The sequence below is a fragment of the Streptomyces sp. NPDC002853 genome (assembly GCF_053591915.1).
Genome location: NZ_JBSFUS010000002.1, coordinates 286277 through 701652 on the forward strand (window position 1 = coordinate 286277; position 415376 = coordinate 701652).

The following is a 415376-nucleotide window of genomic DNA, read 5'->3' on the forward strand; positions in this document are numbered from 1 at the left end:
TTCTATGCCAGGGGACACCCGAGCAGGGCATCCGCAGGTCGACCGGGATGAAGGCACCGGAGAGTTGAGACCACAGCTCCCGGTGCCGCCCGTTGGGCACCCAAGCTCAAGAGCGGTCATGAACGCCAACGCTGAGACACGCCCACCCGCGATACGGTCACGGCGGCGACGCGCCCCAAATCACCTACTGCCCCCGCCCGATGAGCGCGATCCCATCGGCATGGTGGGTGTTGAGAGACTGGATCACCTACACGGCGATGGTGACCACGAGCAGAAGGACGGCTGCGGTGAGTGCCGCGTCCGTCGTCGTCACCGCCCGGCGTCTGTACGGGCGTGGATGGAGACGGCGCCGCCCTCGTACTCCCAGGACTCCTGCGCGTCCTGCGGCCGGTCCCCAACGCTCATTTCGCGCGCGGTCTCCGCCGCGATGAGATCGGTGGCGCTCAGGGGGCGTTCGTCCCGGGCACAGGCAGCGCTCATGAGCCGGGCGGCGCTCACGTCACCCGTTTCGGGTGGGATCACCAACAGGTCCCAGCGGCCGATGCCGTAGGACAACAACAGTATTTCGTGCGGGTCGAGTTCCGGGGTAAACCAGCCGATCTTCACCACGTGGTCGTGGACGGTCACCTTGTCCGGAACGACGGGCCAAAGCATCGGATTCACGGCGACGCGGGTGATGCGGCCCCACTGGGGATCGAGTTCGTCGACCAAGGCGACGAGTTCGACAGCCAAGTCGCGCGAGCGGGGCCACCAGGCGCCGTCGAGAAGGTCACGGCCCGTCGGAGATTTCAGCGCCACACGGGCCCGAGACATCGCAAGAGGCGTGGAGGTGCGGGAGGGCATGATGGTCGCGATCATGGTGCGAACCCGTCCTCGAGGCGACACGAGGGCCGCTCTCGATGCCAGATGGTCGCCGAGGACGAATCCCGCGTGGATGCCGGAGTACGACGTGCCCTTGGTGTCTTCACGTTACTCCTGCGGGCAGGTTCCGTGACGAGTCCGTCGGCGCACGGTCCGTTCCTCCGACGGCGCGGTGCCACGGTCGTCTTCCGCGCGGGCCCGGCGAGGCGCAGGGCGGAGTCATCCGCCGCGATGATCAGCCGGGGGCGCCGACGCATGTCTCCTCGTCTCGTGCGGGGCACGTCTGGGCGGGCGCCCAGACGCCGTGATCCATGTAACCCGTGGTCCGGGATCCCCCCCACACACACCGATCCGGGGAGCGAAGTGGCGCGGCAAAGGGTGACCGAACGCGTGGGGTAGGCATGGGGCCGACCGGGGACAGCCGCCGAACGCGGTGGGGCGGACGATGGTCGTGTCCAGGGCGCAGGCCCGTCCGCCGCGCCGCGTGCTGACGGGACGTCGGGGCGCCGCAAATGATGGCGAACTGGCGCCGGCGTACGAGGAATACGCGCGGTCGTCGGCGTACGTCCAGGGCTTTCGCGGGTGGACGGGAGTAAAATAGAGGAGGCGAGGGCGTGTCTGCCGGTGCCCGATCACTTGGAGCACCCTCCTTCTTCCCCCTCGCCCTTCCTTCAGGAGCAGCCCCCGACCCCCGGCCGCGCCACCCGCAACCTGCCGAGGGGCTCGCACATGTCCGTAAAGTCCAGCACGCATACCACCACACTCCCGCCGGGGCGGAGTTACGACGGCACGTCCCCCTTCCCGGCAGGAAAGTCGATGCCGCCGCGGGGCGGCGGGGAGCGTCTGTCCGTGGCGGTGACAGCAGTGATCGTCATGCTGCCGTTCGTGGCGCTGGGTGCCGCCGGATGGCTGCTGTGGGGGCGTCTGATCCATCCCGGGGACATCGCCCTCGGGATCGCCTTGTATGTGGTCACGGGTCTCGGTGTCACGGTGGGCTTTCACCGCGGTCTCACGCACGGCAGTTACCGGGCCGTCCGCCCCCTGCGCATCGCTCTCGCGGTGGCCGGGTCGATGAGCTTCCAAGGCGATGCCGTCGGCTGGGTCGCCACACACCGCCGCCACCACGCGTTCACCGACCGCCCGGGCGACCCGCATTCCCCGTACCGCTACGGCACGCATCTGCGGGGCCAGTTGCGCGGTCTCCTGCACGCGCACGTCGGCTGGCTGTTTCGCAACGACCCTACGTCAGCCGAGCGCTACGCCCCTGACCTGCTGGCCGACCGTGACATCCGTGCGGTCTCCCGCGCCTTTCCGGCGCTGTGTCTCCTCACTCTCGCCTTGCCATTCGGCCTGGGCTGGGCGATCGGCGGCAGCTGGCTCCACGGAGTGACCGGCCTGCTGTGGGCGGGACTTGTCCGTGTCGCGTTGCTGCAACACGTCACGTGGAGCGTGAATTCGCTGTGCCACATGATCGGTGAGCGCCCCTTCCGCACTCGGCGCCACGACCGGGCCACCAACCTGTGGCCGCTCGCCCTGCTCTCCTTCGGCGAGAGCTGGCACAACCTCCACCACGCCGATCCGACCAGCGCCCGACACGGGGTGGGACGAGGTCAGCTCGACCCGTCGGCCGCAGTCATCCGCCTGTTCGAACGCCTCGGCCTCGTGCACGAGGTGCGCTGGCCGTCGCCGGACCGGGTCGCCGCCCGCCGCATCTGACGGCTCTTCGAGCCGGCAAGCACCCGCGCGTCCAGACACAGCAGCAGGCAGGAGTCGCACCTCATGACACTCGCGCCGATCTCCCCTCTTCCCTCCCAGCCCTTGCTCCGCCTGCGGCTGGCGCCCCCCTCCGGCGGGCCTCGCCCGATCGACGGGGCATGGTGGCCGCGCTCGTACGACCAACTCGCCGAACTCCCCGCACTGATCGCCGGGTTGCCCCGCACCTGGGGTGACATCACCAGCGTCATACTCAACGGCCCGGCGTGGTCACCGACGCCGGGCCGGATACTCGTCTCCAGTCAGGTCGTCCGTCTGCGGAGGCGCCGGACCACCACTGCCGCGCACACCATCATCCTTACCGCCCCCGGCCAGGGGCGCTGGGACCTGATGGTCGTGCCTCCGGATACGACCGAGGAGGCAGCAGAGTCGATCATGACGCGCGTGGGAATAGTCGCCAACCCGTGACGGGCCGTGCCCCTCGTTCGCCCGCAACTACCCGGCCCAGAAAGAAAGCAGGCACACGTCGGGCCTGCCTCGGCTAGGTAAAGGCCCCCGCCCCCCGGGTGGGCGGATTCTAGGGATCGTCGCAACACGTGATCACTGGCGTGTCTGTCGAGCAGTGTTAGCAGTGGCTCGGCTGGGAACTCCCAGTCGAGCCACTGCTGCGTTGTCGGTGGGATTGCACTGCATTCCGGCGAGCCCGGGGTTGAGCGGCTCACAGAGGTCCCACCCGGCCCCCGCTCCTCAGCCCTCCACGGGCAGGAACAGAATGAGCCCCATGAATGACGGATCGGACTGGCCGACGGACAAACTGACCGCGCTCAGACTCGGGAGGAGGCTGGTTGCGGAAGTCCCCGCATCACGACCAGATCGCCGCGCATTCGTGGACATCCGTCCCACACAGAGCGAGCCGGATGTCCAGGCTCGGGGCGAGGGATGGGTTCGCAGCGACGTTGAACGTAGCTTTCGGCTGCAGCATTGTGAATACGACCCCGAGCACATTGATGGCTTCGACTACGACATCGGCGCAGCCCTCATCAGGTCCGCCGACGCCCCGGACGAGTCTGAGCTGAGCACCGTTCTCAACGCATGGGGCATCCAGCCCGGCCTCTTCGTCTACCCCTGGGAAAGCGACGATCCCCGGTATGCGAAGATCAGTTCAAGGGAGCTGTCAGCTCACGCAGCCGCGCGGCAGGGGTTTGCCAGCCAAGGGTCTTGCGTGGCCGGCGGTTCAGTTCAGCGGCGACGGCTGCCAGGTCTTCGAGGGTGTGGACCGCCAGGTCGGTGCCCTTGGGAAAGTACTGCCGCAGCAGTCCGTTCGTGTTCTCGTTCGACCCGCGCTGCCAGGGGCTGGCCGGATCGCAGAAGTAGACCGGAATGTCGGTGGCCACCGTGAACGCCCGATGGGCGGCCATCTCCAAGCCCTGGTCCCAGGTCAGGGAACGCCACAGATGCGGCGGGAGGGTCTGGACGGTGGCGGCGAGAGCGTTGCGGGTCGCGAAGGCGCTGTGGCCGCGGGGCAGGTGCACGAGCATCACGTAGCGCGTGGACCGCTCAACTAGCGTTCCGATGGCGTAGCGCCCGTCCTTGCCGATGATGAGGTCGCCTTCCCAGTGGCCGGGGACGGCCCGGTCCTCGGCTTCGGCGGGCCGGTCGCTGATCATGACCATGCCCTTGACCGGGCGGGAGACGCGCTTGTGAACGTGGCGGTTGGGACGCCGTCGGGCCCGGCCGGTGCGGAGGGCTCGGGTCAGTTCCCGGCGCAGTTCACCGCGACCCTGGACGTAGAGGGCCTGGTAGATCGTCTCGTGGGTCACGTGCATCTCCGGCCGGTCGGGGAAGCTTGCCGCAGAGCCTGACAGATCTGCTCAGGGCTCCACCGCATCGTGAGATGGTCCTGGACGAAGTCCCGCAGCTCGATGTTCTGGCCGATCTTGCCGAGCTTCGGGCGGGGCCGGCGAGCATCAGCACGGGCCTGAGCGGTGTGCGGCCGGTAGTACCAGCCGCCGTTCGGCATGGTGCGCCGGTTGCGGTGTATCTCGCGGCTGACCGTGGAGGGACTGCGGCCCAGCTTGCGGCGATCTGCCGGATCGATGCTTTCTCGCGCAGCCGATCAGCGATGTGGACGTGGTCGTGCTCCTGCAAGTACCGCGACGGCCGGGAGGGCGGCTCCCCGGGATCCGCCAGGTGTCCGGACGTCTGTCCATGGTCCTGGTAGATCGGGGGAGTCGCCCTGCGACCCTTGCCGGGCGAGGTCTGGCCGTTACGCCACTTCTTGCCCGTGCGGAGATCGATCCCCACGATGCGGGCCGCTTCCCGGGTGCTGTAGCCCTGCTCCATGAGCTGGAAGTATGCGGCCCGCTCGCGGGTCAGCTTCCGGCGCCGTTCTGACGACGGCCGGACCCGTGGCGCCGACACACGTGGTTCCGGCGCCGCGTCCTTCCGACCGTCACCACCCGGACACCACCACGTACAGGAGCTATAGAGCTACACAGCTACAGAGAACGAAACGGACAAGGGGACGCCGCAGAGCGTCCCCTCTCGCCGACATGGCCCCTTGCTACGTTCTCCGGAATACCTTGGAAGACCTCCGCAGCAGGCACGATCCACAAACGGAACCAGGCGTCATGGCGAGCGGGCAGAGGGGCGCGTTGTCCCAGGGAGCTCGCTCGCAGGCCGCGTCAACGGGATGCAGTAGGCCCCTGGGGCGGCTGCTTCGCGCGGCAGCGTGCAGCGGCATCGCATCGGTATCACCTTCCGGTCATTCCCGCAGGCCTGTCCCGGTACATCCCCGCAGGCAGCCACACTGTGCAAAACACTCTCGCCGGATTCCGCAGGTCGTGTGTGGCGGGATGCCTCTCCTCGCCGCACGCCTGTTCGCACAGCCGTGGTTACGTGGTTTCAGCCGGTCCCGGGACGACTCGACGTACACGATCCGTCGTGCTGCGTGAGGAGAGGAATCCGTGCATGCCTGCGTTACCGGCCCTCGCGAACAAGCTGCTGGCCGCCGTCTCCTGGCTGGCCAGTCCCTGCACCCCGGACGACTATCTCGGATTGATCGACCCGCTCCTTGGCGCCCGTTTCCCGGCGGGGCGGGTGACAGCGGTGAGCCCGGAGACTGCGGATGCCACCACGCTCACGCTCCGGCCCGGCCGGGGCTGGTCGGGGTACCGCTCTGGGCAGCACCTTCCGCTCGGCGTCGAAGTGGACGGCGTGTGGCACTGGCGGACGTACTCCCTCACCTCAGCCCCGGGGCGGGAGGACGGGCTTCTGACGATCACCGTCAAGGCGGCACCAGAGGGGCTGGTGTCCCCGCGACTGGCCCACCGGACGCCGGTGGGGTCGGTCCTTCGCATCGGCCCGGCGCAAGGCGATTTCCTCCTTCCGGAGCGTCTGCCACCCCGCATCTTGCTGGTCGCCGCGGGCAGCGGCATCACCCCGGTCATGGGCATGCTGCGCACGCTCATACGCCGGAGACCTCCGCACCCCCACGTGGTGCTGGTGCACAGTGCGCCCACGGCCCGCGACAGCATCTTCAGTGCCGAACTGCACTCGGCACGACAGCGGTTGAGCTGGCTGGACTACCACGAACACCACACTCGGCAGCACGGCAGGCTCACACCGCTAAGCCTGGGGCGGCTTTGTCCTGACTGGCCGGAGCGTGAGACCTGGGCCTGCGGTCCGGCCGGCCTGCTGGACGCGGTGGAGAATTTCTGGCACCGGGCAGGGCTCGAGGAGCGGCTCCACGTCGAGCGGTTCCAGCTCACTCCAATCCTGCCGCCGGACCACGAACCCGCCTCCGGCAGCCGGGTTTTGTTCACCCGTACCGGTACCGAGGTAACCGCGGACGCCGGCACCCCGCTGCTCGTCGTGGGCGAGTCGGCGGGAGTGGTGATGCGGTACGGATGTCGGCGCGGCATCTGCTTTGGCTGCCTCACTCCCCTCACGTACGGCCGCGTGCGCGATTTGCGCACCGGCGACCTCAACGACAGGGCCGGGCAGTTGATTCAGACATGCGTCTCGGCTGCGGCCGGATCGCTGGTCCTCGATGCCTAGCCCCCAAGGAGACCCGTGACCGTGACCCCACTCGCGCCCACCGACACGCACATCGGTGAGGAGTTCGGCCAGGCACTCGACCGGATCCGCTCCGAAGTCATCGCCGCGCGCGGCGCCGAAGACGCCCACTACATCCGTACGGTCATCGCCACCCAGCGCGGCCTGGAGGTGGGCGGCCGGATCGCCCTGGCCGTCTCGCTGTTCCCGCCCGCCTGGGCCGCCGGTACCACCATGCTCTCCGTCGCCAAGATCCTGGAGAACATGGAACTTGGCCACAACATCCTGCACGGCCAGTGGGACTGGATGGGTGACCCGGCAATCCACTCGGCCACCTGGGAGTGGGACTTCCTCACTCCCGCGGAGGCGTGGAAGCACACCCACAATCATCTGCATCACACCTGGACCAACGTCGTCAACCGTGACCGGGACCTCGGATACGTGGTCTTCCGCATGAGTGCCGACCAGCGCTGGCTGCCGCGCCATGTCGCCCAGCCGCTCTACAACTTCGTGCTAGCACCGTTCTTCGAGTGGGGCATCGCACTCTACGACCTGGAACCCGATGCCGTCGCCACCGGCCGCAAGCCGTGGCGTTCCCTCGCCCGTGACCTGAGCAGATTCCTCACCAAGGCCTCCCGGCAGCTAGTCAAGGACTACGCGCTCTTCCCGCTGCTGGCCGGCCCCTCCGCCCTACCCTGCTTGCTGGGCAACTTCACCGCCAATACCGTACGCAACCTCTGGTCGCACACCATCATCTTCTGCGGCCACTTTCCCGGTGATGTCCAGACGTTCACCGAGGAGTACGTCGAGGGTGAGACGCGTGGTGAGTGGTATCTGCGCCAGATCCAGGGCTCGGCCAATATCGAGGGCAGCCGACTCTTCCACGTGCTCAGCGGAAACTTGGGCCACCAGATCGAGCACCATGCTTTCCCCGACCTGCCCAGCAACCGCTACGCCGAAATCGCCCCGCGCGTGCGGGAACTCTGTGAGAAGTACAGCATCCCGTACGTCACCGGCCCGCTGTGGCGGCAGTACGGCTCCACCTGGGGACGCATCCTGCGCTTCGCGCTGCCGCGCTGAACGGCCGACTCGTAAGCTGGGCGGTCACCGAGCTCTTTCAACGAGGCGGCGCCCACCAAACGCTGCCCGAATTATGGGTCGTCTGCCAACAAGCCCTCACCACCGCCAAGCACCTCGCACTACAGGCTGGCCCCCTGCCCGAACAACCATTGATCAACTGAAACTTCACCCGCGCCCCGCCGAGCGCGTTGCACCAGGCCCATCACGACCCCTGGCGAAACGGCTCGTCGGCCGGTGACTGGTGACCGGTGTGGAAGGTGTCGTAGAAAACCTGAGCGGGTGTCAGGACACGGAGGTCGCCCAGTAAGCAGGACAGCGGCACGGGTCCACGAGTTGGGCCAGCGTCGACTCGGCCGTCATCCCGAATGCGGCGGCAACGAGCTTGGGGTCCATCGTGTTGACCAGGCCGAGGAGACGGGTACTGCGAATCATCCGCGGCGCGAAACCGCACGGGGCAAAAACGTGGGAGAGACAGGAAGTTGAGATCGGACTCCGCCCCCGCCCCCCGTGATATCTCCTCACGGGTGATCCCCGCGAACGTGCCGCCGGACGCCCAGACCAGCTTCATAGCCGCGTACGGAACGAAGGCCAGCGTCCCAGCCCAGGGAGCGAGTTGGGGCGAACCGCCGTTCAGCGGACGGCGCTCGTACGACAGTACCGGCGGACCGGCGGCCGGGCCGGGCAGTGGCCGCGAGCAGGACCGCCCCGACTGCCACCAGGGCCTTGTTCGCATCGGCAGCCTGGCTGTCCACGCCCTGACCGACCATCAGCGTGATCACATCCGTCAGCAGGCTGAACGCGGTGATCCCGGCCATCCCACAGACCACCCAGAGCAGCACTCGTAACGTTGGCCGCAGCCGGTACCGCATCACCGCCCCGCTGGCCAACGTCGCCAGCATGCCCACCGCCACGACCGCCCAACCAAGCCGGAAGACCCCTGCGTCACCGCCGTAGTAATGCAAGGAGGTCCCGCTCAGCGCACGCGCCAGGCCGAAGCCGGCATACAGCACCGCCCACAGCATCGTTGCCCAGGCCACCCAGCGCGGCCACCATTGCCACTAGGCGCTCCAGAGCGCCTTCATCGTCCGTTCAACACTGGTCTTGTTCCGCACGTCGCATCAACCGAGGCAGGGTGGCGTCGATGCGGCGCATCGCGGCAGGATGAGCACGCATGGCGAATGGCGCGGTCACGCCGCCCGGTTGGGGGCGTGACCGCGCCATACCTCAGCGACCTGTCCAGCCGGTCAGGCCTGGACGAAATGCCAGAACTGCATCGGGCTGCCGTGGAACGGCTCGTTGAACAGCTGGGCGCCCGGACGGGACTCGGGCAGGGAGACCACACCGTCCACGAACGGGAACGCGATCCGGTACTGGCCGTCGCCCACCGGCTCGATCGACCAGCGGACCGGGATCGGCTCGGCCGCGATCCTCGGCGGGAAGATCCTGATGACGCTCAGGCCCAGGAAGGCCTCGCCGCTCACCGAGCTTTTGATGACGAACTCGTTGACGCCGTTGGTCGTGGTGACCTTCCACTTCTGGTTGGGCTCCTTGGTCAGCGGGAGACCCACGATCGGGGTGTTCTGCTCAGCGCTGCCGTTGAGCAGATCGATGTAGAGGTCCGTCTCGGGGTTCTTGATCAGGTACTCGCCGTCGGGCAGAACTGCCATGAAATTCTCCAGATGAGGGCGGGTATGCGGATGCCTGTTCCGATCGAGCACCTTCACCCTAAATACCTCTCACTCATCCCGTAACAGGCACTCCCGGTCATCCACTCCTTATGCAACATGGCTGGCAAACAAGGGAAAAAGCAGTTCAATCACGCCATCATGGAGGCAAAGACGACCGAAACGCCGACCCTTGCCCGTCTGCGCGGCAGGCCACCCGTCAAGACGGCGCCCAGCCCCGCGACCCAGCCGTCGGCCACCGGGCTCGGCCACTCGCTGGCCGGAACGCAGCCAGAAGGGGAACCGATACTCGTGAGTCAGCGACGGTCGGTCCTGTAGCGCAGGGCGGTGGCTTGCTTGTTCACGTCGGGCAGGCGCAAAGGCGACCCGAGGCAGGACTCAACTCCGCTACCAGGCGTGTGAGATGACAGAACAAGAAGGCGAGAGGACGGTGCACACGCACTCCCGATACGCAGGCCAATAGTACGACCACCCGGCTACCGCCCGCCCCGCCTGCGCCTACGCCCGCATCCTCGTACACACACCTCAAGGAGAGGAAGATGTCCAATGGTTCACCGTTCCCCCGCTGGGCCATCGGCTTTCGCGCCGCACACTCGCTGCCCAAGCTGGTGACCCCAGCGCCCAGGCCGTCATCCCGTGTACTCCTCTGCACCGGTGAGCGCACCACGCTGAAACTGGAGGTGGGCAATGGGTACGCAGGCTTCTCACACCAGCCACTCAATGGGGGCCAAGCGACGGCCCTGCAGGGATGCAACAATCTCATCCGCGGCACTGCCGCACTACCGGGTCCTGGCCTGATCGAGGTGGACTGCCTGGTCCGCTGGTCAGCCACCGTGCACTAGAGCTTGATGCCCACGTCACTGGGCCTGCCCCGGTTGGCTGTCCAGGGAAACGTGCAGCCATCCGACAACATCACCGACACACTCGCCGACCTGGTCGAGAGCTTGATCAACAAGGGCTACGACAGGAGGCACGAGGCAGGTATGGCACGAACTCCCCGATCGGCCCTACTACTTGGTCACCTGCGACAGCATCCACTCCTGCTTCCGCAGGACGCGCCGTCCCACGCAGCCGAGCTCGAAGGTGGTGTCAATCTGTGAGGGCGTGGACTGTGGTTCTCGACCGTCGGCGCACCGAACGCCTGCCGCCTGCTGCGTCGATGCCTACGCAGAGGGCTCGGGGGTCACGTCGCGCGCTTCGAGCACGTCTGGGCGCCGGGAGAACAGGGCCGCGGGCAGCAGGCCCAGAGCAGCGAGTGCGGCCAGGATCAGCAGGGCTGGCCCCATCGTTGACCCAGTCTCGGTGGTGCCGGCCGCGATGGCGATCCCAAGAGTGGGCCCGATGTTCATGGCGGTCTGCTTGAGCCCGCCCACGACCCCTGCGTACCGCGGTGGCGCGTCGCCGACGGTGGTCCCGGTGGCGGTGACCATCACGGTGGCGAAGCCGGCGCCGATGACGGCGAACACGGTGATCATGACGGTCCAAGGGGTGGTCGGACCGAGCCGGGACAGTCCTGCGATACCGGCCGCAACGAGGACCGTGCCGGTGATCGCGGTACGGCGTGCGCCGAACCGGCGCAGTGCACTGCTCGCTGCCGGCGCGCCGAGGACCATGAGCGCATGCAGCGGGAGAACGTGCAGGGCGGTGTCGAGCGGGTCAAGGCGGAGCGTGTTCTGCAGGAAGAACGTGGCAGTGAACATCGCACCGAACAGGCCGGTGGTGGTGAGCAGCAGAAGCGCCATCGCGGCGGTGACGGTTTTGGACCGCGCCACGGCCGGCGGAACGATGGGATGCCTGGTCCGATGTTCGTGCCGAATGAGGGCCGCTGCGGCACCAGTGGCGGCCGCGAGTTCGAGCAGGGTCGGCGTCGCGGTCCATCCGCGCGCGGGTACGCCGGTCAGGGCATGGACCAGGACGGCAAGTGTGATCGCGAGCAGGGTCGCACCCGTGAGGTTGAGCCGTGCCGTAACGGGCCGTTGAGGGGCGGGTGTTCGTAGGGCGTACACAAGGACAGCGATGAGGATCGTCGCGGGCACGTTGATCCAGAACAGGGCGCGCCAGCCCAGCTGCGCCACGAGCACTCCCCCCAGGAGCGGACCGAGCCCGGCGGCGACCGCGATCGCCGCGGTCCTGATGGCGATGGGTGTACCGAGCCTGTCGGCCGGATACGCCTGCCGAAGCAGCCCGAGCGTCGCGGGCTGCAGGAGCGCACCGAATCCGCCCTGCACCGCACGCAAGACGATCACCTCGTGGATATCCGGCGCGAGCGCGAGCCCGCCGGAGGAGGCTCCGAAACCGATCACGCCAACCACCATCAAGAGCGGATGCCCGTACCTGTCTCCAAGGCGCCCGGCAATGACAAGGAGTGCGGCGACGGCGATCAGATAGGCGGTGCTCGTCCACTGAACCTGAGCGGTACTCGCGCCGAGATCACGCTGCAGGCTGGGCTGCGCCAGGAGCAGGACCGTGCCGTCCAGCGCGACGATCATCGCGCCGGCCGCGCTGGCCACGAGCGGGAGGTGTTGCCCTATGCCTGAGGTCATGAGGTCGCCGGACCGAGATGAGCGTCGAGCACGGCGGTGATCAGCCGGTCGCGTTGGTCATCGTCGGTGGTGCTGCCGAGCGTCGGCCCGAACGCGAGTTGCAGGGTGCCCCAGGCCCACAGTTGGGCCATGCCGTGCAGGTTCGACCACAGGGCAGCGGCCACGACCTGCGGAGTGCTCTGACCCTGCCCGCTCGTGCGGGGCGCGGCTTCCCGTTGATCCTGGCATCGGGCGACGAGTGCCGTGAGGCGCCGGAACAACGGGAGGGACGACTCGCGCAGCGGCGGCTGATGTGACGCCTGCGCCGCACGGTCGAGCAGATCGTGCCGGAACATCAACTCGAACATGCCGCGCTTGTCCAACCCGTAGCCGACATACACGCGCGCGAGGGCCGCCAACTCACCGCGAGGCGTGGTCATCCCCGCAGCCGCTGCCTCGAACCGCACTGCGAGGTCCTCGAAGCCACGCCGGGCAATCGCCGACAGCAACGCATGGTGCGTGGGGAAGTACCGGCGCGGCGCACCGTGTGACACCCCCGCGCGGCGGGCTATCTCCCGCAACCCTACGGACGCGGAGCCCTCGCTGAGCACGAGTTCCACTCCGGCGTCGATCAACCGTTCGCGCAGGGAGTCCTGTTCCGTCATAGACAGTGTCTACCAAAGAGCTGTAGACAGTGTCTACTCCCTGCACCGGCGTCTGATCCGCGAGGCCGGATCACCGGCCACAGCAGCCCCCGGGCAGCCCGCACATCATCTGCGTGCAGGCGGCGTCATCGTTCGCCGGGAGGCGGGGCGTGCAGGCCGCGCCCGTGGTCAGGTCGCCCTGCCTGGCCCTGGACGCACCGCTGTCTTCGACCAGGTCGAGACGTCATCGCCCCACCGCCGCAAGGCACTTGACAGCCTCGGGATGAGGACGCTTGCCAATGCCGTGATTCTCTGACCGCGCTCTCGTATCGGCCATGGCGACTCCCGCTTAAGATCGCACGCCGCGTGTAGGCCCCGGGCCTGGTCCTGTACGCGGCGTTGCGACGTCTCTCGCCCCGCGTGGCGTCGACTGCGTCATCTGTGGTCAACCATTCATCGATCCAGCCCGATATCTCCTGCGGCCCGGGCAGCGGGATCCGAACCGGCTTCTGCTGGAACACCGTCAACCGGGTCCGAGCGAGACTCCAACTGACCGCACCGCCTGGCGCCGGGGATCAGCTGCCGAGGGCACGAGCCCGGGCCAGCGCATCGGCGATGTCCCGGAGCGCCGTCTGGGCATTCTGGCCCCACACATGACCCGCAGCGCGCGATCTGTACCTCCTGAACCGCCGCCGTGAGCATGCTGTTCCCGACCCTGATGTTCCAGGGCCGCGGTCAGCGCGATGGTCGCAAACGGGGGGGCGCAGTTGCGTCAAGTGGGGCCAAGTCCGGTGAACAAGGACTGGGCCACCACATCGGCTCCCTCGGCAGGAGTCAGCTCCGGCATCTCGTGCGAGGCGAGGTTGGTGAGCTGAACGAGGAGGGAGCGGGCCCAGCGGTCCGGAAGGCCAGGGCGGATGAATCCCTCGCGCACCGCGCGGGCCATGAAGGTGTCGAGTTGCTCGATCAGCCGGTGGAGACGGGCAGCCGCTGCTTCGTCCTGCCCCTGCTGCAAGTCCACCGGCCACCGTCTGCTGACGGTGATGATGCCCTCCGCGTATCGGTGCAGGGCCACCGTCACGGGTGCCTCTGCCAGCCGCGCGTCGGCAAGGACCTGCTCGCAGGCGTCGAGCTTGGCCGTGTGGACGGCGGCCATCAGTGCCTCGCGGGTCGTGAAGCGCCGGTAAACGGTGCGTCGGTCAACGCCTGCAGCCGCTGCGATGGCCGCGATGCTCGTACGGGGGTCCTGCGCCAACAGGTGTGCTCCGGTCTGCAGGACCGCGTCCAGGTTGCGCGCTGCGTCAGCTCTCATCGTGACCGGAGCATACGCAGGTACGGGGCCGATGGGTAAATAAATGTCACATGAGTATTGCAAGTCCTCGGCTAACTGCCACATAGTTGTGGCAGTTGATCCGTCCGGTGCATCTGCCGTCGCATCGTCCCCATCCTTCGCCCCGGGAGCCACGCATGAGTCCGGTCCACATGTCCGAGAAGCTGCAAGAGACCCTCGACTCCAGAGTCTTCGTCACGGTGGCAACCCTCCAACCGGACGGCAGCCCGCACCAATCAGTGGTCTGGGTGGGGCGAAACGGTGACGACCTGTTCTTCGTGACCGGCGTCGACAAGATCAAGGTCCGCAATCTGCGGCGCGATCCGCGGCTGAGCGTCACCGTCAATCCGCCCAACGAGCCGTACGGGTACGCGGTGATCAGCGGCACCGCGCGGTTCGAGAGCGCAGGCAGCCGGGAACGAATGGACGAACTGGCCCTCAAATACACCGGCAAGACATACGCCGAGCACCACCCGACGTCCTATGCCGCACTGCCGGAACTGATCACCGTCCACGTCACGGCCGAAAAGCTTGACGCGCGGTTCTTGTGAGCCGAAGGAGAGCGGGCATGAAGACCTACGTCATCACTGGTGGCACGGACGGCATCGGCAAGGCGCTCGCACTGGAGTACCTGGAAAGGGGGCAGGAAGTGGTCGTCGTCGGGCGCAGCGCGGAAAAGGGCAGAGCATGGATCGACGCCGCGCGACAGCGTGATGCGGCCGGACGGGCGCACTTCCTGCGCGCCGACCTGAGCCTGATGGCCGAGACCAGAGCAGTGGCCGACAGGATCCGGTCCTCCTTCGCAAAGATCGACGCTCTGGTCCTGTGCGCCCGGCACTTCCGGACCACCCGCCTGGTCACGGCCGAGGGATTTGAGAACACGTTCGCGCACTTCTACCTGAGCCGCTTCGTACTGAGCTACGCACTGGTTGACCTGCTTGAAACCGCTGACTCTCCCGTCATCCTCAACGTCGCCGGCCCCGGCGGCGAAGGAGCGATCCACTGGGAGGACCTGGAGTTGGCGCTGGAGTACGACGGGCCACGGGCGCTCGCACAAGGCGGCCGGCTCAACGACCTGCTCGGCGTCGGCTTCGCGGCGAGGCGACCGGGGACGAATGTGCGGTACGTACTGCTCAACCCCGGGATGGTCAGCACCAGTTTCTCCGGGCAGTACACCCCGAACGTCATGGCGCAGATCAACGCCATGCGCCAGTCCGCCCAGCCGGTCGAGGAGGCCATAGTGCCGATCCTCGAGGTGCTGGATGCCCCGCCCGCCGCGTTGCTCAGCGCGTTCGTGCAGGGCGAGCCGCTCAGCCCACACGGTCCTGGGTTCGCGGTCGAACAGGCGCGGCGGCTACACGAGCACACCGAGAGGCTGCTGGCTGATCAGCCCTTGAAGGGCTGAGGCGAAGGACCTCAAACCACAGCCGGTCAGCCAGCCCTACCGGTTCGCCGGTGGCCGGGGCCTGAGTGAACTCCACCCAGCCGTGAGCGGCAGGCCCCTCCTGGACATACGCGGCGAGCTTGTCCAGACAGCTCAGTGAAAGACGGCACCGCGATCCGCTCGATCCGCGTCAGGCCAGCGCCGCCGTTCCGCCCTCCCGCCGCAACTGGTGCCACCCATCTGCCGGCTTCTGGCTCCCCCGGAAGCGCTGAGCGACCTCCAGCGGCTTGATCTTCTGCTCGAACAACTCGGCCGTCTGCCGCCGTACGGCCTCTCGGCGCCGGCGCCCCGCGGCGGTCCGCCCGCCCCCGCGCATCTCGCACAACATGACGTCCAGCCCGAGTAGAAGCTCAAGTGCGCACAGCCTTTAGCGGACGGACGCTGCCTGGCCCTTGAGCGTCGGCACGACTCAGGAGGACTCCGGGTCTCCTGGGCGCCTGCCGACTGGTGCGCCGTGCGGGCATGGCGGCACGAGTGTGCTCGTGCCCCGCGACGGCAGGTGCTGTCGCGGGGGTGAGCGGGGCACATCCCTCGGTGCGCGGGTTCGGCAGTGTGCTGAAGCCGCACCGGGAGGATGCCGGCCGCCTGCTCACCGGCGGCGCGAATGCTCATCCCTGGGTGTGGTTCAGCCAACGGGAGATGTCGGTGATGACGGCGGGGTCGACATGCTGCGGGGTTTCGTATTCGGCGGGGGTGGATGCTCCTGTGCCGGGGAAGAACAGGTGGTTGTCGGCTTCGTAGACACGGATATCGACTTCTGGGCGGCCGGCCAGGCCCGTCCGCCATCGCGCCAGGTCGTCGACGACGGTGACTTGGTAGTCGCGTCCTCCTTGGAGGATGAACATCGGCTTGCTGAGTCCGGCCGCGATCGCGACCGGGTCGTAGTCACGCAGTTCGAGCCAGTACGGCGCGGACAGGCCGAACGGCAGATCCGCTGCGGGGGTCGAGGGCGTCAGTTCCGCGCTGTCGACCAGGGCGGCCTGCCGCTGGAAGGTCTCGACGACCGCGGTCGGGACCTGGCCGGGGAGCGTGGCGGCGAGGTAGCTGACGACGCGGACGGCGGCGTGGTGCATCGGCTGCGTGTCACCGGCCATGATCACCAGGCCTGCCACCGCGGGTGCGGCGGCGGCGACGGCGGGGGCGACCTTGCCGCCCATGCTGTGGCCGAGGACGAAGACCCGCTCGGGGTCCACCGTGCGGTGGCTACGGAGCAGGCCGACCGCGTCGACGGCATGCGGCACGTATTCCTGCGTCATCGTCAGATCCGGCGCCGCGGCCGCCTCGGGGTGGGTGTATGTCGCCTTGTCGAAGCGCAGCACCGTGATACCGCGGCTGGCGAGTCCCCAGGCCAGGTCCTTGAGCGGTTTGTTCGGCCCGCTGGTCTCGTCGCGGTCGAAGGGTCCACCACCGGCGAGCAGCACCACGCCGGGGCCGGTCGCCTGCCCGCGGGGGCTGCTCACCGTGCCTGGCACCGTGAACGAGCCGGTGCCGATGGTGACCTCGTGCTCGCTGAAGCGGCCGGGCTCGGCATAAGGCGGTGGCATCCACGCGGGTCCCGGGCCGGTCACGGTCGTTGTCGCATCGTGGTCAGGCATCCCGTCACAACCTTTCTCAAGAAGTGCGAACGGTAACATGACATGAGATCATTGCGGGATGGACGCTTTCGAACTCCTGGCCCACCCGGTGCGGTTGCGCGTGGTCCATGCGATGCGCGGCGGCAGGGAGCTGACCACCGCCGACCTGTGCGCCCGCATCCGGGACGTCTCAAAGGCCACGGTCTACCGGCACGTCGACCTGCTCGCAGCCGGCGGGGTCCTGGAAGTCGCCCTGGAACGACGCGTGCGCGGCGCGGTCGAGCGCCGCTACCGGCTGCGCCGCGACCACGCGGGGATCAACACGGACGCGGCCAACTCACTCTCACCCGACGACCATCGCAGCGCATTCGCCACTGCTCTGGCGGTCCTGACTGCCGAATTCACCGCGTATCTCGACCGCGACACGGCCGACCCGGTAGCCGACCTGGTCGGCTACCGGCAGCATGCCCTCTGGCTCAGCCCCGGGGAACTGCACGAAATGATCGACGGGATGCGGAAGGCGATCGCCCCCCACCTGGCCAACGAGCCGGCACCCGACCGCACGCAGTACCTGATCAGCCCGATCCTCTTCCCCGTCGAAGCACCGCCCCCCGAGACCGGCACCGATCACTCCGCTACGGGCGACCAGAGTCCCGAACCCTGCGACTGAACAAGATTTACCAATGTCCCCGTTGTCCGCGTACACGTGAACGTGCCCAACTGTGTACGGACGAACGTGCTCAGCTGGTGATGTGCTGAGGCCAGTGCCTCACCCGGCGGCACCCGACCCACGAGACGGCACCGATCGGTGATCGGTGCCGTCTCGTGGCCGACTACACCTCGTTGAAGCCGCGCGACGCGTCGTAGATGTCGAGTTCGATGAAGACCACGAAGAAGCTCGTTACGACGTACTGGACCATGACGTGGTCCTCCCAGACCGAGCGGGTCACTGTATCGGTCGTATAGGTGAGATGACTGCCAGCGCCCTCTGGCTCGGCTGCGATCCTGCCGACCAGACGCAGGAACGTTTCTCGATCTTCGGCCGGCATGTAGTCACGGAACCGCGCAACCTGCTCGGTGAACTGCACTCGTCTCTTCATCAAGGCAGGACTCTATGGGCACGGTCAACGCCCTCGCCGGGAATTACGACCGGGCCTGCCAGCCTGCAGGCCGGCTCAGGCAGCTTCCTACAGGATGTCAGAGACAAGGCCAGCCGAGCCCCAGGGTGGTCGGCAGCCGACGCACGTGTACTGAACGCCGTCATGGGCGAGCTCCAACTGAGCTCGCTCATCTGTACTTCGTTGAGCACATTCGCAAGTACGCCGACACCCGTGCCCGACATACCCCCGGGCCCAAGCCGCACGACCACGGCCGGGCAGGCCATTTCGTGAAGGAGGAGAGCGTCATGCTCTTCTTCGTTCCACCGGTCGCGAAGGAAGGACACCAGGGAAGTGCAGAGTTCTACGGTCAGCTTGCTCCACCTCGGTCGGCCTGTTCCTTGGCCCGGGCGAGGCGCTAGGGGGTCGCTACCGGTCTCCGGGGGTGTTCGGTGCCCTTTCGCGGGTCTCAGTCCGGGGGCGGTGCTGGCCACGGAAGCTGGAAGAGGCCGGACTCGGGCTCGGTGAGGATGCCGCGGTGGACCAGGCCTTTCAGTTTGGTTGAGGTGCCTTCGATGTGCCGGGGCTCGGAACCGATGTCCTGGGCGAGACAGAGGTCCGGGGGATGCAGCCCATCCGCGGCCTCCTCGAAGAGTTGAAGGATTCGGCGGTAGACCTCGGACAGCGGAGCCAGGCCGCCGGGAAGGCCGGGGCAATTTCCAGGATGGTCTCCCAAGTGGTCCTCAGTCGCTCCGAAGCCCCCTCAGCAGCCGCCAGTTGAGCGGTGAGCCCCGCGATCTGGGTGCGGAACCGGTCCGCAAGGTCGCGGCCGGCTGCCTCACGGATCTCGATCTGCTCCAGGAACTCCTGCATGCTTGCGCCCGCTCGTTCAGGCCGGTCCGGGGAAGCGGACGGAGGGCGGGTCGCGCCAGGTGGGAGCCGTCATGGCAGTGAGCCGACGGGCATGACGTCGGTCATCGACCAGCGGATGAAGGACACCGAACTGGCGGGCAGGCCCTCGTAGTCGCGGGCCAGCCAGCGGTGCAGCATGGGTAGAACACCCACTACAAGGCGCTAGCAAAGTCGTTGGACGTGGCGGTGTGTGATCAGGCAGACCGCGAGACCAAGGAAGGCTTCGTGGAGGTCGTCGCGTCGTTCCCAGCGGATGCGTAGGCGGCGAAAGCCGTGCAGCCAGGCGATGGTGCGCTCGACGACGTACCAGTAAATGCCCAGGCCGGTGCCGTGCGGCTCGCCTCGTTTCGCGATCACCGGGCGAATCCCGCGCTGCCAGAGCAGACGGCGGTACATGTCGTGGTCGTAACCGCGGTCGGCCAGCAGCGCGTCAGGGCGCCGGCGCGGCCTGCCGACCCCGCCTGCGACGGCCGGGATCTTGTCGAGCAGGGGCAGGAGTTGGGTGACATCGCCCAAGGTTGCCGCCGGTCAGCGTGATGGCGAGCGGGATGCCCTGGCCGTCGGTGATGAGGTGGTGCTTGCTGCCCGGCCGTGCGCGGCCGACCGGGCTGGGCCCGCTTTTGGGCCTCGCCGAGCGTCTTGGACGTGTGAGGAGTCGATCACCGCCCGCGACCAGTCGAGCTGGTTCTTCGAGCGCAGCTTCTCCAGCAGGGCAACGTGGAGTTGGTCCCAGACGCCGGCCTCGTTCCAGGCGGCCAGCCGCCGCCAGCAGGTCATGCCCGAGCCGAAGCGCAATTCCTGGGGCAGGTACTCCCACTGGATGCCTACTTGTAGCACGAACAAGATCCCGCACAGGGCCTGCCGGTCCGGGACCCGAGGTCTGCCCTGCACCAGCTTCGGTGTCGGCTTCGGCAACAACGGCTCGAAGAGCGAACACAGTTCATCCGACACGACCCACGGCCGCGACTGATGCTTCGCCACAACCAGACCAACGAGCGAAGACGCCAACAGTCACACGATCAACAGCTTTTGTTAGTAGTAGTAGGAGGGAGTCTCTTATGGCGTGATCGCTCGCTGAACGGTGTCGGACGGATCCCTTTGAGGTTCCGTTGGTGGTGGTGCTGGCGAGCAGGGATACCCGGGCTCAGCATCCTGAGCCTGACTCCGGTCACGAGCGCACGTACACCGTTGCGGGCATGTCCTCTGCCCGAAACCTGTGTTTCTCAGACCGCTCGGGGGAATAGCTGCTCGATTGCGGTCACCACTGCGGCACGGCGGGCGGCGGTGGTGGGGTCCACGGCGTGTGCGGCGGCGGCCTTGCTGAGTTCGGGTTGCGACGCCCAGGTCATGGCGATCTGGTTGACCAGGGCGAGGACGTCGGCCGGGTCCCAGGCAGGGTCGAGCTGTCCAGCCTGCTGCACCTGGCGGAGCTGGTCGATCTTGCGGGCGATCACTGCCTGGTGGGGATCGTCGGCACCGGCTGTGGTGCCCTGCAGTTCGAGGCGGCCCCAGGTGATCAGGCGGTGATGGTCTGGACGGGCGACGAAGTAGTCGAACAGGCGGCCCGCGTAGCCAGGGAGGTCGGACGGGTCCATCTGGGTGGCCTCGGCAATGACGACATACTCCTGCGCAGCAACAGCGGCATAAAGCGCGTCTTTACTGCGGAAGTAGGCGTAGACACGTTCCTTGCTGGTTTTGGCGAGCTTGGCGATGCGGTCCACGCGGGCGCCGGCGATGCCGTGGCCGGCGAACTCCTCCATGGCAGCGGCAAGGATGCGCTCGCGCGTGGTGTCGCCGCCGGCGGTGGGCGTTGCGGTCTGGCCGGAGCCGCGGGACTGGGGCATAGGCCCAGGATAGAGCACCGAACCGTTCGGTTTGGTAGGCGGGGTGGTCGGCGCGTACAGTCAAACGGAACAGTTCGGTTTGGCCCCTGTGGGCGAACCGACGAAGTACCGAGGGAGTGAACTCATGCAGCACCGCAATCTGGGCTCTCAGGGTCTGCGCGTCTCGGCGCTCGGCCTGGGGACGATGGGCATGTCCATGGCCTACGGCGCCTCGAACGACGACGAGAGCATCGCGACCATCCGCCGCGCCCACGAAGTCGGCATCGACTTCTTCGACACCGCCGAGCTGTATGGCGCCGGTACCGGCAGTAACGAAATCCTCCTGGGCAAGGCAGTCCGCGACTTCCGCGACGAGGTGGTCCTCGCCACCAAGTTCGGCTTCGACATGACGACCCAGCCGCTGGGCTCCGGCTTCAACAGCCGCCCCGAGAACATCCGCAAGGTCGCCGAGAACAGCCTGCGCTACCTGCAGAGCGACCACATCGACCTCTTCTACCAGCACATCTCCGACCCCACCGTTCCGGTCGAGGAGGTCGCGGGCGTGGTCGGCGATCTGATCACCGAAGGCAAGGTGAAGTACTTCGGCCTGAGCAACGTCGGCCCCCAGTACATCCGACGCGCCCACGCCGTCACCCCGCTCTCGGTGCTCCAGTACGAGTACTCGCTCTTCGAGCGGGAGGTGGAGGAGGAGCTCCTTCCCGTCCTGCGGGAGCTCGGCATCGGCCTGGTCCCCTACTCCCCGCTCGGCCGCGGCTTCCTGACCGGGGCGGTCAAGCCCGCGAGTGAATACCCCGCGGACGACATGCGCAGCTGGGACGAGCGCTGGCAGGGCGAGAACTACACCTACAACCTCCGCGCCACCGAACAGCTCAAGGAACTCGCCGCGGCCAAGGGCATCACCACCGCCCAACTCGCCCTGGCCTGGCTCCTCGCCCAGGGTCAGGACATCGTGCCCATCCCCGGCACCCGCAGCGCCAGGCGTCTCGAGGAGAACGCCGGCGCGGACAGCGTCCAGCTCACTGACGCCGACATGGCCCACATCACCGACATCCTCCCCCACGGCTCGGCGGGCAGCCGATACCCGGCCTCGATACTGTCCAGCTTCACCACCGACTGATCCCGCCGACGCCACAACGCCTCCCCACCGTTTATGCGGTGAGGCGCCGGTGGCAGATGAGGGCGGCGGCTATGCCGACGACTGCAAGGAAGTGCTCGGGCTTGCGCACGTGGTGAAACGCGGGCTCGCCCGTCTGTGTGCTGTGCAGTGAGGCGACGCTGACGGTCATGGGGTGGTTCGCGTCGCAATGACGTAGCTCGTCGTGCAGCGCACGCCGGAGGGGCAGCGGGCAACGTGGCAGCAGGACGCGCACCACGGCTTGGGGATCACGTCGAACGCGGGTGAGGTAACGACGTTGGCTGAGTCTGAGCACGCTGTGTGCGGGGGCGAGGCGGTATCAGGCGGAGCCAAATTTCGATGATGCTGCCGCCAGAGCCGGGACGGCCCTGGGCCCCGTGTGTCAGGCCCAGGTCTTTAGCAGCGCGGCCACGTCGCGCACGCCGAGGCGGCCTTCGACGACCCCGACGACCAAGGCGACCACATCCTTGCTGCTGACCTTGACCTTGATGCCGCTGGCGTGGAGGTAGGCGTAGGCCACCTGGGCGGCGAACAGCTCGTTGGAGTGCTCCAGCGCCGGGATCCTGGCCAGGGAGTGCAGGAGAGCCGCGGCGCGGTGGTGCGGGGCGTCGTAGACCAGGGTGCCCATCACCGCACGTTGATGGCGGGCTACCGCGGCGCCATCGCACCGTGATCGGTCACATCGGGATCTCCGGGGACCAGGGTCTGCGCCGCCTCCAGGAGCCACCGCTCATCGATGATGAGGACGAAGGACACGTCAAGCCGCGCGACTGGCGGAACCCGCGCCGAATTCTTCGGCGAACGCTGAGCCGTGCTCGTCGGCGAAGGCCCTGGCGGCCGCGTTGAACCGAGGGCGTGCGAGATCGGCGGTCAGCAGCTACTGGGCGTAGCGGACGGGCTCGACGTGGCCGCCGGCGGCCTGACGTACCAGTTCCGCGTACGTCTCTTCGTCCACCTGCAAGCGGATTTCCTTGGGCATGCCTCAACCGTAGCCGCACTGGCTGTCCGGCAGACAGCGAACGCCGGTGCTATCTCGGTCCCCACCACGGGTGCCGCGTCAGCGTTCCCGCCCGGAGAGCATTTCAGGCCTGCGTTGGGTGTAACGCGACACGGATAGTCACGATCCGCCCGATCTCTAATCACCGTCACGAGACAGGTGGAAGGCACGCGGGTGTGACGTGGATGTTACCCGAGCCGATACTCGCCGAGCCTGTGGCGAACCCTGTGCTACGCCCCGGGTGGGCCGCCGAGCCCAAGTGGGACGCGCTCCGGGCAAATGTTTGTGTCGATGGCGGCCGCGTGGTGTTGCGCTCCAGGCGTGTTCTTCCATTGCGGCGGCGTTCCCGGCAGCAGCCCGGCCGGGGCCGGGCTGCTGCCGGGTGCAACGGCACTGGACGGTGTTATGTGACCTGCACGGGTGTCTCAGGCTCAGGGTGTCCCAGGCTCAGGGTGTCTCAGGCGGCGCACCTCCCGTAGACGAGACGCCTTCGCCGCCGATGGGTTGGGGAGCCGAAGCAGGAAATAGGGCCGCGCGGTCGTCGGCGCGGCACAGATAACCTGCGCCAATGAAGCGGATTCAGCGGGCCGCCGGCGTGATCGTCGGCTCAGCGGTGGGTGACGCCCTGGGTGGCCCCTTCGAGTTCGGTCCCCAGGGAGCGTTCTCCGCGCGGTTTCCCGCGCCCGGTGCCGGTGGCGAGATGCGCGGAGGCGGTGGCTGGGATCCCGGCGAGGCGACCGACGACACGCAGATGGCCGTCCTGGTGGCGGAGTCGCTGCTGGAGCAGGGCGGACTGGATCTGCCGGACACCTTCGCCCGCTTTCAGCGGTGGGCGGCATCAGAACCCAAGGACATCGGCTTGCAGACCGAAGACGTCCTGACCAACGGCATGCCCTGGGACCTCGCCGCCGCGATCCACTTCCAGGTCAACCAACGAGCAGCCGGAAACGGCTCCTTGATGCGCGCCTCGACCTCCGCGGTCCACTTCGCACCCGCCGGCCAAGAAGCCACCATGGACGCGGCCCGCCGCATCGCTGCCCTCACCCACGGCGACCGCGCGGCCTGGGAAGGCACCGCGATCTTCCACGAACTCATCCGCGTCACGTTCGAGGACACCGACCCCCTCGCCGCGCTCCCGGACATCCTGGCTCATGTCCACCCCGACCACCGCGGCCGCTACGCCACCGTCCTCGCGCCCAACTGGCACCCCGATCAGGCGACCGAGTTCAACGGCGCCGTCTGGCCCTGCCTGGGCTCCGCCGTCTGGGCCCTGCGCACCACCACCAGCTTCGAAGACGCGATACGCGCGGCGATCGACCTCGGCGGCGACACGGACACCGTCGCCGCGGTGACCGGAGGCCTCGCGGGGGCCTACTACGGGCTGGATGCGATCCCCGCCCACTGGACCCAGCCGCTCCACGTTCCCCTCCCAGGATTCGACGGAAGAGTGCTGTACCTGGCAGATCTGCTCCACCTTGCACACCGCCTCGGAGGCTGAACTAGGTGCTGCTCCGCGCTCTCCACGAACTCCGGCCCTCAGCCGCAGTCACCCTCCCAGTGGCTCCGCAAGGAGCACGACTCGATCTACTTCGACATCGAATCCGAGCACCGGACGACCAGGGGCACCCTCCGGATGCATCAGCACCGGCTTACCCAACCGCCGCCCAATCTCCCGCAAGAAGCCGCAGAACACATCAAGTCGCCTCCTGCCCTTGCAACTCGCGCAGATCAACGTCGAAATCGATCTCCTCGTCTGAGTAGAGGCGGAAGATCGCCAGCACATCAACTCTCAGCCAGACACGCAGGCTCGGGCACTCAGTATCCGCTGGTCGAGACAGTGCAGCCTCCGCCCGAGGCACGGGAAGCACCCTCTCCCCTTCGGAAGAGCGTGTCGGGTACGGCGGCGCTCCTAAATTTGGACCGGGTCGGCGTAGCTGAAATGGACGCGCAGCATGTCGTTGGCGCTTCCCGCTGAGCGCGAGGGGCGGGGACACCGCAGCGCGAGGGATCAGGAGGCGATAACCGTGTCCTCAATGCGTGCGTACGGGGACCGGCCAGAGGCAGCTAGCAGGTGCCCCTGGCCGGAGCGAGAGCGCGATGGTTCACTTCGGGCAGAGAACCGGAGCGGACACGGTCAGTTGCAGGCGTGGCCCCATCCCATTTCGGGGCGCCAGGTCTTGGAGCTCGCGGTCCCGCCCTGCTTCTTCCAGGTGAACTTGGCCTGTACCTGGAAACTGTTCGTCGGCCACCTGCACGGGTTGACCGATGAGGTGCTTGCCAGGTCTTGGGTGTTGTGCCAGCCGTCGTCGTCCTTGGCGGACTTCACCGTCAGCGTCCTGGTGCCGTTGAAGCGCAGGAGCTTCACGTCATTGACCTTGACCGTGTAGTTGCCACCGCCGGCGATGTCGGTGATCTTCGCCCGTGCCCGGTAGGTGTCGGCCTCGTCGTCCCACCATACGGTCGCGCAGCGCTTGACCTGCTTGCCGTAGCACTCCCAGGTGCTGTCCGCGGACGCCATGGACGGTGTGAAGACGATCGATGCGCCCACCGCTGCGACGGTGAGCCCACCAGCCGTACCGATCCGGCCGAGTTGCTTGAGCCTCATGAGGTTCCCTTCCAATGTCCCGCGGCCGTCGGACGGCCGCCAGGTCTTAAGCGCTGGTGACGGGAACGCTAGCCAGGAATCCGGGGTGAACCGTGAGGCGTGCGGTGCTGTTGCGCAGCCGTGACAACGTCCGGATTCGGCTGCCGCCGCCAGCCGACCGAGCCCCAGATCTTCCAGGGCGCGTGCGACCGTCGGCCAGGAGGTGACGTCTGGGCAGTACCCGGTGCGGTGGTTGGTGTTCACTCTCAGCCCACCGGGCTGCCTTGCGAACGAAGCTGAGGTCGGCGGCGTGGTTTGCGCGCCCCGCGTTTGGGTTCGGGCGCGGGGACGCAGCCTTCTGGGATGGCGCGTAGAAGGAGAAGGCCTGCAGCGTTGCGACACCTCGTGCGGGACGTGTCGCCGCCTGCGGGGCGGGGCTCTGGGGTGCGAAAGCCCGGCCGGGCCTGGGTGCTTGGCGTCGGTGCGGCAGTCGTGGGCGTGTTGCTCGTCGCGCTGATCGTCGTCGTGGCGCCGCACCATCTCCTGGCCGGGGACACTGCCGGCGTGCGCCCGGGTTCCGGACCGCGCGAAGGCGATCAACGACATTCGGACCACGCTGCTGCAGGGGCTGGCCGGGGTGGCATGGCTTGTTGGGGCCTTCTTCACCTGGCGGCAGTTGCAGGTGACGCGGTACGGACAGCTCAGCGAGCGATTTACCGCGGCGGTGGAGCAGTTGGGCAGCCCCAGCGTGGAGGTGCGCATCGGAGCGGTCTTCGCTCTGGACAGGGTCGCCGTCGACTCCCGGGACGATCGCGGGGCTGTCGCCGAGGCCGGCATCTGGACGTCCAGCAGATGAACGTGAAATCGTCCGTGAGCATTGCTTTGAGCAACAACCAGCCACCCACCGGCCGATCAGCTGATCCGACGTTCATTTCGAGAGCTGGTCAGCGTGGCCGCCCTGTACAGCGCTGCGGCGTTCCTGTTCGCGCTTGGAGTAGGCGGCTGCCCGGATCGCCTCGTCGCTCTCCAGGCCCGATCCCAGCGCGCCGCCCACCGTGGCGACCGAAGCGACGAACCAGGACAACGTCCAGTACTCCGTGGCGTGCAGCGGAGTTCGCGTCAGGGAAGCGAAGACTTGGCCGTTGAGGATGAAGAGCGCCCATACCAAGTTGATGACCATCAGACCCACGTAGCAGACGAGCACCCCGATGCCCACGGTCACGACGGTCGAGGCGTTGTAGAGAACGGCTCTCTTTCTCGCTTCCGGTGAGACCTCTGCTGATCGATGCCACAGCTGCGCGTCCACGATCAGCCAGCCGATCATGAGCGTGACGGACCCGACCGTGGCGATCACGAGGCGTGGCGTACTCAGGGACGCGGCCAGGTTCCAGGTGGTGGAGTTCACGGTGGCGACGGCACCTGTGGCCAGTGCGGCGGCCAGGGCTTTCGACAGACCCGGAACCAGCCGCCACGGCCGGTTGGCGCGGACCATCCCGCTGAGCACCCTGAGGTAACCGCGCGGCCCGCCGGCGACGTAGCGCAGATCTGCTGTCTCCTCCTCACCGACCGGGCCTGGATGGACACGGGCGAGAGGATCGGCGAAAGACCCCGGCGGCGGTTGACTTCGCGGCGTCCCCTCGGGCCCGGTGGCCCGCGGGCCTGCCAAGCTGAGCACAGCTTCCTCCACGGCCCGCCTGGCTCTTTTCTGTAGCCGAACGCCCCCCAGCGAAGGAAGGGACAGCAGTGCCAAGCCGTGTTCGTGTCTCAGATCCGCGACGAGCTTGCGCCCGTGCGAGTGCAACGGAAGGTCGGTGAGGGCCACGACGATGTCCCAGTTCTCCGCACCAGCCCGGTGCCTGATCCGGCGCATCAAGGTGAGCGGGTCCTCGGTCCCTGCAGTGAAGGGCTCACTGACCACCTCAACATCGAACCGGCGTCCCTCGCCCGACTTGTCGGCGAGCCGGTCAGGAAGTGTCCGGGCCATGCGCTGCGCGATCTCCGTCGGCGCGTCCGGATCCGCCAGGAGAGCCACGACCGTAACGCCCTTGGACGGGCCCCGCATGGTTCCCTCCCGTCGCCTGCCCCCGCGATGCACGTGTGTGCCAGCATGATGCCCCCGCGGTGGCGCCGGCGCCCGTCTGCCACGCTGGCCCGCCAGCAGGTACAGGCGTATGGCGGATCTCCCCGACTCCCCCTTTTATCCAACAGAACGGCCTAGCCGACAGGCCCACGGCGCCAGCGCGATCGTAGGTCGCGAGCGCGCCGACATAGGCCCTGGCGGCTGCAGGCCAGAGGGTCGAAGACGGGTACGCACCGCTACTCCCCGGACTTGACCGTCGGCCGGCCCAGACCCGCATACATGACCGCTCATGGCGCTCGTGCCCTACGGCCTTCCTTGCGGCCATCTCAACCTCGTGCCGCGGCCAACGAGTCACTTGCGCGGGCCAGCCCCGCCACCGCGGCTCACCGATCGCCGCCGAAGTGGTTGCGGAACTCCTCACGGCAGTCGTCCTCGGTGCCGACCCGCACTCGCGAGAAACCCAACACTCCGTCTTCCTCACCTTCTTCCTCAGCCCTGGCCAACTTCTTCTCCATGTCCGCGATGTACTTTGCGCACTCGGTAGTGACGGGTGTCCCGGACGGCGGGCCCGGCGCCGAGAAAGCATGCAGTACAGCGGTAACAGCCAGGCCCACCGCGCACAGCACCACCCACACGGCAACCCACATACGGCGACTCATCAATATCGGCCCAGGCATCCCGGCATCCTACGAGCACCACGCCCACAGCGTCCTGACGCAGGGGAAGAGTTCTTCACCGCGGCTGATGCCGACCGCCATCGGCCAGGGCGTCGCCCCCTCAGTTGCGCGGCCGATCCGGCGCGGGCGCCAACAGTTGGTCAAGGCCGATTCCTTGTGGTGACCAGCCCCGCGCGCCTCACTCGGCAACGCACCAACCGCCATGGCACCTGCACCGGCGCGGATATCGAGGATCCAGCAATCGTGGAACAGGAGGCACCTCAAGTACGCCGCGGGCGCCGTCACACTGACCTGCGGCGATGCCGTTGACCCTGCCAGAGCGACTCTCTCGCGCACGCCCACCCTTGGCGCATGGATATCTTTACGAGCTGACGTACTGCTCGGAGTATTCCGCGGTGGGAGCGATGGGTGTGATCACGTCGATCAGGACGCCATTGGGATCGGCCACGATGAAGTGCCTTTGCCCGAAGTCCTCGCTGCGCAGTTCAAGGACGGGGTGCAGCCCTTCGCTGGTGACGAGCCGTTCCCATTCCGCGTCCACGTCCTCCACTTCGAAGTTGAGCAGCAGGCCCTGTACAGGGACCCGCTGCCCCTGGGGAACCGTCGGATGGCTGTGGTCGAGGAGAGCGAGCTCGTATCCGGGATCTCCGGGCTGGCGCAGGCTGATGTACCAGTCGGCTTCGAACGTCGTCTCGAACCCCAGCAGTCGGGTGTAGAAGTCGCGGGACTCTCGCAGCTTCGCTGTGCCGATCACGGGATAGAAGCTGGTCAGTTTCATGCCTGAACCCTTTCGCATACCATCAGTACGCGAATCACGCTATTCGCATACCATCGGTATGTCAATGAGGAGTGCGATGCAACAGCACGGCATCCGGGCACAGCAGCGGGAGCAGACCAGGCAGTCGCTGCTGCGGGAGAGCAGGCGCCTGTTCTCAGGCAGCGGCTACGGCGCGGTGGGCCTGGCGGAAATCGTCCAGGCGGCTGGGGTGACCAAGGGTGCGCTCTACCACCACTTCACCGGCAAGGCGGACCTCTTCCGCGCCGTCCTGGAGGAGATGCAGCAGGAAGTGGGCCGACGCGTGGCTGCGGCCGCTGACGCCCACGATGATCCCTGGACCCAACTGACCGTCGGCTGCCAGGAGTTCCTCATTGCGACCACCGATCCGGACATCCAGCGCGTGATGCTCGTGGACGGGCCTGCCGTACTGGGATGGAGCCAATGGCGGGCGATGGACGAAGCCGCCTCGGCTCACCACCTCGCCGACGCGTTGTCCTCCCTCATCGACGCAAAAATCATCACGCCGCAACCGGTCGCACCACTGGTTCACCTGCTGTCAGGGGCAATGAACGAGGCCGCCTTGTGGCTCGCATCCTCCTCCAACCCCGAAGACCTGGACCACACCAAAACCGCGCTCACGCAACTGCTGCAGGCATTGCGCGCATCCTGACTTGACGACCACAACACAGGGCGCGCAAACACTCCGTTAGCGACCCCCCACACGAACACCGCACGACCAGTGCTCAAGTCAACAGCGGGACTAGGGAGTCTCTTTGAACCGTCCGTGAGATCGTCGTGCTCGTGATCGAGTCCTGGATGATCAATGACGACAGCTCTGAGCCGGTGCCGTCCGAGACAATGCTGGAGGCTCGTCAGTCGAGGATCGACCGCGGGCAGCTTGAGACGTGCCAGGCCCGTGCCAGGCTCGCAGAGGGTGGCACGGGCCTGGCCGGCGCGTTGCGGTGGCGTCCTATCCGGCCGAGATCCCGTTTGGCGGACACGGTTGTGGTTTCACTCTGTCGGACGTCCCTCACTCCTGTGACCTGTGTGTTTGCGGCCGTCGGCACCTGAACACCCATCCCTGCCAGCAGGGGAGGATCTGCGTTGAGCGGCTGAGGCCGTTTATGTCGGGGCAACAGCGGTTTCGTTGACGGCGCGTTGGTGCCGCGGCCGCCCGTGTGGAGGAAGTCCTGATGCGTTCGCTGAAGATAGCCACCGGCACCTTCCTGGCCAGTACCGCGCTTTTGGTTGTCGCGCCGCCGGTCCTGGCCGCCCCGATGGCTCCCTCGTCGTGCGAGGAGGCCCAGTCGCTGGCCACAGAGGCCGAGGCGGACTACGAAGCCGCGAAGAAGCAGTACGAGGGCGGCGACACCTCGCTCAAGCAGCAGGTCGCCGAAGCCGAACAAAATGCCAACTCGCTGGCGTCCCAGGCCCAGCGCATCTGCGGCGACACGGTCATGAACCCCACCGCGCCCGCCTCGAAGAAGCCCAGCGGCGCCATGCGCACGGGTGCCGGATCCAGCAGCTCCGACCCCTCCAGCATCCCCGCTCTGGCCGCCGCGGGCGGCCTCGCGGTCGTCTCCGCCGCCGGTTTCGTCGCGCTGCGTGGCCGCATCCGCAGCCGCCAGAGCTGATCACCCCGGATCACCCCTGGGATCCATGTGCACCGGCCGCTTTCCGGCCGGTGCACATGGCGCGTGGCGAAGGATCCGGTGCGGAGAAGTGGCGAGGGACAGAGGCGAGAACATGCACGGCAGGCGCATCGGCAGCAGGTCCGCTACGGCTCGGCAGACGAGCGGCGGACGTGACGAGAGGCAGGCGGCGCCCAGCCGGTCAAGGGCGCTGAGGTGGAGGTTCCCGTGGGAACTGTGTCTGCTGCTCGCGGCCATCGGCATTGTCACGGCCACCGCGTTGCGGCCTGCTTTGGACGGGCCGCCGCAGCCCGCCAGCGGCCACGCGGGGCGAACCTCAGGTCATGACACGGGCGGGCCGGCAGATGCTGCTCCTCCATTGCCCGCTTCCCGCCCCCTGCGAGTGAAGATCCCCGCCATTCGCGTCGATGCGCCGCTGACCAACCTCGTCATCCAAAACGACGGGCGTCTGGCCGCCCCGCCCAAGGACGACGCAAATCTCGCCGGCTGGTGGGCTGACGGGCCCTCCCCTGGCACTCGCGGCACGGCCATCGTCGCCGGACACGTCGACACCTCCACCGGACCTGCCGTCTTCTACGACCTTGGCGCCCTCAAGAAGGGCATGGCCATCAACGTCACCCGTGACGACGCCCGCACCGCACACTTCACCATCGACAGCATCGATGTCTACGACGCCGATCACTTCCCCGACGACAAGGTCTATGCCGACACCGGTCGCGCCGAACTGCGCCTGATCACCTGCGGCGGCGGTTTCGACGAACAACGTCAGCAGTACGAGGGCAACGTCGTCGTCACCGCCCACCTCACCCGCGCATGACGGCCAGCCGACGCACGACGACCAGGCCGTCACCAGGAAGCGGCCACCTGTTCAGATCGGGGGCCGGGAAACCCGTCGGACGACCCGACACGCACTGAGCGATCCGGGGGCCGGGGGTCAAAGAGCAGGCTGTGGCACCTACTCCACCGGCAACGCGAGCAGTTTGATCTCAGGCATCTTGATCCCAGGCGCCTCGCTCACAGAACTTCCGTACTTCGCCACGAGAGACGTGATCTCTTTGAGATAGGGGAGGCTGCCTACGCTTGAATCTTTGAGCAGCGATGGCTGAAGGCGCCGGGGAAGACCTCTTCGTACGGCCTTCAAGCATGCGATGGAGGACGCGACCGGCACGTACGTCTCGAACGGGGCGTTCATCGCGGCGGCACTCCTGCATGTCCCGGCTGGCCTGAAGGTCAAGCTGGGCGACCGACCTCATCGTCCGCGCTCACCCCCACCTCAAGGCCCCCATCGTCCTCATCTGGGACAGCCGCAACACGCAACGGGCCGCCGGAATGCTCCAGTACGCCGCCGAACACGACTGGCTCACCATCATCCACCTGCCGCCCTACGCACCGGAGTTGAACTCGGTGGAAGGCATCTGGTCGCTACTGCGGCGCGGACCGCTGGCCAACGTCGCCTTCACCGAAGACGACCACCTCGAACGCACCCTCCGCGCGGCCTGCGGCACATTCAGCACCGCCCCGACCTGATCGACGGCTGCCTCACCGGCACCAGACTCGAGAGCACCCACCATCCGGCAACATCCCGAGAAGGTCAGTAATCGTGTTGACCGCCACCGTCAGGCGGTGCTGGAGTCCCGCATGTGGACAGCATCCCCGCCAACCGGCGCCTCTGGAACCAGATCAGCAGTGCCTATCAGCACGAACACGATCCGCAAATTGGTGCCACACCCCGGCTGTGGGGCATGTACTCCATTCCCGACACGCGCCTGGACGCCTTGGGCGACGTCACCGGCAAGCGCGTCCTCGAACTCGGCTGCGGCGCCGGCCAGTGGTCCAGGGCGCTCGCCGCCGAGGGCGCCACCGTGGTCGGGATCGACCTGTCCGAAGCCCAACTCGCCGCAGCGGCTCGCGCGATGGGCGCGGCCCGCTACCCGCTCGTGCAAGGCGCCGCCGAACAACTCCCCTTCGCCGCCGACAGCTTCGATCTGGTGTTCTGCGACTTCGGTGGGATGAGCTGGGCGCCCCCGCACCTGGCCGTCCCGCAGGCCGCACGCGTCTTGGTCCGAGGCGGGCGCCTGGTGTTCAACGTCGCCAGCCCATGGTTCGAAGCTTGCTACGACGAAGCCGCCAGCCGCGTGACCACGACGCTGCAGAAGGACTATTTCGGGCTGAACACCATCGCCGAAGACCACGGCGCGCGCAGCTATCAGCTCACCTACGGCGACTGGGTCAGGGTCCTGCGCGGGGCGGGTCTGATCATCGACGACCTCATCGAGCCGCGGCCCGAACCTGGAACACCCAACGGCTACAACGAAACCAACCCATCCGACTGGGCTCACCGCTGGCCGGCGGAACTGCTCTGGGTAACCCGCAAACCGTAAGTTCCGCCGCGCCCAGACGTTAAGGCATCCCCTCGCCGGATAGGCCTAGTAGTACTGCGTTGAGGTTCTTGTTCTGGTTCTGCTGGTTTTGACGGGGCGGCCACAGGGGGCGCAGGGACCGCCAGGCACGGGCGCCCACGGTGGAAGCCGGAACCGGCTGGCCCGTCGCGACCACCAGCCGTGTCGGCGCCCACGATGACCTGCACGTTGACGGAGCACCGGTAGCTGCGGCTGGAGGAGTCGATATGGCGGCCGGTTCGTTTTCCAGAGATCAGGCAAGCAGATCCATCAACCGATCAGCTTGCCGATCAGCGCTCCCGGGCGGGTTCCTTGGCACGCCGGCGTGTGCGTCGTCGAAAGCAAGCAAGAACAGCCAGACGAGGGCGAGGAGGCGGCGGCACTGCATCAACCGAGCTGATTCAGCGGGCGTTAAGTCGACGCATCGCAGCAAGTGCGGCACGTTCAGGGGCTGTTCTACCCAGGTGGCCACGTGTTCGGTGATCTCTGCCAGTTCAAAAGCGCGATCGCTGCGGCCCGAGTACTCGAAGTCGACGACCTGCACGCGGGACCCATCCCACAGGTAGTTCGCCAGGTTGCCGTCCCCTGGGCCGAAGACACTGGGAAGGTCTGGCTGGCCGGCGGTCTCCAGCCCCGAGTGGGCCAGCCAGTCCATGCCGTGGTCCATCGCCCGCCCCACCTGCCCGTTGACCCGAGGCCGGGCCTGGGGAAACCACCCGCGGATGTGGGCCGTCAGCTCTCCTTGATGCCCTGGACGCAGCGCCATCCCGGCCAGAACACGTGCCGGCACAGCCGCATGCATCCTCGTCACCGCCGCCGCCAGCGCCTCGACCTGGTCGTCGTTGAGCAGCAACCCCCGCAGGGGCCTGCCAGCCAGTCTGGACATCACCACGGTGGGCTCTGCCCCGGCAAGATCTGCCTCCCATGGACGTGGAGCCAGCCCTGGCGCGTAGCGAGCAAGCAGCCGGAGCGCACGCCACTCGCGCCTCCCACGCTCGCGATCCTGGCCACGAAAGCGCTTGGTCACGCTGTGGGAGCCCACCACCATCGTGTGGGTGCTCCAGGGATCAGAACTCATGACGCCCGATCCTGCCAGGGCCAACCACCGAAGACCCCCGCTCCCCCGCGCCCGGATCATCCGCATAGGTACGCAACGACCCCGCGAGCGTGCCCAGCACTCCTGATGCAGCACATCTGTCGCTCGCCGATGTCCGCGTAGTCGACGACGCCGAGAATCCTCATTGTCCACGGTCAGGCTGCGGTGGAGCGCGGAGCGATCGTGCATTCGCGATCAGCGCACCTGACTCGCACAAAAAATCGAACATATGCTCTACTGGGGGCATGGTGCACACACAACACTCCCGCGACATCGTGCAGACCCAGCGCGACTGGACCCGCACCTACCTCGCTCTCACCCAGGCCCCCGCCACCAGCAACACCGTCCTGCGCCGACGACTCATCGGCCTGTCGCGTCGCCTTGTCCAAGAGGTGCCGCGGGCCCAGCTGGCCGACCTGCGCCGCCGCACCAAGGACCGATCATGACCCGGCGCTCGTGGGACATCACCGACCGGCAGCAAGCAGTCCTGTCCTACATCCGCGCCCACATCCTCGACCGGGGTGAGGCTCCCAGCGTCCGGGAGATCGGCCGCGCCGTCGGGCTGTCCAGCCCCTCCTCCGTGCTCTACCAGCTGCGCCGCCTCGAACAGGCCGGGGCCGTCGTGCGAGCCAGCGGCACCGGCTGGCGGGACTACCGGCTTCATCCCGATCCCCTATCTGACCGTCATCGCAGCCCTTGCCATGCGCGGTTGAGATACCGCCCGGCAACCTCGTTCACCAAAAGGGATCAGCAGGTTCCAACCTTGGCCAGCGGTCCGCGCCGCAGTAGCGTGCTTGTGGTGCCGGCGCGGCCGGTAGATCAGCCGGGAGGGCTCGCCGGGCCGGTAGCAGCATAGGGTGGCGATCGAGTAGCGGCGCCAGGACCGGCCACGCCCCCGCACCGGCGGCGCGTTTCCGCGCCGGCCCAGGTGCGGGCCCGAGACGGGGTCATCCCGTACCCCGCCTCGTCCTCGAAAACGAGAAAGGCCCCGAGCGCGGCTGCGGTCATTCCGCCTGCGGCCACACGTCCTTGTTCCACAACTCCACGACGTACTCGGCGCGTTAAAGTGCCCGCGGGCAGGCGACTGCCGGAACCAGGACCAGCCGTAGCGGTGCAGCAGCAGCCAGGCCGCCGCCGGTGAGACGTCCAGTCCGAACTTGCAGAAGATCAGTGCCCGACTCTCGCCAGGGTCCAGCGCTGGTCCTCCTAACCGTGCACGGCCGGGCCTCTGGCCAGCTCCTTCCCACTCGGCGAACCGGTCGTCGGTCAGCTTGGGCAGTTTCGGCGATCCGGCCGAGGCGAAGGCGGTCGTGCCGCCCTCGCGCCAGGCTCGCCGCCATCGCTCCACCGACCGCTCACTCACCCGCAGATCCTTCGCGATCACCGCGTTTCCCTCGCCCCGCGCGAACCGCTCCCCTGTATCGAACGGGATCCGTTCCCCGAACTGCCGTCGCTCGGCGGTCAGTCCGTCGCCCTGCGCGTACCGCGTACCACCGGCCTGCCTCAGGGATCACCACACGTCACCCTCTCCGACAACATTCCGAAGAGATCAGCAGGTCCTCACGCCCCGCGATGATCTGGGCCTTGAGCCGGTCACCTTCAGCGACCGCGTCCGGCAAGGGAGCGAAGAAGTCCTCCCAGAGACCGGGCCGCTGCCGCTCTCGGAGCGCCAGAGCCATCCTGCTGCCGGCGGGATTTAGCTCTCCCGCCGGTACGCGCCAGGTGCCATCCCGTACGTGCGTTTGAAGGCGCTGGCGAAGGCGAACTCGGATGTGTAGCCGATCTGGGTGGCGATGGACCTCAACGGTGCATCCGATTCGCGTAGCAGGCGCGCTGCCGTGGTCATCCGCCACCAGGTCAGGTAGCCGAGGGGCGGTTGGCCGACCAGCATCGCGAAGCGTCTGGCGAAAGGTGCCCGGGAGAGCCCCGCTTCCGCAGCGAGCTTCGCCACGGTCCACGGTGCTGCCGGGTCTCGGTGGATGGCATGGAGGGCAGCGGTGACGGGCGGGTCGTTCAGCGCGGCGGCCCATCCGGTGGTGGCACCTCGGGCGGGTTGTTCGGTGAACCAGATGCGCAGAACGGACAGCAAAAGTGTGTCCAGGAGCGCAGGGACGGCGGCGTCCATGCCCAGGCACGGGGCCTCCAGCTCGGCGGCCAGTAGCTCCACGGCTGAGCGCAGCGCAGGATGACGGCCCGCTTGTGCCGGCAAGTGGATCAGATCCGGGAGGGTCAGCAACAGCGGGTGCGTGCGGGACGGGTCAAGTTGGTAGGCCCCGCACAGCAGTACGGTCGCAGGGCCGCCGTCCCCGCTCCGGTCGACACTGACCGAGGCGTAGGCGTCGGACAGCTGATGGTCCTCGGGGCCGCAGCCAGGGGCTGTCACGAGGGTTTCGGGACCGTCGGCCAGGGTGTGTCCGCTGCCGTGGGGAAGGAACACCACGTCTCCCGTGCCCAGTTGGATGACCTCCGCGTCCGGGGTCAGTAGCCAGCAGGAACCCTGCAGGACCACCTGGAAGCCCGCCGACCCGGGGACGGAGGCGAACTCCTGGCCCCACGGAGCATGCCAACGCACATGCGCCGACCGAGGACGGCCCGTCCGCGTCACCGCGACCACGTCGCTCAGTACATCCATGCGCTGAGAGTACGGGTGCGAGACGCACGCGTATGAACGGGCCACTTTGGCGCATGGATCGGCTCCCCACGCGGTCGTAAATTCGCGATATGACAACGATGAAGGCCGCGCGTATCCATGAGTACGGCGTTGCATCCGTGATCCGCTACGACGACGTTCCGCAACCACGGCCTGCCTTCGGTGAAGTACTCATCCGTGTCGCCGCGACCTCGTTCAATCCCACCGAGGCCGCGCTGCGCGCCGGACTGCTGCAGGCGTACTTCCCCGTGGACCTGCCCTACACGCTCGGCTGGGACGTCGCCGGCACTGTGGCCGACATCGGCGCGGGAGCGGAGGGCTTCGCCATAGGCGACCGCGTGATCGGGCGGCTCGACAGCGGAGGGGCTGCGGAGTACGTACGTGGGCCCACTGCCGTGCTGGCCACGGTGCCCGCTTCCATCCCTCTCACGCACGCCGCGGCACTTCCCGTGGCCGGTCTGACGGCGTGGCAGGCGGTTTTCGAGCACGGCAAGGTGACGGCCGGTCAACGGGTCCTGGTCAACGGTGCGGGTGGCGGAGTCGGAGGCTTCGTGACGCAGCTTGCCAAGCACGCGGGCGCGCAGGTGATTGCCACGGCCGGCGCTCGAAGCACCGAGGCGGTCCTGCAGCAGGGTGCGGACCAAGTAATCGACTACACCGCCGGGCCGGTGGGCGTCGCGGTCGACGGCCTGGTGGACACACTGTTGAATCTGGTCCCGCTGAGCCCGCCGGATGCCGCAGCTCTGGCGCCCCTGGCGCGGCCGGGCGGGCGGATCGTCTCGATCGCAACCCCGATCGAGCCGGCTGCCGACGCCGGGGTGAGCACGATGCACATGGTCGCCCGCAACGATGTCGCACACCTGGCAGCGCTTGTGGACCTCGTTCACGCGGGCAAGGTCAGCATCGACATCAGCGAGTCACGTCCACTGGCCGACCTTGCCGACGTCCACCGCCTCAGCGAAGCCGGTCGGACCCGGGGCAAGGTCATCATCAGACCTTGAGCCCCGCGGTTGGACCCTGCTACTGGCTCCCGCGACCCAATCCAGCTGAGCACGTTCCCGTGTACCTGGCTGACGACCACTGCCGGTAGTGGCCCCCGCTGGGCGGGGAAACGACCTGGTTGTATCTGCGCAGCCTGGCCGCGGGCTGGGGCTTGCCGCAGCGGGAGCTGCTGGGCTGGTGGCAGCAGACCAACCAGCGCCCCGACTAACGCAGTGAGGACCAGCCGACGGCTGACGTTCTCCTGACCGGGTCGGGCAGGAGGTGCTGGCGCAGATCAGCGGCGTGCCCACCGGAGAGCTGGCGCGGGCTGCCGTCCTTCCGGCTGAGGGCGGCCGCCCTGGACCGGCTCGCCGCCGGGGTCCTGGGCGAACTCGACGACGAGTGGCAGGTCTTCGACCGCCGCTACCTCTCCGAAGCCCCCTGGCCGAACTCCTACGTCGGCGAGAGTGCGGATCTTATGACTCTCGGTGTCTACCGGCATTACAAAAGTAGATCTCAGCTGAAGGCGATGGCTGCGCCGGTCGAGACCGAGAGCTTCGCGGCGCGGAGGAGCTGGAGACACACGTAGGATTCGACGCGGTAGCGTTGCCATCCCTCGGCGGCCGGATCCTCAGAAGAGCCCAGGTAGCCACCCCGGGCCTTCTTGTCGACGATGACGTGGGCGAAGTCGACGGGGACGTAGTAGCCCTCGCAGTCCGAATGATGGACCAGGTGGTCGAACGGTCCAGGAGGATCACTCGGGAAAGCCTCGTACATCTTGCTCAGGAGCGGGTCGTCGGTGGCCCGCCGGGTCCTGTCGAGCGGTTCGGGCAGGCGCTCGTCCGCTGCAAGGTGGACGGCGAGACGGCGAACGGTGTGCAAGCCCGAGTAGCCCCACGCCTCGAACTCCGCACCCTCCTCATCATCCAGGTCGGGCTCAGTCCACTGCCGCGCTCCAGCGCGCTCCAGCAGCTCGCCGATCGCGAGGAAGTCAGCGCGGACCATCTCGATGTAGTCGTCGTCCTCGGCATCGACGAGGGCACCAACGACTATGTTCACTCCCATGACCCGATCTTGCCATCGGTGATCGGAGTACCACATCTTGCCCTGCTGTCGAGGCACGCCGCCCGGCCGTAGCCCGCGGCCTCCGGCTGACCGTCGCCGCGCAGCGGGCTGAAGTCGACGTCCGGGTGCGGTTCGTACGCCTCGGGTTGGATGCCGAGTTCGTGGGTGGAGTACTCGCCGAGCGCGGATGTGCTCGGTGAGATGTGAGCGGTCCGCGGGGTCGACGATGTAGCCCCTCCTTCTGGAGTCGGCGGACCGTCTCGGCGATGTCGAGGGTGTTGTGGAAGGTCACCGCGTTCGTGAGCAGGGCGTTGAATTTCGCGCTTTTTTTGCCGCCGTGGGACTGGTGGGCTCGCGTCTGCCGTGTCGCGTATTCGTCAGCGGCGGTGTGTTCACGTCCTGAGATTGTCAAGGAGAGTGACACTCGGGAGTTTCGCCCTCCGCTGCTTGACCTCGCCTCGTGATTGCGAGCTTCCACTTACTCCAGGTAGAGAGCTGCCAAGCTGGTCAGTCAGCGGGTGATTTCGCTGTGGTCGTCGAAATCGAAGTTCCAGGTGGGGTTCAGCTCCGGGTATCGGATGGTGAACGCATCATCAGGGAGTTGTTTGCCGGTTGCCATGATGTGCGCGTCCCAGACAAGACTCAGCGCCTCCTCACACTCGAGATCGAGTCCATCAGCCGCTGAAGTTCTCACGATGGGTAGTTCTGCCAGGGCATGGGGGTCGGCAACTATGCGCTCGAAGACCTCGCGTCCCTGCGCAATCAACCAGCGGCAGCCGGTTCGGGCGTCCTGCGGGCCAACACGAGGAGCGCCGCCGCCGTGGCGCAGGTGATGGCCGGCGCCGCCAGTGCCACCCACAACGGCAGTACCGATAGTCCGATGCCGCTGGCCGCGAAGCCGGCGCCGCCGAGACTGTAGAGCCAGCCAAACCCCTCCGAACGACGGTTCTTTGGAATGACCTTCTCCACGGCGTAGGACCGGATCGCATTCAGCGGCGCCGTACAAAAGCCGACCAGGGCAACGACGAGCGTCATCGCAATCCAGCTGCTCACCTGCCCGATCAGGACGGCCGCCACGGCAACGACGCAGATCAGGACGCCGGCCCGCAGGGCCGAGCTGCCGGGGAGCCGGGCTGCCAGTGCCGCGTATCCAAGGCCCGACAGCGCACTGCTGCCGGCCAGGATCGCGATGATCGTGCCGCCGCCGAACGCACCGGCTCCCAGGGTCTCGGCCAGCGGCAGCGCTGCCGTCTCGATCGCGCCCAAGGTGTGGCTGAAGGCGACGCCCACCATCAGCCAGGCGATGAACTCCAGGGTCCACAGGCGCTGTGGAGGTGCCGACGCGGTTCTGGCGTCGGCACCCTGGGCATCCGGCTCCTTCGCAGGGCGGATCACCCCCTTGGCGAAGGCCAGCAGCAGGGCCAGCACCACAGAGCCTGCCGCCATGACCACCACCCCGCCGGTCCAGCCGACGAGGTAGATCGCCACGCCCGCGATGAGCGGAGCGCCCACCACGAGCAACTCCATGACGGTGGCGTTCACCGCGAGAGCCCGCTCGAGCAGACGTTCAGGTACGGCACTGTTGAGCAGACTGCGGGTCAGCCCGGTGAGCCCGGCCAGCCCGACTCCGGCGACGACGCAGAACGCACAAAGCACTACCAACGAGGCTCCGAGCGCAGCTCCCGCGGCAATGGCGCCCAGCCCCAGGGAGGTGAGGAGCGCGGACAGGACGGGGACAAGGCGGCCGCTGGTGCCGTCGATGAGCTTGCCGGCCAGCCCCGAGCACACGACGTCCGCGAGAACGAGGGAGGCCACCATGACCCCGGTGTCCTCGGCTCGCCCGGTCGCCACGGTGGTGAGGCCCGCAAAGGCGATGGAGGCCATCAGGATCGGGGCGTTGACGAGCTGGCCGATGATGGTCCAGACCCAGTAGGGCCGGTGGGTCAGGAGTTCTCGGAGCGGCCGCTCGGTAGGTGCGGCGCCGGTGTCCTTGGCGTCGGTGCGAGTGGTCACGTCGTGTGGGTCTCCTTGTGCTCTCGAATGCGAAGAGCGAGTCGGCGCAGCCCTTCTGCCAGCAGGTCGGCGGCGTCTCCGGATCCACTCCGATCCGGTCCGGGTGCTGGAAGCAGCCACCGGGCACTACGAGGACCCCGTCCCGCGCCTCCAGCTCATGGCAGAACGCCGTGGTGGCGTCGATTACGACGAGGCGGGGGAAGGCGGTGACACCGTCGCGCGGCTTCGGCAGGTCGACCAGGTCTTGATGCGCGGCAGCCCAGTGCAGAAAGTCGCTGGCCTCGGACACCCTGGCCTCCGCTTCACGCAGATCGGTCCCGCAGACTTCGGAGCACAGGGCGTATTGGCCCGCATTCGTGCGGATCACGTCGCTCTTGCCAGCGTCCAGGTAGCCGCGCAGGTTTGTGCATGATGATCGAGTTCTGACTGGTGGCGGTGGCCGGAAGGTCTTCCCTCCCTTACCGCGCGCAGGACCTTCTGCGTGCTGATGCGATGCCCCACGGTCCGCGCCAGCAGGGCCAGAGCCGTTGATTCACGCGGCTTCGTCAGCGGTACGTCGACACCGTCCAACTTCATGGCTGGCGGGCCCAGTAGCTCGATCCGACGGTTCCTCACTCACCCTCCCCCAGAAGTCCGAAACACGGAAACCTATTTCCGCGCCACGGAAGCCAACATCAGAACAGACCGAACGTCAACGATCCTTGCCGGACCGAATTGAGCCCCCGGGTGCGGCACCGAAACGTGCCCCGCGCTTCACCGTGCCCCTGCCCTGCACCCTCTCGGCTCGGTGGCTCCGCAAGGTCGGGCCCTGGGACAACCTCGATGCGGCAGGACGCGTGACTGACACCGCAGCCTGGGGAAAAGGAGGCTACGAGCAGGTCATCACACGCTGGACCGTGCGTGTGCCTGCTGGCCTCCAGACAGGACTGCCCGGCCCGGCCGACGCCGGGCGCGGGGCAGCGGCTCGTCGCTCAGCGGCGTCCGGGGCACCGCTCCCACGCCATCGCTGCGGCGAGGAGCGCCGAGCACATGATCCGCGCGGCGACGGGCAGCGGACTTCACGCGGGGCTGGTGGCAGGGGTGCGGGCGAAGAGCAGTCCGGGGCGGCGACCCGGTGTTCCAGTTGCGGACTGATGGCATGGTCTTCTCTCCCGGTGTGCCGCGCGCAGCGCGGTGGGGCAAACTCGGGTATAGGGACCTGCCCAGCGGATCACTGCGAGGCCCGCATGCTCGATGTGCCGTTCTGGCTCTGGGGAGCGTTCGCCATCACGGTGGTCGTGTCGCTCACCATCGACCTGCTGGCCCACCGCCACGAGCACGTCATCGGGTTCAAAGAAGCAGCCGCGTGGAGCGGGCTATGGGTCGGCCTGGCCATGGTCTTCGGGGTGGTTGTCTTCCTCGTTCTTGGCTCGACGGCCGGCACGGAGTACACCACGGCCTGGCTGCTGGAGAAGAGCCTGTCCGTCGACAACCTCTTCGTCTTCGCTCTGATCTTCGCGTACTTCAAGGTGCCCCGCGCCTACCAGCACCGCGTTTTGTTCTTCGGCGTCATCGGGGCCCTGGCCTTCCGCGGCCTCTTCCTCGCCGCCGGTGTCGCCGTGGTCAGCCGCTTCACCGCCGTCCTGTTCGTTTTCGCCGCCATCCTCTTCTACAGCACCTACAAGATCCTCAAGGGTGAGGAGGAGAGCTTCGATCCGGGCACGAGCTTCGCCGTGCGGCTGCTGCGCAAAGCCATCCCCGTACGCGACGAATACGCGGGCACGAAGTTCTTCGTCAAAGAAGCCGGTAAGCGTGTGGCAACTCCACTGCTGGCCGTTGTCGCAGCCATCGAGGCCGCCGACCTGGTCTTCGCCGTGGACAGCGTGCCCGCCGTACTGGCCGTCAGCGATGATGCCTTCATCGTCTACACCAGCAACGCCTTCGCCATCCTGGGCCTGCGGGCCCTGTACTTCATGCTCTCGGGGCTACTGGACCGCTTCCACTACCTGAGCAAGGGCCTGGCGATCATCCTGGCGTTCATCGGCGTCAAGCTCATCCTGCAGGCATCCCACAAGATCATCAGCCCCGCTGTGCCCGAGATCCCCTCCCCGGTGAGCCTGGCCGTGATCGTCGCGATCCTGGCCGCCTCCGTCATCCTGAGCCTGCGGCGCCCCGCCGACGCCGACGCTGGCGCCACAAACGCCGAAAGCCCTCAAGGCGGACAGGACAACGGGGAGCCGCCGACCGAGACCCCAAGGCCACCGTCTGCCGGCTCCACCCCGCCACCCGAGCCGCCCGAGCCGCCCGAGCCAGGGAATTAGAGCGCCCAGACTCCGCCGCACCACCCGGCACACAACGGCTTCACCGGGGAGAGCGGAGAGCCGCGGAGAATGAGCCCCAGTAGGTAAAAAGTCCAGAAAGACGCCTTAAAGGCTTTTCAAAACTTTACTGCCGCTTTACATTGAAATGTATGACCAGCCCCATGCGTGAGACCCCACCGCGGGCCGACCACGTCTGTCCGGCCTGCCGTCGCCCCGTCCGCAGCCAGATCAAACGGCACAAGACTTGCGGAGTCTTCGTCCCCCTCTGGCGCCCGGGCCCGTGCCACAACCCTGACTGCACCCAATACCAGCCCGAGTACCGCACGCCGAAGACCCGACCACAGACGTGAGGCGGCAGGAGAGGAGGCGAACGCGGCCGACCGCCACTGGCGGTCAAGACCCTGCGTGTGCCCCGCCACAGCGCCACACGCCGCTCCCCCACACGACACAAGATCTCGACCCACATGATCAGCGCAACTGCCGGGCCCTCAGATCGGACACGGCCCCGTCCAGCCCGCACACGGGCGTTCGTTCCCGCCAGCGTTGAAGCGTGACCTGCGTTGTTCCCCGCCCGCCCGACCGACCGCCCGCCCGGGCGGTATGGTCCTAGTGTCAACCGCGAACTCATCTGGATTCAGATCCGCGAACTCAGTCGAGAAACGCATCGGGAGGACGGCATGAGCAACCAGCCGTGGACCATCGACGCGATCGCCCACGCGATCCCCGTTGCCGAGGTCCGGCAGACGTTCCTCCGTCAGGCCAGCCTCACGCCGCTGCCCGACCTCCCCGAAGTTCTGGCCCGTTGGCAACGCTTCGTTGAACGCTGGCGTGACGACGTCACCCCCCGGGTGGACGCCGTCCTCGAATACGCCAAGACGCACGGGGGCGAGATGCCCCCCGAATACGCGGACGACGGCGGTACCGGTGACTTCCTCAACCAGCTGCGCGCGGACACGGCGAAGCGGCAGACTAACGCGGCGTGACCTACGAGCTCATCGTCCCGCCCAGCATCCGGCGCCAGATCGCCGGGCTTCCCGTGGGCGACCAGGCCGAGCTCATCGCGCTGTTCGACCGCCTCCCCGAAGAGCATGAGCAAGTCAGCGATCCCTACGCACTAAACGTGCCAGGCCCCGTCCGCGTGCGCACCGCGGGACTCAGTCGCCTCGTCGTCGTGATTCTCGTCAGCGACACCACCGTGACCATCACCGTCATCGAGATCGTTGACCCCCTCGCCGAGTGACGACACCGCCCCGCAATTCGCCACTCCGGTGCGGGGGTTCAGTGCTGCGTGGCGTCACGCTCACATGTGCTGCTCACCGTCGCCCCCGGCGTGTCATGACAGCAGCATGCACGTGAACAGGCCGCCCTTGAGAGGCTCATAGAGCTCGTTACACGTGGGTCTTCCTGACGAGCGGCCCACGTATGGCGGTCGAGGACGGTCTTCTGCAGCAAGCTGGAGAAGGACTCCATGGCCGCGTTGTCGCCTGCCGCACCCACCCGCCCTATCGAGCCGACCAGTTGGTGGTGGTCGAGCGCCCGGACGAAATTCCCATGACCGGAACTGCGCGCCGGGATCGCCGTGCAGAATGCACCCGCCTGTCCGCGCCGGGCAACAGCGTTACCCAGGGGCTGCGGCCAGGCGGGACTCATCCGCGCGTCGACGGACTAGGCCGCGTATCGAAAGTGGATCTTGGTGATCTGCTCGCCTTACGTCTGAGGTAATCGTCTCGGCGGGCTGATGCTGGCAGGGTTGGTGATCCGTCCGCGTCGGAGGACGCGGACCAGGACGGAGAGGTCAGTCATGTCCATAGCCGCACCGGCCAACACGCGCACTGTGGTTGAGGAGTTGTTGCGCAGGATTGGCGAGGGTAACCCCGAGCGCATCGCCGAGATGTATGCCGAGCAGGGTGATTGGAAGCTCGCCTGGCCGGAGGCCGAGCACGGCCGTACTGCCACGCCGTGGATCCGCCACCGGTCCACCCGGGCCGACGCGGCCGCCCACTATCGCGAGCTTGCCGAATACCACGTGCCGGAGCATGTGGCGACTGCGGTTGAGCGCATCCTTGTCGACGGAAGCGACGCGGTCGTGCTGGGCGAGATCCGTCAGACCGCCCGGCCCACCGGACGTGCCTACAAGGCGCGGTTCGCTCTGCATATCACCGTCGCAGACGGCCTTGTCACCCGGCACCATGTCTACGAGGACAGCCTGGCCGTCGCCCAGGCATTCGAAGCGAAGGGTCAGTGAAAGGCCACCGGTCATTCGCGAAGACGCTGCTCACAGCCACTCGTTGATGGTCGCGACGAGGACGGTCGCCTCGTAGCGGACCGCCAGCTTGTCGAAGCGTGTGGCGACAGCCCGGTGCCTCTTGAGGCGGTTGATTCCGCACTCGACCGCGTGACGCTCACGGTAGTCGGCCGGGTCGAAATAGGGTGGCCGCCCGCCACGAGAGCCAAGCTTCCGGCGGTTGCGCGCCTGGCCGGCCTTGTCAGAGATGGTGCAGCGGATCCCGCGCCGCCGCAGGTAGGCGCGGTTTCTGCGAGAGGCGTACGCCTTGTCGGCCCGCACCCGATCGGGACGGACGCGTGGTCGGCCCGGCCCGGTGCGGGGCACTCGGACCTTCTCCAGCACCGGCTCGAACTGCGGCGAGTCCCCACGCTGCCCGGCCGTCACCACGATCGACATGGGCTTCTGGCCCTGTTCAACGGCCAGGTGCAGCTTGGTGGTAAACCCGCCGCGCGATCTTCCCAGCCCGTGATCACGGGGCCCGGCGAAAATACCGCCCGGTGGTTCCTTCTGCAGGTCGCCCTGCTGGCGCGCCCCGGCCGCATGCTGATGGGCACGGCAGACGGTGGAGTCGACGCTCAGGTCCCACACGATCGCCCCCTCCGCGTCGGCCAGGGACTGGAGCCGGGTGAGGATCCGCTGCCAGGTGCCGTTTCGCTGCCATCGGCGGAACAGGTCGTAAATCCGGCTCCACGGCCCGTACTCAACAGGGACGTCCCGCCATGGAACTCCGGTCCGGAACCGTCTGCCGTCGATCAACTGCCGCCGAGGCCAGACCGGCGGCCGTCCCGCCCTGATGCCCCTCGGCAACAACGGCTCCAGCGTTGCCCACTGCTCGTCCGTGAGATCTCCCCGCCCCATGAACCGTGATCATCACAACTCAAGATCCACTTTCGATACACGGCCTAGCCGACGATCCTCTTGCTGAAGACGTCCTTGAGGGCGCAGAGATACACCAGCCTCCTGCGTCATCGAACACCTCCAGGACCGCGAGAGCGCCCTGATCGTCGATGACGTCGTCTTCCCGAAGACAGCATCCCCTCGGCTGGAGCTGCAGCACCAGTACTCCGGCGCCCTCGGAAGCACCTGGCGCCGCCCGGGGAACATGTCGACAAGAACGTCGAACCCGACCGCGCGCAGACCCGCCAGCAAGGCACCCCGTCGTAGTCACCGTTTCGCCCCCCCCGCTCACGCTGGTGAGCGGGGGGCGCGCACTTACGAAGAGGTCGGTTGACTCAGCGTCTTGTGTGCGTCAGGGCAGGGTCCATTTCTGGTTGGGGTTGGCGTGGCAGGTCCACAGGTGGACGGGTGTTCCGTCGTTCCATGTGCTGCCCGACGCGTCCAGGCACTTGCCGGACTGCGGATTGCGGACCGTACCGTCGGACTGAGACGCCCACTTCTGCGCACCCGTCCCGTTGCACGTCCACAACTGGACCTTCGTACCGTCCGCGCTGTCCCCGCCCGACACATCCAGGCACTTGTTCAACGCCCGCAGCGTGCCGCCCTCCGCCACGGTCCACTTCTGCGCACCGGACCCGTTACACGTCCAGATCTGCACCTTCGTACCGTCACCCGTCTGAGCGCCGTCCACATCCAGACACTTGCCGTTGACGCCCTTCACCTCGCCCGAGCGAGGGACGCCGCCGGAGGTGGTGAAGGAGAACTCGTCGACGTCGAACAGCGAACCGCTTCCTCCCTTGAAGACGAGATGCAAGGCCGTCGATCCGGCCGGCTGGCTGCCGAGCGCGGTCGTCACATCTTGGAAGGTCTCCCAGCCGCCGGTCACCGGCACGGTCGCCGTGCCGAGCACTGTGCCGGTCGGGGATCCGGCCCGTACCTCGATCGTGCCGCCCGCCCCCGCGGAGGAGACCCTGGCGGTGAATTTCGTCGCGTTGTCGAGTGCGTACGGTTTGAAGGAGATCCAGTCGCCGTTGTCGATGTATCCGACTGTCTTGCCGCCGTGCGCGGGCCCGTGCGTGGTCACCTGGACACCGGAGGCGTCGGTGTAGTGCTCGGCCTGCCGGTGGGTGGGCTGCGTGATGTGCTGGTCGTGTGTGGTCAGCGCGGGCTGGTCGTTGGCCCCCTTGTCGGTGTACTCGGCGTCGACGACGCCGAAGATGTTGGCGTTGGGGTCGTGTTCGCCGTCCGCCAGCGTCTGCAGCGTGCCGGTGCATCCGGTGGCCGAGGTCTGCGGGTGGCCGTGGCTGTCGTGCCCGACGATGAAGTTGACCTTCACCTTGGAGCAGTCGATCGTGCCGTCCTCCGGATCGGTCACGGTCACTTTGAACGGGATCGCGGCACCGAAGTCGTAGATGCCTCCGTCCGCGGGCAGGTCCAGCTTGACCGAGGGGGCGGTGTTGCCGACCGTGATGTGCACTGAAGCCGAAGCGGACTTGCCCGTGGTGTCCGTGACCTTCAGCGTGGCCGTGTACTGGCCGTTTGAGGTGTAGGTGTGGGAGGGGTTGGCAGCGGTGGAGGTGTCGCCGTCACCGAAGGTCCAGGCGTAGCTGAGGGCTTCGCCGTCCGGGTCGGAACTGCCGGCCGAGGAGAAGGAAACGGGCAGGGGCGCCTTGCCTGAAGTGACGTCGGCCTTCGCCTGTGCGGTCGGTGCGCGCCCGCCGGTGACGTGCTCGATGCGGTATAGGGCGGAGTTCTCGTCGCCGCTGAAGTAGCCGGTGCCGTAGTCGAGGACGTACAGGGCGCCGTCCGGCCCGAAGGCCATGTCCATGACCTGCGTGCCGCTCCAGCGGAAGGGGTTGATGGACTGCACGACGCCGTCGCCGCCTGACTCGATGCGCTTGATCCAGCGGCGGCCGAACTCACCGGCGAAGTAGTCGCCGTCGTACTCCTGCGGAAACTTCACTTCGGAGGTGGAGGCCGCGTCGTAGCGATAGACCGGGCCGCCCATCGGGGACTCCGAGCCGCCGCCGAACTCCGGTACAGAGGTGCCGTCGTAGGGGATCCAGGCGGGCTGGACGGGGGGTAGGTCGGTGAGGCCGGTGTTGTTCGGTGAATTGTTCTTGGGGGCCGCGCAGTTGAACGTCGAACCCGAGGTGCCGGTGGCGAAGCTGTGGTCGACGTACGCGTCGTTGTCGCCGGTGCAGTACGGCCAGCCGTAATTGCCCGCCTTGGTGATCCGGTTGAACTCCACCTGGCCGGCGGGGCCGCGCGTAGGGCTGGCGCTGCCTGCGTCAGGTCCGTAGTCGCCGAGGTAGACAATTCCTGTTGCCTTGTCGACGCTCATCCGGAAGGGATTGCGAAAGCCCATCGCGTAGATCTCGGGGCGGGTCTTCGCGGCACCGGGCGAGAAGAGATTGCCGCTGGGGATCGAGTAGGACCCATCGGCGTTGACCTTGATGCGCAGGACCTTGCCGCGCAGGTCGTTGGTGTTGCCCGAAGAACGCTGGGCGTCGTAGGCGGGGTTACGGGAGGTGCGCTCGTCGATCGGGGTGAAGCCGTCCGAGGCGAACGGGTTGGTGTCGTCGCCGGTGGACAGGTACAGGTTTCCGGCCGCGTCGAAGTCGAGGTCGCCGCCGACGTGGCAGCAGATGCCGCGGGAAGCGGGTACGTCAAGGATCTTCTTTTCGCTGGCGAGGTCCAGGGTGCCGTCGGCCTTCAGGACGAACCGCGACAGCCGGTTGACCCCGTCGAAGGGGGCGAAGTCGGAGGCCGTGCCGTTGGCCGGGGCCTCCCCGCCCGGCGTGCTGAGTTTGGGCGCGTAGTAGAGGTAGACGTGCCGGTTGGACGAGAATCCGGGGTCCACGGCGACGCCTTGCAGGCCCTCCTCGTCGTGGCTGTAGACGTCCAGCTTTCCCGCGACAGTGGTGGTTCCCACGGCGTTCGTCAGCCGGACGGTGCCATCGCGCGAGGTGTGCAGTACCGAGCGGTTCGGCAGCACCGCCAGCGTCATCGGCTCGCCCGTCTCGGCCACGCCCTTGGCGAGCGTGACCTGCTGGAACTCCGGAGCGGCGAGCGTCTTGTCAGGCCCGCCGGGATCCGCGGGCACAGCGCTGGCCGAGGGGATCGGCAACAGAAAGCCGAAGGTGCACGCAACGGCGGTCAGTAAGACACGGACGCGTCTGTGTCTGAGCGGTCTCCTGCGCACAGAGGTCTCCCAAAGTGGGGTGGGATGGCGGCAGGCCGCACCGGTCTGCCCGAGGTTCACCGGCGCGCGCCGTCGCGCCGTCAAGACCGGCCTGAGGAACCTGGGACCGGTTGGTTGGAAGGAAGCTAGCGAGCTTTGACGGACTCCGTAACCCACTTCGCACAAGATCTCGATACTTTTTCCACGAGCGGGACAAAGTGGCTGCAGCTCCCCCACTGCGTCCCGGTATCGCCCCCGATACACGAACTGCAAGCGCGGCAGCCGCGCCGAACACTTCTCGGGGCCGCGGCGGTGGCCCGTCGTTGCGCCGGGCTTCGGTGTTGTCGGTGACGATGCAGCCGGGGGCGATGGCGATGGCGATGGCGTTGACGCAGACGCCTGACGCGGCCCATTCGTTCGCCGGGGCTTTGGTGAGGCCGGCGATGCCGGATATGGCAGCGGTGTACGCCGGGACAAAGACCCCGCCCGGAAGCTGACCGGAGACACGGTGAAGACGATCTTTCCGTGGCCGCGGGCCCACGTCCGCCTGCTGAGCTCACGGTTGAGGAGGGACTGGCTGGTCAGGTCGACCTCGATGAGCTGGTCCCACACCTCGGCGGAGTAGTCGGCCAAGGGGTGGCGAACGATATTTCAGTTTCCGGCGTTGTTGATCAGGATGTCGACGAGACCGCGGTCGTTTTCAACTCGCTCCGCGAAGTGGCTGACGGCCTGCCGGTCGGCGAAGTCGACGCGATGGGCGGTGAAGGAACGGCGGTGCTTGGTGGCGCGGCGCTCTGCCTCGCTGCCGGTTTTTTTATGTGCGCGCTGACGCCGATGTTGTCGGCGCCGGCCTCCGCGAGAGCTTCAACGCCTCAACCTCCTTCAGGATGACACCCAGTACGTCCTCCAGGACCCAGCACTTGCGGTCACCCCAGCGACGTCGGCGGCCAGCCCGATCGTGGGAAAGTTCGATCACGAACTTCCCAGCACGTTCCGGGTCTGCGGACCGGGGGACCTCCTGCTGGATCGTGACAATGCAGGTGAAGCCGTCGACGACCACGCGCACTTCGCCTGCTCGCCATGAGCAGTCCGGGCTGTCCCTTACTTCGTAGCCGTGCGGGTGCGCGGGCCGTTGCCGTTGCGGCGTCTGGATGCCGCACCGGCGACGGCGCGCCCGTCAGTGGGGGATGCGGGACAAGACCGCCTCCAGGCCGAAGGCGAAGCGCTCGTCGAAGTTTTGCCGGAGATGGGGCAGGACGTGCTGCAGTGCGGGGTACGCGCCGTGTTCGAGGGCCTGGGCGAGCTGCGCGTCGTCCTCCTGGGCCCCCGCCTGTTCCTCCTGGGTCAGGCCGAGGGTGAAGTAGTTCACCGTCCAGGCCGTCCACGCCGCCTGCCGCTCATCGGCGCCGGCTTTCAAGAACGCGTCGACGAGGCGGTCGGCGAAACGCAGGGTGTGGGGTTCGGCCGGGTAGGTGCCGGTGACCAGGGCGGCGCCGTCGCGATGGGCGAGCAAGGCGTGCCGGTAGCGGCCGGCCAGCTCGCGGGCGCGTGCGCCGGGATTGTCGGGCAGGTCGTCGTAGCGGATGTCGGCGAGCATGGCGTCGGCCATGAGCTCCAGCATCTGCGCCTTGGTCTTCACGTGCCACAGCACGGTGTTCATGCGCACCCCCAGCCGCTCGGCGACTGCCCGGGTGGAGAGCCCGTCAAGGCCGCGCTCATCCAGTACCTGCAGGGCGGCTTCGATGACGGCGGCGCGGGTGAGCTGGCCCGCGGTGTGCTGCCCGGCTTGCTTCTTGGTCACCGACCTAGTTTACTCCACCGCAATCGTTGGTCATCGACCAAGACTGTGTCGAGGAGGAGAAAACTCATGGACTATCAGGTGGTCGTAGCAGGTGCCGGCCCGGTGGGCCTGTGGCTCGCCGGCGAACTGCGCCGCGCGGGCATCACCGTCGCCGTGATCGAACCCCGCAGCGCACGCGACAGCCGCTCCCGCGCCCTGACCGTGCACCCGCGCACCCTCGAGATCCTTGCCTCCCGCGGCGTACACCAGCCCTTCGTCAGCGAGGGCATACCACTGCCCGCAAGCCACTTCGGCGCCCTCGACTCCCGCCTGGACTTCCGTCGCCTGCCCAGCCCCTTCCCCCACACCCTGGCCCTGCCCCAGGAGCGCACCGAGGCGCTGCTGGAGGCCCAGGCCCTGGACTGGGGCGCGCACATCTGGCGCGGACACAAGGTCACCGGCTTCACCGAGCACGAGGACCACATCAGCGTGCACACCGCCACGCCGCACGGACCCCGCACCCTTCGGGCGGCCTACCTGGTGGGCTGCGACGGCGCCCGCAGCACCGTGCGCACCGCGGCCGGCATCGAAAACCCGGGCACCCCATCCACCGTGTTCGGCTGGCTGGGCGACGTGGTCCTCGACGCCCCGCCCGCCCCCGGCTACAGCTACTTCGGCCCAGCGGGCGCCCTTATGGCCGTCCCCATGCCCGGTGGCATCCACCGCCTGGTGGGCATCACCCCCCGCGACCTCACCTCCACCTGGCCCGGCGAGCTCAGCCTGGACGAACTGCGCGAAAACGTGACTGCCATGGCCGGCACCGACTTCGGCCTGCGCGACCCGCTCTGGCTCTCCCGCTACGGCAACGCCACCCGCCTGGCCCGCCAGTACCGCAAGGGCCGCGTCTTCCTCGCCGGAGACGCCGCCCACCAGCACTTCCCCGCCGGCGGCGTCGGCATGAACGCCGGCATCCAAGACGCCGCCAACCTCGCCTGGAAGCTCGCCGCCACCCTCAACGGCTGGGCGCCCGCGGGCCTGTTGGACACCTACCATGCCGAACGCCACCCCGTGGGCGCCGAGCTCACCGCCACCAGCCGCGCCCAGGTCGCCCTGATGAGTGCCTTCACGCCCGAAGGACTCGATCTGCGCGCCCTGTTCGCCCAGCTGATCACCACCCTGCCCGCCCTCCACGACCAACTGGCCGCCCAGGTCAGCTCCCTGGCCGTCACCTACCCGCCCACTACCCCCGGCGACCACCACCCGCTGACCGGCACCCGCGCCCCCGACCTCACCCTGGGAGAGACCGGCCTGTTCGCGCTGCTGCGCGTCGAACGCCACCTCCTGCTGGACCTCACCGGCAACGGCCGCCTCACCGGATACACACGCCAAGGACTGCACGTCCACACCGCCATCGCACACCAGCCACCAGCCGAGTACATCCACATCCGCGCCGCCCTCATCCGCCCCGACGGCCACGTCGCCTGGGCAAGCACCGAAGGCGACCACACCTCCCTCACCCAGAGCCTCACCACAGCCCTCGCCACCACCCACCGGACGTCGGCCGCCCACTGACCGCAATCCCTGCGCACAGGGGCTGTGAAGTCTTACGCCGGTGGCGGTCTCCAGCCACCGGGACGGTGCCGACCACGTGCGCGCGGCCGCATCGCCCACCAAGGCTGCCCCTGCCAAGCAGGCGCTGGTGGCAGGTGCTGCTGCGGGAACCTTGGGCGCACCACGCAGCAGCGGACCACCATCCCTGCCCCCTGCGAGTGATGTACTTTGACCTTCGGTCAGGTGCGGTAGACATCGGGGGACGGCGTGAAGGCACTGGGCAACGGCGATCCGGCACGTATCGGGGCGTACCGGCTCCTGGGCCTGCTCGGCGAAGGCGGCATGGGCCGCGTGTATCTGGGCCGGTCAGAGGGAGGGCGCACAGTAGCGCTCAAGGTCGTGCGGAGCGAGATCGCCCAAGTCCCCGACTTCCGGAGGCGGTTCGCGCGCGAGGTGGATGCCGCGCGGCGTGTGGCTGGGCCGTGGACCGCGGCTGTTCTCGACGCCGACGTCGAAGCGGTCGTCCCTTGGGTTGCCACGCAGTACATCCCGGGCCCGGATCTGCACACCGCGGTCGCACAGGACTTCGGCCCACTCCCCGAGCGTTCCGTGCGCTTCCTCGCCGGCCGCCTCGCCCTCGCCCTGAAGGCCGTACACGGCGGCGGGTTGATCCATCGCGACCTCAAACCGTCGAACATCCTGGTCACGGTCGACGGGCCGCGTGTCATCGACTTCGGGATCGCGCGGGCCCTCGACGGCCTGGACACGATGGCCGCGGAATCAGCGATGACCCGCACGGGCATGGTCATCGGCTCACCGGGGTTCATGTCCCCCGAGCAGGCCCGCGGTCGCGAACTCACCGCGGCCAGCGATGTGTTCTGCCTCGGCTCCGTCCTGGTGTACGCAGCCACGGGGCGTCAGCCGTTCGGCGCGGGTGGAAAGGGTGGGCTCGCCGCCCAGCTGTTCAGTGTGGCCGAGGACGAGCCGGACCTGAGCGACGTGCCCTCTTCACTGGTGGATCTCGTGCGGGAATGCCTGGCGAAGGACCCGCACCAGCGCCCCACTCCTGAGCAGATAGCCGAGCGCACCGAGGACAGGGCGACCGAGCCCTGGCTGCCCGGTGAGGTGCTCGTTCAACTGGCTCGCCGTACCGCCGAATTGCTGGACTACGACCCGGCGCCGGCCGCCTTCGACGCATCGCAAGGCCACCCGGCCACGGTTCGCACTCCCGAGGCGCCGTCGCCTTCCTTCCCGACCATGCCCGCGCGGCCCCCTGCGGCCCCACAGCCGTCAGCCCCCGTACGGCGCCGCAGCCGTACGGCCATCACGGCAGGGGTGGCTGCCGCAGTGATCGCCACCGTTGGTGGGCTGGTTGCGCTTGACCCGTGGGGGGACGGCAGCAGCGGCAGTGGTGGAGCAGCTGGAAAAGGGGAGGCAGCTGAGGCAGCGGGCAGGCTCACCAATGACACTGTCCCGCGCAAGTTCTCGGGCACATGGGAGGGTCAGCTCGCCAAGGAGGGCGCGATGAAGAGCGATCGCGTCGTACGAGTCGAGATCCTGCCCGGCGACGACAAGATTGCTGTGCAGACGGTCGACTCCGAGCGGTTCTGCATGGTGGAATCCGCCCCGGTAAAGGTCAAGAAGGAGTTCTACGACCGGCTGGTCCTTGGCACGCCGAAGTTGCGGACCGGCGCACCCGCATCGGAGAAGGACGCGTGCGCGGGGCAGCGGGCCGGCAGCCTCGTTGCGGACAGCAGCGAGGGCACGACCCTCAAGTGGGAGTTCGGCGACGTGGCGGTCACGCTGTTCAAGAAACCGAAGCGCGCCGTTCAGCAGAAGGTGCCGACCGCGTTCACGGGCCACTGGCAACTCAGGCAGGACGACGGCGGTTTCTCGCCAGACCGGCGCCTCCAGCTCCAGACGGTCACCGTCGATCCGGGAAACGTGCTCCTCACCAGCAAAGTCGCCGTCTCCCTCAAGGCCGGGAAACCCGGCAAGGCCACATGGTGCTATTACCAGGGCGGCGTGTTCTCGGTATCCGGCGAAAAGAAGGACATCCTCTTCACCACGAACCTGGAGCCGGGATCCCCACCGGACGACTCCACCTGCCCCGCTTCCCTGCCCGCCCAGATGTACACAACGGGGACTGACGACAAACACCTGGGGATGATCACCATGGGTTCCCAGGGAGTCGCCGCCGTCGGCTCCGGCGGCCTTCAGCGCGCCACTCCCTGATCCCGATTGCGAGATCCTCGCGCCCAGGGCCAGGCAGCCTCCACCCGGGACGGCCCACCAGCCACACAGGTGCGCCAAAATCTTGCTGAACGGTCCCGGTCGGATGTTCAGCGCTGCCCGGCAGAGAGATGGCGAGTGTCACCAAGGCTGACGACTCGGCGGTTATGAAAGAAGTCGTCTTCGCGCAACGTGGTGGTACTGCCCGAGGGGGCCCGGAAACTGACACAGTCGGCCGACTCGATCGGCATCTTGATCCAGGAGGCCAGGACGAAGGTCAGCGAGCCGCCGGGCGTCACGATGATCTCGTGCTCGCAGGGGCGCTGCAGGATCTCGTCCATGGCTGCATAGATGCGATGTACCCACTGCGCCTTCGTCTCGGCGCCCTCCACGCCCTCGTCATGGTCCATCAGCTCCCCGACAAATGGCGGTGGGATGAAGCGCCGGGCCAGCCACTCCCGCGGCCTCCCGCCTGCTTCACCGAAGGACTTCTCCCGCGACCGGCGGTCAAGGACCGGCTTCGCGTCCAATAGTGCGCCAACCGACTCGGCGGTCTGACGCGTGCGCTGCAGGTCCGAGAAGAACAGCTCGATCTCGGTGCCGTCCGGGACCTGAACCCGAAGAGCCTGGGCGATGGACGCCGCAGCACGAACCCCGGAAGGCGTCAGGTGCGAATCCTGCCATCCGCCGAGGACTCCCCAGAGGTGGTGCGTTGCCTCTGGGTGGGTGACGACATAAAGAGTGCGCACAAGAGCCTGCCCTTCGGCTGCCGACGTCCCTGCACACGGCCCACTCTCCCTTGGCCGGTTGCAGTCACGACCTGCTACACCCCAACTGGCTCCACTCCGGCATCGAGAACGCCTTCACGGCAGTGGCGATCTGACGGTGCGGGGCTGCGGGCCCGGTGGCCCTTCCCCTCGTCAGTGCAGGATCTCGGCGCGCAGCCTCTCCTGCGGCGTGTTGATGTCCCAGTAACGCACACTGCCCCGGGCGTCCTTGAAAGCACCTGTGCCGCCGGTAATGGCCATGTCGAGCGAACTCGCCTCCTTCGGCTGCAGCGATTGCATTGTCACGGCGCCACGTTCGAGCTCGATCGTGATCACAGCCTGCGACGTGACTTTCCCACCTCTGACGTACACGACCTGAGACGTCCCGGCCCCCCGACCCACGACGCGGCCGTTCTCCACCGCGGTGGCGCAGTAGACACTCATGTCGCCCAGGCTCGGCCCCGCCTCGCCGACATCGACGGACTCGTACTCAAGGTCCTTCAGTTGCAGTTCAATAACCTCGACCCGGCTCTTGTCCAAGGCATCGGCATGTGCGCCCCCAACGGTGGAAACGCCGATCGCCACGGCGGCCAGCGACAGAGCGGCGAAAGGCTTGACCAAGCTCCGGCTACGGTTGTTCCCCATCATCGAAACTCCTCATGGTGATCGACGCGTGCGAACAACTCGACGCTATGGCCGGCACATTGAGGCGTCCAAGACCAACACCATCATGACGACATAGCACCGGCGGCATCATGTCGTTGCACACCGGGCGTCAAACGAGACCCACACTTCATCGGCGTCTTCCCAGTCCGCCGCAGGCGTCAGGGACCGCGTCCCGACCCCGAGCTAGGTGTCTCGCTGTCCAGGTCTTGACCCGAACGCGAGCAGAAGAACAGCGTCGCCGTCGCCTCACACAAGTCGTTCGGCAAGACGCACATGTTCCGGCGAACCTGTGCCAGGCAGCACCGGAACGTCACAGGTTCCGGTGGCGCCTTGCCTACTGCATGACCGATCCGTGCTGATGACCTTGGGTGCACGTCAGGGGAGGTCGTAGGTGATGACGGTACGGGCCGGGACCCGGAAGACGCCGGGGTTGGTGGGAGAGACCTCGACCATGACGTTGACGCCCGGGCCTTCACCGGTGCGGTGGTAGATCCTTACCGGACCGCGCAGGGAGGAACCGCAAAGCCCGTCGGGAAGCTTGACCTCATCCTCGGCGACACCCTTGGTGCCGTACCGCTCGTCGAACGGGGATGCATCTTCGGGGAGCAGCCCTGCGCGGTGGAGGTAGTCCGGAGTGAGGTTGCTCGCGAAAGTGACCTCGGCGATGCCGCCGCCAGTGAAGTACTGCACGTCAGAGGCACCATCGGGGATCGGCGCGCCACCGGCCACGATCACGCCGGGCAACTGCACCTCGCTTCCCTCGCACGCCCTCACGTCGCCGAACGGATGGAACAAGTCATCGCGCAGGAGCCAGACAACTCCACCGGCCACCACCGTCAGAGCCAGCACCACAGCCGCCAGACGCAACAACGGCCTGCGCTGTCGGCCCGACTCGCTGGTGGACGCCGCTCTTCCGTCCGCCGGCAACAGCTCCCCCGCCCCCTGTTCGTCGGCGCCGTCTGCGGGCTGAGCCGCCCCCGGGCCGGCGCTTTGGAAATCGTTCATCAACGCCCCCTCATACAGCCCTGCTTACGGGCATGCGCAGCATACGCCGCTGGTCAACGCGTCTGCGCGGCGGCAACAGGAGCGGGCCAGACACCCCGGCCTGCGGACCCGTCACGGCCGGTCCGACGCCCACCGGGCGGCGTCCGGCACTTCGTAATGGCGCAACAGTTTCTGCTGCGTCAGCGCGGATCGCAGCGCGCCACATCCCAATGGGTCATGGTGTGGTGAAGGCACGTACATGGGTGGCGGCAATGGCGACGTTCCACTGCGCTCAGTTGCCGGCGCCGGGCGAGTTCACGCTGGTCGAACCGCCCCGCAATGGCGAGCCGACAACGCGCCCCGCCTTGTTGGATGGGGGCCCGACATCCGAGACCAGGGCAATCCTCACGACAAACGTTCCCGCACTCACACCTCCACGCGGGGATGCACGGAAAATCGCGACCTGAAGCATGTGCGTGACCGTCGACCGGAATGAGCTCCAAACCGGTGGGGCGCGCTGCCGGGCCAATGACGTCACCTCATAACGACGTACGTTCTACTGTGGTCGCGGACCGAAGGGGGACGGCGCATGGCCACCGTCGTAGATCTGATCTGCTATCCCATCAAGGGGTGTGCGGGCACGTCGATGAGCGATGGGCTCCTGACGCCGGCGGGCCTTGCCCACGACCGCAGCTTCATGGTCGTCAGCGAGGATGGAATCTTCCGCACGCAACGCCGCCACCCCCGCCTCGCCCTGATCCGGCCCATCGTCAGCACCGACGGCACTCGGCTCACGCTCGACGCGGGCGACGGCACGGGCCGCTTCGGCACGCTGTGCCTCGACGTGACGACATCCGCGCCGCGCCGCGACGTCGATCTGTTCGGCACCGCCTTTACCGGGATCGACCAGGGCAACCAAGCCGCCGCCTGGCTATCGGAGTTCCTGGGCACCCCCAGCCGTCTGGTCCGCGTGCCGCCGGAACACAACCGGATCGCCGACGGCCTGACCCCTGGCCCCTCCGGCTACGCCGACAGCAGTGCGGTGCACCTGCTGTCCCGCGCCTCCCTGGCCCTCCTCAACCAGCGGATGGCCGAGCGCGGAGCCCCGACCTTGTCGATGAACCGATTCCGCCCCAACATCGTCGTCGCAAGCCACGGCGGTCACGACCACGACAGCGGCGACTGGGCCGCGCTGCCGCACGCCGAGGACCGCGCACGCCGCATCACCATCGGCGATGCCGAGTTGGGCTATGCCAAGCTCGCGGTTCGCTGCGCCGTCACCCTGGTCGAGCAGGAGGCCGGAGCAAGGCGGGGACCGGAGCCACTGCGCACACTCGCGAGCTACCGGCGGGCGTGCGGCGGCGTCGCGTTCGGCGCGAAGTTCTCCGTGATCACGCCGGGGAAGCTGTCGGTCGGCAACGAGGCGGCCATCCTGGAGTGGGGCGACGCCATTGTGTAAAAACTCCTGAGTCACCCCATGACCTTCCGGTGCCCCGACACAACGGGCCACTCGCGTACGAGCCCCTCGCGGCACCGAACTCGACCGCGTCCGTGCGACCTGCGGGTGGATCTACACCGCCGTGAGCGCTCCAACGCCCCTCAACCGGCGAGAAGTTCACGTATCCCCCTGGGGTGGCGGGGACAGTCAACCCCCTCCCCCGCGCAACGCTCAGACGTCAGGCAAGCCACCCGCCCAGTCGCCCTGAAGGCTCCGGTGACCTGCGGCAAAGGGCCGAAGCGTAGGTGGCGGGGCGAGTGGTACCGCGTCGCCGCGGCGGTCAGATGGCGCGTGCCTGCTGGGTGGAGTGCAGTACCGAGGTCAGGAAGCGCCGCACCGCCGCCAGCTCGCGCTCGTCGAAACTCTCGGCGGCGGCCACTACTTCGCCGATGACTGGTCCGAAGAAGGCCCAGCCGAGTTCGGTGGCTTTTTCCTGGACCTCGAGCAGCACCCGCCGTCGATCAGCCGTGTCCCTGCTGCGGCTCACCAGTCCGAGCCGCTCCATCCGGTCCACGAGCGCCGTGGTGCCGGCCGAGTTCAGGCGTAGTTGTCGGCCTAGCCAGCCGGGCGTGGCCGGGGTGCCGTCCCGGTGCGCGTCCAGCAGGTGGATCAAGGCGCGCACGTCGGTGGGGTGCAGGCCGTGGCGGCTGGCGAATTCGGCGCCGAGCAGGTCGAACTCGAGGGTCACCGCGCGCAGCAGGTGTACCAGGCTCATGGTCGGGTTCCGATCGTCCATACACACTCCCAGGAGGCACGCGTAATATCTCGCTCAGCGAGATATTAGTTGCGTGAGTGTCGCTGAACGAGAGGAAGTCACGGTGCCCCGTACCACTTTCGAGCTCGTCTATGACGAGCTCCGCGCACGCTGGCCGGAGTCCACCGAGGAGCACGACGTCGCCACCCCGTACGGCCGCACCCGGGTACACGTGTACGGCCCGGCCGACGGCAGGCCGCTGGTGCTGCTGCCCGGCGGCTCTGCCACCGGACTGGTGTGGTACGCCAACGCGGCGGCCCTCGGTGAGCACCACCGGATCTTCGCGGTTGACCTGCTGGGCGACGCCGGCCGCACCGAACGCTCCGGCCTACCGCTGAAGAATGCCGAGGACTTGATCGCGTGGCTGGAGGCCCTGTTGGACGGGCTTGGACTGGCCCGCACGCACCTGTGCGGCCATTCCTACGGCGCCTGGCTGGGCGCCAGTTATGCCCTGCACGCACCACAGCGGGTCGATCGTCTCGCCCTCATCGACCCGACCCAGGTCTTCGCCGGCTTCCGTCTCCCATACCTGCTGCGAGCCCTGCCCCTGCTCATCCGTCCGCAGGAGTCCCGCGCCCGCGCCTTCCTCGCCTGGGAAACCGCGGGTAGCCGCCCGGACGAGACCTGGCAGCGCCTCTACGCCCTGGCCAGCAGCCTTCCCGACCGCAAGCTCATCGCCGGAGGCCGCCCGCGGATATCCGAGCTGCGTGTACCAGCGCTGGTCCTGCTCGCCGAGCGCAGCCAGGCCCACCGCGCGCACCACGTCGCCGACCGAGCCAGGCGCACGCTCCCGCACAGTGACGTGGTGATACTCCCGGGAGCCACCCATCACTCCTTGCCGCACACCACGCCACATCTGCTCAACGAGCAACTGCTGCGCTTCTTCGGGCCCATCAGGCACGAGGGCGAGTGACCACGTCGACGTAGTCGGCTTTCATGTGAGCACGTCGACTGGCGGCCGCCCTTCCGTCACAGGCCGACGGACCGCCGTCGGCCGCTCCGCACCACATCCGGTGGGCCTGCTCGTCGGCCCACTCCAGGAGCACTGCGCGGACGCCGCGCTTGTATGGGTCGCCCCTACCTGTCCCCGAAGCGACGGCGCCCTTCCGCCCGACTCACACGAAACTGCCCAGTCGTGGAAGGGGTGGTCGATGCGGGTGGAGCCCGCTCGGTCTTCACCCGATTCACCCAGCTCTGCCTCACCGGCACAACCCGAAGGAGACGACACCGACGAGCACCTCCCCTCCGCTTACCCCGAGTTCGTGCACACGGTGTCAGCGTGGAAGCTCAACAGTCTTTGCGGGCAACTGCCCAGGCCGTAGGCCGTCATCGCCAGGAGCAGTGTCTGCAGGAAGGCGCCGCCATCCGCGGCCAGCCGAGCCCCTGCCTCACCGTGGACAAACCGGATGGGCCAACGCGGAAGGGGTGTGACAGCCGTCGTCACACCCCTTCGGCGTAGGCGCGGGCGGACGGTAATTCCGGTCGCGCGGGGGCGTCGATGGGATATCGTGTCCGGGATTTCGCGCGGCAGGTTCTCTGCCGCCCCACTCGGCGCGCTCGGCGTCGACACGCACCGCGTGCCCTGCCCGGAAGGAGGCGAGAGACATGGACCGTGCTGAATGCGTTGCGGCCATAGTTGCCTTCGGCCGTGTGCCCTCCCTCCTCTGCGGCGCGCGGTAACACTTCCCCCTTCTTGTTTCTTGTCTTCGGCCTCTTCCTGAGATGCCGCTTGACGAGATGTCTTGGCCTGCGCGGTTCGTCGCCGCGCGGGCCTCAGGGGCGCGCGCCCGAAGACGGGCCCTTCTCTTGCTGGTCACCGTGATCTCGGCGCTCTGCGCCTCACGGCCGGCAAGAGCTCCGGCGTGAGTGACACGCGGCTGGTGAGGCAGGCCCCGGGTGCTGTCCGCGGTTCCCGCTGCCCCACCGCCATGCCATGTCCCCGTGCTGCGTGCACCGGCCCGTCGTCACCACTGCGACCGTCCTTGGCCGGCTGTCTCGACAGCACCTCGACACGAAACATGCGTGATCGCCATGAGCAAAAAACGTCACCGAGGGAAACTCCTCCCGTCCGCCCCTTCCACGGCCACCGACCGTTCCCCAAATCGCGAGGTTCCCGCCGCGACGCCGGCACCGGCACCGGCACCGGATCCGAAGCGCTGGTGGGCGCTGGCCGTCATCTCCCTCGCCCAGCTGATGGTGATCCTTGACGGCACCATCGTGAACATCGCGCTGCCCTCCGCCCAGCATGCTCTTGGCATGTCGGACGCCGACCGGCAGTGGGTGATCACCGCCTACACGCTGGCCTTCGGCGGGTTGCTGCTGCTCGGCGGCCGGATCGCCGATCTGGTGGGCCGCAAGCGCACCTTCGTCATCGGCCTGGCCGGGTTCGCCGCGGCCTCCGCGCTGGGCGGCGCGGCGGCGGGCCCCGGGATGCTGTTCGCGGCGCGGGCCCTGCAAGGTGCGTTCGCTGCGGTCCTGGCGCCCTCGGCCCTGTCGCTGCTGACGACGACGTTCACCGACCCCAAGGAGCGGGCCAGGGCCTTTGGGGCTTACGGCGCGCTGGCCGGCGGCGGCAGCGCGGTCGGGCTGATCATGGGCGGTCTGCTGACCGAGTACCTGAACTGGCGCTGGTCCCTGTACGTCAACGTGCCCATCGCGCTGGCCGCCCTGCTCGGCGCACCGGCCTTCCTGCGCGACCACTCCGGTCGCCGGGGCGGGCACCTGGACGTGCCGGGCGCGCTGCTGGGCTGCGGCGGGCTCGTCGCCCTCGTGTACGGCTTCAGCGAGGCCGAACCTCGCGGCTGGACCAGCCCGTCGGTGCTCACGCTGTTCGTGGCCGGCGTGATCTTGCTTGCCGCCTTCGTGTGGTGGCAGAGCCGCGCGGTGAGCCCGCTGCTGCCGCTGCGTCTGGTCAAGGATCGCGTCCGGGCCGGATCGCTCGCGACGATGGGCTTGGCCACCATCGGCATGTTCGGCGTCTTCCTGTTCCTGACGTACTACCTGCAGGTCGTCCTCGGCTACCCGCCGGTGCGCACGGGCCTGGCCTTCGTGCCGATCTCGGCGGGTATCGTCATCGGCGCGACCCAGATCGCGGCGCGCCTGCTGCCCCGCACAGCGCCGCGCACCTTGATGTCGTCCGGCATGGTGCTGGCCGCCGTCGGCATGGTGCTGCTCAGCAACCTGACCGTGCATGCGCGCTACGTCCCGCACGTGCTGCCCGCCCTGCTGCTGCTCGGTCTGGGCATGGGCCTGACCTTCATGCCGGTCTATGCGACGGCCACCGCCGGCGTGCCCGTGCACGACGCCGGTGTGGCCTCGGCTGTCCTCAACACCGTCCAGCAGATGGGCGCTTCGCTGGGCACCGTCCTGCTCAACACCATCGCCACCGGCGCCACCAGCCGTTACGTCCACTCGCATCAGCACGATCCCGCCCACAGCGGCGCGACCCTCAACGCAGGCATGGTGCACGGCTTCTCCGTCGCCTACTGGTGCTCGGCGGGCGTCCTGCTGCTCGCCGCCCTGGTAGCGGGCCTGACCGTACGGCACAAGACGCCGAAGCACGCCGAAAGCGACGCACCGTCCTAGCGAGCCGGGTCCGTGTCCCGCCACCCTCCGCCACACCCCCGAAGGAATTTCCATGAACCCCCTGACCGAGCGCGACATCCGTACCTCGTTCGTCAACTGCTCGAAGGGCGAGGCCAAACGCCTCCCTCTGCCCAAGAACCTGGCTGACCTCGACCACTGGGAGGACCTGGACTTCCTGGGCTGGTTCGATCTGTCCGCGCCCGATCGCAAATATCTCGTCGTCGAACGCGCCGATGAACTCGTCGGCCTGTCCCTGCGCTCCGCTTCCGGCAACCGCAGCTTCCTCCGCCGCAGCCTGTGCTCGCTATGCCTGACCACGCACCCCGGCAGCGGCGTCTCCCTGATGACCGCCCCCAAGGCAGGCCCGGCCGGCCGCGAAGGCAACTCGGTGGGCCTGTACATCTGCACCGACCTGGACTGCTCGTTGTACGTACGGGGCAGGAAGAAGGCGGCACCGGGCGGGCGCATGGAGGAGTCCCTCACGGTCGAGCAGCAGATCGAGCGCCTGCGCGGCAACCTCGACGCGTTCGTGGAGCGGGTCTTCCACTGAGGCCGGCAGGGGCTCGACGGCCATCGCCGCCGAGCCCCTTTGCGCTCCTAGAACCGCCGTCTCCTCGCGGCTCCCCCGGTATTGCGCGCCGGACCTCTGAGGGTGTTTGCACGGCGGACGGGCCCTGGAGGGTGTCGCCGTCCGTGTCGCCCAGCGCGTCCTCGCCATGGCCGCCGCTATCTGGCCAAACCAAGAGACCAGCGCCCGAGCACGCGGTCGCTGGTTGCATTCGATCACTGCATACATCGGGCGTGATCGTCTAATACTCCAGCCGTAGATCGCTGGTGCGACGTCCGACCGGCCGCGCCTACGGGTGCGTGTCCGTGATCGCGATGACCTCGTCGAGGCTGTCCAGGGCGGCCTGCAGGTCGTCGACCTTGGCCTGGATGCGGTCGCGCTCGGCGCGCAGCATGGCTCGTTGCTCGGCGTCGGTGTGCCCGGAGTCCCAGCACGGAAGGAGTTCCGCGATCCTTCGGCTGGTCAGACCGGCGGCGAACATCTGCTGGAAGAAGCGCACCAGAGTGACGGCGTCCTGCCGGTAGAGACGCTGGCCGGATGGGCTGCGCTCCGCGGTGAGCAGCCCCTGCTGCTCGTAGTAGCGCACGGCACGTACCGAGACACCGGCGCCCCGCGCCACCTCGCCGATGCGGACCAGCCGCTCGGCCGCGGCCTCCGTGACGGTCATGGTGATTCCTCTCACCTCGGGTCCTGCGGCCAACACTTGCCTCTGACGCTAACGTCAGGTTTTAGCGTACCGGGCATGGACATCAACAACTCAGTTGCCCTCGTCACCGGAGCCAACCGCGGCCTGGGCCGCGCCTTCACCCAGCGCCTGCTCGAACGGGGCGCACGCAAGGTCTACGCGACCGCCCGCCGACCGGAGACCGTGGACCTGCCCGGGGTCGAGGTGCTGCCCCTCGACATCGCCGACCCCGCATCCGTAAGGGCCGCCGCCGCGGCCGCCCCGGACGTCACGCTGCTCGTCAACAACGCGGGGATCCAGACGGGAACCGACCTGGTGACCGGTTCGCTGGACGCGGTGCGACACGAGTTGGAGACCAACGTCTTCGGTCACCTCGGAATGATCCGGGAGTTCGCGCCGACGCTCGCCCACAACGAAGGGGGCGCGATCGTCAACGTCCTCTCCGCCATGTCGTGGTTCGGCGGCAAGGGCGCCAATGCCTACCACCTGACCAAAGCCGCCGCCTGGGCCATGACCAACGGCGTCCGCCTGGAACTCGCCGAACAGGGCACGCTCGTGACAGCAGTACACCTTGGCCTGGCCGACACCGACATGGCCGCAGGCTGGCCGGTGGACAAAATTGCCCCGACGGACTTGGCCGACGCGGCCCTCGACGGTGTCGAGGCGGGCTCCGCCGAGGTCCTCGCCGACCAATGGAGTCGGGACGTCAAGTCCCGACTGCCGCTGACGCCGGAAGAGTTCAACGCCGCGATGGACCGCGCCCTGGCGGCGCTAACGGCGGCCTGAGGACCCTCGCGGCACGCTGACTTCGGTCGGCTGCCCCCTGCGGTCGGTCAATTAATGCCCCGTCCGCATTTGTGGCTCTTCATGTTGTGGCCTCGCGTCGGCGGCAATGCCAGTCGCAGGCGCGTGCCTGGTGTCTGCGACGCCATAGGGACCAGTGCAGGCGTCGATCGCGTTGGTCGTTCGGGGATACGGCGGCCAAGGCGAATAGCCGCTGTACTTCGTTGCAGGTGAGGACGATGAGTCCGGTGGGGGCGGGGTGTTCGCGGTGCTCGTCGGCGCGGATGACGCCAGGAAGGCGTGGGCGAGCATCGCGAGGATCACCCGGCGCAGCCAGGAGGTGTGGCGGAGGACCTGGTGCTCGTCCAGGCCCGCGAGGTCCTTCCCCGCTGGAAGGTCTACTCGACCTTCCAGCGGGTTCCGGCGACGCGGACCAGGATGGGCAGCGGGACTGGCCGGCAGCACTGCGCGAACTGTTCGACGACGGGGCGAAGCTAAGCGGTCGCGGGGCGGAGAGCGAGTGGCGCAGAGTCCATGATCGAGCCCATCCGGAGTTCCTGGCACGGTACGCAAGTTGGGCCCGAGAGCCGCCATGCAGCGCCAACCACCCACCCACATCCTGGGGACCGACATCACCCTGCAACGCCTTCAACGCGAGACCGTGGAGGAGATCACCGCCGCGCTGGCCGTCTCCGGACAAGACCCCCATTCCGCCGAGGGCGCCTGGCAGCACGCGCCCTCCGAAACCCAGACCACGCATGCCGCCCGCGCCGCCACCGCCCGTCACACGGAAACACACGAGACCCCCGACGCCGTCCGCAACCCCGCTCCCGCCCCGAGTGCCCTGGCTGCGGAGCCCGCCGCTGGCCGGGAGCACGGCACCAACGCGGCGACAGCCGGCGAGGAACTAGGCGTCTTTCCGGCCCTGCTGGCAGCCGCGCAGTCACCCACCGACATCAGCCTGCCCATCCCCCCTGCGGCCGCGCCCCCGGCGGCGAGTACTCCACCCGTACCCGCCGCCGAAGCATCCGGCACAGCGGGACCCGATCAGGACGCGGCGCCACGCCTCCCCGCCGCACCCGACGCCCCGGGCGGCCCCGTCATCCGAGTGCTGGGGCCGGCCACCATCCTTGGTGCCTCCGCCTCCCGGCACGGCACCCGCGAGGCACAGTTGGCCGCGCTACTGCACCTGGAGCCCGGACGCAGCGCAGGCACCCTGTGCGCGGACATGGACCCGGCCAGCCCCTGGACCACCGACACCCTCAACGCACGGCTGGGCGGACTGCGCCGCAGCCTCGGCAAAGACGACAACGGCAACTCCTATGTGCCGCGCCGGGCCGTCAAGTCCGACCCCTACACGCTGTCGACAAAGATCTGCTGCGACTGGCACCACTTCCAGCAGACCGTAGAAGCAGCCCTCCCCCACGGACCCGACGGGCTCAACCAGTTGGAAAAGGCGCTGGACCAGGTCCACGGGAAGCCCTTCGGCACCCTGGCGTTGCCCTGGAGCCAGCCACTGCAGCAGGAGATGGTGATGCGCATCATCAGCGTGGCGCACACCGTGGCCACCTACCGCCTCGCCCCTGGCCTCCACCACGACCTCACCCTGGCCCGCCGGGCCATCGCCACCGGGCTGGAAGTCGACGACACCGCCGAACTCCTCTACCGCGACTGGCTCCGAATCGAGGCCGCCGCCGGCAACCGGGGCGGCCTCAACACCGCCATCTCCCGCTTGGATGAGGTCAACCGCTCACTGAACCTCCCCATGGAAATCGAGACCGAGCAACTCATTCGCACACTCCTCGACCAGACCAGTCCCGCTAAGCCCATGTAGGTTCCGCAGTTCCGCGTGATCCTGGGCAGCGGTAACGTTCAGTAGCGGTCGCGTGCGACTGTTTGAGACCTTCCGATTCCACCAGTGCGCCCGCTTCGCACCGCTCCAGTAGGACCAAACAAGGCGCGAGGAGAAGTCGCAGCGGGCAAACACTCCTACCGCGTCGATCAGGTCAGATCCTGCGCATCGCACACGACGCCGAACCAATCCGGCACCATCCACAGTGAACAGAGGGCCAGGCGCCGCAGTCGTGGTGGCTCGGCCCCCGTGTTCGCTGGATGCGTCACCCGCATCGCCTACTCGACCGCCGCGCCCCTGATCAGGGCTGCGTGCGCGGCGGCAAGAATCTCCTCAGAGAGTGCGGAACCCTTGGTGGCCCGGGACAGAACCAGCGCACCGAACAGGGTGCAGAGACGGACGATGCCGTCCTGGTCGTCACCGCCGAGGAAGTCGGCGAAGTCGGCCACCCCCTCGGTGTAGACACGACGGGCCTCTCGACCCCCGGCTTCGCGTGCGATGTCCGTGGCGAGCGCGGCGACCGGGCACCCGTCCGCCGGGGCGTCGCGGTGTTCGACGGAGAGGTAGGCGTCGATCAACGCTCGAAGGGCGGCGTCACGCCGCCCTTCGTACTGCGCGAGCCCGGCGGTGTGTCCCCGGGCGAGCTCGTCGAAGGCGTGGGCAGTGGCCTCGTCGACGAGCGCTTCCTTGGAAGCGAACTGCTTGTAGAAGGCGCCGTGGGTCAGGCCGGCCGCCTTCATCAGGTCGGCGACGCTCACCTGAGTTCCCTGCTCCCGAAACAGCCGCGAGGCGGTGTCCACCACCCGCCTACGGTTCTCCTCCGCCTGCGTCTGCGATACGCGGCCCATGATCACCCTCCCATTTGGATGTCGACTGGCATCTATCGTAAACCCGTGTTTAGATTGGATGCGTAATCTAAATCATGCGGGTGACCCGCCAGCACCCGCCGCAGGTCAGGAGCGGACATGGAACTCAAGAACGCGGTCGCTGTCGTCACCGGCGCCAACCGGGGCCTCGGGCGGCACCTCGCCGCCCAGCTCGTGGAGCGCGGCGCGAAGGTGTACGCGGCCGCCCGCCACCCCGAGACCGTGGATGTGCCGGGTGTCATTCCGCTACGCCTCGACGTGACGGACGAGGCATCGATACAGGAGGCCACCCGCATCGCGTCGGATGCGACCTTGCTGATCAACAACGCGGGGATCTCCACCGGCGCGACGCTGATCGGAGGCGACCTGGCTGAGGTGCGCCGGGAGATGGAAACCAACTTCTATGGCCCGCTCGCCGCGACCCGCTCCTTCGCCCCCGTCATCGAGGGCAACGGCGGCGGCGCCGTACTCAACGTCCTGTCCGCCCTGTCCTGGTTCCACCCGGCCGCCCTCGGCTCCTACGCCGCATCCAAGGCCGCCGCCTGGGCACTGAGCGACGCGACCCGCGACGAGCTGGCGCCCCGGGGCATTTCTGTCTCGGCGCTGCACGTCGGCTACATGGACACCGACATGGCCGCCGGCGTCCCCGCCGACCAGAAGGTGGCCGCCGCCGACGTCGCGGCCCAGGCCCTGCACGGCATCGAAACCGGCCTGCCCGAGATCCTCGCCGACGAGACCAGCCGGTACGTCAAGCAGAGCCTGTCCGCGGCACCGCAGCCGAACGCGGGCTGACGCTCACCCTCCACCCCGACGCGACCGCGTTCCTGCCTTCCTGCCTTCCTGCCTTCCCGCCTTCCCGCCTTCCCGCCTTCCCGCCTTCCCGCAAGGACCTCTCATGCGTTACACGACCTTCGGCCACCGGACCGGACTACGCGTGTCCGAGTACGCGCTCGGCACCGCGAACTTCGGCACCCGCTGGGGCGCGGGCGCCGAGCCGGACGAGGCACGCCAGATCTTCGACCGGTTCGCCGAGGCCGGCGGCACCTTCCTCGACAGCGCGGACGGCTACCAGTTCGGCGAGTCTGAAGAGCTGACCGGAAAGCTGATCTCCGCCGACCGCGACCACTTCGTACTGGCCACCAAGTTCTCCCTCGGGGCCGCGCCGCAGCCGGACATCTCCAAGACCGGCAACAGCCGCAAGACCATGGTCGCCTCGGTCGAGGCCAGCCTGAAGCGCCTGGGCACCGACTACATCGACCTGCTGTGGGTGCACTTCCCCGATGAGCTCACTCCGCTGGAGGAGCTCCTGCGCGCACTCGACGACCTGGTGAGCGCCGGCAAGATCCACCATGCCGCGCTGTCCAACTTCCCCGCTTGGCGTGTCTCGCGCGCGGTAACCCTCGCGGACCTGAAGAACTGGGCCCCGATCGTGGGCATCCAGCACGAGTACAGCCTCGTCGAGCGCACCGCCGACCGCGAACTGCTACCCATGGCCGAGAGCCTCGGGCTCGGCGCCGCCCTGTGGTCCCCGCTCGGCGGCGGACTGCTCACCGGCAAGTACCGCGGCTCCACCGAGGGACGCCTGAGCGACCTGGGCGTGGTCATCCACACCGAGAACACCGACCAGAAGACGGCCGTCGTCGACACCGTCCTGGCCATCGCCGAAGAGACCAGGGTGACGCCCGCCCAGGTTGCAGTGGCCTGGGTCCGCGAGCGCGCCGCCCGCTCCGCGGCCACGCTCGTCCCGATCATCGGCCCGCGCAACCTCTCCCAGCTCGACAGCTACCTCGCAGCTCTCGACGTCCAGCTGACCGACGCGCAGTACACCCGCCTCGACGAGGTCAGCGCGGTGCCGCTCGGCGTACCGCACGAGGGCATCGCGGGCTCTCTGGGCCGCCTCCAGGGCGGCGACGCGAGCAGCGTCATCACCCCGGCCGTGCCGGTGGCCTGAGCCCGCTCAGACGGCCGACGCCCAAGGCTCCGCGCAGGCACTGGCCACTGCCGCGCCGACGCGGAGCGCACAGGCGAAGAGAACACCACAGCCTGTCTCGTACCGACAGAAACAGATCACGGACAGAGCACCCGTCCCCGCTTGTGCGGGAGACCGACCGAACGGAAAACAACAATGAAGGCCTTCATGGTCGAGAAGTACGGCGACCCGACCACGGTGCGCGCCGGGGATGTACCCGAACCCCAGGTGGGCGCCGAGGATGTCCTGGTCAGGATTGACGCGGCGAGCGTGAACCCGCTGGACATGAAGATCCGCAAGGGGGAGTTGAAGACGATCGTGCCCTACCGTCTCCCGCTCGTCCTGGGCAACGACTTCGCCGGGACCGTCGTCCGCGTCGGATCGTCCGTCACCCGCTTCGCGGTGGGCGACGAGGTCTACGCGCGGCCCGACAAGGACCGTATCGGCACCTTCGCCGAACTCCTCGCCGTCCACCAGGACGACCTGGCCCTCAAGCCCGCGACGCTCACCCTGACCGAGGCCGCCTCCCTCCCCCTGGTCGCGCTGACCGCCTGGCAGGCCCTGGTCGAGCGGGCGAACATCCAGCCGGGGCAGAAGGTCCTCATCCACGCGGGTGCCGGCGGCCTGGGATCCATCGCCATCCAACTGGCCAAGGCACTGGGCGCGTACGTGGCCACCACCGCGAGCACCGCCAAGGTCGACCTCGTCAAGGACCTCGGCGCGGACGAGGTCATCGACTACCGCACCCAGGACTTCTCCACCATCCTCACCGGCTACGACCTCGTCCTGGACTCCCTCGGCGGCGAGAACCTCACCAAATCCCTGCGCGTCCTCAAGCCCGGCGGCCTGGCCATCTCCGTCGCGGGCCCGCCCGACCCGGCCACCGCCCTCGAACTCGGCTCGAACCTGGTGCTCCGCCTGGGCATCGCCGCGCTCAGCGCCAAGGTCCGGCGCCAGGCAAAGCGTCTCGGTGTCACGTACTCTTTCCTGTTCATGAAGGCCAGCGGCGACCAACTGCGCGCACTCACCCCCCTCATCGACGCCGGGAAGATCCGCCCCGTCGTCGACCGGGTCTTCCCCTTCGACGAGACCCTTCAGGCCATGGAGTACGTCGAACAGGGCCGCGCAAAAGCCGGCAAAATCGTCGTCTCCATGACGTAGGGCGGGCACGCCGACAACGGCCAGCTCCACCAGAGGACCACGCACGTCGAGCAAAGCGTGATGCGTTCGGTCACGGGCAAGGCGCCCGGCTTCGCCAGGGCCGTCATCATCTGAAGGCGATCAGAACGTAGGGGCGCTCCACCCCCGACAACCTGTCGCAGCTCGCCCATCCCACCGTCATCGCCAACGGCGACAACGACCGCATGGTGCCCTCTGTCCTCTCCGAGGACCTGCACCGACGCATCAAGGACAGCGAGCTGATCATCTATCCCGACTCCGGTCACGGCGGCCTCTTCCAGTACCACCAACACTTCGCTCCCTCTCGCGGTTGAGTTCCTCGCCGTTGACCACCGGGCCGCTGGAAGGGACCTCATTCAGGGGTCATCTCCGCCACCCGGGTCTGGAGGAGTACCGGCAAATCCACCTTGCCGAGTCACATCCCGAGCCGCTGGTCGGCGACCGACGGGGGGCAGACCGCGATCGCCCGGACCAGAAGATCGACGGCGTCGCCGAGGCCAGTTTCCCATCGAAGCCCTCACCCTCAGCGGCCTGGAACAGCACACCCCGGCCCGGCCTCCGCCGCACCGTAGACGAACTGACGACCGACTACAGGACGGGACGGGTCAGAAGCGCGCCCTCCGGGGGCGCACGTCGCGCGCCAGCCGCCCCAGATGGCACCGCAGCCCCTACAGCGTCGCCGCCACGAGCAGTCACACCACGGCCGCGGCCGGCAGCCGCCCACCGAAAGCGCCGGTGAGCAGGACCACGATCAGCGGGGGCAGCGAGTGCGCCAGCAGACCACTCCGGCGCGGCCCCGCACCGGCAGCGGCCTGTGCGACCACCACTCCGGCCAGACCGATCAGCGCGTACACCGTGAAGCTCGCGCACAGCTGCCAGCGCCGGCTTCGGGCGGACCGCGGTGCCCGCGTCAGGCTGCTCGGGGCCGACGACAGTTCGATCTCGCCGCCGACCAAGTTCATGCTTACCCGACGGCAGGGGCGCCGCCTCGACGCTCCGGCACTGGTTGGTTGAAGGCCATGCGCTACACGGCCGCACGTAGGTGTGGGCGGTGGTCTCAAAACGTCGACCGCGAGTCTCCCGCGTGAAGAGGACCGGAAACCCGTTCGCTTACCCCTCCATCTAGGGGGCACACGGAAAAGGACCAACGAGAGCCACCGAATAGGGAGTTGAGCCAGGTGAACTGTCCCTCGTGCGGAGGATCGGCCCAGCAGGCTCCGGACGGCTCCTGGGGGTGCGGGCAGTGCGGCCCCATCACCCATCCGGCGATGGTGGCGTAGGTAGTGTCGAAGTCATGACCTGCGAGCAGCCGCCCCCGCCAGCCGAGGAATTCCATCCCCCGGAGATTACGACGACGGACTGCCGCGGCTGCGGCACCCAGGTATCAGGCATCAGCGGGCGCTACGCCTGCGGGGTTTGCGGCTGGACAAACCCGTGGGACGAGGGGCACCAAGATCTGCCGTCCGCTGATGACCGCTCTGGCCGAACGGGCCACGGACCAGCCGCCTGACTCCTCCGGCAGACAGACCCCCGTCGCGCGTCATTTAAAGAGTCCGCGGCCGACCCGTGCGCCCTCGCCGACAGTCGGCGCGTGCTGCCCATCGAAGTAGCCGGACCGGCAAAGGTCCGGCACTCCGACCACTCCCGCACACACCCACGCTCCGCACCGAACGGTAAGAAACCCGCCACCCTGGCGGCAGCCGAATCGGACTCGCTTCTTACGCTTGGCCGCCGCTCAGAGGGCTGAGGGGGGGTCACCGGGACGGAGGCTCAGCACGGTGACAGGCACGAGTGGCGCTGCCGTCGCCCCACAGGGCCGCTACGACGTTCCGGAGACCTTCAGCCCACGGATCCTGCCGGCGTTGTCGAATGAACCGAAGCCGATCCGCCCGTCGCCGGGCCGCGTGCTCACCGCTGTCATCAACGGGAACGGCGAGCCGTCCAGGTACACGGCCGTCTCGCCGGTGTCCCCGCAGCGCACCACCCTGACCCGATGCCAGGCCGCGTCACTGATCGCGGGCGGGGCGCCGGTGGTTCCGTCCCACTGGTCCTCCACCCGCAGCCGGTCTGCGTCGTCCACCGTGAAGACGCCGTTGTGCGGATAGATGGAGTTGTCCTGGGAGAGATGCGCGTAGCCGAACCTGGTGTCCGATTCATAGCCGAAGATGACGATCACGTCCCGGTTGTCGATGTCGGTCGGCGTATCGATGCGGACTTCGGCGTCGATGCGCACATTGCGATACGTGGGGCCGGTGGTGAGCACCGCGTACTCGTAGGGGCGGCGAGGTCCGGGCCGCTCGACGCCCGGCTCGGTCAGCACCGCCTGGCCGCCCTTGAACCGCCACTTGGAAGGGGTGAGGGGCGACCAGTTCTTCGCGCCCATCACGTCGGTGAGCGTGGTCCCGTCGGTGTCGCAGCTCGCGAACGCGCGCGTCCCGGTCACCTTCCAGATCTTGCCGTTGGCCTTGGAGAGGATGTACAGCTCGCCCTTCGCGTCCTGCCCGAACCGCAGGTCGACACGCTTGTCACCGGCGAGTTCCTGCATGGAGACGCGCTTGCCTGACTTCGCGTCATAGACCATGAGGCTGTACGTCTGTGCCAGGCGCTGTTCGGCGCCCGGCTTCGCGCGACGCATGTCGGCGGCATCCGTGTACAGGAGACGGCCGTCGACGATGTCACCGAAAATGTACTTGCCCCGCAGTTTCTGCAGGTCGTGACCGCGGTAGACGTAGCCGCCGGAGATGCCGCGCCCCACGTCGGACTTGCAGTTCCAGTTGGCCGGCGGGTCGTGGTCGTAGGCGGCAACCGGATAGGTGTAGCCGTACTTCGCGTCATCGGCGGGCAGCGGAAGGATCTTGGCGCACGGGTCGGTTGCTTTCTTGTCGAAGAGGAAGGCGCCCTCGCGTTCGCTCCAGCCGTAGTTGTCGCCGGCCCGCACTTCGTAGACGGACTCGATGGCGTGCTCGCCGACGTGGGAGAGGAACATGCGGTGGCTGCCGCGCTTGTCCCAGCTGAAGCGGTGCGGGTCGCGCATGCCGATCGCGTAGATCTCGCCGAGGGAGCCGGGCTCGCCGACGAACGGATTGGCGGGCGGGATGCCGTACTTGCCGTTCGCGCTGTCCCGGCCGCGCGGGTCGATGCGCAGGAGCTTGCCGTGCGGCAGGGCCCGGTTTTGCGGATCGCCGGTGGTGGAGCCCTTGCCGCCGTCACCGACCGCGATGTAGAGCAGTCCGTAGTCCGCGTCGCCGCGCTCGGCGGTCGGGTTGAAGTCGATCTGCTGGATGCCGTGGACCTGGCCGTTGAAGCCGATGCGGAGCAGCTCTCGGTGGGTGCCTGAGAACACGGTGGCGGTGGGGTCGTCGGCCGTCCACTCGGTGACGATGCCGTGGAACCCGTTTCCGCTGGGCTGGTTGAAGTCCGGTTTGGCTTCGGTCAGTTCGGGCTTCTCGGTGTGGACCGTGTAGAAGCGGCCGTTGCGCCGAAAGTCCGGGTCGAAGGTGACGTAGCCGAAGCCGGTGCCCAGACCCCGGCTGGCGTAGTAGGCGGCGGAGAACTCCTTGTACAGGTCCAGGTAGGGGTGCTGCCGGGAGCCGTCCTTGTTGAGGGAGTACAGGGTGCCGTTCTGGTCCGCGACGGCCAAACGGCCGGACGCGCCCGGGAATGGGGTCAGGTAGTTGATCCGGTTGTGCCGGATGAGACGGCTGTCCTCGACCGGGCCCGGGCGCGGTTCGGACTTCGGGAGCTGGGCGAACTCCTGGACCTCCAGGCCGATACCGGAGGTAACCGGCTTGCCGGGGATGGGGTCGGTGACAGCGGCCGCCGGGGTGTCGGCGGCGGGTGCTTCGAGCGCGCCCGCCGGGGGTGCGGTGAGCACGGCGGCGAGCAGGGCGCCGGTGAGGACCTGAACCAGGAGGGACCTTCTACGGGGACGAACGTGCGGGGCCGACGGGGACAAAGGGGCTCCCTTCGTGTGGCGTGCGCAGGCAGGAGGGGCGTCGGGTGGCGGGGTGGCAGGGTCAGGACGTGTGCTCTGGACATGGGTCTCGGAGAAGTCGGTCCGGGATGCACGTCCAGGAGGTCAACTCAGGACGCGGGTCGCCCGCCCGTGCGGCGGTATTCGGCCCTCACCTGCCCCGGGGTGGCGGCCCGGTCCAGAAACAGCAGATCGTCCATGCGGCAGTTGCAGGGGTTGGCTTCGCGGGTGTTCTGCGGGAAACTCCCGCCGATTTTGATGCCTCGCGGGTCGGTCGGTGAGGCGAGGTCGGGTTCTGGCTCTCCGGCGAGAGCCCACGGGTCGTCGCCGCGTACATAACTGCCTCTGAGCGCACGGCCGTTGCGGTACAGCGCCATCTCACCCGTGTCGAAGTCGAAGGTCGCGGCCAGGTGGACCCATTTGCCGTCCGGCAGATGGGTACGCCAGTCCCCGTCCGCGGCGAAGGTCTGGGACAGGGAGCCGTCCAGGCGGCGCCCGAGTGCGACGAGGCGCAACTCGCCGCCCACATCGATCACTTCAAGGAGGGCCCGTACGTCGTGCCCGTTCGAGTCCCCGGTCAGGACGCCCGCGAGACCGATGGCGTTGTAGAGGTCGGAGGGATCGGTCGAACCTGAGTTCGGGCTTGGGTTCGGCCCGGTGGTACGGAACCAGCCCATCACAGTGACCTGGCGGGCTCCGTTGAACGCGTGCAGCGAGGCCGCGCCGTGCGGGTCGTACACGCCCGCCTTCCAGTCGTCGTTGCCTGCCGCGTCCGGACTCACCTGCCGGGACTGCAGGACGTGCCCGCGCCGCGGATCGACGTGGTCGCGCACGCGCATCGCGGCGCCGCCGTTGACGAGCGACAGGCTGGTGCCCGACGGTCCCACGTCGCGTTCACGGCCGGCGTCCACGGGGTCCGGATGCTCGAAGTCGTAACCCGCGACCAGACTTCCGCGGATGCCTGCCCCCGCGACTGCGGACCGACCGTCGGACGCGGATGCAGCGCCGGGCGGAGTAACGAACGCGGCGGTGAGGAGAGCAGCCCCGGCTGCCATTACGCCAGGCCACAACCTCATCCGTGCAGATCGGCTCCGATACGACGGCATGGCGGTGCCAGGCGTCATGTCCCCTCCAGAGGGCAAGCGATGAAAGCGCTTCCTATCGTGTCTGGTGCAACGTACAAACATCGGGCAGCGGCGACAAGAGCGCGGACGAGCTCCTGTACGGACGGCGATTTCCGGCCGAGGCTACGACTGTCCCCGGACAACGCTCGGGGGTGCCCCCACTGCCGCTCTGCCTTCGCCGAGGAGTGGCGCTGCCGCGGTACGCGGCCGGTGGCAGCAGGAAATGGAACAGCTCCGCCCCCAGCGTCGCCGCCAAGGATCCCCGCATGCAGGGCGCTGGCCTGTCTTGCAAAGTGCGCGGCCCGCGGGGCAGGTATGAAGTCCCGGGGAGCTGATACAGCAGACCGGACAGGCGAGGGGCCTCGGCGAACTGGGCCAGCTGACCGGGTACTCCGGGGCCCAGGTCTCCCGGTGCGAGCGGGGTGGCACCCCGCTGACCGACGTCAATGTTCTGCGGCGCTTTGCCAAGGCTCCCGAACTCCCCCACCGAGCTCTCGGCCTCACCCCGCCCGCGCCCGCCCGCGCCCGGCCGGAAATCCGACACGGTCATCCGGTGGGAGCATCTACGACCTTCCCCCCGGATACCCCCATAGATCTCGTAACACGATCTTGTTAATGTGGGCTGGTTGCTACCGGTGTGACGATTCGGCCGTCCTACCTGCGCGGCCGGGGCCGAACGAAGGTCCTCTTCGGCACCAATTACCCCATGATCACTCCGGGCCAGGCGCCGGAACACCTCGATGAGCTGAACCTGGACGAGGAAACCATCCAACTGTTCCTAGCCGGCAACGCACGACGTATCTTCCGCCTCTGACCGCCCCAGGTCAGCACCGGGCCCAGCACAGACCACCGCAAGACGCAGCGCGACAGACGAGAACAAGTTCGCTTGCCGGCGGCTAAGGGTCACACCGGGCTTTGATCACGTTCAGCAGCAGCCCCGGCCTGCCGGTCCGGGCGCCGGCTAGCGATCACTGAGCCAGACTGCCGCCATCGCTCGCGTCCACAGCACCGGCTACCGGGACTACCGGGTCAGCTGATGACCGTCCTCCGCCGCATCAATGCCCTGGGTTTCCTCGAGCGGATGCAGCTCAGCGATTTGGAGCGCCCCAGCTGGACCGCGGGCCGAGAGCGGCGGGAGGCGAGCGGATCCGCGGCGAGCAGGCCCGACCGCCGGTCCCGGACTGGCTCATCGAGCAGCGCAGCGGCCAGGGGCGGCCGCGGTCCACGTCCTCGCGGGGCACTGCGACATGGCCCGGACGCCTCCGTAGGGCATCACCCGGGACCAGACGCGCCGCGCCCGGCACGATGTCGACGCGTGCCCGTACCGCCCGACCCGATACCGAACTCGGCGTGCTGGAGTAAGCAGGTAGAGCGCCCACCAGAACGGCGAGGTGGATCTACTTCATCTCGCCGACCCAGTGCTTCCCGTCCTTGTCGAAGTCAGGGCGCACCTCCAGGTCAATCTTGTTCAGCTGGCTCCGCGGAACATCGAACGCGAAGTCGGCGGCACCTGAAGATCCGGGCGACACACTGCCCGCGATGCCCGCACCGAGATCTCCGTCAAAGATCTGCTCGCAGGTGTCGCCGTCGCTTCCAGACTTCACATACACGCTCATCAGTGCCCCCTGGAACACCTCGTCGGTTCCGTTGTGCACCTTGATCCGCCACTTGACGGCCTGATTGCCGGACTCGTGGCCGATCGAGTACTCGCCGGGCGTGAACTTGCTCGGCTTGGAAACGGTCACCGTGAGGCCGCCGTCCCACTTCCTCGTGTCTCCCCAATCGCCTGCCTTCTCAGCTGCAGGCGACAGCGAAGGGGCTGCCACAGCCAGGCTGCTACCAGCACCCAGGAGGCACGCAGTCATCGCAGCGACCGAGAGACGGGCGACCGCGGATGCACGTATGCCGTTCATATCTCCAGGGTCCGCCCGTTGACGGCCGGGGTCGACTGGAGCAGTTGGGCTCGTGCTCGTCGCTGTGCGGCCGGACGCTGGAGTCGCGGAATATCCGGTCGCTGTCGCCCTCGCCGAAGCGGTCTCACGCCTGCCCCGAGGTGACCACTAGTGGTATGAGCCGAAGTCATGGACAGGGTTCGTTCTCTGTCCGGTGTCCATCGCCCGATGGCTACGTGTGGCCCCCGGCGTAGATCGCTATGCGGCGGATGCGCCGAGCGGAGACGTGCCCGAAGGAGTCGAGGCGGGAGTGGATCTCGAAAAGCGAGACAGGCAGGTTGATCCTAGGAAGCGTGGCCTCCGTGGTGGTCGTCTTCAGCAGGCAGGGACTGCGCTTCGCCCACGCGCCGAGATCATTCACCGACAGGCGCCCCGGAAGCCGCCTCGAGGGCGACGAACACCACCTTCGTCCTTCAGCTCAGCTCGGCGGGCACAGACCGATGTTGGTCGTCACCACCACGGAAAGCGGCGTAGCGGACCAGAGCTGGCTGCACGACTGCGAGCAGCAGGCATGCGAGTGCCATGGCACTCCACAGCCCGGCTGGCCCGGCCTGCTCAAGCAGTTGCGTCCCCAAGAGGGGTGCTGCGATCCCCGCGATGCCCCAACTGGTGCCGTACACAGCCAGGTAGCGGCCCTTTGCGCTCGCCGGGGCCAGCCTGGCGACCAGCGCATAAACGCGGCCCACTAGGAGGAGGTCACCCACACTCCACACGACGGTTGCCGCCAGGTAGGCGGCCAGACCGCCGGCGAGGGCGTATCCCCCCAGACCCAATGCCAGCAGCAGATACCCGACAGCGAACGCGACGGGCGTCGTGAGCGTGGCCAGCGGACTCCAGCGGATCAGCGGCTGGCCTACGCAGATGGTGAGTGCGGAAGCAGTGAACAGCAGGCCAGCATCGGCAGGCTGCAGTCCTTGATGGTCCATGGCCAGCGGCAGCGTGATCATGATCTGGAGGTAGATCACGGCGAACAGCGTCCCCGTCGCGAACAGGAGCAGCAGGGCACGGTCGCGCCACGGGGCGACCGCAGCCAAGGGCTCCGGGGTGGTCGGTACGGGTGTGCGGTGGTGGTCGGCGGGCAGGACCAGGTGCACGGTGAGCGCGCAGAGCAGGCACGTGACGGCGTCCACGACAAAGAGCCAGCGCAGATCCCAGCGGCCCAGGCTCGCCGCGAGGAGCCCGGCGCCCATGCCGGCCGCGGCTAGGGCTGCATTCAACAGGCCGTATGCGTGCACGTGTTCACTGGGCGCCACCACATCGGCGATCATGGCTTGGCTCGGTGGTTCGTAGAGCTCGAAGACCAGTCCCAGCAGAGCCGCGCAGCAGATGGCCAGTGTCAGACTGCCGGCCGCGGCGAGTTCCAGCTGCGCCACCGCGCAGCCTGTCAGCCCCACCACGATGGTGCGGCGTCGGCCGATCCGGTCGGCCAGGCGTCCCCCGGCCAGGCGTGAGGGAATCGTGGCCAGACCGAAGACAGCATTGACCGCTCCGGCTACGGCAGTGCTCACCCCAAAACTCGTCGTGAGAAGCACGGTGAGGAAAGACATCGAGAACGCACCGAGCCGGTTGACGGCCCGTGCCACGATCAGCAGCCGCACTGCCCGCGGTAACCGTCCGCTTCCCTGCATGGAACTCCCCCCAGTCGTGACCGGCGAATCGGATATCGTTGGTGACGCCTGGACGCTAGGGCCCGAAGGAGTGACCAGTCAAGTGATGTTCGATGGTCACGTGCTGACGCTGCTCGATGCAGCGGTCTCGCTCGTGAATGTGCTGACCGACGGCTCCCGGCAGGGCCGCCCCTACACCGCCCCGCGCGGCGACCAGCTCCCCCGCGCCGTCCACGACGCGCTGCCACTTGCAGAGGCCCGTAACGCCACCGTCGAGCCGGAACACGCGGACTATCTCGTGCGCACCGCCCAGCAGTTGCGGGCCGTGTTCGACGCCGTCGACGACGATCGCACCGATGACGCGGCGGAACTCGTCAATGCCCTGCTGCGCACCACCGGGGCACGCCCGCAACTCGACCGCGTCGACGGCGAACCCTGGCAAGTCCACTTCCACGGAAGCCAGGACACCCTCGCTGTGGGATGGAGCGCCGGATGCGTCACCGCGCTGGCCCTGGCCATCGGCAGCAACCTCGCCGGCCGCCTCGGCGTGTGCACCGCACCGCACTGTGACCGCGTCTACGTCGACAACTCCCGCAACGCCGTCCGCCACTTCTGCTCGAATGCCTGCCGCAACCGCGTCAAAGCCGCCGCCTTCCGCGCACGCAACAGCTCATAGAGCCGAGGTGCAGCACGCAGCCCGTGCATCATGCATGACATGGGCCCGCGCGCCCCGCACCTGCACACGCACAGCGGGGATTGGCGTGGTGCGGTCACCGGCTCGAAGACCCGCACGACCTCTACGGACCCCCTTGTCACGCGTCCTGTATGGCCGGGCGATCCGGATGGCTCCGTCCGATTCCCGTCAGCATTCCGGTCAGGGCGACGCACACCACGCTGACACCGATGCCCAGGCACGTGGCGGTGACGCCGACCCCGGCCGCCGCGGCCGTAACCGCTGCCGCCCCCAGCGGGCCCAGTGCGAAGTGGGTCGTCCAAAACGCGGCGGTAACCCTCCCCAACAGATGGCCGGGGGTCACCTCCTGGCGCAGCGACATGGAGCAGGTACCCGCGATGCTGGTGCAGAACAGCATCACCGCGGACAACACACCGACCACCAGGACACTGTGCGCCAGTCCCAGACACAGAACTGCCGTACCGCACAGCGCGAAGGCACCGATCCAGCTGGCGCCGAACCCGAGCCGTTCACGAACACGCGCGACGGCGAACGACGCCAGACAGGTGCCCAGCGTGCCCGCGCTCAAGACGAGGCCCACGGTGCTGTCCGGATGCCCCAGGTCCTCCCTGACGAGGAAAATGAGGAGGTCGGTGAGCCCGTAGGTGAGAAAGGTCAGCAGCGAGAGCAGTACCGTCAACGGGCGCAGCACCGGATGGGCCCACAGGAACCGAACGCCGACGAGGAACTCGCCCCGCACACCCGCCCGTTCCGTCTCGTTTTGAGCAGAGACCTGCCGGACAGGGCGGATCTTCACGAAGAGGATGCCGATGGCGGATAGGGCGAAGGTGACTGAGTCGATTCCTATGGCCGCAGCCGGGCCGAAGATGGAGGCGATAAACCCCGCCAAGGCCGGGCCCCCGGCGCTGGCGGCAGCGTACGTACCAAAAAGGTGGCCGTTGGCCCTGGTTATCTGATGAGGCTCGACGATGGCAGGAACGACCGTCACGTACGCCACCCGGAACAGCATCATGAACACGCCCGCGGACGGGACGACCGCATAGATCAGCCACATCGGCGTAGCGAAGAGCCAGACCAGCGGAATCAGAGCAAACAGCAGGCAACGCGCCCAGTCGGCCAGCATGAGGAGTCGACGCCGGTCTGCACGGTCCACGATCACACCGGCGAACAGCCCGGTGAGGATTGAGGCGACCCCGGTCAAGGCGGTGACAAGGCCCATCTGCACAACGGAACCCGTGCTGTGCAGCACCAGGAGCGGGATCGCCACGTAGGAGAAGGAATCCCCAAGAGCCGAAAGAGTCTGAATGCCGAGGAAAATCCGGTAGTTGGGATTGCCCCACAAACCAGGAGGACTCTGCTCCCCCCGGCCCGCCGACTTCGCACTCTCACGCGCACCACGTGTAGACACGGACCGCCCTTCTCCCGATGACCGCAGCGATTAGACCACGGGCTACCAGCCCCTGCCCCCCGACGCCTCCTCCACGACCTTGGCAGGCGGCTTACGGGTTCCACAAAGGCATTTGATCTGTGACTGTGTGCACGTCGGCTCGCCGGCCTGGGTGTGGCGAAACATCAGTCGCGTCCGTGGATCGTGTCGGATGAACTGTGTTCGCTCATCGGGGCGTTGCTGCCGAAGCCGGGACCGAACCTGGCACAGGGCAGACCTCGGGTGCCCGATCGGCAGGCCCTGTGCGGGGTCTTGTACGTCTACACGCCGCTATCCAGTGGCAGTACCTGCCTCAGCCCGCTCCAACCTCCGCTTCGCTGACAAGCGCATCGCCGACTTCGAAGCACGACTCTTCGAACAGGGCCGGTCGTGAAGCTTTGAGGCCGTCCCCGACGCCGCTTTTCTCGATCCCCAGCGGGCCCAGTTGTCACCGCCCAGGCAGCACCCGACCGCCTAGCAGCACCCCGCACGCCCCGGCGGTCACAAGGCTGCCGGCGAGGAAGGCGCCCTGCACGTCAGCGAGCGGCAGGATGAGACCCCCCAGCGCGGCACCCGCCGCGATACCCGCGTTGTAGGCACCAGAGTTCGCTGCAAGTGCGATATCTGTGCGGCCCGGTGCGCAATGCAACATCTCGTTCTGGGTGGTCATGAACACCGGCCCCAGCGCACCCCCCATCAGCACCAGGAATACCACCGCCGCCACAGGATCGGTGCCGACTGCGTACAGACCGAGCATGCCCACCGCCTGCGTGGCAACGGCAGTGATCCGCGCGGTCTGCGGCAAGCGGTCCAGCAACGCCCCGGCGATCGGCCTCAAGCGCCCCACGCGGTGACCCTATCCGTCTCGGAAGAGCCAGAAGAAGCCTTGGAAACACTCCCCCAGGGGGCTTGCTCACCGGCACTCAAGCGCCGGCTGTTCGACCGCTCAGGATGCGAACTCTCGCGCACGCGCGCCTTGTTGGCGTGCCGAACCCACTGCTCTGCTCGACCAGGAGGGCGGGGGGCGTCCGCAGCCGTGAACCCCGGAAATCTTCACCCACCCGCCCCACCGGACCATCCATGGCGCGGCAACGCGGTGCACGACCTGCTCAAGCACCCCGAAACGGCCTTCACACCGTTCTTTGACCAGCCGCTTCAACAGGGCGCAGCTTCATTCGGCGGCGCCCCCGCCCGAGCGGTGCCACCCGCGAGAGCGGCGGATCAGGTGCCCGGCTTGCGACCGTAGACGAAGACGTCGTCGCCCTTGCGCAGCATGTTCCAGTACTTCACGGCATCCTTCTTCGTCATGTTGACGCAGCCGTGGGAGCCCGGCGGAGACCAGACGCTGACGCCGACCGAGTGGAACGCCTGGCCGCCGTCGAAGAACTGGCTGTAGGGCATCGGCACGTGGTAGATGCTCGACACGTGGTCGATGTTGCGCCAGTAGACCTTCTTCAGGCCCGTGCGGGTCTCGTGGCCGTTGCGGCCGGTGCGCACCGGGACGGGGCCGTACTTGAGGGTCTTGCCGTCCTGGATCCAGCTGAGCTGCAGCGTCAGATCGACACACGCGATGCGCCCCTTGTTGGTCGGGCACTTGCCCGCCTTGTTGGGGTTGTTGCCCACTGCTTTCTGCTTGTTCATGAGGTTCATGACGCCCCAGGTGACGCCGCCCGCGTACCCGGCGTTCGGGGTGATCTTGTGCTTGGTCTGGAAGGCCTTGATGACCTTGCAGTCGGCTGCCGACTGTTTGCCGTCCACCGGGCGGCCGAGAAACTTCTCGACCTGCTTCTGGTAAGGGCCGGTCTGTGCCGAGCACGACGCGGCCTGGGCACTGCCCGTGCCGAGCGCCACCGAAAGCGGGGCCACCAGCACGGTGATCCCCAGAGCCACGGCTCCTCGTCTGCGTATGTCCCCCACTGCTGCCCACTCCCCGTTCGTCCTGGTACGTCATGGGTCCGCGGGTCGGATCCCACCTGCTAGACAGCACAGGCCCGCGGTTCGTTGCAGGACGAACCGACACAGATGTGTAACAGAGGCCGACATGTCGCCAAAGGCGGCCGCCCACTCCCCGGCCTCAGCACCTCCACAAGGACGACGGTCGCGTCGGTGGGTACTCAGCCGACATTCGCCCCGGTGGAGGTGCAGAGGCCGGGGGCGCGCCTCGCCGCCCACGAACCCGCTGTCGCGGAAGATGTCATCGTCCACCAGCGGATGGGGTCGCCCGCGGCGGCCGAGCACAGCGGCGAACCGGGCAAACGAGGGCGGGGAGGTGCTCTGTGGATTCGTACGTGGGAGCTGACACCACTTGTTGCTCAGAGCGGGGAACGCTCGGATTCGCCGGAGGGCGATGTCTCTGAGTTCTGGCAACGCCCGGGCGGGGTTGCGGTGCGAGCATGCGACGTGCTCTGCGGGATGAGGCTGCAATGGCCCCACCAAAGGCCAAGGTCGACTTGTACGCGGCGATCCGTCGTGATGCCCGGGCAGGGATGTCGTATCGGGCCTTGATGCGTGAGTACGGAGTGGGATTCCGCACGGTGAAGGTCGCGTTGGAGTCGGTCTGGCCGGAGCCGCGGAAGAAGCCGCGGCCGCGCGGGACCCGCCTGGATGCCCACAAGCCGTTGATCGACGAGATGCTCCGGGCGGATCTGGATGCGCCGCGCAAGCAGCGTCATACCGTCAGGCGGAAATGCGACCGGCTCCTGGACGAGCACGGGGCGGAGGCGGTGACCTATCCGATGGTGCGGGCCTGTGTCGCCGACCGGCGCCCCCAGATCGCTGTTGAGGCCGGCCGCGGGGTGGTGCACGCGTTCATTCCGCAGTCCCACCGGCCGGGGGCCGAGGCGGAGGTGGACTTCGGTGGCGTGAAGGTCCGCTTGGCCGGTGCGAGGCGCCCGCGGAATCCGATGGTGCGACGCGGCTCCGCCGTCAATAATCGCCGGATGCACGATGTGGAGCTCTCCGATGGGATCGTCACTCTGTCACCGCTGCGCTTGGACGATGTGGATGCGCACCTTGCGGGGGAGGACGAGCTGTTGGTGCGCTGGCTCAGCGGAGGTCCCGGGACGCGTCAGGGCGTCGAGGCATACATTCAGCACTGCCTGGAGCAGTGGGGCAGTGCCGGGCCGCTCCGCGCTTTTGGTATCCGATCGGGAGCCGGTGACGCGCTCGCGGGGACGATCGACTTGCGGTTCGCGCAGGAAGGCTTGGCTCCCGGCCAAGTCAACATCGCCTACGGGCTCTATCCGTCTTGGCGTGGCCAGGGCCTGGCAACCCGCGCAGTCCACCTGGTGTCCCGGTACACGGCGAGCGAGGGAGCGACCGAGGCGGTGATCCGGGTGGAGCCGGAGAACTCCGTATCCGCCGCTGTCGCGCTCCGGGCGGGGTTCGTCTATCGCGAGCGCGTTTGCGCCGAGGATGGCACCTGGTTGGACTGGTACGTCCGGGACCTGGGCAAGGGGCTGCTCACCGGGTAGGCCGCTGCGGAGGGACGGGGCGATACTGAGAGACTCCAGGCATGGGATCTTGGGGGAATCTGGGGCCGGCGGTGTTGTCTCTGGCGGGAGTTGCGCTTGGCGCGGTCGGGTCGCTGTTCGGACAGCATTTGGTGTCGCGGGCGAGTACCCGGCAACTGGAAGCCCAGCAGTTGGCCGCGCATCGCGCTGAGCTCAAGGAAGTGATCCTGAAGTTCCTGGGCATCGCGTCCCGGGTGGAGAAGACGGCGCTCATGAGCCCGCGCGACGGCGACAGCGCGACCGGTGACATGCTCGGCCAACTCGTCGACGACCTGTGGCTCGCGCAGGCGGAGATCGATCTGGCGGCCAGGACAGAACCGTTGCGGGGCGCTGCCTACCGCTACGCGGCTTGTCTGGCCGAAGTAGCCTGCGGCGAGGTCGCCGACGCAACCGCACTGCGCGGGCCACAGGTCCAGTTCATGGATGCCGCCTATGACGATCTATGGCCCGGTCAACGACGGGCGCCTCACGTCTCCAGCACCACCGGCCGGGACGCGTGAACGATCTCGCGGTGGCCGGTGTGATCACGACATCGGGGAACAGCACGTCCTTCTAGCGTTGTCAGTTCTCATCGACATTTTCGAGCTGTCTGATCGTTAAGTGCTGCCCAAAACCGTCGACAAACGTTGCTCGCTCTCGCTTACGAAACCATGCTCTGGCAGCCGGGCCGGCGCGTGCAGGGCGCGCGGCACCGGCGGCACACTGTCCCAGGTCGGATGGCTTCCCGCACGGGACGAAGGCTGGCGCGCTCCGTTGTCGGTACCCCTTGCTACGTTCGAGCCGTTCACATCACTCGCGCCAAAGGAGTAACAGATGGGATCTCAACTCAACCCGTGCCTCGCCTTCAACGGGAGCGCGCGGCAGGCGATCGAGTTCTATCAGGACATCTTCGGCGGCCAGCTGGATATGGGCACCTACGCCGAATACGGCTCGCCGGACGTGCCCCGCCCCGACGAAATCATGCACGCCACGCTCCGCACTCCAGACGGCTACACGCTGATGGCGTGGGACGTTCGGGAGAATATGCCCCACACCCCAGGCAACAACGTCGCGGTCTTCCTGGACGGCGACGACACCAAACTCCGCGACTACTTCGAGCAGCTGTCCGCCGGCGGCACCGTGACGCTGCCCTTGGAGAAGCAGTCATGAGGCGATGAGGCAGGCTCACTCGTCGACCAGTACGGGATCACCTGGATGGTCAACATCACTCACCAGCCCACATAGAGCAAGGGCAGCATCGACGTCCGTTTCCGGGGTCAACAAACAAGCCAAGGGCCGCCCACCCCTGTCCCTGCGCCGTTGTGGCCAGACACCGGTCCAGCCCCGCAGCCGCCCCCAGGCCCTCACGCCACTGCAGCCCACCAGGTCGGCGATACGTCCCGCCAGCTCACGCTCTCGCACCACACACAGACGATGCCTCCCAACGCAGCCCGGTCATCCGCCGGCAACCGCTGAACCACCACACGGCACGCCTCAACCAATGCCTCAACGATCGCCGGTTCAGCACCCTCCGCGTCTTTCGAGCACCTCGAGAACCCGTTCGCGCCCCATCCGGCGGCCATCCCAGAACCTCAAGATCACGACACGCCAGTCTGGGAAGCTGGGTCACCGCCCGACACCCTCGGGGACCGCCGTCGCGGTGGATGCCTGCCCGGGTCTTCTTCGAAGGAGCCGTCCGCAGACAACGAACGCGGCGGCGGCCACCAACAAGTACAGCGGGATCAGCAGGATGGCGTCCGAGCCGGCCTGCCCGGCCGACCAACCGGCGTTCCGGTCCTGCCCTTCGAGGGTGATCCGGTTGACGGTGAGGAACGTCAGGTGAGTACCGATGGCCGCCCACAGCGGCGCAGCACGCAGCGCGGTCCGGGCGGCGACGAGTGTCAGCCCGAAGAGGAACAGCAAGATGAGGTAGTCCGCTGTGCGCTGCCCCGGCGGTGCGATGCGTACGGGCAGGGGCTCGCTGCCGGCCAGCCACCGGATCGCGGCCGCGACCATACTCGCCGCGCCTGGAACCGCCAAGAACACCAGAGTCGTTCCCAGGGCAGCGGCCGTTGCCGATCGGTGCTCGCGCAGTGACGTCCAGGTAAGGCCGCGCAGCGTGATCTCCTCCGGCAGCGCTTCCAGCAGGAAGGCGACGAGCCCGTTCACGGCGACGAACGTGGCCAGGTCCGACAGGTCCGGGCGGGTCCAGCTGAGCAAGCCCACGGCTGTCCCCGCTCCCAGGACCAGCGCGGCGCACCCGGCGGTAATGCCCACGCCGGTCAGCAACGCCCGTACACTCGCCGCCGTTTCACCGAAACCGAGAGACGTCCAGGTGCGTCGGCTCCGCCGCAGGACCACACCCACGAGTACGGCCGCCACCGAGCTGACCGGTAGCGCGGCCACCAGTTGGGCGACTCGGCCCGAGGCGTTCACGGCGTCAGCAAGCGGGGCACCCAACGCCATGCCGCTGCCCAACGCGAGCGCCATGATCACACCGCCGGCCACCGCGCGGCCCAGCACGGCACCCCACGACGGCGCACGATGGGCCCGCCGGGTCTCCTTCATACCGCTCACCTCACAGCAGGCCGGCGACCGGCCTGAACGCGTAACAGGGGCGCCGATATCGTCTCCCGCACCTGCACCGCCGTTCCTCCTGACAGAGAAGGACAACCCACTGCATCATTCGATGTATCGCCCCAGACGAGCGGTGAACACGCCCCGGAGCTCTGGCCCACTCAGCGTGGCCGCGTCCGCACGGAGACCGTGGATTTTTGTGTGAAGCCGCACCCGAAAACCGCCGCGATCAGCAGGCCCGCAGCCCAGCGCGGCGGGACGGCGATGGCCCTGCTGCGACTCGGAGTCGAGCTCGGCGCACGGCAGGGTTGCGCCGACGCGCTGCAGGTCCACGTCTGGGCGGTCGCGCTATTCGCCGGGTTGTACGAGGCGGGACCGGCATGCCTTAACGAAGATCGATCGCGAGCAGGCCTGTCCAACGCTGGTCGAGGAGCGGTAGTTCTTGCTCGACACGGAGACGCTGCGGTCTCGGGTGGTCACCAGTGTGTCGGCCACGCTGTCCTTGCGGGGTCGGCAGGCCGGCGAGATCGTCAGCAAGAGTGCGAGGTGGTCCAGGATTCGGCCCGCCGCGACTTCGAGATCCCAAGAACGGCGCCACCTGCCGCGACGTAAGGTGCGTGCGCCAGTACGCGGCTACCAACCACACCCGATCCGCGAGCGGCAGGCCGGCCTCAACGGTTCTTGGCTACTGCGTGACGCGTCGCAGTTCGAGCGGTTGATGCTGGGTGGCCGTAGGTCGGCGACGTGGCGCGACAGCCGCCTCAGGCGGTGTTTTCCAGGTGTGTTCCGATCTGGAGGAATGCCTGCACGAGTGGGGCGGGGGGCACTGCAGGCGACATGACCTGGGAGCCGAAGTGCACGATGACGAGGTCGAGTCGGGGTGAGACGAACAGGCGTTGACCGTGGATGCCGCTGGCCATGAAGGACTCATAGGGGTCGTTCAGGATCCACCAGAAGTCGTGGTACGAGAGGTCGGCGGGTGCGGTGGGCGGTGCCGCGGGGAATCGGACGCGCCGGGGGTAGCCGTCGGGAACGCCGGAGACGATGCCCTCCGCGACCGACTGCGGGACGATCTGCCGATCGCCGACCGCGCCGCCGCATCGAATCATCTCGCCCAGTCGTGCCAGGTCACGGGCGGTGGAGCTGAAGCCGCCGCATGCCGCCTCGATGCCGTCGCCGTCGAGGATGTAGTACGCGTCCTCCTGCGCCCTGATGTGGGACCACACGAGTTCGCTCAGCAGGGCGGAGGTGCTGAGCCCGGTGACGCGCCGGAGGATCTCAGCGAGTGTCTCGACGTTTCCGTTCTCGTAGCGGAATTCGGTGCCTGGCTTGCCGGTCGCCCGTGCGGTGGTGAGGTGTTCGCGGATGCTGGTGGGCCCGGAGTAGCCGTAGGGACGCAACTGGGGTGCGATGACGGCGTAGTAGCGCTGGGCCTCGATCGGTTTGTCGTACGGGCGGCCTGCGTAGCTGACCTGCGTGCCCATGTGGAGAAGGTGGTCGATCTGGGCGTCGCCGAATGCGGTTCCCGCCAGTTCGGGGATGTACGTCGAGGCTGTGGCCCCGCGATCGAGCAGCCCCTGGTGTTCGAGTACCGCTGCCATGAGGCCCATGTACGACTTGGCCGCGGAGGCGTTGAAGTGGGTGGTGTTCGCCGTCATGCCATGCAGATACTTCTCGTACACCAGATCGCCGCGGTGGAGGACGAGGAACGCGTCGGTCTCGGCGGCGGTGAACAGCTCTGGCAGCGTCAGCGTCCGCCCGTCGGGCGTTGCGATCCGGAAGGTCTCCCATTCGACGTTCCTGGTGGGCAGGGGGCGTGGAGCGGACCCGCCTCGCCAGACGGTTCGGCTGGGCGTCAACTCCCGGCCTGAGGTGGTGTAGCGCCGGATCCAGTCAGGGTCCGTGTAGCCGCGGGTCCAGTTCAGATCGCTCAGCGGAGCCGTCTCGGACATGGGTGTCTCCTGAATCATTGGCGGTCACAACGATCATTAACGTACATGCTGTCCGGAAGTACATCCAGACCCCTCCGGGGAGCGAGGGGCTACGGCATGGGCTCGGACGCAACCGTTGACCACACGCTCGCAGGCAAGTACGTTCCAAAACGAACAGAGCGTTAACGGACGACCTGTTCACTTACCTGTGGCTGCGGAGGCGTCGGGCGCCTCATTCCGCCCACGGGTGGAGCGACCGCAAGCCATGCGGTCGGCGCCCCGGCGCTGAGCCGGTGGCGGAACAGCTCGATCCCCTGCTCCTCCTCGAAACGCAGGAGTCACCCATGGCCTCCCAGCCCTCCCCCTCCCCGGCCGTCGACGTCGTCGGCGGCGCGGCGGAGCCAGTCTTCGACCGCCACCGCGCCTGGCTGGTCACCGTGATGATCGTCGGCTTCATGATCATCAACTTCGCGGACAAGTCCGTTCTCGGGCTCGCGGCGGTGCCGATCATGGAAGACCTGGACATCAGCAACAGCACATACGGTCTGATCTCCAGTTCGTTCTCGGTCCTCTTCAGCCTGTCAGGGCTGGTCGTCGGCTTCTTCTCGTCCCGGATCTCCAGCCATGTCCTGCTCTTCACCATGTGCCTGGTGTGGGCCGTGGCCCAACTACCCGTACTCGTGGTCGCGACGGTGCCCAGCCTGATCGCGGGTCGTGTGCTGCTCGGCGCGGCCGAGGGCCCAGCGACCTCCATGTCGATGCACGCGCTGTACAAGTGGTTCCCCGTGGACCGGCGAGGGCTGCCCTCGGCTCTGCAGATCAGCGGTGCCGCGCTCGGCACTCTGATCGCGGCGCCCGTGATCACATGGCTGATCACCGCTTTCGGGTGGCGCTCGGCGTTCGCCGCGCTCGCTGCCGCCAGCATGGTGTGGTGTTTCCTCTGGTGGCGCGTGGGCCAGGACGGTCCGTACGGCCAGCCGCCCTCCACCCGGGGCGGTACCCGGGAGCCGTCCGGTACCCGGGAGCCGTCCGGTGTCCGGCTGCCCTATCGCAAGCTGCTGCTGAGCGGGACAGTGGTAGGCAGCGTCGCCAGCGCGTTCGGCGCTTCATGGGCAATGGCCCTAAGTCATGCCTGGCTGCCTCCCTACCTCAGGACGGAACTCGGCATGAGCCCGGCCTCGGCGGCCACGCTCATCAGCGGCATCTCGGCATTCAGCCTCGTCCTGCTGCTGGCGATCTCCCCACTGGTCGACGCGCTGACGAAGCGAGGCATATCCCAACGGTGGTCCAGCGGAGCACCCCAGGGCATGGCCGTAGTCGTGGCGAGCCTCGCCATGGCCGCAGTCCCCTTCGTGCAGGCATCGACGCCCCGCCTCGTCCTCATCGCGCTGGCGTTCGGGGCGCACGCCATCGCCTTCCCGCTGCATTACATGACCGCGGCGGCGGTCGTTCCCACGGCGCAGCGCGGCGCGCTGTTCGGCGTCGTCGCGGCGACGGGAACCCTGCCCGGACTCGTCGCGCCCTATCTCACGGGGCATCTGCTCGACAGCGCGGCGACGAGGAGCGCCGGCTACACCAGCTCCTTCCTCCTCGCCGCAGCGGTCATGCTGGCGGCCGGGCTGGTGGCGCTGCTGTTCATCCGCCCCGAGCGGGACGCGCGGCGTCTCGGCATCGGCATCGCAGACCGGGCGCCGGCCGGTGCCAAGGCTCAGGCCGAGGGGTGAACAAGCAGCGGGCCGAGGGCTTCGGGCGGAACGCGCCGGAAGGCTCGAGGCCCGCCCCAGCCCCCCGTCAGGTCGAGGGGGAGGGAGCCGGAGCGCCGAATCCGCTGGCCCAGTAACGACCGTGCAGGGCCAGATCGAGCAGCATGCGGACGACTTCCTCGGCCGGCATCGGCGGCCTGTCCTGCTCCGCCCACCACCGCAGTACGGCGACCTGCTCGCCGACCCAGACCCGGGCCAGGAGGTCGGCGTCGATCCGCGGCGTGACGTCGTTGCGCTCGGCCCGGGCCTTGAACTCCTCCGCCGTGGCCCGAGCGCAGGTGTCCACGAACATCTGGAGCGGCCTGCCGTCCCCCTCGCCGCGCAGGACGATCCGGTACAGGTCGCGTTCGTCCTGCGCATGCCGCAGCATCTCGAGCAGCGGCTTGCCGGTGAAGCCCACGGCGCTGTCCGTGATCGTCGGGCGCAGTCGCTCTCCCAGTTCCTCCAGGAGGTCCGCAGTCACGCGGGCGAACAGGTCCTCCTTGTCCCGGAAGTGGGCGTAGAAGGTGGCCCGTGCGACGTCGGCGCGCTCGGTGATGTCCTCCACCGTGAGCGCGGTGAAGCCCCGTTCCAGCACCAGTTGGACGAGCGCCGCCCCCAGGGCGCGCCGAGTGCGCCTGATGCGCCTGTCTTCGGCCATCGCGGACCCTCCTCACATCGACGTCCGGTCGCGGGCCTCAGTCTAGAGCACTCTTGACAGTCAACCAGTTAACGAACACTCTGTTTGAAATCGTTCAACATGGATGACATCTTCATGGTCAGTCCCAGCTCTGGAGTCGTTGATGAACCTCGGCACCTACCTCACCCGAAGCGCCCGCTACTGGCCGGACAGCACCGCCCTCGTCTGCGGTGAACGTTCCTGGACCTACTCCCGGCTCGACTCCAGGACCAACCGCCTGGCCTCCGCCCTCATCAGCCGCGGACTGCGCCCGGGCGACGCGGTCGCCTCCCTCGCCTGGAACCGCGGCGAACTCGTGGAGGTGGAGTTCGCCCTCTACAAGGCGGGACTCGTACGTGCCCCGGTCAACGCCCGCCTGGGACGCGGCGAGATCGAGCACATCCTGACCTACGCCCCCGTGCGCGTCCTCGTCTTCGACTCCGCACACCGTGAGGACGCGCTCGCCGCACTCCAAGCCGCGGGCACGGACTGTCTGCCTGTCCTGCTCGACGACGGCGAAGCCGAAAGCAGCGCCCTCACCTACGAGGCGCTACTTGCCGAGGGCAGCGAGGACCCCGTGGACGTGGATGTCGACGAACACGCGCCCTGCGTACTGAACTTCACCTCCGGCTCGACCGGCTCCCTCAAGGCAGCCGTGCAGAGCGTGGGCAACCGACTCGCGAACATGCGCAAGCAGCTCATGAGCGACGAGTCCCGCCCCCGCCCCGGAACCCGCTACCTGGCCTGCGGCCCCATCACCCACGCCACCGGCATGGGGCTGCTCGCCGGAGTCTTCGGCGGCGCGACCACCCACGTCCTGCCCACCTGGAGCGTCGAGGCGTTCTTGAAGACGGTTGCACAAGAGCAGATCACCGCGACGTTCCTCGTGCCGGCCATGGTGAACATGGTGCTCGCCCACCCCGGCGCCGCCGACTACAACCTGTCCAGCCTGACCAGCGTGCGCGTCGGCGGCGCCCCCATCTCACCTCAACGCCTCAAAGACGCCGTCGCGTTCTTCGGACCGGTCGTCGCCCAGGGGTACGGCCTCGGCGAGACGACCAGCGTCGTCGCCGGACTCAGCAGCGAGGAAGTCGCCCGGGCAGCCGCGGCCGACCCGGAACTCCTCCAGTCGTGCGGACGCGCCATGTACGACACCGAGATCCGCGTGGTCGACGAGAAGAGCCGCCCCCAGCCACCCCGCGAGGTCGGCGAGGTCATCGTGCGCGGGCCCGACTGCGTACGCGAGTACTGGCAGGAACCACAACTGTCCGCCGAGACCTTCCGCGACGGCTGGGTCCACACGGGAGACCTCGCGTGGATGCGCGAGGACGGCTACCTCTTCCTGGTCGACCGCAAGAAAGACATGATCATCTCCGGTGGGTTCAACATCTACTGCACCGAGGTCGAAGCCGCCCTCTACGAGCACCCCTCCGTCCAGGAGGTCTGCGTCGTCGGCACCCCCGACGAGACATGGGGCGAGGCGGTGAAGGCCGTCATCGTGCCCCGGCCCGGCAGCGACCTGACCGCCGAAGAGGTGGCCGGCTTCTGCGCCGAGCGCCTCGACAGCTTCAAGAAGCCGCGCTCGGTGGACTTCGTCACCGAACTGCCCCACAACCGCAACGGAAAGCTCGACCGCAAGGCCGTACGCGAGCCGTTCTGGGCCAACGCCGCCCGCCGCGTGAACTGAATTCCACCGACCCCGGACAAGGAACCACCCGCGATGACCTTCTCCCTGCGCCCCACGTACGACGACCCCCACGTCGCCGACCTCGTCGGCCGGCTGCGCGACTACCTCGAGGGCGAACTCGCCCGCTACGAGAACGAGCGCGGCCTCACCCACGAGAGCCACCTGACCCGCGCCGACCTCGAACCGATCTGGCGCCGCAGCCGCGAACTGGGCTTCTACGGCATCCACCTGCCCGAGGAATACGGCGGCCAGAACCTCTCCAACACCGCACTCGCGGCGCTCAAGGAGGAGATCGGCGCCAGCGGACGCGTGCTGGGACACAGCGTCCTGGGTGACATGGGCGGCCCCCTGCGCGCCGGCGACATCCTCCAGCACGCCACCGAACACCAGCTGAAGGAGTACCTGCTGCCGCTCATCCGCGGCGAGCGCGCCTGCTGCTTCTCCCTCACCGAGACCGATGCCGGCTCCGACGTCCGCTCCATGCACACCACCGCCGAGCGCGACGGCGACGGCTACCGGCTCACCGGCCACAAGGTCTTCAGCTCCGCCGGCCCCTTCGCCGACTTCGCCATCATCGTCGCCCGCATGGCCGGCACCGGCGAGAATGACGGCGACAAGCCCTCCTTCTCCGCGTTCCTCGTCGACCTGGACAGCCCCGGCTGCCGCGTCGAGCCCGGCGCCACCCCGATGTCAGGCGAACACATCGAGAGCGACATCATCCTGAAGGACTGCCTCGTCCCGGCCACCAACCTCCTCGGCGAAGAGGGCAAGGGCATGCGGATCGCACTTGGACGGGTCACCACCAACCGTCTCCTGCACTGCCCCACGGTCATCGGCGCCACCCGCCGTGCCCTCGATCTGACCCTGGAGCGCACCAGGCACCGCAAGGTCGCCGGCGGACAACCCCTTCTCATGCTCCAGGCCATCCAGCACAAGGTCGCCGACATGGCCACCGAACTCTACGCCGCCCGCTCCATGACCTACGCGGCGCTCACCGCGCTCGATCAGGGGGCCGACGTGCGCACCGAGGCATTCATGTGCAAGCTCTTCGTCGCCGAATCCGCCTTCCGCATCCTCGACCAGGCCGTCCAGATCCACGGCAAAGAAGGACTCACCCAAGGCAACGAAATCGAGTTCCTCTTCCGGAAGATCCGCATGTTCCGCATCCTGACCGGCACCTCGGAGATCCAGCGCAACGGCATCGCCAGGGGCCTCGCCTTCCTCACCTGACACACCCTGCCGTTCACCCCGTCGAGCCCGAGGAAGACCCATGCACCCCAACCAGCCGCCCACCGCTCCGTCCTGGTCAGCGCTGACCGGCAAGCGCATCCTTGACCTGTCCCGGCTCCTGCCGGGCCCCTACGCCACCTCCATGCTCGCCGACCTCGGCGCCGACGTGATCAAGATCGAGGACCCGGGCACCGGCGACCCCGTACGCTTTGCCCCCGACCTGTTCGACGCCCTCAACCGCAACAAGCGCTCCATGGCCCTCGACCTGCGCCAAGAGCACGACCGGACCACCTTCCTACGCCTCGTGCGCACCGCCGACGCGGTGGTGGAGAGCTTCCGTCCCGGCGTCCTCGCCGGCCTCGGTCTCGGCCTCGACACCCTGCGCCGGTCGAACCCGGCAATCATCCTGTGCTCGCTCAGCGGCTACGGGCAGACAGGGCCCTACGCCGACAAGCCGGGCCACGAACTCAACTTCCTCGGCCTGTCCGGATTCTTCACCGTCCCTGGGCGCATCGACGGAACGATCACCCGCCCCGGCGTCCGCGTCGGCGACATGGCAGGGGCCATGCACGCCGCCCTCGCCCTGGCCGTAACCCTGACCGGTCAGGCCCAGGGCCAGCACATCGACGTGTCCTTGGGCGAGTCCATCACCGCTTGGTGCTCCCTCTTCGCCCTGCCCCTCATGAACATCGAGGACCCTCTGGACGCCGGCCTGGTCCAGGGCGACAACGACGTTTTCGAAACCGCCGACAGCCGCCTGCTGTCACTTGCGACCTTCGAGGACAAGTTCTGGCTCCGCTTCCGCACCGAACTGGCCCACGACTTCCCCGCCCTGGACACCCCCGCCTACGACCAGCGTGCCCACCGCACAGCGGCCAGGCAGGAAGTCTGCGACCTGCTGCGTCAGGTCTTCCAGGCCCGGGACTACGCCTGGTGGCAGCAGCGGCTCAGCGCCATCAACGCCCCCTGGGCGCCCGTATTCACCCGCCCCCGCGAACTCCTCGACGACCCACAGGCCATCGCCCGCAACCTCTTCACCACGCCCGACCGCCCCGGCGCCAACCCGCAGGCCCGTTTTCCGGTGACCTTCGAGGCCGGCCTGGACACCTTCCGCAGCCCAGCGCCCGAACTGGACCAGCACAGCAGGGACATCCTCGACGAACTCGACGCGATCGAAGCAACACGTTGACCGTCGCACCTCCCCCGTTGCGTGAGAACGCGAGGTGATGAGGCGGACTGCTCGCCGACATCCCCCAGGACGCCGACCGGGAGACCGGCACCCACACGTAGGCGCTCGCGGAGCTGGTGGTGCGCACCTGGTGGCGCAAGACCGGCGCCGCGCGACGTCTGCACGGCGGGCAGCTCGCCGAGCGCGGCACCCTCCTGGCGCGGCAGTCCCACCCAAGGCCCGCACGCTGTACGCGACATGAGGTCGGAAGAACCTCGGGACCAGCACCCGCGCAAGGAGCATCCGCCGCCCCCGGCCCTGCCGATGCCGAAACAGTGCTGCACCCAACGCCCCAGGGAGGGTGCAGCAGGTATCGCCACAGCGGCCACGGTGAAGCCGAAATCGGGCTGCCGTCGAACGACCATAGAGGAAGGCCGGTTCATGGGATGTGCGGGATGACGCTCGACGGGTCGTGAAGGGAGCCGCGGTCACCTGACCGCAGCGTGAGTGGCACGCCGGAGGCGCGCGATGACGGAGATGTGTGTCATGGGGACGCCCACGCAAAAGACGACCAGGATTGTGAGGGGTGCGGCCGAAAGCGCAGCCAACAGCAGTGCGCCGACCTCGAGTGCAAAAGTGACGATCAAGCATGAAATCGGCAGGACCACCAGACGCCCCGAAAGCATCACCGAGCGCGACCGGCTATGCCCCTGAACCCGGCTTCAGAAGGGCACGACCAGCCCGGCTTCCCGCAATCCGAGCAATGCCCTGCCCATGCACTCGGCGGCCGAGGCTCCATCGGCCCTCAACCCACCATCCAGGGGCCCACCAGAGGCTGCGAATGTCCACGCCGGCTGACCGTCACGCATCCGCTCCGCGTCGACCCGGATCATGGCACCTACACCCTGCTCGCCGAGCCATTCCAGGATGAGCGTCGTCGCGTCCTCGACGCCGCTGTCCAGATCCACCTCGGACCGTCGCCTCATTCCCTTGGCCATGGTCACAACCCTACTCAGGGGCTGGATGGGCCTTGCCGCAAACTTCCAGGCGGCTCACATGATGAAGAACAAGTGCAAGAGGAACGGGAGATCAGGTCGGGTCATGGATCAGCAACCAACACAGTAAAGCCGCCACTCTCACCGCGGAACACATCGATCGCCATAAGGGCACCGCGCGCAGTGGATGACATATCAACGCCCCAGGCTCACTATGATCCTAGGCTCGCGGAGCCGAAGAACGAGGTAGACGGTGCTGTCTCTCCGATTCTCTTGTTCTATTCAGGGTCTACAAGCCCAGTGGCCACCAGCACGCCCAAGAGGATCATGAAGCATCCAATGATCAGTGGGCCCGATCGGGCCGCCCCTTCTCCAGCGGCGACATTCGCACGCCCGAAGTAATTTCGCTGATTGGCCGCCTTTCGCCCAAATTTCTTCCTCGTTGCTATCAGCGTCATTCCTACGATGAGGGCAAAGGCGGCAAGGAACACCCGCACGAGCTCTCCTCTCGATATGGATCGGTGTGCACGCGGGGCTTCAGGATCGGAACGGCAATTGGAGCCCGCCACTACAGGTCGATGTTGAGACGTACGCGCCAAGTCCAACGCTACCGACAACCGAAGGCTTGTCTCTTGTCGAAGACGCCGGGGCGCCCGTTCAACAGGCCGGTGACGCAGGGGCCAAGGCCCTCGGAGCGGAAGGAAGAAGCAGCCAGGGACAAGGCGGGGGTCGATGGTTGGAGCCGTGGGCGGGATGTGGTTCGCGGACCTCCAGCCGCAGATCGTGACCATGGATACGGAGGCTGCTCGCCGGTAGCCTGCCTGCGTGGCTGAAACCTGGGGCGAAGAGCAGTTGATCACGGACGGCTTCGAGCGTGTGTACGCCGAGTCGGAGTGGTACGACGGACCGTGGGCCGGCCTTGCTGACATCGACGGGCAGCCTCACTACTTCGAGATGCACGTCTACGACCACAGCCATGAAGTCGATGAGTACCAGGTCTGGCCCGCAAGCGAGGCGGTCGCGGAGCTGGAGCGCGAGCAGTGGGGAATCTACGCCAGGTGGTATGAGCGCCGCGAGGCGGGCGAGGTCGGACAGGAGAGTCATCCGGGCCGCAGCGGGGTCGACGCCCGCTATGACGAACTGGAGCTGCTGTTGGCGCCGCACCGCTTGGCGCCGGACGGTGCCCGTCGGCTCGTGTGTGAGCTGGGGTTCGTTGCCGGTGTCGACGTTCGCTACCGAGTTGAGGGGCCCGACTACTGGCTTCGGTGGCGTCCGAGGCCCCCGTTGATCATGGGGTGCTGTGTGGACAACCAATGATCACGCGGCGGCTTCGGACGTCGGTTTCGCGTTGCCCCAGCGCCCAGCTGTTGATGGCCGATCGCCGTGCACTCGTCGCTTGGCGCCGTCCCGAGAGCTTTTCCGTTCGCTCGGGGGCCGCGCTCGCCCGCACGGATACCGGTTAAGAGACCTCCCTTTCGGGGCCGGGCCAGGCACCGGGCTTTCCCGCGCCGCACCGGTTATTTCCCCAACTCGACTGTCATGGCTCGTCACTTGAATCGGATCCGGTGCAAAGACGTCTTTCGGTAGCCACCAACACGCACTACCCCTCAACCAAGACGACCCGGGCCGGCCGCAGGTGGTGACCGGAGAACCATCAGGGCGCGCGTCAGAGCATGCGGCGCAACAGACGGTCGCGGTCGACCAGTTGATGCTTCAATACCAACCCGACGTGCAGCGCGAGGGCCGCGAAGAAGACGATGTGCGCGCCGATGTGGACGGCGAGCAGGTCGTCACCGAATAGCACCAGGGCGATGCCGGTGAGCGGGGTGGCGAACATGGCCGCGTACAGGACGGTTTCGGTGCCGTGTGCCAGGCGCCGCTCCCGTGGGCTCAAGGTCGGCGCCCATGGAGGGAGCGGTGTAGCCAGCCGCCACGCGAGCCGCACCACGCCCAGGAGCAGCACCGCTGCCCCCAGGACGACGTGTACGGTGAGCAGCCTGTCGTCGCCGATGAGGTCGTACCCGTCATCTCCCCCACGGCCCCGCCCCCGGCCGTGGCCCCCGCTGCGCCCGCGCCCCCGGCCCCGGCCGTGGCCGCCGTCATCGACGTCGAGCAGGTAGCCCACGGCGAACTGCACGGCCATCGCCACGAACACCGCCCAGTGCAGCACCTTTGTGACAATCCCGTAGCCGTGCGCACCATTACGCAGGTGATAGCTCATCCCTCCGACGTGCCCCGCCACCCGCCACCCCAAGCGTGCGGCAGTCAGACGCGAGGCCCGCGGGCCTTTGGGGTCCGGATAGGCCTGTGCCCTTCTCTTGTCCCTCGGGGAAGCGAAGCTCACTCAGCCTTTCCCGCGCTGCATCGCTGTGCCCCGGCCCGCTACGTGCTGGCCGTGGTCCCCGGGGACTGCCGCCTACACACTGAGGCGGTACGGGGGCATTACCAAGGGGTGAAGGCCATGTTCGCCGCGCGGGACGTGGTCGAGGAGCTGACCGGCGCGGTCAGCGGCACGATTCCCCCGTTCTCCTTTGATCCCTCCCTCGCACTGCTCGTCGTCTCCAAACTGCTGAGGCAGCGGAGATGTTGTTCAACGCAGCCCGGCTCGATCAGACCTTGCGGCTGGGCACCGCCGACCACGTGGCGGTGGCACGGCCGGGCGTACTGTCCATCCCCGGGCTCTTGCCCGTGCCGCTGCCCTGAGCGGCGAGGGCTCCAGCCGGTGTCGGACGGTCAGCTTCGCCAGACCGGGCGTGTCGGCAAGGGCCCGTGCGGGGGGAGGCGGTCAGCGTGTGCCCGTCGGTCCGCCCGGTGAGCCAGCCCAGCAGCTCAGCCGCAGGGCCGCTCACCTGCGGCCCCGGGTCGTTGCCGACCACCCGGGGAACCTGATCCTCGTCGGCGCACAGGGTCAGGGGCGGGGTGGCGGGGTCGGCGCGCAGCTTCGCGGTGGTGGACTTCAGCTCGCGGGCGGTGAAGAGGGCAGGCCGGCGGTCGGACCGTGACCGGTGGCCAGGTCGGTGTGGTGCACCTCTACCTCGCGCAGCATGCTGCGCACGACACCGCGCACCGGCCGGAGACCGCCCCCGAGCCAGCGCACCGGCTCATCCCAGGCGTTCGCGGGGTGTTGCCCGGCTGCGGGGAGGAAGCGGCGCAGCGCGATGTCCAGGTCCTCAGGGCGAGGGCGGGCCGTCCGGCACCTTCCTCGATGTCCTGATCCATGGTGGACGCACCTACCGCCGTGTTCTGACCGAGGAGGACCGCACGCTCGTCCGCGCCGGCCACCGCGCCCCGTCCGTGTCCGGGACGACACCGGGCAGCTGGTCCAGATCGAAGCAGAGGAAGAGACAGCCTTCTGGGACCGGGCAGCGGTCGAGCTCAACGCCCCACCGTCGACCTCGGGATCCCCACCCCACGAACCGCTCCTCCACGCTGCTGATCGACGGGATCTGCAGGCGAATGCGCCAGTCGAGCAACTGGCCACCGTGGGCATGGGGGGAGGCGCTGTGGTGGTCCTGTTGCCTGCGGGTCCAGAGCCTGAGTCTCAGGCCTTCTCGGGCAGATGGGCGGCCAGCGCCCGCAAGCCCGCTAGTACCTCGTCGGCAGTGGGCGCAGACTCGGGGTCGGTGAGGTGCTGCATCATCAGGCCACTGACGAGGGCGAGCTGCACCGAGCCGATGGTACGGATCGTCTCTTCGGAGAGCTCGGTCTCGGCGGTTCCGGTGACCTCTCGTGCCATGCCGCTGCGCCCCTGCCGCAGCCCGGCGGCCACCTGCTCGCGCAGTTCCGAATCGCGCTGCGCACGCAGCACGGTCTCCAGATTGGCGGTCCAGAAGGTCTTGTTGGCCGAGAACGCCTCGATCAACCGGCGCCATAGTGCGCCGAGGTCGGTGTCGCCCGCCGACGGCCCGAAGACCTGGTCTCCCGAGTCGAGTGCCTCGAAGAGCGCCAGGTTGAGCAGCGCCTCCTTCGAGCCAAAGTGATAGCCGATCGCCGCCATGCTGACGCCCGCAGCGGAAGCCAGGTCGCGGACCGTCGTGCGCTCGTAGCCCTTCGTGAAGAGGCACTGCCTGGCGGCCTCCAGCAGCTTCTCCCGATTTCCCATGGCGCAGACCCTAGCAACTATCTGCACGTTTGCACCAGGCAAGCGCCTCAGGCGTTCGACTTGGGCAAACGTCTTGCGCGTTTGCCCAATTCCTGGCTACCGTTTCGTGCATCGAAGATCACACCGATCGTTGGAGCCCGGATGATCACCAGGAAGTCCCGCTTCACAGCCCTTGGCGCGGCCACCGTCTCCGCGACGCTCGCCGCCACGGCGATCACGGCCGGCCTCGCCTCCGCTCACCCCGGCGCCCACGTCGTCCCCACCCAGGTGACGACCGCCGAGGGCCCGGTACAGGGCACGACCGCCGGTACGGTGCGCACGTTCCAGGGCATCCCCTACGCTGCCCCGCCGACCGGAGAGCGCAGGTGGAAGGAGCCGCAGCCGGTGCACCCCTGGTCATCGCCGCTGAACGCCGACGCCCCGGAGGGAGCGTGCGCGCAGCCGACCGACCAGCCCATCGCGATCGAGGGCGGCGGCGGGGAGGACTGCCTCTACCTGAACGTCACGACTCCAGCCGGGCGGACGACGGGGCGCCTGCCGGTCATCGTCTGGATTCACGGCGGCAGCTTCACCTATGGCGACGGCGCCACCTACCGCGCGGCCAAGCTCGCCGCCGCGCGGCAGGGCGCGATGGTCGTGACGATCAACTACCGGCTCGGCGCGTTCGGCTTCCTGACCGCACCTGGGCTGCGCGCACCGGCCAACCTCGGCCTTCTTGACCAGCAGGCCGCACTGAAATGGATCAACCGCAACGCCGGCGCCTTCGGCGGAGACCCCCGCAACGTCACGATCATGGGGCAATCGGGCGGTGGCTACAGCGTCTGCGCCCAGCTGGTCTCGCCCGGCGCCCGCGGGCTCTTCAGCAAGGCGATCGTGCAGAGCGCAGGCTGCGTCGGACCGGACGGTTCGTTCACCCGCGAGCAGGCGGAGGCCAACGGGCTCGCCGTCGCTGAGGCCGCGGGCTGCGACGATCCACGCGCCGCTGACTCCTGCCTGCGGGGCAGGTCCAGCGCCGAGCTCATCAAGGCATCCGTCTCCGGGCACGACGGGTATCGGCCCGTGGTGGACGGCAAGGTACTGCCCGAGGCCCCGGCACGTGCCATCGCCGCGGGGCGGTTCGCCCGGGTGCCGGTGCTGCACGGCTCCACTCACGATGAGATGGGCGGACTGGCCGGGCTCGACGAGATCATGACAGGACAGCCGCTGACCGCCGAAGGCTACGCCGAGAAGGTCACCAAGCAGTTCGGGAAGGACGCCTCCGCCGTCCTGGCCGAGTATCCGGCCGCGGACTACCCGGCACCCGGAGCGGCGCTGGCGGCCGTGCTGACCGACTCGGAGTGGTCGACCGCGGCGCTCGACACCCAGCGCGCGCTGGCCCGCCACACCCCCGTCTACGCCTACGACTTCGCCGAGACCAAGGCCCCGTACTTCAAGAACGTGCCGCGGCCGACGAGTTTCCCGCTCGGCACCGGCCACATGATCGACCTGGCCTATCTCTTCGACAACGATCTTTTCGAGCCGCTCGATGCCACGCAGGCCGGGCTGTCGGACACGGTGGTCGCCTACTGGAGCCGGTTCGCGTCCACCGGGCAGGTGAACGGACATGGCCTGCCCATGTGGAAGCGGTTCACGGACCGCGGCCCCTACGTGCAGCGGCTCGCGTCCGGCCGCATCGGCCACACCAATTTCGCGGCCGATCACCACTACGCGTTTTGGAAGGCACTCGCCCCTCACGGTGAGGTGAAGGGCTCCTGATGGAGTACGCGACAAACGCCGACGTTTGCAGCTGCTGACACAATTCCTACCGGCACCCATGATGACCAGGCGGGCGACCCCAACCGGTGAACTCCCGCGCGTAACCCCTCCCACTGCGGCAGCCCGTCAGGGCTGCCGCAGCGACCCAAGTGACGTCAATGTGGCTGGTACTGGGCAGCGGCGGTGGATCGGCATGTGGGCGACGGGTCGTGGCTGGAGCGAGACGGGCATGGCCTCTCAGCGACTTGGCGCGCGAGCGAGTGATCGAACCGAATCCTCAGGAGGACATCGCAGCGGTAAGGCATCGGCTCGATGCCGTGCACGGCGTAGCAAACGGGGCACAGATAGGGCGACGCGTCGCCACCGATCGGAGGCTCATGCCACACCACGAGGCAGAAGACAGCCCTGCAGCCTTGCTGCCCCTGTTGCGCATCTGCGTCGACCGGTTGCTTGCGACAGCGGCCACGCTGTCGGACCAGGACGTAAAAGCTCCCTCCCTGCTGCCCACCTGGAGCCGCGGCCACGTGCTGACCCACATCGCCCGCAGCGCCGACGCGCGCACCCGGCTGCTGACCTCCGCCCGGACAGGGACCGACCTACCGCAATACGCCAGCGAGAACCAGCGGGAACGGGAGATCGAGGAGGGCGCCGGGCGACCCGCTGCCGCCCTCCTTAAGGACATGGACACCGCGCTGCACCGCTTCCTCACCGCAGCCGACAAGCATCCCGCAAACGCCTGGAGCGTGCCCGTGCGCTGGCTCGGAGGCGGTCTGCGGCCGGTACGCGGCGCCGTCGCCAGCATGCTGCGCGAGGTCGAGGTGCACCACACCGACCTGGACAGCGGCCACCGCCCGGCCCACTGGCCCGCCTCCTTCATCGCCCGCGAACTGGAGACGACCACCGCGAAACTGCGCACAGACCCCACCACCCCGCCCATGACGCTGTGCGCGGATGAGGACGAGGTGCTATGGGTGATCGGCAACGGCCCAGGACCGCAGGTGAAGGGCCCGGCAGCAGAGTTGCTGGGCTGGCTCACCGGACGCACCGACGGGCACATCCTGACCATCGAACCGCGGGGGCCCCTCCCAGCGCTGCCCACATGGCGAAGCTGACCGGGTGTGGCTCCGCTCAAGGGACTGCCCGCGCCGCTGTGCGTACATCGCCTGCATGCACTCCGCCGCCCCGCCCTTGGCGATGATTTTCCCGCGCTTGTCCTGCAGGTGCAGGTCCTCGGATGAGGACGGCGCCAGCCGGGGAACGGAAGCGGCAGTGCTTAGAGCACGGGGCCCTGGGTGGCGGCCAGCATGTTTTCGATGGCATCAGCGGCGCGTGGGGTGCCGCCCTCGGCGCGGGCGCTGGCCTGCAACTGCTTGGACCGGTCGACGCGTTCCGGGTCCGTGAGCAGGTCGTTCAGCGCCGCGCGAAGGGTCTGGGCGGTGGCGTCAGCGGTGTCCACACGGCGGGCGACGCCGAGTTCCACGAGCCGGTCGGCGTTCATGAACTGCTCGGCTCCCTGCGGCACGGCGATCATGGGAGTGCCGGCGAGGAGCCCTTCGCCGCAGCCGCCCATGCCGGCGTGGGTGACGAAGGCGTCGGCCTGTTCCAGGATCGCCCGCTGCGGGACCCAGGAGTGCACTTCGATGTTGGGCGGGATGGTGCCGAGTTCCGCGGGGTCGGTGTGCTTGCCGATTTGGAGTACGACGTGCCAGCCGGGCAGGTCGCCGAAGGCGGCGATGCACTGGCGGTAGAAGGCGGGCTGGCGCGTGTACGCCGAGCCGAGAGAGATCAGCAGCACATGATCCGCGGCCGCCGGGCGAGTCCAGCTCTCCATGTCCGCTCGGGTGTCGAAGCAGGGGCCGACGAAGGTCACCGTATCGGTGTCGACTCGATCGGCGTGCGGCTGCATCGCCCGCGGGATCAGGGCGAGGGCCCGGGCGGGTGGGCCGCAGAACGTGTCCACATCCGTGGTGGTCGCACCGCAGTCGGCAAGCCACCGCCCGAACCTCTCCTGATACGCGTCGGCTCCCGGCAACTTCCGTAGATGCGCCGCGACTTCCTCCTGGTAGCCGTCCCAGCTGACGAACGTCGGTGACAGCTGCATGAGGGGGCGGTCCTGCGCTTCGGCGAGGGCGCGCGCGGCATAGGCGCCGATGTCGTAGAGGTACAGGTCGGCCGGATCGTCGTCGTAGGCGGCGCGCAGCTGCGGCAGCGCCTGGACGGCGTCATCGAGGAAGAGGCTCGCCGCGGCGATGGGGTCGGCAGGCCAGTCGTTGTCGGCGACGGGCAGCGTGGAGGTGCAGGGCACCAGTTCCGCGCCGGCGGACTCGATCCGGTCGGCCACAAACGGGTCGTTGGCGTAGGTGACCCGGTGCCCGCGGGCCACCAGCTCACCGATGAGCGCGAGGCTGGGCAGGACATGGCTGACGATGGGGACGCCGACCATCGCGATATGGGCACGGCGACGGGACATGGGCGATCACTCGTTTCTGGCGCGGGACGGGTGCGGGCGGTGTGGCCAGGACGCGGCGTCAGGGTTGGTCGAGCTGCGCGGCGGCCTCCTCCAGGTCGGCGACGGTCCCCGACATGATCGTCCGTACGTGCTGGGTGATGTGCTGCACGGGCCAGTCCCACCACGCCACGGCCAGGAGCCGGGCGATGTCCGCGGCGTCGTAACGGGTGCGGATGAGCCGGGCGGGGTTGCCGCCGACGATGCCGTAGTCGGGGACATCGGCGGTGACCACGGCGCCGGCGGCGATGATCGCGCCGTGACCGATGCGTACACCGGGCATGACCGTGGCGCCGTGGCCGAACCACACGTCGTTGCCGACGACCGTGTCGCCCCGGCCGGGCAGGCCGGTGATCAGGTCGAAGTGCTCCGCCCAGGAGCCCCCCATGGTGGGGAAGGGGAAGGTGGAAGGGCCGTCCATGCGGTGGTTGGCGCCGTTCATGATGAACCGGGTGCCCGTCCCCAGCGCGCAGTACTTGCCGATGACAAGCCGCTCGGGACCGTAGTGGTAGAGGACGTTGCGCGTCTCGAACGCGGTCGGGTCGTCCGGATCGTCGTAGTAGGAGAAGTCACCGACCTCGATCAGCGGCGACTTCACCAGCGGCTTGAGCAGGACCACGCGCGGGTGTTCGGGCATCGGGTGGAGAACGGTGGGGTCAGCGGGGACGGGCGGCATCGTGCGAGCGGTTCCTCTCTGGTGAACCTATAGCGACAACTGTCGCGTTAAGATGGTGGCACAGCCCTGCCCCCTGATCAACCGGATTCTGATTGCCGATGACAGACCCACTGGACAACACGTCGGACCGCCGCCCGGGCGGTCGCACCGCCCGCATCCGCGCCCAGGTTCTCGATGCGGTACGCGCCGAACTCGCTGAGAGCGGTCACGAAGGACTCACGATGGAGGGGGTCGCGACGCGGGCCGGAGTGCACCGCGCCACCGTCTATCGGCGTTGGCGCGATGTCGGCGGCCTGCTCGTCGACGTCATCGACGCCGCCGGCGAGATCGACTGGCAGCCGCCGGACACCGGCTCGCTGCGCGGCGATCTGACGGCCCTCAACCAGGAGATCCAGGAATCACTGGTCGTACAGCCGTCGTTCGCCGTCGCCCTGATGGCCGCCTCGTTCCACTCCGAACAGGCCGCGCGGGCCCAGACGCAGTTGTGGACGGACCGGTACGCCCAGTGCGAGATCCTCGTCGAGCGCGCCACCGAGCGCGGTGAACTCCCCGCACAACACACGGGCGCGCGGGCCCTGCTGATCGCCGCCACGGCGCCGCTCTACCACCAGCTAGTGCTCCTGCGTGCCAATCCGGACCCGCACCTTCCGGAACGGGCCGCGGAGGCGGCCGTCCTGGCGGCTGCCGCGGGTGCCTTCTCCGTTTGTCGGGACGAGAGCGCGTGATCGAGGGAACAGGGAGCCAACGCAAGCGCAATCGACACGGGTCGCCGCACCAACGCCCGCAAGAGCAACGGATATCACTACCCGGGGACGATGTCGCTCGGCGTGTGGTGTCGCCCGGTCATCGGTGACGTGTTCCGGCTCGGCTCCGTCGGCGGGCAGCTGGATCACGTAGAGCGACGTGCCGGGCGACCGCGTCGACACCGGGGCGGGCGTACCGCTCCAGGGAGCGGACGCAGGCGTGACCGGAGCCGGCCAACATCACCAGAGTGGAGGTGCCGCCCGCGGCGTCGTGGAGGGGCGCACCGTGACGGAGCCAGTGCAGGGTCCAGCCGCCCAGGTCCTCGATGCCCCTGGGCAGGGCGTTGAGGTTGGCCTCCAGCCGGGTGTTCTCCCCGAGGATGTCCTGCGCCTGACGGTAGGAGAGCCGGGTTCGGCCGGTCCCCGGGCACACGTCCAAGGTCGCCATTGCGGTAGAGGCCCTGCGCAATGGCTACCAGATTGGGTACGCCCTCCCCGGCCCCCCTGAAGTGCTACCGACACCGCTGCGTACCCGCCTCGACCGTCATGCCTTCGAGGAAGGAGGGCAGCCCCGCCGTACCAGAACTGCCGGTCCGCCGAGTCCCCGCACCGCCGCCTCTGCCACCTCGTCAGTCGTTGCGGGACTCCAGCATCCCCTTGACGGGGTGTATTCACGCACTTCAAAACCGGCCTCCCGGGCCCACCGCCGGCAACCCCCGAACCACCGAGAACCATTGACGCCACTCCCCCACCCAAGCCCTCAGGTACTGATTCCGCAGCAACTATCCCTATATTCAACGGACTTCGTTCTTCAGAAACGCGATGACTGCTGGATAGCATTCCCGCCAGGTAGTTCTGGTTCGAAATCCGAAGATCCACCTAAGGGGTCTCGCATGCCCAGATTCAGTGATCACGAGCTCGGAATGGACCGGAAGGTCACGCGCCGTGACTTCCTGGACGGCGTGGCGGTCTCGGCTGCCGGCGCAGCAGCGGCGGTAGCACTCCCCGGGTCCGCACAGGCGTCGCCGGCGAAAGGACGTAGTCACCCCGCCCACCGGCACGATGGGCACCACCATCCGTACCCGCCCACCTCCACGGGCCTGAGGGGCCAGCAACCGGGCTCTTATGACGTGGCACACGCGGTGCGTGACGGCGCGTTCGCGCCTGGCCGCATATCGGATACCCGTGAAACCTACGACCTGGTCGTGGTCGGCGGCGGCCTCAGCGGGCTGGCCGCAGCCCACCTCTACCGCAAGCACGCGGGTTCCAAGGCCCGGGTACTCATCCTCGACGCCCTCGACGACTTCGGTGGACACGCGCGGCGCAACGAATTCCACGTCGGCCGCACGCAGTTGCTGTCCAACGGCGGGACCGTCAACATCGACACCCCGAGCACCTGGTCGCGTGGTGCCCGCGACCTGCTCACCAAGGATCTCGGTGTCGACCTGAAGGCGCTGGAAGCCACGGTCAAGGGGGACGCCTACGCACCGTACTCCCTGCGCAGCGCAACCCTGTTCAACTCCGAACGCTGGGGCAAGGACCAACTGGTCATCCGCGAAGCGGGCGAGTCCTGGGCGTCGTACGCGGCCAGACTCCCGTTGAGCGAGGCGAGCCGGGCCGCGCTGGTCCGCCTTTACACGACGACCGAAGACTTCTACCCGGGGCTGACGGACGCGCAGAAGAAGGAGATCCTGGCCCGCACCCCGTACGAGACCTATCTTCGCGAGAAGCTCGGCCTGGACGACGACGCACTGGAGATCGTCAAGCGGGGCACGAACGGCCTGTGGGGCGTGAACGTCGACCACGTCGCCGCGGCCGACGCATGGGCGACCGGGCAGCCCGGCTTCGGAGGTCTGGAGCTCGCCCACACGCCATGGCCGGGCGCCGGGCTGACGCCGCTGATGCACCTGGCCGAGACCGAGGAAGACGGCAACTTCTACTTCCCCGAGGGCAACGCCTCGCTCGCCCGGCTACTGGTCAGCAAACTCGTCCCGCAGGCGTTCAAGGAGCGCCGCCCGGACTGGCGGGAGATCGTCACCGCGAAGGCGGACTACTCACGCCTCGACGACCGGGACAACCACGTACGCATCCGGCTGTCGAGCACGGCCTTCCAAGTCCGCAACGACGGCAGGCACGGCGCGGTGGTCGACTATTCCAAGGGCGGCCGCAGCTACCGGGTACGCGCCAAGGGCGTGGTCATGGCCTGCTGGAACTCCGTCTCCTCGTACGTCGTGCCGGAACTGCCGCCCGAGCAGGTCACCGCAATGCGCTACGGCACGAAGGTACCGCTGGTCTACGCCCGAGTCGCACTCCGCGACTGGCGGCCCTTCGCCCGCGCCCGCCTGTCCCGGGTCAGCACGCCCTCAATGTTCTTCTCCAGCTTCGGCCTGCCCACAGTCACCGAGATCGGTGACTTCAAAATGCCGCACCGGCCCGAACTTCCCACCGTGATATCCCTGTCGGCGACGCCCGGGTCCCCCGGCCTGATCTGCCGGGAGCAGCACAAGGCCGGCCGCCGCACTTTGATCAAGATGCCCTTCGAGGACTTCGAGCGCGAGATCCGCGACGCGATGACCCGCTCCCTGGGCGACTACGGCTTCGACCCGGCCCGCGACATCACGGCTCTCACCGTCAACCGATGGGCCCACGGGTACGCCTACGAGTACAACTCCCTCGACGACCCGTCGTTGTACCAGCCCGAGTCACAACGCCCCTACGCCAAGGCCCGCCGTCCAATCGGACGGATCGCCATCGCCAACTCCGACGCCGAGGCCTTCGGATACACACACGCCGCGTTCGACGCGGCCATCCGCGCCGTGGCACACCTCCTTTGACCCTGCTCCGCTGCTCTGCCTCGTGGAGCCCTCGCGCCGTCGACGAACGGCACAAGGGCTCCACCGCGTTCTACGCCGCGGCACGGGAACGCCGGAACATCAGGCCCATCGGCACGATGATCATCCGTGCTCTGCCGAGGCCGCCCGTGCCCTCGGCAGGAGGAAACCCCCAGACACTGCACACACAGGGACGTTCAGGGGTTCTCAGGCAGTGTGATGTCGGCCGCGCGTACGGAGTCGGATGCCCGCCACGGCCGCGAGGCCCAGCCCACGACGCGGGGCCCCGCGGTCAAGAGGCCGTGATGGACACGGCGTCGACGGTCCAGAACCAGTTGTTCCCCCCGGTGTAGCGGAAACGGATGCGCGCGGTGGTCGCTCCCGCCGGCACCTGGAGCGTGATGCTCTCTGCCCTCGACGAGGTGTCGGCGGTGTATGTCTTCACGGGTACGGGAGTTCCGTCGTCGTAGGCGACGAGGACCTCGCCCTTCTGCGGAGCTTCATGGCGGTAGTACGTTGTGTAGCGCAGCACCGCCGTCGAGCCGCCCTTGACCGGCCATGCGGGCGTGACCAGGGTGGAGTCGAAGGTGCCGCCGTAGGCCTTGTCGACCCATTCGTCGCCGTCGGCGACAGCAAAGACGTTCCGAGCCCGGATGTTGTTCTCACGCCCCTGTCCCCTCTCCGAAGCGGTCCAGAACTCGTCGGTGGTGAAGCTCCAGCCGCGCCACTCGGCCACGCCGCCGGTGCCCATCACCTTGTTGTCGACACTCCATCCGGTCGGGGGCGTGCGGGTGAAGCCAAGGACAGAGGCGCCGATTCCCGTCTCGTCGACGCGGGTCCCCAACCGGCTTCTCAGGGCGTCGAACGCGTCCGGAGCCGGCTGCTGGAGGGGGCGGCCGTCGAGGTTCCACGACGGGTCGACCGGGATGCCGAGGTGGGCGAGGGCGGAGACCGCGACATCGGGCATCTTGATGTCGTGGCGGGTGGAGCCGGCGGTGATGCCTCCACCACTGGCGATGAGGAAGGTCTCCCTCTCGGGGGCGCTGGAACCGCCGTGGCCGCCGGCGTCGGTGTGGCCGTGATCGGTGGTGATCATGATCAGCCAGTCCTCGGACGCGTAGGTGGGACGAGACCGGACCGCTGCGACGATCTGACCGACCTGCGCATCCGCGTCGTGGATCGCGGCCAGGTACTGGCTGCTGGCGGCGCCGTCGCTGTGTCCGGCGTGGTCGATGTTGTCGAGGTGGACGAACACCGCATCCCGGTTGCCGCTGCGCAACTCCGCCACGGCACGGCTCGTGGTGCCGGTGTCGTACTCGGCGGAGGGCGTGGACACTCGGGTGTCGACCTTCGAGGAGAAGATGGTCGTGGTGACGGGCGTCCAGGAGGCGACGGCGTACGTCGAGAGGGAGGGCTTCGCCGTCTCGATCCGGGTGAGGAAATCCGGGTACCGGGCGAAGGCGTTGCCGGTGAATGCGTTGTCCTTGACGAGGTGCTTGTCCGGCCACACACCGGTGATGATCGTCGACCAACCGGGACCGGAAAGCGTCGGCGCCAACGGGTTGGAGTAGAGCGAACTGGCCGAGGTGAGTCCGCTCGCCATGAGGCCGTCGAGGTTCGGCGCGTCGGCGTCCCTGATCCGGCCGAGCAGGGCGCCGTCGAGCCCGATGACCAAAACCTTGGGGGTGCGGGCGGCAGCCCGCGCGGTGCCCGCCGCGAGCGGACCGGAGGCAGCGGCAAGAGCTGCTGTGGCGATCAGGAACGACCGGCGTGAGGGGCCAGCAGACATGAGAATTCTCCCTAGAGGCGACAAGAGCGCAGTCGACTCCCCTTGTTTGACGGGGAGTTCAGCATGGGTCCAGACCCGTTACCTTTCCGCGATGAGACTTCGCCGGTCCAGAGAGTTCAGATGAAGTTTCCGGCAACGGTCAGCTTCTGATGACCAACTTCCAGGCGTCCGCGCAGCCCTCCGGAGCCGAGCGTCCCCCCGATGTGCGATCGTCCGTCGGAGTGCCGCAATGGGCAGGCTGGAGCGAGAGGCCCGGCGGCCGGCGGACCACCCGGACGGCGGCGGAAGCGATGCCCGACCCTCGCAAAGGGAACACCCCCACACGACGCAACGAGCGACCTGCGCCTGCCACTTGCCGAACAATCACTTTGATACGTGCCGCACTACCTCGTGCTGCCTACGGGCCACGGAAAGCGGCACGGCACGGGACTGGCCTCAAGGAGATAGGTGGCGAGCACCCCTTTGGTCCGCACCATAGTGATGCTGTTGCCTTTGCCGCCCGGGGCCTGGGTGTTGGTCAGGATGTAGGCGACCGAGTCGTCACCCGCCGCCACGGCAGGAAGCGGCTTGACCGTGAACCGGAACGCCCAGCCACGCTTCGACGTGGCGGTGAACTCCGCACAATCGGTGCGTGCCGCCCTGAGCTCGTTCATCCAGGCGTCGGCTTCGTCACCAGGAAAGCTGGAGAGGGCCAGACTCCCCCTAACAGGTGTGTGGGCGCCATCGAGCGTGGCCCACACCATCGCCTCTCGGGGATGCTTGGGGCGCACGTTCATCATGTCGGCTATCGGCCGACAGACAGCCCTATCCGCCCTCACGACGTCCTGTTTCTCCAGCAAAGGCACCTTCTGCACTGTGGCCTTGAAACCGGGAAGGGTATCGGCAGCAGGCAGCGCGCGCCGCAGCGCTGCCGCAGGGAGGGGCGCTTGAGGAGCTGGTGATGCGCTGCACGCCGTCACGGCTAACACCGACCCCACAACGAACATCAGTGCAACCGTGCCGCGCACAGACAACTCCTTCATGCCCGGCAGAACCACGCCCCGCGCTCCGAGAACACCCGATGATCGCAGTCCGGAGCCTGCCCAGCCAGCGCTTTTCCCTCATCCAGAAGCAGGAGGTCGGCGTGGACCTTCCAGAGGTGCGGCAGAGTCCTACTGCGATCAGGGTTCTTGGAGGACGACTGCTCGGGCATCGTCCGAGTGACATCGGGGAACCGCTCCAGGTCTCAAGAAGTTTCCGGCCCGGCTGGGGCGATTCATTGGTTCACCAGGCAGGAGACAGCGTCTCGCATACGATCTCTGTTCACGGTGAGATTCATGGGGCCGGACCGTCCGTGTTGTCATCGGAACCGCTGTACTCGGCCGCCCGCCAGATCGTGTCCATCGTCTACTGATGGACACTGCGCGTCCAGGCCCATCGCCCTGGCGTGCATGCCCTTGGCCCTGCTGTTCCTCCACCGGACCTGTTGGCGCCCCGTGCGCACAGCAACACGAGACCACAGAGACGGCAGACGAGCAAACACGGTCTCTGATGGCAGAGGCCCCGTCCTCACGAGATCCCGTACCTCTTCCCCAGGGTTGCGCCACGGGGGCTGTAAGACGTTCGGCTCTTCCAAGATTGCCGTGAAGCCGATCATGCTTCTGGGCGTCGGTGACAGCCTGTCAGTGCGATCTTGCCGAGAGTGCGGAGCTGTTCAAGACGCTACGCCGCCCTGGGACCAGGGGTTTCACCCTCCACAACAAAGTCGGCGGGCGGTTCACAGGTCGACCGCGTCCAGCAGTCGCAGCAGGGCCCTCTTCGTACGGTGCTGCCCGCGCAGTGCGCGGTACCGCTCGGCGAAAGCCTCGGTGGTGCCGTCGCGATCGGCGAGCGCGGACAGATCCCCCAGCAGCTGCACAGCAGTGGGGTAGTTGCGGCCCTTCTGGTACGCGATCAGCTCGTGGATACGGCTCCACGCGGCCTCTGGATCGTCGCGGATGGCGGCGAGCCGAAGCTGCTGGGCAGCATGCCCCTTTCGACGTTCGGCTTCCTCGCGTTCGACTTCTTCCTGCGCTTCGCGGCCGAGGCGCTCGGCGGTCACCGCGGACACGGCGGCTCGCAGTTGGCCAACAGTGCGGCCGGCCTTGCCAGAGGGGGTTCCCCGATGGGCTAGGCGGAATCGTCGGCGCAGTTCAGCGGCGGCGGCATGGGAATCGTCGTCGTGGAGGAGGCGCACCACGGTGGCGTCCTTGTCCGTCTGCGGCAGCCCGCTGACCCAGGCTTCGTACATGGCGCGCGTGGGCCCAGGATCAGTGTGCGGCAGAGGAGCGGACGCTGCGGTGATCAGGTCGGGGTCGATGCGCAGGAAGGCAGCCAGGTCGGTGAGAGAGTCCGGAAGGTCGCCGAGGCCGGCGGGGAGCGTGGGCTCGGCATCGGCGTCGTTGAGGTCGTTGTTGTTGAGGCAGTGCAGCCAGGCCAGGTAGAGCAGGCGCAGGTCCCCGGCCGCAACGTCGAGACGGGCCTCGGCGATCGAGGGAAGCCATTCCTCGTCGCGGCCGGTGTCTCCGTAGTACTCGAAGTCGAAGAGGTCGTTGAAGTCGTCGAGCTCCGCGTCCTCGTCGTCGGAGACCAGCGTGATGAGGACGTGGCCGCCGTGCTGGCGGGCCTCGGCGGATTCGCCGGTGCAGTACTGCTCGGCTATGTGCAACGGGAGTTGCTCGGCGGGCCACCGCAGGATGACCTTGCGGTGGCCCCAGTTCGCGAAGTACAGGTGGGCGTCGTAGTGCTGCTCCATGAGCTGGTCACAACTGCCCTTGAAGTCGCCCCACTGGTAGGTGTTCAGGAACGTGGTGCGGGTGAGAGCAGCGCGGGTGGTCAACGTGCGGATCTCGGCGACCTGTTCATCGGTCAAGGGCCGGTCGACCGCAAGAAACTGATAGTGCTGATATTCGGACATTGTGGCCTCCAGCTGTGCTTCGCTCCGGGTTCGACGATCGCCCATGGGGCGGCACGGCAGCAGATGGGTGCTGTCGTTGCGGTTTCCGAAGGTCAGCAAGACCTCGAGGGGATGGCGCACGCGTCGACGACGAGGTGGTGTTTGCTGCCGGGCCGGGCGCGATCGACCCGGCTTGGACCGCTTTAGGGCCCCGCCGAGCGGCCCGGACGTGGGAGGAGCAGACCACCGCCCGCGACCAGTCCAGCCTGTCCTTCGACCGTAACTCCTTCAGCAGCACCGCATGCAGACGGTCCCACAAACGGCGGCCTCATTCCAGGCCGCCAAACGTCTCCAGCAGGTCATACCCGATCGAAGCCCAGCTCTTGGGGCAGAGATTGCCATTGGATGACGGTGTGCAGGACGAAGAGGATCCCGCACCGGACCTGCCGATCCGGTACCCGCGGTCTGCCTTTGGCCAGCTTCGGGGCAGGCTCGGGCAGCAACGGCTCGATGAGCGACCACAGTTCGTCCGACACGATCCACGGTCGCGGCTGACGGTTACCCACACTCAGACCAACGAACCGACAAGCCGAACGTCACGTAATCAACTGTTCTTATTAGAGCCAGTAAGGGAGGACGTCGCCCGCTAGGCGGTTTCGTTTGGATCAGCTGGTCGTTGGTCCGGGTGTGCCGTTGACTGATGCGCAGTGGGCGCGGATCGAGCCGTTGCTCCCGGACAGGACGCCGAAGCCGGGTGGCCGCTGGCGGGACCATCGTGAGGTGATCGACGCGATCGCCTTCAAGTTCCAGACCGGTACCAAGTGGGTGCATCTGCCGGAGAAGTACGGCAAATGGCGAGGTGTCTACAACCGCCTGCGGATGTGGGCCGTCGGCGGCACCTGGGAGCGGGTGTTCACCGCCCTGGTGGCCCAGGCTGATGCGAACGAACACGTCAGCTGGGCCGCCTCGGTGGACTCCACGGTCGTGCGGGCTCACCAGCATGCGGCCGGGGCCCGCAAAAAGGGGCTCCGGTCGGTGAGCCGGACGATCACGCCATCGGCCGGTCCCGCGGCGGGCTGACCACGAAGATCCACCTCGCGGCCGACGGCCAGTGTCGGCCACTTGCGTTCGTCCGCACCGCCGGCCAGGCGGGAGACGCACCCGCCTTCGGGGATGTCATGGCCCGCCTGCGCGTTCCCCGCCCTTTCGGACGGCCCCGCACCAGGCCAGACCTGGTCCTGGCCGACAAGGCGTATTCCTCCCGCGCGATCCGCGACCACCTACGCGGACGCGGTATCCGGGCGGTGATCCCGGAGCGGGCCGACCAGCAGGCCAACCGGCGGCGGCGCGGACAGGCAGGCGGCAGACCGAGTGACGCAGATGCCACCATGCCAGCGACTGCGTCCCCAGGGCGAAGACCAGGACGGGGACGACGCCGAGCGCCACACGCAGCAGCGTCGTCTGCGCCGGGCTGATGAACGGTGCGGCCATGTGCATGAACAGGAAGCTGAAGCCCCAGATCATGCCCAGAGCGATGTAGGCCGCAACGGCGGCCCGGCGATGTGCGGTCATGGCAGCGTGATGACCTCCCCGGTCGAGGCGCCCTCGACCGCCTTCTGGAATCCGCGTGCGACATCGGCCACGTCGACCGGGGCGAAGCCGGGGAAGAAGTCGCCGAAGTCGTCCAGGCTCTCGGTGAACACCGACGGGCTGATCACGTTGATCCGCCGGGGAGCGATCTCGATCGCGGCTGCGCGGACGAATGCCTCGATCGCGCCGTTGACGGTCGCCGCGGCAGCCCCGGAGACGATCGGATCGCGCGAGGGGATCCCGCTGATCAGCGTGAACGAGCCGCGTTCGGACACGTGGTCCAAGCCGGTGCGGACGAGATTGATCTGCGCGAGCGCCTTCTGCTGCCACGCCGACTCGAAGTCTTCGCAGCCGAGATCGGCCAGCGGCGCGTAGGGCACCTCCCCGGCTGCCGAGACGACGGCGTCGACCTGCCCGACCCGCTCCCACATCCCCGCCAGCTGCGACGGGTCGGAGATGTCGCAGCGGACATCCCCGGACGTCCGGCCGACGGTGACAATCTCGTGGCCCCGCGCCCCCATCAGCTCGTGGACGGCCCGGCCTGCTTTACCTGCTGCACCTACGACAATGATTCGCATACCCCCGACGCTAGACACCGGGGTCTCCTGGAGGGAAATACGCCGACGCACCACCTGTTATACGCTCAACGTATGGATGTGGAGCTGCGGCATCTGCGCGCCCTGGTCGCCCTGGCCGACTCCAACACGTTCACGACCGCCGCGGCCTTGCTGGGCACGACGCAACCGACCCTGTCACGCACGATCAATCAACTGGAAGAGATCACGAGGGCACGGCTGGTCGAACGCACCACCCGGGAGATGTCCCTCACCCCGGCCGGACGCCAATTCTCCGCGACCGCGCGAGAACTGCTCGCGTCCCTCAACACCGCACTGGACACACTGGGCCACACCGAGGCCCCGCTGCGGCTCGGCTGGGCCTGGGCCGGCTTCGGCCGCCACACGGTGCCGCTGCTCCAGGAATGGAAGCGGGCCCACGCAGGAGCGGTCGAACTCAGCCGCCCACCCGACCCTGTAGCGGCTCTCCGGCGCGGCGCCATCGACGCCGCCCTCGTTCGCAGGACATCGCCTTCGCCGGAACCGATGCCCGACCTGGCGGCGGCCACGCTGTTCACGGAGAGGCTGGTTGCGGCGATCGCGGTGGAGGACCCCCGTGCGGCAAAGACCAGTACGACGCTGCCCGAGCTGGCGGAGGGCTCAGTCGCCGTCTGCGCGACCGCACCCACGGTGACCGACCACCTCTGGGACCACACCGGCCACAATCCGCACATGATCAGCGTGGCCAACACCGACGAATGGCTGACCCGGATCTCCGTCGGCGACGCCGTGGGCGTGACCGCAGAAGCCACGACCTACAACCACCAGGCTCCCGACGTGGCCTACCGGCCCATCGAGGACTCTCCGCTTGTGGAGGTGGCCCTCGCCTGGAGGGCCACCGATCCGCACCCGCGAGCACACGCCTTCGCACAGTTCGCGCGCGACTACTTCGCCCGGCTTCTCGACACCAGCACCCCGCCCTTCAGCCTCAACCACGGCGAAAACGCTGAGGGATCGAAGGCCCCGTGAGCACCAGCCACTCACGCCCGGACCGCCCGCGAGCAGCTCATAGCCACATCAAGGGGCTCCATCCGCACCCAAAGTGTCAGACAACGGCATACCCCGGCCAACGGTCGGATGATCCAAACGAAACTGCCTAGCCCTGCTGATCACGCCGGACCAACGGGGCGACTCCGTAACCTAACCCGGCCATGAAGCGCATCCGTCCTGCCGGCCTCGGTGGCAGACACCCGCGCAAACGGCCCGACCAGCGGCGGCAAGGCGTATTCCTCCCGCAGCGGCCGCCGCTGCCTGCGACGACGCCAGATCAAACACACCATCCCCGAACGGAGGAACCCGCGGAGCAACCGGCAACGAAAGGGGCAGCAACGGCGGCCGACCCGCAGGCTTCGACAAAACGATCTTCAAGCGGAGGAACAGCGCCGAGCGGACGACCAACGCGTCGAAGAGTTCCTGGCCGTGCCCCGCGGTTCGACAAGCGCTGCTCCATCGTCCACGCCACCGTCGCACTTGCCTCGATCCGACTCTGGCTTCGCCCGCGCTCTCCGCCGGTTCTAGTTGCCGGTCGTGCCGTCGAGCATCTCGCGCAAGATGTCCAGGTGGCCGTTGTGGCGGGCTGTCTCTTCGGTGAGGTGAAGGAGTATCCAGCGCAGGTCGACGTGCAGGCCGTTGCGGATGGTTCCCACGGCCTGCTTGTCCAGGTCGTTTTCCGCGACCAGTTCGCGGTAGCGGGCGCTTTGTTCGGCGTATTCGTCGAGCAACTGCGTGAGCGGGAAGTCAACGGCGATCCGCATTTCGCGGTCAGGGTCCTCATCCGTCATGGGGGCCCGGTCTTCTTCGCCGAGGAAGACCACTTGGAACCAGTAGTACTCGACCCAACGCAGGTGGTTGATCAGTCCGCTCATGGTCATCAGTGGTGAACCCGGCAGAAGCGCCTTGTGGGCATTCGCCGCGGAGACACCGTCGCACTTGGCGCGGGCGGTTTCCCGTGTGTAATCGAGGAAGGTAGTGAGCTGGGTGCGTTCGTCCCATGCGGGCGGCGTGTCGTTGATTCTGGTCATCGCGCGAAGCATCCCCAGCCACCATGCCCGCTGTCGACCTATTTATCGACCCAACCTGCGCCACCGGCCCCTTGTACAGCCGGGCCTCGCCGGCGAGATCGATGCGGCCCACGCGGTCGTACCGCCCAAGCACCACCGGGCAGAAGACACGGAGTGGACAAGAGATCGTCGGTGCCCTTGCGCGAGCCGGAAGTGCGGCGGCCTAGAAGTTTCGTTCGATCAGCGATCGTGGAAGTAGGTCTGCCACCGGCTGACGTGCAGACGGCTCGCATCGCACGCTTCTACCGCGTCGGTCGACGATGCAGGTGAACGGAGGTCAGCTCGCGACATAGGGCGTGGTTTGCCGTCCCTGACCATTGGGCTTCTGCCCAGTGCTAGGTTCCGCAGGACCTACGAGGGGGCGCCATGAGTAGTGAAATAACGTCCAGGCAGGGTGTTTCAAGTAGGGGCGTTGCCCTGTTTGTCTTGAACGCCCTGGCGTGGGGCGGGGCTGCGACGCTCTTCATTGACCTTTGGGGTTTGGCCGGAACAGCCGAAAGGTGCGGAGGTCGCTTCGCGAAGCCATGCCCGGAGGGCTACGGATACGGGCTTGTCGGGATCTGGGTGTCAGTGACTGCCATGGTCCTCCTGCTCGTGTTCCTCTGGCGTGAGGGTGTCCGCGGGCCTATGCCTGCTGCGGCCATACCGGGTGTGATCGGTATCGTGCTGGGGCTGCGCTTCCTCTGGTCGGCGGTGCTGATCGCCGACGACGCCGCCTCGCGGGTGGTGATGTCGGTGGCCGGCCTGCTCCTCCTGGGCTTGCTGGGGGTGTTGTACGGACGTTGGCTGCTGCGGCGGTGGGGCGCCGCGTTGCTGTTCCGGTGCATCCGGATCGAATGGACTGCTGCAGTGCATCCATCCGGCCGGAAGACGGCCGTGATGGTACTTCCGTCCGGCAGTGCAGAGCGGCGGCAGTGCAACGCGTTGCTTATCGTGGACCTGTCGGCCGCAGTGGTGGGCTGCGCTGCCATTGGCGTGCTTCCCTAGCACCACCAGCCCTGGTGCCGATCTCTACTTTGCGTCGGCTGGTCAGCGGTGGGGCTGGTGCCGTGTGGCGTGGATGGAACCGAGCAGATTGAGGGACTGGGCGCTGGGACTGCCTGGTTCGGCGTGGTAGATCACGAGTTGTTGGCCGGGCGTCTCGCGTACGTCGAATGCTTGATGGGTGAGAGTGAGCGGGCCGACGTCCGGGTGGAGCAAGTGTTTGGCGTCCCGTGCTTTGCCTCGCACCGTGTGGGATTGCCAGAGGCGGGTGAACTCCGCGCTGTGCTCGGTGAGAGTGCTGACGAGTTCGCGCAGTCGTGGGTTGTCCGGGTCGAAGCCGGTTGCCTCGCGGAGGTTGGCGACGGTGGCTTGTGCTGCTCGATCCCAGTCCGTGTAGAAGCTGGGGCCTGCGGGGTCGAGGAAGGTCATGCGGGCCAGATTGTCCGCCGGTGCGAACGGCGAATAGAGGGCGTCGGCCAATGCGTTGACGGCGAGGAGGTCCAGGGTTCGGTTCATGACGAATGCTGGAGTGTTCGGGTAGCCGTCCATCAGCTGTCGCAGGGACGGGCTGACTCGCTCTGAGCGGTGAGCGGAGGGCTGTTCGCTTGGCGTCGCCGCCCCGGCCAGCCGGTACAGGTGGCCGCGGGCGTCCTCGTCGAGCAGTAGCGCGCGGCTGAGCGCGTCGACCACCTGGGCTGAGGGATTGCGTTCGCGTCCTTGTTCGAGGCGGGTGTAGTAGTCGGCGTTCACGCCGGCCAGGACGGCGACCTCTTCGCGGCGCAGTCCGGCGACTCTGCGGGCTCCGTAGCTCGTCATGCCGACGTCCTGTGGCTGCAGGCCGGCGCGGCGTGCCCGCAGGAAGTCTCCCAGGTGGTTGTCGTCCATGTTTTCAGGCTAGGCGGATGCCCGGTGCGTTGCCTGGGTGTGGCACGTCCAGGCAGCAAGCGTCCTGGTTCGTGGCCGCTGACCCGCACAGACTCGGCGGAGCGGGGAGGCCCCGCACCGTTTGAGGAGAGGAGTCCGCCATGGCCGGGACCGTTGAGGGCGACCGCGTCGACGTGGTCGGGGTGTGGGTGACCGCGGATGGTCACATCCGTCAGGAGCTGCTGCCGGACGGCCGCTATGTGGAGGCCCGCGGTGAGCGGCGCCGCGCGTACACCGGCCGGTACACGGTGACCGGCAGCCACCTGGACTACGTCGACGACACCGGGTTCACCGCCACGGGCGACATCCGGGACGGAGTGCTCCATCACGAGCACCTCGTGCTCCACCGGGAGCGGTAGTCGTCGTAGAGGAGGCCGGGCCGCGGCGCCTGGTCACCGAAAGGCGAATCCGCCGCCGGCAGACCCATCCATGACTCCCCCACATCCATGAGCCCCACACAGCAGTCAGCCAGCATCAACGAGAAGCAAGGACCCTATCCATGACACGACAACGACTCGACGGCAAGGTCGCGCTGATCACGGGCGCGACCGGCGGCCTCGGCACAGCGACCGCAGAACTCTTCGCCCGCGAAGGCGCCCGACTGGTGATCACCGATGTCGCCGAAGGCCCGCTGCGAGATCTTGCCGAGCGGCTGGAGGCACGCGGCACGGAGATTGTCGCCGCCCGCCTCGATGTCTCCTCCGCGCGGGACTGGGACGACGTGATCACCCTCGTGCGCGACCGGTTTGCCACGCTGGACGTGCTCGTGAACCTCGCCGGCATCGTGGACTGGCCTGGTATCGAGGACACGCGGGAAGAGGTGTGGGACCGCGTCATCAACGTGAACCAGAAAGGCACCTGGCTCGGCATGAAGGCGGCGATGCCGCTCCTGCGTGCAAGCGGCAACGCGTCGGTGATCAATACCTCGTCCGTGCTCGGCCTGGTGGGAAGCGGCGCGGCGGCGGCTTACCAAGCTTCCAAGGGGGCCGTACGCCTGCTGAGCAAGACAGCCGCAGTCGAATACGCCGAGCAAGGAGTACGCGTCAACTCGTTGCATCCCGGGGTGATCGCCACGCCGATGATCCAGGACCTCCTGGACGACCAGGGTGACCAGCAGCCGGACATCCGGCGTACCCCCATGCGCCGGCCCGGCCACGCCGACGAGGTCGCACCCGCGATCCTCTTCCTCGCCTGCGACGACTCCTCGTTCGTCACCGGCTCGGAGCTGGTGGTCGACGGCGGCCTCACCGCGCACTGATCAGCCCAGCCGCACGACGACACCGACGGCCTGCCTCGAACACCGCCCCCGTGAGCGCGTCAACGACGTGGCCCACCCACCCCGTTCACGCACTGCACGGCTTCAGGCAGCCCGCACCGGCGCCCGACCTCACACTCACCTTCTCCAGGGACCAACCATGACACCGGCAACCGCGTCCACCGAAGCATCCGAATTCACCGAGTTCGCCGGGAAGACCGCCCTCGTCACCGGGGCCGCGCGCGGCGTGGGCAAGGAGACCGTGTCGCTTCTCCACGCCCGCGGCGCCCGCGTCGTCGCCGTCGACCTACGCTCCGACATCACGACGCTGCCGGACGAATTCCCCGGCGTACTCGCGATGCGCGGCGACATCACGCGAGAAGAGACCGCCGCCCGCGCGGTGCAATCGGCCTTGGCCACCTTCGGAGGACTGGACATCCTGGTGAACAACGCCGGACGCACCCTGAACAAGCCCATCACCGAAACAACCGCCGAGGACTGGGACACCGTGATGGCGGTCAACGCCCGCGGCGCCTTCTTCTGCACCCGCGAAGCTTTCCGGGCCATGACGAGGCGCGGCGGCGGCGCCATCGTCAGTACCGGCTCCTATGCCGGCACCGTCGCCCTGCCCGAAGGCGTCGCCTACAGCGCGTCGAAGGGCGCTCTGGCACAACTGACCAAGGTGCTCGCCGTCGAGGGCGGGCCACTGGGCATCCGCGCCAACCTCGTCGCCGCAGGCGTCATCGAGACCGATTTCCTCGACACGATCCGCCCCGACAGCCGCTCATACCTGGCGTCCTTTGCCGAGGCCCAACCCCTGGGCCGAGTCGCGCAGCCCGAAGAGATCGCCGAGGTCCTGTGCTTCCTGGCTTCACCACGCTCCAGCTTCATCACCGGAGCCGTGATCGCCGCTGACGGCGGCTTCACCGCGGTATAGCGCCGCACGACTCTGATAGGCACAGCCCGCTACCCTGGTCTTCAGCGGTTACGCCGGGCGAGGTAGCGGTGAGGCGCGCAGCGCTTTAATTCCCCTAACGCCCTCAACTCGCCCCGCAACGTCTACTCAGCCGTGACCTGCGACAGGCTCCTGAGAGGTCGTGGCCGCCGATGGCCACCTCGCGCCAGACTTGCCCGCCGAGCCCTTCGCCGAGGCGCTGTTCGAGGCGGCGGACCCGGTTGGCGAGGCGTCATTGGACAGGCCCAGTTCGTGGCTATCGCCGGAGAATGTGCTGCTTGCCGACCTACGATGCGATCCCGGCCCTACATCTGCTTGGAGAAGACGCATGACGGATGCGAACACCGGCAAAGTGGTCGTGAACAGGGTGATGTCCCTCGATGGGTTCATCGCCGGTCCCGGCCACACGATGGACTGGATCTTCGAGCACATGTCAGCGGCGACGTTCCCAGAGGTCATGGCGGCCACGGGCGCCATGCTCATCGGCCGGGGCACGTACGAGGTCGGCAAGCGCATGTCCGATGAGAACACCGGCTACGACGGCGGGGCGCAGTTCGTCCTCACCCACCGCCCGGCAGACGAGCCGGACCCCAACGTCACCTTCCTCACCTGCGACATCGAGGAAGCTGTGGCCACGGCACGCCACGCCGCCGGCGACAAGAACCTGGAGATCCTCGGCGCCGACGTGGCCGCCCAGTGCCTGCAGCGCGGCCTCGTCGACGAGATCCTGGTGTATGTGCTGCCGGTGCTGCTCGGCGACGGCGTCCGCTTCGCGCCGCCGGGCCTCGACCGGATCGACCTGGAACCGTTCAGCAACGTCCAGTCGGGCGGGGTCACCATGCTGCGCTTTTACGTGCGCAAGTAGGCACGGCCGCCCCCTGGATCGGGACATGCTCGACCGTCCCGCCGGCGATCAGCGAAGGCGCCGCTGCATCCGGAGACGGGACTGGCGAAGACGACCGTCCAGCTACGTGTGGCGGCCGTGCGGTCCTTCTACGAGTACCTTCCTGGGACTGCCCACCAGCGCCCCACCCGGCTCCTATCCCGCACCGCGCAGCCCACTACAGGCACCGTGAGGGGCGGTCTCGGCTGCTCGGGCCGCGGCACACAGGGCCGCACCCAGGTGGGAATCTGCCCCGTGCCGGCCGGATTCGAAGAGGCGTCGTATATCCGGGGCTCTGTTGCGAGAAGCGCGGCAGCTGGGTGCTCGGGGGAATGATCCGAATCGTCGTCAGCAGCGGCTCGTACAGTCCGACGCTCTGTGGGCTTCCCGCCAGGGCGGCGTCCGTCTGGTGAGCGGACATCAGCTTGGGCAGTGGGCCACGGGCGTGCGGGCTGTCGGAGCTGCTGGGTCTGCCGTCGACTCCGCCCTCCGAAGGCCGGGTTGACGTCAGCTGAGTCAGACGGCCATACCGTAGACGATCGTGAAGACGGTGCCGAGGGAGCCGATGATGAAGACTCCGGTCAGCCCAGCAACGATCAGCCCCTTCCCCTGCTCGGCGCTGAAAGTGTCGCGCAGGGCGGTGGCGCCGATGCGCTGCTTGGCGGCGCCCCAGATCGCGAGCGCCAGGCAGAGCAAGATGGCCACGGCCATGACGACCTGAATCATCGTCTTCGCCTCGGTGCCGAGTGCTCCGAAGGGCCCCCAGTCAGGGGCGATGCCCCCGATGATCGTGGTGATGTCGCCTTTCTCCGCTGCCAGCACCATGCGATTCCACTCCCTCGTGCAGCCGGTGGTGTCTGCGTCAATCCTGAGGCCAATCAGCCGTGCCTGAAACCATATTGACGGATCTCATCGCGCGACGGCGGCGAACTGAGCGGAGCGCTCGTGCTCTCAGACCCCAGCAAGATCGTTCGCAGGCTGTAGGAGTTCGACGGTGGCGAGAACGCTCGTCGTGTGGCGCCTATCGGGGGGGGCGGGTTGGTAGGTCGCTCAACTGGGCAGGACCGCCGAGCTCCTGGAACACAGGACCTCACCCCCGGCCGTCCTGCCAGACGCGGCGCCGGCGTTGCACCGAACGCGCACTGTCCCGCAGCTGTTGAGCCACCACCACACGGACGTCGCCCGCGGCGAACCGCGACTGACAGCGCCTGACAGCCCGCCCGACATCACGCCGACAAAACTCAGGAGAGGGCCGCTCCCGCGTACGCGGTGACGTCCTCCACCGAGGCGTTGCCGCCGCAGATCACCAGGCCGAGCCGGGTCTCGTCGCCAGTCTTGGCCACCACGCGGCGGGCGGCCGGCAGGAGACAGCCCGCCGCGGGCTCGGCCCATACCTTGGCGTGCTCGGCCAGCTCGAGCACGCCTTGGTAGGCCTCCGCCTCGGGCACGACCAGCACTTCGTCGACCAGGTCACGCACCATGGTGTACGTCAGCGGAGAGACGGTGGGCGCGCTCAGCGTGGTGATGCGTGAGTCCACATCCACCTCGACCGGCCCACCGCAGGCCAGCGCCTGGGACATCGCGTCGGCACCGGTGGTCTCCACACCCCAGACACGCACGCCCGGCCGCCGCGCCCGCAGCGCGGCCGCCACGCCGGCGATCAGACCACCCCCGCCGATGGAAACCAGGACGTCCGTCAATTCACCGGCGTCAGCGGCCAGTTCCAGCCCCACAGTGCCCTGCCCCGCAATGACCACCGGATCGGAGAACGGGTGCAGCAGCGTGAGCCCGTCCGCCTCCAGCCGCTCCATCAGCGCGAAGGCCTCGGCCATGGTGGCGGTCAGCCGTACGTCGGCTCCGGCGGCTCGCGCAGCCTGCACCGAACGCGCCGGTGCGGTGCGCGGCATCACCACCGTGGCACGCACACCCAGCGCGGCCGACATCTCCGCCACGGCGACACCGTGGTTGCCGCCGGACACGGCGACCACGCCGGCCGAGCGCTGTTCGTCGCTCATCGCCAGCAGTTTGGCGACGGCTCCCCGCGCCTTGAACGAACCAGTGCGCTGCAGCAATTCGAGCTTGACCGTGACCGGCACCCGCAGCAACGCGCTCAGCCCCGGGCTGGGCAGCGTGGGAGTGCGCACCACGTGCCCGGCGATCCGCGCCGCCGCACTTTCCAAGTCCTCAACACCGATCATGGCGCCCCTCCCGGATGTCTCGCACGCCGTATCCCTGTGCACACTACGCGGGCGATCGATCCCTGTGCCGAGGGCATTGGGTACATCAACCGGTTGCGTCCGATCGGACAACAGGGGGTGCGCACACCAGATCACGCGGGCAACCGGAGGCCACCGCCTGCCGCTCGCGGGCCCGCCGCGACCCAACTCGCGACTACGCCGATCCTCGGCTCTACGCGATCGCCGCCAGTCTCATCGGCAAGCAGCGCCGCCTTGAGGTGACATCGCTGCGGTCGCTGGCCCGCCCCGGAGCCGGTCACATCGTCGAGTCCTGGGGCGGGAGCAGGCCAAGGGCCGCGCCCTGGCCCCGGCGGCGCATACGCAGCTCGCGGAAGCTCGCCGGATTCTCCCCCGGTGCCCGGCACGTGCTGCTGATCGTGGCCTGGGCCGAGCTCAACTACGGCGAGGGCGCCGAGTCGCCCGGAACCCCACTGGGCACCGCCCGGTCCCGGCTCAACCGGGCCTGCCGCGGGGGCCTCTGTACCGGCATTCAGGAGGCGGATCGAGCCGGTGGACAGTCCGAGCGCCACAGCGAGCCTGCGCACCCTCTGCGAGCACGCCGCGCGGTACCGCACCATCCTGTACTGAGCCGAGCGGCGCCGGGTCCCAAAGCGGGTCGCGCTGAGAGCGGCACATCACCTGGTTTCTTCGACGGCTGCCGCGTGACGTGCGGCAAGGTAACCGAAGACCAGACCGGAACCAATCTGGCAGCCTGCCCCGGGGTACTCCGAAGCCGCCATGGAACCGGCATCATTACCGCACGCATAGAGGCCGCGGATCGGCTCGTCATCGTCGTCGAGGACCTGCGCCTTCGCATTCGTACGCAGGCCCAGTGAGGTGGCCAACGGTGTGGGGACAACCGTGAGTGCGTAGAAGGGGGCTTTCTCGATCGGGCCGAGGTTGACGTTCGGGGCGTGGTCCGGATCACCGAACTGACGCCCGTAAGGGCTGCTGCCTCTGCCGAAATACTCGTCGGCGCCTGTGCGCGCGGAGCGGTTGCAGTCGGCGACGGTGCGCTCGAGGCCGTGGGCGTCGATGCCGGCAGCGGCGGCGAGGTCGTGAAGCGTGCGCCCCGTACACAGGTAACCAGAGGCGATGTGTCGCGCGAGGGAGCGTCGGCCGGCGTGGGGGCGGACCAAGCCGAGGCCGTACTTCTTCAGTGCGTGGCTGTCGGTCACCAGCCACGCGGGGATGGTGGGTCTGGACGCCTGGCCCCTGTACATGGCGCGCACGAAGTGGTGATAGGAGGCCGACTCATCGGTGAAGCGGCGGCCGGCCGCGTCGACGGCGATGATGCCGGGTTTGGCCCGGTCCCAGATGTGCGGGAAGACAACGGGGGAACCGTCCCGGCGGCGGCCGATGGAGCTGGGAAACCACAGGGCGTTGTCGCCATCAGGTGCGCCGAGGGTGCCGCCTACCGCGCGGGCGAGAGCGAAGGAGTCGCCGGTAGCGCTCTCGACTGCCCGGGTGTGGTGCGGTGTAGGCATGGGGAGATGGGCGGACCGCAGTTCGGGGGCGGCGGGGAAGCCGCCGGTGGCCAGGACGACACCGTTGCGGGCGCCTATGCGGAGGGTGCGGCCCTGATGGGAGACGACCGCGCCGATCACGCAGTCCGTGGCGTCGGCGATGAGCTCTGTGGCATGGGCGGTGAACCAGATGTCCCCCCGGCGCCGCAGGAGTTGCCGGTAGAGCTGTGCGACGAGGGCGTTGCCCATGGCCAGGCGGGTTCCGCGGGGCCAGCCGGCTGCCCGGTCCCGCGCCCACCGCAGGCCGAGGCGCAAGGCCAGGGCGATGCCGCGCGGCGATCCGTTGAAGATGCCGAGCAACTGGTCGGCCTCGGGGCGGCGGACCATGAGGGTGCCGCCGAGGAGGGCGAACTCCGGGACTGGGGGCCGGATGCGGGCGAATCCGGCCCGGCCCAGTACGCGGCCGTCGACCGTGTGTGGTTCCAGGGCACGGCCGACGCCGTATCCGGGTATTTCGGGGTGATAGTCGACCACGGCCCTGGAGTGCCAGAACCCCACGCCGAGCTGTTTGTCCAGGTAGTCGAGCATCTCGGGTCCGTGAGCGAGGTAGCTTTCGCGCAGGGATCGGGGGGCACGGTCTCCGATCAGGGTGTCGAGGTAGCCGCGGGCCGCTTCGGTGTCGGCCGCGGGGTCCTGTTGGTGGCGGTGGCCCGGTATCCAGGCGGTGCCCGCCGAGTAGGCGGTGGTCCCGCCGAGCCACTCTGTCTTTTCCAGCACCAGGACGCCAAGGCCTTCCTGGGCGCCAACGGCTGCCGCCCCGAGGCCAGCCGCGCCGGATCCAAGGACAAGCAGATCTGTCTCGTGATCCCAACTGTCCGTCATGCGAGGGCATGCCTTTCTCATTCAGGTGGCCCTTGGCGTGCGGGCTGGTACGTCATGTCCCGTCCTGAGTGAGGGAGTGCCGACGGTCCGCGCCGTGCGACAGGGACTGGGGCGGCAGGGTGGGGTGGGGTCAGGTGTGGGCCTGAATGTCAGCGGTGATCTCGGCGAAGTCGGCGAGCATGTGGGAGGTGAAGGGCTTGCAGCCGGTGAAGAGCCGGAACGCGTCGGCCGCTTGGTGCACCAGCATGTTTCCGCCGTGGAAGACATTGCAGCCCATGGCGTGGGCGCTCTGCAGAAGTGGTGTCCACAGCGGGTGGTAGTTGACGTCGGCGACCCAGAGCCGGGAGTGCAGCGACGTCTCGGGCAGGGGCAGTTGCAGGGCGTGTTCGGTGCCCACGGGCGAGGCGTTGACCAGCCCGTCGGCGTGGGCCACAAGGGTGTCGCCCTCCGTCGCGGTGCAGGCCTGGGCCCGGTCGGCTCCGGCGTGTTCGTTGAGTGCCTCGGCGAGGTCTCGTGCGCGGTCGAGGTGCGGATCCGTGATCATGAGACGGTGCACGCCAAGATCCAGCAGGGCGTGCGCCACTGCCGCACCGGCGCCGCCCGCTCCCAGCTGCACGACGCGCCCGGCGTTGGCGTGTGGCATGTTCCGGCGGAACGCGGCGGCGAAGCCCGCGATGTCGGTGTTGTGGCCGACGGCGCGTCCGTCCGCAGCGAAGACGATGGTGTTGACGGCCCCCACCCGCGACGCGGCAGGGGACAGTTGGTCAAGGTAGGGGATCACGAGCTGCTTGTAGGGATGGGTGATGTTCAGCCCTGAGAAGCCGCACATCCGGGCATGGCGGATGCGCTCGCCCAGCCGTTCGCTGCGCTCGTCGGCAGGCGGGTCCAAGTCCTGCAGCCGGTAGAGATACCGCAGGCCGTGCCGACGAGCTTCGCGCTCGTGCAGTTCCGGGCTCAGGGACTGTTTGATGCCCGTGCCGATGAGAGCCAAGAGGTACGACTTCTGAGTCATGACCACTCCACGCACGCTATGAACTATCTAGTTCGTTATCAATATCAGGGCGTGGCTGTGGCGTGAAGCCGTCGCGCTCAGGATTCTCCACGGGTCACAGGCCCAGGTAGACCTCGCGCACGCGGGGGTCGTGGCTGAGTGCGGCGGAGCTGCCGGACATGGCGGTCTCCCCGTTCTCCATGACGATGCAGTGACTGGTGACCCCGAACGTCAGTTTCGCGTTCTGCTCCACCAGCAGCAGGCTCAGGCCCTCGTCCCGCAGCCTGAGCAGCACATCGAGGATGCTGCCGACGAGTTTGGGAGACAGCCCCATGGAGGGTTCGTCCAGGATGAGCAGGCGTGGTCTGCTCATGAGACCGCGGCCCATCGCCAACATCTGCTGCTGACCTCCGGAAAGTGCCCCCGCAAGACGGTGCTTCATCTCGCCGAGGACCGGGAAAAGGTCGTAGATCTCCTCGAGTTGCTGGTGTACTTCCCTGTTCCAGGCGCGGGCGTACGCGCCCAGGAGGAGGTTCTTCTCCACGGGCAGGCCGGGAAAGACGTGCCGGCCCTCGGGGACGTAGCCGATGCCGTGGCGGACCATGTCGCGGGCCTTGGCCTTGGAGAGGTCTGTCTCGCCCAGCGTGATGCGGCCGCTGCTGCGGGGCACGAGTCCCATCAGGGCTTTGAGCGTGGAGGTCTTGCCGGCGCCGTTGGCGCCGATGATTCCGACGGACTGGCCGGCTTCGACGGTGAAGCCGATGTTGCTGACGGCGCAGACGCCGCCGTAGTGCACGCTGAGGTCGTCCACTTGGAGACGGGGCGCCGGGCCCAGGGGGGATGAGCTCACGATGACGCCTCCTTGGCGCGGTCCGAACGTCCGCTCTGCGTGGGTTGCCCGGGCTGGAGGTCGCTCAGCTCGGAGTCACCCAGATAGGCCTCGATCACCTCTGGGGTGGCGACGACGTCCTGAGGGGTTCCTTCCGCGATGACCTTCCCGCTGGACAGGACGGTGACCTTCTCGCACAACGACATGACCAGGCCCATGTTGTGCTCGATGAGGACGACGGTGGTGCCGCTGTCGCGGATCGAGCGGACGATGCGGACGAGTTGCTGGACCTCCTCGCCGTTGAGTCCCGCGGCGGGTTCGTCGAGCAGCAGCAGGCGTGGCCGACTGGCCATGGCTCGTGCGATCTCGATGCGGCGCTGGATGCCGTAGGGAAGGGACGTCGGGTCCGCGTCGGCGAAGTCGGTCAGGCCGAAACGTTGGAGGATCTCGTCCGCCTGGGTGCGCAGACGCCGCTCCTGCTGGATGACGCCGGGCTGCCACAGGGCGTAGCGCCAGATGGCGTGGGTACGGGTGCGGTCGAGCGCGACGAGGACGTTCTCCCGCACGGTCAGCTGCCCGAACAGGCGCAGGTTTTGGAAGGTGCGGGCCATGCCGGCCAGGGAGAGGGCGTAGGGGCGGGCGGTGGTGGTGTCGGAGTCGGCGAAGTGCACGCGGCCGGAGGTGGCCCGGTAGAAGCCGCTGATGACGTTGAACAAGGTGGTCTTGCCCGAACCGTTCGGCCCTACGATCCCGCGTATCTCTGCGGTGTCGACGGTGAGCGAGACCGAGTCGAGGGCGCGCAGGCCGCGGAAGTGTTTGCTGACCTCCTCGATGCGCAGCAGCGCGGCAGGTGCCGGCATCTGCGCTGCTTCGTACGGGGTGAAGGCGCGCAGTTCGGCGCGGGCGGCCTGGCGGCCGCGCCGGTGATGGTACCGGGCGCGGACGCGGGCGGGGATACCGGCGAGGCCGGTGGGGGCGAAGACCACCATGAGGACCACGACGACTCCGTAGCCGAGTTGGGCGTAGGTGGAGAAGTCGGAGAGCCATTCACGGACGAGCGTGAGTCCGATGGCGCCGATGACGCAGCCGACCAGAGAGCGCCGCCCGCCGATGATGACCATGGCGAGCAGGATGAACATGTTGCTGATGGAGAACGTCTCGGGAGCCACGTAACGGATGAGGCCGCCGTAGAGGATGCCCGCCAGGCCGCCGTAGAGGCTGGCCAGGAGGAAGGCGGTCATGCGCAGCAGCGGGATCTCTGCTCCCATCGCACCCGCGGCGAGCGAGTCGTCGCGCATGGCGCGCAGCCGGCGTCCGAGCGAGGTGTGGACGACGAAGAGCCCGAAGAGGAGGCCGACGGCGAAGACGACGGCTTCCAGGTAGTAGTAGAGGTATTCGCTGGACAGGTCGACGCCGGGCAGGGAGGGCACCGGGATGCCGGAGATGCCGTCGGCGCCGCCGGTGATGTGGGCGTTGGTGATCCAGTTGATGAAGCCGAGGGCCAGCCCCAGGGTGACGATGCCCAGGTAGTGAGACTGCATGCGCAGGGCGGGGATACCGACGAGCAGTCCTGTCGCGACGGCGGCCAGCAGGGCCAGGACGGCGGCGGCCCAGAATCCGAGGCCGGAGTGGGTGGTAAGGATGGCCAGGCTGTAGGCGCCGACACCGAAGAAGGCGACCTGGGCCAGGTTGATCTGGCCGGAGATGCCCATGGCCAGGCCCATGCCGATCGCCAGCAGAGCGTAGATGAGGGCGATGTTGACGACGTGGATGGTGTAGGTGCCCAGGCCGTAGGGGAGGGCCCAGGCCGCGATGGCTAGCGCGGCGATGGCGAGCATGCGTGCTTTCATGCGCGGCTGACCGTCCTTTCGCCGAAGATTCCGGTGGGCCGGATCATGATCGCCACCGTGAACACCAGGAACGTCACGAGGACCGAGTAGCCCTGGAAGTGGCCGGCGGCGTAGGAGTCCAGGACGCCGATGATGATGCCGCCGGTCACGGCGCCGTTGATGGAGCCGAATCCACCGAGCATGGCGGCGGCGAAGCCTTTGATGCCCAGGGCGCCGCCCAGGGACGCGTCGACGTAGAGCATGGGGCCGACCAGTCCGCCGGCGAGGGCGGCGAGGCCGGCCCCGATGGCGAAGGCGAGGGCGTTGCTGCGGCCGACGTTGATGCCGACCGCGGTGGCGGCCTCGTGGTCCATGGCGACGGCCTGCATGGCGGCGCCGCGCTTGGTGCGCGAGAGGAAGAAGCTGAGGGCGACGACGGCGAGGGCGGCGACGCCCATGACGAGCAGGTCGTAGGTGCGGATGCGGATACCGACGATGTCCAGCGGGGCGGAGTCCAGGGGCGAGGGGACGGCGCGTCCGGTGGTGCCCCAGATGAGGATGGCGACGGCCTGCAGGACGATGCCGAAGCCGATCGTGCCGATCAGCATCAGGTCGAAGTCCTTGTTCTCCAGTGGCCGCAGGACACGTTCGATGACCAGGCCGATGGCGCCGGTGACAAGGATCGCCACGATCATGGCGACCGCGAAGGGGAGCTTGGAGGTGAGATAGAAGGTGGAGGCGGCGTACGCGCCGATCATCGCGATGTCGGCGTGGGCGAAGTTGACCAGACCCATGGTGCGGTAGACGAGGGAGAACCCCATGGCGACCAGGGCGTAGATCGCGCCGAGACTCAGTCCGCTGACAAGTGTCTGGAAGGTGTCCTGCACAGCGGCCTCACTTGTCTTCGACGAGCTTGCCGGCCCGGATGACACCGATGGTGGTCTTGGTGATCCCGACGCCGTCCTCGCCGAACCGGAAGGTGCCCAGCAGCCCGTCGTAGTTGGTGGCGCGCATCGCGTCGGCCAGCTTCTTGCCGGTGGCGACGTCGCTGTTCTTCAGGGCCGTGAGGACGATGTTGGTGCCGTCGTAGGCCTTGGCGCCGTGCAGTTCGGCCTCCTCGCCGTAGGCGGCCTTGTAGGCGGCGGCAAACTTCTCGGCGGCGGGGCTGATGTCGTTGCTGAGGTAGGGGGAGCTGACGAAGGTGCCCTCGACGGCCTTCTTTCCGGCCGTGTCGATGAAGACGGGGGTGCCTTGTGGGGCGGCGCCCGCGAAGGGGGCGTCGATACCGAGGTCACGGGCCTGCTTGACGATGAGGCCGGCTTCGACTTCTTCCGATCCGATGAAGATGACCTGCGGCTTGGCAGAGCGGATCTTGGTGAGGGCGGCGCTGAAGTCCTTCTGGTCGGTGGTGACGACCTGATCGGAGAGCGGAGTGACGCCCAGGTCCTTGACTGCCTTGGTGAACGCGTCGTGCTCCCCCTTGCCGAACGAGCCGTTGTTGGAGATCATCGCGATCTTCTTGAAGCCCTTGTCCTCGATCAGGTACTTCGCGAGGGTGCTGTCGTAGGTGGTACTGGTGGGCCCGTTCAGGAACAGGTAGGGGCTCTTCTGGGCAACCAGGGCGTCGGCCTGGCCGGAGGTGATGTTGGGGATCTCCGCCTGCTTGAGCACCGGGGCCATGGCGACGGTCACGGCGCTCTCCGCGGTGCCGATCATGGCGATGTACTTCTCGCTGACTATCTTGCGCGCGAGGTTGGTACCGGTGGTGGGGTCGCCCTGGTCGTCGAACGACTTCATCTGTATCTTGCGGCCGTTGATGCCGCCCTTCTTGTTCCACTCGTCGATGGCCAGCTTGGCGCCCTTGTACTCCCACTCCCCCAGCGAGGAGAGCTGACCGCTGCGGGCGTTGACGACGGCGATCTTGATGGGGCCCGAGTCGGACCCTGCGGTGTCGCTCTTCTCGCCGGGGGCGCTGCAGGCGGTTGCCGCAGCCACGAGGGCGACGGCGCTGACGAGCAGGGTGCGTGGTGCATGCGGACGGGCGGGTCGGTTCATGCGGTCACCTCATGAGTAGGCGTCAGGCTGCAAGGAAGGGTGGGCGGGTGGGGGGAGGCGACTCGTCCTTCGTCGGCCGAAGGAAGCGGCCGACGGAGATGATGCGAGTGCGGTGGGTGCTGTCAGACCGTGTCGGCCGGGAAGTTGCCGGCATAGATGTCCTTGATGTTCCAGTGGCCGGGGGTGGGCACCGGTTCGTTGACCATGGGGACATCGAGGACGGCGGGGCGGCGCCGTGCGATGGCGTCTTCGAGCGCCTTGCGCAGGTCTGCGGGTGAGCTGACGGTGTAGCCGTCGGCGCCGCAGGACTGCCCGTACTGGGCGAAGTCGGGGCTGTAGGGCCGTCCTTCGGTGTCGGTGAACTCGCATCCGTAGGACCGGCCGAAAGAGGAAGCCTGCAGGTCGGCGATGGTGCCGTGGGCGCGGTTGTTCATCACGACGAAGATGACCGGTGCGCCTTGTTCGACGGCCATCGGCACCGCAGGGAGCTGGGCGCTCATGCCGCCGTCACCGATCAGGGCGACGACCACGCGGTCGGGCTGGGCGATCTGCACGCCCACTGCGGCGGCCGGCCCGAAGCCCATCGTGGAGGCGCCGCCGGGGGTGATGAAGCGGCCCTCCTCGGGAAGTTCGTAGCACTGGGCCACGCCGTTCTTGTTCCACCCGACGTCGGTGACCAGCACGGCGCTTTCGGGGAGCGTCTCGCGCAGGTCGGTGAGGATGCGCTGGGGGCGCAGCGGGAAGTTGTCGCTGCGGCCCGCCTCCGTGGCCGCCTCGAACACCCCACGTCGCGCGACGGCGATGTTCTCGCGCAGGCCCGGGCGGGTGACAGGCGTGTCCTGCCGTGCGCGAAGTGCGGCGGCGACGGTTTCCAGGGCCAGCGTCACATCAGCCACCGCGCCGATCTGCACCGGGTAGTTGCGGCCGATCTCGGCCGGGTCGATGTCGATCTGGATGAGCTTGCTGGGCGGGAAGTTCCAGGTGTGGGTCGCGTCCCAGCTGCTGGCGTCGGTCTCGGCGAAACGGGTGGCGAGCGCGAGGACGAGGTCGGCACCCTTGGTGTGCTCGTGGGTGGTGTCCAGGCCCCAGAAACCCGGCATGCCCAGGAGCAGGGGGTGGCGGTCGGGGATTGCGCCCTTGCCCATCAGGGAGTGGGTGAGGGGGATGTCGAGGTGCTCGGCGATGTCGAGCAGCGCGGCGCGGGCGCCGGGGCCGCGCAGACCACCGCCGAAGTAGATCAGCGGACGCTGTGCCCGCAGGAGCGCCTCGGCCATGCGGTCGGCGGTGGCCTCGTCCAGTCCGGGTCGGCCGAGATGCCCGGGGAGCGGGTGCTCCCCGGCGTATGCGGTGACGGGTCGGCTGAACACGTCCATCGGCACGTTGATCAGGACGGCGCCCGGGCGGCCGCTGGTGGCGGTGAAGAAGGCGCGCTCCGTGACGCGTGGCAGATCCTGCACACGCTGCACGTCCCAGGTGCGCTTGCAGAAGGGCTGGTAGATGGCCGTCTGGTCGGCGTCGGCGTGGAGGTTGACCTCTTGGTGGGGGTGGCGGCCGGAGTAGTAGGAGGGGACGTCTCCGGTGATGACGACCAGGGGGACGGAGTCGAGGGCGGCGGTGGCGACTCCGGTGACGGCGTTCATCATGCCGGGACCGACGTGGGTGAGCAGCACGCCGGGGCGTGCCGTGGCGCGGGCGTAGCCGTCGGCGGCGTGGGCGGCGGCCTGTTCGTGGCGGGCGATGACGAACTCGATGGAGCTGGGGCCGAGCGCGTCCAGGAGGGCGATGTTGGTGTGGCCGCAGGTGCCGAAGACGTACTTGACTCCGTAGGACTCGAGCTGGGCGACGAGGGCTTCGGCCGCGGTGACGGTGGTCACGAGTTCTCCTTGGGCAGGTCGCGGTGCTCGCCCCAGACGGACAGGCCGCGCAGCATGAGGGTCTTGACGACGGTGTAGTCGTCGATGAGCCAACGGGGGGCCTCGCGGCCGAAGCCGGAGTCCTTGACTCCGCCGAACGGCACATGGTCGAGGCGGTAGTTGGAGGACCCGTTGACGATCAGGGCGCCGACCTGCAGGCGGCGCCAGGCGGTGAGGATCTTGCGGATGTCGTGGGTGAACAGGCCGGCCTGGAGTCCGTAACGGCTGTCGTTGCAGGCGTCGATGACGGTGTCGAAGTCGTCGTAGGGGATGACGGCGACGAGGGCGCCGAAGACTTCGTGGACGACGACGGAGGCGTGCGCGGGTGGGTCGGCGATGATGGTGGGGGCGGCGGTGGCTCCGTTGCGAGTGCCGCCGCGTATCACGCTCGCGCCGAGTCCGGCGGCCTCCTTGGACCATTGCACGACGCGTTCGGCGGCGTCCTCGTCGACCATCGCCCCGATGTCGGTGTCCTCAATGAGGGGGTCGCCGACGACGAGGGCATCAACAGCGGCGGTGAAGGTGTCGAGGAAGGTGTCGAAGCGGCTGCGGTGCACGTAGACGCGCTGGACGGAGATGCAGCTCTGGCCGCTGTTGCTGTAGCCGTTCTTGGCGCACAGCGCCGCGGCCGCCTCGGTGTCGGCGTCGTCGCAGACGATGGTGGCCGCGTTGCCGCCGAGTTCGAGGGCGAGCCGCTTCGCCCCGGCGGCCCGGGCCACGGCGGCCCCGGTGGCGGCGCTGCCGGTGAAGCTGATGACGCTGACTTCGTCGGCGGCGCACAGGGCCGCGCCGACGTCCGCTCCGCCATGCAGCAGTTGGACCGCCTGGTAGGGCAGGCCGCTCTCCAGCAGCAGCGCCACGATCGCGGTGGAGACGGCGGGCGCCTGGGGCGGGGCCTTGACCAAGGTGGTGTTGCCGGCCGCGAAGGAGGCACCCAGTTTGTGGGCGAGCAGGTTGGCGGGCGCGTTGAACGGGGTGATGGCCAGCGCCACCCCGGCGGGGGCGCGGTAGGTCAGGGCCGTGTTGCCGATGCCGGTGTCCCAGCCGGCCACGGGGAGGTTCTCACCGTCGATGCGGCGGGCCTCGGCGGCGCAGACGGCGAAGGTGGAGGCGACGCGGTCGATCTCCGTGCGGCCGTCCGTGAGCGGCTTGCCGAGTTCGAGGGCCAGCAGGCGGGCGAGGCGGTCCCGGTGGGCCGAGGCGGTGCGGGAGGCGTTTTCCAGGATGGCGGCGCGCGCGGCCGGTGCGAGGGAGGCGACCTGGTCGGCGTACCGGTTGCTGTGCTGCAGGGCACGGGTGATGTCCGACGGTGTGGCGGCGGGCACTTGGCTGACCGTGCGCCTGAGGTATGGGCCGGTGCGTTGCAGGGGCAGACCTTCGCCGCCCCAGGATCCGGCGATGAAGGGGAGGGCGTCGACGACGTCGGTCGAGTCGGCGGCCTTGAGGAGGTGTTGCAGCATCACATCTCCAGAAAAAACCATCTAGTGGTTTTCGTGGACTGCTCTGTGGACTGGCGTGTAACGTACGGGCGCCGAGAGGCCGTGGCAATAGGTCGGCACCAGGAAGTTCCGGCAAGTTCACGACAGCAGCGCCGTTGGTGGAAGCTGGCACACCAGACCGTCCCCGATCAGGCGATGGCCCCGACGCAGGAGGAGAAAGAGCATGGAAGCGGAGCACAACCAGAGCGGGGTACGCAGTGTCCGGCGCGCTCTGGACATCCTGTCGCTGTTGACTGAAGATCAGCCCACCGTCCCGTTGCGGGACATGGTGGAGGCCACCGGCCTGCCCAAGACCACCGTGGTCCGCCTGGTGCAGACGCTCGAGCACTACGGCCTGCTGTGGGCCACTCCCGGCGGCTACACCGCCGGCCCCGGTCTGTGGCGCTGGGCCCATCTGGCCCACACCAGCTGGGAGTTGCCCCCCGACACGCAGAAAGTGCTGCGCGAGCTGTCCGACCGGCGCGGCGAAACGGCCAACCTGATGATCCGGCGTGACATCCACCGCGTCTGCGTCGCCCAGCAGGAAAGTCCGCAGCCGCTGCGGCATGTCGTGCGGGTGGGCGACGAACTGCCGCTGTGGGCCGGAGCCTCGTCGAAGGTCCTGCTCATCGGGGCCCAAGACGGCCTGCTGCAGCGTGTCGCAGCAGCCTCACCGCATGGCGCAGCTCACGCCGAGCAGTTGCGCCTGTGGGCGGACGAGGCGGCGCAGCAGGGCTTCGCCTCCAGCCACGGCGAGCGCGACATCGGCCTGACCGCGGTGGCCGTCCCCATCCGCTCGCAGTCGGGCCTGGTAGTCGCCTCGCTCTCCCTCAGCGGGCCCAGCGCCCGCATCCCCGACCCGGCGATCGAGGAGTTCGCGCAGGACCTGCTGGAAGTCGCTGCGCAGATCGCCGCCCAGGGCTTCGCCCATCCCCTGGGGCCGCGCACCTAACCCAGGCGCGCCGTACACCGGCGCCCAAAAGGAGACGTACATGCACGGACGACCACTGGACGGCATACGCGTGCTGGACCTGACGAATGTGCTGGCCGGGCCGTATTGCAGTTACCAGCTCATGCTGCTGGGCGCGGAAGTAGTGAAGGTCGAACGTCCCGGTCAGGGCGACCTCGCCCGTAATCTCGGCCCCGAGGCCGCGTTGAACCGAGACGGGATCGGGGCCTCCTTCCTGGCACAGAACGCGGGCAAGAAATCCCTCGAGCTCGACCTCAAGGACACCGCCGACCGGGCTGTCCTGGAGGACCTGCTGGCCGGTGCCGACGTCCTGCTGGAGAATTTCCGGGCCGGAGTGCTCACGCGCGTCGGCTTCGGCCCGGAACGGCTCGCCGAAATCAACCAACGCCTCGTGTACTGCTCCATCTCCGGCTTCGGGCACACCGGACCGATGAGCGAGGCCCCTGCCTACGACCAGATCATCCAGGGCCTGACCGGGATGATGAGCATCACCGGAACGCCTCAGAGCGCACCGCAGCGCATCGGTTTCCCGGTGTGTGACACCACCGGCGGCCTGATGGCCGCGCTCGCCATCACCTCGGCACTGCTGCAGCGCGAACGGACCGGACGCGGGAGCAGACTTGACGTCTCCATGCTGGAGGCATCGATGTCCACCATGGGCTGGGCCGTGTCGAACTACCTCGTCAGCGGCATCCCGCCGCAACCGCTGAGCGACCAGAATCCGACCGCCGCACCGTCCGGCACCTTCCAGACCCAGGACGGACCCCTGAACATCGCGGCCAACCAGCAGCGCCAGTTCGAGACGCTGTGCCAACTGATCGGTGCGCCACACCTGGTGAGCGATCCGCGCTTCACCGAGCGCGAGAGCCGCAAGCTTCATCGCGACGAACTCAATGCCGCACTCAACACCGCACTGTCCCGACGCCCGGCGGCCGACTGGGAACGCGAACTGAACGCAGAGGGCGTGCCCGCGGCACGGGTACTGACGGTGCCGCAGGCACTTGAGCAACCACAGTTGCAACACCGCGGCTTTGTCAGCGCACTGCCCCACCCCGGCCGCCCCGACCAGACGTTGCGGGTGGTGGGCAACGGCGTGCTCTTCGACGGTGAGGCGTTCGCCCCTCCCTCTCCGCCACCCCTGCTGGGCGAGCACAACGACGAACGCGCCGAGCTCGCCCGTGCCTGGGCCTCGGCCGGGGCGGACGAGGCTGCCGCCTCATGACCGCATCACAGGACGAAGCAGCCCAGTGGTGGGCGACCGCGGTCAGCCACATCGAACCGGGCAGCATCGAGCTGCGCGACCGCCCGATCCAAGAGCTCATCGGGCAGGCCGGCTTCGTCGAGGTGATCTGGCTTCTGCTCCGAGGCGAGCTGCCCTCCTCCCCCCAGGCGGCGCTCTTGGAGGCGGCCCTGGTCGCCGGCGTGGACCACGGACCGCAAGCGCCCTCGATAGCCGCCGCCCGGATGGCCGCCACCTGCGGCATCGGGCTGAACAACGCGATCGCCACCGGAGTCAACATGCTCGGTGACGGGCACGGCGGCGCGGGCCAGCAGTGCGTGGAGTTGCTCACCGACATCCGCACCCTGCATGCGGCGGGCGCCGGTTGGGACGAGGCGGCCCGTCAGACCATGAACCGCTGGCAGGAGCGCTCGCGCTACCTCCCCGGTTTCGGCCATCGCTTCCACCCCCGCGATCCCCGCCGCGACCCGCTGCTCGACCTGGTCGACCAAGCCATCGGCGACGGCATCATCGACGGCGGCTACCTCCAGGCAGCCCTGGCCGTCGAGTCCGCGCTCCAACAGCGCCGTGCGGGGGCCCGGCCGGTACCGATGAACATCGACGGTGCCACAGCCGTCATCTACGCCGAGCTCGGCTTTTCGGCACCCTTGGCCCGCGGCCTGTTCGTACTGAGCCGCTCCGTGGGCATCCTCGCCCACGCCTGGGAGGAGGCCGGGCAGGGCCGCCGCAACAAGGGGCCCCTCCCCCGCTCCGTACTGCCCGCCCGCCTGGCACCGAAGAACGCACCGTAAAAACAAGTCGCCTCCGGGCCCTTGTCACGCCCTCGCCCCGTCCCTAACGTTGCTTTCCGACAAGCGGCATCCACCACACGGATCACACGAACCGCACAGTGGACCATGATCCGTTTCGTTCTCCTCCCCTCCCTCCCCTGGCGCACACCGGCCGGCACCCGGCGCAGCCCCGTCAGGCACTGTCTCGAAAGAGGGATCCATGGACAGACGCAGCTTCCTCACCACTGGCGCGGCCTCCACCGCCGGGACCGTCGCCCTGCTCAACTCGACGCCGGCGCAAGCAGCTTCCGCCTCCGACACCCTGGCCCGTCCCGTGCCCGCCCAGGCCCACGCCGCCACCGGCAAGGACTTCCCCAAGGCCGGCGGCAACCTGGGCAACCAGAACTACTCCGCGCTCAAACACATCAACACCTCCAACATCCGCAAGCTGGGCGGCGCCTGGCACATCAACCTGGAGAACGGCTCCACCACCAGCCACCAGCAGTGCGCGGGCATCGCCCACAACGGCGTCCTGTACGTGGCCACCACCCAGCAAAACGTCTTCGCCGTCGACGGCCGCACCGGCGCCCTCAAGTGGAAGACCAAGGTCGGCTCCGACACCACCAACATGCGCGGCCTCGCCCTGGGCCAAGGCCTGGCCTTTACGATCACCGGCGACAACACGGTCGTCGCCCTCGACCAGAGGACAGGCGCCATCCGCTGGACCCGCGAGCTGCTCGTCGAGGATCAGGGCGACCCCGACTGCGACCCGGACAGCGGCCAGTGCGGCGGCAGCAAGGGCGGCCTGGCCGGCGCGGCCGTCTACTGGGACGGCCTGGTCTACATCGGCACCCAGGGCAGCACCGCCGGCGCCCGCGGCCGCGCCTACGCGCTCAAGGCAGCCACCGGCGAGGTCGTCTGGACGTTCTGGGGCACCCCCGGCCCCGGCCAGTTCGGCCACGACACCTGGGAGGGCGATTCCTGGAAGACCGGCGGCGCGGTGTGCTGGATCCACCCCGCCATCGACCCCGAACACGGCCTCGTCTACTGGACGTTCGGCAACCCCTACCCGCGCACCGACGGCTCCACCCGCGGCGGCGACAATCTCTTCGCCAACTGCCTGGTCGCCATCGACGCCAAGACCGGCAAGCGGCGCTGGCACTTCCAGTCCGTCCACCACGACATCTGGGACTACGACGGCGTCATGTCCCCTGTCCTCGCCGACCTGCTGATCAAGGGCAAGAAGAAGCAGGTCGTGGTGTACGGCAGCAAGACCGGCATGTACTACATCCTCGACCGGGCCGACGGGAAGCCGATCCACGGCATGAAGGAACGTCCGGTCCCCCAACACGCCGCACAGAAAACCTCCCCCACCCAGCCCTTCCCCGGCGGCGAGCCCTTCGTCGACACCGAGCCGCACCTGGACAAGGCCACCCGCCCCGTCCCCTTCTACCCCACCGGCGGCCTGTTCGAGGCGCACTGGGACCGCGCCACGATCATCTTCCCCGGCGCGGGCGGCGGCGCCGACTGGTCCTTCCCCTCCTTCAGCCACCGCACCGGCCTGGTCTACGTCGGCTACGGGCTGATCAACTCCGCGTACTCCAACACCCACGGCGGCCGCGTCAACACCGCCCGCCCGCTGGGCGAATACTTCGCCGGGGGCCTGGCCGCGGTCGACCCGCGCACCAACACCACCGCCTGGCGCCGGGAGGGTGACTGGTCGCTCGCCCATGGCAACGGCATCCTCAGCACCGCGGGCGGCGTCCTCTTCCAGGGCCGGCCAGACGGCGTGCTCACCGCGCTCGACGATCGCGACGGCAGTGAACTGTGGACCTGGCAGTGTGGCGCCGGGGTCAACACCAGCCCGCTCACCTACGAGATCGACGGAGAGCAATACATCGCCGTCCTCGCGGGCGGCAACGGCCTGCCCTACCCCGACATCCCCAAGGGCGACCACCTGTGGGCCTTCAAGATCGGCGGCAAGGTGAAGCCGGCCGCCGCACCCACCCCGCCCTCCAAGCGCAACCAGATCCGCGCCGCGGCCGTCAGCGGCGACACCGCCCGCAACACCATCACGCTGGGCCGGGCCTGGGACAGCTCCAAGAACGCGCCGGGAACCACCGAGAACCTCGTGTCCCAAAACGCCATGGCACCCCAGCATTTGGCCATCGCCAAGGGCACCACGGTCACCTTCACCAACCCGGCCGACAACAAGTCCGCACACGGCGCCGTCTCATTCTTCGAGGCCGAATTCGACACCGGGCTGCTCATGCCGGGCCAGTCCTTTACCTACAGCTTCAACACCCCGGGCGAGTACTTCTACAACGACCCGGTCACCCCGCAGAGCACCGGCAAGGTCGTCGTCACCTGACCGGCCGTCCCCCCGCCCTGTCCAGCAGCTCGGCAGGCCTGGACCCCGGCAGCACCTCACACCGCTTTCACACCTCGCGAGGACATCCACATGACGACAAGTGCCGTCACGAGACGTCGCATCCGCCCCCTGACCGCCGCCCTGACCGGCGCCGCAGGCACACTGGGCATCACGATCGCCCTGGTCGCCACGGGCTCCCTGAGCGTCGCCCAGGGCCGCATCGGCCAGGGTGCGCAGGAACTCGGCGACCCCGACTACGGGGTCTGCCGCGGCACCGACGCCCGCTGCTACCACAACTGGGGCAACTTCGACGCCTCCAAGGGCTACAAGGTGCTCCTCTACACCCGCACCGCCGGCCCCCGCCACGCCAACCTCGGCCCCGCGCTCGCACCGGGCATGAACCCTCCGCTGGCCGACAGCAACGTCGTACAACGGGCCGTGCAGAAGCTGGGCACGGACCACGGCTTCCAGGTCGACCACACCGAGGACGTCTCCCAGCTCGCCTCGCCCGCCACCCTGTTCAAATACAACGCCGTCATCTTCTACTCCACGAGCCGCGACGCCCTCGACGACGCCGCCCAGACCTCGCTGCGCCAGTACGTCCGCGGCGGCGGCGGGTTCGTCGGCGTCCACAACGCCTTCGGCACCGAGTACAACTGGCCCTGGTACGAAGGCCTGCTGGGCAACGCGAACTTCTACGACCACGGCCCCACACAGCCCGGCAGCGTACGCACGGTCAACCGCAAGGACGTCTCCACCAAGAAGCTGCCGTCCACCTGGACCATCTCCGACGAGTGGTACAACCTCGTGCCCGCCCCCACCAAGGTGCGGGTGCTGGCCAAGGTCGACGAGTCCACCCTGGCCAAGGGGGTGGCAGGCAACTACAACCACCCCGGCCACGGCAACGACCATCCAGTGGCCTGGTGCCAGTACTACGACGGCGGCCGCGCCTGGCTCACCACCCTCGGTCACGACGCCAAGAGTTTCACCACCGACGGCTCCTTCCCCGGCGCCGCCGAATTCCAAAGGCTCCTCCTGGGCGGCATCGAGTCCGCCATGGGCAAGGCGCCCTTCTGCAAGTAGTCCCCGACAACAGCGGCACACACCCCAGACCGCCCGGCCCCGGCCGGGACAGCCGGCATACGCCCAGAGAAAGGCAGCCACCGTGCAGGAGCAGACCCTCCCCACATCCGAGACACAGTCACAGCCCGCCCAGCCCACCGGCTGGCAGACACCCGACTTCACCGTCGTCGACACGGCGATGGAGATCACCGCCTACGCCCTGACACAGAAGTAGGCGCCCGCCGTGCTGCTGCGCGTCCTTGGAACCGCGGCAGGCGGCGGCCTGCCCCAGTGGAACTGTGCGTGCCCCGGCTGCGTCGGGGCACGCCGCCACCCCGCGCGCCGACGCCTGCACGACTCCCTCGCCTTCCAGGGCCCCCGGCCCGACACATGGTTTCTCGCCAACGCCTCCCCCGACATCGCCGAGCAGCTGGAAAGCCATCCCAGTCTGCGGCCGGCCGCAGGTCACGGCCGCACACCCGTCGTCCGCGTCGCACTCACCGACGCCGAACTCGACCACACCTTGGGCCTGCTGCGGCTGCGCGAGGCCGCCCGCATCGAAATCTGGTGCACCGAACCCGTACGCAAAACCCTTGTCACACGACTGCCCCTCACCGACATCCTCTCCCCCTACACCACACTCGCCTGGCACGACCTCCCTTCGGCCGGTGCCGGCCAACCGGCCCAGATCGCGGGCCTGGAGGTAAGCACGGTGCCTCTGTCGGACAAGCGACCGCGTTACGCGGCCAACGAGGCATCCCACCCTGCCTGGAGTTCCGCACTGAAGGTGTGTGACCCCGCAACGGGCAGCATCGCCCTGTACGCTCCCGCGATCGCCGCATGGAGTGATCGCCTCGACGACGTGGTCGCCGAATCCGACTGCGTGATGCTCGACGGCACATTCCTCGACGAGGACGAGCCCCGGCGCACCGGCATCTCACCGCGCACGGCCTCGGAAATGGGACACCTGCCCATCGAAGGCCCCCGAGGTACGGCACACCGCCTTGGCCACGCCGGAGCACAGGTCCTGTACACCCACCTCAACAACACCAACGCGCTGGGCGATCCGGATGCCCGCGCACACGACCGGCTCGCGGCACTCGGCCTGCGCGTAGCCGAGGAGAGAATGGTGGTGACACTGTGACGACCGCCCTGCGCGCTACCGGTCTTCCGCCGACCGATCGAGGCGGACCGGATGCCGAGCCGTGGGACGCGGCCGCACTGGAGCTGCGGCTGCGCAGCCTGGTCGCGGCGCGATACCACGACCAGCACCCGTTCAACCAGCGCATGCACCGGGGGGAACTGCGCCCCGCCGAACTGCGCACCTGGGTCGCCAACCGCTTCTACTACCAGTGCAGCATCCCCATCAAAGACGCACTGATCCTCAGCAAGCTGCCCTCACCCGAGCATCGGCGCTCCTGGATCCGGCGCATCCAGGACCACGACGGAACCACGGACGGCGAGGGCGGACTCGAACGCTGGCTGAGCCTCGGTGACGCCGTCGGCCTCTCACGCGACGCACTCACCTCCCACCGGCACCTGCTGCCCGGGGTACGTCTGGCCGTGGACGGCTACGTCAACTTCTGCCGCAACCAGAGCGCCCTCGAAGCGGTCGCCTCGTCCCTCACGGAACTGTGCGCGCCCTCCATCATGCTGACCCGGCTGGACACCTTCCCCGTTCACTACCCGTGGATCGCGGCGGATGGTCTGGCCTACTTCCACAGCCGTGTCCCTCAGGGGCGCAGGGACGGCAGTGAGGCACTGTCCTGGGTCACCCAGTGGGCGACCACTCGCGCACAACAACAACAAGCCCTGAACGCCGTCTCCTTCAAGTGCGATGTGCTGTGGAGCCTGCTCGACAGCGTGCAAGGTGGCGGGGCTCAGACCAAGGACGCCCGATGAACGGCTCCGATCCCTGGCGCCCGCGAGTGCACTCGGCCGCGGTGCTGCGCTACGACCCCGCCCGCCAGGTCGATGTCCTGCTGGTGCCCGAACGGGTCATCGTGCTGCACGGCACGGGGCGGGCGGTGCTGGAGTGCTGCAACGGACGGCGCACCGTGGAGGAGATCGCCGAGACTCTCGCCGACGGAATCGGCGCGGAACAGGCACGGCGTGAGATCACTTCGTTCCTGGAACGGCTGCGCGCGGAGGGCTGCCTGCGATGACCAACCCAGCCCCACCATGGGCGTTGCTGTCCGAACTCACCCACTCCTGCCCCCTGCACTGCGGCTACTGCTCCAACCCGCTGGAGCTGACCCGCCGCTCCCGCGAGCTCCCAGCCGAACAGTGGGCCGCGGTCTTCGCCCAGGCAGCGGAACTCGGCGTGCTGCACACGCACCTGTCCGGCGGCGAGCCCCTGCTCCGCCGGGACCTGGAGGACATCACCCGAGCTGCCGTCCGAGCGGGCCTGTACACGCAGTTGGTGACCAGCGGCGTCGGCCTGACGGCACCACGGCTCGACGCACTGGTCGGTGCCGGCCTGCACAGCGTGCAGCTCTCCATTCAGCACGCCGATCCCATCAGGTCCGACAAAATCGGCGGCCGCCGCTCCTTCGACGCCAAACGCACAGCCGCCCGCCTGGTCAGGGAACGCGGCATGCCTCTCGGCATCAACGTGGTCCTGCACCGCCACAATCTCGACGCCATCGACGATCTCATGGACTTGGCCGTCAACTGGCGGGCGGAACGCATCGAACTGGCCAACATCCAGTTCTACGGCTGGGGCCTGCTCAACCGGGCCGCCCTCATGCCCACCCGGGACCAGCTTGCCGCCGCCTCGCAAGTGGTGGACCGCTGGCGCAAGCGGCTGGAAGGCGACGTCGATGTCACCTGGGTCGTCCCCGACTACTTCTCCGGAACACCCAAACCGTGCATGGGTGGCTGGGGCGCCGTCTCCCTCACCGTCACCCCCGACGGCACGGCCCTGCCCTGCCCGGCGGCCGCATCCATCCCCGGCCTCGACGCCCCCAACATCGCCGACCACTCACTGCGCTGGATATGGGAGAAATCACCGGCCTTCAACGCCTACCGGGGGACGGACTGGATGCCCTCCCCGTGCCGCCACTGCGAACGGCGCACCGAAGACTTCGGCGGCTGCCGCTGCCAGGCCCATGCCCTCACCGGGGACGCCACCCGGACCGACCCCGCCTGCTCCCTGTCCCCCGACCACCCCGCCCTCATCAACCTCACCCGTGTCAGCGAACCGCCCGCGATCGTCCCTCGGCGTCATACTGCTGCAGCCCGACCGGCACGATCAGCCCGCCACCCCGGACCTCCCCAGTCTCCGCCGGAAGTACCGCCAGGGCCTGTCGCGGAAACGATGACCGCGCCGCACAACGACGTCTGATTGCCGCCAGCAAGAGCCGTCCCATCTGCTCATGCTGGCCGCATGACGATGACATCCACCACAGACTCACTGGCAGTCCTCACCGGCATGTACGCGGCTGAGGCGAAGTACCTCGCGGCCGCAGGCTCCGGCGAGGCTTCGTTCGACCTGCTCGCCCCCTTCTTCGCCCCAACTGTCGAGCTGCATCAGGCAGATGCTCTTCCCTATGGCGGCACGTGGCGTGGATATGACGGCATGATGCAGTTCTTCCGCATGATGCGACAGATCTGGGAATCGTTCGACATGGTCGACCAGAAGTTTCTTGCCACCGGCGAGACTGCGGTGGTGCTCACGCAGGTCCATGCGCGCGCCCGTGCGACCGGCCGTGAACTCAGCTTCCCCATCCTGCAAGCGATCACAGTCAAGAACGGGCGGATCACCGAGGTCCGACCGTTCTACTGGGACACCCGCGCTATCACCGACGCCTGCACCACGGCGACACCGACAAACTGAAGATCGAACGCCAGTCCACTGCTCACAGCCGCATGTGAAGGGGCGCGGTGAGCCGTCCAATGCGTTAGCGGATCTCAGACACCTCAGGCAGTCAACGTGTCCAGTTGCGGCCCCCAGCCCGCTGAGTAGCCTGTCGATCTGGTCGAACGGGATGAGGATGAGACGTGGAGACGCTGGTGGAGGGGGCCGTCGAGAAGGCGCTTCGTGGCGGGGGCGGCGAGACAGTCCGCCTGTATGTCGCCGCTTGCGCGGAACGCATGGCGCCGCTGTTCGTCGGCCTGCGGGCGGGCGAACCGGGGCGCGAAGCCGACTTGGACCTCTATGCGGAATCCGTGAGCGGTCTCTGGCTTGCCGACAGGCCACTCGCCGACGCCGCCGAGCGAGTGCGCCGGCTGGAGCGGTTTCCGGAGCTCCAGCCGGACAAGGAGAGGGTCACCGGTGTCGCGGACACATACGCGTTCTTCGCCGCCCTCTGCCTGCGGTACGCGTTGCCGGCCCACACCTCGGGCAACGCTGATGACGCGGTGTCCTGCGGCCATGCGGCACTCACCGCGATGGGCATGCTGGACCAGAATGTGGCGGGCGCCAGCCTTCTGGCTGACGAGCAACGGCTCCAGTTCCTCTCGCTGAGTGGTGACGCTGCAGGTCTATGGGAGGCGAGCGTCACGGCAGGGCGAGAGAGGCTCCGGGCCGTGGTGGGTCGTCTGCCCCGATAGGCGTCCCTCCTGATCGCTGACTGGGCATGCTCTCCTCCTTTGTCGCGAACACGATCGACCATCCGCCGCCGAGCAGCCGAGCAGCCGAACTGGAGGCGCGCACTCAACTCCGCAGCAATGGGGGGACTTCGCGGGTGGTACCTCAGGAGGAAGACAACTGGCTGACGAGCCGTCTGACGGCGCACGTGGTCGCGCCGGTGCACACGGTGCTGCTCGGTGCCTGGCCGGGCGGCCCCCGCACAGGACCTTGCTGACCTCTGTGTCTCGCGGTGGGCCCACCCCTGCGAGCATGGAGAGTGCCATGCCGCGGCCGAGCCGTTTGTGCTCGTGGTGCGCCCGGCTGACGTTCCCGGCGCTTGCCGCTCACGTCATGCCGGATGGAAGGTTCGTGGGTGCGCCCGAACCTAAGGCCGGGCGCACCCACGAAATGGAAAACGATACCTTGAGCCACTTCAGTCGTCGCTATTTAGCGAGTCCGCCTATAGCGCCGACCGCGGCCACCAGGATGAAGACCACTCCGATTGCGATCCAAACAATGCGCGTTACGTTGCGAGTAACACTGGCATTCGCCTCGCCTGCCCTGCGGGCCACCATCTTACCCTGAGCGCGAGCCGCGTAGACGCCGATGAGGATACACACTGCACCCGCCAGAGCCAGAACAATTGGACCTACTATCACGTTTCGTCTCGCTTTCTAGCCTTCTAGAATTGCCGCTCTACGAAATCTCCAGCGGCATAGCTTCCGAATTCACTCGCCGCCAAGCAAGCGGCTCCTGTGGCAAGTCCTGCACCTCCGGTAGCCACGCCGAAAGCACCCGCAACGGCTCCGCACGTGGTACCCACCAGGGCTCCGCCGACCATGGACGCAGCGGTACTCGCGACCCCCTTCCAATCACCCTTTGCAGCATCCTTGAACATGCCGGCGACGTCGTACCCCTTACCGACGCTGTCAACGAATCCACTCAGGCTGAGAAGGCCGCCTGGATCGATGCGGTTGACGGGGTCGCCCTCGGCGTAGAGGTAGGGGTTCTTCTCCTGGCCGGAGGGGTCGGGGCTGTTGAACCGGCCGATGTTGGGGTCGTAGTAGCGGGCCGCGAAGTGGTACAGGCCCGTCGGGTCCTGGTAGCCGCCGGCGAACCGGTAGGGCTGGGAGACCTTCTCGCTGCTCGCGGAGCGGGTGACGCCGCGGGGGCTGTAAGCGTACGAGTTGAGCTTCGTGCCGGATTCGTCGGCGACTGCGACGACCGAGCCGAGGGCGTCGGTGAGGTAGTAGTGCGCCTTTCCGTCACGGGTCATGGAGTTGAGTGTGCCCTCCGGTTCCCGGTTGAAGCCCGTGTCCGCACCGGCAGTTGAGGTGGCGGAGAGGCCGATCGGCCCGTTGTGGAAGTAGGTGTCGCCGAGCTTGATGCGCTCACTCTGGTCGGTGGAGCCGTACTGACCGGCGTAGGTCTTGCCGCCGACGGTCAGCGAGGTGAGCTGGCTGTGATCCGACCACATCTCGCCGGTGCGGGTGCCCTCCGGGGTCGATGCTGCGGCCGTCTCGTGGCCCTCCTTGTCGTAGGACCAGTTGGTGGACGAGCCGTTCTTCGCGGTGATCTGCTGCGCGTCATTGACCGTGTAGGTGGTGCCGCGTGGGCAGCCCTTCTCAGTGCCCTGGCTGGTGAGGTTCCCGGCCAGGTCGTAGCAGTACTGCCAGGACTCATTCAGCGTCGAGCCCTTGTTCTCCGCCGCGTAGGAAAAGCGCCCCGACCCGTCATAGCTGTAGGTGGTCTTCGTGCCCGCCACCGCGTCGGTCTTGGTACGGATCTTGTCACCGTCGGTCGCGGCACCAGTGCCGTAGCCATAGGTGTAGGCCAGGTCGACCAGAGTGCCCTTGGGTGACGTCGCCTTGATCTTCTCCGGGCGGCTGGACTTGTCGACGTCGACCTTCTGCACCGTGCCGCCGGGGTAGGCGGTCTCGGTGCGGACGTCGTTGTTGTTGTACTTGTACGTCGTCACCCGGCCCTGCGGGTCCTTGAACTCTTTGAGCTTGTTGACCTCGTTCCAGGTGTAGTCGACCTTGCCGGCCGGGTCCTGGTAGAAGTCGACGTTGCCCGCCGGGGTGTAGGCGAGCAGGGTCTGGGAGCCGTCCTGCAGGGTGCGGATGGTTTCGCGCTGGAGCGGGTCGAACTGGTACTTGGTGGTGCCGGTGTTGTCGTCGCGCTGGCGGAGGTTGCCGTCGTCGTCGTAGTAGTAGCGCACCGTGTCGTTGGTGGTGGAGGCGGTCTTGATGCGGTCGAGGTGGTCGTAGGTGAAGACCTTCTTGATGCCGCGGCCGTCGGTGAGGGTCTCGGTGCGGCCCAGGCTGTCGTAGGTGTAGGTCGTCTCGCCCAGCGGCCCCGGCGGGCTCACCTTCACCAGGTTGCCCTTGTCGTCGTAGGTGAACGATGTCTTCACCGTCTTGGACGCGGACATCTTCGTCTCCGCCGTGCAGCGCTGCCCCTCAAAGCCCTTACAGGTGGGGGTGGTGGGGTTGTAGGTGTAGGAGACGGTGCCGCCTCCGGTGCCGGTCTGCGCCACCGACTTGGTGTTGCCTGCCGTGTCGTAGCCGTAGCTGGTCTTCTCACCATCAGCGTTCGTGGAGTCCTTGGGCACGTCTCCGCCGGCGATCGTCTGCCAGCTGGTGACCGACTTGCCGCCGGTCGGCGATTTCACGCTCTCCAGGTTGTTGCGGGTGTTGAACCCGTAGTCGGACACGTTGCCGGGGGTCGTGCCCGAGCCCATGGCATCGGTGGCCGTGTCCACGTTGTGGTTCGCGTCGAACTTGGTGGAGCGCTTGTGCCCCAGGGCGTCGGTGACCTCTTCGACCTGGCCGTCGCCGTCGTGTTTGTACCGGGTGGCATGCTCTTCAGGATCAATGGCCTTGGTCGTGCCTGCAGCCGTGGGCGTGGCCGCGTCGTACTCATACCTCCAGGTGGGGCCGGTGTGGCCGGAGCCGTTGAACTCGGTGGCGCGCAGCATGGAGGTGATGCGGTTGGCTTGGTCGTAGGTGAAGACGGTGACCCGCTTCTCCGCTGTGGTGATCTTTGTCAGGCGGCGCGAGTCGTCGTAGTCGAAGGTGGTGGTCTTGCCCTCGGCGTTGGTTGTCTTGTGCAGGTTGCCGGTCGGGTCTAGGTCAAAGACCGCGGTGCGGCCGGCGTTGTCCTTGGCCTGCCACTGCGAGGCGTCGGTCTTGAGCAGGTCGATCCAGCGGCCGGAGCGGGTCTCGGTCAGCTTAAAGCCCTTGTTCTGCCCGCCCTCATCGTGCTGGGTGACGGTGATGGCGCCCTTGTTCTTGTCGGTGACCTTGGTCAGGGTGCCGTCGGCGTTGTAGGTGTCCTTGGACGAGGACTTCCAGTTGGTGAGGGTGTAGGTGCCGTCCGCGTTCTTCTTCAGTTCCTTGGAGTAGCCCTTGGGCGTGGTGAAGGTGCCGTCCGCCTTCTGGGCGAACCGCAGGCTGTCGCCCGAGGCGTCGTAGAGGACGACCTCGCCGTCCAGGACCTGCAGATAGCGCTCGTACTGCTGCCACCACCGCTGGGAGACCTTCCCCCACGGGGCGTCGAGTGAGTTGTAGGTGCGCGACAGGCTCAGGTTCTGGCCCACCCCGGCGATCTGGAAATCTGTCGCGGTCAGCATCAGGTTGCCGGTCGAATAGTCGACCCGGGCGGTCAGCGCGTCCGTGATCGCGAAGTTGCTGATCTTGTGCCAGGGCACGTCACCCTGCCCCTCGGCCACGTAGTCACTGGGTGCCGCCCGGCCGGAGCGGCCGATCGCCGCGTCGCCGCCCTGCGCGCGCTTCTTCTGCTCGGCCCTCCATCGTGTGACCTCATCGGACGGAGTGCGCTCGGCCTGCGGCGCCACCGGCTCGTTCGTCCCGACCTTGACCGGCGGCATGGTGAACGTCGGGGCGTCCTTGCCCCACGCCGACGCCGGTTCATCGGCCGCCGCAGCGATGCCTGCGGCCGGCAGCAGGGACAGCGTCAGGGCGCCGGAGGCCACCACTGCCGCCGAGGCCAGGCTGGTTCTCTTGCGGGCGCGCGAAAGGCGCGCGCCCCAGGTGCGATTTATCAAGGCTCCCCCCCACAGGAAGTCACATCCCGCAGACCCCAACGGTCACGAGAGGCACACAAATTGACACACCATCACCTCAAGCCGCGGGTTCGTTCCCCCGATCCCCCATGCCACACGTGACGGAATCAGCCCCTCCCCTCCGCGCGGGCAAAAACCCTCAGACAGTGCGGAACGAAAGCCTCCCCACACCCCTGTTTACAGACGGCGAAACCGCCACCAACCCGAACCTGACCGAAAACACCCGACACCCAGCCATCTACTGAACAAGGCTGACGGTTCAGGCGTAAGGAGTGGATCTTGCGCTGAGCGCGATGGGTCGCAAGCGACGGCCCGAGGCCGAAACCGCCCGGATAACGGTCAGTGACACCACCGCACAGGTTCAAGCGCCGAGGGAGGAGCAAGTGTGGGGTGGCGCCAGCGATTGATGTCCGCTACGTCAGGCCCAGTTGACGCGCACGCCGGCGTCTGGCGGCCCCTCGTACACACGGCCCTTCACCTGGCTACTCTGCCCCGCACTCCACAGCCTGTTCCGGCCACCGGCAGATGACGGCACCCAGTCGTAACCGGATGGCCGAGCAAACGTGGAGGCTGCACAGAGAACGGCGCTCCGCAGGCTCCCCGGTCTGCGCCCGGAGAGTCTGCGGATACTGGGCGGCTCTCGACCGAGCAGCCACATAGCAGCCACGTAAGGACGTTGGGAATTCCGACGAAGTCGTGACTGCTGCAGCGCTTGCTGATCGGCGATGTTGGCCCCCGCGCCGCCGTGCGGGGAGCAGGGAGCAGGGAGCAGGGAGCAGGGAGCAGGGAGCAGCGGCCAGGACTACCGGGATGGAAGCGTCAGTGCGCCGTTCGGTGCTCCTTGTTCTCTCGCCACTCCCGACCGATCGATCGCATGAGAGCCGGGTAGACCCCCAGGTACCGGAAGGGTTTGATGCCGGCCATGTACAGGGAGCCGAGGCGGCCGTTGGGCTTCACCAGCACCGCCATCTGGCCGCGGTAGCCGCCTCGCCCGTCCGGGACCCAGCCGATGTGCATCACCCCGTGCATGGTCTTGTTGGCGCATTCGGCAGCCCACTCGTCGTGCGTCTGGAAGACCGAGGTGAAGGGTGCCGCGCCGAGGTCGGGGCCGCGCGACCCTTCGCGCAGGTCGTCCGGCAGCCGGTCCCGCAGGGTCGCCACCCGGCCACCGACGCCCGAGTCCGCCTTGTCCCAGCCCAGCAGCGCGCCGAGCTTCCAGCGCACTGCGAAGAGGAAGCGGCCCACGAGGTTGCCGCCGTCGGGGCCGCCCTTGCCATCTGCCATCTGCTGGACCAGGTGGTGCAGGTCATCAGGGCCGCCCGGTGTGGGCAGCGCCCACACATCCTCGAGCCGGAAGTCGCAAGCGACCTCGTGGATCCGCCACGGGCGGGAGGTGTGGTCGGTTGAGGGAAGGCGCAGCTCGCTCATGGCGGACCCCTGTCTATACGGTGACGTATACATCGAGCATAAGGCCATCTATACGGTTGCGTATACTCGGCCGGGGAATGTGAAGAGAGGCACGGCATGGGCGCGATCCGTACACCGCGGGACAAGTGGATCGAGGAAGGGCTGCGGGCGCTCGCCGCCGGCGGCCCCGAGGCTGTCAGGGTCGAGGTCCTCGCCCAGGCACTCGGCGTCAGCAAAGGCGGCTTCTACGGCTACTTCCGCAACCGCGCCGCCTTGTTGCAGGAGATGCTCGAAACCTGGGAGCGCGGAGTCACCGAGGACGTCATCCAGCGGATCGAGCACGAGGGGGGCGACGCCCGCGAACGGCTGGGGCACCTCTTCGACTTCGTGGGATCGGGCGACAGGCCCGTGACCGACGCCGGAGTCGAGCTCGCGATCCGGGACTGGGCCCGGCGCGACGAAGACGTCGCGCGTTGCCTGCGCCGGGCCGACAACCGACGCATGGACTATCTGCGCGAGCTCTACCGGGACTTCTGCCCCGACGAGGGTGATGTCGAGGCCCGCTGCCTGATCACCTTCTCGCTGCGCATCGGCGACCACCTCATCGCCGCCGACAACGGCCCGCGCAGCCGCAGGGAAGTCCTCGCCGCGGTCAGGAACCGGTTGTTGGGCTAGGGGCATTCGCGGTGTGGTGGTACGTCGGCGGGCGGCGCCAGGCTGTCCACCACTGCTGGGCTCGTCGACGCCAGTTGCGCGGTATTCTCGCCGCGCCCCAACGGGCATGCCGTGGACCCGTACGCTGCCGCCGGGTAGGTGGGACGGATCGTCAACGCGGGTCGCCTGCCTCACGGCTTCTCCCCCTGGACGGTTGCGGAATGTCCTTTCGCACGAGGGCCACTCTGCGCCCCGATGGATCGGCCGCTGATCCCCCAGCGCAGCGAGTTCTCTGCGCCAGGTCAGCAAGTCTGCCTGCGAATGGGCCCCGTAGGGGGTGAGCTCGGGCAAGTCGTGCATCCGGACCATCCGGCCGGCCATCCGGCATTACGCTGGAAGAGCATGGGTGGCGCGCCGCTGCGCCGCACGGAAACCGACGAAAGCGGGGCCGGAGGGCATGGGTGCGACGGTCGGTGAACTCCTGAGCAGCCTGCCTGCGGCGGCGAACCAGGAACAGCGCCGTGGCTGGGCGGTCGCCTGTGCGCAAGCTCTGGGCCTTGGCGGGATAGCCGTCTCCTTGGGGCAGGAGCTGGTGTGGTTCAGCGATGAGACCAGCGCCCGGCTGGAAGACCTGCAGTTCATCCTCGGCCAGGGTCCCGGCCTGCTCTTCCAGGACGAGACAGAGGTGCGCGAACTGCCCGACCTCGGTCAGCTGCTAGCCCGGCAGTGGCCGCAGTACGCTGCCGAGGCCGAAGAGTTGGGGATCATGGCCCTGTTCGTCTGGCCTGTGCACATCGGCGCCGTCCCAGCGGGGACGATGACCGGCTACCGGCGCACACCAGGGCCGCTCACCACGCAGCATTCCACGCAGGGACAGCTGGTCGCCGACGCGCTGGCCCAGCACGTCCTGAATCACTGGCCGGCCGGCAGCATCGCTGGAAGCGACCCCGGTCACGCCGGAACCGCGGACCTGCACCGGGCCGAGGTACACCAGGCCACCGGCGTCCTCAGCGAGAAGCTCGGCGTTTCGCTGGCCGAGGCCCTGGACCGGCTGCGCGCCGAGGCGTACACCTCTGGCCTGCCCTTGGCGGCGGCCGCCCAAGCCATCATTCAGCGGGAACTGCCGCAATGACACGACATAGCCCGGTGCCCACCGGCCACGCTCTGCGCGGGAGTCAAGGAGTCCACCCATGAGCAGGGAACAGCACATCGCCCGCACCTTCGTGGAACTGGCGGACACGCTGGTGGAGGACTTCGACGTCATCGACTTCCTCCACCAGATGACCGTCCGCTGCCAGGAACTCCTCGACGTCACCGACGCCGCGGTCTTCCTGGCCCATCCCAACCTGAACCTGCACAGCCCCGCGCCCTGCGACCCCAGCCCCGCACTGCAGGACGTGGTGGATGCCGCCTGCCGCCAGGGTCCGGCCGTGGACGCCCACCGCACCACCCGGCCGGTCGCCTCGCTTCGTCTGGTCGATGCGGCCGCCCGCTGGCCGCAGTTCACCCCGCACCTCCTCAACGCCGGCTACACCCTGGCCACCGCCCTGCCCATGCGTCTGCGCCAGGACAACATCGGCAGCCTGCTCCTGCTGCACACCGGAGATCGGGCCCTGAACCCCGACGATCTGGCCCTGGCCCAGGCGCTCGCCGACGCGGCGACCATCGGTCTCATCCAGGCCCGCACCATCCGCCAGCAGCACACCGTCAACGAGCAACTCCACGGCGCTCTGCAGAGCCGCATCATCATCGAGCAGGCAAAAGGCGTCCTGGCGGCCCGCAGCAACGTCACTCTCAACCAAGCGTTCGACGTTCTGCGCCGGTACGCCCGCCAGCACCGGATCCTGCTCAGCAGGGTCGCCCGCGATGTCATCGAGTCCGGCCTCACGCCCGCGATCTCCTCTGCCCGAACACAGGCCGACCCGGCAGACAGAGCAGACTCCGAGTAGGCCGTGCGGCGGCGCCCCGGCCCGCGCCTGACCGCCGTACGCGATGCATGGCCGCCCGCGCACGCCGCTGCAGCAGCATGGCCGGTCGCTACTACCGATCAGCCCCTGTTCCTTCTACTCTCAGAGCAGGTGCGGCGGGCGTACGCCCGCACCGCAGGCTCCAAGCCCCCGAGCCGTGACTGACCGCCGAGGCCAGCTGGAGCTGCATCGCCGACAACGCGGCTCCAGCCTCCGCCCTCCAGGCGCCAGCGTGGCAACTCCCGCAGCCTCGCAACGCCAGGAGGGCATTACGCGAGGTCCGATCGAGGTGGCGCCCGGCCACACTGCCAGCCTCCCACCGGGAGCACCGTGTGTCCGTAGCTCCGCCACATTTTCCGGCCGGGCCTCCCGGTGTCGGGAACGAAGGAAGTCCTTCGCAGGACCGGTCGGTGATCTTGCAGCCGTCGGATTCGCGGCCGGCACCGGTGGCCACCCTGAGCGCAGCCGCAGCAGCGGGAGCGGGAGCGGGCATGCTGGCGGGTGTTTGATCGGTTCAGCAGTGTGACCGCGCTTGCGGTGGGGGGAGCGTGGCGGCCCGTCAGCTGTCGGTGGGGCCGCAGGCGCGCAGGTCCGTGAGGGCCAAGCGTTCGTGCACGACGGCGTGGGCGAGGCTGGTCAGATCCATGTCCTGGGTGTGGGCGTGGGCGCGCAGCAAGGCCAGCGCCTGGCCGGCTGTGAGGGCATGGCGGTAGCTGATCATGCCGATGGCCTGGTGGACGACCGCGTCGTCAGGCAACAGCCAGGCGTGGGCCGGCTCTTCCCCGGCAGACACAGGGGCAGTCAGCAGCAGGAGGTCCGCAGCGTCCGCATGATCCTGGGCGGTGTGCAGGTCGGCCTCGGAGATCGGGCCAGGCCGTGAGCGGTAGAGGCAGAGCACCAGCCCGAACCGCCCTGCGGGATCAGAGCCGCTCAGCACGGGCAGGGCGAAAACGGCGCGGATCTCGCCGGCCCTGGCCCGTGCGGCGTAAAAGGGCCAGTGCCGGGTGACCTCAACGTCGTCCATATCGCTGACGAGAACCCGCGCGTTCTCTCTCAGCGCCTGTACGCACGGCCCCTCCCCGAGGCTGAGCTGCAGCGCCTCGCCCCGTGCAGCCAACGGGCCGGTGGCACACAGGGACACCCGTTGGGCGAGGGCGGCGTCCACCGCCAGCGTCAGGCCCACGGCGTACGACTCACGCAGGGCGGCCCGGCACGCCTCGCCCAGGCGCCGGGCCGGGTGGGCGTGGCCCAGATGGCTGGCGGCCAGTACGACAGCTTGCGGGCGGGGGCCCTTCACGAAGAACCCGTTCCCGGAGCCGACGGGCCTGCGGCCCCGGGGTGTGCGCGCATCGTCATGGTTCATTCCACCGCCGACACCGCCGACACCGCCGACACCGCCGACACCGCCGACACCGCCGAAGGGAAGGTGAACGAGCAGCGTCGCCTCGGGCAGCCCTCTCCACCGACCTTACGCCCTGCCCGCAGGCTGCACAGGAACTAGAGGCGATCGACACCGGCGACGCTCGGCGGGATGCGCCTCCGGTGTCGCTTTCCCGCCGGTTCCGCGCCGCCGGGAAGACGAATGTGGCCCTGCCCATCCAGGGTGGTCGGCCATCCATGGCAGCTCAACTGCCTAGACTCGGGGCATCGGAAGTCCGCCCAAACCGGCGGCGCTGTGCTGACAAGCGGAGGGTGGACATGCCGGGAGGTGAAGTGCGGTGGCCGGCGGCCGGGACTTGATTGCGGTGCTGGAGAGTCTGCACCCCACGGGCGGCGACAGCGGGCTGGTGGGCGCCGACCCGCAGCTGTGCGCCCAGGTCCTTGGCGCGGACGGCATCGCCGTGTCGGCGCTGACCGACAGCGGCCTGAGCGAACTGCTGTGGTCCACCAAGGGGGCCAGTGCGCGGCTGGAGGACCTGCAGTACACGCTGGGCCAGGGGCCGGGCCCCGAAGCGGCACTCTCCGGTGAGCCGGTCCTGGTGGCGGACCTGTCGACCATCGCTGCTGACCGATGGCCCGCGCTCCTGCCCGAGGTGATGGCGCTGAGCATCGGAGCGGTCTTCTGCGTGCCGTTGCAGACCGGTGCCGCGTGCCTGGGCACCATGACGTTGCAGCGTGCCACGCCGGGCCCGCTGCCGAACGACGGGATGACCGATGTCTGGCTGGTGGCCAACGCGGTCAGTGCCGTGCTCCTGGAAAGCAGCCCGCAGCAGGACGCCTTCGCCGCCGGGGAACAGGGCTCGGACTTCTACCGGGCCATCGTCCACCAGGCCAGCGGCATGGTCAGTGTGCAGGCCGGGGTGTCACTGGCCCAGGCCCTGCTGCGGCTGCGTGCTCACGCCTTTGCGCACGCGCGGTCCGTGACGGAGGTCGCCGAGGACGTGGTGGCCCGACGATTGCGCCTTCGAGATGATAGGGACGGGCCGGACAGCAGGGCCGGCGAAGGGACTGAAGGGCCATGAGGCGTGAGGAACAACTGCTGGCAGCCATGGTGGATGCCGTGGACACGCTGGTCGACGACTTCGGCCTGATCGACTTCCTGCACCAGCTGCGCGATCACTGCAATGACCTGCTGGACGTCTCAGCCGTGGGCGTCATGCTCGCCGGCCCGAACGGCAACCTGCAGCTGATCGCCGCTTCGGATGAACACACCCGACTGCTCGAACTTTTCGCTCTGCAGACCGACCAGGGGCCGTGCGTGGCGTGCTACCGCGACGCCACCGCCCGCCTGAACGTCGATCTCAGTTCCGCCGCGCAGACCTCCGAGTTCCCGCGCTTCGCCGAACGGGCCCGTCAGGCCGGCTTCGCCACCACGCACGCACTGCTGATGCGCCTGCGCCAGCAGGTGGTGGGCGCACTGAATCTCTTCGACACCCGGGAACAGAAGCTCAGCGACAGCGACGCCAAAGTGGCGCAGGCCCTGGCCGACGTGGCGACCATCGCCATCCTGCAACACCGGTCCCTGGTGCACGCCAACATCGAACGGGCCCAGCTTCGCTCCGCCCTTTCCAGCCGCATCGTCATCGAGCAGGCCAAGGGCATCCTGGCCGAGCACTGGCACACCGACCCCGACGAGGCGTTCGAGGCCCTGCGCCGTCACGCCCGCAAGCACCGGCAATCTCTGACCACGCTGTGTCGACAGCTCATCGACGGCGCCCTCGACACCTCCACCATCGAACGCAGGTGACACGGCCGTGACACCTCTGTGTGGCTCCGGACCTGTACTCGTCGCCCCGGCCTCATCGCAGGGGTGCTCATGAACGACAACCACCACGCCGCGGCGTGGCACCACATCAGCGTCACCGCTCGCACCACCGACATCACCCTCGCCAGCGCCTGCCGGGCCTGCGCCGACGACGTGGAAGCCGACTTCGCCGGCATCACCCTCGTCAGCGCCGGCGAGCTGCGCCTGCTGGCCGCGGCCACCGACGAGCGGGCCAGAATGGTGGAGGACGCACAGCTGGTGTCCGGTGAGGGCCCCTGCACGGAGACCTTCACCCAACGCGCACCCGTCGAGGTGGTGGACCTGAACGCCGAGCCCGATCGGTGGCCCGCCTTCGCCTCGATCGCCTCCGAGCAGAACATCCGCAGCATCCTGGCCCTGCCCCTGTCCATCGGCGCCCTGCGCGTCGGCGCCATGGACCTCAACCGCTGCGCGCCCAGCCCGTTCACCTCGGCCCAAAAAGACCGAGCCATCGCCTACACCCGCATCCTCACCCTGCTCGCGCTGGACGAACACCCCCACCTGCTCACCACCCGATCACGGCCGGCCCAGCGCGGACCGCAGGGCTACCCGCCCAGCGTCCATATGGCCGCCGGCGTCCTCGCCGCCAAGTACGGGCTCACCCCCGACGACGCCCTGGCCCGCATCCGCGCCCACTCCTTCCGCCACAACCAACCCTTGCTGAGCACAGCCGCACACGTTCTCGACCACCAGAGCCTCGACTAGAACAGGGCCCGAAACACGCGAATGCACAGTGCTCCGTCGGCGGTCAACGTGCCGACCAGCAGGCCCTTTTCCCCCACGGCTCACCAGCCCCGTGTGCGGGCAGAGATGGCTTACCCCCGCCCTCCGCTAGAACGTGTAGCGGGTGTGGCTGAACACCTGGCCATCGTGACCGAAGCCGTACGCCGTGCCGGGTGCCACCGCGAACAACAGGTCGTTGCCCTCGCGGATGCTGTCACCGAAGCCGTAGAACATCCCCTCTGACGAGGTGATGTGATCCCCGTACTGCGCCTCGAACGCGGCAATGACTTCGTTCTGCCGCGCCGGATCCACCACCCGTTGCGCCGTTCCCTCGATCACGAGGTCGAGACCTTCGGACAGTGAGTTGTGGCCTGTGGTGAGAGCGCACTGGGGGTTGCCGGCCAGGTTCTTCGCCTTCTGCTCACCCAATCCGGTGCTGAAGTGCAGCGCCCCGTCGTGCCAGGCGGCGATCAGTGGCGTGACGTGCAGCCGGCCGTCCGGCCGGACCGTGGTGATCCAGAAAACCTCGGCGCCCCGCAGCCGGCGCTGAGCCTCGGCCCAGTCGGTGGCGGTGACGTCCGGCGCGCCCGGGCGCGGATTGAGCGCCGAACTGTAACGGGCGTCGAGCTCAGTCTTGGGCACCTTGGGCGTCATGACAAAGTCCTCTCCCTCTGCGTGTCATGAAGGCTACGGCTCCTTACCCGGCAGCGCTCAGCACCGGGCCGCGGCCGGGATCTGTCTGGCCAGCCGCAGTCCGAGGAAACCTTCGTAGATTTCGTCGCGTCGTTCCCAGACGTTCCCAGCGGACGCATGGATCTGGGACGTGAAATAGAGACGCTCACTCCCCTGCGGTAGCCCCCGCCGACGCTTCCCGCCCACAGGAACCCGGCCTCATACTGGCCCCGGTCCTCAGCGGGCCAGTCCAGTGCGGAGCTACGGCCCCGGGCTCACGATTCGCTGACGTGTGTGCGGGGCGGCGGGACGGGGCGTAGACCCTGGTCGAGTACGTGGGTGGCCACGGTGGTCAGGCGTTGGCCATGGGTGCGGGCGTGGTGGCGCATGGCTTCGAAGGCGTCGTCGAGGGAGGTGTCCAGGCACACGCTGAGGAAGCCCTGCGCCTGTTCGATGATGATGCGGCTGTGCATGGCGGTGTGGAGCTGGGCGGTGGGGGCCTGGTCAGTGACGAAGGTGCGCTGGTGAAGCAGGCCGATGGCGGCCTGGTCGGCGAGAGCCTGGGCCAACGGTAGGTCGGCGGGTGCGGGCGCGTCGGCGGCGGCGCTCAACACCAGCAAGCTACCGAGTACTTGGTTGCGCAGGCGCAGCGGGACGGCCGCGGTGTAGGTGTAGCCGTCCTGCCGGGCCCGGCGGACGAAGGCCGGGTACACGTCGTCATGGTCCAAAGCCTGCGGAGCGACGGACTCGCCGGTGTGCAGGCAGTGTGCGGCGGGGCTGTCGACGGCGGCGGTCGCCATGAGATCGCCGGTCTGTGTGATGGCCGGTGTCCAGGCGCAGGGCTGCAGGGCGGCATCGGCGGGACGAGTGAGGAAGAGGCCGGCGGCAGAGATCCCCAGGAGTTCGACACAGCGGTCGGTGAGGAGTTGGAAGAAGTCGACCAGGTCGAAGTCGTGGACCAGGGTGTCGGAGAGCAGGACGAAGGTGTCGGCCAGCCGCTGTTCTCGTGGCGTCGTCATGGATTCTCCTGGGACGAGGAGCCGTTGTCGGTACCGCCGCGAGTGTTGTGATTGGCGGCCAAGGTCATTTCGCGGCGCACAACCGCGCGGGCGACGTCGGTGACGTCGCAGTCCAGTATAAAAGCTTCCGCGCGCAGCCGGGACATCGCCGCGGCGAGCGGGATACCGAGCAGGGCGGCGACCATACCGGTGGCCTGGTGCACCTCCGCCCGGTGCAACCCCATCACCCCAGCCCCCGCCCCTTCGGCTGCTTCCTTGGCACCGGGCAGCCGCATGTGCAACAGGAACTGCGTCAAAGCGTCGCAAAGCATCAGCGCATCCTCGACATACTCGTCACTGAGCATGCCCGGCCCTCGCCGGTATCCGGTGAAGGTGCCCACGCGCAGTGCTCCCCAGCGCAGCGGGAAAGCGAAGATGGCCCGCAGTGGCAGCTTGGTGACCTCTGACAGGAAGCCGCTCCAGCGCGGTCCCGGAGCGGCATGCACATCGGCCAACAGACACATCGTGCCGCTGCGCGCCGCCTCGATACCAGGCCCCTCTCCCAGGGTGAACTGCAGGTTCTCCAACTGGGCGCTCAGCCGGTCACTGAAACACACCAGCTCCGGCCCCTCGGCAATCACCGAGACCGCCACACCGCTCAGGCCCAGCGCCGCGGCGCTCCGTCCAGCCCACCGCGGTGAGAGCTCCCCTCCTTCGCTGTGCCGGATCGAATCAAGCAGCTGCAGAACCCTCTCGTCGGTCACCGGGCTACTCCCTTTCCGCGTCGGGTCCACCGCCCATCTTCGTCCTCGCGCCCTAGCAGCGTCATGTAAACGAGGGCAAAACCCCCTCTCGAGCGACCTCATCACCGGTCGCACCCGCCGTCGTCCCCCGCTCTTGTCCGCGCAGGACCTCACGCTCCGTGTCCACTCCCGAAGGCGTCCAGCGATTCTGTTGACTGGTGGCGCTGTTTAAGCAGCCGGAACGCGCGTAGTCCGGTGGCGGTGCTCAGTCGTGCACCATCCAGGTCGGCCCGGGCGAGTTCCACGTTCCCGAGATCCGCTCCGGAGAGATTGGCTCCTTGAAGCTGCGCGCCCGACATTCTTGCGCGCATCAGTTGGGCGCTGTACAGGTTCGCGTTCTGGAAGTGCGCGCCTCGCAGGAAGGCCCCTCCGAGTCGTACGTAGCTCAGGTCTGAGTCCTGGAATAGGGTGCCCGACCACACGAGTGTGCTCGAAGAGCTTCTCGGTTTGCTGGTGGCTCTTGTGCGTGTACCTGAGGCCAGCTGCTGCGACTGCTCCGGCGACGATGGCAATGAGCATGGTGCGGAAGCCGGTGATGATGATCCCGGCGCTTGAGACGAGCTTGCCGCCCTCTTTGAGGTGGTGGCCTTCGATCCACCACGGTCCCCAGATGAGGAGGACGATGAGGGCGGCAGTGCCGACGCCGCCCCAGATCCAGGAGGCTGTGGTGGGGACCTTCTTCGCGCCGTTGCCGCTGTTGCCCATGGCGTCATGATGTCCGCCTCTGTCGAGTGGCCTTCGGTCAACAGTGATACGTACCTGGGTCGTAGAAGTCGCTCGCCCGCCAGGGGGAGAAAGGTCGCTCTGGGGGTTGATGTCGCGCCGGCGCGGTCGGTGCGAGGGTCACTTCATGATCAGTGCGGCAGGGACGACGACGGCACTTAAACGCACGTGGCGCCACCGGTGGCCGTACCGGGCAGGCCCGGCCACGTTGCTCTGGGCGGTTGGCTACACCGGCTTCGGCCTGGTGTGCGCGCTCAGCGGGACGCCGCTGCTCTACGTGGGCGCCGCTCCGGGGCCCACCGTACTGGGCTGGGTGGTCGTGGCGGTGGGATCGCTCTCGGGGGTGGCCTGTTGTGCGGTGGGGCGGTGGGGGCTGCGGCCAGCGTTGCGGGTGGCGCTGTGGGGACTTTGCGTGCTTGCAGGGGTCGCCGCATTCGGTCTGCTGATGGACGTCATCACGCTGGTGTTCGGTCAGGGGGTGGACAGTGGAGTGGCCGCCGTCCACCACGCGCTGGCGGCCGCAGGAGTCCTGCTGCTCGCGGCCACTGCCCGATCTGCCCGCCGTCCGTCCGAAGCAGCCGTCGAGCGTCCCCCTTCTGCCGCCTCACGGCCAACTCAGCTCGCTGCCTGCGCCGGAACGGTGGCCTTCCTCCCCTACGCGGCGATGAAGCTGATCTGGGCCTCCGGCGGTACCTTCGCCGGGATGACCGGCGAGGAAATGCTTGCGATCTCCAAGCGCAACGGTGCGTCGGGAATCTGGCTCACCCTGGAGTCCTGGGGCCTGGACGCCACCGTGCTGCTGGCCGCGCTCGGCGTCTTCCTGCTGTGGGGCCTGGTCCGCCCGTGGGGCCAGGTCTTCCCGCGCTGGACACGGTCACTGAGCGGCCGACGCGTCCCGCGCTGGCTCCCCATGACCCCGGCCTTGATCGGCGCCGCCACTCTGGCCCCGTACGGGCTGCTCGGAGTCTGCTACGCGGCCCTGTCCACGGCCGGTGTGGTGACGACGCCGCGAGGCGACTTCCACTCTGCGGGCGATGCGCTGCTGGTCGCCTGGATCGGCTTGGCCGCGTTCGCCGTTTACGGGGCCGCGCTGACCATCGCTGTCCGCTCCTACTGGATTCGGACCCATGGCAATCCGCCGCGGGCGCGGACAAACGCAGTGATGGCCCGCAGCCAGTCGGCCAGCAACTGAGGCCCACTAGGCTGCCCACCCGCAGGGCAGCAACTCGCCGACCTGGAGTGAAGAGGACACCACCCGCACCTTTGATCAGAAACAGCACCTGAATGGGTCACCTGCTTCCATGGGTCGACCCATCTCCACGGGCGTCGATCTTGGGACCCTCGTACCGTGCATGGTGACCGCCTCCGTGCAGGCGGTGCAACGAAGGCACCGGGGGCGCGAAATGAGAACTATGTGTTGGCGCCGGCCCGAGTGTGACGGCCTTCGGGATGGGGGCCGTGCCAGTCCAGGCAGATGACGGTGGCGTCATCGGCCATCTGGCCGTTGCACGCCTCCGTAACGGCGGCGGTCAGGAGCCGTACGACCTCTCGGGGGTGTTCGCCGGCCGTGGCACAGATCAGCGCGGCAAGGTCGACCGACTGGGCCTGACGCTCTTGCATGCCGTCGGTGCAGAGGACGAGACGGTCGCCAGGGCACAGGTCGAGGTTCTGGACGCGGTAAGGACGCGGGGCGGGGATACCGAAAGGCAGGTTGGCAGCCAGACGCACCTCCTCGACAGCGCCCGCGCGCAGACGCAGGGGCCGCGGGTGGCCGGCATTGACGAGCTGGGCGCCACTGCCGTCGAGAGCGATGCGCAGCAACTGACCGGTGGCGAGGGTGTTGCGTCCGTGGTCGAGCAGAGCCTGGTGGGTCTGGCGCGCCTGTTCGGCCAGATCGTGTCCGGTGCGGCGAGCGCCCCGGGAGGCGTTCACCAGGAGGGTGGCCATCAGGGCGGCGTCGACGTCGTGCCCCATGGCATCGGTGATGGACAGGTGCAGGGTGTCGTGGTCCAGGGCGTAGTCGTAAGTGTCACCCGCGATGTGGTTGGCGGGCAACAGCGCCGCGGCGAGAGTGAATTCGGCGGCCTCACATGAAGACGCCGACGGAAGGAGTTGCCGCTGGATCTCGGCGGCCAGACTCACGGGGATGGTGCGTTGGCCCCAGAAATAGAGGTCGGTGAAACGGCGGTCAGTGACGACGATGTACGCCAGTGCGTGCGCGGTCTCCTCCACCTGCTCCAGTACGTGCTGCGTGACGTCGGGGAGGAACAACTCCAGCACGCCGATGGTGTCACCCCGATTGGTGACCGGAGCAATCACGTGTTGACCACGTGAGCCGCCTGGGCTCTGGACCAGCTTCTGGGTACGCAGGACTTTCTCGTAGTCGCTGCCGGCGAGAGGGATCTGCTCGGCGTGGTTCTCCTGTCGCGCATCGCCCTCCTCGCTGACCCGCACCATCTGCCGGCCGACGATGTCGACGAACAGAAATGAGACGTACCGCGCGTCGAACCACTCGCGTAGCTTGCGGGCCACTACGTCGAGAGAGGCTCCCGGTGCGGCGTCCTCCGCCGCCGCGAGTACCTCGGCCAGACTGATCCGACCCTGCGCCATGTGTAGCCTCCCTCAGTCTCATGATCTCCTTCCCGCAACCGTTCACCAGATCAAAGGTTTGCCCGACGAACACAATGTTGCGGGCCCTGTCGAATGCTCTGGCGAGGCCACCTTTCCGGCACGGGGTATCTGTATACCCGCCCGCGGACCGTGATCCGTGCAGCGGTCAAGCCCGGCAACGAAGCCGTCTACTCCCGAACTCCGGAACAGTGACGGCGCGTTGGGACAGGTTGGGAGCGCGCTCAACTTCGGCGGCAGGGGGCGGGCCCGGAGCAACACACAGAAGTGGCCCCCTGACCGGATAGCCCGGGAAATCTGTTGGGCTGCCCGGCTCGCGTCAGACATGATCGACTCATGAACACCTACCTGGAGAGCGAGCGTCTGGCCCTGCGCCGCTTTACTGCCGATGACGCGGACCTGCTGATCGAGTTGGACAGCGACCCGGCAGTGATGCGCTACCTGAGCGGCGGCGATCCGACCGCGCCGGAGGTCATCCGGGAGCACCACCTGCCGAAGATCCTCGCCGGGTATGTGAAGTGGGGCGGCGACCTCGGACTGTTCGCCGCACACGAGAAGGACGGCGGCGCGTTCATCGGCTGGTTCATCCTCCGGCCCGAGCAAGAGGGGCCCCTGGACGAAGTCGAACTCGGCTACCGGTTGCGGCAGGCAGCCTGGGGCAAGGGTTATGCCACCGAGGGTTCGCGGGCCTTGCTGGCCAAGGCGTTCACGGAACTCGGTGTGCGCACGGTCTGGGCAGAGACGATGTGCGTGAACCGCGGTTCGCGCAACGTCATGGAGAAGCTCGAGATGAGGCTCGCAGGCACCATCCCCGTTCCCTCGGACATGGGAAGCATCGAGGGCGCCGCGCAGGGAGGCGTACGGTACGAGATCACCAAGGAGCAGTGGAAGCAGCCGTAGCCACGGCGTCAACCAGCGCCTTCGCCCAGTAGGCCCCCTTCCGTTGATACCGCGTGAAGCGCTGCGTCAACCAGCTCACAGGCTTCCGCGGCATGGCCACCCGATACGACAAGACGGCCTCCTCGTACGAAGCAGCGGTCAATCTCGCGTCGTTCCTGCTCGCGGGGGTAGTCCACCAGCACCACCAGATCGACCATTGCTTCCTCGTCCTCCTGACCAGTGCTTTTGCGATCTCTGCGGCATTGCGCTCCCAGCTATTCACTCACGAGGAAACGGGGGGTGGCCACGAGACACGACAACTCGCGGTTCGCCACGAGGCGACCGTCCTCGTTGCGGCCATCAGCGAGTGGCTGTGACCGACAGACGCGGAAATCGGTTTGCGTCACCGTGCTTCAGGAGTGACGCTCGCCCCCATGACGACAGACCTCATCGTGCGTCCGGCCCGGCCCGCCGATTCGCACACCTTGGCCGAACTACGTTGGACGTTCAAGCAGGAGGACCACGAGGGGCAACCGCCGGCTCCTGCTCGGCTCCTGGAAGAGGCCGAACAGTGGATCCACACCCGGCTCTGCGATGAACAGTGGTTGGCCTGGGTCGCAGAGGCCGAGGGTGAGATCTGCGGACACGTCTTCCTCTGTCTGGTGGAGAGGATGCCGGAGCCCTACGGCGACAACAACCCGGTCGGCTATGTCACGAACTTCTTCGTCATGCCGTCACAACGGAACAAAGGAGCGGGCTCGGCACTCCTGGCGGCGCTGAAGCAGCACTCACGCAGCGCCGGCCTCGAGGGCTTGATCGTATGGCCGTCAGAGCGCAGCACCTCTCTGTACCGGCGCTCCGGTTTCCACCCTCCGGAGGAACTGTTGGAACTTTCGCTCGACATCTGATGACTTCCACCTGCAATCCACGCTCTCGCCGCCTGGGGAGTGGCCACCGGCCCCCGTATCGGTGCGGCCCGTCCCGTGTGGGCCGGGCGCACCACCGAGACGGAGGCCTGGAACATGTAAGAGGCGACCGAGCTCTCCGTCGACCGCCGCAGTTCCGTCGACCGCCGCAGTGTTCAGCGCACGACCGGGCACGTCAGGTCCAACGGTCGGCATGCTGTACTTCGAGCAACTCGAAGCGGTGATCGGCGTGTTGCCGCATCTGCATGGCACGGAAAACCTGCATGGCACGGGACTCGAATCGAGGCCGCATCGACCAGCCCGTCAGGCGTTCGGACCGGCGCCCACGAAGAGGCAGAAGGGGTGGCCCGCGGGGTCACGCAGGACGCGTACATCATCCTGTGGCTGGAAGTCCGTCATCGTCGCCCCCAGGGCGCAGGCACGCTCGACGGCCGGCGACAGGTCGTCCACCTCAATGTCCAGATGCATCATCATCTGCTGCTCGGACCGTGTGGAAGGCCACCGCGGGCGAATGAAGAGCGGCTCCGTCTGGAACGACAGTCCGGGACCGCCGTCGCTCGGAGCGATCTCGACCCAGTCGGACTCCTCCTTACGTGTCGACCACCCGAGCAGGCCCTGATAGAACTGCGCCAACTCGTGGGCGTCTGGTGCATCGAGAGTGGTCGCGGCCAGCGTGAAACGCGGTTGAGTATGCATCCAGTGCTACTGCCCCCTTTCGCTGCCGCAAGGCCGGCCTCATGCTCCCCACCGCTGCCGATGCCGCGCGTTGCTGGGACTACGGCGCTTCGTTCCGCCGCCGATCGCCAACCGAAGCAAGCTCTGACATCCGACGGAGCCGACGGGCCTCAGTCTCGGCCAGACGCCCGCAGGATGAACCGCGCCCGGTCAGGGGCAGGCGGGATCCGGCCGCCCTGCTGAACGACCGCGCCGAGTGACCTGCTGCGGGTGCTGCGGGCTGCCCCAGGTCCGGGCGTCCCGCCCGGCCCCTTCGCCTGTCAGGCGGCTGTGGCGCTCGCGTTGCGGGTCAGCTGCCTGCAGCGAGTGAGCGGTGCCGGGATTGAAGGTTCGAGAGCGGGCACGGCCGCGACAGCGTTCGCGACCGCTGCCAGGAGGCCCTGGCCTCCGCAGATCAACGCGCGAGCGGGAGGCGGGGGCAGCCGGCGCGAACACACTCTGCCGGGACAGTCAGGGCCGAGCCTGCGCGTCGCATGCCTCCAAAGAACTAGGAGCCGACCTCGGCACTCCCCTAGCCGCAGCGTGGGTCGATGCCCGCACGCCTCCGTCTGGCCAAGTAGAGCGCCATCGAGCCCGCCGCGGCGAAAAAGAGAAGAGCGAACGCTCCTGACATCACCGCGAGAAGCAGAGCGCCGCCGCCCCCGACGTCTTCCTCTCGGGCGACCGTCAGCGGATCGTTCGCCTGATACCGCACCGTCCACTCGGTCCCGACGGAGTCCTTGCCTCCCCCACTGCCCACCGGCAAACTCGCCACGACGCTCCGACCGTTCACCTCGAATGTGACCTCGCAGTGCCCGGCCATGCACGAGCCACTCCTGAGCAATGTCGCTGGAGCACGTTCACCGTCCTGAAGCGAGCGCAGGTGCAGGGCGGCTGGGAACATCACCAGCCCCGACAACGCGCCGAGCAGCACCGCGATCACCAGCGACATCGCTACAGCCACGCGCGGCGACAAACCCTTCGAGGGCATCGCCTGCTGGTAAACGCTGGGGATGTCCTGCCTCGCTCTGCCCCCTGCATCCCGCGCCATCAGGCTCCGTTCGGTCCGCGATGGATCTCGTGTCAGCCGCGAGATTGATGTTGCCGACCAGGGTAGGTACCGCCCGGGCCGCGCAGAATGCAGGGGTACCGACACATCGGGCGAGGCACCGCTGCCGGGTACCGGCAATCGGAGGCCGCCCACGGGCGGAGCTGTTCCGCGAGGCAAAGCGACCGCCAAGACCAGCCGACACCTGCTGGGTCCGACTCGGCGGCCCGTCGCCCTCACGGGTACTGGGCCCGCCGCGACTCACTTGCGCTGACGGTGGTGTGCTGCTGCCTCTCTGATCTCCTCGGTGGCCGACCGGAAAGCTGGGGCGGCGTGAGCGAAGTAGTCGAAGAGAACTGCGCGTTGGTCCGGCGTGTATCTGCCGAGAACCTCGGCAATCTGGCGCCGGGCAGGCCCGACCAGCTTCTCGATACGGTCGAGGGAGCCGGCGACCGGCTCGACGATGACCTTGCGTCGATCATTCGGATCGGCAGCCCGGCGGACGAATCCGGCTCGCTCCAGGCGGTCGATCAAACGAGTGGTCGCCCCGGTGGTGAGACCGGTACATGCGGCCAGCTCACCCGAGGTAAGCGTGCCTCCCAGCGCAATCTGGCTGAGCGCATACCACTCGGAGGCACTGAGCCCCACCGCTTCCGCCCCAGCCATGCCGTGGAGTCCCACAGCGTCGAGGTACTGACGGAAGACCAGGTGCTCGTCTGCCGACGTCAGGTCTGCCATATCCCTGGATGCCCCTTGCGTAGATAGCTGCACGCATGCAGATAATGTCTACCTGCAATATCTGCATCAGTGTAGCTACCTGGAGGATTCCATGCCCACCACGGACGACCGGAACGCCGTCACCACGGTGATCGCCTCACTCATCGACGCCTGGCGGCGCCACGACGCCGACTCGTACGGTGCGCAGTTCACGCAGGATGCCACCTACGTCACCTTCGTCGGCACGTACTACCAGGGCCGCCGCGACATCATCGACAGCCACCGGACACTGTTCGCCAAATTCCTCAAGGGCACACAGCTCGCCGACGAGATCCTGGACATCCGCTTCTACGGTCCAGACACCGCAGTGATCACCGGCCGCGGCGAAAGCTACAAGGGCAGCAAGCCGAAGAAACTGACCAAAGTCCAGACCTACACCCTGGTCCGGGAGCCGGACGGTCAGTGGCGCATCGCGGCCTTCCACAACACCAAGCGCAAGCCGCTCATGGAGGCCATCTCCTTCAAGGCCGCCCCCGCTCTCGTCCCGGCATCCCAGAAGTGACGTACTCCTCGACCGCTGCCTCATCACCGACAGCGCGCCGCGCGCAGCGCCACGACGTTGGGTATACCCCTCTGCCGCGGGGCGTTCCGCGCTGTGACGTCACCTCTCATGCACCTGCACACCGCCGCTGACCGTCAACTGCCTCCCGGGTCCCGGGCCTGGGCCCGGTGGACGAACTCCGTCGCCTGAAGTGCACGAAGCCAGGGAGCCTGCCTCCATAGCCCAAGGAACCGAAATGCGGGCGCCAAGCGTGCCCGCCAAAGGCCGCGACACGTCCCCTCACGAGCACGACTGAATCTTCATCAGTTTCGCGCTTCGATGAGGTATCCCTGCCTCATGCCCCAGCTCACCGAACTGCTCCCCGTCGAGGCCATCCGCCTCGACGCCCCCGCTCCCGACTGGCAGGGCGCCATCCGTGCCGCCGGGGACCTCTTGGTCGCGAACGGCATCAGCACGGACGCCTACACCCAGGAGATGCTCCGCAGCGTGGAGGAGAACGGGCCGTACATCGTCGTCGCTCCGGGTTTCGCCTTCGCGCACGCACGGCCGTCGCCCGCCGTGCGTCACACCGGCCTGTCCTGGGTGCGTCTTGTCGAGCCCGTACCGTTCGGCCACGACACCAATGACCCGGTCCGCCTCGTCGTCGCCCTCGCCGCCACGGACGCCTCCGCGCACACCCAGGCGATGGGCGCCCTCGCACGGCTGCTCGCCGACCCGGGGACAGTGGAGGCCCTCGACCAGGCCCCCACCCCCGAATCAGTGCGCCAGATCCTTGCGAGAGCCGAGGAGCCAACCGGACCGACTGGACCAACCCAACCGACCGAACCAGCCGAACCGACCGAACCAGCCGACCCCACGGCCACCGAAACAGCAGGCGGCTCCAGCGGCACGCACACGATCCTCACCGTCTGCGGCAACGGCGTCGGAACCAGCCTGTTCCTCAAGTCAACGCTCGACAAGGTGCTCGACCGGTGGAAGTGGTCCCGCTACGTCGACACCGAGGCGACCGACACCATCTCCGCCAAAGGCAAGGCCGCACAGGCCGTGGCCATCTTGACCTCCCGCGAGATCGCCAGAGCTCTGGGCGACGTAGGCGTGCCTGTGCGGGTCATCGAGGACTTCACCAGCGCCAAGGAGGTGGACGCCGCACTGCGCGATCTCTACGACGTCTGAACTCCCGGCCTCCCCCGGCCTCCCCCACCCCTAACCGTCCGGCAACGTCCCCGCCGAACCTCCAGAAAATTCCGGTAATTCATGAACGTCCTCGTCGACATCGCGAAATTCATCGTCAATGAAATCCTTGCCGTCCCCGCCTACCTCATCGGCATCATCACCGCCATCGGGCTCATCGCCCTGAAGAAGTCGACCGGCCAGGTCGTCGGCGGCGCCATCAAGGCAACGCTGGGCTTCCTGTTGATCGGCGCGGGTGCGACCCTGGTCACCGCCTCCCTCGAACCGCTCGGCAAGATGATCACCGGCTCGACCGGCTCGCACGGCGTCATCCCCACCAACGAAGCCATCGTCGGCATCGCCCAGGCCGAGTACGGCTCGCGCGTGGCGTGGCTGATGATCCTCGGATTCCTCGTCAGCCTGCTCCTGGCACGCTTCACACCGCTGTCGTATGTCTTCCTGACCGGCCATCACATGTTGTTCATGGCCACCTTGTTGACGATGGTCCTCGCCACGGCAGGAGTCACTTCATGGGTCGTGGTGGTGGCCGGTGGCATCCTGCTCGGCGTCATGCTGGTCGCGATGCCGGCCTTCGCCCACCCCTGGACCAAACGCGTCACCGGCAACAACACCGTCGCCGTCGGACACTTCGGCACGGCCGGCTACATCGTCTCCGGCGCGACCGGGCAGGCCATCGGCAAGAAGAGCCGCTCCACGGAAGAGATGAACCTGCCCGAGGGCCTGCGCTTCCTGCGCGACTCGATGGTTGCGACGGCCCTGTCCATGGTCCTCATCTACATGATCATGGCCATCGTCTTCCTCGCCAAGGCCGGCAGGACCGAGGCATTCCAGGCGTACTCGTCGGGGAAGGGCGACCCCGGCTCCACCGGCATCGGCAACTACCTGATGTCCTCACTGGGGCAAGGCCTCCAGTTCGGCATCGCCGTCGCCGTCATCCTCTTCGGCGTCCGCACCATCCTGGGTGAACTCGTCCCCGCCTTCCAGGGAATCGCTCAAAAGGTCGTGCCCGGCGCCATCCCCGCCCTGGACGCGCCCATCGTCTTCCCGTACGCGCAAAACGCCGTCCTCGTCGGCTTCATCTGCTCGTTCACCGGCGGTCTGGTGACCCTGGGACTGCTGGCCGGGGTCTTCAACCCGGCCTTCGGCACAGCCCTCGTCCTGCCGGGTCTGGTCCCCCACTTCTTCACCGGTGGCGCGGCGGGCGTCTTCGGCAACGCGACGGGCGGCCGCCGCGGCGCCGCCGTCGGCGCGTTCCTCAACGGCGTCCTGATCACCCTCCTGCCGGCGTTCCTCCTCGGGGTGCTCGGCTCGTTCGGCTCGGCCAACACCACTTTCGGAGACGCCGACTTCGGCTGGTTCGGCCTGATCATCGGCAACGCGGCGAAGGCAGGCTCGGTGGCCGGCATCGTCCTCATGCTGCTGATCGGCGTCGTCATCCTCGTTGCCGCGATTGCCTGGCAGAAGAAGGTCGTCGACACCGGCTGGGACCCGGGCGCCGGGCGCGACAAGCTGCTGCCCCCTGAGGCCCGGGAGACCCTCGAGGCACAGGAAACCTCCGCCCCGACAACGACCCGTAAGTACGCGAAGATCGCCCCACCGGCGGGCGCCCCGAAGCCGCCACGGCCAGAGGCCTAGCCAGTCCAAGTCCAAGGAGGTCAGTCGAGCCTGTAACCGAGTGCAGCTCGGGTGACGGACGAACTGCCCGCAGCGAAAGCCCCGCGGAAGGACAGGTCAGAAGACAGACCAGGGAACAACATGGCAAAACACGAGCAGCGCCCGGGCCGACGCGGTGTTCGCCGCCGCCGTCCGGCCGCTCGCTCGTCTCTTCGCCCAAGCCGAGCTCACCCTGCACAACGCACACGCCAAGTCACCGCGGGACGCGCGAGTTTGACCGTGTGAAGGCGCTGCTTGATCTTGCCTCGGCCCCGATGAAAGAGTGTTCCTGTACGTCACGTCCCGCAGGTTTTCGCAGACAGGAACGTTTGTCATGAGCACTCTCGGTCTCGCCGGAAAGTCATCCGTCGCCCTGGCACTGGCCTGCGCAGCCACGTTGTTGATGCCGGCCACTCCGGCCGCCGCCTCGGACTGGGACCGGAACTGCTACAGCATCTCGGCCCCCTACAAGGGCATCAGCGAGATCATCGGCAAGGCCGGCAAGACTCGCAGCGGCTGCACGGACGCCACGATATCCCTGCAGCGTCACCGCTGGTACGGCTGGGAGGAGATGGACTGGACCCCGCTCGAGAGCGGCACCAAGCTGGCGTACTGGAACTGCACGGGTTCTGGCACCTACACCTACAAGACGGTCGTGGGCGTCGACTCCAACCTCGCCACCTACGAGAGCGCCGAACGTCGCCTGACGTGCTGAAGGTGAGGCCCGGCGGATTCGCCGAGATGGCCGGCAGCGGTGCGAGGTGGCTGTGGATTCTGTGGGCCGCAGTCTCTGAGATCCCCGACGGCGACGCCAACTGCCGCTAGGTGAATCGCGCGCCCGCGCGGCACCACCAGCAACACCCTTCGTGTGGGCCACCGGCGGGCACCCGCTGTCTGGCCGGATCCCGGTGCAGGACAGGGCAAAGCAAGACAAGGCAAGGCGGAGGAAGCGTCGCCCTCCACCTCTACACCGCCGCTCCCTTGACCGACGTCCCGGCCGTCCTCACGGGCGGGCCGGACGTCGTCGACACCAAAGAGGGCGCGTACATCCTCGCACCGCGCCGCGAGTACCAGTCCGCCCGACGAATCGGCGGCGAGGAACCATTCGAGGGGAGTGGCTACGCGCCACTGCCGGCGACGACCACGTGTGTCCCAATCTCTTGCGCCCCCGCCTATGAAGTGGGGACGCCGAGGGGTCTCATGGGGCAAGGGGTGCGCCGAACTTCTCGACGGCCGCCGGTGTGACGGGGGTGAAGAAGTTGACCAGGGTGCCGTCGGGGTCGCGGAACAGGAGCGAGCGGTTGCCCCAGGGCAGCGTGGTGGGCTCGTTCACGAAGTCCTCCACGAAGCCGGTCAGGTTCTTGTGCACACCGTCCACGTCGTCGACGAGAAATTCGAGGATGACGCTGTGGTTGTCGGCCGGGCGGGCGGATCCGGGCGCGAAGAGCGGGACGGTACGGGTGCTGCCGATGGCGAGGGTGGCCGAGGCGATCCTGAGCTCGGCGAAGTCCTCGTTGGCCCAGTCGGCGGTCACGCCCGTGGCGCGCTCGTAGAAGTCGACGAGGCGGGCGACGTCGCTCGTGATGATGCGGACAGAGACGAAGTGCATTGGTCTTCTCCTGGTCGATTGGTCGATCGGTCGGTTGGTCGGTTGGTCGGTTGGTCGGTTGGTCGGTTGGTCGGTTGGTCGGTTCGTGCTTCTGACCTGAGGCTATGACCAATACCGGGCGAAACCCGCCCGGTATATCGGGCAGACTTGCGCGCATGCCCCGTCCCATCGCCCGTGTGCTCACCCTCCTTGAGCTCCTGCAGTCGGGCGGCGTCAGGACCGCGTCCGAACTCGCCGACCGGCTCGACGTCGACGAACGCACGGTGCGGCACTACGTCAGCCACCTCGTCGACCTCGATGTGCCCGTCGAAGCGGTCCGTGGCCGCTACGGCGGCTACCGGATCTCCCCCGGCCACCGCATGCCTCCGCTGATGCTCGGCGACGACGAGGCGCTGGCCGTGCTGCTCGGCCTGGTGGCGGGCCGGCGCGCCGGCCTGACGGCCGCCACCGGTACAGCGGGTGAGACGGCGGCGGCCAAGATCCGCCGGGTACTGCCCGAGCGGCTGCGGCTCGGACTCGACGCCGTGCTCGCCTCCCTTGCCTTCACCGCTCAGCCCGGCGAAACGGTCGCCCCGGACTCCGGGGTCCTACTGCCGCTCGCCGACGCGGTGAACCACCACCGGCCGGTCTCGATCAGGTACACCGACACGAACGGCCGGCCCAGCGAACGCACCCTGCACCCCTACGGGCTCGTCGCCCACTCCGGCAAGTGGTACGTGACGGGGGCGGACCTTTCGACCTGCGGCCAGGACCGCACGTTTCGCCTGGACCGCGTCACCACCGTGCGGACCCTGCCGGGCACGTTCGACCCGCCGGCTGGACTCGACCCGGCCGAGCGCGTCCTGACCGGGCTCGCCACGGCTCCGTACCGGCATGCGGTGACCCTGCACGTCCAGGGCACGGCTGAGCACATTCGCACCCGGCTTCCGCCGAGCGTCGCGCTCGTGGAGGAACTGCCGGCCCGGGCGACCCCGGATCGCGCGGATCCACCCGATGAGCCATGGTCCCGCGTAGAGATGCGCGTGGACCGGCTCGACTGGCTGCCTGCCGTACTGGCCTCGCTGGACCGGCACTTCGTCATCGAGCGCCCGGACGAACTCCGCGGCCTCGTCGAAGCCTTCGCCGAACGGCTCGTGCACTCCGCCCGAGCCGAGCGTTCCTAGCGACCCGGGTCATCGAGGTGTCTCAGCAAAAAGCGGCGATGTTGCGGGCGACCCAGGCGTCGAAGGGGCGTGGGGCGCGGCCGAGTACGCGTTCCACGTCCGGGCTGATCCGCAGTTCGGCCGGGTTCGGGGCGGAGATGATGTCCAGGGTGTCGTCGGCGAGTTCGGCGGGCACGAACCGAGCCATCGCGTCCTTGGCCTCGTCGCGGGTGAGTTCGTCGAACCGTACGGGCGAACCGAGCGCGGCGGCGATCGCCTCCGCCTGCTGACGCGGTGTGATCACCTCCGGCCCGGTCAGTTCGTACACCCCACCGGTGTGCCGCTCGTCCAGCAGGCAGGCCGCCGCGACCTCGGCGATGTCCGCCGGGTCGATGACGGGCACTCCCACGTCACCGAACGGCGCGGCGACCGTTCCTTGCGTACGGACGGACTCCGCCCAGGCCAGGGCGTTGGAGGCGAAGCCGCCCGGACGCAGGACGGCCCACTCCAGGCCGGACTCCCGCAACGCGTCCTCCAGTGCGCGCATCGCGACCCGCGTCGGGCCGAGCGGTCTGGTCGCCACGCCCTGCGAAGACAGCAACACGACCCGGCGGACTCCGCAGGACACGGCCAGGTCGATGATGTCGGCGGGCCTGGCTTCGGGGGCGTGCAGGTCGCCCGACAGCAGGAGGAACAGCGCCTTCGCCCCCTCCAAAACCGGCTCGAGGCTGGCTGGTTCGGCCAGGTCGGCCGTCACGTGCCGCACCCCGCCGGGCACAGCCGCCTCGCGCCGCGACACCGCCGTCACCTGCTCGCCCTCTTCGGCCAGAGCCTGCGTCAGAGTCCGGCCCACGTTCCCGGTAGCCCCGGTCACCACGATCATGTTCAGCTCCTAGTCCTTTGTGCGCTGCGGCTGTGCACTGTGGTTGTGCACGGCGGAAGTTGACGCTAGGAGCCGGGCTCACTTTCCGTAAGGACATACCCAGAGGTAAGCTCCGGACATGGAGGAAGGCACGCAGCTGACACGGGTCGAAGCGGGCTCCCGGTATGAGGTGTTTCACACCGACTGCCCCGCGCGGGACATGGTCGACCACGTGACCAGCAGGTGGGGCATCTGGGTGCTGATCTCCTTGCGAAGCAACGGCCTTCGGTTTTACGAGCTGCGTGACAGCATCCAGGGCATCAGCGAGAAAATGCTCGCCCAGACCCTGCGCGCCCTGGTCAAGGACGGTCTGGTCTGGCGGGCGGTGGAGCCGACGACGCCGCCCCAGGTCACCTATGGGCTGAGCGAGTTCGGGCAAGACGTCAGCGAACCGCTGACGGACTTGTTCGACCTGATCACCCAGAGGCTGCCCCCGCGCAGTCCGGCATAGCGCAGTCACCCATCACGCCTGCCGCACTTGCCTCCGCCATCAGTGCCCTTCCCTGTATGCGCGGGGAGCAGAGCTCCGTCTTGCAGGGCGTAGCCGGTGTCCGTCCCGGCGTGGGCGTCCCTAGTTCCAGGGGTCCAGGGCGAGCTTGCCCCGGGTCTGGCCCGCCTCGAGTTGGCGCAGCAGCATTGCCCCGTCAGCCAGGGGGCGAACCTGGGGCGTGCCGGGCGTGTACACGCCTTGGTCGATGAGGGCCCCGATCTCGACGAGCAACGACTGGTAGACAGACGGGGCCGCGGCCGCCAACGCACCGATGTGCAGGCCCTTGACCTGGACCTGGTGGGTGAAGACCAGGTCGTGCGTGGTGAGGGTGGCATCGCCGGAAGCGGCGCCGAAGACAACGATGCGTCCGGTGAAGGGTTTGGTGACCGACAGGCTGGTCTTGAACGTGGCCTGTCCCACCGATTCCAGTACCAGGTCGACACCGCCGGTCAGCCGGGTAATCTCCTCGGCCAGATCCGGGCGTCGGCTGTCCAGGACCTCGTCGGCGCCGAGGGCTTTGACGGTGTCGTGCTTGGCTGGGGACGCTGTGGCGATGACGCGCGCACCATAGTGGCGGGCGAGGCGAACAGCAGCCTGCCCTACGCCTCCGGCCGCGGCGTGGACGAGCACTGCCTCACCGGTCTTGATCTCGCCCAGCGGCTTCAACGCCGCCAGAGCGGTGGCCCAGTTCAACACCATGCCGAGGGCTTCGGCGTCGCTCCAGCCCGCGGGCACCGGAAGCGCGCCGGCGACCGGCATCGTCATGTACTGCGCGAAGGCGCCGGGGCCGGCTCCGACGACGTGGGTGCCGAGGGGCAGCGGCGTTCGGACGTCCGGACTGACGTCCACGATCTCGCCGGCAGCCTCGAAGCCCGCCACGTAGGGGGCCTGCGGGCCTCCTCCGTAGGTTCCATGAGTCTGCATGGCGTCGGCGAAGTTGACCCCGGCGGCACCCACCCGGATCAGGTACTCACCGGGCCCCGGTACGGGGCGGGGATGTTTCGTCGTGAGGGTCAGGTCCTTCGGCCCCCGGTGCGACCGCTGGATAAGTGCTCGTATCGTCTGCTCAGCGGGGTGCTTCCGCTCATTGGTCTCCATGGACCGAACCTAGGATCCTGACACTTACGTCAAGGTCAAGCGGCTGTCAGACATCAGTCGGGCGGAGATCAGTGGGGCGGGCCTCTCTCAGGTAGGTGTCGAGTGCCGCCTGCTGGTCGCTGAGAATCGCAATACGGGCGGCGAGCCGATCGCGATAGCTCTGCACCTCGTGCAGGAACTCCGCGCACACCGCGTCAGCGCCGGCATCGGAGCCATCCGTGAGGCGGGGCAGGAGTTCCCTGATCAAGCGCACGGGCAGCCCGGACTCCAGCAGTGTGCGGATGTCGAGCACCCGGTCGATCGTGGACTGGCAGTAGTCACGAAACCCATTGCTGCAACGGCCGGGGACGATCAAACCCTCGTCCTCATAGTGCCGCAACGATCGCGCACTCACTCCGCTGACTCTGGAAGCCTCACTGATCCTCATATCCGGTGGCAACGCCCAAGAGCACCACGATCTTCCGGCGCTGATCTACGACGAGCTGAAGACCTGCTCAGGCGCCAACAACCGTCAACAACCTCATGTCCCGCAACAGCTACGCGGGGTCTTGGGGGACGAAGCTCAGGGGCTGGAACGGCGGCGCGTTGTGTGCGGAGCACCCCGGCGGCTGCCGCGTCGAATCCCCGGGGCCAGACCGTGGTGGCGTCGGCCACCGCGGTGGTGAACGTCGCTCCCCTCAGGTCGGTGCCCGTCAAAACCGCCACCACGAGCCCGCCCGGCCGGGGCAGAGGAATCCGTCGGGCTGCGTGGCCCTTTGCCGCGTCAGGCGTGAGGGCTCCAGTCAGCAACCAGGGCCAGGAGACCGGGGAAGCGGGCGTTGAGGTCGTCGATGCGGACGTGGCTTCGGCGCTCCAGGCCGTACTGACGCTGTCGCGTGATGCCGGCCTCGCGGAGCGCCTTGAAGTGATGGGTCAGCGATGACTTGGGGCGATCGAAGCCGAACCAGCCGCAGGTGTGGTCGAACTCCTGGGACTCAAGCAGCAGTTTGCGGACGATCGTCAGGCGCAGGGGGTCGCTGAGAGCGGCGAGAACGGTTTCCAGGCGGAGTTCTTGTGCTTTCGGCTCCGGGAGGGGTTCGGGCAGGTCGGGTGGCTCAGGGAGCACCTTGAAGCTGTGCGCGACGTTCGGCTGCTGCGGCATGGGCGGGACCTCATCACGTGATTCCTATGTACGACTTCGATCGTACTGCATGCTAAGTTCGACTCAATTCGTACTGCCGGGTCCGGCAGGAAAGACCGGGAGGAACTGTCATGACCCAGACGCGGGCCGCGTCCGTTCACACCGCCGAGGGGAGGCGACAGTCAGGCAGCGAGCAGGCCGACGGGCTTCCTGTCGCCCCTTTGTGGTGGCTCTGGCTGGCCGCCTGGCCGGTCACCGCCGTCTTCGTGCTCTCGAATGCGGCGACTCCGCTGTACGTGCTGTGGCAGCGGGACATCGGGTTCTCCAAAGGCACACTGACCGTGGTGTTCGCCTTCTACATCCTCGGCCTCATCGGCTCACTGCTCATCTGCGGCGTAATGTCCGACCGCGTCGGCCGCAAGCCCGTCCTGATGCCCGCACTCATACTCGCCCTCGCCGCCTGCCTGATCTTCGCGACCGCGAGCAGTGTGACCGCACTGATCGTGGCCCGGCTGTTCACCGGCATCGCGGTGGGCGCCGTCGTCTCCGCGGGCATGGCCGCGGTCAGCGATGTCGCGGGCCCCGCACGCAAGCGGCTCGCCGCCCTGCTCGCTTCCTGTGCCATGGTCTTCGGGGCCGGCCTTGGCCCGCTGCTCGCCGGAGTGCTCTCGGAGGTGGCGCCCGCGCCGACCGTGACGGTGTTCCTCATCGAGGCCGTTTTCCTGGCCAGCGCAGTGCTCGTGGTGCTGCGGATGCCGGTACGTCGCCCCCAGGTGCGGGCCACGGGCGCCTGGGTGCGCGTGCCCGGCGTACCACGCGGCAACGGGCGTCAACTCACGCTGGGGATCGCGGTATTCGCCCCCGGCATCACCGCCACGTCCTTCGTGCTCTCGCTGGGCCCCTCGCTGCTGTCGGGGCTGCTGGGCACCACCAGTCGCATTGTTGCCGGCGCCATGGCGTTCGTGATGTTCCTGGCCGCCACCGGTGTGCAGTTCGCCGTGCAGCGGCACAGCCGTCGCGCCATCCTTACGGCCGGTGCGGTGAGCACCGCACTGAGCATGATCACGCTGATCGTTGCCGTGCACACCTCGACGGTGGCCGTTCTGGTCCTGTCAGCGCTGCTGGCCGGTGCCGGCCAGGGAATGGGCCAACTCGCGGGCCTGTCGCTCCTCAACTCCACTGTGCCGCCGCAGCGTCTGGCGGAAGCCAACGCCGCACTCAACGTGGGCGGCTACATCCTGGCCGGCCTCCTGCCCGTCTCGGCCGGCTACCTCAGCGACGCAGTGGGACTGACCAACGGAGCCACCACCTTCGGCATCGTCCTGCTGGGGCTTGCACTCATCGGCGCTCTGACCGTGCGCGCCACCCGTCACCAGGCGACTGACCCGGCCTGAAGGAGCACCCACAGGAAGGTCCCCGGGCCCCGGCACATGACCTGCCACCCGAGGGCCGTCGTGTACGTGAGGGGCGGCCTTGTCGGGGTACACGGAGACGGACATTAGGAGGATTCCATGCCGCTCACGTTCCGCAAGAGTTTCCGGATACTTCCCGGCGTACGGCTGAACATCAACAAGCGCTCGTGGTCCCTCACCACAGGTGGCAGCCACGGCCCCCGCCGCACCCACAGCAGCACCGGCCGGCGCACCACGTCGATGGACCTGCCGGGCCCGTTCGGCTGGCGCCGTACAACGAAGCGACGGTGAGAGGACAGCAGGCGCTCGGCTGGAAAGCCCCAGCCGAGCGCTTGGCCAGCCTTCTGGCATCAGCCAGTTGATCACTTGCGTTGCAACGGCCCCGGAAACCCGTCTGAGCCGGCCCTGCGGTCAGGCTGCTGCGGCGACGCCGATACCCATCGCGATGAACAACCAGCCGGTGGTCCATTCCCAGCGGTTGCGGATCTTCGGCCGGGCCAGCAAGGCGCGTAGCCGCACAGCGATCGCGACCAGGCCGAACCAGTAGACGACCCCGATGAGGACGTCCAGGATCCCCAGAAGGAAGATCTGCTGGGTCCTGGAGCCGCCTGAGTTCACGAACTGCGGCAGGATGCTGAGGAAGAACAACGCCGCTTTGGGGTTGAGTACGTTGGTGAGGAACCCCTGGCCGAAGCTGGAACGCCATCGCGCGGCGGCCGACTGCGGTCGACCCGACGGACCCTGTGAGGCGGCACGCGGGCCTTCGTCCTGCCCGGACTGCTCGGATCCTGCGGCAGCGCGCTCCCGGGCGCTGCGCCGCGCGGCGAGCACCGCCCGGACCCCCAGATAGATCAGGTAGGCGGCGCCCAGGAACTTGATGGCGTCGTACACCACCGGTGAGTGGGCAGCGATCACGGACAGGCCCACGGCGGCGGCAAGCATATGTACGCACAGTCCTGCCTGGGCTCCCAGCGCTGCCGCCCGGCCAAGGGAGGGATGCTCGGCCGCTGAGCGGAGTACCACCAAGAAGTCCGGCCCTGGAACCACGTAGGCAACCAGCACCACACCTAGAAAACCGATGAAGTCGACTGACATCCATTCTCCGTTCATCAGCTCCGCGGCCTGCTTGCCACGGAGGTGGGGCGCTTCGGATCCAGGTTGGAGGGGCGCTGGGGGCGCGGGTCTCGGCGGCTTGGGCGAGGGAATCCTCAAGTAACGCCAGGCGCTGCCCGCGTGGCCGCTCCACCACGATCATCGCGCGGGCCACAGCTTGACCACCTCGTCCCAGGCCAGCGAATCTGCGGGAAGGGCCCCGCCCTGCCGATGGTGCTCACCCAAGCCCCGCATGCCGCATTCGGGGCGCATCAAGGTGAGAGCCATGGGTCCCGTGTACCCGCTGATGCACATGGGCAGGCAAACGATGTCGCAGAACGACTCCGGGCCACGGCGCAACCGGCCCACCGACGACAGCTCGAGAGTCCACCCACACCCATTCCATTGCGGCGATCGGCCCATCGGCTATGTCGTCATCGGGGCGCGGTCGAGCGGCCCTGGACCAGGCCGTGGACCCTGAAGTGGTCGCCGAGCAAGACGAGTTCGCTCGGGCGGCGGCCGTGCCGGGCTCGCCGGTTCGTACACTGGCCAGGGTGGAGGACCATACGGCTACCAGGAGCACAGCACGTCCGGCGCCCGCCTTGCGGCGCTACGTCGGCTCGTATGTCGGTTTTGACCTGCGCGGATTCCCGGCGGGGGTGCACTGCGGTCCGCCGGGCCGCCTACTCACCGCTGTGATCAGCCTGTCCGGCCCTATGGAGATGGCGGCGGGCGTCGACGACGGGTCACCGGTCACCCGATTCGGCAGCGTGGCCGGTGGTCTGATGTGCCGGTCCATCGCGATCCACCACGATGGACACCAGCAAGGCGTGCTGGTGTCGCTGACACCGCTGGGGGCCCGGGCCGTCTACGGCATGCCCGCCGCTGCGCTCGCCCATCAACTCATCCCCCTCGATGAGCTTCTCGGAGCACTCGGCATCGAGCTGGTCGACCGGCTTCACGCCGCGAGGACATGGGCCGCGCGGTTCGCCGCCCTGGATGAGTTGCTCCTGCGCGCCGTCGGCCGCGCCGGCGGTGATCGCGTGCCCCGGGAGGGGCCCGAGGTGGCCGAGGCGTGGCGCCGGCTCGTCGCCGCGCGGGGCCGCGTCCAGGTTGGGTCGCTCGCCGCAGAACTGGGCTGGAGCCGCCGCTACCTCACCGATCGGTTTCGCAGCGAGGTGGGCCTGACGCCCAAGACCTTCGCCCGCGTTCTGCGCTTCGAGCACGCCCACGAACTGGCAACAGTGCCCACTCCGCTCCCCTGGGCCGAGGTGGCGAGCGTTTCCGGCTATGCCGATCAGGCCCATCTCGTCCGGGACTGGCGCGAGTTCACGGGCCGATCGCCGACGGTCTGGCGTCGCGGCGAGATCCTCCTCGGGGCCGGGTAGTCGCCGGTCTGCGGCCCGCCGCCCCTGCTTTCGTTCCCTTTTCTTCAAGACCGCCCGATCCCCGTCCTGTGACGATCGTCGGCATGAGACTTCTCGACCACGAACGCAACGCCATCGACCTGCGCACCACCCCCGTGCACCTCGGACTGGGATCGAGGGCGAAACCCATTGAGGGCTTCGCCTGGGACCCGCAGGTGCTTCAGGCCTACAGCGCCGCGGTCGCGGCCGACGGCGCCGAGGGCCGGATCGTGACGATCTTCGACGGCGAAGGGCCCGGCGACCACTGGGAGTGCCACCCCTCCGGCGACGAATTGGTCGTCTGCCTCAGCGGGTCGGTGACGGTCACCCGCGACGTCAACGGGATGCCCGAGCATGTGGTCCTCGGGCCAGGTGAGGCCACCGTCAACCCGGCAGGGGCATGGCACGCGGTCGACATGACGGGGCCGGCGTCCATCTTGACCATCACCGCCGGACTGGGAACTGACCACCGTCCCCGAACCGATGCCCGCCCCACCGAGCACGTCGGCACACCCGACCCTCAAGCGCGGTGACGATACGTGTCGCGTGCCTGGGCGACAGCCTCACCCGCGCGCAGCTCAGCGTCGACTACCTGGACCTTCTCGAGCGACGCCGCCCTCCCGGCGAGGTCCGGCTCGCCCGCTTCGGCGCCAACGGCGACTTCACCTACAACCTCATGCGGCGCCTCGATGCCGTCGTCGCGGACCCGCCCGACGTGATCACCGTGTTGATCGGGACCAATGACGCCCGAGCGAGCCTCGTCGGCTACCCCGTCGAGCAGGCCATGCAGCGCAAACAACTCCCCGAGCGCCCGTCGGCCGGCTGGTTCCAGCAGTGCCTGGGAGCCGTCGTCGAACGGCTGCGCACCGAGACCGACGCGTCGATCAGTCTGCTGTCGCTCCCGGTCCTCGGCCAACAGCTCGACGCAGCAGCGGCGCAGGCATCACAGGCGTACAGCCGGATGATCGCCGAGGTTGCCGCCAGCCATGAGGCGACCTATCTCCCGCTCCACGAACGCCAAGTCGAGGAACTACGCCAAGCGGACCCGCCGCCGATCCCGTACCGGGAGCTCACTCCCTCGGCGGGCGCCGGCATCCTCCTCCGGCGCGCCGTGCTGCGCCGCAGCCTCGACACGATCTCGCGGCGGCGAGGCCTTGTGCTCACGACCGATCACATCCACCAGAACAGTCGCGGCGCCGCCCTCGTCGCCGAGGTCATCGACACCTGTCTGCCGCCCCGGCGCGCGTAGCCGGTTCCCACTTGTAGCAGAGAAAGGAGACGTACTCCGCCAGCGAGCAACGTGCCCCGCCCGTGGACTCGGCCCTGACCTGGGCCGTTCCAACTCCTCCGCAATCCGGCTGAGTACGCGTACTCAGGTGCCGTGCGCCGAACTCTTCCATGCTGGGGCCCGAATGCCGGACCGTTTCGGGGGGACCTACGCATGGGCCACGTTCTGCAGCTTCGCACTGCCACGCCTCAGGATCACGACTGGATCCACGAACTGCGCCATCGGGTGTACGCGGAGGAGCTCGGCCAGCATCCGGTGAATCCGTCGGGAAGGCTGAGTGACGGGCTCGACGGCGACAACGTCTATCTCGTGGCCGCACGCGGCGAGACGCGGATCGGCTTCGTCAGCCTCACCCCGCCATGGGTCGGCCGGTACTCCCTCGACAAGTACCTGACGCGCGAGGAGCTGCCGGTCCTGAGCGAGGAGGCGCCGTTCGAGATCCGCGTCCTGACCGTCGAAGAACACTGGCGGTCCACTGCTGCGGCGCCGCTGCTCATGTACGCGGCGCTGCGCTGGGTCGCGTCGCGCGGCGGCCGCCGGGTGGTGGCGATGGGACGTACAGAACTGCTCGACGTGTATCTCGCCGCCGGCCTGCGGCCGGTGGGGCGCAAGGTCCACTCGGGCGCGGTCTCGTTCGAGGTCCTCAGTGGCTCCGTGGCCGAGCTGACGAGGACGGCCGCGGAGCGCCACGGCCGAATCCTCGAGCGGTTGCGGACGGGCCTCGACTGGCAGGTCGACATGCCCTTCGCGCCGCGTCCGGACGGCTGTGAGCACGGCGGGGCGTTCTTCTCGGCGATCGGCACCGACTTCCGGACGCTGGCCCGTCGTCACGAGGTGGTCGCGGCGGATGTGCTGGATGCCTGGTTCCCGCCGTCCCCCGGGGCCCGCGCGGTCCTGTCGGAGGATCCGGGGTGGGCGGCCCGGACCTCACCGCCGACGGGCGCAGAGGGGCTGCTCGCGGAGGTCGCCGAGATCCGCAAGCTGCCGGTGGAGTCGCTGGTCGTCGGAGCGGGCTCGTCCGATCTGATCTTCCGGGCGTTCGGCCGGTGGCTGACGCCGGAAAGCCGGGTGCTCCTGCTCGATCCAAGCTACGGCGAGTACGCCCATGTCACCGAGCGGGTCATCGGATGCCAGGTCGACCGGCTCCCGCTGCACCGGGAGGACGGCTGGCTGCTCGACCCCGCCCGGCTCGCCGCCGCGACCGGCGACGGACGCCACGACCTGGTGGTGGTAGTCAATCCGAACAACCCGACCGGCCGCCACGCCCCGGCCGACGCGCTGCGCGCAGTGATCGAGGCCTCGCCCGCGCGGACCCGGTGGTGGATCGACGAGGCCTACCTGGGCTATGTCGACCCGGCGGACTCGCTTGCCGGGCTCGCCTCGGCCCACGACCGGGTCGTGGTCTGCACCTCGCTGTCGAAGATGTACGCGCTGTCGGGGATGCGGGCCGCGTACCTGGTGGCCGGTCCACAGACGGCCGGGGAACTGCGCCGCTGGACGCCACCGTGGCCCGTGAGCCTGCCGGCCCAGCTGGCTGCCGTGGCGGCGCTGCGCGACCCCACGTACTACGCGGAGCGCTGGGCCCGCACCCATGTGCTGCGCCACGACCTCGCCCGCGAGCTTGGGCAGTTGGACGGGTTCTCCTCGGTCGATGAGGGGGTGGCGAACTTCCTCATGGTGACCCTGCCGCCGGGCGGACCGAGCGCGGCGCGGCTGGTACGCGAGTGTTGGCGCCACGACGTGTTCCTGCGTGACCTGTCGCCGATGTCTCCGGCATACGAGGGGCGAACCGTCCGGATCGCCGTCCGCGACACGGCGGAGAATGCGCGGATCGTGGCCGCGTGCCGCAGCGCCCTGGACGCGCTGCGCGCGCCGGACGCGGTGGAGCCGGTCGCGCCGGCGCGGGCCTCCCGGTGACGACGGTCGCTGGTCTCGTGCCATACCTCGGCGGGGCACTGGCGGTCGGGGGCGTCGCGGTGGCGGCGACCCGCCGCCGTGAGCTGATGGTCCGCTGGTGCGTGTGGGCGCTCGGAGTGCCCCTGGTGACCGCCGCGTTCTGGCTCGGCCCACCGGGGATCGCAGTGCTTGCGGCCGTGGTCGGTGTGGTCGCGGTGGCGGAGCTCGGCGGACTGCTCCAGATGAAACCGGTCGACCAGGCAGTCCTGGGCGCGGCCATCGTCGGCCTGATCCTGACTGCCTGGCTGGCGCCCGGGGAGGTGCTCCGGGTTGCGGCGGCCGGGGCGCTCGCGATCGCCGGGGTGCCGCTGCTCTCGGGCGACGCGGAGCACGGGCTCCGCCGCCTGGGGGCGGGCTTGCTGGGGCTCGTGTGGCTGGGCGCCCTGGCCGGCCTCGTATCGTCCGGCCCCCTGGGCCTCGTCCTGTTCGTGGCCGTGTCGATCGCCGACATCGTCGCGTACGCGGCAGGTCGACGTCTCGGCGGCCCCCGGCTCTCCCCCCTGTCGCCCGCCAAGCGGTGGAGCGGGGTGCTGGCCGCGGCCGCGGCCGGACTCCTCACGCTCGCCGTGCTGTCCTCCCTGACGTGGCAGACGGCGGTGGCTGTGACGGTCGGCGGGCCGCTCGGGGACCTGCTGGAGTCGATGGTCAAGCGGGGCGCCCGCGCCAAGGATGCCGGCCGGTGGCTGCCCGGCTCCGGCGGCCTCCTCGACCGGATCGACTCCCTCCTCATCGCCCTGGCGGTGCTGTTGGTGCTGGGGTGAGCCACGGATTGGGGGGAGCGTGGGGCTGTCCGAAGCCGGTTGCGGTTGCGTGGGTGTCATCTTCGCCCTCTGGCGGAGGGCACGGCGGGCGAGCAATCGACTCTTGACCAGCTGCTGAAGCAGCGCAGGGAAACGAAGGCGGAGGCCTGTGCAACCACCCCGACGCGTGCGTGCATCACGTCTGAGCGGGAACCCGCCTCCATATGGGAAGCATTAGTAACGTGGAGAAGACCCTGGAGAAGTGGACCGCCCCGCTGTGGGAGCGCCTGCTGCCCGCGCAACGGGACCAGCCAGAAGTGCTGGCCGAACTTCGCCAGACATGCGACGACAATACGATCATCGTCGATCGGCAACGCGTCCTGGCACCCAACATCTACACACTTGAGCTCCCGAAAGTCGCCCACCGGCGGCTGGCCAAGTACAAGGCACAGGTGCAACGCCAGCTCGGCGCGCAGGTCTGCCGACATGCCGCTGAGCAGGGTTACACCTTTCCCGGCCCGGTCTCCGTGCACGTACATGCCGCTCCGGACGACACCGTCGGCCAATTTCGTCTGCGCAGCGCGGTCAACCCCAGCTGAGCGAAAGCACGCGTACCGCCGACTGGAGCGCGCTCGACGCCTTGGCGGACAGCAGGCTTGTGCTGGGTCAGAACCGGGCGTGCGTGGTGATGTCGGATTCGAACTGGTGGATCATCTGAGGCGTCACCGTGGGGCGGCATTGGCCGATCGCCTCTAGATAGTCCGCCGTGGTCGCTCCAGGCAGTACCCCTGCGACGGCCGGCCGCCCGCCGACCGAGATGAGGTCGCGCTCGAAGGAGTTCTGCGCGGCGATCCGGGCGGCATGCTCGATGTCGGCGGGCGTGAACAGATCACTCGCCGCCACCAGTTCGTCGACGTCCACCTCCGGCCTGCCGTCGGTGTAACGCTCCCAGATCGCCGCCCGGGCGGCCTTGTCCGGTGTACCGATCGGGATCAGATAGTCGAAACGGCCGGGGCGCAGGAAGGCCGGGTCCAGGGAGCGGATCGAGTTCGTCGCACACACCAGGAGCCGCTCGTCACGCTCCCGGAAGCCCGGGATGAGCTTGAGCAGTTCGTTGGTCACCCCGTGCATCCCGCCGGGCTGCGCCGGTTCCTGGCGCACCGGGGCGATCTCCTCGACCTCGTCGATGAAGACCAGGACGCGTTCCAGCTCGGCGATCGCCGCGAACGCGGAGCGCAGCGCGGCGGCCAGATTGCCCCCGTCGGCCAGCCGCGAGGGCAGGATCTCCACAAACGGCCAGCCCAGCCGCGAGGCGATGGCGCGCGCGAACGTCGTCTTGCCGGTGCCCGGCGGGCCGAACAGGCCCACTGCCCTCGGCGGGCGCACACCATGCAGCGCCGCACGCTCCGGTTCGGCGAGCGGCAGCACGACCCGCCGTTCGATCAGGTCCTTCTCACGCTCCATGCCGACAACCTTGGCCCACAGGTCACCAGGCAGCAGTCGGCCGCCGAGATCGTCGAGGACACTGGCGGCAGGCCCATGCACCGGCTCGACCTTCTCGAAGTAGGCGACGGCAGGGCGACGGGTGTAGCCCGCGTTGAGGAGTCCGTCGCCGAACAGCTCCTCCTCGGGCAGGACGTACGCGATCCGCCCGACCCGCGCGGCGACCAGGCGCCGCTCCAGCTCGACCAGGAGGGCGCTGGCCAAGCCGCGCCCCCGCCAGGCCGGGGCGATCGCGATCCGCATCACCCAGGCCCGCTCCCCCGCCACACAGGCGAGGGCCATCCCGATGGGTACGCCCTGGTGGACAGCGACGACGCCCGGCTGGCGGGATGTCAGGGCACTGATGCACTCCGCCACGGAGAAGACGGATTCCTGGCCGAGCTCGGCCGTCGTGTCCATCAGGTGGACCACCGCGGCGAGATCGCTCTCGCGGTAGTCATGGATCAGCCAGTTCACAGGGCCCGCCCCTCGATCGTTCTCGTTGTCGCGCCAGTGCGGCGAGGCTAGGGCCGCGGGAGGTCGCGGGTCGTCTGCCACAGTGCACAAGGCGCGGGGGGGCTCTGCTACGAACCGTCACTGGGCGCAGCCGTGCCGAGCGTGCACGACGTCGCGGGCCACAAGCAGGTGCCGAACCACGACAGGGAAGGGCGCCAGGTCGAGCGGACGCCGCCGGGAAGGCGACCGTGGCCCCCGAGCCGTGGCCGTCGAGGCGCTGCTCGGTGAACTCAGCCGTCGGTCTCCGCCCTGTCGCACCTGGCCGACGGCGCGAACGTCGGTGCGGTGCCGGTCAAGGCGCAGCTGGTCTCCCAGAGACGTGCCGCGGTCGTGGTGTCGGCCAGGTGACCCCAGACGGGTTCGAGCCTGGGGGTGCCGCGCAGCCCGAACGCGCGAGGGCTCCACATCTGGCCGCCGCGCACGCTCGGGTCGAGAACGGCCCGGACGGCGGGCCACGCGCCGGCGTCCTTGCCCTGGACGAGCAGCCCGAGTGGGAAGTGACGCAGTCGCTCACCGTTGGTGCGGACATGGACCGGCGGCCGCGAGGGAGTGAGAGAGTCGAGTGCGCCGCCGGGGTGGACGAGCACGCTCAGCGTCGTGCTGCCGCCGGCACGTAGGCGGCGGTCGAGTTCGAGGGCGAAGAGCATCTGCGCCAGCTTGGACCGCGCGTAGGCACGCTTGGGCTGGTAGTCGTGCGCACTCTGGAGGTCGTCGGGGTCCAGGCGCTCGGACTTGGCAGCGAAACTGCCGGTGGTGACGATCCGGCTCCCCGGAGTTGCCGCGAGCAAGGGGGCCAGGTGGTGGGTCAGCGCGAAGTGGCCCAGGTGGTTGGTGGCGAACATCAGCTCGTGGCCGGCCCTGGTCTCGCGGCGCGGCGGATGGTCGAGCGCCACGCCGGCGTTGTGGACGACCGCATCCAGCCGGTCCAGCCCGAGCGCATGCACGGATGCCTCCAACGAAGCGAGATCGGACAAGTCAAGGGGCACGTGCGTCACCCTGGCGCCGTGCACGCGCGAGCCGATGGAAGCGATCGCGGCTTCGGCCTTCGACGTGTCGCGGCTACCGAGAACGACCGTGGCCCCGGCACCGGCAAGCTGCTCGGCGACGAAATACCCGATGCCCGCATTGCCGCCGGTGACCAGAACGCTCTTTCCCTCGGCACGCGGCAGCCGGTGAACGTCCCACTGCGGGGCCTTGGATATGGAGGGCATGGCGTGCTCCCGGAGTTGGAGTGACTTGGAGGAGAGCGGGACCGCACTTAACAACCGATCACGCCCGGTTGTCACGGTCCCAGCCGCCGCCTACATCCCACCGACAGGACGCAGCCCTCACCGGCAGGCCGCCGACACCGCACGATCCCGGCGCAGCGAGTAACCGCCGCTGCAGCGGATCTCCGCAGGTCGGGGGTCGTGGTTGGGGAGGGCGTGGGGGGTGGCACTCCACTGCCAGCGGTCGAGGCGTCAGTCGCCAACGACGAAGTCATCCGCCCCGGGGCCGGCGGATGACTTCGTCGTGCTCGGCAGGCCTGCACCGCTGAGAGCGTTGTGGGGTGAGCAGACCCTTGCAGACAGACGGCAGGCTCACCCCAGGGCACGGTCAGCGACGGTGGTGGTGCCCGCCGCGACCCCAGGACTCGATGTCCACGGTGCGGTGGTGATCGTTGCGCAAGGTGGCTTGGTCGGCGTGGTTGTCCCACATGTAGTCGCGCCGGTCCTGGTAGAGGTCGGTGCGGGTGTCGCGGCCCATACCGGTGTGAACCCTGACCGTCGCCCGGCCGGCGAGGCGTACGTCGTGGAAGCGGAAGCGGTTGCCGTCGTTGTCGCGCAGCGTCCAGCCGCGCAGGTTGACCGCGTGGCGGGTGTTGTTGGTGATCTCGACCCATTCCCTGTTCAACGACCGGTTGGTGTGGTTGTCGCGTCCGGGGCTGTCGGCCTGCACGGCGCTGATCTCGACCCGGGGATGCCGGTGGTGGTCCCGGTCGGCTGCGGTGGCCGGCAGGGCGACGGTGGAGATGACAGCGCCGGCGGTCAAGGCCGTGGCGGCGATACGACGGGCGGTCGAAGAAGCAGACATAAGTGATGTCCCCTCAAAAGCGGTGCGCCACCAGCTGATACCTGCTGGTGAGTGCGCGGTGTGGGTGCCCGGTCCGGTGTGGGCCGAGGACGCAAACTGTGAAGCTTCCGTGACGTCAACACCAGGCAGACCATGACCAGTTACGAATTGCGGACATATCCGTGACACTCACCTGTACACCCCACACCCCCCCTAAGGGCATGTACCGAACATTTGGTGCGTACCGCACCGATCACTGACGGGCCTGCGGCAAGCGGTTGCAGGCGCTGGCGTTCCGCCGACAACGTGACTCCGGCGCATCGCCCGAACGGGCGACGGGCCTCCGTAACAACCAGCCTGCTCACTTCTTCGCACACGCAGGTTCGCATCGCACGCGAGGACGGCAGACAAGAGCCAGCCGGAGCCGAAGCCGACAGCGCTCTCGCGGCTTCGGCTCCATCGGCGCAGGGAACCCGGAGCATTCGATTCCCCCCCGGTGGCCTGGGCTTTTGACGTGTGGTTGAAAGCCCTGGTCGCCCATGCTCGCGGCGGGGAAAATCGGGTTCACCGCAGGCGCCAGGGGCGCGGCCCCGACGCTCGGGCAGCACACAAATCGGGGGATCTTGATGTCTGCACCCATGCGCCGGCTCTGGTCGGCGACAGCGGCAAGGCCGGTCACCAGGCCAGCCTGCGCGGATCTCCCACAGTGGCTCCGCGGGCGTCTCGACGCCCGGGCTTCACGGTAGGCCCAGAGCCGAAACAGCCCTGCCCACACACCGACCGCGGCAGGGAAGACACTTCACGGGAGGAGCCCGCATGGGCATGCGTGTCACAACACCCCGGGCAAGCAAGGGAAGAGCCCTGAAGAAGATCACCGCCGCCGCTTCGACCGCGGCCCTCGCCATGGCTGGTCTCGCCGTCACGGCCTCGGCCGCCGATGCGGCCTCGTACCCGACATGCAACGCCGCCAAGAAGCACTACATCTCCTCCACCTGGTTCGTGGTGCAGCCGTACTACACCGGCACCGGCTCCCGGAACTGTGTGATGGGTTACGGGGCCCAGTCCGCAGGCGTGACGCGCCTGCAGTTCGCCATCAACGACTGCTACAACGGCATCGCCAACATCGCTGAGGACGGCATACACGGAACCGGGACGCGGAAAGCCGTGAGGTACGTCCAGGAGCAGACGGACGGGGAAGCCGCGGTGGACGGGGAGTACGGCCCTCAGACCCGCAAAGCCATGTACTGGGGTGTCTACATCGACGGACACGGCCTCTACGACTGCCGGAAGACCGGAGTGTGAGGGCGATGCCGAACACGGCGAAGAAGCTCGTGGCCGCAGGGGGTTCGCTCGCGCTGGGCGCGGGCGTGATGCTGGCCTCCGCTGAGTCGGCGCCGGCCGCCTCGTACCCCACCTGCAACGCACAGAAGGTCGTCCGCACCTCCGGATTGCGCTTCACCTACCAGCCCTACTACACGGGTACCGGCTCACGGAACTGCGTGATGGGCTACGGGGCACAGTCGAACGGGGTGTACGCACTCCAGATCGCCATCGACACCTGCTACCGAAACCTCTCCCGGGACGGGATCTACGGCTCCCAGACCCGCGACGCGGTTCGTGCGGTACAAGCCGCCGAGGACGTGGGAGTGGACGGCGAATACGGCCCGGTCACCCGCAAGGCCATGAAGTGGCCCGTCTACGAAGGGGGCAACGGCTCAAACCTGGGCTGCACCAGGCCGCAGACCTGACCCCGCTGCCCCGCCCGTCCGCCCACCAGCGGAGACTGATCCGCTCGACCGGCCCGGGCGCTGCGCCACCCGGGCCGGTCACGTACCCCTGCGTCCGAGCTGTGCGCCTCCCGAGAGGGGCCGATTGCTGGCACGCGACGGTGTTGCGCCACGCCTCGTCGTCTACCGAGTCGTGAGGTCAGGTGCGACCTCGGCGCCCGGCAGAGGTGGCGCCTCGGTGACGTCGAGGAACACCTGGTCGGCCTGCGGCCAGCGTTCGGCCACGCCGGCCTTGATGCGCTCCATGACGAGTTCCACCACCTCGCTGTCCCGGCCGGGCGCGAGGTCGATGCGGGCGGCGACCAGCGTCGAGTCCATGCCGAGGCGCATCGTGAGCAGGCTCGCGACACGGTCGATCTCGGGCTGCTCGGCGAGGAAGTGGGCTATCTCCTCGCGCAGTTCGGGGTCGACGGACTCGCCGATGAGCTGATCCCTGGCCTCTTTGCCCAGGCGGTAAGCGACCGCGATGAGCAGCAGGCCGATCGCGATGGAGGCGGCTGCCTCGTAGACGACCTCGCCGGTCGCCATGTGCAGGCCCATGCCGATCATCGCGAGGGTCACGCCGAGCACCGCGGTACCGTCCTCGGCGATGACGGTGCGCAAGGCCGGGTCGGAGCCGACGCCGCCCTCCTGCTGCCGCACCTGCCACAGCGCGCGGACCAGGGAACCGCCTTCGGCGAAGAACGCGACCGCGAGTACGACGAGACCGATGAGGTAACCCGTCGTGGTCTCGGAGCTTTCGGAGCGCAGTGCCTCGATGCCCTGGAAGACAGAGAAGCAGCCACCGGTGACGAAGATGCCGACGGCGGCGAGCAGCGACCAGAAGAAGCGTTCCTTGCCGTAGCCGAAGGGGTGTTGAGGGTCGGCCGGTTTACGGCTGCGGCGCAGCGCGGCCAGCAGAAAGACCTCATTCATGCTGTCGGCGATCGAGTGAGCCGCCTCGGAGAGAAGCGCGGGTGAGGCCGCGAACAGTCCGCCCGCCACCTTGGCGATGGCGATGACCAGGTTCGCGGCAAGCGCCACCCACACGGTGGTCTTCGTCTCCTGGTCCTTCGACGACTTGTTCGTCGCGGCTTGCTCGCTGGGGGCTCGCTCGGCCGACGCCGGTCTGCTCGGCGGTTGCTCGGTCGGCGGCTTGGCGGTCATCAGGCCTCGCAGTTCTGGGGTCTCAAGGGTGCTTGCAGTGGACAACACGCCGTCGTGTACCCCGAGGGTGTGGCTCCAGACGTGCAGGAGCCGTCGTTGCGGACCGGGGGTAAGCGCGCGTTCTGGCCGGCACAGCCTTCCGGGCCGGCCTCGACGTCTTCGCCGGTCAGAGCCCCGCCCTCGCCACCCGTTACGCCGGAGCGCGAGACACACCACGCCTACGGTGATTGCGGCCGCCGCACGCGTCACGTGGCGAGGGAGTCCTGCCTCTGCTCGGGCGTCATCGCTGATCCCCGCCCGGATGTCATGCCCCTGATGTATGTTCTGGGCCGCCTTCGCGATCACGCGTCGGACGCGGCAACGGCGCGTGGCGTGGGAGAGCGGACTCACCGCGCCGGCGCGGGTGGTGCGCGCCTGGGTCACTGTCCAGATGGTCAACAACGTGGCGCGGCGCGTCCAGTGGCACGAGTACGACTTCACGACGGCGGACGGCCTGGCCGTCCGATTCAAGGAATCAGGCGGCCCGGCTGGCCGGGAGCCAGGCGTCGAGGCACTCGTGTACTACGCAGGCGACGAGCCGGACCAGGCCACTGCCTCCGAGCCGCAGCCGGGCAAGGACACGTTCGCGACGGTTCTTGGCCTCGGCGTCCTCGGGGTGGGGATCGTCATCCTCATCAAGGTAACGATCCAGTACTGGTGACGGCGCCACTCGCGCCCTGCACGGGATGGATGAGCTGCCAGTCGGCAGTCGCAGGAGCGAGTGCTGCCCTTTCCCCTGAAGAGGCCGGTCAAGGCCATCCGATCGTGTCGTTCTGCATGCGCTTCGCGCGGACAGACATCATTCACCGGCACACACGATGCCGACTGCCCGATGCTCAGGCACCCGAGGGCGGCCGGTACGACGTCAAGGAGGCCCGGCTGTGGCCAGCCAGTTCCAACACGACAAGTTCCAGGCCATGTTTGCGGCTTTCGACGCGGATTCCGACGGCTACCTCCAGGAGAGCGACTTCGAGGCGCTCGCAGCCCGCTGGGGACAGCTGCCCGGCGTGGAGCCTGGCACCGAGTTGCGAGCCCGGGTGGAAGAGGTCTGCAGGGGCTGGTGGCGCACTCTGCTGGCAGCCGCCGACGCCAACCGCGACGGCACGGTGGACATGAGTGAACTCCTGTCCGTGGTCGACCAGTTGCCCTCCATGCGAGAGGAGGTCGCGGCCACGGCCGACACCATCTTCGACGCCGTGGATACGGACGAGGACGGCCGCATCTCGCCGGCCGAGCACCAGCGAATCATCGAGACATGGCACGGACAGCCGCGCGACACGCGTGACATCTTTCCCCTACTCGACCACGACGGGGACGGTTACCTCTCCCGCGCCGAGTTCGCGACCCTGTGGACCCAGTTCTGGATCAGCGACGACGCCGCAGAACCCGGCAACCTGATGTGCGGCCGTCTCCCCGGCCAGGCCTCCCCCTCTGGAAGCCCTGCCCCGTCCCCGATCTGAGGCTCACCACAGGCAAGGCGCGACGGCCACTCCCCCGGCCCGGGCCCGGGCAGCCGACCGGACCCGGGGCTCTTTCGCCCTCCTGCTGCCTTCGAGCAGCTCGGAGGGGCGCGGCAAGCCGATACCTGTCCCTTGGCCTCCTGCATGGCCACCAGGTCGGCCCGCTACACCCCCGGCGCGGGCGGCGTGAGGTGCGAGCAACCGCGCCCCAGCGCGGATCAGATGCGGGACGGCCCGGCCCTGCGGACGTGCAGCACGCTGCCGTCCAAGGGCAGCGGTGCCACATCGACCAGGGTGAGGCCCGCGTCGGCGAACAGCCGGGCGTAGTGGTCGGTGCGCCTTTCCCGGCCACCGACGTTGCACATCATGTGCAGGTCCCAGGCCGTGGCCAACGAGGGCGAGCCGTCGGCGGGCAGGACACGTTCGACGACCAGGAGATCGGCGGTGGCGGGCATGGCGCGGGCACAGTGGCGCAGGATCTCGCGGCAGCGCTCGTCGTCCCAGTCATGCAGGACGCGGGACAGCACGTACACCTCGCCGCCCGCGGGCACGTCGGCGAAGTCGCCCGCCCTGAAGCCGCACCGCTGCGTGTGCCCGGCCGCGCCGAGGAGGCGGCGGGCGGCTTCGACCGTGTGCGGGCGTTCCAGCAAGAGGCCCTGCAGGCGGGGGTGAGCGGAAAGGATTCGGCAGAGCAGCTCGCCGTTGCCGCCCGCGATGTCGACCACGGTGGCCCCGTCGGCCGACTCGGCCAGGACCGGGTGGGCAGGCAGCGGGTCGAACATCCTTGAGCCGGCGGCCATCGACTGGTCGAAGAGTTCCGCGAGTGAAGGGTTACGGGCGAAGTGGTCGAAGTGGTTGTCGCCGAAACGGTGCTCGAAGGCCCGCGAGATTGGCGCCCTCGCCGCGGACGGACTGATCAGCCCGGCGGCGTCGCCCGCGAGGAACAGCGCGCCGTGACGCAGCGGTTCGAGCACATCGGACTCCAGGGCGACGACTGACCGCTGCAGGATGGGCCCGCGGCGCAGGGGGCCGTGCCCAGGTCGATTGGAGAAGCACTCACGCGGAGCCATCCACAGGTGCGCGCGGACCTCCTGCGCCGGCGAAACGCCGGCACCTGTCCTGACGGACCTCAGAGGGACGTAGGGGAAACCTGTGCCTCACGACCAGACGAGTCGCCCTTCGGTGGCCTCGCAGACCGGATGATTTCCCTCGGCGATCTTCGTCAGCATCTCCGCCACGGAGTCGAAGTAGTGCGCCAGTGACTCGTACTCGCCCGTGATCGAGCTCTCCCCCACGAACCACCTGCCGATACGCCCGTCCCGGACGTCGATGAACTTGCCCATCCAGCCGTCCTGATCCGACAGGAACGGAATCCACTCATTGCGCCAGAACGGATGGTCCGGCTGGTCCGGAGGGTCGAAGCCACCGGGCATGGAGCGGGTGGCGTAGAGCCTCTGCATCCCTCCGATGCCCAGAAAGAAGCTGCCCTCATCCGGGAACCCGGCGAAGCCGCAACATGCCACGTCGTCGTCCACATCTTCGTCAGGAAGATCCAGGTTGTTCTGCAGCAGCCACGCCCGCAGGTCCTGAGGGAGCGGGACACCCATCCGTTCCTCGGCGGCCGTCAGCATCTGTTCCGTAGCGGGCCCGGGTAGTTCCGCGTGATCGGCCGGGGCGTGCTGCCGAAGAAGATTCATTACGCGAGACCAGCTCTCCACCACACTCATACCCCACTGCCCTCTCTCGCGGATACCCCAACGACTGCGCCACTCCGAGGGTGCAGAAGTCATGTTGCTGAGCGCCGATCGGAAACCCTGGCAGGAATGCTACTTCGAGCGATCTCTCTGCCCCCACGGCCACTTGACACCTTCCGGACCGGAGTCACCCCTCGGAATCCGGATCTTCCTTCGCCGGGGGTACGCGGCCCAGCGCCGGCCGCAGGACCGGCGCATGGTGGGCCAGGAAATCCCACAACCGGTCGGCGACCGGTCCGTGCGGCCGGTCGCGACGGCGCGCTGCCGCGAGCTCCTCGACCACACCGGGAAAGTGTCGTCCGGCGATGGAAAGCAGCCGTCCGTCACGCAACTCCTGCTCGATCATGAACCGCGGCACATGGCCCCATGCCATGCCGTGCAGGATCAGCTCCTTCTTCATGCGATGGTCGGGAACGGAGCTCTGGGGCGCGCCTTCGACCAGGAAATGGCCCTGCTCGGACGGGTGCCGCGCCGAATCCCGCACCACGCACTGAGTGAAGGCCTGCATCCGCTGCGGCGTGATGTCGCTGTCCGGGAGGAAGGGCAGGAAACCGGGTGCCACGACGGGAACCAGCGCGACGCGGCCGAGATCGATCCACTCCATCCGCACGTCGCTCTTGGGAACGCGGTGCACGATGAGGTCGGCTTCGTCCTCCAGCAGCCGCTCCCAGGGGCCGGTGACCGTCTCGTACTGCAGGTGCAGTCGCGTCTGCGGACACTGCCCGAAGAAGGTGCTGAGCATCTCCAGGACCGGCGGAGGCGGGCACAAATCCCCTAGCACCACGCGCAGTTCGGCCTCCTCGCCCATCGCGAGTTGCGCGGCGTAGGTCTGCAGCTCCTCGGCTTCGTGCAGCAAGAAGCGCACCTTGCGGTGGAAGGCGTGCCCTGCCCCGGTGAGCTGCACCCGGTAGCCCGAGCGATCCAGCAGGGCCAGGCCCAGCCGCCGCTCCAGCTTGGCGACTGCTGCGAACACCGAAGGGTGCGAGCGGTGCAGCCGCTCGGCGGCGGCCTGGAAACCACCGTCGAGGACCACGGCGTTGAAGCACTGCAGCTCGTGGAGCGTGAAGTCGGTCATTGTCCAGACAACCTACAGAGTCGGTCTGATCTTTGTAATAGAAGTCTGCCAGGTGGGGTTCATAGGCTCAGCACATGGCTACTGCCACTGCCACCGGATCACCTGAACACTGGAGCTGACATGACTTCTCACGTTGGTACTGCCATCACCACCGGCGACGGCGTCCGCATCGCCTACCGCTTCGACGGCGCCGAGGACAAACCGGTGCTGCTGCTCTCCAACTCCATCGGTACCGACCTGCACATGTGGGACGGTCAGGTGCCGGCGCTCAGCGAGCACTTCCGGCTGCTGCGCTACGACGCACGCGGCCACGGCACCTCCGGAGTCCCCGACGGCCCCTACTCCCTTGACCGGTTGGGGCGCGACGTGGTGGAACTGCTCGATGCCCTGGGTCTGCAACGGGTGCATGTGCTGGGCCTGTCTTTGGGCGGCATCGTCGCGCAGTGGCTGGGGATCCACGTCCCCGAGCGCGTGGAGCGCCTGGTGCTCTCCAACACCGCCGCCCACCTCGGCCCGGCCGGTCAGTGGGACAAGCCGATCGCCGACCTGCTCCAGGCCCCCGACATGCAGGCCACCGCGGAAGGGTTCCTGCACAACTGGTTCCCGGCCCGCATGCTGCACGGCGACAACGAGGTCGTCGAGGGCTTCCGCCGCACCCTGCTCGCCACGCGGCGCGAGGGCGTGGCCGGGAGCTGGGCCGCGGTGCGTGACTACGACCTGCGCCGCACGGCCGCGCTCATCCCCAACCCGACACTGGTCATCGCGGGCGAGCACGACACCGTCACCTCCGCCGACCACGGCAAAGAACTCGCCGCGATCGTCCCCGGCGCCCGGTTGACCATTCTGCCCACCGTGCACATGGCCAACGTCGAAAGTCAGGCAGAGTTCCTGGACGCCGTGATCGCCTTCCTCACCGAACAGCCGTGACGGCTTCCGCCCCGCAGTCGGGGCGACGCATCGCCCCCTGGGGTGGGTTCCCGCGTGTGGCCAGGCTTAAGGCTTACGGGCTGCAGGTGTCCGGGGGCCCAGAGTCGGTCGGCGAGGGCGATTTCGTCGGCGAGGGGGAGGGTGGAGGAGAAGAGGGGTCCGAGGGTGTCGGGGTACCGGAGGGGGACGGTGCGCCTGTCGGGCTCGGGTCGTCGGAGGGGGACGGCGAGGGGCAGTCCGGGGTGGTGGGGTCCGGGTCTGTGGGGCCTGGAGGGGTAGGTGTGGGGCGTGGGCCCGGGCCCGTGGGGCGTGGGCCGGGGCGGGTTGGGTCCGGCGAGGCGGAGTCGCCGGGGCGGGGGTTCCTTGGGTTTGCCGGCTGAGGGCCGATGACCAGGCCGCCACCGCCGGCCAGCCGGCTGGCGGGGGTTGTGCCGCCCGGGCCGGGGCTGGTCGGCAGTGGGCCCCGGCCGTCGGGGATCTCGTGGGTGCCGCGACGGTAGAAGTCCAGCCAGGACAGGACCGTGCGCAGGTAGGCGGATGAGTGGTTGTAGCTGAGGATCGCTCGGTCCAGGTCCGCTTTGCGGGCGAGGTCGCGGTTGCCGGCACACAGGTAGCGGCCTGCGGCGAGCGCGGCGTCGTGGATGTTGTTGGGGTCGGCGCGGCCGTCCTTGTTGCCGTCGGCGCCCCAACTGGCCCAGGTGGAGGGGATGAACTGCATCGGCCCCACCGCACGGTCGTAGGTCGCATCGCCGTCGTACCGCCCGCCGTCCGTGTCGGAGATGCGGGCGAATCCGCTGCCGTTGAGGACGGGGCCGAGGATGGGGGTCAGGGTGGTGCCGTCCGCGTCGACCCGGCCGCCGCGGGCCTGTCCCGACTCCACCTTGCCGATGGCTGCCAGCAGGTGCCAGGGCAGGTGGCAACCGGGGTCGGTGTCTGCGAGAGCGCCCTCGGCGTTGCGGTAGGCGGTCAGGACCGTGGCCGGGATACCGGACTGGGTCCGCGCCTCGGGGGTCTGGACCTCGCCTCCGCCGCCCGGTGCGCCGTTGCTGCCGCGCAGGGGCGGGAGTTCGGTGTGGTAGGCGTCGGCCGAGGGGCCCGCGGGCGGGAGCCACCCGCCGTTCTCGCCGGTGGCACTGTCCGGGGCGGCGCCACGACGGGGCGCGACCGACGAGCCGCCCGGCGCGCCCGATGCGGTGAGGCCGGCCACTGCGACGGCTGCGACGACGGTGCCGGCCATGCCCCGGCGCATGCGGCCGCTGCCCTTCTTGCGGTGCCTGTTGCTCGTTGCCATGACTCACTCGCCTCTCGGAGTTGCGGCGCTCAGCAGTTGGGGGCGGCGGGCCGGTCCGCGAAGCGGTCGGCGAGATACGTCATGGCTTCGGCGTTCGCCGCCTGGATCGGCCAAAGGTGGTCGGCAACGGGCGCATGGCTCGTGGTGTCGTACGTCTTCCAGGTCAGCGGAACGCCCTGCGCGCAGTACTGCTTGTGCAGGGCGTCAGCCTGGTTCGGTTCGACGAGGGCGTCCTGGGTCGCGTGGTACTGGAGCACCGGCACCTTGATCTTCGGGCTGCTGCCGAGGGTGTTCTCCGTATAGCGGGCCACCCAGGGCGCGTCGACGAGCGGGCTGCGGGTGACGTAGGCGGACAGCGGCTTGTTGCCGTACTTGTTGATCATCTCGAGGGCGCAGCCGCCCGCTTCGAGGTCGGCGACCATGGCGCGTCCCGCGTCATTGAGCACGTCGCCGAACTTCAGCTCGGGATAAGCGTTGTTGAGGCCGATCAGGGCGTAGAGGAGAAAACCGGAGCCGGGGCGGCCGTTGAGCGGCAGGGCCACCTCCATCAGATTGGCGGGGACGCCGCCGGCGACGATGCCCTTGAGCTTGAGCTCGGGCGCGTAGTCGGGCTGGAACTCGCCCGCCCACAGCGCGGCGCCGCCGCCCTGGGAATAGCCGCGGAAGGCGACCGGTGCGTCGGCGGAGAGCCCGGTGGCGGGCAGCCGCTGGGCGGCGCGGACCGCGTCGATGAGGGCAGGGCCGAGGGACTTGCCGACCATGTACGTCGTCTTCGGTCCGGGCCGGTAGCCCTCGTAGTCGGGGACGGCGACCGCGTAACCCGCCCTGAGCATGGCGTTGATGACCCACTGCTCGTACAGGGCGCCCTTGGCGATCATCCGGGACGGGGTGCAGCGGAAGGCGGGCCCCTGCGTGCCGGGCCCCCAGCCGACGATGGGCCGTGAGGCGGGCGTGCCGCCCTTGGGCACCATGACGGTGGCGGTCGCCACGTGGGGTTTGCCGAGCGCGTCGGTGGAGCGATACATCACCTGCCAGGTGTCGGCCAAGGCGCGCGGCGTCGGGGTGCCGGGCTCGATCTTGCGGGAGCGGACGATGTCGCCGGGCTTTCCGTCGGGCAGGGCGGTCGGCGGTGCGTAGAAGTCGTCGGGCGGCAGCGGCGCGGCCGCACCCGAGCCCACACTCGCACTCGCACTCGCACTCGCACTCGCACTCGCCGGAGCGTGGCGGGGCTCGCTGCCCGCCGTGCCCGGAAAGAGCGTGCAGGCCGCGAGGATCAGGGCGAGCACGGCGGTGAGCCGTCCTGCCCGGTGGGATATCCGTGTCGGCATGTCAGTTCCTCTGAGGGCCGGTGGCATCTGGTGGCTGGTGGAACGGGGGCGTTCGCGCGGCCGGTTGCGGCTCGTCGGAGAGGCTGCGCGAGGCTATATCTGCAGTCCCTGTCGTGGGTTGTCCTGCTCCGCAGTGGCGAGCTCTTCGAGATGTGCCGCCGCGGTGGGCGCCCCGCCCGCCGCACGGAAGGAGTGGCTGACGCGGCGAGCTCCGGCGGTGTAGTGGGGTTGACCGAGCACGGCGTCCATGGCGGATCCGACGGCCTTGGCGTCGGTCCGGCCGAATCGCACCCGTACGCCCGCCCCCACGGCGGTGACCTGGGCGGCGATGCCGGGCTGGTCATGGCGGACCGGCGCCACCACCAGGGGGACGCCGTGCCACAAGGCCTCGGTGACGGTGCGGTGTCCGGCGTGGCAGACGACGGCGTCCGCGTGGGCCAGCAAGGCGAGTTGGGGAACGGAGGGGCAGATCAGGAGGTTGCCGTCGTCGCGCGGTGGTCCAAGGACGCCGTCGGGGTCGACGACCACTGCTCGCAGTGTGCGAGAGCGGGCGCGTATGCCGTCGACGCACTGGGCGAGGAACTGGGCGCCCGCCGTGGTGTCGGCGGTGTCGAGGGAGACCAGAACCAGCGCCCGGTCGTCGTCCCTCTCGACCCACTCCCAGGGGAAGTCGGCGGTAGCGGCGTGTGTATCGGGCACCTGGCCGAGCGCCGGGCCGACGAAACGCACCGGGCCGCGGTTCGGCGCCTGCGGGCCGACGAGTTCGCTGGTGGAGAAGACGAGCGTGAGCCGCGGTGAGAACCGCGGGTCGTAGCGGGCCGAGGGGTCGCCCAGGCGCAGCCGGAGGCCGTCGAGGAGGTCGGTCAGCCACTGGTCGAACTGCGGGCTGTCCCTGGGGCTGCGCGACAGCTCGGCGGAGGTGGTCGAGGAGGTGACGAAGGGGACGCCGAGCCGTTCGGCGACCAGCGCGCCCGCGATGGTCTGCTGATCGACCACGAGCAGGTCCGGCCCGAACTCCAGCACGGCGGCGGTCACGCCGGGGGCCATGGCGTACGCGAGCGGGGCGAAGAAGTCCTCCCACAGGAACCGCAGGGCCGCCACGCCGCGCAGATCGCGGGGTCTGTCGATACCGGGCGTGCCCGCGCAGGGGAAGACGCGGTCGTCAGCGGCCACCAGACCTTCCAGGGCGGCCGACTGGCCGGCCCAGGCCACCTCGTGCCCCCGGAGGGCGAGTTCGGCGGCGACCGCCGACGCCGGGTCGACGTGGTCGGCGAGTGGCGGCACCACGAAGAGGAAGCGGCTCATCGGGCCTCGCCGCCACGTGCCGGCCGAGCTCCGGCGCAGGGGCGCGGGGTGGTGGCGGCGTACCCCGCAATGCCCAGGGCCGGTTGGGCATTGCGGGTGTCGGGGAGCCCGGCGCGCCCGCGTTCGCATGCGTCGGGGGCGAAGCGGTCGGGCTGCCGTCCGGACGGCCGAGCGAACTGCTCGCGAGCGTGCCGGTCGCACCGGACTGTGACCGGGATTGCCTCATAAGACAGCATCAGAGCTCCGACCGCTCGGCGACACAAGCAACAAGCAACAGACACAAGCCCAGGCACAGATGTGGGCACGGGAAATTACGTTGAATTGACGATCGATCCGGAAACGGAAGCTAGTAGCGCGTCGAGAAGCCGGTCAAGAGGCGTTTCGCCGGGTGCAGAAGATCTGTTGCGGGGTGAGTAAGGAGCCGGGATCAGTTATCACTCGGGCTCGCTCAGACTCATCCCGGGAATTTGGCATCGACGTACAAGTTCGCATCGTGCCTTGCTCACCCGGGGATGAATCAGCCCTCAAAACCAAGCAGCTTAATTCTGCTGGTAATTGACATCTTGACCGCCCAACTACCCGTCAGTAGTTTACCGATCCGAAACAGGACCGTATCTGGCGAAGATAACGACATGTACGGCCATTCTCCTTCACCCGTTCTGCTCGTTCACGCAGTACGAGAGGCAGCTCATGAGAGCTAAGCAAAAGAGAGCCGGGGTGCGTGGCGCCCTGGCAGCGGTCGCGACCGCCGGGCTGGTCACCGGCCTGATCACCGTCACCGGAGGTACCGCTTCAGCCGTTCCGCTGAAACTGAACCAGAAGTACACCTGTAAGTTCCCGATCATCAACAACGACCCGATCGAAGTTGAGATCACCGCCGACATGCCCACCACCATGAAGGTGGGCGAGACCGTCCCCGAGTACGACATCAAGGCCGTCACCAAGGTCAGCGCCCGCGCCGCACAGGGCCTGGGAGTCATGGGCGCGGTGACCCTGGAAGGCAAGGCCACCGCCGATGTCAAGGTGACCCTGCCCGGCGGCACCGGCAACCTCCCCATCAAGGTCGTCAACACCGTCGCCAAGGCCAACATCCCCAACCCGGCGGCGGCGTTCACCGTCGACGCCACCGGCAAGTCGCCCGGCTCCCTGCTGACCTGGGCCGATCCCGGTACCGCCACGTTCGATGTCACGGGCCTCAAGCTGCACAACATGATCGCCCGCGACACGGCGGGCAACCCCGTCCAGCTCCCGCCGTTCGGCGATGAGTTCGAGACGGCCTGCACGCTCGACGCAGGTCAGCCGACGCTCCTGCACACGATGGAGATCCAGGGCGGCAGCACCGACCCCGGACCTGACCCGGACCCCGGACCTGACCCGGACCCGGGCACGGACCCCTCGACGGGCAAGCAGAACGTGAACACCAAGGTGACCCCCAAGCAGGGCGGCGGTCAGCTCACCATGGCCCAGGCGGGCGACACCGTCGCGCTGTCCCCGGTCGAGGAGGGCGCGGGCGGCAGCTCGACCGGCGATCTGCAGAAGGTGACCGTCAAGGACGCCCGAAACGGCGCCACCGGCTGGTCGCTCACCGGGAAGGTCACCGACTTCACGGGCGGCGCCAGCACCATCGGCGCGGACAAGCTCGGCTGGACGCCGTCCTGCGAGACGGCGGCCGGGTCGGCGAGCACCTGTGTGCCGGGCACACAGGGACCGGTCGGCGGAACGGGCGCCACGCTCGCGAGCGCGCCCGACGCGGCACAGACCGGCGGCGAGTTCACCGTCGGCGCGGGCCTCGCGCTCGACGTACCGGCGACCGCGGCCGCCGGTGACTACGCGGCCGTGCTCACGCTGACGCTGACCTGATCCCGCGCCTCGCCTGGTGGACCGGCCGTCGTGCGACGGCCGGTCCACCTCTTGCGACGGCCGGTCCACCTCTTCGGCATGTCATCGCCCTTCCCCTCTCGTCACCTCCCTTTCTCATCACCTCCCTTCCTCGCTCGCTCTGGGGGCCGCATGCACCTCGTTCGTCCGCAGCTCACGCATCGCAGATACACCGCCATGCTCATCACCGCCCTGGCCCTGGCGCTCGGCCTGCTCACCGCAAGCCCGCCAACGGACGCGTTCGCCGCCGACAACGGCCGCTGGTCCGTCTTCCCCGCCGACAAGAAGGACGGCAAGGGCGGAAAGAAGGCAGCCAAGGACCAGGCTCACCGGGCGTACTTCCGGATGAAGGCCGATCCGGGGCGCACCGTGCACGACAAGGTCACCGTCTCCAATCTCGCCAAGGAGCCGGTGACCTTCCTGCTCTACGCCGCCGACGCGTACAACACCCCCCGCGACGGCGGCTTCGCCGTACGCGAGCCCACCGAGAAGCAACGCTCCATCGGGGTATGGACACGCCTGGAGCGCTCCGAGGTCACGGTTCCGGCGGGCGGCAAGACCACCGTCCCCTTCACCGTCGCCATTCCGCGTACCGCATCGCCCGGCGACCACCCCGGAGCCGTCATCGCCCTGGACAAGCGCGTCGCCCGCGCCAAGGGCACCGGCGTCGGCATCCGGCAGGCGGTCGGCGCCCGCGTCTACTTGCGGGTCAACGGCGAGCGGGCGCCCGGCCTGAAGGTCCAGGACGTCCGCTTCGACTACGAGGTGCCGCTGGTGCCCGGCCTGGGCAAGGACGCCACGGTCACCTACACCCTCGTCAACAGCGGCAATGTGCAGCTCGAGCCGAGGGTCGACCTCAAGGCGAAGGGCTTGTTCGGCCGGACGTCCTTCGACAGCGCGGGCAACAAGCTGCCGGCCGAACTGATGCCGGGCCAGCGGGTGCGGATCACCCAGAAATGGGCCGGACCTCCTCCGCTGGACTGGGGCAGCGTCGAACTGACCGCCAGCGATAAGGGCGGTGAGCTGGTGGACAGCGGCAGCACCGCCTACCGCACGGTGAACTGGGGAGTCCTCGTGACGCTGGTCGTGGTGGTGCTCTTCCTGATCTTGGGGGTGGTGGTGCGGCGCCGCAGGGCCCGCGCCGCCGCGCGGACTTGAGCCGGGCGACCCACGTCGCCGTGCGGATGAGACCCGTACGCCACCTTCCACCACGCGCAGTCGCCCTACGGCATGACCGCGGGCCCGGAGCGCCGTCGCTGCTCCGGGCCCGCTCTCCGCGCTGCCGTACGGCGGGAAGCCCCCCCGGATCGCAAGGTGGCCGGCAGTGCCGTGCAGCAGCGGTCTCAGATGGTCTGCTCGTCCCTCCTGATGCGCCGGGGCAGGTAGTGGAAGGCCGCTATGCCGGCAGCGCTGAGGCCTCCGGCCGCCGCCAGCATCAGGCCGATGCCGGACTTGCCGGTCGCCGCGAGCGCGCCCGAGCCGCCGGTCACCTGGGTGCCCAGCTGGGTGCCGGAGGATCCGGAGCCGCCGCTCGATCCGGTACCGCCCGCCGTGCCGGAGCCGCCCCCCGTGCCCGAACCACCGGTCGTTACGCCGGGGTCGGCCGGGTCCGTGGGGTCAGCGGGATCGGTCGGCGGGTCGGTGGGCGGGTCCGTCGGAGGATCGGTGGGCGGGTCGGTCGGTGGATCCGTGGGCGGGTCGGTGGGGTCCGTACCGCCGTCGCCGGTGATCGTCATGGTGTGCAGGAGCGTCTTTTGACCGGCGTCGAGCGTGCACTCCGCCGTGAACTCGTCGCCGTTCGGCGGCAGCGGAACGGGCTTGCCCGCCGCATCCCTGGCGATCATGTCGTGCAGCTTCAGGCCCTTCACGTCGAAGGCCGCATCGCCCGCCGAGCCCCAGGTCAGCAGCCCGCCGGGGGACTTGCCGGTCGCCGTCACCTCGAAGGCCGCGGCGGGGTCGGGGATGTCGGCCTTGGCGACGGTGTTGACGACCTTGATGGGCAGCGTGCCGTCGCTGCCGGGCTGGGTGACGACCACATCAGCGGTGGCCTTGCCCTCCAGCGTGACCGCGCCGAGCACCCCGAGGCCCTGCGCGGCACGCGCGCTGACCTTGGTGACGGCCTTGATGTCGTACTCGGGGACCGTCTCGCCGACTTTCATCGTGGCGGGCATGTCCGTGGTGATCGCGGCTTCGATGCCGTCATTGCCGATGATCGGGAACTTGCAGGTGTATTTCTGCGTGAGCGACACCGGCTCGGCCGATGCGCTGCCACCGCCGGCGGTCAGTGCGATCACCACCCCGGCAACTCCGGTCAGGGCCGATCCCCGCGCCAGCCTCGCCATCACTTTTGCCGGTTGCTCTCCCCTGCGGTCTCCCATGCGATCTCCCATGTGTGGCCCCACTTCTGAGAATTGGCACAATCCAGAAATGACTACTGGCAGGTAAGGGGCCAGTCAACCCGATCGGCACAGTTCGGCAACGTGCGGCGGCAAGGGCCCCGCAATTTGTCATCCACGCACCGTCCCGTACTCACCGGAGCCACAAAACTTCCGGGCCGCCAACTTGCCCCTGCCGGAGGTAAGAAGCAGGCCTTGACCGCCCAACTACTCATCAGTAGTTTGCGTATTCGAAACACCGCCGTAGCGTCTGCGGCAATTCAGTCGGCAGATTCCCTTCAAGCGGCGCATTTCGCATCTCCCGATTTACCCGGACAGCTGGGCCGGCGAGTCCGGAATCGCAGAGATGGCACCCGACCTTCGTTTGTGCCCGTTCACGTAGCCCGAGAGGTAGCTCATGGGAGTGCACAAGAGACATACCAGGGCGCGCAGTGCCCTGAGCACGGTGGCGGCCGCCGGCCTCGTCACCGGCCTGGTCACCCTCAGCGGAGGTTCCGCCTCCGCCGACCCGGTCAAGCTCACGCAGAAGTACACCTGCAAGTTCCCGATCATCAACAACGACCCGATCGAAGTTGAGATCACCGCCGACATGCCCTCCACCATGAAGGTGGGCGATGCGGTGCCGGAGTACGACATCAAGGCCGTCACCAAGGTCAGCGCCCGCGCGGCACAGGGCCTGGGCGTCATGGGCGCGGTGACCTTGGAGGGCAAGGCCACCGCCGATGTGAACGTGACCCTGCCCGGCGGCACCGGCAACCTCCCCATCAAGGTCGTCAACACCGTCGCCAAGGGCGACATCCCCAACCCGGCCGCGGGGTTCACCCTCACCGCCAACGGCAAGTCGCCCGGCGGTCTCCTGACCTGGGAGAAGGAGGGGACGGCCAAGTTCGACGTGACCGGCCTCAAGCTGCACAACATGATCGCCCGCGACGCGTCAGGAGCTCCCGTCCAACTGCCGCCGAACGGCGATGAGTTCCCGGCGGACTGCACCCTGGACGCGGGCCAGCCCACCGCGCTGCACACCATGACCATCACCGGCGGCAGCACCGATCCCACGGACCCGCCGACCGATCCGCCCACCGATCCCCCGACCGACCCACCCACGGACCCGCCGACGGACCCGCCGACGGACCCGCCCACCGATCCGCCCGGCGATGACCCGGTGAAGCTCAACTTCGGCATCAAGGGCAACTCGTTCATCAAGGCGGCCAACGGCAACGCCCCGCTCACCGGCGGCATCGACACCCGCTACGACCTGAACAAGGGCACCTTCGACGCCGACCTGACGCTCGACCCGACCAAGGGCAAGTTCACCATCATGGGCTTCCTGCCCACGACCGCGGACATCGCCTTCGAGCAGACCGGCAAGACCACCGGCACGCTGGACACCGCCGGCGCCCTGAAGTCGAAGTCCGAGATGTTCGTCAAGCTCTCCAGCGTCAACGCCTTCGGCCTTCCCATCGGCGGCGGTGCCGACTGCAAGACCTCCTCCGCCGCCAAGGTCGACCTCGCCAGTGAGGGGCGCTTCCAGCCGTACAAGGGCGGCAAGCTCAAGGGCACGTACACCCTGCCCGGCATCAAGGGGTGCGGTGTTCTCAACGACATCATCAGCACGTTCATGGCAGGGCCCGGCAACACCATCGACATGGACCTCACCTACAAGAGCTGAGAGCACGTCACAGCGGTGAGTCCGCATCCCGATCCGGCCCCCCGCCCCCTTCGAGGCGGGGGGCCGGACCCGTTCCGCAGAACTTGGAGAGGCAGTGCTGAGATTGCGCGTCCCAGGGTGGCGGGCCGCCCCCGCCGTCGTGCTGCTTGCCGGGCTGATCGGCTTCACCTCCGGCCGGCCGGCCGCCGCGGACCCAGTGTCCCTGACGCAGACCTACACCTGCGTGTTCCCGATCATGGAAGAGGACCCGCTGACCGTCGTCATCACGGCGGACCTGCCGGCCAAGGTGCAGGTCGGCGAGCAGATCCCAGCCTTCCGGGTCACTTCGGTGTCCCAGGTCAGCAAGGCGGCGGCCACCGCCCTGCGCACGGTCGGCGGCACCACCCTCGAAGGCATCGCCACGGCGGATATCACCGTGCACATGCCCGAGGGCCCGCTGAACATCGGCCTCGACAACACCATCCCCAAGACCCCCCTGCCGCAGCCGCCCGCCGCCTTCGACGTGACCGCCACCGGGCAGGCACCGGCTCTGACGTTCCGGCAGCCCGGCAGCGTGAAGATCGACGTCAACAGCCTGCTCCTGACGATGACCCCGCGGGACGCGGCCGGCGCCAAGACGGCCCTTGACACCTTCGAGACCGAGTGCACCCTCGATCCCGCCGACCAGAACAAAACGCTGCACACCGTCCGGGTCGAACCGGGGACCACGGATCCGACCGACCCGCCGGACCCGGGCGGCGAGCCGGTGCAGCTGAGTTACGGCATCAAGGGCAGCTCGCTCATCAAGGCGGCCAAGGGCGGCGTCCCGCTCACGGGCGGCATCGACACCCGCTATGACCCGAGCAAGGGAACTGTCGACGCCGACCTGGAACTCGACCCGACCAAGGGCAAGTTCACCCTCCTCGGTTTCCTGCCCGCCACCGCGGACATCGCCTTCGAGCAGACCGGCAGCACGACAGGGACTCTCGACACGGCGGGCAGCCTCACGTCGCACTCCGAGATGTACGTCAACCTCACCGGCGTGAGCGCGCTCGGCCTGCCCATCGGCGGTGGACCCAACTGCAGGACCGTCGAGCCCGCCAAGGTCGACCTCGTCAGCCAGGGCCGCTTCGCACCGCACACCGGCGGCAAACTCAAAGGCACCTACACCCTGCCCGGGCTGAAGGACTGCGGCGGCTTCAACGACATGATCAGCACGTTCATCGCCGGCCCCGGCAACACGATCGACCTGGCCCTCACGTACGAGAAATAGCGAGCACGCGGGTCCGGACAGCGATTGCTGCCCGGGCCCGCGCTCATCAGGCCGTCAGCGGCCCATCAGGGCGAAGACCCCCCAGCCGACGTACTCGCGCTGGTACCGCGCGTAGCGTGCGGGCTCGGTGGTGAGCTCCGCCCGTATCTCGCCAGCCAGCTCGTCATCGGGGTTCTGGTCCAGCCAGCGGCGGAGGTTGAGCCACTGGGCCGCCTGGTACCGGTCCCAGCTGTCCTGATCGGCGAGGACCATTTCCACGACGTCGTAGCCGAGATCGCCGAATTGCTCCATCAGCTCCGGGAGCACCAGGAATTCGTCCTTGCTGCCGGCGTGACAGGCTTCGGCGGTTTCCTGGTCCGGCACGTCCCGACGCCAGTACGGCTCACCGATCAGCATCAGGCCGCCGGGGCGCAGACTCTGGCCCAGCAGCTCGACGGTGCCCGCCACGCCGCCGCCGATCCAGGTGGCACCGACGCACGCGGCGAGATCGACCGGCTCGTCCGCGACGAAGCCGGCGGCGTCGTCGTGCACGAAGGTGACCCGGTCGGCGACGCCGAGTTCAGCGGCGCGGGCGCGGGCCTTCTCGGTGAACACCGTGCTGATGTCCACTCCGGTCCCGGTGACGCCGTGGTCGCGGGCCCAGGTGCACAGCATCTCGCCCGATCCGCTGGCGAGGTCGAGCACGCGCGTGCCGGGTGCCAGGTGCAGGGCCTGGCCCAGGACGGCGAGCTTGCCAGGGGTGATCGGGTTGTGGACGCGGTGGCTACTTTCGCGGATGGTGAAGATGCGTGGGAGATCCACTTGTGGTGTTCCTTCGGTTTGATGAGGTCATGGCGTATGCGGGAGACAGCTGACCGGAGTCGGCAGTCGTGGCTCGGACCGTCATCAAACACACCTCGTTCGAACGCATGGATCTTGAGCCGCCGAGTGTAAGCACCCCGGGGTGACGTCTCCACCGAATTACGGGTTCTTCGCGTGGGAGGAGCGCAGCAATCTAGGCGTGGGACGAGCGCAGCAGCCGCACCGCGCGCGCCGCACCCAGCCAGAACGCGGTCGGCAGGAACACCAGATCCCCCACGATGGTGATCGCCGAGAACATCGGCAGCGCCATCAGCAGCCCGATGCCCAGATGCGTGCCCAGCATCACGACCAGGGCCGCGTACTTGAGCCGCGGCACGAAAACCAGCGCGGGAAACAGCAGTTGGGAGGCGACGGTGACATACGCGAGCAGCGCCAGCACACTCCCCTGCCCCGCCAGCCATCCGGAAAGCTCCGGGAACGTCGCGAAGTCGTCGAGACGCAGGGCGTAGTGCAGGGCGCTGCCGTCCCGCCACGTGGAGCCGCGGATCTTGTAGAGGGCCGCGGTGCCGTAGACCACCATCACCTGGAAGGCGATCAGCGCCATGCCCGCGTTGTGCAGGACGGTGACGATGCGGCGGCGCAGCTCCTCGTACGGGGTTACGGGTGCGGAGGTCGCGCGGGCGGCGCGGCGGGCGTCCAGGGACCAGCGGCGGCCCGACGCGCACAGCACCAGGTAGTTGGCGAACAGCAGGCTCAGCAGCTCGAATCCGCTGCCGGCGACCGTCGAGCGCATGTAGAAGCCCGCGGCGACGAAGGCGAAGAGGACCGCCATGAGGCGGGTGTGCCAGCCCAGCAGGTACAGCACACTGACCGCGACGGCCAGCACATAGCCGGCCCAGAAGTAGTCGGGGCTCTGGGTGCCGAGCCAGGTGTACCACCAGGACAGCCGGCCGTCGGCGCCGCGCGCCTCGACCGAGGCACGGAACAGCTCGGGGGTGTACGGCGATCCAGGGCCCCAGAGGCGGTCCGCGTGGCCTGCCTCGCGCAGCAGGTTGAGCAGGAAGAGGCCCGAGACGCCGATGCGCAGGACCGCGGCTCCGTACAGCCCGAACGGTGTGAGAAACGCGGCGCGCACTCGCTCCCGCACGCCCCGGCCCGCGTCCTCGGCCCCGGCGGGCCCCGCACCCACAGTCTGGCGCAACGTCACGGGATCACCTCCCAGGTGCCCAGCGGCCGGCGGCTCGCGAGCGGCGCGGGATCGCCGGGTGGGGCGATGGGCAGGGTATGGAGGCGCAGCTCGACGGCGTCCGGGCGCGGCTCGCCGAGGTCGTGCAGGCGTACGACGACGACATTGCGCAGATACTGCGCCGCGGGGGTCAACGGCGCCCTCAGCTGGGTGTGCGGCGAGCCCGCGAGGTGGGCGCCGAGCGCCTTGCGCAGGACGGTCTGGTCCTCCCGGCTGGGCAGCGGGTTGCCTCGGTGTGCGGCGATGTCCCGGGCAGTCAGGTCGATCCACCGGCCGGGGCGGTCCGCGCGCCAACTACGCACTTCCAGATGGGTGTTGATGTGGGGCGGGTCGGGCGCGAAGATGTCCCAGTCCTGCGGGAACAGCGGCTGCAGCCACGCGTCGGCCTGTGCCGGGCGGGTGGTGGCCGAGGACAGGGCGGGGCTGACGTACAGGACCAGGAGCGTCATGTGGGCCAGCGCGGCGGCCATGACAAGGAGGGCGGCGCCCCGGCCCGCCGTCCGCAGCGGGCCGCCGAGCGGGATCCCGCGGGGTGCCAGCGGGTCGGGCGGCACGACCAGGCGGCGGTCCATGCCGTCCGGGCGGCTCGGTCGGCCGGTGGGGCCTGTGGCGCCGTCCACGGGCGGCCCGCCCTTACCCGGCCGTCGGTGCCGAGGCTCCGACACCGGGCAGGTTCTCGCACTCCGGTGCCTTGTCGAAGGCCTGCTTGAGCGCGGGGTCGCTCCGGAAGTCATGGGCGGGGCCCTGGTATCCGCCCGTCTTGCCCATGCCCTCGCCCGCCTTCTTCAGCGCCGCCTTCAGGGACTTCTCGTCGCTGACCTTGGCCTTCTTGAGTTCGGAGGTGGTGCCGGCGAGGCTGTTGCGGGCACTACGGAGGTTCTTGAGTGCCTTCTTGTACGCGGCGTCGCCGCCGTCGACGGGCGGCGCGCCGTCCTGCCGCATCTTCTTGTCCAGCGCCCCCAGTTGCCGGTCGAGCGCCTCCATGAAGGTAACGACCTGCGCGTGGTACTTCTTGGCGTCCTTCTGGTCCGCGGCGGGAAGCTTGAGCTCGGAGCCCACGTCCTGCACGCTGTCGCAGACGTCCGAGGCCCAGTCCACCCGCGGGCCGTCGTCGGCGCGTGAACTGCACCCGGACATCGCCGCCGTGACCGCGACCCCGAGGGCGGCGCACAAGAGCCCGGCGGGGCGCCGCTTGCGTCTGGTATTACTCATGTCTGACTCCCCTTCACCTGCTGAACGTGGCGATTTCACCTGCTGAACGTGTCGATGTTCGCGATCTGCCAGGCCCCGCCCCGGTGCACCACGTCCACGGCGAACATCGCTGCCGCGTGCGTGGTCGAACCACCTTTGGCGGTGCTGGTGTTGCTCTGGTCGGCGAACACCAGGACCCGGGCCCGGTCGCCGTCGATGACCTCGACTCCGCTGTGCGTGACGGTGGTGCTCAAGACGAGCTTTTGCCGCTCACCCCGTGCGCGGACCTGCGCGAGCATCTTCCGGTGCTGGGTGACCGCCTTGCCGGTGAGGTATCTGTCCGCGGCCTTCTCGCTCCGGCCCGGGTCGGCGTGGTCGTAGGAGAAGACCGCGTCGACGGCCTGGCCGACCGTGCCCTTGACCTCGCTGGTGCGAGCGGTGTCGGTCAGCGCCGCATTGCGCAGGGCGGGCACGTCGCGTGCGGTCCCGGCCCGGGTGTGGGCGAAGACCGCGAAGCCGGCGGCCACGACGGCGAGCAGCGCGAGCACCAGGGGCCAGGGCACGGGGCCGCGCTCGCCCCGGGCAGGCTTCTGCCGGGGTTTCGGTCGCGGGCGTGGGGCCCGCGGGGCGGGCGCGGGGGTGTCGCGCACTTTGACCGCGGCCAGGCGCCGCTGCCGGTTGACCATGTGGCGTGTCGTCGACATGGAGTGCCCCTTCAGTCGGACGCGGTGTCGGTGGGCGTCTCGCCGGCGGGGGCCTGGCCGAGGCCGCTGAGCTTCCAGCCGTCGCCGGTGCGGGTGAGTTCGCCCAGCAGCCGGCTCTCCTTGGTGTTCGGCTTCTTCTTCGGCGGGTCGACGGTGATCCGCATCGCGATCAGGACACCGGCCCGGCCCGCGCGCTCGTCCAGGTCGGTCACGGCTGCGGACAGCACTTCGGCCGTGGTGACGGTGCGGGCGGTGCGCACCTGCTTCTCGAACTCGGGCCTGCCCTTGCGCAGTTCGTCCAGGAGGCTGCCGGTGGCGGACTGCTCCCAGGCGTCCAGGCCGCGCTCGAGGTCGCGGTGGTCGAGGGTGTTCATGTTCAAGGCGGCCTGTTCGCCCGCCGCGAGGACCTCGTCACGGGTCTTTGCGAACCGCGCGGAGTCGTCGTGGGCCGCCGCGTACCAGGACGAGCCCGTCCACCCGGCGAATCCCAGGGCGACGGCGGCCGCCGCGGCGGCAAGCGAGAGTCTCGTACGGTGTCGGGGTGTCGTACGTGCCATGTCCCTCTCCGGTGGTGTGCTAGCGGGCCTTGATGTCGGTGATCGTCCAGTGCCCGCCGTCCAGGCGCGCGGTGATGGAGAGCTGGGCGGGCGCGGTGGTCGCCTTGGCGCCTTTGCGCTTGGCCCGCTGGTCGAGGAAGACCAACAGCCTCGCTGTGTCGCCGGTGAGCTCGACGGCTCCGGCCCGCACCACCTGCGTGGTCAGCGACAGCTGTTGATCGGTGACGTGCCTGCGGAGTTTCGCGAACAGGGCCCGGTAGTCCTTGGCCGCCTTGCCCCGCAGTACGTCGTGCGCGCGCCGCTCGGTGGTGGCCAGGCCGTCGGGCGTGTAGGTGAAGACCGTGCTGAGTGCGTCGCTGATGTCAGCGACGACCCGGCGGGTCCGCTCGCTGTCGGTCAGCGCCTGGTTGGCGGCGCCCGGTGCGTGCGCGGTCCGGTCGGCGAGGACCAGGAGGGCGCCGCCGGTCATGAGCAGTGCGGCCAGGAGGAGGGCGAGCAGCGTGCGGCTCTTGCGGCGCCGGGGCGCGGGGCGCGCCCCGGTGTCCGCGTCGACGACCTCGCCGGTCGTGTCGGCGTCCGGCGCACGCAGGGGTTTCAGTCCGGCGTTCATGTGCATCCCCTCATTCCGCTGGGCCCCGTCATTCCAGTGCGCCCTTTCATTTGGCTGCGACCGGGAGCGCGCTCAGCGAGCTGAGTTTCCAGCCCGCCCCGCTGTCGTCGAGGCCCGCTTCGAAGCGTTTGCGGTCGGTGGTGGACTTGCCGGTGCGTGCGGTCACCTCGACGCGGACGGTGGCGATGACCTTCGCCGTGCCCGCCCGGCTGTCCAGGGAGATGACCGCCGCGTCGGTGACCGTGCCGCGGGTGCTGGTGCCCTCCTGTTCGAGGGCCTTGGCGCTGTCGTCGCCGGTGCGCCGCAGCTCGTCCGCGAGGGGCCCGTCCGCCGCCTTGGTCCAGGCGCGCAGTGAGCCCCGTACGTTGTTGCCGTCCATGGTGTTGAGCACCGCGATGTGCGTGCGGGCGGCGTGCAGGGCACTGTCCCGGGCGCGGGCGTGGGCCAGATCGTCGTCGGCTCGTGTGTGGGCGTACGTCCATCCCGAGAAACCGCAGAACAGCGCTCCCACCAGCAGTGCGGCCGTCCATGCGCTTCGTCGCCCCATGGCTCCCCTGTCCTTCATGACGCGTCCATCCCGAGCAGCCCGCGCAGGTCGGTGGGGCTGTGGGACGGCGCCTGGCGCTGTCCTCTCTCGTCCGATCCGGGCCGGGCGGGCTCGGGCACGCCGCCGCGTGGTGCGTTCGCGGAGCCGCGGACGTTCTGACCGCTGCCGGGTCCCGCGGTGCAGGCCGCCTTGGTGTTGGCGGGGGCCGACGAGGTGTCCAGGCCGTTGCGGTAGGTGGTGCCGCCGTATCCGGCGGTGCAGGGCAGCGGCTCGAAGAACGTGGTGACCATGCCGAAGCGCACGCCGTCGGGACCGACGGCACTGGCTCCGGTGGAGGCGACCTGCGGGATGCGCACCATCAGTTCACGGGTGCCGCGCTGGCGGGTCACCAGGAGCTCGGAGGTGGTGACGAGGTTGGCGAGCACGACGCTCAGGCCGGGGTCGGTGTCCTGCAGCAGGGCGGTGAACTGGGTGGCCGCCTCTGGGGTCTGGGCGATGAGGCGGCGCAGGTCGGGGTCGGACTGCTTGAGCTGGGCGGCCAGTTCGGCGGTTCCGCTCGCGAAGGACTTCAGGGCGTCGGACTGCTCGTTCTGGGTGCGCAGGACCGTCTCGCCGTCGATGAGGAGCCGGGTGGTGGCGGGCAGGGACTTCTTGGCCGCCCGAATGAATTCGCTGCTGGTGTCGATGAGGATCTGCAGGTCCTGTCCGCGCCCCTCGAAGCTCTTGCCGAGTTCGTCGACGACCGTGCGCAGTGCGGCGATGTCCACCGAGGAGGCGAGGCGGTCGACGCTGGTGAGTACGTCGGTGACCGGGGCCGGGGTCCGTGTGGCCCCGCGCGGGACGACCGAGCCGTCGGCGAGGTAGGGGCCCTCGTCGGTGCGCGGGCTCAGGTCGAGATACTGCTCGCCCACCGCCGAGAGGTTGGCGACCTTCGCCTCCAGGTCGCCGGGGATCTTCGGCGCCGATTCCTTGATGCGGATGCGGGCCTCGACTCCGTCGGGGGTCAGCTCGACGGCCTCCACGCGGCCGACGTCGACGCCCCGGTAGGTGACGTTGCCGTGGCTGAACAGCCCGCCGGTCTCGGCGAGCTCGACTGTGACCGTGTAGTAGTCGCGGGCGCCCACGTATCGCCCAAGATCGGCGTACGTGGTGGCGATGTAGGCCAGGACGCATGCGCCGAGCGCGAGGAAGGCGATGTTCTTGAGGTGGGTGGCGCGGGTGAGCATCAGGAATCGCCTCCTGAGGTTCCGGTGACCGCGGGCAGCGGCAGGGACGAGCGGGGGGCGGCGCCGCCCCCGCGCACGGGTGGCACGATCTCCGTGCCGGGGGCCGCGGCGATCTTCAGGTAGACGTTGAGGTAGTCGCCCTTCACTCCGGTGAGCACCTCGTCCGTGAACGGATAGGTGAACATCACCTGCAGTGATTCGGGCAGGTCTGCGCCCGAGTCGGCGAGATTCTTCAGGACCGGGGCCAGGGCCTTGAGGTCGGCCACCAGGTCTTCCTTGGTGCGGTCGACGGTGTCGACGGCGACCGTGGAGAGCGAGTCCAGGGCGCGCAGCATGCTCACCAGGGAGGAGCGCTGGTCGCTGAGGACCTTCAGGCCGGGCGGCAGGTCCCGCAGGATGTCGCCGATCTTGCGGTCGCGGGTGGCCAGGGTGGTGGAGAGCCGGTTCATGCCGTCCAACGCGGAGGTGATGTGTTTCTTGTTCTTGTTCAGGCTCTTGGCGGTGGTGTTGATCTGCCGCAGCACGGAGCGGACTTGGCCCTCCTTGCCGACGAGCGCCTTGTTCAGTTCGCGGGAGATGGTCTGGATCTGCTGTACACCGCCGCCGCTGAGGACCATCGACAGGGCGCCGAAGACCTCCTCGATCTCGGGGTTGCGGTTGGTGCGGGCCGGCGGGATGACGTCCCCGTCGCGCAGCCGGCCCTGGTTGGCGGCGTAGTCGGCCGCGGTGCCTTGCCGGGTGTCCGGGAGGTCGGGGCGGGCGCGCATGTCCTTGGGGGCGACGAGCTGGACGTACTTCTCGCCCAGGACGCTGGATTGCTCGAGGTTGGCGTAGGCGTTGGCGGGCAGCCGCACGCCGCCGTTGACCTTGAGGGTGACGCGGGCGGTCCAGCCGTTGTCGGCGAGGGATATCCGGGTCACGCGGCCGACCTCGACGTCGTTGACCTTGACCGCGGAGTGCGGGAAGAGACTGACGACGTCGCGGAACTCGGCGGTGACCTCGTAGGGACGGTCGCCCAGGTCGGCTCCGCCGGGCAGCGGCAGATCCTGCAGGCCCTCGAAGTCCGGCAGGCCGCCGGCGCCCAGGGCCAGGCCGAGCAGGGTCACGCTCAGGGAGACGCCCATCGCGAGGCGTGCGGTGCGGCGCTTCATGGCCGGCCTCCCCCGGCGTTGTCCGCCGTGCCGTACACGGTGCCCACCGGCGGCAGCGGCAGCACGGGCAGGCTCTTGACCCGCTTGTCGGGGACGGCCACGAGTTCCTCGGCGCCGCCGCTCGCCGAGGCCAGTTCGTTGATGTTGGCGCGGCCGTCGATGGTGCGGGTGCGCGGGTTGTAGGCCTGGTCGAGGTTGGCGGCGGCCAGCGGCAGGACGTCCAGGGCCTCGGCCACCGAGGCACGCTGTTCGACGACGGACCGGGTCAGGCCCGCCAGCTTGTCGACGTTCGACTTCAGGCGGCCCCGGTTGTCCTTGATGAAGCCCTTGACCTGGCCAAGGGCCGTCCCCAGTTCCTTGAGGGCGCCGGCGAGGTCGGTCTTGTCCGCGGCGAGAAACCCCGCCACTTCGGACAACTGCTGCTCGGCGCGCACCACTTGGCCGTCCTTGCGCTTGAGCATGCCGATGAACTCCGCCAGTTGCTCGACGGTGGTGACGAGGTCGCCGCTGTTGCCGTTGAGGACGGCGGAGGCGCCGCCGAGCTGGTGGATGGTGTCGCCGATGTCCTTGCCGTTGCCGTCGAGGTTCTTGGCTCCGGCCTCGACGAGCCCGGCCAGGGCGCCGTCCTTGTTCGCGCCGTCGGGGCCCAGCGCGTCGCTCAACTCGGTGACGCTCTTGAGCAGTTCGTCGACCTCGACGGGGGTCGCCGTGTGCTCGGCGCTGATGACGTCCCCGTCGCGGATCTGCGGCCCACTGCTGTAGGCGGGGCTGAGCTGCACGAACCGTCCTGACACCACGCTGGGGGCGACCACGACGGCCCGCACCTGGGCGGGCACCTTGACTCCTTCGTCCAGGGTGAGCCGCACCCGGACCTGTCTGCCCTGGGGCCGGATCTCGTCCACGCTGCCGACACGCACCCCCAGCACCTTGAGGTCGGATCCTTCGTGGACGGCGACGGCCCGGTCGAAGTAGGCGGTGAGGTGCTTGCCGGTTCCGCCGCCCGCCAGGGCCGTCACCCCGACGATTCCGCCTGCTGCCAGGAGCGTGAGGACGATGAGGATGACCACGAGCCGTCCGCCCCACAGGGCGTCGGTGGCATCGGCGATCCGCTCGCCCAGCCCGCGAGGTGCGGGTGTGGGTGCGCGCCCGGGTGCTTGTGTGCGGGCCATCAGCGTCCGCCTCCCTGCTTCGGCGGCATGCATCCGGTGGCCGGGCCCGTGCCCGCGGGCAGATAGTTCTTGGGGACCAGGCCGCACAGATAGCCGTCCATCCAGCGCCCGTTGCCCAGGGTGTTGCCGACGAGCCGGTAGTAGGGTCCGGCGGCGGCGAGGGCCTTGTCGAGGTTCTTCCGGTTCTTGCTCAGGACGCCGGTGACCCGGTCGAGTGCGGCAAGCGCGGGACCCAGCCGGCGTTCGTTGTCGCCGACCAGACCGCTGATCTCGGTGCCGAGGTCGCGGGCGCCGGTGAGCAGCGCGTGGATGGACTTGCGGCGGTGGCGTACCTCTTCAAGGAGCAGGTTGCCGTGGTCGAGCAGCCGCTCGAACTGCTTCTTCTTGCTGTTCACCGACGTGGTGAACTGGGCAGACCCTTCCAGGAGTTCGGACAGCTCTTCGTTGCGCGTGGAGACCGTGCGGGAGATCGCGGAGAGGCCCTTCATGGCCTTGCGGACGTGCGGCGGAGTGTCCTTCAAGGCCCCCGAGACGGCCTTGAAGCTCTTGGCGAGCTCGTCCTCGTCCAGCGCACCGGTGGTGCGGCTGAGGCCGTTGAAGGCCTCCATCACGTCGTACGGGGAGGTGGTGCGGCGGATGGGAATGCGTGTGCCGGGGTCCTGCTTGCGGCTGCCGAGCGGATCGACCGCGAGGTACTTGGCGCCCAGGAGGGTCTTGATGGCGATGCCGATGGTGCTGCGGTCGCCGATCCAGGCGTCCTTCACCTCGAAGGTGACCTTCACCTTGGGGCCGTCCAGGGCGACGTCCTGCACTTTGCCGACCCGTACGCCGGCGATGCGTACCTCGTCGCCCGCCTTGAGCCCCACCGAATCGCGGAAATCGGCGGTGTAGCGGGTGCCGCCGCCGATCACGGGCAGCGATTCGGCGTTGTAGGCGAGCAGCCCGAGCAGCGTCATGGCCAGCAGTCCGGCCAGGGCGACGGCCACCGGGTTGCGCTCGTTGACGGGTTTGAGGCGGGGGCGCCGCAGCCGGGGCAGTTTCATGCGCGGCACCTCGCATCCTTGATCGCGAGCCCGGTCGGCGGCGGGCTGTCGTCGTAGGTCGAGACACCGCTGACCTTCGCCTCGCAGAGATAGAGGTTCAGCCAGGAGCCGTAGGAGGCCAGGCGGGAGATGGCGGTCATCTTCTGCGGGGTCTTCTGCAGGAAGTTCTCGACCAAGGGCTCGTTGTCGGCGAGGGTCTTGGACACCCGTCCCAGGTCGCGGATGCCGTCCTTCAGGGGCGCGCGGCTCTTGCCGAACAGGTCCGCGGTGCTCACGCTGAGCTTGGCCAGCGAGGTGACGGACCGGCCCACGCTCTTGCGGTCGTCGGAGAAGCCGGAGACCAGCTTCTCGACGGTGCCGATGAGTTCGGTGAAGCCTTTCTGCCGGGTGTTGACCGCCTTGAGGACGCGGTTGAGGTTGCTGATGACCTCCCCGATCACCCGGTCCTTGGCGGCGACCGTGGTGGTCAGCGAGCCGACGGTCGCAAGGAGGCTCTCGACCGTGCCGCCCTCGCCCTGCAGGACCTGCACGATCGACCCGGCGAGCGCGTTGGTGTCCTTGGGGGAGAGTCCCTGCATCAGCGGCTGGAATCCGTTGAAGAGCTGGGTCAGGTCGAGTGCGGGGGTGGTGCGGCTGAGCGGGATGGTCTGCCCCGGCTCCAGGGTGCGTCCGACCGGTCCGGCGCCGCGGCGCAGATCGACGAAGCGCTGCCCGAGCATGTTGAGGTACTTGATGGACGCCGTGGCCGAAGCGGGCATCCTCCGCTGCCCCTCCAGCGTGAACTCCACCTGCGCGTAACGGCGTTGGACGATCTCGATCGAAGACACCTGGCCCACCTTCACCCCGGCGATGCGCACCGAGTCGCCCTCGTTGAGGCCGGTGGCGTCGGTGAACCAGGCCTTGTAGCTGCGGGTGCCTTTGACGTCGCTGCCCGAGACGCTCAACGCGAGCACGGTGGTGGCCAGGGCGGTCACCACGATGAAGATCAGCGACTTGACGGCGGGTCCGGTCAGGCTGCGCTGTCCGCTCACCTCAGTTGCACCCCCGCTCCGCGGAAGGCCGGTCCGGCAAGGACGCTCGACCAGTCGGGCAGCGGGCCGCGCCGGTCCTTGTCCGGTGCGGCGAGAAGTTCGGTGACAAGGGTGTTCTCCTGGGGCGAGTTGGCCACGCCGAGCCCGCCGGACACCCCGCTCAGGGTGGTGGCCGTGCTCTGCCGCGCGGCGTAGGAGCCTCCCGTGTAGGGGACGGGGTAACAGCGCGGCCCGCCCCCTGCCTCGTAGCGGGGCGTGTCCCGGCCCGGTGCGTAGGCGCCGCGCGAGGGGACGACCCGCACGTCGACGCGCAGGCCCGGCCGGTCGCTGCCCTTGCCGAGGGCGGCGTCCATCGCCGGCACGAAGTCGGCGACCGTGCTCAGGGTGCAGGGGAAGGCGGGCGCGTACCGCGCGAGGATCTCCAGGGTCGGGCGGCTGGTGGCGGTCAGCCTGATGAGGTTGGCGCGGTTGCCGCGCAGCCAGCTGACGGTCTCCTGGGAGCTGCTGGTGACCGACGCGTACAGCGTCGACAGGTCGGCCCGTCGCGCGGCGAGGGTGGCGCTGGTGGTGGTGGCGTCATGCAGCGCGTCGACCAGGTCGGGGGCGGCATCGGCGTAGGTGTCGCTCAGTTCGACGAGGTGCTTGATGTCGCGGTTCAGGGAGGGCAGATGAGGGTTGAAGTCCTTCAGGTAGCCGTCGAGCTCCACCAGCGACTCGCCGAGCTTGTGCCCCCGTCCTTCGAGGGCCTGGGCGAGGGCGGACAGCGTGGCCGACAGTTTCTGCGGCTGTACGGCGGTCAGCAGGGGCAGCAGATTGTCCAGCACCTGTTCCAGCTCGACGGCGCTGCGGCTGCGGTCCTGCGGGATGACACTGCCCGCGGTCAGCGGGCGATCCGAGGGATTCTTTGGCGGGACCAGGGCCACGTACCGCTGCCCGAACAGGGTGGTCGGCAGCAGCTGGGCCTGGACGTCGGACGGGACCCGGCCGATCTTGTCGGGGTGCAGGGCGAGGGTGAGCCGTGCGGTGCGGCCGCCCGTGTCAATCTTCTCGACCTCGCCGACGACGACGCCGCGCAGCTTGACCTCGGCGCTGGGGTGCATCTCGCTGCCGGCGCGGCCCGTCTCGACGATGACGTTCGCGGAGTCGGTGAACTCCTTGTCGTAGACGGCGATCGACAGCCACACCAGCAGGGCGGGCGCCACGAGGTACACCACTCCGGCGAGGCGTCTGCGGCGGGCAAGGGCGCTCTCCGTGGGACGCGTGCGGGCCGCCGGGGCCGGAGCCGGGCGGGTCGGGGTCTGGGGCGGGGCGCTCATCCGGCCACCTTCACCGTGGTCGTGGCGCCCCACAGCGCCAGGCTGAGGAAGAAATCGGTGACGCTGATCAGCACGATCGCGGTGCGCACGGAGCGGCCGACGGCCACTCCCACCCCGGCGGGGCCGCCCGAGGCGCGAAATCCGTAGTAGCAGTGCGCGAGGATCACGAGCACGCTGAAGACCAGCACTTTGAGGAAGGACAGGAGTACGTCCGTGGGGACCAGGAAGAGGTTGAAGTAGTGGTCGTAGGTGCCCGTGGACTGCGCGTTGAACAGCACGGTCGTCGCCCGTGAGGCCAGGTAGGAGCCGAGCAGGCCGATGCCGTACAGCGGGATGACCGCGATCGCACCGGCCACGATGCGGGTGCTGACCAGGAAGGGCGTGGAGCGCACGCCCATGCTCTCCAGGGCGTCGACCTCTTCGTTGATGCGCATCGCGCCCAGTTGGGCGGTGAACCCCGCGCCGACCGTGGTGGACAGTGCCAGGGCGGCGACCAGCGGGCCGATCTCGCGGGTGTTGAAATAGGCGGAGACGAAGCCGGTGAACGCGTCGGTGCCGATCTGACTCAGCGCCGCATAGCCCTGCAGGCCGACGACGGTGCCGGTGAAGACGGTGATGCCGATCATCACGCCGACGGTGCCGCCGATCACCCCGAGGCCGCCGCTGCCGAAGGCGACCTCCGCCAGCAGCCGCTGGATCTCCTTGGGGTAGCGGCGCACGGCGCGCGGGATCCAGATCAGCGCCCGCAGGTAGAAGAGAAGTTCGTCGCCGGGCCGGTCCAGCCAGGCCAAGGCGCGGCTCTTGCCGCCGCGTTGCGTCAGGGCCATGGGTCACAGCCCCTTCGGAGGGACGAGCTGCAGATAGACGCCCGTCAGGACCATGTTCACGAAGAAGAGGATGAGGAAGGTGAAGACGACCGACTGGTTGACCACGTCACCCACGCCCTTGGGACCGCCCTTGGGATTCAGCCCGCGGTAGGCGGCCACCACACCGGCGATGAAGCCGAAGACCAGCGCCTTGAACTCGCCGATGTACAGGTCGGGCAGCTGGGCAAGGGCGGAGAAGCTGGCCACGTACGCGCCCGGGGTGCCGTTTTGCATCACGACGTTGAAGAAGTAGCCGCCCAGCGTGCCCACCACGGAGACCAGGCCGTTGAGGAGCAGCCCGACCAGCATCACGGCAAGGACCCGGGGCACGACCAGACGCTGGACGGGCGAGACGCCCATGACACGCATGGCGTCCAGCTCCTCGCGGATGGTGCGCGAGGCGAGGTCCGCGCAGATCGCGGACCCGGCGACGCCCGAGATGAGCAGGGAGACGATCAGCGGGCTTGCCTGCTGGATGATGACCAGGACGCTGGCGCCGCCGGTGAAGGACTGGGCGCCGAACTGCTCGATCAGGGAGCCCACCTGCAGGGCGATGACCGCTCCGAAGGGGATGGTCACCAGCATTGCGGGCAGGATCGTGACACTGGCGATGAACCAGAACTGCTCGACGAACTCACGCCACTGGAAGGGCCGTTTGAAGATCAGACGGAGCACGCTCAGGGCGAGCGCGAACATGTGGCCGACCTCGCGCAGCACGCCCAGGCCCGGCAGGGGCTGACGCGGGGCGGGGGGCGCGCTCATGTGGCCGCTCCCCTGACCACCCGGTGCGCGGCAAGCGTGGGGGCGTCGCCCTCGCGCAGGCTCGCCTCGATGGCGCGGCGGGCCGCGGGCGGCAGATCGTGCAGCATGCCCTGGACACGCTCCCGGCGCCGGCGCACCGCCTGGCGCTCGGGCAGCCCGGGAGTGGGTGCCAGCTGCGGCACGATGGTGCGCTCGACGGAGGGCCCGGCGACGATGCCGTGCGCGGCCTCCAGGTCCAAGGTGGCCTGGTCCTTCTCCTCCGACATGCCGATGGGCCCTGCCCTGCGGGCGCTGAGAAACTGCTCGACCACCGGCTCCTCGCTGGTCAGGAGCACTTCGCGCGGCCCGAAGGTCACCAGGTTGCGGCGGAACAGCATTCCCATGTTGTCCGGGACGGTCGCCGCGATGTCGAGGTTGTGGGTGACGATGAGCATCGTCGCGTCGATCTCCGCGTTGATGTCGATGAGCAACTGCGAGAGGTAGGAGGTGCGCACCGGGTCGAGTCCCGAGTCCGGCTCGTCGCACAGGATGATCTGCGGGTCGAGCACAAGGGCCCTGGCCAGGCCCACGCGTTTGCGCATGCCGCCCGATATCTCGCCGGGCAGCTTCTTCTCGGCACCCGCGAGGCCGACCAGTTCGAGCCGCTCCATGACGATGCGGCGGATCTCCGATTCCTTCTTGCGGGTGTGCTCGCGCAGCGGGAAGGCGACGTTGTCGAAGAGGCTGAGCGAGCCGAAGAGCGCGCCGTCCTGGAACATCAGGCCGAACAGTTTGCGGGCCTCGTACACGTCCCGCTCCCGGCTGTTGACCATGTCGACGCCGTCGATGAGGACGTGCCCCTGCTCGGGGCGGACCAGGCCGACGATCGACTTCAGGAAGACCGTCTTGCCGGTGCCGGACGGGCCGAGCATCACGCTGACCTCGCCGCGCGGCAGGGTCAGGGTCACGTTCTGCCAGATGTTCTGCTTGCCGAACGACTTGGTCAGTCCCTCGACGACCACTTCGACTCCCATCGCACCTCCTTGCTCAGAGTTCGGGGTTGCTCACGGTTGGGGCCTGCCTCGGCCCCCGGGCTCGCGGCCCGCGGCTCGCTCGGCGGTCAGAGGTCGGGAAGCTCAGGGACCTTGCAGGTTGATCCGGCGCCGCAGACCCGCCCCTGGCGGATCTTCAGGGCGTTGCCGGGCCCGGAGACCGCGCCGGAAAGCAGCGCGTCCAGGTCCTCGCCGCGCGTGCCGCACCCGCTCAGCGCGGGAATGTCCAGCTCACCCTGCAGCAGCCCGCCCTCACTGACCGGATAGCTGCCGGTCAGCTCCGTCTCGACGGGCCGCGAGGTGCGGCAGCGGGGTCCGACCTCCAGGGGCACCCCGTTGATGCGTACGTCGTACAGGCGCAGATGCTGGCGGTAGCCGACCCTGGTCACCGGCGCCTTGCCCGGCCGGATGATGTTGACGATGGTCGCCGGCTCGGGTTCGAAGCGGACCTTGGCGGTGGTCGGCTGGAAGCCGAAGGTGAGGAACGTGCCCTGTGTGTCGGGCAGTTGCATCAGGCCCAGGTGGTCGTACTCGACGTAGTCGGGCGCCCTGACCTCGCGCATCCGCATGGCCAGGTGCATCAGGCCGACCCGTTGCGCGCGCGGGTCGTTGACCAGGGCCGAGCTCTTGAGTTTGTGCAGGGTGGCAAAGCCCGCCGGCACCGCGCACATCGAGGTCGGCTCCAGCTCGCTGACCTCCCCGCCCGGCGGCACCGCCGGCAGCCGCTTCGGGTCGAGCGTGCCCTTGGGCGGCTGTGCGGGGCAGGCGTCCATGGCGGCGCGGGGCCGCGGCCCCGCGTCGATCCCCCCGGGTGCCTCGCGCGGGGAATCGCCGCCCGGGGCGGCGGAGCCACTGGGCGGAGCCGACGGCGTTCCCGAGGCGGGTGCCTCGACGGGAACGGCCGCGAGCAAGGTGTCCGCTCCCCTGGCCGGGGTGCAGGCCAGCTCGGCTTGGACGGGCTGTCCCCCGCCCTCACCGGTCACGGCCGTGAGGGTGAGGTCCAATTCCCCCGCCCTGAAGGTGACATCGCCCGCCGAGTCGACCGTCACATAGGGCACGTCGCCGCCGAGGCCGATCTCCACGGCGCCCTGAGCGGGCAGCCGCACCTCGGCCGAAGCCAGGTCCGCCCACTCGGCGTGCGCCCGCTCGCGCCCCTGGGCGACCGTCGTGGCCAGCACGCCCTTCCCCGCGACCGACGCCGTCCCTGCGGGCAGCAGCGCGACCACAACTGAGCGTGGCAGGGTCGTGCTCACCCTCACCTCCGTGGGCCTGATCGGTTTCCCGACCGCACCGCGCTCGGGAAAAGTGGCACCGAAGGCGATGTCGACCTGCCGGCCCCCCGAAGGCAGGGTGCAGTCGTACGCGGCCGTGAGCCGGGCTTCGCGCTGATCCCGCGCCACCGAGCCCGAACCGGGCAGCAGGCCGAGCACACACGCCGCGACGGCGACCGCAGCCACCCGTGCGGTGCGCCGACCGCTCAGGGCACCAGTCATCGCTGCTCTCCGATCAGAGGGCGGACCCCGCGGCGGGAGGGCCGCCGCGGGGTCCGGTGGAGTGGTCCCCACGTGGTCCGGGGAGGGAGCCGGTACCACTGGCGCGAAGGGGCATCCGCACCCGGAGGACCGAAGCAGGCACCGGGCAATACCGTCCAATAAAGCCCGATCCGCTTCCTGTTCGACTTTCGAATCGGACCTTACGCACGAGTAACTGAACGGCGCAACGGCCGAAATGGAAAAGCACCCCGGACCAAAAACACCAGGCATTTCCTTGTCCCTGGCACAGCAAATCCGAGAGCGCCTTCGTCCAGAGATGAGTACTCCGCGCCCGGCCTCTTGACGAAGGCCGCGCTCACGTCTCCGCACGAGAACACACCCGGAGTCGGGCACCCGCTTTTGTCACCCTGACAACAACATGCGAAAGAGGTTCATCCAGCGGTGAGCACTCCGCTGCCGACCTCTTGACGGGCCTCACTGGGGCAGGGCGCCCTGAACACGTCACCAGCGGAACGGGGTTGTCCGAAAGGGAGTGGAGAGCAGGGTGCACACCGGCTGTCCATGGTCTACCGTGCCAGGGGTTCCACAGCGCCAAGATCACTTATGACCCGCCGTCAGCCGGCGACCACCGGGGTCGTCAGGAGCCGAATGCACCCCCGGGCACTGCCGGTCAGCGGTTTCGATCACGGGCGGAGTAAGGGGAGTTCCATGACTACTGCATTAAGGGCGGGGGACGCGGGACATCCAGTGTCCGCCCTCCCCCGCGAGTTCGCCGCGATCATGCGCCCAGAACTGCCCGGACTCATCCAGGAAGTCATCGAGGAGATCCACCGTTCCTACCCCGAGTACGCGGAAGTTCTCGACGGCCCCTATTCCCGGGCCGTGCATCTTATCGTCGAGCACAACCTGACGAGCTTCGTGGATCAGGTCGCCGCCCCGGACACCTCCACCGTGCAACGCGACAAGGTGTGCCGCATGTTCGGCCGTTTCGAGGCCTATGAGGGCCGCAGCCTGGACACCATGCAGGCCATCTTCCGGCTCGGCGCCCGGCTCGCCCTCAACCGCGCCAAGGGCGTGCTGCGGCGGCTCAACCTGCCGGCCGGTCTGATGCTCTCCTTCGCCGACGCCCTGCTGGCCTACGTGGACAACCTCATGGAAGTCTCCCGCGAGGGCTACCAAGAGGCCAAGTCAGAGATGGAACAGGGCCAGGACATCCAGCGCCAGCGGCTCCTGAAACACCTCCTGTCGGACGTGTCCGTCCCCCGGGCAACCCTCGTCGAACTGGCCGAGCGCGCCAAGTGGCAGCTGCCCGACGAGGTCACACCGATCGCGTTCAGCACGGACGGCCGGCCCGACCGGGGCGCCATCGCCGAGGACGTCCTGGTCGACCTGAGCTCCTCGCTGCCGCACGCCCTCATCCCCGGGGCCGTCGACGAGCACCGCCGCGCTTTCATGGACGCGGCCCCGCACACCCTGCGCGCGGCCGTGGGCCTGACCGTCCCGCTGGCTGACGCGGCGGAATCCTTGCGCTGGGCCCGAAGAGCCCTGAGTCTCGCCGAGGCGGGCGTCCTGGAAAGCGCCCCCTACATACACTGCGCGGACCATCTGGTGGCCCTTTCCCTCTTCGCCGACCCCGGCCTGATCTCGGCGCTCGCCAAGCAGCAGCTCGCCCCTCTGGCGGGCCTGACGGCCAATCAGCGCGACCGGCTCATCAGCACCCTGCGCGCGTGGCTCGACACCCGCGGAAATGTCCTGCAGATGGCCGACGCGCTCCACCTGCACCCGCAGACGGTCCGCTACCGCCTGCGCAACCTGGAGAAGGTCTTCGGTGACCTGCTGGGCTCACCGGACGACCGGTTCGCCACCGAACTGGTCCTGCGTGCCCTGGAGTTGCGCTCCCGGCGCAGTGCCACGGCTCACCGGCCGGCCCCGCCCGTCACGGGCTGACCCCCGTCCTGATCAGCCGCCCCTCCACCGTGCCGATCACCAGGTCGCCGTCCGGACCGGCGCTCAGGCACGTCGGGGTGTAGTCGTGCCCGCCAAGGGTGAGCGTGCGGCGCCGCACCACCGTGCCGTCCGCTGCCCGCAACGTGAGCAGCTCGCAGGCCCCGGCCCCCGTCACGGCGTGCAGGAGACCGTCATGGACGTCGACTGCGGTGACCTGTACGTCGAATCGGTGGGCCCAGACCACCGCGCCGTCCGGGTAGGCGCGGCGTACGAGGTGGGTGCCCTCGCGCGACGTGCAGGTGTGGACGATCCCCGGCCCGGCCTCGTCGTCGACGTACACGGCGGGCCCGCCGCGCAGGACGGGGCCAAGGGTGTCGTCCCAGGCGAGCGGGAACAGCCGCTCGATCCCGCCGGGGTCCGCCCGCACCACCCACTTCTCCAGCAGTTCCGTCCTGACCTCCGCGGCGCCGACGCCGTAGAGGAAGAGCAGATGGGGCGAGCGTCGTACCGGAAATTCGAAGGAAGTGCCGCTCTCCCCCAGAGCCAGGGTGGCCAGCTGTCGCCCGGACGGCGTGAGCACCACGCTCTCACTTGGCGGCCAGTTCGGTCCGGGGAACAGTTCCCGGGAGTCCCTGGCCACCCAGGCACCATCCGAGCGCGCGGCGATGGCGACGGGGAAGTCGAGGCGCAGTTCGGCGAGTTGAGTGCCGTCGGCGAGGGCGAACCGGCGCAGCAGGGTGCGCCGGTTACTGCTGTCGCCCTCCAGGACGGTGGCCCACACGCTCTCCTGGTCCGGGGTGACGTACCAGCGACAGCCGTTGCGCTGAAACGCGTCATCAGGCACCGGCACGGTCCACTGCAGGACACCGTGCGGCGACCAGCACTCCACCAGGGCGCCGCTCCATGATGAGACCAGCATCCGGCCGTCCCCCAGCACCTCCACCAGGGACGTTGCGGTCCGCCGGGTCCAGGTGCGGCCCTGGTCGGCGGCGACGGCGGCGAGGTAGCGCTGCGGCTGGTCGATGCCCGGCCCCTTGATGCTGCTCCAGTCGACTTCCACCGGCCTCTGCGGCCAGGAGACCTGTGCCGCGAGCACGTCAGCGCTCACGCCGTGCCAGTTGTCGTGCTCGACGGCGGATCGCGTGTACGTCACGCCCGGGTCGTCGTAGTCGATGACCGGCCGAGCGAACGTCACCTCCAGGCAGCGCGCGTCCCGCCAGCCCAGAGCGGTGACGCCGGCCCCGGCGACAGCCACGTCGGTACGGCGCCGGGTCTCCACCTCATAAAGGTGCAGTCCGCCCCGGAGTTCGAACTCGTCGCCCTCCTCCGTGCCCACGGCAAGCAGGGGCAGGACGGGGTGAAAGGCGAGGCCCTCGATGCCCTGCGCCAGCACGATCTGGTCCCACAAGGCGAGATCGCTCGTCCGGTAGACGGCGACCCGCCCCCGACCGGCGCGGCCGCTCGCGTGACAACTGACGGCGATCCAGCGGCCGTCCGCGCTCACGTCGGTCGTGAACGGGTGGCCGATCTCGGGGAACGGGTCATCGGGTATGAGGTGCACCGCAGGAGCGTATCGTTCGAAGATCCCCGGCAAACGTATGACTCTGCAGCAGCCTGCACCCTGCAGCCACGCCCATCCTGGCCGTGGCCCGAGTCCCGCAAGCCGAACACTATGACCGAAACGACCAAGGCGTAGCTATCGGATCCACCCGGTCCCTAGCATCCTCCCCGCGGCGCACCACGCGTCGCGACAGGACAAGGAGCCGCGTCTTGAAGAGCTTGCGATCGTTGCTGTCCCACCCCCCACGGCCGCGCACCGGCAGACAGCAACGTGCGGCACTCGTCGCCGGCCTCGTCGGCGTCGTCGTGGCCGGCACACTCACCGCCACACCCAGTGCCCACGCCGAGCCGGGCCGCCCCCACCAGGCCGCCTGTCCTGCGGATTTGGAGGGCAAGGCGACCTGTTACTCCGGTCAGGACGCCAACGGCGCGTACTACTCCATCGCCGTCCCGCGGAACTGGAAGGGCTCGCTCGTCGTCCATGCCCACGGCGGTCCTGATCTCGGCGACGGCTCCGACCCCGAGCGCAGCGCCGGCGACCTGGAGCGTTGGGCGGTGATGGTCAAGGAAGGCTATGCCTGGGCCGGCTCGTCGTATCGTCGCGGCGGGTATGGCACCCGGATGGCCGCCGCGGACACGGAAAACGTACGGCGCCTGTTCGTGCACAAGTTCGGGAAGCCGAAGCGCACCTATGTGCACGGCCAGTCCTGGGGCGGGGGCGTCGCCGCCAAGGTGGTCGAGACCTACGCCTCCAAGCACGGCCCCTACGACGGAGCCCTGCTGACCAACGGTCTTTTGGCAGGAGGATCACGTGGCTACGACTACCGCGTCGACCTGCGCGCGGTCTACCAGTACTACTGCCGCAACCATCCCCGCCCGAGTGAGCCGCAGTACCCACTGTGGGAAGGCCTGCGCGCAGGGTCGTCGATGACGAACGCGGGCCTGCGCGCCCGGCTGCAGGAGTGCACCGGATTCACCTCGCCCCCCGAGGAACGAACCGCACTGCAGCAGCGCAACCTGCACGACATCCTGGCAGTGACCGGGGTCCCGGAGCGCACCCTGGAGTCGCACCTGCGCTTTGCGACGTTCACTTTCCGCGACATCGTGCACAACCGCCTCGGTGGCCGCAATCCGTTCAGCAACGCGGGGGTGCGGTACTCCGGATCCCACGACGACAAGGCCCTCAACGCCGGCGTGGCACGGTTCCGCGCGGACCCGACCGCCGTACGCGATCTGTCTTACGACAGCGACCTCACCGGGAAGGTGTCGGTTCCCGTCCTGACGATGCATGCCATCGACGACCCGACCGTTTTCGTGGAACACGAGGCGGCCTACCGCGCGTCCCTCGCCGGTGCGCACCGAAGCCGGTACCTGGTGCAGACGTACACCAAGGAGAGCGAACACAGTGGGCTGAGCACCTCTGAGTACGCCAACTCCATTGCCGCACTCGACAGTTGGGTCCGCACCGGCAAGAAGCCCAGTGCGGGGAGCGTCGCTGCGTCCTGCCCGGCATTCGATCGCACCTACGGGACCGGCTGCTTCTACGATCCGGCCTTCACTCCTGCCCCCTACGCCTCACGGGTCGAGCCCCGGCCCAACGGCTTGAAGTGGCCTTCCATGACGGCTCGGCAGGAGAGGACGTGGAGCCGGATCGACGGCGTCGGTATCGCTGCCCGGTAGGTCTCCGCACATGGTCGACCGGGGAGGCCGTCCGTCAGCCGTTCGCCAGGGCTCGCACGCGGTCCAGGTTCCCGTTGAACCGGTCGTGGTCGCCGACGGTCGGACCCTTTGAGGTGTACTGCCAGATGGTCTGGTACTTCCAGCCGCCGGGCAGGGCTCCGACGGACGAACCGTAGCGCGGCACCCACAGCGGATTGGTCTTGCTGAACGCGGAGCTGTTGCCGGTGCAGGTCTTCCACCAGTTCGTGGAGGTGTACAGGACGACGTCCCGGCCGGTCTTGGCCTTGTAGGTCCTGAAGAAGTCCCTGACCCAGTTGACCATGCCCTGCTTGGTCAGTCCGTAACAGGTGGCTCCGTAGGGGTTGTACTCCATGTCCAGCGCACCGGGAAGGGTCTTGCCGTCCTTGGACCAGCCACCGCCGTGAGCGAGGAAATAGCGGGCCTGGGTAGCACCGCTGGAGGTGTTGGGGAGGGCGAAGTGGTAGGCACCCCGGATCATGCCTGCGTTGTATGACCCGTTGTACTGCTGGGTGAAGTACGGGTTCTTGTAACTCTTGGACTCCGTGGCCTTGATGTAGGCGAACCTCACGCCGGACTTGCGCAGCGTGGACCATGCGACCTTGCGCTGATGACTGCTGACGTCCACGCCTTCGGTTGTTCCCGCGGCGGCGGTGAGTCCCACGCCGCTCCTGGTCGTTGCCGGTCCCTCATGCTTGAGGATCTGGGAGCCGGCGAAGTCATCTTCGGGGTGGGTGGGCTCGGGCGCTGAAGGGGCGGCGCCTGCCGTACCAGGCAGGAGCAGAGCAAGAGCGCAGACGCCGCCACCCACGGCGGTGAGGGCAGTGAACATCCGGCGAGGTGTACGGGCGGGCACAGACACGGACATGAGACTCCTCCTCAGGGGGCACGCTCAGCCTGCATGGCGGCAGGTGCCATCCACTGAGGGGCGCGCGGGGAGCGCGACTCACGTCACCTGAAACGCCCTACGATGCCGTGCCTCTCGGCTCCAGAGGACCGTGATGTCGATGACCGAAGGTGACCAGGCGATCGGGTCCTTGGATCAGCACCCCATAACGGCGGATGGCCGCCCGCATGCTGCCCTCACGCAAGCGCCCACGGCCCCTGCCCGGCACGTCACTGACTCCCGTGCCGAGCGGGCGAGGGCGGCGGCGATGCCGGTATGGGGGCGGCCACGTTGCCGACGGCGCGCTTGAAGTCGGGGCAGTCGACGATCGGTTCGTGGTCGCAGGTTGCCGCGTGGCGCAGGCTGTCACGAAGGCGCGTGAGCTGGCCGACCTGCTCGTCCAGGGCGCGGGCTCTGGCGGCCATTCGGTCGCGCAGGTCGTCGTCGGAGGGCCCCGCCACGAGGAAGCGACCGATCTCGGCGATGGAGAGTCCGGCGCTGCGAGCGCAGGTGATCAGCGCCAACCGGTCCAGGACGTCGGGCCGGTAGGTACGGCGCAGGCCGTTGCGGCCCGCCGCGGCGATCAGCCCCTTCTTCTCGTAGAACCGCAGGGCGGAGGGCGCGAGCCCGGAGCGCTCAGCGACTTCGGCGATGTCCAGCAACGCAACGCTCATCAAAGCTCCTTGACTTGAAGCGCGGTTCAAGTCGCAGTCTAGGCGACATGAGAATTCAGCACTTGAACTGCGGCTCGGTCCGCACGATCGAAGCAACCTACGAGGGCCCGCAGCCCGCGCCCGCCGTCAACCACTGCCTGCTGGTGGAGACCGACACCGACGGCCTGGTCCTGATCGAGACGGGGCTGGGCCTCGGCGACGTCCGGGACCCGGCGGGCACGCTCGGCGACGACTGGGTCACCATGGCCCAGCCCGCGCTCGACGAGGCGGAAACAGCCGTCCGGCAGATCGCCCGGCTGGGTTACACCCCGTCCGACGTCCGCCACATCATCGTCACCCACCTGGACGTCGACCACAGCGGCGGGCTCCCCGACTTTCCCGATGCCCACGTCCATCTGCTCGCCTCGGAACTGAGCGCAGCGCACGCTCAGTCGCCCAGTCTCCGCTATCGGGCGGCCCACTGGTCCCACGAACCTCGCTGGGTTCCCTACGGCCCCGAGTCCGATGAGCAGTGGTACGGCTTCACGGCATTGCAGGCGAAGGGGCTGCCGGAGGAGATCAAGCTTGTCCCGCTCGGCGGTCACTCCGAGGGACACACCGGTGTCGCCGTGCACGACGGCGAACGCTGGCTTCTCCACTGCGGTGACGCCTACTACTACCACCGCGAACTGGGTGCCCAAAAGGAAGTGCATCCCGTGCTCGACCCCGTGCAGACCCTTTCTCAGGTCGCGCCCGATCTGCGGCTGGGGACCCAGGCCCGGTTGCGAGAGCTGATCCGTGAGCACGGTGACCAGGTCGAGGTCTTCTCGGCACATGACCCGTGGGAGTTCGCCCGCTACGTGGAGGGCGGAGGGCCGACGGCCCCATAGAGCCCACGGCTTCCCTGCCCCACCACCGGGACCATCCGACAGGGCGGCCCGGCGCCACGTACGGCACGAGAGTCGCAGTCCATGCGCGAGCCGCGACGGCGGCTGGTCCCGGCGGCCATGACGCGACTACATCGGCGTAACGGGCGCACGGCCCCCCCGACAGGATGGGTCAAGCGCGGTCCCAGACCGGGGCGTCCGTCCCCCACAGGCCCGGCGGGCGCGCCCAGTTCGCCGGGCCCCCCTCGTACGAGATGGGCGGCAGTGCGTGCCGCAGTCGGCCCATGGGGCTGTCGGTCTCGGTCAGCCGGTGCTCGGCGTCGAAGCCCTCGTCCTCGCCCGGAGCGGGTTTGAGGTCGTGGACCAGCCAGTGCGCGGTCTGTGTCAGGGCCAGGCGGACCAGCCGGGTGCCGCCTGTTCGGTGCTGCTCGGTGAGCGCGCGCAGCACCCCGGCCGCGAGCAGATAGCCGGTGCCGTGGTCGAGCGCCTGGGCGGGCAGCACGCCGGGCGAGTCGGGCGAACCCTCCAGCTCGGCAATGCCGGTGGCCACCTGGACCAGGCTGTCGAAGCCGCGCCGCTCGTGCCACGGCCCGTAGCGGCCCCACGCGGAGAGTTGGGCGATCACGAGTCCCGGACGGCGCTCGGCGAGCGCCTCGGGCGTCAGTCCGAACCGTTCCAGCGCGCCCGGCCGGTAGCCGGTGACCAGCACGTCCGCCGCATCGAGCAGTTCTTCGAACACCCTACGGTCAGTGGCCTCTGCAAGGTCCAGGGTGGTCGAGCGTTTCCCCATCCCTGTGTCGTTGTGGGCCTCCTGCTGTTCCGGCAGTTGTGGGGCGTCGATCCGCAGCACGTCAGCGCCGAGCAGCGCCAGCGTGCGGGTGGCGACCGGTCCGGCCAGCACCCGGGTCAGATCCAGGACGCGCAGCCCCGCGCACGGCAGTGCGGCACCGCCGGGTATCCGCTCCGGGGTTTCGTCGATGCGCGCAGTCGTCAGCAAGGGCTGCCCCGCAGCCATGACCCCCTGCTCGCTCTTGGCCCAGTCCTCGGGGCCTCGTGCCGCGACGGCCAAGCCACCCGCCGCGTACACGCTCTCCTCCAACTCAAGTGCGATACGCCCCGCGATCACCCGGGCCACCGCGTCCACTGCCTCCTCGCCGGCACCCCCCGGCACCCCGAGAGCGGCGAGCAATCGGGTTCGGTGGTGCGGGTAGTTGGCGTGTGTACGCACCCATCCGTCGGCCGCACGCCAGAATCGGGACAGCGGCGAGAAGGTCGGCCACGCCTCCCCGTCGACCCGCACGAATCGGTCGCTGAGGAACGCCGCCGCGACCGCCTCGTCATCGACCCGCACACGGGGCACGGGGTGCCCCGCGCGCAGGGAAACGAGCTCAGCTGCCGCCAACGAGCACGCCGCCACACTGGCCCGAGCCAGCTCCATGACGGGCAGCCGCGCCGGCAGCCCGCCGGACGCACCGCCGTAAGACACCCCGTCCAGCAGCGACGGATCGCCACCCAGTGCCGCCCAAGCCTGCGAGGTCCCGGACATGATCGGAGCATGCATACTCGCACTGTGGCACTGAGGCCCACCTACGGGAAAGGGTGCGCCACATGTTCGACGGCCGGGAATAGACCTGGTCGAACCTCTGACGCGCATCTACCGTGCGCCTATGACCGAACTGCGTGTACGCAAGTACGAGCGGTGGTTCAGCGCCGCAGACGTCGACGGCGACAGCGCGATAACGCGGCAGGACGTCGTCATGATGAGCGAACGCTACGTCCAGGCCAGGGGCCTCTCCCCCGACTCACCTCAGGCACAGCAGATGTACGACACCATGCAGGAGTTCTGGGAGTCCGTGATCGCCCCCGCCGACGCGGACAAGGACGACAGGGTGACCTCGGCGGAACTCACCCAGGCATTCGCCGCCGCCTTCACCGACCGTGCTCGTTACCCCGAGGAACTCGCGCCGGTCGCCGACCGCTTCTTCGACCTGGCCGACGCCGACGGCGACGGCGCACTCAGCCGCACCGAGTTCACCCACATCTTCGGAAGTACGGGGCGGGCCCCCGACGCCGAGTGCGCCGATGTGTTCAACGCGCTCGACCTCGACTCCTCCGGAGCCCTGTCGCGGAGCGAGTACCACAAAGCCGTCTCCGAGTTCTTCTACGGCAACGATCCCAAATCGCCGGCCAACCACATATTCGGCCGTCTCACGTAAGGGAAGGGCGTCTGCCCCCGCGGGAACGGGATCATTCCTCCGCGTCGCGGACCAGGAGCGCGATTTGCACCCGGTTCTCGACCGCCAGCTTGGCGAACAGGTTGCCTGTGTGTGCCTTGACGGTCGCGACGCTGATGTGCAGCCGCTGCGCGATCTCCGGGTTGCCCAGGCCGTCCGCGATGGCCCGTGCCGTTTCGCGTTCTCGTTCGGTCAAGGCCGACAGCTTTGCCCGTGCGGCGTCGCGGGACGATGCGCGAACGTGAGCCGACTGTGGCCCGGTGGCTGCGGCGATCACCCGTGACGCGGCCGCCGGCGACAGCACGGGTTCCCCGTCCGCGACGGTCCTCACCGCATCCAGGATCTGCTGCGGCCGAGTGTCCTTGAGGACGAACCCCAGTGCCCCGGCGCGCAGCGCGCCGAGCACCAGATCGTCGGAGTCGAAGGTCGTCAGCATCAGCACCCGGGGCGGCATCGCGCGGGTGAGGAGTTCGCGGGTCGCGCTGAGGCCGTCACGTCCGGGCATCCGCACGTCCATCAGCACGACGTCCGGGCGCTGCTCGTCCACCACGGTGATCGCGGCGTTCCCGTCGGCGGCCTCCGCGACGACGGTCAAATCGGGTTCGCCGTCGATGACCAGCCGCAGCGCCATGCGCACCAGCTGTTCGTCGTCGACGATGACGACACGCACTGGCTGCCGCTCGCTGTCCACTCAGGTTCTCTTTTCGTGGGTGGCCTTCGGCCAAGGTAGGTGCGCGGTGAGGACGTATCCGTGGTCGGGTGTGGGGTGATGGTCGAGACTTCCACCGGCGAGACCCACCCGTTCGGTGAGGCCGAGCAGTCCGAACCCCGACGCCGGCCGCGACCCGACTCCTGTGGTCGCCGCGGATATGGCCCTGGCCCGGGCATTACGGATGCTGATGTCGAGTTGCTGGCCCGCTGATCCTTCGAGTGTGATCCGTACGGGGGCGCCGGGAGCGTGTTTGGCGGCGTTGGTCAGTCCTTCTTGGACGACCCGGTAGCAGGTGCGTCCCACGACGTCGGACGGTGTTCCCGTCACGGTGGTGGTGAGCGTGGCGTCCAGTCCGGATGAGCGGGCTTCGGCGACCAGGTCGGGGATCCGGTCCAGGGAGGGTTGTGGTGGTTCCGGGTGACCCGGTCCGGCCCGGAGTACGCCCAGGACATCCCGTAGTTCCTCCAGGGCTTGGTGGGAGCCCTCGGCGATGCCGCGCACCAGCACCCGATTCTCCTCGGCGCTGAGGTCGCGGCGGTGATCGAGCACTCCGGCCTGCATGGCCACCAGGGAGATCCGGTGCGCGAGTACGTCGTGCATCTCGCGGGCGATCCGGTTGCGTTCCAGAGCCCGTGTCTGTGCCGCTCGTGCGGTCTGTTCCCGCTCCGCGCTCTCCGCCCGGGCCCGCAAGGACCGCACCTCCACACGGCGCGCGCCGATGGCCATGCCCACCGCCACCGCGATGCCCGCGGTCAGTGCGGGCATGGTGAGCTGGATCCACCACGTACCGGGCGGGCTCTGCACCGGATACACCCCGACGGTGAACTGTGCCGCGGTCACGTAGGCCAGCACGACCGCCCCGATCTCCACCGGACGACGCCGGGTGGCGATCGAGCCGAGCGCCGCGAGCGCGGCACCGGCGGCCAGCGTCGACACGGTCGAGGCGATCGCCGCCGTCATGGCGACGGCGAGCGGGAAACGCCGACGCCATACAAGCGCCGCCATGCAGCCGAGAGCCACCAGTGGATCTCCGACGTGGAACCAGAAGCCCGTTTCATCGCCCTGCCGGTGCAGCACCACACCGGTGTAGAGCCAGGCCGGGACCCCCACTGCCGCGGCTGCCGCCAGCCGCCAGGTCTGCTGCCACCACCCGAGCCGGGGCGCGAGGTACATGTTCACCCGGCCATTGTCGCCAACGCGTGCGGCCAGTGAGTCAGACCAAGGGCTGATCTGCCCTAGACCAAAGTTGAATAGCCGTCTCGCCCGGGGTCCAAGAAGGTGCGAGCCGCCGGGTGGATGTGGCGGATACGCCGCGCGGACAGACTCGTTCACGTTGCCGGTCAGCGGGACACGAGACGGAGCGACGCGAAGCGTAAGGCCGGTTTCACGCACTTGAGGCGGTCGGGATGGTGCCTCGTTGCCATGGCGTCCGGCGGTTGGCCACACCTCCGGACGGCGCAACCGCCCGGCGCCCCTCACGCACCCTTCAGGAGAACATCAGATGCGCAGATACCTGCCCCTTGCCCTCGTCGGCACCACGATGGCGGCGACCGCCTCGCCGAGCGTGTCGTCCGCGGCGACGCCACCGGATACCGTCCGGTGGGGCCCCTGCCCGCAGGACGTCGCCGCGCCCCATCTCGAATTGCACGTTCGGGAAACGCGCCACGATGGTGACCGCCGACCAGGGCGGCCATGGTGTCTATCCCTTCGGCCGCAACACGTGCGCGAACAGCGCGGTGACGGCTTTCCTGACCAGCAGGGAGCGCCCGACCCGGGACCTCGCCTGCGCGGCCGAGCCGAACGAATAACGGGAGGCCCGTCATGTTGAAGAAGTGGCGGCTCCACCGGTCCGCACGGCGGGTCAAGCCCGGGGACGGGCGCCCACTGAAGCGCTTCCGCTGGTGGCAGATGACATTCCGCGCACTGTTCTACCTCCGCCTCACCCACGAGGACGGCCGCCAGACGCTGTACGCCGTCGACGTCAAGCATGCGGGGAACAGGTCGACCGGCGAAGTCGAAGCCCACCTGTACCGCGATAGCAGGCAGCACGCCCTATCCAAGCTCCCTGCCTACTTCCCCGTCCCGGGCGGCACCATCGAGGTGAAAGGCAGCGGCTTCGGGCTCAAGCGCTGCCACTACGTCACCGCCACGGGGACCGAGCACCAACTCACCCCGGACCGCGCCTCCGCCGAAGGACGCCGTGCGTATCTCGACGCCGCACACCCCGCGCTGAGCCGCGCGATCGGCTTCCTCTCGTCGATCATGCTCGTCATCGCCCTGGCACTCCTGTGCGTGCATCTCGTCGAACCCCTCACTGAGGTGGAGCCCATCGCCCGGCGCGTCGGGACTTTCACCTCTCCCGTGCATCTGCCGACCTGGCTCAACATCGCGATCGGTGTCGGCACCGCGGCGGCCAGCACGGAGCGGGCACTGCGGCTGCGCTACCACTGGCTGCTCGACGGTGGGGTGGGCTGAACTGATCTGCGCTGCCCGTCCCGAAAATGTCTCACCTCACCCGGTACCGGATAGCCTCACCACGCATCATCCTGTTCACCAAAGCTGATAAGGAGCGCCTGACGTGGCATCCAGGGGCCAACAACGCGTGATCTGCGACCGTTTGGGCATCCAGGCCGAGGCCGCGGAATGGTGCACGCTCGACAAGATTCCCGCACCCCCCGCCGACGTACTCCAGGCGGCCGGGTCACCGCGGCTCCGGCCGGGACGGATGCCCCTCCTGGAAATGCTCGGCACCGTGCTCATCGCACCGTTCATGCTGATCGCATTCCTGTTGTCCCTACTGTCGGGCGCAGAACAGGCCGTCATACGGGCCCTCTCCACCAAGAGAGAGAGGGAGCGGCGCCGGGAGAAGCAAGCCGACAACAAGCGGCGTGAGGCCCTCATCGTCGAGCAAGGACTCGACCGCGTCTTCGACGGCAACTGGCATGGACGAGCGGGGCAGTTCCTGCTGCGCTGGTACACCCACTCCACCTGCGACGCGCGCCTGGTCCTCCTCACCAAGGACGGCATCACCCTCGCCGCTCCCCCGGTGCGCGCCGTCATGAACCGGGAAAAGCACCTGAAGGTCATCGCCCGGCTGACTCCCCAAGAGGCCAGCCTGATCGACCCCTTCCCCTACGAGTACGAGACACGCATGCTGCTCATGACCTTCAACGACGGGACATGGCTGCGCATCGAGACGGGCGACACCCACAGCGACCTGCACAAGCACCTGCTCCGCCAACCCAGCCTCGACCACTGACTCCCCCGCCCCAGCCCGTTCGGCCCCCCCCACCACGGTCAGATCCCTACACCGGGCGCATCGGCCACGCCGGTGACCGGGCATTCATCGTGCAGAGCGCAGGCAGCGAAGGCTGGGCCCTTGACCCAGCCATCTCCCGTGGCGCCGAGATACTGATCTTCGACCCACGGCCCGATCCCCCGAAGCTCGTTTCGCGCCCAGTTCATTTGTCCGTCACCGGCGCTCAGCCCCGTTGATGCAGCCCGAAACCCCTGCGCCCCGCAGGCTCCAGTCCTTCCTTCAGGTGCAGCGAAGGTATCTCGTAGTCACCGAAGTTCTGCTTCCGGAACGCGATCGGGTCGGTCGACTCCAGGGTGAGCAGGCGCTGTTCCCAGGCCTTGGCGACGTAGGGGTACTCCTCGTCGGTCAGCCGGTCGGTGCCGTACAGCACGAACGGCGGCAGCACCTCGATGCCGGGGTAGTAGAGGATGCCGTGCTGGATCGGGAAGAGCAGATCGTCGATGGGGCCGTTGATCCCGCGGGCGGCGTAGTGCGATTCCGGGCCGCCGGCAGTCACCGACAGCAGGGCCCTGCGGCCCGCGAGGGTTCCCTCGCCGAAGCGCTCGCCGTACTTGGTGTCGCTGTGCTCACCGACGCCGTAGGCGAAGTGGAAGGTGAACACCCGGTCCACCCAGCCCTTGAGGATCGCGGGCATCGTGTACCACCACAGCGGGAACTGGAAGATGATCGTGTCGGCCCACAGCAGCTTCTCCTGCTCGCCGCGGACGTCCGGGGTGAGTGCCCCGGCATCGAAGGCCCGGCCCGAATCCCGCGCGACTTTCAGCGGACTTGAGCCGTGGGAGCCGTAATCCGCGGCGTCCACGACCGCCTTCCAGCCCATCGCGTACAGGTCGCTCACCCGCACCTCGTGCCCGGCGTTCTCCAATGTGGATACCGCGAGGTCCTTCAGCGAGCCGTTGAGCGACTTCGGCTCCGGGTGGGCGTAGACGATCAGCGTCTTCATGAGAACTCCTTCGGATCGGATGCCTTAGATTCTGGACACCGCGGCGCACGGCGTTCAGGGGCGCCGCTTCCGTCGGACGGGACTTCCTGGTAACGGCAGTACCACCTTCACCGGCGACGCCGAGGCCATACTGGAAGGCATGGACGATCTGGCGAGCTTCCTGCGGACCCGGCGTTCGAGGGTCGACCCGAAGGCGGTCGGCATCCCCACCGACAGCCGCCGCCGGGTCGCGGGGCTGCGCCGCGAAGAGGTCGCGCACCTCTCTGGAGTCAGCGTCGATTACTACGTGCGCCTGGAGCAGGGCCGCGCGACCCAGCCCTCCGAGCAGGTCCTCGACGCGCTCGCCCGCGTCCTGGGCCTCGACGAGACCGAACGAGGGCATCTCCTGCGGCTCGCCCGGCAGCGCCGCCGGCGCGCGAAGGCGCCGGGCGGTCGGGTCCGTCCGGAGATCCTGCGCGTCCTCGACCTCGTCGCCGACGCACCCGCGCTGATCATGGACCATCGCCTTGACGTGCTCGCCGGCAACCGCCTGGCCGGGCTCCTGTTCGGCCGGCCGCTGCCGGGCCTGAACACCGCCCGGCACATCTTCCTCGAGGAGGCCGAGCGCGGCCTCTACGCGGAATGGGAGAGCTGCACCCTCGACGTGGTCGGACACCTGCGCCTGGCCGCCGGCAAATACCCCGAGGACCCCCGCCTGGCCTCGCTCATCGGCGAGCTGGCGATGGGCAGCGAGCGCTTCCGTCGCCTCTGGGCCCGCGCGGACGTGCGGGCCCGCACACATGGCCGCAAGGTGTACCGGCACCCGCTGGTCGGACTCCTGGAGTTGCACCAGGAGAACTTCGCACTGCCCGACGCATCAGGCATGGAGCTGCTGGTGCTGACCGCGGCTGACGACAGCCCCGCCGCGGACGGGCTGCGCCTGCTGGCGGGGCTTGGCACAACGGGCGCGAACAGCGGCGACACGTTTCCCACGACGAACGCGCAGATCCGCGACTAACACCGACGCTCACGAGTAACGGCGCTCACGACTAACTCAGACGCTCAGACGGATACCGGGCGGGAGAGATGATCGGCGTCGAGGATGAACGCCATGCTGTCGTCCATCGGCGGCAGATCCAGGACCGCTCGTGCGGCGGCCTCGCCGAAGACCGGTGCGTTCTTGAATCCCTTGCCGGAGAACCCGGCGCAGACGAAGACCGAGGGCATGCCGGGGTGTTCGCGCATGAACTCGATGCGTGAGTGCGTGTAGGCCTCGAAGTAGGCCTGGGCACGCATCGGGTAGTCATCCAGCATCGGGAAGAGGTCGCGGACGACCGCGCGGATCGGCTCGAGGTCCTCGTCGGCGATGCGCGGAGGGGCGGTGTCCGGGGACTCGACGGGCAGGTGGTCACGAAATCCCACGCCGAGCTTCATGGCCAGGCCGTCCGCGGTCGGCAGCCCGTACGAGTAGTGGGGTTCGGTACGCAAGTAGGGGAGCATCCCATCGAGTGTGCTGCCTGCCCTGGGCAGGTACCACGAGGAGATGAGGCGCCGCGTCGCGAGGTAGGGGGCCATGTCCGGCAGGAGGGCGGCAGTCCATGCGCCTGCCGCGACGACGACCCGGTCGTAGCGTTCCGTGCCGTTGCCCGCCACGATGTCGACCTGGCCGCCGACTTGGTCGATGGCGGTGACACGGCATTCGCGCAGGATCCGCGCGCCGCGTGCGATGGCCGCATCCGCGGCGGTACGCACGGTGCGTTCGGGGAAGATGATGCCGGCCCCCTTGTCGAGGACGGCGATCTCGTCCTCGTGCAGCCGGTACTGCGGGAAGCGGAGCTGTGCCTCCTCGCGAGTGAGCACCTCGGCGCGGTCGCCGAGCAGGGCTGCGCTCTCGAGCGCGGTGTGCGTTGCGGGGCTGGCGGTGCTGCCGATGGCGAGGGCGCCGGTCAGGTTGCGCAGCGTGCGCCCGGATTCCTCTTCGAGCTCATGCCATATGAGGTCCGACCGCCCGGTGATGGGCAGGTACTCCAGGTGTTCCACGTCGATATGGCGGAACAGTCTGGTCTCGCCGCCGGCGGCTCCACGTGAGTGACCGGGGCTGAAGAGTTCGTAGCCGGTCACGTCGGCGCCGAGCCTGGCGAGTTGCCAGAGCGTCTGGGCACCGATGGTTCCCGTTCCGATGACGGCGATGCGCGGAGAGGGCATGTGGATCACATCTCGATCGTCAGGCGCTGGATATGCGCACTGTCGCATGCCGACGGTTCCATTTTCTCCGGTGCAGCGGGGCCTTGGGACCTTCCTGCGCCAAACCCTCACGTGACCAGCAGCAGACACGTGAGGGTCAGGCGTGGCCACGCATCACGGATCGGCGGTCACGAAAGTCGCCGTCACGGTCCGGGCGTGAGGTCGTCGGGACGCCCGGCCTTGACGCGGGACCACTGGGGAATGGGGCGCCCGTTGCTCCGCAGGGGCTGGGCAGGGGGTACGTCCTTTTCCTGCGGCCAGCCCGGGGGCGAGTCCTCCCACAGCTCCTGTCGTCCGTACACGGTGAGGTCCATGAGCGCGTAGCTGTAGTCCATCTCCTCCACGCCTCGCAGCGTCGTCCAGTACGTCTCGTAGACACGGTCGCCATCCCGCAGATAGCAGACCAGATGCATCATTCCGGCATGGCGTCCGACCAGGAGCTCATCCCGCGACGGGAAGGCCGAGTACCACGGCACCTCCCAGCCCATGAACTCCTGATAGCGGCGGCTTTCCTCATACGGGCCCTGACAGAAGACCGCGTAGGTGATGTCGCGGGAGTGGAGGAAGGACAGCTCCTGCACCTGGGTGGTCACCCAGGTGCAGCCCTCGCACTGCCCGGCCGCGTCGTGGCCCTCGTGCCACATGAAGTAGTAGGCGATGAGCTGCCTGCGGCCTTCGAACGCATCGAGCAGCGTGACGGGCCCGTCCGGTCCGGTCACTTCGAGGTCGGCGGGTACCTCGACCATGGGCAGGCGGCGCCGAGTTGCGGCGATCGCGTCGCCTTCCCGGGTGTGCGCCTTCTCGCGGGCCCGCAGTGCGTCCAGTTCGGCCTGGAAGGCGGCCCGGTCGGTCACCGGCGGCAGCGCCGGCGCACGGTCGGGGCCCTCCCTCCTGCTTTCGTGCTCGGTCACGATCGTGTCCCATCGTCGTAAGCCATCAGACATGAGGCCTGAGTCTTGAGGCCCCAGTCGTGAGGCCTCGTTCGCCTCCCGTCAGGCGGAGGCTTCTGGAGCGTCCGGGCCGGGGCGCTCCGCCAGTTCCTTGACCCGCAGCAGGCGGGTGTCCCATGAGCGGCCTATTCGGTCCAGTTCCCGGGCCAGCGCGCCGAGCCGGGCGCCGACAGCGAGGTGGACGACCTCTCGCCCGCGCTGCTCGGACTCGACCAGGCCAACTTCGCGCAGCACCTCCAGGTGCTTGCCGATCGCCTGTCGGCTCACCGGCAGCACCCTGGCCAGCGCGGATGCCGACATCGGGCCTTCACCGAGCCGGGTGAGGATCTGCCAGCGCATCGGATCGCCCAGCGCGGCACACATGACGGGGAGGGCGACCGTCACGGCTGCGCCGTCGGGATCGGCGCGGAGTGCTCGACGAAGACCTTGGCGGCCTGCAGTTCGGTGAGCCAGCCCTTGTCGTTGCCCTCGCGTTCCTTCAGCCACGTGGCCGGGTCATCGGCGAGGCCGGAGAATCCGCTCTCGACGACGCGCAGCGTCACCCCGCCTCCGTCCCGCTCGTCGATCCAGAACTCCACGAGTGTCGAGGGAGTCGACTCATCCCGGAAGGGGGTGCCGATCCAGCGGAACGCGGCGTACCGCGGCTTGTCCAGCGTCACGGTCCTGAACCGGCACTCGCCCAGCGTCGGATGGCACACGACGGTCACGTCGCCCTCGTCCCGCAGGTCCGGGTCGGCGTCGACCGCACCGTCGTTGACGAACCATCCGGGGCGTGCAACCAACTCCCAGACCCGCTCCGCCGGGGCGTCGATGTCGATCTGCCGCGCGATCCGGTCGAGCTCGGTGAGTTCGGTGTCGGTGTAGGTGGTGTCGTTCATGGCTGCCTTCCCATCTTCTCGGGTCAGTCCGGGCATCGGAGGTTCGGGGCGACCAGGGGTGTCGGTGGGCCCCGCCCGGAGGGCGAAGTCCGCCACCGGGCGCTCACCGCCTGGCCCGACGAGGCTGTCTGCGCGTCCTGCAACCCAACCATTGCACATCGGCGCACACTACTGCAACCCACGGGTTGCAGTAGTGCCGCGTCACCCTTCTGGGCCCGGCTCCGCGGCTTGTGGCGCAGTGCCCCTCATTGGGACCATCTCCGCATGTTCGAATTGTTCCCCGAGGTCGGTCTCCGGCTCCCTGGTTGCGCCGGCACCCTCCGCTTCGGCATGGAGGAGCGCACCGCCCAATGGGCCGTCGCCACCATCGCGGACGTTCGCGATGGCTGGGTCTGCGGCGCCCGGTGGGCCTTCAGCGCGCAATACCAGGGCCTGACGCTCGAGGCATACGGGGACACCACTGACCGCCGCGACGGACGTCAGAGCTCCCCTGGCCTGGCCGGCATCAACCTCGCCCGCGACCCCTTCACGCTCGCGGGGCCGTCCGCCTGCCCAGTTGTCCTCCGCGACATCAACCTCTTCGGCTACCCGACCGCCGAGGTCTCGGATGCCCTCGGTGACAGCCTGCCCCCGACGCTTCGGCTCAGCGGCGACGGTCTCTACCTCACCGGTCTGTCGCTCCACGCGGCACCCGTACCCATCGAGAGCTGATCACGTAAGGGCACCCACACAGGTAGGCGCGCCTACGCCACGTCGGCCACACCCCCGCTCGACGGCCGAAGCCGCCGGACCCGCATCACTCCCGCGGGTCCGGCGGCTCCATCTACGGGTTCGGCTGTTCCTTCCCGTCGCTACTCGTAGGGAATGACCACCACGGTGTCCGCGGCCCCCGTCTTCAGCTTCGCCGTACCGCTGCCGATGGCGTTCCAGACCTCCAGGCGGACGCTGCCGCCCTTCAGTTCACCGAGGCTGCCGGTGGCGGACTTTTGGCCCTTGGCCTGGGTGTACTCCTCCCAGCCGGCGACCGGGTCGCTCGCGAAGTATTGGTAGGTCTCCACGCGGTCGTAGGTCCCGTCGCCCGTCAGGTCGTAGGAAACGCGGGCTTGCTGGCCGAGGGCGACGGTCGTTCCCGCGTCGACCTGGAGCCGGAAGCTGGTCGAACTCCCGGACTTGACCTTGCCGTTGACGTTCTTGATGACGTAGGTGAGGGGCTGGTGCGGGCTGCCGTCGTGGTTGGCGCCGCCGGCGGAGGCGATGGTGTCGGAGCCCGCGGTGGTCGAGGTGGAAGTGGTGAGGGCACCGCCGGTGGAGAGGCGGAAGGTGTTGCCTGTGGGCGGGTCGGTGGGCTCCTCCGGTTCCTCGGGGGCGGTGCCGTTGCCGGTGGCCGTGGAGCGGGCCGGGACGTTCAGCTTGCCTCCGTCGGAGAAGGTGACGGTGACGGACGAGGAGGTGTAGTTGTGGGCGGCGTAGGTACGGGTGGTGCCCTTGGTGAAGACGGCGGAGGTGGGGATGGAGCCGGTCACCGAGGGGGTGGGGGCGCCGAGTGCGTCCAGGGTGGTGAGCCAGTGGTAGGTGTGGGCCTTGGACTCGCCGGCCTCAGGGGTGTAGGAGCCGTTGCCCGCGTCCCACTTGGACTTCGCGGCGGCGGGATCGGCGAGGGACTGGAACTCCCACAGGATGTCGCGCCATTCGACGGCCGGTCCCCCGTTCTCGCGTTCCATCTCGGCGAGGTTGCGCTTGATGGCGGCCGGGTGGGCGGCCAGGTGCAGGGAAGAACCGGAGGTGATGGGCAGTGCGTTGATGCCGTGGATCTCCTCGGGGTTGGCGGTCCACCAGGTGGAGTAGGCGCCGCCGCTGCCCCAGACCATGCCGACCGTGTCGTGGCCGAAGCCGGAGGGGAAGACCTGCTCGTCGGCGTCGAACCAGTACTGGGCGATCGCTTCGGACTCGGTGGTCAGGAGGTGAGAGCCGAGGTCGCGCAGTGAGGCGTCGCCGGTGGCCGAGCCCCACAGGACGAGCGCGGCGCTGAGCTGGGTGGACTCGGAGGACGACTCCTGGTTGTTGCCCGCGGCGAAGCCCTGGTGGCCGGAGGCCCAGCTGTGGCCGGCGTAGACGTCGAAGCCACGCAGGAAGGGGTAGGCGGAGTCGGTGCGGGAGGGGTTGGCGGTGTCGCGGATCAGCGTCTTGACCATGCCGCCCCAGGCGGAGTCGGCGGCCCAGGCCTGGTCGTACTGGGCGACGATGGCAGCGGCGTAGATGTAGTAGCCGTAGTGGAAGTGATGGTCGTTCAGCTCGGCGTCGCTGCCGTACGAGGCCGGGTAGCCGATCAGGGTCCGCCAGTCCTTGTCATAGCTGAACTCGTGTCCACCCCCTGCCGTGAACCACGCCTGGAGCTTGCCCTTCAGCAGGCCGATCAGCTTGTCACGGGTGCCGGTCTGCCCTATCTGGTCGGCAACGGGGACCAGTTGGGCGAGCCGGCCAAGAGCCTTGCCCGTCCAGTACGTGTCGGTCGCGCCGTTGAACGGATCGGCGGCGTTCGCGACATCGTTGAGGTAGCCGGTGAGGCGGGCCTTGTCCACGGCGGAGACGGACGGCAGCGTCGGCAGGACCGGGGACGCTTTCTGGGTGGTGGAGAAGGAGGTGCCCTCGCGGACCTTCATCGTGCCGCGCGGGGAGACGTAGGTGAGGTTGGTCAGCGCGGAGTCGGTGGCCTGCCACTGGTGGCGGTAGAGCGCCTGGAGGGTGCCGGTCTCGGTGCCCTCCTTCGGGGTGGTTTCCAGGGCATAGGTGGCCTTGGTCTGGCCGGATGCCGTCGAGGACCAGGAGACCTTCGAGCCGGTGACGAAGGAGTACGCGTACTTCTTGAATGTGGCGAGGTCGCCGGTCGAGGGCAGGACGGCGACGGAGAAGTAGTTCTTCGCCGAGGTCAGGGGCGCGGTGAGGGTGGAGCCGGAGATGGTCCAGTCGGTGCCGGAGGGGGCGAAGAGCGCGTAGTGGTGACCGCCGACGGTGATGCCGATGACGTTGCCCTGGTCGGAGAAGACGGTGGGCGCGTTGGCGGTGGTGACGCGGGCGTCGCCGCCGGACCCGGTGGCGTAGACGAAGGGCAGGCCGTGGCCGATGGTGGTGCGCAGGGTTCGGGTGCCGTCGGACCAGTAGGGGGTGACGGTCCAGTCGGACCAGGAATCGGCTTTGGTGTCGGGCGAGTTGAGGCCGGTGAGACCGAGGGTGAGATCCCTCTTGTGCGCGTACTCGTACTGGCGGCCGTCGCCGACGACCGCGGCCGAGGTCGGGTAGCCGACATCGAGGCCGCCTGAGGCCGCCTGGTAGGTGAGGGGGTGGCCGTACATCGGGGTGGAGTACGGATTGTCCGGGTAGCGCTGGAAGGCGAGCGAGGACCACCAGTCGTTGGTGGGTACGGGCTTGTCCTTGGCGGCGGCGGTGACCTTGGGGGTGACGGCGCCGCCGACGTTGTTGGTGGGACCGACGGTGCCTGCGGGGCGGGTGTCGGAGTAGCTGCCGGAGCCGACCGGGACGGTGGCAGCGGAGGCGGGCGCGGCCGCGAGGGCGACCAGGCCGGTGGCGGCGAGCGCGGCCGAGGCGAGGCCGGCGACGGTGCGTCTGAGGGGTGGCCACACGCGGGACGCGCGGCGGTTGGTGGGCATGGGAGGCAGCTCCTCGAAGTCTTGACCGGACGGCCTGCTGAGAGCGCTCTCAGGCGCGGTGAACGTAGGACTCCCGAAGGGAGGGTGTCAATATCCGTGACAGAAATGGGAGTTGACGATCACGCGGTGAAACGTTGAGTACATGAGATGACGCCACATAGGTGTGGCCTCCAGGCTTCCCGGAGGCCACGTCCGGCCGCGCATTGCCGCGTCTCGCCACATCCTGTCCGGCAAGTTGCTCAGCCGCCGGCGCGCAACGCGTTGATCACGCGTACCGGGTCAGCATGGGTGGCGGCTTCGCTCAGTTGGTGACGAGCGCGCCTGCGGCTCCCATGGTCAAGGCTGCCTGGGTGAAGCGGTCTTCCCGAGCTGACGGGGCACAAGAGCTGGGGCGAGCTCGCGCCATTCGCGCTCCGGCAGAGCCGCAGGGTCGGCGGTCAGTACCTGCAGGCACACGTGGTCGGCTCCGGCGTCGAGATGCTGTTGAACGCGTCGGCGGATCGCGCCCGTGTCCCCGTAGGCCACGATCGCATCCACCAGCCGGCGGCTGGGTCCGCCGACGATGTCCTCGTCGCCGAAACCGAGCCGCCGCACGTTCGCCTCCTGGTGCGCCGCAGTGGAGACGTACGCGGCGACGTGTGCCGTGGCCACCTCCCGCGCCCGGCCGAGGTCGGTGTCCAGTACGACGGCCTGCTCGACCCCGAGAAACGCGTGCGGCCCCATGATCTGACGTGCCCGCGCGGTGTGCTCGACCGGCACGAAATACGGGTGCGCCCCCCAGGCGTGTTCGGCGGCCAGCGCAAGCATCTTCGGGCCGAGGGCGGCCAGCACGCGGCGCGGAGCCGGGTCGGGTATCGGGCCATGGGCGGGCACGGCGTCCATGGCTTCCAGATAGGTGCGCATCGTGGTCACCGCTCTGCCACGGGCCGGCATGGGATAGCCGTCCAGGTGATGCACGGTGTCGTCGACCCGGTGCCCGCCGAGGCCGAGTACATAACGCCCGGGGAAGGCCTCGCCGAGCGTGCGCGCCGCGGTTGCGGTGGCGATCGGGTCGCGGAAGGCGATATTGGCGATACCGGATGCGACGGAGATGCGACGCGTCGCCGACAACAGCAGCCACGCCTGGCCCACGGTGTCGCGGCCGAACGATTCCCCGAACCAGATGGCTCCGTACCCCAACTCCTCCAACTCCGCGGCCGATTCACGCACAACCCCGGCGGGCTGTCCTTCATAGGCAAAGGTCCAGATCCCGACCTGGCCGAGCTCGCTTCGTGTGCCGTCCGGCATTTGCGCTCCTCACGCCGACATTCCGGAGAACCTCTCCGGTAAGCGTCCGCTACGATACGGAGAGGTTCTCCGCTTGGCTATACCGTGGAGAAGTGGAACATGCGGAGGATGCGGAAGATGACGAAGGGCAGGAGGCCACGACGATGAGGCCCAAGGACAGCCGTACCTCCGCTCAGCCACCGCGGCGCACCGACGCACGACTCAACCGGGAACGCCTTGTTGCCACGGCGTGGGAAGTGTTCGCCGAATCCGGCCCCGGAGCGTCTCTCAACGAGATCGCCCGCCGCGCCGGAGTGGGGCCCGGGACTCTCTACCGGCACTTCCCGAACCGTTCGGCCCTGCTCACCGCCGTACTCAGAGACCGGGTCGAGACACTGTGCGAGCAGGCGGAAGTGCTGCTCGGCTCGGACTCCGCCGACGACGCCCTGGCTCAATGGCTGCGCGCGTTCCTGGCCCATGCCCGCGCCAACCACGGCATGGGGAGCGCTTTGATGATCGACGAACCCGGCGCGCTGAGCCTCGACTGTCATCAACAGATCCTGGACGCGGCGACTGCTCTGCTCACGCGGGCTCAGCAGCAGGGCGCGGCTCGCGTCGACCTGGCCGCCGACGACTTGGTGCAACTCGTCGTCGGAGTTGCGCTGTCCACGGCCCACCGCCCGGACCCCGAACAGTCCGAGCGGCTGCTGGCCCTGGTGCTCGACGCCGTATACGGGAAACCGCACCGGGGCAAGTGAAAGCCGCCTGCTCCGCACGCGCGAGGGGCCGGCCGGTGCGTGTCAGCTCGTACGGGCGTCGCGGGCATCGCGGGTGTCGCGGGCATCGCGGTCACGTCGGCGAGGACCGGGTGGGGAGCCCGGCAGCCCCTTTTCGGGCAATCCCCGTCCGGTCGCCGTTCAGGTCGCACCGACCGGTCATTCTTGGGATGCTTGTGCAACTCCCCTACCTGTAACGGGAGTTGGCCAGTCAATCCTTCGGCCGGAGGAGAACACCGTGGACCGCACCGGCGACCATCCCTCGACACCGAGTCACGGCAGCGACACCAGCATCGAAAAACAGGACGACGGCGCTGCAGGACTCGCCGTACCCCGATCCCGCGCAACGGAGAAGCACCGTGACGTCGCACGCATCTTCCGGGACATCGACACCTTCGACCCGGGCAAGTTCGTCGCTCACCTCACCAAGGACGTGGTGTTCCGCTTCGCCAACAGCCCTGAACTGATCGGCCGCCAGGCGGTACGGCAGGGCGTCGCCGACTTCTTCGCCACCATCGCCGGACTCTCACACCGTCTGCTGCGCACCTGGGAGATGGGCAACACCGTCATCGTCCAGACCGAGGTCACCTACACCCGGAAGGACGGCAAGCAGGTCACGGTGCCCAATGCCGACATCCTCACCTTCCACGGTGACAAGGCACAGGAGTGGCGCATCTACATCGACCTCACGCCGGTGTACGCCGACTGACCGACCATTCCACCCCTGGGCCCGGCGCAAGGTCTTGGCGGTTCGGCGGGAAGGCGGCAGGGTCCTGAGGCTCGGAGTCGTGCGGGCCACACCTGGAGACGCACCTGGAGCCGCAGCACCGTCCGTACCGTGCCCGCGCGAAGCCGGTCAGGAATGCATAGGCCACCGGAATCTGACAGCGGGAGACTGAGGCGGGCAGTACCGGCCGCACTAGCTCCCCTACGGCCGGTCCCGCCTCGACCGTAGCGGCCGGCGCCGCGGGAGCACCGAGGCGCGCTACGGGAGTTGAGGGCCGATGGCATCGCAGTCGCGCTCGGCTGGGCCTCGATGCCGTCGGCTACCGGCAGCCTTCCCCGGGCACAGATACTCAATGCCCGCCACCGACATCTCGGAGCGCCCCTTCCGTTTCGGCCATCTCCACGGGATGCGCGGATTGGGCGTCACCGTTCGCATTCTGCACGGGAAGCGGCAGCACTGCTTACCGGTACTCAGGGGCGGTACGCGGCTGTCGCGGTCTCGACGAAGGATCGGATCAGCGGGTTGGTGTCACCCTTGTTCCACACCGCGACGACCCGGCTCGGCACCATGTCGACCAGCGGGACCACGGCCAACTCCGCGGGCAGGTCGTGTCCGAGCGGGGCCAGGCCGACCGTGCCGCTCCACAGCACGGCCTGCAGGCATTCCTGCACGGCTCGCACGACTGGACCCTCACGCGGCGTGCCGCCGTTCCAGTACGACTGCCAGATGGGGTCGGTGCCCGGCGGGAACTGGAACCAACGGCGCTCGCTCAGCTCAGCAAGCCGCAACTGGTCGCGGCGGGCCAGCGGATCGTCGGCGCGCAGAACCGCACCGACCGGATCGGCCCGTAGCGCGCGAACCGTCAGGGCGGACTCGTCGAACGGCGCGCGGGTCAGGGCGATGTCGACCAGTCCGGCGCGCAGCCCGCACGTCGGGTCGGTCAGGTCGGTGTCGCGGATGCGGATGTCGATGCCGGGATGGCTTCGGCGGTAGGCGGCGGCCAGCCTGCTCACTCCCGGGTCGGTGCCGTCGCCCAGGATGCCGACGGTGATGGTCGCGGCGCCGGCCGCCGCGCCTACGCGTGCACGGACTCGCTCGGCATGGTGCAGTAGAGCCCGCGCCTCGTCGAGCAGCACCATGCCCACCGACGTGAGCGTGACGCCGGTGGGCGAGCGATCGAGGAGCAGGGCCCCGACGTCGGCCTCCAACTGCTTGATCGCCCGGCTCAACGGCGGCTGACTCATGTGCAGTCGGGTGGCGGCCCGGCCGAAGTGACGTTCCTCGGCGACAGCAACGAAGTAGCGCAGGGTTCGTAGCTCCACGCTGCAACGATACCCACCGGGTATGGGCGCCGTGAGATGGGTCTTGGACACCGGCAGCGCCCTGGCGGTGGACTCGTGAGCATGACCGAAGACGCAAAGCACACTGAGCCGCAGGCCGTCCCCGCCGTATCGGTGGTGGGTCCCGGCGACGGCGAGACGATCGTTCTGGGCCCCACACGTATGCGCGTTCTGGAGGACGGCAGCCACACAGGTCACCGCCTCGCGATCGCCGAGTCCGTCCTCGCCCCGCACACCCAGGGACCACCGCAACACCGCCATGCCCAGCACGACGAGGGCTTCTACATCCTGTCCGGCACCGTGCGGTTCGCCGTCGGGGACGAGGAATACGACGCCACCACGGGCACGCTCGTGATGGTTCCGCCCGGCACCCCCCACACCTTCGCCAATCCGACGGACCAGCCCGCCGTCATGCTCAGCACCTTCACCCCCGACTTGTACGTGCAGTACTTCCGGGACCTTCAGGAGGTGCTCGCCGGTGGCCGGCCGCTGACGCGACAGGCCAACATCGAGGCGATGGGCCGATACGCGACCGAGCCTGCCGCCGATTTCCTCTGAACCCGCCGGGTGGAACGGCGATTTCTGGACATCAGCTCAATCGACCGGTCACTGTCAACCGGTGACCCATGAACGGGAATCATGAACATCGTCTACTGGATCGTCGCGGGGCTGCTCGCGTTGTTCTACTTGTACGCGGGCACGCTGAAGGTGATCCGCAGCCGCGATCAACTCCGACCGATGATGGCCTGGGTCGACCGCATGCCCTTGCCCGCCGTCAGGGCTCTGGGGGCGGTCGAGATATTCGGCGCGATCGGCCTGATCCTGCCCTTGCTGACCGGCATCGCGCGCTGGCCGGCGACGGCCGCGGCAATCGGTTTCGTCCTTCTGCAGACCGGTGCGATCGCCGTGCACCTGACCGGGGAAGACCGTCGGATCGCACTCAACTGCGGGCTCATTGCCGCGGCGGCCGTGACCGTTTGGCTGTCGACCATGCTGTGATCGAGCACAGTGCTCAGCCGGGGGTGCGAATCCAGTGCCACGTAGATGCCGTCCTTGTGCAGGAAGCTGGCGGGGGCATCGCCCAGCGGGATCACCAGGCTTCGTCGCCCCCTGATGACAGCGGCGCCCACGTGTACCGGACGGGCACCCCGCGGCGGTGGAGCCAGGCTGTCTCGTGGCGCCGGAGTTCGTGCGCGGACTCCGGGGCGATGGCGCTGGGCCAGCGGACGAGTACCGCGGTCACATGGCCCTTCTGTACGAGCTGGCGCACACGTCGCCACCCGCTGCGCTGGGCCGGGTCGGGCTCTCCGTAGGTGTCCGTGACGACCTCGGCGATGGTCAGACCCCGCTCCTCGGCGAACGCGTGCCCTTCTGTCCGCGCGCACTGCGTGGCCGTCCCGTGTGCGCCCGGGGTTCGGTCGGCGCATACGTAGAGCACGACGGGAGGCGAGGTGTCGCCGGGGGGACTCATGGATGCCTTCTTTGAGGGGGTCGAGGAGGGGGCTCGCCGCGTGGAGGGATCGGCTTGATTCCGTCCCGTCGCGGCCGGGGCGGGTGCCGCCTGCGGTACCGACCAGTGCGCGTGGCCGGGGGTCAGGGGCAGGCCGTCAACTCGGCCCACACGACCGTGCCTTCGGCTCGAGTGGAGTGCGCCGAGCCCCAGCGGTCGGCGAGTTCCTGGACGAGGAACAGGCCTCGCCCGCTCTCCTCGCAGGAATCGGCTCGGTGCTCGGGCGGGCGGATCGGGGTGCGGCCCGCGTCGTGGAGTTCGATCCGCAGGCGCTGCTCGCCGCCGGTCAGCGTGAGCCCGCACAGGACCTGTTCGCTGTCGGTGTGAAGTACGGCGTTCGTGGTCAGCTCCGAGACCAGCAGTACCGCGTCGTAGCAGGTGGCGCCGGTCACTTGCCAGGCGCGCAGCCGGTGGCGAACGGTGTCGCGGGCGGCTCTTGCACTGGTGCGCACGGCGGGCAGCCCGAACCAGTACTCGCGTCGCGGCACGGCCGTGGCCGAGCCGACGGACGGAGCGGGGGTTGGGCGCGTGGGCAGAGTCACGAAATTCGCCTTCCAGGGCCTGTCGCGGGGCAGGCGCGGTGTGGGGGTACGGAATGCGGCTCGAGCAGTGCGAGGCGGGTGCCCGGTCAGGTGCCCTGCGCCTGTGATGGCGTGGCGACGAGGGCATCACCGTCCCGCATCCGTCGGGGACCGGATGCTGCGGCAGGGCTGTGACGCGACCGTGCATATGCCGACTATGCGCGTGATCACCTCACGCTGCAACCGACTCCCTGATAATTTCACCCAGCGGGTATCACCCTGGCATCGACATCAAGTCACTGTCAGAATGGTGTTGTTGATGAGCCCTCAGGAGGTCGGGCGTGAGTGAAGGCCGTTCCAGCACCAGCGCGCCGACAGTCCTGCGCATGATCCTCGCCCGTCGGCTGCAGGACATGCGGCTCGGCGTCGGCGCCTCGCTGGAGGACGCGGCCAAGGCACTGCGTGTCAAGACCCTGACGATCCGTCGGCTGGAAAAGGCCGAGGTCGCCCTGAAGCCTCTCTACGTGGAGAAGCTCCTGGAGACCTATGGCGCGGACCGCCGGGAGATCGACGAGTTCGTCGACCTGGCCGAGCAGGCCAACGAGCCCGGCTGGTGGCACTCCTACCGCGACGCGGTCCCCAGCTGGTTCACCGCCTACGTCAGCCTGGAGACCGGCGCCAAGACCCTGCGCACGTACGAACCCCAGTACGTATCCGGTCTTCTGCAGACTCCCGACTACGCTCGCGCCGTGCTGCGCGGCGGGCTGCCCAACGGCAGCGAGGAGGAGCTCGCGCGCCGCGTGGAACTGCGGTTGCGGCGCCAGAGCCTGCTGGAGCGGGAGGACGCCCCCACCCTGTGGGTGGTCATGGAGGAAGCGGTCCTGCACCGCCAAGTGGGCAGTCCTGACGTGATGCGGGAGCAGATCGAGCGGCTCCTGGACGTGTCCGAACTCGCGCACATCAGCCTCGACATCGTGCCCTTCACATCGGGTGCGCACGTCGGGGCATGCGCCCCGTTCACATACTTCCGGTTCGAGGAACCCGAGTTGCCCGACATCGTGTACAGCGAACTCCTGTCGGCCGCCCTCTACTTGGACCAGCGCGTGGACGTCGTCGCCCACCTCGAAGCACATACCAGAATGGCTCTCCTGACGTCGTCCGAGGACAGCAGGGCCCTTTTGAACCACATGCGCAAGGAGTACTCGTGACGGTGACCGACGAAGGTGTCTACAACGGCATGCCGGCCCACGAGCTCGGGGAACGGGGCTGGGAGCGCCCCTGGAGCGGGCCGAACGGCGGCCAGTGCGTCGAGATGAAGAAGCTCGCCGACGGCCGCGTGGCCCTACGACAGTCGACCGATCCTGGCGGACCGGCACTGATCTGCACGCCGGAGGAGATCGCCGCGTTCCTTCGCGGGGTCAAGGAAGGCCTGGCCGATCACCTGACCGCCGGATGAACCTGACGGGCACATGGGAGACGACACCGGTGCCCTTCTTGGCCTGCGGGCCGCCAGATACACGCACGTTGGCCTGCGGGCCGCCAGACACACGCACGAAGGGAAAAACATGACCCCCAGCCAGGCCGGCCGGCACCTCGACACGAGCAGGGCGCATTCGGCCCGCATGTACGACTACTTCCTCGGAGGCAAGGACCACTTCGAGGTCGACAAAGAGGCGGCCCTGGTCGCCGCCAAGGCCCACCCCGGCCTTCCCATGACCGCCCGCGAGAATCGGGCATTCATGCACCGGGCCACCCGTGCGCTGGCCCAGGAGCACGGCATCCGCCAGTGGCTGGACATCGGCACCGGTATCCCGACCGAACCCAACCTGCACCAGGTCGCCCAGTCCACCACGCTCGACGCCCGCGTCGTGTACGCCGACAACGACCCCCTCGTCCTCAAGTGCGCCGAACGCCTCATGCGCAGCACGACGCAGGGACGCACGGCCTACGTCGAGGCCGACGTCACCGACCCCGATGCGCTGATGAGCGCCGTCGAGGACTCCGACGTCCTGGACTTCGACCAGCCCATCGCCCTCTCCCTCAACGCGCTCATGCACTTTGTGACCGACCCGCACGACCCCTACGCCATCGTGCGCCGGCTGCTCGACCCGCTGCCGGCCGGCAGCGCCCTCGCCATGAACCACTGCACGCCCGACTTCGACCCCGTCACCTGGAACAACGTCGCAGAGGCTTATACCAACTCCGGGACCCCGGTCCAGTTCCGTTCACACAGCGACATCCGCGCCTTCTTCGACGGGCTCGACGTGATCGAGCCCGGGATCTGCTGCTGCCATCGCTGGCGCCCCACCGAACCCGCCGACGGGACAGAGCCCACGGACGCTCAGATCAGCCTCTTGGCGGGAGTGGGCATCAAACGCTGACCGGGGAGACAGCGGCCCACACGACGAGGGACCAGAGATTGATTCGAAAGCTTCAGGCGATCGCGCTGGACTGCGCCGACCCTGTACGGCTCGCCGAGTTCTACGCGGAGCTCCTTGGCGGTCGGGTGGTCGAGGACCCGGAGGATCCCGACTGGATCGAGGTGCACGGTTTCGAGGGAACCACGCTGGCCTGTCAGCGGGTGGACGGCTACCGACCGCCGGAGTGGCCCGGCCAACAGCACCCGCAGCAGCTCCACCTGGACTTCGACGTGGACGACCTTGACGGTGAGGAGCAGCGGGCACTCGCCCTCGGCGCAACCGTGCTGGAGCGGACGGATCAGGTGCACGCGGGGGCCAATTGGCGCGTGTATGCGGATCCGGCCGGCCATCCGTTCTGCCTCTGCTACCACTGAGCGAGTACAGCCGGCACATCGCCGTCACTGAGTTTGAGCCCGGCGAGTATCACTGCTCCGCGCCGTGTCCCCGCGTAATCCATGTCGACCAGGCATCCGTGGTCACGGCTGCGACGAGCGTGGTCTCAGGACTCGCTCATGCGGTGCTCCGGTCCAGCGCGATGACCTCGACCTCGATCTGCCAGTCGGGCTGGGCCAGCGAGACGACCTCCACGAGGGTGTCGGCCGGATAGGGCTCGGTCAGGAACTCGCCGCGCAGCGTGATCACGTGCGGAAGGTTCGTCGCCATGTCCCGTACGAAGATGCCGACTTTGATCACGTCCGCGAAGGTCAGGCCGGCCGCCTCCAGCACGCGTCCGACGTTCTTGAACGCCTGCCGCCCCTGCGCCAGGAATCCGCCCTCGACGGTCGTTCCGTCCTCCTCGAAGCCTGCCTGCCTGCCCGGACACGTACACGAAGCCCCCTGCCCGGACGGCCTGCGAAATCCGGTACGGCGCGTACCAGTCCGGCGTGGTCGCGATCTTCTCGACGCGGCCCGCGGCGGCCGCGCTCTCGGTGCTGGACATGCCTCTCCCCTGTTTCGACGGGGCCCGGTAGGCACCGGCCCCGCAAGGCTGACGTTACGGAACGTTTCGTAACGCTACTAGCGGAAGCTAGACCACATCGAGTCTGCTGTCAAAACGAAACGTAACGTCACGCGAGGGATAGTGTGAGCGCCATGACCCCCGACCCGAACAGTGAACGGCGCAGCGAGCGTGCCCGCAGGGCGACTCTCGACGCGGCGTTCGACCTGGTGAGCCGCAAGGGCTTCGCGAAGGTGACCATCGAGGCCATCGCCGCCCAGGCCGGCGTGGGCAAGCCCACGATCTACCGGTGGTGGCGCTCCAAGGGCGCGGTGGTACTGGAGGCGATGAGCGAGGAGCTCGGCGATGACTTCGCCTTCCCTGACACCGGGGATATCGCCGCCGACCTCAGGACCCAGATCACCGCGGTCAGTCAGCGGCTGATCACCGGCAGGATCAGCGAGGCCTTCAAAGGCGTCATGGGCGAGGCCCAGAACGACCCCGCGCTCATGAAGGCGTTTCGCGAAACGATCCTCGAGCCGAGCATCGTGCAGTGCCGGGCCCGTCTGGAGTCCGCCGTCGCCGCAGGGCAGCTTCGCTCCGACGTGCCCACCGACGTGATGGTCGACCTCTTCTACGCGCCGATCCACTACCGGCACTTTTTGGGCTTCGGCGACGACGCGGTCAGGCGCAGCGCCGATCTCATCCAGCACGTCCTGCTCGGTCTGCAGCCCCGGCCGTAAACGGGGTTAGATGACCGTCGCACTGCCGAGGTCACCGGCTAGGGCAATCCTGCACCGGCAGCCCCTGACGGCAGCCGGGTACGAACTCACCGTCACGAACTCACGGGCACGAGCTCAATCTCCGGAGGTCTGCCCCCTGCGCGGCATCTGAGGTGACTTCGCCGCCTCGGCCTCGGCCTTGGCGTCGCTCACCGCAGCGGCGGCCTGTTTCTCGGCCTCGTCAGCAGCCCTGGCAGCGTCGAGCGAGAGCGTCGAGTTCGCATTGAGGTCCGGACCCTGACTTGAGTCCGACGGGCCGTCAGTGTCGGCGGCGGTTGTTTCCTGAGGTCGCGCAGGTTGGGGAGCACCCGGCGTCGACTGATCCCCGAACGCGGTCGTGACGGTCCGGACAGCTTCGGTCAGCTCCCCGGGGATCACCCAGAACGTGTTGTTGTCGCTGCTCGCCAGGTGCGGCAGCGTCTCGAGGTACTTGTAGGCCAGGACCTTGGGATCGGCATTGTTGCGATGGACGGACTGGAAGACGAGCTCCACGGCCTTCGCCTCGCCATCCGCCCTGAGGATCATGGCTTGTTGCGTGCCCTGCGCCTCAAGGATGTCCTTCTGCTTGGTGCCTTCCGCGGTGAGGATCTTGGCTTGGCGCTCCCCTTCGGCGTGCAGGATGGCCGCGCGCTTGTCCCGCTCGGCACGCATCTGCTTCTCCATCGCCTCCTTGATGGTGGTCGGTGGATCGATGGCCTTGATCTCGACGCGGTTGACCCGGATCCCCCACTTGCCGGTGGCGTCGTCGAGGACGGCGCGGAGCTGGGCGTTGATCTCCTCGCGCCCGGTGAGCGTCCCTTCCAGGTCCATGCTGCCGATGACGTTGCGCAGCGTGGTCACGGTGAGCTGATCGATCGCCTGGAGGTAGTCAGCGACCTCGTAGGCCGCCGCCCGGGGGTCGGTGATCTGGTAGTAGAGCACGGTGTCGATATTGACCACGAGGTTGTCCTCGGTGATCACCGGTCTGGGGTCGGACGAATAGACCTGCTCACGCACGTCGAGTTTGGTATTGATGCGATCCGCCACCGGCAGGACCAAGTTCAGGCCCGGTTGCAGCGTCCGGCGATATCTGCCGAACCGCTCGATGTTGTAGCGGCGCGCCTGCGGAACGATCCGCACGGTGGCGGCCACAAGGAAGACGACAACAAGGGCCGCCACAAGGATGAGGATGACAACGGTGTCCACAGTGCCTCCGTCGCTGTACGTTCAGCCGTTCATGGAAGGAGTTCGCGGGGGTAGACGATGGCCGTGGCGCCTTCGATCTCCATGACGTCCACCAGCGCTCCCACCGGGATCACCAGGCTTTCGTCGAGAGCGCGGGCGGACCAGTGTTCGCCGGAGAGTTTGATCAGGCCGCACGTCGCGGTGACTTCCTGCAGGACCTCGGCCCGCTTGCCGATCAGAGCGTCGCTGCCGTCGCGCACGAGGGGTTGCTGTGCCATGGCGCGCAGCGCGACAGGACGGGCGATGAGCAGGCCCGCTGCCGCTGCGGCTCCGAGGGCCACGAGCTGGCCGAGCAGGCCGATGCCCACGCCGGCGACGACGGCAGCGACCACCGCTGCTCCCGCCAGCAATCCGAGGACCAAGGTCAGAGTGAAGAACTCCGCGACGCCCAGGACCCCCGCGGCGAGCAGCCATACGTACCACGGCATGGAATCGCCCTCCTTCAGGGGCCTTGTCCTCCAAGTTACCTCCCGGGGGTCCCGGCAGGGCATACGCGACAGCTGAGATTCTCGATAGTTGAGAGGTTGCTCTGATCGGCAGGGAGATCCAGGAATCCCCTGCGCGTGGGAGCGGGGAGGACAGGACGGGGCCTGCCGCGCGTCAGCAGTCCGCGCTCTGCTCCATGGAGCGGGCGTACCCCCGAGCCGCTCTCGACTGTCCGTCGTGCAACTGGTCACCCAGCGACGTTCGTACGTGCAGAACGTGTGCACCGTCGCGCCACGAGGCCACCAAACCCGCTTCCCGCAGCACGCTCGCGTGTCGGCTTGCTGTGGACGGCGACAGGCGCAATCGCGTGGCGAGCTGCGTGGTGGTCGTGGGGCGCTCCAGCAAGCCGAGCACCAGCGCCCGCGTTGCGCCGATGAGCCGGGCCACCGATTGCGTCTCCCTCCTCGGCCGCGCAACCTCCTCCACACCATCGGCCATCCAGCCAGGAGCGAGGTCGAGTGGCTGCACCAGCACCGGAGGAGAGTCGACGTCGGCGAGAGTCACCGGAGTCAGCACGCAAAAGAACGAGGGAATGACCGTCAACGGGCGGTCCTCGAGCCGGACTTCCTGTTCCACGGGGTAGGGGAAGACCAGGTTGTCACTGCCCGGGGAGGTGCGGGCACCGTAGTCACGCAAGAGCGCGATCGGTCCGTTGGCCTTCAAGTTGTGGGCGCGGGCGGCTCCCTCGGTGCGCACGGCCCAGCGCAAACTCGGGAGGTAGGGGCATATGGCCACCTCCCAGTAGGAGCGAAGCGCCCTGGCGAGCGCGGTGAGGGCTGCCATCTCCCCCCTCGCGAGGCTGTGCGCCCAGGCGGGCACGGGTTGAGCGGAGAAGAGCAGGGACAGCTCCCGGCGCAGTTGGCTTCGCGGTGTGCTCAAGAGCCGGTCGAGTCCGGTCTCGAGATCACGGTTTCCCTGGCCCGGGGTCAAGAAGTCAGGGAAGTACGAGGCCCACGGAGCGAGCTTCATCAAGATCCCGGTCACGGCCGTCATCCCTCTACGGCGCAGCTCAGCGTGGGTTCGGCGCCGCCAGGGGTCGAACGTCAGCGCCGCCTGGCGATTCTGGAGCAGGTGCAGGCTGAGGACGATCTCCCATAACGGGTCCGGCTCCTCCGTCACCCGCAGGCGGTCCAAGTCAGCCGTGCTCAGATCAATGTGGAGCATCCGTCCCCCAGTGTCATGCCCACGGTCGCATCCCCAACTTCAGAGCGTATGACCCCGCCGTCTCCCGCATCACAGGGCAACGCGCCATATCGCACGGCGACCCCGCCCTTTTGCACCGTGGTGCAACACCGCGCCACAGGCCTCTCCCCGGTTCTACGGTTCCGGCATCCACCACTTCGACCGCTTGGAGACGTGAGATGGGCATCCGGAACAAGGCAAAGGCCAGGGCTCTCACAGTGTGCGTCGCTCTCGCCCTGACCCTCCCGTGGGGCGTCGGGAGCGCGTCTGCCCGCGACGCGACGTCGGCAGGCTGCCTCACAGTGAAACAGGGCAGTGACTACGCCTCGTACTGCTACGACACGGGCTGGTTCGAGGTCTGCGACATGGAAGCCGACAGTCATGGCGTGTACATGGGTTTCGGTAACTCATACGGAGACATCGAAACCGCGGAGTACGAGGACCAGAATGGCGCCGGTGGCGGCTGCGGCAACGGCTACCAGCACAAGCGGTACAAGTACATGCTCGTCTGCGAGCGCGTGCCTTTGCGGCCCGATCCGTGTGTCTCCGGGAACCTGTATCTGTAGGAGACCGCCCGCAGAGCGGCAGCGGTCGCCAGTTCGAGCATGTGCCGGTCCGGCTCTTCACGGTGTGTGGCGCGCGTCGGGCGGCGGGACGACAGACGGGGTGTCGTCTTGTAGGCAGGAGGCTTGCTGGGTGGCCGTGCGAATGTGCAGTGCCGTCTGGCGGGCCTGACGGACAAGGCCGCGGTGTTCTTCCGCGGTGGACGTCTCGCTCTGGGCGAGGCGTTCGTGATGTTCGGCCACCATGCCGTGTGCCTCGGCCAGGTTGGTTGAGGCGGTGAGGTATCAGGCGTGGAGTTGCTGCACGTAGTGGTCCTGGTTGCGCCGCCGGGACGGACTTGTGGTGCCCGCCTCCCGCCTGCGGGAGGCGGGCTGCGGACTGCGGACTGCCGATGACGCCGGTGGGCCCGTCGGCCCCGGCGGCTCCCAAGGAGTAGGCCCACCGGACGGGGCGCGGGGACACCGGTCCTACCGTGACTGACTGCCGAGGCCGGCCGGAGCCGCACCGCCGACAACGCGGCTCCAGTCTCCACCCTCTGGGCGCGACGGCCAGCAAGCACTCCCGCGACGCCATCACCCGCTCGCTCCGGCCAGATGGCTCCCCCTTGACGTATGCCGTTATCGGCATACGATTGATCCATGGCACGAGCAGCGACGACCTCGGACGTCTTCAACGCGATCGCTGAGCCGCAGCGCCGGGAGATCCTGGCGCTGCTGCGCGCGGGTGAGCGCTCGGTGACCGAGTTGGCCCAGGAGTTGGGGATGACCCAGCCGGGAGCGTCCAAACACCTGCGGGTGCTCCGGGAGGTCGGGCTGGTGCGTGACCGCAAGGCGGGCAAACAGCGCCTGTACAACCTTGACGCCGGCGGGCTGCGGCCCGTCCACGAGTGGACGGGCGGTTTCGAGCAGTTCTGGAACGAGAGCTTCGACCGGCTGGACGCCTACGTACAGGACCTGAAGCAGACAAGGGAAACGGGGTAGCCGATGAGCACGACAGAACACGGAACACAGGCACAGTCGACGCAACCGGCGACAGACGACCGCGAGATCGTCATTTCCCGGGCCATCGACGCCCCACGGGAGCTGGTATTCGAAGCATTCACCGAGGTGCGGCACCTGTCGCGATGGTGGGGACCCGAAGGCTTCACCACCACCACGCGGGCGTTCGAGTTCCGCGTCGGCGGGGAGTGGGACTTCGTGATGCACGGACCGGACGGGACGGACTACCAGGAGTGGATCACCTGGACCGAGCTCACCCCGCCGGAGCGGATCGCGTTGCTTCACGGTGAGACCCGCGACGACCCGAATGCCTTCGAGTCTGTCCTGACATTCGAACCCGATGGCACGGCGACGCGGGTCGAGATGCGCACCCTCTTCCCCACCAAGGAGCTGCGCGACGAGGCGGTCGAGAAGTATCACGCGGTCGAGGGCGGCCGGCAGACCCTGAGCAACCTGGCTGCCTACGTCACCGCGGACGTTCGCAAGGGAGCGGAGGACTGATGGCGAGGAAGGTGTTCTTCAGCGTGTCGATGTCGCTGGACGGTTTCATCGCGCCCGAGTCCTCCGAGGAGTTGATGGGGCAGCAGTGGATGGAGCTGCAAAGGTGGGTTTTCCCGCAGCGGTTCTTCCGGGAGAACCTGAATCTGGGCAAAGGCGGCGAGGAAGGGCGCGACAACGACATCGTGCGGGAGACGTTCGAACGCACCGGCGCAAGCGTGATGGGCAAGAACATGTTCGACGCCGGCGAGCGGATGTGGCCGGAGGAGGCACCGTTCCACACGCCGGTCTTCGTCGTGACGCACGAGAAGCGTGACCCCTGGGAGCGGCCCGGCGGCACCACGTTCCACTTCGTCAACGACGGCATCGAGTCCGCCCTCGACCAGGCCCGCGAGGCCGCCGGCGACCGGGACGTCCGCATCGCGGGCGGCGGCGCGACGATCCTGGAGTACGTGAACGCCCGCCTGGTCGACGAGTTCTCGATTGCTCTCTCCCCCGTGCTGTTCGGCTCCGGAATCCGTCTGTTCGAGGGCGTGGACGCAGGCCGCGTGGCCCTGGAGCAGGTCCGCTCAGAGCCCTCCCCGAGGGTGACGCATCTGACCTACGCCGTCCGGGAGCGGTGACTTTCCCGACCCGAGCTCAGCACTCCCCCGCCGGTGTCAACCGCTCGCGGACACCCCGACCCGCCCGGACCGGCCGCCGTCTGATGCCTACGAACAGGGGTGAGGGGCCAGATAAGTACAGATGAACGTGCCCGGTCGGATATTTGCCTGCCGCTTGCGAGTTGAGCGCATGGGACGCATGGAACGATCGTGGCGTGCAGAGTCCCGATGCTTCGTTCCGCCGCCGCCTGCTGATCGAGTCGCTGACCGTGTTGTCGGCCGATGCCCAGACACAGGTGGGCTGGCTGGACGAGCACGGCGTGATGACAGACGAGATCGCCCTGGACTTCGATCACGCCCTGCTCGTGGCTGAAGCCCTGGTGGAGAAAGGCCGACTCACCGACGCACTGATGGCGGACCTGCACGAGATCGACGGTGTCCTCAGCGGGATCGGCGAGGGCGATGACGCTGATCGGTGGACAAGAGATGCCCTCTCCACCGACGAGGGCTGGGCCCGGGCCCGGCAGTTGGCCCGCCTGGTTCTCGTTGCCGAAGTTGGCGGATGGCAGCTGCCACTTCCGGTTATCACGGTTATCCGGTGACGGGCGGGCTGTCGGCCAACCCATGTGGGCGTACCGCTTGTTGGCAGTGATCAGGCTTCTCGAGCCGGGGGCTGCAGCACGGGTGAAGGTCGCTGAGCGGTCACCGTGGCGAGGTTGGCAAAGGGATGGGCCGAGCGGTCCCTCATGCCGCACACTGGCCTCCACATCATCGGGTGCGATCACCGGGGAGACGACATGCTGGATGTGACCTTGAGGCTGCTCGATGAGGGTGCGGATGCCGAGGACCTGGCCATGCTGCGTCGCGGACTGGTCAGCGAGCCCGAACTGCGCGGCCGCGTGGGCCTGGTGAGACAGGCTCCGGAAGAAGGGCAGATGAGCGCGGGGCTCATCGCACTGCTCACGATCTCCCTGGCGGGTGGTGGTGCCGTCACCGCCTTCGTCAAGGCGCTTCCGGCGCTGCTCAAGGCCCGCAGGGCGGCAGCGACCGTGGAAGTCACCCTTCCCGACGGCCGTAGCGTCAAGATCACGGCCGACTCCGCGGACGACGCCCACGCCCTGCTGAACAGCGCACTGCGGGACCAGCAGCAGCCGTGACCCTCCGGCTGCCGGACCCGCGAGGCTCCCGCGCGGTCCTCATCGGCACCTCCCGCTACGACAGCGCGACCCTGCCGGACCTCCTGGCCGTGCGCAACAATCTGGAGGTCCTGCAAGGAGTACTGGCCTCCGACTCCTACGGCGGCTTCCCGGTCCAACGGTGCACGGTGGTACAGGACTCGGCGGAGCCGCGTGCAGTGTGCGCCACCATCCGTGAGGCCGCGATGACCGCCACGGACACCTTGCTCGTGTACTTCTCGGGGCATGGGGTGCTGGGTGCCGACCTGTCCTTGCACCTCGCACTGACCGGCACGGACGAGGACGACCTGCGGTGGACGTCCATACCGTTCGAGGCGATACGGGAGATCTTCGAAATGTCTCCCTGCCCCAACAAGGTGCTGATCCTGGACTGCTGCAACAGCGGGCAGGTACTGGACTCGCTGATGGGCGCACACGCCACGGGACACGACAAACTGAACATCCGGGGGACGTACATCCTCACCTCCTCCTCCCGTGACCTTCCGTCCTACGCCCCGGTGGGCGAGCGGTACACCGCCTTCAGCGGTGAGCTCATCGGGCTGTTGCGAAGGGGCCTGCCGGGTAGAGCTGAGCTGTTGACGCTCAGTGATCTCTACGGCCCCCTCACCAAGGCTTTGAAGGAACAGGGCTACCCGGAGCCGCGGCAACAGAGTTCGGACGGGCATGCGTGGCTGGCGCTGGTGAAGAACCGGGCGGTGGTCGCGGGCCCGCTCGTTGCGTCCGCAGCCGGCCCGGATGCGGACGCGGACACACACATGGAGGGCGAGATCCGGTTCGGCACCAGCCGTACCTTCCACCGGATGCGCAACTGGGGCATCGGGGGGCCCATCTCCATAGGGTTGTTGGCGATCGCGGGCATGAACGCGCCCACCGGCAAGGACAAGACCTTCGAGATGACCAGTCCTCACCATGTGGCCGCGCTCCTCGCCTTCGCCGCATTCCTGGCCGTGGCCCACCTCCTGGGCAAACGTAACCCAGGCGACTATTCGCTGGTCCTGAGCCCGGACGGGCTCGAGGTGCAGTACAGCGGCACCGAGCACTTCGCCTACCCCTGGCATCGGGTCAACAGATGCTGGTTACACCGAAGACCGGGAACCCGACTGCGTCGCCCCCGTTACGAGTTGATGATCCGCCCCATGGACGGCGGCTTCCCGCAGACCGCGAGCCGCCGGACCCCCGGACCCCACCAGGACGGCACCGAGGGCAATCTCCGCTTCGCGGACCTGCGCCGGCTCGCGACGACACCCGAGGCCGTGGAAGCCGCCCTCGCCCGGTACGCCGGGGAGGCATGGATGCAAAGCGACGACATCAACGCATCCAAGGCATCTCTTCCCAAGGCGGAACAAGTCTTCACCCCTGACCGCCGCATCCTGGTGACCGTGGCGGTACTCGGCACCATCCTGGGCCTGTACGCCTTCCCCTTCAGCGTGTTCGTCGAACCCGCGCGGATCCTGCTGACGCTGCTCCCCCTGACCACCTGCGCGGTGTGTCTCGGCGCGGCCTGGTTCGCCGTCACTCGCTGTCTGAGGCCGGTGCGACTGGTGGTCGGTGCGGCCGGACTGACCCTGACCCGGGGCGAGTTGGAGATCAGCTACGCCTGGACGGAGATCGAACGGATCGCCGTGGTGACCTGGCCGCGGGGCGCCCGCAATCTCGGCCTGCTGGCGGTGCGGCCCGTCGGAAGCGCGGAGGGGCGCATCGACCGGACGAACCGGTTGCTGCCGAAGCTGGCGCCGGGCGCCGTGACGCTGTGCATGCTCCCCGAGGTGACCTACGACCAACGATCCCTGGAGGCCGCGCTGACACGGTTCGCGGACGAGAAGCAGAGAGAACTGCCGGGCGAGGCATGGTTGCGGACCAAGGCCAACAGCCCGGCCCCACCCGCCAGAACGGGGGTGACGTTCAAGGGCCGGCAGCCGACAGGCGTTTCCCTACTGATGGGATCGGCACTCGCGGCCCCCTCCATGACCAGTGTGTGGCTGCGGGACCTCCCGATGGCTCCCCCTTGGCTCCCCGTCCTCAACGACGTGCTGCTGGGCCCCTTCTTCGTCATTGGGCTCACCACGTACTTTCTCACCGGCAGACACCACGTCCGCCTCCACCTGAGTCCCTCCGGCCTGACCCTGCGCGCCTTCGGCGGACGCCGCCTGCACATCTCCTGGGCCGACGTCGACCGCATCGGCCTCGTGGCCCGCACCGACCCGGCAGAACACGCCCTCCTGCTGTGGCCCCGCCCTGGCACACGCACCCCACGCCCCCCGTGGCTGCCGCTCAAAGAGCTCCACGGCGGGCTACGCATCCTGACCCTGGAGACCTACCGGATCGAGACGAGCGCGGAACAGGTCGACCAGGCCCTGGCACGGTACGCGGGACGCCGGCACACCCGGATGACGGTCCTGCGACAGACTCCGGTGAAGAAGAAGTAGCGATCCCATTAGTGCCGACCGCCCCTGGCCGGCACCGCCCCCGCCCTTCAGCAGCCGACCCACCCGACAGCCGTGCCCCGTCAGCCGGTGTGAACCTGTTCGGTACCGGTGGCATCGCAACCAGAAGCTCTCTCGCCGGCGATGCCACCGGGCTGAGCTCCCGGGGGGGCCGGCATTCCGGCACATCGGCCCCGCGGGTGAGGCGGTACCGGTCGTGGAGGGGAGCTGCGCGACCGGAGCTGCCAGCTGCAAGTCTCCTCTTCCATCCGGAAGCCCGAGGCCTCCCGCACGGACTTGGCACGGCGTACTTTCTCTACGCCACCGGGCCCGACCTTCCCCTCCGCGGCCTGCGGCACCACCTGGTGGCCAGTGCTGCTCTGGGCCGCCTCCCACCTCGCCCACGTGGCGCTCGCGCGGCGCGAGAAGGGGTGGCGGAAAGGTGCGCAGAAGCACTCCAACCCGGTTCTAAAATGCCAGGACTACGGCGAGGGTTACGGGGTAGCAGGGATTTGAATTCGACCCCGTTTGAGCGTGAGGCGGCCTGTATGGACCTGGTTGGGCACGACGAGGGCCAGCAGCTGCTCGCAGGCCGGCCACTGTCTGTCTCTGCCGCCTTCGAGGGCAGCGCGGAGATCGCTGCGGCTCGTGACATGGCGGCTGCTTTCCTGACGTCGGTGCAGGTGAAGCACGGGCTGCCGGTGTCGGAGCGGGCGATGGGCACGGTTCAGCTGGTGGTGAGCGAGCTGGTGACCAACGTCCACCGGTATGCCCCAGGACCGTGTCTGCTGACGCTGGAGGTCAGCGAGGGGGCCGTGGAGGTGACGGTGTGGGACAGCAGCACGACGCTGCCCTTGGTCATGGGACCGGACCCCACACGCATCGGTCAGCACGGACTGGAGCTCGTCATGGCGATGTGCCGCAGCTTCGCCGTCCACCGTGAGCCGGTCGGCAAACGCATCAAGGCGGCCATCGTCCTTGCCGACGACCCGGGCGGTGACGCGGCCGGCCGCCAAGTGGCCTGACCACGCGGCAGGCCCCCCGTCGGCAGCACCACCGCTTACGGAATTACGCCCTCTCCCCCACCAACCAGCGCCCGCCCCCGGTTGAGGACGGGCTACCGCGATGCCGCAGCTAGGGGTGCCGTCCGTGTTCGGGCCGTCGTCCAGCGGGCATCGCACACGCACTGGAGCGCGCTGCCGCCCTTCACTCGCCCGTTGCGGCCGACCCGGTCTGACGCTGGTCAGATGGGGACGCCACCGGGTGCGCATCACCTTCTGAGCGCGAGGGCCGGCGGCTCGGGTCTGGTTCCTTCCACCTCGCAAGGCGGCTTCGTGCCGTCAGGCAGCGCGCTTGACGTGACGGACCAGCCACATCAGCAGGGCATCCAGGTCAGAGGCTGCCGAGAGAACCCGGTCGACCGCCTCGGAGGTGTGCAGCCAGGCCGCGCAGCCCAGGGGGCGGGCGGCCATGAGAGAACGGTGGCGCAGCAGGGTCGCACGGGGATGGTCTGCCGGATAGCCGCGCGGGGGACGTTTCATCACGTCCCCCGAGATGTCGTAGCCCTTCGTGCGCACGTCCTCGACGATGGCGGACAGTTCGCGCCCGCTCCCCTCGGAGGCGACCGCTTTGCGGAACATGTCCACCTGGCCGGGATCGGGGTACCACCAGGCGCCCTGGATCCGCAGGCCGTCCAGGGAGAACCGGAGGCCGATCTCGATCTTGCGGCCGAGCCGGATCACCGCGCTCTGGTGCTGCCACCACCAGGAGTCGGTGCGGTAGTGCCAGACGGAGAAGTCCTCGTAGCGGGGGTCGGCGTCCGCGACCTCGTTGAGCAGGGCGATCAGCGGCTGCCGGACCAGACGTTCGCGGTCCGCGCGGTAGCGCTCGCGGACCACTTGGGACGGTTCGCCCTGGAGCTGAAACAAGACGTCCATGGCCTGCTCCGGCCAACCAGTGAACTGCTCACGCATGGGCGCAGGATAGCCCGCGCGGGGAGCAGGAAGCGGGTCTGTAGGTGGGCGGGATGGGTGGCCGGCAGAACTTAGAAGAGGAAGCGGATGGGCTTGGCCATTGCCTCCGGTACGGACATGACGCGTGTCAGCCGTGCGATGTCGCCGCCACCTGGTTCTTCGGCCATCGAAGGGTGCCCGAGATGGCGCCCTTGGTGGGTGACGAAGTCCTGTGCCTCACGCTGACCCGCCACGATGCCCCAGCCTTAAGCGCGACAGTACTTCGAGGATCATGGTGGGTATACGTCAGGAGTTCAGAACCCGCGCCTTCTCCGTGGCGAACTCCGCGTCCGTCAGCAGTCCTTGGGCCTTCAGCTCGGCAAGCGCCGTGAGTTGCGAGACGCGGTCGGTCGCGGGAGCGGGCGCCGCCTGCACCGGCGCCTGCGCCTGTGCCTGGTCCGCCCACACCTGTTGCTGCGCCTGCACGTCCGCCTGCCGACGCATGTCCCGCCGGCCGATTCCGCGCTCCACGCGGTTGGAGACCGCGGTCGCGGTACCGGAGATCACCGCGGTGCGCGCGATCGTGCCCAGCAGGCCGGGCCGTCCAAATCGCTGAGGCATGCCGATCCTCGCTCTCGTGTCTCGTTGTCACTCGGAGTCGAGCGCGGCCACGGCCTCGACGACGGTTTCCCTCGGGATGCGCTCCAGGAACAGCAGTTCGCCCCGCGACTCGCGCACCGCCGTCGCAAGGCGCGCCGCCCAGGTGTTCTCCCAAGCAACGACGAGCGCTGACGACTCCGGGGGAAGATCGTCCGCGACGGCCCGCAGGTCCTCGTCGCTGAGGAGGTCGAACCGGTCGTCGGTGACCTGCTGGAATGCGTCCGCGACCTCTTCGTCGGCCAGTTCGAGGATGCCGAGGGAGCCGTCGGCCGCCTTGCGGACGAAGCTCAGGTCGAGGATGCGTACGGTGCCGTTCTTCTGCAGCTCCCTCAGCGCCGGCGCCACGTCGCCGTTGAAGCGGTTGCCCTCGAAGGCGACCACGGCGACATCGACCGGTCCGATGGAGTCGATCTGCAAGCCACTGGGCACAGTCGGGCCACCTTCCCCTGAAATGCATTGCGGACATTACGCAGCATAAGGTGGCAAATACTCGATGCGCGAGCCACGCGAAGAGGTGCACCCCATGCATGCACGGCAACCAGGCCAGCCAGACCGCAGCATCACCTTCGAGCCCAACCGCCCCGCCTCCCGCAACCGCAAGGTCGTCGCGTTGCTGCTCGGCACGCTGGTCTGGGTCGCGGCAGGCGTCCTGGCGGTCGTCCTGCTGGGACACAGCTATATCCTGCGCCATCTGCTGCTCGCCGTGGTGGTCTCCTGGTGCGTCTTCGGTATCGCGCTGGCCTGCTGCATCGCGGTGCGGCATCGGGAGGAGCGCCGTGAGCTTCCTTGACGTCCTGCTGGTCTTCCTCGCGTTCTACCCGGTGGTGACCGGCGCTGCGTGGATGGTGGGCGGCGCCCTCTTCCGCGTCCTGGAGGAGCGCTCGGCCATCACCGTTCCGCCAGGCGGCTGGCCCGGGGTGACCATCCTGGTCCCGGCCTACAACGAGGAACAAGTGATCGCCCACTGCGTCGCGGCGCTCAGGAGCGTGGACTACCCCGACCTCGAGGTTCTGATTCTCAACGACGGTTCCCGGGACGGGACAGTAGCCGCGGCGCGGGCCGCGGCAGGCGACGACCGCCGGATCTCCGTGCTCGACGACGGCGTGAACGTCGGCAAGGCCGACCGTCTCAACGACGGCATGCGCCGCGCCCGCCACGACCTCGTCCTGGTCACCGATGCGGACACTCATCTGCACGCCGATGCCGTGCGCTATCTTGTCGCCCGCATCCAGCGCTCCCCCCGCTATGCGGCCATCGCGGGCAGCCCGCGCGTGACCAACCGACGCGAGGTGATCACCGTCATGCAGATGCTGGAGTCGGCCTCGCTGATCGGTCTGATGCGCCGCACCCACGCCCTGGCCGGTCGGGTCGGCACGGTGGCGGGCGTCCTTGGCCTGTTCCGCCGCGACGCCGTCCTCGCTGTCGGCGGCTACGACCCGAAGATGGCAACCGAAGACATCGAACTCACCTGGCGGCTCCTTCAAGCCGGCCACCTGACCGGCTTCGAACCCCATGCCCTGGTCGGCATGCAGGTCCCGGAGAACGTCAAAGGGATCTGGGCCCAGCGCACCCGTTGGGCACGCGGACAGGGAGAGGTCCTGCGCACCCACGCCCGCACCGTCTTCCGTCCCCGCCACTGGGCCCTGTGGCCGATCGCCCTGGAGGCGCTGCTCTCCTACCTCTGGGTGATCACCATGCTGGCCGCCACCGTGTGGGGCATCGTCCACTGGATCATCCATCCCGGAGACACCAAGTTCCGGTGGATGATCGCCTGGGGTGTCGGCATCGCCGTCATCGCGGTGCTCCAGATCACCGTCGCCGTCCTCGTGGAACGCCGCCTCGACCCCAAACTCCTGTACGCCTGCCTCCTCCTCCCGATCTACCCGCTGGCCTACTGGACGATCAACGCTCTGGCCGCGATCACCGCCCAGACCAAGGGCCTCCTGCGTGGCCCGCGTGACAAGAGGGTCGTCTGGGACCTGCCACGCAGCTCGCTCTAGCTCTAGCTCCAGCCCCAGCTCCAGAGGTCATCTCATCCGGCGTCCGGGGATCTTGAAATGAGAAGGGCGAGTTGGTGCAACCGCTGGTAGTACTCGCGGCCTGATGGGTCGCTGATCTGCGGAATCACTCGGTCCAGGTCTGCGACGCAGGTCTGCAGGATGCGTATGCGCTCTGGGTCGAGGGCGCCGTCGTTGTTGATCCACGTGTGGGCGCAGCCCGCGGTATGCGTATCAAGCAGCACCATGTCGATGTCTTCGAACTCGACGCCTCGCAGGTGGACGGGGAATTCGGCGTCGAGGTGTTCCTGCCAGAGATGCGTGGCCTTCTGCACCAGCTCGGGTCTGATCATCTGGCCATACTCCCGTACGCGGCAGCGTGTGTGGCGTGCGCTCAGGGACCGGTCGAGGTCACTGCGGGGGCAGAGTTACGCCCCGGATGGGGAAGGCTCGCCAGGGCGTGACGACCGGTCAACGCGGGTGAGATCACGCACTGACCGCCGCGCGGCCTCGGTCGTCTTTTAGGGTCGTCCCCATGACGACCGACACGGGGACCACCAGCTTGCTCTTCGACGCCCTCCGGGCGGATGCCCTGACCAGCCCAGATCAACTGCGCGAGCTCTACCCGCAGGCGAACGCGAACGCACTTCGCAAGGAGATCGACCACCTGACGGAACAGACCCGCGCGCTGATCGGCTGTTCGTCCCTGGTGTTCATCGGCAGCGCCGATGCCGACGGCAGGGCGGACGTCACGCCGCGCGGCGGCCCTGCCGGCTTCGTCTCCGTGCTGGACGAGCAGACGTTGGTGATCCCCGACGCGACCGGCAACAAGCGACTCGACACCATGCACAACGTGCTGCAGACCGGACGCGTCGGCCTGCTCTTCCTCATCCCCGGCCGGCCGACCACGCTGCGTGTCAACGGCCGTGCCTGCGTCTCGGCCCGCCCAGAGTTGCTCGCGCAGCTCACGCCCGTCGGCAAGCCGCCCGTAAGCGCGCTGGTCGTGCACGTCGAGCAGGTCTACCCCCACTGCCCCAAATCGCTGATGCGCGCCCATGCGTGGCAACCGGAGAAGTGGATACCCGCCGACGCGCAGCCGACCAGCGCCGAGGTCACGCTGGCCCAGCTGAACCTGCCGGGCCTGACCGTTGAGCAGATCGAGGAAGCCGAAAGGGAGTCGCTTCGTCTGCGCTACGAGTGAATCGGACCGAGGCGAAGGCGGGCCGCCGGTCGCTACGCGAGGGGCGGCCCGTTCCACAAGGCCTGCCCGATCCTTGCTGAGGCAACAAGGGGCAGTGAGCTCGGCCGGCGACCCCCAAATCCTCACTGGCCCCTGAGCGGGGCGGGCCTTGGTCGACCAGTTCTGACTGATGCCGAGTGAGCCTCGCCTTCCTGGTCGCTCATCTCGGCAGGGGTCTCAGGGACGCTGCCTCAAGCGGTCGAACATCGCCCACTCCACCACTTGGGACACCTGGTCGTACGTCTTGTCGCCCGACGCCGAGGCACGCTCGTCCCTAGTACCCAGGAATTCGTAGGACTTCGCCGTGCCCGACAGGCCATCGGCACGGTCGGGACTATCGCCGTCCCCGTCACCGCCACGGCGGCCACGGCAGCTGTCGCAAGGCGCAGTGCGTGGCGGCGGCTGGGAACGGCGTCGGTGTGCCCTTGGGCGCGCGCCATCGTGTTCAGCAGTCGGTGGCGGTCCTTGGCCCGGGCCGGTTCGGCGAGCGGGGCCGCGTCCGCGTCCCAGTCTTGCAGGAGCAGGAGTCCGTCAGTCATGGTCGGATACCTCTCGCAGTGTCGTGGGATCGGATCCGCCCAGCGCTTCGCGCAGCTTGCCGCGAGCCCGGTGCAGCCGTGATCTGACCGTGTCGATGGGGACGCCGAGGGCCTGGGCCACCTCCTCGTAGCCAAGCCCGCCCCACGCGACCAGCAGCAGCACGTCCCGGTGCCCGCACAGGCAACGCGGCCAGTGCTGCTGCCAGTTCGCGGCCTACGGCCTGTGCCCCCACCCGGGCCGCAGCACGGTCGGCCAGCGGCTCCTCGTGATCGGCGGGAGCCGGGATGCGGGCCAGGGCTTTGAAGCGGCGCGCCTCGGCCCGGCGGTGCCGGCCGACCAGGTTGGTCGCTATGCCGAACAGCCAGGGCGGGCCCCGTCGCCCGTGGCCGACGAGGGGTCGTAACGGTGCCGCTGTTGGAAAGCGGTCGTGAAGGTGTCTGCCATGAGGTCGTCAGCCGGTTCGCCGCCGAGCCTGCGAGCCAGATTTCGCCGCTGACCCCCGTTGAGTTCCCTCCGGCCCCTGGCTGCTGGAGGCCGTACCGAAAGCAGCGTTCACGTACGAGGCGGCTATGACGTGCGGCCACCTCAACCACTCCAGCTGCAGCTGTCGGACGTAGGGCGCGAGTGAGCCCTACGGCCCCGTTCACGGTACGACCCGACACCCTCACTGATCGCGCGCCCCCAACGACAAGGTCGGAGCTCCTGTGGCGGCGGACCGCCACAGGCAAGGAAGCGGTGGTAACAGAATTCGTCGGAATACTTCTCCTGGTTCATGTGGGACTGGTGGGCTGACCGCGCTCAACTCACCGATCACAGGAGGCGCGCGTGAATCTCGTCGTCAACGGCGACGCGGAGAGCGGGGTCGGCGGCACCGCCGACCCCGTCTCGAAGGTCCGTGGCTGGAACATCACCCAGGGAGCCCCGGCGCTCATCGCCTACAGTCTCGGCGGCGGCTACCCGACCGCGTCGGACCCCGGCCCGGCCCGCCGCGGCAGCCGCTTCTACTCGGGCGGCAACAGCCCGCGCACCGTGCTGGCGCAGGACATCGACCTGCCCAGGAGCGGTCCCACCGGACGCCGCGCCGTCGACGCGGGCAAGGTCCGCTACACGCTGGCCGGCTGGCTCGGCGGATATGCCGCACAGGAAGACGGCGCGCGCCTGTCCGTGGAGTTCCGCGACGCCAGGAACACCCCTCTGGCCCTCAGCGTCCTGGGCCCGGTCAGCGCGGCCGACCGGCAGAACAAAACGGGGCTCCTCGAGCGCACGGCCGAAGCCGCCGTGCCACCCACCGCCCGCTCGGCGCGCATCCTGCTCGTCTTCACGCGCAGCGGCAGCGGCACCTCCAACGACGGCTACGCGGACGCCCTTTCCCTCACCCTCAGCGCCACCGGAGGCCGCCGATGACCGTCAACCGCCGTGACCTGCTCAAGTCCGCCGCGGCCGTCGGTGCGCTCAGCCTCGCCTGGCCGCTGGCCCCCGGCCTGACCCCGGCGCAGGCCCGCGAGGCCGCCGAGAACCTGGGCGCCCGATACGACCCCGCGCCCTTCACCCTCGGCGTCGCCTCCGGTGATCCGCAGCCGCACTCCGTGGTGCTGTGGACCAGACTCGCGCCCGAACCACTGGCCGCAGAGCAGCAGCTTCCCGAGATCGTCGAGGTCGAGTGGGTCCTGGCCAAGGACTCCGGGCTGCGCCGCGTCGTCGCCCGGGGCACGGCGCCCGCCTCGGCGACGCTGGGCCACAGCGTGCACGTCCCCGTTGACGGCCTGGCCCCCGGCCGCCACTACTGGTACGCGTTCAAGGCGCTGGGCAAGACGTCCCGTGTGGGGCGTACGAAGACGGCGCCGCGCGGCCGCGTCGCCAAGGTCACCTTCGCTGCCGCCAACTGCCAGGCGTTCCACGACGGTTTCTACGCCGCCCACCGCGGCATCGCCCGCGAGAAGGTCGACTTCGTCGTCCACCTGGGCGACTACATCTACGAGCACGGCCAAGTCGGCGGCGTACCCGAGCAGCACGTGCGCGACCACGACGGCCCCGAGATCCTCACCCTGGCCGACTACCGCAAACGGCACGCCCTCTACAAGGGCGATCAATCACTGCGCGAGGCGCACGCCGCCCATCCGTGGTTCTTGACCTGGGACGACCACGAGGTCGTCAACGACTACAGCGGCACCGGCGGCGGCGCCCCCTTCATGCGGCGCCGCGCGGCCGCCTACCAGGCCTGGTACGAGCACATGCCCCACCGCGACTCCTTCGGCGCCTCAGCGCTGCCCGACCCCGAGATCCACCGGGTGCGGCGCTGGGGCGACCTGCTGGAACTGGCCATCCTCGACCTGCGTTCCTACCGCTCGGCGCAGAACCTGCCCGACGGCACCATCCTGGGCGCCGAGCAGAAGACGTGGCTGAAGAAGACCATCGACCGCGCCCCCGACGCCTGGCACGTGTGGGCCAACTCGATCATGCTGAGTCAGCTCCGGGGCCGCCCCGGCGGCTCGTACATGTTCACCGACCAGTGGGACGGCTTCCTCACCGAACGCAAGGAAGTCCTGGAGCACGTGCACCACAGCGGTCTGGAGGACCTGGTCGTCATCACCGGCGACTGGCACTCCGCCTTCGTCGACGACCTGCGCACCGACTTCGACGAACCGCAGTCCCCCCTCATCGGCACCGAGTTCACCGCCCACTCGATAACCTCCGGCGCCTACTCCCCCGACTGGAACGCCACCAACGGGCCACTGATGGGCCAGGCCAACCCGCACCTGAAGTACTTCGAGGGCAACCGGTACGGCTACGACGTGTACGAAGTGACACCCCAACGCTTCAGCGCGCACATGCGGGTCATCAACGACCGCCGTGACCCGCACTCCCCCATCAGCACTCTGACCACGTTCCACATCGACCGCGGCACGACCGGATCCTACGAAGACAACGACACGAAGGAGTCGCCCGCGCAATACCGTAGGGACTGACTCGCAGCTGCCCCTGCCCCGACCGAAGGAGCCCCGGGGCAGGGGCAGGCTGTCGGATCACAATTCGCCGCACATCTCCGGGCGACTGTCACTGCGGGGCACCGTGCGTCTCTGATCAACCTCATGAATGCGGCCCGGCTATCGTCACGGCTGCCGCCGCAGCGCTGAACTGCGTCCAGGCGTCGTGCACGCTGCTGCGGGCACCTTCCCAGTCTTCGACAGCACCTTCGCCGTGCAGCAAATCGGACGCCTTCCAGACGGCATTGGACAGTTGCTTTGCGCACGTGACGAAGCTCGTGTACGTCTCACGCCGCAAGTCCGCGACCCAACGCTTTTCCTCCGCCCGGTGCTGAGCATCGACGGTCCGCAGCTGAGTGCTGAGGGTGAGCAGGCCTCCCCCCAGGCCACCGACAGCGCCAATTGCCGCACCAAGTATCGCCGCAACGCCAGCCTCCACCCGCCGCCCCCTCGTTCGCTTCCGAACGTCCTACCCCCTCGGGCCACCACTCAGGCAGACGACCTCACGTTCCGGCGAACCCGTCGATACGCTCTCGGATCAGGTCGGCGTGGCCGTTGTGCCGTGCGTACTCCTCGATCATGTGGACCATGATCCAGCGCAGTGAGACCCCTGGATCACCTACGTGGCCGGCTTCCTGCTCCGACAGGTGACCGACGTCGTCCAGTGCGGCGGCAGCTATGAGCTCACGCCCCCGGTCAACCTCCCTCTGCCAGACCGCCATGACTTCCTCGAGCCCTCGGTCTGCCGCAAGTGCAAAGCCGTCGGCGTTGCTCTCCTCGAAAACTTCGGGCAGGTCCTGGCCTGCGAACACGCGCTGGAACCACTTGCGCTCCACCACGGCCAGGTGCTGGACGAGGCCCAGCAGGGTCATCGACGACGGAGCAGCCGAAGCCAGCCGTAATTGGTCATCCTTGAGGCCCGAGCACTTCAGTACGAGAGTGGCACGGTGAAAGTCGAGCCACGCTTCCAGCATGGCGCGCTCACCAGCTTGCGCGGGCGGTATAGGGCGCCCGTCCGGTGTCCTAGTCATGACTGCAACTTGGCACACACCGCCATGCCCTACACGGGCCTTCGCTGCCGACGAACACCTGCGATCACGTACGTACGAAGCGTCGGCGCTCGGTGTTTTGGCGCTCTTCCGCGGCCGGTGGACGAAGGAGTGCACGCACCCGAGCCGGCCGCGGCAGCGCGACGTCTTCCGTCGAGCAGGGCTGCTCGTGTCGGAGGAGAGCGCGCCGCACGCGGCCGGGCGGGTACCCGCGTAGTGCCCGGTCAGCGGACCTTGGTCAGCTCACCCTTGTCCTTGAGGGTGGCGATTCCCCTGGCCCACAGGTTGTTGACCCGCTGGCGCTCTGTCGCGTTGGGGTAGGCGTTGGTGCAGGACGTGCCGGGGCCGCCGCCCGACATCAGTTCGCTGCACGGGCCCGAGTAGTGGTCGGGCAGACCCAGCACGTGACCCGTCTCGTGAGAGGTCACCCGCGTGGAGTTGTACTGCTGGTTTTGCCGGTAGTCCAGGAAGATGTAGCCGTGCCCGCGCCCGTCGGTGGAGGCATACGAGCCGCGCGAGTCGTTGCCCTCGCGGTACTCGAAGTCGGCGCCCGAACTGGACTCCTGCAGCTTGACGTTGCTGACCGAGGAGTTCCATATCTGTGTGCTCTGCGCTATCTGGCTGCGGAAGCTCGGCGCGCGGGTCGTACGGTAGCGCACGGTGACGACCTGGATGCCCGGCTGCGCCGCCTGCTTCTTCAGCGCCGACTTCATGACGGCGTCGAAGAACTCCCGGTTGGCGGACGCCTCCTCGGCGGAGCCCGCGTACGCCGATGTGGCGTTCGTTGCGGCAGACTTGTCGGTGTCGGATGCCGGCGCTGCGAACGCCGAAGGCGCGGCGGCCAGCGAGCCGACCAGAGCAGCGGAGCCGAGAACGGCCAGGAGGCTGGTGCGGGATCTGCTACGGGATCTGTTCATGGGGGTGAGTCCCTTTTTCGGATGTCCGGTGGCCTGGAAGGCCGGGGCGACCGGGAGCCTTCGGCGCGCGAGGGCGCCCCGACTCCCGGGACCGAGGCCCGTTGGGTGCGGCCCTGCGGTCGCAACGAGTATCGGGAAGACGGGGCTTATCCGTACCGATACCATTCGGCGATAGCGGCAGAGCATCAACTGATATGCGTAGGGCGGGAGTTGGAGCATCACACGGCTGGCCTTGGCTAGCTTTGACGCTACTTTCAGACACTCGTCCCGGTGACCTCCCTCGGGTCTCCGAACGGTGCAGGCGTACCGCCGGCGCCCTCTCCGCATGCACTTACGCCCGCATACGCCCGCATCGTCTCTTCCGCTGCAATGCACCTGCGCATGGGCACATGCGCAGGTGACAGGGACCCCCCGTGTCGGAGACACTGCCCCTCAGCTACCGGTACCGAAGATCGCTTCGAGCACGCGAAGCGCCCGGTCAGCAACGGTGCCATGCCTCAAGGTAGGCGAGCCTGTCAGGCTCGCCTGACGCGGCAAGGTCGCTCGACGCGGGAAGGCAGGGTGAGGACAACGATGCCTACGCCGGGGACGACGGCTGTACTGGCACTGCTGCCGGACGCGGACCCGCTCCTGGAGATGGCCGCACAGGTGGACGCGCGGGGGGTGCGGCCCGGTGTGCCCGCACACGCAACGCTGCTCTACCCGTGGCTGCCCGCCGAGAACCTCGACCTCAGGGAACTGGAGCGGTTGCAGGCCGTGCTGGTGCGGGCTGCGCCGAGCTCCGGCCGGGTGCCCCTGCGGCTGACCGAAGTCGAGCGGGCTGGGGCGTTCGTCGGTGTCCCGGTGCCTGAACTGCGGTTGCTGGCCACCGCCGTTCGAGCCGCGTTCCCCGAACAGGTGCCCTACGACGGCCAATTCGGGCAGGACCCGCCGGTGCACGTCACGGTGTCCTTGAACGCGGCTGATCCTACCGCCGCCGACATCGAGCGTCTCGTCACCAGCAGTCTGCCGATCACTGCAGAGGTGTCCGCCGTGCACGTGGTCGCTCTTTCACCCGACGGCTGGCAGATTCTCGCCGAACTGCCGCTCACCTCTTGACCGGGAGATGTCTACGAGCGGTCCCTCGGCTCGGCTTCCGAGTTCCGCCTCGACCGTGCCAGATTCCGCCTGACACATCGTGGCCGGGCCGGGAAGCAGGCGGCCTCCCGGCCCTCGTGCGTCAGGCGGTCGGCGTGGCCGATACCTCAGGGGAGAGAGCAGACTCGAGGCCGTCCTCGTTCAGGACGGTGACGGCGTAGTAGTACTTTGTGCCCCCCGTCAGACCGCGGTCCACATAGTCGGCGCTGCTCGTGACATGGCTGAATTCGGTGTTCTCTTTGGTGATTCCGGGCTTCGTCGAGCGGTAGACGCGGTAGCCGGTCACGGAGGCATCGCCACTCCCGGACGAGGCGACGTACCAAGCAAGGCTCACACTGCCCGCGCCTGGTGTGACCTGGTAGAACTCTGTGGCGCGCGGCGGCTGCGGCTCCTCGTACGCCGGCTTGACCGATGTGGATGCAGCCGATGAGACGCCATGCTGGGACGTGGCGACGACGGCGTAGTAGTAGTCCCGCTCGCCCTCGTCCTCGCTCACCGTGCCGGCGTACTCGGTGCGCGTCGTGGTGGCCACGCGGTTGGCCGAGTCGGTGATGTCGACCGGGGAGGTCTTGGAGCGGTAGACCGTGTAGGAGGAGATGGGTACGTACGGGCTCTGGGACCACGACAGGGTGAGCCGCTTGCCCACGAGCTGGCGGCTCTGCATGGTCGGGGCACCGGGCACGGTGGCCTCGGTGACAGTCTTGGTGCCGTTTATCCAGTTCGACCCCCTGGACTCGTTCCCCGCAGCGTCGACACCCCGCACTTCGTAGGTGTACATACGGCCCGGCTCACCCTTGGTGTCACGGAAAGTCAGCGAAGTCGTCGAACCGACCTTGGTGGGCGGCGAGTTGGGGGACACATAGCGGTACATCACGTACTTCACCGCGTCCGAGTTGCCACTGCGCCACGTCAGCGTCACACCGCGCTCGTCCTCGCGGGCGAGGGTGAGGTCCTGCGGCGAGAGGGGCGCGACGGTGTCACGGTGGCCACGTACGGGGTCGGTGTAGGGCGAGACGTGTCCGGCGCCGTCCAGGGCGCGGACCTTGTAGGCGTACTCGACGTCGGGGTCGGCGTCGCTGTCGACGTACGAACTCTCGGCCACGGTGGCGAGCCGCGTGTACGGGCCGACCTCGTCCGGCTCGGTGCCCTCGGCCTCGGCCCGGTACACCTCGTAGGCGGTGGCCGCGGAGAGCGAACTCCAGGAGAGGGAGACGGACTCACGCCCGGATAGGACGTGGAAGCTCTCGGGAGCGTCGTACAGGGGATTGTCGGGCTGGTCCGGGTCATCGCTGACGCGGTGGGCGGAGCTGTTCGCCGAGGTGGGCGCGGCAGCCTGGGCGGTGCCGGATATACCGAGGGCGAGGACGACGGCGGCCGCGGAGGCGACAGCTGCCGGTCTGAGACTGGAGCGTTGAGGCACGGCTGGCTTTCCCTTTCCGGTGGAACCCCGCACGGACGTACGGGAGTTCGGGATGCAGTCGTGGGGGGAGTTGGTCGGACTTGACGTGGGGGCAAGGCACTGTAGCTGTACATGACCAAGAAAGGGGAGACGGCGCGCCTGGACGGCAGGCCGGGACCTTCAGCGCCGCGCCAGCGCCAGCACGCTCAGGCCGAACATCGCGACGCCCAGAGGGAAATGCACCGACGGCACGTGCGCGATGCCGAGCACCACCTGGGCCGAGGCGAGAACAAGGAAGCCGGTCGCGTGCCAGATGGGCCGCGGCGAGCCGCCGCCCGGCTTCCACGCCAGCACCGCAGCGAGCACATACAACATCGACGCCCCGTACATCACGCGTGCTCCGACATCGTGCAGCGTCTCTCCGTAGGACGAGGTCATCAGCAGTCCGGCGGAGACCGCCTGAAGGAAGATGATCAGGGTCTGCAGGGTGATCGCGATCTGCAGAAACGAGAGACTGCGCTGATTCGTCGCCTGGATTGCCATGCCACGGTCCCTTCTTCTGCCCCGGAGGCAGTAGATCGATAAGGTCTCACCAGGCCGACGACGCGGGCCTGTGAAAGGTAAGGCGAGGGGGTCGAAGGCATGGGGACGGCTGGAACGAGCACCGACGGCATAGCGGGCGAGCGGCGCCAACTGATCAATGTCGCCTACCGGTTGCTCGGGTCACTGACCGAGTCCGAAGACGCCGTACAGGAGGCCTACGCGCGCTGGTACGCGCTGCCACGCGGTCGGCAGGACGAGATCAACTCCCCCGGCGCCTGGCTGACGACGGTGACCGGCCGCATCTGCCTGGACGTACTCGGCTCTGCGCGGGCCCGGCGTGAACGCTACGTCGGCGCCTGGCTGCCCGACCCACTGCCCGACCACGCCGAGCGGGACCACGGGCGTAACACCGATCCCGCCGATCAGATGGTGCTCGACGAATCGGTGACCATGGCGTTTCTCGTGGTCCTGGAATCGATGACACCCGCCGAGCGAGTGGCGTTCGTCCTGCACGACGTCTTCCGGTACCCGTTCGCCGAGATCGCCGACATCCTCGGCCGAACACCGCCGGCCTGCAAGCAACTCGCGGCCTCCGCCCGGCGACGGGTGCGCGTCGCGCAGGCCCCGGTAACGGCGGCCGGGCAGGCCGAGACGGTGCGGCAGGTCAAAGAGGCCTGGGAGTCCAAGGACATCGCGGCCCTCGTCGACCTCCTCGACCCGGCCGCCGTGATGACCGCCGACGGCGGCGGCCTGGTCGGTGCCGCCCTGCGCCCGGTCGAGGGCAGCACGCGCATCGCCCAGTACATGGTCGCGGTCGCCGACACGGCGCCGGGACTCGACCTCCTGGAGCGGTCCGTCAACGGCATGCCTGGCCTGGTGGCGCAGCGCGCCGGCACGGTCATGACCGTAGCGGCGTTCGACATCGACGACGGCCGCGTCACCCGGGTCTGGGTGGTCCGCAATCCGGAGAAGCTGCGGCCGTGGCTGCGCGGCGACTAGGCCGTGTCACGAAGCACCCGTCCTGGCCGCGGCCGACAACGAGCCGCTGTCACCACTACCTTCACCAGAGGTGAGGGAGAAGCCGTCAGCGGTGGCCCAGCACGTTGACCACCCGTCCGCTGGGGTCGCGGACGAAGAACCGCCGCACGCCCCACTCCTCGTCCTGCAAGGGGTGCACGATCTCCGCACCGCTCTCCCGCATGACGGCATAAGCCGCGTCCACGTCGTCCACCTCGACGCTCATGTCAGGGGTGACCGGCGCGGTCTTGTCACTGGTCATGACGCTGATCTGCGCTGCCGGGGTGGTCGGGGAGGCGAGAGTCATGATCCAGCCGAGGTTCATGACCTCCTCGAAGCCCAGCAGGCCATAGAACTCCCGGCTCTCCTGCGCGGCCTCCGACTGGATGTTGGGCACGACACGGCGAACGGTCATCGACGACTCCAAGTGAGAACAGACGTGTCCCTGTGTCTCCCCAGGAGTACTACGCCACGTCCGCCACCGCACGCACTTCCGCAACACGCTGCCCGTCGGTCAGCAGCTCCCGCAACCAGCTCTGCCTTAACGCCACTGCTTCCTGCGCGATCTCGCGGTTACGGCTGCCTCACGCTTCGAAGTAGGCGACCGTGATGATCGTCCGCCGAATGGTCAGGGTGTAGACGACCCGCACTTCAGAACCTGGGGCTCGGTACTCCCACATCGGCGCGCCGTGTTCGATCGCAGGGCGCAGAGTGCCGACAGTCGGTTCGGCGGCGATGACGGCAAGAGCCCGGTCGACGGCGATCTCTTCGGCGGGATTGAAGCCTGCTGCTTGCTGGACCGCGGTGGGGCCGAGGACGACGCGGGCTCCGGCCTTGCGATGCTGGGGCGCCATAGCGCCTGATTATGCCGCTGACCCGCTGACGTCGATGCCGTGTTTTGCGTATAGGTCGACGCGCAGCGTCTCCCAGTCGGTTGTGGGTGCCTTGCCGTCGCGGATGTTCTGCCAGTAGGAGGCGAGCTCCTCGTTGCCGGATTCTCGGGCAACGGTGATTGTCTCGTCGAGGTCGGCGATTTCCTCGGTGGTCCACGGCTGGTCGCTCATGCCGTCCTCCTGGCTGTGGATTCACGGGTCGTGATTCCGGTTGGCACTAGGAGCGTAGCGCTCGTTCGGCCGGACGGGCGGCCGTGCGGCCGGATTCGGTGTTGACCGGAGACGAGCCCGGCTGCCCTGGGGCCGACGGTACGCGGTAGCGGCGGCTCCCCCATCCCGAGCCGTGGGCACCACCGCGGTGGATGCCCTCGCGGACAGTCGAAGTACACGTCAGGCGGGCCTCCCAGCCCGGTGTCCGGCTGCGCTGCCGTCTGGCTGCCCTGCCATGCACGCTACGACGCACCCCCGCGCGTGGGGGTTGAGTTTGTACCCCCCATAAACCCGACCTGCCACGCCTGGCGCAGAAACGGTCTCCTGGAATCACGCCTCGGTCACGACACCGACGACCGTCGCACCCTTCCTCCACCGACCGAATATGAGGCCTACTCCATGGAACGTCGCAAAGCGCTCGGACTGATCGCCACCACCGGCGCCGCCGCCTCCTTCACGGCTCTGCCCTCCTTCGGTGCGGAGACCGGCCGCGCCACGGGCGCCGCGGGACAGGGCAAGGCCACGGCCAGGGGCGGCTACACCTTCCCGTTGGACAAGAACGTCAAGCGGACCTCGGTGCGGTTCAAGAACCGCTACGGCATCGAGGTCGCCGCGGACCTCTACGTGCCGAAGAACACCGGGGGGAAGCTGCCCGCCCTGGCGGTCAGCGGCCCGTTCGGCGCGGTCAAGGAACAGTCCTCAGGTCTCTACGCCAACGAGTTCGCCCGCCGCGGCTACGTCGCCCTCGCCTTCGACCCCTCCTTCACCGGGGAGAGCGGCGGCACGGCGCGCGACGTGGGCTCGCCCGACATCTACACCGAGGACTTCAGCGCCGCCGTCGATTTCCTCGGCCTGCAGAAAATCGTCAACCGCGAGCGGATCGGCGTCCAGGCCGTCTGCGGCCTGAGCGGCATGGCACTCACCGCGGCGGCTGCAGACAGCCGTATCAAGGCGCTCGCCGCAGTCTCGATGTACGACATGTCGCGCAGCATGTCCCGCGGCCACGAGGACCACTACACGCGTGAGCAGCGCCAGAAGGTCGTGGACCACCTCAGCCGGCAGCGCTGGATCGACGCCGAGAAGGGCACCTACGCACGCCTCTCCCACGAAGTGCCCTTCGATGAGAACGGCAACGTCGCCCCCTCGAACCGCGTCCTGCCCAAGACCCTCCCGGCGGACGCCGACCCGATCTCGAAGATCTTCTTCGACTACTACCGCACCGAGCGCGGCTACCACCCGCGCTCGATCAACTCCACCACCGCGTGGACCGGGACCACGCCGATGTCATTCTTCGCCTTCCGGCAGATGACGAACATCGACATGCTGGCGCCCCGCAAGGCCCTCCTGGTGGCCGGTGCGAACGCGCACTCCCGCTACTACTCCGAGGACGTCCGGGCGAAGGCCCCCGACACCGTGGACCTTGTGATCGTCCCGGGCGCGGATCACGTCGACCTGTACGACCGCAAGCACCTCATCCCCTTCGACCTGCTCGACGAGTTCTTCACCAAGAACCTCGTCTGACCAGGAGTGCTCCCGGCAGGCCGGTACCGCCACGGCCTGCCGAGGAGCCACGTGCGTGATGACCTAGACCGGCTCCTCGTATCGACGTAGAACCACGAGTTAATCGCCCAACCTGCAGCTCGGCACGCAAAACACCGCGGGCAGGATCAGATCCAGCCCTGCCGGGCCACAGGCACTCGCCGGACAATAAAAATGCCCCGCACCTGATCGGATGCGGGGCTTGGGGCGGAAGTGTTTTAGCGCAGCGGTGGCAGGGCCTTCTCTGCGTGATCGATGACGTTTCCGTTGGCGCAGTTGTTCTTGTGGTCACCTACCCAGTCGCCGAGGACTGGCACGACGGCGACCTCCTGCAGGCACACGGCCGCTGCGGTGAAGTTCCAACTGTTCGCGGCGTTCACGCCCTCCCCGAAGTTGCTGTCGTTGTCGGCGTGGGCAGGGGTGGCCAGGGCGATGCTTCCGAGAGCGAGTCCGGCAAGCGCGGTGATCTTCTTCATGATCTGGAAACGAAGATCACAAAGCGAAGTTACTCAGGCGAGAGCGGACGCGAGGGTCTGCGGGGCCGGCCCTGGCGCGCCGAACAACACCTCCTACGGCATCCGCCCGAGTAGTACCGCCCCGTCCATCTCCCTGCCCGGGAAGAAGGTCCGCCCCAACGGGGCGCGCAACGAGGCGATCAACGGTTCTTCGGCGACGCACACACACGTGCAGCAACGTGGCCCGCCACGGGGTTCGCCAGGGCTGGACGGGTGATGCGGCAGGGGCGGCGCTGCTCCCGGTCTTTGGCGCCTCGGCTCCCTGCGGACCCGTTGACCGAACGTGCACCCGCTTCAACCGTTCGCCGGACAACGAGAGTTGGCGGCAGTAGCCTCGAAGCGGCTCATCTCAGGAAGAGGGGGGCGGCCCTCCACGCAAGGTGTAGGGACGCACGCCCCGGAGATGAGGTGTGAAGTGGCGGAAGCGTCGCAACCTTCCCGGCAGAAAGGGAAGTCACGCGAGTTTGCGGATCGGCTTGCTGTTGCTTTGGGGGCGCGTGCTCTCTGGGCATTGATCGAAAGGCTGGTTGGTCATCACTTCCACGGGTGATTAGTCACCCCCTGGGTCCGAGGTGCACCCCCCGTCGTCTCGGGCCCGCTCTTCCTCACTTTCTCACGCCGACCGCTGCCAACGCCGTCTCCAGGCCGACAAAGGCCCGCGCCACGCTCGGCGCCCTCGCTCGACGTCGACGGGTGCCAGGCACGTCGGCCCGGTCAAGCAGGTCGCCACGGCGGCCCGTGGGTCGTCTCCTCCCCCGTTGTGCACGGTGATGCCGCCCGCACGGCAGAACGGGCACGGCTCGACGAGCGTGATCGCGCGAGCAGTGCGGCCGAGGGCTACCTGGTCGAGCTCTGCCCGGCGCGAGCCTCCGTGATGGCCTGGACGGCTGCTGCGGAGCGACGGCGCTGGGTGAGAGAGATGGCGGTGGTGGGGATCAGGGTGAGGGCGGCGATGGCCGTGCCCACCACGGCGGGGCCGGTGGTCCCGAGCGAGGTGTCCAGGGTGAGGCCGGCGATCCAGGAGCCGATGGCGGTGCCGAGGTTGAAGGCCGAGACGGTCAGGGCGGAGGCCAGGACGGGTGCCTGGCGTGCGAAGCGAACGGCCAGAGACATCAGCACCGGGTTGGCGCCGAGCCCGAAGAAGCCCAGCAGGGCGAGCAGGATGATGGTGGCTACGGCGTAGCCGGCCAGTAGGGAGATCGCCAGGAGCAGGAGGGTGGCTCCTGCGGCGGCCGTGATGGTGACCGTGTGCGGGCGGTGGTCGCCGAGGCGGCCTCCGACGAGCGAGCCTGCCAGGGCGCCGAGGCCGAAGCCGACCAGGACCAGCGGCACGAGCCCGGACGCGATGCCCGACCGGCCGGTCAGCAGCGGCGAGATGTAGGAGTACGTGGCCAGCACGCCGCCGGTCGTGGTGGCGCAGGCCGCCAGGACCAGCCACAGGCGGCCGGAGCGCATCGCGGTCAGCTCGGAGCGGATGGTGACCGCCTGCTGGTCGCCGCCGCCGGTCGGAACGGTGCGGGCGATCAAAACGATGGCCCCCGCGGACAGGGCCGCGAGCGCCCAGAAGGGTCCGCGCCAGCCCATGAGCTGTCCGGCGAACGCGCCCACCGGCACGCCGACGACGTTGGCGAGCATGGCTCCGGCGCCGACCAGCCCCAAGGCGCGGGAACTGGCGGCCGGGCCCGCGGCGCGCGCGGCAGCCACGTTGGCCACCGCCCAGAAGGCGCCGGTGGCGATGGCGGTCAGGAACCGGGCCGCCAGGACCAGGGTGAAGTTCGAGCCGAGGGCAACGATGACATGCCCGACGGCGAAGACGCCGAGGGCGAGCATCAAGGTCAGCCGCTTGGGCAACCGCAAGGTGAGCATCGCCATCAGCGGCGCGCCGACGATCATCCCGACAGCGAAGACAGTGATCACCAGGCCGGTCTGGGCGACGCTGACCTGCAGGTCGCCCGCGATCTCGGGCAGCAGTCCGGCCACGACGAATTCGGTGGTGCCCATCAGGAACGTGCCCAGCGCGAGCACGTAGACGACGAGCGGCAGCCGGGCGGACGAAGGCTGGGGGTTGTCAGCCCGTACGGTCCCGGTCCCGGCCTCGGCGGGGGCGTGGAGGGTTGCTCCTCGCGTACTCATGCATCAACTCCGTGGGGGTCGTGTGCGGTGTGCTGATCCCACGAAAACGGCTGCGTCGCAGGTGGAGAAGGTTGCGTTTATGGGGGGTACAAGCTCGACCTCCCTCCGCGAGCCCCGGTGGCTACGGTGGAACGCATGGACGACCACAGTGACCACCGCGCGGAGATCCGGGACTTTCTCGCCAGCCGACGCGCCAAGATCACACCTGAGCAGGCAGGGCTGCCCACCAGCGCCCGGCGCCGGGTCCCGGGCCTGCGGCGAGAAGAAGTCGCCGTGCTCGCCGGCGTGAGCACCGAGTGGTACACCCGCCTGGAGAAGGGCCACATCAATGGCGTCTCCGAGGACGTCCTTGCCGCGGTCGCCCAGGCCCTGCAGCTGGACGAAGATGAGCGCACCTACCTGTTCGACCTGGCCCGCGCCGCCCGGCCCGCCCGCCGCACCCCCTCCCGCCGCAGGGACGTCGAGGCCCCGCCCCGCATCCAGTGGCTGCTCGACTCCGTCACGATGTCCGCCGCCTTCGTACGCAACGGCCGCCTGGACGTCATCGCCCACAACGCGCTCGGCAGGGCCTTGCACGCGCCGATGTTCGACAGCACCACGACCGACAAGCGCGGCCGTGCCAACTTCGCCCGCTACCACTTCCTCGATGCGGGCTCACAGGACTTCTTCGTCGACTGGGAGGCCGGCGCCGGCGCCACCGTCGCGCTGCTGCGTGCCGAGGCCGGGCGTGAACCGCATGATCGGGCCTTGCGTGAGCTGATCGGCGAACTGTCCACCCTCAGCGCCGACTTCCGCGCCATGTGGGCCGCGCACGATGTCCGTATCCGCCACGAGGGCACCAAGCGGCTGCAACACCCCGAGGTGGGTCTCCTGGAGCTGACCTACCAGTCTTTGGACCTGCCCGTGTCTCACCGGGCCGTGCACGACCTGAGCCTCTACACCGCCGAACCGGGCGGCATCTCCGAGGAGCGCCTCAAACTCCTGGCCAGTCTGGCAGCCACCCCCACCGAGGCCTCCAAGCCCGCCAAGCCCACCAAGCCCACCGACCAGCTGCGCTGAGCAGCCTGCTCGGACGGTTCCGGCAGACCGCTGAGCCTCGCGGTCTGCAGCCCTGAGCGCGCTCCCTGAAGCGCCTATACGCGGGATCCGTATTCGACAGGCGCATCAGGCATCGCTTCGCCGTCCCGGCAGAGCAGTACACCGTGCCGTACTCCCCCGCGCAGCGGAGGCGGATCATCACGCGGGACGACGTTCCCGGCCGGGCGGTGCGAGAGGTTCGTCGCATGACGGAGACCGCCTCATCCGCATCCCGCGTGCCGCCATCGACAGCGGCCCGGCCGCCGGTACCGCCACCCCCACGCTGGGCGGTACGGGCCGCTCACGTCGCGGCCTGGTCGACCGTGCCCTCCTCGCTGTGGCGACTTGGGCTCGTGCTCGGGATGCCGGTCGGGGTGATGGAGCGCGAGGAGTTCCTTGCCGCCTTTCCCTACAACTCCGCGTTGCTCGCCCTGGCTTACGTTCTGCTGCTCGGTGCGGTCGCCGAGAGCGCCTCGTATCTGACGCTCGGTTTGGTACGGCCCTGGGGGGAGGTGGTACCGCGCTGGGTTCCGTTTCTGGCCGGGCGCCCGGTCAACGCGCAACTCGCGGTCCTCGCAGCCTCGTTGGGAGCTCTCACGGTCACCGTGCTGTGGTGGGTTTTCTTCTTTGGCGCACTGCTGACTTCCCCCAGCACGCACCCCGACAGCTCAGCCGGCACCATCCTCTTCCTCGCCGCCTACGCCCCACTCCTGCTGTGGGGACCGCTTCTGGCGGCGGTGACCTGGTCCTACCAGCAACGCCACCGACTGCAACGCGGGGTCCACCACCGGCCCCATGTCTGATCAGCCGGCGAGACCACGAGGTTCCCCAGTACAGAGGGGGGCTGGCCCCACCATCGAGCGACCCGTTGCCCGGATGGTCCGGCGGGCCCCGCATCACGAGGCTGAGTACGTACAGATCCACCCAGGAAAAAGGGAACCCTCTGTGTTCAGCTCCAAACCGCTGCACCGCCGTACCGCCCGCGCCGCTACCGTCGGCGCTCTCGCCACCGCAGCCTGCGCCGCCCTCTTGGCAGGCAGTGCCCACGCCATCGTCAACGGATCGGACTCCACCCAGGCCTACCCCTTCATGGCGACCATTCCGATGTCGGCCCCCGAGGCCGGTCTGCTCGACGGGAACTGCGGGGCATCACTGATCGATGAGCAGTGGGTGCTGACAGCGGCCCACTGCGTCAAGGGTGAGGGACTTGAGCTGGAGGGCATCGTGCGCGTGGGCAGCGAGCACCGCACATCCGGTGGCACCGTCCGCAAGATCGACCGGGCCTTCGTCCACCCCGGCTATGTGAACGGCGACAACAAGGTCGCCAACACCAACGACATCGCGCTGATCCGACTTGACCGCCCGGTCACCGACCACCCCATCAAGATCGCCAAACGACCTTCGAGGCCCGGCACGCCGACCCGGATCCTGGGCTTTGGCACGACCATCGACACCGAGTTCGCGTTCCCCGAGCATCTGCAGGAGCTGAACACGCGCAGGGGCGCCAAATCCGAGTGCGCACCCGGGTACGCCGACCGGACCCGGCTGTGCACGATCAGCACCGTACCCAGGGCCATGGCGTGCTTCGGGGACTCCGGCGGACCACAGGTCCAAAAGGGCCGGGACGGACGCTGGGAGCTGATCGGCGTCACCTCAGGGCCCGGCGCCCCCAATGTGCCCTGCTCACAAGGCCCCGGCCTGTACACCAACGCTCCCGCCTATGTCGGCTGGATCCACCAGACCATGAAGGCCAACACCGCCCGGTGAACCGGCACCAGTGACAGCACCACGGCGATCAGCGCTGCGGCCGCACCGCTGATCGCTGCTGGTGACGGCACCGCCCTCGAAGTGCACCGCCGAAAGGTACCGGGTCCTGACCGACCCGGCCGGACATCCCTTCTGCCTGATCTGCAAGTCGTGGCGGGCTCTCAACTCGCCGGACGCTGATCAGAGCGGTGGCCCACCTGGACAGCTCCGTGGATGCCGCCGGAGCAAGAAGCGCCCGCAGAGCATCCGTCGAACCTGTCTCGTCTGGAGGTTCCGGCGAGGCAGGCTGATTGGGAGGCAGGCTGGATCACACCGCGGTGGTGCACCTGAGGGATACGCCGTTACCTCGGCGCGCTCACGGCGTTGCCGGTGCGGAGCCCGGGTGCGCTTGGTGCAGCCCGAGGTCCAACCGCCCTGGCCCGCCTGCCGGAAAGGTGCCCCCCATGCTTTCGCGTTTCGTCGCGACGGTCGCCGCCGCTTGTTCCCTTGTTGTGCTCGCCGGCCCGGCCTCGCCCTCCGCGGCGAGCGCACGTGCCGAGCCGCGCCCGCACCACGACACCGCCCTCAGCGCCATCGTGCCCACCTTGCTGTCACCGGCGATCGCCAACTCCGCTCCGCCCGGCGCCCGCACGGACCCCACAAGCCCCTGCCCGGCAGGCACGGACCGGCGCGCTCACCCTCGGCCGGTGGTGCTCGTCCACGGCACAGCCATGAACGCGTACAACACCTGGAACGCCATGGCGCCCGCACTCGCCGACGCCGGCTACTGCGTTTACGCTCTGAACTACGGCGCCCACGGGAGCCCCGTCAACGCGCTGGGCGCGAAGGGCACCGGCCGTATCGAGGAATCGGCCCGGGAGCTGGCCGCATACGTCAAGCGTGTGCTCCGCACCACCGGTGCCCGCAAGGTGGACGTGGTGGGCCATTCGCTGGGCGGGCTCATGCCGCGGCAGTACCTGAAGTTCGAGGGCGGCGCGTCGAAGGTGCACCGGCTGGTCGGGCTCGCCCCGGACAACCACGGGACGACGGTGCATGGGCTCGACACGCTCGTCAGGACGATCGCCCCGGCGACCGATACGGCGGTGGGCCCCGCCATCCAGCAACAGCTGGCGGGGTCCTCGTTCCTGACCCGGCTCAACGAGGGCGGCGAGACCGTGCCCGGCGTCTTCTACACGGTGGTGGCCACCATCTACGACAAGATGGTCACCCCGTACACCTCGGGGTTCCTCACCGCGCCCGTCGGCCGTCCGGGGGCGGTCGACAACATCACGCTCCAGCAGGTGTGCCCCGGTGACCGATCGGGCCACAGCGACGTCCCGTACTCGCCCAACGTGATCAACCTGGCCCTGGACGCTCTCGATCCCGCCCACCACGGCACCTGGAACTGCCGGAGCGTCACACCGCTCTTGCCGATGCCTTGAGTCACCGGCAGCGCCACAAGCGCGGGCCCGCCGCTGTCCTCGACCGGAGGCGGCGTCGCCAAGGGCGGGACGGTCAGGACCGTGGTCCTGCCACCCCGCCATGGCCGTTCGTCACGGAAGGCTGTGCACCTTCGGGCCGACGGAGTTCGACCACGCGTTGCCCGCTGTCGCGTCCCAGTTCGTGGACCACGTCATCGCGCCGCGCAGCGACGGGTAGGTCTTCGACGGCTTGAAGGAGCCGCAGCCGGTGCCGCGGGTCAGGCAGTCCAGGGCGTTGTTCACGACCGACGGGGCCACATATCCGCTGCCCGCGCCGCGTGTCGATGCCGGGACGCCGATCCCGACCTGCGAGGGATCGAGGCCGCCCTCCAGCTGGATGCAGGCGAGCGCGGTCAGGAAGTCCACGCTGCCCTGGCTGTAGACCTTGCCGTCACAGCCCAGCATCGAACCGCTGTTGTAGTACTGCATGTTGACGACCGTGAGGATGTCCTTCACGTTCAGCGCCGTCTGGAAGTAGCCGCCCGATGTGGACTGCATGTCGATGGTCTGCGGCGCCATCGTGAGCACCATCTTCGGGCCTGCCTTCGCCGAGAGTTGGCGCAGCGCATTGGTCATGTAGGTGGGGTTGAGGCCGTTCTCCAGGTCGATGTCGACGCCGTCGAATCCGTACTCCTGCATCAGCGCGTAGGCGCTGTTGGCGAAGGCGGTCGCGGAAGCGTCGCTGTTGACCGAGATGGTGCCCTTCTCACCGCCGACCGAGAGGATCACGGACTTGCCCGCGGCGTGTTTCGCGGCGATGTCCGCCTTGAAGTCGGCGGTGGAGGAGTAGCCGACGGCCGGGTCGAGGTTGAAGGTGATCTGACCCTGCGTAGGGGTGGCGTCGGCGAAGGAGACGGCAATGATGTCGTACTGCGAGGAGACGTCCCGCAGCTTCTGCACGGTCGCACCGTTGTCGAAGTTCTGCCAGTAACCGGTCAGCGCGTGCTTGGGTACGGTGCCACCGTCCCCGCCACCGCCCTTGGCGGTCCGAACCGACACTGACGTCGACTTCGCGGACTCCCCCGCCGCGTTGGTGGCGCTCACCTGGAAGTTGTAGGTGGTCTCCGGCGTCAGCCCGGTGACGGTCGTGGAGGCGCCGCCGGACGAAGCGACTTTGGTGCCGTCTCGGTAGACGGTGTACCCGGTGGCCGTGGACACCGGGGTCCAGGACAGGTCCACCGACGTGGACGTCGTCGTGCCCGCCTTGAGGCCGGCCGGCACCGCCGGTATCTCCACCGGGTCGGTGCCGCCGCCCCCGTCAGGACCAAGGACGCTCACATCGTCCACGTAGTACGCGCTCTGCCCGTACCAGCCGTGCGTGTACACGGTGACCGACGTGGTGTTCGCGCCGGTGGTGAAGCTGGTGGAGAGCTGCTGCCAGGACGAGTTGCCAGGCGTCCAGGTCGACACGTCGGTGGTGCCTGTGCCGCGGGCACCCAGGTAGGCGTAACTGCCCTGCACCCAACTGCTCAGCTTGTAGGTGGAGTTGGGCTTGACGGCGACGATCTGGGAACACTCGGCGTTGCTCTGGCCGGCCGGGGTGGCCTTGAGCGCCTTGGTGCCGCCGTGCACGGGGGAGGTGACGGCGGCGCCGCTGTTCGCGGTGCACGTCCAGTTGCTCAGGTCCGACTCGAACCCGGCGTTCTTGGCCACGTTGACGTCCGCGGCCTTGGCGTCCGTCGCCGTGGCGTCCGCCGACTGCGCAGGCGAGGCGAGCGCGGTGACGGCGAGCGCGGCAGCGGCACCGACGGCGATCGCCGCGCCGATTCTCTGGCGAACGCCAGCTCTGCCCTTACGTACACGGTCCACGGAATGCCTCCAGGGAGAAGCGAGGGACGAAGGTGCGAGCCGGTGGCCACCGCTGCTGTGCGCAAAGCTGGTCCAGACCAATCAAGTTGTCAAGACCTCTGGCACAGCGAACCGACCGCGGAGCGATAAAGACGCCGCGGAGTGCGGCCATAAATCTCCCGGGCCGTGGTCAGAGGTTGAACAGCCCTGCCGCGTTGTCGTGGCACACGGCCCGTAGCCAGTCGCGCCCCAGTTCCAGACGTTCCAGGGCCTGGAGTTGATGGAGGTAGGGGTAGGGGATGTTGGGGAAGTCGGTCCCGAGCAGGATGCGGCCACCGAGGTCGGCGAGGCGGGGAAGGGCCGTGCGGGGGAAGGGCATGAAGCTCTCGGTGAAGTCGGTGAAGTTCATCGTGGTGTCGAGGTGTACCTGCTCGTAGCGTTCGGCGAGGTCGAGGAACTCCTCGTACTCGGGCATGCCCATGTGCGCGACGATCAGACGCAGTTGGGGGTGACGGGCCAGAACCCGGGCGACGGGCTCGGGACCGGTGTACTTGCCGGGTGCGGGCCCCGATCCACAGTGCATCACCACAGGAGTCCCGGCCTCGGCCAGCAGCCCCCACGCCGTCTGGAGTAGTTCGTCGGCCGGATCGTATGCGCCCACCTGAATGTGGGCCTTGAAGATCCGGGCGCCGGCCTCGAGGGCTTCACGGACGTAGGTGCCGGTATCGGGCTCGGGATAGAGGGTTGCGGTGTGCAGGCAGCGGGGGGTGCGGTGGGCGAATTCGGCCGCCCAGCCGTTCAGCCACCGGGCCATGCCGGGTTTGTGCGGGTAGAGCATCGAGGTGAAGGCCCGCACGCCGAAATCGTCCAGCAGGGCCGCGCGCTCCGCTTCTTCCCGCCGGTAGGTGATGGGCCAGGCCCGCCCGCCGATCAGAGGGCCGCCGGTGTCGAAGTAGTCCCAGACCTTGTGCAGGACGCGTTCAGGCATGAAGTGGGTGTGCACGTCGATCAGTCCGGGCAGGCCGAGCCCGGTCCAGAAACCACGGATGTCATCGGCCTCGCTGCTCACGGTGGTGCGGGAGGTGGTGCTCATCTGGTGCTGCCTCCTTGGGTGCCGCCTCCTTGGGTGCTGCCTCCTTCGCAGATGGCCGGCCGTCACTCAAGGTCGCGGATGGCCCGCCGTCACTCAAGGTCCCGGACGGGCCGCCGTCGCTCGTGATCATTGAAGCCTGCCCGTGATCCTCCACGAGGTCCAGGCCGCCTGCCGGTGTGGCTGCTTGCAGCTTTGCGGCCTGGCGCACACGGCGGCCTGGCGCACACGCCCCTGGCGCCACGCGCAAAGGCTCGGGCCGAGGCGCCAGGCCGCCCCACTCGTACTCAGTTGAGGCCCTTCGAGGCAGACGCCCCGTGGGCCGCTCGGCTCAGTCGAGCAAGCTCTCCCCGAACCGCGAGCCCTGCGCGAGGCCGAAGTCAGCCGAGCTGAGGGACTTGGAGCCAGATCCGGTGAGGCCGGACGACGTGCCCGGCAAGGTCCACAGGCCACCGCTGCGGTCATTCTCGAAGGAGGCCGTCACCGCCAGATCGCCCTTGCCGTCGCGGTCGTAGTCGGCGATCCGAACCTGCGCGCCGAAGAGGTCTCCGGCCTCGGCGGCACCCGGAACTCCCGTGGTGTCCTGAGAAATGCGCACCACCGCGGACTGGGAAACTCCCGAGGCCGAGCCGCGGAACACGGTCACGTCGCCGGCGTTGTCCAGGTCGCCGAGCTGTTCGCCGTTGGCGCCCACCACCAGTTCCGCCTTGCCGTCACCCGTGATGTCGCCGATCTCCACCGAGGCTCCCCAGTTGTCGCCGTCCTCGTTGGCACCGGGCACACCCGTGCTGTTCTGGTGCAGGGTCACCGGGTCGCCGAATCCCGATCGGCTGCCGTAGCGGACCGTGACGTAGCCGGAGCCGTCGCTGGGGTCGTCGACCGAGAAGAAGTCAGGCCAGGTGAGGGAGGTGGCCATGTCGTCGAAGCCGTCACCGTTGATGTCGCCGAGAGCGACGGCGGTGTCGCCGTCGGACACGCGCTGAATCCGGCTCGGGCTGCCCTCCTGACCCGTGAAGATGTCAGTGCCCGGGCGGCCGGTCCCCGCGTCGCCGGTCACCGCGAGGTCGTCCTTGCCGTCGCCGTTGACGTCGCCGACGGCAGCCTCGGTGTACCGCAGACCCGAACCCGCGACTGCCAGGTTGTACGAAGCCATGGGCTTGCTGTCCCGGGTCATACCGCCCTTGTACACGGCGATCGCGCCCGGCTCGATCACCGCAAGGTCCGCGCCACTGTCGCCGGTGAAGTCCCCCACCGCGACGTCGTAGCCGTGGGCCTGGTGCTGCTGCGGGTTCGCCACGGTGGTCGTGGTGCTGCTGGTGAACGGCTTGGCGCCGCCCCACAGGATGGTGACGCTGCCCTGGCCCTCATAGGTCTCCACGTCCTCGCCGTCGGCGCCCACGACGAGGTCCGCGTAGCCGTCACCGTCCAGGTCGCCGCTGGCCATCGAGATCCCGAAATGATCACTGTCTTCCGGCGTGCCCGGCACTCCCGCAGAGCTCTGGGTGAGGGCGACCTTCTGGGTCGTCAGACCATCGGCCGACCCCAAAGCCACGACCACCTCACCGGCGGCCCCCGCCCCGTTGACGGTCTTGTACGGCGCGCCGATGGCGATGTCCCGGTGCCCGTCACCATTGAAGTCATCGGCGAGCTTGGCGGGAGCGGCGGCCGCGGGCGCCACCGGGCCAACGGCGAGCAGACCACCGGTCAGCGTGGTGACGGCCGCGGCGGCAACAACGGTGCGGAAGGGCAGGGGCATGGGGTATCTCTCCTTGGAGCTGTGCTGAACGATGCACTAGACGATCCAAGGGGTCGAAGGGTTGTACGAGATGGGCGGTACGGAAGCGGCCATACACGGCGCCCGGGAATGTGTCGTACCGCAGAGCTCCTGGGCAACAGCTTTCGACGGCAGTGGTGGGGCTGCCTGATGCGCATTCTCAGCCCACCAACGCTTCCTGCACGGATAAGCAACAGAGTGGTTGGACCCCTAGGAACCGTAGCGAAGGCGCAGCTCCTTCTTGTCGAACTTGCCGGTACCCGTGCGGGGAACGACCTTCATGACCTCGATGCGGTCCGGCAACTGCCAGCGGGCGAAGCCGTTCCCCTTGAGGTGCTCGCGTACCTGTTCCAGGGTGACAGAGCTCCCGGGCCGGGCGGCCAGGCAGATCAGCGGTCGTTCCTGCCACTTCGCGTCGGGGATCGCGATGACCGCGGCCTCGGTGACCTGCGGCATGGCCATGACGGCTGACTCCATGTCCACCGAAGAAATCCACTCGCCGCCGGACTTGATGAGGTCCTTCGCGCGATCAGCGATGACGACATAGCCCTCGGGCGAGCCGACGGCGATGTCACCCGTGCGGAACCAGCCGTCATCGGTGAACGCCGAGGAGCCTTCGTCACCGAGATAGGAGCCGGCGATCCACGGCCCGCGCACCAACAAATCCCCCATCGCCTCCCCGTCCCAGGCCACGGAAGCTCCCGCCTCATCACGGATGTCGAACGCCACGCCAGGCACAGGAAGCCCGGCGCGCGTGTGCACCGCATCTGTGAGGCGTTCCTCGCTCCAGTCCCGCATGTGCTCCTTGGGCCAGGCGAAGCTGGCCAGGGGTGAGGTCTCGGTCATGCCCCACACCTGGATCAGCGGGATGCCCAGTTCGCGGCGGTAGTGCGCGATCAGGGCGGCCGGCGGACGGGCCCCGCCGCACAACAAGTGCCGTAGATCCGGAAGCCCGCCGCGAACGGCGATCTCCGCGGCCATCGCGGTCCAGATGGTCGGCACGCCGGCGCCCACGGTGACGCGCTCCTCTGCCATGAGGGTGACGAGCGCGGCCGGGTCCAGGGCACCGCTGGAGAAAACCTGCTTGGCGCCGTAGGAGGTGGCGGTGTACGGCAGGCCCCACGCGTTGGCGTGGAACATGGGCACCACCGGGAGCACACAGTCGCCGGGTCCGATGGACATCGCTGCTCGTGAGGAGGCAGCTATGGCGTGCAGCACGGTCGACCGGTGGGTGTATACGACGCCCTTGGGGCGGCCGGTGGTGCCCGAGGTGTAGCACAGGCCAAGCGGAGAGCGTTCGTCGATGTCGCGGGGCGGGTAGTACTCGGGGCGGCCCGCGAGCAGTTGCTCGTAGGCCATCACGTTCGGCAGCGTGGTCTGGGGGACCTCGTCGTCCAGGACCACGATGCAGCGCACCTCCTTGAGGCCGCCGCGGGCATGCACCTGTTCAAGGAGCGGGATCAAGTCGGCGTCGACCAGGATGGCACGGTCGCCCCCGTGCCCGATGACGTAGGCGAGGTCGTCCGGCGAGAGCCGCAGGTTGAGGGTGTGCAGCACCCGGCCGGTGCAGGGAATGGCCCAGTACGCCTCGAGATGCCGGTAGCCGTTCCAGGCGAGGGTCGCGATGGTCGCGTCGCGCTCAAGGCCCAGGGCGTCCAAGGAGTGCATCAGCTGCTGCGCCCGGCGGCCGAAGTCCGCGTACGTGTAGCGGTGAACGGTTCCGTCGGCGCCGCGGGTGACTATGTGCGTGTCGTGGAAGTGGCGCGGCGCATGGTTGAAGAGGAGCCAGGTGTTCAGCGGAGTGTCCATCATTGCCATGGGGCACATCGTCGGCGCCCGCTGCGGCGCCCCGCCATGGAGACGGGCCACAGATCCTCGGGCGGGGAAGTGGAGCAGGCGTCCACTCACACCATGGGCGCGAGTTGCGTCGTGGTGGAGGTCTCCATGATGTGCGGACCGCTGGTGGAGGCCATCTCCGTGGTCGTGGCCGTGGAGCCCCTTTAGCATCGCTTCCGCGTGGGCATCCGTACGCCGCTCCTCGCGGGAGTCTGCTGGACATGACGCAACGGGGTTACGCCCCTGGTCGACTCGGTGCGCCATGGGTCACCATCGCAGGTGAAGCGTAGGGAGGCATTCCGTGCAGCAGGTCGCCAGACACCCCAGAACCGACGCAGGGCCGGCCGGAGAGTTGCTGCGGCTGCTGTGCGAGGACGCGGACCCGGAGCGGTATCGGGCTCTGCTCGAACAGAGCCCCGCGGCCGACCGGGCCTGGCTCGGCCCCCTCGTCGACGACGCACTGCGGGTGCGCGCCCGGCTGGAGGAGCAGAGTCGGCACGAGAGCGAACTGGCCGCGCTCTACGAGACGGCCGGCGACCTGTCCTCGTTGCGCGATCTGGAGGCGGTGTTGCAGGCCATCGTCCACCGGGCCCGCGGCCTGCTCGGCACGGACATGGCCTACCTGATGCTCAACAACGAACGTCGTGGCGACACCTACATGCGGGTCACCGACGGCATCCGCACCGACGCCTTCAAGCACAACAATCTTCCGCTGGGCTCAGGCCTCGGTGGGCTCGTCGCCAAGGACGCCGTGCCCTACCACACGGCCGACTACTTCGCGGACGACCGGTTCGAGCACGTTCGCGACGACGTCGTGCGTGCCGAGGGGCTGATCTCCGTCCAAGGCGTTCCTCTAGTACGGGGTGATCAGGTCATCGGCGTGCTCTTCTCCGCGAACCGCCGCAGCCGCCCCTTCGCCGACCACGAGGTGGCCCTGCTGGTCTCGCTCGCCCACCACGCGGCCATCGCCATCGAGAACGCCACTCTCTTCGAGGACGTACGCCGCACCGTCGACGAGCTCACCCAGGCCACCACGGTCATCCAAGCGCACAACGCCTCCATCGAGCGCGCTGCCGCCCTGCACGAGAGGCTCATCGGCCTCGTGCTGGACGGAGCGGGCCTGCCCGTGGTGGCAGCGACGCTCGCGGATGTCCTGGGCGGCGGCATCCTCGTACTGGACGCCCAGCGCTCCGTGCTCGCCTCCGCGGGCACGGGCCCCTTGGTGGGCCACGCCCGCGACGTCGGCGACCTCCCTGACAACAGTCCGGCAGCCCGGGCAGCACACGAAGCGTGCGAGAGGTCCGGCAAAGTGCACCGCACACGCTGGATCCCGGCAGGTGACAACGGGGCGGCTGTTTGCGCCACCCCCATCGTCGCCGGCGGCGAGGCCATGGGCGTGTTGCTGCTCGTGCGCGACAGGCCGGACCCCGAAGCCATCCATGCGCTGGAAAGCGCCGCCCTGGTCGCCGCCTTGATGTTCCTCAGCGAGCGAGCCGTCGCCGAGGCCGAGCACCGGCTCCACGGCGAGCTACTCGAAGACCTCCTCGGCAACCCAAACCGCGACACCGAAGGGTTGCACCGCCGCGCCACCTTGATGGGCATCACGCTGGGCCGCCCGCACACCGTGCTCACCGCCCGCTGCCGTGACAGCCTGCACCGCCGTCCCATCGCGGATGCTGCCGGCGCGTTCGCCGCACGGCTAGGCGGCCTTGCCGGCGAACACCGCGGCAATGTCGTGGTCCTTCTGCCCGGCAGCCGGACACCCGCCGATGCCGCGCGAACGCTGGCCGAAGGGCTGTCTGCCCGCGTGGGCGCGGCGGTCACCGTCGGGGCCGCCGCGGCCGACGGCGGCAGGGACACCATCATCGAAGCCCACCACGACGCCGCACGCTGCCTAGACGTCCTGCTGGCATTGGAGCGTGACGGCGAGGGAGCGACTTCCGACCAACTCGGCATCTACGGACTGTTGTTCCACCAGACCGGCCGTGATGAGCTCCGTCGCTTCGTCGCCCGCACGATCGGCCCCGTCCTTGACTACGACACAGAACGCGGCGGTGAGCTGGCCCACACGTTGCTGACGTACTTCGCCCACGACGCCAACTTCACCCGTGCCGCCGCCGCCCTCTACATTCACATCAACACTCTGTACCAGCGAGTCGAACGCATCAGCGCCCTGCTCGGCTCGCAGTGGCGGCACGCGGACAATCTCCTTCAGGTCCACCTCGCGCTCAAGGTACATGCGGTACTCGAGAGTTCGTAGACGTTGTATGACCCCCTTCGTGGCAGCCCGGGGCGCGTTAGTGGTACGCCGATCCAGCATGGCACTGCCGGGATAGCGGGCCGCGCAGCTGCGATCGGGCAAGGGAACACTTCTACGCCACAGGACGAAGGGTGATGGAGCACATCGCCATACCCGCCGGACGCAGTCGGGACCTAACGTCCCAGTCACCCCGCGGTACCGCGGGATCCCGCGCTGTGCAACCGCCGTACGGCACTGCCCATTTCACGTGCACGCAGGCGGAACCCGCAAGGAGGCACCATGCATCGTTCCCCCTCACCATGTCCCCCCTCCCGCAACTCCCTCCCTCGCTTCCTGGCCATCGCGCTGTTGCTGGCGTTGGTCTGCCTGCCCCCGGGCCCGTTGACCCGAACCGCGTCCGCGTCGGCCCGTGAGCCCATCGGCCCGCGAGAGGTCGCGGCCTTCGGCTCAAACCCAGGCAACCTGCGAATGTTCCGGTACATCCCCGACGCCTTGCCCGCTGGTCGCCCCCTCGTCGTGGCCCTGCACGGCTGCGGGCAGACCGCCGGTGATTTCGACGACGAGCCGGGCTGGACCCAACTGGCCGACAAGTACGGCTTCGCGCTGCTGCTGCCCCAGCAGAAGGTCGCCAACAATCTCAACACCTGTTTCAACTGGTACCAGCCCGGCGATGCCACCCGCGGCCACGGCGAAGCCCGATCCATCAAGCAGATGGTCGACCGGATCAAAAGGGATCAGAACGTCGACCCGTCCCGCGTCCACGTCACCGGCCTGTCCGCCGGCAGCGCGATGACCGCGGTGATGGCGGCCACGTATCCCGATGTCTTCTCCGGCGCGGCCATGGTCGCCGGCGGTCCATACGGCTGTGCCGACAGCCTCATCCAAGCGCTCACGTGCTTGCACCCGGGCAGGGACCTCAGCCCCCGGCAGTGGGGCGACAAAGTACTCGCCGGCTACCCGGGGTACAGCGGTCGGTGGCCGAGCGTGTCCGTGTGGCACGGAAGCCAGGACTCCGCGGTGGACCCGATGAACCTGACCGAGGTCGTCGAGCAGTGGACGGACGTCCACGGCACAGATGCCGTGCCGGAGGTCAGTGGCACAGTCCAGGGCCATCCGCACAAGGTCTACCGCGACAGCTCCGGGCGTGACGTGGTGGAGAGCTACTCGATCACCGGCATGGACCACGGACAGCCCGTCGATCCCGGCCATGGCGCCAGGCAGTGCGGCGTAACGGCCGACTCGCTGCCCGACGAGAACATCTGTGCCGCGTACCGGATCAGCCGGTTCTGGGGGCTCGACGGATGAAGCCATCACGACACAACCCCAAGGGGGCCGATAGATGACCCACCGGCATCGACGCCGCGCCACCCGTCCCAGCCATCAACTACTGCTAGGAGCCTAGATGACGGACCAAACCACCGCCGAACCCCTTGCGACCGGCGTACCCGTCGAGGGCGGCACGCTCAACGTGCTGCGCTTCGGCAACGGTCCTCGAGTGGCTGTCGCGGCCCACGGCATCACCGCGAACGGCATGTCCTACCGGGCGCTGGCCCGTCACCTGCCGACGGAATGGTCCCTGTACGCGTTGGATCTGCGCGGCCGGGGTGACAGCGCGGACGTGCCCGGGCCGTACGGCATCGACAAACACGCGGCCGATGTGTGCAGGGCCGCAGAGGAGTTCGGCGGCCAAGGCCCGGTCGCGCTAACCGGGCAGTCGATGGGCGCATACGTGGCGTTGCGGGCAGCCGCGCGCCGACCAGCACTCTTTGATCGGTTGCTGCTCATCGACGGCGGGTTGCCGCTACCGGTGCCCGCCGACGCGGACCTCGACGAGATTCTCGACCATACGTTGGGGCCGGCCGTCGCCCGGTTGTCCCAGACCTTCGCCGACGACCAGGCGTACGTCGACTTCTTCCGCGCACACCCGGCACTCGCCGCGGAGTGGAGCACGGACATCGAGGCGTACGTCCGCTACGACCTCACGGGACGGCCGAGCTCTCGCCGCTCCAAGGCCCGCGAGGAGGCAGTGCGCCAAGACGGCCGCTACCTGCTGACGAACGCAGAGTCCTTCGGCGCGGACCTGACCCGGCTGACGGTGCCGACCCTACTGCTGCACGCCCCCCTGGGTGCACTCGGCGCGACGCCGCCGCTCCTTCCGCAGGAGCTCGTCGACCACTGGGTAGGTCAAACGCCGGCTTTGCAGGCCGAGTTGGCAGATGCATCGAACCACTACACGATCTTGCTGGGGTCGCATGCGAAGACAGCGGCGGATCGCCTGGCCGGACCATGGTGCGCCATCTGAGCAGGTCCGGATCGCGCGAGGTGCCTCCGGGCCGAGCCGGCCCACTCTCATGCCACCAGGGCGGAACTATGCACACCCGACATCTCAACCATCCACTGGCCCAAGTGCCGCCCCTCCACGGGACGTTGTAGTCCCGTGTCGAACTCCTATGCGCAACCCATCCTGAGGACGCCCGACCTCGCAGAAGGACTGCGTGTTGTTGAGCGGTTGCTCGCCATCGCCGAACTCGGGGACATCTCAGTCGATCTCGACGTGCGGATCTTCTCGGAGCAGACCTTGGCGCCGTTGCTCGAGCTGTTGCCTGGTGCACAGCGGCTGCCCGAAAGCGACCTGGTTGACTCGACGGCGACGGGCGGCGAGTTGTCGGCGCACTTGCCCATGCGGTTGAGGGAATGGGGCATGCCCCTGCAGGTGGTTCAGCCATTTCTCAGGGCGGTGGACGACAACCCGGCCACTGTCCGGTGGGACTTCGCGGGCTGGCCCCCAGCCCCCGAAGTCGGACTGGATGTAGGTGGCACCAGGGGAGCGTTCATCACGCTGTGCGCCAATGCTCGCGATCTCGACCTCGACTTCGAGCGACCCGGAACCGATCACACGCTCTTCGTCCACGTCAAACAGATCGAGGCCCACCGCGCACCCTGGCTCGCAGCACAGGTCGGACTGAGCGTGATCGGCGATCTCGTCATGGCACCGTACTAGAGAAGCCACGTCACCAGAGAAGGCCGCGCCCACCCTGCTGGGACGAAGGCGGGCATCGGAGACCGACTCCGTGCCGCCCTGCTGCGAGCCGGGCCACACCTCCCGCAGACATCCGCATAGCCCAAGGAGCGACGGTCCACCGTCGCTCCTCGGGCTCGGGACCCGGGCACACGTGCCGCAATTAACCCACCGGTGTCGCCGTCGGCGTATCGGAGGCGGTGTCGGACTCCTGGGCGAGGCGCTCCATGCCGCTCGTGTTCTTCAGGGGGGTCTCCTTGATGAACAGCACCGCGATCAGCGCGAGCAGAGCGAACGGCGTGGCCACCAGGAACAGGTCTCCCGTGGCGACCCCGTATGCGTGCTCCACGATCTCCCGCATCGGGGCCGGCAGCGTGGTCATGTCGGGCACACCGTGACCGGCGGCCTGGCCGGAGCCGGCCGGGACACCTGCCTGATCCAGTCCCTTGGTCATCTCGGTGGCGACGCGGTTGGCGAGGATCGCGCCGAGGACGCTGGTGCCGATGGTGCCGCCCAGGCTGCGGAAGAAGGACAACACCGAGGTGGCGGCGCCCAGTTCAGCGGCGGGCACGTCGTTCTGTGCGGCCAGGACCAGGTTCTGCATCAGCATGCCGACGCCGACGCCCATCACCACCATGAAGACGCTGAGCAGACCGAAGTGCGTGTTCGCGTCGATCGTGGACAGCAGGCCCAGGCCCACGGTCATGGCGACGCCACCGATGACCAGGTAGATCTTCCAGCGGCCGGTCGCGCTGATGAGCTGACCCGCGACCGTGGAGGAGACGAGCAGGCCGAGAATCATCGGCAGGCTCATCAGACCCGCGACCGTCGGCGACTTTCCGAGGGACACCTGGAAGTACTGCGAGAGGAAGACGGTGCCGCCGAACATCGCCAGGCCGACCAGCAGGCTCGCCAGCGTGGTCAGCGACACGGTGCGGTTACGGAAGATGCGCAGCGGGATGATCGGTTCGGCGACCCGTGATTCGACGTAGACAGCGGCCACCAGCAGCGCCACTCCCCCGCAGACCAGGGCGGCCGTCTGCCAGGACGCCCAGTCGAACTGGTTGCCTGCGAGCGAGACCCAGATGAGCAGCGCGCAGACGCCTGCCACGATCAGGAACGCGCCCAGGAAGTCGATCTTCGCCTCGCGGCGGACGGTGGGCAGCTTCAGGGTGCGCTGCAGCAGCACGATGGCGAGCAGCGCGAACGGTACGCCGATGAAGAAGCACCAGCGCCAGCCCAGCCACGAGGTGTCCACGAGAACACCGCCGATGAGCGGCCCGGCCACCGTGCCGACGGCGAAGACGGCACCGAAGATGCCCGCGTACTTGCCGAGCCTGCGCGGCGGGATGATGGCCGCCATCACCACCTGCGCGAGGGCCGTGAGGCCGCCCGCCCCGATGCCCTGGGCGACGCGGCTGAAGATGAGCAGTCCCACGTCGTGCGAGAAGCCGGCAAGGAGCGAGCCGACGACGAACATGCCCAGGGAGAGCTGGAGCAGCAGTTTCTGGTTGTACAGGTCGGAGAGCTTGCCCCACAGCGGCACGGTGGCCGTCATCGCGAGGAGCTCGGCGGTGACCACCCAGGTATAGGAGGACTGGCTGGCTCCGAGGTCGGCGATGATCCGCGGGAGGGCGTTGGAGACCACGGTCCCGGCGAGGATGGCGACGAACATGCCTGCCATCAGCCCGGACATGGCCTGGAGTATCTGCCGATTGGACATCGAGGTCGAAGGCGCCTCTGGGGGCACCACTGTTGCAGTCACATCGTCTCTTTCAGAGTTCAACGCTGGACCCCCTCATACGCAGGGGCTCCAGATAAAAAGCGGGTCCGGTCAACGTCGCCCGGACCTGGTCGGCGGTGGCGGCTCGGGCAAGCCGGCCGCCAGGTGGTCGAACACCTCCAGGAAGACGTCCTCGAAGGCCGCCTCGTCCTGGTGGACACACCAGTGCTCTACCGCGATCCGTACGGCCGAGGTCCCGACGACAGCCACCAGCCGTGGGTACAACCCCAGCGCTCGTCGTCGCTGCTGGGCCTCGGCCTCCGTGCTCTGTGCGCGATCCGCGGAGAACAGGGGTGAGCCGGCGCCGATCCGCTCGGCGACGGCTTCGGCCAGGCCGAGCTCGTCTGCCATGTGCGCCCCGATACTGCGAGCGAGGAGTTCGGGAGAGCGGCGCAGCACTTCGGCGTGCAGCCGCCACAACTCCTGTTGCTGCTCGATCTCCTGCAGTTCGGCCGCCATCGCGTCGCGGAGTGCGACGAGCGGTGAGAGCTCGCGTGGCGCCTCGAGCACGGCGGTGCGGACCCGGGAACTCGCCTCCGCACCGACCAGGACGAAGACCTCGTCGCGGGAGTCGAAGTAGTTGAAGAAGGTGCGTGGCGAGACGCCCGCGGCCTCGCTGATCGCGTCGACGGTGGTGTGCTCCACCCCGCGCTCCGCCGCGATCCGTACCGCCGCTTCGACCAGCGCGGCCCGCGTCGCCCGCTTCTTGCGCTCTCGCCAACTGTCCGTGGCAGCCGTCTTCTCATCCACATGTTGCATGCTACGCAAAAATGCAGAGCCTGCAAATTCACGTCGTCCCGGTCGCCGCCACGACGCGGGCGACAAGAGAGGGCGACCCACCGAGGAGCGGCAAACTTGACGACCGGGGCCGTGGGGACGTGGTGGCATCGCCGTACGTTTTGCCATGTCAGCGCGGCGGTCGGGCGGTCAGAGGTTGCTGGGGTGCCGGGATGTGGTGGGGGCTGGTTTCCGTCGCCTCCCCGACCGCCCGTGTGACGCCCGTGTGCCTTTCACGGTGATGTCGGCTGGTCGGGAGGTGGGGTGGTTGAGGGGGTGGTCGAGGGGGCGGGGCGCAGAAAAGCGCGGGCCCGCGGGGTGTGGCGGTAGTGGACGTGTCGTCCGTGGCGTTGGCGTTGGACCAGGTCGGCGGCGAGGAGACGGGAGAGGTGGAAGGAGACCGTCGCGGGTGCGAGGTGGTGCAGCGTGGCCAGCGCCGTGGTGGTGCGCGGTTGATCCAGGCTGTGGAGGATCGCCAGCCGGGTCGCGCCGAGGACGGGGGCTATGCGGGGGCTGGTCTCATCCGAGGTGCCCATGGGGATGGCAAGTTGGGCTTCATCGGGGCGGAGGGGTGCGTGCAGGCCGATGCGGTCCAGGAAGAGGCTGGGGATCAGCGCGACGGGATGCCCTCCGGGGACCTCCCCGTCGTAGTCCGAAGTGACGGTCAGGGCACCGTCCTGCCAGCGCAACGAAGGGTGCAGGGCGGCCAGGGCGCTACCGAGTCCTTCACGGGCTGCGACGGCGGCATGCCGTTCGACGAAGCTCTCAAAGCTCGCGGAGGTCTGGGACCAGTGCGGCGCCATCGCCTTCGACCACAACCAGTGCAGTTCGCGCGCGAGCCGTTCCCGCAGCTCGCTCTCGCCGACCTCGATCCGAGTTCGCACTTGGTCGTCGGCACGCTCCAACTCACCCTCCCCAAGCCAGGGACAGCGGCTGCTGCGCGCCTGTCCCCCGGCGAGAAAAGCCGTGAACTGAGTGCTCACCGTGCTCGTCGGCGTCGTCGCAACGGCGTGTAACTGGTCCTCGACCGCCGGCAGGAAGGAACGCGGCGCGGGAGTGAGCAGCTCCGGAAGGTAGGCGGTATAGCCGCGCGCGACGGCGGCGAGCGTCGGCAGTCGGCCCGAGGACAGCAACGCCCTGACGTGCTGGAGCCTGGGCGGCGTCTTCGGCGCTTCGGCGACAGCGACCAAGGCTGCGGCAAGCTCCCCCACTGGTGAGACCGCCCAGCGCAGAGCGGCCAGGCGTTCAGCGGGCATGTGCACGCGAATCACCGATCCGCTCCCCCAGTTCGTCGACGGCCTCATGCGCGGTTCGTCGCAGACCAGCTTTCGAACCTGATCGAATCAACGCGTCGGGCCGACCTCTGGTTCCTACGCTCCAAAGGCCTCAGCAGGAGAGGCGGCGATACGTACTCCGTGGCAGTGAACGAACCCGCCTCCACCACCTGTTGCACCGTCACACCCCATAGGAAAGGCACGACTTCATGAGCCAGCAGATGATCTTTGTCAACCTCGCCACCCGCGACCTCAACGCATCGAAGAAATTCTTCACCGAGCTGGGCTTCTCCGCCGACGACCAGTTCAGCGACGACACAACGGCCGCGATTCCACTCAGCGACACCATCCACGTGATGCTGCACACCCACCAGAAGTACGCCGAGTTCTCGAGCAAGCGGATCGTCAATTCCACCACGTCGAGCGAGGTGCTTCTCGCGCTGAGCGCGACCAGCCGCGAGAAGGTCGACGAGCTGGTCGACAGAGCGATCGCCGCGGGAGGCTCGCCCAGCGGTGAGACGCAGGACCACGGCTACATGTACGGCCGCGCCTTCGACGACCTCGACGGACACACCTGGGAGGTCATGTGGATGGACCCGGCGGCGGGACAGGAGTGACCACGGTCAGGCCGGTGTCGAGAGGGCGCTGACACCATGTGTGTACTTTGCGGCGGCCCTGCCTTTGGCCGGGGCCGCCGCTCGGTCGTCGAGAGACGGGCAGCAGCCCCGTGAACCGGTGGTGGATGGCGGGTACGGCGGTGGATGGCGGGTACGGCGGTCACGCGCAGGGTGCATCCCTGGCCGTCGTACGTCCGCCGCTTATCGAGTGCGACCAGCCCGGCGCTACGAGTCGGGGTCGTCCGCTGCCGAGGGCGCAGAGTGTCAAGCCGAGTGCAAGAGCTCGCTCAACGGGCGGCGCTGCCCGCCGTCCTCCCGAAAGTTCTCCGGTGCCAGCCAGGCGCGGAACGCCTCGCGCAACAGTGGCCATTCACTGTCCACGACCGAATACCAGGCCGTGTCCCGGTTGCGCCCCTTGTACACGACCGCCTGGCGGAACACGCCCTCGAAGGTGAAGCCGAGACGCTCGGCGGCCTTGCGCGACGGCGTGTTGAGCGCGTCGCACTTCCACTCGTATCGCCGGTAGCCGAGCTTGTCGAAGGCGTAGGCCATCAGCAGGTACTGCGCCTCCGTGGAGAGCGGGGTGCGCTGCATCAACGGCGAGAACACCACGTAGCCGACTTCGATGACCCCGTTGGCCGGGTCATGCCGCATCAACGACAGGGTGCCGACCGCTCGGCCTGCCGCCCGGTCGATCACCGCGTAGTGCAGCGGGTCTGCGCTACCGGCCGCGGCCTGGGCCCAACGGCGGTATTTCTCCTCGCTGTCGAAGGGCTCATCGGGCAGATAGGTCCAGTTCCGTCCGTCGGTCTCGGTCGCGTACGCCGCGTAGAGGTCGGCAGCATGCCGCTCGGCATCCAGCGGCTCGAGGCGGCAGTATGCGCCGTCCAAGTCGACCCGGGCGGGGGCCGCTCGGGTGGTCCAGCCCGGAAGGGGGTCTCCGACGGGCTGGTCGTATGCGTTGAGGTGTGGGGGTGGGGTCACCGGGTCTCCTTGATGTCTGCTCTGGGGCGACAGTAGACCGGCAGCGGCTTCGGCCTGCCGGTCGGGGCTGTCCCGACGTGGCTCTCAGCCCTGGCTTCGTGCTGCTCCAGTGCTTTGCTCGGCTGCCGCGATCCTCTTGTTGCGGCGTACCGAGGACCAGAAGGACGAGGCGATCAGGATGACGCCGACGAGGCCGGTGATGAGCTCACTGATCTCGTACTGGATCGTCACCAAGAGGATGGCGGCGAGGGCGCCGATCGCGTAGTGCGCGCCGTGCTCCAGGTAGACGTAGTCGTCGAGGGTGCCCTGGCGGACCAGGTAGACGGTGAGCGAACGGACGTACATCGCGCCGGTGCCAAGACCGAGCGCCATGAGCACGATGTCGTTGGTGATGGCGAAGGCGCCGATGACGCCGTCGAAGGAGAACGACGCGTCCAGGACCTCGAGGTAGAGGAACATGAAGAAGGCAGCCTTGCCGGCCAACACCACTGCGGGCGTGCCACTGCCGCTGGTCTTCGCCTCCTTCTCGGCCTCCTGTTCTCGCTCCTCCTCGTCCTCCAGGCGACGCTCGAAGAAGCCGGAGAGTCCGCCCACGACGAGGTAGGTGATGAGGCCGGCGACACCGGACAGGAGCACCGTCTCCGCCTTGTCCGCGTGCGTGCCGCCGTGCTGGTGGGCGTTGGTGGCGACAGTCATCGCGGAGATCATGAGAACGATGAGCGCGATGCAGGCCGACAACATGTCGATCTTGCCGAGCTTGGCCAGCGGGCGCTCCAGCCAGCCCAGCCACTTGATGTCACGGTCCGCGAAGACGAAGTCCAGGAAGATCATCAACAGGAACATGCCACCGAACGCGGCGATCGAGGGGTGAGCGTCGGTCACCAACTGCTGGTACTTGTCCTTGTCGTTGACCGCGAGACGCACAGCCTCGATCGGGCCGATCTTGGCGCTGACCGCGACGATCAGGACGGGGAAGACCAGCCGCATCCCGAAGACGGCGATCAGCACACCGATGGTGAGGAAGATCTTCTGCCAGAAGGCACTCATCTTCTTCAGGATCCCGGCGTTGACCACCGCGTTGTCGAACGACAGCGAGATCTCGAGGACCGCCAGAATCGCAACGACCCCGATGGCCGTCCATCCGCCGTAGAACACCGCCGCGACCAGACCGAGCGCGGTGACCGCGAACGACCAGCCGAACGTTTTCAGAACCACTTGCTTCTCTCTCATGGGACGTCGGGGCCGGGGTGCCAAAGCGCCTGCGAGCGTTCATCCAACGCTCTCGGACTCTGATCACCAACGCTTCCCTCACCTGGTGCCCTTTCCCGGCGTTTCACACTCCCGCCCCGGAGCATGCCGCCAGGTGCCGCTGCCCCTCCCTGCCGCTCCTAGGCCATCTCGCGGACAGGTCCCCGGCCGGTGGCCCACCGATCACACAGCGGGCTGATCGGGGTCGCAGCTGGCGCGGCGCAGGCCGATGGTGCGCAGCGCGGCACGCAGGGCGGCTTGGTCGCCGTGCCGGACGGTATGGACACAGCCCTCGGCTTCTTCGAGTAAGCGCGACGGGACGGGAGGTTCCGCCGAGACATGCCAGATCACTCCGCTGGGAGGATCCAAGGTGCGCAGCTCGTGAAACGCCGCGGCAAGCTCTGCCGGGGTCCCGGGAACGGCCGTGTCGATGACGACGATGTCCGGGAGCAGGGCCCTCGCCTGAGCCAGGGCCACCGATGGCCCGGCGGCGTGCGAGATCACTCGATAGTGCGGGCCATGATGGATCAGCGGGCGCAAGGACCTGATCATGTCGTCGTCGGCTACAAGCAGCACGGTCATCATGCAGCCAGCATGCTTCGAAGAGCCCTTCACCGCCCCCCGTGGCCGGGGTCCCGAAGCCTCACCGGCACAGTCACGAACTCGCTCGGCAAGTGCTCGACGGGTTTCTGCGACGTCCCCAGGGATGGCCGCCTGGAACGATTTCGCCGCGTCGGCTCACCGGCGCGACTGCGCCGCACAGTCCTCATCAGCAGGCCTCAGGAGCTTGGCCCGCTCCCCCTCGGCGAACGCCAAGCGGTACTTCGGATCAGCAGCCGCCGGACGAAGTCGGCGCGCCGGCCCCGATCTGCAGGGTGGAGGGCGTCGCGCAGCAGCCTGCGCCGTCCTGCTCCTGCGCGGCTTCGGGCTCGTCGAACAGGCCCGCGCCACCGCAGACTCCGGTCTCCGGGAGGGTCAGTTCCACGCGTTCGGCGGCCTCTTGGTCCCCGGCGAGGGCGGCGGCGATGGAGCGGACCTGCTCATAACCGGTCATGGCCAGGAAGGTCGGGGCGCGGCCGTAGGACTTCATGCCGACGAGGTAGAGGTCCTTCTCCGGGTGGGAGAGCTCGCCCACGCCGTGGGGGTAGACAGTGCCGCAGGAGTGGACGTTGGGGTCGACCAGCGGGGCGAGCGCAATGGGGGCCTGGAGGCGCTCGTCGAGGCCGAGGCGCAGTTCGGAGACGAAGGAGAGGTCAGGGCGGAAGCCGGTGAGGACGATGACCTCGTCGACCGGGTCAAGGCGGCGGCCGTCCTCGGAGACCAGGGTCAGCTGGTCGCCCGTCTTCTCTACGGCGGTGGTGCGGAAGCCCGTGACGGCGTCGGCGTAGCCGTCGTCGACGGCTGCCTTCGCGGCGAGCCCCAGCGCGCCGCGGGCCGGGAGCTGGTCGGCTTCGCCGCCGCCGAAGGTGGCACCGCCGATGCCGCGACGCAGGACCCATGCGGCATGGGTGCCGGGAGCGTCCTTGGCGAGGTCGGCCAGGTAGGCGAGCGCGGTGAAGGCGGAGGCCCCGGAGCCGATGACGGCGGTGCGCTTGCCCGCGTAACGGGCGCGTACGGCAGGGTCCTTGAGGTCGGGCACGCGGTAGGAGACGCGGTCGGCCGCGGCCTTCTCGCCGAGCGCGGGCAGGCCGTCGCCGCCGATCGGGCTGGGCGTGGACCAGGTGCCGGAGGCGTCGATGACGGCGCGGGCGATGATCCGCTCCTCGCGCCCGTCGGCGTAGGCGATGTGCACGGTGAAGGGCTGCTGGTCGCGGTCGGCGTCGACGACGCGGTCGCGGCCCAGGCGGGAGACACCGGTGACCGTCGCACCGAAGCGGACCCGGTCGCCCAGGACGTCGGCCAACGGCTGCAGGTAGCCCGAGGCCCAGTCGCCGCCGGTCGGGTAGGTCGCGCCGTTGGGCGCGGACCAGCCGGTGGGCGCCAGGAGCTTCTCGGCTGCGGGGTCGACGACCTCGGCCCAGGTGGAGAAGAGGCGTACGTGACTCCACTCGCGGACCGCGCTGCCCGCCGATGCCCCGGCTTCCAGGACCAGCGGCTCAAGATTGCGCTCGACGAGGTGGGCGGCGGCGGCAAGACCGATCGGGCCGGCCCCGATCACCACGGTGGGCAGGGTGGTGGTGGATGCCTGGGCGGTCGGCTCGGTCGGGTCCGTCGGCTCGGTCGGCTCGCTCATGGTGACTCCCTCGCTGTTTCGACACCTGTCGATGGCTTGCGCGGCCAGCATGGCACCTGTTTCGACAGACGTCAACATAGGCGTTTATCGAAACAAGGAAGGGTCGGGAGCTCGTTATGGAGCAGTTCGATGTCGCGGTCGTCGGTGGCAGACGGTTCGGCCCGGTGACGGTGCACGCCCTGCGCGGGCAAGCGTGCAGGACGGTGGCGCTGGAGGCACCAGGAGCTGCGACTCGGCACGACCCGCTACACGACGCGCGGCACGGCGCCCGCCGCCTCGCGACCTGCCTCCGCCACGCCTGGCAGCGAGGTAGCAGCCCCCTGGGGCATTGCTTCGACATGTGTCAACATAGACGTATGTCGAATACGAAGGTGCTGCCGCTGGTCGAGACGCAGAGCGTCGAGCCGTGCTGCCCACCCCTGACCGAACGGCCGATGAACGCCGAAGAAGCGGAAACGGCCGCGCGGATGTTCAAGGCGCTCGGCGATCCGGTACGCCTGCGCCTGTTCTCCGCCGTCGCCTCGCATGAGGGCGGGGAGGCATGCGTGTGCGACATCTCCGACGTCGGCGTATCCCAGCCGACCGTCTCCCACCACCTGAAGAAGCTGAAGGAGGCGGGCCTGCTCACCTCCGAGCGACGCGGCACCTGGGTCTACTACCGCGTCGAGCCGTCCGTACTGGCCGGGATGGGACAGCTGCTGGCCCCCGCGGGCGCTACGACCTGACCGCGGCCGGAAAGCAGTCGCGCGGGCCGTCCAGGAGCGGGCAGGACAGCCCGGCATGGCACCCGGGCGATCGTGCGGGTTCGGCAGCAGTCGCTGCCGGGCCAGCCAACGCATGGATTCGACCTGGCCACAGGCACCGCACCGTGCACGGCCGAGGACGTGCAGCAGCCCGTGCCCTGCCAGGCATCCTCGCCTTCCTTGACCACGACAGAGCGACGGCCACCAGGGACGCGAACGGGTCAGCCCAGGACGAAGCCGGTGTCGAGCCGGTTGGGCAGATGGGGGGCGCGACGGGCCGGGTGGGCACACGGGGGGGCGGGCCGCCGATCGCCAACCCACCACGATCGCCGATGGCGCGTGTCCAGATCGGGCGTGAGTGTCGCGCATGCCTTTGTGACCTCATGACCGCCGCCGTGCCCTCCCGCGCTGCCGGGAGTGCGGGGTCGTTGCCCATGCCGGCCGGCATGCTTCCCACAACATCGCCACCCGTGGCGAGACCGTGTGGAACGCGGGGCGTGAGTCACGCGTCCCGGACACCCCATAGGGGTGTCTGGACGGAGGAGCCACCCCAGCAGCCAGTTGGGCGCTACCTCCAAGCCCGGCCCTACAGGGCCAGGTCAAGTTGACCGCAGCAAGCTGGCGATCTGCCTGGCCGCCTCGCGAGCGGGGCGGCCCACGCCGATGAGGGTGGCCGAGGCCGGTCCCGTCCAGTCGCCGTAGCCGAGCAGGTGCAGGCGCGGTTCGTCCACGGCTTGGGTGCCATGCGTCGGGATGTGTCCGCGTGGTCCGCGGAGGCCGAGCGGAGCGAGGTGCGAGAGCGCGGGGCGGAAACCGGTGCACCAGATGACGGTGTCCGCCTTCGCCCGGGTGCCGTCGGCCCATTCGACGCCGTCCGGGGCGAGACGCGCGAACATCGGCTGGGCCTTGAGGAGCCCGGCGTCGCGGGCCCTGCGCACGGGTGGCACGGCGACGATGTCGCCCAGAGAGGCCACGCCACCTGTGTCGGGCTGCCCGCTCTCCAGGGCGCGGCGCCTGGCGGTGGCCCTGTCGAACAGGGCGCGGCCGTCGATGTCGTCGGCCAGGAAGCGCGCCGGACGCTGGGTGACCCAGGTCAGCTCACTGTCGGCGGCGAGGTCGGCGGCGATCTGCGCACCGGAGTTGCCGCCGCCGACCACGACGACGCGCCGGCCGGTGAAGTCGCGCGGGCTGCGGTATTCGACCGTGTGCAACTGTCGCCCACGGAACGCCGCCCGGCCGGGAACAGCGGGGATGAAGGGGCGCCACCAGGTGCCGGTCGCGCTGATGACCGCCTGGGCCTGCCAGGTGCCGCCATCGCACTCGACGCGCAGGCCATCGCCCTCACGATGCACGGCGCTGACGCGTGCCGGGCGGTGCACGGGCAATTCGTAGCGGCGTTCGTAGTCGTTGAGGTAGGCCACCACGTGCGCGGCATCCGGGTACGCCTCCCCCGGCTGGACGGGCATGGGGCGGCCGGGCAGTGAGGAGTAGGCGGCCGGGGAGAACAGGTGCAGGGAGTCCCAGGCGTGCCGCCAGGCGCCGCCCGCCTCGGCCTGGGCATCGAGAATGACGAAGTCCAGGCCGAGGCGGCGCAGGTGGTAGCCGGCGGCGAGCCCTGCCTGCCCGCCGCCGATCACCACCACATCCGCCGTGTGCGTCACGGGGCCGTCGTCACCGCGTCGGCGGCGAACTTCCTGCGCCAGGCCAGCGCGACGTACACCAGGCCGATCAGCACCGGGACTTCGATGAGCGGGCCGACGACGCCGGACAGTGCCTGGCCGCTGGTGACGCCGAAGGTGGCGATGGCAACCGCGATGGCGAGCTCGAAGTTGTTGCCCGCCGCGGTGAAGGCGAGGGTGGCGGTGCGGTCGTAGGCCAGGCCAAGACGCTTGCCCAGCAGGAAGGTTCCGAAGAACATGACGGCGAAGTACACCAGCAGAGGCAGGGCGATCCGTACGACGTCCAGCGGTTGCGAGGTGATCGTCTTCCCTTGCAGGGCGAAGAGGATGACGATCGTGAAGAGCAGCCCGTACAGCGCCCACGGGCCGATCTTCGGAAGGAAGTCGGACTCGTACGCCTCGCGGCCCATCTTCTTCTCGCCGATGCGGCGGGTGAGGAATCCGGCGAGCAGTGGGATGCCGAGGAAGATGACGACGTTCAGCGCGATCTTCCACATGGAGATGTCGAGGTGCTCGCCGTCGCCCAGGCCGAGCCAGCCCGGCAGCAGGTCGAGGTAGAGCCAGCCGAGCAGGCCGAAGGCGATGACTTGGAAGACGGAGTTGAGTGCGACCAGCACGGCGGCGGCTTCACGGTCGCCGCAGGCGAGGTCGTTCCAGATGATGACCATGGCAATGCAGCGGGCCAGGCCGACGATGATCAGGCCGGTGCGGTATTCGGGCAGGTCGGGAAGGAAGATCCAGGCCAGCGCGAACATGACGGCGGGGCCGACGATCCAGTTGATGACCAGCGACGAGGCCATCAGCTTCTTGTCGCCGGTGACCGCGTCCAGCTTGTCGTAACGCACCTTGGCAAGGACCGGGTACATCATCACGAGCAGACCGAGTGCGATCGGCAGGGAGATGCCACCGACCTCGATCTTCGCCAGGGCGTCGTTCATGCCCGGGATCAGCCGGCCAAGGCCGAGCCCCACGGCCATCGCCAGCAGAATCCACACGGCCAGGTAGCGATCGAGTGTGGAGAGCTTGGCGACGATACCCTCGCCGGACGGCGCCGCTCCCTGATCGCTATGCGGCGTCGTGTCCGTGCGGCTCATCAGCAGGCCCTCTTGTTGTCAGCGGCGGTACGGGCGGAGGCGGCCAGCTCAGCGAACTGCTCGGAGAGCGACGCCAGGACGTCGGGGCGCAGCTTGTAGTAGGTGAAGCGGCCGCACGGCTCGGTCTCCACCAGACCCGCCTCGCGCAGCACCTTCATGTGGTTGGAGAGGTTGGTCTGCTTGGCTCCGGTCTCCTCGACCAGGTGCGTCGTACAGAGCGTCTCCTGGGCCAGTAGGGTCACGATTTTCAGGCGGAGCGGGTCGCCGAGTACCCGGATCACATCAGCGTCGACTGAAGTCAGCATGGGCTGATACTGTCACATCAGTTCTCGCTGATGCCAGTCCGAGCTGATACGAGTCCGGACCGCGCCGTACGGCTCGTCGAAGGGGCAGTCCGTGGCCGCACCGCCAACTCCCGGCATCCCCGACGAGCGGCTCATTTGCCGGCCCGCCCACCACCCTGCTGACCGCTCAGCACCACGAAGGAAGGCTCCCCGTGACCAACCCTCCCCTCGCCTCCGTACTCTTCGTCTGCATCCACAACGCGGGGCGCTCGCAGATGGCCGCCGGATTCCTCAACCACCTCGCGGGCGACCGGATCGAGGTCCGCTCCGCGGGCTCCATTCCCGGTGACCAGGTCAACCCGGCCGCGGTCCAAGCCATGAGGGAAGTCGGCGTCGAGATCGCCGACCAGAAGCCGAAGATCCTGACCACCGAGGCCGTGCAGGCATCCGACTACGTCATCACCATGGGCTGCGGCGACGCCTGCCCCATCTTCCCGGGCAAGAAGTACCTCGACTGGGCACTGGAAGACCCCGCAGGCCAGGGCGTAGAGGCCGTACGCCCGATCCGCGACGAGATCAAGACCCGCATCGAGGCCTTGATCGCCGAGATCGACGCCGAGCAGGACGCGTAAGCGTCGCGTCGACCGGCGAGTAGTTGCCCGGCCGATCATGCGGCTGCTGCTCCGCGCGGTCCGGGCAGGCCGGCGGCACTCCCGACTCTTCGGCCACCGGCAAGGCACGGCACGGCAAGCGCGGCTACGTCTTCGTCTTCCCCGGCGCCGCCATCGCGACGTCCGTCGCGATCGGGTTTTGAACGTGAACTCTTACGCGACCCAGCAGTAGACGTTCTGACCCTGGCTCCGGGCGCTGCTGACGAGAGCAGCCAGATCACTCAAGATTGCTTCGGCGGTCTCCGTGGCGATGGCCTCGCCGTCCTCCGCCCGCTGCATGGACCATGCGACAGCGGCATCCCTCAACTGCGTCCGCTCGGCCTCGGCCAACGCTGCCGACAGGCGAGGCGAGATCGCGAAGACGATGCGCCCGTCGTCGTCCAGGCCTGCAACCTGACGAGGCTCGTCGGCTTCGACGAGTTCCTCGAAACTGACGCCGGCAAACAAGCACTCCCACTCGACCACAGCCTCTTCGGGATCGAAGTTGCCGAAGGAGAGCGACTCGCATGCGCGCTGCGGTCCGGTCTGCAGAACCAGAGCCGCTGACGCGTCGTTCGGGGCCGCGAAGAACTCGACGATGATGCTCACCCCGGCATTATGCCGGACCACCCACGTCCATGATCGGCTACGGCTTCGATGTCCACTTCGCCGACCAACTACTGGGAAATGTCGGCGGTTTCAGCTGCTGGTGTCGCTGGACGGGCGAGGCGGACGCCTCGTGACACAGGCTGAGGCTGGGGCTGAGGCTGAGGCGACAACATGCCCGCCCACCAAGAGCGATACCTGCAGAGGAGTCGCGGAGGCGCAAGTTGCGCCATGCGGAAGCAGCGCGGACACGACCGTTTCCGGGCACGGTCACCGGTGTGCAGCCGAGGAGCTTGACCTCGGCGTGGCAACCGCTATGCATGAGGTGAACACGGTGAGCGGACGAGCGAGCGGCTTGGCGCCGGCCTGCGCCGACGCTTGGGCAGTGAGGTGAGTACTGCATGCACATTGGCGTCACCATGGGACTGACGAACAGCTCGATCGGTCCAGCCGAACTGGCCAGAGCCTTGGAAGAGCGAGGCTTTTACTCTCTCTACGTTTCCGAGCACACCCACATCCCGACCTCGTGCCGCGTTTCCGGAGTCACCGGCGAGAAAATTTCTGATTACTGCAAGCATCTGCTCGACCCGTTTACCGCGCTGGCAACCGCCGTCGCGGTGACCAGCGATCTGCGGGTCGGGACGGGCATCTGCCTGGTGGCCCAGCATGACCCCATCGCGCTGGCGAAAGCCGTGGCGACCCTCGATCACCTGTCGCGGGGCCGCTTCACCCTGGGCGTCGGTTTCGGCTGGAACCGTGACGAGATACAGCACCACCGAATTACGTACGCCCGGCGCAGGGACGTCGTCTGGGAGTATCTCGCTGCCATGCGGAACCTCTGGCAGCCACAACCTGCCGGCTTCGAAGGCGAATTCATCTCCTTCGGCCCGTCAGAGGCATGGCCCAAGCCGGCCAACGGTACCGTCCCGGTTCTGATCGGCGCGCCCGCCGGTCCTCGGCTGTTTGAACGGATCGCCGAGCAAGCCGACGGCTGGATGCCCATCGGTGGACGTGGTCTCAGCCGCCACCTGCCTGTCCTGCGGGAGCTGTTCGCCGACGCGGGCCGGGACGGGGCGCTGCTCCGGGTCGTGCCCTCCGGTACGTTGCCGAGCCGAGGGAAACTGGATCACCTCCGCCGGCTCGGCGTCACCGAGGTGCTGTGCCAGTTGCCCTCCGGTCCGGCCGACGAGGTCTTGCCGGTGCTGGACGAGTACGCGCAGTACATCGGATAGCACCGATCCGCTCCAGCAGGACACAGCGCTTGCGCGCAAGCCTCCGAGGAAGGGCAAGCTGCAGGCCCGCCGCAAGCAAGGGAGTGACGTGTTGCTGATGTTGGCTCCCTTGAGGTGAGTGCTCAACTACCCTGCCGCTGATGGTCGGTGAGAACCAGAGTGAGCCTGCCGAGCCACTCGAAGTCATCCGGGTAGTCCCACTCCTCGGCGCGAGCAAGTACCACCGGCAGGTCTTCGCGTGAGATCGGCGGCCCCGGCTGGAAGCCGTTGGTGCCGTCGGGCGCCGTCCAAGGAATGTAGCGGCAGACCTCGACCACCCCACGGTCGACCAATGCGAGGAGGATCGCACCGAGCGGCGTCAGCTGATCGCAGGTTGCTGCCGTGCGGTGAGCTCGGCCGCTTCGAGCCATGCGGTGTACCAGCGGGCGAAGGTGACCGGCTTCCCGCCGTCATCGAGGAGCGGGACGAGGTCGACATCATCGGCGCGGCAGTCGGACCAAACGGTTCCGCGGTGGGTGCCGCTGACGATCAGCCACTCCCTCTGTGCGCAGCCAAGGTGGTATATGACGATGGCACCGCTGGTGCGCTCCGGGGCGAACATCACAGCTCCCCAGCGTTCGTCCCATGCCTCGATGGCGTCGTCGAAGTCCTCGATCTCCTCGAAGTCCTCTTCCTCAGGGCGTTCGGAAAGGAGTGCGTCGAGGGATTCGGGGTCGGGGCCATGGTCAGGAAAGGGCTCGGCGATCATGGACAGGTCAGCCAGGTCCGCCCCGTCGCCCTCCCAGCGCCAGCGGCCTTGCACACGACGCACGGGGAAGACGCCGTAGGCGGGACCCGCGCCGCCGGCGCCCACGACGGTGAGAAAGTCCCGGTAGTCCGCCGGCAACCGCACACCCAACTGCGCTTCGAGCTCGGCAAGCGCGTCATCCGCCAGCGGTTCTTCAAGAACCCACTGATGCCCGAGCGAGCCGAATACCTGTCCGCTCGCCGATTGGGCACCCCATGCGGCAACTCGCCGGCGCACACCGTTCCACAGTTGATCAACCATGCGCTGACCGTACGCGGCACCAGTGACAACGGACCCGCCGGGCCAATTCGCGCCGCTGCCTCAACTACGACACCCAGCGGGCCAGGTGAACCTGCTACGCCACGGGCAGTGCTTGCTACGAACTGGATCCATCAGTTGCGCGTTCCGTAGCAGCTGCCGACTCGGCGAGTGCGCGGACGACGAGCAGGGCCGTCGCCGCGTCACGGATTCCTGTCAACCCTCCTGCCCCATGACCATGCGCCGCTATGTACGCCGTGGCATGCGCCAGCCAGTACAGGTCAGGGCTTGAGACTGTGCATGGGTGCCCGGTTCAGGATCTCGATGTACATGATCCGGCCGTGCACGACATCGAGGGCCACCATGCCCTTCGAAGGAGATAGCGGCACGCACCGGTGGCCCTCGCCATATGGCTTGCCCGGCTGATGCACCGCCGTGTGGATGCTCTGACAGAAGTCGTCGCCGCAATCGCACATGGCGACCAGACGGACATCCCGCACACAGACTGCCAACTCATGCTCACCCTCACCTTCCAAAAGGCTGGTCAGCTCGCCGATGAGATCGGGGAAGGCGTCACGGACGAGGGGATAGTCCTGCTCCATGCAGGGAGGGTAGCCGGAGTGGCACACCGGATTCGTTGCGGGCCAGATCAGGGTCAGCGAGTACGTCGGCAGGTCCGATTCGTCTCTCGTCTCAGATGGTCCGGTTTGTTGGTGCTGTTGTCGGTGGGGACCAACGGTCGTCCCGGTCAGGGCCTGCAGCCCGGGCGATATACCTCCGTCGACTCCAGAATGCGGGCGAGGGTCTGGCGTCCCATCTTGCTCATCGTCGGATTGCTCTCGACGTAGTACCAGACGACACCCATCGCCTGTTCGAACGCCCATGCCTTGCCGCGCTCCCACTCCAGATCGTCACAGGCCAGGGTCCGCCGGAGCACTTCCCGCGGTCCTGGCTGCAACAGGTGCCAGGCACTGACCAGATCCAGCGCCGGGTCTGCCGGGCCGAAGCCGCCGGTGTCGAGTACGCCGCTGAGCCGGTCTCCCGTGACCAGTACATTGCCGGGGATCAAGTCACCATGGCTCATCACGTCGGCACCCGAGGGAGGCAGCTCCCGGAAGTGGCTCCACATTTGACGCAGCCGGGGCACGTCGAGCAGCTCCTTGCTTTCCGCGAAGCACTTCGCCATCCAGTCGTGGTGCGCGAGAACGCCGCCACGACCTTCGCCGCTGAAGAGCCGACCCCGCGTCTCGGCGCCTCGCAGGGCACCGATGAACGCCGCAAGGTCCTTGGCAAAAGCGTCTGACCCACTCAAGTCGGCGTCAAAGGCAACTGTTCCCGGCACCCATGTCTGCACCGCCCATGGCATGGGGTAACCCGCTCCAGGCTTGCCCAGTGCGACGGGTTTTGGGGCGGGGACGTGAGACACCTGTGCCAGCTCCGCGCTCGCGCGGGCTTCCTGTTCCAAAACCGCCAGCGTCTCGGCAACATCGGTCAGACGCAGTGGGAAGCGAGCAGAGAGGTCGTTTCCGATGCGGAAGATGGCATGGACCGTACCGGTCGACGACAGGAGTTGGATCGCCTTGCCGCTCCACTGAGGGAACTGTTCTTCGATCAAGGTCGCGACGATTTCGGTCGTCACGTCCACTTGGTCATCGTGCATGGTCAATCTTGTAGACCCTTCACTCTGCAGTTGGAAACGCCGGAAACAGACCAGATCAATGGAGACAACAGCCAGTATTCCGACGCCAGGGTCCAGATCAACTGGGTTTTGCGGCCACCCAAGCGCCTCCACTGTTCTGGTCGCCCCAGGTCACAGCCGCGCCTTCGGACCGGGATGTCATCCAGCACGCGGCTCGGGGGCTCGTCGGCTCTTCTGCTCAGTCCTCGGCGACACGGATGATCGTCTTGCCGGGAGTCCGCTTGTCCGGCGTGAAGGCGGCGACCGCCTCGTCGAGCGGCCGCACGTCACCAATGATCGGCTTGAGGCGTCCGTCCCGTACCCGCTGGGCCAGGTCGCTCAGGCGTACGCGGTCGGGTTCGACGACGAAGAAGACAGCGCGACCGTCGCGGGGCTGGACGCTGACGGGCTCGGCGATGGTGACCAGGGTGCCGCCGGGACGGACCAGAGCGGTGGAACGCTCGAGGATTTCGCCGCCGATCACGTCGAACACCACGTCGACCTCGCCGACGTCCTCCAGCTTCTCGGCCTGGAGGTCGATGAACGCGTGGACGCCCAGCCCGAGTGCGGTGTGGCGGTCGTCGGCGCGTCCGGTGCCGATCACCCGCGCGCCGGCCGCGCGAGCCAGCTGCACGGCGATCGAGCCGACGCCGCCCGCTGCGCCGTGGATGAGGACACTCTGCCCGGTCTGGAGGTGGGCGTGGTCGAACAGGGCCTGCCAGGCGGTGAGTCCGGAGATCGGCAGCGCGGCGGCAGTGACATGGTCGACATCGGCGGGGAGCGGGGCGAGGTTGCGGGCCTCGACTGCGGTGTATTGGGCCAGGGTGCCGTTGCGGGCCCAGTCGGTCAGGCCGTAGACGCGCTGCCCGATGGTCAGGCCGGTGGTGCCGTAGCCGAGTTCCGTGACGATGCCGGACACTTCATGGCCGGGCACGCTCGGGGTCCGGTCGCGTCCGGCCCGGTCGGTCCAGGTGCCGGGCCAGTCCAGCTCACCCGGCGTGAACCCGGCGGCATGGACCTCCACAATGACGTCGTTCTCCGCGGCGTGCGGATGGGGCAGCTCGGCGAGGGCGAGGCTGCTGGCGCCGGCCTCGCGGTCCTGGACGGTGATGGCTTGCATGGAAGGGTTCCTCCAAGATCCGGGAGGTGGGCGCTGCCGTGCGCCACGATGGTCACCCCCGACCCTAGGGTTCAGGCAGCCCACACATGTGGGCCATTCCTTCCCGTTTGAGTGGGCCATTCACCTGGAGTAGTCCGTGGAGCTCCGCGCGGTTACTCGCAGTCTTCAGTGCAACCTTGGCGTCGCGGCCGCGTGGCAGGGTGAGTGGCTCGGGTGGCAAATCTGGGTGCAAAACTGGGGCGCGCTGAAGTATTCAGCCGTCGCGAAGTACCCACTCGCCGAGGCCACCGTAGATGTGCGCTTCCAGGACAGGTCAGGAGACAGGTAGACCGAGGCGATCCAGCCAGGTTCTGATGGCGCTGTCTGCTTTCCTGACCTCTTCGCCCTGGACGGCGAGACCCTGGGCGAACGTGGCACCGCGGCAGGAGGCTGCATAGTCGCGGGCTGTGGTGCCCAGGCCGCTCATGGCGTGGGTGGTGAAAGGCATCACAGTCTTGCCGGTGAAGTCGAGCTGCTCCGTGAACGTCGTCATGATCATGGGTGCGCGGACGTTCCAGATGGGGCTGCCCAGCAACACGGTGCCGTAGTCGGCGAGTTCGGGCAGCGCGCCCTTGATGGCGGGGCGGGCGTCGGCGTCCTGTTCACGGACGTTGCGCTTGACGGTCGCGTCGTAGCTTGCCGGGTAGGGGTCGGCAGGCTCGATCCGGTACATGTCGCAGTCGATGAGGTCGCGGATCTTGCGGGCCATGACCTCGGTGTTGCCGACCTTCAGGGTGATGCGATCGCCGTAGTAGTAGTTCTCGCCGGGCCGCGAGAAGTACGCCAGCAGCACCTTGCCCCGCGCCGATCCGCTCGCGGTCGGGCTCGTCGAGGAGCGTGGCCCGTCGGAGGCCTTCTGGTCGTTGGCGGGTGTGCAGCTGGTGAGGTGAGGGCCGGTCATGGCAGTGACTCCGGTCAGCAGTGCGCCGCGCAGGATCGTGCGGCGCTGTGCCGACGTGCGGTTCTCGTGGTGCACAGCAGGTCCTTTGCGCAAGTGGTGGACGCAGGAGCGGTGAGCGGTGAGCGGCTCGCCCCCAGAGCGTGCGCGGGTCAGGCCAGGCGGCGCTTGGCGAGCCAGGTGACGATCTCGGGGTCGTGGTGGTCGAAGAAGAGGGAACTGCCGGTGTCGAGGGTGGCGATCCGGGCCATCTGCTCGTCGGTGAGCCGGAAGTCGAACACGTCGATGTTCTCGGCCATGCGCTCGGCGCGTACGGACTTGGGGATGGCGACGACGCCGCGTTGGGTGAGCCAGCGCAGCACGACCTGAGCGACGGACTTGCCGTACTCCTTGCCGATCTCGGCGAGCACCGGGTTGGTGAACAGGTCGTTCTTGCCTTCGGCGAAGCCGCCCCAGGACTGGATCTGCACGCCGTGCTCGCGCATGAGGTCCTGGTAGTCGGCCCGTTGGAAGAAGGGGTGGGTCTCGATCTGGTTGACCGCGGGGGCGAGGTCGTTGTTGACGATCAGGTCGATCAGGCGATCGGGGTAGAAGTTGGCGACACCGATCGCCTTCGCCGTGCCCTCGCGGTTGAGCGCTTCCATGGCCCGCCACTGGCCGTAGACGTCGCCGAAGGGCTGGTGCATGAGGTACAGGTCGAGGTGGTCCAGGCCGAGCTTGGTCAGGGACGTCTCGAAGGCACGCTTGGTGTTGTCCTGGGCGGGGGCTTCCTGGACCCACAGCTTGGTGGTGACGAACAGCTCCTCGCGCGGGATGCCGCTGGACTTGATGGCCCGGCCCACGGCTTCTTCGTTGCCGTAGGCGGCGGCCGTGTCGAGTAGGCGGTAGCCGGCGGCGAGCGCGTCGGAGACGGCGCGTTCGGTGTCGTCGGCTGGGATCTGGTAGACGCCGAAGCCGAGCAGCGGCATCTCGACACCGTTGTTCAAGGTCGCGTACTGCATGCGGTAAGTCCTTTGTGATGCGGGCGAGTTGGGGGTCAGGGGCAGACGAGGGCCTTGAGGACCCGGCGGTCGGCCATGGCCCGGTAGGCGTCCGGGGCCTGCTCGAGGGTGAAGGTCTGGTCGAAGACGCGGCCAGGGTCGATGGTGCCGTCCAGGACGTCGGGCAGGAGCTGCTCGACATAGGCGCGGGCGGGGCTGGCGCCGCCGGTCAGGGTGAGGTTGCGCATGAAGACGGCCGGGCCGATGGGGCCCTGCTCGTACTGGGGGACGCCGAGGCGGCTGATGGTGCCGCCGTCCAGGACCGCGCCGAGCGCGGTGTCGAGGGCCTGGCGGGTGCCGACGGCCTCGATGACCTTGTCCACGCCGCCGGTCAGTTCGCGGATGCGGGCGATGCCCTCCTCGCCGCGTTCGGCCACCACGTCGGTGGCGCCGAAGTGCCGGCCCAGTGTGGTGCGGGATTCGTGGTGGCCGGCGAGCACGATCCGCTCGGCCCCCAGCCGCTTCGCGGCGATCACCGCGCACAGGCCGACCGCGCCGTCCCCGACGACCAGGACGGCGTCGCCGCGGGTCACCTTGGCGGTGACGGCGCCGTGGTGGCCGGTGGTCATCACGTCCGACAGGGCCAGCAGGGACGGCAGGAGCGTGGAGTCGGCGGCTACCGGCAGCTTCACCAAGGTGCCGTCGGCGTAGGGGACGCGGACGGCTTCGCCCTGTCCGCCGTCCACGCCGTCGAAGCCGTACCGGCCGCCGTTGCGGCAGGAGATGTGCAGGCCCTTGGCGCAGTAGTCGCAGGTGTTGTCGCTGTAGGTGAAGGGGGCGACGACCAGGTCCCCCGCCTTCAGGCCGGTCACGTCCGCGCCGGTCTCCTCGACGACGCCGAGGAACTCATGCCCCATGGGGCGGCCGGTGTCGGTGGCGGGCATCGACTGGTAGGGCCACAGGTCGCTGCCGCACACGCACGTGGCCAGCGTGCGCACCACGGCGTCGGCCGACTGGACGATCTTGGGGTCGGGCCGGTCCTCGACGCGGACGTCGCCGGCGCCGTACATCACTGCTGCGCGCATGAGGGAGCTACTCCAAACGGTGGTCGTACTGGGCTCGTGGCGTGTGTCAGCGTTCGAGCATCCGGGACTGGGCCTCGGTGTGGGTGGCGCCGGCGGCGGGCGGCAGACCGGAGAGCCGGTCGAGTTGCTCGGCGCTCAGGGTGACCGCGTCCGCGGCGGTGTTCTCCTCGACCCGGCTGACGCGCTTGGTGCCGGGGATCGGGGCGATGTCGTCGCCCTGGGCGAGCAGCCAGGCCAGCGCCACCTGACCTGGCGTGGCTCCGGCTTCATCGGCGAGGGCCTTGACCTCGTCGGCCAGTGCCAGGTTGCGCCGGAAGTTCTCGCCGGTGAAGCGGGGGTTGTCTCGCCGGAAGTCGTTCTCGTCGAACTGGTCGGTTGAGCGCACGGTGCCAGTCAGGAAACCGCGGCCCAGCGGGGAGAACGGCACCAGGCCGATGTTCAGCTCCCGCAGGACGGGCAGCACTCGCTCCTCGATACCGCGCGTGAACAGGGAGTACTCGGATTGCACTGCCGTGACGGGCTGGACGGCGTGGGCGCGGCGGATGGTGTCCGGGCCCGCCTCCGAGAGACCGAAGGCACGTACCTTGCCCTCGGTGATCATCTCGCCGACGGCGCCGGCGGTCTCCTCGATCGGCGTGTACGGGTCGACGCGGTGCTGGTAGTACAGGTCGATGTGGTCGGTGCCCAGGCGCTTGAGGGAGCCCTCGACGGCGGTGCGGATGTTGGCCGGGCTGGAGTCCAGGTTCCAGGCGCCCTCGCCGCCGTGTGAGACCAGGCCGAACTTGGTGGCCAGCACCACCTTGTCCCGGCGGTCCTTCAGGGCACGCCCGAGCAGTTCCTCGTTGATGTAGGGGCCGTAGATCTCGGCGGTGTCGATGAGAGTGACGCCCAGGTCCAGGGCCCGGTGGACGGTCCTGATCGACTCCGCGTCATCGGTGCCCGAGCCGGTGTAGCCGTGGGACATGCCCATCGCGCCCAGCCCGATCCGGGAAACCTCCAGGTCGCGCAGCTTGATGTATCGCATCTCGCCCTCTTTCGATCCGTGGCGTAACCGGCCCCCTCACTTTCACTCGACCCGGCAGATCACGCCTGAGCTGACGGGGAACGTTCTGGGACCGGCGTCTTGCTCCTTCACCTTCGCCCGGATCGCGCCCGTGTGGCAGGGCGGGCTCTTCGGGGGTAATGACAGGGCCCCTCTCGGCCCTGCGGGCACGGTGCCCATCGGGTGAGACTGGAGTCATGGCATCGACGAGCGCGCACAGCGAGGGCGCCGAGCTGGGCCGCTATCTGCGTGCCCGCCGCACCCAGACCAGCCCCGAACACGTCGGACTCACCGTCGGCGCCGGCATCCGCCGCACCCCGGGCCTGCGCCGCGAGGAACTGGCCACCCTGGCCGGCATCAGCATCGACTACTACGTGCGCCTGGAGCGCGGCAAGGAGACCCGCCCCAGCCCCGCCGTCCTCGATGCGCTCGCCCGCGCCCTGCACATGGACGACCAGGAGCACCAGCACCTGCGCGAGCTCGCCGCCCGCGCCGCACGCTACGTCTCCGAACCTCCACCCGCGCCAAGCCGCACCGTACGCCCCCACCTCAAGCTGCTCCTGGAGTCATTGCGCCCGAACCCGGCCTACGTCATCAGCCGCAGCATGGACATGCTCGCCTGGAACCCCGGCGGCCTCGCCCTGTACGCGGGCCTGGACGTCTGGCCGGCCAAGCACCGCAACCTCGCCCGCTACCTCTTCCTGCACCCCGCGGCCCGTGACCTCTTCACCGACTGGGACCGGCAGATCACCGCCTGCGTCGCCCGCCTGCGCGCCATCGCCGGCACCGCTCCCGACCTCACCAACCTGGTCGGCGAACTGCTTTTGAAAAGCCCGGACTTCGCGGGCTTGTGGGAGCGCTACGAGGTGACCGGCCGCAAGCCCGCCCACAAGACGTTCCAGCACCCGAAGGTCGGAACCCTGACTCTCACTTCCCAGTCCCTGCACGTCGAAGGCACCCCAGGCCAGCGCATCGGCGTCTACACCGCCGAACCCGGCAGCCCCGACCACGACGCCCTGCTGCTGCTCGACATGACCGAGCCGTCCGTCACGGCGGTCAACACCACACCGCACACGAATTGACCGCTGCTTCCCCTTTCAGACCCGTCAGATCTGAGTGGGCGCTCTTACGGTCGCGTGGTTCGGGAGGCGGAACCCTCACCTGGGGCTGCAGCGTGCCGATTGCGGAATAGGGTCGGCCGCCTCGGCTGCCGCGCCTCTTGCGGTACGCGGCCTGGACGGGGCGACGTCACGCAGGGACGCCGAGCGGTGGGTGCTCGAGCACGCGGGGCTTGTACTCGACCAGCTGGATGCGGCCGTCGAAGGTGCGGTGCTCGATCATCTCGAGGGCAACGTCCGGATAGCCGTCGTAGATGCGTTCTTCGCCCGTGGCCCCGGTGATCACCGGGAACACCACGACCCGGAAGCGGTCGACGAGTCCGGCTCGTAGCAGGGACCGGCACAGGCTGAGGCTGCCGATCGTGCTGAGGAGCCCCGAGCCACTCGTCTTCATGCCGCGGACCGTCTCGACGGCGTCGTCGCGGACGAGCGTGGAGTTTGCCCACGTCAGTGGGTCCTCGAGTGAAGAGGAGAACACCACCTTGGACGCTTGCGTGAGCTCGTCGACGGACGCCTCTTCTTCGGGCCTGAACTCATCTTGGCCACTCGGGACCTTGCCTGCGGCGAAGCCCGACATCAGGCGGTAGGTGTTCGCTCCCATCAGGTAGGTGACCTCGGGCTGCTCGCCGAGCCATGCCAGATATTCCGGGCCCTCGAGGCCCCAGAACCCGGGCCATCCCTCTCCCGATGCGTGGCCGTCGAGGGAAGTGATGAAGTCGACGAGAAGCTCCGACATGACAGCGTCCTTTCCTGGGGTGTCACGAGCTTGGACCGGCCGGGAACCACAAACTCATCGGCCGCGCTGTGGAGCAACAAGAAAACCCACGACGCTGCAGCCGATCAGAGCAGCGGAGCGGCACCCGCGAGCGGCCCGGGCCAGCCGTCACGGTCAGCCGGGCCGAGTACGACGCTCAGGGCCAACTGAAACGCAGAGTCACATCAGGCGTAGGGCCTCAGGCCTCAGGCTTCAGGCCTCAGCACCCGCGAGCGACTCGCCTTGTTCGATTTATGTTCGATACATTGATGACAGATCGAGCCATCTGGCTTGAATGATGTCTCGTGGATCGGAGGTGGGAGCGTGCACGCCTCGCCGTTCTTCCACCTTCACGTCGCCTCGGGCTACTCCCCCCGCTACGGCGCTTCGCTCCCCCACGTTCTGGCGCATCGGGCCGCCGAGCGCGGAATCGGCGGCCTGGCGCTGACCGACCGCGACACGGTGGCGGGGACGGTCCGCTTCGCCAAGGCCGCGGATGCCGCCGGGATCCGGCCCCTGTTCGGCGTCGACCTCGGCGTCGCACCCGTATCCGTGACGGAGCCCGGTGCCGGACGGCGTCGCGTACCGGTGCGCGGGGGTGCGCATGTGGTGCAGGCGCGCTGGCGGGTGACGTTGCTGGCACAGGATGTGGGCGGCTGGGCGCGGCTGTGCCGGATCGTGTCGGCCGCGCATGCCTCCCCGGTCCGAGGGGTTCCTCTCGCGCCGTGGCCGGTGCTGGAGGAGTACCTGGGTGATGGTCTGGTGGTGCTGCTGGGCCCGTCCTCACAGCCGGCCGCGGCGCTGATGGCCGGACGTCCCGACCGGGCCGAGCAGCTGCTCGGGCCGTGGCGAGCAATCGCGGGGCGGGGGCTGCGGCTGGAGGCGGTCCACCTGGGCCGCGGCGGCACCGGTGCCGGCTCGCTGCGGCTGGCGGCGCGCACGGTGCAGCTGGGCGACGAGCTGGGCGTGCCGGTCGTGGTCTCCGGTGCGGTCCGCTACGCAGACCCGGCCCAGCACCGGCTCGCGGACGTACTGGATGCGGCCCGGCTGCTGCGGCCGATCGACCGGCGCGGCCTGGACGGCGGGGACCGGTGGCTCAAAGGACCCGGCGAGATGCGCGAGGTCGCCGAGCGGATCGCTGCGGCGGCCGGGCACGGCAGCCAGCGGGCGGCCGCGCTGCTCGCCGAGACCGAGGCGACCGCCGCCTCCTGCACCCTGACCGCAACCGGTCTGGGGATGGGCCGGGCGCACTTCCCCGAGCCCCACGTGGTGGGCGCCGACCGCTCGCGAGGCGGGCCGATGCGGCTGCTGCGCCGACGCTGTGAGGCCGGCATGCTCGCCCGCGGCCTGGACGAGGACGCGGTCGCGCTGCGCCAGCTGTACCACGAGCTCGATGTCATCGGCCGGCTCGGATTCGAGGGCTACTTCCTGGCCGTCGCCCAGGTCGTGGCGGATGTGCGAGCCATGGGCGTGCGGGTCGCCGCCCGTGGCTCCGGCGCCGGGTCCATGGTCAACCACGCGTTGTTCGTCGCCACCGCCAACCCGTTGGAGCACCGGCTGCTGTTCGAACGCTTCTTGTCGCAGCGGCGCACCTCACTGCCCGACATCGACCTGGATGTGGAGTCCGCACGCCGCCTGGAGGTCTACGACAAGATCTTCGAAAGATTCGGGCGGGAGCGGGTCGCGGTGACCGGCATGCCCGAGACCTACCGCGCCCGCCACGCCCTGCGCGACACCGGCCTCGCCCTGGGCATCGCCCCGCAGGCCGTCGACGAGATTGCCAAATCGTTTCCGCACATCCGGGCCTGCGACATCCGCTCCGCGCTCGCCGAGCTGCCCGAGCTGCGCCGGCTCAGCGCCCAACAGGCGGAGTTCGGGCCGCTCTTCGAGCTGGCCGAGGGCCTGGACGCGTTGGTGCGTGGTTACGCCATGCACCCGTGTGGCGTGATCCTGTCCAACGCGGCATTGCTGGACCGGCTGCCGGTGCAGCCCACCCCGGGCGGCAACTACCCGATGCTGCAGGCCGACAAGGAGGACGTGGAGGACCTGGGTCTGCTCAAGCTGGACGTGCTGGGGGTGCGGATGCAGTCCTCGATGGCGCACGCGGTCACCGAGATCCACCGTACGACCGGCAAGCTCCTGGACCTCGACAACCCCGACCACGTCCCCCTCGACGACGAACCGACGTTCGAGATGATCCGCCGCTCGGACACCATCGGCTGCTTCCAGATCGAGTCGCCCGGCCAGATGGACCTCGTGGGCAGGCTGCAGCCCCGGCACATGCAAGACGTCATCGCCGACATCAGCCTCTTTCGACCCGGCCCGGTCAAGGGCGGCATGCCCGCCCGGTTCATCGCGGCGCGCCACGGCGCGGCCCCGCACTATCCGCACCCCGATCTGGAGCCGATCCTGGACGACACGATGGGCGTCGTGATCTGGCATGAGCAGATCATCGCGATCCTCGCGAAGATGGCCGGCTGCGACCGCGCCGCCGGGGACATCGCCCGCCGCGCCCTGGCCGATGCCGAGCGGCTGCCCGGCGTGGAGATGTGGTTCAAGGCGGCGGCCACGCAGCGCGGCTACAGCCTGCCGGTGGTCGAGGAAGTCTGGTCCATCATCCGGGAGTTCGGGGCGTACGGATTCTGCCGGGCACACGCCGTGGCGTTCGCCGTGCCGGCGGTGCAGTCGGCCTGGCTCAAGGCCCACCACCCGGCCGCCCTGTATGCGGGGCTGCTGGAACACGATCCGGGAATGTGGCCGCTGCGGGTCATCGTCGCCGACGCCCGCCGCCACCACGTGCCCGTACTGCCCGTGGACATCAGCCGCTCCCACACCGAACACCGGGTGGAACCCGCTGCGGGCGGACTGGGTGTGCGCCTGGCGCTGTCCACGGTGAAGGGCATCAGCGAGGCCGAGGCGGCCCGGATCGCCGCCCACCAGCCCTACGTCTCACTGCAGGACTTCTGGCAGCGGGCCCGTCCCTCGCTGCCGATCGCCGAGCGGCTCATCCAGATCGGCGCCCTCGACGAAACCAAGGGCGCGCTGACCCGCCGCGACCTGCTGCTGCAGTCCCGCGAGCTGCACCGGCACACCCGTAACCGCGCCACCACCGATGGCCAACTCGCCCTGGGTGGTGACCTGGTGGGCGCGGAGCCCAGCGGGCTGCGCGAGATGAGCAGCCGCGAACGGATGAGCGCCGAACTCGACGTCCTGTCGATCGACGTCTCGCAGCACCTGATGGAGCACCATCACCGGCTGCTGCGCGAGCTCGGTGCCACCGATGCCGCCCACCTCAAGCGCCTGCACCCGGGGCAGAGGGTTCTGGTGGCCGGGGTGCGGGCGTCCACCCAGACCCCGCCCATCCCCTCCGGCAAGCGCGTCATCTTCGTGACGTTGGAGGACGGGTCGGGGCTGGTGGACCTGGCCTTCTTCGAGGACTCCCATGCGGCGTGCGCCCACACCATCTTCCATTCGGGCCTGTTGCTCGTGCAGGGAACGGTGGAGGCGCGCGGTGCACGCCGGACCGTGGTCGGCCAGCTTGTATGGGATCTGGAGACGGTCGCAGCCGCCCGCCGGGACCACGGCCCGCAGGCCGCCCTTGACCTCCTGGGGCACGCCACACCCGCACCGACCCCCGCCCGCAGCGGCGACCGGACGGCCGCGTCCCGCACCCTCACCGACGGCACCGCGGGCGCGCAATTGGCCGCGTGGTCCGATCTCCAGCCCGCGGGAAGCCGCTCGGCGGACCTGCGCCGCCTGGGCCACCGCTCGCCCGGCTCGGCCGGGTGAACGCCCTGCCCCCACCCGACACCCAGCCGTGCGGCCGCCGATATCCGCGGTGCGTCTTGCGCACGTACTTCGACTCGGGCGACCACACCGGTCCGAACGCGGTGCCGGAACACCGGTGATCGCGAACAAGGCGGGCCGGGCGGACGAGAGTTGCGCTCTTCATGGTCAACGGGAACTCTGTGGGCAGGGCACCATCCCCAGACCCCGGAGGGCCTGCCTTGTCCATTGACGCAAACCGCGTTGAGCACACTCCCCCATCCGTAGCCGACGAGTCCGAGACGGTTGTCGATCTGCATGACGAGGTCGAGCAGTTGAAGCAAGCCGTGTGGTCCCACGCGACGATCGACCAAGCGATCGGCGTGGTCATCGCGCTGGGGCAGCTGACCCCAGACGATGCGTGGACCGTAATCCGGGAAGTCTCGATGCGCACCAACACCAAACTGCGCGACGTCTCCCAACAGATCCTCACGTGGGGACGCACGGGCGTGCTCGCCGACCAGATCCGCGGCGAGCTGGAACTCCAACTCCGCCGGCAGCAGTCCAACGGCACGCCGGCCGAAGGCGATTGACGTCCTCCCTCAGCCGCAGCAGGGGGAATTTGGTTGGCCGCTCATCGACGCCCGCCGAACTCCCAGTCGTGTACCTCGATGTCCGCGTACCGGTCCACGGTCAGGACGGCTCGTGCCGTGTCCGGATCCGGGGCCCTGAGCAGCACCGCCGTACCCACCCAGGTGTCACCGTCGTCGGACAACAAGGGCCCGTACGCGATCAGCTCGTCCCGGTCGAGGGGCAGGGTGAGATCGGCGGCCGGGCCCTCACCGAGACCGAGCACCAGATACCGATTGCCGCCGGTCCCGCCACCGTCGAAGTCCCACATGGTGCGCCCCAACAGGTTGTGCCACCGGCGCACCAGCACGTCCCGGTACGCGCCGGCCTGGTAGTTGGGCTCGTCGAAGGCGAACGCGCGGGCCGCGGCTGGATCGGGCAGGTCGACTATGTGCACGCTGCCGGTGGGCGTCTCACCGTCATCGGCGAAGGTCGGGCCGCGAGCGATCAGCTCCTTCGCATACCGGTCCATGTAGGACCAGTGCTTCTCCAGCAACTCCTCACGCAGCGCGAGGGAGTCGGGCCGGTCACGGTGGTAACAGAAGAACTCCATGGGCACAGACCCTCCCCGGCCAGAGCACCAGTCGCAACTGGCTTTCCGCGACGATGACGCCGCGCTCCAGAAATGGCCTGTCTGAACACGCGTATCCGCCAGTCGGAGGATCGAGCTCCTGCAGTTCAGCCTGCGGTCCGTGTCGCCGACTGCATACATATGCGATACACGTGCGCGGGGTTCGCAGCTATCCGGCATCCGGCATCCGGAATCCGGCGGCAAAGCCCACACGCTCCACGCTCGAGCGATGACTTCGGGCAGCGGATCGGGTCTACCCTGACATGACTCGCATCATCGCTGACATCTCAATCTCCCTCGACGGCTTCGTCACCGGGCCTGATCCCGGTCCGGACAACGGCCTGGGCACCGGCGGCGAAGCACTGCACACATGGGCGTTCTCCGACGACCCCGACGACCGCCGGTTCCTGCGCGAGGGGACCGCCCGCTCGGGCGCCGTCGTCCTCGGCCGCCACCTCTTCGACGTGGTCGACGGGCCAGGTGGCTGGGACGACACGACGGGCTACGGCGCGGGCGAGGTCGGCAAGCCCGCGTTCTTCGTCGTGACCAGCTCGCCACCGGAATCGGTGCGGACAACCAACCTCGACTGGACGTTCGTCACCACTGGACTACCCGACGCCGTCACCGCCGCGCGCAAGCGAGCCGAGGCGGCAGCGTCCGACAGCGGCAAGGACCTCGACGTCATCCTCATGGGCGGCGGCGCCACGATCCGTTCGGCGCTCGACGAAGGGCTGGTCGACGCACTGACACTGCATCTCGCGCCCGTCGTGCTGGGCGCCGGGACACCGCTGTTCACCGGCGGGGTTCCCCACACGCTGGTGCAACGAAGCGTGATCGCGACATCGACCGCGACACACCTGACCTACGACGTTTCCCGGTGATCCGATGACCACTGTCAAAGCCAATGAGATCGCCTTGGGCATCGAGTCGTTCGGTGAGGCCGACGCACCACTCGTCCTGCTCGCGGGTGGGACGACGATGCTCTCCTGGCCCGACGCACTGTGCGAGCGCCTCGCCGCGGGCGGGCGCCATGTGGTCCGCTATGACCTGCGCGACAGCGGGGAGTCCACGACTGCGGACCCGCAGGCGCCCGCCTACACCCTGCGCAGCCTCGCCGCCGACGCAGCGGCCCTTGCTGTCGCGCTCGGCGCGGGACCCGCACACCTCGCGGGGATCGGCGTCGGCGGGATGGTCGCCCAAGTCGCCGCACTCGAGCATCCGGGCGCGTTCTCCGCGCTCACGCTGGTCGGCACCCGCGCGGTTGCCCCGGGCCCACCCGACGATGATCTCCCCGACCATGATCAAGTAACGATGAGCAGACTGTTCGCGCGTCCGATGCCCGATTGGAGCGACCGCGAGGCGGTTGCCGAGTACGCGGCGGCCGGCGCGGAGATCCTCGGCAACGATCCCGTCGCCGCGCGCGAAACTGCTGCGCGCATCTGGGACCGTACGCCCGGCACCGCTCCCCCGGTACAGATGGCCAACCAGATGGGCATGGTGTTTTCCCGGCTCGACTGCAAGCCCCGCTGGCGCGAGCGCCTGCCCGAGATCAAGGTCCCTACGCTCGTCGTACACGGCCGCCGCGACCGGTTCTTCCCTGTCGGCAACGGCGAGGCCCTCGCGCGCGAGATCCCCGATGCACGGCTACTCGTTGTCGAGATGGCCGCCTCCGCGATCCCCGATGCGGCGATCGACGAGGTGACCGAGGCGATGCTCACGCTCGGATAGAGGACGGTCGGCGCACCAGTGGCGCTGCGCAGCAGCGGCAGCGCAGGGCGTCCGCCGCTCACGGCAGCAGAGATGCGGCGAGCTCGCGGGGCCGGGCGGCGAAGGGGCTGTGGCTGCCCGGGAGGCTGCGCACGGTGAACGGGTTGCCGGGCATGGCCCGGTCGGCTTCCGCGATCATCAGGTCCTGCACGGCGGGCGGCAGCCCCCGGTCGTCCGCGCAGCGCAGGAAGGTCCGCGGAATGCGCCCCCACCGTTGCGGAGTCACGATGACCGGGGTGGCGGGGATCGCCAGCGGCAGGTCGGGGCTCAGTGCCGAGCGCCAGCGGTCGAAGCGGTCCAGAGCGGTGTCGTGGTAGTGGGCCTGCCGCAGTTCCTCGACGTAGGCGGGATCCTGCGAGAGCGGGTTGATCCGCACGGCGCCCAGTTCCCCGGCATCTCCGAGGTCAAGGCTCTGGCCCCGTGCCGTGGCGTTCTCCGGCGAGCCGAGATAGTCGAAGAACCGCGGCCGTCCGGCAGGCACGAAGGCCGAGAGGTAGACGATCTCGTCGACGAGTTCGGGTGCCCGCTCGGCGGCCAGTGACGCGGGGCCGCCGCCCGCGCTGTGCGCGACGAGCACGACACGACGGTGGTGGCGGACCTGGCCCAGCGTCTCCAGTACGGTCTTGGCGCACTCGTCCATCGTCACGCCGGCGAGCGCGGACTTCTCGGTCAACAGGCCCGGCTGGCCCGGCTGGAGGTATCCGCTGGGCAGCGGCGCGTCGAAGCCGTGCCCCGGCAGGTCGACGGCCACGCTCGCGGCACCGAGTCCGGCGAGTGCCCGCTGCGTCGCCGCCCACTGCCCGGAGCCGTGCCAGGCCCCGTGCACGAAGACGAAAACGGTGTCTGCGAAGGAGAATTCAGTCATGACCGCATCCCACGCGACCCGACCCCGGTCATCCAGTGAAGGATCTGAGAAGCTGGCGGACGATACATACGAGATATCACCGGGAGGCCGGCATGGAGGCGCGGCACCTGCGGTACGCACTGGCCCTCGCCGAGCACGCACACTTCGGCCGGGCCGCCGGTGCGCTGGGCATCGCGCAGCCTCCGCTGTCCAAGCAGATCGCCGACCTCGAACGGGAAGTGGGCGCCCGCCTGTTCGACCGCACCCGCCAAGGGGTGCTCCCGACGGCGGCCGGCGCAGCCTTCCTCTCCCGGGCCCGCAAGGCGCTCGACGAGATCACGGCGGCCTCGATCGACGCGGCCAGAGCAGCACGCGGCGAAACTGGCCGCCTGCGCCTGGGATTCATCGCCTCGGCGCTGCTCGAACCCCTGCCGGACGTCCTTGCCCGGTTCGGCCGCGAACGGCCCGAAGTGCGCCTGGAACTGCACGAGATGGCGACCAACCGCAGCATGGCCGCGCTCGTCGCCGGCGAACTGGACGTCGCGATCGGCCTCGGCCCGCCACGGGGCATCGGGGCCGAGCAGCTGGTATCGGTCACCATCGGCCACGACCACCTGGTCGCGGTCGTGAGCAGCACGCACCCGTACGCGGGCCAGTCATCGGTGCACCTGGACCAGCTGCGGCAGCAGCCGCTGATCGTGGCGCCGGGCGAGGACGAGCCCGCCGTCATCGCGGGGCTGCGCACCCTGCTGGGCAAGGACTCCCCGGCCCTCCTCGGCGCGACCGTCGCCAGGGACATCCACACCATCATCGGCCTCGCCGCCTGCGGGGTGGGCGTCGGTCTGGGTCCCTCCCGCATGCTGACGGCTCCACGACGGGGCACGTGGTTCTGCGAGGTGACCCCGCGCACCCCGCTGCCCGATCTGGTTCTGTCCTTCCACGCCCGGGACCGTTCTCCGGCACTGAACGCCTTCCTCGACGTCATCCGCACGAACTGCCCCGATGTCGGTGCCGCACTCGACCACCGGCTCGGCCCACGCGGATTACAAGAAGAAGACGACCGGGGCGCTCCCCCGACTTGAGAGCCAGCCGACCCCTGTACGGTCTGGTCGACGCGGCGCAGGTTCTACCATCAACGGCCGTTGACCGGGCCACGGCTTCGGGTCTTCACCCGTTCCTCCACCGGAACCTGCCGATGCCCCCAGCTCAGTACAGGGTCTGGACGGCGTAAAGCGTGCCGATGCCCGTGGCCAGGCTGCCCAGCAGCAGGCGAAGCGCCTTTTCGGGCAGGTAGGGCTGCAGATGGGCGCCCAGGTATCCGCCGATCAAGCCGCCCAGTCCGCAGGACAGACCGAGCAGCCAGTCGGGGGCGACGTCGCCCGTGGCAGTGAGGGAGAGCAGTGCGTAGGTGGCCGCGCCGACAATAGAGGTGACGAAGGTGGAGGCCAGGGCCGCCGGCGCGACCGTGGCGACCGGCACTCCGCGGCCGACCAAGATCGGGCCGAGCAGGGAGCCGCCGCCGATGCCGTAGATTCCGCCGGCGATCCCGACGGCCACGGCCAGCGTGGCCGTCGCGCGAGGAGAAGGCCGGCCGACGGCTCGGCCCGAGGCGGGGCGCAGACCGCGGAACCACAGCCACAGTCCCAGTGGCAGCAGCAGGGCGGCGATGAAGAGGCGGAAGACTCGCGGTCCTGGAACAGCGAAGACGCGGATCACCGCCCCGACGACCACTCCGGGCACGGCGCCTGTGATCAGCAGACGGGTCAACGGTCCGCCCAGGCGCCCGGCCTTGCGGTAGCGGAGCAGGGCGCCGGGACCGGCTACGACGTTGAACAGCAGGTTCGTCGGCGTCACCGCCGGACTCGGCACCCCCAGGACACTGACCTGCACGGGCAGCAGAAACACCGCGCCGGAGACGCCCACTGGAGCGGTGACCACCGAGATCAGGAGCCCGGCAGCGAAACCGAGCAGTCCTGTCGACCAGGTCACCGCAAGCCCCCTCTGAGAATTCGTCGTCCAAGTATCCGCACCGGGGTCATCCGCCGATCGGCTGCCTCCCGCGTTGGTGCACAGCCGATGACGAAAGGTGCGAGGAAGTCCCCTGGACACCTCCAAGCCCCCTGGACACCGCCGGGGCCGCCCGGTGAGGCCGAGGATGCGCAGCGTTGTCAGGGGGGAGCGTCATGCTGGAGGCATGAGGATTCAGCCTGTGCTTGTTTTCGATGGCGACTGCGGCTTCTGCACTACCTCGGTGCGGTTCGCCGAGCGACGTGTCCGGCCCCGTTGCGAGATCGTCCCCTGGCAGTTCGCGGACTTGGAAGCGCTCGGTACCACCCAGGAACGAGCCGAGTACGAGGCACTGTGGGTGACACCGGCGGGGACGGTGTACGGAGGCTCTCAAGCCGTTGCCAAGGCGCTCCTGAGTGCGGGCCGGGGGTGGTCGGTGCTGGGCGCCCTGCTCACGCTGCCTCCTCTGCGCTGGGCCGCCGACGGTGTTTACCGCTTGGTCGCGAACAACCGTCAGCGCCTGCCAGGAGGCACTGCGGCGTGCGCTCTGCGCGGTTCCAGGCCCCCAGGGCAATAACCCTCTGCAGGCCGCTGCGGTCAGTCCGGGGTGGAGCGGGAATTACGCAGGGGTGCGGGGCTCGGCCCCGGGCCGTTTGCTTCGCCAGGAGTAGATCTGGCGCAGCTCGTCCAAGAAGAAGGCGTGGAAACGGGTGAGTGTCGCTACGGAATGCGGCCCCGTCGTCCGGAGGGTCGTGAGCTGGCGAAGGAAGTGGGCCAGGGAGATGCGTAGGGCCCCGGCGGCGACAACATCTGCGGTGTGGTCCGCGCCCGGAGCCACGTGCCCTTTCAGGAGGACGTAGGGCAGCGTGGTGGTTGACGGCCAGAGTCTGGTCAGTCCTGCGGGAGCGAGTTCCTTGACCCCGATCAAGGTGAGGTCAGTCGTCTCGGCCCTGACGAACAGCCGGTAGCGCAGCTGACGATGACCCGGCTTGTGGCCGGCGCTGAAGACATGGACTTCGCCACCGGTCACCGGGCATCTTCCGCCCAGGCCGTGTGCTTGGATCCAGCCGTCGGCGCGGGCGGGATGCTCCGGCTGCGCCAGGAAGTCGTCGATGTCGTCGATCGTTATCGTGATGCGGGCGCAGAGCTCTTCGCGCACTGGCGAGCGCTGGACCGCCTGGGCATCACTCAGCCCCATCGCACAGTTGCCCTGCATCGTTTCGGTGAACTGCAGAGAACTGTTCGGCGTGTAGGCGCTGCGGGGCGGCAGAGATGCGTCGGTGAGGGCGCGTACGCCGGATTCACGCTTCTCCAGCAGCCGAGTACAAGCGCGATCGGCCAGTGCGGCGACGGTCAGGGCGGGGTTGGTGCCAACAGGGCCCGGCAAGGCTGCGGCATCCATGATGTACAGGCCGGGGTGGCCAAAAACCTCTCCGAACTCGTCACACACGCCCTCCGCCCGGCTTTCTCCCATGGGGGCGCCGCCGCATGGGTGGACGGTGATGATCCGCTTGAGCAGCCAGTGCGGGCTGTCCGCATAGCGTCCGCCAAGGGCCTCGGACACGGCACGCAGAGCAGCACGCAGTCGCTTGTAGTACTCGGCGCTACCGGCAGAGGACCACTGGGCGTCCAGTGCGCCGCGCCGCAGGACCAACACCCCGTCTGGGGTGTCCCGGCCCATGCCGAGCAGCGGCAGGGAGGTGTCCGACAAGGCGCCGTCGGCCAGCAGCCCGGCCAGCGAGGCGGACATGGCTCCGGCGTCGCCTCCTGCCGTGTGTGCCGCGAGCTGCCGCAGCAGGAAACGTCCCGCCCGCCCCGCGTCCTGGGGCAGCGCGGCTGCTTCGACCAGCCAGCCGACGAAGCCCGGGTAGCCGCCGTCCTGAATGTAGGCACCCCGCCCCCGCGGCACGCAGCCGGGCTGGTCCTGCCCGTCGAGATCGTCGGGCAGCCGCAGGGTGCTGGTGATGACCGGGCCGCGGCTGGGGTCCACGCCGCCGGGGAAGGCGTCGTGGTTGTCCTTGGTGCGGACGGCGAACGACAACAGGTCGCCGTTGCCGGAGAAGCGTGTGCCCAGCGTCGCCCCGATGCCCGGAAGCCGGCGACGGCTGCGCAGCAGGAGGTGTGCGGTGCCATAGGTGCCGGCGGCCAGGACCAGGCGATCGCAGCTGAGGGTGCGAACCGGTGGGCGGGCGCCGTTCGGGCCTTGTTGGTGCGGATCGTGGCGTACGTAGCTGACCTCGTAGCCGCCACGCGCGGCGGGGCGGGCCGAGAGCACTTCGTGCCCCGGGCGCAGATCCGCGCCGTGGCGTCGCGCCGCCGACAGGTAGGTGTGGTCCAGGCTGTTCTTGGCTCCCTCATTGCAGCCGATGTTGCATTCCCCGCACAGCCGGCAGGTGCGGCGGGTGATCCCGTGCAGGTTCACGCCATCCGGTTCGGTGATCGGCAAGCTGATGCCCGGCGTCCCTCCTGGCTCGGGTGCGAAGCTGACCGCGAGCGGGGGAAGACGGTGCTCAAGCCCCAGCCGCTCGGCGGCGGTTCGCATCGCCCGGGCTTTGGGCAGGTCGCCGAATCCGGGCCGTTCCATGGGGTAGGGCGTCGGGGTCAGCACGCGCTCGACCGCGTCATAGTGCGGGTCCAGGTCCGCCCGGCTCACGGGCCAGGATTCATGGCCTCCGCCCGGCAGCGGCTGCCGGTCGACGAACCAGTGCTCGTCCTTGCGCAGCAGCACATTGGCGTAGATGAGCGAGCCGCCACCCAGGCCACTGGCGACGACCGAGTCGAAGTGCCGAAAGCTGCGTACATCGAACAAGCCGTAGGAACCAGATCCCGGCGCCCAGAAGGCACGGGACGCCTGAGCGGGTGTGCGGGCGAAGCTGCCCGGTGGGTAGGGCTGCCCGCGTTCCATCACCACGACAGCCAGGCCTGCCTGTGCCAATCGGCCGGCGGCCACTGAGCCGCCGAACCCCGAGCCGACGATCAGAACGTCCACGTGCTCGGTCGCCGTGTCGTCCCCCATGTCAGACCGCCTGCCGTCGGAAGAAGTCACGGATCAGCGGAAACACGTCCACGTGCGCCTGCTTCCCGATGATCGGGTCGACGTATCCGTAGCCGGGAAGTACCGCCAACTCGTGCCGGCCCGGGGCCTCCTGGGAGAGCATCTGGTGACATACGACGTTGGAGTCGCCGAAGACGTGATTGTTCTGGCCGGTCATGAAGAGAATTGGCGTGTTGATGGCGGTGGCGGCGGCAAGGTAGTCATCCGGCAGTGCCGCGTGGCGGGGGTCATCAGTGGCGTACTTGACCGCGCGCCCGGCCCGGACCATCTTGCGGACGTGGCGGTAGTAGTGCAGGCCCGTGGGACCCAACAGGTCGGCGATTCGGTCGTGTGTCTCCGGCTCCAGGTTGGCGTGGCTGTAGAGGGCAGGCCAACCGGCCCCCCACATGAGACTCACGAGATGGCACGCGGAGTTGTCGCACTCGGGGTGCCCGAGCGAGACCAGTTTTGACAGCGCCCAGGAACGGGTGAAACGAGCCGAATCCCCCATCCTGGGATCAATGGCCGACATCCCCAGCACGTGCTCGAGCAGCCCGGGGGTGAGTTCGAGCTTCCACCGGGACCAGCTCGGCACCTTGACGACCAGGCCCACGCTCTGCGCGACCATACTGGCGATGCCCTTGACCGTGCCCGCGGCCAGGCTCATGGCAAACGACGCGGACCCCAGACAGTGGGCGACGACGTGGATGCGTCGCTGCCCGACATGGCGGCGCAATTCGGCCAGCATGGCCGGATGGTCGTAGTGCACGACGTCGTCGATCGAGGTGTTGCCGGGTTCGGTGTTGTACGGATACCGGTTGCTCATCCGGAAATCCACCGTCCACACGTCAGGAAAGCCGTGGTCCAGGAGGTAGGTCGCCATGTTGTAGTGCTCGGGCATGATGAACAGGTCGCTTGATGCGGTCAGGCCATGCATCAGGAGCACGACATCGTCGCCGTCACCCCGTTGGAAGCGCGTCAAGTTCAAGGCCAGCCCGTCCTGGGTGGTGAACGGATGGGCCGAGATGCGTGCATCAGGCACGCCCTCCAGCGTGTGCCGTGCAATACCGTGCCGCATGACGCAGCCCTCCCCCGTGTCCGCGTGTCGCTCGGGCAGAGGAGAAACGGTAGGAGGCCCGGCCAAGTCCCCGCATCCGACGCATGGTTGAGCTGCTTCTCAACTCTGACGGTAGTGACAGGGCCGTTCAATCCAGCGCTGTACGGGGCGTACCTCGCTGGTAGGAGAAGCGGTGCACCGGACCGCGGAGGACGAGAAGCGCTCCGTCGTACGGCCGACCCCCAGTGATGAGTTTTCCCGCCCGTGCCCGTCACACCTCTGAGGGGACACAACGAGGCGGAAGGATGACGTCATGAGTACGGACACGTGGTTGAAGGAGCTGGGCGTGCACGATCTGGGCGAGGTCGACGAGCCGGCGTTCTCGGGGCTGGCGGAGCGACACCGGCGGGAGCTGCACGTGCACTGCTACCGGATCCTCGGGTCGTTCGAGGACGCCGAGGACGCCGTGCAGGAGACGTTCCTCCGTGCCTGGCGGCGGCGGGAGACCTTCGAGGGGCGGTCGACGTTCAGGGCCTGGCTGTACCGGATCGCCACCAACGCCTGCCTGGATCTGCTCGCGAAGCGTCGCCCTGAGCCTGCGACCGGCGGCGAGGTGCAGTGGCTGCAGCCCTACCCGGACCGGCTGCTGGACGAGCTGCCCGCGGGCCATGCCGACGAGCCGGAGACCGTCGCGGTCGCGCGGGAGACGATCGAGCTGGCGTACCTGGTCGCAGTGCAGCACCTCGCGCCGCGCCCTCGGGCCGTGCTGATCCTGCGGGATGTGCTCGGCTGGCCGGCGAAGGAGGTCGCGGAGGCCCTTGGGGACTCCGTCAATTCCGTCAACAGCGCGCTGCAGCGGGCCCGTGCCGGCATGCGGGAGCATCTGCCGGCCGAGCGGCAGGACTGGACCGTCGGCGAACAGGACGCCACGACGCGCGAGCTGGTGCGCCGCTACACGGACGCGAGCGTGGCCACGGACGTCGGCCGGCTCGCCGCGCTGCTGCGGGACGACGTCCGCTGCTCGATGCCGCCCACGCCGGGTCTGCAGGTCGGCCGCGACGCGGTGGTGCACGACTGGGTCACGGGTGGCTTCGAGGGCATGAAGGGCCTGCGCGCCGTCCTCACCTCGGTGAACCGGCAGCCCGCCGTCGCCTTCTACCTCTGGCAGAAGCCGGAGGGCGCCTACCTGCCGCTGACGATCGACGTCCTGCGTGTCACTGACGGGGCGATCAGCGAAATCATCACGTTCCATGATGACCAGTTCCTGCGGCTCGGGCTGCCGGAGCGCCTGCCGATGGACGGTACGGAGTAGTCCCGGTGCGGCCACTCACGCCGCGTGGTGGCGCTTGAGGCGCGGTGGTCACGGCGGCCCGGCCGGTCCTTGGAGCCGACGCGCGATTCTGGCTCGCGGCATCGGTGTTCGTGGGCGACTTCGGCCGTGATCACCCGTAGAGCGAGCGGGCTCCCGGGCTGTTGCCCTGGAAGCGCTGACCCATGGCGATCTCATCGCTGACTACCGCCCAGACGGTCTCGCCGTCCTGGAAGGGCAGCGGGTCGATGCTGCTCGTCTCCTCGCGGATGCGATCGACCTCGCCGTCCAGGCGCTCGAAGTCGGCTTCCTCCTCGTCCTGGTCGCCGCTGAGGGCGAACTCCTCGAGCAGGCGCTGGAGCCGGAGGGTGACCTGAAGAAGGGAGGAGACGTCCCTGTGGAGTTCGGCCACGGTCTCCTCGTCGGGGTCGAGGGCGTACACCTTGCCGGATACGGGGTCGAGGGCGAGGTGCGCGTTGAGCAGCCAGCCGATGACGGGCCAGTCCCCCGCGTCCTGGGCAACGTCCTCGAAGTCCTCGAAGTCTTCGATGGGGACAACGTTCCGGACGAGGGGCAGCAGGCCGTCGTCCCCGTCGGGCCGACGCAGCATGAGCGTCCCGGTCGGGGCGCCTACGGTTTGCAGGAGGCGGGCGCCTTGGGTGTCCGCGGCGGCGGGCGGGAAGGCGGTGGCGGGCAGGGTCGCGATCCGCTCCTCGCCGAAGATGTCGACGAGTTCGCTGCGGGTGACGTCGAAAAGCATGGGTGAAACTCCGAACTCGGCGGCGGCACAGGCACCGCGGTGCTCTTGATGAGGGAAGCGTTCACAACATAAGCGTTCGCGGAAAAGCCTGTCGGCAGGGTCTGATCCTGTGGGGTGCGTCTGGTGCCGTCGGCTCAGCTTTCGCGGCGTTGGGGTGACAGTTTCGGTGCGGGCCCGCAGGTCCGGGAGCGGCCGGGGCGTGGCTAGGGTGGGCGGGCTCACCCACTGTCCCGCTTCCGGAGGCTCGCGCCCCCATGGATCCGCTGATCCGACGTCACCTCATCGCCCTGCAACTGTGTTTCGCGATACCCGGCCTGGCGCTCGCCACCTGGGTGACCCGGACCCCCGACGTCCGGGACCGGCTCGGCGCCTCGACCGCCGAGATGGGCCTGGTGCTCTTTGGCATGTCGATCGGCTCGATGCTCGGCATCGTGGCGGCCGGCGCCTTGGTGGCACGGTTCTCGACCCGCCCCGTCATCGTCGCCTGCATGACCCTTGTCCTGGCCAGTGTGGGGGTGATGGCTCTGGGCGCGGCGGTGTCCTCGGCGCTGGTGGTGGCCTTCGGCCTGCTGCTCTTCGGCGCCGGAATGGGGCTGTCGGAGGTCGCCAGCAACGTCGACGGTGCCGGCGTGGAGCAGGAGCTCGGTCGGCCCGTGCTGCCGGCCATGCACGGCTGCTACAGCCTCGGCACCGTGATCGGGGCGGGCCTGGGGGTGGCCGGCGCCTCGGTCGGCTTCCCGGTGCCCTGGCATCTGGTAGGCGTACTGCTGCTGACCATCGCGCTGTTCGCCTTCGCCTTGCCCAGACTGCGTCCCGGCATCGGCCACCGCCCCCGGGCCACCGAACAGCAATTCTCCGGGCCAGCGACCACCGCCGACTCCGGCGCCCCCGACGCCCCCGACGCCCGCGGAGGGGACCGCGAACACCGGCTGTACCGCGATCCGCGGCTGCTGCTGATCGGCGGCGTGGTGCTCGGCATGACGCTGGCCGAGGGAGCCGCCACCGACTGGCTGCCGCTGTTGATGGTCGACGGTCACGACATGCCCGCGGGACTCGGCTCGCTGGTGTACGCGGGCTTCGCCGCCGCCATGGCGGCCGGTCGCTTCGCCGGGGGTCCCGTGGTGGCCCGGTTCGGCAGGCCGACGGTGCTGGGCTGCGGTGCGGTGCTGACGGCCGTCGGGATTTCCCTGGTGTCCTTCGTGGATTCGCCGGTGGCGGCCGGCTGCGCCGTGCTCTTGTGGGGGCTCGGTACCTCCCTCGGCTTCCCGCTGGCTCTCTCCGCGGCCGGTGAGTCCGGTCCGGACACCGCCGGCCGTGTCGCACTGACCTCCCGGATCGGTTACGTCGCGCTGCTGGCGGGACCGCCTGCTCTCGGCTTCCTCGGCGAACACCACGGACTGCGCGCCGCGATGGTCCCGGTCCTGTTGCTCATGCTCGTTACCGCCGCGCTCTCACCCGCCACGGCCTCCCGGCGCCAGCACACGGCGACAGCGGGCAGCAACCCCTCGGATGACCGCCACGCTCTGCCGGCACCATCCGATCAGGACACCGCAGACGGAGCAGACGGAGCAGACAGAACAGACTCCGCCCACAGCCAGCGGTAGCGGTAGCGGTAGCGGTACATCTGGCCGCTCACGGACCTCTACGTACACCACAATGACAAGCAATCCGCTGTCGCCACAACAACTGCCCATCCGGCGCACCTAGTTGCCTGGAACACCTCGCGGCTGAAACGCCTTGTGGCTGAACGAGAAAAGGGGAAGACGTGAGTGAGAGCCAGCACTCGTCAGATGTGTCGGGCAGGCTGAACACCGCTGTCGCGCACAACGCCCGCGTGTGGAACTACTGGATCGGCGGGAAAGACAACTACGACATCGACCGGCAAGTAGGCGGCCAGGTCGCCTCGATGTTCCCGGTGATCCGGGACGTGGCCCGCGCCGACCGCCAGTTCCTCGGCCGCGCGGTCCAATTCCTGACGGCCGACTGTGAGGTACGGCAGTTCCTGGACATCGGAACCGGCCTGCCGACCCTCGACAACACCCACGAGATCGCCCAGCGGATCGCACCCGAATCCCGGGTCGTCTACGTCGACAACGACCCCATCGTGCTGGTCCACGCCCGCAGCCTGCTGACCGGCACCGCGCTGGGAGCCACCGACTACATCGACACCGACATCCGCCACCCGGACGCCGTCATGGAGGGCGCATCGGCCACCCTCGACCTCGACCAGCCCGTCGCGGTCATGATGCTCGGCATCCTCAACTTCGTTCTCGACACGGGCGAGGCACGGGAGATCGTGCGCCGGATCATGGCCTCGGTCCCTTCCGGCAGCTATCTCGCCCTGACTCACCCCACCACCGACACCGACCTGGGTGGCGAGGGCAACGTCGAGGCCATGAAGTTCTGGAACGAGAACGCCACACCGCCGATCACCGCCCGCAGCCGCGCGGAGATCAGCTCCTTCTTCGAGGGCCTGCACCTCGTCACCCCAGGCCTGGTGTCGTGCTCGCAATGGCGCACGGAGCCCGACTCCGCGCCCGTGCTGCCGCAGTTCGGCGCAGTCGCGCGCAAACCCTGACCCCCGCCGAAAGCCTCAGCCTCCGAGCCCTCCGAGGCCTCCGGAAACGCTGAGGCCTCCGGAAACGCTGAGGCCCCTGCTCGGTTGCCGCTCTGCTCGGGCACACAGCAGGTGCCCGCCCCCGGGACATAGGGGGCAGGCACCTTGCTACTTGTTACTTGCTACTGCGCTCGGCCTCCCCGCGGGGCTGCCTATCGGCCGTCATTCTAGAAATAGTGCTTACGACCGCCCACCGCGCGTCCCGTCGCGCCCAGGATCCACAGGGCCGCGCCGACAACGACGAGGATTCCGCCGACCGTCGTCAGCAGGGAAATGCCAACCAACAGGCCGATGATGAGCAAGATGGCACCAAGGACAATCATGAGCATTCCTATCGTCAAGTCTCGTCGGTATGCGCGGGCCCTCAGTCCGGCCTGCGGCACTTGGTTCCCGCCCTCCGCACAGCCATGAGCGGGTGAACCTGCCGCCCGCGAACTGTGCGGTTGCTGAGCCCTCTTTCGTGCTAGCACCGAGTGCCCCACTCTTGCCGACTAATGCACGGGCGGACCAACACGGTGCCTTTCCGGGGACGGAGTGCTGCACGGGGCTGATGTGTGCCTCCGCCTACTCTGATGACCGTGACCGTGCCTTCCTCCCGCCTTCATCGCGTCGCCGTCCTCGTGCTGGAGGGCGCCAAGCCACTCGACGTCGGTATTCCGGCGCAGGTGTTCACGACCCGGGCGAGCATGCCGTACGAGGTGCGGGTGTGCGGCGCGGCGCCCGGTCTGGTGACCGGGGGCGACGGCCTGTCGTACCACGTCGCCGACGGTCTCGGCGCTCTCGCCTGGGCCGACATCGTCTTCGTCCCGGGCTACCGGTTCCCGGACCGGGAGGATCCGCCGCAGGCCGTTGCCGACGCCCTGCGGGCCGCCCATGACCGGGGCGCTCGGCTGGCCGCCATCTCCACAGGTGCCTTCGCGCTCGCCGCCACCGGGCTGCTAGACGGCAGGCGCGCCACGACGCACTGGCATTACACGCGGGCGCTCGCAGCGAAGCATCCGCTCGTCCAGGTCGACGAGAACGTCCTGTTCGTCGACGAGGGCAGCGTGCTGACGTCCGCCGGAGCCGCTTCCGGCATCGACCTGTGTCTGCACATTCTGCGCGGCGATCTCGGGGTGGCCGCATCGAATCACGCGGCGCGGCGCCTGGTCGCCGCCCCCTACCGCAGCGGAGGCCAGGCGCAGTACGTGCCGCGCAGTGTGCCGGAGGTGCTCGGAGAGCGGTTCGCCGCGACCCGGGAGTGGGCGCTGGGCAGGCTCGCCGAGCCCCTCTCCCTTGAGGTGCTCGCCGGGCACGCGGCGGTGTCGGCCCGCACCTTCTCGCGGCGTTTCGTCGAGGACACCGGATACACGCCGATGCAGTGGGTGATGCGCGCCCGCATCGACCTGGCCCGTGAGCTGCTCGAACGTTCGCAACGGAGCATCGAGCAGATCGCCAACGACGTGGGCCTGGGCACCGGTGCGAACCTCCGCACGCATTTCCAGCGCATCCTTGGCACCACGCCGAGCCAATATCGGCGCACGTTCGCCCGGGGCGAGTAGCCGGCTGCCCACGAAGATGTCCCCCGCCCTCTGGCGCTGTGTTGGCGCGATCCTTTTGAACCATGGCGCTTACGCCAAGGCCGCGTCCTGCCCTGGCACGCGAGGCTGGTGTCGACTGGAAGGGACACCACTCATGACTCGTATCGCCATCAATGGATTCGGCCGCATCGGACGCAACGTGCTGCGCTCCTTGCTCGAACGTGACAGCAGCCTCGAGGTCGTCGCCATCAACGACCTCACGGAGCCCGCCACCCTCGCGCGGCTCCTCGCCTTCGACACCACGGCCGGCCGACTCGGTCGCCCGGTGACCGTGGACGGCACCACCCTCGTCGTCGACGGCCGCCGCATCGCGGTGCTCGCGGAGCGTGAACCCTCTCAACTGCCGTGGGCCGAACTCGACGTCGACATCGTGCTGGAGGCGACCGGCCGGTTCACGTCGGCCAAGGCGGCACGTGCCCACCTCGACGCGGGCGCGAAGAGGGTTCTCGTCAGTGCGCCGTCCGACGGGGCCGATGTCACGCTCGCCTTCGGCGTCAACACCGACGCATACGACGCCGAGCTGCACACGATCGTCTCGAACGCCTCCTGCACGACCAACGCGCTCGCGCCGTTGGCCTCGGTGCTGGATGAACTCGCCGGGATCGAGCACGGGTTCATGACGACGGTGCACGCCTACACCCAGGAGCAGAACCTGCAGGACGGTCCGCACCGGGACGCCCGCCGTGCCCGCGCCGCCGCCGTGAACATCGTGCCCACCACGACGGGCGCCGCCAAGGCGATCGGCCTCGTACTGCCCAACCTGGCGGGGAAGTTGTCGGGCGACTCGATCCGCGTGCCGGTCCCGGTGGGATCGATCGTCGAGCTCAACACGACCGTGGCCCGCGACGTGACGCGCGAGGACGTGCTCGCGGCCTACCGTGCCGCGGCGGAGGGGCCGCTCGCCGGTGTCCTGGAGTACTCGGAGGACCCCTTGGTGTCGGCCGACATCACGGGCAACCCGGCCTCGTCCATCTTCGATGCGGAACTCACCCGCGTCGACGGCCGCCACATCAAGGTGGTCGCCTGGTACGACAACGAGTGGGGCTTCTCGAACCGCGTGATCGACACGCTCGAGCTCCTGGCCGCCTAGCGTTCCTGGCCACCATGCCGCTGTCGGCTTGTCGCCTCATGGGGACGTTCCAGCGCGCAAGCCGATGAGCAGGGCGGTCAGGACGCGGCGCAACCGGGGTTCCACCTCGACGATGGCATGGCCGAGGCGGGGGTCGCTTGCGTAGAGCTGCCGAAGCAGTGGGCCGGGGGTGGCCATCTGCCACAGCGCCCCGGCCATGCTGGTCGCGGTGGCCAGCGTGTCCACGGCCTGTGCCTCGGTCAGGCCGAGGAGCCGGTGCAGCTCGCCGCCGATCCGCGCGACCTCCTCCAGCGTGACGAGCTTGAAGGCGCGCACGGCTTCGGTCGACACGTTGCGCTCCAGGTTCAGGGGCGCCTGCGCCAGCAGGTCGCAGAACATGGGGCGCGCGGACAAGGTGGCGGCGAAGGCGTCGGCGACCACCGCTGGTGTGGCCTGTTGGTGCTGTGCGAGGTCCGCGCACAGGGCGGCGGACCACTCCCGCCATCCCTCGGCGGTGAGGTCGAGGAAGATCTGCTCCCGCGTCTCGAAGTAGCGCAGCAGCGCCGACTTGTGCATGCCGACTTCTGCGGCGATGTCGGTCAGCGTGACCTCGCGGATGCCGCGCCGGCCCGCGAGGTCACGTGCCGCGTCGAGGATCGCGGCCTCGCGCGCCTGCTTGGCCTGGGCGCTGCGGGCCCGCTGAAAGGCGGCCTGATCAGTCATGCGGCCATCATAGGAGGACTTAACAATACGCCGTTGCGTTATTACGGCAACGGTGTTTCACTAAGTGCATGAACGACATCGCGAGCACTGACATGAGCCATGGCGCGCAACGCGGCACCGAGCGGCAGCAGGTCTGGTTCATCACCGGTTCATCCCGCGGCCTCGGCCACGCCCTGGCCACCGCCGCCCTGGAGGCGGGTGATCTCGTCGTGGCCACCGCGCGCCGCCCCGAGGCCCTCACCGAGGCGTTCGCCGCCCACGGCGAGCGCATGCTCCCCCTCGCCCTGGACGTCACCGATCCGCAGGCGGCGCGCGACGCACTGGAGACGGCCGTCGCCCACTTCGGGCGGATCGACGTCCTCGTGAACAACGCCGGATACGCGAACGTGGCGCCCATCGAGACAGCCGACGACACTGACTTCCGCGCACAGTTCGAGACGAACTTCTGGGGCGTCTACAACGTCACGAAGGCCGCACTGCCCACCCTGCGCCGACAGGGATTCGGCACCGTCGTGCAGTTCTCCTCGATCGGCGGCCGCGTCGGCGGTTCGCCCGGCATCGCCTCATATCAGGCGGCCAAGTTCGCGGTCGACGGCTTCAGCCGCGTCCTGGCGACGGAGACGGCCCCGTTCGGTGTGCGGGTGATGGTCGTCGAACCCAGCGGTTTCGCCACCGACTGGGCGGGCTCGTCGATGACCGTGCACGACATCCCCGAGGCATACGACGCAACGGTCGGCGAGATGAACCGGCGCGTACGCCAGGACACGGCCGGCGCGGCGGGGGACCCGCAGCGCGCCGCCGAGATCATCGTCCGCACGGTCCACCACGCCGAGGTCCCCGGTCACCTCCCCCTCGGAGTGAACGCGGCAACCATGGCGCTGGACCACTCCCGGCGCCAGACGACCGAGGCCACCGCCTGGGAAAAGGTCAGCCGCTCGGCCGACTTCGGCGAGCCCTACCCGGTGGAGCTGCCCTGAGTTCGCCCCCCGGCTACTCCGCGTAGGGCTGGTCGGCGCCCTGGGCGCTGTAGCCCAGACTCCAGATGTAGCCGTCCGGGTCGGCGAAGGTCCCGCCGTACCCGCCCCACGGCAGGGCGCCGGCCGGCTTGAGCACCTGGGCACCGGACTTCTGCGCCTCGTCCATGATCTCGTCGACCCGCGCCTCGCTGCGGACGACGTAGGTCATGACCAGCCCGCTGAAGCCGTTGCCCTCGGAGACTGTGCCCACCTGCTCGGCCAGACCCTCACGTGCGTAGAAGCCGACGGGCGAGGCTCCGTCCGACTCGAAGAACACCGAGATGCCGTAGTCGTTCTTGATCTTCCAGCCGAGCCCCTCCGTGTAGAACTGCTTGGCCCGGTCCATGTCCTGGACGCCGAGCAGGATCGAGCTGACGTGCGCTTTCATGCCATGTCTCCCTGTGTGTCAGTCAGATGGGTGCCGGACATCCGCATCGGGGCCGGCGCGGATGTCACATCTGCGAGGTCTCGCCGGTCAGTACGTATGACAGGACCGGACGAAGGAATGTGACAGATGGCCGAACAGGACTGGCTCAGCGCACAGTTCGCCGAGCACAAGAGCCGCCTGCACGCGGTGGCCCACCGGATGCTCGGCTCCCCCAGCGACGCCGAGGACGCGGTGCAGGAGGCCTGGCTGCGCGTCAGTCGCGCCGACACCGGACAGGTGGAGAACCCGGCCGGGTGGCTGACCACCATTGTCGCCCGGGTGTGCCTGAACATGCTCGAGGCGGGCAGGGTCCGGCGTGAGGACTCGGCAGGACCGCTGCCACCCGAGCCGGCCGCGCCCCATGCCAACGGGCAACCGAACGGCCAGGCCAATCCAGAGGACGAGACACTGCTGGCCGACTCGGTCGGCATCGCGCTGATGGTGGTCCTTGACACGCTGACCCCCGCCGAGCGGCTCGCGTTCGTCCTGCACGACGTCTTCGCCGTGTCGTTCGCCGAGATCGGTGCCATCCTCGACCGCTCACCGGCGGCGGCCCGGCAACTCGCCAGCCGCGCCCGGCAGCGGGTGCGCGGAGCCGGCGATGCGTCCGATGCCGCGCGATCCCGCAAGCGGGACATCGTCGAGGCCTTTCTGGCCGCGGCCCGCGGCGGAGACTTTGCCGCCCTCCTGGACCTGCTCGATCCCGACGCCGTGGCCATAGAGATGCGCGGCGCCCACGAGGTGGCGGCCTTCTTCGCCGGACGAGCTCAGGCGGCCCGGCTCGCCCTGGTCGACGGCACGCCGGCGGCCGTGTGGTCCCACCGCGGCCGGCCAAAGGCCCTCTTCACGTTCACCGTTCACGACGAGAAGATCACCCGCATCGCCATCGACACCGACCCCGACCGGCTGCACGATCTCGACGTCGTCTTCCTCTCCGCCGGAGACAAGGAGCGACGATGACCGGCACGGATCTCGAACTCGCGTCCTGCGCTCTGGCCGTCCACGACATCGACGAGGCGCTCGACTTCTACCGCGACGTACTGGGCTTCGAGGTGTGCCCTGATGCCACCTTCGAGGGCGTGGGGCGAGTCAGCATCCGCTCCCCCGCACAGCCCCGCGTGCATCTCATCCTCGAAGCACCCGCCCAGAGCCCGAACATCTCGCCGGCCGACCGCACCTCGTACGAGGAGCTGATGGGCAAGGGCCTACTGAGCCGCCTGGTCTTTCTGACCACCGACTGCGACGCAACCTTCGAACGCGTCGCGGCCGCGGGCACCGAAGTAATGCAAGAACCGATCACCCGGCCCGACGGGGCACGGGACTGCGCCTTCCTCGACCCTTCCGGCACCATGCTGCGCTTCACCCAACCGAGCCAGATAGCCCAGCGGCAGACATCAGACCCCTAGCCTGCGAAACAACACTCAGCCGGCGGTGAACGCTTTGTCGACGGTCAGCGTGTCCTCGTACAGGTGCATGCGGACGATCCGGCTGTCCTCGACCATCAGGTGCATCGCCACCGGTGTAGTGAACTCCTTGCCGGTGGCCACGACGGTGTGCGTGAAGACAGCCAGTAGCACCACGTCACCGCCGTCGACGATGACACGCTCCAGCACGACCTTGCTCCTGCCGGGTGCGAAGTGCGGCCACATCGTGGTGAAGTACGGCGCGACCTCCTCCCGGCGGGTACGGCGCCCGGTCCAGGGCAGCGCGTCACTGCCGAGGACCTGCCAGTCGATCTCCTCGGCGAACAGTTCCTGGATGCCGTCGGGGTCCTGCATGCCGAGGCGCTCCACGAACTTCTCGGTCACGGTCCGCGAGGTCTGCGTATCTGTTGCCATCGTCGTTGTCCTTTGTCTTTTTGTTCGCATGAGGCGTACCGGTCGGGCTTGATGTAACTAGTTTTGTTACATTGGTGGGCGCGAAATGAAACCCCCCTTGACCGGGGGAAGTTGACGGCCCGAAGTCAGGCGGCTTTCAAGACGTCCCTCAGTACGTCCTCCAGCGTGCTCTTGGCCAACTCCCTGCGCAGGGCGGCCTCCACGTCGTCGTACACGGCGGTCATCGCCGGCCCGATGCCGTGGCCCACCACGCACTCGGGGTCCGGAGTCGCGGGATGCAAGGCGAAGACCGGTCCCGGTTCGATCGCCTCATAGACGTCGAGCAGGGTGATATCCGCCAGGTCGCGCGCGAGCATCCAGCCCGCACCCGCCCCGCGCCGCGAATCGGCCAGCCCGGCCTTGCTCAGCTTGCCCAGCAGGCGACGGATCACCACCGGGTTGGTGTTGACGCTCGTCGCGATCTGCTCGGAGGTGGCGACCTCGTGGCCACGCCGCTGATACAGCCCGATCCACGTCAGGGCGTGCGCCGCGATGGTCAGCCTGCTGTTGGCACTCACGTCGGACCCACGCTCCGTCTTCCCTCGATTCTGGTCGTAACAATATTTGTTACAACCGCATACGGCAAATCGTGCGGGGCTCGCCCGACCGGCCTGGTCAAGGCTGCAGCGTCACTACTCAGCCTCCCGGCGTGACGTCGGAAAGCCGCCAGCCCGTGCGTCTCCAGCTGGCTAGGGTCACGGGCATGCCCCAGCAGAGCCGCATCATCATTGAGGACGCCTGGAAGGCGTTCGCAAGTCACGACGCCGACCGGATCTCCGCAGTCTTCACCGAGGACGCCGAGTGGCAGGCGCCCCCGGGAAACGCCACTGCCCTCGCTCTGAAGGGCCCCAGTCATCTGGTCGGCAGGGAGGCGATCGTGCAGTTCCTTGCCGAGGACTTTCCTCGCTTCTTCGTGCGCGACGTCAACGTCACCTTCCACGGGTTCTACGCCGACGGCGAGCGGGTGGTCGTGGAAGAGACCATGACGGCGACCCTGGCCAACGGCAGCCACTACGCCAACGACTACTGCTTCGTCTTCGAGCTCCGGGACGGGTTGATCCACCGTGTCCGCGAGTACATGGACACTTCCCGCGGGCATCGCATGATCTTCGGCGAGGTTCCTCGGCCTGGCAGCATGCAGCCAGAGCGCGACCAACCGTAAACCGGACCACCGCATCGACGAGCAACGATCCTCCGGCGACTCATCCCCGGTGAACGAAACGGTCGAGGGCCCTGAGCACGTGGGCGCGTGACATGTCGTTGCCCAAATGGCCCGCTTCATCGAAGACGATCAGCTCGGCGGCGGGCCATGCGCGGGCGAGCTCCCAGGCCGTGTCGAGCGGACCGGCCATATCCAGTCGGCCGTGCACCAGAACGCCGGGGATGTCGGCCAAGCGGTGGGCGTCGCGCAGCAGTTGACCTTCTTCCAGCCACGCGCCGTGGGAGAAGTAGTGCGCACAGATACGCACCAGGGCCAGCTGTGCGGATGGCGGGCGGTCACCGTACGGGTTGGAGGCGCCGTTCGTCTCCCCGGACAGGACCGCGTCCTCCCAGGCGCACCAGTCGGCCGTGGCTTTCTCCCGTACCGAGGCCTCCGGGTGTTCCACCAAGCGCGCGTACGCCCCGACGATGTCGCCGTCTCGTGGCGTACCAGGGGCACCCGCCAGGAAGCGTTCCCACTGCTCGGGAAAGAACCGGCCGACACCGCGGTAGAGCCAGTCGATCTCGGAGCGCCGGGTGGTGGTGACGGCGGAGATGACGATCTCCGACACCCGCTGCGGGTACGTCTCGGCGTAGGCCAGGATCAGCGTGGAGCCCCACGAGCCGCCGTACAGCAACCAGCGGTCGATCCCCAGGTGCTCGCGCAACTGCTCCATGTCGGCGATCAGATGCTGGGTGGTGTTGTGACCCATGTCGGTACGGGGGTCGCTCGCGTGCGGACGGCTGCGCCCACAACCACGCTGGTCGAACAGGACAACTCGATACCTCTCCGGATCGAAGTACCGTCGCGCACCGACGCCGCATCCCGACCCCGGCCCACCATGGACCACCACTGCCGGCTTGCCGTCCGGGTTGCCGCAGACCTCCCAGTACACGAGGTCACCGTCTCCAACGTCGAGCATCCCCTTGTCGTATGGCTCGATCGGCGGGAACAACTCGTCCATGTCCGACCTCCGCACAGCACACCTCCCACACACACGCTTGCAGCAGACAGCATGCCTGACACTGACCCCTCGGCCAGGGCAGGCGTCCGGAGCAGCTACGGGTCGGCCATCGGCGCCCAAGGTATCGTCAGCCAGCACGGCCAGACCGGAGGCGTCGTCTGCGACGCGGACCGCCAGCGCGGTCCTGACCACGCTGGTTCAGGCGTCGGCCGCCCGGACCGAGCGGGGTTGAGCGCGTACCTCAGGCAGCCGTGCGCACTCCTCGGATTCGGCCAGGCTCGCATTCAGGGCCAGAAGGGAAAGCAGCTGCACCGGGCGGCCGGCCATGGCTGCGGCCTCCAGCTTGTGGTGCCCGTCCAGGAGGAAGTGCGTCAGGCCCCAGTGCCGGTAGTGGTCGGCCGGCTGGCCAACTGCCGGTTCGCACACATCCAGCGTCGAGACGGCCACCGCCGTAGGGACCGTTCCCCGGTCGAGAAGCTCGACGTACTCCGCGACCCGCTCCCGCGCGTTCCACGTCGGGGGAACCATCGGCACGACGAACTCATAGAGGTGCGCGGACGCATCGACCGCGGTCTCGTAAGTCCGGTAGTACGGCGTGTGCGGGTACTCCGGAAGCCCCCAGAACTGGTCGATCCCCCAGGTCGCCACCTGCTCGCCGCTGAAGTAGTCGCCCTCCTGGCCCGGGACCACCAGACGGGGCTCCACACGCAGGAGCATCGGCAGATAGTCGCCCTGCGCCAGCAGGGCACCAAACGCGTCGATGACGCCTCGGTCATCCGGCTCGGTCAGCGTGCCGGTGAGCTGCGCCTGCACATCTGCCGGCGCCAGCGTCTGCCGGGAGCCCTCCAACCGCCGGAACAGAAACTGGCATGTCCCGCACCAGAAACTGAGCTCAAAGGCAGGCTCCCCGTCGACGACGAGCAACCTCCGGCTCGGCCCTGCCCCGGCGTCCCGCTGCTCCGCCCCGAAGCGCAACCGCGCCTGGGCCTCCGGCACACCGAGCCTGCGCGGCTCGCCCTTCTTGAACATCACGCACCGACCTTAGAGGGACTCAGCCGCGAGGCGGCAGGACCTCGATGACCGTGGCCGTGCCGACGACAGGTCGGCCCTCGTGCATGGTGATCACGTGGCCGGGCTTCAGATTCCTCCACTGCTCGGGTCTCAGAGGAGCCAGCCGTACGTCGGCGGTCTCCCCAGGACCGAGTTCCTGCGCGAACTCCACCCATACCGAGGCGATGTTCAAATCGCGATGCTTTCCATCGGAAGTGCGCCGGCCGATGTCCCACAGAGGCCGAAGCTGTCCGTCCCCTGTAAAGGCACTCTGGCGTCCGCCCTCGTCTGTTCCCAGCAGGGACAGCGTCGCGCGGACGCTTCCGTGCCGGGCTTCCCGGCCCCGCCACTGGCACCAGCGGCGGCTGCGGTCGAGCATCATCTGCCGAGCAGCCTCAGCGAGGATCTCCCAGAAGGATGCGGTCACCGGATGTGCATCCGCGACCTCGATGAGAAGGTCGAGCACCATCTCCCATTCCTGGTGCGCGACCATCTCGCGAACGTCCCCGACTGTCACACCGTTCTCAGCCACGGCGTCCTCGGGCAGCAGGTCGACAGCCTGCCGGAGAAGTGTGAACGCATCATCCATGGGCGGATTCTCGTCCGGCCCCAGCCCTCTTGCCACAGCCGACCGAGTCGGAATCCAGCAGCGCGAACTCCCTGGGGACACGGAGGCGGCCGCCCAGGCACCGCTGCGGAGAAATTGCCGTGTGGGCATCGCCACCGCCTGCTAACGTCCCCGGCATGAAGCGCGCTGCCATGACGACGACGCCGGAGAGTGTCCCGGCGCGCTGACAGATGTCTCAGTCCGAAGCCCCGGGGCGAGTGCCCCGGGGCTTCGTCTTGCGGTCACTCGCCCGATGTCCGCGAGGAGACCACCATGAAGGACCACCGCAAGCTCGGCCGTGAGCTGGGCCTGTTCGACACCGACCCGGTGATCGGCGCGGGCCTGCCGTACTGGCTGCCGGACGGCGCGACCGTACGGCACACCCTGGAGGAGTACATTCGCGCCGCCGAGCGTGGAGCCGGGTACCGGCACGTGTACTCACCAGTCCTCGGCAAGCGGGAGTTGTACGAGATCTCCGGGCACTGGGCGCACTACAGCGACGACATGTTCCCTCCGATGGACCTCGGCGGTGAGCAGGTCGTCCTGCGGCCGAGCCTGTGCCCCCATCACGCGGTGATCTACCGCTCCCGCTCCCACAGCTACCGCGAACTTCCTCTGCGCATCGCCGAGTTGGGAGGCATGTACCGCTCCGAACTCTCGGGAGTGCTCGGCGGGCTGACCCGGGTGCGGGCCATTCAGCTCAACGACGCGCACATCTTCTGCACCCTGGACCAGGTCGCCGATGAGGCGCAGGCGGCGCTGGAGATGATCCGCCGCGCGTACGAGGCGCTCGGCATCACCCCGTCCCGCTACCGGCTCTCCCTGCCGGGCCCTGGCGGCAAGTACGTTGCCGCACCCGAGAAATGGCAACGGTCCACCGCCCTGCTCACCGACGTCCTCGACCGCTCCGGCCTGCCCTACGAGGCAGCAGAGGGGGAGGCCGCGTTCTACGGCCCCAAGATCGACGTTCAGGTCACCGACGCCGCCGGCCGGGAATCCACCCTGTCCACCGTCCAGGTCGACTTCCACCAGCCCGAGCAGTTCGACCTCCATTACATCGGCGCGGACGGCGCCAAGCACCGCCCCGTGATGGTCCACCGCAGCATCATCGGCAGTGTGGAGCGGGCTGTCGCCCATCTCATCGAACAGCACGGCGGCGCTTTCCCCGCCTGGCTCGCCCCCACTCAACTGGTGATCCTCCCGATCTCCGACACCGAACTGCCGAACGCCGCGGCCCTCGCCCGGCGCTGCACCCGTCTCGGACTGCGTGCCGAGATCGCGGGACCGGAGCGCGGCACCCTGGGTGCCCGTATCCGAGAGGCCCGCCTGGTTCCCTACCAAGCCGTCATCGGCACCAAGGAGGCCGCTGACGATCACGTCGCACTGCGCCTGCGCGACGGCCGCCGGCTCGCCCCACAGCCGGTCAGTGACGTACTGGCCCACATCAGCGCTCTCATCGGGGCCCACAGCACCAACTTGTGGGCCGATGCCACCGCATAGCAGGCGTCGCGATCCTCGCCCGCTTCTTGGGTCTCGACCTGGCCATCGACATCAGCGGGCCGGTCCCTGCCTCGCCCCCGTGGGTGAGGCAGGGGTGACGGTTGCTGCACGCTCACGCCCGTACATCCGGCGCACGCCCAGGCGTACGCCCCTCAAGCACCGCCTCCAGCGCGGCCCGCTGCACCGCGGGCAGGTGCTCCCCGAGCGGCGTCTGGCGCGGGCTGTGTTCGCCGCCGCAGAGCCAGCTTCGCTCGTCGACGTCGTACGTCCAGGTCGCCGCGCCCCACATGGGATGCCCCTCAAGCAGGCGCCGGGCCAGCGGCTCGCACTCGGGCGGAGCGCCTTGCGCGACGAGTGCTTCGATGACCATGGCCAGGGCTTCGGGCGGGGCTCCCGCGTCCCCCAGTACGGGGAGAAGGAGGAGCAGTCGGGCGTGGGGGTCGCTGATCCCGTCGCTGATCCCGTCGCTGATCCCGTCGGTTTCCGCGGGCGCCGCGAGGAGCGCCGCCAACTCCGGCCAGCAGAGACCGGGCCCGATGCGGTCCTGGTCGACGCTGGTGAGGACGAGGGCGGCGCGGGAGGCCGGCCAGTCCGGGTGCGTGAGGAAGTAGTCCGTGGTCGTGTGCTCCTCGCCACTGTTGTAGTGCACGAGAATCGCGAAGCCGTCGGCCAACGGCACGGTGAACATCGGCCAGGCCGCCCGGTCGTGCAACTGCTCCAGGGCCTCACCGGCATCGGCCGCATCGACACCGAACGCCTCCGCCGGGATGCCGTCACTGAGATCAGCGAGGTGGGCCACCCAGAAGCCGGGGTCGTCCAACAGGGGCAGCCCGTCCACGACGGGGGCGGACGCATACCAGTGCTGTGCCATCACCATGGCGGGATTCTCGCCTGCCGATCGCTCAAGTGCCCAGCCCGTCCCCGGCAGGCCGTAGCCCGACAGCCGTTACCCGACAGACCCGTAGCCCGACAGGCTCGTAGCCCGACAGGCTCGTAGTCGTCAGGCCCGTGGCCGAGCAGCGGCGAAGTCCGACGCCTCATCGAGGCCGATCTCTCGTGGCACCCCCGTCGTGGCGGAACATCAGGCGCGGCCGTACATCGTCCTCACGTGGTCGCGCTGACGGCAGCGCCGATCGGATTGTCGGTCAGAGCGATGCGCGCGGTGATGCGTTTACCGACCGTCTCGCTGCGCACGGAGAGGTCGTGGGCAACGGCCTGCACGATCTCCAGGCCATGCTGCCCGATACGTCCGGCATCGACGCCGCGGACCACGGGAAGGACAGGCTCGGAGTCCCACACCGTGACCGCCACCAATGCTCCGGTGATCCGCAGGCGTACCAGCACCGGCCCCGGGGCGTACTTGAGCGCGTTGGTGACCAGCTCACTGACCACCAGACGCGCCATATCCATGCCGCGCTCCGCCACCGGCACCCCGTGCTCCGATCGCGCCGCGGTCAAGAAGTCGGCGGCGAGGTCGCGGGCCCGGGCGATGCACGCGCCGTCCCCCTCCAGAGCCACCATGGTCTCCATTGCGTGCCCAGTCGAGTGAGAACCGTCGTCATCGTCCTCGGGACCTGATCCCATTACGCCGCTTCACTCCCCCATGCATAGACCTTCCCGGCGCCTACCCCCTGCCACACATCTGACACCTCGGCTCGGAGACGGATTCCGCCCCAGGCCAGACCTGATCCGACCCGTGCTCCAGGGGCGACGATCATGTGCCAGTATCGCCGACATGACTGAGACCGAGACGACCGGCACGGAAGACCCCCGACCACCGGGCGGGCTGTCGGTCGTGGCCACCGCCACCGACGGCATCCGCGTACTGTCCCTGTCCGGGGAGATCGACCACCACAGCGGCGCGATACTGCAGCAGGCCCTCAACGAGGTCGATGCGCCCCTCCCCCGTGTGGTCCTCGACCTGCGCCGGGTCAGCTTCATGGACTCCAGCGGCATCAACATTCTCCTCGGCGCCCACCACACCCTCACCGAGGCCGGAGGATGGCTGCGCCTGGCCGCGCCCGGCAGCGCCGTGAAGCGCACACTCGGCATCGTCGGCGTCGAGACCGTCATCGACTGCCACGACACCCTGCGACAAGCCCTCACCTAGGCACGCCGCGGTGATGGGGCGCGCGTCACGTGCTCGGGGGAGCCCCAACTCCGCTTTCTGGCAGGCCTCCAGGACCACGAGCCCCGAGACAGGGGCCGGACCCTCAAGACACCGCGCTACGTAAGGGGCCTGGCCCCGTGCGGCGACCGCGCGCACCTTCAGCCGGGTTGGAAGAACGCCAGCATCTTCTGGGCGGCATCCGGCGAGGTCAGCAGTTCCTGCATGTCAGCGGACATCCGGGCGGCAGCGCTGGTGCGTTCGAACATTTCGCGCTCGTATTCCGTGATGGCGGCAGGAATGTCGTCCGGGTGCGCGGCCAGGGCCAGGCCGAGCAGAGCACCGTCGAGCAGCGCCATGTTGGCCCCCTCCCCCACCGGCGGCATCAGGTGGGCGGCGTCGCCGAGCAGTGTGACATTTGGCGTCGACGGCCAGGTCAGGCCGACCGGGAGCGTGGCGATCGGCCGTGGCACGACCACGTCGTCGCAGGCCGCGATCAGCGCGGTGAACCGTGCGTCCCAGCCGGAGAGCAGGTCGATCAGCCGTGCCCGGGCGGCGGCCGGGTCGTCGAATGGGATTCCGCTGGTGGCTATCCAGTCCTCGGTGGTGTTGTAGAAGCTGAGGCCGATCCGGACACGCCCGTCGCCGTTGCGCTGCGCCGCCAGGGACAGTCCCTTGCCGAGCACCCAGTAGTTGCCGCGCCCCACCATCGCCGCGAGGTCGGGGTGCGTGCGGTCGATGTCGGGGATGCCGACCTCGACGATGTTCTGTCCGAGGTGCGTCGGGCGGACGTCGGTGAGCAGAGCGCGGACCCGGGACTGAGCTCCGTCCGCACCGACCAGCAAGTCAAAGGGCGCGGTGTCGCCATCGGCGAAGTGCAGCAGACCGCTGTCGGCGGACTTGAACGTGCGCCCGAAGCGCACCGCGTCGTCGGGAAGAGAATCCAGCAGCAGGTTGCGCAGATCGGCTCGGTCGACCTCGGGGCGGTCGAGCGGGGCGTCGTCGGGGGTGTCCTCCTGAAGCAGCAGGGTGCCGTCCGGCTCCAGAAGGCGCATGTCCTGTCCTTCGCCGCGGGCGATCGCGTGGAACTGGTCGATCAGACCGGCCTCGCGCAACGCCCGCTGGCCGGAGTGGATGTCGAGCATGCCGCCCTGACCGCGCGCGTGGCGTGACGCATCACGTTCATATACGACGGCGTCGATGCCGTTCACGTGCAGCACGCGGGCGAGAGCCAGGCCGCCGAGGCCGGCTCCGACGATGGCTATGGGCATGGTGGGCCTCATCTCGATACACCGTATTGGTCGATACACTGTATCGCCCGATGCCGTGTACTGTCAGCGTCATGTTGGTATGGGAAAGGCCTGAGCCGCCGGATCGACCGGCGCCGGCACCGCTGAGCCGCGAGCACATCGTGCGAGCGGCGATGCGACTGGCCGACGCGGACGGCCTGGAGTCGGTGTCGCTGCGCAAGGTCGCCACCGCCCTGGGTGTCGGACCCATGCGGCTCTACGGGTACATCGCCGGCAAGGAGGAACTGCTCGACCTGATGGTCGACGCGGTCCACGCCGAGATCCGGCCGGCCGGAGACGGCTGGCGGGAAGTGCTGCGCTCTCTCGCCGAAACCACCCGCCGGGCCGCGCACGAGCACGAATGGCTCGCCGACCTGCTCGGCGGACGACCTCAGCTCGGTCCGCACGCGCTGGCCCGGGGCGAGGCCGTGGTGGCGGCGCTGGACGGCTTCGACGTAGACGCCGTCATGCCGGTGATCAGCGCGGTCGACGCGTACGTGATCGGCGCAGTGCGGCGGGAGATCGCCGAGCGGCGCGCCGAGCGGGCCACCGGGATGGACGAGAAGCGGTGGCAGGCCGCACTCGGCCCCTACCTGGAGCGGACGTTCGCCTCCGGCCAGTTCCCCGCGCTGGCCACGGTGGTGCGCGACGCCGCCCATCTGGACGCCGACCGCACCTTCTTGATCGGCCTCAACTTCGTTCTCGACGGCATCGAAGCCCATATCTCGAGCTGATGCAGGTCGGGCAGGCAGGCAGGCAGGCAGGCAGCGGTCGATCTGCCCGCCGGCGCTCGACTTTGACACCGTCGCCGTCCTGCTCCGCCGATGACGTCGTCGACTTGCAGCCCCTCGGTGAGCTCGCGCCCGGCTCGGCGCGCCTTCCGGGCTCCGGCAACAACCGCCATATACGGGCGAAACGGCGAGGCTAGCTCCGGGCACGCAAGGCGTGCGAGAGCGCGCTCACGCTGATGTCGACGACCGTGCGGAGCTGCTTCTGGCTCGCCCTGGTCCTGCTCAGCACGGCCAGCGACTGATTGACCGCCGCCAGGTGCACCGCGAAGTCGTCGGCATCGCCTTCGGGCAACTGCGTGGTGTTCAAGGCGGTCCGCAGCCGCGCATGCTGCAAGCCCAGAGCTTCGGTCGCGCGCGCGCCGATGGCGGGGCTGAGCACCGGTGCCGCCATCGCGGTCTGGGCAATCAGGCATCCATCAGGTACGTCGGGGTCGGCGATGCGCTGCAGGGTGACGTCGAAGAACGCCCGTACCGCCTGGAGCGGTTCCTCGGACGCACCCGAAAGCGCCTGGTCGTACCTGTCTCCGTACCGCGCGGCGTAGCGGTCCAGGCAGCGCAGGTACAGCGCGTCTTTGTCGCCGAACGAGGAGTAGATGGAACTGCGGTTCAATCCGGTCGTCCTGGAGAGGTCGTCGAGAGACGTGTCGGCGTATCCGGCCCGCCAGAACTGGACCATGGCCGCATCCAGGGCGATGTCCACGTCGAACTGCTTCTTCCCGGCCATCACGCATGCACCCCGTTCTTGGACCAGCCGTTGTGGCCCTGCCCACCTTATCTTGAACCACCCAGTTCAAGATGTCGTAGGCTCATGACATGACCGACCACGCCATAGCCCCGGACCACCCCACAGCCCCGGACCGCTCCCGCGACCTGAACCCGGTCCCCGAGTTGCCGCTGTACGACCTTGCGGGATTCACTCACCACTGGGTCGACGCGGAAGGAATCCGACTTCACACCGTGGAAGGCGGCCGATCGGCCGGTCCCACCGTCGTCCTGCTCGCCGGATTCCCGCAGACCTGGTGGGCTTGGCGAAAGGTGATGCCAGGCCTTGCCGAGCGATTCCATGTGATCGCGATCGACCTGCCGGGGCAGGGCCACTCGGACCGCCCGCAAGGGGGCTACGACACACACACCGTCGCTTCGCGTGTCCAGGCAGCGCTGACCGCGCTCAACGTGCCGAAGTACTGGCTCGTCGCCCACGACATCGGGGCCTGGGTCGCCTTCTCGCTGGCCCTGAAGTACGAAGAGCGCCTGCATGGAGTCGCGTTGCTTGACGCCGGCATTCCCGGAATCACCCTCCCGGACTCCATCCCGACGGATCCCGACCGGGCCTGGAAGACCTGGCACTTCGCCTTCCACCTGGTGCCCGAACTGCCCGAGACTCTGCTCACCGGCCGCGAACGTGACTACGTCGGCTGGTTCTTGGCGGCCAAAGCTCTGGCCCCGACCACCTTCGACGGCGCCGAGATCGACCATTACGCCGCCGCCATCGCGGCCGAGGGAGGCCTCTCAGCCTCGCTCGCCTATTACCGCGACGCCGCGAAATCAGCGCGCAAGAATCATGACGCTCTCGAACGAGGGCACTTGACGGTCCCGGTCCTGGGAATCTCCAGCTCCCATGGCTCGATCCCCGACATGGCCGCCTCCATCAGGCCGTGGGCAGAGAACGCGACCGGTGCCTTCATCCCACAAGCCGGGCACTTCATTCCCGACGAGCAGCCCGACGCGACTGTGGACGCGTTGACCGCGTTCATCGATCACGAGCCTGCCGAGTAGTTCGCGACGCGCCGGCCTCCGAAGGCCCTTTCGCGTTCTCGGCCACCAACCGGCCTCACGCCAATGGGAACGGCGCGGCCGGCAAGTGCTACCGGAAGGCCGCCAGGTTGTCCGCGACCCACTCCCCGAAAGACCGTGCGGGACGGCGCAGTACGTTCTCCACATCAGGGCTGACCACTTGCTCGGCCGGTAGGGGAACACCCAGGACATCCAAGGTGCCGTCGATGACCTCTTCGGGCATGAACCGCGCCATGTGCGCATGGGCCTCGTCGCGGGACAGCTGCACGAAGGTGACTTCCTCGCCCAGGGCCCGGGAGATGACCGCGGCCTGCCGGCGCGGGCTGATGAGCTCAGGGCCGGTCAGTTCGTACGTGCGGCCCGCGTGGCCTTGTTCGTGCAGGGCGGCCGCGGCGACCGCGGCGATGTCGGCCGGGTCGACGACAGGCAGGGCGACATCGCCGAACGGGGCGAAGACTGTGCGTCGGGTGCGGATCGACTCGGCCCAGGCGTAGGCGTTGGAGGCGAAACCGCCCGGGCGCAGGATCGTGAAGTCCGCTCCGGATGCGCGCACGGCGGTCTCGAAGGCGCGCAGGCGGACATGTGAAGAGGCCGTGGGACGAGTGGAGTTGAGCTGGGAGGAGAGCAGGACGATCCGCTTGACGCCGGCCTCCAGGGCCACGTCGAGCAGAGCGTCCGGGCTCTCGCCGTGAGCGTTGAGCTCGCCGCCCAGCAGGACGAAGAAGGCGTCGGCGCCCTCCAGGACGGGCCGCATGCTCGCGCTGTTCCCGATGTCGGCCTTGGCGTGCCGGATCCCGGCCGCGAAAGTACCCGGTTGAGGGCGGCGTGAGACGGCCACGACGTCCTTGCCCGCCTCGGTCAACAGGGGCACGAGGGTCCGTCCGATGTTGCCGGTCGCAGCTGTCACCACGATCATTTCGTTCCCCCACGAGTTAGTTAGCTGACTTACTTAGGTGGAAACTAGCACGGCACCACCGGGGGGTGTCTATAGTGAGTTGGGTGACTAACTCAGCGAAGCCCAGGGCGCGCGCGGCCGACAAGCGCCGCCGGCTGGCCACCGAGGCGGCCCGGGTCCTGCACGAGCAGGGTGTCGAGCGCACCACTCTCGCCGACATCGCGCGCGCAGCCGACGTTCCCGTGGGGAACGTCTACTACTACTTCAAGACCAAGGACGAACTGGTTCTGGCCGCGCTCTCCGAACACGGCGCGCATCTGGACGAACTCACCGGCCGCCTGGACCAGTTGCCTGACCCGCTCGACCGCCTCAAGGCCCTGATCGAGGCCTGGGTCGCCCAGCGCGAGATCACCGCCCGCTACGGCTGCCCCACCGGCACCCTGGCCGTCGAGCTCGACAAACGCGCCGACGGGATCCTCGACACCGAGGCCGGTACGGCGATCCGGCGCCTGCTGCAGTGGGCCGAACAGCAGTTCCGCGCCCTGGATCTGCCCGACCCCGACGACCTCGCCCTCACTCTGGTCTCCGGCTACCAGGGCATGTCACTCCTCGCCAACGCCCTGCGCGAACCGGACATCATGACCCGTCAGGGAGCCCACCTCCTGCACTGGCTCGACTCCCTCAAGGCCGCGGGCCCGGCCACATAGAGGGCGATCACCGGCCCGGCCACATAGAGGCCGATCACCGGCCCGGCCCCCGCCTGCACGGCTCCATACCCGGCCTGGTCGATCGCCCCAGCGATGCTCGCTTCCGTCGAGCGTTCCCCGGGCAACTACGCGGGATCAACCAGCTGTCTCACTTTGCTCGCCTGCGGCTCGCTGGTGTTCCTCGCGATGCGCGAGCACTTCGGTCATGTGCGTCTCGGCCCAGTCCTTGAGGCCGATCATGACGCGGTTCAGGGACAGACCGAGGTCGGTGATCTCGTACGTGACGGTGACGGGCACGGTGGGCGTGACGGTCCGGGTCACCAGGCCGTCGTTCTCCAGGGAGCGCAGCGTCTGGGTGAGCATCTTCTGGCTCGCGCCCGCGAGCCGGCGCGACAGTTCGGAATAGCGCATCGGCCGGGGCCCGTCTCCGTGGTCCACCCCGGGACGGTGCGGACCATCGCTGCCGAGCGCGGCGAGGATCAACGCGACCCACTTGTCGGAGATCCGATCGAGCAGCTGGCGGCTGGGACAGCCCTCCATGAACGCGTTGTAGCTCGTCTTCTCCTCGGCCCGCCGCTGAGCCGCCGTCCGCGTCGACATCGATCGCTCCTTCCTCACCCAAGGGGGTTACGCACTTCCAAGTGCCTGCTTCCGCCCAGAGGTTAACGAAACCAACATGGAACCCGGAAGCAATCACCCCACCGCAAAGGAAGAAAGCCATGAGTGCTGCCACGTTCCGCACCGCCGTCGTCCGCGTCCCCAACGGCCCCGACTCGATCGAGATCATCGATGTGCCCGTCGCCGAACCCGGCCCCGGCAAGATCCGCGTCGCCATCGCCGCGGCGACGGTCAACCCCACCGACCTCGGCGTCGCAGCGGGCTTCTTCCACACGATCGGGCTGGTGCAGCAGCCCCAACACACAGGCTTGGGATGGGAGTTCGCCGGCGTCGTGGACGCGGCCGGACCGGGCGTCGACCTGGCCCCCGGCACCCGGGTGGCCGGCCTGGTGGCCGGCTTCGACCGCGACTACGGCACCTACGCCGAGCAGATCGTGGTCGCGGCGGCCGACGTCGCCCCGGTCCCCGACGGTCTTGACCTGCTGGCCGCGACCACGGTGCCGCTCAACGGGCTGGCCGCCGCGCAGACCGTCGACTTGCTCGGCGACGCACCCGCCGGGGCCGCCCGGCTGCTGGTGACCGGCGCGGCGGGGGCAGTCGGAGCGAACGTCGCCGTTCTTGCCCGGGACCGCGGCTGGCAGGTGACCGGGCTCGCTCGCACCGGCGACGAGGAGTTCGTCCGCGGCCTCGGCGCCGACTTCACCACGCACGCCGAGCCGGAATGGGACGCGGTCGTCGACGCGGCAGAACTCAATGACCAGGCCCTCAGGTTGGTCCGCGACGGCGGCGCCTATGTCGGACTGCGGCCCGGCCTCGGCCCGTCCACCGAGCGCGGGATCTCGGTCGCCTCCTTGCTCACCACCTCCGACCACGGCCGGATCGCCGACCTCCTCACCCGTGCGGCCGCCGGCGAACTGCCGACTCGCGTGCACGCGGTCGTCCCCCTGGACCAGGCCGCCGACGCCCACCGGGCCACCGCCAAGGGCGGCCTGCGCGGCCGCTACATCATCTGCCCCTGATCAGCCCGGCGCCGGGTACACCGTGATGGCGGGCGGCTGGATGCCGCTCAGCGAGCGACCGTTTGCGGGCGCACGGGGTGCACGGGGCTCGGCAGTGGTTGACGCCAGTCGCCCAGCGTCGTGACGAGAATCCGGCGAGCTAGAAGCCGGATATCGTCCCACGCCGATTCCGTACTCACGGCGTTGGCCCAGAGGCCGACGCGGCCTGCGGCATCGATCTCGCCGAGGCGACAGCCAATGGCCCGGAGATCGCGCAGGGTCAGGGGCTCGAAGGCCCCGCGCTCCGCGAGTCCTTCGGAGACTCGGCAGAGGAGCTCCACCTCTTCGACGACCTCCTCCGTCTCCAACTCACGCCCGCCAAGATCAACGGTGTCAGCTGCGAGGAGGGCCATCAAGCGCAGCGTCCAGGTGCGTAGGTGCGCGTCGCCGAGATCGTTCACTCATCCAGGATCGCACCTGACTCCAGCAGGCTGTCCGATGGCGCAGACAGGCGGCATTGGTCCGCACGGCGCCCGCGGAGGCGAGAGCGCCCGGATTGCTGCCGCGGTCGAACAAGGCCGGACAACTGCTCCTTCCCAAGCCGTTGGACAACTCTGTCCGCTCGCTCCCTCCTGCCGGTGACGCCCTTGCGATGCCTCGCGAGTCAATGCGAGGCGATGCCCGCCGTCGATCCCATTCCCTTTTGTCCGCTGTACGACATCCTCAGGAGATCCGCCATGACCATGAAGCGCCTCGCCACCGTCCTCGCCGCCCTCGGCGGCCTGTTCCTCCTCTACATCGGGGCCCTTTTTCTCTTCGACCCGCAGGCATCGGCCGAAGGCTTCGGGCTGCCGACCTGGCCACATGACCAGGGCGAGGGATTCCTGGCGGTCAAGGGCATGCGAGACATCGGCTTCGGACTGGTGATACTCGCGCTGCTGCTGGCCGGGCAGCGCAAGGCGCTCGGTCTGGCGATGGCGGCCATGGCCGTTGTCCCGGTCGGCGACATGGTGGTGGTGTTGACCGAAGGCGGCTCGGCGGCCACCGCCTACGGCGTCCACGGTCTGACCGCGGCCGCGGTCGCCGTGACCGGCGTGCTGTTGCTGCGCGAGCGCCCGACCACTGCCTGAGGGACCCACCGACGTGCATGTGGCCCTGGTCGCCAGAACCCTCACCGAGGCCACGCCCGAACGGCCGGGCCCGCCAGACCTGCGGGAGCACCGGGCCCCGGCTCGGCGCCTGACCGGCCTCCGTCGGCTCGGGAACTACTTCATCTCGATCTCGACGAAGGCCAAGGGTGCATCGCCGGCGTTGACAACCTCGTGTTCGCCGCCGGCCGGGCGTGCGTAGGACTGGCCCGCCTGCAGTTGCGAGGAAATGACGGTGCCATCGGGACTGATCACGTTGGTGCGTCCGTCGGTGACGGGCACCACGACGTACTCATACTCATGCACGTGACGGCCCGTGCTCTCCTGGGGCTCGAAATCCCAGCGGGTGACCCGTACCCGCTCGTCCTCGTGCTGCAAGGTGGCCCGGGCGGTGGTCGTCATGGCTCAGCTCCTCATCGTCGGTTGCCGCACCCGTACGGCGACCGGCGTGCAACATCCCAAACGGAAGGCTAGCTGCCACGGCCGTCACGGGAGGGGTGGGGCCGTCTCGGGCCGGGGTCTCGGGCTGTCCCGCGACTGGCGACGTGGCACTCCGCCACGACAGATACGCTCACCGGCGTGACCAGCAGCGACGAATTCATACGTGTGCAGCGAGCGTGGAAGCAGATCGAGATGTGGATGGAGCGCCACGCACCCGCGTCGTACGCCATGCTCAACCCGCCCGCCGCCCCGGATCGGATCGAGAGGTGCGAGGCCACGATGGGCCGCCCCCTCCCCCCGGCTCTCAAGGCGCTCTATCTGTTGCACGATGGCAGCCGGGGCCACGACCAGGACCAGTTCGGGCAACACCCGCACATCGACGGGCCCCTGCCCGCGCCCGCCGACGACGCTACCCGCGCGTGGGAGGCGCAGTGGGCTGCTGCTCTCTTCCTGCCCGGCCCCGGAATCCACACCGGCTTCGCCTGGCTCCCCCTCGACGAAGTGATGTTGCAGCATCCGGTGCATCAAGGCGTCGAAGAGGAGTACGACCGGCTCATCCCCTTCGCCGCCGACACCCTCGATTCCTCCATGTCCGGCTTCTTCGTCGATCCCCGGGACGGGCAGATAGGCGCATGGGCCGATGCGGGAGAAATGGAGTTCGAGTTCGGCACTCTGCTCGACTACATCCAGCAGATCGCAGCCGCGCTCAACAGCGGCGGCACCGTCTTCGGCCACCGACCCGCCCTGCACGCCAGTGGCGCACTCGGCTGGCCGGACAGCGACGACCCTTCGCACGAAATCGGCGGCGACGCCTGGACATGGGTGCCCGAGGGCGGCATCTGAGCCTCTCCTTACGGAAGTCCACCCGTCGGCTCCGAGGCGCACTCACGTTCACTGCGAGGCGACCGTCCTCGTGGCGGCGAGCACCAAATAGCAGGGGCCGGCCGCGTCACGATGATACCGCGTAGCAGTGGACAGTCACCGTCTGGTGCGGGCTCCACCGCTGCTCGAGCGTGGCCAGGCGTTTCCAGCCCAACCGCTCATAAAGGGCTGCCGCAGCAGTGTCGGAAGCCACGACGTCGAGCACCGGGTGGAGACCACTCTGTCGCGCCGTCTCCTCGGCTCGGCCGAGCAGCAGTGCGCCGATCCCGTGCCCCCTCGCCTGCGGGGCGACGAACAGCCGGCTGACCACCGCGGTCAAATCCCTCCGCGTCCCGTTTCGCTCGCTCCACAATCCGGGGGCCAGATCGCCTTCGCCGCTGTGGGACAAGCTGACGTGGCCGACGAGTCGGCCGTCAAGCTCGGCGACCCAAGCCCCCAGCAGGGAAGCACTCGACAGCCAACCGCCGGGCTGCTCGGGCCAGTTCACCGGATAGCCGTCGTGATGATGGACTTCCTCCAGGACCCTTACGCACGCCCCGATGTCACCATCAGTCCTCCGCCGGACCTGGCGGCCCGGCTTCCGCTCGGCGGTTCCGAAGCTCTCTTTGTTCACTCCGGCATCGAAGCACAGGCCACACACTCACAACCAGCCACTTTCGACGACCCCACGCTCTAGTCGACGGGCCACACGCCTTCCTTGTACTTCGGGTTCGGGGACTGGTCCGGGTGCAGGCACTTCCAGGTCTTCGGGCCCACGATCCCGTCCACGGTGATTCCGCACGCACTCTGGATCTTGCGCATGACCGAGTAGGTGTCCGAACCGAAGTACCCGTCCTGGTTGATCAGCTTGCGGCCGCCGTGCAAACCGTTCTGGGTGTTCCACAGACACTGGGCGTGCTTGACCGCGGACGAGTAAGCCTCGCTGCGGGTCAGTTCGGGGTGGCTCCCGCTGTACGGGCACGTTCCCGCCACCGGCAGCACCCGGCCCAGTTCCACCTCGCCTGCCGCCGGAGCGCTGTTCGATGCGCCGCCGAGCGCTACAACGGCGCCCAGAGCGACTGCGGCACTTCCTGTCTTCAACCGAATGCGCATGAGACCAGTTCCCCCTGAGATGTCGATTACGGACGTGCGGACCAGATGCTGAAGCGTTCCGCGGCACACAGCCTGACCGGCATCGGCGTGGAGGGCCATGCTTTGCAGGCGTGCCTGAAAAGCCCAGGCAGGACGCCGGTAGGGAACCGTCCGTTGGCGGCCCCGGGGGATTCAGCGGCGCGCGCCGCGATACCCCGCTGCGGGCAGGCAAGCGGGGGCTGCGGTCGGTGAAGGCACGCAGGGGGGCGGAGTGGTGTCAGTTCGGCTGGTTCGGACTGTCGGCTCTGCGGCGGACGCTCAAGTCAGAGATCGCTGTCGATGCCGGTGACGGCCGGCGGACCGAGTGGGGCATCCGCCACGTTGATGCCCGCTTCCTCCAAAGCCGTCGTGACAAGCCTCGAGGCCTCCAGTTCCGCCTCGTAGCGGTCCGCGGCCTTCACTTCGAGACGGATCGAGAAGCGGCCGCCCTCATTCAGCGTGAGCAGATCCAGGCCCTCTCCCTCACTCACCTCCGTGTGCCGGGAAGCCAAGCCTCGCTCCAGCGCCGAGCGGGCCTCCTCATCGACGTCGGTGAGGAAGGTGCCGGGAACAGTGATCACGAAGGTGGACATGACGGCTCCTCGCTTGGGCGGTGCTCGTGTGCCCCACCTATTTCCCTTCCTCCCGGGTGACTAACCCACCACCAAGCGGTCCCGGCTCACACGTTCGGACGTGCCGACTTCTGTCACGCATGTCCGGAACCACCCGGATCGGCTAGTAGCGGTGCCCAGGCCAGTACGGATCCGTATAGCGGTCCTCGTCGGCGAGGCCGAGCAGCCGTATCCGGTGCTGCAGATCCTGCGATGCGCCCGACTCCCGGAGCCGCTTCGCGGCGTGGCCGATGAGCCAGGTGACCAGGTCGGCGCGCATCTCCTCCTCGTCGTGCTCGTACCAGCCGACGTACCACGGCAGGCTCTCTCCCAGGAGGTCGTACTCCCACTGCGCGGCCGCCTCGGCCAGACGTCGGTCGCTGAGGTCCCCGGTCTGCTCTTCCCAGGCGGCAAGCCACGGCCGAAGGGTTCCGGACGCCTCGGCACACATCGCGAAGACCTGGTGCGCGGGGACGGCCGCGTGCGGATCGGTGAGACTCGCGGCCCACCAGGCATGCAGGAATTCGCGTACCGGAGCTGCGTGATCCTCGGGCCACTGCTGCCATCGCCCGCGGGCGAAGGAGTGGCCCGCCTCCTCCAAGCCGAACAGGGGTTCCACGCGACCGGCCACCAGGGCCGTGGCGAACTGCGGCAGGATGCGGCGCAGGACGGCCGCGTGATCGGTCCAGTCGGTGGCCTGCCAGGCCCTGCGCAGAAGGTCTGGATCCAGTTCCACATCCGGCGTCTTGAGAAGGTCGAGCTCCTCCGGACTGCCCCAGTGACACTCGCAGTTGTGCTCATCCGGACGCGCGGTCATGCCACGGAAGGAGACCGAAAGGCTCTCCAGAGCGGCGCTGAGGCGGCGGGCTGCGGGCTGGTCGTCGCGATGCAAGTCGAGATGCAAGATGTACTCGGCCTTCGAGGACTCCGTACGGCTTCAGCCGACCGAAGATCGCCACGTTACCCGGTAGGGCGGGGCCACGCCACGGTCGGGCGCAACCACCGGGGACGGTACGCATCGTCGCGGTCGTGTCCGGCTCATGGGGACTTGATCGTCGCCACGTAGTAGAGGTTTATGGGGTCCCCTTCCACCGACCGCGTCTGGATGTCGGTGAAGCCGGCCTCGCCGAGCATGCGGCGGGCGGTCTGCTCGCCCCACATCGTGCCCAGGCCCGCTCCTCCGGCGCCCAGCGACGTGGTCATGCAGTAGAAGACCGAGAAGCCGAAGAGGGCTGGTGCGAAGGGGTGGTCGAGGTTCTCCTCCAGATTGCTGGACGCGGCGATGTCGCCCATCAGGAAGGTGCCTCCCTCGCGCAGGGAGGCAGCGACGGCGTTCAGGGTCTCCTGCGGCCGGGCCAGGTCGTGGATGACGTCGAAGGCGGTCACCAGGTCGTAGCGTCCGGTGATCTGCGTCGAGTCGCCGACGGTGAAGTGGACGTTGTCCAGGGAGCGGCGCGCGCTCTCTTCGCGGGCCGCCTCGATGCCTTCCTCTGACTGGTCGAGGCCGTGCAGGAGGCTGCGCGGGAACGCCTGGGCCAGGACGAGAGGCGCGTGCCCTTGGCCGGTGCCCACATCCAGGGCGTCGATGCCGTCGCGCAGCCGCTCGGTGAGGCCGGGGACCAGCGGGATGATCCTCTCGACGAGGGCCGCGTCGTACACCCGGCCCGTCTCCCGTGCCTGGAGCGCCTGGAAGCGGGGGTACGCCGAGTACGGGACTCCTCCACCGTGCCGGAACGCCTCGACGACCTGCTGTTCCACCTCGCCCATCAGCGCAATGTAGGGCGTCATGCCGGCGAGGTTGTCGGGGCCCGCGGCTTCGGTCAGCGAGGCGGCGTGTTCCGGCGGCAGCAGGTACAGCGCCCCCTCGGGGTCGTATTCGACGAAACCGCCGACGACCATGCCGCCCAGCCACTCGCGGACGTACCGCTCGTCGAGGTGCGCCGCCTTGGCGATGTCATCGCTCGTCGACGGCGGCAGCGTATTCATCGTGTCGAACAGGCCGGTCTGGTGGCCTGCGCTGACGAGGAGGGCCAGTACGCCCTTGTTGAGTACGTCGACCACGAGGCCGGCGAATTCCTCCTGCCGTGCGGGATCCAGTGTCATGGTCCCTCCTCAGAGCAACATCACACTCGCCCCCATGCACAAATTTACGCCGCTTTCGCCGGCCGAGCCGGACCGGGGCGTGGCTGCCTGCACACGGTCATCGCACGGCGACCACGAGCCACCTTCCTTGCATCTGGCTGCCCTCACATCCGTGCGGCGCCCGACCTGATGGCTTCGCGGATCCGGGCATAGGTGCCGCAGCGGCAGATGTTGCGGATTCCGTCGAGGTCCGCCTCGCTGATCTCGCGGCCTTCCTCCGCGGCTCGCCGGACCAGTGCGACGGCGGCCATGATCTGACCCGGCTGGCAGTAGCCGCACTGGGCCACGTCGTGGTCGAGCCATGCTTCCTGCATGGGGTGCAGGTCCTTGCCCACCGTGGCCGGCAGCCCTTCGATCGTGGTGACCTCATCGGTGGGCCGCAGGTTGCCCACCGGGATCGCGCAGGGGTTGACCGCCTTGCCGTTGAGGTGGCTGGTGCACGCCTTGCAGACGTTGATGCCGCAGCCGTACTTGGGGCCGGTGACGCCAAGGACGTCGCGCAGCACCCACAGCAGTCGTTCGTCTTCGGCGATGTCGACGGTGACCTGCTCGCCGTTGAGGCGGAAGGTGTGCTGGGGCACGAGGGCTCCTTACATCGGTGGCGACAGGGTTGGGGCACAGCGGCAGGTCAGAAGGCGTGGTCCAGGCCGTCGGCCGGGGACGGAGGGATGGGCGGGGTCGTCGGCTTGGGTTCGAAGGAGAGGGTGGAGTGGTTGATGGGGAAGGTGGTGGGCATGGCGCCGGTGGCACGGCCGTAGGCGCAGGCGACCGCGGCCATGGCTGCCGAGACCCCCAACTCGCCTGCGCCTCCCGGCTTTTCGCTGGTGTCCGGCATGATGATGATCTTCAGTTCGGGTGGCGTGTTCCACTGCCGTGTGTAGAAGTAGTTGTCCCAGCTGGCCTCCAGGAAGTAGCCGTCCCGCAGGTGCAGGCTGGAGGTCAGGGCCAGGGCGATGCCGTCCATGGCGCAGCCCATCATCTGCGCCTCGAGTCCGCGGGGGTTGACCGTGAGTCCGGCGTCCACGGCGAGTACGACCTTGGTGACGCGTGGTCCGGTGACACCGTCGCGGATGGGGCGGTTCACGGTCTCGGGCCGGCAGTCGATCTCCACCAGGACGGCGCTGGTGGCGTGGTACTCGGAGTGGAACGCGATGCCCTGCGCCATGCCGTCCGGCATCGACCGGCCCCACTGTCCCGCCTCGGCGACCTTCTCCAGTACCGCCTTGGCCCGCTTGTCCTTGAGGAAGTCGCGCCGGAAGCGGTAGGGGTCCTTGCCCATCTTCGAGGCCAGTTCGTCGACGAGGAGCTCGCGGGCGCAGGTGGCGTCGGGCGAGTAGACGTTGCGCATGCTGCCCGTGTTGAAACTCTTGTCGGTCTCGTTCAGGAGGCGGCTGTGGACTCCGAAGTTGTACGGCATGGACTGGGAGAGCTGGAAGAAGGTCTCGGAGAATCCGAGGTCGGCCACGGGCAGCTTCGCCGCCATGGCGGTGAGGATCTCCCCGAAGCCGTGGCTGAGGTCGGTGGCCACGCTGGTGTGGCGTTGCCGGTAGCTCAGGACGGTGTCGCCGAGGTAGGCGATGCGCACGCGGGAGGTGGCCATGGGGTGGGTGCGGCCCTGACGGGAGTCGTCGGCGCGGTGCCACATGAGTTTGACCGGCTTGCCGATCATCCGGGAGATCTCGACGGCTTCCAGCGCGGCGTCGAAGAAGAGTTTGCGCCCGAACGAGCCGCCGCCTTCTGTGACGTGCACCGTGACGGCTTTGAGCGGCAGCCCGAGTCTGGCGGCGATCGTCTCCCTGGCCACGATCGGCGATTTCAGGCTCGACCAGATCTCGGCTCGGTCGGAACGCACGTCGGCGATGGCGCAGTTGGTCTCCAAGGCACTGTTGCTGCGGAAGTGGAAGGTGAAGCTGCCCTCCACGTACGGGGTCAACGGCGGAAGCCCGAGCGGGACTTCGGCGGCCTTCAGCCTTTTGAGCACGGTGGCGTCGGACTTGCCCTCGGCGGTTCCCGCCTTCCACGACACCTTCAGCGCGCGCACGGCGTCGATGCACTGCCCGAAGGTCCGGGCGCGCACCGCCACCCCGGTCGAGATCACCGCGACGTCGGTGACGCCCGGCATGGCGCGGACCTCACCGGCGTTGGTCACTGACCCGACCTTGCCGTTGATGGTCGGGGGACGGCACACCATGGTCGGGGCGGCATCCGGGACGCTCAGGTCCATCGCGAACTTCTTGCGCCCGGTGACCGCGTCCAGGGCGTCGATACGGCGCTGGGGTGTGCCGATGACGGTGAACTGCTCTGCCGGCTTGAGCTCGGCGGTGACCTGCTGTGTCCGTACGCCCGCGGCCTTCTCGGCGAGCGCGCCGATGGCGATGGTCTTGCCCGCGGGGCCGGTGACGATCCCCGCTCGGATGGTGAGGTCGCCGACAGCGGCCCCGAGTTCGACCGCCGCGGCCTGCAGCAGCCGTCCGCGCGCGATGGCGGCGGCCACCCGGATCGGTGTGTAGGTCGAGATGGTGGTGTTGGACGCGCCGGTGAGCTGGTTGAAGACGAGTTCCGGACGCGCGTCGGCCAGAGTGACCCGTACCTGTGCGAGCGGTACGTCCATCTCCTCGGCGATCAGCATGGCCGTCGACGTGGTGATGCCCTGCCCCACCTCGGCCCGGGGCAGGGCGAAGGACACCGTGCCGTCGTTGTCCACCCGGACGGTGATCAGGCCGGAGGTCGGCAGGGCCGCGGCCGTCATCACGTCGTTGAGGTCCACCAGTTCGGTGACCTCGGGCGAGGGGATCCCGTCCGCGGGGACCTGCGCGCGGGCTCGGTCAGCCGGCATGAGTTCGGCGGCGGTCACCAGTGTCGGCGCCGCCAGCACGTAACCCAGGAAACGGCGTCTGCCCGGACCCGAGTCCCGCGAGGCCGGTTGTCCGGACCCGCGATCAGCACCGTTCATCGATGGCCGCCCTTACCCCGCTTGCCTCCTGCGGCAGTTCGTCGGCTGAGTCGAGTGGTGGCATCGCTGCTGAGCGATCTCAACGTGGTCTCCATAAGTGCGGGCTCGGCTCCGGAGGTCGTGGGTACGGCGGGGACTGCCTGGGGCGGTGGCGGGGGGCCACCACCCCAGGCGTGGCTGACAACCGGGCGCGGCCGCGCCGGATGTCGCAGGGCTTCAGGACGGGCGGTTCATGTCCGGGATGTCGATGGAGATCGGCAGCCGGGCTTCGGCGAGGAACAGCAGGACGAACTTGCGGATGGCCTCCTCCAGCGTCCACATGATCCCGGGGATGCCGGGGAGGGGGATCAGTTTTTCGCGGAAGGCCACAAGGAGCGGCCAGGCTCCGGCGACCAGGGGTGTCAGGACAGGCTCCTTGGACAGGCCGATCATGTCGCCCACCCGGTCGCCGAGCGTGTAGCGGGAGAACGCGCTGATCAGCGGACGGGTCAGGCCGGCGTCGAGTTCGGCCACGATGTCGAGCAGAACCTTGGTCAGCGCCTTCCCTTCCGTCGTGGCGGCCAGGATCGGGTCGAGGACTTGCTTGGACTGGGCCTCGGCCGCCTGCCAGGTGGCCGGGATGTACTCCTCTCGGACGCCGAGCATGTTCGCGGTCACCTGCCACACGTGCAGATAGGCGTCGGCGTCACCATCGGAGACCCGGACACCCCATTCTTTCAGCTTGCGCATGACAAGTGTGGCCAGACTGTGCCAGGTGACCAGAATGTCCGCCTGGCTGATGGGGATCTTCTGGCCGCCGCTGTTCTGCACCCAGGCCGGGGACTGCGGCAGCAGATGCCGTACCGCCGCGTGCACCATCCGGGTCTTCACCGCGGTCACGATCATCGAGCCCTGCGGCTGGTAGGCGTCCAAGTCCCCGATGTCGTACCCGAGCCGCGCCGTCTTGGCGATGCGGTCCTTCATGTCCGCACCGCCCTTGGAGTAATAGACGGCCCGCGCCTCCCGGGGGATGGCGGTGCTCATCAGACCGCTGCCGAGGCCGTACAGCGCCCCCACGTAGATCCCCTTGGTCTTGCTGAACTGGGCGCCGCGGTCGAGTTCGGCGCGGTCGGCCCAGGACGGCAGCCGGCGGGCGTGCTCCATGAACTCCCGCAGATCACCCGGCAGTCCGTCAGGGCGCGACTGGTCGTTGCGGGTCCACTGCCGTAACACCTCGTTGACCTTGGCCACTTCACCGCGGTCGAGCACGGCGGCCAGGACCGGGTCGGCCTCCTCGTCCCACAGCCACTGCGGGTCGGCCCCCGCGCCCTTGCCCGCGATCGACGATGCCGGAGACCACGACCACAGGGACCGCGCCCCGGCCGGCGAGGCCATGCCCAGCGCCCCGACGGCGCCCAGGGTTCCGCCCGTCATCAACACCTTGCGTCTGCTGAGTTCATCCATCGCTGCACACTCCTCCTTCAGCTGGTGCCCGGCCGGTTGGTGTCGGGGATCTCGATGTGGGTGCCCTTGCCTTTGGTGAGGTAGAACAGGATGTACTGGCGGGCCGCTTCGTCGAGCGTCCAGGCGAGCGGCGGCACCAGCGGCAAGGGGATGAGTTTCTCGCGGAAGGCCACCAGCTTCGGCCAGATGCTTTCCAGGACGCCGTCCCAGAACGGCTCCTTGGGGATACCGTCCATGTCGGCGATACGGTCACCGACCAGGTACCGGCCGAGCGCGTTGCACAAGGGCCGGTCGATGCCGCCGGGGCTGGTCTGCTCGGCGAGCTGACCCAGCAGGATGTCGGTCAGCTCCACGCCTTCCCGGGTGGAGGTCAGGATCGGGTCGAGGACCTGTTTGGACTGGGAGTTGGCCGCCTCCCAGCTGGCCGGGATGTATTCGTCGCGGACCCCGAGCATGTGCACGGTCACCTGCCACACGTGCAGGTAGGCACCGGCGTCGGCGGAGCTGATGGGGACCTTCCACTCGAGGAGCTTTTGCATGGCGTAGGTGGCCAGGCTGTGCCAGGTGACCAGGATGTCCGCTTGGCTGATGGGTATCTTCTGGCCGCCGCTGTTGCGTACCCAGGCCGGGGACTGCGGCAACAGGTGGCGCACCGCCGCATGCACCATGCGGGTCTTGACGGCGTGCACGACGACATCACCGTCGGGCCGGTAGGCGTTCAGGTCCCCGATGGCGAAACCGAGCAGGCTCGTCTTGGCGACGCGGTCCTCCATGTCGGCGCCGCCCTTGGAGTAGTAGACCGAGCGCGCCTCCCTGGGGATGGCGGTACTCAGCATGCCGCCGCCCACCCCGTTGAGCAGATTGAGATAGAAGCCGCGGGACTTGTTGAACGCGGCTCCGCGCTCGAGCTTCTCCCGGTCCGCCCACGCGGGCAGTTGCCGCGCCCTGTCCATGAACTCCCGTACATCCTGCGGGAGTCCGGCCGGTGGCGCCTGGTCGTTGCGGGTCCAGGTACGCAGCAGTTCATTGACCTTGGGTACGTCACCGCGGTTGATCACGGAGGCGATCAGATTGTCGGCCTCCTCGTCCCACACCCACTCGGGGTCAACTCCCGCACCCGCGCCCGCCAGCGAATTGCTCGGGGCCCATGTCCACAGCGGCCTCGCGCTGGCCGGCGAAGCCACTCCCAGCGCCCCGACGGCCCCCAGGGCACCACCCGCCGTCAACATCTTGCGTCTACTGAGTCCATCCATTGCTCTGAACTCCTCCGTGAGTCCGGCAGCTCTGTGGTTCCGCAGTTCGCTTGGTACGATGAAACGCATTGAGCATCTCTGTATCAACAGGGGAGCACACGCGGGGCTTGAACACCAGAGGCTTCACGCAATCAGGGAGGCAGTAGTGGAACCTGTCCTGCCGGACCTCACGGGGCCTGCTTCCGGCTCCCCCTCAGTGCTGGAACTCGCGTTCAGCGACGGGGCCGACGGGGCCGATCCGGACGACGAAGTGTCCGCGCGGCTGCTCGACGCCGCGTACGAGCAGTTCTGCCGCATGGGGATCAAACGCTCCACCATGGCGGACGTGGCGCGCCTCGCGGGCGTCTCCCGCATCACCGTCTACCGCCGTTTCGCCACCAAGGAAGCACTGGTCGAGCACGTCGTACGACGCGAATTCCGGCGCTACTTCGACCAGTTCACCCGCGAGATCCAGAACGCCGAGACCGTCTCCGACCGAGTCGTCCTGGGCTTCGTGAGCTCCTTGCGCGCCATCCGCCACAACCGTCTCATCGGTGGACTCATGGCCGTCGAGCCCGACGCCGTCACCCTGTCGACGGCCGGCGACGGCGGCCGCACCCTTTCCGTGGTGCAGCAGTTCGTCGCCGAACGGCTCCGCCAGGAGCAGCGGGCCGGTCATGTCTCGGGCGAGGTGGATATCGATGTCGTGGCCGAGATGATGGTCCGCGTCTCGGCATCCTTCCTTGTCGTCCCCAGCCAGGTCATCGATGTCGATGACGACGAGCGGATGCGTGCGGTGGCCCGGCAGTTCCTCGTGCCCATGCTCGGACCACCACGGTCTGCTCACCTTTAGGGTTCGCGCCTGCGTCACCCGCGGCATCTGCGTCACCCGCGGCCGATGCCGAGGAGGGGTCGGCTCTCCAACGGGCTACAGAGATGCAGGGCTGCTCGGCCTGTCGTTGTGCAGCCCTAAGGGATTTCCCGCCAGACCCCCGCCACCAGCGCGACGATCACCGTCGCTCCCCACAGTGTCGGAACCACGGTCCGCCACAACCGTCGAAGCCACACCCAAACGCCACCCATCGTCTTGGTCGCGCCACGCGGCAGACGCCGCCCGGCGTCCAAGACAATCCCCCGCATCTCCACACACCACACGCACGCGGCGGTGCCGCGCGGCGGAAAATCGAGCCAATAACCTCCCGCCGCCTTCGCTCCCGTTTCCTGCTCCATGCCGATTTGGTCCATGATCAGCTCAACGACGCACGGGGCACCGTGAGATGGCCCCGTCAGTACGACGAAATGACGCACACGCCTTCGTGTCTCGACACTCCGCATCGGTTGACGCGCCGCGAACCTCACCCGCAGACTCCGGCCCCACGGCCGACGCCGCACGACGATCGCGCTTGATCAGCATTTCAAGTGCCGCGTAGCGTCAGGGCGGTGGAGACAACGCAACGGCCCGCCGCCCGGGTCATCTGCCTGGACGCTGCCCATCGCCTGCTGCTTCTGCGCTGGCGCGATCCGTTCGAGGGCACATGGCTCTGGGAGCCGCCCGGTGGCGGTATCGAGTCTGACGAGACACCACTGATGGCCGCACGACGCGAACTGGCCGAGGAGACCGGACTTGACCCGGCCGCCGTCCTGGACCAGTCCGTGCCCGTTGACCGCGATGTGCAGTGGAACGGCACGCGGTACACCGGCACGGAACACTTCTTCGTCGCCCGGTTCACCGAGAACCAGCCACCGCTGGTGCGCACCGGCCTGCTCCCCGACGAGCAGGTCAGCCTGGACACCCACATCTGGATCGCGTGGTCGGATCTGGGCTCACTGCCGGACCCCGTCGAGCCGCCGCAGCTGCTGGACGTCCTCGACGCCTTGGCACCAGATGGCCCGTGGTGCGCGCGTGGATGAGGTGCGGTGGCCGCGAGCGGTGCGGCGTAAGGCGAGAACCGCGAGTAATACGGCGAGGTGGCATCCGGCCACGGGCCCTTCGGAGGCTTACGGGCCTTCGCGAAAACTCGTTGGCGGTCCACTGCCTCCCCCTGCTAATTTTCCGGAGGCCGTGCGAGAGAACGAGGAGGTGGTACCCGTGAACGCAGAATCGACATGGGTGCTCCCCTCCGGGGTCACGGTCGGGCGATAGGTCGTCCGGGAGCGCCGTTCACGAGCTCCCGAAAGGCCCGACATGCACTTCACTTCCGAGCAGCGCCTCGACGACGGCGTACTCGAACGCGAATTCATCCTCGGCGAGATCCCCGGCACCCTGTGGACTCCGGCATCCGCTCCATCCCCTCTGGTCCTGATGGCCCACAACAACGGCCTGCCGAAGCGGGACGCCCGGCTGGTGGCCCGCGCCCGGCACACCGCGGCGCACGGCTACGCGGTGGCCACCATCGACGCCGCCGGATGCGGCGACCGGCCCCGTTCCGCCGCTGACGAAAAGGTCCGCGCCGACCTTCGCCGGGCGATGCAGGCCGGCGAGCCCGTCGACGGGATCTTCGAGTCCCTCGTCGGCCCGTTGGTCGAGAAGGCCGCCCCGGAATGGCAGACCACTTTGGATGCCCTCCTTTCGCTGCCCGAGATCAACGGCCCCGTCGGGTACTCGGGGTGGACCGCCCTTGGCATCCGGCTGGCCGCGATCGAGCCGCGCATCGCGGCCGCCGGCTTCTTCGCCGGGGGTTACGTGCCCCACGCCCAGCGCGAGGAGGCGCGGAAGATCACCGTCCCGCTGCTGCTCTTGCTGCAGTGGGACGACGAAGGGAACCCGCGGCAGCGGGCCCTGGATCTGTTCGACGCCTTCGCCACCAAGGAGAAGACGCTGCACGCCAATCTCGGCGGGCACACCGGCACCCCGTGGTTCGAGCTGGAGGACGGGAGCCGGTTCTTCGACCGGCACCTGAAGTAGCACGAACCACCATGGCCGACAGCGGACGGTCGACGCTGTCGGCCATGGTGGTGAACCCTCGACATATACTCACGCGCGCATGCCCGCACACTGCGGTGAACCGAGGGGGACGCAACGCCCGTGCCTGACTTCGACGACCCCGCCTGGGGCCCCTTCCCTGTTCGACCGGCCCCACTGCGTTGGCTGTTGCTGCTGCCCCTCACTCTCCTGCTGCTGCCCCTGTGGTGGATGGTGTGGCTCCTCCTGGCGGCTATCTGCTACTGCGCGGCGTCCGTGGCGCAGGTGTTCATCTACATCGTGCCGCGCGCCGAGAACGGTGCCGTTCGGGTTGTGGATGCCACCATGGGCCGGGTTCCGTTCATCCCGCTGTGGTGCGTGACCCCGGTGTCTCTGGTACGCGAGGGCAACGCGGCGTATTACCGCGCGCGCGTGGACCGGCGCATCGAGAAACAGACCCGCCGTTTGGAAAACGCCTCCAACTTTGTCGCGCTCGACCGCGACCTCGACCTTGGAGCCCACTACTTCCGCGGTGCGGGCGCCGGTTACGTCATGGGCGTCGCCTTGGAACGGAACTGGGATCTCCACCCCGTGCTGCGCTCCCACCCCCGCCGCCGGCTCCGCCTGCGCCACAACGGCCGCTCCCGCTCGGGAGTCAGGAACTGACCGGTTCGCCGGTCGCAGTCAGGGCTTCCAGCGCGGCCGCGTGCACGCCAGGCGCGGCGGCGAGGTAGCTCCTGGCGGCCAGGTCCCACGCCTTGCCCTCAAGGTCGGTCACGACGCCTCCGGCCTCCTGGACCAGCAGCACACCTGCCGCGTGGGACCGGACTTGGTCGAACTGCCAGTGCAAGTCCATCCGCCCGGCCGCGACTTGGGCCAGCTGGCCGGTGACCGGTACGGAGACCTGCACGTACAGGGCGGAGTTCATCATCGCGGTGAAGGCGGTGCCCATCCGCCGGGCGAGCTCGGGGTGGTGCCCCGGCTGGGCCTGGCCGGTCCCCGCCAGGGCGCCGTCCAGCGACGCCTTGGCCGAGACCCGCAGCCGCATACCGTCGAGGAACGCCCCGCCGCCCTCGACCGCCGTGAACATCTCGTCCCGGACCGGGAAGTAGAGCACCGCCAGCACCGGGCGGCCGTCGCGGACGAGGCTCACGCCGATGTTCCAGTCGGGCATCCCGTGCACGGCATTGACATTGCCGCCGACCGGATCGATGAGCCACCACTCTCCGGGGGCCATCGGCCCCGATCCGTGTTCGTCGTTGAGCCAGCCCGCGCTCGGCAGGGCCCGGGCCAAGGCCGGACGCAACACGTCGACCACGGCCGCGTCATTGGCCTGGAGGTTCGCGAGCAGTTCGGCGAGCCCCGGCTGACGGGACTCGGTGGAATAGCGCGTCATCATCCTGGCGCCGGCCTGGCGGACGGCGGCGACGGTGGCGGCAAGCAGTTCCTGACTCATGAAACCCTCCGGGTTGATCGAAGTGGATTTATGGCTGACTAGGATTTACTTCCATGCAATTGGACTTGAATCTGCTGACCGTGCTGGACGCCCTGCTCGAAGAGGGCAGCGTGATGGGCGCGGCCGAGCGGCTGCACCTGTCCTCGCCCGCGGTCAGCCGCACCCTCGGCCGGCTTCGCGCCGTCACCGGGGACGACATCTTGGTGCGCACGGGCCACTCGATGACTCCCACCCCGTACGCGGTGTCGGTGCGGGAGGAGGTTCACCGACTGGTGCAGCAGGCGCACGACGTGCTTTCTCCGGTACGGGAGTTGAACCTGGCCGAGCTGGATCGCACCTTCACGGTCCAGTGCCACGACGCGGTGGCCGCTTCACTGGTGCCGGTACTGGTCGGCAGGATTCAGCAGCGGGCCTCCGGGGTGCGGCTGCGGGTGCTGGCCGAGAACGCCGTGGACACGGATGACCTGCGACATGGCCGCGTCGATCTGGAGCTCGGTGGCGACAGGCCCACTCTGCCCGAGTTCCGGTCAGAGCCTCTCGGTGACGACCGCCTCGTCGTGGCGATGCGTGCGGACCATCCATGTGCCGCTGGACTCGACCTGGCCGCCTATGCGTCGCAGCCGCATGTGGTGGTCTCCCGGCGTGGCCGCCTGACCGCACCGATCGATGACGTGCTGGCCGCCGAAGGACTGCAACGCCGGGTGGTCGCGGCGGTGGCGACGGTGTCCACCGCCCTGCAGATCGCCGCCCGTGGTGACGCCCTTGTCACCTGCACGGCGCTCCTCGGCCGCCCGCTCATCGAGGCGTTCGGCCTGCTCGCCCGGCCGCTGCCAGTCGAGTTCACGACTGCCACGATCCACTGCAACTGGCACCAGCGCTTCGATTCCGACCCCGCCCACGCCTGGCTCCGCGAGCAGGTCCGGGCGTCACTGGAGGAGATCACCACCTGCTGACCCACTCCGCCTACTCCTCCAATGGCAGGGCCACGGCACCGGTGAAGCCAGGGGCTTCGGCTTCGTCGAGCATCGCTGCGGCGACGGTTTCCCGGCTGACCTTCGCTCCGAGGTCAAAGGGAGGTCCGGCTTCCAGACCGAGCGTGCGTCGGCGCGGGCTTTCCGGCCCGTCAGCGAGCATCCCGGCATGGAAGACGGTGCCCCCGGCTTCCAGAACGGCCTGGTCGGCTGCGACCTTGTCCGCGAGGCGGTCGCCCAGCACCTTGGCGAGGACGTCCGCGCCTTCCCCCGCCACTTCGGCCGACTTGCCCGTGCCGTAGGCGCCCAGCCAGATGACGCGCCGCGGGCCGGCGGCGATGACCGCCCGGGCGCCGGTCAGAAGAATCCCGGGCCTGTCCGTGCCGAGCGCGGAAAGGACCACGGCATCTCCGTCCACCACGGAGGCGATGCCGGCCGCGTCGTGCACGTCACCCGCCACTTTGCGCAGGTTCGGGCAGTCGGCCAGGGCGATCCGCTCGGGGTCACGGGCGATGGCGGTCACGAGGTGACCGCGACGCAACGCCTGTCGGGTAAGGGCCATTCCGGTGCGGCCCGAGGCCGCGAGGACGGTGAGGTTCATGTCGTGAACGTTAGGCAGGCCACCACTTAACAACAAGTGCAAGCATCTGAATCAATACGTTACTCAGACGCAATCCGTCAGCGTCGCCCTAGGGCGCGGCTGCTCAGGTTCGGCTGCCGCTGGATCGGCCGAAGAGTTCGACCTCAGCGATGGCCACCTGCTTCTTGGCCGACGCGGCGTGGGCCGACTCGACGGTGAAGCGCACCCGGGTGACCTCGCCGACGCGGAAGGAGCGACGCTGCCCGCCCGGGCCCGGGTCCAGGGTGAGTTCGCGGGTTGCGGTGGAGCCGTCCTTCTTGGTGACCGTGGCCTTGACGCGGTGCGGGAGGGCCGACTTGCCGAGCTCGTCGGCACGGATGGACACGCCCGGCGTGATGATGACGTCCAGGAGGCGGGTCGGCCGGGTGAAGCGCACCTCGATCCACTCGCCCTGACCCGATTCCGCGACCCCCGGGCCCCACCAGGTGTTGTTGAGCTTGTCGAAGGCCAGCTTCGCTCCATGGCCGGCGTACGCGTTCGAGGCGCGGATCTCGTCCGGTTCGACGGGGGCGCGCTTGGCGAAGTGGTCGCGCGTGGCCTGGATGCCGTCGGAGAGGTTCACCGCGGCGAAGATGAGCAGCGTCAGGACGATGACCCAGGTGATCCAGGTGCCGATGTGGTCGAACACGCGGCGCAGCCGGGGGCGTTCACCGGCCCACGGCGTCTGGTTGCGGCCGGGGCCCATGAGGCGGCGCCACCACGGCAGGGGCGCGGACGAATGGTCCGGCCTCTCGGCGAGCGGCATCGCGCAGCGGGCGCAGAAGTGCCGGTCGGGGCGGTTCGGGGTGGCACACCACGGGCACGGCGGGCCGTTGCCGGCCTGCGGTTGCTGTCCGGGCACGCGCACGTGCGGGCGCTCGGCGTCGGGCCGCCCGGGCAGAACCGGGCTCACGGCCGGGGGCGGCGGGGCCGCCGCCTGCGGGTCCGAGACGGGCACGAGCAGGGAACGGACCGTGTCAGGGCCAGGGGTGTTCGCGGGCGCCACTGGGTCGTTGGGCGCCGTGTCCGTCAAGTCCGGGTTCCGCGGGGCGGCTTGGCGCGCTGGGGTGGCCGTGGGCTCTGGAGGCGCCGCCCGGCGGGGCAGGCCGGAGTCGGTGGCGCGCAGGTCTGCGGCCGGGGTCGGCACCGGGCCACCTGCGGCCGGGGCCGGGGCCGGGCCCGCGGCGGGGGACCTGGTGTGCCCCGGCCCGGCCCCGGAGCCCGCGTGGGAGTCCGCGGCCGGTGCCGCCCCCGAGCGCGCCCCGGCCGGATCCCAGCTGAGAACGGCGCCGCAGGCGTCGCAGAACGACTGACCGGGTTCCACGCGGGCGTCGCACTCGGTGCAGTTCTGCCTGGTCATGACTCCAGGGTCCTTTCGGTGGTGGTGACGTTGGCGGTGGCTGTGACGGTGACGGAATAAGGCATGTGTGCGGGGCGGGCGGCGGCGACGAGCGCGTCCAGGCGGTGGGTGTCCGCCGGTGTCGGGTCGGACAGCCCCAGCGCCACGTGCAAGTGGGGGCGGGGGCTACCCGGGATCGGGCCACGCGGGCGGGCGCTCCACGCCGCGCCACCGCTCTCGGTGATCTCCGGTGTGGTGCCGAACGCCAGGCGCACCGCCTCCGACAGCCCCTGGCGCGTGCCCCGCACCCGGTGCAACGCGGCAGCGGCGGCGACAGCGGCGCGCAGCCGCCCCTCGGAATCGATGCCGTCCGTCTCGGCGCCCACCCAGATGCTGAGCCATTGGGCGAAGTCGATCGGGGTGAGCGCGGGGTCGAAGTAGGTGTCCAGGCAGTCGAGGACGTTCAGGATCGGCGCCAGGACCTCGTCGAGGCCGGCGACGAAATGCTGGGCCAGAGCGTCGTCGGCGAAGACGGCCGGGAGCATCATCCCGATGGGCGCGGAGGAGCCGAGGCCGTCGATGGAGCCCCTCATCAGCGGCCGCCCCGCTGTCGCTGCGGATGCCGCGCATGCGTGCTCACGAGGCGTCCCCGATCACCCGTACACGGTGGTCGAAGGAGAACACCAGGGCGGACGGCTCCAGGTCGATGCGGTCGGTGCGGTCACCGCGCTTGCCGGTCAGCGGGTCGGCAGGGTGCAGGACGACCTCGTCGACCAACTCCACGCCGGGCACCCGCTGGAGGACCGCGAAAACCTCGCCCGCCTGGACGGGGCGGCCAAAGGGCCAGCCTCTGCCGTCCGCGCCGCCGGTCAGCGGGTCGAGGTGGCGGTAGATGGCGTCGTGGGCGGCACGCCGGACGCGGTCGGTCTCCACCCCGCGGAACGCGTGCACCGTGGCCACCACCGTGACGCCCTGGTAGAACGGCGGGCCGACGGCCAGCCGGGTCCCGATGAGGCGACGCTCGTCCAGGTAACGGGTGATGCGCTCCAACAGGGCGTCACCGGGCACTAGTTGCTCGAAGCGCAGCCGCCCGCCGGGATCGGCCACCGCCTGCGGCACGACCAGGACGCGCACCGCGTGCGCCCCGTGCTCGTCGGGCTTGCCCTCCAGGCAGGTGATGCGGGCCGTCTCCGGGGCGGCCCGGCGGGCAAGCTCCTCGTAGTCGCGCAGGGTCACGGCACGCTCCTGGGCGCGCAGCGTGATGGGAGCGCGGACCTTCGCCTCCTCGACCGTCTCGCCGTCGACACCGCCCCGGGCGGCCTCCCGGTTGACGACCTCGGTGACGTACGGGATGGAGGTGCGCAGCACGCGTATCGCGCCGCGGGCCACGTTGCCGGAACGGCCGCCGCCGATGCGGTAGCGGCGGGCACGGATGACGGCGCCCTTGGGGGCGATCCCGCCGTACTGGCGCAGGGAGCCGTCGGCCTCGCGTACGGCGGGGCCGAAGGCGATGGCGCCGGTGGTCGCGTCCAGGGTGATGTGCCGATCGTCCGGGCGGGATTCGGCGAAGTGCGTGACCACCTGCCAGTCCTCCCAGCCGTTGTGCTCTGCGGTCTGCAGCAGCACCGGCGGTTCGTCGCCGACGACGGGCGCGTGGGCGAGCCGCAGTCGCTGGCCGGGCAGCCCGGTGGCCTCACCGAGCGCCTCGTCGTACACCGTGTCCGCGTGCACGACCGGGGTGGTGCCGCCGATCGTGCAGGCGTCGCTGGAACGCACCGTCGGCGAGGTGGTGTAGAAGGGCTGGTCCGACAGCGGCTCGGTGACGCGGCAGCGCAGCCAGCCCGCCTCGTGGCCGCCGTTGCGGGACAGGACGTGACCGCCGGGCACGTGCAGGACCACATCGCCGGGCCGGTTGAGGCCGCCGGTGCCGTCACTGTGCACCTCGCACGGCTGCCAGCCGTCCGCCGTCCACGCCTCCCAGACCAGCGGGGGCTGCCGGGGGTCGACGCCCACGCCGTCGACGCGGCTGTCGAGTTCAAGGGCGACCGCGCAGTGCGGCACGGCGGCGGTCAGGCCGAACAGCAGGCAGTCGCCGGGGCTCGGGGCCTCGCTGAAGCACAGTACGTCGCTGCCCTCGGCGAGGTCGGCCGTGCGGTCGGTGACGGGCTCCCCGCTGCGCTGCACCATCAGGTGCCGCAGCATGCACGGGACGATGCGCAGGTCGTGCTCGGTGGCGAAGACGACGGCATCCTCGGCCTCGGTGCGCAGCGTGGTCACCTCGGTGCCGACCGGCACGGCCACCGGCTCGTCGCGGGGCGCGGACAGCCAGAAGGTGACGTCGGTGCGGGCGGCGGACGGCGGGAACAGCGTGATGCCGACCAGGTCGAGGAAGGCCAGGTGGTTCTTCTCCGGGACGCGGTTGAGGCGGTAGACGATCTGATCCGCCATGTGCGCGACCGTCTCGACGAGGGTGACGCCGGGGTCGGAGACGTTGTGGTCGGTCCACTCCGGGGCGCGCTGCTGTATGTAGCGCTTGGCGTCGTCGACGAACTGCTGGAAGCGGCGGTCGTCGAGATTGGGGCTCTGCAGGGACATCAGCGGTCGCTTTCGGGGAAGGCACCGGGGCCGTCGGACGTCTCCGCGGTCCCCGGCTCCTCGTGGGAGGGAATGACGTAGAAGGGGAAGACGAGGCTGCGCGGGTTGTTCGTGCCGCGGATCGCGTAGCGCACGTCGATGAACAGCACGCTCTGGTCCTCGCCCGCGGTGACCTCGACCTCCTGCACCTCGATGCGCGGCTCCCAGCGGTCCAGGCTCAGGTACACCTCGTGCTGGATGCGGCCCGCGGTCTGTTCGTTGACCGGCGCGAACACCAGGTCGTGGATGGCGCAGCCGAACTCCGGGCGCATCGGCCGCTCGCCGGGGGCGGTCGCGAGGACCAGCCGGATGGCCTCCTCGACCTCACGTTCCCCGCTGACCAGGGCGATGCCTCCGGTGGGGCCGATGCGCAGCGGGAACGCCCAGCCGGAGCCGACGAACTGTTCGGCCATCAGGAAATCACCGGTCCTTGCTTGGTGTGAGCATGAGCGCGAGCATCGGCGCGGTCGCGGGGGCCATCAGAGTCGCGGGGGCCATCAGAAGGGAAGGGGTTTCCGGTTGACCAGGACCACACCGTTCAGCCCGATGTTGGACGAGTTCAGGGCCATCGTGGCGCCGGAGGTGAGCGCCATCGCCCCGACCGTGTTCAACGTGACCCCGCCCGTCGCGACGAGGGAGGCCATGCCGGCCGCCCGCACATTGAAGAAGGAGGTGTTGACGCTGAATCCGCCGCCGCCCGCGTTCACGTTGACGGCGCTCCCGGCGCGCAGGCTGAGCATCCCGCCGCTCTGGATGGACACGTTGCGTTTGGCGCTCAGCGTGAGGTCCGTCCCCGCCCGGACGGTCACCGAGCGGCTGCCCTTGATGGTGACCGACCCCTTGCTGTCCACGGTGATCTCGGTCTTGGCGCGGTCCAGATTGACGGTCAGCTTGTCGTCGCCGGTGGAGACCCGCACGCCCCGGTTGGCCCCCACACGCTGGCTGAGCAGGTCGACGCGGTTGCCGGTGCGGTCGGAGATGGTGTGACGGCTGGCCTGGTTGCGCGCCCCGGAATACAGCGGCGCCTTGTTCCTGGTCGGCTTGTCCTTGCCGTTGTAGAGCCCGCCGATCACGAAGGGATGATCGAGCGCGCCCCGGTCGAAACCGACCAGGACCTCATCCCCCACGTCCAGCGGGAAGATGCCGCCGCCACGCTTGCCGCCGAGGTGCACACAGCGCGTCCAGTCACTGACGTAAGTGTCGTCCAGCCACGGGAACTTGAGCTTCACGCGGGCTTGTTCGTCCTTGGTGTCGACGTCCGTGACGATGGCGTTGGCCACGCCGGGCAGCCGCGGCTCGCTCTCCGCACCACCCGAGGTGAGCCCGTACAGCGAGCGCCACTGCCGGCCGCTGACGGTCACCCACGACTCGTAGCGCTGACCGTTGCCGAACACGTGCCGCACGGAGGTCGTCGTGTACTTGCCCTGGAAGGGCCAGCCGACGTCGGCGAGCGCCACGGGCACGCCGGGCCGCAGCTTGGGATTGCCGTGGACGATCACCTCGAGCTCGGAGAACGAGGAGGACACGTCGTCGAACAGGGCGTCGGCGGCGTGCTTGACCTCGGGCCGCTTGTCGTAGGGCATCGAGGTCTGCACGAGCTTGGTCTTCTTGAACGCGGCCGCTGCCTTCTTCGGCGAGGAACCGATGGAGAAGACGGGGTTGTTGGCGCGGCGCGACGTCTCCACGATCTCCCGCGCGTTGGCCACGTCATAGCCGCGCACCTCCACCTCGGCCACCTGGTCGGCGGCGGTCACGGAGGTGCGCAGGCGCAGGATGTCGGTCCCGGACTTCAGGACGAGGGGGTTCTTCTCGCTGCGAGCGCTGGTCGGCGACGGCGCACCCGAGGACGGCTTGGGCGAGACGAAGTTGAACTTGCCCCTGGCGTCCAGAGACATCACCATCTTGTTCTCGTCCGCCAGGCGGGCGATGAAGTCCCAGTCGGTGACGTTGGCCTGGCTGATGAACTCGTAGTTCCCCTTGGAGGATTCGATCTTCCCGATGGGCACGCCCGCGAGCCCGGCCAGCTTCTTGACGATCGAGGAAGCGGTCTCGTTCGCGTACGCGACCACGCGGCGCCGGCGCAGGAAACGGTGCCCGAGGTCGTAGCCGCGGATGACCGTGAAAGAGCCGGTGCCGTCGTAGTCGGCTTCCAGGGCGGTGACCTCGCCGGTGAGGAGCGGTTCGCCGGAGCCCTGCCCGTCGGCCACCGGTGTCAGCACCACTTCGGTGCCGAACTTCACGTTGAGGTCCTTCAAGAGCAGACGGTGGGGGTCGCGGAAGGTGAGCCGGAACGCGGCGGGCACCCCGGCGCCCTGGTCGACCCAGCCGTCGACGAACATCCGGGCGTACTCGTCGGGGAGCTTGGCCCCGCCGAGTTTCACCTTCATGACGCTGGAGAACGCGACACCGGCCATCAGCGCCCCACCTCCTGCGCTGCGGGCAGCACCAGTTCGGTGCCGGACGTGAGGGTGGAGGGGTCGTCGATGCCATTGGCCTCGGCGATGGCCCGCCACACCGTGGCATCGCCGTACTCACGCCACGCCAGCGACTGCAGCGAGTCGCCGGCGACGACCCGGTGCACGCTCTGTGCGGTGAGCGCACCGGAGGTCGGGTTCTGCCCGAGCGCGTCGCTCGGGATCTCGTGCAGCTGCAGCTGGCAGGTGGCCCGGATGGGCACGCCAGAGGTGCCGAAGAGGGTGTACGAGGCGTCGACGGAAGCGACGTACGCAGTGAACCGAGCCGTCTTGAACGATCCCCACTGGAAGATCACCCACGGCGGCGACGGCTGGTCGGCCTTCTTGCTCTTGGGGGTCACCCCACAGCAGTCGAGGAGCGTCTGCACCTTCTTCAGGACCTGGTTGCTCGTGGGCCTGCCGGAGGAATCGAGGAAGATCTCCACGCTCATCTGGCGCTGCTCCGAACCCATGAACTCCGGCATCGCGCCGTCCCGGTTGTCGGCCGTCGGCGTCACCGTCCAGTTGGCGCGGCGCCCGATGGTCAACTGCGCCGGGTTGAAGTCGAAGTTGAACGTCCTGATGAGCCCGCCCGGCGTGGTGCTGGTGCCGACGGGGGGCTCGTGGATGGCAAGGCTGGCGCGTACGAGGCTCTTGCCGGCGCCTTTGCTCTTGGGCATGTGGGTGTCTCCCGCTCCTCTCTCCGGACTCCCGGGTCTCTCGGACCCCGGGCCCCTTGCTCTGTGCGGACCCTCAGTCCGTGAACCCGTGGTGGGCGATCTCCAGGACCTCTGTGGCGACGGCCGGACTGCTGGGGTCGAGCCGGGGCCCCTGCCAGCTGACGGGAAGCACGTCGATCAGCCCCCACCGCGCGACCTCCGACCCGTCCGCGCGCAGCGCCGCGATCTCGGCGGTGGGCCGTTTGATGCCCGTCTGCACGGACGAGATCCACTTGGCGACCTTGGTGGTGTCCGGGGTGAGGGGGCGGGTGAGCCGGATGGTGGAGAAGGTGACGCGGGACGGCAGTTGCCAGACGAACCCGTTGTTCCCGCCCTCCTGGCGGTGCTCGATCTCCACCTGGGACGACAGGCCCTCGCACCCGTTGAAGTAACCAAGGCTCTGGCCGTCGATGGAGAGGCTGAACCAGATGGTGGAACCCGGGTCCTGGCGGGGCATCGCGGGTGGGCCTTTCTGTCGTTGCTGCTTGGTGCTTGGTGCTTGGTGCTGGTGCTTGCTGCTTGCTGCTTGCGGCGCGTGGGTCGCGCCAGGACGGTGTACGGGGCGGGTCAGCGGCGGTCGTCGCGGAGCCTGCCGATGCGTTCTCGGTCCATGCGGAGTTCGGTGCGGACCAGGCGCGTGATGCGGCCGATCATGAGGTGCACGAGTTCGTCGATCTGGAAGTCCGTGAGGTCCTTCGGGTCGAACGTCCCCTTGGGCACACGGGTGTACGCGGGCAGCGCGGCGGCGGTGCCGGCGGAGGTCGCCGTGGCGGTGGTCCTGTCGGGCGGGAACGGCAACGGGTCGTCGACGACCGTCTCCTGCTCGTGTCTGCTCTTTCGCCCCTGCTGGTCCTGGCTGCCCGGCCGAAGCCTCCCCAGCGTGGTCGCGACGGTGGCCGCGGCGGAGGCGGCGAGCGTCTCGGTGGCCGAGCGCGTCGCCGATCGGAACCCTCGCTGCACGACGGGGCCTGCGCCGGTGGGGGTGGCTGTGCGGGCGATGGGCAGGGGCTGAGCCGAAGCCGCCGGGGACGACACCGAGGGCGTGGTAAGGCGGGTTACGGGGAGGGGTGGCCGGCTGACCTCGCCGAACGAGGATCGGGGCATGGCGGGCGAGGTGAACGTAGGTGCTGCGGTGGCTCGTTGGACCGGCACCGCCGGGGTGCGTGTACGCAGCGAGTTCTCCCGGGGCGCGGCTGGTGAGGTGGGCGGGGTGGCGCGTTGCACCGGGGGGAGTGTGGAGGCGTTCGAGTGGGGCACGCGGGGAGACCCCTTAGAAGTGACCTCGGCAGCCGTCACCGCGTCGTGCGCCGAATCGGGCATGGGCGACGACTTGGGGGTGGCGGGGGCGCGCTGAACGGGCGGCTCTGCGGGGGTGTTGGCGACAGCGGCAGCGGGTGCCTGCCGCGAGAGACCGGCAGGCGAGTTGGGCGCATCACGTCGCATGAGCGGCGTCGCCGCCGCGCTGATGAGCGGTGCTGTCTCTAGGGGCGGCGTGGCAGTGCTGGTGAGCGGGGTGGCCACAGCGGTGCGCTGAACCGGCGGCAGGGTGGGCGTCGCGGGCTCTTGTGAAAGGGCTTGCGGGGTCGGCAAGTTGGGGGTGACGGCTCGCTGGACTGGTGACACCGTCGGGCCCACGGGCCCCGGCAGGCTGGGAAGCCGCTTCGTGTCATCGGTGCGCGGCGCGGGATTCGACGACGGTGCGGACAAGGCGGATGGGTTGAATGGGCCCGCTGCGGTGGTGCGTTGTGTGGGCGCAGGTGCGTGGGGACGTGACATGTCGGTCGACGCGGAGGGCGGACGGGCGGAGACGGCCCGCTGAACCGCCGGCAAAGCTGGGCGGTCACCGCCGTGTGGTGCGCTCGGCCCCTGCCGCATGGCGTTCGTGAGCGGGACGGCTCCCGGAGGCGGTGCGGTGACCGGTGCGCCGAGCGGGGTACGCCCTCGCGGGGCGGGCTTGGTGGCGGGAGGCGTGGAGCGCTGGACTGTGCGTTCGGGCGGCGCGGAGGCTGGGCTCGCAGAGGGTACGGCAGGGGTGGCGTGCGCCTCGGGAACGCCCCCCGGTGGGCCCGAGTGAGTCGCGGACGGCGAGGACGAAGGCGGCGCGGGCGCCGGTTCCTTGGACATCGCGTGGGAGGTGACCGGTGCGCCGAGGCCCACGCGGGCAGCCTTGCGGTGGGCGCTGCGCTGGACTGCCGGGGGCCTGGGGGTCACGGCCGCCGCGGACGCGGCCGCACTCGACGTCTGCGGGCCGGGGGCAGCCCCGCCTGCATGAGGCGTCGTCGCCTCGGCACGCGAGTTGCCTTCCTCCGTACGCGAGTTACTTGCCTCCGTACGCGACATACCATTCCCCGTAGACGGGTTGGGCGCCGACGTACGAGCGCCAGGCGCCACCGTGTGAGGGGCGGCCGGAGAGGGGCCTGACGCGAACGGAGCAGGGCTGTGTGCACCCCGAGCCGCCCGCTGGGCCACCGGCCCCGCACTGAGCGATCGGTTCCGTTCAGTCGGTTTGACGGCAGCCGGTTTGGCCCTACTCGACGAAGCAACGGGCGACGGCGCGACAACCGAGGAGGCAGACGGCTGGGGTGCGGGCGAGGCAGGGGGCTGAGGGGCGGGCGACATACTTGGCTCACTCGCGGCCTGAGCACTTGGTGCAGCCGCGAGCGATGGACCCGGCGCGGGCGCGGGTGCCGGACTCGGCGCGGGCGACGGACTGGAAGTGGCGGATGCAGTCGGCTCACGCATGGCCGGAGCACCAGCCCGAGACACAACCGAACCACCCGGCTGGCGCGTGGGCGAAGCACCTGGCTGGCGCGTGGGCGAAACACCCAGCCCAGACGCAGTCGAAGCAGTCGGACCATGCACGCCCGAAGCACCCGCCCCAGACGCAGCCGAAGCGGTCGACCGACGCACGACTGGAGCACCCAGCCCAGACACAACCGAGCCACCCGGCTGACGCACCGGCGAAGCACCCACCCCGGTCGCGGCCGAGGCAGTCACCTCACGCCCATCCGAAGCAGCCGCCCGAGACACGACCGACTCACCCGGCTGACGCACAGGCGAAGCACCCACCCCAGACGCAGTCGAAGCAGCCGCCCGAGACACAACCGAACCACCCGGCAGACGCACAGGCGAAGCACCCAGCCCAGGCCCGGCCAGTGTTGGCCCAGATGCTGCCGACGCGCTCGGCTCACCTACCTCCGAAGCGCCTGTCAACGGCCGTGAGAGAGAAGCGACTTCACCTCTCCCCCGCTCCCCGGCACCCCCATCCGGCCTATCCGACCTAGCCGACCCATCCGACGACGAGGCCGCCCCCGCCCCTGGCCCGGCACTCGCGCCACCCCGCGTCGGCGCGGGCTCCCGGCGGGCCACAGGCAGTGCCCGGCGCTGCACGGACGCGGGCACCGCCGGCGCCTTGGTGAGCGTGAGTGGCCGCGGGGCCGCCAGGGGTGCGACGACCGGGACCGGTGTCACGCGTACCCCAGGGGCCGGGTTGGGCGACGGCGTGGCAGCGCTCGGCGCACGGGACGGCGTGACTGCCGACGCCCCGCTCCCCTCCTGGACGGTACGCAAGCGCTGCACGGTCTGGGGCACAGGGCCTTGTCGGCCGGAACCCCGTACCTCAGGGCTCCGCGGCCGCTGCGCTCCAGAACTCTGGACGCCACCAGGTGCCCCGGAGCTCCGCACCCCGGGCGCTGCAGCACGCTGCACCGGCACCTGCCCAGGCCCAGGCCCAACGGCACCTCCGGCAGAGATGGTCCCGCCGGGCGACCCCGCCGGCCCCCCGCTGCTCACCGGTCGACCCGACGCGGCACGCCGCCTCGCGCCCCCGGATGCACCCGGCATCGGCGCCGCCACCGCTCCGGATGCTCCGGGAGCGGCAGGTGACGCCTCCGCCCGCTGCACCTGTCGCAGTGGCGCCACCGGCAGAGGGCGGGCCGACGGGGGCGGCGACGCGGGCGTCCAAGGTGCCGGGTTCGCGGCCCGTTCGAGTCCCGTGACCGGCCGCGCCGTGTCGCTCAGCGCCGCGGCCGACGAGGAGTGCGCCAGGGAAGGCAGGCTGCTCGACGACGCCTCGTTCAGGACGCCGGTACGGGAGGTCGTCGCCGTGAGCGAGGGGTTCTGCCACGTGGGCAGCCGCATGCCGAACGCGGAGTCCGCGACGCCGGACCCACCGTCGCGCACGGCCCGCTGGATCGGCGGCAACCCCGACCACGCGCCCGGGACCGCTCCAGCTCCGCCGGACGGGGAGTCAGCGCTCGACGCGGCCGCGACGGCATCGCCGCCGCCCTCGCCCCGGGTCCCGCCCACCTCACCGCCGACGACATCCGGCGCACCCGCGTCCCGTCCCCTGAACCGGTCGAAGAACCCCACGCCTCAGCCCTCCGCCCCTGCCGCGAGCGTCACGAAGGACGCGATCTGGTCCGCGTACCGGCGGCGGTCGTGGTGTTCCAGGTCCAGGATCGTCTCCAGGTTCCAGTGGAAGTGGTAGGCGACGTACGCGATCTCCTCGTGCAGTCGGTCGGTCGCGTACGTCACGATTCCCCCAGGCGGCTCCCGCCGAGTTCCACCTCGAACGGCTCGGAGCAGTGCGGGCACTGCACCGCGGCGCGGGTGTGCCCCTCGGCGTTGATCTGGCGGTAGAAGTCCTGCAGGAACGCGAGGTCGGAGGCGAACAGGTTCTCCACCGTCCCGTCGTGCACCGAAGGCAGCGTGCCCAGGCGCGTGATGACCCGGCCCAGGAGCACCACCGACAGGTACGCGGGGTTCTCCTGGACGCGGACATCACGCAGCGGGATCAGTTCGTCCCGTGCCGTCGACAGGCGCATCACGCCGTCGCGGTGCACGGTGCCCGCCTCGTCCACGTATCCGCGTGGCAGTTGGAAGGGGAACTCCGTGCGCAGGACCCGCGGTGTGTCGTCGACAGGAGCGGCGGCGGGAGGCGAAGCGGGGGTCTCCGCTCCCGCCGCCGCGGTCTGGGTGGCCGGGGGCGCCGCGACGGCCGTGCCTCCGCCCGGCGTACCGGCAGCCTTGCGGCGCATTACTCGATGACCAGTTCTTCGAAGACGATGGTCACGGTCTCGGTCAGCACGGCGGCCTCGCCGGCCTTCAGGCTGCTGGCGTCGATCTTGCTGCACCAGGCGTTGCGCAGGTTGTAGCGCTTCACCGGGTTGTCCTCGTAGTCCATCATGATGATCGAGGCGTTCTTGCGGGCCGTGCTCATGCGGCCGGTGATCGAGTCGTTGATCCACTGGGTGAACGCGGACGACTGGGTCATGCCGCGCACCACGGTGCACTGCCCGTTCTTCTGCACGCCCGGCAGGATGGCGGTCTCGATCTTGCCCTGGGCGGTGTTCTGCTGGCTGACGATGATGTCCTGCTCGAGGGTCAGGCCGCTTACCTCCTGGAGGTACTCGACCATCACGCCGTCGATCTGCAGACCGAAGTTGTGTGAGGTGAGGGAGTCACCCTGCATGAGACTCATGGATTCGCTGTCCTTCTAAGGCTTCGTGGTCGTGGCGGTACGCGCCGACGAGCGGCAGACGAGGGCGGGTGTGAGGGGGGGTGAGGCGGGGCGAGGAGGAAGGCGCCTACTCGTCCAACTCCCCGCTGCCGCTGGTGAACTGCGAAAGGCGGAAGATCACGAACTCGGCGGGCTTGACCGGGGCGACACCGATCTCGCACACGACACGTCCCAGGTCGACCGACTCCGGGGGGTTGGTCTCCTCGTCGCACTTGACGTAGTACGCCTCTTCGGGCCGCTGGCCGAAGAGCGCGCCGTTGCGCCACTCGGTGACCAGGAACGCCGAGATGTTGCGCCGGATGCGGGCCCACAGCGCATGGTCGTTGGGCTCGAACACCACCCACTGGGTGCCGATCAGGATCGACTCCTCCAGGTAGTTGAAGTACCGGCGGATGTTCAGGTAGCGCCACTCGGGGTCGGAGGCCAGGGTGCGCGCGCCCCAGACGCGGATGCCGCGGCCGGGGAAGGCGCGGATGCAGTTGACGCCGATGGGGTTGAGCAGGTCCTGCTCGCCGCGGGTGATCTGCAGCTCCAGGTCGACGGCGCCGCGTACGACCTCGTTGGCGGGGGCCTTGTGCACGCCGCGCTCGGAGTCGTTGCGGGCCCAGATACCGGCGATGTGGCCGCTCGGCGGCATCATGCGGGCCTTGCCCGATGACGGGTCGAAGGTCTTGAGCCAGGGGTAGTACAGGGCCGCGTACTTGGAGTCGTAGCCGGCCGTCTCCTGGCGCCATACCCGGATCTGACGGGCGTTCAGGCTCGGCGGGGGGTCGATGACCGCGACGCGGTCGCCCATCAGCTCGCAGTGGGCGATGAGGCCGAGCTGCACGGCCTTGACGGACTCCAGGTCGATCGAGCCCTGCTGGTAGGCGGCCATGAGGTCGGGGACGGCCACCATGGAGATCTCGTCGATGGCCTCGAGGCCGCCGAAGCCGGTGCGGTCGGCGGAGTCACCGAGGTACTGGGCGGGGCCGGGGTGTGCGGGCGTGTCCTGTTCCACGGGCGCGGGCACGGGGGCCGGGGCGGCGGGCGCGGGCAGGGTGACGGTCTGGTTCTCCGGGCGGGTGAGCTGCGCCCCGGACGCGTTCTCCGTCACGGTGATGAGCTTGGAGCGCTCCTTGACCTGGGTGACGACGTAGGTCCGGTTGCCCTTCTTGGCGCTCACGTCGAAGCTCTCGACCGGCTTGTCGCCGCTCTTGACGATCAGCTTGAAGCGCTCCGCGGGGCCTTCTCCCTCGGGATCGGCGACCTCGACGCTCAGCGGGCCGTTCGGGCTCTGGGCCGTGGCCGCCACCGAGAAGGCGCCGAGCTGCCTCGGCTCGGCGGCGGGCAGTGCGGCAGCAGGTGCCGCGCCAGTCACCGCGGCAGGAGCGTTGCCGTCTGCGGTCGAGCTTTCGGCGGAGCCGCCCACCCGGACCACGTACGCGGCGGATCCGCCGTTGTTGAAGAAGCCGTAGACGGAGTGCGCCAGGTAATAGTCGCCGGTGAAGTCTCCGAAGGAGGCGACGTATTGGGTCCAGTTGGTCACCAGCGTGGGCTCGTTGAGCGGTCCGGACGGCGCGAGTCCGACGAAGGCCGCCACGGAGGTGCCCACCCCCTCGATCGGGCGCGAACCGCCGGCCACCTCCTCGACGTAGACGCCGGGCGACAAGTAGGACGGCATGCTCTGCTCTCCTCGGGGTGCGAGACGGGACGCCTTCAGCCTCGTCGGTGCGGGCCTGCACCGGAACGTCCCCGGGTGCCGGATACCGGGCAACGTCATTGCCCTGAAGGGCAGTTCACGGATCGTGCCCGTGAGGCTGCCCCCACGGCCCTTCCCGGGAATACGCGGGACGGGCAAGGCTGGCGAGTCAGCTCTGCCTCGCGCCGAAGGGAACGTCGTGCACGCACACGGAAAACAGCCCCAACAGGCCACCGATCAGCGCGCGTCCGACCAGGTCAACAAGCCACGAACCACAGCCGAGCGGATGTTGGCACTGCAGGGTCTGGCCGGGAACCTGGCGGTCTCGCGCGCCTTGGCGGAAGAGGAACACGCCCACGGCCCCGGTTGCGGGCACGCCGGGACGTCCGCCACGGAGGCGGCCGTGCAGCGGCAGGCGACCCTGGCGGACGCGCTCGCCGAGCCCAGCCGTCCGCTGGAGTCACGGATCCGGGACAAGGCCGAGCGCGTGTACCCGATGAAGTTCGGCCATGTGCAGTGGCACGACGGGCCGGTGGCGCAGCGGGCGGCACGGGAGTTCGGCGCCCACGCCCTCACCGTCGGACCGCACATCCTGGCCGCGGAGCCGAACCTGAGCGACGAGATCAAGCTCCACGAGGTCGACCACACCTACCAGAACGCGATGGGGGACGTGGCCGGGACCGCCGACCGCGCGGGCACGAAGGTCTCGAGCCCCGGCGACCCGTACGAGCTCAAGGCCGCCTCGAACGGCAAGAAGGTCGCCCAGGGCGGGGCACCCGACCTGTCGTTGCCGGGACGGCCGGCGCCCGTGGAGCGGGACGACGCCTGAGCGGACCGGCGCCCTGGCGGTGACGCACCGCCCGGGACGCCGTCCGGCAGGAGCAGCATCTGGCGCCTGCCCGATCGGTCAGTACGATCCGCCGGCGCCGCTCATCTGGACGTCGTCATCGCCGCTCATCTGCATCCGGACCATGCGGCCCCCGGCGAAGATGTAGTGATGGCCCGTCTCGTCCTCGATGTAGTACGGCTGTGAGTACGCATCGACGTAGGTCGTGAAGCCCGGGATCTCCTGCGCCGTCACCGGCATCTCCGTGGCGGCGGAACTGCTCTCGCCCCCGTAGTGGGCGGAAGCGCCCCCCGAGTAGTCCGCCACGGCGGGCGCGGCATGGGGCGTGGTCGCCCACGTCATGGTCGATGACTCGGCAGCCGCGGGATAGGCCGGAGCCTCGTCCATCTCGACGTCCTGGGCAGGCTCGGACGCGGAGGGCGCCGCCGGCTGCTTTCCCTGTTTCTTGATGTTGTTGTTGATGATCTTCCGGAGTTTGTCGCCGTTGGCACCGGTGTGCAGGTACTGGGACATCTCCGGCACGCTGTAGTTCTTGTCCACGCGGAGTTTGATGAGCGTCTTGAGCAGAGCGCCGGGCAACCCCTTGGTGGGCATCTCACCGGAATCTCTGCCGTCGTGGATCTTCTCCCACTTCTTGGCCCAGTCCCGGTCCTTGCCTCCGAGGCCGCGGACAGCCGCCTTGAGGGCGTCCTTGCCGGCCCTGTCGAGCGGGGCTCCCTTGGTGAACTGCTTGTCGGGCGCGGCCTTCTTCGTCCGTCCCTGCCCCTCGTGCTTGTTGGATTTCTCCGGAGTGTGGGTCCAGTGGCCACTCTTCTCGTACTGGGTGAGGTAGCTGCCGAACCTGTTCGCGGACATGTCGACGGCGCCTGAGATGTGCTCGAGGGTCATCGTTCCGCGCCGGTAGTGGCCGTAGGCGATCTCGATCGCCTGCTGTCGGCTCTCGTTGGTGGCGGGCGCGCCGCCCGCGCCGTTCCACAGGCCGTGGAGCTGCTGGGCCTGCTCCTCGGTGAGCACCTCGTTCTTGCGGCGCGGAGCCGTGTGCTTCTCCTTGCCCTTGCCGAGACCCACGTGCGCGGATTCCGCCTGCCACGTCGCCTCCAGGGGGCGTGCGACGCGCGTATAGGTGCCCTCGTCGTCCATCTCGGCGTCACTGGCGACCGGCGTCACGTCGGCCTGGCGCGACGCGTACTTGCCGGGAACCTTGAGGGCGCGGCCACCGCGGCGGTGCACGGCCTCATCCGGAGCGGCCTCGTGAATCAGGGCCGGGGTGCTCGTGACGTCGTCCTGGACCATCTGCCTGATGTTCTCCAGGTAGTGCTCGTCCATGATGTGCCGCTGGTGGTCGACGAGGGAGTCCACGGAGCCCTGGAAGTAATGCCCGTAGTTCTCGTCGAAGCTCAGGTTCTGGAAGCCCATCCGCTCCCGGTAGTACTTCAGCGCCGCGGCGCAGCCCATGCAGGGGCGGTACTTGCCCATGATGGCGAGGGGTTTGTTCTCGACATGGCGAGGTTTGACACGCGCGTGGCTCAGCGCAAGGAGCAGCTTCTGTTCCGCGTGGACGGACCCTTCTTTCTTCATCTCCCCCTTGTGCTTGCCGCTCTTCTTGGCTCTGGGGTCCAGTTCCGCGAAGCGGACCAGGAATACCCGGCCCTCGTACTTGCTGCTGGTGAGCATGGCGTGCAGGTCGGGGTCCTCGATGTTCACGACGATGACCGGCGCGCTGACCTTCGCCTGGAGCGCCAGGGCGGTGGCGTCCGGCCCCCGCCCCTGCTCCCCCGCGCCGCGCTGTCCGCTGAAGACCGCGTCGTTCTTGCGGTGGAAGCTCGCCAGTTTCTCCTGAAGGTTCTCCGCCTCATAGCCGTGCAGTCCCCGCGTGCGCCCTTCGTCGCTCTGCCGGTACGTCAGCAGTTGCTGCAGCGTGGGGTCCTGTTTGAAGTCCCGCTTCCCCCGGCGTACGAGGGTGTCGACCGACGAGTTGAAGTTCGAGGCGAACACCAGCCGATCGTTGATCAGCATGCCTTGGACCTCACGGTTGTTGGCATCCTCCGCGGCGGCTTCCGGTTCCTCCGCCTTCGACACCTCCTGGGCGCCCTTCATGCTGTCGAAGAGCAGGGCGCTAGTCTCCGACAGGGTTTCCTCGGCTTCCTCGCCCGGTTTGAAGCGGGGAAAGCGCATCCAGAACTCGTCGTGCGCGCGGCCCTGGCGCCGGGCGCCGTAGTTCACCATCGGCGGCGCGTCCACCAGCTCCGCGATGCCGTCCTTGGTCTGCTGGGGAGTCAGGGGTGCGAGCGCATCCGCGCCTGCGCCGTCATGCCCGCCTGCCTCCATGCGCTGCACGGAGTACGCGGCGGACGCGGGGTTCGCGCCGAGCGCCTGGCTGACGGCCGCATTGCCCACCGAGTCCTGCATGGACTGCACGGTCGTCGGCATGGCCTGCAGCGAGGCCGGAGTGAATGCCCCGGCCACCGACGGCACAGGGGCCGGGGACCGGCCCGGCCGTCGCTCCCCGTGGGCTGCCCCTGAGTCATTCCCGTCGTGCCCGCGTGAGCCGACCTGCCGCTGCCGCATGAACGCCTCCTACGTCGGCCGGAGTCGCCGTCATGATCCCGTGGCCGCCGCGTGCGGCGCATGGCCGTACGGGCGGCTTCGCGGGCAGAGACAAGTGCCCCCAAGGACACGCCCGTTCAGTACGGCTGCGGACGCCCGGAGCCGGGCGGCCGGTCGGTGTCACGGCGACGGCCCCGATGCTGCCCTTCCAGGCAACCAGGTCTGCCCGGCGGCCTCCTGACGTTCTGCGCGGGCTCTCCTAGCGTCGAGGCGTGAGCCTATGGACTTCCCTGGAACCCGCCTCCGCGACCGTCGATCCCGGCAGCAGCACCACGGTGCGGCTGAAGGTGCGCAACACCGGTGACATCGTCGACGAGTACCGCTTCGAACCCGTCGGTGCCCTCGCGCCCTGGACCACGGTGGAGCCGCCGTCGCTGCGCCTCTACCCGGGCACGACCGGCACGGTGGCCCTGACGTTCGCGCCGCCGCGCACGCCGGACGCCACCGCAGGACCCAATCCGTACGCGGTGCGGATCACGCCGACCGAACACCCGGACGCCGTCACCGTCCCCGAGGGCAACCTCACCATCACGCCCTTCACCGAGATACGCGCCGAATTGGTGCCGCCGACGGTCAAGGGGCGCTTTCGGGGACGGCCGCGCCTGGCGGTCGACAACCTCGGCAACACCAAGGTCACCGCCTCGCTCAGTGGCAGCGACACCGGCGACCGGATCTCCTACGACCTGCAGCCCAGCAACATCCAGATCGAGCCGGGCCGGGCCGCGTTCGTGAGGACGACACTGCGGCCCCGCCAGATCACCTGGTTCGGGTCCAAGCAGGAGCAGCCCTACACCCTGGCCGTACGGCGCTCGGGTACCGAGCCGATGGACGTGGACGGCACCTTCGTGCAGCGCGGGATCCTGCCGGGCTGGCTCGCCACCACCTTCGGGCTGCTCCTCGCGGTGGCGATCGCCTTCGTGGTGATTTGGCTGACGTACAACCCGCAGGTCAAGAGCGTCGCGCGGGAGAAGCCGGTGGAGGCAGGCAAGATCGCGCCGTCCAGTCCGCCCCCGCCCATCAGCAGCGCACCGCCCCAGCCCGAGGACAAGCCGAAGGAATCAGAGGAAAAGCCCGGCGGTGGCGGCGCGGACAAGCCCGGGGGCGGCGGTGGAGGCGGCGGGGACGAGCCGCCCAAGAAGCCCAAGAAGGAGACCGCGGCCGACGCGGTGCGCAAGCTCGCCGAGCGCAGCGAGGGCCGCCACATCTGCTACCGCGCCTTCGTGGCGGGCGAGGGCTGGCAGGACCCCGTGTGCGACGGGGCCGAGGCCGGCACGGTCGGCAAGAACACGCCCATCAAGGCCCTGAACATCGCGGTGGTCAACACCAACGGCGTCCGCGGCACCGGCGCCTGGGTGGGCGAAGGATGGCGCAAGGAGATCCCGTGGTCGGAGGAGGAGGACGGAAAGAACCTGTACTTCGGCAGTTCGAAGAGCGCCGACCCCGCACTGGAGGGCTACACCTTCATGGTCGTCGACGGCTCTGTGTGCAGTGACGCCCGGGTGAAGAACGAGCAGTGGATGGGCGAGGTGTGCACCGACCCCGGCGGCTGGAAGTACCACGGGAGCCCGATCGAGCAGTACAAGTCGCTCGAGGCGGTCCGCTTCACCGTGTGACGGTCACCAGTTCGCTTCGCCCGGGACGAGCCGGCCCGCCTTGCGGTACTCGCGGCGGGCGCCCTCCAGGAGGTCGCCCGCACCGACCGATTCGTCCCGGCCGGCCGCGAGGTAGGCGGCGGTGACCACCGCACTGCGGATGGAGCCGCCGGCCAGCTCGAACTCCCGTGCCAGCACGTCGAGCTCGACTCCCTCGGCGTGGGGGACATGCTTCAGGCCGTGCCGCCACAGCGCCAGGCGCTGCCCCGCGTCCGGGAAGGGGAAGTCGACGACCAGGTCGAGCCGGCGGGTGAACGCGTCGTCGATGTTGGCGCGCAGGTTGGTGGTCAGCAGCGCGATGCCGTCGAAGGACTCCAGGCGCTGCAGCAGGTAGGCGCTCTCCATGTTGGCGTACCGGTCGTGGGAGTCCTTGACCTCGGAGCGCTTGCCGAAGACGGCGTCGGCCTCGTCGAAGAGGAGCACGGCATCCGTGCGGTCGGCCTCCGTGAAGATCCGTTCGAGGTTCTTCTCGGTCTCACCGACGTACTTGTCCACGATCGAGGAGAGCTGGACCACGTAGAGGTCCACCCCCAGGTCGGCGGCGACCACCTCGGCGGACAGCGTCTTGCCGGTGCCGGACTCCCCCGCGAACAGTCCGAGGACCCCTCGCCCTCGGCCGCCGCCCGCGCTGAGCCGCCAGTCGCCCAGCACTCGGTCGCGGTGGCGGGCGCGCAGGGCGAGTTCCTGGAGCTGCGTGAGGGGCGCGCGGGGCAGGACCAGGTCCTGCCACGTCACGGCGGGCCGGATCCGGCGGGCGTGCTGTTCGAGGCCGGAGGCCGACTGCTGCCGCGCGGCGAGCCGGACATGGGCGGCGGTGAGCGGGGTCCCGTCGAAGTCGGCGAGCGCGGCGGCGGCCAGAGCGGCGCGCCCGATGCGCTCACCGCCGAGCCGGTACGGGGCCACGGTGCCGGCCAGGTCGAAGGTGTCGGCGGCCGGACCCAGCGCGGTCCGCCATGCCGCCGCGCCCCCTGCCGAAAGGCGCGGCGCGTGCAGCACCAGCGGATCGTGCGCGGACCACTGCGGGTCGTACGGGCGGGGGTCGGCGAGGAGCACGGTCACGTCCGTGGCGGAGGCCAACGCGGCCACCATCGGGCCCGGTTGGTCGGGCAGGCCGGACACGACGACGGCGCGGCCGCTGAGGCGTGCCTCGCGCAGCAGCTCGGGCAGGTGGTCCGCGGGGCCGGAGAAGCGCAGTGCGTCGACGCCCGCCGCGTGCAGGGCGGAGGCGAGGACGGGCAGGGCGTCACCCTCGCGGCGTTCTTGCAGATAGGCGGTGCAGGGCCCCGCGCCGAGCCGGGCGGCAAACTGCCGGACGAAGCCCTCGTCGTGCGCGAGGCCGGGCTGCGGGGCGGGCATCGGGCGCAGCAGGGGCAGCAGCGCGGCATCGGGGGTGGGGTCACCCAGCAGGTGGGCGGTGAGCCGGTCGGGCACGCGCAAGGAGCGGGTGAGCAGGGGCCGTTCGGTGTCCTCGACCGTCAGCAGCCTCAGGGCGCGCAGCGGCGCCGAAAGGTGGAAGCGCGAGCGGGCTTCCGGCCGGTGCGCGGGTATCCCGCAGAGCTCCAGGGCGAGTCCCACCGTGGCGCGGCGGCGGCTCACGTCGTCGTTCAGGTAGCCGTACAGCGGCTCGAACGTGCGGTCCAGGTCGGGGGCGAGGGCAATCAGCAGGACGGCCGCGTCCAGCTCGGTCAGGCGCAACCGGGCGGCGGTGCGGGCCAGCCGGTCGTCCAGGTGGCCGGGGTCGTCGTGGCCACCGGAGCCTGCGGGGTCGTCGGCTCCTTGCGGCCAGGGGGCCGGCGACCCCGGCGCCCTGAGGTCGGCCTCCGGCACCGCGCGGGGCCAGTCGTGCAGCAGATGACGCACGGCCCCCTCGGGCAGGTACAGGCCGCGCAGCGGATCGGCCGCGGTGGGGTCCTGGGCGGAGCGGGACTCGACGAGGGCGGTCACCATCTGCCGTAGCCCGCCCAGCCGTTCGAGGAGAAAGGGGGCAGGCCCGGCGGCGCCGGCTTCCGGCATGCGGGCGCCTGCGGGGATGTGCTCTTCTTCCAGAAAAGACGTGCTCATGGTTGCTCCGTGCGGCGGGCCGCCGCCTCCTCGTGGGTGGTACGGGCGGCCGCCACCTGGCGGGGCCGGTGGGAGCGGTCCGCCGACCGGGGCGGTCCGCCGTCGGCGGCGCGCAGCCGGACCGTCGCACCCTCGGTGACCGGCGGTCCCGCGTCGTAGTCGGGGTACGCGGGGAACGGCACGGTCACCGTGAGATCGAGGGAGGGCTTGAGTTCGCCGCCGAGGGCGGACCAGATGTCGGCGAGGGATCTGGCCTCGGACTGGCTGCCGGAGACCGTCACCGGAATCGAAAGGCCGAGGCGTCCGAGGGCCTCCGGCAGCGCCTCGGCGGACAGCAGTTCGTGCGGCAGCAGGGTCGCCAGCACGGCCGACAGCAGCCGGTGTTCGTCCTGCGGCGTCTTCGTCCAGGCCGTCACCAGGTAAGAGAGCCGGAACCAGCGCGGGGGACGGCGCCGCCGCACGACGATGTCACGTTCGTCGCGCAGTCCGCTGTGGCCGCGCTGGCGCAGGGACACGTCCTCCCGGATGTCGTACAAGTAGGCGTTGACCACCGGGGCGTTGCGCCGGGCCGCCCAGTCGCGCGTGGGCACGTCGAAGGACACGTCGATGTCGGCCCCGGACAGCGCCCCGCCGCCAATGAGGCCCTTGAGCACCTCGTCCACCTCATGGATCACCCTTGCGCTCCCACCTGCCGTTCGCTCCCCCACCGGCCGTTCGCTTTTGCGCCGGCCGCTGACAGCCCTGCCACCGAGCGTGCTCCCAGTACCTGCCCTGGGGGCAGGTACGTCAGGGATGACGGCGGGGCAGGGCTTGCTGCCTCAAAGGGCCGCACGGAAGGCCCTTGCGGTCAGGTCAGCCGGATGACTCGAACGGGTCGGATGCGCCAGAGGGCTCAGATGTAGCCTTCCCGCAGGGCGTAGGCCACCACGTGCGCCCGGTTGCGCAGGTTCAGGCGGGTGGTCAGACCGTGCATGACGTTCTTGACGGTCCGTTCGGAGTACGACAGCTTCATGGCGATCTCCGAGGTGTCGAAGCCCTCCGCCACCAGCGCCACCACATCCACCTCGCGCTTGGTGAAGCTCAGGAAGGACCCCGGCAGATCGGTCCCGCCCCGGCGCAATCGCCCGACCCGGCCCATGAGTTGGCCCAACAGGTCCGCCGGCAGGTCGCCCCCGCCCCTGGCGGTGGTCAGCACCGCCTGGACCAGACGCTCGGCGGTTGCTTCGTGGCGCCAGACGATGGCGCCCACACCACACTCGATGACCTCCAGGAGCTCCTGCTCCCGGACCGTGCCCGCGACGAGCACGGCACGTGCCCCCTCGGCGCGCACGGCCCGCCTCAGCCGGGTCAGCGCGGCCTCGTCGAGGGTGTCCTCGATGAGCAACGCCACGGCGGCGGAGCCGGAGTCGGCTTCCAGTTCGACCTCCGGGTGGCGGCGCAGCTGGCTGAGGACCCCCTCTCGGCTGATCGGGTCGGGGGTGCTGACGGCGACCCGCACCCGGTTGGTCGTCGGTAAGGCGGAGGGAGCGGCCGGGGAGGCCGGGGACGAGCTGGACACGCGGACTTCCTTACTTGTGGGACTACGGCGGCGGAGGTCTCCGACAGATTCCTCGGAGAGGCCCGAGAGGCCCGGGCGCCGCCGGTGCGCGAAAGGCGGGCGGGCGGCGTCCGGTCGGGGTCAGGAGCAGGACGTGTAGAAGTGCTTCCAACCGTCGGTGGGCATGGCCGGAGGTTCGGCCGGCGTCCCGGTCTCGCCGTACTTCTGCTGCAGCTCGTAGTCGTAGGCGCCGGGGCCGCCGCCCGGCTTCGTCAGGCGGATGGAGCGCTCCCACACGCCGTCGCCCGCGTTGTTGAGGACCGCGAGGTCCGGGTAGGCATCGCCGCCGTAGTCGGCGACGCGGAGCTGCTTGGCCTCGCCCTGCGTGCCTATGTCGGAGCGCTTGGGGGCGGCGGAGCCCAGGTTCGACCGCTTGAGCGGGCCGGGCCGGAATTCGGCGACGCGTGCCGGGTTGGGGTCGTCCACACCGGAGGGCGTGACGAGGTTGACGACCATGTCCAGGGTGCCGTCGTTCTGGAAGTCGGCGACCGCGGCGGTGGCGACTTCGCCCGTCTTCGCGCCGAGCAGCTTGCTGACGTTCTGCTTGCTGCCGAAGGAGCCGTCCGCGGCTCCCCACTGGACCGTCATCTTGGTACCGGTGTGCCCGGGATTGATGATCTTGTCGGGGCGGCCGTCGCCGTCGAGGTCACCGAGCAGCGTCGTGGTGCCGGACAGGCACGGGAGGGTCGCCTGGGCGGCCTGCCCGGACCGTGCCGTGCTGCCCCCTTCCGGCGACCCGGCCGCGCTTGCCTGGTATCCGGCAGCGGTCAGGGTCAGGGCCACCGCCGCGGCCGGGACGGCGATCAGGTGTAAGCGCTTGCGAAGCATCTGCGAACTCCTCATGTCATTGCTGCTGGACGTGCTCGAGGACCGTGCTCGGCGCCCGCACCTCATGCGGGTGATCGCGAGGAGATCGCGATGTGGGGCGCCGGGAGATCTCCCGGGTGAGCGCGGCTCGAGCTTGCTGGATGATCCATCCGGAGCGCCACGAATTCCGGGCAGTCAGGGATGCTGGAACGAGGAATGACCCTCTGACCAGCTAGAACACTAGCCGCCTGGAACGCTGGGGTGGAACGCGCCCGGCTCATCGCCGCGTGCTGACGATGCGCCGGACGCCGGCGAAGGGCTGCCCTGCCCCGCGACGTCATCGCCCTGGCAGGCCGTGAGCGAGAACCTCGCGGCCGTGGTGTCGGAGCGCATGGCGATCCCCCCGGCAGTAGTGGATGTTGATCTCTCCTAGGAACAACACCCACTCTGATCGGGGCCACTAACGCAGGGCTCCCTTCGCACTAACATCCGCCTAACGCGGGTGAAAGCAGCACACCAGCGGGCCGGCCGGTGCCCGGCGAGGCCGCGGCCCGCGAGGTCACCAACTGGCCTACGCTGGCCCCATGCGGCTGCTGCTGACCTCTGACACGCATGTGCCGACGCGGGCAAAGGTCCTGCCTGACGCACTCTTGTCGGGCATCGACGAGGCCGACGCGGTGATCCACGCCGGGGACTGGATGGATGAGGCCACGCTCGATCTGTTCGAGTCCAGGTCGCGTCAACTGATCGGTGTGTTCGGCAACAACGACGGTCCCCCACTGCGCCGGCGTATCCCCGAGGTGGCCCGCGCGGAGCTGGGCGGCGTGCGGTTCGGTGTCGTACACGAGACCGGGCCGGCCACCGGACGTGAGCGCCGGTGCGCCGAACGGTTCCCGGACCTGGACGTGCTCGTCTTCGGCCACAGCCACATTCCCTGGGATTCCATGGCCCCGGGGGGCCTTCGCCTGCTCAACCCCGGTTCACCCACCGACCGCAGACGCCAGCCGCACTGCACGTTCCTCACCCTGACCGTCTTTGACGGCGCGTTGCACGACGTGACGCTGCATCGGCTTCCGCCGAGACGCTGAGCAGGACATTCAGGAAGACGCCGACTCCGGCATTTCGCCCCCGCTCTGGTCACCGGCCTGACCTGGGGGTGCGAGACCCGTGCCGGACGCGTAACAGTCTCAGAGGGGTCTTGGGCGGGCCCCTGACGGGGCTCTTCCACCCTCGTGGCAGGCTTCCCTCACATTTTGCGTACCCTCGCACGGCGACTCCTGCACCCGGAGAACCAGGTGAGGGTGTGCGACCCATTACCCTTTGCAGTGTCCACGGCGTCAAATGGCGGGCGCCGAACTTTGGAGGAAATACTTCATGCTGATCGCTCAGCGTCCCTCGTTGACCGAAGAGGTCGTCGACGAATTCCGCTCCCGGTTCGTGATCGAGCCGCTGGAGCC

General features: G+C 68.7%; 399 protein-coding genes and 16 pseudogenes. 181 read left to right on the forward strand and 234 right to left on the reverse strand.

The window, feature by feature from the left end; genetic code table 11:
• Positions 1-309 precede the first annotated feature (309 nt).
• Positions 310-858 carry a DUF5994 family protein gene (locus tag ACWD02_RS05780; RefSeq protein WP_451204853.1) on the reverse strand — a complete coding sequence of 183 codons (549 nt, stop codon included), beginning with the start codon at positions 856-858 and terminating at the stop codon, positions 310-312.
• A gap of 732 nt (positions 859-1590) precedes the next feature.
• Here ACWD02_RS05780 and ACWD02_RS05785 point away from each other — a divergent pair.
• Positions 1591-2577, forward strand: a complete 987-nt coding sequence (locus ACWD02_RS05785; RefSeq protein WP_451204855.1) for an acyl-CoA desaturase — start codon at positions 1591-1593, stop codon at positions 2575-2577.
• A gap of 63 nt (positions 2578-2640) precedes the next feature.
• Positions 2641-3042: a DUF5994 family protein gene (locus tag ACWD02_RS05790; RefSeq protein WP_451204857.1), complete on the forward strand. Its 402-nt coding sequence runs from the start codon at positions 2641-2643 to the stop codon at positions 3040-3042.
• A gap of 689 nt (positions 3043-3731) precedes the next feature.
• Here ACWD02_RS05790 and ACWD02_RS05795 read toward each other — a convergent pair.
• Positions 3732-4917, reverse strand: a pseudogene (locus tag ACWD02_RS05795) (IS30 family transposase).
• 627 nt (positions 4918-5544) lie between these two features.
• On the opposite strand from ACWD02_RS05795, the gene ACWD02_RS05800 reads away from it, so the two are divergent.
• Positions 5545-6633: a ferredoxin reductase gene (locus ACWD02_RS05800; RefSeq protein ID WP_451205856.1), complete on the forward strand. Its 1089-nt coding sequence runs from the start codon at positions 5545-5547 to the stop codon at positions 6631-6633.
• A 21-nt stretch (positions 6634-6654) separates the two neighbouring features.
• Positions 6655-7710 (forward strand): fatty acid desaturase family protein, encoded by a 1056-nt coding sequence (locus tag ACWD02_RS05805; protein ID WP_451205859.1) that lies wholly within the window; start codon positions 6655-6657, stop codon positions 7708-7710.
• Positions 7711-7992: 282 nt separating this feature from the next.
• Here ACWD02_RS05805 and ACWD02_RS05810 read toward each other — a convergent pair whose 3' ends face one another.
• The 6 genes from ACWD02_RS05810 to ACWD02_RS05835 all read right to left on the reverse strand — a co-directional run bounded on the left by ACWD02_RS05810 (position 7993) and on the right by ACWD02_RS05835 (position 13873).
• A complete protein-coding gene (locus ACWD02_RS05810; RefSeq protein WP_451204859.1) occupies positions 7993-8142 on the reverse strand; it encodes a hypothetical protein in 150 nt (49 codons plus the stop codon).
• An 86-nt stretch (positions 8143-8228) separates the two neighbouring features.
• Positions 8229-8747 (reverse strand): hypothetical protein, encoded by a 519-nt coding sequence (locus tag ACWD02_RS05815; RefSeq protein ID WP_451204861.1) that lies wholly within the window; start codon positions 8745-8747, stop codon positions 8229-8231.
• Between the two features lie 207 nt (positions 8748-8954).
• Positions 8955-9377, reverse strand: coding sequence for an RICIN domain-containing protein (locus ACWD02_RS05820; protein WP_451204863.1), 423 nt, complete (start codon positions 9375-9377; stop codon positions 8955-8957).
• A 1181-nt stretch (positions 9378-10558) separates the two neighbouring features.
• The gene (locus tag ACWD02_RS05825; RefSeq protein ID WP_451204865.1) at positions 10559-11938 is read right to left on the reverse strand and encodes an MFS transporter; all 1380 of its coding nucleotides are present in this window, start codon (positions 11936-11938) and stop codon (positions 10559-10561) included.
• Positions 11935-12582, reverse strand: coding sequence for a TetR/AcrR family transcriptional regulator (locus ACWD02_RS05830; protein ID WP_451204867.1), 648 nt, complete (start codon positions 12580-12582; stop codon positions 11935-11937). Before ACWD02_RS05830 ends, ACWD02_RS05825 begins: the two co-directional genes overlap by 4 nt.
• Before the next feature lie 751 nt (positions 12583-13333).
• The gene (locus tag ACWD02_RS05835; protein WP_451204869.1) at positions 13334-13873 is read right to left on the reverse strand and encodes a TetR/AcrR family transcriptional regulator; all 540 of its coding nucleotides are present in this window, start codon (positions 13871-13873) and stop codon (positions 13334-13336) included.
• Positions 13874-14043: 170 nt separating this feature from the next.
• On the opposite strand from ACWD02_RS05835, the gene ACWD02_RS05840 reads away from it, so the two are divergent.
• Both ACWD02_RS05840 and ACWD02_RS05845 read left to right on the forward strand, forming a co-directional pair.
• Positions 14044-14442, forward strand: coding sequence for a PPOX class F420-dependent oxidoreductase (locus ACWD02_RS05840; RefSeq protein ID WP_451204871.1), 399 nt, complete (start codon positions 14044-14046; stop codon positions 14440-14442).
• Between the two features lie 17 nt (positions 14443-14459).
• Positions 14460-15296, forward strand: a complete 837-nt coding sequence (locus ACWD02_RS05845; RefSeq protein WP_451204873.1) for an SDR family NAD(P)-dependent oxidoreductase — start codon at positions 14460-14462, stop codon at positions 15294-15296.
• 70 nt (positions 15297-15366) lie between these two features.
• Here ACWD02_RS05845 and ACWD02_RS05850 read toward each other — a convergent pair.
• Positions 15367-15651: pseudogene (locus ACWD02_RS05850) on the reverse strand (IS630 family transposase); the annotation flags it as partial.
• Positions 15652-15943: 292 nt separating this feature from the next.
• Positions 15944-16879 carry an alpha/beta hydrolase family protein gene (locus tag ACWD02_RS05855; protein WP_451204875.1) on the reverse strand — a complete coding sequence of 312 codons (936 nt, stop codon included), beginning with the start codon at positions 16877-16879 and terminating at the stop codon, positions 15944-15946.
• A gap of 109 nt (positions 16880-16988) precedes the next feature.
• On the opposite strand from ACWD02_RS05855, the gene ACWD02_RS05860 reads away from it, so the two are divergent.
• Entirely contained in the window at positions 16989-17579 is a 591-nt protein-coding gene (locus tag ACWD02_RS05860; protein WP_451204877.1) for a helix-turn-helix domain-containing protein, read from the forward strand.
• Between the two features lie 163 nt (positions 17580-17742).
• On the opposite strand, the gene ACWD02_RS05865 is transcribed toward ACWD02_RS05860, so the two are convergent.
• The 5 genes and pseudogenes from ACWD02_RS05865 to ACWD02_RS05885 form a co-directional block, all read right to left on the reverse strand.
• Positions 17743-17997, reverse strand: a complete 255-nt coding sequence (locus ACWD02_RS05865; protein WP_451204879.1) for a hypothetical protein — start codon at positions 17995-17997, stop codon at positions 17743-17745.
• A gap of 478 nt (positions 17998-18475) precedes the next feature.
• Positions 18476-18742: a hypothetical protein gene (locus ACWD02_RS05870; protein WP_451204881.1), complete on the reverse strand. Its 267-nt coding sequence runs from the start codon at positions 18740-18742 to the stop codon at positions 18476-18478.
• Positions 18743-18948: 206 nt separating this feature from the next.
• Positions 18949-19071, reverse strand: a complete 123-nt coding sequence (locus tag ACWD02_RS05875) for a hypothetical protein (RefSeq protein WP_451204883.1) — start codon at positions 19069-19071, stop codon at positions 18949-18951.
• Between the two features lie 9 nt (positions 19072-19080).
• A pseudogene (locus tag ACWD02_RS05880) lies at positions 19081-19899 on the reverse strand (IS5 family transposase).
• Between the two features lie 242 nt (positions 19900-20141).
• On the reverse strand, positions 20142-20762 hold the full coding sequence (locus tag ACWD02_RS05885; protein WP_451204885.1) for a TetR family transcriptional regulator: 621 nt from the start codon (positions 20760-20762) through the stop codon (positions 20142-20144).
• Between the two features lie 124 nt (positions 20763-20886).
• Here ACWD02_RS05885 and ACWD02_RS05890 point away from each other — a divergent pair, with 124 nt between their 5' ends.
• Positions 20887-21879 (forward strand): aldo/keto reductase, encoded by a 993-nt coding sequence (locus ACWD02_RS05890; protein WP_451204887.1) that lies wholly within the window; start codon positions 20887-20889, stop codon positions 21877-21879.
• Between the two features lie 31 nt (positions 21880-21910).
• Here the strand turns inward: ACWD02_RS05890 and ACWD02_RS05895 are convergent, their stop codons facing one another.
• Together ACWD02_RS05895 and ACWD02_RS05900 are read right to left on the reverse strand one after the other, a co-directional pair.
• The gene (locus tag ACWD02_RS05895; protein ID WP_451204889.1) at positions 21911-22048 is read right to left on the reverse strand and encodes a hypothetical protein; all 138 of its coding nucleotides are present in this window, start codon (positions 22046-22048) and stop codon (positions 21911-21913) included.
• Positions 22049-22279: 231 nt separating this feature from the next.
• A complete protein-coding gene (locus ACWD02_RS05900; RefSeq protein ID WP_451204891.1) occupies positions 22280-22525 on the reverse strand; it encodes a fic family toxin-antitoxin system, toxin component in 246 nt (81 codons plus the stop codon).
• Positions 22526-23462: 937 nt separating this feature from the next.
• On the opposite strand from ACWD02_RS05900, the gene ACWD02_RS05905 reads away from it, so the two are divergent.
• Positions 23463-24392, forward strand: coding sequence for an ADP-ribosylglycohydrolase family protein (locus ACWD02_RS05905; protein ID WP_451204893.1), 930 nt, complete (start codon positions 23463-23465; stop codon positions 24390-24392).
• Between the two features lie 48 nt (positions 24393-24440).
• Here ACWD02_RS05905 and ACWD02_RS05910 read toward each other — a convergent pair.
• Both ACWD02_RS05910 and ACWD02_RS05915 read right to left on the reverse strand, forming a co-directional pair.
• A pseudogene (locus tag ACWD02_RS05910) lies at positions 24441-24777 on the reverse strand (hypothetical protein); the annotation flags it as partial.
• A gap of 251 nt (positions 24778-25028) precedes the next feature.
• The gene (locus ACWD02_RS05915; protein WP_451204895.1) at positions 25029-25499 is read right to left on the reverse strand and encodes a hypothetical protein; all 471 of its coding nucleotides are present in this window, start codon (positions 25497-25499) and stop codon (positions 25029-25031) included.
• A gap of 616 nt (positions 25500-26115) precedes the next feature.
• Between ACWD02_RS05915 and ACWD02_RS05920 the strand changes: the two genes are divergently transcribed.
• Positions 26116-26334 (forward strand): hypothetical protein, encoded by a 219-nt coding sequence (locus ACWD02_RS05920; RefSeq protein WP_451204897.1) that lies wholly within the window; start codon positions 26116-26118, stop codon positions 26332-26334.
• A gap of 72 nt (positions 26335-26406) precedes the next feature.
• On the opposite strand, the gene ACWD02_RS05925 is transcribed toward ACWD02_RS05920, so the two are convergent.
• From ACWD02_RS05925 to ACWD02_RS05935, 3 genes are all read right to left on the reverse strand, one after another.
• Positions 26407-27540 (reverse strand): hypothetical protein, encoded by a 1134-nt coding sequence (locus tag ACWD02_RS05925; RefSeq protein ID WP_451204899.1) that lies wholly within the window; start codon positions 27538-27540, stop codon positions 26407-26409.
• 401 nt (positions 27541-27941) lie between these two features.
• Complete coding sequence (locus ACWD02_RS05930) at positions 27942-28073, reverse strand: hypothetical protein (RefSeq protein WP_451204901.1); 132 nt, start codon at positions 28071-28073, stop codon at positions 27942-27944.
• 523 nt (positions 28074-28596) lie between these two features.
• On the reverse strand, positions 28597-29013 hold the full coding sequence (locus ACWD02_RS05935) for a VOC family protein (protein ID WP_451204903.1): 417 nt from the start codon (positions 29011-29013) through the stop codon (positions 28597-28599).
• A gap of 76 nt (positions 29014-29089) precedes the next feature.
• Between ACWD02_RS05935 and ACWD02_RS05940 the strand changes: the two genes are divergently transcribed.
• The 5 genes and pseudogenes from ACWD02_RS05940 to ACWD02_RS05960 all read left to right on the forward strand — a co-directional run bounded on the left by ACWD02_RS05940 (position 29090) and on the right by ACWD02_RS05960 (position 33046).
• Positions 29090-29683: a TetR/AcrR family transcriptional regulator gene (locus ACWD02_RS05940; RefSeq protein WP_451204905.1), complete on the forward strand. Its 594-nt coding sequence runs from the start codon at positions 29090-29092 to the stop codon at positions 29681-29683.
• Positions 29684-30206: 523 nt separating this feature from the next.
• On the forward strand, positions 30207-30647 hold the full coding sequence (locus ACWD02_RS05945; RefSeq protein ID WP_451204907.1) for a hypothetical protein: 441 nt from the start codon (positions 30207-30209) through the stop codon (positions 30645-30647).
• A gap of 112 nt (positions 30648-30759) precedes the next feature.
• Positions 30760-31482: a class F sortase gene (locus ACWD02_RS05950; protein WP_451205862.1), complete on the forward strand. Its 723-nt coding sequence runs from the start codon at positions 30760-30762 to the stop codon at positions 31480-31482.
• Between the two features lie 416 nt (positions 31483-31898).
• Positions 31899-32263, forward strand: a pseudogene (locus ACWD02_RS05955) (transposase); the annotation flags it as partial.
• Positions 32264-32305: 42 nt separating this feature from the next.
• Positions 32306-33046: a class I SAM-dependent methyltransferase gene (locus ACWD02_RS05960; RefSeq protein WP_451204909.1), complete on the forward strand. Its 741-nt coding sequence runs from the start codon at positions 32306-32308 to the stop codon at positions 33044-33046.
• Between the two features lie 271 nt (positions 33047-33317).
• Here the strand turns inward: ACWD02_RS05960 and ACWD02_RS05965 are convergent, their stop codons facing one another.
• Positions 33318-34142 (reverse strand): phosphotransferase family protein, encoded by an 825-nt coding sequence (locus tag ACWD02_RS05965; RefSeq protein WP_451204911.1) that lies wholly within the window; start codon positions 34140-34142, stop codon positions 33318-33320.
• Positions 34143-34405: 263 nt separating this feature from the next.
• On the opposite strand from ACWD02_RS05965, the gene ACWD02_RS05970 reads away from it, so the two are divergent.
• The gene (locus ACWD02_RS05970; protein WP_451204913.1) at positions 34406-34606 is read left to right on the forward strand and encodes a hypothetical protein; all 201 of its coding nucleotides are present in this window, start codon (positions 34406-34408) and stop codon (positions 34604-34606) included.
• A complete protein-coding gene (locus ACWD02_RS05975) occupies positions 34603-35016 on the forward strand; it encodes a LexA family protein (protein WP_451204914.1) in 414 nt (137 codons plus the stop codon). Before ACWD02_RS05970 ends, ACWD02_RS05975 begins: the two co-directional genes overlap by 4 nt.
• Here the strand turns inward: ACWD02_RS05975 and ACWD02_RS05980 are convergent.
• Positions 34915-35667 (reverse strand): annotated as a pseudogene (locus ACWD02_RS05980) (winged helix-turn-helix domain-containing protein); the annotation flags it as partial. The gene ACWD02_RS05975 and the pseudogene ACWD02_RS05980 overlap by 102 nt on opposite strands.
• A gap of 189 nt (positions 35668-35856) precedes the next feature.
• Positions 35857-36792, reverse strand: a complete 936-nt coding sequence (locus tag ACWD02_RS05985) for an AraC family transcriptional regulator (RefSeq protein WP_451204916.1) — start codon at positions 36790-36792, stop codon at positions 35857-35859.
• 137 nt (positions 36793-36929) lie between these two features.
• Here ACWD02_RS05985 and ACWD02_RS05990 point away from each other — a divergent pair, with 137 nt between their 5' ends.
• Complete coding sequence (locus ACWD02_RS05990; protein WP_451204918.1) at positions 36930-37811, forward strand: NADP-dependent oxidoreductase; 882 nt, start codon at positions 36930-36932, stop codon at positions 37809-37811.
• 496 nt (positions 37812-38307) lie between these two features.
• On the opposite strand, the gene ACWD02_RS05995 is transcribed toward ACWD02_RS05990, so the two are convergent.
• The 3 genes from ACWD02_RS05995 to ACWD02_RS06005 all read right to left on the reverse strand — a co-directional run bounded on the left by ACWD02_RS05995 (position 38308) and on the right by ACWD02_RS06005 (position 40869).
• Positions 38308-38856, reverse strand: coding sequence for a hypothetical protein (locus ACWD02_RS05995; RefSeq protein WP_451204920.1), 549 nt, complete (start codon positions 38854-38856; stop codon positions 38308-38310).
• Between the two features lie 511 nt (positions 38857-39367).
• On the reverse strand, positions 39368-39622 hold the full coding sequence (locus ACWD02_RS06000; RefSeq protein WP_451204922.1) for a DUF4240 domain-containing protein: 255 nt from the start codon (positions 39620-39622) through the stop codon (positions 39368-39370).
• Positions 39619-40869 (reverse strand): MFS transporter, encoded by a 1251-nt coding sequence (locus tag ACWD02_RS06005; protein ID WP_451204924.1) that lies wholly within the window; start codon positions 40867-40869, stop codon positions 39619-39621. The genes ACWD02_RS06000 and ACWD02_RS06005 overlap by 4 nt, the downstream gene beginning before the upstream one ends.
• A gap of 157 nt (positions 40870-41026) precedes the next feature.
• Here ACWD02_RS06005 and ACWD02_RS06010 point away from each other — a divergent pair, with 157 nt between their 5' ends.
• The 4 genes from ACWD02_RS06010 (at position 41027) to ACWD02_RS06025 (ending at position 44409) form a co-directional block, all read left to right on the forward strand.
• Complete coding sequence (locus tag ACWD02_RS06010; RefSeq protein ID WP_451204926.1) at positions 41027-41281, forward strand: hypothetical protein; 255 nt, start codon at positions 41027-41029, stop codon at positions 41279-41281.
• An 814-nt stretch (positions 41282-42095) separates the two neighbouring features.
• A complete protein-coding gene (locus tag ACWD02_RS06015; protein ID WP_451204928.1) occupies positions 42096-43169 on the forward strand; it encodes a TerC family protein in 1074 nt (357 codons plus the stop codon).
• 677 nt (positions 43170-43846) lie between these two features.
• Positions 43847-44152: a hypothetical protein gene (locus tag ACWD02_RS06020; protein WP_451204930.1), complete on the forward strand. Its 306-nt coding sequence runs from the start codon at positions 43847-43849 to the stop codon at positions 44150-44152.
• Entirely contained in the window at positions 44149-44409 is a 261-nt protein-coding gene (locus tag ACWD02_RS06025; RefSeq protein ID WP_451204932.1) for a hypothetical protein, read from the forward strand. The genes ACWD02_RS06020 and ACWD02_RS06025 overlap by 4 nt, the downstream gene beginning before the upstream one ends.
• A gap of 161 nt (positions 44410-44570) precedes the next feature.
• On the opposite strand, the pseudogene ACWD02_RS06030 reads toward ACWD02_RS06025, so the two are convergent.
• Positions 44571-44763, reverse strand: a pseudogene (locus ACWD02_RS06030) (IS3-like element ISAar45 family transposase); the annotation flags it as partial.
• Positions 44764-44970: 207 nt separating this feature from the next.
• Between ACWD02_RS06030 and ACWD02_RS06035 the strand changes: the two are divergent.
• Positions 44971-45414 (forward strand): nuclear transport factor 2 family protein, encoded by a 444-nt coding sequence (locus ACWD02_RS06035; RefSeq protein WP_451204934.1) that lies wholly within the window; start codon positions 44971-44973, stop codon positions 45412-45414.
• Between the two features lie 30 nt (positions 45415-45444).
• Here ACWD02_RS06035 and ACWD02_RS06040 read toward each other — a convergent pair whose 3' ends face one another.
• A complete protein-coding gene (locus ACWD02_RS06040; protein WP_451204936.1) occupies positions 45445-46314 on the reverse strand; it encodes an IS5 family transposase in 870 nt (289 codons plus the stop codon).
• A gap of 391 nt (positions 46315-46705) precedes the next feature.
• Positions 46706-49558 (reverse strand): PQQ-dependent sugar dehydrogenase, encoded by a 2853-nt coding sequence (locus tag ACWD02_RS06045; RefSeq protein ID WP_451204938.1) that lies wholly within the window; start codon positions 49556-49558, stop codon positions 46706-46708.
• Positions 49559-50173: 615 nt separating this feature from the next.
• Here ACWD02_RS06045 and ACWD02_RS06050 point away from each other — a divergent pair.
• Positions 50174-50428, forward strand: coding sequence for a hypothetical protein (locus ACWD02_RS06050; protein ID WP_451204940.1), 255 nt, complete (start codon positions 50174-50176; stop codon positions 50426-50428).
• Between the two features lie 286 nt (positions 50429-50714).
• On the opposite strand, the gene ACWD02_RS06055 is transcribed toward ACWD02_RS06050, so the two are convergent.
• Positions 50715-51338 carry a TetR/AcrR family transcriptional regulator C-terminal domain-containing protein gene (locus ACWD02_RS06055; RefSeq protein ID WP_451204942.1) on the reverse strand — a complete coding sequence of 208 codons (624 nt, stop codon included), beginning with the start codon at positions 51336-51338 and terminating at the stop codon, positions 50715-50717.
• A 66-nt stretch (positions 51339-51404) separates the two neighbouring features.
• On the opposite strand from ACWD02_RS06055, the gene ACWD02_RS06060 reads away from it, so the two are divergent.
• Positions 51405-52889, forward strand: coding sequence for an FAD-dependent monooxygenase (locus ACWD02_RS06060; protein WP_451204944.1), 1485 nt, complete (start codon positions 51405-51407; stop codon positions 52887-52889).
• A gap of 246 nt (positions 52890-53135) precedes the next feature.
• Positions 53136-55103: a serine/threonine-protein kinase gene (locus ACWD02_RS06065; RefSeq protein WP_451204946.1), complete on the forward strand. Its 1968-nt coding sequence runs from the start codon at positions 53136-53138 to the stop codon at positions 55101-55103.
• A gap of 107 nt (positions 55104-55210) precedes the next feature.
• Here the strand turns inward: ACWD02_RS06065 and ACWD02_RS06070 are convergent, their stop codons facing one another.
• The 3 genes from ACWD02_RS06070 to ACWD02_RS06080 all read right to left on the reverse strand — a co-directional run bounded on the left by ACWD02_RS06070 (position 55211) and on the right by ACWD02_RS06080 (position 57538).
• Entirely contained in the window at positions 55211-55849 is a 639-nt protein-coding gene (locus ACWD02_RS06070) for a histidine phosphatase family protein (protein WP_451204948.1), read from the reverse strand.
• 171 nt (positions 55850-56020) lie between these two features.
• Positions 56021-56515: an allene oxide cyclase barrel-like domain-containing protein gene (locus ACWD02_RS06075; RefSeq protein ID WP_451204950.1), complete on the reverse strand. Its 495-nt coding sequence runs from the start codon at positions 56513-56515 to the stop codon at positions 56021-56023.
• A 393-nt stretch (positions 56516-56908) separates the two neighbouring features.
• A complete protein-coding gene (locus ACWD02_RS06080; RefSeq protein ID WP_451204952.1) occupies positions 56909-57538 on the reverse strand; it encodes a hypothetical protein in 630 nt (209 codons plus the stop codon).
• 568 nt (positions 57539-58106) lie between these two features.
• Here ACWD02_RS06080 and ACWD02_RS06085 point away from each other — a divergent pair.
• Entirely contained in the window at positions 58107-58976 is an 870-nt protein-coding gene (locus tag ACWD02_RS06085) for an MOSC domain-containing protein (RefSeq protein ID WP_451204954.1), read from the forward strand.
• A gap of 319 nt (positions 58977-59295) precedes the next feature.
• Here the strand turns inward: ACWD02_RS06085 and ACWD02_RS06090 are convergent, their stop codons facing one another.
• Complete coding sequence (locus ACWD02_RS06090) at positions 59296-59751, reverse strand: MarR family winged helix-turn-helix transcriptional regulator (protein ID WP_451204956.1); 456 nt, start codon at positions 59749-59751, stop codon at positions 59296-59298.
• An 82-nt stretch (positions 59752-59833) separates the two neighbouring features.
• Between ACWD02_RS06090 and ACWD02_RS06095 the strand changes: the two genes are divergently transcribed.
• The 3 genes from ACWD02_RS06095 to ACWD02_RS06105 all read left to right on the forward strand — a co-directional run bounded on the left by ACWD02_RS06095 (position 59834) and on the right by ACWD02_RS06105 (position 63904).
• On the forward strand, positions 59834-60682 hold the full coding sequence (locus tag ACWD02_RS06095; RefSeq protein WP_451204958.1) for an alpha/beta fold hydrolase: 849 nt from the start codon (positions 59834-59836) through the stop codon (positions 60680-60682).
• A gap of 1118 nt (positions 60683-61800) precedes the next feature.
• The gene (locus tag ACWD02_RS06100; RefSeq protein WP_451204960.1) at positions 61801-63354 is read left to right on the forward strand and encodes an MFS transporter; all 1554 of its coding nucleotides are present in this window, start codon (positions 61801-61803) and stop codon (positions 63352-63354) included.
• Between the two features lie 52 nt (positions 63355-63406).
• Positions 63407-63904 (forward strand): FBP domain-containing protein, encoded by a 498-nt coding sequence (locus ACWD02_RS06105; protein ID WP_451204962.1) that lies wholly within the window; start codon positions 63407-63409, stop codon positions 63902-63904.
• A 307-nt stretch (positions 63905-64211) separates the two neighbouring features.
• On the opposite strand, the gene ACWD02_RS06110 is transcribed toward ACWD02_RS06105, so the two are convergent.
• Positions 64212-64589, reverse strand: a complete 378-nt coding sequence (locus ACWD02_RS06110) for a MerR family transcriptional regulator (RefSeq protein WP_451204964.1) — start codon at positions 64587-64589, stop codon at positions 64212-64214.
• 75 nt (positions 64590-64664) lie between these two features.
• Here ACWD02_RS06110 and ACWD02_RS06115 point away from each other — a divergent pair, with 75 nt between their 5' ends.
• Positions 64665-65393, forward strand: coding sequence for an SDR family oxidoreductase (locus ACWD02_RS06115; protein WP_451204966.1), 729 nt, complete (start codon positions 64665-64667; stop codon positions 65391-65393).
• Between the two features lie 79 nt (positions 65394-65472).
• On the opposite strand, the pseudogene ACWD02_RS06120 reads toward ACWD02_RS06115, so the two are convergent.
• A pseudogene (locus tag ACWD02_RS06120) lies at positions 65473-65848 on the reverse strand (IS701 family transposase); the annotation flags it as partial.
• Positions 65849-65982: 134 nt separating this feature from the next.
• On the opposite strand from ACWD02_RS06120, the gene ACWD02_RS06125 reads away from it, so the two are divergent.
• A complete protein-coding gene (locus ACWD02_RS06125; RefSeq protein ID WP_451204968.1) occupies positions 65983-67224 on the forward strand; it encodes a bacterial transcriptional activator domain-containing protein in 1242 nt (413 codons plus the stop codon).
• 296 nt (positions 67225-67520) lie between these two features.
• Here the strand turns inward: ACWD02_RS06125 and ACWD02_RS06130 are convergent, their stop codons facing one another.
• A complete protein-coding gene (locus ACWD02_RS06130) occupies positions 67521-68090 on the reverse strand; it encodes a TetR/AcrR family transcriptional regulator (protein WP_451204970.1) in 570 nt (189 codons plus the stop codon).
• A 117-nt stretch (positions 68091-68207) separates the two neighbouring features.
• Here ACWD02_RS06130 and ACWD02_RS06135 point away from each other — a divergent pair, with 117 nt between their 5' ends.
• The 4 genes from ACWD02_RS06135 (at position 68208) to ACWD02_RS06150 (ending at position 71570) form a co-directional block, all read left to right on the forward strand.
• Positions 68208-68900: an SDR family oxidoreductase gene (locus tag ACWD02_RS06135; protein ID WP_451204972.1), complete on the forward strand. Its 693-nt coding sequence runs from the start codon at positions 68208-68210 to the stop codon at positions 68898-68900.
• A gap of 103 nt (positions 68901-69003) precedes the next feature.
• Entirely contained in the window at positions 69004-70059 is a 1056-nt protein-coding gene (locus ACWD02_RS06140) for an aldo/keto reductase (protein ID WP_451204974.1), read from the forward strand.
• A 174-nt stretch (positions 70060-70233) separates the two neighbouring features.
• Entirely contained in the window at positions 70234-71238 is a 1005-nt protein-coding gene (locus ACWD02_RS06145; RefSeq protein WP_451204976.1) for an NADP-dependent oxidoreductase, read from the forward strand.
• Between the two features lie 203 nt (positions 71239-71441).
• Positions 71442-71570, forward strand: coding sequence for a hypothetical protein (locus ACWD02_RS06150; protein WP_451204978.1), 129 nt, complete (start codon positions 71442-71444; stop codon positions 71568-71570).
• A 378-nt stretch (positions 71571-71948) separates the two neighbouring features.
• Here ACWD02_RS06150 and ACWD02_RS06155 read toward each other — a convergent pair whose 3' ends face one another.
• The 3 genes from ACWD02_RS06155 to ACWD02_RS06165 form a co-directional block, all read right to left on the reverse strand.
• A complete protein-coding gene (locus tag ACWD02_RS06155; RefSeq protein WP_451204980.1) occupies positions 71949-72218 on the reverse strand; it encodes a hypothetical protein in 270 nt (89 codons plus the stop codon).
• Positions 72219-73075: 857 nt separating this feature from the next.
• Positions 73076-75211, reverse strand: coding sequence for a PQQ-dependent sugar dehydrogenase (locus ACWD02_RS06160; RefSeq protein WP_451204982.1), 2136 nt, complete (start codon positions 75209-75211; stop codon positions 73076-73078).
• A 128-nt stretch (positions 75212-75339) separates the two neighbouring features.
• Complete coding sequence (locus ACWD02_RS06165; RefSeq protein ID WP_451204984.1) at positions 75340-76284, reverse strand: LamG-like jellyroll fold domain-containing protein; 945 nt, start codon at positions 76282-76284, stop codon at positions 75340-75342.
• A 706-nt stretch (positions 76285-76990) separates the two neighbouring features.
• On the opposite strand from ACWD02_RS06165, the gene ACWD02_RS06170 reads away from it, so the two are divergent.
• Entirely contained in the window at positions 76991-77167 is a 177-nt protein-coding gene (locus ACWD02_RS06170; RefSeq protein ID WP_451204986.1) for an amidohydrolase family protein, read from the forward strand.
• A 583-nt stretch (positions 77168-77750) separates the two neighbouring features.
• Here ACWD02_RS06170 and ACWD02_RS06175 read toward each other — a convergent pair.
• From ACWD02_RS06175 to ACWD02_RS06185, 3 genes are all read right to left on the reverse strand, one after another.
• The gene (locus ACWD02_RS06175) at positions 77751-78266 is read right to left on the reverse strand and encodes a hypothetical protein (protein WP_451204988.1); all 516 of its coding nucleotides are present in this window, start codon (positions 78264-78266) and stop codon (positions 77751-77753) included.
• A 211-nt stretch (positions 78267-78477) separates the two neighbouring features.
• Positions 78478-78666 (reverse strand): hypothetical protein, encoded by a 189-nt coding sequence (locus ACWD02_RS06180; protein WP_451204990.1) that lies wholly within the window; start codon positions 78664-78666, stop codon positions 78478-78480.
• Positions 78667-78718: 52 nt separating this feature from the next.
• The gene (locus ACWD02_RS06185; protein ID WP_451204992.1) at positions 78719-79903 is read right to left on the reverse strand and encodes an MFS transporter; all 1185 of its coding nucleotides are present in this window, start codon (positions 79901-79903) and stop codon (positions 78719-78721) included.
• Positions 79904-80018: 115 nt separating this feature from the next.
• Between ACWD02_RS06185 and ACWD02_RS06190 the strand changes: the two genes are divergently transcribed.
• Positions 80019-80588 carry a CGNR zinc finger domain-containing protein gene (locus tag ACWD02_RS06190; RefSeq protein WP_451204994.1) on the forward strand — a complete coding sequence of 190 codons (570 nt, stop codon included), beginning with the start codon at positions 80019-80021 and terminating at the stop codon, positions 80586-80588.
• Between the two features lie 136 nt (positions 80589-80724).
• Here ACWD02_RS06190 and ACWD02_RS06195 read toward each other — a convergent pair whose 3' ends face one another.
• The 3 genes from ACWD02_RS06195 to ACWD02_RS06205 all read right to left on the reverse strand — a co-directional run bounded on the left by ACWD02_RS06195 (position 80725) and on the right by ACWD02_RS06205 (position 83949).
• Entirely contained in the window at positions 80725-82014 is a 1290-nt protein-coding gene (locus tag ACWD02_RS06195) for an MFS transporter (RefSeq protein ID WP_451204996.1), read from the reverse strand.
• Positions 82015-82480: 466 nt separating this feature from the next.
• Positions 82481-82879: a hypothetical protein gene (locus ACWD02_RS06200; RefSeq protein ID WP_451204998.1), complete on the reverse strand. Its 399-nt coding sequence runs from the start codon at positions 82877-82879 to the stop codon at positions 82481-82483.
• Positions 82880-83253: 374 nt separating this feature from the next.
• Positions 83254-83949 (reverse strand): L,D-transpeptidase, encoded by a 696-nt coding sequence (locus ACWD02_RS06205; protein ID WP_451205000.1) that lies wholly within the window; start codon positions 83947-83949, stop codon positions 83254-83256.
• Between the two features lie 506 nt (positions 83950-84455).
• Here ACWD02_RS06205 and ACWD02_RS06210 point away from each other — a divergent pair.
• The 3 genes from ACWD02_RS06210 to ACWD02_RS06220 all read left to right on the forward strand — a co-directional run bounded on the left by ACWD02_RS06210 (position 84456) and on the right by ACWD02_RS06220 (position 86693).
• Positions 84456-85505, forward strand: coding sequence for a GNAT family N-acetyltransferase (locus ACWD02_RS06210; protein WP_451205002.1), 1050 nt, complete (start codon positions 84456-84458; stop codon positions 85503-85505).
• A 41-nt stretch (positions 85506-85546) separates the two neighbouring features.
• Entirely contained in the window at positions 85547-86044 is a 498-nt protein-coding gene (locus tag ACWD02_RS06215; RefSeq protein ID WP_451205004.1) for a hypothetical protein, read from the forward strand.
• Between the two features lie 313 nt (positions 86045-86357).
• On the forward strand, positions 86358-86693 hold the full coding sequence (locus tag ACWD02_RS06220; protein WP_451205006.1) for a VOC family protein: 336 nt from the start codon (positions 86358-86360) through the stop codon (positions 86691-86693).
• 456 nt (positions 86694-87149) lie between these two features.
• Here ACWD02_RS06220 and ACWD02_RS06225 read toward each other — a convergent pair whose 3' ends face one another.
• The 3 genes and pseudogenes from ACWD02_RS06225 to ACWD02_RS06235 form a co-directional block, all read right to left on the reverse strand.
• Positions 87150-88046, reverse strand: coding sequence for a CPBP family glutamic-type intramembrane protease (locus ACWD02_RS06225; protein WP_451205008.1), 897 nt, complete (start codon positions 88044-88046; stop codon positions 87150-87152).
• Positions 88047-88517: 471 nt separating this feature from the next.
• A pseudogene (locus tag ACWD02_RS06230) lies at positions 88518-88764 on the reverse strand (IS5/IS1182 family transposase); the annotation flags it as partial.
• A 97-nt stretch (positions 88765-88861) separates the two neighbouring features.
• Positions 88862-90052: a serine hydrolase domain-containing protein gene (locus ACWD02_RS06235; protein ID WP_451205010.1), complete on the reverse strand. Its 1191-nt coding sequence runs from the start codon at positions 90050-90052 to the stop codon at positions 88862-88864.
• A gap of 323 nt (positions 90053-90375) precedes the next feature.
• Here ACWD02_RS06235 and ACWD02_RS06240 point away from each other — a divergent pair, with 323 nt between their 5' ends.
• On the forward strand, positions 90376-91755 hold the full coding sequence (locus ACWD02_RS06240; RefSeq protein WP_451205012.1) for an MFS transporter: 1380 nt from the start codon (positions 90376-90378) through the stop codon (positions 91753-91755).
• 67 nt (positions 91756-91822) lie between these two features.
• Here ACWD02_RS06240 and ACWD02_RS06245 read toward each other — a convergent pair whose 3' ends face one another.
• Positions 91823-92434, reverse strand: coding sequence for a TetR/AcrR family transcriptional regulator (locus ACWD02_RS06245; RefSeq protein WP_451205014.1), 612 nt, complete (start codon positions 92432-92434; stop codon positions 91823-91825).
• Positions 92435-92576: 142 nt separating this feature from the next.
• On the opposite strand from ACWD02_RS06245, the gene ACWD02_RS06250 reads away from it, so the two are divergent.
• From ACWD02_RS06250 to ACWD02_RS06260, 3 genes are read left to right on the forward strand one after another with little or no spacing between them, the layout of a single operon-like run.
• Complete coding sequence (locus ACWD02_RS06250) at positions 92577-94139, forward strand: AMP-binding protein (RefSeq protein WP_451205016.1); 1563 nt, start codon at positions 92577-92579, stop codon at positions 94137-94139.
• A 33-nt stretch (positions 94140-94172) separates the two neighbouring features.
• Positions 94173-95369 (forward strand): acyl-CoA dehydrogenase family protein, encoded by a 1197-nt coding sequence (locus ACWD02_RS06255; RefSeq protein WP_451205018.1) that lies wholly within the window; start codon positions 94173-94175, stop codon positions 95367-95369.
• Between the two features lie 40 nt (positions 95370-95409).
• Entirely contained in the window at positions 95410-96558 is a 1149-nt protein-coding gene (locus ACWD02_RS06260) for a CaiB/BaiF CoA transferase family protein (RefSeq protein ID WP_451205020.1), read from the forward strand.
• Positions 96559-97259: 701 nt separating this feature from the next.
• Here the strand turns inward: ACWD02_RS06260 and ACWD02_RS06265 are convergent.
• Entirely contained in the window at positions 97260-97535 is a 276-nt protein-coding gene (locus ACWD02_RS06265) for a hypothetical protein (RefSeq protein ID WP_451205022.1), read from the reverse strand.
• A gap of 822 nt (positions 97536-98357) precedes the next feature.
• On the opposite strand from ACWD02_RS06265, the gene ACWD02_RS06270 reads away from it, so the two are divergent.
• Complete coding sequence (locus ACWD02_RS06270; protein ID WP_451205024.1) at positions 98358-98849, forward strand: hypothetical protein; 492 nt, start codon at positions 98358-98360, stop codon at positions 98847-98849.
• Between the two features lie 349 nt (positions 98850-99198).
• Here the strand turns inward: ACWD02_RS06270 and ACWD02_RS06275 are convergent, their stop codons facing one another.
• Positions 99199-99753, reverse strand: coding sequence for a cytochrome b (locus tag ACWD02_RS06275; protein ID WP_451205026.1), 555 nt, complete (start codon positions 99751-99753; stop codon positions 99199-99201).
• 165 nt (positions 99754-99918) lie between these two features.
• Here ACWD02_RS06275 and ACWD02_RS06280 point away from each other — a divergent pair.
• A pseudogene (locus tag ACWD02_RS06280) lies at positions 99919-100098 on the forward strand (YbaK/EbsC family protein); the annotation flags it as partial.
• A gap of 280 nt (positions 100099-100378) precedes the next feature.
• Here the strand turns inward: ACWD02_RS06280 and ACWD02_RS06285 are convergent.
• The 3 genes and pseudogenes from ACWD02_RS06285 to ACWD02_RS06295 form a co-directional block, all read right to left on the reverse strand.
• A pseudogene (locus ACWD02_RS06285) lies at positions 100379-100492 on the reverse strand (hypothetical protein); the annotation flags it as partial.
• Complete coding sequence (locus ACWD02_RS06290; RefSeq protein ID WP_451205028.1) at positions 100489-100629, reverse strand: hypothetical protein; 141 nt, start codon at positions 100627-100629, stop codon at positions 100489-100491. The pseudogene ACWD02_RS06285 and the gene ACWD02_RS06290, both read right to left, overlap by 4 nt.
• Positions 100630-101073: 444 nt before the next feature.
• Complete coding sequence (locus tag ACWD02_RS06295; protein ID WP_451205030.1) at positions 101074-101634, reverse strand: TetR/AcrR family transcriptional regulator; 561 nt, start codon at positions 101632-101634, stop codon at positions 101074-101076.
• A 141-nt stretch (positions 101635-101775) separates the two neighbouring features.
• Here ACWD02_RS06295 and ACWD02_RS06300 point away from each other — a divergent pair, with 141 nt between their 5' ends.
• Together ACWD02_RS06300 and ACWD02_RS06305 are read left to right on the forward strand one after the other, a co-directional pair.
• Positions 101776-103389, forward strand: a complete 1614-nt coding sequence (locus ACWD02_RS06300; RefSeq protein WP_451205032.1) for a carboxylesterase/lipase family protein — start codon at positions 101776-101778, stop codon at positions 103387-103389.
• 413 nt (positions 103390-103802) lie between these two features.
• Positions 103803-104501 (forward strand): maleylpyruvate isomerase family mycothiol-dependent enzyme, encoded by a 699-nt coding sequence (locus ACWD02_RS06305; protein WP_451205034.1) that lies wholly within the window; start codon positions 103803-103805, stop codon positions 104499-104501.
• Positions 104502-104662: 161 nt separating this feature from the next.
• On the opposite strand, the gene ACWD02_RS06310 is transcribed toward ACWD02_RS06305, so the two are convergent.
• Both ACWD02_RS06310 and ACWD02_RS06315 read right to left on the reverse strand, forming a co-directional pair.
• A complete protein-coding gene (locus ACWD02_RS06310; protein WP_451205036.1) occupies positions 104663-105859 on the reverse strand; it encodes a macrolide family glycosyltransferase in 1197 nt (398 codons plus the stop codon).
• Between the two features lie 58 nt (positions 105860-105917).
• Positions 105918-106571 (reverse strand): CatB-related O-acetyltransferase, encoded by a 654-nt coding sequence (locus ACWD02_RS06315; protein WP_451205038.1) that lies wholly within the window; start codon positions 106569-106571, stop codon positions 105918-105920.
• A gap of 98 nt (positions 106572-106669) precedes the next feature.
• Here ACWD02_RS06315 and ACWD02_RS06320 point away from each other — a divergent pair, with 98 nt between their 5' ends.
• Positions 106670-107296, forward strand: a complete 627-nt coding sequence (locus tag ACWD02_RS06320; protein ID WP_451205041.1) for a TetR/AcrR family transcriptional regulator — start codon at positions 106670-106672, stop codon at positions 107294-107296.
• Positions 107297-107414: 118 nt separating this feature from the next.
• On the opposite strand, the gene ACWD02_RS06325 is transcribed toward ACWD02_RS06320, so the two are convergent.
• Complete coding sequence (locus tag ACWD02_RS06325; RefSeq protein WP_451205043.1) at positions 107415-107762, reverse strand: site-specific integrase; 348 nt, start codon at positions 107760-107762, stop codon at positions 107415-107417.
• Between the two features lie 682 nt (positions 107763-108444).
• On the opposite strand from ACWD02_RS06325, the gene ACWD02_RS06330 reads away from it, so the two are divergent.
• Positions 108445-110148 (forward strand): NAD(P)-binding protein, encoded by a 1704-nt coding sequence (locus ACWD02_RS06330; protein ID WP_451205045.1) that lies wholly within the window; start codon positions 108445-108447, stop codon positions 110146-110148.
• A gap of 289 nt (positions 110149-110437) precedes the next feature.
• On the opposite strand, the gene ACWD02_RS06335 is transcribed toward ACWD02_RS06330, so the two are convergent.
• The 4 genes and pseudogenes from ACWD02_RS06335 to ACWD02_RS06350 form a co-directional block, all read right to left on the reverse strand.
• The gene (locus ACWD02_RS06335; RefSeq protein ID WP_451205048.1) at positions 110438-111934 is read right to left on the reverse strand and encodes an alkaline phosphatase family protein; all 1497 of its coding nucleotides are present in this window, start codon (positions 111932-111934) and stop codon (positions 110438-110440) included.
• 383 nt (positions 111935-112317) lie between these two features.
• Positions 112318-112941, reverse strand: a complete 624-nt coding sequence (locus ACWD02_RS06340; protein WP_451205051.1) for a hypothetical protein — start codon at positions 112939-112941, stop codon at positions 112318-112320.
• 749 nt (positions 112942-113690) lie between these two features.
• Positions 113691-114869 (reverse strand): hypothetical protein, encoded by a 1179-nt coding sequence (locus ACWD02_RS06345; RefSeq protein WP_451205899.1) that lies wholly within the window; start codon positions 114867-114869, stop codon positions 113691-113693.
• Between the two features lie 54 nt (positions 114870-114923).
• Positions 114924-115414, reverse strand: a pseudogene (locus ACWD02_RS06350) (IS5 family transposase); the annotation flags it as partial.
• A 121-nt stretch (positions 115415-115535) separates the two neighbouring features.
• Between ACWD02_RS06350 and ACWD02_RS06355 the strand changes: the two are divergent.
• A pseudogene (locus ACWD02_RS06355) lies at positions 115536-116230 on the forward strand (IS5 family transposase); the annotation flags it as partial.
• A 186-nt stretch (positions 116231-116416) separates the two neighbouring features.
• Here the strand turns inward: ACWD02_RS06355 and ACWD02_RS06360 are convergent.
• Entirely contained in the window at positions 116417-117016 is a 600-nt protein-coding gene (locus ACWD02_RS06360; RefSeq protein ID WP_451205054.1) for a short chain dehydrogenase, read from the reverse strand.
• A 72-nt stretch (positions 117017-117088) separates the two neighbouring features.
• On the opposite strand from ACWD02_RS06360, the gene ACWD02_RS06365 reads away from it, so the two are divergent.
• Entirely contained in the window at positions 117089-118021 is a 933-nt protein-coding gene (locus ACWD02_RS06365) for a LysR family transcriptional regulator (RefSeq protein ID WP_451205057.1), read from the forward strand.
• Positions 118022-118566: 545 nt separating this feature from the next.
• On the opposite strand, the gene ACWD02_RS06370 is transcribed toward ACWD02_RS06365, so the two are convergent.
• Positions 118567-119073, reverse strand: a complete 507-nt coding sequence (locus ACWD02_RS06370) for a DinB family protein (RefSeq protein ID WP_451205059.1) — start codon at positions 119071-119073, stop codon at positions 118567-118569.
• Positions 119074-119691: 618 nt separating this feature from the next.
• On the opposite strand from ACWD02_RS06370, the gene ACWD02_RS06375 reads away from it, so the two are divergent.
• Positions 119692-120099, forward strand: coding sequence for a hypothetical protein (locus ACWD02_RS06375; RefSeq protein WP_451205061.1), 408 nt, complete (start codon positions 119692-119694; stop codon positions 120097-120099).
• Positions 120100-120141: 42 nt separating this feature from the next.
• Here ACWD02_RS06375 and ACWD02_RS06380 read toward each other — a convergent pair whose 3' ends face one another.
• Positions 120142-120981, reverse strand: a complete 840-nt coding sequence (locus tag ACWD02_RS06380; protein WP_451205064.1) for a helix-turn-helix transcriptional regulator — start codon at positions 120979-120981, stop codon at positions 120142-120144.
• A 140-nt stretch (positions 120982-121121) separates the two neighbouring features.
• On the opposite strand from ACWD02_RS06380, the gene ACWD02_RS06385 reads away from it, so the two are divergent.
• The 4 genes from ACWD02_RS06385 (at position 121122) to ACWD02_RS06400 (ending at position 124095) form a co-directional block, all read left to right on the forward strand.
• Positions 121122-121379, forward strand: a complete 258-nt coding sequence (locus ACWD02_RS06385; RefSeq protein WP_451205067.1) for an Atu4866 domain-containing protein — start codon at positions 121122-121124, stop codon at positions 121377-121379.
• A gap of 140 nt (positions 121380-121519) precedes the next feature.
• A complete protein-coding gene (locus tag ACWD02_RS06390; protein WP_451205069.1) occupies positions 121520-122278 on the forward strand; it encodes an SDR family NAD(P)-dependent oxidoreductase in 759 nt (252 codons plus the stop codon).
• Between the two features lie 157 nt (positions 122279-122435).
• Positions 122436-123212, forward strand: coding sequence for an SDR family NAD(P)-dependent oxidoreductase (locus ACWD02_RS06395; RefSeq protein ID WP_451205071.1), 777 nt, complete (start codon positions 122436-122438; stop codon positions 123210-123212).
• A gap of 346 nt (positions 123213-123558) precedes the next feature.
• On the forward strand, positions 123559-124095 hold the full coding sequence (locus ACWD02_RS06400) for a dihydrofolate reductase family protein (protein ID WP_451205074.1): 537 nt from the start codon (positions 123559-123561) through the stop codon (positions 124093-124095).
• A 534-nt stretch (positions 124096-124629) separates the two neighbouring features.
• Here ACWD02_RS06400 and ACWD02_RS06405 read toward each other — a convergent pair.
• From ACWD02_RS06405 to ACWD02_RS06450, 10 genes are all read right to left on the reverse strand, one after another.
• Complete coding sequence (locus ACWD02_RS06405) at positions 124630-124938, reverse strand: hypothetical protein (protein ID WP_447047160.1); 309 nt, start codon at positions 124936-124938, stop codon at positions 124630-124632.
• Positions 124939-125354: 416 nt separating this feature from the next.
• Positions 125355-126311 carry a threonine/serine dehydratase gene (locus tag ACWD02_RS06410; protein ID WP_451205077.1) on the reverse strand — a complete coding sequence of 319 codons (957 nt, stop codon included), beginning with the start codon at positions 126309-126311 and terminating at the stop codon, positions 125355-125357.
• A 674-nt stretch (positions 126312-126985) separates the two neighbouring features.
• The gene (locus tag ACWD02_RS06415; RefSeq protein ID WP_451205080.1) at positions 126986-128719 is read right to left on the reverse strand and encodes an FAD-binding protein; all 1734 of its coding nucleotides are present in this window, start codon (positions 128717-128719) and stop codon (positions 126986-126988) included.
• A gap of 109 nt (positions 128720-128828) precedes the next feature.
• On the reverse strand, positions 128829-129710 hold the full coding sequence (locus ACWD02_RS06420; protein ID WP_451205083.1) for a shikimate dehydrogenase: 882 nt from the start codon (positions 129708-129710) through the stop codon (positions 128829-128831).
• A 94-nt stretch (positions 129711-129804) separates the two neighbouring features.
• The gene (locus tag ACWD02_RS06425; RefSeq protein ID WP_451205086.1) at positions 129805-130539 is read right to left on the reverse strand and encodes an ABC transporter ATP-binding protein; all 735 of its coding nucleotides are present in this window, start codon (positions 130537-130539) and stop codon (positions 129805-129807) included.
• The gene (locus ACWD02_RS06430) at positions 130536-132368 is read right to left on the reverse strand and encodes a branched-chain amino acid ABC transporter ATP-binding protein/permease (RefSeq protein ID WP_451205089.1); all 1833 of its coding nucleotides are present in this window, start codon (positions 132366-132368) and stop codon (positions 130536-130538) included. Before ACWD02_RS06430 ends, ACWD02_RS06425 begins: the two co-directional genes overlap by 4 nt.
• A complete protein-coding gene (locus tag ACWD02_RS06435; RefSeq protein ID WP_451205092.1) occupies positions 132365-133234 on the reverse strand; it encodes a branched-chain amino acid ABC transporter permease in 870 nt (289 codons plus the stop codon). Before ACWD02_RS06435 ends, ACWD02_RS06430 begins: the two co-directional genes overlap by 4 nt.
• A 7-nt stretch (positions 133235-133241) precedes the next feature.
• Positions 133242-134402 (reverse strand): ABC transporter substrate-binding protein, encoded by a 1161-nt coding sequence (locus tag ACWD02_RS06440; protein WP_451205095.1) that lies wholly within the window; start codon positions 134400-134402, stop codon positions 133242-133244.
• 122 nt (positions 134403-134524) lie between these two features.
• Entirely contained in the window at positions 134525-136276 is a 1752-nt protein-coding gene (locus ACWD02_RS06445) for a thiamine pyrophosphate-binding protein (protein ID WP_451205097.1), read from the reverse strand.
• Complete coding sequence (locus ACWD02_RS06450; RefSeq protein ID WP_451205100.1) at positions 136273-137775, reverse strand: aldehyde dehydrogenase family protein; 1503 nt, start codon at positions 137773-137775, stop codon at positions 136273-136275. Before ACWD02_RS06450 ends, ACWD02_RS06445 begins: the two co-directional genes overlap by 4 nt.
• A 202-nt stretch (positions 137776-137977) precedes the next feature.
• On the opposite strand from ACWD02_RS06450, the gene ACWD02_RS06455 reads away from it, so the two are divergent.
• The 12 genes from ACWD02_RS06455 to ACWD02_RS06510 all read left to right on the forward strand — a co-directional run bounded on the left by ACWD02_RS06455 (position 137978) and on the right by ACWD02_RS06510 (position 148760).
• On the forward strand, positions 137978-138745 hold the full coding sequence (locus ACWD02_RS06455; protein ID WP_451205103.1) for an IclR family transcriptional regulator: 768 nt from the start codon (positions 137978-137980) through the stop codon (positions 138743-138745).
• Positions 138746-138785: 40 nt separating this feature from the next.
• Complete coding sequence (locus tag ACWD02_RS06460; RefSeq protein ID WP_451205106.1) at positions 138786-139985, forward strand: CaiB/BaiF CoA transferase family protein; 1200 nt, start codon at positions 138786-138788, stop codon at positions 139983-139985.
• A complete protein-coding gene (locus ACWD02_RS06465) occupies positions 139982-140794 on the forward strand; it encodes a citryl-CoA lyase (protein ID WP_451205109.1) in 813 nt (270 codons plus the stop codon). Before ACWD02_RS06460 ends, ACWD02_RS06465 begins: the two co-directional genes overlap by 4 nt.
• A 199-nt stretch (positions 140795-140993) precedes the next feature.
• Positions 140994-143144 carry an outer membrane protein assembly factor BamB family protein gene (locus ACWD02_RS06470; protein ID WP_451205115.1) on the forward strand — a complete coding sequence of 717 codons (2151 nt, stop codon included), beginning with the start codon at positions 140994-140996 and terminating at the stop codon, positions 143142-143144.
• Positions 143145-143234: 90 nt separating this feature from the next.
• Positions 143235-144227 carry a ThuA domain-containing protein gene (locus ACWD02_RS06475; protein WP_451205118.1) on the forward strand — a complete coding sequence of 331 codons (993 nt, stop codon included), beginning with the start codon at positions 143235-143237 and terminating at the stop codon, positions 144225-144227.
• Positions 144228-144309: 82 nt separating this feature from the next.
• Complete coding sequence (gene pqqA / locus ACWD02_RS06480; RefSeq protein WP_451205120.1) at positions 144310-144441, forward strand: pyrroloquinoline quinone precursor peptide PqqA; 132 nt, start codon at positions 144310-144312, stop codon at positions 144439-144441.
• 9 nt (positions 144442-144450) lie between these two features.
• Positions 144451-145350 carry a pyrroloquinoline quinone biosynthesis protein PqqB gene (gene pqqB / locus ACWD02_RS06485; protein ID WP_451205123.1) on the forward strand — a complete coding sequence of 300 codons (900 nt, stop codon included), beginning with the start codon at positions 144451-144453 and terminating at the stop codon, positions 145348-145350.
• The gene (gene pqqC, locus ACWD02_RS06490; RefSeq protein ID WP_451205126.1) at positions 145347-146108 is read left to right on the forward strand and encodes a pyrroloquinoline-quinone synthase PqqC; all 762 of its coding nucleotides are present in this window, start codon (positions 145347-145349) and stop codon (positions 146106-146108) included. Before pqqB ends, pqqC begins: the two co-directional genes overlap by 4 nt.
• Positions 146105-146371 (forward strand): pyrroloquinoline quinone biosynthesis peptide chaperone PqqD, encoded by a 267-nt coding sequence (gene pqqD, locus ACWD02_RS06495; RefSeq protein ID WP_451205129.1) that lies wholly within the window; start codon positions 146105-146107, stop codon positions 146369-146371. The genes pqqC and pqqD overlap by 4 nt, the downstream gene beginning before the upstream one ends.
• Entirely contained in the window at positions 146368-147552 is a 1185-nt protein-coding gene (gene pqqE / locus ACWD02_RS06500) for a pyrroloquinoline quinone biosynthesis protein PqqE (protein WP_451205132.1), read from the forward strand. The genes pqqD and pqqE overlap by 4 nt, the downstream gene beginning before the upstream one ends.
• A gap of 42 nt (positions 147553-147594) precedes the next feature.
• Positions 147595-148044 (forward strand): nuclear transport factor 2 family protein, encoded by a 450-nt coding sequence (locus tag ACWD02_RS06505; protein WP_451205134.1) that lies wholly within the window; start codon positions 147595-147597, stop codon positions 148042-148044.
• A gap of 164 nt (positions 148045-148208) precedes the next feature.
• On the forward strand, positions 148209-148760 hold the full coding sequence (locus ACWD02_RS06510; protein WP_451205137.1) for a hypothetical protein: 552 nt from the start codon (positions 148209-148211) through the stop codon (positions 148758-148760).
• Positions 148761-149461: 701 nt separating this feature from the next.
• Here ACWD02_RS06510 and ACWD02_RS06515 read toward each other — a convergent pair.
• Positions 149462-152671: an RHS repeat-associated core domain-containing protein gene (locus tag ACWD02_RS06515; protein WP_451205864.1), complete on the reverse strand. Its 3210-nt coding sequence runs from the start codon at positions 152669-152671 to the stop codon at positions 149462-149464.
• 1014 nt (positions 152672-153685) lie between these two features.
• Complete coding sequence (locus ACWD02_RS06520) at positions 153686-154294, reverse strand: DUF2867 domain-containing protein (RefSeq protein ID WP_451205140.1); 609 nt, start codon at positions 154292-154294, stop codon at positions 153686-153688.
• Between the two features lie 96 nt (positions 154295-154390).
• On the opposite strand from ACWD02_RS06520, the gene ACWD02_RS06525 reads away from it, so the two are divergent.
• From ACWD02_RS06525 to ACWD02_RS06535, 3 genes are all read left to right on the forward strand, one after another.
• Positions 154391-154948 (forward strand): TetR/AcrR family transcriptional regulator, encoded by a 558-nt coding sequence (locus ACWD02_RS06525; RefSeq protein WP_451205143.1) that lies wholly within the window; start codon positions 154391-154393, stop codon positions 154946-154948.
• A gap of 436 nt (positions 154949-155384) precedes the next feature.
• On the forward strand, positions 155385-156059 hold the full coding sequence (locus ACWD02_RS06530) for an ANTAR domain-containing protein (protein WP_451205146.1): 675 nt from the start codon (positions 155385-155387) through the stop codon (positions 156057-156059).
• Between the two features lie 58 nt (positions 156060-156117).
• Positions 156118-156876 (forward strand): ANTAR domain-containing protein, encoded by a 759-nt coding sequence (locus tag ACWD02_RS06535; RefSeq protein WP_451205149.1) that lies wholly within the window; start codon positions 156118-156120, stop codon positions 156874-156876.
• 577 nt (positions 156877-157453) lie between these two features.
• Here the strand turns inward: ACWD02_RS06535 and ACWD02_RS06540 are convergent.
• Positions 157454-158257: a GAF and ANTAR domain-containing protein gene (locus tag ACWD02_RS06540; RefSeq protein WP_451205152.1), complete on the reverse strand. Its 804-nt coding sequence runs from the start codon at positions 158255-158257 to the stop codon at positions 157454-157456.
• A gap of 355 nt (positions 158258-158612) precedes the next feature.
• On the opposite strand from ACWD02_RS06540, the gene ACWD02_RS06545 reads away from it, so the two are divergent.
• The 3 genes from ACWD02_RS06545 to ACWD02_RS06555 all read left to right on the forward strand — a co-directional run bounded on the left by ACWD02_RS06545 (position 158613) and on the right by ACWD02_RS06555 (position 160843).
• Positions 158613-159356, forward strand: coding sequence for a GAF and ANTAR domain-containing protein (locus ACWD02_RS06545; RefSeq protein ID WP_451205155.1), 744 nt, complete (start codon positions 158613-158615; stop codon positions 159354-159356).
• A gap of 38 nt (positions 159357-159394) precedes the next feature.
• The gene (locus ACWD02_RS06550) at positions 159395-160081 is read left to right on the forward strand and encodes an ANTAR domain-containing protein (protein ID WP_451205157.1); all 687 of its coding nucleotides are present in this window, start codon (positions 159395-159397) and stop codon (positions 160079-160081) included.
• A gap of 69 nt (positions 160082-160150) precedes the next feature.
• A complete protein-coding gene (locus ACWD02_RS06555; protein WP_451205160.1) occupies positions 160151-160843 on the forward strand; it encodes a GAF and ANTAR domain-containing protein in 693 nt (230 codons plus the stop codon).
• Positions 160844-160969: 126 nt separating this feature from the next.
• Here the strand turns inward: ACWD02_RS06555 and ACWD02_RS06560 are convergent, their stop codons facing one another.
• From ACWD02_RS06560 to ACWD02_RS06575, 4 genes are all read right to left on the reverse strand, one after another.
• A complete protein-coding gene (locus tag ACWD02_RS06560) occupies positions 160970-161515 on the reverse strand; it encodes a pyridoxamine 5'-phosphate oxidase family protein (RefSeq protein ID WP_451205163.1) in 546 nt (181 codons plus the stop codon).
• 293 nt (positions 161516-161808) lie between these two features.
• Positions 161809-162552, reverse strand: a complete 744-nt coding sequence (locus tag ACWD02_RS06565; protein ID WP_451205166.1) for an ANTAR domain-containing protein — start codon at positions 162550-162552, stop codon at positions 161809-161811.
• Positions 162549-163295 carry a GAF and ANTAR domain-containing protein gene (locus tag ACWD02_RS06570; RefSeq protein WP_451205169.1) on the reverse strand — a complete coding sequence of 249 codons (747 nt, stop codon included), beginning with the start codon at positions 163293-163295 and terminating at the stop codon, positions 162549-162551. The genes ACWD02_RS06565 and ACWD02_RS06570 overlap by 4 nt, the downstream gene beginning before the upstream one ends.
• 149 nt (positions 163296-163444) lie before the next feature.
• A complete protein-coding gene (locus tag ACWD02_RS06575; protein ID WP_451205867.1) occupies positions 163445-164047 on the reverse strand; it encodes a pentapeptide repeat-containing protein in 603 nt (200 codons plus the stop codon).
• A 218-nt stretch (positions 164048-164265) separates the two neighbouring features.
• Here ACWD02_RS06575 and ACWD02_RS06580 point away from each other — a divergent pair, with 218 nt between their 5' ends.
• On the forward strand, positions 164266-165249 hold the full coding sequence (locus tag ACWD02_RS06580) for a hypothetical protein (protein ID WP_451205172.1): 984 nt from the start codon (positions 164266-164268) through the stop codon (positions 165247-165249).
• 218 nt (positions 165250-165467) lie between these two features.
• Here the strand turns inward: ACWD02_RS06580 and ACWD02_RS06585 are convergent, their stop codons facing one another.
• Positions 165468-166667, reverse strand: a complete 1200-nt coding sequence (locus ACWD02_RS06585; protein ID WP_451205175.1) for a PP2C family protein-serine/threonine phosphatase — start codon at positions 166665-166667, stop codon at positions 165468-165470.
• Positions 166668-167021: 354 nt separating this feature from the next.
• On the opposite strand from ACWD02_RS06585, the gene ACWD02_RS06590 reads away from it, so the two are divergent.
• The 3 genes from ACWD02_RS06590 (at position 167022) to ACWD02_RS06600 (ending at position 168472) form a co-directional block, all read left to right on the forward strand.
• A complete protein-coding gene (locus ACWD02_RS06590; RefSeq protein WP_451205177.1) occupies positions 167022-167585 on the forward strand; it encodes a GNAT family N-acetyltransferase in 564 nt (187 codons plus the stop codon).
• A 92-nt stretch (positions 167586-167677) separates the two neighbouring features.
• Positions 167678-167941 carry a hypothetical protein gene (locus ACWD02_RS06595; protein ID WP_451205180.1) on the forward strand — a complete coding sequence of 88 codons (264 nt, stop codon included), beginning with the start codon at positions 167678-167680 and terminating at the stop codon, positions 167939-167941.
• A gap of 57 nt (positions 167942-167998) precedes the next feature.
• Positions 167999-168472: a GNAT family N-acetyltransferase gene (locus ACWD02_RS06600; protein WP_451205183.1), complete on the forward strand. Its 474-nt coding sequence runs from the start codon at positions 167999-168001 to the stop codon at positions 168470-168472.
• A gap of 321 nt (positions 168473-168793) precedes the next feature.
• Here the strand turns inward: ACWD02_RS06600 and ACWD02_RS06605 are convergent, their stop codons facing one another.
• The 3 genes from ACWD02_RS06605 to ACWD02_RS06615 all read right to left on the reverse strand — a co-directional run bounded on the left by ACWD02_RS06605 (position 168794) and on the right by ACWD02_RS06615 (position 170990).
• Positions 168794-169186 (reverse strand): VOC family protein, encoded by a 393-nt coding sequence (locus tag ACWD02_RS06605; protein WP_451205186.1) that lies wholly within the window; start codon positions 169184-169186, stop codon positions 168794-168796.
• 550 nt (positions 169187-169736) lie between these two features.
• The gene (locus ACWD02_RS06610) at positions 169737-170156 is read right to left on the reverse strand and encodes a hypothetical protein (RefSeq protein ID WP_451205189.1); all 420 of its coding nucleotides are present in this window, start codon (positions 170154-170156) and stop codon (positions 169737-169739) included.
• Positions 170157-170513: 357 nt separating this feature from the next.
• The gene (locus tag ACWD02_RS06615) at positions 170514-170990 is read right to left on the reverse strand and encodes a MarR family winged helix-turn-helix transcriptional regulator (RefSeq protein ID WP_451205192.1); all 477 of its coding nucleotides are present in this window, start codon (positions 170988-170990) and stop codon (positions 170514-170516) included.
• Positions 170991-171081: 91 nt separating this feature from the next.
• Here ACWD02_RS06615 and ACWD02_RS06620 point away from each other — a divergent pair, with 91 nt between their 5' ends.
• The 4 genes from ACWD02_RS06620 to ACWD02_RS06635 all read left to right on the forward strand — a co-directional run bounded on the left by ACWD02_RS06620 (position 171082) and on the right by ACWD02_RS06635 (position 175090).
• Entirely contained in the window at positions 171082-171531 is a 450-nt protein-coding gene (locus tag ACWD02_RS06620; RefSeq protein WP_451205195.1) for an SgcJ/EcaC family oxidoreductase, read from the forward strand.
• A gap of 336 nt (positions 171532-171867) precedes the next feature.
• On the forward strand, positions 171868-172704 hold the full coding sequence (locus tag ACWD02_RS06625; RefSeq protein ID WP_451205198.1) for a PTS sugar transporter subunit IIA: 837 nt from the start codon (positions 171868-171870) through the stop codon (positions 172702-172704).
• A gap of 81 nt (positions 172705-172785) precedes the next feature.
• On the forward strand, positions 172786-174357 hold the full coding sequence (locus tag ACWD02_RS06630) for a PTS ascorbate transporter subunit IIC (protein WP_451205201.1): 1572 nt from the start codon (positions 172786-172788) through the stop codon (positions 174355-174357).
• Between the two features lie 352 nt (positions 174358-174709).
• Positions 174710-175090 carry a hypothetical protein gene (locus ACWD02_RS06635; protein WP_451205204.1) on the forward strand — a complete coding sequence of 127 codons (381 nt, stop codon included), beginning with the start codon at positions 174710-174712 and terminating at the stop codon, positions 175088-175090.
• 483 nt (positions 175091-175573) lie between these two features.
• Here the strand turns inward: ACWD02_RS06635 and ACWD02_RS06640 are convergent, their stop codons facing one another.
• On the reverse strand, positions 175574-175984 hold the full coding sequence (locus ACWD02_RS06640; protein WP_451205207.1) for a VOC family protein: 411 nt from the start codon (positions 175982-175984) through the stop codon (positions 175574-175576).
• A gap of 155 nt (positions 175985-176139) precedes the next feature.
• Here ACWD02_RS06640 and ACWD02_RS06645 point away from each other — a divergent pair, with 155 nt between their 5' ends.
• On the forward strand, positions 176140-177147 hold the full coding sequence (locus ACWD02_RS06645; protein WP_451205210.1) for a helix-turn-helix transcriptional regulator: 1008 nt from the start codon (positions 176140-176142) through the stop codon (positions 177145-177147).
• Between the two features lie 22 nt (positions 177148-177169).
• Here ACWD02_RS06645 and ACWD02_RS06650 read toward each other — a convergent pair whose 3' ends face one another.
• Positions 177170-178009, reverse strand: coding sequence for an NAD(P)H-binding protein (locus ACWD02_RS06650; RefSeq protein WP_451205213.1), 840 nt, complete (start codon positions 178007-178009; stop codon positions 177170-177172).
• 118 nt (positions 178010-178127) lie between these two features.
• On the opposite strand from ACWD02_RS06650, the gene ACWD02_RS06655 reads away from it, so the two are divergent.
• Positions 178128-178499, forward strand: a complete 372-nt coding sequence (locus tag ACWD02_RS06655) for a winged helix-turn-helix transcriptional regulator (protein ID WP_451205216.1) — start codon at positions 178128-178130, stop codon at positions 178497-178499.
• A 120-nt stretch (positions 178500-178619) separates the two neighbouring features.
• Here ACWD02_RS06655 and ACWD02_RS06660 read toward each other — a convergent pair whose 3' ends face one another.
• From ACWD02_RS06660 to ACWD02_RS06670, 3 genes are all read right to left on the reverse strand, one after another.
• The gene (locus ACWD02_RS06660) at positions 178620-179636 is read right to left on the reverse strand and encodes an NADPH:quinone oxidoreductase family protein (RefSeq protein ID WP_451205219.1); all 1017 of its coding nucleotides are present in this window, start codon (positions 179634-179636) and stop codon (positions 178620-178622) included.
• A gap of 46 nt (positions 179637-179682) precedes the next feature.
• Complete coding sequence (locus ACWD02_RS06665; RefSeq protein WP_451205222.1) at positions 179683-180063, reverse strand: MerR family transcriptional regulator; 381 nt, start codon at positions 180061-180063, stop codon at positions 179683-179685.
• A 336-nt stretch (positions 180064-180399) separates the two neighbouring features.
• A complete protein-coding gene (locus tag ACWD02_RS06670; protein WP_451205224.1) occupies positions 180400-180777 on the reverse strand; it encodes an ArsR/SmtB family transcription factor in 378 nt (125 codons plus the stop codon).
• Between the two features lie 110 nt (positions 180778-180887).
• Between ACWD02_RS06670 and ACWD02_RS06675 the strand changes: the two genes are divergently transcribed.
• A complete protein-coding gene (locus ACWD02_RS06675) occupies positions 180888-182150 on the forward strand; it encodes an MFS transporter (protein WP_451205227.1) in 1263 nt (420 codons plus the stop codon).
• Positions 182151-182267: 117 nt separating this feature from the next.
• The gene (locus tag ACWD02_RS06680) at positions 182268-182459 is read left to right on the forward strand and encodes a DUF4236 domain-containing protein (RefSeq protein ID WP_451205230.1); all 192 of its coding nucleotides are present in this window, start codon (positions 182268-182270) and stop codon (positions 182457-182459) included.
• Between the two features lie 120 nt (positions 182460-182579).
• On the opposite strand, the gene ACWD02_RS06685 is transcribed toward ACWD02_RS06680, so the two are convergent.
• Positions 182580-183263, reverse strand: a complete 684-nt coding sequence (locus ACWD02_RS06685; RefSeq protein WP_451205233.1) for a LysE family translocator — start codon at positions 183261-183263, stop codon at positions 182580-182582.
• Between the two features lie 551 nt (positions 183264-183814).
• On the opposite strand from ACWD02_RS06685, the gene ACWD02_RS06690 reads away from it, so the two are divergent.
• The 6 genes from ACWD02_RS06690 (at position 183815) to ACWD02_RS06715 (ending at position 189249) form a co-directional block, all read left to right on the forward strand.
• Complete coding sequence (locus tag ACWD02_RS06690) at positions 183815-184648, forward strand: helix-turn-helix domain-containing protein (protein WP_451205870.1); 834 nt, start codon at positions 183815-183817, stop codon at positions 184646-184648.
• 83 nt (positions 184649-184731) lie between these two features.
• Positions 184732-185199 (forward strand): cupin domain-containing protein, encoded by a 468-nt coding sequence (locus ACWD02_RS06695; RefSeq protein WP_451205235.1) that lies wholly within the window; start codon positions 184732-184734, stop codon positions 185197-185199.
• A complete protein-coding gene (locus ACWD02_RS06700; RefSeq protein ID WP_451205238.1) occupies positions 185196-185915 on the forward strand; it encodes an SGNH/GDSL hydrolase family protein in 720 nt (239 codons plus the stop codon). Before ACWD02_RS06695 ends, ACWD02_RS06700 begins: the two co-directional genes overlap by 4 nt.
• Before the next feature lie 192 nt (positions 185916-186107).
• On the forward strand, positions 186108-187871 hold the full coding sequence (locus tag ACWD02_RS06705) for an aminotransferase class I/II-fold pyridoxal phosphate-dependent enzyme (protein WP_451205241.1): 1764 nt from the start codon (positions 186108-186110) through the stop codon (positions 187869-187871).
• A complete protein-coding gene (locus ACWD02_RS06710; RefSeq protein ID WP_451205244.1) occupies positions 187868-188671 on the forward strand; it encodes a phosphatidate cytidylyltransferase in 804 nt (267 codons plus the stop codon). The genes ACWD02_RS06705 and ACWD02_RS06710 overlap by 4 nt, the downstream gene beginning before the upstream one ends.
• Positions 188672-188892: 221 nt before the next feature.
• The gene (locus tag ACWD02_RS06715; protein WP_451205246.1) at positions 188893-189249 is read left to right on the forward strand and encodes a DUF3662 domain-containing protein; all 357 of its coding nucleotides are present in this window, start codon (positions 188893-188895) and stop codon (positions 189247-189249) included.
• Between the two features lie 67 nt (positions 189250-189316).
• On the opposite strand, the gene ACWD02_RS06720 is transcribed toward ACWD02_RS06715, so the two are convergent.
• The 3 genes from ACWD02_RS06720 to ACWD02_RS06730 form a co-directional block, all read right to left on the reverse strand.
• Positions 189317-190609: an ATP-binding protein gene (locus ACWD02_RS06720; RefSeq protein WP_451205249.1), complete on the reverse strand. Its 1293-nt coding sequence runs from the start codon at positions 190607-190609 to the stop codon at positions 189317-189319.
• Positions 190610-190878: 269 nt separating this feature from the next.
• A complete protein-coding gene (locus tag ACWD02_RS06725; RefSeq protein WP_451205252.1) occupies positions 190879-191859 on the reverse strand; it encodes an SDR family NAD(P)-dependent oxidoreductase in 981 nt (326 codons plus the stop codon).
• A gap of 385 nt (positions 191860-192244) precedes the next feature.
• On the reverse strand, positions 192245-192721 hold the full coding sequence (locus tag ACWD02_RS06730) for a lamin tail domain-containing protein (RefSeq protein ID WP_451205255.1): 477 nt from the start codon (positions 192719-192721) through the stop codon (positions 192245-192247).
• Between the two features lie 801 nt (positions 192722-193522).
• On the opposite strand from ACWD02_RS06730, the gene ACWD02_RS06735 reads away from it, so the two are divergent.
• Both ACWD02_RS06735 and ACWD02_RS06740 read left to right on the forward strand, forming a co-directional pair.
• Positions 193523-194002 (forward strand): peptidoglycan-binding domain-containing protein, encoded by a 480-nt coding sequence (locus ACWD02_RS06735; protein ID WP_451205258.1) that lies wholly within the window; start codon positions 193523-193525, stop codon positions 194000-194002.
• 5 nt (positions 194003-194007) lie between these two features.
• Positions 194008-194448 carry a peptidoglycan-binding domain-containing protein gene (locus ACWD02_RS06740; RefSeq protein WP_451205260.1) on the forward strand — a complete coding sequence of 147 codons (441 nt, stop codon included), beginning with the start codon at positions 194008-194010 and terminating at the stop codon, positions 194446-194448.
• Positions 194449-194610: 162 nt separating this feature from the next.
• Here ACWD02_RS06740 and ACWD02_RS06745 read toward each other — a convergent pair whose 3' ends face one another.
• Positions 194611-195633: a cation diffusion facilitator family transporter gene (locus ACWD02_RS06745; protein WP_451205263.1), complete on the reverse strand. Its 1023-nt coding sequence runs from the start codon at positions 195631-195633 to the stop codon at positions 194611-194613.
• Between the two features lie 319 nt (positions 195634-195952).
• Here ACWD02_RS06745 and ACWD02_RS06750 point away from each other — a divergent pair, with 319 nt between their 5' ends.
• On the forward strand, positions 195953-196333 hold the full coding sequence (locus ACWD02_RS06750; RefSeq protein WP_451205266.1) for a hypothetical protein: 381 nt from the start codon (positions 195953-195955) through the stop codon (positions 196331-196333).
• Positions 196334-196553: 220 nt separating this feature from the next.
• A complete protein-coding gene (locus ACWD02_RS06755; protein ID WP_451205269.1) occupies positions 196554-197132 on the forward strand; it encodes an EF-hand domain-containing protein in 579 nt (192 codons plus the stop codon).
• Positions 197133-197350: 218 nt separating this feature from the next.
• On the opposite strand, the gene ACWD02_RS06760 is transcribed toward ACWD02_RS06755, so the two are convergent.
• The 3 genes from ACWD02_RS06760 to ACWD02_RS06770 all read right to left on the reverse strand — a co-directional run bounded on the left by ACWD02_RS06760 (position 197351) and on the right by ACWD02_RS06770 (position 199961).
• The gene (locus ACWD02_RS06760) at positions 197351-198106 is read right to left on the reverse strand and encodes a methyltransferase (RefSeq protein WP_451205272.1); all 756 of its coding nucleotides are present in this window, start codon (positions 198104-198106) and stop codon (positions 197351-197353) included.
• 183 nt (positions 198107-198289) lie between these two features.
• Entirely contained in the window at positions 198290-198859 is a 570-nt protein-coding gene (locus ACWD02_RS06765) for an SMI1/KNR4 family protein (RefSeq protein WP_451205275.1), read from the reverse strand.
• A 154-nt stretch (positions 198860-199013) separates the two neighbouring features.
• Complete coding sequence (locus tag ACWD02_RS06770; protein WP_451205278.1) at positions 199014-199961, reverse strand: LysR family transcriptional regulator; 948 nt, start codon at positions 199959-199961, stop codon at positions 199014-199016.
• A gap of 120 nt (positions 199962-200081) precedes the next feature.
• Here ACWD02_RS06770 and pcaD point away from each other — a divergent pair, with 120 nt between their 5' ends.
• On the forward strand, positions 200082-200888 hold the full coding sequence (gene pcaD, locus ACWD02_RS06775) for a 3-oxoadipate enol-lactonase (protein ID WP_451205281.1): 807 nt from the start codon (positions 200082-200084) through the stop codon (positions 200886-200888).
• A 73-nt stretch (positions 200889-200961) separates the two neighbouring features.
• Here pcaD and ACWD02_RS06780 read toward each other — a convergent pair whose 3' ends face one another.
• From ACWD02_RS06780 to ACWD02_RS06790, 3 genes are all read right to left on the reverse strand, one after another.
• Positions 200962-202179, reverse strand: a complete 1218-nt coding sequence (locus ACWD02_RS06780; RefSeq protein WP_451205284.1) for a lytic transglycosylase domain-containing protein — start codon at positions 202177-202179, stop codon at positions 200962-200964.
• 29 nt (positions 202180-202208) lie between these two features.
• Complete coding sequence (locus tag ACWD02_RS06785; protein WP_451205287.1) at positions 202209-203507, reverse strand: lipase family protein; 1299 nt, start codon at positions 203505-203507, stop codon at positions 202209-202211.
• A 93-nt stretch (positions 203508-203600) separates the two neighbouring features.
• Entirely contained in the window at positions 203601-204812 is a 1212-nt protein-coding gene (locus ACWD02_RS06790) for a glycosyltransferase (protein WP_451205290.1), read from the reverse strand.
• Positions 204813-205502: 690 nt separating this feature from the next.
• On the opposite strand from ACWD02_RS06790, the gene ACWD02_RS06795 reads away from it, so the two are divergent.
• Positions 205503-206672 carry a DUF6801 domain-containing protein gene (locus ACWD02_RS06795; protein ID WP_451205292.1) on the forward strand — a complete coding sequence of 390 codons (1170 nt, stop codon included), beginning with the start codon at positions 205503-205505 and terminating at the stop codon, positions 206670-206672.
• A 150-nt stretch (positions 206673-206822) separates the two neighbouring features.
• Positions 206823-207848 carry a WxL protein peptidoglycan domain-containing protein gene (locus tag ACWD02_RS06800; RefSeq protein ID WP_451205295.1) on the forward strand — a complete coding sequence of 342 codons (1026 nt, stop codon included), beginning with the start codon at positions 206823-206825 and terminating at the stop codon, positions 207846-207848.
• Positions 207849-208033: 185 nt separating this feature from the next.
• Here the strand turns inward: ACWD02_RS06800 and ACWD02_RS06805 are convergent, their stop codons facing one another.
• On the reverse strand, positions 208034-208984 hold the full coding sequence (locus ACWD02_RS06805; RefSeq protein ID WP_451205298.1) for a DUF6801 domain-containing protein: 951 nt from the start codon (positions 208982-208984) through the stop codon (positions 208034-208036).
• A gap of 499 nt (positions 208985-209483) precedes the next feature.
• Between ACWD02_RS06805 and ACWD02_RS06810 the strand changes: the two genes are divergently transcribed.
• Both ACWD02_RS06810 and ACWD02_RS06815 read left to right on the forward strand, forming a co-directional pair.
• Positions 209484-210755 (forward strand): DUF6801 domain-containing protein, encoded by a 1272-nt coding sequence (locus tag ACWD02_RS06810; protein ID WP_451205300.1) that lies wholly within the window; start codon positions 209484-209486, stop codon positions 210753-210755.
• Positions 210756-210849: 94 nt separating this feature from the next.
• Positions 210850-212007 (forward strand): DUF6801 domain-containing protein, encoded by a 1158-nt coding sequence (locus ACWD02_RS06815; RefSeq protein WP_451205303.1) that lies wholly within the window; start codon positions 210850-210852, stop codon positions 212005-212007.
• 54 nt (positions 212008-212061) lie between these two features.
• On the opposite strand, the gene ACWD02_RS06820 is transcribed toward ACWD02_RS06815, so the two are convergent.
• The 18 genes from ACWD02_RS06820 to ACWD02_RS06905 form a co-directional block, all read right to left on the reverse strand.
• Positions 212062-212808, reverse strand: a complete 747-nt coding sequence (locus ACWD02_RS06820) for an SAM-dependent methyltransferase (protein ID WP_451205306.1) — start codon at positions 212806-212808, stop codon at positions 212062-212064.
• 193 nt (positions 212809-213001) lie between these two features.
• Positions 213002-214015, reverse strand: a complete 1014-nt coding sequence (locus ACWD02_RS06825) for an HTTM domain-containing protein (RefSeq protein ID WP_451205308.1) — start codon at positions 214013-214015, stop codon at positions 213002-213004.
• On the reverse strand, positions 214012-214674 hold the full coding sequence (locus tag ACWD02_RS06830; RefSeq protein WP_451205310.1) for a DUF5819 family protein: 663 nt from the start codon (positions 214672-214674) through the stop codon (positions 214012-214014). Before ACWD02_RS06830 ends, ACWD02_RS06825 begins: the two co-directional genes overlap by 4 nt.
• Positions 214675-214687: 13 nt before the next feature.
• On the reverse strand, positions 214688-215266 hold the full coding sequence (locus tag ACWD02_RS06835; RefSeq protein WP_451205313.1) for a hypothetical protein: 579 nt from the start codon (positions 215264-215266) through the stop codon (positions 214688-214690).
• 35 nt (positions 215267-215301) lie between these two features.
• Positions 215302-215949, reverse strand: coding sequence for a hypothetical protein (locus ACWD02_RS06840; RefSeq protein WP_451205316.1), 648 nt, complete (start codon positions 215947-215949; stop codon positions 215302-215304).
• 11 nt (positions 215950-215960) lie between these two features.
• Positions 215961-216506: a hypothetical protein gene (locus ACWD02_RS06845; RefSeq protein WP_451205318.1), complete on the reverse strand. Its 546-nt coding sequence runs from the start codon at positions 216504-216506 to the stop codon at positions 215961-215963.
• A 19-nt stretch (positions 216507-216525) separates the two neighbouring features.
• A complete protein-coding gene (locus ACWD02_RS06850) occupies positions 216526-217116 on the reverse strand; it encodes a hypothetical protein (RefSeq protein ID WP_451205320.1) in 591 nt (196 codons plus the stop codon).
• A 46-nt stretch (positions 217117-217162) separates the two neighbouring features.
• Positions 217163-217663 (reverse strand): hypothetical protein, encoded by a 501-nt coding sequence (locus ACWD02_RS06855; RefSeq protein ID WP_451205322.1) that lies wholly within the window; start codon positions 217661-217663, stop codon positions 217163-217165.
• Positions 217664-217677: 14 nt separating this feature from the next.
• Positions 217678-218889, reverse strand: coding sequence for an MlaD family protein (locus ACWD02_RS06860; protein WP_451205325.1), 1212 nt, complete (start codon positions 218887-218889; stop codon positions 217678-217680).
• The gene (locus ACWD02_RS06865) at positions 218889-220040 is read right to left on the reverse strand and encodes an MlaD family protein (RefSeq protein WP_451205328.1); all 1152 of its coding nucleotides are present in this window, start codon (positions 220038-220040) and stop codon (positions 218889-218891) included. Before ACWD02_RS06865 ends, ACWD02_RS06860 begins: the two co-directional genes overlap by 1 nt.
• Positions 220037-221209, reverse strand: coding sequence for an MCE family protein (locus ACWD02_RS06870; RefSeq protein WP_451205330.1), 1173 nt, complete (start codon positions 221207-221209; stop codon positions 220037-220039). The genes ACWD02_RS06865 and ACWD02_RS06870 overlap by 4 nt, the downstream gene beginning before the upstream one ends.
• Positions 221209-222252, reverse strand: coding sequence for an MCE family protein (locus ACWD02_RS06875; RefSeq protein WP_451205332.1), 1044 nt, complete (start codon positions 222250-222252; stop codon positions 221209-221211). The genes ACWD02_RS06870 and ACWD02_RS06875 overlap by 1 nt, the downstream gene beginning before the upstream one ends.
• On the reverse strand, positions 222249-223283 hold the full coding sequence (locus tag ACWD02_RS06880) for an MCE family protein (RefSeq protein ID WP_451205335.1): 1035 nt from the start codon (positions 223281-223283) through the stop codon (positions 222249-222251). Before ACWD02_RS06880 ends, ACWD02_RS06875 begins: the two co-directional genes overlap by 4 nt.
• Positions 223280-224599 (reverse strand): MCE family protein, encoded by a 1320-nt coding sequence (locus tag ACWD02_RS06885; protein WP_451205338.1) that lies wholly within the window; start codon positions 224597-224599, stop codon positions 223280-223282. The genes ACWD02_RS06880 and ACWD02_RS06885 overlap by 4 nt, the downstream gene beginning before the upstream one ends.
• Positions 224596-225426, reverse strand: a complete 831-nt coding sequence (locus ACWD02_RS06890) for an MlaE family ABC transporter permease (protein ID WP_451205341.1) — start codon at positions 225424-225426, stop codon at positions 224596-224598. The genes ACWD02_RS06885 and ACWD02_RS06890 overlap by 4 nt, the downstream gene beginning before the upstream one ends.
• A 3-nt stretch (positions 225427-225429) precedes the next feature.
• Complete coding sequence (locus ACWD02_RS06895; RefSeq protein WP_451205344.1) at positions 225430-226227, reverse strand: MlaE family ABC transporter permease; 798 nt, start codon at positions 226225-226227, stop codon at positions 225430-225432.
• Positions 226224-227240, reverse strand: coding sequence for an ABC transporter ATP-binding protein (locus ACWD02_RS06900; RefSeq protein ID WP_451205347.1), 1017 nt, complete (start codon positions 227238-227240; stop codon positions 226224-226226). Before ACWD02_RS06900 ends, ACWD02_RS06895 begins: the two co-directional genes overlap by 4 nt.
• A gap of 86 nt (positions 227241-227326) precedes the next feature.
• Positions 227327-228751, reverse strand: a complete 1425-nt coding sequence (locus tag ACWD02_RS06905; protein ID WP_451205350.1) for a DUF6801 domain-containing protein — start codon at positions 228749-228751, stop codon at positions 227327-227329.
• Between the two features lie 708 nt (positions 228752-229459).
• Between ACWD02_RS06905 and ACWD02_RS06910 the strand changes: the two genes are divergently transcribed.
• Positions 229460-230698, forward strand: coding sequence for a PucR family transcriptional regulator (locus ACWD02_RS06910; RefSeq protein ID WP_451205353.1), 1239 nt, complete (start codon positions 229460-229462; stop codon positions 230696-230698).
• On the opposite strand, the gene ACWD02_RS06915 is transcribed toward ACWD02_RS06910, so the two are convergent.
• Positions 230688-232259, reverse strand: coding sequence for a hypothetical protein (locus ACWD02_RS06915; protein ID WP_451205355.1), 1572 nt, complete (start codon positions 232257-232259; stop codon positions 230688-230690). The two genes, ACWD02_RS06910 and ACWD02_RS06915, sit on opposite strands and share 11 nt — an antisense overlap.
• A 305-nt stretch (positions 232260-232564) precedes the next feature.
• On the opposite strand from ACWD02_RS06915, the gene ACWD02_RS06920 reads away from it, so the two are divergent.
• Positions 232565-233938 (forward strand): hypothetical protein, encoded by a 1374-nt coding sequence (locus tag ACWD02_RS06920; RefSeq protein WP_451205873.1) that lies wholly within the window; start codon positions 232565-232567, stop codon positions 233936-233938.
• Positions 233939-233972: 34 nt separating this feature from the next.
• Here ACWD02_RS06920 and ACWD02_RS06925 read toward each other — a convergent pair whose 3' ends face one another.
• Together ACWD02_RS06925 and ACWD02_RS06930 are read right to left on the reverse strand one after the other, a co-directional pair.
• Positions 233973-234824: a lysozyme gene (locus ACWD02_RS06925; RefSeq protein ID WP_451205358.1), complete on the reverse strand. Its 852-nt coding sequence runs from the start codon at positions 234822-234824 to the stop codon at positions 233973-233975.
• A gap of 248 nt (positions 234825-235072) precedes the next feature.
• Positions 235073-235516 carry a MerR family transcriptional regulator gene (locus tag ACWD02_RS06930; protein WP_451205361.1) on the reverse strand — a complete coding sequence of 148 codons (444 nt, stop codon included), beginning with the start codon at positions 235514-235516 and terminating at the stop codon, positions 235073-235075.
• Between the two features lie 47 nt (positions 235517-235563).
• Here ACWD02_RS06930 and ACWD02_RS06935 point away from each other — a divergent pair, with 47 nt between their 5' ends.
• Entirely contained in the window at positions 235564-236385 is an 822-nt protein-coding gene (locus ACWD02_RS06935) for an MBL fold metallo-hydrolase (RefSeq protein ID WP_451205364.1), read from the forward strand.
• A gap of 169 nt (positions 236386-236554) precedes the next feature.
• Here ACWD02_RS06935 and ACWD02_RS06940 read toward each other — a convergent pair whose 3' ends face one another.
• Positions 236555-237943, reverse strand: coding sequence for a CoA transferase (locus tag ACWD02_RS06940; protein ID WP_451205367.1), 1389 nt, complete (start codon positions 237941-237943; stop codon positions 236555-236557).
• 106 nt (positions 237944-238049) lie between these two features.
• Here ACWD02_RS06940 and ACWD02_RS06945 point away from each other — a divergent pair, with 106 nt between their 5' ends.
• Positions 238050-238598: an EF-hand domain-containing protein gene (locus tag ACWD02_RS06945; RefSeq protein WP_451205369.1), complete on the forward strand. Its 549-nt coding sequence runs from the start codon at positions 238050-238052 to the stop codon at positions 238596-238598.
• A 31-nt stretch (positions 238599-238629) separates the two neighbouring features.
• Here ACWD02_RS06945 and ACWD02_RS06950 read toward each other — a convergent pair whose 3' ends face one another.
• Together ACWD02_RS06950 and ACWD02_RS06955 are read right to left on the reverse strand one after the other, a co-directional pair.
• Positions 238630-239307 (reverse strand): response regulator, encoded by a 678-nt coding sequence (locus ACWD02_RS06950; RefSeq protein ID WP_451205372.1) that lies wholly within the window; start codon positions 239305-239307, stop codon positions 238630-238632.
• Positions 239308-240501, reverse strand: coding sequence for a sensor histidine kinase (locus ACWD02_RS06955; RefSeq protein ID WP_451205875.1), 1194 nt, complete (start codon positions 240499-240501; stop codon positions 239308-239310). It lies immediately after the preceding gene.
• A 476-nt stretch (positions 240502-240977) separates the two neighbouring features.
• Between ACWD02_RS06955 and ACWD02_RS06960 the strand changes: the two are divergent.
• From ACWD02_RS06960 to ACWD02_RS06970, 3 genes and pseudogenes are all read left to right on the forward strand, one after another.
• Positions 240978-241136: pseudogene (locus ACWD02_RS06960) on the forward strand (alpha/beta hydrolase); the annotation flags it as partial.
• Between the two features lie 13 nt (positions 241137-241149).
• Entirely contained in the window at positions 241150-241803 is a 654-nt protein-coding gene (locus ACWD02_RS06965) for a hypothetical protein (protein WP_451205375.1), read from the forward strand.
• A 103-nt stretch (positions 241804-241906) separates the two neighbouring features.
• Positions 241907-242587 carry a hypothetical protein gene (locus tag ACWD02_RS06970; protein ID WP_451205378.1) on the forward strand — a complete coding sequence of 227 codons (681 nt, stop codon included), beginning with the start codon at positions 241907-241909 and terminating at the stop codon, positions 242585-242587.
• Between the two features lie 223 nt (positions 242588-242810).
• On the opposite strand, the gene ACWD02_RS06975 is transcribed toward ACWD02_RS06970, so the two are convergent.
• Entirely contained in the window at positions 242811-243590 is a 780-nt protein-coding gene (locus tag ACWD02_RS06975) for an NAD(P)H-dependent oxidoreductase (RefSeq protein WP_451205381.1), read from the reverse strand.
• A 139-nt stretch (positions 243591-243729) separates the two neighbouring features.
• On the opposite strand from ACWD02_RS06975, the gene ACWD02_RS06980 reads away from it, so the two are divergent.
• Positions 243730-244587 (forward strand): helix-turn-helix transcriptional regulator, encoded by an 858-nt coding sequence (locus tag ACWD02_RS06980; RefSeq protein WP_451205384.1) that lies wholly within the window; start codon positions 243730-243732, stop codon positions 244585-244587.
• Between the two features lie 44 nt (positions 244588-244631).
• Here the strand turns inward: ACWD02_RS06980 and ACWD02_RS06985 are convergent, their stop codons facing one another.
• The 4 genes from ACWD02_RS06985 to ACWD02_RS07000 form a co-directional block, all read right to left on the reverse strand.
• On the reverse strand, positions 244632-245774 hold the full coding sequence (locus ACWD02_RS06985; protein WP_451205386.1) for an FAD-dependent oxidoreductase: 1143 nt from the start codon (positions 245772-245774) through the stop codon (positions 244632-244634).
• Positions 245775-245956: 182 nt separating this feature from the next.
• Positions 245957-246724: a DUF899 family protein gene (locus ACWD02_RS06990; RefSeq protein WP_451205389.1), complete on the reverse strand. Its 768-nt coding sequence runs from the start codon at positions 246722-246724 to the stop codon at positions 245957-245959.
• An 81-nt stretch (positions 246725-246805) separates the two neighbouring features.
• Entirely contained in the window at positions 246806-247147 is a 342-nt protein-coding gene (locus ACWD02_RS06995) for an ArsR/SmtB family transcription factor (protein ID WP_451205393.1), read from the reverse strand.
• Positions 247144-247641, reverse strand: coding sequence for an ATPase (locus ACWD02_RS07000; protein WP_451205396.1), 498 nt, complete (start codon positions 247639-247641; stop codon positions 247144-247146). Before ACWD02_RS07000 ends, ACWD02_RS06995 begins: the two co-directional genes overlap by 4 nt.
• A gap of 264 nt (positions 247642-247905) precedes the next feature.
• Between ACWD02_RS07000 and ACWD02_RS07005 the strand changes: the two genes are divergently transcribed.
• Positions 247906-248352: a hypothetical protein gene (locus tag ACWD02_RS07005; protein WP_451205399.1), complete on the forward strand. Its 447-nt coding sequence runs from the start codon at positions 247906-247908 to the stop codon at positions 248350-248352.
• Between the two features lie 140 nt (positions 248353-248492).
• On the opposite strand, the gene ACWD02_RS07010 is transcribed toward ACWD02_RS07005, so the two are convergent.
• Both ACWD02_RS07010 and ACWD02_RS07015 read right to left on the reverse strand, forming a co-directional pair.
• Positions 248493-251306 (reverse strand): glycosyl hydrolase, encoded by a 2814-nt coding sequence (locus tag ACWD02_RS07010; RefSeq protein WP_451205402.1) that lies wholly within the window; start codon positions 251304-251306, stop codon positions 248493-248495.
• A 336-nt stretch (positions 251307-251642) separates the two neighbouring features.
• Positions 251643-252593 (reverse strand): TIGR03620 family F420-dependent LLM class oxidoreductase, encoded by a 951-nt coding sequence (locus ACWD02_RS07015; protein ID WP_451205405.1) that lies wholly within the window; start codon positions 252591-252593, stop codon positions 251643-251645.
• Positions 252594-252736: 143 nt separating this feature from the next.
• Between ACWD02_RS07015 and ACWD02_RS07020 the strand changes: the two genes are divergently transcribed.
• Together ACWD02_RS07020 and ACWD02_RS07025 are read left to right on the forward strand one after the other, a co-directional pair.
• Entirely contained in the window at positions 252737-253330 is a 594-nt protein-coding gene (locus ACWD02_RS07020) for a TetR/AcrR family transcriptional regulator (protein ID WP_451205407.1), read from the forward strand.
• A 256-nt stretch (positions 253331-253586) separates the two neighbouring features.
• Complete coding sequence (locus ACWD02_RS07025; RefSeq protein WP_451205410.1) at positions 253587-254057, forward strand: nuclear transport factor 2 family protein; 471 nt, start codon at positions 253587-253589, stop codon at positions 254055-254057.
• 488 nt (positions 254058-254545) lie between these two features.
• Here ACWD02_RS07025 and ACWD02_RS07030 read toward each other — a convergent pair whose 3' ends face one another.
• The gene (locus ACWD02_RS07030; RefSeq protein WP_451205412.1) at positions 254546-255397 is read right to left on the reverse strand and encodes a LysR family transcriptional regulator; all 852 of its coding nucleotides are present in this window, start codon (positions 255395-255397) and stop codon (positions 254546-254548) included.
• Between the two features lie 81 nt (positions 255398-255478).
• Between ACWD02_RS07030 and ACWD02_RS07035 the strand changes: the two genes are divergently transcribed.
• Positions 255479-255973, forward strand: coding sequence for a cupin domain-containing protein (locus ACWD02_RS07035; protein ID WP_451205415.1), 495 nt, complete (start codon positions 255479-255481; stop codon positions 255971-255973).
• Between the two features lie 81 nt (positions 255974-256054).
• Entirely contained in the window at positions 256055-256414 is a 360-nt protein-coding gene (locus ACWD02_RS07040) for a DoxX family protein (protein WP_451205418.1), read from the forward strand.
• A 91-nt stretch (positions 256415-256505) separates the two neighbouring features.
• Here the strand turns inward: ACWD02_RS07040 and ACWD02_RS07045 are convergent, their stop codons facing one another.
• Together ACWD02_RS07045 and ACWD02_RS07050 are read right to left on the reverse strand one after the other, a co-directional pair.
• Positions 256506-256886 carry a hypothetical protein gene (locus ACWD02_RS07045; protein WP_451205421.1) on the reverse strand — a complete coding sequence of 127 codons (381 nt, stop codon included), beginning with the start codon at positions 256884-256886 and terminating at the stop codon, positions 256506-256508.
• Positions 256887-257008: 122 nt separating this feature from the next.
• Positions 257009-257467 (reverse strand): ATP-binding protein, encoded by a 459-nt coding sequence (locus ACWD02_RS07050; protein WP_451205424.1) that lies wholly within the window; start codon positions 257465-257467, stop codon positions 257009-257011.
• Positions 257468-257787: 320 nt separating this feature from the next.
• Here ACWD02_RS07050 and ACWD02_RS07055 point away from each other — a divergent pair, with 320 nt between their 5' ends.
• The 4 genes from ACWD02_RS07055 (at position 257788) to ACWD02_RS07070 (ending at position 260240) form a co-directional block, all read left to right on the forward strand.
• Entirely contained in the window at positions 257788-258654 is an 867-nt protein-coding gene (locus ACWD02_RS07055) for a helix-turn-helix domain-containing protein (RefSeq protein ID WP_451205425.1), read from the forward strand.
• Entirely contained in the window at positions 258651-258902 is a 252-nt protein-coding gene (locus ACWD02_RS07060) for a DUF397 domain-containing protein (protein WP_451205427.1), read from the forward strand. The genes ACWD02_RS07055 and ACWD02_RS07060 overlap by 4 nt, the downstream gene beginning before the upstream one ends.
• Positions 258903-259011: 109 nt before the next feature.
• The gene (locus tag ACWD02_RS07065; protein WP_451205429.1) at positions 259012-259827 is read left to right on the forward strand and encodes an SAM-dependent methyltransferase; all 816 of its coding nucleotides are present in this window, start codon (positions 259012-259014) and stop codon (positions 259825-259827) included.
• A 38-nt stretch (positions 259828-259865) separates the two neighbouring features.
• Positions 259866-260240: a VOC family protein gene (locus tag ACWD02_RS07070; protein WP_451205431.1), complete on the forward strand. Its 375-nt coding sequence runs from the start codon at positions 259866-259868 to the stop codon at positions 260238-260240.
• Between the two features lie 136 nt (positions 260241-260376).
• Here the strand turns inward: ACWD02_RS07070 and ACWD02_RS07075 are convergent, their stop codons facing one another.
• On the reverse strand, positions 260377-260841 hold the full coding sequence (locus ACWD02_RS07075) for a RidA family protein (RefSeq protein ID WP_451205433.1): 465 nt from the start codon (positions 260839-260841) through the stop codon (positions 260377-260379).
• Positions 260842-260958: 117 nt separating this feature from the next.
• On the opposite strand from ACWD02_RS07075, the gene ACWD02_RS07080 reads away from it, so the two are divergent.
• On the forward strand, positions 260959-261546 hold the full coding sequence (locus ACWD02_RS07080) for a TetR/AcrR family transcriptional regulator (protein ID WP_451205435.1): 588 nt from the start codon (positions 260959-260961) through the stop codon (positions 261544-261546).
• Between the two features lie 114 nt (positions 261547-261660).
• Here ACWD02_RS07080 and ACWD02_RS07085 read toward each other — a convergent pair whose 3' ends face one another.
• From ACWD02_RS07085 to ACWD02_RS07095, 3 genes are all read right to left on the reverse strand, one after another.
• Positions 261661-262770: an SPFH domain-containing protein gene (locus ACWD02_RS07085; protein ID WP_451205437.1), complete on the reverse strand. Its 1110-nt coding sequence runs from the start codon at positions 262768-262770 to the stop codon at positions 261661-261663.
• Positions 262771-262799: 29 nt separating this feature from the next.
• Positions 262800-263237 carry an NfeD family protein gene (locus ACWD02_RS07090; RefSeq protein ID WP_451205439.1) on the reverse strand — a complete coding sequence of 146 codons (438 nt, stop codon included), beginning with the start codon at positions 263235-263237 and terminating at the stop codon, positions 262800-262802.
• A 172-nt stretch (positions 263238-263409) separates the two neighbouring features.
• Entirely contained in the window at positions 263410-264429 is a 1020-nt protein-coding gene (locus ACWD02_RS07095; RefSeq protein WP_451205440.1) for an ArsR/SmtB family transcription factor, read from the reverse strand.
• Between the two features lie 350 nt (positions 264430-264779).
• Between ACWD02_RS07095 and ACWD02_RS07100 the strand changes: the two genes are divergently transcribed.
• From ACWD02_RS07100 to ACWD02_RS07135, 8 genes are all read left to right on the forward strand, one after another.
• Entirely contained in the window at positions 264780-265043 is a 264-nt protein-coding gene (locus ACWD02_RS07100) for a hypothetical protein (protein ID WP_451205442.1), read from the forward strand.
• A 636-nt stretch (positions 265044-265679) separates the two neighbouring features.
• Entirely contained in the window at positions 265680-266021 is a 342-nt protein-coding gene (locus ACWD02_RS07105) for an ArsR/SmtB family transcription factor (protein ID WP_451205444.1), read from the forward strand.
• A gap of 3 nt (positions 266022-266024) precedes the next feature.
• Positions 266025-266540 (forward strand): SRPBCC family protein, encoded by a 516-nt coding sequence (locus ACWD02_RS07110; protein WP_451205447.1) that lies wholly within the window; start codon positions 266025-266027, stop codon positions 266538-266540.
• On the forward strand, positions 266540-267160 hold the full coding sequence (locus ACWD02_RS07115) for a dihydrofolate reductase family protein (protein WP_451205449.1): 621 nt from the start codon (positions 266540-266542) through the stop codon (positions 267158-267160). The genes ACWD02_RS07110 and ACWD02_RS07115 overlap by 1 nt, the downstream gene beginning before the upstream one ends.
• Positions 267161-267354: 194 nt before the next feature.
• Complete coding sequence (locus ACWD02_RS07120; RefSeq protein WP_451205452.1) at positions 267355-267741, forward strand: hypothetical protein; 387 nt, start codon at positions 267355-267357, stop codon at positions 267739-267741.
• Between the two features lie 195 nt (positions 267742-267936).
• Complete coding sequence (locus ACWD02_RS07125; RefSeq protein WP_451205455.1) at positions 267937-268296, forward strand: effector-associated constant component EACC1; 360 nt, start codon at positions 267937-267939, stop codon at positions 268294-268296.
• Positions 268293-270761 carry a caspase, EACC1-associated type gene (locus tag ACWD02_RS07130; protein ID WP_451205458.1) on the forward strand — a complete coding sequence of 823 codons (2469 nt, stop codon included), beginning with the start codon at positions 268293-268295 and terminating at the stop codon, positions 270759-270761. The genes ACWD02_RS07125 and ACWD02_RS07130 overlap by 4 nt, the downstream gene beginning before the upstream one ends.
• Positions 270762-271306: 545 nt before the next feature.
• Positions 271307-271783 carry an ATP-binding protein gene (locus tag ACWD02_RS07135; RefSeq protein ID WP_451205461.1) on the forward strand — a complete coding sequence of 159 codons (477 nt, stop codon included), beginning with the start codon at positions 271307-271309 and terminating at the stop codon, positions 271781-271783.
• Positions 271784-272098: 315 nt separating this feature from the next.
• On the opposite strand, the gene ACWD02_RS07140 is transcribed toward ACWD02_RS07135, so the two are convergent.
• The 4 genes from ACWD02_RS07140 to ACWD02_RS07155 form a co-directional block, all read right to left on the reverse strand.
• Entirely contained in the window at positions 272099-272731 is a 633-nt protein-coding gene (locus tag ACWD02_RS07140; RefSeq protein WP_451205464.1) for a DUF2461 family protein, read from the reverse strand.
• A gap of 71 nt (positions 272732-272802) precedes the next feature.
• Positions 272803-272964: a hypothetical protein gene (locus tag ACWD02_RS07145; RefSeq protein WP_451205467.1), complete on the reverse strand. Its 162-nt coding sequence runs from the start codon at positions 272962-272964 to the stop codon at positions 272803-272805.
• Positions 272965-273016: 52 nt separating this feature from the next.
• A complete protein-coding gene (locus tag ACWD02_RS07150) occupies positions 273017-273331 on the reverse strand; it encodes an SHOCT domain-containing protein (protein ID WP_451205470.1) in 315 nt (104 codons plus the stop codon).
• 27 nt (positions 273332-273358) lie between these two features.
• Positions 273359-273799, reverse strand: a complete 441-nt coding sequence (locus ACWD02_RS07155; protein WP_451205473.1) for a DUF6325 family protein — start codon at positions 273797-273799, stop codon at positions 273359-273361.
• 94 nt (positions 273800-273893) lie between these two features.
• Between ACWD02_RS07155 and ACWD02_RS07160 the strand changes: the two genes are divergently transcribed.
• Together ACWD02_RS07160 and ACWD02_RS07165 are read left to right on the forward strand one after the other, a co-directional pair.
• Positions 273894-274160 (forward strand): hypothetical protein, encoded by a 267-nt coding sequence (locus ACWD02_RS07160; protein ID WP_451205476.1) that lies wholly within the window; start codon positions 273894-273896, stop codon positions 274158-274160.
• Positions 274147-275370, forward strand: a complete 1224-nt coding sequence (locus tag ACWD02_RS07165; protein WP_451205478.1) for a glycosyltransferase family 2 protein — start codon at positions 274147-274149, stop codon at positions 275368-275370. The genes ACWD02_RS07160 and ACWD02_RS07165 overlap by 14 nt, the downstream gene beginning before the upstream one ends.
• Before the next feature lie 32 nt (positions 275371-275402).
• On the opposite strand, the gene ACWD02_RS07170 is transcribed toward ACWD02_RS07165, so the two are convergent.
• Positions 275403-275720, reverse strand: a complete 318-nt coding sequence (locus ACWD02_RS07170; RefSeq protein ID WP_451205481.1) for a hypothetical protein — start codon at positions 275718-275720, stop codon at positions 275403-275405.
• A gap of 182 nt (positions 275721-275902) precedes the next feature.
• Here ACWD02_RS07170 and ACWD02_RS07175 point away from each other — a divergent pair, with 182 nt between their 5' ends.
• Positions 275903-276568, forward strand: a complete 666-nt coding sequence (locus ACWD02_RS07175) for an MSMEG_1061 family FMN-dependent PPOX-type flavoprotein (RefSeq protein ID WP_451205484.1) — start codon at positions 275903-275905, stop codon at positions 276566-276568.
• 570 nt (positions 276569-277138) lie between these two features.
• On the opposite strand, the pseudogene ACWD02_RS07180 reads toward ACWD02_RS07175, so the two are convergent.
• Positions 277139-277636 (reverse strand): annotated as a pseudogene (locus ACWD02_RS07180) (RNA polymerase sigma factor); the annotation flags it as partial.
• Between the two features lie 336 nt (positions 277637-277972).
• Here ACWD02_RS07180 and ACWD02_RS07185 point away from each other — a divergent pair.
• Together ACWD02_RS07185 and ACWD02_RS07190 are read left to right on the forward strand one after the other, a co-directional pair.
• The gene (locus tag ACWD02_RS07185) at positions 277973-278551 is read left to right on the forward strand and encodes a phosphoesterase (RefSeq protein WP_451205486.1); all 579 of its coding nucleotides are present in this window, start codon (positions 277973-277975) and stop codon (positions 278549-278551) included.
• The gene (locus ACWD02_RS07190; RefSeq protein ID WP_451205488.1) at positions 278548-280113 is read left to right on the forward strand and encodes an alkaline phosphatase D family protein; all 1566 of its coding nucleotides are present in this window, start codon (positions 278548-278550) and stop codon (positions 280111-280113) included. The genes ACWD02_RS07185 and ACWD02_RS07190 overlap by 4 nt, the downstream gene beginning before the upstream one ends.
• 121 nt (positions 280114-280234) lie before the next feature.
• Here ACWD02_RS07190 and ACWD02_RS07195 read toward each other — a convergent pair whose 3' ends face one another.
• From ACWD02_RS07195 to snpA, 3 genes are all read right to left on the reverse strand, one after another.
• On the reverse strand, positions 280235-280570 hold the full coding sequence (locus tag ACWD02_RS07195; protein WP_451205491.1) for a hypothetical protein: 336 nt from the start codon (positions 280568-280570) through the stop codon (positions 280235-280237).
• Between the two features lie 64 nt (positions 280571-280634).
• Positions 280635-281162 (reverse strand): DinB family protein, encoded by a 528-nt coding sequence (locus tag ACWD02_RS07200; RefSeq protein ID WP_451205494.1) that lies wholly within the window; start codon positions 281160-281162, stop codon positions 280635-280637.
• Between the two features lie 242 nt (positions 281163-281404).
• Entirely contained in the window at positions 281405-282097 is a 693-nt protein-coding gene (snpA, locus tag ACWD02_RS07205) for a snapalysin (protein ID WP_451205497.1), read from the reverse strand.
• Positions 282098-282670: 573 nt separating this feature from the next.
• Between snpA and ACWD02_RS07210 the strand changes: the two genes are divergently transcribed.
• Complete coding sequence (locus ACWD02_RS07210) at positions 282671-283195, forward strand: 2'-5' RNA ligase family protein (protein ID WP_451205499.1); 525 nt, start codon at positions 282671-282673, stop codon at positions 283193-283195.
• A 121-nt stretch (positions 283196-283316) separates the two neighbouring features.
• Here ACWD02_RS07210 and ACWD02_RS07215 read toward each other — a convergent pair whose 3' ends face one another.
• On the reverse strand, positions 283317-284654 hold the full coding sequence (locus ACWD02_RS07215) for a fibronectin type III domain-containing protein (protein ID WP_451205502.1): 1338 nt from the start codon (positions 284652-284654) through the stop codon (positions 283317-283319).
• Between the two features lie 159 nt (positions 284655-284813).
• Positions 284814-285176: a hypothetical protein gene (locus ACWD02_RS07220; RefSeq protein WP_451205505.1), complete on the reverse strand. Its 363-nt coding sequence runs from the start codon at positions 285174-285176 to the stop codon at positions 284814-284816.
• Between the two features lie 99 nt (positions 285177-285275).
• Here ACWD02_RS07220 and sigJ point away from each other — a divergent pair, with 99 nt between their 5' ends.
• Positions 285276-286175: an RNA polymerase sigma factor SigJ gene (sigJ, locus tag ACWD02_RS07225; protein ID WP_451205508.1), complete on the forward strand. Its 900-nt coding sequence runs from the start codon at positions 285276-285278 to the stop codon at positions 286173-286175.
• Positions 286176-286260: 85 nt separating this feature from the next.
• Here sigJ and ACWD02_RS07230 read toward each other — a convergent pair whose 3' ends face one another.
• The 3 genes from ACWD02_RS07230 to ACWD02_RS07240 form a co-directional block, all read right to left on the reverse strand.
• Positions 286261-286608 (reverse strand): VOC family protein, encoded by a 348-nt coding sequence (locus tag ACWD02_RS07230; RefSeq protein ID WP_451205511.1) that lies wholly within the window; start codon positions 286606-286608, stop codon positions 286261-286263.
• 169 nt (positions 286609-286777) lie between these two features.
• Positions 286778-287047, reverse strand: coding sequence for a hypothetical protein (locus tag ACWD02_RS07235; protein WP_451205513.1), 270 nt, complete (start codon positions 287045-287047; stop codon positions 286778-286780).
• Between the two features lie 9 nt (positions 287048-287056).
• A complete protein-coding gene (locus ACWD02_RS07240; RefSeq protein ID WP_451205516.1) occupies positions 287057-287257 on the reverse strand; it encodes a hypothetical protein in 201 nt (66 codons plus the stop codon).
• 438 nt (positions 287258-287695) lie between these two features.
• Here ACWD02_RS07240 and ACWD02_RS07245 point away from each other — a divergent pair, with 438 nt between their 5' ends.
• Entirely contained in the window at positions 287696-288817 is a 1122-nt protein-coding gene (locus ACWD02_RS07245; protein WP_451205518.1) for an alpha/beta hydrolase, read from the forward strand.
• 236 nt (positions 288818-289053) lie between these two features.
• Here ACWD02_RS07245 and ACWD02_RS07250 read toward each other — a convergent pair whose 3' ends face one another.
• On the reverse strand, positions 289054-289311 hold the full coding sequence (locus ACWD02_RS07250; RefSeq protein WP_451205521.1) for a hypothetical protein: 258 nt from the start codon (positions 289309-289311) through the stop codon (positions 289054-289056).
• Between the two features lie 876 nt (positions 289312-290187).
• Positions 290188-291483: an MFS transporter gene (locus ACWD02_RS07255; RefSeq protein WP_451205524.1), complete on the reverse strand. Its 1296-nt coding sequence runs from the start codon at positions 291481-291483 to the stop codon at positions 290188-290190.
• 135 nt (positions 291484-291618) lie between these two features.
• Here ACWD02_RS07255 and ACWD02_RS07260 point away from each other — a divergent pair, with 135 nt between their 5' ends.
• The 4 genes from ACWD02_RS07260 (at position 291619) to ACWD02_RS07275 (ending at position 295748) form a co-directional block, all read left to right on the forward strand.
• Positions 291619-292542: a helix-turn-helix transcriptional regulator gene (locus tag ACWD02_RS07260; RefSeq protein WP_451205527.1), complete on the forward strand. Its 924-nt coding sequence runs from the start codon at positions 291619-291621 to the stop codon at positions 292540-292542.
• A gap of 224 nt (positions 292543-292766) precedes the next feature.
• Positions 292767-293363 carry a hypothetical protein gene (locus ACWD02_RS07265; protein WP_451205530.1) on the forward strand — a complete coding sequence of 199 codons (597 nt, stop codon included), beginning with the start codon at positions 292767-292769 and terminating at the stop codon, positions 293361-293363.
• Between the two features lie 142 nt (positions 293364-293505).
• A complete protein-coding gene (locus ACWD02_RS07270; protein WP_451205533.1) occupies positions 293506-294327 on the forward strand; it encodes a S1 family peptidase in 822 nt (273 codons plus the stop codon).
• A gap of 443 nt (positions 294328-294770) precedes the next feature.
• Entirely contained in the window at positions 294771-295748 is a 978-nt protein-coding gene (locus tag ACWD02_RS07275) for an esterase/lipase family protein (protein WP_451205535.1), read from the forward strand.
• A 111-nt stretch (positions 295749-295859) separates the two neighbouring features.
• On the opposite strand, the gene ACWD02_RS07280 is transcribed toward ACWD02_RS07275, so the two are convergent.
• From ACWD02_RS07280 to ACWD02_RS07295, 4 genes are all read right to left on the reverse strand, one after another.
• Positions 295860-297596: a chitinase gene (locus tag ACWD02_RS07280; protein ID WP_451205537.1), complete on the reverse strand. Its 1737-nt coding sequence runs from the start codon at positions 297594-297596 to the stop codon at positions 295860-295862.
• Positions 297597-297765: 169 nt separating this feature from the next.
• Positions 297766-298668: an amidohydrolase family protein gene (locus tag ACWD02_RS07285; protein WP_451205540.1), complete on the reverse strand. Its 903-nt coding sequence runs from the start codon at positions 298666-298668 to the stop codon at positions 297766-297768.
• A gap of 328 nt (positions 298669-298996) precedes the next feature.
• Positions 298997-300421: an FG-GAP-like repeat-containing protein gene (locus ACWD02_RS07290; protein ID WP_451205542.1), complete on the reverse strand. Its 1425-nt coding sequence runs from the start codon at positions 300419-300421 to the stop codon at positions 298997-298999.
• 228 nt (positions 300422-300649) lie between these two features.
• Entirely contained in the window at positions 300650-302257 is a 1608-nt protein-coding gene (locus ACWD02_RS07295) for a long-chain fatty acid--CoA ligase (protein WP_451205545.1), read from the reverse strand.
• A gap of 319 nt (positions 302258-302576) precedes the next feature.
• Here ACWD02_RS07295 and ACWD02_RS07300 point away from each other — a divergent pair, with 319 nt between their 5' ends.
• The 4 genes from ACWD02_RS07300 to ACWD02_RS07315 all read left to right on the forward strand — a co-directional run bounded on the left by ACWD02_RS07300 (position 302577) and on the right by ACWD02_RS07315 (position 307536).
• A complete protein-coding gene (locus ACWD02_RS07300) occupies positions 302577-304535 on the forward strand; it encodes a helix-turn-helix domain-containing protein (protein WP_451205549.1) in 1959 nt (652 codons plus the stop codon).
• A 279-nt stretch (positions 304536-304814) separates the two neighbouring features.
• The gene (locus ACWD02_RS07305) at positions 304815-305840 is read left to right on the forward strand and encodes an extracellular catalytic domain type 1 short-chain-length polyhydroxyalkanoate depolymerase (RefSeq protein WP_451205552.1); all 1026 of its coding nucleotides are present in this window, start codon (positions 304815-304817) and stop codon (positions 305838-305840) included.
• Between the two features lie 97 nt (positions 305841-305937).
• Positions 305938-306837, forward strand: coding sequence for an alpha/beta hydrolase (locus ACWD02_RS07310; protein ID WP_451205555.1), 900 nt, complete (start codon positions 305938-305940; stop codon positions 306835-306837).
• Positions 306838-306972: 135 nt separating this feature from the next.
• On the forward strand, positions 306973-307536 hold the full coding sequence (locus ACWD02_RS07315) for a hypothetical protein (protein ID WP_451205557.1): 564 nt from the start codon (positions 306973-306975) through the stop codon (positions 307534-307536).
• 181 nt (positions 307537-307717) lie between these two features.
• Here the strand turns inward: ACWD02_RS07315 and ACWD02_RS07320 are convergent, their stop codons facing one another.
• The 3 genes from ACWD02_RS07320 to ACWD02_RS07330 form a co-directional block, all read right to left on the reverse strand.
• The gene (locus tag ACWD02_RS07320) at positions 307718-309277 is read right to left on the reverse strand and encodes a DHA2 family efflux MFS transporter permease subunit (protein WP_451205560.1); all 1560 of its coding nucleotides are present in this window, start codon (positions 309275-309277) and stop codon (positions 307718-307720) included.
• A 111-nt stretch (positions 309278-309388) separates the two neighbouring features.
• Positions 309389-310096, reverse strand: a complete 708-nt coding sequence (locus tag ACWD02_RS07325; RefSeq protein WP_451205563.1) for a TetR family transcriptional regulator — start codon at positions 310094-310096, stop codon at positions 309389-309391.
• A 251-nt stretch (positions 310097-310347) separates the two neighbouring features.
• Entirely contained in the window at positions 310348-311370 is a 1023-nt protein-coding gene (locus ACWD02_RS07330; protein ID WP_451205566.1) for an ArsR/SmtB family transcription factor, read from the reverse strand.
• Between the two features lie 227 nt (positions 311371-311597).
• Here ACWD02_RS07330 and ACWD02_RS07335 point away from each other — a divergent pair, with 227 nt between their 5' ends.
• Entirely contained in the window at positions 311598-312005 is a 408-nt protein-coding gene (locus ACWD02_RS07335; protein WP_451205569.1) for a VOC family protein, read from the forward strand.
• Positions 312006-312269: 264 nt separating this feature from the next.
• Here the strand turns inward: ACWD02_RS07335 and ACWD02_RS07340 are convergent, their stop codons facing one another.
• The 4 genes from ACWD02_RS07340 to ACWD02_RS07355 form a co-directional block, all read right to left on the reverse strand.
• Positions 312270-312989, reverse strand: coding sequence for a GNAT family N-acetyltransferase (locus ACWD02_RS07340; RefSeq protein ID WP_451205572.1), 720 nt, complete (start codon positions 312987-312989; stop codon positions 312270-312272).
• An 84-nt stretch (positions 312990-313073) separates the two neighbouring features.
• Positions 313074-314204 carry a DUF475 domain-containing protein gene (locus tag ACWD02_RS07345; protein WP_451205575.1) on the reverse strand — a complete coding sequence of 377 codons (1131 nt, stop codon included), beginning with the start codon at positions 314202-314204 and terminating at the stop codon, positions 313074-313076.
• A gap of 216 nt (positions 314205-314420) precedes the next feature.
• Positions 314421-314822 carry a hypothetical protein gene (locus ACWD02_RS07350; RefSeq protein ID WP_451205577.1) on the reverse strand — a complete coding sequence of 134 codons (402 nt, stop codon included), beginning with the start codon at positions 314820-314822 and terminating at the stop codon, positions 314421-314423.
• Between the two features lie 244 nt (positions 314823-315066).
• Positions 315067-316470 carry an NAD(P)-binding domain-containing protein gene (locus tag ACWD02_RS07355; protein ID WP_451205580.1) on the reverse strand — a complete coding sequence of 468 codons (1404 nt, stop codon included), beginning with the start codon at positions 316468-316470 and terminating at the stop codon, positions 315067-315069.
• Positions 316471-316826: 356 nt separating this feature from the next.
• On the opposite strand from ACWD02_RS07355, the gene ACWD02_RS07360 reads away from it, so the two are divergent.
• Complete coding sequence (locus ACWD02_RS07360; RefSeq protein WP_451205583.1) at positions 316827-317195, forward strand: ArsR/SmtB family transcription factor; 369 nt, start codon at positions 316827-316829, stop codon at positions 317193-317195.
• Between the two features lie 617 nt (positions 317196-317812).
• On the opposite strand, the gene ACWD02_RS07365 is transcribed toward ACWD02_RS07360, so the two are convergent.
• Genes ACWD02_RS07365 through ACWD02_RS07375 form a run of 3 tightly spaced genes read right to left on the reverse strand, consistent with a single transcriptional unit; the run spans position 317813 to position 320291 of the window.
• Positions 317813-318874, reverse strand: coding sequence for an ArsO family NAD(P)H-dependent flavin-containing monooxygenase (locus ACWD02_RS07365; RefSeq protein ID WP_451205586.1), 1062 nt, complete (start codon positions 318872-318874; stop codon positions 317813-317815).
• On the reverse strand, positions 318871-319986 hold the full coding sequence (gene arsB / locus ACWD02_RS07370) for an ACR3 family arsenite efflux transporter (RefSeq protein WP_451205589.1): 1116 nt from the start codon (positions 319984-319986) through the stop codon (positions 318871-318873). The genes ACWD02_RS07365 and arsB overlap by 4 nt, the downstream gene beginning before the upstream one ends.
• Positions 319986-320291: an ArsR/SmtB family transcription factor gene (locus ACWD02_RS07375; protein WP_451205592.1), complete on the reverse strand. Its 306-nt coding sequence runs from the start codon at positions 320289-320291 to the stop codon at positions 319986-319988. The genes arsB and ACWD02_RS07375 overlap by 1 nt, the downstream gene beginning before the upstream one ends.
• Positions 320292-320482: 191 nt before the next feature.
• On the opposite strand from ACWD02_RS07375, the gene ACWD02_RS07380 reads away from it, so the two are divergent.
• Positions 320483-320902 carry an arsenate reductase ArsC gene (locus tag ACWD02_RS07380; RefSeq protein WP_451205595.1) on the forward strand — a complete coding sequence of 140 codons (420 nt, stop codon included), beginning with the start codon at positions 320483-320485 and terminating at the stop codon, positions 320900-320902.
• A 192-nt stretch (positions 320903-321094) separates the two neighbouring features.
• Here the strand turns inward: ACWD02_RS07380 and ACWD02_RS07385 are convergent, their stop codons facing one another.
• Positions 321095-321529, reverse strand: a complete 435-nt coding sequence (locus tag ACWD02_RS07385; RefSeq protein WP_451205597.1) for a hypothetical protein — start codon at positions 321527-321529, stop codon at positions 321095-321097.
• A gap of 398 nt (positions 321530-321927) precedes the next feature.
• Here ACWD02_RS07385 and ACWD02_RS07390 point away from each other — a divergent pair, with 398 nt between their 5' ends.
• A complete protein-coding gene (locus tag ACWD02_RS07390) occupies positions 321928-322758 on the forward strand; it encodes an LLM class F420-dependent oxidoreductase (RefSeq protein WP_451205600.1) in 831 nt (276 codons plus the stop codon).
• 122 nt (positions 322759-322880) lie between these two features.
• On the opposite strand, the gene ACWD02_RS07395 is transcribed toward ACWD02_RS07390, so the two are convergent.
• The 9 genes from ACWD02_RS07395 to ACWD02_RS07435 all read right to left on the reverse strand — a co-directional run bounded on the left by ACWD02_RS07395 (position 322881) and on the right by ACWD02_RS07435 (position 330627).
• Complete coding sequence (locus ACWD02_RS07395) at positions 322881-323090, reverse strand: hypothetical protein (protein ID WP_451205603.1); 210 nt, start codon at positions 323088-323090, stop codon at positions 322881-322883.
• Between the two features lie 26 nt (positions 323091-323116).
• Positions 323117-323806, reverse strand: a complete 690-nt coding sequence (locus ACWD02_RS07400; RefSeq protein ID WP_451205605.1) for an SMI1/KNR4 family protein — start codon at positions 323804-323806, stop codon at positions 323117-323119.
• A 278-nt stretch (positions 323807-324084) separates the two neighbouring features.
• The gene (locus ACWD02_RS07405) at positions 324085-324405 is read right to left on the reverse strand and encodes a hypothetical protein (protein WP_451205607.1); all 321 of its coding nucleotides are present in this window, start codon (positions 324403-324405) and stop codon (positions 324085-324087) included.
• A gap of 146 nt (positions 324406-324551) precedes the next feature.
• Positions 324552-325463, reverse strand: a complete 912-nt coding sequence (locus ACWD02_RS07410) for an aminoglycoside phosphotransferase family protein (RefSeq protein ID WP_451205610.1) — start codon at positions 325461-325463, stop codon at positions 324552-324554.
• A gap of 217 nt (positions 325464-325680) precedes the next feature.
• On the reverse strand, positions 325681-326601 hold the full coding sequence (locus tag ACWD02_RS07415; protein ID WP_451205612.1) for an NADP-dependent oxidoreductase: 921 nt from the start codon (positions 326599-326601) through the stop codon (positions 325681-325683).
• A 313-nt stretch (positions 326602-326914) separates the two neighbouring features.
• On the reverse strand, positions 326915-327616 hold the full coding sequence (locus ACWD02_RS07420) for a flavodoxin (RefSeq protein ID WP_451205615.1): 702 nt from the start codon (positions 327614-327616) through the stop codon (positions 326915-326917).
• 74 nt (positions 327617-327690) lie between these two features.
• Positions 327691-328539: an aldo/keto reductase gene (locus ACWD02_RS07425; RefSeq protein ID WP_451205617.1), complete on the reverse strand. Its 849-nt coding sequence runs from the start codon at positions 328537-328539 to the stop codon at positions 327691-327693.
• A 35-nt stretch (positions 328540-328574) separates the two neighbouring features.
• Positions 328575-329603 carry a zinc-binding dehydrogenase gene (locus ACWD02_RS07430; RefSeq protein WP_451205620.1) on the reverse strand — a complete coding sequence of 343 codons (1029 nt, stop codon included), beginning with the start codon at positions 329601-329603 and terminating at the stop codon, positions 328575-328577.
• Between the two features lie 46 nt (positions 329604-329649).
• Complete coding sequence (locus ACWD02_RS07435) at positions 329650-330627, reverse strand: aldo/keto reductase (RefSeq protein ID WP_451205623.1); 978 nt, start codon at positions 330625-330627, stop codon at positions 329650-329652.
• 215 nt (positions 330628-330842) lie between these two features.
• On the opposite strand from ACWD02_RS07435, the gene ACWD02_RS07440 reads away from it, so the two are divergent.
• A complete protein-coding gene (locus ACWD02_RS07440; protein ID WP_451205626.1) occupies positions 330843-331727 on the forward strand; it encodes a helix-turn-helix transcriptional regulator in 885 nt (294 codons plus the stop codon).
• A gap of 166 nt (positions 331728-331893) precedes the next feature.
• On the opposite strand, the gene ACWD02_RS07445 is transcribed toward ACWD02_RS07440, so the two are convergent.
• Positions 331894-332499, reverse strand: a complete 606-nt coding sequence (locus ACWD02_RS07445; RefSeq protein WP_451205628.1) for a dihydrofolate reductase family protein — start codon at positions 332497-332499, stop codon at positions 331894-331896.
• A gap of 342 nt (positions 332500-332841) precedes the next feature.
• On the opposite strand from ACWD02_RS07445, the gene ACWD02_RS07450 reads away from it, so the two are divergent.
• Positions 332842-336306 carry a DNA polymerase III subunit alpha gene (locus tag ACWD02_RS07450; RefSeq protein ID WP_451205631.1) on the forward strand — a complete coding sequence of 1155 codons (3465 nt, stop codon included), beginning with the start codon at positions 332842-332844 and terminating at the stop codon, positions 336304-336306.
• 218 nt (positions 336307-336524) lie between these two features.
• Positions 336525-336875, forward strand: a complete 351-nt coding sequence (locus ACWD02_RS07455; RefSeq protein WP_451205634.1) for an ANTAR domain-containing protein — start codon at positions 336525-336527, stop codon at positions 336873-336875.
• A 41-nt stretch (positions 336876-336916) separates the two neighbouring features.
• On the opposite strand, the gene ACWD02_RS07460 is transcribed toward ACWD02_RS07455, so the two are convergent.
• Positions 336917-337465 carry a YciI family protein gene (locus ACWD02_RS07460; RefSeq protein WP_451205636.1) on the reverse strand — a complete coding sequence of 183 codons (549 nt, stop codon included), beginning with the start codon at positions 337463-337465 and terminating at the stop codon, positions 336917-336919.
• Between the two features lie 281 nt (positions 337466-337746).
• On the opposite strand from ACWD02_RS07460, the gene ACWD02_RS07465 reads away from it, so the two are divergent.
• Positions 337747-338364 carry a dihydrofolate reductase family protein gene (locus ACWD02_RS07465; protein ID WP_451205640.1) on the forward strand — a complete coding sequence of 206 codons (618 nt, stop codon included), beginning with the start codon at positions 337747-337749 and terminating at the stop codon, positions 338362-338364.
• Positions 338365-338368: 4 nt separating this feature from the next.
• Positions 338369-339211, forward strand: a complete 843-nt coding sequence (locus tag ACWD02_RS07470; RefSeq protein ID WP_451205643.1) for an alpha/beta fold hydrolase — start codon at positions 338369-338371, stop codon at positions 339209-339211.
• A gap of 58 nt (positions 339212-339269) precedes the next feature.
• Here the strand turns inward: ACWD02_RS07470 and ACWD02_RS07475 are convergent, their stop codons facing one another.
• The gene (locus tag ACWD02_RS07475) at positions 339270-340115 is read right to left on the reverse strand and encodes an alpha/beta fold hydrolase (RefSeq protein WP_451205646.1); all 846 of its coding nucleotides are present in this window, start codon (positions 340113-340115) and stop codon (positions 339270-339272) included.
• A 92-nt stretch (positions 340116-340207) separates the two neighbouring features.
• Here ACWD02_RS07475 and ACWD02_RS07480 point away from each other — a divergent pair, with 92 nt between their 5' ends.
• Positions 340208-341176, forward strand: a complete 969-nt coding sequence (locus tag ACWD02_RS07480; protein WP_451205649.1) for a LysR family transcriptional regulator — start codon at positions 340208-340210, stop codon at positions 341174-341176.
• Positions 341177-341300: 124 nt separating this feature from the next.
• On the opposite strand, the gene ACWD02_RS07485 is transcribed toward ACWD02_RS07480, so the two are convergent.
• Entirely contained in the window at positions 341301-342083 is a 783-nt protein-coding gene (locus ACWD02_RS07485) for a TSUP family transporter (RefSeq protein WP_451205652.1), read from the reverse strand.
• Positions 342084-342288: 205 nt separating this feature from the next.
• On the opposite strand from ACWD02_RS07485, the gene ACWD02_RS07490 reads away from it, so the two are divergent.
• The gene (locus ACWD02_RS07490; protein ID WP_451205655.1) at positions 342289-342678 is read left to right on the forward strand and encodes a thiol-disulfide oxidoreductase DCC family protein; all 390 of its coding nucleotides are present in this window, start codon (positions 342289-342291) and stop codon (positions 342676-342678) included.
• 42 nt (positions 342679-342720) lie between these two features.
• Here ACWD02_RS07490 and ACWD02_RS07495 read toward each other — a convergent pair whose 3' ends face one another.
• Complete coding sequence (locus ACWD02_RS07495) at positions 342721-345117, reverse strand: GMC oxidoreductase (RefSeq protein ID WP_451205658.1); 2397 nt, start codon at positions 345115-345117, stop codon at positions 342721-342723.
• A 1-nt stretch (position 345118) separates the two neighbouring features.
• Entirely contained in the window at positions 345119-346213 is a 1095-nt protein-coding gene (locus ACWD02_RS07500) for an alpha/beta fold hydrolase (RefSeq protein ID WP_451205660.1), read from the reverse strand.
• A 292-nt stretch (positions 346214-346505) separates the two neighbouring features.
• On the opposite strand from ACWD02_RS07500, the gene ACWD02_RS07505 reads away from it, so the two are divergent.
• Positions 346506-347504, forward strand: coding sequence for an RNA polymerase subunit sigma-70 (locus ACWD02_RS07505; RefSeq protein WP_451205663.1), 999 nt, complete (start codon positions 346506-346508; stop codon positions 347502-347504).
• 130 nt (positions 347505-347634) lie between these two features.
• Here the strand turns inward: ACWD02_RS07505 and ACWD02_RS07510 are convergent, their stop codons facing one another.
• Positions 347635-348261 carry an SUKH-4 family immunity protein gene (locus tag ACWD02_RS07510; protein ID WP_451205664.1) on the reverse strand — a complete coding sequence of 209 codons (627 nt, stop codon included), beginning with the start codon at positions 348259-348261 and terminating at the stop codon, positions 347635-347637.
• A gap of 254 nt (positions 348262-348515) precedes the next feature.
• Here ACWD02_RS07510 and ACWD02_RS07515 point away from each other — a divergent pair, with 254 nt between their 5' ends.
• Together ACWD02_RS07515 and ACWD02_RS07520 are read left to right on the forward strand one after the other, a co-directional pair.
• The gene (locus tag ACWD02_RS07515; protein WP_451205667.1) at positions 348516-349865 is read left to right on the forward strand and encodes an MFS transporter; all 1350 of its coding nucleotides are present in this window, start codon (positions 348516-348518) and stop codon (positions 349863-349865) included.
• 161 nt (positions 349866-350026) lie between these two features.
• Positions 350027-350839, forward strand: coding sequence for an SAM-dependent methyltransferase (locus tag ACWD02_RS07520; protein ID WP_451205670.1), 813 nt, complete (start codon positions 350027-350029; stop codon positions 350837-350839).
• A 206-nt stretch (positions 350840-351045) separates the two neighbouring features.
• Here ACWD02_RS07520 and ACWD02_RS07525 read toward each other — a convergent pair whose 3' ends face one another.
• The gene (locus ACWD02_RS07525; RefSeq protein WP_451205673.1) at positions 351046-351201 is read right to left on the reverse strand and encodes a DUF6131 family protein; all 156 of its coding nucleotides are present in this window, start codon (positions 351199-351201) and stop codon (positions 351046-351048) included.
• 261 nt (positions 351202-351462) lie between these two features.
• Here ACWD02_RS07525 and ACWD02_RS07530 point away from each other — a divergent pair, with 261 nt between their 5' ends.
• Together ACWD02_RS07530 and gap are read left to right on the forward strand one after the other, a co-directional pair.
• Positions 351463-352419, forward strand: a complete 957-nt coding sequence (locus ACWD02_RS07530; RefSeq protein ID WP_451205878.1) for a GlxA family transcriptional regulator — start codon at positions 351463-351465, stop codon at positions 352417-352419.
• A gap of 133 nt (positions 352420-352552) precedes the next feature.
• Positions 352553-353548, forward strand: coding sequence for a type I glyceraldehyde-3-phosphate dehydrogenase (gene gap / locus ACWD02_RS07535; protein WP_451205676.1), 996 nt, complete (start codon positions 352553-352555; stop codon positions 353546-353548).
• A 36-nt stretch (positions 353549-353584) separates the two neighbouring features.
• Here gap and ACWD02_RS07540 read toward each other — a convergent pair whose 3' ends face one another.
• Positions 353585-354250, reverse strand: coding sequence for a TetR family transcriptional regulator (locus ACWD02_RS07540; RefSeq protein WP_451205679.1), 666 nt, complete (start codon positions 354248-354250; stop codon positions 353585-353587).
• A 68-nt stretch (positions 354251-354318) separates the two neighbouring features.
• Between ACWD02_RS07540 and ACWD02_RS07545 the strand changes: the two genes are divergently transcribed.
• Complete coding sequence (locus ACWD02_RS07545; RefSeq protein ID WP_451205682.1) at positions 354319-355227, forward strand: SDR family NAD(P)-dependent oxidoreductase; 909 nt, start codon at positions 354319-354321, stop codon at positions 355225-355227.
• A 13-nt stretch (positions 355228-355240) separates the two neighbouring features.
• Here the strand turns inward: ACWD02_RS07545 and ACWD02_RS07550 are convergent, their stop codons facing one another.
• On the reverse strand, positions 355241-355654 hold the full coding sequence (locus ACWD02_RS07550) for a VOC family protein (protein ID WP_451205685.1): 414 nt from the start codon (positions 355652-355654) through the stop codon (positions 355241-355243).
• Between the two features lie 126 nt (positions 355655-355780).
• On the opposite strand from ACWD02_RS07550, the gene ACWD02_RS07555 reads away from it, so the two are divergent.
• Entirely contained in the window at positions 355781-356653 is an 873-nt protein-coding gene (locus ACWD02_RS07555) for a sigma-70 family RNA polymerase sigma factor (RefSeq protein WP_451205688.1), read from the forward strand.
• Positions 356650-357099: a VOC family protein gene (locus ACWD02_RS07560; RefSeq protein ID WP_451205691.1), complete on the forward strand. Its 450-nt coding sequence runs from the start codon at positions 356650-356652 to the stop codon at positions 357097-357099. Before ACWD02_RS07555 ends, ACWD02_RS07560 begins: the two co-directional genes overlap by 4 nt.
• Before the next feature lie 15 nt (positions 357100-357114).
• On the opposite strand, the gene ACWD02_RS07565 is transcribed toward ACWD02_RS07560, so the two are convergent.
• Positions 357115-357531, reverse strand: coding sequence for a nuclear transport factor 2 family protein (locus ACWD02_RS07565; protein WP_451205694.1), 417 nt, complete (start codon positions 357529-357531; stop codon positions 357115-357117).
• Between the two features lie 125 nt (positions 357532-357656).
• Entirely contained in the window at positions 357657-358088 is a 432-nt protein-coding gene (locus tag ACWD02_RS07570; protein ID WP_451205697.1) for an Rrf2 family transcriptional regulator, read from the reverse strand.
• 185 nt (positions 358089-358273) lie between these two features.
• Between ACWD02_RS07570 and ACWD02_RS07575 the strand changes: the two genes are divergently transcribed.
• Positions 358274-358732: a nuclear transport factor 2 family protein gene (locus ACWD02_RS07575; RefSeq protein ID WP_451205700.1), complete on the forward strand. Its 459-nt coding sequence runs from the start codon at positions 358274-358276 to the stop codon at positions 358730-358732.
• 40 nt (positions 358733-358772) lie between these two features.
• Here ACWD02_RS07575 and pip read toward each other — a convergent pair whose 3' ends face one another.
• From pip to ACWD02_RS07590, 3 genes are all read right to left on the reverse strand, one after another.
• Positions 358773-359735 carry a prolyl aminopeptidase gene (pip, locus tag ACWD02_RS07580; protein WP_451205704.1) on the reverse strand — a complete coding sequence of 321 codons (963 nt, stop codon included), beginning with the start codon at positions 359733-359735 and terminating at the stop codon, positions 358773-358775.
• Between the two features lie 198 nt (positions 359736-359933).
• Positions 359934-360764, reverse strand: a complete 831-nt coding sequence (locus ACWD02_RS07585) for a hypothetical protein (RefSeq protein WP_451205881.1) — start codon at positions 360762-360764, stop codon at positions 359934-359936.
• Between the two features lie 22 nt (positions 360765-360786).
• Entirely contained in the window at positions 360787-361374 is a 588-nt protein-coding gene (locus ACWD02_RS07590; RefSeq protein ID WP_451205706.1) for a hypothetical protein, read from the reverse strand.
• Positions 361375-361659: 285 nt separating this feature from the next.
• On the opposite strand from ACWD02_RS07590, the pseudogene thrS reads away from it, so the two are divergent.
• Positions 361660-362892 (forward strand): annotated as a pseudogene (thrS, locus tag ACWD02_RS07595) (threonine--tRNA ligase); the annotation flags it as partial.
• A 112-nt stretch (positions 362893-363004) separates the two neighbouring features.
• Here the strand turns inward: thrS and ACWD02_RS07600 are convergent.
• On the reverse strand, positions 363005-363769 hold the full coding sequence (locus tag ACWD02_RS07600) for a hypothetical protein (RefSeq protein ID WP_451205709.1): 765 nt from the start codon (positions 363767-363769) through the stop codon (positions 363005-363007).
• Positions 363770-363996: 227 nt separating this feature from the next.
• On the reverse strand, positions 363997-364422 hold the full coding sequence (locus ACWD02_RS07605; protein ID WP_451205712.1) for an ATP-binding protein: 426 nt from the start codon (positions 364420-364422) through the stop codon (positions 363997-363999).
• Positions 364423-364627: 205 nt separating this feature from the next.
• On the opposite strand from ACWD02_RS07605, the gene ACWD02_RS07610 reads away from it, so the two are divergent.
• Positions 364628-365002, forward strand: a complete 375-nt coding sequence (locus tag ACWD02_RS07610; RefSeq protein WP_451205714.1) for an STAS domain-containing protein — start codon at positions 364628-364630, stop codon at positions 365000-365002.
• A 158-nt stretch (positions 365003-365160) separates the two neighbouring features.
• Here the strand turns inward: ACWD02_RS07610 and ACWD02_RS07615 are convergent, their stop codons facing one another.
• Positions 365161-366270: an FAD-dependent oxidoreductase gene (locus ACWD02_RS07615; RefSeq protein WP_451205716.1), complete on the reverse strand. Its 1110-nt coding sequence runs from the start codon at positions 366268-366270 to the stop codon at positions 365161-365163.
• Positions 366271-366341: 71 nt separating this feature from the next.
• On the opposite strand from ACWD02_RS07615, the gene ACWD02_RS07620 reads away from it, so the two are divergent.
• Positions 366342-367022, forward strand: coding sequence for a TetR/AcrR family transcriptional regulator (locus ACWD02_RS07620; protein ID WP_451205718.1), 681 nt, complete (start codon positions 366342-366344; stop codon positions 367020-367022).
• 190 nt (positions 367023-367212) lie between these two features.
• Here the strand turns inward: ACWD02_RS07620 and ACWD02_RS07625 are convergent, their stop codons facing one another.
• The gene (locus tag ACWD02_RS07625) at positions 367213-367803 is read right to left on the reverse strand and encodes a TetR/AcrR family transcriptional regulator (protein ID WP_451205720.1); all 591 of its coding nucleotides are present in this window, start codon (positions 367801-367803) and stop codon (positions 367213-367215) included.
• Between the two features lie 89 nt (positions 367804-367892).
• Here ACWD02_RS07625 and ACWD02_RS07630 point away from each other — a divergent pair, with 89 nt between their 5' ends.
• Entirely contained in the window at positions 367893-368855 is a 963-nt protein-coding gene (locus ACWD02_RS07630) for an alpha/beta fold hydrolase (RefSeq protein ID WP_451205723.1), read from the forward strand.
• An 88-nt stretch (positions 368856-368943) separates the two neighbouring features.
• Here the strand turns inward: ACWD02_RS07630 and ACWD02_RS07635 are convergent, their stop codons facing one another.
• On the reverse strand, positions 368944-369789 hold the full coding sequence (locus ACWD02_RS07635) for an SDR family oxidoreductase (RefSeq protein ID WP_451205726.1): 846 nt from the start codon (positions 369787-369789) through the stop codon (positions 368944-368946).
• Positions 369790-369872: 83 nt separating this feature from the next.
• Here ACWD02_RS07635 and ACWD02_RS07640 point away from each other — a divergent pair, with 83 nt between their 5' ends.
• Entirely contained in the window at positions 369873-370475 is a 603-nt protein-coding gene (locus tag ACWD02_RS07640; RefSeq protein WP_451205729.1) for a TetR/AcrR family transcriptional regulator, read from the forward strand.
• A 135-nt stretch (positions 370476-370610) separates the two neighbouring features.
• Here ACWD02_RS07640 and ACWD02_RS07645 read toward each other — a convergent pair whose 3' ends face one another.
• Complete coding sequence (locus ACWD02_RS07645) at positions 370611-371075, reverse strand: winged helix-turn-helix transcriptional regulator (RefSeq protein ID WP_451205732.1); 465 nt, start codon at positions 371073-371075, stop codon at positions 370611-370613.
• 119 nt (positions 371076-371194) lie between these two features.
• On the opposite strand from ACWD02_RS07645, the gene ACWD02_RS07650 reads away from it, so the two are divergent.
• The gene (locus ACWD02_RS07650) at positions 371195-372112 is read left to right on the forward strand and encodes an alcohol dehydrogenase catalytic domain-containing protein (protein ID WP_451205734.1); all 918 of its coding nucleotides are present in this window, start codon (positions 371195-371197) and stop codon (positions 372110-372112) included.
• A gap of 47 nt (positions 372113-372159) precedes the next feature.
• Here ACWD02_RS07650 and ACWD02_RS07655 read toward each other — a convergent pair whose 3' ends face one another.
• The gene (locus ACWD02_RS07655) at positions 372160-372552 is read right to left on the reverse strand and encodes a hypothetical protein (RefSeq protein WP_451205736.1); all 393 of its coding nucleotides are present in this window, start codon (positions 372550-372552) and stop codon (positions 372160-372162) included.
• Between the two features lie 276 nt (positions 372553-372828).
• Between ACWD02_RS07655 and ACWD02_RS07660 the strand changes: the two genes are divergently transcribed.
• Positions 372829-373221, forward strand: coding sequence for a DUF4267 domain-containing protein (locus ACWD02_RS07660; protein ID WP_451205739.1), 393 nt, complete (start codon positions 372829-372831; stop codon positions 373219-373221).
• Between the two features lie 135 nt (positions 373222-373356).
• Here ACWD02_RS07660 and ACWD02_RS07665 read toward each other — a convergent pair whose 3' ends face one another.
• On the reverse strand, positions 373357-373641 hold the full coding sequence (locus tag ACWD02_RS07665) for a cupin domain-containing protein (protein ID WP_451205742.1): 285 nt from the start codon (positions 373639-373641) through the stop codon (positions 373357-373359).
• 177 nt (positions 373642-373818) lie between these two features.
• On the opposite strand from ACWD02_RS07665, the gene ACWD02_RS07670 reads away from it, so the two are divergent.
• Positions 373819-374523, forward strand: coding sequence for an SMI1/KNR4 family protein (locus ACWD02_RS07670; protein WP_451205744.1), 705 nt, complete (start codon positions 373819-373821; stop codon positions 374521-374523).
• A 106-nt stretch (positions 374524-374629) separates the two neighbouring features.
• Here ACWD02_RS07670 and ACWD02_RS07675 read toward each other — a convergent pair whose 3' ends face one another.
• The 9 genes from ACWD02_RS07675 to ACWD02_RS07715 all read right to left on the reverse strand — a co-directional run bounded on the left by ACWD02_RS07675 (position 374630) and on the right by ACWD02_RS07715 (position 384074).
• Entirely contained in the window at positions 374630-375175 is a 546-nt protein-coding gene (locus tag ACWD02_RS07675) for an N-acetyltransferase family protein (protein WP_451205746.1), read from the reverse strand.
• A gap of 59 nt (positions 375176-375234) precedes the next feature.
• Entirely contained in the window at positions 375235-375654 is a 420-nt protein-coding gene (locus tag ACWD02_RS07680; RefSeq protein WP_451205748.1) for a peptidoglycan-binding domain-containing protein, read from the reverse strand.
• 302 nt (positions 375655-375956) lie between these two features.
• Positions 375957-376265, reverse strand: a complete 309-nt coding sequence (locus ACWD02_RS07685) for a hypothetical protein (protein WP_451205750.1) — start codon at positions 376263-376265, stop codon at positions 375957-375959.
• Between the two features lie 142 nt (positions 376266-376407).
• Positions 376408-377175 (reverse strand): hypothetical protein, encoded by a 768-nt coding sequence (locus ACWD02_RS07690; RefSeq protein ID WP_451205752.1) that lies wholly within the window; start codon positions 377173-377175, stop codon positions 376408-376410.
• Between the two features lie 146 nt (positions 377176-377321).
• Positions 377322-378386, reverse strand: coding sequence for a class I SAM-dependent methyltransferase (locus tag ACWD02_RS07695; protein WP_451205755.1), 1065 nt, complete (start codon positions 378384-378386; stop codon positions 377322-377324).
• Between the two features lie 143 nt (positions 378387-378529).
• Positions 378530-379006, reverse strand: coding sequence for a (2Fe-2S)-binding protein (locus tag ACWD02_RS07700; protein WP_451205758.1), 477 nt, complete (start codon positions 379004-379006; stop codon positions 378530-378532).
• A gap of 47 nt (positions 379007-379053) precedes the next feature.
• Positions 379054-381378 carry a molybdopterin cofactor-binding domain-containing protein gene (locus tag ACWD02_RS07705; RefSeq protein WP_451205760.1) on the reverse strand — a complete coding sequence of 775 codons (2325 nt, stop codon included), beginning with the start codon at positions 381376-381378 and terminating at the stop codon, positions 379054-379056.
• Positions 381379-381594: 216 nt separating this feature from the next.
• Positions 381595-382821: an oxygenase MpaB family protein gene (locus ACWD02_RS07710; RefSeq protein ID WP_451205762.1), complete on the reverse strand. Its 1227-nt coding sequence runs from the start codon at positions 382819-382821 to the stop codon at positions 381595-381597.
• Positions 382822-382838: 17 nt separating this feature from the next.
• On the reverse strand, positions 382839-384074 hold the full coding sequence (locus ACWD02_RS07715; protein WP_451205765.1) for an oxygenase MpaB family protein: 1236 nt from the start codon (positions 384072-384074) through the stop codon (positions 382839-382841).
• A 145-nt stretch (positions 384075-384219) separates the two neighbouring features.
• On the opposite strand from ACWD02_RS07715, the gene ACWD02_RS07720 reads away from it, so the two are divergent.
• The 4 genes from ACWD02_RS07720 (at position 384220) to ACWD02_RS07735 (ending at position 387621) form a co-directional block, all read left to right on the forward strand.
• The gene (locus ACWD02_RS07720) at positions 384220-384906 is read left to right on the forward strand and encodes a TetR/AcrR family transcriptional regulator (RefSeq protein WP_451205768.1); all 687 of its coding nucleotides are present in this window, start codon (positions 384220-384222) and stop codon (positions 384904-384906) included.
• Positions 384907-385493: 587 nt separating this feature from the next.
• Entirely contained in the window at positions 385494-385964 is a 471-nt protein-coding gene (locus tag ACWD02_RS07725) for an NUDIX domain-containing protein (RefSeq protein ID WP_451205771.1), read from the forward strand.
• A 274-nt stretch (positions 385965-386238) separates the two neighbouring features.
• On the forward strand, positions 386239-386958 hold the full coding sequence (locus ACWD02_RS07730; RefSeq protein ID WP_451205773.1) for a dienelactone hydrolase family protein: 720 nt from the start codon (positions 386239-386241) through the stop codon (positions 386956-386958).
• 120 nt (positions 386959-387078) lie between these two features.
• Positions 387079-387621 carry a hypothetical protein gene (locus tag ACWD02_RS07735; RefSeq protein ID WP_451205776.1) on the forward strand — a complete coding sequence of 181 codons (543 nt, stop codon included), beginning with the start codon at positions 387079-387081 and terminating at the stop codon, positions 387619-387621.
• Here ACWD02_RS07735 and ACWD02_RS07740 read toward each other — a convergent pair.
• Positions 387611-388411: an inositol monophosphatase family protein gene (locus ACWD02_RS07740; protein WP_451205779.1), complete on the reverse strand. Its 801-nt coding sequence runs from the start codon at positions 388409-388411 to the stop codon at positions 387611-387613. The two genes, ACWD02_RS07735 and ACWD02_RS07740, sit on opposite strands and share 11 nt — an antisense overlap.
• Positions 388412-388464: 53 nt before the next feature.
• Here ACWD02_RS07740 and ACWD02_RS07745 point away from each other — a divergent pair, with 53 nt between their 5' ends.
• Entirely contained in the window at positions 388465-389364 is a 900-nt protein-coding gene (locus ACWD02_RS07745; RefSeq protein WP_451205782.1) for a LysR family transcriptional regulator, read from the forward strand.
• A 10-nt stretch (positions 389365-389374) separates the two neighbouring features.
• Here ACWD02_RS07745 and ACWD02_RS07750 read toward each other — a convergent pair whose 3' ends face one another.
• The 13 genes from ACWD02_RS07750 to ACWD02_RS07810 all read right to left on the reverse strand — a co-directional run bounded on the left by ACWD02_RS07750 (position 389375) and on the right by ACWD02_RS07810 (position 404330).
• Positions 389375-389983, reverse strand: coding sequence for an NAD(P)-dependent oxidoreductase (locus tag ACWD02_RS07750; protein ID WP_451205785.1), 609 nt, complete (start codon positions 389981-389983; stop codon positions 389375-389377).
• Between the two features lie 103 nt (positions 389984-390086).
• Entirely contained in the window at positions 390087-391361 is a 1275-nt protein-coding gene (locus ACWD02_RS07755; RefSeq protein WP_451205787.1) for an NADase-type glycan-binding domain-containing protein, read from the reverse strand.
• Entirely contained in the window at positions 391358-391933 is a 576-nt protein-coding gene (locus tag ACWD02_RS07760) for a phage tail protein (protein ID WP_451205790.1), read from the reverse strand. The genes ACWD02_RS07755 and ACWD02_RS07760 overlap by 4 nt, the downstream gene beginning before the upstream one ends.
• 43 nt (positions 391934-391976) lie before the next feature.
• On the reverse strand, positions 391977-393935 hold the full coding sequence (locus ACWD02_RS07765; protein ID WP_451205793.1) for a putative baseplate assembly protein: 1959 nt from the start codon (positions 393933-393935) through the stop codon (positions 391977-391979).
• On the reverse strand, positions 393935-394387 hold the full coding sequence (locus ACWD02_RS07770) for a GPW/gp25 family protein (protein WP_451205795.1): 453 nt from the start codon (positions 394385-394387) through the stop codon (positions 393935-393937). The genes ACWD02_RS07765 and ACWD02_RS07770 overlap by 1 nt, the downstream gene beginning before the upstream one ends.
• An 84-nt stretch (positions 394388-394471) precedes the next feature.
• Positions 394472-396388 (reverse strand): VgrG-related protein, encoded by a 1917-nt coding sequence (locus ACWD02_RS07775; protein WP_451205798.1) that lies wholly within the window; start codon positions 396386-396388, stop codon positions 394472-394474.
• Positions 396388-397107, reverse strand: a complete 720-nt coding sequence (locus ACWD02_RS07780) for a CIS tube protein (RefSeq protein ID WP_451205802.1) — start codon at positions 397105-397107, stop codon at positions 396388-396390. The genes ACWD02_RS07775 and ACWD02_RS07780 overlap by 1 nt, the downstream gene beginning before the upstream one ends.
• 73 nt (positions 397108-397180) lie before the next feature.
• Entirely contained in the window at positions 397181-397603 is a 423-nt protein-coding gene (locus ACWD02_RS07785) for a phage tail protein (protein WP_365825742.1), read from the reverse strand.
• Positions 397604-397713: 110 nt separating this feature from the next.
• A complete protein-coding gene (locus ACWD02_RS07790) occupies positions 397714-398181 on the reverse strand; it encodes a hypothetical protein (protein ID WP_451205806.1) in 468 nt (155 codons plus the stop codon).
• 3339 nt (positions 398182-401520) lie between these two features.
• Entirely contained in the window at positions 401521-401682 is a 162-nt protein-coding gene (locus ACWD02_RS07795) for a DUF6760 family protein (protein ID WP_451205808.1), read from the reverse strand.
• Complete coding sequence (locus tag ACWD02_RS07800) at positions 401679-402185, reverse strand: hypothetical protein (protein ID WP_451205811.1); 507 nt, start codon at positions 402183-402185, stop codon at positions 401679-401681. Before ACWD02_RS07800 ends, ACWD02_RS07795 begins: the two co-directional genes overlap by 4 nt.
• Positions 402185-402628: a phage tail protein gene (locus tag ACWD02_RS07805; protein ID WP_361195981.1), complete on the reverse strand. Its 444-nt coding sequence runs from the start codon at positions 402626-402628 to the stop codon at positions 402185-402187. The genes ACWD02_RS07800 and ACWD02_RS07805 overlap by 1 nt, the downstream gene beginning before the upstream one ends.
• Before the next feature lie 106 nt (positions 402629-402734).
• Positions 402735-404330: a phage tail sheath subtilisin-like domain-containing protein gene (locus ACWD02_RS07810; RefSeq protein WP_451205814.1), complete on the reverse strand. Its 1596-nt coding sequence runs from the start codon at positions 404328-404330 to the stop codon at positions 402735-402737.
• A gap of 217 nt (positions 404331-404547) precedes the next feature.
• Here ACWD02_RS07810 and ACWD02_RS07815 point away from each other — a divergent pair, with 217 nt between their 5' ends.
• Entirely contained in the window at positions 404548-405177 is a 630-nt protein-coding gene (locus tag ACWD02_RS07815; protein WP_451205817.1) for an eCIS core domain-containing protein, read from the forward strand.
• Positions 405178-405255: 78 nt separating this feature from the next.
• Here ACWD02_RS07815 and ACWD02_RS07820 read toward each other — a convergent pair whose 3' ends face one another.
• Positions 405256-407625 (reverse strand): hypothetical protein, encoded by a 2370-nt coding sequence (locus tag ACWD02_RS07820; RefSeq protein ID WP_451205820.1) that lies wholly within the window; start codon positions 407623-407625, stop codon positions 405256-405258.
• A 389-nt stretch (positions 407626-408014) separates the two neighbouring features.
• On the opposite strand from ACWD02_RS07820, the gene ACWD02_RS07825 reads away from it, so the two are divergent.
• The gene (locus tag ACWD02_RS07825; protein WP_451205823.1) at positions 408015-409415 is read left to right on the forward strand and encodes a hydrolase; all 1401 of its coding nucleotides are present in this window, start codon (positions 408015-408017) and stop codon (positions 409413-409415) included.
• Positions 409416-409418: 3 nt separating this feature from the next.
• Here the strand turns inward: ACWD02_RS07825 and ACWD02_RS07830 are convergent, their stop codons facing one another.
• The 4 genes from ACWD02_RS07830 to ACWD02_RS07845 all read right to left on the reverse strand — a co-directional run bounded on the left by ACWD02_RS07830 (position 409419) and on the right by ACWD02_RS07845 (position 413940).
• A complete protein-coding gene (locus ACWD02_RS07830) occupies positions 409419-411467 on the reverse strand; it encodes an ATP-binding protein (protein ID WP_451205884.1) in 2049 nt (682 codons plus the stop codon).
• Positions 411468-411511: 44 nt separating this feature from the next.
• A complete protein-coding gene (locus ACWD02_RS07835) occupies positions 411512-412189 on the reverse strand; it encodes a DUF4255 domain-containing protein (RefSeq protein ID WP_451205825.1) in 678 nt (225 codons plus the stop codon).
• A gap of 218 nt (positions 412190-412407) precedes the next feature.
• On the reverse strand, positions 412408-413073 hold the full coding sequence (locus ACWD02_RS07840) for a helix-turn-helix transcriptional regulator (RefSeq protein WP_451205828.1): 666 nt from the start codon (positions 413071-413073) through the stop codon (positions 412408-412410).
• A gap of 120 nt (positions 413074-413193) precedes the next feature.
• Positions 413194-413940, reverse strand: a complete 747-nt coding sequence (locus ACWD02_RS07845; protein WP_451205831.1) for an FG-GAP repeat domain-containing protein — start codon at positions 413938-413940, stop codon at positions 413194-413196.
• 563 nt (positions 413941-414503) lie between these two features.
• Here ACWD02_RS07845 and ACWD02_RS07850 point away from each other — a divergent pair.
• Complete coding sequence (locus ACWD02_RS07850) at positions 414504-415007, forward strand: metallophosphoesterase family protein (protein WP_451205834.1); 504 nt, start codon at positions 414504-414506, stop codon at positions 415005-415007.
• Positions 415008-415376 lie beyond the last annotated feature (369 nt).

Coding starts and splice junctions, on each gene's coding strand:
- ACWD02_RS05780 (WP_451204853.1), bottom strand. CDS start 858: ATGATCGCGACCATCATGCCCTCCCGCACCTCCACGCCTCTTGCGATG.
- ACWD02_RS05785 (WP_451204855.1), top strand. CDS start 1,591: ATGTCCGTAAAGTCCAGCACGCATACCACCACACTCCCGCCGGGGCGG.
- ACWD02_RS05790 (WP_451204857.1), top strand. CDS start 2,641: ATGACACTCGCGCCGATCTCCCCTCTTCCCTCCCAGCCCTTGCTCCGC.
- ACWD02_RS05800 (WP_451205856.1), top strand. CDS start 5,545: ATGCCTGCGTTACCGGCCCTCGCGAACAAGCTGCTGGCCGCCGTCTCC.
- ACWD02_RS05810 (WP_451204859.1), bottom strand. CDS start 8,142: ATGATTCGCAGTACCCGTCTCCTCGGCCTGGTCAACACGATGGACCCC.
- ACWD02_RS05820 (WP_451204863.1), bottom strand. CDS start 9,377: ATGGCAGTTCTGCCCGACGGCGAGTACCTGATCAAGAACCCCGAGACG.
- ACWD02_RS05825 (WP_451204865.1), bottom strand. CDS start 11,938: ATGACCTCAGGCATAGGGCAACACCTCCCGCTCGTGGCCAGCGCGGCC.
- ACWD02_RS05830 (WP_451204867.1), bottom strand. CDS start 12,582: ATGACGGAACAGGACTCCCTGCGCGAACGGTTGATCGACGCCGGAGTG.
- ACWD02_RS05835 (WP_451204869.1), bottom strand. CDS start 13,873: ATGAGAGCTGACGCAGCGCGCAACCTGGACGCGGTCCTGCAGACCGGA.
- ACWD02_RS05840 (WP_451204871.1), top strand. CDS start 14,044: ATGTCCGAGAAGCTGCAAGAGACCCTCGACTCCAGAGTCTTCGTCACG.
- ACWD02_RS05845 (WP_451204873.1), top strand. CDS start 14,460: ATGAAGACCTACGTCATCACTGGTGGCACGGACGGCATCGGCAAGGCG.
- ACWD02_RS05855 (WP_451204875.1), bottom strand. CDS start 16,879: ATGCCACCGCCTTATGCCGAGCCCGGCCGCTTCAGCGAGCACGAGGTC.
- ACWD02_RS05860 (WP_451204877.1), top strand. CDS start 16,989: ATGGACGCTTTCGAACTCCTGGCCCACCCGGTGCGGTTGCGCGTGGTC.
- ACWD02_RS05885 (WP_451204885.1), bottom strand. CDS start 20,762: ATGCCCCAGTCCCGCGGCTCCGGCCAGACCGCAACGCCCACCGCCGGC.
- ACWD02_RS05890 (WP_451204887.1), top strand. CDS start 20,887: ATGCAGCACCGCAATCTGGGCTCTCAGGGTCTGCGCGTCTCGGCGCTC.
- ACWD02_RS05895 (WP_451204889.1), bottom strand. CDS start 22,048: ATGACCGTCAGCGTCGCCTCACTGCACAGCACACAGACGGGCGAGCCC.
- ACWD02_RS05900 (WP_451204891.1), bottom strand. CDS start 22,525: ATGGGCACCCTGGTCTACGACGCCCCGCACCACCGCGCCGCGGCTCTC.
- ACWD02_RS05905 (WP_451204893.1), top strand. CDS start 23,463: ATGAAGCGGATTCAGCGGGCCGCCGGCGTGATCGTCGGCTCAGCGGTG.
- ACWD02_RS05915 (WP_451204895.1), bottom strand. CDS start 25,499: ATGAGGCTCAAGCAACTCGGCCGGATCGGTACGGCTGGTGGGCTCACC.
- ACWD02_RS05925 (WP_451204899.1), bottom strand. CDS start 27,540: ATGCGGGGCCCGTCCAAGGGCGTTACGGTCGTGGCTCTCCTGGCGGAT.
- ACWD02_RS05930 (WP_451204901.1), bottom strand. CDS start 28,073: ATGGAGAAGAAGTTGGCCAGGGCTGAGGAAGAAGGTGAGGAAGACGGA.
- ACWD02_RS05935 (WP_451204903.1), bottom strand. CDS start 29,013: ATGAAACTGACCAGCTTCTATCCCGTGATCGGCACAGCGAAGCTGCGA.
- ACWD02_RS05940 (WP_451204905.1), top strand. CDS start 29,090: ATGCAACAGCACGGCATCCGGGCACAGCAGCGGGAGCAGACCAGGCAG.
- ACWD02_RS05945 (WP_451204907.1), top strand. CDS start 30,207: ATGCGTTCGCTGAAGATAGCCACCGGCACCTTCCTGGCCAGTACCGCG.
- ACWD02_RS05950 (WP_451205862.1), top strand. CDS start 30,760: ATGCACGGCAGGCGCATCGGCAGCAGGTCCGCTACGGCTCGGCAGACG.
- ACWD02_RS05965 (WP_451204911.1), bottom strand. CDS start 34,142: ATGAGTTCTGATCCCTGGAGCACCCACACGATGGTGGTGGGCTCCCAC.
- ACWD02_RS05970 (WP_451204913.1), top strand. CDS start 34,406: ATGGTGCACACACAACACTCCCGCGACATCGTGCAGACCCAGCGCGAC.
- ACWD02_RS05975 (WP_451204914.1), top strand. CDS start 34,603: ATGACCCGGCGCTCGTGGGACATCACCGACCGGCAGCAAGCAGTCCTG.
- ACWD02_RS05985 (WP_451204916.1), bottom strand. CDS start 36,792: ATGGATGTACTGAGCGACGTGGTCGCGGTGACGCGGACGGGCCGTCCT.
- ACWD02_RS05995 (WP_451204920.1), bottom strand. CDS start 38,856: ATGGGAGTGAACATAGTCGTTGGTGCCCTCGTCGATGCCGAGGACGAC.
- ACWD02_RS06010 (WP_451204926.1), top strand. CDS start 41,027: ATGGCAGAACGCCGTGGTGGCGTCGATTACGACGAGGCGGGGGAAGGC.
- ACWD02_RS06015 (WP_451204928.1), top strand. CDS start 42,096: ATGCTCGATGTGCCGTTCTGGCTCTGGGGAGCGTTCGCCATCACGGTG.
- ACWD02_RS06020 (WP_451204930.1), top strand. CDS start 43,847: ATGAGCAACCAGCCGTGGACCATCGACGCGATCGCCCACGCGATCCCC.
- ACWD02_RS06035 (WP_451204934.1), top strand. CDS start 44,971: ATGTCCATAGCCGCACCGGCCAACACGCGCACTGTGGTTGAGGAGTTG.
- ACWD02_RS06040 (WP_451204936.1), bottom strand. CDS start 46,314: ATGGGGCGGGGAGATCTCACGGACGAGCAGTGGGCAACGCTGGAGCCG.
- ACWD02_RS06060 (WP_451204944.1), top strand. CDS start 51,405: ATGGACTATCAGGTGGTCGTAGCAGGTGCCGGCCCGGTGGGCCTGTGG.
- ACWD02_RS06075 (WP_451204950.1), bottom strand. CDS start 56,515: ATGATGGGGAACAACCGTAGCCGGAGCTTGGTCAAGCCTTTCGCCGCT.
- ACWD02_RS06080 (WP_451204952.1), bottom strand. CDS start 57,538: ATGAACGATTTCCAAAGCGCCGGCCCGGGGGCGGCTCAGCCCGCAGAC.
- ACWD02_RS06085 (WP_451204954.1), top strand. CDS start 58,107: ATGGCCACCGTCGTAGATCTGATCTGCTATCCCATCAAGGGGTGTGCG.
- ACWD02_RS06090 (WP_451204956.1), bottom strand. CDS start 59,751: ATGGACGATCGGAACCCGACCATGAGCCTGGTACACCTGCTGCGCGCG.
- ACWD02_RS06100 (WP_451204960.1), top strand. CDS start 61,801: ATGAGCAAAAAACGTCACCGAGGGAAACTCCTCCCGTCCGCCCCTTCC.
- ACWD02_RS06105 (WP_451204962.1), top strand. CDS start 63,407: ATGAACCCCCTGACCGAGCGCGACATCCGTACCTCGTTCGTCAACTGC.
- ACWD02_RS06110 (WP_451204964.1), bottom strand. CDS start 64,589: ATGACCGTCACGGAGGCCGCGGCCGAGCGGCTGGTCCGCATCGGCGAG.
- ACWD02_RS06115 (WP_451204966.1), top strand. CDS start 64,665: ATGGACATCAACAACTCAGTTGCCCTCGTCACCGGAGCCAACCGCGGC.
- ACWD02_RS06125 (WP_451204968.1), top strand. CDS start 65,983: ATGCAGCGCCAACCACCCACCCACATCCTGGGGACCGACATCACCCTG.
- ACWD02_RS06130 (WP_451204970.1), bottom strand. CDS start 68,090: ATGGGCCGCGTATCGCAGACGCAGGCGGAGGAGAACCGTAGGCGGGTG.
- ACWD02_RS06135 (WP_451204972.1), top strand. CDS start 68,208: ATGGAACTCAAGAACGCGGTCGCTGTCGTCACCGGCGCCAACCGGGGC.
- ACWD02_RS06140 (WP_451204974.1), top strand. CDS start 69,004: ATGCGTTACACGACCTTCGGCCACCGGACCGGACTACGCGTGTCCGAG.
- ACWD02_RS06145 (WP_451204976.1), top strand. CDS start 70,234: ATGAAGGCCTTCATGGTCGAGAAGTACGGCGACCCGACCACGGTGCGC.
- ACWD02_RS06150 (WP_451204978.1), top strand. CDS start 71,442: ATGGTGCCCTCTGTCCTCTCCGAGGACCTGCACCGACGCATCAAGGAC.
- ACWD02_RS06155 (WP_451204980.1), bottom strand. CDS start 72,218: ATGAACTTGGTCGGCGGCGAGATCGAACTGTCGTCGGCCCCGAGCAGC.
- ACWD02_RS06165 (WP_451204984.1), bottom strand. CDS start 76,284: ATGGCAGCCGGGGCTGCTCTCCTCACCGCCGCGTTCGTTACTCCGCCC.
- ACWD02_RS06175 (WP_451204988.1), bottom strand. CDS start 78,266: ATGAACGGCATACGTGCATCCGCGGTCGCCCGTCTCTCGGTCGCTGCG.
- ACWD02_RS06190 (WP_451204994.1), top strand. CDS start 80,019: ATGTTCGATGGTCACGTGCTGACGCTGCTCGATGCAGCGGTCTCGCTC.
- ACWD02_RS06210 (WP_451205002.1), top strand. CDS start 84,456: ATGGCCCCACCAAAGGCCAAGGTCGACTTGTACGCGGCGATCCGTCGT.
- ACWD02_RS06215 (WP_451205004.1), top strand. CDS start 85,547: ATGGGATCTTGGGGGAATCTGGGGCCGGCGGTGTTGTCTCTGGCGGGA.
- ACWD02_RS06220 (WP_451205006.1), top strand. CDS start 86,358: ATGGGATCTCAACTCAACCCGTGCCTCGCCTTCAACGGGAGCGCGCGG.
- ACWD02_RS06235 (WP_451205010.1), bottom strand. CDS start 90,052: ATGTCCGAGACGGCTCCGCTGAGCGATCTGAACTGGACCCGCGGCTAC.
- ACWD02_RS06240 (WP_451205012.1), top strand. CDS start 90,376: ATGGCCTCCCAGCCCTCCCCCTCCCCGGCCGTCGACGTCGTCGGCGGC.
- ACWD02_RS06245 (WP_451205014.1), bottom strand. CDS start 92,434: ATGGCCGAAGACAGGCGCATCAGGCGCACTCGGCGCGCCCTGGGGGCG.
- ACWD02_RS06250 (WP_451205016.1), top strand. CDS start 92,577: ATGAACCTCGGCACCTACCTCACCCGAAGCGCCCGCTACTGGCCGGAC.
- ACWD02_RS06255 (WP_451205018.1), top strand. CDS start 94,173: ATGACCTTCTCCCTGCGCCCCACGTACGACGACCCCCACGTCGCCGAC.
- ACWD02_RS06260 (WP_451205020.1), top strand. CDS start 95,410: ATGCACCCCAACCAGCCGCCCACCGCTCCGTCCTGGTCAGCGCTGACC.
- ACWD02_RS06265 (WP_451205022.1), bottom strand. CDS start 97,535: ATGGCCAAGGGAATGAGGCGACGGTCCGAGGTGGATCTGGACAGCGGC.
- ACWD02_RS06275 (WP_451205026.1), bottom strand. CDS start 99,753: ATGAGCTATCACCTGCGTAATGGTGCGCACGGCTACGGGATTGTCACA.
- ACWD02_RS06295 (WP_451205030.1), bottom strand. CDS start 101,634: ATGGGAAATCGGGAGAAGCTGCTGGAGGCCGCCAGGCAGTGCCTCTTC.
- ACWD02_RS06300 (WP_451205032.1), top strand. CDS start 101,776: ATGATCACCAGGAAGTCCCGCTTCACAGCCCTTGGCGCGGCCACCGTC.
- ACWD02_RS06310 (WP_451205036.1), bottom strand. CDS start 105,859: ATGTCCCGTCGCCGTGCCCATATCGCGATGGTCGGCGTCCCCATCGTC.
- ACWD02_RS06315 (WP_451205038.1), bottom strand. CDS start 106,571: ATGCCGCCCGTCCCCGCTGACCCCACCGTTCTCCACCCGATGCCCGAA.
- ACWD02_RS06320 (WP_451205041.1), top strand. CDS start 106,670: ATGACAGACCCACTGGACAACACGTCGGACCGCCGCCCGGGCGGTCGC.
- ACWD02_RS06325 (WP_451205043.1), bottom strand. CDS start 107,762: ATGGCGACCTTGGACGTGTGCCCGGGGACCGGCCGAACCCGGCTCTCC.
- ACWD02_RS06335 (WP_451205048.1), bottom strand. CDS start 111,934: ATGTCTGCTGGCCCCTCACGCCGGTCGTTCCTGATCGCCACAGCAGCT.
- ACWD02_RS06345 (WP_451205899.1), bottom strand. CDS start 114,869: ATGTCCGAATATCAGCACTATCAGTTTCTTGCGGTCGACCGGCCCTTG.
- ACWD02_RS06360 (WP_451205054.1), bottom strand. CDS start 117,016: ATGCGAATCATTGTCGTAGGTGCAGCAGGTAAAGCAGGCCGGGCCGTC.
- ACWD02_RS06365 (WP_451205057.1), top strand. CDS start 117,089: ATGGATGTGGAGCTGCGGCATCTGCGCGCCCTGGTCGCCCTGGCCGAC.
- ACWD02_RS06370 (WP_451205059.1), bottom strand. CDS start 119,073: ATGACCAGAATCAACGACACGCCGCCCGCATGGGACGAACGCACCCAG.
- ACWD02_RS06375 (WP_451205061.1), top strand. CDS start 119,692: ATGGTCCTCCTGCTCGTGTTCCTCTGGCGTGAGGGTGTCCGCGGGCCT.
- ACWD02_RS06380 (WP_451205064.1), bottom strand. CDS start 120,981: ATGGACGACAACCACCTGGGAGACTTCCTGCGGGCACGCCGCGCCGGC.
- ACWD02_RS06385 (WP_451205067.1), top strand. CDS start 121,122: ATGGCCGGGACCGTTGAGGGCGACCGCGTCGACGTGGTCGGGGTGTGG.
- ACWD02_RS06390 (WP_451205069.1), top strand. CDS start 121,520: ATGACACGACAACGACTCGACGGCAAGGTCGCGCTGATCACGGGCGCG.
- ACWD02_RS06395 (WP_451205071.1), top strand. CDS start 122,436: ATGACACCGGCAACCGCGTCCACCGAAGCATCCGAATTCACCGAGTTC.
- ACWD02_RS06400 (WP_451205074.1), top strand. CDS start 123,559: ATGACGGATGCGAACACCGGCAAAGTGGTCGTGAACAGGGTGATGTCC.
- ACWD02_RS06405 (WP_447047160.1), bottom strand. CDS start 124,938: ATGGTGCTGGCAGCGGAGAAAGGCGACATCACCACGATCATCGGGGGC.
- ACWD02_RS06410 (WP_451205077.1), bottom strand. CDS start 126,311: ATGATCGGTGTTGAGGACTTGGAAAGTGCGGCGGCGCGGATCGCCGGG.
- ACWD02_RS06415 (WP_451205080.1), bottom strand. CDS start 128,719: ATGAGAAAGGCATGCCCTCGCATGACGGACAGTTGGGATCACGAGACA.
- ACWD02_RS06420 (WP_451205083.1), bottom strand. CDS start 129,710: ATGACTCAGAAGTCGTACCTCTTGGCTCTCATCGGCACGGGCATCAAA.
- ACWD02_RS06430 (WP_451205089.1), bottom strand. CDS start 132,368: ATGAAAGCACGCATGCTCGCCATCGCCGCGCTAGCCATCGCGGCCTGG.
- ACWD02_RS06440 (WP_451205095.1), bottom strand. CDS start 134,402: ATGAACCGACCCGCCCGTCCGCATGCACCACGCACCCTGCTCGTCAGC.
- ACWD02_RS06450 (WP_451205100.1), bottom strand. CDS start 137,775: ATGCTGCAACACCTCCTCAAGGCCGCCGACTCGACCGACGTCGTCGAC.
- ACWD02_RS06455 (WP_451205103.1), top strand. CDS start 137,978: ATGGAAGCGGAGCACAACCAGAGCGGGGTACGCAGTGTCCGGCGCGCT.
- ACWD02_RS06460 (WP_451205106.1), top strand. CDS start 138,786: ATGCACGGACGACCACTGGACGGCATACGCGTGCTGGACCTGACGAAT.
- ACWD02_RS06465 (WP_451205109.1), top strand. CDS start 139,982: ATGACCGCATCACAGGACGAAGCAGCCCAGTGGTGGGCGACCGCGGTC.
- ACWD02_RS06470 (WP_451205115.1), top strand. CDS start 140,994: ATGGACAGACGCAGCTTCCTCACCACTGGCGCGGCCTCCACCGCCGGG.
- ACWD02_RS06475 (WP_451205118.1), top strand. CDS start 143,235: ATGACGACAAGTGCCGTCACGAGACGTCGCATCCGCCCCCTGACCGCC.
- pqqD (WP_451205129.1), top strand. CDS start 146,105: ATGAACGGCTCCGATCCCTGGCGCCCGCGAGTGCACTCGGCCGCGGTG.
- pqqE (WP_451205132.1), top strand. CDS start 146,368: ATGACCAACCCAGCCCCACCATGGGCGTTGCTGTCCGAACTCACCCAC.
- ACWD02_RS06505 (WP_451205134.1), top strand. CDS start 147,595: ATGACGATGACATCCACCACAGACTCACTGGCAGTCCTCACCGGCATG.
- ACWD02_RS06515 (WP_451205864.1), bottom strand. CDS start 152,671: ATGCCGCCGGTCAAGGTCGGGACGAACGAGCCGGTGGCGCCGCAGGCC.
- ACWD02_RS06520 (WP_451205140.1), bottom strand. CDS start 154,294: ATGAGCGAGCTGCGCCTTCCCTCAACCGACCACACCTCCCGCCCGTGG.
- ACWD02_RS06525 (WP_451205143.1), top strand. CDS start 154,391: ATGGGCGCGATCCGTACACCGCGGGACAAGTGGATCGAGGAAGGGCTG.
- ACWD02_RS06530 (WP_451205146.1), top strand. CDS start 155,385: ATGGGTGCGACGGTCGGTGAACTCCTGAGCAGCCTGCCTGCGGCGGCG.
- ACWD02_RS06535 (WP_451205149.1), top strand. CDS start 156,118: ATGAGCAGGGAACAGCACATCGCCCGCACCTTCGTGGAACTGGCGGAC.
- ACWD02_RS06540 (WP_451205152.1), bottom strand. CDS start 158,257: ATGAACCATGACGATGCGCGCACACCCCGGGGCCGCAGGCCCGTCGGC.
- ACWD02_RS06555 (WP_451205160.1), top strand. CDS start 160,151: ATGAACGACAACCACCACGCCGCGGCGTGGCACCACATCAGCGTCACC.
- ACWD02_RS06560 (WP_451205163.1), bottom strand. CDS start 161,515: ATGACGCCCAAGGTGCCCAAGACTGAGCTCGACGCCCGTTACAGTTCG.
- ACWD02_RS06565 (WP_451205166.1), bottom strand. CDS start 162,552: ATGACGACGCCACGAGAACAGCGGCTGGCCGACACCTTCGTCCTGCTC.
- ACWD02_RS06575 (WP_451205867.1), bottom strand. CDS start 164,047: ATGACGCCATGGGCAACAGCGGCAACGGCGCGAAGAAGGTCCCCACCA.
- ACWD02_RS06585 (WP_451205175.1), bottom strand. CDS start 166,667: ATGGCGCAGGGTCGGATCAGTCTGGCCGAGGTACTCGCGGCGGCGGAG.
- ACWD02_RS06590 (WP_451205177.1), top strand. CDS start 167,022: ATGAACACCTACCTGGAGAGCGAGCGTCTGGCCCTGCGCCGCTTTACT.
- ACWD02_RS06595 (WP_451205180.1), top strand. CDS start 167,678: ATGGCCACCCGATACGACAAGACGGCCTCCTCGTACGAAGCAGCGGTC.
- ACWD02_RS06600 (WP_451205183.1), top strand. CDS start 167,999: ATGACGACAGACCTCATCGTGCGTCCGGCCCGGCCCGCCGATTCGCAC.
- ACWD02_RS06605 (WP_451205186.1), bottom strand. CDS start 169,186: ATGCATACTCAACCGCGTTTCACGCTGGCCGCGACCACTCTCGATGCA.
- ACWD02_RS06610 (WP_451205189.1), bottom strand. CDS start 170,156: ATGTCGCTGGTGATCGCGGTGCTGCTCGGCGCGTTGTCGGGGCTGGTG.
- ACWD02_RS06615 (WP_451205192.1), bottom strand. CDS start 170,990: ATGGCAGACCTGACGTCGGCAGACGAGCACCTGGTCTTCCGTCAGTAC.
- ACWD02_RS06620 (WP_451205195.1), top strand. CDS start 171,082: ATGCCCACCACGGACGACCGGAACGCCGTCACCACGGTGATCGCCTCA.
- ACWD02_RS06625 (WP_451205198.1), top strand. CDS start 171,868: ATGCCCCAGCTCACCGAACTGCTCCCCGTCGAGGCCATCCGCCTCGAC.
- ACWD02_RS06630 (WP_451205201.1), top strand. CDS start 172,786: ATGAACGTCCTCGTCGACATCGCGAAATTCATCGTCAATGAAATCCTT.
- ACWD02_RS06635 (WP_451205204.1), top strand. CDS start 174,710: ATGAGCACTCTCGGTCTCGCCGGAAAGTCATCCGTCGCCCTGGCACTG.
- ACWD02_RS06640 (WP_451205207.1), bottom strand. CDS start 175,984: ATGCACTTCGTCTCTGTCCGCATCATCACGAGCGACGTCGCCCGCCTC.
- ACWD02_RS06645 (WP_451205210.1), top strand. CDS start 176,140: ATGCCCCGTCCCATCGCCCGTGTGCTCACCCTCCTTGAGCTCCTGCAG.
- ACWD02_RS06650 (WP_451205213.1), bottom strand. CDS start 178,009: ATGATCGTGGTGACCGGGGCTACCGGGAACGTGGGCCGGACTCTGACG.
- ACWD02_RS06655 (WP_451205216.1), top strand. CDS start 178,128: ATGGAGGAAGGCACGCAGCTGACACGGGTCGAAGCGGGCTCCCGGTAT.
- ACWD02_RS06660 (WP_451205219.1), bottom strand. CDS start 179,636: ATGGAGACCAATGAGCGGAAGCACCCCGCTGAGCAGACGATACGAGCA.
- ACWD02_RS06665 (WP_451205222.1), bottom strand. CDS start 180,063: ATGAGGATCAGTGAGGCTTCCAGAGTCAGCGGAGTGAGTGCGCGATCG.
- ACWD02_RS06670 (WP_451205224.1), bottom strand. CDS start 180,777: ATGCCGCAGCAGCCGAACGTCGCGCACAGCTTCAAGGTGCTCCCTGAG.
- ACWD02_RS06675 (WP_451205227.1), top strand. CDS start 180,888: ATGACCCAGACGCGGGCCGCGTCCGTTCACACCGCCGAGGGGAGGCGA.
- ACWD02_RS06680 (WP_451205230.1), top strand. CDS start 182,268: ATGCCGCTCACGTTCCGCAAGAGTTTCCGGATACTTCCCGGCGTACGG.
- ACWD02_RS06685 (WP_451205233.1), bottom strand. CDS start 183,263: ATGTCAGTCGACTTCATCGGTTTTCTAGGTGTGGTGCTGGTTGCCTAC.
- ACWD02_RS06695 (WP_451205235.1), top strand. CDS start 184,732: ATGAGACTTCTCGACCACGAACGCAACGCCATCGACCTGCGCACCACC.
- ACWD02_RS06705 (WP_451205241.1), top strand. CDS start 186,108: ATGGGCCACGTTCTGCAGCTTCGCACTGCCACGCCTCAGGATCACGAC.
- ACWD02_RS06725 (WP_451205252.1), bottom strand. CDS start 191,859: ATGCCCTCCATATCCAAGGCCCCGCAGTGGGACGTTCACCGGCTGCCG.
- ACWD02_RS06730 (WP_451205255.1), bottom strand. CDS start 192,721: ATGTCTGCTTCTTCGACCGCCCGTCGTATCGCCGCCACGGCCTTGACC.
- ACWD02_RS06735 (WP_451205258.1), top strand. CDS start 193,523: ATGCGTGTCACAACACCCCGGGCAAGCAAGGGAAGAGCCCTGAAGAAG.
- ACWD02_RS06740 (WP_451205260.1), top strand. CDS start 194,008: ATGCCGAACACGGCGAAGAAGCTCGTGGCCGCAGGGGGTTCGCTCGCG.
- ACWD02_RS06745 (WP_451205263.1), bottom strand. CDS start 195,633: ATGACCGCCAAGCCGCCGACCGAGCAACCGCCGAGCAGACCGGCGTCG.
- ACWD02_RS06750 (WP_451205266.1), top strand. CDS start 195,953: ATGTTCTGGGCCGCCTTCGCGATCACGCGTCGGACGCGGCAACGGCGC.
- ACWD02_RS06765 (WP_451205275.1), bottom strand. CDS start 198,859: ATGAGTGTGGTGGAGAGCTGGTCTCGCGTAATGAATCTTCTTCGGCAG.
- ACWD02_RS06770 (WP_451205278.1), bottom strand. CDS start 199,961: ATGACCGACTTCACGCTCCACGAGCTGCAGTGCTTCAACGCCGTGGTC.
- pcaD (WP_451205281.1), top strand. CDS start 200,082: ATGACTTCTCACGTTGGTACTGCCATCACCACCGGCGACGGCGTCCGC.
- ACWD02_RS06780 (WP_451205284.1), bottom strand. CDS start 202,179: ATGGCAACGAGCAACAGGCACCGCAAGAAGGGCAGCGGCCGCATGCGC.
- ACWD02_RS06785 (WP_451205287.1), bottom strand. CDS start 203,507: ATGCCGACACGGATATCCCACCGGGCAGGACGGCTCACCGCCGTGCTC.
- ACWD02_RS06790 (WP_451205290.1), bottom strand. CDS start 204,812: ATGAGCCGCTTCCTCTTCGTGGTGCCGCCACTCGCCGACCACGTCGAC.
- ACWD02_RS06795 (WP_451205292.1), top strand. CDS start 205,503: ATGAGAGCTAAGCAAAAGAGAGCCGGGGTGCGTGGCGCCCTGGCAGCG.
- ACWD02_RS06800 (WP_451205295.1), top strand. CDS start 206,823: ATGCACCTCGTTCGTCCGCAGCTCACGCATCGCAGATACACCGCCATG.
- ACWD02_RS06810 (WP_451205300.1), top strand. CDS start 209,484: ATGGGAGTGCACAAGAGACATACCAGGGCGCGCAGTGCCCTGAGCACG.
- ACWD02_RS06835 (WP_451205313.1), bottom strand. CDS start 215,266: ATGAGTAATACCAGACGCAAGCGGCGCCCCGCCGGGCTCTTGTGCGCC.
- ACWD02_RS06840 (WP_451205316.1), bottom strand. CDS start 215,949: ATGTCGACGACACGCCACATGGTCAACCGGCAGCGGCGCCTGGCCGCG.
- ACWD02_RS06845 (WP_451205318.1), bottom strand. CDS start 216,506: ATGGCACGTACGACACCCCGACACCGTACGAGACTCTCGCTTGCCGCC.
- ACWD02_RS06850 (WP_451205320.1), bottom strand. CDS start 217,116: ATGAACGCCGGACTGAAACCCCTGCGTGCGCCGGACGCCGACACGACC.
- ACWD02_RS06855 (WP_451205322.1), bottom strand. CDS start 217,663: ATGGGGCGACGAAGCGCATGGACGGCCGCACTGCTGGTGGGAGCGCTG.
- ACWD02_RS06860 (WP_451205325.1), bottom strand. CDS start 218,889: ATGCTCACCCGCGCCACCCACCTCAAGAACATCGCCTTCCTCGCGCTC.
- ACWD02_RS06865 (WP_451205328.1), bottom strand. CDS start 220,040: ATGAAGCGCCGCACCGCACGCCTCGCGATGGGCGTCTCCCTGAGCGTG.
- ACWD02_RS06870 (WP_451205330.1), bottom strand. CDS start 221,209: ATGGCCCGCACACAAGCACCCGGGCGCGCACCCACACCCGCACCTCGC.
- ACWD02_RS06875 (WP_451205332.1), bottom strand. CDS start 222,252: ATGAAACTGCCCCGGCTGCGGCGCCCCCGCCTCAAACCCGTCAACGAG.
- ACWD02_RS06885 (WP_451205338.1), bottom strand. CDS start 224,599: ATGAGCGCCCCGCCCCAGACCCCGACCCGCCCGGCTCCGGCCCCGGCG.
- ACWD02_RS06890 (WP_451205341.1), bottom strand. CDS start 225,426: ATGGCCCTGACGCAACGCGGCGGCAAGAGCCGCGCCTTGGCCTGGCTG.
- ACWD02_RS06895 (WP_451205344.1), bottom strand. CDS start 226,227: ATGAGCGCGCCCCCCGCCCCGCGTCAGCCCCTGCCGGGCCTGGGCGTG.
- ACWD02_RS06900 (WP_451205347.1), bottom strand. CDS start 227,240: ATGGGAGTCGAAGTGGTCGTCGAGGGACTGACCAAGTCGTTCGGCAAG.
- ACWD02_RS06905 (WP_451205350.1), bottom strand. CDS start 228,751: ATGACTGGTGCCCTGAGCGGTCGGCGCACCGCACGGGTGGCTGCGGTC.
- ACWD02_RS06910 (WP_451205353.1), top strand. CDS start 229,460: ATGACTACTGCATTAAGGGCGGGGGACGCGGGACATCCAGTGTCCGCC.
- ACWD02_RS06925 (WP_451205358.1), bottom strand. CDS start 234,824: ATGTCCGTGTCTGTGCCCGCCCGTACACCTCGCCGGATGTTCACTGCC.
- ACWD02_RS06930 (WP_451205361.1), bottom strand. CDS start 235,516: ATGAGCGTTGCGTTGCTGGACATCGCCGAAGTCGCTGAGCGCTCCGGG.
- ACWD02_RS06935 (WP_451205364.1), top strand. CDS start 235,564: ATGAGAATTCAGCACTTGAACTGCGGCTCGGTCCGCACGATCGAAGCA.
- ACWD02_RS06940 (WP_451205367.1), bottom strand. CDS start 237,943: ATGCATGCTCCGATCATGTCCGGGACCTCGCAGGCTTGGGCGGCACTG.
- ACWD02_RS06945 (WP_451205369.1), top strand. CDS start 238,050: ATGACCGAACTGCGTGTACGCAAGTACGAGCGGTGGTTCAGCGCCGCA.
- ACWD02_RS06955 (WP_451205875.1), bottom strand. CDS start 240,501: ATGTACCTCGCGCCCCGGCTCGGGTGGTGGCAGCAGACCTGGCGGCTG.
- ACWD02_RS06965 (WP_451205375.1), top strand. CDS start 241,150: ATGTTGAAGAAGTGGCGGCTCCACCGGTCCGCACGGCGGGTCAAGCCC.
- ACWD02_RS06975 (WP_451205381.1), bottom strand. CDS start 243,590: ATGAAGACGCTGATCGTCTACGCCCACCCGGAGCCGAAGTCGCTCAAC.
- ACWD02_RS06980 (WP_451205384.1), top strand. CDS start 243,730: ATGGACGATCTGGCGAGCTTCCTGCGGACCCGGCGTTCGAGGGTCGAC.
- ACWD02_RS06985 (WP_451205386.1), bottom strand. CDS start 245,774: ATGCCCTCTCCGCGCATCGCCGTCATCGGAACGGGAACCATCGGTGCC.
- ACWD02_RS07000 (WP_451205396.1), bottom strand. CDS start 247,641: ATGAACGACACCACCTACACCGACACCGAACTCACCGAGCTCGACCGG.
- ACWD02_RS07005 (WP_451205399.1), top strand. CDS start 247,906: ATGTTCGAATTGTTCCCCGAGGTCGGTCTCCGGCTCCCTGGTTGCGCC.
- ACWD02_RS07010 (WP_451205402.1), bottom strand. CDS start 251,306: ATGCCCACCAACCGCCGCGCGTCCCGCGTGTGGCCACCCCTCAGACGC.
- ACWD02_RS07015 (WP_451205405.1), bottom strand. CDS start 252,593: ATGCCGGACGGCACACGAAGCGAGCTCGGCCAGGTCGGGATCTGGACC.
- ACWD02_RS07020 (WP_451205407.1), top strand. CDS start 252,737: ATGAGGCCCAAGGACAGCCGTACCTCCGCTCAGCCACCGCGGCGCACC.
- ACWD02_RS07035 (WP_451205415.1), top strand. CDS start 255,479: ATGACCGAAGACGCAAAGCACACTGAGCCGCAGGCCGTCCCCGCCGTA.
- ACWD02_RS07040 (WP_451205418.1), top strand. CDS start 256,055: ATGAACATCGTCTACTGGATCGTCGCGGGGCTGCTCGCGTTGTTCTAC.
- ACWD02_RS07045 (WP_451205421.1), bottom strand. CDS start 256,886: ATGAGTCCCCCCGGCGACACCTCGCCTCCCGTCGTGCTCTACGTATGC.
- ACWD02_RS07065 (WP_451205429.1), top strand. CDS start 259,012: ATGACCCCCAGCCAGGCCGGCCGGCACCTCGACACGAGCAGGGCGCAT.
- ACWD02_RS07080 (WP_451205435.1), top strand. CDS start 260,959: ATGACCCCCGACCCGAACAGTGAACGGCGCAGCGAGCGTGCCCGCAGG.
- ACWD02_RS07090 (WP_451205439.1), bottom strand. CDS start 263,237: ATGCCGTGGTACGTATGGCTGCTCGCCGCGGGGGTCCTGGGCGTCGCG.
- ACWD02_RS07105 (WP_451205444.1), top strand. CDS start 265,680: ATGGCACGAGCAGCGACGACCTCGGACGTCTTCAACGCGATCGCTGAG.
- ACWD02_RS07110 (WP_451205447.1), top strand. CDS start 266,025: ATGAGCACGACAGAACACGGAACACAGGCACAGTCGACGCAACCGGCG.
- ACWD02_RS07115 (WP_451205449.1), top strand. CDS start 266,540: ATGGCGAGGAAGGTGTTCTTCAGCGTGTCGATGTCGCTGGACGGTTTC.
- ACWD02_RS07125 (WP_451205455.1), top strand. CDS start 267,937: ATGCTGGATGTGACCTTGAGGCTGCTCGATGAGGGTGCGGATGCCGAG.
- ACWD02_RS07135 (WP_451205461.1), top strand. CDS start 271,307: ATGGACCTGGTTGGGCACGACGAGGGCCAGCAGCTGCTCGCAGGCCGG.
- ACWD02_RS07140 (WP_451205464.1), bottom strand. CDS start 272,731: ATGCGTGAGCAGTTCACTGGTTGGCCGGAGCAGGCCATGGACGTCTTG.
- ACWD02_RS07150 (WP_451205470.1), bottom strand. CDS start 273,331: ATGCCTCAGCGATTTGGACGGCCCGGCCTGCTGGGCACGATCGCGCGC.
- ACWD02_RS07160 (WP_451205476.1), top strand. CDS start 273,894: ATGCATGCACGGCAACCAGGCCAGCCAGACCGCAGCATCACCTTCGAG.
- ACWD02_RS07170 (WP_451205481.1), bottom strand. CDS start 275,720: ATGATCAGACCCGAGCTGGTGCAGAAGGCCACGCATCTCTGGCAGGAA.
- ACWD02_RS07175 (WP_451205484.1), top strand. CDS start 275,903: ATGACGACCGACACGGGGACCACCAGCTTGCTCTTCGACGCCCTCCGG.
- ACWD02_RS07190 (WP_451205488.1), top strand. CDS start 278,548: ATGACCGTCAACCGCCGTGACCTGCTCAAGTCCGCCGCGGCCGTCGGT.
- ACWD02_RS07200 (WP_451205494.1), bottom strand. CDS start 281,162: ATGACTAGGACACCGGACGGGCGCCCTATACCGCCCGCGCAAGCTGGT.
- snpA (WP_451205497.1), bottom strand. CDS start 282,097: ATGAACAGATCCCGTAGCAGATCCCGCACCAGCCTCCTGGCCGTTCTC.
- ACWD02_RS07210 (WP_451205499.1), top strand. CDS start 282,671: ATGCCTACGCCGGGGACGACGGCTGTACTGGCACTGCTGCCGGACGCG.
- ACWD02_RS07220 (WP_451205505.1), bottom strand. CDS start 285,176: ATGGCAATCCAGGCGACGAATCAGCGCAGTCTCTCGTTTCTGCAGATC.
- sigJ (WP_451205508.1), top strand. CDS start 285,276: ATGGGGACGGCTGGAACGAGCACCGACGGCATAGCGGGCGAGCGGCGC.
- ACWD02_RS07230 (WP_451205511.1), bottom strand. CDS start 286,608: ATGACCGTTCGCCGTGTCGTGCCCAACATCCAGTCGGAGGCCGCGCAG.
- ACWD02_RS07235 (WP_451205513.1), bottom strand. CDS start 287,047: ATGGCGCCCCAGCATCGCAAGGCCGGAGCCCGCGTCGTCCTCGGCCCC.
- ACWD02_RS07240 (WP_451205516.1), bottom strand. CDS start 287,257: ATGAGCGACCAGCCGTGGACCACCGAGGAAATCGCCGACCTCGACGAG.
- ACWD02_RS07245 (WP_451205518.1), top strand. CDS start 287,696: ATGGAACGTCGCAAAGCGCTCGGACTGATCGCCACCACCGGCGCCGCC.
- ACWD02_RS07250 (WP_451205521.1), bottom strand. CDS start 289,311: ATGAAGAAGATCACCGCGCTTGCCGGACTCGCTCTCGGAAGCATCGCC.
- ACWD02_RS07255 (WP_451205524.1), bottom strand. CDS start 291,483: ATGAGTACGCGAGGAGCAACCCTCCACGCCCCCGCCGAGGCCGGGACC.
- ACWD02_RS07260 (WP_451205527.1), top strand. CDS start 291,619: ATGGACGACCACAGTGACCACCGCGCGGAGATCCGGGACTTTCTCGCC.
- ACWD02_RS07265 (WP_451205530.1), top strand. CDS start 292,767: ATGACGGAGACCGCCTCATCCGCATCCCGCGTGCCGCCATCGACAGCG.
- ACWD02_RS07275 (WP_451205535.1), top strand. CDS start 294,771: ATGCTTTCGCGTTTCGTCGCGACGGTCGCCGCCGCTTGTTCCCTTGTT.
- ACWD02_RS07285 (WP_451205540.1), bottom strand. CDS start 298,668: ATGAGCACCACCTCCCGCACCACCGTGAGCAGCGAGGCCGATGACATC.
- ACWD02_RS07290 (WP_451205542.1), bottom strand. CDS start 300,421: ATGCCCCTGCCCTTCCGCACCGTTGTTGCCGCCGCGGCCGTCACCACG.
- ACWD02_RS07295 (WP_451205545.1), bottom strand. CDS start 302,257: ATGGCAATGATGGACACTCCGCTGAACACCTGGCTCCTCTTCAACCAT.
- ACWD02_RS07305 (WP_451205552.1), top strand. CDS start 304,815: ATGCATCGTTCCCCCTCACCATGTCCCCCCTCCCGCAACTCCCTCCCT.
- ACWD02_RS07310 (WP_451205555.1), top strand. CDS start 305,938: ATGACGGACCAAACCACCGCCGAACCCCTTGCGACCGGCGTACCCGTC.
- ACWD02_RS07320 (WP_451205560.1), bottom strand. CDS start 309,277: ATGTCCAATCGGCAGATACTCCAGGCCATGTCCGGGCTGATGGCAGGC.
- ACWD02_RS07325 (WP_451205563.1), bottom strand. CDS start 310,096: ATGCAACATGTGGATGAGAAGACGGCTGCCACGGACAGTTGGCGAGAG.
- ACWD02_RS07330 (WP_451205566.1), bottom strand. CDS start 311,370: ATGCCCGCTGAACGCCTGGCCGCTCTGCGCTGGGCGGTCTCACCAGTG.
- ACWD02_RS07335 (WP_451205569.1), top strand. CDS start 311,598: ATGAGCCAGCAGATGATCTTTGTCAACCTCGCCACCCGCGACCTCAAC.
- ACWD02_RS07350 (WP_451205577.1), bottom strand. CDS start 314,822: ATGATGACCGTGCTGCTTGTAGCCGACGACGACATGATCAGGTCCTTG.
- ACWD02_RS07355 (WP_451205580.1), bottom strand. CDS start 316,470: ATGAGCGAGCCGACCGAGCCGACGGACCCGACCGAGCCGACCGCCCAG.
- ACWD02_RS07360 (WP_451205583.1), top strand. CDS start 316,827: ATGTCGAATACGAAGGTGCTGCCGCTGGTCGAGACGCAGAGCGTCGAG.
- arsB (WP_451205589.1), bottom strand. CDS start 319,986: ATGAGCCGCACGGACACGACGCCGCATAGCGATCAGGGAGCGGCGCCG.
- ACWD02_RS07375 (WP_451205592.1), bottom strand. CDS start 320,291: ATGCTGACTTCAGTCGACGCTGATGTGATCCGGGTACTCGGCGACCCG.
- ACWD02_RS07390 (WP_451205600.1), top strand. CDS start 321,928: ATGCACATTGGCGTCACCATGGGACTGACGAACAGCTCGATCGGTCCA.
- ACWD02_RS07400 (WP_451205605.1), bottom strand. CDS start 323,806: ATGGTTGATCAACTGTGGAACGGTGTGCGCCGGCGAGTTGCCGCATGG.
- ACWD02_RS07405 (WP_451205607.1), bottom strand. CDS start 324,405: ATGGAGCAGGACTATCCCCTCGTCCGTGACGCCTTCCCCGATCTCATC.
- ACWD02_RS07410 (WP_451205610.1), bottom strand. CDS start 325,463: ATGCACGATGACCAAGTGGACGTGACGACCGAAATCGTCGCGACCTTG.
- ACWD02_RS07415 (WP_451205612.1), bottom strand. CDS start 326,601: ATGCAAGCCATCACCGTCCAGGACCGCGAGGCCGGCGCCAGCAGCCTC.
- ACWD02_RS07425 (WP_451205617.1), bottom strand. CDS start 328,539: ATGCAGTACGCGACCTTGAACAACGGTGTCGAGATGCCGCTGCTCGGC.
- ACWD02_RS07430 (WP_451205620.1), bottom strand. CDS start 329,603: ATGCGCGCAGCAGTGATGTACGGCGCCGGCGACGTCCGCGTCGAGGAC.
- ACWD02_RS07435 (WP_451205623.1), bottom strand. CDS start 330,627: ATGCGATACATCAAGCTGCGCGACCTGGAGGTTTCCCGGATCGGGCTG.
- ACWD02_RS07440 (WP_451205626.1), top strand. CDS start 330,843: ATGGCATCGACGAGCGCGCACAGCGAGGGCGCCGAGCTGGGCCGCTAT.
- ACWD02_RS07445 (WP_451205628.1), bottom strand. CDS start 332,499: ATGTCGGAGCTTCTCGTCGACTTCATCACTTCCCTCGACGGCCACGCA.
- ACWD02_RS07460 (WP_451205636.1), bottom strand. CDS start 337,465: ATGGAGTTCTTCTGTTACCACCGTGACCGGCCCGACTCCCTCGCGCTG.
- ACWD02_RS07465 (WP_451205640.1), top strand. CDS start 337,747: ATGACTCGCATCATCGCTGACATCTCAATCTCCCTCGACGGCTTCGTC.
- ACWD02_RS07470 (WP_451205643.1), top strand. CDS start 338,369: ATGACCACTGTCAAAGCCAATGAGATCGCCTTGGGCATCGAGTCGTTC.
- ACWD02_RS07475 (WP_451205646.1), bottom strand. CDS start 340,115: ATGACTGAATTCTCCTTCGCAGACACCGTTTTCGTCTTCGTGCACGGG.
- ACWD02_RS07480 (WP_451205649.1), top strand. CDS start 340,208: ATGGAGGCGCGGCACCTGCGGTACGCACTGGCCCTCGCCGAGCACGCA.
- ACWD02_RS07490 (WP_451205655.1), top strand. CDS start 342,289: ATGAGGATTCAGCCTGTGCTTGTTTTCGATGGCGACTGCGGCTTCTGC.
- ACWD02_RS07495 (WP_451205658.1), bottom strand. CDS start 345,117: ATGGGGGACGACACGGCGACCGAGCACGTGGACGTTCTGATCGTCGGC.
- ACWD02_RS07500 (WP_451205660.1), bottom strand. CDS start 346,213: ATGCGGCACGGTATTGCACGGCACACGCTGGAGGGCGTGCCTGATGCA.
- ACWD02_RS07505 (WP_451205663.1), top strand. CDS start 346,506: ATGAGTACGGACACGTGGTTGAAGGAGCTGGGCGTGCACGATCTGGGC.
- ACWD02_RS07510 (WP_451205664.1), bottom strand. CDS start 348,261: ATGCTTTTCGACGTCACCCGCAGCGAACTCGTCGACATCTTCGGCGAG.
- ACWD02_RS07515 (WP_451205667.1), top strand. CDS start 348,516: ATGGATCCGCTGATCCGACGTCACCTCATCGCCCTGCAACTGTGTTTC.
- ACWD02_RS07525 (WP_451205673.1), bottom strand. CDS start 351,201: ATGATTGTCCTTGGTGCCATCTTGCTCATCATCGGCCTGTTGGTTGGC.
- gap (WP_451205676.1), top strand. CDS start 352,553: ATGACTCGTATCGCCATCAATGGATTCGGCCGCATCGGACGCAACGTG.
- ACWD02_RS07540 (WP_451205679.1), bottom strand. CDS start 354,250: ATGACTGATCAGGCCGCCTTTCAGCGGGCCCGCAGCGCCCAGGCCAAG.
- ACWD02_RS07545 (WP_451205682.1), top strand. CDS start 354,319: ATGAACGACATCGCGAGCACTGACATGAGCCATGGCGCGCAACGCGGC.
- ACWD02_RS07550 (WP_451205685.1), bottom strand. CDS start 355,654: ATGAAAGCGCACGTCAGCTCGATCCTGCTCGGCGTCCAGGACATGGAC.
- ACWD02_RS07555 (WP_451205688.1), top strand. CDS start 355,781: ATGGCCGAACAGGACTGGCTCAGCGCACAGTTCGCCGAGCACAAGAGC.
- ACWD02_RS07560 (WP_451205691.1), top strand. CDS start 356,650: ATGACCGGCACGGATCTCGAACTCGCGTCCTGCGCTCTGGCCGTCCAC.
- ACWD02_RS07565 (WP_451205694.1), bottom strand. CDS start 357,531: ATGGCAACAGATACGCAGACCTCGCGGACCGTGACCGAGAAGTTCGTG.
- ACWD02_RS07575 (WP_451205700.1), top strand. CDS start 358,274: ATGCCCCAGCAGAGCCGCATCATCATTGAGGACGCCTGGAAGGCGTTC.
- pip (WP_451205704.1), bottom strand. CDS start 359,735: ATGGACGAGTTGTTCCCGCCGATCGAGCCATACGACAAGGGGATGCTC.
- ACWD02_RS07585 (WP_451205881.1), bottom strand. CDS start 360,764: ATGTTCAAGAAGGGCGAGCCGCGCAGGCTCGGTGTGCCGGAGGCCCAG.
- ACWD02_RS07590 (WP_451205706.1), bottom strand. CDS start 361,374: ATGGATGATGCGTTCACACTTCTCCGGCAGGCTGTCGACCTGCTGCCC.
- ACWD02_RS07600 (WP_451205709.1), bottom strand. CDS start 363,769: ATGGTGATGGCACAGCACTGGTATGCGTCCGCCCCCGTCGTGGACGGG.
- ACWD02_RS07605 (WP_451205712.1), bottom strand. CDS start 364,422: ATGGAGACCATGGTGGCTCTGGAGGGGGACGGCGCGTGCATCGCCCGG.
- ACWD02_RS07610 (WP_451205714.1), top strand. CDS start 364,628: ATGACTGAGACCGAGACGACCGGCACGGAAGACCCCCGACCACCGGGC.
- ACWD02_RS07615 (WP_451205716.1), bottom strand. CDS start 366,270: ATGCCCATAGCCATCGTCGGAGCCGGCCTCGGCGGCCTGGCTCTCGCC.
- ACWD02_RS07620 (WP_451205718.1), top strand. CDS start 366,342: ATGTTGGTATGGGAAAGGCCTGAGCCGCCGGATCGACCGGCGCCGGCA.
- ACWD02_RS07625 (WP_451205720.1), bottom strand. CDS start 367,803: ATGGCCGGGAAGAAGCAGTTCGACGTGGACATCGCCCTGGATGCGGCC.
- ACWD02_RS07630 (WP_451205723.1), top strand. CDS start 367,893: ATGACCGACCACGCCATAGCCCCGGACCACCCCACAGCCCCGGACCGC.
- ACWD02_RS07635 (WP_451205726.1), bottom strand. CDS start 369,789: ATGATCGTGGTGACAGCTGCGACCGGCAACATCGGACGGACCCTCGTG.
- ACWD02_RS07645 (WP_451205732.1), bottom strand. CDS start 371,075: ATGTCGACGCGGACGGCGGCTCAGCGGCGGGCCGAGGAGAAGACGAGC.
- ACWD02_RS07650 (WP_451205734.1), top strand. CDS start 371,195: ATGAGTGCTGCCACGTTCCGCACCGCCGTCGTCCGCGTCCCCAACGGC.
- ACWD02_RS07660 (WP_451205739.1), top strand. CDS start 372,829: ATGACCATGAAGCGCCTCGCCACCGTCCTCGCCGCCCTCGGCGGCCTG.
- ACWD02_RS07665 (WP_451205742.1), bottom strand. CDS start 373,641: ATGACGACCACCGCCCGGGCCACCTTGCAGCACGAGGACGAGCGGGTA.
- ACWD02_RS07680 (WP_451205748.1), bottom strand. CDS start 375,654: ATGCGCATTCGGTTGAAGACAGGAAGTGCCGCAGTCGCTCTGGGCGCC.
- ACWD02_RS07685 (WP_451205750.1), bottom strand. CDS start 376,265: ATGTCCACCTTCGTGATCACTGTTCCCGGCACCTTCCTCACCGACGTC.
- ACWD02_RS07695 (WP_451205755.1), bottom strand. CDS start 378,386: ATGACACTGGATCCCGCACGGCAGGAGGAATTCGCCGGCCTCGTGGTC.
- ACWD02_RS07705 (WP_451205760.1), bottom strand. CDS start 381,378: ATGAACGGTGCTGATCGCGGGTCCGGACAACCGGCCTCGCGGGACTCG.
- ACWD02_RS07710 (WP_451205762.1), bottom strand. CDS start 382,821: ATGGATGAACTCAGCAGACGCAAGGTGTTGATGACGGGCGGAACCCTG.
- ACWD02_RS07715 (WP_451205765.1), bottom strand. CDS start 384,074: ATGGATGGACTCAGTAGACGCAAGATGTTGACGGCGGGTGGTGCCCTG.
- ACWD02_RS07730 (WP_451205773.1), top strand. CDS start 386,239: ATGCACTTCACTTCCGAGCAGCGCCTCGACGACGGCGTACTCGAACGC.
- ACWD02_RS07740 (WP_451205779.1), bottom strand. CDS start 388,411: ATGAGTCAGGAACTGCTTGCCGCCACCGTCGCCGCCGTCCGCCAGGCC.
- ACWD02_RS07745 (WP_451205782.1), top strand. CDS start 388,465: ATGCAATTGGACTTGAATCTGCTGACCGTGCTGGACGCCCTGCTCGAA.
- ACWD02_RS07750 (WP_451205785.1), bottom strand. CDS start 389,983: ATGAACCTCACCGTCCTCGCGGCCTCGGGCCGCACCGGAATGGCCCTT.
- ACWD02_RS07755 (WP_451205787.1), bottom strand. CDS start 391,361: ATGACCAGGCAGAACTGCACCGAGTGCGACGCCCGCGTGGAACCCGGT.
- ACWD02_RS07760 (WP_451205790.1), bottom strand. CDS start 391,933: ATGAGGGGCTCCATCGACGGCCTCGGCTCCTCCGCGCCCATCGGGATG.
- ACWD02_RS07765 (WP_451205793.1), bottom strand. CDS start 393,935: ATGTCCCTGCAGAGCCCCAATCTCGACGACCGCCGCTTCCAGCAGTTC.
- ACWD02_RS07770 (WP_451205795.1), bottom strand. CDS start 394,387: ATGGCCGAACAGTTCGTCGGCTCCGGCTGGGCGTTCCCGCTGCGCATC.
- ACWD02_RS07775 (WP_451205798.1), bottom strand. CDS start 396,388: ATGGCCGGTGTCGCGTTCTCCAGCGTCATGAAGGTGAAACTCGGCGGG.
- ACWD02_RS07780 (WP_451205802.1), bottom strand. CDS start 397,107: ATGCCCAAGAGCAAAGGCGCCGGCAAGAGCCTCGTACGCGCCAGCCTT.
- ACWD02_RS07785 (WP_365825742.1), bottom strand. CDS start 397,603: ATGCCCCGCCAGGACCCGGGTTCCACCATCTGGTTCAGCCTCTCCATC.
- ACWD02_RS07800 (WP_451205811.1), bottom strand. CDS start 402,185: ATGCGCCGCAAGGCTGCCGGTACGCCGGGCGGAGGCACGGCCGTCGCG.
- ACWD02_RS07805 (WP_361195981.1), bottom strand. CDS start 402,628: ATGAGTCTCATGCAGGGTGACTCCCTCACCTCACACAACTTCGGTCTG.
- ACWD02_RS07810 (WP_451205814.1), bottom strand. CDS start 404,330: ATGCCGTCCTACTTGTCGCCCGGCGTCTACGTCGAGGAGGTGGCCGGC.
- ACWD02_RS07820 (WP_451205820.1), bottom strand. CDS start 407,625: ATGCCGACGACCGTGCAGTCCATGCAGGACTCGGTGGGCAATGCGGCC.
- ACWD02_RS07830 (WP_451205884.1), bottom strand. CDS start 411,467: ATGCCGGAAGCCGGCGCCGCCGGGCCTGCCCCCTTTCTCCTCGAACGG.
- ACWD02_RS07845 (WP_451205831.1), bottom strand. CDS start 413,940: ATGCTTCGCAAGCGCTTACACCTGATCGCCGTCCCGGCCGCGGCGGTG.
- ACWD02_RS07850 (WP_451205834.1), top strand. CDS start 414,504: ATGCGGCTGCTGCTGACCTCTGACACGCATGTGCCGACGCGGGCAAAG.